The 459,021-nt window shown below is 72.6% G+C and carries 420 protein-coding genes, 4 tRNA genes, 9 pseudogenes and 1 riboswitch (1 of these 434 cut by a window edge); of the genes and pseudogenes, 204 read left to right on the top strand and 229 right to left on the bottom strand.

Annotated elements, in window-relative coordinates:
- Positions 1–1,198 carry the 3' portion of a DUF2786 domain-containing protein gene (locus tag O7625_RS10385; protein WP_282345600.1) on the top strand. It extends 47 nt beyond the left edge of the window, so 1,198 of the gene's 1,245 nt are visible here — the last part of the coding sequence; its start codon lies beyond the left edge, outside the window; its stop codon occupies positions 1,196–1,198.
- A gap of 25 nt (positions 1,199–1,223) precedes the next feature.
- On the opposite strand, the gene O7625_RS10380 is transcribed toward O7625_RS10385, so the two are convergent.
- From O7625_RS10380 to O7625_RS10360, 5 genes are all read right to left on the bottom strand, one after another.
- Complete coding sequence (locus tag O7625_RS10380; protein ID WP_282345599.1) at positions 1,224–1,730, bottom strand: hypothetical protein; 507 nt, start codon at positions 1,728–1,730, stop codon at positions 1,224–1,226.
- A 132-nt stretch (positions 1,731–1,862) separates the two neighbouring features.
- A complete protein-coding gene (locus tag O7625_RS10375; RefSeq protein ID WP_067315243.1) occupies positions 1,863–2,036 on the bottom strand; it encodes a CsbD family protein in 174 nt (57 codons plus the stop codon).
- A gap of 166 nt (positions 2,037–2,202) precedes the next feature.
- Positions 2,203–4,464, bottom strand: a complete 2,262-nt coding sequence (locus tag O7625_RS10370; RefSeq protein ID WP_282345598.1) for a heavy metal translocating P-type ATPase — start codon at positions 4,462–4,464, stop codon at positions 2,203–2,205.
- Positions 4,461–4,688 carry a hypothetical protein gene (locus O7625_RS10365; RefSeq protein ID WP_282270490.1) on the bottom strand — a complete coding sequence of 76 codons (228 nt, stop codon included), beginning with the start codon at positions 4,686–4,688 and terminating at the stop codon, positions 4,461–4,463. The genes O7625_RS10370 and O7625_RS10365 overlap by 4 nt, the downstream gene beginning before the upstream one ends.
- A gap of 34 nt (positions 4,689–4,722) precedes the next feature.
- Positions 4,723–4,929 (bottom strand): cation transporter, encoded by a 207-nt coding sequence (locus tag O7625_RS10360; RefSeq protein WP_282345596.1) that lies wholly within the window; start codon positions 4,927–4,929, stop codon positions 4,723–4,725.
- Between the two features lie 94 nt (positions 4,930–5,023).
- Here O7625_RS10360 and O7625_RS10355 point away from each other — a divergent pair, with 94 nt between their 5' ends.
- The 3 genes from O7625_RS10355 (at position 5,024) to O7625_RS10345 (ending at position 8,164) form a co-directional block, all read left to right on the top strand.
- Positions 5,024–5,323, top strand: coding sequence for a metal-sensitive transcriptional regulator (locus O7625_RS10355; protein WP_067315248.1), 300 nt, complete (start codon positions 5,024–5,026; stop codon positions 5,321–5,323).
- Between the two features lie 170 nt (positions 5,324–5,493).
- Positions 5,494–6,837, top strand: coding sequence for a YibE/F family protein (locus tag O7625_RS10350; protein WP_282345595.1), 1,344 nt, complete (start codon positions 5,494–5,496; stop codon positions 6,835–6,837).
- 166 nt (positions 6,838–7,003) lie between these two features.
- A riboswitch (cyclic di-AMP (ydaO/yuaA leader) is annotated at positions 7,004–7,135 on the top strand.
- A 3-nt stretch (positions 7,136–7,138) separates the two neighbouring features.
- Positions 7,139–8,164: a hypothetical protein gene (locus O7625_RS10345; protein ID WP_282345594.1), complete on the top strand. Its 1,026-nt coding sequence runs from the start codon at positions 7,139–7,141 to the stop codon at positions 8,162–8,164.
- Positions 8,165–8,404: 240 nt separating this feature from the next.
- Here the strand turns inward: O7625_RS10345 and O7625_RS10340 are convergent, their stop codons facing one another.
- Positions 8,405–9,106 (bottom strand): carbonic anhydrase, encoded by a 702-nt coding sequence (locus O7625_RS10340; protein ID WP_282345593.1) that lies wholly within the window; start codon positions 9,104–9,106, stop codon positions 8,405–8,407.
- A gap of 220 nt (positions 9,107–9,326) precedes the next feature.
- On the opposite strand from O7625_RS10340, the gene O7625_RS10335 reads away from it, so the two are divergent.
- Positions 9,327–9,650, top strand: coding sequence for a helix-turn-helix domain-containing protein (locus tag O7625_RS10335; protein ID WP_231932380.1), 324 nt, complete (start codon positions 9,327–9,329; stop codon positions 9,648–9,650).
- A 62-nt stretch (positions 9,651–9,712) separates the two neighbouring features.
- Here O7625_RS10335 and O7625_RS10330 read toward each other — a convergent pair whose 3' ends face one another.
- Positions 9,713–10,333, bottom strand: a complete 621-nt coding sequence (locus O7625_RS10330) for a lipocalin family protein (RefSeq protein ID WP_282345592.1) — start codon at positions 10,331–10,333, stop codon at positions 9,713–9,715.
- Between the two features lie 241 nt (positions 10,334–10,574).
- Here O7625_RS10330 and O7625_RS10325 point away from each other — a divergent pair, with 241 nt between their 5' ends.
- The 5 genes from O7625_RS10325 to O7625_RS10305 all read left to right on the top strand — a co-directional run bounded on the left by O7625_RS10325 (position 10,575) and on the right by O7625_RS10305 (position 13,935).
- Positions 10,575–10,952: a hypothetical protein gene (locus tag O7625_RS10325; RefSeq protein WP_282345591.1), complete on the top strand. Its 378-nt coding sequence runs from the start codon at positions 10,575–10,577 to the stop codon at positions 10,950–10,952.
- A 290-nt stretch (positions 10,953–11,242) separates the two neighbouring features.
- A complete protein-coding gene (locus O7625_RS10320) occupies positions 11,243–12,064 on the top strand; it encodes a hypothetical protein (RefSeq protein ID WP_282345590.1) in 822 nt (273 codons plus the stop codon).
- A gap of 154 nt (positions 12,065–12,218) precedes the next feature.
- Positions 12,219–12,584 carry a YkvA family protein gene (locus tag O7625_RS10315; RefSeq protein ID WP_282345589.1) on the top strand — a complete coding sequence of 122 codons (366 nt, stop codon included), beginning with the start codon at positions 12,219–12,221 and terminating at the stop codon, positions 12,582–12,584.
- 46 nt (positions 12,585–12,630) lie between these two features.
- Positions 12,631–13,056, top strand: a complete 426-nt coding sequence (locus O7625_RS10310) for a TIGR03618 family F420-dependent PPOX class oxidoreductase (RefSeq protein WP_282345587.1) — start codon at positions 12,631–12,633, stop codon at positions 13,054–13,056.
- A 228-nt stretch (positions 13,057–13,284) separates the two neighbouring features.
- Complete coding sequence (locus tag O7625_RS10305; protein WP_282345586.1) at positions 13,285–13,935, top strand: hemerythrin domain-containing protein; 651 nt, start codon at positions 13,285–13,287, stop codon at positions 13,933–13,935.
- A gap of 50 nt (positions 13,936–13,985) precedes the next feature.
- Here the strand turns inward: O7625_RS10305 and O7625_RS10300 are convergent, their stop codons facing one another.
- A complete protein-coding gene (locus tag O7625_RS10300; RefSeq protein ID WP_067311307.1) occupies positions 13,986–14,216 on the bottom strand; it encodes a ferredoxin in 231 nt (76 codons plus the stop codon).
- 19 nt (positions 14,217–14,235) lie between these two features.
- Positions 14,236–15,444: a cytochrome P450 gene (locus O7625_RS10295; RefSeq protein ID WP_067311303.1), complete on the bottom strand. Its 1,209-nt coding sequence runs from the start codon at positions 15,442–15,444 to the stop codon at positions 14,236–14,238.
- Positions 15,445–15,734: 290 nt separating this feature from the next.
- Here O7625_RS10295 and O7625_RS10290 point away from each other — a divergent pair, with 290 nt between their 5' ends.
- Positions 15,735–16,901 (top strand): AI-2E family transporter, encoded by a 1,167-nt coding sequence (locus O7625_RS10290; RefSeq protein ID WP_067311300.1) that lies wholly within the window; start codon positions 15,735–15,737, stop codon positions 16,899–16,901.
- Positions 16,902–16,997: 96 nt separating this feature from the next.
- Here O7625_RS10290 and O7625_RS10285 read toward each other — a convergent pair whose 3' ends face one another.
- Positions 16,998–17,654: a dienelactone hydrolase family protein gene (locus O7625_RS10285; protein WP_282345585.1), complete on the bottom strand. Its 657-nt coding sequence runs from the start codon at positions 17,652–17,654 to the stop codon at positions 16,998–17,000.
- Between the two features lie 124 nt (positions 17,655–17,778).
- Between O7625_RS10285 and O7625_RS10280 the strand changes: the two genes are divergently transcribed.
- The 3 genes from O7625_RS10280 (at position 17,779) to O7625_RS10270 (ending at position 18,756) form a co-directional block, all read left to right on the top strand.
- Positions 17,779–18,171: a MerR family transcriptional regulator gene (locus O7625_RS10280; protein ID WP_067311295.1), complete on the top strand. Its 393-nt coding sequence runs from the start codon at positions 17,779–17,781 to the stop codon at positions 18,169–18,171.
- Positions 18,141–18,488, top strand: coding sequence for a thioredoxin domain-containing protein (locus O7625_RS10275; protein WP_067311291.1), 348 nt, complete (start codon positions 18,141–18,143; stop codon positions 18,486–18,488). Before O7625_RS10280 ends, O7625_RS10275 begins: the two co-directional genes overlap by 31 nt.
- An 88-nt stretch (positions 18,489–18,576) precedes the next feature.
- On the top strand, positions 18,577–18,756 hold the full coding sequence (locus O7625_RS10270; RefSeq protein WP_067311287.1) for a hypothetical protein: 180 nt from the start codon (positions 18,577–18,579) through the stop codon (positions 18,754–18,756).
- A gap of 100 nt (positions 18,757–18,856) precedes the next feature.
- Here O7625_RS10270 and O7625_RS10265 read toward each other — a convergent pair whose 3' ends face one another.
- From O7625_RS10265 to O7625_RS10225, 9 genes are all read right to left on the bottom strand, one after another.
- On the bottom strand, positions 18,857–21,229 hold the full coding sequence (locus tag O7625_RS10265; protein ID WP_282345584.1) for a glycoside hydrolase family 65 protein: 2,373 nt from the start codon (positions 21,227–21,229) through the stop codon (positions 18,857–18,859).
- On the bottom strand, positions 21,226–21,975 hold the full coding sequence (locus tag O7625_RS10260; RefSeq protein ID WP_282345583.1) for a beta-phosphoglucomutase family hydrolase: 750 nt from the start codon (positions 21,973–21,975) through the stop codon (positions 21,226–21,228). Before O7625_RS10260 ends, O7625_RS10265 begins: the two co-directional genes overlap by 4 nt.
- Before the next feature lie 148 nt (positions 21,976–22,123).
- Complete coding sequence (locus O7625_RS10255) at positions 22,124–22,591, bottom strand: DUF4442 domain-containing protein (protein ID WP_282345582.1); 468 nt, start codon at positions 22,589–22,591, stop codon at positions 22,124–22,126.
- A gap of 166 nt (positions 22,592–22,757) precedes the next feature.
- Entirely contained in the window at positions 22,758–24,065 is a 1,308-nt protein-coding gene (locus O7625_RS10250; RefSeq protein ID WP_067311273.1) for an ABC transporter ATP-binding protein, read from the bottom strand.
- Between the two features lie 131 nt (positions 24,066–24,196).
- Entirely contained in the window at positions 24,197–26,371 is a 2,175-nt protein-coding gene (locus O7625_RS10245; RefSeq protein ID WP_282345581.1) for a bifunctional glycosyltransferase family 2 protein/CDP-glycerol:glycerophosphate glycerophosphotransferase, read from the bottom strand.
- A 15-nt stretch (positions 26,372–26,386) separates the two neighbouring features.
- Entirely contained in the window at positions 26,387–28,426 is a 2,040-nt protein-coding gene (locus O7625_RS10240; protein ID WP_282346886.1) for a DUF5941 domain-containing protein, read from the bottom strand.
- 2 nt (positions 28,427–28,428) lie between these two features.
- Positions 28,429–29,172, bottom strand: coding sequence for an ABC transporter ATP-binding protein (locus O7625_RS10235; RefSeq protein ID WP_067315695.1), 744 nt, complete (start codon positions 29,170–29,172; stop codon positions 28,429–28,431).
- Positions 29,173–30,000 carry an ABC transporter permease gene (locus O7625_RS10230; RefSeq protein WP_282345580.1) on the bottom strand — a complete coding sequence of 276 codons (828 nt, stop codon included), beginning with the start codon at positions 29,998–30,000 and terminating at the stop codon, positions 29,173–29,175.
- Between the two features lie 60 nt (positions 30,001–30,060).
- Positions 30,061–31,431, bottom strand: coding sequence for an L-serine ammonia-lyase (locus tag O7625_RS10225; RefSeq protein ID WP_282345579.1), 1,371 nt, complete (start codon positions 31,429–31,431; stop codon positions 30,061–30,063).
- 613 nt (positions 31,432–32,044) lie between these two features.
- Here O7625_RS10225 and O7625_RS10220 point away from each other — a divergent pair.
- Entirely contained in the window at positions 32,045–32,251 is a 207-nt protein-coding gene (locus O7625_RS10220; RefSeq protein ID WP_208565635.1) for a PspC domain-containing protein, read from the top strand.
- Between the two features lie 138 nt (positions 32,252–32,389).
- Here O7625_RS10220 and O7625_RS10215 read toward each other — a convergent pair whose 3' ends face one another.
- The 7 genes from O7625_RS10215 to pdxH all read right to left on the bottom strand — a co-directional run bounded on the left by O7625_RS10215 (position 32,390) and on the right by pdxH (position 38,519).
- Entirely contained in the window at positions 32,390–33,157 is a 768-nt protein-coding gene (locus tag O7625_RS10215) for a DUF4230 domain-containing protein (protein ID WP_282345578.1), read from the bottom strand.
- A gap of 100 nt (positions 33,158–33,257) precedes the next feature.
- Positions 33,258–34,421: an acyl-CoA dehydrogenase family protein gene (locus O7625_RS10210; protein ID WP_282345577.1), complete on the bottom strand. Its 1,164-nt coding sequence runs from the start codon at positions 34,419–34,421 to the stop codon at positions 33,258–33,260.
- A gap of 21 nt (positions 34,422–34,442) precedes the next feature.
- Positions 34,443–34,757 (bottom strand): type II toxin-antitoxin system VapB family antitoxin, encoded by a 315-nt coding sequence (locus tag O7625_RS10205; protein WP_067312538.1) that lies wholly within the window; start codon positions 34,755–34,757, stop codon positions 34,443–34,445.
- Positions 34,758–34,936: 179 nt separating this feature from the next.
- Positions 34,937–35,539, bottom strand: coding sequence for a nitroreductase family protein (locus O7625_RS10200; protein ID WP_282345576.1), 603 nt, complete (start codon positions 35,537–35,539; stop codon positions 34,937–34,939).
- A gap of 2 nt (positions 35,540–35,541) precedes the next feature.
- Positions 35,542–36,471, bottom strand: a complete 930-nt coding sequence (locus O7625_RS10195; protein WP_067312533.1) for an aldose 1-epimerase family protein — start codon at positions 36,469–36,471, stop codon at positions 35,542–35,544.
- A 66-nt stretch (positions 36,472–36,537) separates the two neighbouring features.
- Entirely contained in the window at positions 36,538–37,833 is a 1,296-nt protein-coding gene (locus O7625_RS10190; protein WP_282345575.1) for an MFS transporter, read from the bottom strand.
- Positions 37,830–38,519, bottom strand: coding sequence for a pyridoxamine 5'-phosphate oxidase (gene pdxH, locus O7625_RS10185; RefSeq protein WP_282346885.1), 690 nt, complete (start codon positions 38,517–38,519; stop codon positions 37,830–37,832). The genes O7625_RS10190 and pdxH overlap by 4 nt, the downstream gene beginning before the upstream one ends.
- A 211-nt stretch (positions 38,520–38,730) precedes the next feature.
- Here pdxH and O7625_RS10180 point away from each other — a divergent pair, with 211 nt between their 5' ends.
- From O7625_RS10180 to O7625_RS10165, 4 genes are all read left to right on the top strand, one after another.
- Positions 38,731–39,837 (top strand): citrate synthase 2, encoded by a 1,107-nt coding sequence (locus O7625_RS10180; protein ID WP_282345574.1) that lies wholly within the window; start codon positions 38,731–38,733, stop codon positions 39,835–39,837.
- 330 nt (positions 39,838–40,167) lie between these two features.
- Positions 40,168–41,295, top strand: a complete 1,128-nt coding sequence (gene serC / locus O7625_RS10175) for a phosphoserine transaminase (protein ID WP_282345573.1) — start codon at positions 40,168–40,170, stop codon at positions 41,293–41,295.
- Positions 41,296–41,484: 189 nt separating this feature from the next.
- A complete protein-coding gene (sepH, locus tag O7625_RS10170) occupies positions 41,485–42,564 on the top strand; it encodes a septation protein SepH (RefSeq protein ID WP_067312522.1) in 1,080 nt (359 codons plus the stop codon).
- Positions 42,565–42,623: 59 nt separating this feature from the next.
- On the top strand, positions 42,624–43,610 hold the full coding sequence (locus O7625_RS10165) for an aldo/keto reductase (protein WP_282345572.1): 987 nt from the start codon (positions 42,624–42,626) through the stop codon (positions 43,608–43,610).
- 49 nt (positions 43,611–43,659) lie between these two features.
- On the opposite strand, the gene thpR is transcribed toward O7625_RS10165, so the two are convergent.
- From thpR to O7625_RS10140, 5 genes are all read right to left on the bottom strand, one after another.
- A complete protein-coding gene (thpR, locus tag O7625_RS10160; RefSeq protein WP_282345571.1) occupies positions 43,660–44,232 on the bottom strand; it encodes an RNA 2',3'-cyclic phosphodiesterase in 573 nt (190 codons plus the stop codon).
- Positions 44,229–44,744 (bottom strand): hypothetical protein, encoded by a 516-nt coding sequence (locus O7625_RS10155; RefSeq protein ID WP_282345570.1) that lies wholly within the window; start codon positions 44,742–44,744, stop codon positions 44,229–44,231. Before O7625_RS10155 ends, thpR begins: the two co-directional genes overlap by 4 nt.
- 160 nt (positions 44,745–44,904) lie before the next feature.
- A complete protein-coding gene (locus tag O7625_RS10150; protein WP_282345569.1) occupies positions 44,905–46,209 on the bottom strand; it encodes an MFS transporter in 1,305 nt (434 codons plus the stop codon).
- Positions 46,210–46,275: 66 nt separating this feature from the next.
- The gene (locus O7625_RS10145; RefSeq protein WP_172898407.1) at positions 46,276–46,725 is read right to left on the bottom strand and encodes a MarR family transcriptional regulator; all 450 of its coding nucleotides are present in this window, start codon (positions 46,723–46,725) and stop codon (positions 46,276–46,278) included.
- Positions 46,726–46,850: 125 nt separating this feature from the next.
- Complete coding sequence (locus tag O7625_RS10140) at positions 46,851–48,329, bottom strand: NCS2 family permease (RefSeq protein ID WP_282345568.1); 1,479 nt, start codon at positions 48,327–48,329, stop codon at positions 46,851–46,853.
- A gap of 89 nt (positions 48,330–48,418) precedes the next feature.
- On the opposite strand from O7625_RS10140, the gene O7625_RS10135 reads away from it, so the two are divergent.
- Positions 48,419–48,676 (top strand): DUF2530 domain-containing protein, encoded by a 258-nt coding sequence (locus O7625_RS10135; protein ID WP_067312511.1) that lies wholly within the window; start codon positions 48,419–48,421, stop codon positions 48,674–48,676.
- Between the two features lie 67 nt (positions 48,677–48,743).
- Here O7625_RS10135 and O7625_RS10130 read toward each other — a convergent pair whose 3' ends face one another.
- On the bottom strand, positions 48,744–49,706 hold the full coding sequence (locus tag O7625_RS10130; protein WP_282345567.1) for a DUF3027 domain-containing protein: 963 nt from the start codon (positions 49,704–49,706) through the stop codon (positions 48,744–48,746).
- Between O7625_RS10130 and O7625_RS10125 the strand changes: the two genes are divergently transcribed.
- Together O7625_RS10125 and O7625_RS10120 are read left to right on the top strand one after the other, a co-directional pair.
- Positions 49,705–51,408, top strand: a complete 1,704-nt coding sequence (locus O7625_RS10125; protein WP_282345566.1) for an MFS transporter — start codon at positions 49,705–49,707, stop codon at positions 51,406–51,408. The two genes, O7625_RS10130 and O7625_RS10125, sit on opposite strands and share 2 nt — an antisense overlap.
- On the top strand, positions 51,405–52,055 hold the full coding sequence (locus O7625_RS10120; protein ID WP_282345565.1) for a futalosine hydrolase: 651 nt from the start codon (positions 51,405–51,407) through the stop codon (positions 52,053–52,055). The genes O7625_RS10125 and O7625_RS10120 overlap by 4 nt, the downstream gene beginning before the upstream one ends.
- A 62-nt stretch (positions 52,056–52,117) precedes the next feature.
- On the opposite strand, the gene O7625_RS10115 is transcribed toward O7625_RS10120, so the two are convergent.
- Positions 52,118–53,353 (bottom strand): hypothetical protein, encoded by a 1,236-nt coding sequence (locus O7625_RS10115; protein ID WP_282345564.1) that lies wholly within the window; start codon positions 53,351–53,353, stop codon positions 52,118–52,120.
- A 292-nt stretch (positions 53,354–53,645) separates the two neighbouring features.
- On the opposite strand from O7625_RS10115, the gene O7625_RS10110 reads away from it, so the two are divergent.
- On the top strand, positions 53,646–54,533 hold the full coding sequence (locus O7625_RS10110) for a 1,4-dihydroxy-6-naphthoate synthase (RefSeq protein WP_282345563.1): 888 nt from the start codon (positions 53,646–53,648) through the stop codon (positions 54,531–54,533).
- Here the strand turns inward: O7625_RS10110 and O7625_RS10105 are convergent.
- Complete coding sequence (locus O7625_RS10105; protein WP_067300229.1) at positions 54,494–54,880, bottom strand: cold shock domain-containing protein; 387 nt, start codon at positions 54,878–54,880, stop codon at positions 54,494–54,496. The genes O7625_RS10110 and O7625_RS10105 overlap by 40 nt on opposite strands.
- Before the next feature lie 28 nt (positions 54,881–54,908).
- On the bottom strand, positions 54,909–55,532 hold the full coding sequence (locus O7625_RS10100; protein ID WP_282345562.1) for an HAD hydrolase-like protein: 624 nt from the start codon (positions 55,530–55,532) through the stop codon (positions 54,909–54,911).
- Positions 55,533–55,616: 84 nt separating this feature from the next.
- Between O7625_RS10100 and O7625_RS10095 the strand changes: the two genes are divergently transcribed.
- Complete coding sequence (locus tag O7625_RS10095) at positions 55,617–58,082, top strand: helicase-associated domain-containing protein (protein WP_282345561.1); 2,466 nt, start codon at positions 55,617–55,619, stop codon at positions 58,080–58,082.
- A 70-nt stretch (positions 58,083–58,152) separates the two neighbouring features.
- On the opposite strand, the gene O7625_RS10090 is transcribed toward O7625_RS10095, so the two are convergent.
- On the bottom strand, positions 58,153–58,401 hold the full coding sequence (locus tag O7625_RS10090) for a hypothetical protein (RefSeq protein ID WP_282345560.1): 249 nt from the start codon (positions 58,399–58,401) through the stop codon (positions 58,153–58,155).
- Between the two features lie 142 nt (positions 58,402–58,543).
- A complete protein-coding gene (locus O7625_RS10085; protein WP_282346884.1) occupies positions 58,544–59,446 on the bottom strand; it encodes a L,D-transpeptidase family protein in 903 nt (300 codons plus the stop codon).
- A gap of 167 nt (positions 59,447–59,613) precedes the next feature.
- Between O7625_RS10085 and O7625_RS10080 the strand changes: the two genes are divergently transcribed.
- Together O7625_RS10080 and O7625_RS10075 are read left to right on the top strand one after the other, a co-directional pair.
- The gene (locus tag O7625_RS10080) at positions 59,614–61,293 is read left to right on the top strand and encodes a DNA repair helicase XPB (RefSeq protein WP_282345559.1); all 1,680 of its coding nucleotides are present in this window, start codon (positions 59,614–59,616) and stop codon (positions 61,291–61,293) included.
- A 266-nt stretch (positions 61,294–61,559) separates the two neighbouring features.
- Positions 61,560–61,856 (top strand): hypothetical protein, encoded by a 297-nt coding sequence (locus O7625_RS10075; RefSeq protein WP_204925850.1) that lies wholly within the window; start codon positions 61,560–61,562, stop codon positions 61,854–61,856.
- Positions 61,857–61,974: 118 nt separating this feature from the next.
- Here the strand turns inward: O7625_RS10075 and O7625_RS10070 are convergent, their stop codons facing one another.
- Together O7625_RS10070 and O7625_RS10065 are read right to left on the bottom strand one after the other, a co-directional pair.
- Entirely contained in the window at positions 61,975–62,412 is a 438-nt protein-coding gene (locus O7625_RS10070; RefSeq protein ID WP_282346883.1) for a PaeR7I family type II restriction endonuclease, read from the bottom strand.
- Positions 62,409–62,636 carry a winged helix-turn-helix domain-containing protein gene (locus O7625_RS10065; RefSeq protein ID WP_282345558.1) on the bottom strand — a complete coding sequence of 76 codons (228 nt, stop codon included), beginning with the start codon at positions 62,634–62,636 and terminating at the stop codon, positions 62,409–62,411. Before O7625_RS10065 ends, O7625_RS10070 begins: the two co-directional genes overlap by 4 nt.
- A gap of 580 nt (positions 62,637–63,216) precedes the next feature.
- Between O7625_RS10065 and O7625_RS10060 the strand changes: the two are divergent.
- Both O7625_RS10060 and O7625_RS10055 read left to right on the top strand, forming a co-directional pair.
- Positions 63,217–63,429 (top strand): annotated as a pseudogene (locus tag O7625_RS10060) (DivIVA domain-containing protein); the annotation flags it as partial.
- Positions 63,426–63,683: a hypothetical protein gene (locus O7625_RS10055; RefSeq protein WP_282345557.1), complete on the top strand. Its 258-nt coding sequence runs from the start codon at positions 63,426–63,428 to the stop codon at positions 63,681–63,683. The pseudogene O7625_RS10060 and the gene O7625_RS10055, both read left to right, overlap by 4 nt.
- A 168-nt stretch (positions 63,684–63,851) precedes the next feature.
- Here the strand turns inward: O7625_RS10055 and O7625_RS10050 are convergent, their stop codons facing one another.
- Positions 63,852–64,607, bottom strand: a complete 756-nt coding sequence (locus O7625_RS10050; RefSeq protein ID WP_282345556.1) for a TIGR03089 family protein — start codon at positions 64,605–64,607, stop codon at positions 63,852–63,854.
- 168 nt (positions 64,608–64,775) lie between these two features.
- Between O7625_RS10050 and O7625_RS10045 the strand changes: the two genes are divergently transcribed.
- Positions 64,776–65,057, top strand: coding sequence for a hypothetical protein (locus tag O7625_RS10045; protein WP_282345555.1), 282 nt, complete (start codon positions 64,776–64,778; stop codon positions 65,055–65,057).
- A gap of 40 nt (positions 65,058–65,097) precedes the next feature.
- Here O7625_RS10045 and ligD (O7625_RS10040) read toward each other — a convergent pair whose 3' ends face one another.
- Together ligD (O7625_RS10040) and ligD (O7625_RS10035) are read right to left on the bottom strand one after the other, a co-directional pair.
- A complete protein-coding gene (gene ligD, locus O7625_RS10040) occupies positions 65,098–66,009 on the bottom strand; it encodes a non-homologous end-joining DNA ligase (RefSeq protein ID WP_282345554.1) in 912 nt (303 codons plus the stop codon).
- Entirely contained in the window at positions 66,002–66,940 is a 939-nt protein-coding gene (gene ligD, locus O7625_RS10035; protein ID WP_282345553.1) for a non-homologous end-joining DNA ligase, read from the bottom strand. Before ligD (O7625_RS10035) ends, ligD (O7625_RS10040) begins: the two co-directional genes overlap by 8 nt.
- Positions 66,941–67,023: 83 nt before the next feature.
- Here ligD (O7625_RS10035) and O7625_RS10030 point away from each other — a divergent pair, with 83 nt between their 5' ends.
- Positions 67,024–68,049, top strand: a complete 1,026-nt coding sequence (locus tag O7625_RS10030) for a Ku protein (RefSeq protein ID WP_282345552.1) — start codon at positions 67,024–67,026, stop codon at positions 68,047–68,049.
- Between the two features lie 67 nt (positions 68,050–68,116).
- Here O7625_RS10030 and O7625_RS10025 read toward each other — a convergent pair whose 3' ends face one another.
- Positions 68,117–68,509: a PPOX class F420-dependent oxidoreductase gene (locus tag O7625_RS10025; RefSeq protein ID WP_067300249.1), complete on the bottom strand. Its 393-nt coding sequence runs from the start codon at positions 68,507–68,509 to the stop codon at positions 68,117–68,119.
- Between the two features lie 188 nt (positions 68,510–68,697).
- On the opposite strand from O7625_RS10025, the gene O7625_RS10020 reads away from it, so the two are divergent.
- The 7 genes from O7625_RS10020 (at position 68,698) to O7625_RS09990 (ending at position 80,560) form a co-directional block, all read left to right on the top strand.
- On the top strand, positions 68,698–69,345 hold the full coding sequence (locus tag O7625_RS10020; RefSeq protein WP_067300252.1) for an FKBP-type peptidyl-prolyl cis-trans isomerase: 648 nt from the start codon (positions 68,698–68,700) through the stop codon (positions 69,343–69,345).
- Between the two features lie 139 nt (positions 69,346–69,484).
- Entirely contained in the window at positions 69,485–70,309 is an 825-nt protein-coding gene (locus O7625_RS10015) for a hypothetical protein (protein ID WP_282346882.1), read from the top strand.
- Positions 70,310–70,591: 282 nt separating this feature from the next.
- On the top strand, positions 70,592–72,367 hold the full coding sequence (locus O7625_RS10010; protein ID WP_282345551.1) for a hypothetical protein: 1,776 nt from the start codon (positions 70,592–70,594) through the stop codon (positions 72,365–72,367).
- Positions 72,364–75,852, top strand: a complete 3,489-nt coding sequence (locus O7625_RS10005; RefSeq protein ID WP_282345550.1) for an AMP-binding protein — start codon at positions 72,364–72,366, stop codon at positions 75,850–75,852. The genes O7625_RS10010 and O7625_RS10005 overlap by 4 nt, the downstream gene beginning before the upstream one ends.
- A gap of 28 nt (positions 75,853–75,880) precedes the next feature.
- On the top strand, positions 75,881–76,855 hold the full coding sequence (locus tag O7625_RS10000) for a hypothetical protein (protein ID WP_282345549.1): 975 nt from the start codon (positions 75,881–75,883) through the stop codon (positions 76,853–76,855).
- Between the two features lie 5 nt (positions 76,856–76,860).
- Positions 76,861–78,768, top strand: a complete 1,908-nt coding sequence (locus tag O7625_RS09995) for an ABC transporter ATP-binding protein (protein WP_282345548.1) — start codon at positions 76,861–76,863, stop codon at positions 78,766–78,768.
- A 4-nt stretch (positions 78,769–78,772) separates the two neighbouring features.
- Positions 78,773–80,560, top strand: coding sequence for an ABC transporter ATP-binding protein (locus O7625_RS09990; protein WP_282345546.1), 1,788 nt, complete (start codon positions 78,773–78,775; stop codon positions 80,558–80,560).
- Here O7625_RS09990 and O7625_RS09985 read toward each other — a convergent pair.
- Positions 80,551–80,841, bottom strand: a complete 291-nt coding sequence (locus tag O7625_RS09985; RefSeq protein WP_282345545.1) for a hypothetical protein — start codon at positions 80,839–80,841, stop codon at positions 80,551–80,553. The two genes, O7625_RS09990 and O7625_RS09985, sit on opposite strands and share 10 nt — an antisense overlap.
- A 405-nt stretch (positions 80,842–81,246) precedes the next feature.
- Between O7625_RS09985 and O7625_RS09980 the strand changes: the two genes are divergently transcribed.
- From O7625_RS09980 to O7625_RS09955, 6 genes are all read left to right on the top strand, one after another.
- On the top strand, positions 81,247–81,438 hold the full coding sequence (locus tag O7625_RS09980) for a hypothetical protein (protein ID WP_091244640.1): 192 nt from the start codon (positions 81,247–81,249) through the stop codon (positions 81,436–81,438).
- A gap of 26 nt (positions 81,439–81,464) precedes the next feature.
- Positions 81,465–81,683 carry a hypothetical protein gene (locus O7625_RS09975; RefSeq protein WP_282345544.1) on the top strand — a complete coding sequence of 73 codons (219 nt, stop codon included), beginning with the start codon at positions 81,465–81,467 and terminating at the stop codon, positions 81,681–81,683.
- Between the two features lie 8 nt (positions 81,684–81,691).
- Positions 81,692–81,916, top strand: coding sequence for a hypothetical protein (locus tag O7625_RS09970; RefSeq protein WP_282345543.1), 225 nt, complete (start codon positions 81,692–81,694; stop codon positions 81,914–81,916).
- Between the two features lie 82 nt (positions 81,917–81,998).
- Positions 81,999–82,655 carry an HAD family phosphatase gene (locus O7625_RS09965; RefSeq protein WP_282345542.1) on the top strand — a complete coding sequence of 219 codons (657 nt, stop codon included), beginning with the start codon at positions 81,999–82,001 and terminating at the stop codon, positions 82,653–82,655.
- 42 nt (positions 82,656–82,697) lie between these two features.
- On the top strand, positions 82,698–83,834 hold the full coding sequence (locus O7625_RS09960; RefSeq protein WP_282270358.1) for a glutathione-independent formaldehyde dehydrogenase: 1,137 nt from the start codon (positions 82,698–82,700) through the stop codon (positions 83,832–83,834).
- A 10-nt stretch (positions 83,835–83,844) separates the two neighbouring features.
- Positions 83,845–84,858, top strand: coding sequence for an NADPH:quinone reductase (locus tag O7625_RS09955; RefSeq protein WP_282345541.1), 1,014 nt, complete (start codon positions 83,845–83,847; stop codon positions 84,856–84,858).
- A gap of 201 nt (positions 84,859–85,059) precedes the next feature.
- On the opposite strand, the gene O7625_RS09950 is transcribed toward O7625_RS09955, so the two are convergent.
- A complete protein-coding gene (locus O7625_RS09950) occupies positions 85,060–86,709 on the bottom strand; it encodes a fatty acid--CoA ligase (protein WP_282345540.1) in 1,650 nt (549 codons plus the stop codon).
- A gap of 84 nt (positions 86,710–86,793) precedes the next feature.
- On the opposite strand from O7625_RS09950, the gene O7625_RS09945 reads away from it, so the two are divergent.
- Positions 86,794–87,285, top strand: a complete 492-nt coding sequence (locus tag O7625_RS09945) for an NUDIX domain-containing protein (RefSeq protein WP_067300273.1) — start codon at positions 86,794–86,796, stop codon at positions 87,283–87,285.
- 472 nt (positions 87,286–87,757) lie between these two features.
- On the opposite strand, the gene O7625_RS09940 is transcribed toward O7625_RS09945, so the two are convergent.
- The gene (locus O7625_RS09940) at positions 87,758–89,434 is read right to left on the bottom strand and encodes an MDR family MFS transporter (RefSeq protein ID WP_282345539.1); all 1,677 of its coding nucleotides are present in this window, start codon (positions 89,432–89,434) and stop codon (positions 87,758–87,760) included.
- Between the two features lie 285 nt (positions 89,435–89,719).
- A complete protein-coding gene (locus O7625_RS09935; RefSeq protein WP_067300281.1) occupies positions 89,720–90,268 on the bottom strand; it encodes a type 1 glutamine amidotransferase domain-containing protein in 549 nt (182 codons plus the stop codon).
- A 160-nt stretch (positions 90,269–90,428) separates the two neighbouring features.
- On the opposite strand from O7625_RS09935, the gene rfaE2 reads away from it, so the two are divergent.
- Both rfaE2 and O7625_RS09925 read left to right on the top strand, forming a co-directional pair.
- The gene (gene rfaE2, locus O7625_RS09930) at positions 90,429–92,324 is read left to right on the top strand and encodes a D-glycero-beta-D-manno-heptose 1-phosphate adenylyltransferase (protein WP_282345538.1); all 1,896 of its coding nucleotides are present in this window, start codon (positions 90,429–90,431) and stop codon (positions 92,322–92,324) included.
- Positions 92,321–93,178, top strand: a pseudogene (locus O7625_RS09925) (glycosyltransferase family A protein); the annotation flags it as partial. The gene rfaE2 and the pseudogene O7625_RS09925, both read left to right, overlap by 4 nt.
- Positions 93,179–93,341: 163 nt before the next feature.
- Here the strand turns inward: O7625_RS09925 and O7625_RS09920 are convergent.
- The 3 genes from O7625_RS09920 to O7625_RS09910 are packed head-to-tail and all read right to left on the bottom strand — an operon-like array spanning position 93,342 to position 95,509.
- Positions 93,342–94,472, bottom strand: a complete 1,131-nt coding sequence (locus O7625_RS09920) for a glycosyltransferase family 9 protein (RefSeq protein ID WP_282345537.1) — start codon at positions 94,470–94,472, stop codon at positions 93,342–93,344.
- Between the two features lie 6 nt (positions 94,473–94,478).
- Positions 94,479–95,006 (bottom strand): Hsp20/alpha crystallin family protein, encoded by a 528-nt coding sequence (locus O7625_RS09915; protein ID WP_282345536.1) that lies wholly within the window; start codon positions 95,004–95,006, stop codon positions 94,479–94,481.
- Positions 95,003–95,509, bottom strand: coding sequence for a DUF2231 domain-containing protein (locus O7625_RS09910; RefSeq protein WP_282345535.1), 507 nt, complete (start codon positions 95,507–95,509; stop codon positions 95,003–95,005). Before O7625_RS09910 ends, O7625_RS09915 begins: the two co-directional genes overlap by 4 nt.
- A gap of 144 nt (positions 95,510–95,653) precedes the next feature.
- On the opposite strand from O7625_RS09910, the gene O7625_RS09905 reads away from it, so the two are divergent.
- The 3 genes from O7625_RS09905 to O7625_RS09895 all read left to right on the top strand — a co-directional run bounded on the left by O7625_RS09905 (position 95,654) and on the right by O7625_RS09895 (position 99,000).
- Positions 95,654–96,274: a pyridoxamine 5'-phosphate oxidase family protein gene (locus tag O7625_RS09905; protein WP_282345534.1), complete on the top strand. Its 621-nt coding sequence runs from the start codon at positions 95,654–95,656 to the stop codon at positions 96,272–96,274.
- Between the two features lie 84 nt (positions 96,275–96,358).
- Positions 96,359–96,748 (top strand): hypothetical protein, encoded by a 390-nt coding sequence (locus O7625_RS09900; RefSeq protein ID WP_282345533.1) that lies wholly within the window; start codon positions 96,359–96,361, stop codon positions 96,746–96,748.
- Entirely contained in the window at positions 96,745–99,000 is a 2,256-nt protein-coding gene (locus tag O7625_RS09895; protein ID WP_282345532.1) for a protein kinase, read from the top strand. The genes O7625_RS09900 and O7625_RS09895 overlap by 4 nt, the downstream gene beginning before the upstream one ends.
- Before the next feature lie 132 nt (positions 99,001–99,132).
- On the opposite strand, the gene O7625_RS09890 is transcribed toward O7625_RS09895, so the two are convergent.
- Together O7625_RS09890 and O7625_RS09885 are read right to left on the bottom strand one after the other, a co-directional pair.
- A complete protein-coding gene (locus tag O7625_RS09890) occupies positions 99,133–99,723 on the bottom strand; it encodes an HAD family phosphatase (protein ID WP_282345531.1) in 591 nt (196 codons plus the stop codon).
- 52 nt (positions 99,724–99,775) lie between these two features.
- Entirely contained in the window at positions 99,776–100,420 is a 645-nt protein-coding gene (locus O7625_RS09885) for a TetR/AcrR family transcriptional regulator (RefSeq protein WP_282345530.1), read from the bottom strand.
- 119 nt (positions 100,421–100,539) lie between these two features.
- On the opposite strand from O7625_RS09885, the gene O7625_RS09880 reads away from it, so the two are divergent.
- Entirely contained in the window at positions 100,540–101,103 is a 564-nt protein-coding gene (locus O7625_RS09880; protein WP_282345529.1) for an SRPBCC family protein, read from the top strand.
- Between the two features lie 169 nt (positions 101,104–101,272).
- Here the strand turns inward: O7625_RS09880 and O7625_RS09875 are convergent, their stop codons facing one another.
- The 5 genes from O7625_RS09875 to O7625_RS09855 form a co-directional block, all read right to left on the bottom strand.
- Entirely contained in the window at positions 101,273–101,833 is a 561-nt protein-coding gene (locus tag O7625_RS09875; RefSeq protein ID WP_282345528.1) for a DUF6883 domain-containing protein, read from the bottom strand.
- Positions 101,834–101,936: 103 nt separating this feature from the next.
- Positions 101,937–102,155 (bottom strand): hypothetical protein, encoded by a 219-nt coding sequence (locus tag O7625_RS09870; RefSeq protein WP_282345527.1) that lies wholly within the window; start codon positions 102,153–102,155, stop codon positions 101,937–101,939.
- An 11-nt stretch (positions 102,156–102,166) separates the two neighbouring features.
- On the bottom strand, positions 102,167–102,628 hold the full coding sequence (locus tag O7625_RS09865; protein WP_282345526.1) for a hypothetical protein: 462 nt from the start codon (positions 102,626–102,628) through the stop codon (positions 102,167–102,169).
- A gap of 795 nt (positions 102,629–103,423) precedes the next feature.
- Positions 103,424–106,282 (bottom strand): ATP-binding protein, encoded by a 2,859-nt coding sequence (locus tag O7625_RS09860; RefSeq protein ID WP_282345525.1) that lies wholly within the window; start codon positions 106,280–106,282, stop codon positions 103,424–103,426.
- Positions 106,279–108,294 (bottom strand): hypothetical protein, encoded by a 2,016-nt coding sequence (locus O7625_RS09855; protein ID WP_282345524.1) that lies wholly within the window; start codon positions 108,292–108,294, stop codon positions 106,279–106,281. The genes O7625_RS09860 and O7625_RS09855 overlap by 4 nt, the downstream gene beginning before the upstream one ends.
- Positions 108,295–108,535: 241 nt before the next feature.
- Between O7625_RS09855 and O7625_RS09850 the strand changes: the two genes are divergently transcribed.
- Positions 108,536–108,886 (top strand): hypothetical protein, encoded by a 351-nt coding sequence (locus O7625_RS09850; protein ID WP_067300309.1) that lies wholly within the window; start codon positions 108,536–108,538, stop codon positions 108,884–108,886.
- Positions 108,887–108,998: 112 nt separating this feature from the next.
- On the opposite strand, the gene O7625_RS09845 is transcribed toward O7625_RS09850, so the two are convergent.
- The 3 genes from O7625_RS09845 to O7625_RS09835 form a co-directional block, all read right to left on the bottom strand.
- On the bottom strand, positions 108,999–109,496 hold the full coding sequence (locus O7625_RS09845; RefSeq protein ID WP_282345523.1) for a hypothetical protein: 498 nt from the start codon (positions 109,494–109,496) through the stop codon (positions 108,999–109,001).
- Positions 109,496–110,014 (bottom strand): SigE family RNA polymerase sigma factor, encoded by a 519-nt coding sequence (locus O7625_RS09840; RefSeq protein ID WP_282345522.1) that lies wholly within the window; start codon positions 110,012–110,014, stop codon positions 109,496–109,498. The genes O7625_RS09845 and O7625_RS09840 overlap by 1 nt, the downstream gene beginning before the upstream one ends.
- Positions 110,015–110,137: 123 nt before the next feature.
- Positions 110,138–110,614 carry a hypothetical protein gene (locus O7625_RS09835; RefSeq protein WP_282345521.1) on the bottom strand — a complete coding sequence of 159 codons (477 nt, stop codon included), beginning with the start codon at positions 110,612–110,614 and terminating at the stop codon, positions 110,138–110,140.
- A 457-nt stretch (positions 110,615–111,071) separates the two neighbouring features.
- On the opposite strand from O7625_RS09835, the gene O7625_RS09830 reads away from it, so the two are divergent.
- The 5 genes from O7625_RS09830 to O7625_RS09810 all read left to right on the top strand — a co-directional run bounded on the left by O7625_RS09830 (position 111,072) and on the right by O7625_RS09810 (position 120,371).
- The gene (locus O7625_RS09830) at positions 111,072–112,250 is read left to right on the top strand and encodes a DUF4407 domain-containing protein (protein ID WP_282345520.1); all 1,179 of its coding nucleotides are present in this window, start codon (positions 111,072–111,074) and stop codon (positions 112,248–112,250) included.
- A 20-nt stretch (positions 112,251–112,270) separates the two neighbouring features.
- Positions 112,271–114,916 (top strand): hypothetical protein, encoded by a 2,646-nt coding sequence (locus O7625_RS09825; protein ID WP_282345519.1) that lies wholly within the window; start codon positions 112,271–112,273, stop codon positions 114,914–114,916.
- On the top strand, positions 114,913–118,284 hold the full coding sequence (locus tag O7625_RS09820) for a hypothetical protein (RefSeq protein ID WP_282345518.1): 3,372 nt from the start codon (positions 114,913–114,915) through the stop codon (positions 118,282–118,284). Before O7625_RS09825 ends, O7625_RS09820 begins: the two co-directional genes overlap by 4 nt.
- Positions 118,284–119,582, top strand: coding sequence for a hypothetical protein (locus O7625_RS09815; protein WP_282345517.1), 1,299 nt, complete (start codon positions 118,284–118,286; stop codon positions 119,580–119,582). The genes O7625_RS09820 and O7625_RS09815 overlap by 1 nt, the downstream gene beginning before the upstream one ends.
- A gap of 84 nt (positions 119,583–119,666) precedes the next feature.
- On the top strand, positions 119,667–120,371 hold the full coding sequence (locus tag O7625_RS09810) for a Crp/Fnr family transcriptional regulator (protein ID WP_282345516.1): 705 nt from the start codon (positions 119,667–119,669) through the stop codon (positions 120,369–120,371).
- Positions 120,372–120,476: 105 nt separating this feature from the next.
- Here the strand turns inward: O7625_RS09810 and O7625_RS09805 are convergent, their stop codons facing one another.
- Positions 120,477–121,025 (bottom strand): hypothetical protein, encoded by a 549-nt coding sequence (locus tag O7625_RS09805; protein WP_157517416.1) that lies wholly within the window; start codon positions 121,023–121,025, stop codon positions 120,477–120,479.
- A 79-nt stretch (positions 121,026–121,104) separates the two neighbouring features.
- Positions 121,105–122,055: a hypothetical protein gene (locus tag O7625_RS09800; protein WP_282345515.1), complete on the bottom strand. Its 951-nt coding sequence runs from the start codon at positions 122,053–122,055 to the stop codon at positions 121,105–121,107.
- A gap of 273 nt (positions 122,056–122,328) precedes the next feature.
- On the opposite strand from O7625_RS09800, the gene O7625_RS09795 reads away from it, so the two are divergent.
- The 5 genes from O7625_RS09795 to O7625_RS09775 are packed head-to-tail and all read left to right on the top strand — an operon-like array spanning position 122,329 to position 129,937.
- Positions 122,329–124,086: a dynamin family protein gene (locus O7625_RS09795; protein ID WP_282345514.1), complete on the top strand. Its 1,758-nt coding sequence runs from the start codon at positions 122,329–122,331 to the stop codon at positions 124,084–124,086.
- A gap of 19 nt (positions 124,087–124,105) precedes the next feature.
- Positions 124,106–126,031, top strand: coding sequence for a dynamin family protein (locus O7625_RS09790; protein WP_282345513.1), 1,926 nt, complete (start codon positions 124,106–124,108; stop codon positions 126,029–126,031).
- A 57-nt stretch (positions 126,032–126,088) separates the two neighbouring features.
- Positions 126,089–128,152: an Hsp70 family protein gene (locus O7625_RS09785; RefSeq protein ID WP_282345512.1), complete on the top strand. Its 2,064-nt coding sequence runs from the start codon at positions 126,089–126,091 to the stop codon at positions 128,150–128,152.
- Positions 128,153–128,209: 57 nt separating this feature from the next.
- Positions 128,210–129,016, top strand: a complete 807-nt coding sequence (locus O7625_RS09780; RefSeq protein WP_282345511.1) for a MerR family transcriptional regulator — start codon at positions 128,210–128,212, stop codon at positions 129,014–129,016.
- A gap of 3 nt (positions 129,017–129,019) precedes the next feature.
- On the top strand, positions 129,020–129,937 hold the full coding sequence (locus O7625_RS09775) for a hypothetical protein (RefSeq protein WP_282345510.1): 918 nt from the start codon (positions 129,020–129,022) through the stop codon (positions 129,935–129,937).
- A gap of 105 nt (positions 129,938–130,042) precedes the next feature.
- On the opposite strand, the pseudogene O7625_RS09770 reads toward O7625_RS09775, so the two are convergent.
- Positions 130,043–130,659, bottom strand: a pseudogene (locus tag O7625_RS09770) (IS5 family transposase); the annotation flags it as partial.
- A 358-nt stretch (positions 130,660–131,017) separates the two neighbouring features.
- Between O7625_RS09770 and O7625_RS09765 the strand changes: the two are divergent.
- A complete protein-coding gene (locus O7625_RS09765; protein ID WP_282345509.1) occupies positions 131,018–131,389 on the top strand; it encodes a hypothetical protein in 372 nt (123 codons plus the stop codon).
- A 53-nt stretch (positions 131,390–131,442) separates the two neighbouring features.
- Here O7625_RS09765 and O7625_RS09760 read toward each other — a convergent pair whose 3' ends face one another.
- On the bottom strand, positions 131,443–131,880 hold the full coding sequence (locus O7625_RS09760; RefSeq protein WP_282345508.1) for a helix-turn-helix domain-containing protein: 438 nt from the start codon (positions 131,878–131,880) through the stop codon (positions 131,443–131,445).
- A gap of 245 nt (positions 131,881–132,125) precedes the next feature.
- Here O7625_RS09760 and O7625_RS09755 point away from each other — a divergent pair, with 245 nt between their 5' ends.
- Entirely contained in the window at positions 132,126–135,911 is a 3,786-nt protein-coding gene (locus tag O7625_RS09755) for a hypothetical protein (RefSeq protein WP_282345507.1), read from the top strand.
- Positions 135,912–136,094: 183 nt separating this feature from the next.
- Here O7625_RS09755 and O7625_RS09750 read toward each other — a convergent pair.
- A tRNA-Thr gene (locus O7625_RS09750) sits at positions 136,095–136,168 on the bottom strand.
- A gap of 117 nt (positions 136,169–136,285) precedes the next feature.
- Here O7625_RS09750 and O7625_RS09745 point away from each other — a divergent pair.
- Complete coding sequence (locus O7625_RS09745) at positions 136,286–138,010, top strand: metallophosphoesterase (protein WP_282345506.1); 1,725 nt, start codon at positions 136,286–136,288, stop codon at positions 138,008–138,010.
- Positions 138,011–138,176: 166 nt separating this feature from the next.
- Here O7625_RS09745 and O7625_RS09740 read toward each other — a convergent pair whose 3' ends face one another.
- On the bottom strand, positions 138,177–138,656 hold the full coding sequence (locus tag O7625_RS09740; RefSeq protein WP_282345505.1) for a MarR family transcriptional regulator: 480 nt from the start codon (positions 138,654–138,656) through the stop codon (positions 138,177–138,179).
- Between the two features lie 60 nt (positions 138,657–138,716).
- On the opposite strand from O7625_RS09740, the gene O7625_RS09735 reads away from it, so the two are divergent.
- Positions 138,717–139,085, top strand: a complete 369-nt coding sequence (locus O7625_RS09735; RefSeq protein ID WP_067300341.1) for a VOC family protein — start codon at positions 138,717–138,719, stop codon at positions 139,083–139,085.
- Positions 139,086–139,116: 31 nt separating this feature from the next.
- Here O7625_RS09735 and ricT read toward each other — a convergent pair whose 3' ends face one another.
- From ricT to tmk, 6 genes are all read right to left on the bottom strand, one after another.
- Entirely contained in the window at positions 139,117–139,977 is an 861-nt protein-coding gene (ricT, locus tag O7625_RS09730; protein ID WP_282345504.1) for a regulatory iron-sulfur-containing complex subunit RicT, read from the bottom strand.
- A 69-nt stretch (positions 139,978–140,046) separates the two neighbouring features.
- Positions 140,047–140,706, bottom strand: a complete 660-nt coding sequence (locus O7625_RS09725) for a hypothetical protein (protein WP_282345503.1) — start codon at positions 140,704–140,706, stop codon at positions 140,047–140,049.
- Positions 140,706–141,011, bottom strand: a complete 306-nt coding sequence (locus O7625_RS09720) for a hypothetical protein (RefSeq protein ID WP_067300344.1) — start codon at positions 141,009–141,011, stop codon at positions 140,706–140,708. The genes O7625_RS09725 and O7625_RS09720 overlap by 1 nt, the downstream gene beginning before the upstream one ends.
- Position 141,012: 1 nt before the next feature.
- Entirely contained in the window at positions 141,013–141,342 is a 330-nt protein-coding gene (locus O7625_RS09715) for a YbaB/EbfC family nucleoid-associated protein (RefSeq protein ID WP_282345502.1), read from the bottom strand.
- A gap of 108 nt (positions 141,343–141,450) precedes the next feature.
- The gene (locus O7625_RS09710) at positions 141,451–142,662 is read right to left on the bottom strand and encodes a DNA polymerase III subunit delta' (RefSeq protein WP_282345501.1); all 1,212 of its coding nucleotides are present in this window, start codon (positions 142,660–142,662) and stop codon (positions 141,451–141,453) included.
- On the bottom strand, positions 142,662–144,755 hold the full coding sequence (gene tmk / locus O7625_RS09705) for a dTMP kinase (protein WP_282346881.1): 2,094 nt from the start codon (positions 144,753–144,755) through the stop codon (positions 142,662–142,664). The genes O7625_RS09710 and tmk overlap by 1 nt, the downstream gene beginning before the upstream one ends.
- Before the next feature lie 298 nt (positions 144,756–145,053).
- On the opposite strand from tmk, the gene O7625_RS09700 reads away from it, so the two are divergent.
- A complete protein-coding gene (locus O7625_RS09700; protein ID WP_282345500.1) occupies positions 145,054–146,262 on the top strand; it encodes an amino acid deaminase/aldolase in 1,209 nt (402 codons plus the stop codon).
- Between the two features lie 343 nt (positions 146,263–146,605).
- On the opposite strand, the gene O7625_RS09695 is transcribed toward O7625_RS09700, so the two are convergent.
- Positions 146,606–147,181 carry a TetR/AcrR family transcriptional regulator gene (locus O7625_RS09695; RefSeq protein ID WP_067300358.1) on the bottom strand — a complete coding sequence of 192 codons (576 nt, stop codon included), beginning with the start codon at positions 147,179–147,181 and terminating at the stop codon, positions 146,606–146,608.
- Between the two features lie 225 nt (positions 147,182–147,406).
- Between O7625_RS09695 and O7625_RS09690 the strand changes: the two genes are divergently transcribed.
- Entirely contained in the window at positions 147,407–148,714 is a 1,308-nt protein-coding gene (locus tag O7625_RS09690; RefSeq protein ID WP_282345499.1) for a D-arabinono-1,4-lactone oxidase, read from the top strand.
- 779 nt (positions 148,715–149,493) lie between these two features.
- Here O7625_RS09690 and O7625_RS09685 read toward each other — a convergent pair.
- From O7625_RS09685 to O7625_RS09655, 7 genes are all read right to left on the bottom strand, one after another.
- Entirely contained in the window at positions 149,494–150,390 is an 897-nt protein-coding gene (locus O7625_RS09685; protein WP_282345498.1) for a DUF559 domain-containing protein, read from the bottom strand.
- Between the two features lie 347 nt (positions 150,391–150,737).
- A complete protein-coding gene (gene topA, locus O7625_RS09680; protein WP_282345497.1) occupies positions 150,738–153,620 on the bottom strand; it encodes a type I DNA topoisomerase in 2,883 nt (960 codons plus the stop codon).
- A 362-nt stretch (positions 153,621–153,982) separates the two neighbouring features.
- Positions 153,983–154,585 carry a hypothetical protein gene (locus O7625_RS09675; RefSeq protein WP_282345496.1) on the bottom strand — a complete coding sequence of 201 codons (603 nt, stop codon included), beginning with the start codon at positions 154,583–154,585 and terminating at the stop codon, positions 153,983–153,985.
- On the bottom strand, positions 154,576–155,118 hold the full coding sequence (locus tag O7625_RS09670; RefSeq protein WP_282345495.1) for a hypothetical protein: 543 nt from the start codon (positions 155,116–155,118) through the stop codon (positions 154,576–154,578). Before O7625_RS09670 ends, O7625_RS09675 begins: the two co-directional genes overlap by 10 nt.
- A gap of 106 nt (positions 155,119–155,224) precedes the next feature.
- Complete coding sequence (locus tag O7625_RS09665; protein ID WP_282345494.1) at positions 155,225–157,585, bottom strand: sodium-translocating pyrophosphatase; 2,361 nt, start codon at positions 157,583–157,585, stop codon at positions 155,225–155,227.
- 313 nt (positions 157,586–157,898) lie between these two features.
- On the bottom strand, positions 157,899–158,333 hold the full coding sequence (locus O7625_RS09660; RefSeq protein ID WP_067300368.1) for an ATP-binding protein: 435 nt from the start codon (positions 158,331–158,333) through the stop codon (positions 157,899–157,901).
- Positions 158,333–158,689 carry an STAS domain-containing protein gene (locus tag O7625_RS09655; RefSeq protein WP_067300370.1) on the bottom strand — a complete coding sequence of 119 codons (357 nt, stop codon included), beginning with the start codon at positions 158,687–158,689 and terminating at the stop codon, positions 158,333–158,335. The genes O7625_RS09660 and O7625_RS09655 overlap by 1 nt, the downstream gene beginning before the upstream one ends.
- 141 nt (positions 158,690–158,830) lie before the next feature.
- Here O7625_RS09655 and O7625_RS09650 point away from each other — a divergent pair, with 141 nt between their 5' ends.
- From O7625_RS09650 to O7625_RS09640, 3 genes are all read left to right on the top strand, one after another.
- Positions 158,831–161,230: a DEAD/DEAH box helicase gene (locus tag O7625_RS09650; protein ID WP_282345493.1), complete on the top strand. Its 2,400-nt coding sequence runs from the start codon at positions 158,831–158,833 to the stop codon at positions 161,228–161,230.
- 104 nt (positions 161,231–161,334) lie between these two features.
- Entirely contained in the window at positions 161,335–161,541 is a 207-nt protein-coding gene (locus tag O7625_RS09645) for a hypothetical protein (protein WP_067300372.1), read from the top strand.
- 204 nt (positions 161,542–161,745) lie between these two features.
- Positions 161,746–162,324 carry a hypothetical protein gene (locus tag O7625_RS09640; RefSeq protein WP_282345492.1) on the top strand — a complete coding sequence of 193 codons (579 nt, stop codon included), beginning with the start codon at positions 161,746–161,748 and terminating at the stop codon, positions 162,322–162,324.
- Positions 162,325–162,408: 84 nt separating this feature from the next.
- Here O7625_RS09640 and O7625_RS09635 read toward each other — a convergent pair whose 3' ends face one another.
- From O7625_RS09635 to ssd, 7 genes are all read right to left on the bottom strand, one after another.
- Positions 162,409–162,852, bottom strand: a complete 444-nt coding sequence (locus O7625_RS09635) for an Rv3654c family TadE-like protein (protein ID WP_282345491.1) — start codon at positions 162,850–162,852, stop codon at positions 162,409–162,411.
- 200 nt (positions 162,853–163,052) lie between these two features.
- Positions 163,053–163,421: a TadE family type IV pilus minor pilin gene (locus O7625_RS09630; RefSeq protein ID WP_282345490.1), complete on the bottom strand. Its 369-nt coding sequence runs from the start codon at positions 163,419–163,421 to the stop codon at positions 163,053–163,055.
- Positions 163,418–163,585 (bottom strand): DUF4244 domain-containing protein, encoded by a 168-nt coding sequence (locus tag O7625_RS09625; RefSeq protein WP_013283643.1) that lies wholly within the window; start codon positions 163,583–163,585, stop codon positions 163,418–163,420. Before O7625_RS09625 ends, O7625_RS09630 begins: the two co-directional genes overlap by 4 nt.
- A gap of 25 nt (positions 163,586–163,610) precedes the next feature.
- Positions 163,611–164,336, bottom strand: coding sequence for a type II secretion system F family protein (locus O7625_RS09620; protein ID WP_282345489.1), 726 nt, complete (start codon positions 164,334–164,336; stop codon positions 163,611–163,613).
- Entirely contained in the window at positions 164,336–165,475 is a 1,140-nt protein-coding gene (locus O7625_RS30255) for a hypothetical protein (protein ID WP_348773995.1), read from the bottom strand. The genes O7625_RS09620 and O7625_RS30255 overlap by 1 nt, the downstream gene beginning before the upstream one ends.
- Complete coding sequence (locus O7625_RS09610) at positions 165,472–166,689, bottom strand: TadA family conjugal transfer-associated ATPase (RefSeq protein ID WP_282345488.1); 1,218 nt, start codon at positions 166,687–166,689, stop codon at positions 165,472–165,474. The genes O7625_RS30255 and O7625_RS09610 overlap by 4 nt, the downstream gene beginning before the upstream one ends.
- Positions 166,686–167,789 (bottom strand): septum site-determining protein Ssd, encoded by a 1,104-nt coding sequence (gene ssd, locus O7625_RS09605; protein ID WP_282345487.1) that lies wholly within the window; start codon positions 167,787–167,789, stop codon positions 166,686–166,688. Before ssd ends, O7625_RS09610 begins: the two co-directional genes overlap by 4 nt.
- A 399-nt stretch (positions 167,790–168,188) precedes the next feature.
- Between ssd and O7625_RS09600 the strand changes: the two genes are divergently transcribed.
- From O7625_RS09600 to O7625_RS09585, 4 genes are all read left to right on the top strand, one after another.
- On the top strand, positions 168,189–169,025 hold the full coding sequence (locus O7625_RS09600) for a hypothetical protein (RefSeq protein WP_282345486.1): 837 nt from the start codon (positions 168,189–168,191) through the stop codon (positions 169,023–169,025).
- Between the two features lie 77 nt (positions 169,026–169,102).
- Entirely contained in the window at positions 169,103–169,972 is an 870-nt protein-coding gene (locus tag O7625_RS09595; protein ID WP_282345485.1) for a Dam family site-specific DNA-(adenine-N6)-methyltransferase, read from the top strand.
- Between the two features lie 347 nt (positions 169,973–170,319).
- Positions 170,320–170,781 carry a hypothetical protein gene (locus O7625_RS09590; protein ID WP_282345484.1) on the top strand — a complete coding sequence of 154 codons (462 nt, stop codon included), beginning with the start codon at positions 170,320–170,322 and terminating at the stop codon, positions 170,779–170,781.
- The gene (locus O7625_RS09585; protein WP_282345483.1) at positions 170,781–171,059 is read left to right on the top strand and encodes a hypothetical protein; all 279 of its coding nucleotides are present in this window, start codon (positions 170,781–170,783) and stop codon (positions 171,057–171,059) included. The genes O7625_RS09590 and O7625_RS09585 overlap by 1 nt, the downstream gene beginning before the upstream one ends.
- 743 nt (positions 171,060–171,802) lie before the next feature.
- Here O7625_RS09585 and O7625_RS09580 read toward each other — a convergent pair.
- Together O7625_RS09580 and O7625_RS09575 are read right to left on the bottom strand one after the other, a co-directional pair.
- Positions 171,803–172,465 (bottom strand): YdcF family protein, encoded by a 663-nt coding sequence (locus O7625_RS09580; RefSeq protein ID WP_282345482.1) that lies wholly within the window; start codon positions 172,463–172,465, stop codon positions 171,803–171,805.
- A gap of 13 nt (positions 172,466–172,478) precedes the next feature.
- Positions 172,479–173,243, bottom strand: a complete 765-nt coding sequence (locus O7625_RS09575) for a GntR family transcriptional regulator (RefSeq protein ID WP_282345481.1) — start codon at positions 173,241–173,243, stop codon at positions 172,479–172,481.
- Between the two features lie 231 nt (positions 173,244–173,474).
- Here O7625_RS09575 and O7625_RS09570 point away from each other — a divergent pair, with 231 nt between their 5' ends.
- The 6 genes from O7625_RS09570 to O7625_RS09545 all read left to right on the top strand — a co-directional run bounded on the left by O7625_RS09570 (position 173,475) and on the right by O7625_RS09545 (position 178,092).
- On the top strand, positions 173,475–173,768 hold the full coding sequence (locus O7625_RS09570; RefSeq protein WP_282345480.1) for a hypothetical protein: 294 nt from the start codon (positions 173,475–173,477) through the stop codon (positions 173,766–173,768).
- Positions 173,761–173,994, top strand: coding sequence for a hypothetical protein (locus O7625_RS09565; protein ID WP_282345479.1), 234 nt, complete (start codon positions 173,761–173,763; stop codon positions 173,992–173,994). Before O7625_RS09570 ends, O7625_RS09565 begins: the two co-directional genes overlap by 8 nt.
- A 376-nt stretch (positions 173,995–174,370) precedes the next feature.
- Positions 174,371–175,183, top strand: a complete 813-nt coding sequence (locus O7625_RS09560) for an HAD-IB family hydrolase (RefSeq protein ID WP_282345478.1) — start codon at positions 174,371–174,373, stop codon at positions 175,181–175,183.
- A gap of 127 nt (positions 175,184–175,310) precedes the next feature.
- Positions 175,311–176,204: a hypothetical protein gene (locus O7625_RS09555; RefSeq protein ID WP_282345477.1), complete on the top strand. Its 894-nt coding sequence runs from the start codon at positions 175,311–175,313 to the stop codon at positions 176,202–176,204.
- Positions 176,201–177,565 (top strand): methyltransferase, encoded by a 1,365-nt coding sequence (locus O7625_RS09550; protein ID WP_282345476.1) that lies wholly within the window; start codon positions 176,201–176,203, stop codon positions 177,563–177,565. The genes O7625_RS09555 and O7625_RS09550 overlap by 4 nt, the downstream gene beginning before the upstream one ends.
- Positions 177,460–178,092, top strand: coding sequence for a TetR/AcrR family transcriptional regulator (locus O7625_RS09545; protein ID WP_282345475.1), 633 nt, complete (start codon positions 177,460–177,462; stop codon positions 178,090–178,092). The genes O7625_RS09550 and O7625_RS09545 overlap by 106 nt, the downstream gene beginning before the upstream one ends.
- A 142-nt stretch (positions 178,093–178,234) precedes the next feature.
- Here the strand turns inward: O7625_RS09545 and O7625_RS09540 are convergent, their stop codons facing one another.
- Positions 178,235–178,981 (bottom strand): oxidoreductase, encoded by a 747-nt coding sequence (locus O7625_RS09540; RefSeq protein ID WP_282345474.1) that lies wholly within the window; start codon positions 178,979–178,981, stop codon positions 178,235–178,237.
- 217 nt (positions 178,982–179,198) lie between these two features.
- On the opposite strand from O7625_RS09540, the gene acs reads away from it, so the two are divergent.
- The 5 genes from acs (at position 179,199) to O7625_RS09515 (ending at position 188,527) form a co-directional block, all read left to right on the top strand.
- Entirely contained in the window at positions 179,199–181,163 is a 1,965-nt protein-coding gene (gene acs / locus O7625_RS09535; protein ID WP_282345473.1) for an acetate--CoA ligase, read from the top strand.
- 231 nt (positions 181,164–181,394) lie between these two features.
- Positions 181,395–184,190, top strand: a complete 2,796-nt coding sequence (locus O7625_RS09530; RefSeq protein ID WP_282345472.1) for an immune inhibitor A domain-containing protein — start codon at positions 181,395–181,397, stop codon at positions 184,188–184,190.
- Between the two features lie 371 nt (positions 184,191–184,561).
- On the top strand, positions 184,562–186,952 hold the full coding sequence (locus O7625_RS09525; protein ID WP_282346880.1) for an immune inhibitor A domain-containing protein: 2,391 nt from the start codon (positions 184,562–184,564) through the stop codon (positions 186,950–186,952).
- Between the two features lie 83 nt (positions 186,953–187,035).
- Complete coding sequence (locus O7625_RS09520; RefSeq protein WP_282345471.1) at positions 187,036–187,437, top strand: hypothetical protein; 402 nt, start codon at positions 187,036–187,038, stop codon at positions 187,435–187,437.
- Between the two features lie 157 nt (positions 187,438–187,594).
- Entirely contained in the window at positions 187,595–188,527 is a 933-nt protein-coding gene (locus O7625_RS09515; protein WP_067300444.1) for an alpha/beta hydrolase, read from the top strand.
- Positions 188,528–188,550: 23 nt separating this feature from the next.
- Here O7625_RS09515 and O7625_RS09510 read toward each other — a convergent pair whose 3' ends face one another.
- On the bottom strand, positions 188,551–188,916 hold the full coding sequence (locus O7625_RS09510; RefSeq protein ID WP_282345470.1) for a hypothetical protein: 366 nt from the start codon (positions 188,914–188,916) through the stop codon (positions 188,551–188,553).
- Entirely contained in the window at positions 188,913–192,296 is a 3,384-nt protein-coding gene (locus tag O7625_RS09505) for an SseB family protein (RefSeq protein WP_282345469.1), read from the bottom strand. Before O7625_RS09505 ends, O7625_RS09510 begins: the two co-directional genes overlap by 4 nt.
- A 153-nt stretch (positions 192,297–192,449) precedes the next feature.
- Between O7625_RS09505 and mycP the strand changes: the two genes are divergently transcribed.
- Entirely contained in the window at positions 192,450–193,670 is a 1,221-nt protein-coding gene (gene mycP, locus O7625_RS09500) for a type VII secretion-associated serine protease mycosin (protein ID WP_282345468.1), read from the top strand.
- 92 nt (positions 193,671–193,762) lie between these two features.
- Here mycP and O7625_RS09495 read toward each other — a convergent pair whose 3' ends face one another.
- Both O7625_RS09495 and O7625_RS09490 read right to left on the bottom strand, forming a co-directional pair.
- Positions 193,763–194,056: a WXG100 family type VII secretion target gene (locus O7625_RS09495; RefSeq protein ID WP_067300455.1), complete on the bottom strand. Its 294-nt coding sequence runs from the start codon at positions 194,054–194,056 to the stop codon at positions 193,763–193,765.
- A gap of 22 nt (positions 194,057–194,078) precedes the next feature.
- Positions 194,079–194,396, bottom strand: a complete 318-nt coding sequence (locus O7625_RS09490) for a WXG100 family type VII secretion target (RefSeq protein WP_282270253.1) — start codon at positions 194,394–194,396, stop codon at positions 194,079–194,081.
- A 387-nt stretch (positions 194,397–194,783) separates the two neighbouring features.
- Between O7625_RS09490 and eccE the strand changes: the two genes are divergently transcribed.
- From eccE to rarD, 4 genes are all read left to right on the top strand, one after another.
- Complete coding sequence (gene eccE / locus O7625_RS09485; RefSeq protein ID WP_282346879.1) at positions 194,784–196,496, top strand: type VII secretion protein EccE; 1,713 nt, start codon at positions 194,784–194,786, stop codon at positions 196,494–196,496.
- Between the two features lie 127 nt (positions 196,497–196,623).
- Positions 196,624–197,010: a phage holin family protein gene (locus O7625_RS09480; RefSeq protein WP_067300465.1), complete on the top strand. Its 387-nt coding sequence runs from the start codon at positions 196,624–196,626 to the stop codon at positions 197,008–197,010.
- Positions 197,011–197,169: 159 nt separating this feature from the next.
- Positions 197,170–197,604, top strand: coding sequence for a GNAT family N-acetyltransferase (locus tag O7625_RS09475; protein WP_282345467.1), 435 nt, complete (start codon positions 197,170–197,172; stop codon positions 197,602–197,604).
- Between the two features lie 52 nt (positions 197,605–197,656).
- Complete coding sequence (rarD, locus tag O7625_RS09470) at positions 197,657–198,580, top strand: EamA family transporter RarD (RefSeq protein WP_282345466.1); 924 nt, start codon at positions 197,657–197,659, stop codon at positions 198,578–198,580.
- Positions 198,581–198,608: 28 nt separating this feature from the next.
- Here rarD and O7625_RS09465 read toward each other — a convergent pair whose 3' ends face one another.
- A complete protein-coding gene (locus O7625_RS09465) occupies positions 198,609–199,310 on the bottom strand; it encodes a zf-HC2 domain-containing protein (protein WP_282345465.1) in 702 nt (233 codons plus the stop codon).
- Positions 199,307–199,801, bottom strand: a complete 495-nt coding sequence (locus tag O7625_RS09460; RefSeq protein ID WP_282346878.1) for a sigma-70 family RNA polymerase sigma factor — start codon at positions 199,799–199,801, stop codon at positions 199,307–199,309. The genes O7625_RS09465 and O7625_RS09460 overlap by 4 nt, the downstream gene beginning before the upstream one ends.
- A gap of 235 nt (positions 199,802–200,036) precedes the next feature.
- Here O7625_RS09460 and O7625_RS09455 point away from each other — a divergent pair, with 235 nt between their 5' ends.
- Positions 200,037–202,151, top strand: coding sequence for a PhoX family phosphatase (locus O7625_RS09455; protein ID WP_282345464.1), 2,115 nt, complete (start codon positions 200,037–200,039; stop codon positions 202,149–202,151).
- A 135-nt stretch (positions 202,152–202,286) separates the two neighbouring features.
- On the opposite strand, the gene O7625_RS09450 is transcribed toward O7625_RS09455, so the two are convergent.
- Complete coding sequence (locus O7625_RS09450; protein WP_282345463.1) at positions 202,287–203,069, bottom strand: IclR family transcriptional regulator C-terminal domain-containing protein; 783 nt, start codon at positions 203,067–203,069, stop codon at positions 202,287–202,289.
- 156 nt (positions 203,070–203,225) lie between these two features.
- On the opposite strand from O7625_RS09450, the gene O7625_RS09445 reads away from it, so the two are divergent.
- Positions 203,226–204,416, top strand: a complete 1,191-nt coding sequence (locus O7625_RS09445) for an MFS transporter (protein WP_282345462.1) — start codon at positions 203,226–203,228, stop codon at positions 204,414–204,416.
- 79 nt (positions 204,417–204,495) lie between these two features.
- Here O7625_RS09445 and O7625_RS09440 read toward each other — a convergent pair whose 3' ends face one another.
- The 23 genes from O7625_RS09440 to O7625_RS09330 form a co-directional block, all read right to left on the bottom strand.
- Positions 204,496–205,578 carry a polyprenyl synthetase family protein gene (locus tag O7625_RS09440; RefSeq protein ID WP_282345461.1) on the bottom strand — a complete coding sequence of 361 codons (1,083 nt, stop codon included), beginning with the start codon at positions 205,576–205,578 and terminating at the stop codon, positions 204,496–204,498.
- Positions 205,579–205,668: 90 nt separating this feature from the next.
- Complete coding sequence (gene nuoN, locus O7625_RS09435; protein ID WP_282345460.1) at positions 205,669–207,222, bottom strand: NADH-quinone oxidoreductase subunit NuoN; 1,554 nt, start codon at positions 207,220–207,222, stop codon at positions 205,669–205,671.
- Between the two features lie 64 nt (positions 207,223–207,286).
- Positions 207,287–208,819 carry an NADH-quinone oxidoreductase subunit M gene (locus O7625_RS09430; RefSeq protein ID WP_282345459.1) on the bottom strand — a complete coding sequence of 511 codons (1,533 nt, stop codon included), beginning with the start codon at positions 208,817–208,819 and terminating at the stop codon, positions 207,287–207,289.
- Between the two features lie 64 nt (positions 208,820–208,883).
- Positions 208,884–210,842, bottom strand: coding sequence for an NADH-quinone oxidoreductase subunit L (gene nuoL, locus O7625_RS09425; RefSeq protein ID WP_067300499.1), 1,959 nt, complete (start codon positions 210,840–210,842; stop codon positions 208,884–208,886).
- Between the two features lie 12 nt (positions 210,843–210,854).
- Complete coding sequence (nuoK, locus tag O7625_RS09420; RefSeq protein WP_067300503.1) at positions 210,855–211,154, bottom strand: NADH-quinone oxidoreductase subunit NuoK; 300 nt, start codon at positions 211,152–211,154, stop codon at positions 210,855–210,857.
- A 115-nt stretch (positions 211,155–211,269) separates the two neighbouring features.
- Positions 211,270–212,040: an NADH-quinone oxidoreductase subunit J gene (locus tag O7625_RS09415; protein ID WP_067300506.1), complete on the bottom strand. Its 771-nt coding sequence runs from the start codon at positions 212,038–212,040 to the stop codon at positions 211,270–211,272.
- A complete protein-coding gene (gene nuoI, locus O7625_RS09410) occupies positions 212,037–212,675 on the bottom strand; it encodes an NADH-quinone oxidoreductase subunit NuoI (RefSeq protein WP_067300509.1) in 639 nt (212 codons plus the stop codon). The genes O7625_RS09415 and nuoI overlap by 4 nt, the downstream gene beginning before the upstream one ends.
- A gap of 1 nt (position 212,676) precedes the next feature.
- Positions 212,677–214,026: an NADH-quinone oxidoreductase subunit NuoH gene (gene nuoH, locus O7625_RS09405; RefSeq protein WP_067300512.1), complete on the bottom strand. Its 1,350-nt coding sequence runs from the start codon at positions 214,024–214,026 to the stop codon at positions 212,677–212,679.
- A complete protein-coding gene (locus O7625_RS09400) occupies positions 214,023–216,449 on the bottom strand; it encodes an NADH-quinone oxidoreductase subunit G (protein WP_282345458.1) in 2,427 nt (808 codons plus the stop codon). The genes nuoH and O7625_RS09400 overlap by 4 nt, the downstream gene beginning before the upstream one ends.
- Before the next feature lie 40 nt (positions 216,450–216,489).
- The gene (gene nuoF, locus O7625_RS09395) at positions 216,490–217,806 is read right to left on the bottom strand and encodes an NADH-quinone oxidoreductase subunit NuoF (RefSeq protein ID WP_282345457.1); all 1,317 of its coding nucleotides are present in this window, start codon (positions 217,804–217,806) and stop codon (positions 216,490–216,492) included.
- On the bottom strand, positions 217,803–218,903 hold the full coding sequence (nuoE, locus tag O7625_RS09390) for an NADH-quinone oxidoreductase subunit NuoE (RefSeq protein WP_282345456.1): 1,101 nt from the start codon (positions 218,901–218,903) through the stop codon (positions 217,803–217,805). The genes nuoF and nuoE overlap by 4 nt, the downstream gene beginning before the upstream one ends.
- Positions 218,904–219,015: 112 nt before the next feature.
- Positions 219,016–220,341, bottom strand: coding sequence for an NADH-quinone oxidoreductase subunit D (locus O7625_RS09385; RefSeq protein WP_067300526.1), 1,326 nt, complete (start codon positions 220,339–220,341; stop codon positions 219,016–219,018).
- 171 nt (positions 220,342–220,512) lie between these two features.
- Complete coding sequence (locus O7625_RS09380) at positions 220,513–221,250, bottom strand: NADH-quinone oxidoreductase subunit C (protein ID WP_282345455.1); 738 nt, start codon at positions 221,248–221,250, stop codon at positions 220,513–220,515.
- Positions 221,251–221,296: 46 nt separating this feature from the next.
- A complete protein-coding gene (locus O7625_RS09375; RefSeq protein WP_067300532.1) occupies positions 221,297–221,974 on the bottom strand; it encodes an NADH-quinone oxidoreductase subunit B in 678 nt (225 codons plus the stop codon).
- A gap of 14 nt (positions 221,975–221,988) precedes the next feature.
- On the bottom strand, positions 221,989–222,354 hold the full coding sequence (locus tag O7625_RS09370) for an NADH-quinone oxidoreductase subunit A (protein WP_067300536.1): 366 nt from the start codon (positions 222,352–222,354) through the stop codon (positions 221,989–221,991).
- Positions 222,355–222,490: 136 nt separating this feature from the next.
- Complete coding sequence (locus O7625_RS09365; protein WP_282345454.1) at positions 222,491–223,765, bottom strand: geranylgeranyl reductase family protein; 1,275 nt, start codon at positions 223,763–223,765, stop codon at positions 222,491–222,493.
- Positions 223,766–223,899: 134 nt separating this feature from the next.
- Positions 223,900–224,121, bottom strand: a complete 222-nt coding sequence (locus tag O7625_RS09360; RefSeq protein ID WP_282345453.1) for a hypothetical protein — start codon at positions 224,119–224,121, stop codon at positions 223,900–223,902.
- A 67-nt stretch (positions 224,122–224,188) separates the two neighbouring features.
- Positions 224,189–224,899 (bottom strand): demethylmenaquinone methyltransferase, encoded by a 711-nt coding sequence (locus O7625_RS09355; RefSeq protein ID WP_282345452.1) that lies wholly within the window; start codon positions 224,897–224,899, stop codon positions 224,189–224,191.
- A gap of 189 nt (positions 224,900–225,088) precedes the next feature.
- On the bottom strand, positions 225,089–226,339 hold the full coding sequence (locus O7625_RS09350) for an LPXTG cell wall anchor domain-containing protein (RefSeq protein ID WP_282345451.1): 1,251 nt from the start codon (positions 226,337–226,339) through the stop codon (positions 225,089–225,091).
- Positions 226,340–226,827: 488 nt separating this feature from the next.
- Positions 226,828–228,018 (bottom strand): cyclic dehypoxanthinyl futalosine synthase, encoded by a 1,191-nt coding sequence (gene mqnC, locus O7625_RS09345; RefSeq protein WP_282345450.1) that lies wholly within the window; start codon positions 228,016–228,018, stop codon positions 226,828–226,830.
- 206 nt (positions 228,019–228,224) lie between these two features.
- Positions 228,225–228,419 carry a DUF397 domain-containing protein gene (locus O7625_RS09340; RefSeq protein WP_282346876.1) on the bottom strand — a complete coding sequence of 65 codons (195 nt, stop codon included), beginning with the start codon at positions 228,417–228,419 and terminating at the stop codon, positions 228,225–228,227.
- An 11-nt stretch (positions 228,420–228,430) separates the two neighbouring features.
- The gene (locus tag O7625_RS09335; protein ID WP_282345449.1) at positions 228,431–228,634 is read right to left on the bottom strand and encodes a DUF397 domain-containing protein; all 204 of its coding nucleotides are present in this window, start codon (positions 228,632–228,634) and stop codon (positions 228,431–228,433) included.
- Entirely contained in the window at positions 228,597–229,493 is an 897-nt protein-coding gene (locus O7625_RS09330; RefSeq protein ID WP_282345448.1) for a helix-turn-helix transcriptional regulator, read from the bottom strand. The genes O7625_RS09335 and O7625_RS09330 overlap by 38 nt, the downstream gene beginning before the upstream one ends.
- A gap of 108 nt (positions 229,494–229,601) precedes the next feature.
- Here O7625_RS09330 and O7625_RS09325 point away from each other — a divergent pair, with 108 nt between their 5' ends.
- On the top strand, positions 229,602–229,979 hold the full coding sequence (locus tag O7625_RS09325) for a hypothetical protein (protein WP_282345447.1): 378 nt from the start codon (positions 229,602–229,604) through the stop codon (positions 229,977–229,979).
- A 178-nt stretch (positions 229,980–230,157) separates the two neighbouring features.
- Here the strand turns inward: O7625_RS09325 and O7625_RS09320 are convergent.
- The 6 genes and pseudogenes from O7625_RS09320 to paaA all read right to left on the bottom strand — a co-directional run.
- Positions 230,158–231,075 (bottom strand): annotated as a pseudogene (locus O7625_RS09320) (2Fe-2S iron-sulfur cluster-binding protein); the annotation flags it as partial.
- A 141-nt stretch (positions 231,076–231,216) separates the two neighbouring features.
- Positions 231,217–231,384 (bottom strand): annotated as a pseudogene (locus O7625_RS30250) (phenylacetic acid degradation protein); the annotation flags it as partial.
- Positions 231,381–231,917 (bottom strand): 1,2-phenylacetyl-CoA epoxidase subunit PaaD, encoded by a 537-nt coding sequence (gene paaD, locus O7625_RS09315; protein WP_282345445.1) that lies wholly within the window; start codon positions 231,915–231,917, stop codon positions 231,381–231,383. The pseudogene O7625_RS30250 and the gene paaD, both read right to left, overlap by 4 nt.
- A 13-nt stretch (positions 231,918–231,930) precedes the next feature.
- Positions 231,931–232,656, bottom strand: a complete 726-nt coding sequence (gene paaC / locus O7625_RS09310; RefSeq protein WP_282345444.1) for a 1,2-phenylacetyl-CoA epoxidase subunit PaaC — start codon at positions 232,654–232,656, stop codon at positions 231,931–231,933.
- A 56-nt stretch (positions 232,657–232,712) separates the two neighbouring features.
- Complete coding sequence (paaB, locus tag O7625_RS09305; RefSeq protein WP_282345443.1) at positions 232,713–233,024, bottom strand: 1,2-phenylacetyl-CoA epoxidase subunit PaaB; 312 nt, start codon at positions 233,022–233,024, stop codon at positions 232,713–232,715.
- A complete protein-coding gene (gene paaA / locus O7625_RS09300) occupies positions 233,021–234,094 on the bottom strand; it encodes a 1,2-phenylacetyl-CoA epoxidase subunit PaaA (RefSeq protein WP_282345442.1) in 1,074 nt (357 codons plus the stop codon). Before paaA ends, paaB begins: the two co-directional genes overlap by 4 nt.
- 386 nt (positions 234,095–234,480) lie before the next feature.
- Between paaA and O7625_RS09295 the strand changes: the two genes are divergently transcribed.
- Positions 234,481–235,464, top strand: coding sequence for a hypothetical protein (locus O7625_RS09295; protein WP_282345441.1), 984 nt, complete (start codon positions 234,481–234,483; stop codon positions 235,462–235,464).
- The gene (locus O7625_RS09290) at positions 235,464–236,417 is read left to right on the top strand and encodes a hypothetical protein (RefSeq protein ID WP_282345440.1); all 954 of its coding nucleotides are present in this window, start codon (positions 235,464–235,466) and stop codon (positions 236,415–236,417) included. Before O7625_RS09295 ends, O7625_RS09290 begins: the two co-directional genes overlap by 1 nt.
- A 47-nt stretch (positions 236,418–236,464) precedes the next feature.
- On the opposite strand, the gene O7625_RS09285 is transcribed toward O7625_RS09290, so the two are convergent.
- Positions 236,465–237,316, bottom strand: coding sequence for a menaquinone biosynthesis protein (locus tag O7625_RS09285; protein ID WP_282345439.1), 852 nt, complete (start codon positions 237,314–237,316; stop codon positions 236,465–236,467).
- 328 nt (positions 237,317–237,644) lie between these two features.
- Between O7625_RS09285 and O7625_RS09280 the strand changes: the two genes are divergently transcribed.
- The 6 genes from O7625_RS09280 (at position 237,645) to O7625_RS09255 (ending at position 243,345) form a co-directional block, all read left to right on the top strand.
- Positions 237,645–239,720, top strand: a complete 2,076-nt coding sequence (locus tag O7625_RS09280; protein ID WP_282345438.1) for an AAA family ATPase — start codon at positions 237,645–237,647, stop codon at positions 239,718–239,720.
- 109 nt (positions 239,721–239,829) lie between these two features.
- Positions 239,830–240,459: a transporter gene (locus tag O7625_RS09275; protein ID WP_282345437.1), complete on the top strand. Its 630-nt coding sequence runs from the start codon at positions 239,830–239,832 to the stop codon at positions 240,457–240,459.
- The gene (locus O7625_RS09270) at positions 240,456–240,767 is read left to right on the top strand and encodes a transcriptional regulator (RefSeq protein ID WP_067300577.1); all 312 of its coding nucleotides are present in this window, start codon (positions 240,456–240,458) and stop codon (positions 240,765–240,767) included. Before O7625_RS09275 ends, O7625_RS09270 begins: the two co-directional genes overlap by 4 nt.
- The gene (locus O7625_RS09265; RefSeq protein ID WP_282345436.1) at positions 240,764–241,717 is read left to right on the top strand and encodes an ABC transporter ATP-binding protein; all 954 of its coding nucleotides are present in this window, start codon (positions 240,764–240,766) and stop codon (positions 241,715–241,717) included. The genes O7625_RS09270 and O7625_RS09265 overlap by 4 nt, the downstream gene beginning before the upstream one ends.
- A gap of 12 nt (positions 241,718–241,729) precedes the next feature.
- On the top strand, positions 241,730–242,467 hold the full coding sequence (locus O7625_RS09260) for an ABC transporter permease (RefSeq protein WP_282345435.1): 738 nt from the start codon (positions 241,730–241,732) through the stop codon (positions 242,465–242,467).
- 92 nt (positions 242,468–242,559) lie between these two features.
- Positions 242,560–243,345 (top strand): VOC family protein, encoded by a 786-nt coding sequence (locus O7625_RS09255; RefSeq protein ID WP_282345434.1) that lies wholly within the window; start codon positions 242,560–242,562, stop codon positions 243,343–243,345.
- Here the strand turns inward: O7625_RS09255 and O7625_RS09250 are convergent.
- From O7625_RS09250 to O7625_RS09235, 4 genes and pseudogenes are all read right to left on the bottom strand, one after another.
- On the bottom strand, positions 243,340–244,131 hold the full coding sequence (locus tag O7625_RS09250; RefSeq protein ID WP_282345433.1) for an ABC transporter ATP-binding protein: 792 nt from the start codon (positions 244,129–244,131) through the stop codon (positions 243,340–243,342). The genes O7625_RS09255 and O7625_RS09250 overlap by 6 nt on opposite strands.
- Complete coding sequence (locus tag O7625_RS09245; protein ID WP_282346874.1) at positions 244,128–245,243, bottom strand: iron ABC transporter permease; 1,116 nt, start codon at positions 245,241–245,243, stop codon at positions 244,128–244,130. Before O7625_RS09245 ends, O7625_RS09250 begins: the two co-directional genes overlap by 4 nt.
- A gap of 19 nt (positions 245,244–245,262) precedes the next feature.
- Complete coding sequence (locus O7625_RS09240) at positions 245,263–246,198, bottom strand: ABC transporter substrate-binding protein (protein WP_282345432.1); 936 nt, start codon at positions 246,196–246,198, stop codon at positions 245,263–245,265.
- A gap of 369 nt (positions 246,199–246,567) precedes the next feature.
- Positions 246,568–247,863, bottom strand: a pseudogene (locus O7625_RS09235) (M14 family zinc carboxypeptidase); the annotation flags it as partial.
- 204 nt (positions 247,864–248,067) lie between these two features.
- On the opposite strand from O7625_RS09235, the gene O7625_RS09230 reads away from it, so the two are divergent.
- A complete protein-coding gene (locus O7625_RS09230; RefSeq protein WP_282345431.1) occupies positions 248,068–249,441 on the top strand; it encodes a peptidase C39 family protein in 1,374 nt (457 codons plus the stop codon).
- A 491-nt stretch (positions 249,442–249,932) separates the two neighbouring features.
- Here O7625_RS09230 and O7625_RS09225 read toward each other — a convergent pair whose 3' ends face one another.
- From O7625_RS09225 to mqnE, 3 genes are all read right to left on the bottom strand, one after another.
- Positions 249,933–250,205, bottom strand: coding sequence for a DUF4229 domain-containing protein (locus O7625_RS09225; protein WP_282345430.1), 273 nt, complete (start codon positions 250,203–250,205; stop codon positions 249,933–249,935).
- Between the two features lie 166 nt (positions 250,206–250,371).
- A complete protein-coding gene (locus O7625_RS09220) occupies positions 250,372–250,809 on the bottom strand; it encodes a hypothetical protein (RefSeq protein WP_282345429.1) in 438 nt (145 codons plus the stop codon).
- Positions 250,810–250,832: 23 nt separating this feature from the next.
- The gene (gene mqnE / locus O7625_RS09215; RefSeq protein WP_282345428.1) at positions 250,833–252,002 is read right to left on the bottom strand and encodes an aminofutalosine synthase MqnE; all 1,170 of its coding nucleotides are present in this window, start codon (positions 252,000–252,002) and stop codon (positions 250,833–250,835) included.
- A 246-nt stretch (positions 252,003–252,248) separates the two neighbouring features.
- Between mqnE and O7625_RS09210 the strand changes: the two genes are divergently transcribed.
- Entirely contained in the window at positions 252,249–253,817 is a 1,569-nt protein-coding gene (locus tag O7625_RS09210; RefSeq protein ID WP_282345427.1) for a C40 family peptidase, read from the top strand.
- Between the two features lie 315 nt (positions 253,818–254,132).
- Here the strand turns inward: O7625_RS09210 and O7625_RS09205 are convergent, their stop codons facing one another.
- Positions 254,133–255,002 carry a hypothetical protein gene (locus tag O7625_RS09205; RefSeq protein ID WP_282345426.1) on the bottom strand — a complete coding sequence of 290 codons (870 nt, stop codon included), beginning with the start codon at positions 255,000–255,002 and terminating at the stop codon, positions 254,133–254,135.
- Between the two features lie 205 nt (positions 255,003–255,207).
- Between O7625_RS09205 and O7625_RS09200 the strand changes: the two genes are divergently transcribed.
- From O7625_RS09200 to O7625_RS09190, 3 genes are all read left to right on the top strand, one after another.
- Complete coding sequence (locus O7625_RS09200; protein WP_157517662.1) at positions 255,208–255,651, top strand: hypothetical protein; 444 nt, start codon at positions 255,208–255,210, stop codon at positions 255,649–255,651.
- Positions 255,652–256,042: 391 nt separating this feature from the next.
- The gene (locus O7625_RS09195) at positions 256,043–257,941 is read left to right on the top strand and encodes a DEAD/DEAH box helicase (protein ID WP_282346873.1); all 1,899 of its coding nucleotides are present in this window, start codon (positions 256,043–256,045) and stop codon (positions 257,939–257,941) included.
- 96 nt (positions 257,942–258,037) lie between these two features.
- A complete protein-coding gene (locus O7625_RS09190) occupies positions 258,038–258,655 on the top strand; it encodes a putative glycolipid-binding domain-containing protein (RefSeq protein WP_282345425.1) in 618 nt (205 codons plus the stop codon).
- A 32-nt stretch (positions 258,656–258,687) separates the two neighbouring features.
- Here the strand turns inward: O7625_RS09190 and O7625_RS09185 are convergent, their stop codons facing one another.
- Together O7625_RS09185 and O7625_RS09180 are read right to left on the bottom strand one after the other, a co-directional pair.
- Positions 258,688–259,779 (bottom strand): PLP-dependent cysteine synthase family protein, encoded by a 1,092-nt coding sequence (locus tag O7625_RS09185; protein ID WP_282345424.1) that lies wholly within the window; start codon positions 259,777–259,779, stop codon positions 258,688–258,690.
- Positions 259,780–259,970: 191 nt separating this feature from the next.
- The gene (locus O7625_RS09180) at positions 259,971–260,429 is read right to left on the bottom strand and encodes an Lrp/AsnC family transcriptional regulator (protein WP_067312287.1); all 459 of its coding nucleotides are present in this window, start codon (positions 260,427–260,429) and stop codon (positions 259,971–259,973) included.
- 268 nt (positions 260,430–260,697) lie between these two features.
- Here O7625_RS09180 and O7625_RS09175 point away from each other — a divergent pair, with 268 nt between their 5' ends.
- Complete coding sequence (locus tag O7625_RS09175) at positions 260,698–260,964, top strand: BldC family transcriptional regulator (RefSeq protein ID WP_084261470.1); 267 nt, start codon at positions 260,698–260,700, stop codon at positions 260,962–260,964.
- A gap of 136 nt (positions 260,965–261,100) precedes the next feature.
- Here O7625_RS09175 and O7625_RS09170 read toward each other — a convergent pair whose 3' ends face one another.
- On the bottom strand, positions 261,101–261,727 hold the full coding sequence (locus O7625_RS09170) for a UbiX family flavin prenyltransferase (RefSeq protein ID WP_282345422.1): 627 nt from the start codon (positions 261,725–261,727) through the stop codon (positions 261,101–261,103).
- A gap of 319 nt (positions 261,728–262,046) precedes the next feature.
- Between O7625_RS09170 and O7625_RS09165 the strand changes: the two genes are divergently transcribed.
- A complete protein-coding gene (locus O7625_RS09165) occupies positions 262,047–263,012 on the top strand; it encodes a terpene synthase (RefSeq protein WP_282345421.1) in 966 nt (321 codons plus the stop codon).
- Positions 263,013–263,225: 213 nt separating this feature from the next.
- On the opposite strand, the gene mqnP is transcribed toward O7625_RS09165, so the two are convergent.
- Entirely contained in the window at positions 263,226–264,137 is a 912-nt protein-coding gene (gene mqnP, locus O7625_RS09160) for a menaquinone biosynthesis prenyltransferase MqnP (protein ID WP_282345420.1), read from the bottom strand.
- Complete coding sequence (locus tag O7625_RS09155) at positions 264,137–265,597, bottom strand: menaquinone biosynthesis decarboxylase (RefSeq protein ID WP_282345419.1); 1,461 nt, start codon at positions 265,595–265,597, stop codon at positions 264,137–264,139. Before O7625_RS09155 ends, mqnP begins: the two co-directional genes overlap by 1 nt.
- 507 nt (positions 265,598–266,104) lie before the next feature.
- Between O7625_RS09155 and O7625_RS09150 the strand changes: the two genes are divergently transcribed.
- Positions 266,105–267,010, top strand: coding sequence for an alpha/beta hydrolase (locus O7625_RS09150; protein WP_282345418.1), 906 nt, complete (start codon positions 266,105–266,107; stop codon positions 267,008–267,010).
- A gap of 132 nt (positions 267,011–267,142) precedes the next feature.
- Here the strand turns inward: O7625_RS09150 and O7625_RS09145 are convergent, their stop codons facing one another.
- Genes O7625_RS09145 through O7625_RS09135 form a run of 3 tightly spaced genes read right to left on the bottom strand, consistent with a single transcriptional unit; the run spans position 267,143 to position 268,383 of the window.
- Positions 267,143–267,499 (bottom strand): ribbon-helix-helix protein, CopG family, encoded by a 357-nt coding sequence (locus O7625_RS09145; RefSeq protein ID WP_157517590.1) that lies wholly within the window; start codon positions 267,497–267,499, stop codon positions 267,143–267,145.
- Positions 267,496–267,777 carry a hypothetical protein gene (locus tag O7625_RS09140; RefSeq protein ID WP_282345417.1) on the bottom strand — a complete coding sequence of 94 codons (282 nt, stop codon included), beginning with the start codon at positions 267,775–267,777 and terminating at the stop codon, positions 267,496–267,498. The genes O7625_RS09145 and O7625_RS09140 overlap by 4 nt, the downstream gene beginning before the upstream one ends.
- A 45-nt stretch (positions 267,778–267,822) precedes the next feature.
- Positions 267,823–268,383, bottom strand: coding sequence for a carboxymuconolactone decarboxylase family protein (locus O7625_RS09135; protein WP_282345416.1), 561 nt, complete (start codon positions 268,381–268,383; stop codon positions 267,823–267,825).
- A gap of 63 nt (positions 268,384–268,446) precedes the next feature.
- On the opposite strand from O7625_RS09135, the gene O7625_RS09130 reads away from it, so the two are divergent.
- Together O7625_RS09130 and O7625_RS09125 are read left to right on the top strand one after the other, a co-directional pair.
- The gene (locus O7625_RS09130; protein ID WP_067312268.1) at positions 268,447–268,923 is read left to right on the top strand and encodes a MarR family winged helix-turn-helix transcriptional regulator; all 477 of its coding nucleotides are present in this window, start codon (positions 268,447–268,449) and stop codon (positions 268,921–268,923) included.
- 194 nt (positions 268,924–269,117) lie between these two features.
- Positions 269,118–269,945, top strand: coding sequence for an LLM class flavin-dependent oxidoreductase (locus tag O7625_RS09125; protein WP_089004088.1), 828 nt, complete (start codon positions 269,118–269,120; stop codon positions 269,943–269,945).
- A 53-nt stretch (positions 269,946–269,998) separates the two neighbouring features.
- Here O7625_RS09125 and O7625_RS09120 read toward each other — a convergent pair whose 3' ends face one another.
- The gene (locus O7625_RS09120) at positions 269,999–271,486 is read right to left on the bottom strand and encodes an ATP-binding protein (RefSeq protein ID WP_282345415.1); all 1,488 of its coding nucleotides are present in this window, start codon (positions 271,484–271,486) and stop codon (positions 269,999–270,001) included.
- A 106-nt stretch (positions 271,487–271,592) separates the two neighbouring features.
- Here O7625_RS09120 and O7625_RS09115 point away from each other — a divergent pair, with 106 nt between their 5' ends.
- The gene (locus tag O7625_RS09115) at positions 271,593–271,814 is read left to right on the top strand and encodes a hypothetical protein (protein WP_282345414.1); all 222 of its coding nucleotides are present in this window, start codon (positions 271,593–271,595) and stop codon (positions 271,812–271,814) included.
- Here O7625_RS09115 and ccsB read toward each other — a convergent pair.
- The 6 genes from ccsB to hemL all read right to left on the bottom strand — a co-directional run bounded on the left by ccsB (position 271,780) and on the right by hemL (position 277,899).
- On the bottom strand, positions 271,780–272,775 hold the full coding sequence (gene ccsB / locus O7625_RS09110; protein WP_282345413.1) for a c-type cytochrome biogenesis protein CcsB: 996 nt from the start codon (positions 272,773–272,775) through the stop codon (positions 271,780–271,782). The two genes, O7625_RS09115 and ccsB, sit on opposite strands and share 35 nt — an antisense overlap.
- Positions 272,775–274,394 (bottom strand): cytochrome c biogenesis protein ResB, encoded by a 1,620-nt coding sequence (locus O7625_RS09105; RefSeq protein WP_282345412.1) that lies wholly within the window; start codon positions 274,392–274,394, stop codon positions 272,775–272,777. The genes ccsB and O7625_RS09105 overlap by 1 nt, the downstream gene beginning before the upstream one ends.
- Entirely contained in the window at positions 274,394–275,272 is an 879-nt protein-coding gene (locus O7625_RS09100) for a cytochrome c biogenesis protein CcdA (protein WP_282345411.1), read from the bottom strand. The genes O7625_RS09105 and O7625_RS09100 overlap by 1 nt, the downstream gene beginning before the upstream one ends.
- Entirely contained in the window at positions 275,272–275,847 is a 576-nt protein-coding gene (locus O7625_RS09095) for a TlpA disulfide reductase family protein (RefSeq protein WP_282345410.1), read from the bottom strand. The genes O7625_RS09100 and O7625_RS09095 overlap by 1 nt, the downstream gene beginning before the upstream one ends.
- Before the next feature lies 1 nt (position 275,848).
- Complete coding sequence (locus O7625_RS09090; RefSeq protein ID WP_067312243.1) at positions 275,849–276,496, bottom strand: histidine phosphatase family protein; 648 nt, start codon at positions 276,494–276,496, stop codon at positions 275,849–275,851.
- Positions 276,497–276,561: 65 nt separating this feature from the next.
- Positions 276,562–277,899 (bottom strand): glutamate-1-semialdehyde 2,1-aminomutase, encoded by a 1,338-nt coding sequence (hemL, locus tag O7625_RS09085; RefSeq protein WP_067314884.1) that lies wholly within the window; start codon positions 277,897–277,899, stop codon positions 276,562–276,564.
- 168 nt (positions 277,900–278,067) lie between these two features.
- On the opposite strand from hemL, the gene O7625_RS09080 reads away from it, so the two are divergent.
- The gene (locus O7625_RS09080; protein WP_282345409.1) at positions 278,068–278,400 is read left to right on the top strand and encodes an STAS domain-containing protein; all 333 of its coding nucleotides are present in this window, start codon (positions 278,068–278,070) and stop codon (positions 278,398–278,400) included.
- 62 nt (positions 278,401–278,462) lie between these two features.
- On the opposite strand, the gene O7625_RS09075 is transcribed toward O7625_RS09080, so the two are convergent.
- Positions 278,463–280,055, bottom strand: coding sequence for an ABC transporter permease (locus tag O7625_RS09075; RefSeq protein WP_282345408.1), 1,593 nt, complete (start codon positions 280,053–280,055; stop codon positions 278,463–278,465).
- Positions 280,052–281,044 (bottom strand): ABC transporter ATP-binding protein, encoded by a 993-nt coding sequence (locus O7625_RS09070; RefSeq protein ID WP_282345407.1) that lies wholly within the window; start codon positions 281,042–281,044, stop codon positions 280,052–280,054. The genes O7625_RS09075 and O7625_RS09070 overlap by 4 nt, the downstream gene beginning before the upstream one ends.
- Before the next feature lie 95 nt (positions 281,045–281,139).
- On the opposite strand from O7625_RS09070, the gene O7625_RS09065 reads away from it, so the two are divergent.
- The gene (locus O7625_RS09065; RefSeq protein WP_282345406.1) at positions 281,140–281,676 is read left to right on the top strand and encodes a MarR family transcriptional regulator; all 537 of its coding nucleotides are present in this window, start codon (positions 281,140–281,142) and stop codon (positions 281,674–281,676) included.
- A gap of 103 nt (positions 281,677–281,779) precedes the next feature.
- Here O7625_RS09065 and O7625_RS09060 read toward each other — a convergent pair whose 3' ends face one another.
- On the bottom strand, positions 281,780–282,337 hold the full coding sequence (locus O7625_RS09060) for a response regulator (protein WP_067314896.1): 558 nt from the start codon (positions 282,335–282,337) through the stop codon (positions 281,780–281,782).
- Positions 282,334–286,701 carry a HAMP domain-containing protein gene (locus O7625_RS09055; protein ID WP_282345405.1) on the bottom strand — a complete coding sequence of 1,456 codons (4,368 nt, stop codon included), beginning with the start codon at positions 286,699–286,701 and terminating at the stop codon, positions 282,334–282,336. The genes O7625_RS09060 and O7625_RS09055 overlap by 4 nt, the downstream gene beginning before the upstream one ends.
- A 363-nt stretch (positions 286,702–287,064) precedes the next feature.
- Here O7625_RS09055 and O7625_RS09050 point away from each other — a divergent pair, with 363 nt between their 5' ends.
- Positions 287,065–289,128 (top strand): SpoIIE family protein phosphatase, encoded by a 2,064-nt coding sequence (locus tag O7625_RS09050; RefSeq protein ID WP_067310112.1) that lies wholly within the window; start codon positions 287,065–287,067, stop codon positions 289,126–289,128.
- A gap of 33 nt (positions 289,129–289,161) precedes the next feature.
- Here O7625_RS09050 and O7625_RS09045 read toward each other — a convergent pair whose 3' ends face one another.
- Complete coding sequence (locus O7625_RS09045; RefSeq protein ID WP_348773994.1) at positions 289,162–290,589, bottom strand: FAD-binding oxidoreductase; 1,428 nt, start codon at positions 290,587–290,589, stop codon at positions 289,162–289,164.
- Between the two features lie 83 nt (positions 290,590–290,672).
- Between O7625_RS09045 and O7625_RS09040 the strand changes: the two genes are divergently transcribed.
- On the top strand, positions 290,673–292,769 hold the full coding sequence (locus tag O7625_RS09040; protein ID WP_282345403.1) for a S9 family peptidase: 2,097 nt from the start codon (positions 290,673–290,675) through the stop codon (positions 292,767–292,769).
- Positions 292,770–292,856: 87 nt separating this feature from the next.
- Here O7625_RS09040 and O7625_RS09035 read toward each other — a convergent pair whose 3' ends face one another.
- Positions 292,857–293,426 (bottom strand): TIGR03086 family metal-binding protein, encoded by a 570-nt coding sequence (locus O7625_RS09035; protein ID WP_282345402.1) that lies wholly within the window; start codon positions 293,424–293,426, stop codon positions 292,857–292,859.
- 31 nt (positions 293,427–293,457) lie between these two features.
- On the opposite strand from O7625_RS09035, the gene O7625_RS09030 reads away from it, so the two are divergent.
- Positions 293,458–294,501 carry a DUF6597 domain-containing transcriptional factor gene (locus O7625_RS09030; protein ID WP_282345401.1) on the top strand — a complete coding sequence of 348 codons (1,044 nt, stop codon included), beginning with the start codon at positions 293,458–293,460 and terminating at the stop codon, positions 294,499–294,501.
- 1,089 nt (positions 294,502–295,590) lie between these two features.
- Here O7625_RS09030 and O7625_RS09025 read toward each other — a convergent pair.
- From O7625_RS09025 to O7625_RS09000, 6 genes are read right to left on the bottom strand one after another with little or no spacing between them, the layout of a single operon-like run.
- A complete protein-coding gene (locus O7625_RS09025; RefSeq protein ID WP_282345400.1) occupies positions 295,591–297,129 on the bottom strand; it encodes a SpoIIE family protein phosphatase in 1,539 nt (512 codons plus the stop codon).
- A 1-nt stretch (position 297,130) separates the two neighbouring features.
- On the bottom strand, positions 297,131–298,444 hold the full coding sequence (locus O7625_RS09020; protein ID WP_282346872.1) for a sensor histidine kinase: 1,314 nt from the start codon (positions 298,442–298,444) through the stop codon (positions 297,131–297,133).
- A 23-nt stretch (positions 298,445–298,467) separates the two neighbouring features.
- Positions 298,468–299,484 (bottom strand): ATP-binding SpoIIE family protein phosphatase, encoded by a 1,017-nt coding sequence (locus O7625_RS09015; RefSeq protein WP_282345399.1) that lies wholly within the window; start codon positions 299,482–299,484, stop codon positions 298,468–298,470.
- Positions 299,481–299,897 carry an anti-sigma regulatory factor gene (locus tag O7625_RS09010; RefSeq protein ID WP_282345398.1) on the bottom strand — a complete coding sequence of 139 codons (417 nt, stop codon included), beginning with the start codon at positions 299,895–299,897 and terminating at the stop codon, positions 299,481–299,483. The genes O7625_RS09015 and O7625_RS09010 overlap by 4 nt, the downstream gene beginning before the upstream one ends.
- Entirely contained in the window at positions 299,894–300,316 is a 423-nt protein-coding gene (locus O7625_RS09005) for an STAS domain-containing protein (RefSeq protein WP_282345397.1), read from the bottom strand. Before O7625_RS09005 ends, O7625_RS09010 begins: the two co-directional genes overlap by 4 nt.
- On the bottom strand, positions 300,316–301,176 hold the full coding sequence (locus O7625_RS09000) for an STAS domain-containing protein (RefSeq protein WP_282345396.1): 861 nt from the start codon (positions 301,174–301,176) through the stop codon (positions 300,316–300,318). The genes O7625_RS09005 and O7625_RS09000 overlap by 1 nt, the downstream gene beginning before the upstream one ends.
- Before the next feature lie 158 nt (positions 301,177–301,334).
- Between O7625_RS09000 and O7625_RS08995 the strand changes: the two genes are divergently transcribed.
- The gene (locus tag O7625_RS08995; protein ID WP_067310147.1) at positions 301,335–301,691 is read left to right on the top strand and encodes an STAS domain-containing protein; all 357 of its coding nucleotides are present in this window, start codon (positions 301,335–301,337) and stop codon (positions 301,689–301,691) included.
- Between the two features lie 10 nt (positions 301,692–301,701).
- On the opposite strand, the gene O7625_RS08990 is transcribed toward O7625_RS08995, so the two are convergent.
- Entirely contained in the window at positions 301,702–302,856 is a 1,155-nt protein-coding gene (locus tag O7625_RS08990) for an MFS transporter (protein ID WP_282346871.1), read from the bottom strand.
- A gap of 313 nt (positions 302,857–303,169) precedes the next feature.
- On the opposite strand from O7625_RS08990, the gene O7625_RS08985 reads away from it, so the two are divergent.
- The 4 genes from O7625_RS08985 to O7625_RS08970 all read left to right on the top strand — a co-directional run bounded on the left by O7625_RS08985 (position 303,170) and on the right by O7625_RS08970 (position 305,100).
- Complete coding sequence (locus O7625_RS08985) at positions 303,170–303,856, top strand: FadR/GntR family transcriptional regulator (RefSeq protein ID WP_282345395.1); 687 nt, start codon at positions 303,170–303,172, stop codon at positions 303,854–303,856.
- Positions 303,857–303,897: 41 nt separating this feature from the next.
- Positions 303,898–304,368 (top strand): large conductance mechanosensitive channel protein MscL, encoded by a 471-nt coding sequence (gene mscL, locus O7625_RS08980; RefSeq protein WP_282345393.1) that lies wholly within the window; start codon positions 303,898–303,900, stop codon positions 304,366–304,368.
- A gap of 79 nt (positions 304,369–304,447) precedes the next feature.
- The gene (locus O7625_RS08975) at positions 304,448–304,696 is read left to right on the top strand and encodes a hypothetical protein (protein ID WP_282345392.1); all 249 of its coding nucleotides are present in this window, start codon (positions 304,448–304,450) and stop codon (positions 304,694–304,696) included.
- Positions 304,697–304,740: 44 nt separating this feature from the next.
- Positions 304,741–305,100: a hypothetical protein gene (locus tag O7625_RS08970; protein WP_282345391.1), complete on the top strand. Its 360-nt coding sequence runs from the start codon at positions 304,741–304,743 to the stop codon at positions 305,098–305,100.
- Between the two features lie 13 nt (positions 305,101–305,113).
- Here O7625_RS08970 and O7625_RS08965 read toward each other — a convergent pair whose 3' ends face one another.
- The gene (locus O7625_RS08965; RefSeq protein WP_282345390.1) at positions 305,114–306,469 is read right to left on the bottom strand and encodes a benzoate/H(+) symporter BenE family transporter; all 1,356 of its coding nucleotides are present in this window, start codon (positions 306,467–306,469) and stop codon (positions 305,114–305,116) included.
- A 129-nt stretch (positions 306,470–306,598) separates the two neighbouring features.
- Between O7625_RS08965 and O7625_RS08960 the strand changes: the two genes are divergently transcribed.
- The gene (locus O7625_RS08960) at positions 306,599–307,165 is read left to right on the top strand and encodes a helix-turn-helix domain-containing protein (RefSeq protein ID WP_282345389.1); all 567 of its coding nucleotides are present in this window, start codon (positions 306,599–306,601) and stop codon (positions 307,163–307,165) included.
- On the opposite strand, the gene O7625_RS08955 is transcribed toward O7625_RS08960, so the two are convergent.
- A complete protein-coding gene (locus O7625_RS08955) occupies positions 307,150–308,181 on the bottom strand; it encodes an AAA family ATPase (RefSeq protein ID WP_282345388.1) in 1,032 nt (343 codons plus the stop codon). The two genes, O7625_RS08960 and O7625_RS08955, sit on opposite strands and share 16 nt — an antisense overlap.
- 63 nt (positions 308,182–308,244) lie before the next feature.
- On the opposite strand from O7625_RS08955, the gene O7625_RS08950 reads away from it, so the two are divergent.
- From O7625_RS08950 to O7625_RS08940, 3 genes are all read left to right on the top strand, one after another.
- Entirely contained in the window at positions 308,245–308,964 is a 720-nt protein-coding gene (locus O7625_RS08950; protein WP_282345387.1) for a protein phosphatase 2C domain-containing protein, read from the top strand.
- A 49-nt stretch (positions 308,965–309,013) separates the two neighbouring features.
- A complete protein-coding gene (locus O7625_RS08945) occupies positions 309,014–310,222 on the top strand; it encodes a GNAT family N-acetyltransferase (RefSeq protein ID WP_282345386.1) in 1,209 nt (402 codons plus the stop codon).
- Positions 310,223–310,472: 250 nt separating this feature from the next.
- Positions 310,473–311,222, top strand: a complete 750-nt coding sequence (locus tag O7625_RS08940; protein WP_282345385.1) for a ZIP family zinc transporter — start codon at positions 310,473–310,475, stop codon at positions 311,220–311,222.
- Positions 311,223–311,629: 407 nt separating this feature from the next.
- Here O7625_RS08940 and O7625_RS08935 read toward each other — a convergent pair whose 3' ends face one another.
- Both O7625_RS08935 and O7625_RS08930 read right to left on the bottom strand, forming a co-directional pair.
- Positions 311,630–312,712: an NAD-dependent epimerase/dehydratase family protein gene (locus tag O7625_RS08935; protein ID WP_282345384.1), complete on the bottom strand. Its 1,083-nt coding sequence runs from the start codon at positions 312,710–312,712 to the stop codon at positions 311,630–311,632.
- Positions 312,713–312,858: 146 nt separating this feature from the next.
- Entirely contained in the window at positions 312,859–313,551 is a 693-nt protein-coding gene (locus tag O7625_RS08930) for a hypothetical protein (RefSeq protein WP_282345383.1), read from the bottom strand.
- 395 nt (positions 313,552–313,946) lie between these two features.
- On the opposite strand from O7625_RS08930, the gene O7625_RS08925 reads away from it, so the two are divergent.
- The 7 genes from O7625_RS08925 to O7625_RS08895 all read left to right on the top strand — a co-directional run bounded on the left by O7625_RS08925 (position 313,947) and on the right by O7625_RS08895 (position 320,923).
- The gene (locus O7625_RS08925) at positions 313,947–314,240 is read left to right on the top strand and encodes a hypothetical protein (RefSeq protein WP_282345382.1); all 294 of its coding nucleotides are present in this window, start codon (positions 313,947–313,949) and stop codon (positions 314,238–314,240) included.
- Positions 314,237–314,860, top strand: coding sequence for a sigma-70 family RNA polymerase sigma factor (locus O7625_RS08920; protein ID WP_282345381.1), 624 nt, complete (start codon positions 314,237–314,239; stop codon positions 314,858–314,860). The genes O7625_RS08925 and O7625_RS08920 overlap by 4 nt, the downstream gene beginning before the upstream one ends.
- Positions 314,847–316,760 carry a GGDEF domain-containing phosphodiesterase gene (locus tag O7625_RS08915; protein WP_282345380.1) on the top strand — a complete coding sequence of 638 codons (1,914 nt, stop codon included), beginning with the start codon at positions 314,847–314,849 and terminating at the stop codon, positions 316,758–316,760. The genes O7625_RS08920 and O7625_RS08915 overlap by 14 nt, the downstream gene beginning before the upstream one ends.
- Positions 316,761–317,171: 411 nt before the next feature.
- A complete protein-coding gene (locus O7625_RS08910; RefSeq protein WP_282345379.1) occupies positions 317,172–319,559 on the top strand; it encodes a nitrate- and nitrite sensing domain-containing protein in 2,388 nt (795 codons plus the stop codon).
- A complete protein-coding gene (locus O7625_RS08905; protein ID WP_067310456.1) occupies positions 319,556–319,987 on the top strand; it encodes a roadblock/LC7 domain-containing protein in 432 nt (143 codons plus the stop codon). Before O7625_RS08910 ends, O7625_RS08905 begins: the two co-directional genes overlap by 4 nt.
- Entirely contained in the window at positions 319,984–320,349 is a 366-nt protein-coding gene (locus O7625_RS08900; RefSeq protein ID WP_067310453.1) for a DUF742 domain-containing protein, read from the top strand. Before O7625_RS08905 ends, O7625_RS08900 begins: the two co-directional genes overlap by 4 nt.
- 34 nt (positions 320,350–320,383) lie before the next feature.
- Complete coding sequence (locus O7625_RS08895) at positions 320,384–320,923, top strand: ATP/GTP-binding protein (protein ID WP_231932415.1); 540 nt, start codon at positions 320,384–320,386, stop codon at positions 320,921–320,923.
- Between the two features lie 181 nt (positions 320,924–321,104).
- Here O7625_RS08895 and O7625_RS08890 read toward each other — a convergent pair whose 3' ends face one another.
- The 6 genes from O7625_RS08890 to O7625_RS08865 form a co-directional block, all read right to left on the bottom strand.
- Entirely contained in the window at positions 321,105–322,502 is a 1,398-nt protein-coding gene (locus tag O7625_RS08890; RefSeq protein ID WP_282345378.1) for a tryptophanase, read from the bottom strand.
- Positions 322,503–322,560: 58 nt separating this feature from the next.
- A complete protein-coding gene (locus tag O7625_RS08885; protein WP_282345377.1) occupies positions 322,561–323,661 on the bottom strand; it encodes a tryptophan dimethylallyltransferase family protein in 1,101 nt (366 codons plus the stop codon).
- Positions 323,662–324,051: 390 nt separating this feature from the next.
- Positions 324,052–325,737 carry an ABC transporter permease gene (locus tag O7625_RS08880; RefSeq protein ID WP_282345376.1) on the bottom strand — a complete coding sequence of 562 codons (1,686 nt, stop codon included), beginning with the start codon at positions 325,735–325,737 and terminating at the stop codon, positions 324,052–324,054.
- Complete coding sequence (locus O7625_RS08875; protein WP_067310440.1) at positions 325,722–326,486, bottom strand: ABC transporter ATP-binding protein; 765 nt, start codon at positions 326,484–326,486, stop codon at positions 325,722–325,724. The genes O7625_RS08880 and O7625_RS08875 overlap by 16 nt, the downstream gene beginning before the upstream one ends.
- Before the next feature lie 188 nt (positions 326,487–326,674).
- Complete coding sequence (locus O7625_RS08870) at positions 326,675–328,315, bottom strand: cation acetate symporter (RefSeq protein ID WP_282345375.1); 1,641 nt, start codon at positions 328,313–328,315, stop codon at positions 326,675–326,677.
- On the bottom strand, positions 328,315–328,671 hold the full coding sequence (locus O7625_RS08865; RefSeq protein ID WP_282346870.1) for a hypothetical protein: 357 nt from the start codon (positions 328,669–328,671) through the stop codon (positions 328,315–328,317). Before O7625_RS08865 ends, O7625_RS08870 begins: the two co-directional genes overlap by 1 nt.
- Positions 328,672–329,045: 374 nt before the next feature.
- Between O7625_RS08865 and O7625_RS08860 the strand changes: the two genes are divergently transcribed.
- Both O7625_RS08860 and O7625_RS08855 read left to right on the top strand, forming a co-directional pair.
- The gene (locus tag O7625_RS08860) at positions 329,046–330,362 is read left to right on the top strand and encodes a hypothetical protein (RefSeq protein ID WP_282345374.1); all 1,317 of its coding nucleotides are present in this window, start codon (positions 329,046–329,048) and stop codon (positions 330,360–330,362) included.
- A gap of 146 nt (positions 330,363–330,508) precedes the next feature.
- Entirely contained in the window at positions 330,509–332,599 is a 2,091-nt protein-coding gene (locus tag O7625_RS08855) for a hypothetical protein (RefSeq protein WP_282345373.1), read from the top strand.
- A gap of 143 nt (positions 332,600–332,742) precedes the next feature.
- Here O7625_RS08855 and O7625_RS08850 read toward each other — a convergent pair whose 3' ends face one another.
- The 4 genes from O7625_RS08850 to O7625_RS08835 form a co-directional block, all read right to left on the bottom strand.
- A complete protein-coding gene (locus O7625_RS08850; protein ID WP_067310466.1) occupies positions 332,743–333,504 on the bottom strand; it encodes a LytTR family DNA-binding domain-containing protein in 762 nt (253 codons plus the stop codon).
- Between the two features lie 17 nt (positions 333,505–333,521).
- Positions 333,522–334,745 carry a histidine kinase gene (locus O7625_RS08845; RefSeq protein WP_282345372.1) on the bottom strand — a complete coding sequence of 408 codons (1,224 nt, stop codon included), beginning with the start codon at positions 334,743–334,745 and terminating at the stop codon, positions 333,522–333,524.
- Positions 334,746–334,785: 40 nt separating this feature from the next.
- A complete protein-coding gene (locus O7625_RS08840; RefSeq protein ID WP_067310414.1) occupies positions 334,786–336,297 on the bottom strand; it encodes a sugar transferase in 1,512 nt (503 codons plus the stop codon).
- A gap of 330 nt (positions 336,298–336,627) precedes the next feature.
- On the bottom strand, positions 336,628–337,488 hold the full coding sequence (locus O7625_RS08835) for a DNA-formamidopyrimidine glycosylase family protein (protein WP_282345371.1): 861 nt from the start codon (positions 337,486–337,488) through the stop codon (positions 336,628–336,630).
- A gap of 24 nt (positions 337,489–337,512) precedes the next feature.
- Here O7625_RS08835 and O7625_RS08830 point away from each other — a divergent pair, with 24 nt between their 5' ends.
- From O7625_RS08830 to O7625_RS08820, 3 genes are all read left to right on the top strand, one after another.
- Positions 337,513–338,787 carry a glycosyltransferase gene (locus tag O7625_RS08830; RefSeq protein WP_282345370.1) on the top strand — a complete coding sequence of 425 codons (1,275 nt, stop codon included), beginning with the start codon at positions 337,513–337,515 and terminating at the stop codon, positions 338,785–338,787.
- 346 nt (positions 338,788–339,133) lie between these two features.
- Complete coding sequence (locus O7625_RS08825) at positions 339,134–339,931, top strand: IS630 family transposase (protein WP_282345368.1); 798 nt, start codon at positions 339,134–339,136, stop codon at positions 339,929–339,931.
- Positions 339,835–340,380, top strand: coding sequence for a transposase (locus O7625_RS08820; RefSeq protein ID WP_282346865.1), 546 nt, complete (start codon positions 339,835–339,837; stop codon positions 340,378–340,380). Before O7625_RS08825 ends, O7625_RS08820 begins: the two co-directional genes overlap by 97 nt.
- 104 nt (positions 340,381–340,484) lie before the next feature.
- Here the strand turns inward: O7625_RS08820 and O7625_RS08815 are convergent, their stop codons facing one another.
- From O7625_RS08815 to O7625_RS08775, 9 genes are all read right to left on the bottom strand, one after another.
- The gene (locus O7625_RS08815; RefSeq protein WP_282345369.1) at positions 340,485–343,505 is read right to left on the bottom strand and encodes a hypothetical protein; all 3,021 of its coding nucleotides are present in this window, start codon (positions 343,503–343,505) and stop codon (positions 340,485–340,487) included.
- A 313-nt stretch (positions 343,506–343,818) separates the two neighbouring features.
- Positions 343,819–344,220 carry a transposase gene (locus O7625_RS08810; protein ID WP_282346863.1) on the bottom strand — a complete coding sequence of 134 codons (402 nt, stop codon included), beginning with the start codon at positions 344,218–344,220 and terminating at the stop codon, positions 343,819–343,821.
- Positions 344,220–345,017, bottom strand: coding sequence for an IS630 family transposase (locus tag O7625_RS08805; RefSeq protein WP_282345368.1), 798 nt, complete (start codon positions 345,015–345,017; stop codon positions 344,220–344,222). Before O7625_RS08805 ends, O7625_RS08810 begins: the two co-directional genes overlap by 1 nt.
- Positions 345,018–345,332: 315 nt before the next feature.
- Positions 345,333–348,746: a DEAD/DEAH box helicase family protein gene (locus O7625_RS08800; RefSeq protein ID WP_282345367.1), complete on the bottom strand. Its 3,414-nt coding sequence runs from the start codon at positions 348,744–348,746 to the stop codon at positions 345,333–345,335.
- Between the two features lie 45 nt (positions 348,747–348,791).
- Positions 348,792–349,958: a restriction endonuclease subunit S gene (locus tag O7625_RS08795; RefSeq protein ID WP_282345366.1), complete on the bottom strand. Its 1,167-nt coding sequence runs from the start codon at positions 349,956–349,958 to the stop codon at positions 348,792–348,794.
- The gene (locus tag O7625_RS08790) at positions 349,955–351,472 is read right to left on the bottom strand and encodes a class I SAM-dependent DNA methyltransferase (RefSeq protein ID WP_282345365.1); all 1,518 of its coding nucleotides are present in this window, start codon (positions 351,470–351,472) and stop codon (positions 349,955–349,957) included. The genes O7625_RS08795 and O7625_RS08790 overlap by 4 nt, the downstream gene beginning before the upstream one ends.
- Before the next feature lie 89 nt (positions 351,473–351,561).
- Positions 351,562–352,761: a helix-turn-helix domain-containing protein gene (locus O7625_RS08785; RefSeq protein WP_282345364.1), complete on the bottom strand. Its 1,200-nt coding sequence runs from the start codon at positions 352,759–352,761 to the stop codon at positions 351,562–351,564.
- On the bottom strand, positions 352,748–352,927 hold the full coding sequence (locus O7625_RS08780) for a hypothetical protein (RefSeq protein ID WP_282345363.1): 180 nt from the start codon (positions 352,925–352,927) through the stop codon (positions 352,748–352,750). Before O7625_RS08780 ends, O7625_RS08785 begins: the two co-directional genes overlap by 14 nt.
- The gene (locus O7625_RS08775) at positions 352,915–353,055 is read right to left on the bottom strand and encodes a hypothetical protein (protein ID WP_282345362.1); all 141 of its coding nucleotides are present in this window, start codon (positions 353,053–353,055) and stop codon (positions 352,915–352,917) included. Before O7625_RS08775 ends, O7625_RS08780 begins: the two co-directional genes overlap by 13 nt.
- Before the next feature lie 240 nt (positions 353,056–353,295).
- On the opposite strand from O7625_RS08775, the gene O7625_RS08770 reads away from it, so the two are divergent.
- The 3 genes from O7625_RS08770 to O7625_RS08760 all read left to right on the top strand — a co-directional run bounded on the left by O7625_RS08770 (position 353,296) and on the right by O7625_RS08760 (position 354,692).
- Positions 353,296–354,177, top strand: coding sequence for a helix-turn-helix transcriptional regulator (locus tag O7625_RS08770; protein ID WP_282345361.1), 882 nt, complete (start codon positions 353,296–353,298; stop codon positions 354,175–354,177).
- Between the two features lie 13 nt (positions 354,178–354,190).
- Positions 354,191–354,373, top strand: coding sequence for a DUF397 domain-containing protein (locus O7625_RS08765; RefSeq protein ID WP_282345360.1), 183 nt, complete (start codon positions 354,191–354,193; stop codon positions 354,371–354,373).
- A gap of 91 nt (positions 354,374–354,464) precedes the next feature.
- Positions 354,465–354,692 carry a DNA-binding protein gene (locus O7625_RS08760; RefSeq protein WP_282345359.1) on the top strand — a complete coding sequence of 76 codons (228 nt, stop codon included), beginning with the start codon at positions 354,465–354,467 and terminating at the stop codon, positions 354,690–354,692.
- A gap of 69 nt (positions 354,693–354,761) precedes the next feature.
- On the opposite strand, the gene O7625_RS08755 is transcribed toward O7625_RS08760, so the two are convergent.
- Together O7625_RS08755 and O7625_RS08750 are read right to left on the bottom strand one after the other, a co-directional pair.
- Positions 354,762–355,040: a hypothetical protein gene (locus tag O7625_RS08755; protein WP_282345358.1), complete on the bottom strand. Its 279-nt coding sequence runs from the start codon at positions 355,038–355,040 to the stop codon at positions 354,762–354,764.
- 300 nt (positions 355,041–355,340) lie between these two features.
- Positions 355,341–355,832 (bottom strand): hypothetical protein, encoded by a 492-nt coding sequence (locus O7625_RS08750; RefSeq protein ID WP_282345357.1) that lies wholly within the window; start codon positions 355,830–355,832, stop codon positions 355,341–355,343.
- An 889-nt stretch (positions 355,833–356,721) separates the two neighbouring features.
- On the opposite strand from O7625_RS08750, the gene O7625_RS08745 reads away from it, so the two are divergent.
- Positions 356,722–357,159 (top strand): hypothetical protein, encoded by a 438-nt coding sequence (locus O7625_RS08745; RefSeq protein WP_282345356.1) that lies wholly within the window; start codon positions 356,722–356,724, stop codon positions 357,157–357,159.
- A 47-nt stretch (positions 357,160–357,206) separates the two neighbouring features.
- Here the strand turns inward: O7625_RS08745 and O7625_RS08740 are convergent, their stop codons facing one another.
- Both O7625_RS08740 and O7625_RS08735 read right to left on the bottom strand, forming a co-directional pair.
- Positions 357,207–357,764, bottom strand: coding sequence for a hypothetical protein (locus O7625_RS08740; RefSeq protein ID WP_282345355.1), 558 nt, complete (start codon positions 357,762–357,764; stop codon positions 357,207–357,209).
- Positions 357,765–357,887: 123 nt separating this feature from the next.
- Positions 357,888–359,219 (bottom strand): hypothetical protein, encoded by a 1,332-nt coding sequence (locus O7625_RS08735; RefSeq protein WP_282345354.1) that lies wholly within the window; start codon positions 359,217–359,219, stop codon positions 357,888–357,890.
- Between the two features lie 555 nt (positions 359,220–359,774).
- On the opposite strand from O7625_RS08735, the gene O7625_RS08730 reads away from it, so the two are divergent.
- The 4 genes from O7625_RS08730 to O7625_RS08715 all read left to right on the top strand — a co-directional run bounded on the left by O7625_RS08730 (position 359,775) and on the right by O7625_RS08715 (position 364,705).
- Positions 359,775–361,103 carry an NAD(P)/FAD-dependent oxidoreductase gene (locus O7625_RS08730; protein WP_282346861.1) on the top strand — a complete coding sequence of 443 codons (1,329 nt, stop codon included), beginning with the start codon at positions 359,775–359,777 and terminating at the stop codon, positions 361,101–361,103.
- 20 nt (positions 361,104–361,123) lie between these two features.
- Positions 361,124–362,677 (top strand): aminotransferase class I/II-fold pyridoxal phosphate-dependent enzyme, encoded by a 1,554-nt coding sequence (locus O7625_RS08725; protein ID WP_282345353.1) that lies wholly within the window; start codon positions 361,124–361,126, stop codon positions 362,675–362,677.
- Positions 362,678–362,744: 67 nt separating this feature from the next.
- Positions 362,745–363,833, top strand: coding sequence for a hypothetical protein (locus O7625_RS08720; RefSeq protein WP_282345352.1), 1,089 nt, complete (start codon positions 362,745–362,747; stop codon positions 363,831–363,833).
- Entirely contained in the window at positions 363,830–364,705 is an 876-nt protein-coding gene (locus tag O7625_RS08715; protein ID WP_282345351.1) for a hypothetical protein, read from the top strand. The genes O7625_RS08720 and O7625_RS08715 overlap by 4 nt, the downstream gene beginning before the upstream one ends.
- Positions 364,706–364,817: 112 nt before the next feature.
- Here O7625_RS08715 and O7625_RS08710 read toward each other — a convergent pair whose 3' ends face one another.
- Positions 364,818–365,309: a hypothetical protein gene (locus O7625_RS08710; RefSeq protein WP_282345350.1), complete on the bottom strand. Its 492-nt coding sequence runs from the start codon at positions 365,307–365,309 to the stop codon at positions 364,818–364,820.
- Positions 365,310–365,707: 398 nt separating this feature from the next.
- Here O7625_RS08710 and O7625_RS08705 point away from each other — a divergent pair, with 398 nt between their 5' ends.
- Positions 365,708–366,100 carry an SCO5389 family protein gene (locus O7625_RS08705; protein WP_282345349.1) on the top strand — a complete coding sequence of 131 codons (393 nt, stop codon included), beginning with the start codon at positions 365,708–365,710 and terminating at the stop codon, positions 366,098–366,100.
- A 175-nt stretch (positions 366,101–366,275) separates the two neighbouring features.
- Here the strand turns inward: O7625_RS08705 and O7625_RS08700 are convergent, their stop codons facing one another.
- Entirely contained in the window at positions 366,276–366,668 is a 393-nt protein-coding gene (locus O7625_RS08700) for a transcriptional repressor (protein ID WP_067306525.1), read from the bottom strand.
- A 199-nt stretch (positions 366,669–366,867) separates the two neighbouring features.
- Between O7625_RS08700 and O7625_RS08695 the strand changes: the two genes are divergently transcribed.
- Positions 366,868–367,341 carry an Rrf2 family transcriptional regulator gene (locus tag O7625_RS08695; RefSeq protein ID WP_282345348.1) on the top strand — a complete coding sequence of 158 codons (474 nt, stop codon included), beginning with the start codon at positions 366,868–366,870 and terminating at the stop codon, positions 367,339–367,341.
- Positions 367,342–367,345: 4 nt separating this feature from the next.
- Complete coding sequence (locus O7625_RS08690) at positions 367,346–368,563, top strand: MFS transporter (RefSeq protein WP_282345347.1); 1,218 nt, start codon at positions 367,346–367,348, stop codon at positions 368,561–368,563.
- Here O7625_RS08690 and O7625_RS08685 read toward each other — a convergent pair.
- The gene (locus tag O7625_RS08685) at positions 368,536–369,273 is read right to left on the bottom strand and encodes an SAM-dependent methyltransferase (protein WP_282346860.1); all 738 of its coding nucleotides are present in this window, start codon (positions 369,271–369,273) and stop codon (positions 368,536–368,538) included. The genes O7625_RS08690 and O7625_RS08685 overlap by 28 nt on opposite strands.
- A 224-nt stretch (positions 369,274–369,497) precedes the next feature.
- On the opposite strand from O7625_RS08685, the gene O7625_RS08680 reads away from it, so the two are divergent.
- On the top strand, positions 369,498–369,983 hold the full coding sequence (locus tag O7625_RS08680; RefSeq protein ID WP_282345346.1) for a hypothetical protein: 486 nt from the start codon (positions 369,498–369,500) through the stop codon (positions 369,981–369,983).
- Here the strand turns inward: O7625_RS08680 and O7625_RS08675 are convergent.
- Complete coding sequence (locus tag O7625_RS08675) at positions 369,948–372,293, bottom strand: glycosyl hydrolase family 65 protein (protein WP_282346859.1); 2,346 nt, start codon at positions 372,291–372,293, stop codon at positions 369,948–369,950. The two genes, O7625_RS08680 and O7625_RS08675, sit on opposite strands and share 36 nt — an antisense overlap.
- 174 nt (positions 372,294–372,467) lie before the next feature.
- Here O7625_RS08675 and O7625_RS08670 point away from each other — a divergent pair, with 174 nt between their 5' ends.
- Positions 372,468–373,091 carry a phosphatase PAP2 family protein gene (locus O7625_RS08670; protein ID WP_282345345.1) on the top strand — a complete coding sequence of 208 codons (624 nt, stop codon included), beginning with the start codon at positions 372,468–372,470 and terminating at the stop codon, positions 373,089–373,091.
- A gap of 120 nt (positions 373,092–373,211) precedes the next feature.
- On the opposite strand, the gene O7625_RS08665 is transcribed toward O7625_RS08670, so the two are convergent.
- Positions 373,212–373,940: an A24 family peptidase gene (locus O7625_RS08665; RefSeq protein ID WP_282345344.1), complete on the bottom strand. Its 729-nt coding sequence runs from the start codon at positions 373,938–373,940 to the stop codon at positions 373,212–373,214.
- A gap of 544 nt (positions 373,941–374,484) precedes the next feature.
- On the opposite strand from O7625_RS08665, the gene O7625_RS08660 reads away from it, so the two are divergent.
- From O7625_RS08660 to O7625_RS08605, 12 genes are all read left to right on the top strand, one after another.
- Positions 374,485–375,048 carry a hypothetical protein gene (locus O7625_RS08660; RefSeq protein ID WP_282345343.1) on the top strand — a complete coding sequence of 188 codons (564 nt, stop codon included), beginning with the start codon at positions 374,485–374,487 and terminating at the stop codon, positions 375,046–375,048.
- 170 nt (positions 375,049–375,218) lie between these two features.
- Positions 375,219–376,088 carry a hypothetical protein gene (locus tag O7625_RS08655; protein ID WP_282346858.1) on the top strand — a complete coding sequence of 290 codons (870 nt, stop codon included), beginning with the start codon at positions 375,219–375,221 and terminating at the stop codon, positions 376,086–376,088.
- A 115-nt stretch (positions 376,089–376,203) separates the two neighbouring features.
- Positions 376,204–376,854: an SAF domain-containing protein gene (locus O7625_RS08650; RefSeq protein WP_282345342.1), complete on the top strand. Its 651-nt coding sequence runs from the start codon at positions 376,204–376,206 to the stop codon at positions 376,852–376,854.
- Between the two features lie 2 nt (positions 376,855–376,856).
- Positions 376,857–377,660, top strand: coding sequence for a ParA family protein (locus O7625_RS08645; RefSeq protein ID WP_282345341.1), 804 nt, complete (start codon positions 376,857–376,859; stop codon positions 377,658–377,660).
- Positions 377,650–379,212, top strand: a complete 1,563-nt coding sequence (locus O7625_RS08640) for a CpaF/VirB11 family protein (RefSeq protein WP_282345340.1) — start codon at positions 377,650–377,652, stop codon at positions 379,210–379,212. Before O7625_RS08645 ends, O7625_RS08640 begins: the two co-directional genes overlap by 11 nt.
- The gene (locus O7625_RS08635) at positions 379,209–380,108 is read left to right on the top strand and encodes a type II secretion system F family protein (protein ID WP_282345339.1); all 900 of its coding nucleotides are present in this window, start codon (positions 379,209–379,211) and stop codon (positions 380,106–380,108) included. Before O7625_RS08640 ends, O7625_RS08635 begins: the two co-directional genes overlap by 4 nt.
- A complete protein-coding gene (locus O7625_RS08630; protein WP_282345338.1) occupies positions 380,105–380,968 on the top strand; it encodes a type II secretion system F family protein in 864 nt (287 codons plus the stop codon). Before O7625_RS08635 ends, O7625_RS08630 begins: the two co-directional genes overlap by 4 nt.
- A gap of 29 nt (positions 380,969–380,997) precedes the next feature.
- Positions 380,998–381,189, top strand: coding sequence for a hypothetical protein (locus tag O7625_RS08625; protein ID WP_067306436.1), 192 nt, complete (start codon positions 380,998–381,000; stop codon positions 381,187–381,189).
- 164 nt (positions 381,190–381,353) lie between these two features.
- Positions 381,354–381,764: a TadE family protein gene (locus tag O7625_RS08620; RefSeq protein ID WP_282346857.1), complete on the top strand. Its 411-nt coding sequence runs from the start codon at positions 381,354–381,356 to the stop codon at positions 381,762–381,764.
- Positions 381,749–382,339 (top strand): TadE/TadG family type IV pilus assembly protein, encoded by a 591-nt coding sequence (locus O7625_RS08615; protein WP_282345337.1) that lies wholly within the window; start codon positions 381,749–381,751, stop codon positions 382,337–382,339. The genes O7625_RS08620 and O7625_RS08615 overlap by 16 nt, the downstream gene beginning before the upstream one ends.
- The gene (locus O7625_RS08610; protein ID WP_282345336.1) at positions 382,336–382,767 is read left to right on the top strand and encodes a hypothetical protein; all 432 of its coding nucleotides are present in this window, start codon (positions 382,336–382,338) and stop codon (positions 382,765–382,767) included. The genes O7625_RS08615 and O7625_RS08610 overlap by 4 nt, the downstream gene beginning before the upstream one ends.
- Positions 382,768–382,843: 76 nt before the next feature.
- On the top strand, positions 382,844–384,145 hold the full coding sequence (locus tag O7625_RS08605; RefSeq protein ID WP_282345335.1) for a LysM peptidoglycan-binding domain-containing protein: 1,302 nt from the start codon (positions 382,844–382,846) through the stop codon (positions 384,143–384,145).
- Between the two features lie 456 nt (positions 384,146–384,601).
- Here the strand turns inward: O7625_RS08605 and O7625_RS08600 are convergent, their stop codons facing one another.
- The 3 genes from O7625_RS08600 to O7625_RS08590 are packed head-to-tail and all read right to left on the bottom strand — an operon-like array spanning position 384,602 to position 385,928.
- Positions 384,602–385,453, bottom strand: coding sequence for a Rieske 2Fe-2S domain-containing protein (locus tag O7625_RS08600; RefSeq protein ID WP_282345334.1), 852 nt, complete (start codon positions 385,451–385,453; stop codon positions 384,602–384,604).
- A 52-nt stretch (positions 385,454–385,505) separates the two neighbouring features.
- Positions 385,506–385,676 (bottom strand): hypothetical protein, encoded by a 171-nt coding sequence (locus O7625_RS08595; RefSeq protein ID WP_282345333.1) that lies wholly within the window; start codon positions 385,674–385,676, stop codon positions 385,506–385,508.
- Positions 385,677–385,691: 15 nt separating this feature from the next.
- Complete coding sequence (locus O7625_RS08590; protein ID WP_282345332.1) at positions 385,692–385,928, bottom strand: flavin reductase; 237 nt, start codon at positions 385,926–385,928, stop codon at positions 385,692–385,694.
- A 425-nt stretch (positions 385,929–386,353) separates the two neighbouring features.
- Here O7625_RS08590 and O7625_RS08585 point away from each other — a divergent pair, with 425 nt between their 5' ends.
- The 3 genes from O7625_RS08585 (at position 386,354) to O7625_RS08575 (ending at position 388,396) form a co-directional block, all read left to right on the top strand.
- Positions 386,354–387,121 (top strand): helix-turn-helix transcriptional regulator, encoded by a 768-nt coding sequence (locus O7625_RS08585; protein WP_282345331.1) that lies wholly within the window; start codon positions 386,354–386,356, stop codon positions 387,119–387,121.
- On the top strand, positions 387,112–387,303 hold the full coding sequence (locus O7625_RS08580) for a DUF397 domain-containing protein (RefSeq protein WP_067303381.1): 192 nt from the start codon (positions 387,112–387,114) through the stop codon (positions 387,301–387,303). The genes O7625_RS08585 and O7625_RS08580 overlap by 10 nt, the downstream gene beginning before the upstream one ends.
- A 337-nt stretch (positions 387,304–387,640) precedes the next feature.
- Entirely contained in the window at positions 387,641–388,396 is a 756-nt protein-coding gene (locus O7625_RS08575) for a crotonase/enoyl-CoA hydratase family protein (RefSeq protein ID WP_282345330.1), read from the top strand.
- Between the two features lie 105 nt (positions 388,397–388,501).
- On the opposite strand, the gene O7625_RS08570 is transcribed toward O7625_RS08575, so the two are convergent.
- On the bottom strand, positions 388,502–389,986 hold the full coding sequence (locus tag O7625_RS08570) for an FAD-dependent oxidoreductase (protein ID WP_282345329.1): 1,485 nt from the start codon (positions 389,984–389,986) through the stop codon (positions 388,502–388,504).
- Between the two features lie 301 nt (positions 389,987–390,287).
- On the opposite strand from O7625_RS08570, the gene O7625_RS08565 reads away from it, so the two are divergent.
- Positions 390,288–391,127 (top strand): hypothetical protein, encoded by an 840-nt coding sequence (locus O7625_RS08565; RefSeq protein ID WP_282345328.1) that lies wholly within the window; start codon positions 390,288–390,290, stop codon positions 391,125–391,127.
- 70 nt (positions 391,128–391,197) lie between these two features.
- Here the strand turns inward: O7625_RS08565 and O7625_RS08560 are convergent, their stop codons facing one another.
- Positions 391,198–392,520, bottom strand: a complete 1,323-nt coding sequence (locus O7625_RS08560; RefSeq protein ID WP_282345327.1) for a deoxyribodipyrimidine photo-lyase — start codon at positions 392,518–392,520, stop codon at positions 391,198–391,200.
- The gene (locus tag O7625_RS08555; RefSeq protein ID WP_282345326.1) at positions 392,517–393,428 is read right to left on the bottom strand and encodes a phytoene/squalene synthase family protein; all 912 of its coding nucleotides are present in this window, start codon (positions 393,426–393,428) and stop codon (positions 392,517–392,519) included. The genes O7625_RS08560 and O7625_RS08555 overlap by 4 nt, the downstream gene beginning before the upstream one ends.
- A gap of 65 nt (positions 393,429–393,493) precedes the next feature.
- Between O7625_RS08555 and O7625_RS08550 the strand changes: the two genes are divergently transcribed.
- The 9 genes and pseudogenes from O7625_RS08550 to O7625_RS08510 all read left to right on the top strand — a co-directional run bounded on the left by O7625_RS08550 (position 393,494) and on the right by O7625_RS08510 (position 399,937).
- Complete coding sequence (locus O7625_RS08550) at positions 393,494–394,648, top strand: polyprenyl synthetase family protein (RefSeq protein WP_282345325.1); 1,155 nt, start codon at positions 393,494–393,496, stop codon at positions 394,646–394,648.
- A 28-nt stretch (positions 394,649–394,676) separates the two neighbouring features.
- Positions 394,677–396,158, top strand: coding sequence for a phytoene desaturase family protein (gene crtI, locus O7625_RS08545; RefSeq protein ID WP_282345324.1), 1,482 nt, complete (start codon positions 394,677–394,679; stop codon positions 396,156–396,158).
- Positions 396,159–396,162: 4 nt separating this feature from the next.
- Positions 396,163–396,693: pseudogene (gene idi, locus O7625_RS08540) on the top strand (isopentenyl-diphosphate Delta-isomerase); the annotation flags it as partial.
- A gap of 172 nt (positions 396,694–396,865) precedes the next feature.
- A complete protein-coding gene (locus tag O7625_RS08535; RefSeq protein ID WP_282345323.1) occupies positions 396,866–397,810 on the top strand; it encodes a MerR family transcriptional regulator in 945 nt (314 codons plus the stop codon).
- Positions 397,811–397,873: 63 nt separating this feature from the next.
- Positions 397,874–398,662: a polysaccharide deacetylase family protein gene (locus tag O7625_RS08530; RefSeq protein WP_282345322.1), complete on the top strand. Its 789-nt coding sequence runs from the start codon at positions 397,874–397,876 to the stop codon at positions 398,660–398,662.
- 143 nt (positions 398,663–398,805) lie between these two features.
- Positions 398,806–398,878: transfer RNA gene (locus O7625_RS08525), tRNA-Glu, on the top strand.
- Between the two features lie 32 nt (positions 398,879–398,910).
- Positions 398,911–398,987 (top strand) — tRNA-Asp (locus O7625_RS08520).
- A gap of 101 nt (positions 398,988–399,088) precedes the next feature.
- Positions 399,089–399,162: transfer RNA gene (locus O7625_RS08515), tRNA-Phe, on the top strand.
- Between the two features lie 250 nt (positions 399,163–399,412).
- Positions 399,413–399,937 (top strand): SRPBCC family protein, encoded by a 525-nt coding sequence (locus O7625_RS08510; RefSeq protein ID WP_067303349.1) that lies wholly within the window; start codon positions 399,413–399,415, stop codon positions 399,935–399,937.
- A 114-nt stretch (positions 399,938–400,051) separates the two neighbouring features.
- Here O7625_RS08510 and O7625_RS08505 read toward each other — a convergent pair whose 3' ends face one another.
- Entirely contained in the window at positions 400,052–400,780 is a 729-nt protein-coding gene (locus O7625_RS08505; RefSeq protein WP_282345321.1) for a DUF2786 domain-containing protein, read from the bottom strand.
- 125 nt (positions 400,781–400,905) lie between these two features.
- On the opposite strand from O7625_RS08505, the gene O7625_RS08500 reads away from it, so the two are divergent.
- Positions 400,906–401,319: a hypothetical protein gene (locus O7625_RS08500; RefSeq protein ID WP_282345320.1), complete on the top strand. Its 414-nt coding sequence runs from the start codon at positions 400,906–400,908 to the stop codon at positions 401,317–401,319.
- 78 nt (positions 401,320–401,397) lie between these two features.
- Here the strand turns inward: O7625_RS08500 and O7625_RS08495 are convergent, their stop codons facing one another.
- A complete protein-coding gene (locus O7625_RS08495) occupies positions 401,398–401,787 on the bottom strand; it encodes a hypothetical protein (RefSeq protein ID WP_089004330.1) in 390 nt (129 codons plus the stop codon).
- Between the two features lie 183 nt (positions 401,788–401,970).
- On the opposite strand from O7625_RS08495, the gene O7625_RS08490 reads away from it, so the two are divergent.
- Positions 401,971–403,323, top strand: coding sequence for an ABC transporter substrate-binding protein (locus O7625_RS08490; RefSeq protein ID WP_067303343.1), 1,353 nt, complete (start codon positions 401,971–401,973; stop codon positions 403,321–403,323).
- A 53-nt stretch (positions 403,324–403,376) separates the two neighbouring features.
- Here O7625_RS08490 and O7625_RS08485 read toward each other — a convergent pair whose 3' ends face one another.
- Together O7625_RS08485 and O7625_RS08480 are read right to left on the bottom strand one after the other, a co-directional pair.
- Positions 403,377–404,120 (bottom strand): enoyl-CoA hydratase/isomerase family protein, encoded by a 744-nt coding sequence (locus O7625_RS08485; protein ID WP_282345319.1) that lies wholly within the window; start codon positions 404,118–404,120, stop codon positions 403,377–403,379.
- The gene (locus O7625_RS08480) at positions 404,117–404,974 is read right to left on the bottom strand and encodes a 3-hydroxyacyl-CoA dehydrogenase family protein (RefSeq protein ID WP_282345318.1); all 858 of its coding nucleotides are present in this window, start codon (positions 404,972–404,974) and stop codon (positions 404,117–404,119) included. Before O7625_RS08480 ends, O7625_RS08485 begins: the two co-directional genes overlap by 4 nt.
- A 166-nt stretch (positions 404,975–405,140) precedes the next feature.
- On the opposite strand from O7625_RS08480, the gene O7625_RS08475 reads away from it, so the two are divergent.
- Positions 405,141–405,446: a hypothetical protein gene (locus tag O7625_RS08475; RefSeq protein WP_067303336.1), complete on the top strand. Its 306-nt coding sequence runs from the start codon at positions 405,141–405,143 to the stop codon at positions 405,444–405,446.
- Positions 405,447–405,479: 33 nt separating this feature from the next.
- Here the strand turns inward: O7625_RS08475 and O7625_RS08470 are convergent, their stop codons facing one another.
- Entirely contained in the window at positions 405,480–406,259 is a 780-nt protein-coding gene (locus O7625_RS08470; RefSeq protein WP_282345317.1) for a methyltransferase domain-containing protein, read from the bottom strand.
- Positions 406,260–406,302: 43 nt separating this feature from the next.
- Here O7625_RS08470 and O7625_RS08465 point away from each other — a divergent pair, with 43 nt between their 5' ends.
- Positions 406,303–406,683: a PPOX class F420-dependent oxidoreductase gene (locus O7625_RS08465; RefSeq protein ID WP_282345316.1), complete on the top strand. Its 381-nt coding sequence runs from the start codon at positions 406,303–406,305 to the stop codon at positions 406,681–406,683.
- A 171-nt stretch (positions 406,684–406,854) separates the two neighbouring features.
- Here the strand turns inward: O7625_RS08465 and O7625_RS08460 are convergent, their stop codons facing one another.
- Positions 406,855–407,064 (bottom strand): BldC family transcriptional regulator, encoded by a 210-nt coding sequence (locus O7625_RS08460; RefSeq protein WP_007073996.1) that lies wholly within the window; start codon positions 407,062–407,064, stop codon positions 406,855–406,857.
- A 251-nt stretch (positions 407,065–407,315) separates the two neighbouring features.
- Positions 407,316–408,155, bottom strand: a complete 840-nt coding sequence (locus tag O7625_RS08455; RefSeq protein ID WP_067303327.1) for a hypothetical protein — start codon at positions 408,153–408,155, stop codon at positions 407,316–407,318.
- Positions 408,156–408,366: 211 nt separating this feature from the next.
- Here O7625_RS08455 and O7625_RS08450 point away from each other — a divergent pair, with 211 nt between their 5' ends.
- Both O7625_RS08450 and O7625_RS08445 read left to right on the top strand, forming a co-directional pair.
- Positions 408,367–409,449, top strand: coding sequence for a Glu/Leu/Phe/Val dehydrogenase (locus tag O7625_RS08450; RefSeq protein ID WP_282345315.1), 1,083 nt, complete (start codon positions 408,367–408,369; stop codon positions 409,447–409,449).
- 342 nt (positions 409,450–409,791) lie between these two features.
- A complete protein-coding gene (locus O7625_RS08445) occupies positions 409,792–410,007 on the top strand; it encodes a DUF3073 domain-containing protein (RefSeq protein ID WP_067303320.1) in 216 nt (71 codons plus the stop codon).
- A 223-nt stretch (positions 410,008–410,230) separates the two neighbouring features.
- Here O7625_RS08445 and amcA read toward each other — a convergent pair whose 3' ends face one another.
- The 5 genes from amcA to O7625_RS08420 all read right to left on the bottom strand — a co-directional run bounded on the left by amcA (position 410,231) and on the right by O7625_RS08420 (position 414,942).
- Positions 410,231–410,464, bottom strand: a complete 234-nt coding sequence (amcA, locus tag O7625_RS08440) for a multiple cyclophane-containing RiPP AmcA (RefSeq protein ID WP_067303317.1) — start codon at positions 410,462–410,464, stop codon at positions 410,231–410,233.
- Positions 410,433–411,536 carry a cyclophane-forming radical SAM peptide maturase AmcB gene (amcB, locus tag O7625_RS08435; protein WP_348774011.1) on the bottom strand — a complete coding sequence of 368 codons (1,104 nt, stop codon included), beginning with the start codon at positions 411,534–411,536 and terminating at the stop codon, positions 410,433–410,435. Before amcB ends, amcA begins: the two co-directional genes overlap by 32 nt.
- 134 nt (positions 411,537–411,670) lie before the next feature.
- Positions 411,671–412,825, bottom strand: coding sequence for a phosphoribosylformylglycinamidine cyclo-ligase (gene purM / locus O7625_RS08430; protein ID WP_282345312.1), 1,155 nt, complete (start codon positions 412,823–412,825; stop codon positions 411,671–411,673).
- A 59-nt stretch (positions 412,826–412,884) separates the two neighbouring features.
- Entirely contained in the window at positions 412,885–414,420 is a 1,536-nt protein-coding gene (gene purF, locus O7625_RS08425) for an amidophosphoribosyltransferase (protein ID WP_282345311.1), read from the bottom strand.
- Between the two features lie 168 nt (positions 414,421–414,588).
- Positions 414,589–414,942 (bottom strand): sterol carrier family protein, encoded by a 354-nt coding sequence (locus tag O7625_RS08420; protein WP_067303305.1) that lies wholly within the window; start codon positions 414,940–414,942, stop codon positions 414,589–414,591.
- 150 nt (positions 414,943–415,092) lie between these two features.
- On the opposite strand from O7625_RS08420, the gene O7625_RS08415 reads away from it, so the two are divergent.
- Complete coding sequence (locus O7625_RS08415) at positions 415,093–417,423, top strand: carboxypeptidase regulatory-like domain-containing protein (RefSeq protein ID WP_282345310.1); 2,331 nt, start codon at positions 415,093–415,095, stop codon at positions 417,421–417,423.
- 98 nt (positions 417,424–417,521) lie between these two features.
- Here O7625_RS08415 and O7625_RS08410 read toward each other — a convergent pair whose 3' ends face one another.
- The 4 genes and pseudogenes from O7625_RS08410 to purS all read right to left on the bottom strand — a co-directional run bounded on the left by O7625_RS08410 (position 417,522) and on the right by purS (position 422,157).
- Positions 417,522–418,277 (bottom strand): 2-phosphosulfolactate phosphatase, encoded by a 756-nt coding sequence (locus O7625_RS08410; RefSeq protein ID WP_067303404.1) that lies wholly within the window; start codon positions 418,275–418,277, stop codon positions 417,522–417,524.
- Positions 418,278–418,719: 442 nt separating this feature from the next.
- A pseudogene (gene purL, locus O7625_RS08405) lies at positions 418,720–421,146 on the bottom strand (phosphoribosylformylglycinamidine synthase subunit PurL); the annotation flags it as partial.
- A 70-nt stretch (positions 421,147–421,216) separates the two neighbouring features.
- Entirely contained in the window at positions 421,217–421,900 is a 684-nt protein-coding gene (purQ, locus tag O7625_RS08400) for a phosphoribosylformylglycinamidine synthase subunit PurQ (protein WP_282345309.1), read from the bottom strand.
- Complete coding sequence (gene purS, locus O7625_RS08395; protein ID WP_282273760.1) at positions 421,897–422,157, bottom strand: phosphoribosylformylglycinamidine synthase subunit PurS; 261 nt, start codon at positions 422,155–422,157, stop codon at positions 421,897–421,899. Before purS ends, purQ begins: the two co-directional genes overlap by 4 nt.
- A 466-nt stretch (positions 422,158–422,623) precedes the next feature.
- On the opposite strand from purS, the gene O7625_RS08390 reads away from it, so the two are divergent.
- Together O7625_RS08390 and O7625_RS08385 are read left to right on the top strand one after the other, a co-directional pair.
- A complete protein-coding gene (locus O7625_RS08390; RefSeq protein ID WP_282345308.1) occupies positions 422,624–423,307 on the top strand; it encodes a DUF1986 domain-containing protein in 684 nt (227 codons plus the stop codon).
- A gap of 24 nt (positions 423,308–423,331) precedes the next feature.
- Positions 423,332–423,897, top strand: a pseudogene (locus tag O7625_RS08385) (YbjQ family protein).
- Between the two features lie 313 nt (positions 423,898–424,210).
- Here O7625_RS08385 and purB read toward each other — a convergent pair.
- The 4 genes from purB to O7625_RS08365 form a co-directional block, all read right to left on the bottom strand.
- A complete protein-coding gene (gene purB / locus O7625_RS08380; RefSeq protein WP_282345306.1) occupies positions 424,211–425,635 on the bottom strand; it encodes an adenylosuccinate lyase in 1,425 nt (474 codons plus the stop codon).
- A 123-nt stretch (positions 425,636–425,758) separates the two neighbouring features.
- Positions 425,759–426,352, bottom strand: coding sequence for a hypothetical protein (locus O7625_RS08375; protein ID WP_282345305.1), 594 nt, complete (start codon positions 426,350–426,352; stop codon positions 425,759–425,761).
- A 179-nt stretch (positions 426,353–426,531) separates the two neighbouring features.
- Entirely contained in the window at positions 426,532–427,245 is a 714-nt protein-coding gene (locus O7625_RS08370; protein WP_282345304.1) for a GntR family transcriptional regulator, read from the bottom strand.
- 19 nt (positions 427,246–427,264) lie between these two features.
- Positions 427,265–427,807 (bottom strand): UTRA domain-containing protein, encoded by a 543-nt coding sequence (locus O7625_RS08365; RefSeq protein WP_282345303.1) that lies wholly within the window; start codon positions 427,805–427,807, stop codon positions 427,265–427,267.
- 148 nt (positions 427,808–427,955) lie between these two features.
- Between O7625_RS08365 and O7625_RS08360 the strand changes: the two genes are divergently transcribed.
- Complete coding sequence (locus O7625_RS08360) at positions 427,956–428,303, top strand: hypothetical protein (RefSeq protein WP_282345302.1); 348 nt, start codon at positions 427,956–427,958, stop codon at positions 428,301–428,303.
- Positions 428,300–428,764 (top strand): hypothetical protein, encoded by a 465-nt coding sequence (locus O7625_RS08355; RefSeq protein ID WP_282345301.1) that lies wholly within the window; start codon positions 428,300–428,302, stop codon positions 428,762–428,764. Before O7625_RS08360 ends, O7625_RS08355 begins: the two co-directional genes overlap by 4 nt.
- Positions 428,765–428,792: 28 nt before the next feature.
- Here O7625_RS08355 and O7625_RS08350 read toward each other — a convergent pair whose 3' ends face one another.
- A complete protein-coding gene (locus O7625_RS08350; RefSeq protein WP_282345300.1) occupies positions 428,793–430,085 on the bottom strand; it encodes an acetyl-CoA C-acetyltransferase in 1,293 nt (430 codons plus the stop codon).
- Positions 430,086–430,141: 56 nt separating this feature from the next.
- Here O7625_RS08350 and O7625_RS08345 point away from each other — a divergent pair, with 56 nt between their 5' ends.
- The 7 genes from O7625_RS08345 to O7625_RS08315 all read left to right on the top strand — a co-directional run bounded on the left by O7625_RS08345 (position 430,142) and on the right by O7625_RS08315 (position 437,449).
- Positions 430,142–431,560, top strand: a complete 1,419-nt coding sequence (locus O7625_RS08345; RefSeq protein WP_282345299.1) for a 3-oxoacyl-ACP reductase — start codon at positions 430,142–430,144, stop codon at positions 431,558–431,560.
- Positions 431,560–432,567 (top strand): MaoC/PaaZ C-terminal domain-containing protein, encoded by a 1,008-nt coding sequence (locus tag O7625_RS08340; RefSeq protein WP_282345298.1) that lies wholly within the window; start codon positions 431,560–431,562, stop codon positions 432,565–432,567. Before O7625_RS08345 ends, O7625_RS08340 begins: the two co-directional genes overlap by 1 nt.
- 82 nt (positions 432,568–432,649) lie before the next feature.
- A complete protein-coding gene (locus O7625_RS08335; protein WP_067303273.1) occupies positions 432,650–433,402 on the top strand; it encodes an NUDIX domain-containing protein in 753 nt (250 codons plus the stop codon).
- Positions 433,399–434,469: a serine/threonine protein kinase gene (locus O7625_RS08330; RefSeq protein WP_282345297.1), complete on the top strand. Its 1,071-nt coding sequence runs from the start codon at positions 433,399–433,401 to the stop codon at positions 434,467–434,469. The genes O7625_RS08335 and O7625_RS08330 overlap by 4 nt, the downstream gene beginning before the upstream one ends.
- A 10-nt stretch (positions 434,470–434,479) precedes the next feature.
- Positions 434,480–435,439 carry a hypothetical protein gene (locus O7625_RS08325; RefSeq protein WP_282345296.1) on the top strand — a complete coding sequence of 320 codons (960 nt, stop codon included), beginning with the start codon at positions 434,480–434,482 and terminating at the stop codon, positions 435,437–435,439.
- The gene (locus O7625_RS08320; protein WP_282345295.1) at positions 435,436–436,734 is read left to right on the top strand and encodes an adenylosuccinate synthetase; all 1,299 of its coding nucleotides are present in this window, start codon (positions 435,436–435,438) and stop codon (positions 436,732–436,734) included. Before O7625_RS08325 ends, O7625_RS08320 begins: the two co-directional genes overlap by 4 nt.
- Before the next feature lie 109 nt (positions 436,735–436,843).
- Positions 436,844–437,449, top strand: a complete 606-nt coding sequence (locus O7625_RS08315) for a DedA family protein (protein WP_282345294.1) — start codon at positions 436,844–436,846, stop codon at positions 437,447–437,449.
- Positions 437,450–437,468: 19 nt separating this feature from the next.
- On the opposite strand, the gene O7625_RS08310 is transcribed toward O7625_RS08315, so the two are convergent.
- Positions 437,469–438,110 carry a TetR/AcrR family transcriptional regulator gene (locus O7625_RS08310; RefSeq protein ID WP_282345293.1) on the bottom strand — a complete coding sequence of 214 codons (642 nt, stop codon included), beginning with the start codon at positions 438,108–438,110 and terminating at the stop codon, positions 437,469–437,471.
- A gap of 78 nt (positions 438,111–438,188) precedes the next feature.
- On the opposite strand from O7625_RS08310, the gene O7625_RS08305 reads away from it, so the two are divergent.
- The 4 genes from O7625_RS08305 to O7625_RS08290 all read left to right on the top strand — a co-directional run bounded on the left by O7625_RS08305 (position 438,189) and on the right by O7625_RS08290 (position 443,287).
- Complete coding sequence (locus O7625_RS08305) at positions 438,189–438,641, top strand: SCP2 sterol-binding domain-containing protein (protein WP_067303257.1); 453 nt, start codon at positions 438,189–438,191, stop codon at positions 438,639–438,641.
- A gap of 2 nt (positions 438,642–438,643) precedes the next feature.
- On the top strand, positions 438,644–439,858 hold the full coding sequence (locus O7625_RS08300; RefSeq protein WP_282345292.1) for an acyl-CoA dehydrogenase family protein: 1,215 nt from the start codon (positions 438,644–438,646) through the stop codon (positions 439,856–439,858).
- Between the two features lie 161 nt (positions 439,859–440,019).
- Positions 440,020–441,585 (top strand): AMP-binding protein, encoded by a 1,566-nt coding sequence (locus tag O7625_RS08295; RefSeq protein ID WP_282345291.1) that lies wholly within the window; start codon positions 440,020–440,022, stop codon positions 441,583–441,585.
- A 466-nt stretch (positions 441,586–442,051) separates the two neighbouring features.
- Positions 442,052–443,287 carry a serine hydrolase domain-containing protein gene (locus O7625_RS08290; protein WP_282345290.1) on the top strand — a complete coding sequence of 412 codons (1,236 nt, stop codon included), beginning with the start codon at positions 442,052–442,054 and terminating at the stop codon, positions 443,285–443,287.
- On the opposite strand, the gene purD is transcribed toward O7625_RS08290, so the two are convergent.
- The 3 genes from purD to O7625_RS08275 form a co-directional block, all read right to left on the bottom strand.
- Entirely contained in the window at positions 443,288–444,538 is a 1,251-nt protein-coding gene (gene purD / locus O7625_RS08285; protein ID WP_282345289.1) for a phosphoribosylamine--glycine ligase, read from the bottom strand.
- 384 nt (positions 444,539–444,922) lie between these two features.
- Positions 444,923–445,903 carry a type IV toxin-antitoxin system AbiEi family antitoxin domain-containing protein gene (locus O7625_RS08280; RefSeq protein ID WP_282345287.1) on the bottom strand — a complete coding sequence of 327 codons (981 nt, stop codon included), beginning with the start codon at positions 445,901–445,903 and terminating at the stop codon, positions 444,923–444,925.
- A gap of 255 nt (positions 445,904–446,158) precedes the next feature.
- The gene (locus O7625_RS08275) at positions 446,159–447,448 is read right to left on the bottom strand and encodes an adenylosuccinate synthase (protein ID WP_067310033.1); all 1,290 of its coding nucleotides are present in this window, start codon (positions 447,446–447,448) and stop codon (positions 446,159–446,161) included.
- 123 nt (positions 447,449–447,571) lie between these two features.
- Here O7625_RS08275 and O7625_RS08270 point away from each other — a divergent pair, with 123 nt between their 5' ends.
- Both O7625_RS08270 and O7625_RS08265 read left to right on the top strand, forming a co-directional pair.
- Entirely contained in the window at positions 447,572–448,585 is a 1,014-nt protein-coding gene (locus tag O7625_RS08270; RefSeq protein ID WP_282345286.1) for a hypothetical protein, read from the top strand.
- A gap of 873 nt (positions 448,586–449,458) precedes the next feature.
- A complete protein-coding gene (locus tag O7625_RS08265; protein WP_282345285.1) occupies positions 449,459–451,213 on the top strand; it encodes a chromosome partitioning protein in 1,755 nt (584 codons plus the stop codon).
- A gap of 136 nt (positions 451,214–451,349) precedes the next feature.
- On the opposite strand, the gene O7625_RS08260 is transcribed toward O7625_RS08265, so the two are convergent.
- Entirely contained in the window at positions 451,350–451,778 is a 429-nt protein-coding gene (locus tag O7625_RS08260) for a DUF3151 domain-containing protein (protein ID WP_067310022.1), read from the bottom strand.
- Between the two features lie 373 nt (positions 451,779–452,151).
- Between O7625_RS08260 and O7625_RS08255 the strand changes: the two genes are divergently transcribed.
- Positions 452,152–453,357 (top strand): hypothetical protein, encoded by a 1,206-nt coding sequence (locus tag O7625_RS08255; RefSeq protein ID WP_282346856.1) that lies wholly within the window; start codon positions 452,152–452,154, stop codon positions 453,355–453,357.
- Positions 453,358–453,533: 176 nt separating this feature from the next.
- On the opposite strand, the gene fbaA is transcribed toward O7625_RS08255, so the two are convergent.
- On the bottom strand, positions 453,534–454,556 hold the full coding sequence (gene fbaA / locus O7625_RS08250) for a class II fructose-bisphosphate aldolase (RefSeq protein WP_282345284.1): 1,023 nt from the start codon (positions 454,554–454,556) through the stop codon (positions 453,534–453,536).
- A 145-nt stretch (positions 454,557–454,701) separates the two neighbouring features.
- A complete protein-coding gene (locus tag O7625_RS08245) occupies positions 454,702–455,085 on the bottom strand; it encodes a phage holin family protein (RefSeq protein ID WP_282345283.1) in 384 nt (127 codons plus the stop codon).
- 122 nt (positions 455,086–455,207) lie between these two features.
- Between O7625_RS08245 and O7625_RS08240 the strand changes: the two genes are divergently transcribed.
- The 3 genes from O7625_RS08240 (at position 455,208) to O7625_RS08230 (ending at position 458,831) form a co-directional block, all read left to right on the top strand.
- Complete coding sequence (locus tag O7625_RS08240; protein ID WP_067310009.1) at positions 455,208–455,420, top strand: hypothetical protein; 213 nt, start codon at positions 455,208–455,210, stop codon at positions 455,418–455,420.
- 91 nt (positions 455,421–455,511) lie between these two features.
- A complete protein-coding gene (locus O7625_RS08235) occupies positions 455,512–457,035 on the top strand; it encodes an LPXTG cell wall anchor domain-containing protein (protein ID WP_282345282.1) in 1,524 nt (507 codons plus the stop codon).
- A 197-nt stretch (positions 457,036–457,232) separates the two neighbouring features.
- Positions 457,233–458,831, top strand: coding sequence for an LPXTG cell wall anchor domain-containing protein (locus O7625_RS08230; RefSeq protein WP_348773993.1), 1,599 nt, complete (start codon positions 457,233–457,235; stop codon positions 458,829–458,831).
- Positions 458,832–459,021 lie beyond the last annotated feature (190 nt).

Here is a 459,021-nt window from a genome sequence, read left to right as displayed (position 1 = left end):
CTCCGACGTACGCGACGCGGAGCGGAAGCTGGACCTGCTGGTGGTCGGCGGCGGCCCGGCGGGGGTCGGCGACGACGGCGGCCCGGCGGGGGTCGGCGACGACGGCGGCCCGGCGGCGGTGGACGCCGCGCTGCGCGACCGCCTGGTCGCCGCCCTCGCCCGGCTCTGGCCGCGCGGCTGGCAGCCGACCGACGTGGCCCGGATCGTGACCCGCCGGCTCGGCGCACGCCCCGGCCGGCTGCTGGCCGACGCGCTCGCCGCCGACCGCGCGGCCCGGCCCGGCCCGGTGCCGCACTGGTGGGACGACCAGTTGACCAGCCTGGACGCCCGGCTCCGTGGTGACGACGACGCGGGCCGGGAGGGAACGGACCGGATCACCGCGCTGCGCGACGGGGTCGAGGTGCTGGCCCTGCTGACCGGGCTGCCGCCGGTCGCGGTGCTCCGCCCGCCGCCCGGCGGCTCCGGCGGCGCGAGCGGGTCAGGGCCAAGCGGATCACGCGTCCTCGACCGGGTACGGGCGCTGCTGGCCAAGGCGGAGTCCACCACCTTCCCCGCCGAGGCGGAGGCGTTCACCGGCAAGGCCCAGGAGCTGATCGCCCGACACAGCCTGGAACAGGCGCTGGTCGAGGCCACCGCCGCCCACCCGGACCGGCCCGGCGGGATCCGGATCGGCACCGACGCGCCGTACGCGGGGGCGAAGGCGCTGCTGGTGCAGGAGGTGGCGACGGCGAACCGGTGCGAGTCGGTCTGGTCGGACGACCTCGGCTTCGCCACCGTGCTCGGCTTCCCCGCCGACCTGGCGGCCGTGGAGCTGCTGCACACCTCGCTGCTGGTGCAGGCCACCGCCGCGATGCTGCGTGGACGCCGGGAACGCCGGGGCGGCGGACGGCGCACCAGGGCCTACGACGAGGCGTTCCTGCACGCGTTCGCCCAGCGGATCGGCGAACGGCTGCGGGCCGCGACCGAGGAGGCGAGCCGGCAGGCGACGGCGGCCGCCGGGCCGGACCGGCTGCTCCCGGTGCTCGCCGCCCGTTCCGACGCGGTACGCGAGCGGATGGACACCCTCTTCCCCGGTGTCACCCGGGCCCGGCTCAACGTGCGGGACGTCGAGGGGTGGCAGTCCGGCACCGCCGCCGCCGACCGCGCCTCGCTGGCCGGGGACGCCCCGGCGAACCGGCCGCTGCCCGGCCGACGCTGACCCACCGGCCACCGGCCGGGGGTGCTCAGGCGTGGCAGTCGCGGGTGAGCCGGGGCGGGATGTCGACGAACTCCTTGCCCATCCAGCTCGCCGGGCTCTTGGCGGCCGCCCCGTCGTCGATCTTCGCGGCGGTGTCGTCGATCAGCTTCTTGATCCGGGCGTCCTGGGCCCGGCGGGCCTGCCCGCGCACGTCGTCGGCGAGCCGGCTCAACCGCCCCTTGAGTTTGCCGTTGAGCTGTTCCGGGGTGAGCTCCTCACGGGTGGCCGCGGTCGAGTCGGCGACGATCTGCCGACTACCGTCGATGATCAACTGGTCGACCGCGCGACAGACCTGTGCGGTGTTCAGGGCGCTGCCCGTGGTCGGGCTGGCGGTGGCGGTGGTGGGGACCACCGCGTCGGGCGTGGCCTCCCCGGTGGCGGTGACGGTGGCCGACGGACCGGGCGCGGCGTCGGTGTCGGCGTCGTCGGCACAGCCGGCGGCGAGGACGACGAGGACGGCGAGGGTGAACGCGGTGGCGGAGCTGCGGTGCATCGACTTCCCCGTTTCGATGTGGCGGCGGTACCCCGGACACGATGCCGTACGACCCGGCGGGCCGACGGCGCACCCCCGACGCGCCGCACGCCGGACCGACAGCTGTCGGTCCGGCGTGCGGGATGGCGTGGGTCAGCTCTTGAAGGCGTCCTTGACCTTCTCGGCGGCCTGCTTGAGGCTGGACTTGGCCTGGTCGTTGCGACCCTCGGCCTCCAGGCGCTCGTTGTCGGTCGCCCGGCCCACACCCTCCTTGATCTTGCCGGCGGTGTTCTCGGTCGTGTTTTCGATCTTGTCGTCGAACCCCATGAGAGCCTCCCGTACGAGCATGTCTTCCAACACCACCTGAACTACCCCCGCCCCCCACCCCCAAAACTCCCGGCCCACCGTCTTACCGGGTCGATCAGGAGGTCTGCGTCACCCACCGCGGGCCGTGGGCGGCCGTGGACCGCCCGATCCGACACCGGCGGCCGGATCACCGCAGAACGGTCGCCGGGAACCGGCGGAGGCGGAGGCTGTTGGCGACCACGAAGACCGACGAGAAGGCCATCGCCGCCCCGGCGATCATCGGGTTGAGCAGTCCGGCGGCGGCCAGCGGCAGGGCGGCCACGTTGTAGGCGAACGCCCAGAACAGGTTCCCCTTGATCACGGCGAGCGTGCGCCGGGAGAGCCGGATCGCGTCCACCGCGGCGACCAGGTCGCCCCGGACCAGGGTCAGGTCGGACGCCTCGATCGCCACGTCGGTGCCGGTGCCCATGGCCAGCCCCAGGTCGGCCCGGGCCAGCGCGGCGGCGTCGTTGATCCCGTCGCCGACCATGGCGACCGTACGACCCTGCGCCTGGAGCCGGCGCACCTCGTCGACCTTGTCGGCCGGCAGCACCCCGGCGGTCACCCGGTCGATGCCCACCTCGGCGGCCACCGCCCGCGCGACGGTCGCGTTGTCCCCGGTGAGCAGCACCGGGGTGAGGCCCAGGTCGCGCAGCGCGCCGATCGCCGCCCGGCTGGTGGGCCGGACCACGTCGGCGACCGCGAGGACGCCCCGGGCCTGCCCGGCCCAACCCGCCACCACCGCCGTCCGACCGGCGGCCTCCGCCTCGGTCACCGCCCGGACCACCTCCTCCGGTACGTCCAGACCACGCTCGCGGAGCAGCCTCGGCCGCCCGACGACCAGGTCGTGGCCGTCGACGGTGCCGGTGACGCCGAGCCCCTCGGCGGCGGCGAACCTGGTGACCGGCGGCAGTTCACCGGCCTCGGCGGCAGCGGTCGCCACCGCACGGGCGATCGGGTGCTCCGAGCCGGCCTCCACCGCCCCGGTGAGCCGGAGCAGTTCGGCCCGGTCCTGCCCCTCGGCGGGACGGACGTCGACCAGGGTCATCCGCCCGGTGGTGACTGTGCCGGTCTTGTCCAGCACCACCGTGTCGACCTGCCGGGTCGACTCCAGCACCTCCGGCCCCTTGATCAGGATGCCGAGCTGGGCGCCCCGCCCGGTGCCCACCAGCAGCGCGGTCGGGGTGGCCAGGCCGAGCGCGCACGGGCAGGCGATGATCAGCACCGCCACGGCGGCGGTGAAGGCGGCGGTCGGGCCGGCGCCGGTCCCCAGCCACCAGCCCAGCGTGCCGACGGCCAACGCGATCACCACCGGCACGAACACCCCGGAGATCCGGTCGGCCAGCCGCTGCACGGCCGCCTTGCCGGTCTGCGCCGCCTCCACCAGCCGGGCCATCTGGGCGAGCTGGGTGTCCGCACCGACCCGGGTGGCGGTGACCACCAGCCGGCCGCCCGCGTTCACGGTGGCGCCGGCCACCACGTCGCCCGGGCCGACCTCGACCGGGACCGACTCGCCGGTGAGCATGCTGGCGTCGACCGCCGAGGTGCCCTTCTCGACCCGCCCGTCGGTGGCGATCTTCTCCCCGGGCCGGACCACGAACCGGTCGCCCACCACGAGCTGGTCGACCGGGATCCGGGCTTCCACCCCACCGCGCAGCACGGCGACGTCCCGCGCGCCGAGTTCGAGCAAGGCACGCAGGGCCGCCCCGGCGGTCCGCTTGGACCGGGCCTCGAAGTAGCGGCCGGCGAGGAGGAACACGGTCACCCCGGCGGCGGTCTCCAGGTAGATGTTGCCGGTGCCGTCGGTGCGGGTCACGTCCAGCCGGAACGGGTGGGTCATCCCGGGCGTCCCGGCGTCGCCGAGGAAGAGCGCCCACAGCGACCAGCCGAACGCGGCGAGGGTGCCGAGCGACACCAGGGTGTCCATGGTCGCCGCGCCGTGCCGCAGGTTGGTCCAGGCCGCCCGGTGGAACGGCAGTCCGCCGTACGCCACCACCGGGGCGGCCAGGGTCAGCGACAGCCACTGCCAGTAGGTGAACTGCCAGGCCGGCACCATCGCCAGCACGATCACCGGCACGGTCAGCACGGTCGACACCCGCAGCCGGGTACGCAGGGCGGCCAGCGCGTCCACCGGTTCCCCGGCCGGCTCCGCCCCCGCCGGGGCGGGCGGCGGCGGCACGACGGCGGTGTAGCCGGTCTTCTCGACGGTGGCGATCAGGTCGTCCGGGGTGATCCGGTCGGCGTACCGGACGGTGGCCTTCTCGGTGGCGTAGTTGACGGTCGCCTCGACGCCGTCCATCCGGTTGAGCTTCTTCTCGATCCGGGCGGCGCAGGACGCGCAGGTCATGCCGCCGATGGCGAGTTCGATCAGGTGCGGGGCGGTGGGCGGGTCGCTCGTGGTGGGGGTCATCGCGGCGCCTCCGGTCGACCGTGCGGGTGCCCGGGGCCGTCGGTGCCGGTCGGCGTCGGGCGGGGAACGTCGGTGGCGGCGGTGGACGCCGGGGTGTGCGCGGGGTCGTGGCGGGTGTCGGCGGGTGGCGCGACGGGGCCGGCCAGCTGACCGCCCCCGTACGCCGCGCCGAACACCGCCGCGAGCACGAGGGCGAAGCCGCCCAGTCTGGTCGCCGTGTTCATCGGTCCACCCCGGTCTCCCGCCGCGACCGCCCGGTCACGCCTCGACGAGGTCGTAGCCGGCCTCGTCGACGGCGGCCCGCACGTCACCGGTGTCCAACGGACCGGCGCTGGTGACGGTCACCCGGCCGGCGGCCAGGTCCACCTGCACCTCGGTCACCCCGTCCAGCGCGGCCAGCTCGGCGCTCACCGCGCTGACGCAGTGCCCGCAGGTCATGCCCTTCACCTGGTAGTTCGTGATCATGGCGTGCTCCCTCCATCTTCTTCAGCATACCCCCCAGGGGTACCCTTCCCGACGACCGTAACATACCCCCCAGGGGTACGCTATCGTGGTGGCCATGACCACACCGAGCAACCCGGTCCGGGGCTACACCGCCAGCAAGGACCAGCTGCTCGCGCGGCTGCGCCGCGTGGAGGGGCAGGTCCGGGGCATCGAGAAGATGGTCGACGACGACCGGTACTGCATCGACGTGCTCACCCAGATCTCCGCCGTCCAGGCCGCCCTGGACAAGGTCGCCCTCGGCCTGCTCGACGGCCACGCCCGGCACTGCATGCACGAGGGGGCCGCCGAGGGCCGGGCCGACGAGATGGCCGCCGAGATGATGGCCGCCGTCGGCCGGCTGATGAAGCGCGGCTGACCCGCAGCGGCCGGGGGCGAACGTACCCCCGGCATACCGCGAGCAGGGCTAACCCGGCGGGCGGGCCGGGGTGGTGGCTACCATCGTCCGACGACGACCGCCGCCCGCGGGATGAACCGGTTGGCCGGCCGACCCGTATCCCGTCCGGACCGTTGGGAGAACTCGCACGCATGGGCGCCGACCACACCCGTCCCGCTCCGTCCACCCCGCCCCGGGTGCGGCGGATACTCGTCCTGACGGTAGTTCCGCTCATCGTCGTCACGGTGGTCGCCACGCTGCTGCTCTGGCCGGGCGAGACCCGGCGGATCGACCAGGGCGAGCAGGTGCCCCGCCACCACGGCACGGTGACCCGGGTGGTGACCGAACCCTGCCCGCCCGCGCCGGAGACCCCCGACGGGCCGTCCGGGGCGGACGCCGGCCCGTGCGGCACGGTGACGGTCGCCGTCGAGCAGGGGCCGGACAGCGGTGAGCAGGTCGAGACGCCGGTCCCGTCCGGGCCGGGGGCACCGACGGTGGCCGTCGGTGACGAGGTGGTGCTGGTCGCGCTGACCGACCCGACCGACCCGGCGGCGGTCAGCTACCACATCGCCGAGCACCAGCGGGGTACGCCGCTGCTCTGGCTGGTCGCCCTGTTCGCGGCGGCGATCGTGGCGTTCGGCCGGCTCCGCGGGCTGGCCGCCCTGGCCGGTCTCGGCGCCAGCTTCGCCATCCTGCTGACCTTCGTGGTGCCGGGCATCTCGGCCGGGGGCGCACCGCTGCCCATCGCGATCACCGGCGCCGCGCTGATCATGTTCGTGGTGCTGTACCTGACCCACGGGATCACCGCGCAGACCTCGGTGGCGGTCCTCGGCACCCTGGGCAGCCTGGTGCTGACCGGGGTCCTGGGCACGCTGGCCACCGCCGCCACCCACCTGACCGGGTACGGCAGCGAGGAGGCCACCACGCTGTCGATGTACCAGCGCGACGTGGACCTGCACGGCCTGCTGCTGGCCGGGATCATCATCGGCTCGCTCGGCGTGCTGGACGACGTGACCGTCACCCAGTCGGCCACCGTCACCGAGTTGGCCCACGCCAATCCCGGGCTGTCCCGGTTGCAGCTCTACCGGGCCGCCACCCGGGTCGGCCGGGCGCACATCGCGTCCACGGTGAACACCATCGTGCTGGCGTACGCGGGGGCTTCGCTGCCGCTGCTGCTCCTGCTCACCGCCGACAGCCGGCCGCTGGGGCAGATCCTCACCAGCGAGTTCCTGGCCCAGGAGATCGTCCGGAGCGCGGTGGCCACCCTCGGGCTGGTGGCGGCGGTGCCGCTGACGACCGGGCTGGCCGCGCTGGTCACCACCGCCGGCCGCGGCCCCGCCGACGCCGCCGCGGCCGGGCCGCCGCCCACCCCGCGCCCGGCTCCCGACCGGGCCGAGGCGTGGCAGGCGCTGGGCGCGCCCCGACCCGGCGGACCGTCCACCACGGCCCCCGCCCGGTGGGCGGATCCGGAGGGGAACACGGAAGCGGCATGGTGACACTCCGCTTCGTGACCGCAGGCGGGGTCACCACTGTCGATCCCGCCGCTGGTCACCGGCCGCTATCGGGAAAATACGTATTTCGCCGGGTTGTGGCCGTAGATTCCTGCTACGACTCTCGGGTAACCTCGCTGCCGGTCACCGCCGAAGGCGCCCACCGGCGCCAGCGGGGCCACCGCCCAATCGCCGTACGGCGAGCCGGGGAACCGAGCACCTGGGGTGAATCCGCGCCAGCGGTAGGGGCCACTTCCGTCCCGAACCCGTCAGCTAACCCGGTCGGCGGTCGACGGAAGGGAAAACTGTGACGGCACCCCTACGCCGCTGGCTGACGCCGGCAGTGGCCGTGCTCGCCGCCCTGGCAATCGTCGCCGGGCCCACCGCCGCCCCCGCGACGGCGGCACCCAACGCACCCTCCCCCTCGGGCCACGAGGAGGACGAGGAGCCGAAGCTGCTCACCGACGTCATCGAGGCCACCAACCGGGAGTACTCGGCGGCGAAGAACCGGCTGGAGAAGTCCAAGAAGCGCCAGCTCGAGTACGCCATCGAGGTGGAGAAGGCGGAGCAGGAGCTGACCGCGCTGGCCCCGCAGGTCAACGAGATCGCCGTCCAGTCGTACCGGACGGGTCGGGTCGGTGCGGTCGCCGCCCTGCTGGAGAGCGACGCCCCGGACGCCTTCGTCCGGCGGGCCGCCGCCCTGGACGAGCTGAACATGGTCAACGCCGGCAAGCTGGCCGAGGTCAACGAGGTCAAGACCCGGGCCGAGAAGGCCAAGCTCGCCGTCGACGCCGAGGTCCGCGAGCAGCAGAAGCAGACCAACCTGATGGCCAAGAAGAAGACCGAGGCGGACAAGGCGCTGGCCCTGGTCGGCGGCCGGGGCTTCACCGGCGGCCTGGTCGACGCCACCTCGCCGGTGGCCCGCATCGCGCCGGGCCAGACGGCCGACGGCGACTGGCGCGGCGAGTCGTGCAGCGAGAACGACCCGACCACCTCCGGTTGCATCACGCCGCGCACCCTGCACATGTACAAGGAGGTCAAGCGGGCCGGCTTCAACCGGTTCGTCGGCTGCTACCGCCCCGGTGGTCCCTGGGAGCACCCCAAGGGCAAGGCGTGCGACTGGTCGTTGCAGAAGAGCGGCTTCAGTCCGTGGCACAACAACGACACCCGGATGTACGGCAACAACCTCGCCGCGTTCCTGATCCGCAACTCGGACCGGCTGGGCATCTACTACGTGATCTGGAACCGGCAGATCTGGTTCCCGGCCAACGGGTGGAGTTCGTACTCCGGCCCGTCCAACCACACCGACCACGTACACGTGTCCCTGTTGTAGCGACGCGAGGACGCGGCATCCGGATCCCGGACACCGCGTCCTCGACCCGGTGGGTCGAGCGAGCACTCACGGCGGAGGCCGCCCGGTCGAACCGGGCGGCCTCCGCCGTGAGCGGGTCTCGACCGGACGGCCGCCGACGGGCGTGCCTCAGCCGGCGACGGCCGCCGACGGGCGTGCCTCAGCCGGCGACGGCCGCCGACGGGCGTGCCTCAGCCGGCGACGGCCGCCGACGGGCGTGCCTCAGCCGGCGACGGCCGCCGGAGCGGCGTCGGCACCCGCCGGCACCACGGCAGGCCCGGGGACGGCGGCGGTGAGGGCGGCGGCGTCGGCGGCCGGGGCGTGCGCCGGGGCCACCTGGCGGACCTCACCGGCGGCGAGCCGGTAGGACATGCCGACCACCGCGCACCGCCCGGCGGCCACCTCGGCGGCGATCACCGGCGAGTTGCCGAGCAGCACCTCGACGGTCTGCGCGATGTGGATGTCGACGATCCCGTCGATGTCGTGCACCCCCTGCTGGGCCGCCCGGCGCAGGCTCGGCCCGACGGCGGCGACCACCGAGTAGAGGTGCCCCGGGGGCTGGGTGCCGGTGCGGGCCGCCTCCCGGGCGGCCTGTACCGCACCGCAGGAGTCGTGCCCGAGCACCACCACCAGCGGGGTGCCCAGGACGGTCACCGCGTACTCGACGCTGCCGAGCACCTCGGGGCCGGCGGTGTGCCCGGCGGTCCGGACCACGAAGAGGTCACCCAGACCCCGGTCGAAGATGATCTCGGCGGCGAGCCGGGAGTCGGAGCAGCCGACGATCACCGCGAAGGGGTGCTGGCCGTCGGCGACGGCCGCCCGGTGGACCGCGCCCTGGTTGGGGTGGCGGGGCTCACCGGCGACGAAACGCCGGTTGCCGGCCTGCAACTCGGCCAGCGCCTGGGTCGGAGTGATCGGGCCCATTGCCTCACCTCGGTCCGGAATCGTGCCTGCTCACGCCGGCCGGCGGCACCGACGGCCGTGTTCCCACGGTCACACGCAGCTAAAGGTACGTCAAGATTTCGTGATACACGTTTCAGGCTTTGGTCGCAGCGATGTCGGCGGCGGGTCGACAGCCGGTCGGGACGGACGCGAACGCCGGCCGACGGCGGGTTCCCCGCGCTCTGGCCATACGATGACCGGTATGGCGAAGACCACGGACAGCGCCGGGAGCGCCCGCAACTGGACGTTCCTCACCAACCACGGTCACGTGCTGCTGGCCATCGCCCGCAACCCCACCGCCCGGCTCCGGGACGTCGCCGAGGAGGTCGGGGTGACCGAACGGGCCGCCCAGGCCATCGTCGCGGACCTGGAGTCCGGCGGCTACCTGCGGCGGACCCGGGTCGGTCGGCGCAACGAATACACCATCGACCCGAGCGGGCACTTCCGGCACCCCGCCGAGGCCGACCGTCAGGTCGGTGACCTGCTCGCCCTCTTCACCCCCGACCACGCCGACCAGGACGGCTGACCCGACGGCCCGCCCCGCCCCGGGCATGCACGGGCCGCCAGGGAGCCCGGCGGCCCACCGCCTCAGCAGAAGCTGCCGGCCTGCCCGCCGCCGTCCTGCCGGGTGGTGCGGAAGTCGCAGAGGTCGTAGCCGTTGGCGGTGAGCGCCGCCTTCGCCGCCGTCGTCTGCGCCCCGGTCAGCGCGGGCTCGCGGGACAGGACGAAGCCGGTGCTGCGGTCCGGGTCACCGACGACCGCCCACCGGTAGTCGGGGTCGAGCCCGATCACCACGTAGTTCGGACCGCCCAGGTAGATCCAGCGGCTGCCGAGCTTGAGGAACGACACGGTCAGCGCCGAGTCGGCCGGCGGGTTCTCGCTGCGCGCCCGACCGGTCACCGCGCTGGTGGTGCCGACGATGGTCTGGCAGGTGTTGCGCACCCCGACGGTTCCGTCGGGCTGTACCTCGTAGCGGGCCCGGACGTTCTTGTAGCACTGGATCTCGAAGATCGCCGGAACGGCGGCGACCTGGTACCAGTCACCCGCGTACCGCTCGACGTCGACCTCGGCGACCGGGGTGAGCGGTCCGGTGTCGACAATGGTCGGCGCAGCCTGCGCGGGTACGGCGGTGGCCAGCACCGTCGTGGTGGCGACGGCGGTGGCCAGCACCTTCGCGGTGGCGACGGCGGCCTGACGACGTACTCCCATGGATGGTCTCCTCCGGTCTGTCGGTCCCGGCGCGGCGGGGCGTCGCGCCGTCGGCGAAGTTCCCGGACCGACCGGGCGGAAACTGTCGGAATCATCATCCCTGTCGATGCATCCAGGAGCAGGTCAGCGTACGTATCCAGGGTGGGAACGGTCCGTCCACAGGGCACAGCGTGGCCCGGGTCACCGAGCCGACCGGGTCGCCGACGCTGCGCGGACGGTCAGGTGGGGATAGGTTGGACGGGTGATCCGCGTAGCCTCCACCCGGCCCGTCTGGGTGTCGAGGCTGCGCGACCTGACCCGGCTGGCGGTCACCGCGCTGGTGCTCGCCGTCGGCCTCGGCGGCCTGTTCGCCGCCGCCACCGACGGCCCGGCAGCCGCGGCCACCCGCCCGCCCGTGGTGACCTCCCGGGTGGCTGCGCTACCCACCGACACCCGGCCCGGTGACGACCGACCCGTGGACACCCGCCCCGGGTCCGGGCGGCCCGCCCCCGATCCCATCCGGCCGCTGCCGGCCGGGTCCGCCGCCGAGCCCACGGTCCGACCCGCCGCGCGGGTGGACGTGGCGACGCCGGACCCGCTCCGGGACGCCACCGGCCGGCGCGGCCCGCCCCGGAGCTGAGCCGGGCGGCACCCCTCGGCACCCCGTGCCCGTCCGACCGGCGCGCCCGAACCGGCCCGACCGCGCCGTGGCCGAGCCCGAGCCGAGTCCGGCCCTGAGCCAGCTCCGAGCCCGACCCAGGTAAGGGCCAGGTCCCGAGCCCGAGCCAGGTACGGGTCAGGCACCGGTCCGAGCCGGTCGAACCCGGCCCGAGCCCGATCCGGACCGGGCTGGACCGGGTCCGATCCGCTCAGGACACGCCGCCCGCAGCTCCCGCCCCTACCGGCCAGGTTCCCCTTCCGTCCACGTCGATGTCCCACCGTGAGGTGCTGGTGATGCAGACCGTCTTCTCCGCCGTCCTACCCGACGTCCCCGCCGCCGCCGGAATCTGGCTGATCCTGCTCGCCGTCGCGGCCGTCGCCGTCGCGGTCCTGGTGGTCCGCCCCGACCGGTTCCGGCCGGCGGTGGGCGGCCGGTTCCGGGCCGCCGCCCTGCCCACCGACCCCGAGCGCGCCGAGCAGCTCCGGGAGCACACCCGGTACGCCGAGGAGGTCGCCGTGGCGGCCGAGCGGGCGGGCACCACCGCCGACCGGCTGCGCGCCGAGTGGCTGACCGCCCAGGAGGAGGTCGAGTCGGCCTGGACGGCGCTGGAGGGGGCCGAGGCGCACCTGCGCCGGCTCGCCGCCGCCGCGGTCATGCCGCTGCCGCACACCGGCCAGACCCCGGCCGAGTACGCCGACCGGGAGCGCTGGCTGCACCGGGCCGCCGTGGACGCGCACCGCCGGGGCGAGCTGTCGGACGCGCAGCTCGACGACGTCTTCGCGCACCGCGCCGGTTGGGATCCGCGCCGGCACCCGGTGGAGCAGGAGCTGGTGCTGCGTCGCGCGACGCGGGACCACCTGGCGGCCCGGCACCGGGCGGCGGTCGCCCGGGAGCAGGCGGCCTGGCGGGCCGCCGACCTGGCCGGCGCCGCGGCCCGCAGCCTACGGGACGAGGCGTTCGCCGCGCGCGACCGCCGACCGGAGCGGGCCGAGTCGGTGCTGCCGATGTCGGAGAGCCCGCGCCCGTCGACGGAGACCACCCGGGAGAATCCCACCGTGGCCCGTGGCCGGGCCGCCGTGGCCGCCTACTGAACCGACCCGCCGTAGGCCCACCGGTCACAGGCCCACCCGCCGTAGGCCCACCGGTCACAGGCCCACCCGCCGTAGGCCCACCGGTCACAGGCCCGCCCGTCGCATCGACGGCGGACGGCGGCGCGGTGCCCGGTGCTCGGCTAGCGTTGCGGGCATGTCCGGGGAGATGTGGGCGCTCGTGGTGGTCGGTGGCGTCCTGGCGCTGGCGACGTTGGTCGGTGCGGTGCTGCTGGCGGTACGGGTGGTCCGCACCCGACGGCTGCTGGGCACGCTCGGCGTGGGCGGCAGGGTGGCCTTCTACGGCGCGTTGATCTACACGGTCCTCCCCGTCGACGTGTTGCCCGACCCGATCTACCTGGACGACATGGGTGTGCTGGCCGGCGCGCTGTTCTACCTGACCCGGCTGGTCCACCGGCGCCGGACGGCCGACCGCCGGGTGCCCGGCCAGCCGGACACCACGCTCCCGGGCCGCTCCGGTGTCCCGCCAGGGCCGGGCCAGGCCCGCCGGATCGTGTCATGATCAGGGCCGAGCCGGGGCGACGTCGGCCACGAGACGGGGAACGGACATGGCCGGTAGGCATCGGTTGGACCGCTACGACGAGCGGGTTCTCGCGTTCTGCCGGGAACGGCACCTGGCCACGCTGACCACGCTGCGCGCCGACGGCACACCGCACGTGGTACCGGTCGGGGTGACCTACGACCCGGCGGCCGGGCTGGCCCGGGTGATCACCTCCGGCGGCTCGGCCAAGGCCCGGCTGGTCGCCGCCGCCGGCCCGGCGGGGGTGCCGGTAGCCGCCTGCCACGTCGACGGCCGTCGGTGGCTGACCATCGAGGGGCGGGCGGTGCTGCGCACGGACGCCGCCGCGGTGGCCGAGGCGGAGCGCCGGTACGCCGAGCGCTACCGGCAGCCGCGCCCCAACCCGGAGCGGGTGGTCATCGAGATCACCGTGACCCGCGTGCTCGGCGCCCTCCCGCCTCCGGTATCGGTCTGACGTCCGTCCCCACCGGACGGACAGGACGCCCACGTGGACCGGCCACCCACGCGGACCGGCCACCACGCGGACCGGACGCCTACGCGGACCGGACGCCCACGCGGACCGGTCGGGACGGCGGCGGGTGCCGGCCGTTCACTCATCGACGGCGGCGGGTTCGGCCGACCCGGGATGGGTACAGGCCCCGGCAGGGAGCCGATCCGTCCGCAACCGGTAAGGGGCACCGAGATGAGCAACGCACAGGCCGGCACGGAGCAGGATGTCGTCGATGTGCTGACCGCCGACCACCACGAGATAGCGACGATCCTGGTGGAGCTGGAGTCCCGGCAGGGCAGCGCGGAACACCGCCGCCGACTGGCCGACGTGCTGATCGCCGAGCTGGTCCGGCACGCGGTCGCCGAGGAGATGTACGTCTATCCGGCCGCCCGCCGGGCGTTGCCCGACGGTGACCAGCTCGCCGAACATGAGATCGCCGAACACGCCGCGGCCGAGCGGACGCTGAAGGAACTGGAGCCGCTCGACCCGTCCTCGGCCCGCTTCGAGCCGCTGATCAGCCATCTCACCAAGACCATCCGGCACCACGTACGCGAGGAGGAGGCGGAGCTCTTCCCCCGGCTGCGGGCCGCCGTCGCCCATGAGGAACTCGTCGAGCTGGCCGAGCGGGTACAGGCGGCCAAGCGGCACCTCCCGACCCGCCCGCATCCCGGCACCCCGGACCACCCGCCGGCGAACCGGCTGCTGCACCCCGGCGCCGGTCTGGTCGACCGGATCAGGGACGCGCTGAGCGGGCGCCCCACCACCCTGGCCGAGCTGGCCGACCCGCAGGACTCCGAGCCGGCCGACCCGCGGGGCTCCGAGCCGGCCGACCCGCAGGGCTGAGGGGGCGGTGGTCGCCGCCGGGTACCCCGCCGGAGGCGACCACCGCCCGGTCACGGTTCCGGAGCGATCCGGCTGTCGTCCGCCGCGTCGGACACCACGATCGCCTCCATCGGGCACGACTCGGCCGCGTTCAGCACCGGGTCCGCCGGGGCGATCCGCTCGGCCAGTGGTCGGGACAACCCGTCCACCAGTACGAAGTGGGCCGGGGCGTAGCCCGCGCAGATCCCCGCCCCGATGCACCGGGCCGGGTCCACGTGCACCCGCCAGCCCTGCTCCCCCATCTGCCCCACCTTCCTTCCGCTACCAGCCGACGGGCAACGCCGTCAGGCCCCGGACCAACAGACCGGTCTTCCAGGTCAGTGCCGACTCGGGCACGGCGAGCCGCAGGCCCGGCGTACGGTCCAGCAGCGTCTCCAGGACCACCTGGAGTTCCATCCGGGCCAGTTGGGCGCCGATGCAGTGGTGCGGGCCGTGCCCGAAGGCGAGGTGCGGGTTCGTCTCCCGGCCGAGGTCCAACCGGTCGGCGTCGGGGAACACCGTCTCGTCCCGGTTGGCCGAGGGGATGGAGACCAGCACCGGCTCACCGGCCCGGACCAGCACCCCACCGAGTTCGACGTCCACCAGGGCGTACCGGGCGAACGCGGCGGTGGCGCCCAGCGGGACGAAGCGCAGCAGCTCCTCCACGGCGGACGGCACCAGGGCCGGGTCGGCGCACAGCCGCTGCCAGGCGTCCGGCTCGGTGAGCAGGACGTAGACCAGGTTGGGGATCTGGGTCACGGTGGTCTCGTGCCCGGCGGCCAGCAGCCCCGCCGCGAGGCGCACCATCTCCTCCTCGGTGAGCCGGTCGGCGTTCTCGTCCCGGGCCCGGACCATCGCCCCGATCAGGTCGTCGGTGGGCGTCACCCGCCGCTGGGCGATCAGCCCCGCCATGTACGACAGGAGCTGGTCGAGGTAGCTCTGCGCCACCTCCGGCCGCAGCGACGTGGTCGACACGATCGCCTCCGACCAGGTGTGGAACCGGTCCTGGTCGGCCACCGGCACCCCGAGCAGGTCGCAGATCACCCGGATGGGCAGCGGGGTGGCGAGGTGCGTGACGAGATCGGCGGGCGACCCGGCGGCGAGCATGCCGGTGACCAGCTCCTCGGCCAGCTCCCGGGTACGCGGACGCAGCTCCTCGACCCGGCGGGCGGTGAACGCCTTGGCCGCCAACCGGCGCAGTCGACTGTGCTCGGGCGGGTCCATCCCGAGGATGCCGGCCTCCCGCTGGTAGGGGACGCTGCGCGGTTCGTCGCGCCCGACGGCGGCGGCCCGGCTGAACCGCAGGTCACCCAGGACGGTCCGCACGTCGGCGTGCCGGGTGGCCAGCCAGGCCGGCTCCCCGAACGGGAGCTGGACCCGGACCAGCGGCTCGTCGCGGCGCAGCTCGGCCAGGCGGGGGTCGACGTCGAGCCGGTGCGGATCGCTGAACGGATAGGGCCGGGCGATCGTGGCGTGCGTTGTCTCGGTCACCGGGGTGCTCCCTCTTGTCGACGGCCCGCGGTGCCGCGCGCCGACCCACTCCGCACAACTCCACGGTGAGTCATGCCCCGACTGCGGATAGTAGCGAGATCCATCGATAGTTGCCAGGGGTGCTCCCTCGTCGACACCACCCTGCCGGTCCCTGACGACGTGCGGGTGTGGCCCGCCGTCCGGGTGGGACCGTCCTGAACGGAACCGACCCGCCGGCGCGGCGTTGAGTCACCGGGTGTCGCGGCCGACCGGGTCGGGTATCGACCCCGCCGACACCGAGGAGGATCGACGTGGTCGAGGACGATGCCGGGCGGACGCCCGAGGTGACGGCTGCGGGTGCCCGCCCAAGCCCACGGCAGGCCTGGGCGGCGCTGCCCTGGCTGGTCCGTACGGCGGTGGTGTGGAGCGCCTGCCTGGTGGTCGTGGTGGTCGGGCTCTACCTGCTGGGGAAGGTCGCGGTGCTGCTGGCCCCGCTGGCCATCGCGGTGGCGGTGACCCTCTTCCTCACCGCGTTGCTGGATCCGGTGCTGCTGGGCCTGCGCCGGTTGCGGGTGCCCGCCGCGCCCGCCGCGCTGCTGACCGTCCTGCTGCTGCTCGGGGTACTGGTCGGGGTGGGGGTGCTGGTGTGGAACCTGACCGCCGCCCAGTTCGGTGAGTTGAGCCAGCAGCTCGACGAGGGGCTGCAACGCTCCCGCGACGTCGTCACCGGGACGCTGCCGGTCAGTGACGCCCAACTCGACAAGCTGGTCGGGCAGGTCCGCGACGGTCTGGGCGGCGGCACCCCCGATCCGGTCGGCGGGGCGCGGACGGCCGCCGAGGTGTTCGGCTCCGCCCTGCTCGCCCTGGTGCTGCTGTTCTTCCTGCTCAAGGACGGCCGGTCGATGTGGCACTGGGTGTTGCGCCGGTTGACCGGTCCGAACCGTACGGTGACCGCCGAGGCGGGCCGGGTCGGCTGGCGCACCCTGGGCTCGTACAGTCGGGGCACGATGATCATCGCGGCCATCGACGCGATCGGCATCGGGCTGGCGCTGGTGCTGCTCGGGGTGCCGTTGGCGCTGCCGCTGGCGCTGATCACCTTCCTGGGCGGCTTCGTCCCGATCATCGGGGCGACGGTGGCCGGCGCGGTCGCCGTGCTGGTGGCGCTGGCCGCCAACGGTCCGACGACCGCGCTGCTGGTGCTGGCGGCGGTGATCGCCGTACAGCAGGTCGAGGGCAACCTGCTGGAGCCGTTGATCATGAAGCGGCAGGTGCAGCTGCACCCCGCGGTGATCCTGGTGGTGGTCACGGCGGGCACGCTGATCGCCGGCGTCGCCGGCGCGTTCGTCTCGGTGCCGATCGCGGCGGTCGCCTACCGGGTGGTCGACACCGTCCAGCGGCACCGCGAGCGGGCCGCGTCGACCCCGCCGGAGGACCGGCCGCACCACGGCCGCGACGACCCGCCCGCCGCCCCGGCCTGAGCCCGCCCCACGATCGTCACCAGGGGGCGACGTCGTGGTGTCCAAAGCCCGGACACCACGACGTCGCCCCCGTCGCGCGTCGCCCTCCCGGCGCGGTCAGGCCGGGACGGAGAGGTGCCGGGTGAACCACTCGGCGGCGGCGTCCGCGACCTGGTCGAGGGTGCCCGGCTCCTCGAACAGGTGGCCGGCACCGGGCACCACCCGCAGTTCGTGCGGGGCGGTCAGCCGCTCGGCGGCCTGCTCGTTCAGCGCGGTCACCTGGTCGTCGCGGCCGCCCACCAGCAGCAGCGTCGGCGCGCGTACCCCGGCCAGGGCCGGACCGGCCAGATCCGGCCGGCCGCCCCGGGACACCACCGCGGCGATCCGCTGCGGGCGTCCGGCGGCGGTCACCAGGGCGGCGGCGGCACCGGTGCTCGCCCCGAACAGGCCGACCGGCAGCCGACCCAGCGCGGGTTCGGCGGTGAGCCAGTCGACGGTCCCGGCGAGCCGGCCGGCCAGCAGGTCGATGTCGAAACGCTGAACGGCGGTCCGGGCGTCGACCGCCTCCTCCTCGGCGGTGAGCAGGTCCACCAGCACGGTCACCAGCCTGCGGCGCTGGAGCACCCGGGCCACCGCCACGTTGCGCGGGCTGTGCCGGGAACTGCCGCTGCCGTGGGCGAAGAGCACCACACCCGTCGCGTCGTCCGGCCCGTCGACGTCCGCCGGCAGCCTGGCGTCCCGCAGCGACACCGTCGCCTCGGCGCGTACCCCCATGGTGCCGCCCCCTCCCGCTCGTGCGGTCGGCCGTGGTTACCCGCCCGGTGGACACTCTCACCCGTTGCCTTGACACCGGCGACAAGGTCTAGCGTGACCGCAGGAACGCCGCCGAGGAGGTCGGATGCTGATCGGTGAGCTGGCGGAACGGGCCGGCACGAGCACCCGGACGCTGCGCTACTACGAGACACACGGGCTGGTCCGGCCGCGCCGCTCGGCCAACGGCTACCGGGTGTACGACGAGGCCGAGCTGCGGGTGGTGCACGAGATCCGGGCACTGCTGGCGGTCGGTTTCGGCCTGGACGACATCCGGCCGTTCGTGGCCTGCCTGCGGGCCGGTCACCCCTCGGGGGACGCCTGCCCGGACTCGGTCGCCGTGCTGCGCCGCAAGCTGGCCGAGGTGGACGCCTACCTCGACCGGCTGGGCACGGTACGCCGGCACCTGCACGAACAGCTCACCCAGGCCATCACGCAACGGGAGGAAACATGCCTCAGGACACGGCAGCGGGAGCACTGACCGCCGTCACCGACGCCACCTTCGCCGCCACGGTGCTGGCCGCCGACCGGCCGGTGGTGGTCGACTTCTGGGCGGACTGGTGCCCACCCTGCGTCGGCACCAGCCGGCACCTGGCCGAGCTGGCCGAGGAGTTCGGCGACCGGCTGCGGGTGGTCACCGTGGACACCGACGCGAATCCCGCCACCGCCCGCGCCTACGGGGTGATGTCGCTGCCCACCATGCTGGTCTTCGTCGGCGGCACGGTGGTCGGCTCGATCGTCGGCGCCCGCCCGAAGAACCACCTGCGGCTCGCCTTCGCCCGCCACCTCGACGGCTGAACGTCCGTTTGCGGTGGCGGCGGGCGGGAAGACGCGGGTGACGTCGACACCGGCGCATCCGCGCCCCGCACGGATCACGAGGTTCGCCATGGCCAAGCGGAAGGCACGCCAGCAGACCCGGACCATCACCCAGGAACGCCCCGAACAGGACGCCGAACGCGCTCCGGACTGGGCGGACGAGGCGGCGCAGGCCCGTACCCCGGAGGATCCGCGGGCGGTCGCGCCGCGCGACGCCGGTGGCCGTCCCTCCGACGGCCCCCAGTTCTAGCGCCGGCCGACGGCCGGCAGGTGGTGGGGAGGGCCGCCGCCGCGACGGCGACCCTCCCCATCGTGCCCGACCGCCCCGGGCCGGTGACCGGGGCCGGGTGTCAGGGGCGGGGCTCCGGGAGGCGCAGCAGCGGGGACCGGCCGGGCGGCTGCTCCGGATCGGGGCCGCGCCCACCGGCCTGCGGCACGGGGACGGTGACCGGCGCGGCGGAGGTGACCCGGACGGGCTCGCCGTGGTGGCGCAGCTCCATCACCGTGTCCGGGCCGCCGTTGCGCAGCGAGTAGGTCGTCTGGTGCGGTCGGACGTCCACCCGCAGCCGCATCGACCGCCACTGCAACGAGAACTCCAACCGGCTCAACCCGCTGGACAGCCGGGGGGCGAACGACAGCGCGCCGTCGTGGTCGCGCAGCCCGCCGAAGCCGGCCACCAACGCGATCCAGGCCCCGGCCAGCGACGCCATGTGCACGCCGTCGCGGGTGTTCTCGTTCAGGTCGTGCAGGTCCATCAAAGCGGCTTCCCGCAGGTAGCTGTGGGCCAGTTCGGGGTGACCCACCTCGGCCGCGAGCACCGCCTGGGTGCAGGCGGACAGGGACGAGTCCCGCACCGTACGCCGCTCGTAGTAGAGGAAGTTGCGCAGCTTCTGCGCGTCGGTGAAGGCGTCCCCCCGCCAGTGCATCGCCAGCACCAGGTCGGCCTGCTTGACCACCTGCTTGCGGTACAGGTCGAAGTACGGGTAGTGCAGCAGCAGCGGGTACTTCTCGGTCGGGGTGCGGGCGAAGTCCCACTCCTGGAGCCGGGTGAAGCCCTCCACCTGCTCGTGCACGTCGAGGTCCTCGTCGTACGGGAGGTGCATGGCCTGGGCGGCGTCGCGCCACTCGGCCGCCTCCTCGTCGGTCACCCCGAGGTCACGCGCCTCGTCGCGCAGGCGCATCGCACAGTCGGCGGCGGCGAGCAGGTTCCGCTGGGCCATCAGGTTGGTGTAGATGTTGTCGTTCTTGACCGCGGTGTACTCGTCCGGGCCGGTCACCCCGTCGAGGTGGAACCGGCCGTTGCGGTCGTGGTGGCCCAGCGAGCGCCACAGCCGGGCCGTCTCCACCAGCAGCTCCAGGCCGATGTCGCGTTCGAGCTGCTCGTCGCCGGTGACCAGGACGTAGCGGCGCAGCGCGTCGGCAACGTCGGCGGCGATGTGGAAGGCGGCGGTGCCGGCCGGCCAGTACGCCGAGGACTCCGGCCCCTCGATGGTGCGCCACGGGAACGCCGCGCCGGCCAGGTTCAACGTGCGGGCCCGTTCCCGGGCCTGGTCCAGGGTGGCGTGCCGCCAGTACAGGGCGTCGCGCACCGCGCCCGGCTGGGTGTACGTCAGCACCGGCAGGACGAACATCTCGGTGTCCCAGAAGGCGTGCCCGTCGTAGCCGGGGCCGGTGAGCCCCTTGGCGGAGATCGGTCGCCGTTCGGCCCGCGCCCCGGCCTGGAGCACGTGGAACAGTCCGAACCGGACCGCCTGCTGCACCTCCGGGTCGCCCTCGACCCGGACGTCGGCGGCGTCCCAGAACCCGTCGAGGTAGCTGCGCTGTTCCCGGTGCAGCCCGTCCCAGCCGGTCAGCCGGGCGGCGGCGAGCGCCGCGCCGACCTGGTCGCGCAGTGCGGGCAGCGAACGCCGGCTGGACCAGCCGTAGGCGAGGTACTTGACCACCCGCAGCGTCTCGCCGGGCTGGAGCACGCAGCCGATCGTGGTCCGGACCCAGTCCTCGTACCCCTCGGACTCGATGGTGGTCTTGCCGGGGGCGGTCACGTCGTGCCCCATCCCGGCGGCCACCCGCAGCCCGCTGACCTTGGTGCGGTGGATGAGCAGGCCGCCGTCGCCGGTGGTCAGCTCCTCCTCGGCCTGCAGCGGCGACTCCAGCACGGCGGCGACCCGGGGATCCCGGCTCTGCGCGGGCAGGTTCTCGTTGGCGACCAGCTCGGACTGGAGGATCAGCCGCAGCGGGCCGCTGACCGCCTCCACCTCGTAGTCGATCGCGGCGACCGAGCGTTGGGTGAAGGAGACCAGCCGGGTGCTGCGGACCTTCACCTCCCGGCCGGCGGGCGACCGCCAGTGCATCTCCCGGTGCAGGGTGCCGGCCCGCAGGTCGAGGACCCGTTCGTGGCTGAGCAGCTCGCCGTACCGCAGGTCGAGGGGTTCGTCGTCGACGAGCAGCCGGATCAGCTTGCCGTTGGTGACGTTGACGATCGTCTGTCCCGACTCGGGGAAGCCGAAGCCGGCCTCCGCGTACGGCAGCGGACGCAGCTCGTAGAACGAGTTGAGGTAGGTGCCGGGCAGGCCGTGCGGCTCGCCCTCGTCGAGGTTGCCGCGCAGCCCGATGTGACCGTTGGAGAGCGCGAAGACCGACTCGGACTGGGCCAGCACGTCCATGTCGAGGCGGGTCTCCCGGACGTGCCAGGGCTCGACCGGGTAGGCCCGTTCCCGGATCACGCGGCCGGCCCGGTGAGCAGGTCGCCGAGGTCGGTGACGACCACATCCGCCCCGTGGGCGCGCAGCTCGTCGGCCTGGCCGACCCGGTCGACACCGATCACGTACCCGAAGCCGCCGGCCCGGCCGGCGGCCACCCCGGCCAGCGCGTCCTCGAAGACGGCGGCGTCGGCGGGGGCCACCCCGAGCAGCTCGGCGGCGGCGAGGAAGGTGTCCGGGTGCGGCTTGCCGCGCAACCCTTCGGCGCGGGCGACCAGCCCGTCGACCCGGACCTCCAGCAGCGGTTCCAGGCCGGCGGCGGCGACCACGTCGCGGCAGTTGGCGCTGGCCGAGACCACCGCGCGGCGCAGCCCGGCCCGCTCGGCCGCCTCCAGGTAGGCCACCGACCCGGGGTACGCCGCGACGCCGTCGTGGCGGATCCGGTCCAGCAGGACGACGTTCTTGCGGTTGCCGACGCCGTTGACGGTCTCCGCGTCCGGCGGGTCGTCGGGGCTCCCCTCGGGCAGGGTGATGCCCCGGGAGGCGAGGAACGAGCGCACCCCGTCGGCGCGCGGCCTCCCGTCGACGTAGCGGCGGTAGTCCGGGCCGGGGTCGAACGGCCGGAACGGCTCGCCGGCGGCCTCGGCGTGCCGGCGCAACAGGTCGTCGAAGGTCTGTTTCCAGGCGGCGTTGTGCACCGTGGCGGTCGGGGTCAGCACGCCGTCGAGGTCGAAGAGGCAGGCGGTCACATGACCAGGTAGGCCCAGCACGCTACGAATCTATCCAGCGCCCCACCCGGGCAAACCCCCGCCACGCGGGTCAGCGGCCCGGCACGGGCCGACGTCCGGCCGGGAGCGGGTCGACCGTCCGGCCGGGAACGGGCCGACGTCCGGCCGGGAGCGGCGGCCCGACCCGGGGTCAGCGGTGCGGGCGCAGTGTCCAGAGCACGGTCATGGTGGCGGTGACGGTGCCGTCGGGGGTGCCGATCTCCACCACCACCGGGAACTCCGGGCGCTGCCCGGCGTCCAGCTCGGCGAGCACCTCGGCCGGGGTGCGACCGAGCCGCGCGGTGGCCCGCACCTCCCCCATCGCCACCTTCCGGTACGCGATGTCGGCCCGGACGGCGAGCGGCGTGGCCCGGTCGAGCACCGGCCCGAACGCGGCCATCACCACCGCGCCGGAGGCGGTCTCGCCGAGGGTGAACAGGGCGCCGGCGTGCGGGCCACCGACGTGGTTGTGGGTGGCCGGCGTGTCGGGCAGCCGGACGACCGCCCGGACCCCGCCCTCGGCCTCGGGGGCGACCTCGACGATCTCGAAGCCGAGCGTGCGGGCGAACGGGACGGCCCGGAGCACCCCGGCCGCCACCTCGCGGGAGTCAACGGTCATGACCCTGACGTTACCCGTCGGTAAATTCCCCGCCAAGCCTGCGCCTGATTCCCGCCATGTCGCTGGGAATTGCGGCGTCGGGACCTGCGGATACCGCGACTCCAGCGACATCGCGGCGGCAGCACCGGCGCATGCGACGGCAGCACCAGCGCGTGCGGCGGCCGGGTCAGCGCCAACCGACGTCGATGCGGTCGCCGCGCTCGTCGAAGAAGTGCAGCGCGTCCATCCGCACCGCGACCGCCATCGGGTGGCCCGCCGAGATCGCCGGGTACGGCGCGAGCCGTACCGCCAGCTCGGCGGGGCGTCGGTGGTGCCGGCCGGGGTCGTTGAGCACACTGCCCCGGTTGCCGCCGGGCGTCGTCGGGGCGGGCTGCTCCGGTTCCCCGGCCCGCCCGGTGAGCCGGGACATGACCTGGCCGAACCGGCGCAGTCCGCGCTGACCCGGGGCGTCGTCCTCGGCGGGGGCGCTCATCTCGTCCACCATGATGGCGGTGGCGCCGATGTCGAGGAAGGCCAGCGACTCGTGCCCGTGGTGCTCCAGGTAGCGGACCCGACCCTGGAGCACGTCACCGGGGGTGTCCGGGGCGACCGGGGTGAGCGCCTCGGCCCGCATCCCGACGACGATCCGCTCACCGTGGTAGTGCGCCACGGCGCGGCTGCGGATGTCGTCCCACGGCAGGTAGAGCGCCTGGTCACCGAGGGTGAGCGTGACGTACCGGTCGAGGTGGACGTAGACCGACGCCTCCAGCAGGTTCATCCGGGGGCTGCCGAGGAAGGCGGCGACGTACAGGGTCGCCGGGCGGCCGTACACCTGGGTGGGGGTGCCGACGTCCTGGAGCACGCCCTTGCGCATGATGGCCACCCGGTCGGCCATGGTCAGCGCCTCGGCCTGGTCGTGGGTGACGTAGATGGTGGTGACCCCCAGCTCGCGGGTCAGCGCGGAGATCTCGGCGCGCAGCTCGGCCCGTAGGCCGCTGTCCAGGTTGGACAGCGGCTCGTCCATCAGGAAGAGCCCCGGCCGGCGGACGATCGCCCGGCCCATCGCGACCCGCTGCCGCTGGCCGCCGGAGAGCTGGCTCGGCTTGCGGGCGAGCACGTCGCCGATGCCGAGCGCGCTGGCCACGTCCTGCACCCGCTCACCCCGCGGCACGGGCTCGACCCCGGACAGCTTCAGCGGGAAGCCGATGTTGTCACCGACCGACATGTGCGGGTAGAGCGCGAAGTCCTGGAAGACCATGGCGATCCGCCGGTCGCGCGGCGGCAGGTCGTTGGCGACCTCGCCGTCGAGCATCACCGCCCCGGTGGTCGGCTCCGCCAGGCCCGCGATCATCCGCAGAACGGTCGATTTCCCGCACCCGGACGGGCCGAGCAACACCATGAACTCACCGTCGACGACGTCGAGACTGACGTTGTCGACGGCGACTGTCCCGTCCGGGAAAACCTTTGTGACGTCCTTCAGCGCGACGGTGGTCACCGTCTCCTCCCCCAGCTTGGCCGAACCCCGGGTTGACTGTGACGAGCATCATCGGGTTAGCACATCGGGTAAACGTGCCATGTTCGACTGATGACAGCCCTATTACGGGCCAGTACGGCGATCCGCCCGGATCACCCATGTTCCCCGAGGAAGACCCGCCGGACCACCCGCTCGGCGGCGTGCCCGTCGTCCCAGCCACAGAACCGCTCCCGGAACGCCCGCCGCGCCCCCTCGGCCGCCGCCCCGGTCACCGCGTCGGACCGGAAGAGCGCACACAGCTCGTCGAAGGTCACCGCGACCGCGCCCGGCGCCTCGGCGGTGACGTCGAAGTAGACCCCCCGGGCCAGCCGGTAGGCGTCCCGGTCCGGCGCGTAGATCACGATCGGCCGGTCCAGCACCGCGTAGTCGAACATCGCCGACGAGTAGTCGGTGACCAGCACGTCGGCCGCCAGATAGAGATCCTCGACGGCGGCGACGTCGCTGACGTCGCGCACCCGGCCCCCGGTACGCCGCCGGCCCCGACCCTCCCGGTCGTGGAAGTAGTGGCTGCGCACCAGCAGCCGCCCGGCCGGCCCGAGCGCCGCCAGCAGCCGGTACGGATCGAACGGCGGCCGGTAGCCCGGCAGGTGCTCCCGGTGGGTCGGCGCGTAGAGCACCACCCGTTCACCCGGGTCGACGCCGAGTCGCGCCCGCACCACCCGCACCTCCTCGGCGGTGGCCGTGACCAGCCGGTCGTTGCGCGGATAGCCCGCCTCCAGCCGGACGTAGTCGGCCGGGTAGGCGCGGTCCCACATCTGGGTGGAGAAGGCGTTCGAGGTGATGCTGTAGTCCCAGCGGTCCACCCGGCGCAGCAGGCCCGCGAAGTCCATCCCGACCGCGCCGAGCGGGTACCGCTGCTGGTCCAGCCCCATCACCTTGACCGGGGTGCCGTGGTGGGTCTGCACGTGCACCTGGCCGGGGCGCTTGCGGACGAAGTCCGGGAAGTTCACGTTGTTGACCAGCCACCGCGCCCGGGCCAGCGCCCGCTGGCAGTCGCGGGTGCCGGCGACGACGTACTCGGTGCCGGGCGGGAGGGTGTCGATCCGGTCCCGCCGGACGATCCACACCCCCCGTACGTGCGGGGCCAGCCGGCGGGCGGCGGCGGCGATCGCGGCCGGGTTGCAGGCGCACCCGCGGTACCAGTAGGCGGCGTAGACGGCCAGCGTCGGGTCGATCGGCCGACGCGACTCGGCCCGGTAGTACTCGTGCAGCAGCGCGTCCCGGGCCAGCCGGGCGGTCCGCCGGAGCGCCGGCCGGGCCTGCCGGTCGGCGCTCCGGGCGCGCTCCCGGGCCTGGTGGGCGGTCCGCAGCGCGCGGAAGGTACGCCACCGGCCGGCGGCGACCAGCCGGTGCTTGAGCCCCTCCAGCCCGTCCGGCACCGGGTACCCCCCGGCCGGGCGGAAGCGCCGGTAATCGGCGGTGATCCGCCGGAAGAACGCCGGCCGTAACGCCGGGGCGATCCGGTCGCCGTTGCCGAGCACGGTCAGGTAGTGCCAGATCATCCGCTCGAAGACGACCGGTCGCAGCCCGGCCAGCTCCGGCCGCTCGTCGAGGAAGCCGAACACCCGGTGCCACTGGTCGAACACCTCGAAGTGCCGGTCGTCGAGGGTCCGGGTGATCGCCCCGGAGCGGCGCTGCCGGTAGTTGACGCAGACCCGGTCGAGCACCCCGATCCGCCCGGCGGCCAGCAGCACCGGGTAGCTGAACGCGACGTCCTCGTACCAGCCGGGGGCGAACCGCAGCCCGAGGCCGGTCAGGAACTCCCGGCGCACCAGCCGGTTCCAGGCGGTGTGCAGCAGGCGCACCGCCTCCGGCCGGTCCGCCAACCGGAAGGTCGCCGCGTCCGGCGGTTCGCCGAAGACGTCCGACAGGGCGCTGCGGGTGGCGCGGTCGTCCCAGTGCACCCGTACGTGGTCGACCAGCAGCACGTCCGGGCGGGTGGCGGTGAGCCGGTCGGCGACCTCGGGCAGGCAGTCCGGGGCGAGCCAGTCGTCGCCGTCGAGGAACCAGACGTACTCGCCGGTGGCCCGGTCCAGCCCGGCGTTGCGGGCCGGACCGAGCCCCACGTTGGCCGGCAGCCGGACCGCCCGGACCCGGGGGTCGCGGGCGGCGTACTCGTCGAGGATGTCGCCGCAGGCGTCCGGGGAGCCGTCGTCGACCCCGATCACCTCGATCTCCCGGTACGGCTGGCCGAGCAGCGAGTCCAGGCACTCGCGCAGGTAGCCCTGCACACGGAAGGCCGGTACGACGAAGCTGATCAGCGTCATCCGGCCGCCCCCGTCTCAGCCCGGCGAACCGCCCCGCACGGGTACGGCCGCCGTGCGGCCCGCGCGGGCCGGCAGGACGACCCAGGCCAGCACGACACTCGCCACGAAACCCACCAGAAGGTACGCACCGAGTGTAGCCATGGCGGGGCTGGCAAATCCGGCGATCGCCGCCACCGCCAGCAGCACCGAACGCCCCTCCCAGCCCAGCGTCCACCGGTGCAGCGGCGGGGCCGCCTGTCGCTTCTCCAACCGGGCGGTCAGGTCGTAGTGGTGCACGGTCAGCACGAAGACGTACCCGAAGACCAGCCAGGCCGGCACCCCGCCGACCACCCCGACCACGGCGGCGAAGAGGTACTCCCCGGCCCGCAGCGCCGCCGGCACCAGCCAGTCCAGCGGCCCGTTGTGCGCCGCGCCCGCGCCCAGCCCGGCGACCAGCAGCACCAGCAGCGCCACCGGCAGCCACCAGCGCAGACCGCCCGGGTCGCCGTCGCCGGCCGCCCGCAACAGCCCCACCACCAGCAGCACCGCCGGCCCGAGCGCCCCGAGCACCGCCAGGGTCAACGGACCCATCGGGCGGACCACCGGCAGCCGGGCCGCCACCGGCCCGTCGTCGCGGTGCAGGGTGGCATCCACGGTGTCCAGCACCGGCACCCACATCCAACGCGCCCGCAGGGTCCGCAACGCGCCCGTGTACCCGAACGCCAGCACCCCCCACACCAGCACCGAGACCAGGCTGACCAGCGGCCCGAACAGCGCGGCGGTGACCGCGATCAGCGCCCACCGCTCGCCGATCGGGAAGACCACCGTCCGCTTCAGCCAGTACGACACCGAGCCGGTGTCCGCCTGCACCCGGGTCGACGCGGCGTTCAGCTTCCCGCCGATCCCCCCGGCGGCCGGGGTGACCGGGCGGGGACGCCGGGCCGCCTCGTCGTGCAGCACCCCGTACCAGGCGTCGGTCATGTGCCGGACGGTCTGCAACGTCATCGCGGCGATGGCGAGCGCCCAGCCGTAGCGGAATCCGGCGTGCGTCGCGCCGTAGCCCAGCCCGGCGTAGACCAGGTACTCCTTCGCCCGGTCGGCCATCGTGTCCAGCCAGCCGCCCCAGGCGCTGAAGTGCCGGGTGTAGCGGGCCAGCTGCCCGTCCACGCAGTCGAGCACGAACCCCAGGTAGAGCAGGACCCCGCCGGCCACCAGGGCGGGCCGCCCGCCGACCCCGAAGAGCACCGCCGCGACCACCGCGAAGAGCACCGAGACCATGGTCACCCCGGTCGGCGTCAGGCCCAGCCGGGCGCACGCCTTGGTCACGTACGGCGACCAGGTGCTGACGAAGTAGGTGGTGAAGAAGTCGTCGCGTTCCTTCACCGACAGCCGCAGCTCCGCCCGGTCCTCGTCCACCCCGGCCAGGGCCGCCTCGGCGGCGGCCAGCCCGGCCGGGTCGGTGACCCGGTGCGCCACGAGCAGCCGTACCCGGTGGGCGAAGGTCAGGGTGCCGAGGTCGGTGAACGCGGCGAACAGCCGGTCCACGGCGGATCCGGCCGTCGGGGCGCCGGTCGCGTCCCCCGCCACCGCGCCCCCTACCGCCGCGTCCCCCGTCACCGTGCCGGGCGACACCCCCGCCGCCACCGGGGCGTGCGCGGCGCGGGCCGCGGCGGCCAGCGCCGGCAGGTCGTCCGCGCCGACCCGCAGCGCGCCGCCGAAGACGCCGGTCGCGTCGGGCAACTCCGGGCTGGCGTCGACCACCTGCCCGCGCTCCTCGCGGACCACCGTCCGGCCGGCGGCCGGCGGGTCGGTGAGCACCAGGGCCACCGTCGGGCCGACCGGGCTGGTCGCCAGGTGCCGCAGCACGGCCGTGTGCGCCACCAGGTCGGCCCCGGTGACCAGGACCGGGCCGGTGACCGTGTCCACCAGGGCGGCCAGCTCGGCCAGGCCGGTGACGGTGTGCACCCGCTCCGCCCCGGCCCCGCGCAGCTGCCCGGCGAGCCGGTCGGCCAGCGGTGCGCCGGTGCCGGTGGGCAGGCCCGCGGCCGGCGCACCGGCGGCGAGCACGATCGCCACGGTCACCGCGGCACCGCGGCGTGGTACGCGTCGAGCGCCTCGGCCACCGTCCCGTCCACGGTCAGCCGCCCGCCGTCGAGGTAGAGCCCCCGACGGCAGAACCGGGTCAGGTCCTTCTCGTTGTGTGACACCAGCACCAAGGTGCGCCCCTCCGCGAGCAGTCGGTCGATCGTCGAATAACACTTCCGGCGGAACTCCGCGTCGCCCACCGCGGTCACCTCGTCCATCAGCAGGATCGGGTGCGGCAGGTGCGAGATGATCGCGAACCCGAGCCGGACCTTCATCCCGGACGAGTAGTGCCGCACCGACGTGTCGATGGCCCGTTCCACCTGCTCACCGGCGAACGAGACGATGTCGTCGAAGTGCCGCCGCAGGTAGCCGGTGGAGAGTCCGTGCAGCCCGCCGACCAGGTAGAGGTTCTCCCGGCCGGTCAGGTCGTTGGAGAACCCGGCGGAGAGTTCCAGCAGCGGCGCGACGTCACCGCGGACGGTGATCCGCCCCTCGTCGGGGATGAGCACCCCGGCGATCAGCCGCAGCAGGGTGCTCTTGCCGGTGCCGTTGCGCCCGATCACGCCGAGCGTGTCGCCCGGCGCGACGGTGAACGAGACGTCCCGCAGCGGCCAGAACTGGCCGGCGGTGGTGGCCCGGCCGCCCCGGTGGATGAACAGCTCCCGCAGGCGCAGCTGCCGCCGCCGGTTGCGGACGAAGCGGATGCCGAGACCCTGCGCCTCGATGATCGGCGGCACCTAGAGTTCCTTCAGCACGGCCGGTTCGAGCCGGCGGAACGCCCACCAGCCGACCACCAGCACCAGCAGGCTGCCGACGATCGTGGTGGTCAGCAGCCGGGCGTCCGGGAACTCGTCCGGGTACCAGATGGCGTGCTGGAGCTGGAAGATGCCGACCAGCGGGTTCAGCTCGTACGCCACCTTCACCCAGCCCGGCATGCCGGACTCCCGGACCAGGCTCAACGGGTAGATGATCGGGGTGGCGTAGAACAGCACCCGGATGACCAGCCGCATGAACCGCTCCACGTCGCGCATCAGCACGTTGACCGCCGACAGCAGCAGGGCCAGGCCGATCAGCAGGGTGCCCTGCACGGCGACGGCCAGCGGCAGGCTCAGCAGCGACCAGCCCAGGTCGATCCGGCCGTGCGCGGCGTAGACGGCGGCGACGGCCAGCAGGATCGGCAGGCCGGCGACGTACTCGGCGAACCGGCCGGTGACCCGGCCGATCGGGAAGACCTGCCGGGGCAGGTTCATCGTGGTGATCAGGCGGGACTGCCCGGTCAGCGCGTTGGTCGCCTCGCTCAGCGCCGAACTGGTCCACATCCAGGCGAAGATGCCGGTGATCAGGAAGAGCGGGTACGACCCGGCGGCCTCGCCGAGGTGCCGGTTGGTCGGCCCGGAGTAGAGCACCCCGAAGACGAAGAAGTAGATCGCACCCATCCCCAGCGGCTCGATCAGCGACCAGAAGTAACCGAGCACGGACTGCTGGTACTTCACCGCGAGGTCACGCCGGACCAGGATGCGCAGCGAGGTGCGGTGCGACCACAACGCCGTGACGCCTGCGGTCACCGTCGCCTCCCGCCTGACAACAACGGACGACAGGTTAGCAGTCGGTGAACGAACGCCCCCTCAGCACTCGATCACGTTGACGGCCAGGCCGCCGCGTGCCGTCTCCTTGTACTTGACCTTCATGTCCGCCCCGGTCTCGCGCATGGTCTTGATGACCTTGTCGAGCGAGACGTGGTGCACCCCGTCGCCGCGCAGCGCGAGCCGGGCCGCCGTGATCGCCTTGATGCTAGCCACCGCGTTGCGCTCGATGCAGGGGATCTGCACCAGCCCCCCGACCGGGTCGCAGGTGAGCCCGAGGTTGTGCTCCATGCCGATCTCGGCGGCGTTCTCCACCTGGCCGGGGGTGCCGCCGAGCGCCTCGGCCAGCCCGGCGGCGGCCATCGAGCAGGCCGAGCCGACCTCGCCCTGGCAGCCCACCTCGGCCCCGGAGATCGAGGCGTTCTCCTTGAACAGCACCCCGATCGCCCCGGCGGCCAGCAGGAACCGGACCACCCCCTCGTCGGAGGCCCCGGGCACGAACCGGGTGTAGTAGTGCAGCACCGCCGGGATGATCCCGGCCGCGCCGTTCGTCGGGGCGGTGACCACCCGGCCACCGGCGGCGTTCTCCTCGTTGACCGCGAGCGCGAACAGGGTCACCCAGTCCATCGCGCGCAGCGGGTCGGTCGAGCCGGCGTCGGCCTCCAGGCTGCGGCGCAGCTCGGCGGCCCGGCGGCGGACCCGCAACCCGCCCGGCAGCACCCCGGCCCGCTCGCCGCCGCGCGCCACGCACTCCCGCATCACCCGCCAGATGTCCAGCAGCCCGGCCCGGACGTCCGCCTCGCTGCGCCAGGACAACTCGTTGGCGAGCATTACTGCGCTGATCGACAGCCCGGTGCCGGTGGTGACGTCCAGCAGCTCGGCCCCGGTCGAGAAGGGGTGCCGCACGGTCGTGGTGTCCGGCGTGATCCGGTCCGCCCCGGCCGCCGCCTCGTCGACCACGAACCCGCCACCGACCGAGTAGTACGTGCGGCTGCGCACCTCGGCCCCGGCCGCGTCCCAGGCCACGAAGGTCATCCCGTTCGGGTGGTACGGCAGCGACCGGCGGCGGTGCAGCACCAGGTCCCGGTCCGGCGCGAAGTCGATCTCCTGGGCGCCGAGCAGGGCGAGCCGGCCCCGGGCGCGGATCCCGGCGACCCGGGGACCGACGCTGTCGGTGTCCACCGTCTCCGGGCTCTCGCCGGCCAGCCCGAGCAGCACCGCCCGGTCGCTGCCGTGGCCGTGGCCGGTCGCGCCCAGCGAGCCGAACAACTCGGCCCGGACCCGGGTTACGGTGTGCAGCAGCCCGTCGGCCTTCAGCCCGGCGACGAAGGTGCGCCCGGCGCGCATCGGCCCCACCGTGTGCGAACTGGACGGGCCGATGCCGACACTGAAGAGGTCGAAGACACTGATCATCGCTGCGCTTCCTCGCCGTCGCCCCGGTGGTGCCGGGTCCGGTCGGGTCGTGTGGTCGCCCGGGATCACCGGCGACCTGCTGATCCCGCCCGGGGTGGGGGCGGTGTCGACCGGCGAGCCTACCCGCCCACCCCACCCCTTCCCGTCCCCGCACCCCGCACCCCGCACCCCGCACCCCGCACCCCGCACCCCGCACCCCGCACCCCGCACCCCGCACCCCGCACCCCGCACCCCGCACCAAGATCGTGCTCGATCCTGGTTGTAGTGGCCTCGCCGCGCAGGGATGCCACTACAACCAGGATCGAGCGTGATCTTGGTGCCCGAACGGCCGGGGTAGGCGGCGCGGGCTGTGGCAGGCAGCGCGGGCAGCGGCGGGTAACGCGGGTAACGGCCAGACAGCGCGGGCAACGGCCAGGCAGCGCGGGCAACGGCCAGGCAGCGCGGGCAACGCAGGCAACGGCCAGGCAGCGCCCGGGGCATCAGCCGGGGCCGACTCGGGTAACCACCTACGGGTACGGGGTCACCGGATCACTCTCGGGACGGAGGGCAAGGTGGCCACCCCTTCCTACCGTGGAATGCAGCGCGGCGGATCGCCGCAGAGTGGAGTTAGACGATGAGTCGCAAACTGGTCCGACCCCGCGAGGGGCGCATGCTCGCCGGTGTCTGTGCCGGCCTGGCCCGCCGGTTCAACACCTCAGCCACCCTGGTCCGGCTGCTGTTCCTGCTCTCCCTGCTGCTGCCCGGCACGCAGGTGATCGTCTACCTGGTGCTGTGGATCCTGATGCCCAACGAGGACCGCTACGCCACCACCACCTACTGACCAAGCCGGCCGTGCCCCCCGCCGGGCGCCCGTCGGGGTGTAGCCCGGTGATCAAGAGGTTTGCGTCATTGTCGATCTTCAGGTTGACGCAAACCTCTTGATCGCCAAGACCGTCCGGCCGGGGTCCGGCCGGGCCGGTCAGGGGGCGGTGTAGGTGATGGTGACCTTCTCGTAGCCGAGCGAGCGGAGCAGGCCCTCCAGCATCTTGCGGGTGTTCTCCTCGGCGCGCTGGGCCAGCCCGCTGTCCCGGGCCGCCGCGGTGATCCGCTCCTCGGCCATCCGGTAGACCTGCTGCTGCCGGTTGGGGTCGCCCTTGACCAGGTCGCCGATCCGGTTGAACAGGCCGCGCTCCTCGGCGAAGACGTAGCTCTTGTCCAGGTCGAGGTTGGTCTGGCCGAGCTGCGGCGCGGGCAGCTTGACCTCGACGGACTTGCCGTCGGCGGACGGTACCACCGCCCCCTCGCCGATCTTGCCGAAGTCGACGTACGCCTCGACGCTGCCCGCTCCGACGAAGAGGGTCCGCTGGTTGAGCAGGAACTCCGGCACGTTGTTGCGGTCGTTCTGCAGGTCCACCACGACCTGGAAGTTGCCCTCCGCCGCGACGTAACGGCTGAGATCCTGGATCGACTTGAGCAGCGGCGGCTGACTGCGGTCGGTCTGCTCCTTGGCGAACGGGTTACGGAAGTCCGGGAAGATCCCGGTCACCTGGGTGCCGAGCAGCACCACCACGACCAGCGCCGCCGCGCCGAGCACCCAGAGCAGACCCCGGGCCGGGCCGCCGCCGGTGCGGGGCGGGTCGGCCGGTGGGGTCTCCGGGTCGACCGGGTCAGCCGACCGGGTACGCAGTGTGTCGGCGGTCGGGTAGCCGGGGAACTCACTCTGCGGGGTCTCACCGTCGTGGGCCATCGCCCTCACCGTCCTCGTCAGACACGTGCCTCTGTCGATGACGGTACGGCCACCGTGCGACGCCCGCGCGGCGAGCGCCCCGAACGGGTGACGGCCGGTCTCAGCCGAACGCGGACAACCCGGTGAGCCGCTGCCCGACGACCAGCTGGTGGATCTCGGAGGTGCCCTCGTAGGTGAGCACGCTCTCCAGGTTGTTGGCGTGCCGCATCACCGGGTACTCGCCGGAGATCCCGTTCGCGCCGAGGATCGTCCGGCACTGCCGGGCGATGGCCAGCGCCTCCCGGACGTTGTTCAGCTTGCCCACACTGACCTGCTCCGGTCGCAGCGTGCCCGCGTCGGCCAGCCGGCCCAGGTGCAGGGCGAGCAGCAGCCCCTTGTTCCACTCCACCGCCATGTCGGCGAGTTTGGCCTGGGTGAGCTGGAACCCGGCCAGCGGGCGACCGAACTGGGTCCGGGTGGTGGCGTACGCCAGGGCGGTCTCCAGGCAGTCGCGGGCCGCGCCGAGCGCGCCCCAGACGATGCCCTGCCGGGCCTCGGTCAGGCAGCTCAGCGGCGCCCGGAGCCCGACCGCCTCCGGCAACCGGGCGTCCGCCGGCAGCCGGACCCCGTCGAGGACGATCTCGCCGGTCACCGAGGCCCGCAGCGACATCTTGCGGTGGATCTCGCCGGCCGTCACCCCGGGGGCGTCCATCGGCACCAGGAAACCCCGCACCCCCTCGTCGGTACGCGCCCAGACCACCCCGACGTCGGCGACCGGCGCGTTGGTGATCCACATCTTCGCGCCGTCGAGGATCCAGTCGTCGCCGTCCCGGCGGGCCCGGGTCACCATCGAGGCCGGATCGGAGCCGTGGTCCGGCTCGGTCAACCCGAAGCAGCCGATCGCCTCGCCGGCCGCCATCGCGGGCAGCCAGCGCTGCTTCTGCTCCTCGCTGCCGAAGCGCCAGACGGCGTACATGGCCAGTGAACCCTGCACCGACACCAGGGACCGGACGCCGGAGTCGCCGGCCTCCAGCTCCAGGCAGGCCAGCCCGTACGCCACGGCCGAGGCGCCGGCGCAGCCGTACCCGGTCAGGTGCATGCCGAGCAGCCCGAGCCGGCCGAACTCGCGGGCCAGCTCGCGCGCCGGAACCCGGCCGTCCTCGTACCAGTCGGCGACGTGCGGGCGGACCCGGTCGTCGACGAGCCGGCGGACCACGGCCCGGATCTGCCGCTCCTCCTCGCTCAGCGAGGCGTCGACGTCCAGCAGGTCCAGCGCAGCACCCATGGCCGCCACCCTAACGACTGTTCAGGCGGACGTCTCGGGCTGCCCGTTGTAGACCAGCACCCGGGCGTGGATCTGGTTGCGCTGCTGCAACGCCGCCCGCAGCGCCCGGTGCAGGCCGTCCTCCAGGTAGAGACCGCCGCCCCACTCCACCACGTGCGGGAACAGGTCGCCGTAGAAGGTGGAGTCCTCGGCGAGGAGCTTGTCCAGCGCCAGCTCGCGCTTGGTGGTGATGAGCTGGTCCAGCCGCAGCGGACGCGGTGGGATCTCCGCCCACTGCTTGAGAGTCAGGTGGTGTTCCGGGTAGGGACGCCCGTCCCGGACCGCTCTGAAGATCACGGCACGCTCCCCTCCCCGTGGCCAGGCCGACCCTCGGCGTGGTGCCGGGTCACGCCGGGATACCGCACTGTGCGGCACCGATGACGGTGCCAGCCTATCCGCCCCTGCCACACCGCGTTTTGCTCCCCGTTGTCGGTTTCCGTCCCCCCGACACCCACCGCGCAGGGTACGAACCAGCATCAACTCCACCGACCGCGGCGCACCACCTCGTCCACCGGTCGACGCCCCCGCCGCAGCGACGGTGACCGGTGGTCCACCGCCCGGTAACCCACCGTCAACGCGCCGATCGGATGGTATTCCGCCGGCACCCCGAACGCCTCCCGGTACGCCGCCAACCGGTCGGGCGGGATGCCGAAGAAGCACGCCCCCAGCCCCTCGTCCACGGCGGTCAGCAGCATCAGCAGCGCGGCGAAACCCGTGTCGACGTACCAGTAGGGCACCGGCCAGCGGTCCTCGGAGCGGTCCGTCCAGCCCTTGTCCGGCTCGGCGTACCGCTCCAGGTAGGCCGCCCGGTTGGCGTGCGGCACCACGATCAGCGGGGCCCGGCGCATCCCCGCCAGCCACCGCTGACGCCCACCGCCGCCCGGGGTCGCCGCCGCCCAGAACCGCTCCCGGTCCGCCGGCTCCTCCAGCACCAGGAAACCCCAGCCCTGGGCGAAGCCGGCCGACGGCGCCCGGACCGCGTGGCCGAGCAGCCGGTCCACCACCTCCGGCGGCACCGGACGGTCCGGGTCGTAGTTGCGCACCATCCGGCGTCGCCGGACCACCTCGGCGAACTCCATGCTCAGGCCCCGGGCCGGATGCCCCAGCTGCCCCGCCAGGTCTGCCCCGCGCCCAGCTCGATCACGTCCCGGCCGGACCGGAAGGCGTCCGGCGGGCAGGTCATCGGCTCCACCGCCACCGACCGGCGGTGCCGTTCCCCGGTGAGCGCGTCGCCGGTGAAGACCTGCCACCAGCCGAACTCGCGGTCCGCCCAGAGCCGCACGCCGTCCGCGTCGTCGGGGGCGGCCAGGGTCACCGACGAGCCGCCGTCGTCGTCCCGGATCACGTCGCCGAAGCAGAGGTCGAGCTGCGCCTGGCCGATCGGGCGGGGGGTGGTCCAGTCGTACTCGGTGCCGGCCACCGGGGTCGCCCCGATCGGCAGCAGCCGGGCGTCGACCTGGAGCCGGCTGCGGGCCGGCAGCCGCATCGTGAGGTCGTCCACCGCGACCCCGGCCAGCCGCAGGTACGGGTGCACGGAGAACCCGAACGGCGCGGTCTCGACCCCGGTGTTGGTCACCTCGTGCTCGGCACGCAGCCCGTCCGCCCCCACGCTCCACCGGCTGCGCAGCCGCAACGGCCACGGGTAGCCGGGGGTCGGCGGCAGGTCGTAGCCGAGGGTCACCGCGTCGGCGGACTCCTCGACCAGCTCCCAGCGCACCCAGTTGACCAGGCCGTGCAGGGCGACCCCGCGGGCCGGCTCGGTCAGGTCGAGCTGCAACGACCGGCCGCCGAAGGTGTACTTCCCGTCCCGGATCCGGTTCGGCCAGGGGGCCAGCACGTGCCCGGCGCTACCGGGACTGATCTCGTCCTCGGCGTAGCCGTCGAGGTAGTCCACCCCGTTCCGCCGGAACGTGCGTACCCCACCGCCGACCTCGACGATGACGGCCTCGTGGCCGTCGGCGGCGATGGTCCACTGTGTCCCCGAGGCGGGGCGCCGTGCGGTGTTGTCCATGCCGTGACCTTAGTCGGTGCCCTGCTCGGCCCGCCGGACCCGGCGCACCGTCCCACCGGGCGGTGATCAGCGGCGCTGTTCCGCCGGCGCGGTGCCGGCCCGGTAGCGCAGCAGGGCCGGGAAGCTCACCACCAGCAGCACCGCCAACGCCGCCGCGAGCAACCCGCCACCGACCCAGGCGACACCGGGGCCGAACCCGGCCGCCACCGCCCCCGCCCGCAGGTCGCCGAGGCGCGGGCCACCGGCCACCACCACCGTGTTCACCCCCTGGAGCCGGCCGCGCATCCGGTCCGGCGCGTAGACCAGCAGCATCGACTGCCGCAGCACCGCGCTGACCAGATCCGCCGCGCCGGCCACCGCGAGCAGGAGCACCACCAGCCAGAGCTGGCGGGCCAGCCCGGCCGCCGCGATGGCCAGCCCCCAGCCCACCACGGCCACCACCAGGGCGAGCCCCTGCCGGCGCAGCCGGCCGATCCACCCGGAGGTCAGGCCGCCCAGCATCGCGCCGATCGCGATCGCGCTGTAGAGCCAGCCCACCACCGCGCCGCCGCCGAACCGCTCCTGCGCCACCTCGGGGAAGAGCGCCCGGGGCATGGCCAGGATCATCGCGATCAGGTCGATGGCGAACGAGGAGAGCAGCACCGGGGTGGCGGCGAGGTAGCGGAAGCCGTCGAGGATGCCGGCCAGGCCGCCCCGTCGGGCCTCGCCCTCGGCGGGTGGGGCCGGCGGCATCGCCGGCAGCCGCAGCGTCGCCACCACCAGCGCGGTGAACAGCAGCGCGTCGGCTGCGTACGCGACCGGCAGCCCGGCGCCGGTGCCGAAGGCGGCGAAGACCAGGCCGGCGGCGAGCGGGCCGGCCACCGCCGCGGCGGTGAAGGTGGTGTAGTTCAGGGTGCTGCCGGCCGGGACCAGCTCGGGCGGGAGCAGCCGGGGCAGGATCGCCGACCGGGCCGGCGAGCTGATGGCGAACGCGATCGAGTGCACGGTCACCAGCGCCAGCAGCAGCACCGGGCTGCCCAGGCCGGACAGCGCGTGCCCGAGCAGGCCGAGCACCGACACCCAGAGCAGCGCCGAGCCGACCAGCAGCACCCGCCGCCGGTCCCGGGCGTCGGCGACCGCCCCGCCCCACAGGCCGAAGACCAGCAGCGGCAGGAAGCCGGCCACCCCGAGCAGGCCCACCCAGAAGGAGTTCCGGGTCAGCGCGTACATCTCCACCGGCACGGCGACCGCGGTGAACTGGAACCCGAACATCGCCACCGTGTTGCCGAGCCACATCCGGCGGTACGCGGGGATCCGCAGCGGGCGCAGGTCGATGGCCCAGCGGCGGACGCCACCCGGCCGGGCCTGCTGGACGGCGGTCACGGTGCCAGCCGCTCGACCACCCAGTCGTCCCCGCCGACCCGACGGAACCGCAGCCGGTCGTGCAGCCGACCGGCCCGCCCCTGCCAGAACTCCACCGACTCCGGCCGGACCCGGAACCCGCCCCAGTGCGGGGGCGCGGGGACCGGCGTGCCGTCCGGGAAGCGCTCCGCCGCCACCCGGTACGCCTCCTCCAGCGCGGCCCGGTCCGGCACCACCTCGGACTGGGTGCTCGCCCAGGCGCCGAGCTGGGAGCCGCGCGGCCGGGTGGCGAAGTACGCCTCGGTCTCGGCCCGGTCGACGGGCGCGACCCGGCCGGTCACCACCACCTGCCGCTGCATCGGGAACCAGGGGAAGACCAGGCTGGCCCACGGGTTGGCGGCCAGCTCGGTGCCCTTGCGCGAGCCGTGGTTGGTGTAGAAGACGAAGCCCGCCGGGTCGTACTCCTTGAGCAGCACGGTCCGGCCGCTGGGCCGACCGGCGGCGTCGGCGGTGCCGAGGACCATCGCGTTCGGCTCGGGCAGCCCGGCCGCGACCGCGTCGGCCAGCCAGCGGCCGAACTGGGTGGGCCAGTCGGCGGCCAGTCCCCGCTCGGTGAGGCCCCGGTCGGCGGCGTACTCGTTGCGCATGCCCGCCAGGGCAGGTGTGTCGCCCGTCACGTCATTCTCCCCTCGCCGGGCGTGCCGCATCCTGTCGACGCTGGTCAGCCCACCGATCAGTCTCACGCCAGGTGCCCCGACGTCCAGCGGCGGGGATGTCGCGTGCGGCACAGTGGCAGCGGGTCGCGCGCCTGGTTACTCACCAGGCAAGATGGCACGAACACATCCCTGAGGGTCGCCTAAGGTACCGGGCCGGACCGAGCCCGTGGCGGGCGTACCGAGCCAGAAGCCAGGAGACGACATGGCCGACTTCAAACCGGGTCTCGAAGGCGTCGTGGCCTTCGAGACCGAGATCGCCGAACCGGACCGCGAGGGTGGCGCGCTGCGCTACCGGGGCGTGGATATCGAGGATCTGATCGGCCAGGTCTCCTTCGGCAACGTCTGGGCGCTGCTGGTCGACGGGCGGTTCGGCCCCGGCCTGCCGCCGGCCGAGCCGTTCCCGGTGCCGGTGCACTCCGGCGACATCCGCGTCGACGTGCAGTCCGCGGTCGCCATGCTCGCTCCGTACTGGGGGCTCAGTCAGCTGCTGGACATCTCCGACTCCCAGGCCCGCGCCGACCTGGCCCGGGTCTCGGTGACCGCGCTCTCCTTCGTCGCCCAGTCCGCCCGCGGCCTCGGCCTGCCGGCGGTGCCGCAGAAGGAGATCGACAAGGCCGAGACGATCGTCGAGCGCTTCATGAAGCGCTGGCGGGGCGAACCGGATCCCCGGCACGTCAAGGCCGTCGACGCGTACTTCATCTCGGCCGCCGAGCACGGTCTGAACGCCTCCACCTTCACCGCCCGGATCGTCGCCTCCACCGGTGCCGACGCCGCGGCCTGCATCTCGTCGGGCATCGGCGCGCTCTCCGGCCCGCTGCACGGCGGCGCCCCGTCGCGGGTGCTCACCATGCTGGAGGCCGTCGAGCGCAGCGGCGACGCCGAGGGGTACGTCAAGGGCGTCCTCGACCGCGGTGAGCGGCTGATGGGCTTCGGCCACCGGGTCTACCGGGCCGAGGACCCGCGCGCCCGGGTGCTCCGGCGCACCGCCCGCGAGCTGGGCGCACCCCGTTTCGAGGTGGCCGAGGCGCTGGAGAAGGCCGCGCTGGCCGAGCTCCAGGCCCGCCGCCCGGACCGGGTCCTCGCCACCAACGTCGAGTTCTGGTCGGCCGTGGTGCTGGACTTCGCCGAGGTGCCGGCGCACATGTTCACCTCGATGTTCACCTGCGCCCGGATGGGCGGCTGGTCCGCGCACATCCTGGAGCAGAAGAAGCTCCAGCGGCTGGTCCGGCCGTCCGCCCGCTACATCGGGCCGGAGACCCGCAAGCCGCAGCAGGTCGAGGGCTGGGACGCCATCCCGCACGGCGTCTGAGCACGCGTACTCCGCAAGGGGCGTCGACCGGCCGGTCGACGCCCCTTCCGCGTGACCGCCGCCCGCGCCGGCGTGTCCGCCCACCCGCTCCCGGCGGGTCCGCCCACCCGCTCCCGGTGGGTCCGCCCGCCCGCTCCCGGTGTGTCGGACGCCTCAGCCCCGGGCCTGGGACCAGCCCGCAGCCGGGCCGCCCCGGGTGCGAGGATGAAGGCCGGCAGTGTCGCCGGACCAGGCCCGGACCAGGCCGTGACGTGCCCCAGTGCGCGTCCCGCCGCAGGTCCGCGCCGTCGAAGGGCCCGCCCTCGCCCATGCGGAAGGATCGAGAGAACCGTGGCTGACGCACCGACCATCCGGATTCCCGACGACATCAAGCCCGCCGACGGGCGGTTCGGCTGCGGGCCGTCCAAGGTCCGTCCCGCGGCGGTCTCCGCGCTCGCCGACGTGGCGACCAGCTACCTGGGCACCTCGCACCGGCAGCAGACCGTCCGCGCCGAGGTCGCCCGGCTGCGCCGGGGCATCGCCGAGTTCTTCTCCCTCCCCGAGGGCTACGAGGTGGTCATCGGCAACGGCGGCGCCACCGCCTTCTGGGAGGTCGCCACCTTCGGCCTGGTCCGCGACCGGGCACAGTTCGCCAGCTTCGGCGAGTTCGGCGCGAAGTTCGCCAAGTCGGTCAAGGATGCGCCGTTCCTCGGTGAGCCGACCGTCCGCAAGGCCGAGCCGGGCAGCGCCCCCGGCCTGCTGGCCGAGGCCGGGGTGGACGTCTACGCCACCCCGCACAACGAGACCTCCACCGGTGTCGCGGTGCCGATCAACCGGGTGGCCGACGCCGACCCGGGCGCGCTGCTGCTGGTCGACGCCACCTCCGGCGCGGGCGGCCTGGACGTCAACGTCGGCGAGACCGACGTCTACTACTTCGCCCCGCAGAAGTGCTTCGGCTCCGACGGTGGCCTCTGGCTGGCCCTGATGTCGCCGGCCGCGCTGGAGCGGGCCACCGAGATCAAGTCGTCCGGCCGGTACATCCCGGCCTTCCTCGACCTGGTCACCGCGATCGACAACTCGCGGCTGGAGCAGACCTACAACACCCCGGCGCTGGCGACCGTCTTCCTGGCCGCCGAGCAGACCGACTGGATGAACTCGCAGGGCGGCCTGAGCTGGGCGGCCAAGCGCACCGCCGAGAGCGCCGAGATCGTCTACGGCTGGGCCGAGCGGGCCGACTTCGCCACCCCGTTCGTCACCGACCCGACCCTGCGCTCCAACGTGGTCGCCACCATCGACTTCGCCGACGGGGTGGACGCCGCCGCGATCGCCAAGGTGCTGCGCGCCAACGGCATCGTCGACACCGAGCCGTACCGCAAGCTCGGCCGCAACCAGCTGCGGGTCGCGCTCTTCCCGGCGGTGGAGCCGGCCGACGTGGAGGCGCTCACCGCCGCCATCGACTACGTGGTCGAGCGGCTCTAGTCACACCCGTCACAGTGGGTGGTCGCAGCGGCTGCCGCGGCCACCCACCGTGATCATCGCCGCAGCTCAGTCGCGACATGCGCAAGTCGCATCCCCCACCTGTGGGCAGATGAGCGTACGGTGGTGCGAGGACGCCCGGGTGGCCGGCTCGTGGCGTGACGGCCAGCGAAGCGGGACGGAGGCTACGCCATGCGCCCAGTACGCTTCGTCGCCCTCTCCGAGGACGGCCAGGCGCTGGTGCTCGCCGACGAGGTGGGGCGCCTGCTCGCCCTCCCCATCGACGAACGCATCGCGACCGTGCTGCACGCCGAGCCCGGTACGCCGCCGCTCGCCGTGGTGCCCGCCAGCGCCGACCCGACCCCGTCGCTGTCCCCCCGCGACATCCAGGCCCGGATCCGCTCCGGCGAGTCCGCCGAGGACGTCGCCCGGATCGCCGGTGTCCCCGTCGACCGGGTGCTGCGCTACGCCGGCCCGGTGCTCCAGGAACGGGCCATGCTCGCCCAGCACGCCCGGCGCACCCGGCTCAAGGGGGCCGAGAAGGCCACCCCGCTGGCCGAGGTGGTCAACGGCCGGCTGGCCCAGCACGGCATCGACACCGAGAAGATCTCCTGGGACGCTTTCCGGCGCGACGACGGCACCTGGCGGATCATCGCCACCTGGCCGTCCGGGAAGGCCACCGCCCAGGCCGTCTGGGATCTCGACAAGCTCCGGCAGAACGTCGCCCCGCACGACGACATGGCGCAGTACCTGTGCGCCGAGCGTCCCACCCCGATCCTCGGCCAGGAGCCGGCACCGGAGCGGAGCGGTCACGCCCTGCCCGGTCCGTCGCGCGGTGAGCCGAGCCGGGGCGGGCACGGCCTACCGGCCGCCGGCGACCAGGCCCGTCCGGGCCGGGATCCGATCCGGGCCGGGCGGGACGCCCTGCTCGCGTCCCTGGACCGTCCCCTCGGCGGCACCTCTGGGCGGGGGCTCGAACCGCGTTCCCCGGCCGCCTCGGTCGGCTCCGACGCGCCCCGTCAGCGGGTCGTCGGCGGCGGGGCCGCCGCCCTGCTCGGCGGTGGTCAGGGCTCCGCGTTCGACGACGACTCGGACGCGCCGAAGGAGGTCCCGGCCGTACCGTCGCTGGCGGTGCTCCGGCCCCGACGCACCGGCCCGGCGGCAGCGGCCGGCGGCGAGTCGACGGACGCCTCGGGCAAGCCGCGCAAGCGCCTGCCGAGCTGGGACGACGTCCTCTTCGGCAGCGGCCCGGCCGCCCGCGAGTCATCCTGATCGATGGGCCACCCTGACGTCGACCGGCACACCGGGCCGGCACGTGTCAGGGTGGTCCGATGGAGTACACCAATCTGGGACGCACCGGCCTGTCGGTGAGCCGGCTCTGCCTCGGCACGATGAACTTCGGGCAGCAGACCGACGAGCCGGCCAGCTTCGCGGTCATGGACCGGGCGCTCGACCACGGGATCAACTTCTTCGACACCGCCAACGTGTACGGCTGGCAGACCGGTGAGGGGATCACCGAGCAGATCATCGGCCGCTGGTTCGCCCAGGGTGGCGGCCGGCGGGACCGGGTCGTCCTGGCCACCAAGGTCTACGGCACCATGGGCGAGTGGCCCAACGAGCGGGGCCTGAGCGCCCGGCACATCGTCCGGGCCTGCGAGGACTCCCTGCGCCGGCTCCAGACCGACGTGATCGACCTGTACCAGATGCACCACGTCTCCCGGACCACCCCGTGGGAGGAGATCTGGCAGGCGATGGAGACGCTGGTCGCCCAGGGCAAGGTGATCTACGTCGGATCGTCCAACTTCGCCGGCTGGCACATCGCCCAGGCACAGGCCGCCGCCGCACAGCGCAACTTCCTCGGCCTGGTCGCCGAACAGTCCATCTACAACCTGCTCACCCGGCATGTCGAGCTGGAGGTGATCCCGGCCGCCCAGCACTACGGGCTGGGGGTCATCCCGTGGTCGCCGCTGCACGGCGGGCTGCTGGCCGGGCTGCTGCGCAAGATGGCCGAGGGCAGTGCCGCGCGGGGCACCGGTGGTCGCGCCGCCGAGGGGCTCGCCGTGCACCGGTCCACCATCGAGGCGTACGAGAAGTTCTGCGCGGACCTGGGGCACGACCCGGCGAACGTGGCGCTGGCCTGGTTGCTCTCCCGTCCCGGAGTGACCGCCCCGATCATCGGCCCGCGCACCGTGGAGCAGCTCGACAACGCCCTCGGGGCGCTCGCCGTGGAGATCGACGGGGCGACGGAGCAGCGGCTCGACGAGCTGTTCCCGCCGGTCGGCAACGGCGGCCCCGGGCCGGAGGCCTGGGCCTGGTGACCGGCCGCTGATCCCCGGGCCAGCTGATCCCCGGCGGGGCGGGACGAGCTCAGAGGGGCCAGCTGGCGAGGGGGGTGTGCCGGGGTCCGGGACGGCTGTGCACCAGCACCAGCTCGGTCGCCGGCCACTGCGGGCCCGGGTGACCGTCGAGGGTGAGTCGGTCGGCGTCCACGTCGGACGGGTCGAGCCGGTCCCCGGGGCGGGCCACCGTCAGGTGCGGACGGAACGGTCTCCGGTCGTACGGCAGGGCGGCCCGGCCCAGCGCGGCGCGGATCCGTCGGGCCAGCGTCCGCAGCGCGGCCACCTCCCCCTGGACGTCCACCCACAGCACGGTGGACCGGCCCTGCCCGAAACAGCCACCCCCGCCGAGCCGCAGCCGGGGCGGGTGGTCCCAGCCGGCGCGGGCTTCCCCGGCGGCCGACCCGAGGGCGTCGGTCACCTCGGGCAGCCGGTCGGGACCGACCTCGCCGAGGAAGGCCAGCGTGACGTGCAGGTGGGCCGGCGCGGTCAGGCGTACGTCGAGACCGGCGGCGGTGGCCGCGCCGACCCGCAGCCGGGCCGTCCGGGCGGTGATCTCCGCGACGGCGGCCGGCGGCGGGTAGACCGCGACGAAGAGTCTCACGCCCGCCGGTCGCGGGGGCGGCGGTCGGCGTCGACGGTCGGCAGCCCGAGCCCCGCGGCGGCCAGCAGCCCCTCGACCCGGACCCGCTCGATCTCCCGGTCGACCCCGGTCAGCTCGGCCAGGTGCTCGACCGTCCCCAGCGCCCGACAGGCGGCGCGGAGCCGGTCGTCGTACGCCTCGATGACCGAACGGTGCCAGACCACCGAGCGGCCACCGGCGGCGAGCCGGTGGCGGCCCAGCCGCCGCAGGTCGGCGGCGAGGAGTTCGAGCGGCCGGCGGTCGGGCCGGTCCAGCTCGGTCAGGTCGACGTCGCGGGTGGACGCGTCGGCGGCGAAGTCCCGGTCGAGCCGGGCGATGGTCCGGCGCTCCCGGCGACGGTCCCGCCACTCGGACCAGCCGCAGGCCACCCGGTCGGCGATCTCGTCGAAACAGAGGAACAGGGCGAACACCACCGGCAGGCACGCCATGCCCAGGAGTGCCAACACCAGCACCAGCGTCCTCCCGCCTGCCACACCTCGACGCTACGACCCTTCGCGGCCGTCCGCCACCGCATTGTCACGGTCCGGAACCGGTCCGGGTCGACCGGCGCGGCGGCCGGTCGGGGCCACCGCCCGGCGCGGCGGCCGGTCACGGCCCGGAACCGACCCCGTCCGGCGCGGCGGCCGGTCGGGGTCACCGCCCGGTCGGGGTGAGCAACCGGGGGCGGGAGACCACGTAGAAGCGGGGCATCGGCAGCACCCGGAAGCGCAGCCGGGCACCGGAGCGGCGGAGCTGCCAGGCGAGCGCGAGCAGGGCGGTGGCCAGCGAGACGAGTCCACCGATCCAGATGCTCGCCCCGGCGCCCCAGGTCTCGGCGACCCAGCCGACGATCGGTGCGCCGACCGGGTTGGTGCCGAGGAACACCAGCACCCACAGGGACATCACCCGCCCCCGGAACGCGGCGTCGGTGCCGAGCTGGACCCGCTGGTTGGCGGCCTGGGCGAAGAAGACCATGAAGAACCCGGTCGGCAGGAGCAAGGTCACCACCAGCCAGTACGCCGGGGCGAAGCCGACCAGGGTACCGAAGACGGCGCAGCCGACCGCCGCGCCGAGCACCAGCCAGACCGACGGGCGGCTGCGCCGTCCGGTGCCGGCGAGCGCCCCGGCCAGCGCGCCGACCGCCAGTGCGGTGCTGAACAGGCCGAACGAGGCGGCCCCGGTGTGGAAGACCGTCTTGGCGAGTGCCGCGAGGGTGAGCTGGAAGTTGAACAGCGACATCCCGACGACCGACATGACCACCATCGGCAACAGCAGGTCGGGGCGACGCCGGACGTACCGCAGCCCGTCGACGATCTTCGCCGAGTCCCGTTCGCCGATCGGCGGGAGGTCCTTGCGGTACAGCTCGGCCGGGCGCATCCGGACCACGTTGGCCAGCGGCGCGATGGAGCTGACCGCGGTGAACAGGAAGACCGGGCCGACGTCGAAGGCGGCGATGGCGAGCCCGGCCACGGCCGGGCCGATGATCCGCGCCGAGTTGAACACCGCCGCGTTGAGGGAGAGCGCGTTGGGCAGCAGGGTGGTGCCGACCAGTTCGCTGACGAACGCCTGCCGGACCGGCGTCTCCACCGCGTTGGCGGTGCCGAGCAGGGCGGCGAACGCGAAGACGTGCCAGAGCTGGACCAGGTCGGTGAGCACCAGCAGGCTCATCCCCAGCGCCAGCACCGTCCAGAAGGCGTTGGCGACGAAGAGCAGCATCCGCTTGTCGTAGCGGTCGGCGAGCCGGCCGGAGAGCAGGGTGAGCAGCAGCACCGGGGTGAACTGGAGCGCGGTCACCACGCCGAGCGCGGTGGCCGAGTCGTCGGAGAGCTCAAGGACGAGCCAGTCCTGGGCGATGAACATCATCCAGACACCGATCAGTTTGACCAGTTGTCCGGTGGCGAAGAGTCGGTAGTTACGGACTCGTAGGGACTGGAACATCGTGCTCAGCTTCGCCTGCACTCTCGGTGCGCCTCCTCGGGTCGCGTACGCGTCATCGACGGCGGACGGCGCGGACCCGGTGGGGCGTCAGTCGCGGGCGAGCTGCTGGAGGATCTCGGCGGCCCGCCGTAGCGTGTCGCGGTCGTCCTCCGGGAGCGCGGCCAGCCGGCTGGCCAGCCACTCGTCGCGGACCCGCTCGAACTGGTCGAGCACGGCCCGGCCCCCCTCGGTGGCCGCCAGGATGACCTGCCGGCCGTCGGTCGGGTGGGGGGTGCGCCGCACCAGGCCACGGTCCTCCAGCTTCGCGACGATCTTGGTCATCGTCGGTGGCTGGACCCGTTCGACGTCGGCCAGCTCCCGGGGCGTCAGCGCGCCCGCCAGCCGGAGGCTGGTGAGCGCGGAGAGCTGGGTGACCGTCAGGTCGCCGACCGGGCGGGCCTGCCGGACCCGCCGGTTGAGTCGGGTGATCGCATCACGCAACTGGGGTGCCAGTTGCGCCGGTGGCACGCGGTTCGCCGTCACCGTCCGCTCCGTCACAGTCGTTAGCCTAACTAATGAGCCTGGCTAACGACACGCGATATGACCATGCTCACGAGGAGGAATTCCGCCGTTCCGGGCCGGGTGTCCCGACGGGTCGCCCGACCCGGAGGCGACGGGTGGGGCTACTGCACCGCGGCCTCGATCGGGCCACGCAGGAAGTACAGCACGAACAGCACCGCCACCGCGTAGAGCAGCGGGTGGATCTCCCGCGCCCGACCCTTGGCCAGCTTGAGCAGCACGTAGCTGATGATGCCCGCGCCGATGCCGTTGGAGATCGAATAGGTGAACGGCATCAGGGTGATGGTGAGGAACGCCGGAATGGCGATCTCGTAGTCGGTCCAGTCGATCGTCCGCACCGCGGTCATCATCAGGAAGCCGACCACCACCAGCGCCGTCGAGGCCGCCTCGAACGGGACCACGGTGGACAGCGGCGACAGGAACATCGCCAGCAGGAACAGGCCGCCGGCGACCAGGTTGGCCACCCCGGTCCGGGCACCCTCCGCGACCCCCGAGGCGCTCTCGATGTACGACGTGTTGCTCGACACGCTCGCCGCACCACCCGCCGCCGCGGCGATCGAGTCGACCAGCAGGATCTCCTTCGCCCGGGGCGGGGTGCCCTGCTCGTCGAGCATGTCCCCCTCCTGGCCGATCGCGACCATCGTGCCCATCGTGTCGAAGAAGTCCGTGATCAACAGGGTGAAGACGAACATCAGCGGGATCAGCCAGCCGGCCCGCTCCCACGCGCCGAGAACGTTGAAGTTGCCCAACAGGGAGAGGTCCGGCACGTCCACGATCCGCTCGGGCAGCTTCGGGACGTTCAGCGACCAGCCCTCGGGGTTGGGCTTGCCGTCGACGAACGACGGCCCCACCTTCGCGACCGCCTCCACCACGATCGCCAGCACGGTCGAGGCCAGGATCCCGATCAGGATCGCGCCCCGGACCCGGCGTACCACCAGCACCAGCGTCACCAGCAGGCCCACCACGAAGACCAGCATCGGCCAACTGACGATCTTGCCGTTGATGCCGAGGCCCACCGGCACGGTGCTGTTCGCCGCGTCCGGCACCCGGCGGACGAAACCGGCGTCGACCAGCCCGATGATGGTCAGGAACAGCCCGATACCGACACCGATGGCGGTCTTGAGCTGGGTGGGCACCGCCCGGAACACGGCCGTCCGCAGGCCGGTGAGCACGAGGATCGCGATCAGCACACCCTCGATCACCACCAGCCCCATCGCGTCCGCCCAGGTCATCTCCGGGGCGATCTCGAACGCGACGAGCGCGTTCACACCCAGACCGGCGGCGAGCGCCATCGGGAACCGGCCGACGACCCCCATCAGGATCGTCATCAGGCCGGCCACCAGCGCGGTCGCGGCGGCCAGCGCGGGGATCGAGAGCGTCTTGTCGTCACCGTCGGTGGCCCCGCCCAGGATCAGCGGGTTCAGCACCACGATGTACGCCATCGTGAAGAAGGTCGCCAGCCCGCCCCGCACCTCGCGGGTCATCGTCGAGCCACGGGCGGAGATCTCGAAGAACCGGTCGAAACCGTTCCGGGGGTGGGCGGGATCAGGTGGGATGCCGTTGTCCGGCGGCGCAATGGCCATCAGGTCCTCGCAGGTGATCTTCCGTTGTCGCGCGCATCGTCGCAGATCAGCGGCGGGCCGGGAAAGTGCTTCGCGGTACGCTTCTGCCCGTGCCGCAGGAACAACCACCCCGACCCGAGCCGCTCGACCCGCCGATGGTCCCGTTCGCGGTCGCCGGGCTGGTCGCCTGGGCGGTCGCCGGCCTGTTCCTGCTGGTCTTCTTCCGTGACTGGCTCACCGAACACGGCCACCGGGACTGGCTCTGGACCTGCCTGGCCGGGTTCCTCTGGGGCTTTCCCGGTCTGGCCGTGATGATGCGGCACGACGCCCACCGTCGTCGCCGTCGACAGGCCGGCCGTCAGGGCTGACCGCCCCGGCCACCGCGCCGACGACCACCCGCCGCGCGGACCACCCCGCGACGGACCGCCCCCGCGCTCAGGAGGGGTCGACCGGCTCCACCGACCCGGCCTGCTCCGCCGACACGGACGCCTCCACCGGCACGGACGTCTCCACCGGGCCGGAAGCGACGCCGACCGTCATCGACTCGACCGCGCTGTCGTCGTACACCGTGGGAAGCTCGTCGATCGCCGGCTCGGCGGTCTCCACCAGGGTCTCCGAGTGCGCGCCGCAGCCGTGGTCGGCGCTGACCACCCGACCGTCGTCGGGGGCGTAGAAGTTGCCGCAGGCCCCGAAGGCCTGCCGGAGCGCGCCGGCCAGCGGCAGGTAGAAGCCGCAGGTGCCGCAGCGGGCCGAGGCCGGCGCGGCGGTGGAGATCGGCGCTGACGGGCCGTGGTCACCGTCGTACCAGCGCTGGGCCGCCTCGGCGCGCCCCTCGCGGGACAGCACCCGGGGGCGACCGAGGCCCAGCTCCCAGCTGGTCTCCTCGACCGCCGGGTCGTCGGAGAGCAGGTAGCCGGGGGCCAGCCGGTCGTCGTCCGACGGGGTGAGGATCAGGTCGCCGGGGCCGAGGTCGCCCGGCTTGAGGCGTTCCTGCCAGGGCAGCCAGCCGGGCGCGAGCAGCGCGTCGGAGCCGGGGAGCAGCACCGTCTCGCAGACGGTGACCTGCCGGCTGCGCGGCACCCGGGTGACGGTCACCGCCCAGCGCCAACCCCGGTAACCACCGAGCAGACACTCGAAATAGTGGGTGACCACCCGGTCACCCTCGGCGACGGCCCGCAGATGGTCCCCGATGTCGGCGGGCTCCACCTCGGTGATGGCGTCACGGGCCACCTCGACGGCGGCGGCGCAGACCTGGTCGAGGCGGGCGGCACGGGCGGGAGCGGGCCTGGTCACCCGACCATTGTTCCCCATGCGTGGCAGACGCCGACAGGCACTCCCCGAGTGAGTCTTCCCCGTGGTGCGGCGTACCTGGACCAGATGGGCGAGGATGGTGCACATGCCGCTGTTCTCCCGCTCCGGTCGGTCCGTGCTGGGCCGGACCGTCGGCACCGGCATCCGCGCCACCCGCCTGCTGCTGCGGGGCTCCGCCAACGGCGGACGCTGGGTGACCCGACGGGCCGGGTCGGCCCGCGCCAGGGGGGCCGGTGGTGAGGTCGGTATGGTCCGCCTCTTCGACCTGCACGCCCTCTCCTGCGCCGGGGACACCCTCATCGCCATCGGCCTGGCCGGGACCATCTTCTTCGACGTCCCGCTCGGCGAGGCACGCAGCAAGGTGGCCCTCTACCTGCTGGTCACGATGGTGCCGTTCGCGATGCTGGCCCCGGTGGTCGGCCCGCTGCTCGACCACTTCCGGCACGGCCGCCGGTACGCGCTGGCCACCACCATGCTCGGCCGCGCCTTCCTGGCCTGGCTGATCTCCGACTACCTCGGCAGCCTGGGGCTCTATCCCGCCGCGTTCGGCGTGCTGGCGCTCTCCCGGGCGTACGGGGTGGCCCGGTCCGCCGCGGTACCCCGGTTGTTGCCGGAGGGGATCGGGTTGTCCCAGGTGGGGGCGCGGGCCAGCGTCTACGGCACGGTCGCCGGAGCGTTGGTGGTCCCGCTGGGGCTGGCGGCGTTCTGGTTCGGGCCGCAGTGGCCGCTCCGCGTCGCCTCGGTCATCTTCCTGGCCGGCATGGTGATCGCGCTGCGGCTGCCGCCCCGGGCGGACTCCGACCCGCCCGAGCGGGTACCCCGCCCGCTGCGGGCGCTGCGCCGTAAGGGCGACCGCCCGTTGGGCCGGGGACGCCCGGCGGGCCGGCTGGTGATCGCCACCCTGGTCGGCGCGGCGGGGCTCCGCGCGCTCTACGGTTTCCTCCTGCTCTTCCTGGCCTTCGCGCTGAAGAAGGGCGACCTGACCAACGACTTCCTCGGCTGGCGGCTCAACGACCAGACGGCGCTCGGCATCATCGGCGGGGCGCTGGCCGTCGGCGGTTTCCTGGCCACCGCGGTCGGCACCCGGCTGCGGATCCACCGCCCGGCGGCCATCCAGTCCAGCACGATGATCATCGTGGCCGGGGTGGGGATCCTGGCCGTGCTGAAGTTCTCGCTCCCCATGGTGGCGCTGTTCTGCCTGGTCGCCGCCCTGTCCAGCGGGATCGCCAAGCTCGCCGTCGACGCCTCTATCCAGGAACGGATCCCGGAGCGGCTGCGGGCCAGCTCCTTCGCCCACTCGGAGACCGTCCTGATGCTCGCCTTCGTCGCCGGTGGAGGGCTCGGCCTGGTCCCCTTCGAGGGTCGGGCCGGCATCGCCGTCGCCGCCGGGGTGGGCGTCCTCGCCGCCGCCCGGGGCGTCGTCGTCGCCGGCCGGCTGCGCACCGAGCGGCTGCTGGGTCGGCCGCTCACCGACGAGGAGCTGGCCGCCCAGGACCGGGCCGCCGCCGCGACCGCCGACGCCACCGGCCGCCCGACCGGCGACGCCACCGACGGCCCGGTCACCCCCCGGGTCGACCCGCCGGCCGACAGTGCCGACGACGCGGCGACCGAGGCGGCGGCGCGGGCCGCCCCGACCTCCCCTGCACCGCGTGGAGCGGCCGGTCCCGAGGACCACGGCGACGGGCTGGCCCCGCCGGGCTACCACATCTACCGGCCGTCCTCGGCCGTCCCGGGCAGCGGCAGCGGCGCCGACGAGCAGCGGCGGGAGTCGCCGGGGCCGGTGTCGTGACGGGTCTGCTGGTGCTGACCGCGGTACCGGCCGAGGCGGAGGCGGTCCGGGCCGGGCTGGCCGACCCGACGGTGACGGTCCGGGCGGTCGGCGTGGGTCCGGCCGTGGCCGGTGCCACCGCCGCCCGTCTGCTGGCTCTCGCCGAGGCCGCCGGCCGCCCGTACCGTGCGGTGGTCAGCGCCGGGATCGCCGGCGGCTTCGCCGGCCGGGCCCCGGTCGGCGGTACGGTGCTCGCCTCCCGCAGCGTCGCCGCCGACCTGGGAGCGGAGTCGCCCGGGGGCTTCATCCCCATCGACGAGCTGGGGATGCCGGCGGAACTCCTCGGCGCCGGCCCCACCATCGAGGCCGACCCGGCGCTGCTGGGCAGGCTGCGCGCCGCCCTCCCGGAGGCGGTGGTCGGGGCGGTGCTCACGGTCAGCACGGTCACCGGCACCGCCGCGAGCACCGCCGCGCTGGCGGACCGGCACCCCGACGCGGTGGCCGAGGCGATGGAGGGGTACGCGGTGGCGGTCGCCGCCGCGCAGGCTGGCATCCCCTTCGCCGAGCTGCGGACGGTCTCGAATCCGATCGGCCCCCGCGACCGCGACGGCTGGCGGATGCGCGAGGCGTTCACCGCCCTGACCAGGGCGGCCCGGACCCTGTCCTGACCACCCGGGGTGGTGGTCAGGCCCGTCCTTACCACCACCCCGGGGCGTGCCACCGCCCGGCGTCAGCCCAGGTCGTAGCTCATGGTGTTCCAGAATCTCGGCACCGCGCTGAACCATGCCTTCTTCTTGTTCGAGGCGGTGTTGTTGCACCCCACGATGCTGCGGCTGTGCAGGCCGAACGCGTGCCGCTCGCCGGACGACGGCAGCCAGTAGACCCCGCCCCCGCTGTCACCGGGGCACGGGTCGTACCCCTCATACCGGGTCAGGCCGCCCTGGGCGGCGTCGCTGACACTGGCGATGACACCGCACGGGTTGCCGCTCGTGGCGGGTGCCTGGTAGCGGGACGAGATGCAGACGACATCGCCGGCCCAGATGAACGACATGTGGTGCGCCCGGCCCCTGACCGGCACCCAGGACGAGGCGGAGATGGCGATCCGCCCGACGGTGTCCGCCGCGTAGGTGGAGTTGGTGACCTTGATGAGTCCCGCGTCGACCGCACCGGAGTTGATCGCGTTGGTCGAGGACATCGTGCCGATCAACGTACCGGCGGTGTACCAGGTGGTCGACGCGCCGATGTTGCAGTGGCCGGCGGTGAGCGCGTAGCGCACACTGCCGCTGCGGGCGGTGAACCCCATCGAGCAGGCACCACCGGAGTGGCGGATCGAGAGCCCGGAACGCAGGCTGTCGTTGCAGGCTGCCCGGGAGGAGCAGATGTCCAGCTCGACGAGGTCCGCGCTCGCCGGCACGATGGTCACCCAGCCCGGAATCGCGCTGCCCGGCAGGCTGGCCGCCTCCTGGGAGGTCAGGGCGACGGTCACCGTGTTGCTGGCCACCTCGATGCCCACCCGGCCCTTGGCCGCCACGGCGAGCTGGTCGGTGCCGGTACGCACCGACGCGGCGAGCCGCTCCAGTTCGTCGTAGCTGCGCGCCACCACCTTGGCGGACACGGTGAGCCCGAGCGCCCGACCGGCCTCGACCGCCCGGTCGGCGCTCGCCTGGGTGGTCAGCGCCACGTGGGTGACGCCGGACGGTGGATCGAAGTAGCCCCCGCCGTACGTCTGGGGCTCCGCCGCCAGCTTGTCGTGCAACTGCTTACGGGTGTCCTGCTGGGCCGCCGCGAGCTGGGCGGCGCTGTCGCTGATCGTCGGGTACACGGCCCGGTACGCCAGGATCGCCGCCTGGGTGCTGTCGCGTCCCGTGTCGGCGGCGACAGGATCCGCCGCGTACGCGGGCGCGGCCAGCGTCGCGGCGGCCACCACCGCAGCGGTGACACCGGCCAACAGCCGAATTCTCCTCATAGCGTTCCCTCCCTGGAAGGTGACTACCACTAGTGAGGAGCCGGTGACGCCGGGAAAAATACCGGGTCGCCGGGAGCAATGTCGACGGCTTCACCTCCGGCTGTGGACAACCCTGTGGAAAACCGGTGGAGCTGGGGACAAGTCGGTGGGGTCGCGTCCTGCGGAGCTGCCGGCCGGGTGCCGGGTCAGCAGGTTCCGCCCCCTACGGCCCGCCGGGCCGGTCCCCCGGGCCGGCGTCACATCGGAGTGGGGACGGCGGAGCGGTGGCCGGGGGCGGGGTTACCGTGGGCGGGTGGCGCTCTCCCTGGCGATCTCGCCCTGCCCCAACGACACGTTCGTCTTCGACGCCCTGGTGCACGGCCGGGTGCCGGGGGCTCCGCCGGTCGAGGTGACCTTCGCCGACGTCGACGTCACCAACACCGCCGCCGAACGGGGCGCCTTCGATCTGGTGAAGGTCAGCTACGCCGCGCTCCCCTGGCTGCTCGACGACTACCACCTGCTGCCCTGCGGCGGCGCGCTCGGCCGGGGCTGCGGCCCCCTCGTGCTCACCCGCACCACCGGAACCCACGACGCGGGGGCCGCCGGCGCTCCGGCCACCGGGGCGGGGCGGGCGGACCGGCCCGACCTGAGCGGGGCCACGGTGGCGGTGCCCGGCGACCGGACCACCGCGTACCTGCTGTTCCGGCTCTGGTCGGCGGGTCGGCCACCGGCCCGGATCGAGGTGGTGCCGTTCCACGAGATCATGCCGGGCGTGGCGGCCGGCCGGTACGACGCCGGTCTGGTGATCCACGAGGCGCGGTTCACCTACCACCGGTACGGCCTGACCGCGCTGGTGGACCTGGGCGAGTGGTGGGAATCCGACACCGGCCTGCCCATCCCGCTCGGGGCGATCCTGGCCCGTCGGGGGGTGGTCGACCCGGTGGCCGCCGCCGGCTGGATCCGGGAGTCGGTGCGCCAGGCCTGGGCCGACCCGGCGGCCAGCCGGGGGTACGTGCTCGCGCACGCGCAGGAGATGGAGCCCGACGTGGTGGACCGGCACATCGGCCTCTACGTCAACGAGTTCACCGCCGACCTGGGGGACGCGGGGTTCGCCGCCGTGGAGGCGCTGCTGGGCCGGGCCGCCGACGCCGGGCTGGTGCCTCAGACCTCCAACTCGCGGGCCACGGCGTGGACCAGTTGAGCGATCTTCTGCGCGGTCTTGCGGTCCGGGAAGCGGCCCCGGCGCAGGTCCGGCTGGACCTTCGCCTCCAACACCTTGATCATGTCCTCGACCAGGCCGTGCAGCTCCTCGGCGGGCCGTCGACGCAGCTCCGCCATGGACGGCGGCGCATCCAGCAGCTTGACCCCCATCGCCTGGGTGCCCCGCCGGCTGTCCACCACACTGAAATCGACCCGTTGACCACCCTTGAGGTCGGTGACACCTGCCGGCAGCGCGCCCTTCGGCAGGAACACGTCGCCACCCTCGTCACTGGTGACGAACCCGTATCCCTTGGCCGCGTCAAACCACTTCACTCGCCCCGTCGGCACCTTGGAACCCCTGCTTCGCTCGATACGTCTACTGCTCCAAGGCTAGCCCGATGATCCGACCGAGCGCCGCCGGGAATCCGGTGAGGTCGTCGAGCACCACGTGTGCTCCGGCGCCCCGCAGCTCGTCCGCCCGGCAGGGGCCGGTGGCCACCCCCACCCCGGGGACACCGGCCGCCGCGGCCGCCACCATGTCCGCCACGTGGTCACCGACGTAGAGCGCGGCACCGTGCTCCCGCAGCGACGTCGCCTTCTCCTCGGCGAACAGGTCACCGGCCAACTCGTCGACCGCCAGCCCGAGGTGGTCCAGGTGCAGCCGGGCCAGCCGGCCGATCTTCGAGGTGACCACCATCACCCGACCGCCGTGCGCGTGCACCGCGTCGACCGCCTCCCGCGCGCCCGGCATCGGTACCGTCGGGGTGATCGCGTACGCCGGGTAGAGCTCCCGGTAGGCCGTCACCGCCTCCTCGACGCGTTCGGCCGGGAACCAGTGGGCGAGTTCGGTGCGCAGCGGCGGGCCGAGCCGGGAGACCGCCAGCTCGGCGTCGACCGGCACGCCCGTCCGGGCGGTGAGCGCCCGGTAGGCGGCGGCGATGCCGGGACGGGAGTCGATCAGGGTCATGTCGAGGTCGAACCCGACCATCAGCGCGGACATCCTGCGAAGGTACCCGGACAGGTCGGTCCGAGCTGGACGTCCGGCGGGCGCGATCGCCCGGCAGCGGGCTAGCGTGGAACGACGATGACCACCTCACTCGCCGACCACCTGCGTGCGCTGCCCGACGAGGCCCTCGCCGCACTGCTCCAGTTGCGGCCCGACCTCGTCGTACCGGTGCCGGCCGACGTCGCCGCGCTCGCCCTGCGGGTCGAGTCGCGGGTGTCGGTCGCCCGCGCGCTCGACGGGCTGGACCAGTTCACCCTCCAGATCCTCGACGCCGCCCGGCTCACCCGGCATCCGTCGGACGGCACCACCTCCGCCGACGCGGTGCTCGCCCTGGCCACCGCCGGCCCGCACCCGCCCGCCCCGGCCACCGTCCGGGGCGCGGTCGACCGGCTCCGGGCCCGGTTCCTGTTGTACGGCCCGGAGCAGGCGCTGCGCATCACCGGCAGCGTGGACGAGCTGGCCCCGTACCCGGCGGGGCTGGGCCGGCCCGCGGAGGAGCTGGACCTGCGGGCGGCGGCGCTCTGCGCGGACGCCGCGAAACTACGCCGGACGCTGCTCGCCGCGCCCCCGTCGGCGCGGGCGGTCCTGGACCGGCTCGCCGCCGGCCCGCCGGTCGGCAGCGTGCCGCCGGGCTCGTTGCGGGCGCCCGCGCTCGGCGCGGAGGACGACCTGCCCCCCGATCCGACCAACGGTGGTGCCCCGACCGGCTCGCCGGTGCGCTGGCTGGTCGAGGCCCGGCTGCTGGTGGCGGTCTCCGCCGGGACGGTCGAGCTGCCCCGGGAGGTCGGGTTGCTGCTGCGTCGGGACACCGGCCCGCTCGGTCCGCTGCGGGCCGACCCGCCGCCGGTCGACGCGCCGCCCCGGGAGGCGAAGGCGGTCGACTCGGCCGGGGTGGGCCAGACCATGGAGGTGGTACGGCACACCGAGGCGCTGCTGGAGGCGTTGACCGCCGAACCCGCGCCGGTGCTGCGTTCCGGCGGCATCGGGGTACGCGACCTGCGCCGCCTGGCCCGCTCGGTGACCCTCGACGAACCCACCACCGCGTTGCTGGTCGAGGTGGCGTACGCGGCCGGTCTGCTCGGTGAGCTGGAGCTGCCCGCCGCCGCCAGCCGGTACGGCGGGGAACAGCAGGTGCTGCCCACCGGCGCGTACGAGGTGTGGCGGGCGGTGTCGCTGGCCCACCGGTGGGAGCAGCTGGCCCGCGCCTGGCTGACCATGAGCCGGCAGGCCGGGCTGGTCGGGCAGCGCGACGACCGGGACCGGCCGATCAGCGCGCTCTCCCCCGAGGCGGAACGGGCCGGTGCGCCGGCCGCCCGTCGGGCGGTGCTCGCGGTGCTGGCCGAGCTGGAACCGGCCACCGCCCCCACCGTCGAGGAGGTGCAGGCGCTGCTCGACTGGCGGGCGCCCCGGCGCAGTCGGGGGCGGGAGGCCGCACACCGGGAGGTGCTGACCGAGGCGGCCCGGCTCGGGGTGACCGGCCTCGGCGCGCTCACCTCGTACGGGCGGCTGCTGCTCGCCGACGTCACCGCCACCGACGAGCGGGGCGGGGACGACCCGCTGGGGCTGCGCACCGACACCGAGGGTGGCGATCCGTCGAGCACGGTGCGGGCGCTGGACGCCCTGCTCCCCGCCCCGGTCGACCACTTCCTGGTACAGGCCGACCTGAGCGTGGTGGTGCCCGGTCCACCGGATCCGACGCTGGCCGCCGAGCTGGAGGCGGTGGGCGAGCCGGAGTCGGCGGGCGGGGCCAGCGTGTACCGGGTCACCACGGCCAGTGTCCGGCGGGCGCTGGATTCCGGCTACACCGCCGACGACCTGCACGAGCTGTTCCGCCGCCGGTCCCGTACCCCGATCCCGCAGGGGTTGACCTATCTGGTGGACGACGTGGCCCGTCAGCACGGCGGGTTGCGGGTCGGCTCGGCCGGCGGGTACGTGCGCAGTGACGACGAGGCGCTGCTCGCCGAGGTGCTGGCCGACCGGCGGCTGACGCCGCTGGCGTTCCGCCGGCTGGCCCCGACGGTGCTCTGCACCTCGTACCAGGTGGGACGGATGCTGACCGCGTTGCGGGACGCCGGGTACGCCCCGGTGCCGGAGGACGCCAGCGGCACGATGGTGCTGGCCCGGCCCCGGGTCCGGCGGGCACCGACCCGGACGCCGTCGACCGGCCGGGCGCACGATCCGCTGGGCACGCCCCGGCTGGCGCTGCCCCGGCTGATGGGGGTGGTGGAGCAGATCCGGCGGGGTGAGGCGGCGGCGCGGGCGGCCCGGCGGGCCCCGGCGGTGGTCCGCGGCGGCGCGGCCCGTACGGCGGCCGGGCCGCTGCCCGCGCACGGTCACGCCGAGGCGCTGGCGGTGCTCCAGCAGGCGGTCCGGGACAAGGCGCTGGTCTGGGTGGGTTACGTCGACGCGCACGGGGCGACGCTGTCCCGGCTGCTGCGGCCGGTGTCCATCGGCGCCGGTTACCTGCGGGCCGAGGACGAGCGGACCGAGATGCTGCACACCTTCGCCCTGCACCGGATCACGGCGGCGGTCCGGGAGGAGTGACCGCCGGGCCGCCACGCCACGCCCCCGTGGGCGGCGTGGCGTGGCGGCCCGGCGGTGTGCGGGTCGCCGGTCAGCGGCGGCTGCGGCGTACGGTGCCGATGACGGAGACGATGAGGAGCAGGCCGAAGCCGGTGCCGGCGGCCTCGCCTACCGAGTCGATGAAGCCCTGCCGCTGCACCAGCCAGCCGAAGAGGAACCAGCCGACGACGGCGGTCCCGGCGACGGCGTACCCGACCACGGTGGCCGTGGAGACCTCGGTCGGTGGCACCCGGTCGCCGTTCGCCGCATCCTCGGAGATCATCTCGTGATCGACGGTCATCCCAGCCCTCCCACCCCATCCGGCCCCTGACCTCCAGGGTGGCACCCGGTGGCCAGGACGGACAGGGGGAAATACCCCCGATCCGGCCCCTATGGACAACTACCGACGGGCCGGAGGCGAGACGGGCGGGGTGAGCAGAGGATCAGGTGCCGGGGCGACGGCCCACCAGGACCACCCGGGAGCCGACCTTGCCCAGCTCCCACCAGCGCACCGCGTCGGCGTGCAGCAGGTTGACGCAGCCGTGCGAGCCGATCGCCGCGTTGTGCAGGTAGGTGGTGGTCTCGTGGAAGCCGATCCCGCCGTTGAAGCGCTGCCAGTAGGGCAGCCAGACCTCGTAGGGGTTGGACCACTCCTTGAGGTTGCGCAGGTTCACCTTGTACGTGCCGGCGGGGGTGGCGTAGCCGGCCATGCCGGTGCGGGTGACGGTGGGCTTGGCGACCACCTTGCCGTCGCGCATCACCCAGGTGGTCTGCCGGGTCAGGTCGACGCAGAAGGTGGTGCCGGAGCCGGCGGAGCAGCGCTTGACGTCGGTGGTGGCCAGCCGCTTCGCCACGTCGAGCGTCGTCGGGCCGGCGCGTCCCTCGGCGGGGCGGATGTCGTACCGCTGCTGGAACTTCTTGATCGCGGCGCAGTCGGCGTCGGTCTGCCGGCCGTCGACGGTGAGCGTGCCGAACCCGCCCAGCCGGGCCAGGTACGTCTCCACCTCGCGCTGGTGTTCGCCCTGCTCGCAGCGGGTCAGGTTGGCCTTCGTCGGGCTGGGCTGGCGGCGTCCGCTCGACGGCTTCGGGGCCTTGGTGGTGCGGGTCGGCTCGGCGGCGGCCTCCGGCTGCGCCTTGCGGGAGCGGGGCTTGCTGGTGGACCCGGTCAGCCGGTCGGGCAGGGTGGCGGCACCCGCCCCCGTTACCTGCTCCGCACTGCCGACCGGGGCGATCCCTGCACCGACGCCGCCCGGGTCGGCCTGCCGATCGGGCGCGCAGCCCCCTGCGCCGACCAGCGTGACCATGGCCAGGGCGACGACCCGGGCTCGGTAACGGACCTGCATGATGTGCCTCCCCAGATCGGTCGTCCCACTGGTAGACGTGTGTCGCCGGGGAATAGTTGCACCCGATGCGAGGATTTTCTGGCACCGCCCCGCCCGCGTGCAACACTGGATGGTCGGCCTGCGGGGGATTCGCCACGGGTCGGGGATTCCGGCCGAGGAGAGGACCTGGCGTGAGCGGTGGACCACTGATCGTGCAGTCGGACAAGACCCTGCTGCTGGAGATCGACCACCCGGACGCCCAGTCCTGCCGGATGGCCATCGCCCCCTTCGCCGAGCTGGAGCGCTCCCCGGAGCACGTGCACACCTACCGGCTCACCCCGTTGGGGCTGTGGAACGCCCGCGCGGCCGGGCACGACGCCGAGGCGGTGGTCGACGCGCTGCTGAAGTACTCCCGCTATCCGGTGCCGCACGCGCTGCTGGTGGACGTGGCCGACACGATGGACCGGTACGGCCGGCTCCAGCTCGTCAACGACCCGGCGTCCGGGCTGGTGCTGCGAGGGCTGGACCGGATGGTGCTGATCGAGGTCGCCAAGAGCAAGAAGCTCGCCGGGATGCTCGGCGACAAGATCGACGACGACACGATCCGGGTGCACCCGTCGGAGCGGGGTCGGCTGAAGCAGGCCCTGCTGAAGCTGGGCTGGCCGGCGGAGGACCTGGCCGGTTACGTCGACGGCGAGGCGCACCCGATCGAGCTGGCCGAGGCCGGCAAGGACGGCGGCCGGCCGTGGACGCTGCGGTCGTACCAGCGGGAGGCGGTGGAGGCGTTCTGGGCCGGCGGGTCCGGGGTGGTGGTGCTGCCCTGCGGCGCGGGCAAGACCATGGTCGGCGCGGCGGCGATGGCCGAGGCGAAGGCGACCACGCTGATCCTGGTCACCAACACGGTCGCCGGCCGGCAGTGGAAGCGGGAGCTGATCGCCCGCACCTCGCTCACCGAGGAGGAGATCGGGGAGTACTCGGGTGAGCGCAAGGAGATCCGCCCGGTCACCATCGCCACGTACCAGGTGCTCACCTCGCGGCGCGGCGGCGCGTTCACCCACCTGGACCTGTTCGGCGCCCGCGACTGGGGCCTGGTCGTCTACGACGAGGTGCACCTGCTGCCCGCCCCGATCTTCCGGTTCACCGCGGACCTCCAGGCCCGCCGCCGGCTGGGCCTGACGGCGACCCTGGTCCGCGAGGACGGCCGGGAGGGCGACGTGTTCAGCCTGATCGGCCCCAAGCGGTACGACGCGCCGTGGAAGGACATCGAGTCGCAGGGCTGGATCGCCCCGGCCCAGTGCACCGAGGTACGGGTCACCCTGACCGACGCGGAGCGGATGTCGTACGCGACGGCGGAGGCCGAGGAGCGCTACCGGATGGCGGCGACCGCCCGCACCAAGCTGCCGGTGGTCCGCGCCCTCGTGCAGCGGCACCCCGACGACCAGGTGCTGGTGATCGGCGCGTACATCGACCAGTTGCACGAGCTGGGCGAGTACCTGGACGCCCCGATCATCCAGGGTTCCACCACCAACAAGGAGCGGGAGCGGCTGTTCGACGCGTTCCGCTCCGGCGAGTTGCGCACGCTGGTCATCTCGAAGGTCGGCAACTTCTCGATCGACCTGCCCGAGGTGGCGGTGGCTATCCAGGTGTCCGGGACGTTCGGCTCCCGGCAGGAGGAGGCCCAGCGGCTGGGTCGGGTGCTCCGCCCGAAGTCCGACGGCCGGCAGGCGCACTTCTACACGGTGGTCTCCCGGGACACCATCGACACCGAGTACGCCGCCCACCGGCAGCGCTTCCTCGCCGAGCAGGGGTACGCGTACACCATCGTCGACGCCGACGACATCCTCGGCCCGAAGCTCCCCACGGTCGACTGACCGGCACCGCCGCGTTCCCGTCGGCCGGACTGCCGTCGTTCCCCCGCGTTCTCGTCGATCGGTCTGCTCTCGTTCCCCCGCACTCCCGTCGGCCGGACCACTCTCATTCCGCCGCGTTCCCGTCGGCCGGACCACTCTCATTCCGCCGCGTTCCCGTCGGCCGGGCCGCTCTCGTTCCGCCCGACCGGCGGGTGTCCGCCGCGACGGCTAGTCTGTCCACAGTCGACGGTTGACCCGTCGACATCGGCACGTCGAAGGGAACCAGAGTGAAGCGCCGGATTCTGCACGTCCTGACGATCGCGGTCGTCGCCGTCCCGGGCACCGCCGTGGCCGCCGCGCCGGCCTCGGCCAGCGACGCCCCCGGCTTCCTGTGCAACCTCACCCAGAACACCTGGCTGCGGACGGCGCCGCACGGCCAGGTGCTGCGCACCCTGACCGCCGGACGCGGGTTCCGCTGGCACGGCCAGGGCTGGTCCGAGGACAACGACACCTGGATCTACGGCCACGGTGCCGAGGACCCGTCCCTCGACGGCTGGGTTCCCGCCGGCAACACCACCTGCTGACCCCACCCGTCGGCACACCCGCCGTGATCCACTCAGGGGAGCCGATGTAGCGCCATCACCAGGTGTTCGACAGCGCCACATCGGCTCCCTTGAGTTGACCACGCCGTGCCCGTAGGACTCAGTTCCGGCGCAGGAACCCGACCTCCTCGATCCGGGCCAGGATGGCCGCGCCGAAGGCAGCGAATCCCACCTCCGGATCCGGCTGCCGAACAACCGCATCGCCTTCCCGCGAGGAGGCCAGCAGACAGGTCGAGTCATAGAGACCCGCGTTCCGGAGGCGCTTGCAGAGGAGCACGTACCGGTCGAGGTACGACGTCTCACCAAAGGCCGGGTCGACGGGGAACGTGCCACTGCGAGGCGTACTCTTCCGCAGGGAACAGGGCTCCTCCTCCACCAGCAGCAGGTAGCCGAGCCACGGTCGCACCGCCCCGAGCAGACCATGGTCGTACGCCTGCCGGAGGTCGACCGCGCTGCATCGGACACCGCCACATCGCCGTCTCCGCCGATCGGGGACCGGGACGCCCCTACCCGAACACCATGTGCGGCGGCCGGTCAGCGCCGGGCGGACTCCGCCACGAACACGCCGCGCCCCGGCCGCCCGACCAGTACGCCCTGGTCCCGCAGCGTCGCCACGGCTCGGTGGATCGTGGAGACCGACACGTCGTACTCGTCGGCCAGCTGCTGGGTGGACGGAATCTTGGAGCCGGGCCGGAACTCGCCCTCCTCGATCCGCCGCAGCAGATCGTTGATCAACTCACCCATCGTCGGCGGAATCGGCACGTAAAGGCCCCTTGCAGTCGGTTGGCCCTCCCAGTATTGAGCAATAGATGAGGGAGGAGCAATAGCTGACACAGGGGCAGCAGGCAAGGACCACGCGCCAGCCAGATTCGATAGATAAGAGAGAGTTGACAGAGGTGATAGGTATCGGTACCGTCGCTGTCGGTGATGCGGTGCTGTTGCGGTCGGTTGGCACCTCTCGCACCGGTCTCGCATCGCCGTCGAGACCTCACCCCCGCGCTCCCCCGGCGCGGCGCTGCCACCTGCCCTGCGGGTGGCGGCAGGGGTGGTACCCGCCGATCGCAAGCGGCCGGGGCCACCCCTCCCCCAACGACCTGCGGCCTCTCCGAAGGGCGGTCACCTCGTGCGCCACCTGCTCCGCCGGCTGATCCGCTGGCTGACCTGCCGGCCCCACGCCCCACGACCACCGGTGCCGATCAACAGCCCGTCGACCCACCCCATGATCAAATTGCCGATAGGGAGACGACACGCCGGGGAGAGTGCTTCCTATCGCAATGTGATCTTGACGCCCCCGACAGTTCCGCTCCCGGGCGGGCTGGGCACCGTGCCGATGCGTCCGTCCCCGCTGCGCCCCTGGCAGATCCGTGAGCGTTGCTTCAACCTTCGTCGGCGCGGCGTCGACCCCGCCGAGATCCGCGCCTTCCTGCACCGGGTGGCCGACGAACTCACCCTCGCGCAGACCGCCCTGGTCGCGGCGCAGGAGGAGAACGTCCGCATCAGAAGGGCACTGCGCGCATGGCAGAGCGCCCAGTCGGCGAACCACCGGTACCGATGACCGAGCGCTGGGTGATCCACCTGCCGGTCACCGCGCCCGACCTGCTGCGCGCCCGGATCTTCGCCCGGACCGCCGCCCGGGTACTGGCCCGGCTCAGCGCCCGCGTCGAGCCCGGCGGCGTAACGGTGTCACCCGAAGACCACCAGGACGTACACCACTGGGTCTTCTGCGACCGCCCCCTACCCGGCGGAACCCGCTGCACACTCCCACCCGACCACACCACCCCCTGCACCCGCCGCCCCCTCCCCCACTAACCCCCACTCCAGTCCAACCACCACCCGAACCGCCCCGGTGATCAAGAGGTTTGCGTCAACCTGAAGATCAAATTTGACGCAAACCTCTTGATCACCGGGGCGCAAGGGGAGCGGAGAGCGCAACGCGGACGCGGAGCGGGACGGGGGTGGGGACGGGGGTGGGCAGAGTCAGAGCACCCGGGTGATCTGCTCGGCGGCCATCCGGTCGGCCGACCCGGCGCGGTCCAGGTTGGCGCAGACCACCACGGACGCGCCGACGGCGAGCGGCGCGAGCAGCCACTTCACCGGTTGTTCGTGTTCGGCGGCGTCGACCAGCAGGCGGTCGCCGGGGTGGAGGTCGAGTTGGGCGGCCACCTCCTTCGCCAGGCGTCCCCAGACGGCGTAGCTCGTCCCGTCGGGGGTTGCCGGGGCGGCGGGGTGCACGGCGGCGTAGTCGGGTGGGGTGTCGGTGTGCCGGAGCACCTCGGCGGACCAGTCGAGCCAGCCCACCGGCACGTCGGCCAGCGCCCCGGGGCCGGTGCCGACCAGATAGCGGTGCACCCCGTCGGGCACGTCCTCCAGCCAGTCGTCGAGGCGCTCCGGAGTGACGAACACCGCGTCGTACGCCAGGTCACCGCTCGGTTCGAGGACCGGCAACCCGGCGGTAGCGCGCGGCCGGAACGACACCGCCATCCCCACCGACCAGGCCCCGAGCAACACCGCAGCGGTACGCCAGTGCGGCGGCAGCAGCACCGCGACCCGGCTGCCCGGCCCCAGCCCGCACCCGTCGCGCAGCAGCCCGGCGGTGCGCGCCGCCCAACCGCCGAGCTGGCTGGCGGTCAACGCGGTCCGCTCGCCGGTCGCGTCGTCGCAGTAGGTCAGCAGCGGCCGATCGACCTGCTCAGGCGCATCGGTCGACGTGCTGGCGGCGAGCTGGGCAGCCATCGGGCCTCCTGTCCGGACGAATCGCCCCACCCTACCGAGCCCACCGATCGGAAACAGCGAGCGGAAGGCCCGAGCGGAGCAGCCGCGCCACCGTGCCCGGAGCCGATGCGACGAGAGGTGAGTACGCGTGCGCATGACAGTGTCGGCCTCCCCGACCAGACTCGACCCATGCGAACGAAGATCACGGTCGTCCTTGCCGCAGTGAGCCTGAGCGGGCTGCTGCTGACCAGCGGCTGCGGCTACCGGGAGAGCATCTGCAGCGACGGCGAGTACCCGGCGATCGCGGTGGGCGGCGAGGGCGGTAGCGCCTGCTTCCCGGACGATCAGGAGCCCACCGCCCCCTACGTGCGTTACCCGCAGGGCAAGGTCCCGCAGCATGTCGACGACGAGTGGGACGTCTACTGGCGGGATCACGGCATCGACGCGAACGGCGTCATCATCGAGCGGTGACCGGTCGACCGGGCCGTGGGGGCGCGGAGCACGACCCGGCTCACTCCGTCGGCAGCATAGGACCCCCGTCGAGCAGCAGGGCGAGCAGGTCGCCCGACTTCTCCACCCGCCGCAGCACCTCCCCCGCCGTGTACGGCTTCGCCGAAGGCCGCTTCCCCGCCGCCCCCGCCTCCACCTCATCCCAGGTCAGCGGCGTCGACACCGCCGGCATCGACTGTGCCCGCAGCGAGTACGGCGCGACCGTCGTCTTCGCCGCGTTGTTCTGGCTCCAGTCGATGAAGACCTTCCCGGGCCGCAGGTTCTTCGCCATCTTCGACACGACCAGGTCAGGGTGTGCCTGTTTCAGCTCCTGCGCGATCCGCCGGGCGTAGCCGGAGACGACCTCGGCGTCCTGGGTGCCGCCGATCGGGCAGCAGAGCTGCATGCCCTTCTTGCCGGAGGTCTTCGGGTACGCCGTCACCCCGTCGCGGGTGAGCCGGTCGCGCAGCAGGAGCGCCACCCGGCAGCACTGCCGCAGCGTCGCCGGGGGGCCGGGATCGAGGTCGACGACCATCAGGTCCGGGTGTGCACCGATCCGCCACTGCGGGGTGTGCAGTTCGAGGGCGGCGAGGTTGGCCAGCCAGACCAGGGTGGGCAGGTCGTCGGCGACCACGTAGTCGATGGTCTCCCGCCCCCTGCTCGATCCGGGGACGGGTAGCGTCTCGGTGCGTACCCAGTCGGGGGTGGCGGCGGGGGCGTTCTTCTCGAAGAACGAGCCGCCGGTGACGCCGTTGGGGAAGCGGATCCGGGTCAGCGCCCGGTCGGCCAGGTGCGGCAGCAGCACCGGGGCGATCCGGGTGTAGTAGTCGATCACCTCACCCTTGGTGAAGCCGGCCTCCGGGTAGAGCACCTTGTCCAGGTTGGACAGCTCCAGCGCCCGGCCGTCGACCTCGACCTTCACCCGGTCAGGCATCCTCGACCTCCCCGGGCGGTTTGTCGGGGCGCAGCCGCAGCACCCGGGGGAACCGCAGCCGCCCGTCCGGGGTGCGCTGGCCGTACTTCACCTCTATGACGATCCGGGGGGTCACCCAGAGCGCGCCCCGGGCGTCCTCGCGCGGCAGGTCCCCGGCGAACGGCGGGCTGTCGACCCGCAGCGGTTCGAGGTGGCCCAGCAGTTCCCGTTCCAGGGCCGCGCCGATCCCGCCGCCGACCCGCCCCCGGTAGGTGAGCCGCCCGTCCGGGCCGGGCACCCCGACCAGCAGCCCGCCGATCTTCCGCGCGCCGGGCCGCCAACCGCCGATGACGAAGTCACCGGTCACCTCCAGTTTGACCTTGATCCAGTCCGGCGACCGCACCCCGGGCCGGTAGGCGGCATCGACCCGCTTGGCCAGCACCCCCTCCAGCCCGTGTTCCCCGGCCGCCTGGTAGGTCGCCGCGCCGTCGGTGAAGCAGGGCGGCACCGTCCACCGGGCCGCGCCCAGCCCCAGGCCGTCGAGCGCCGCCCGCCGTTCGTGGTACGGCCACCCGGTGAGGTCCTCGCCGCGCAGCCGCAACAGGTCGAAGATCATGTACGTGACCGGGATGGTCGCCGCCAGCCGGGCCGCCTTCGCCCGGTCCCGCACGTGCATCCGCTCGGCGAGGGCGGTGAACGAGGGCTGTCCGGCCGGATCAAAGAGGACCACCTCGCCGTCGAGCAGCGCGTCGTCCACCTGTTCGGCCAGGGTCACCAGCTCGGGGTACGCGGCGGTGATCTCCGCGCCGGAGCGGGCGTACAGGTGCGGGTGTCCGCCGGTCAGGTCGGCGAGCGCCCGTACCCCGTCCCACTTGAACTCGTAGGCCCAGCCGGCACCCACCGGGAGCGGCCCGGTCATGGCGAGCATCGGCTTCAACGGCGCGCCGGACACTCTCCGAATGTAGTTGCACACGGAAGGTGGTGCGGGGGCTTCGATCGTTTGCGATCCTGGTCAGGTCGGCGAGAGGAGCGGGGATGCGGGCGATCTGGAAGGGGGCGGTGTCGTTCGGGCTGGTCTCGATCGGGGTGAAGCTCTACTCGGCCACCGAGGAGAAGGACATCCGGTTCCACCAGGTGCACCGGGACGACGGCGGCCGGATCCGGTACAAACGCACCTGCTCGGTCTGCGGCGAGGAGGTCAGCTACGACGACATCGCCAAGGGGTACGACCTGGGCGGCGGCGAGCTGGTGATCCTGACCGACGCCGACTTCGCCGACCTGCCGCTGACCAGTTCCCGGGCGATCGACGTGCTGGAGTTCGTCCCCGCCGAGCAGGTCGACCCGATCCTCTACAACAAGGCCTACTTCCTGGAGCCGGAGGGGACCGCCACCAAGCCGTACGTGCTGCTGCGGGACGCGCTGGCCGACTCGGAGCGGGTGGCGATCGTCAAGGTGGCGCTGCGTCAGCGGGAGCAGCTGGCCACCCTGCGGGTCCGTGACGGGGTGCTGCTGCTCAACACGATGCTCTGGCCCGACGAGGTGCGTACCCCCGACTTCGGCTTCCTGGACGAGGACCTGAAGGTCCGCCCGCCGGAGCTGGCGATGGCCGCCTCGCTGATCGACTCGATGGCCGGGGAGTTCCAGCCGGACGCCTTCACCGACGACTACCGGGCAGCGTTGCAGGAGGTCATCGACGCCAAGGTGGAGGGGCGTGAGGTGGTCCAGCCGGCGGAGGAGGAGGCCGCGCCGGCCGCCGCGGTGGACCTGATGGCGGCGTTGAAGGCGTCCGTCGAGCGGGCCCGGGTGGCCCGGGGCGAGGCACCGGCCGGCGGGGCCGACGAGCCGACGCCGATCTCGTCGGCCCGGTCGGCCCAGCGGGCGGCGAAGACCCCGGCGGCCAAGGCCGAACCAGCGAAGAAGACCCCCGCCCGCAGGACCCCGACGAAGAAGGCGGAACCGGCGAAGAAGACCGCCGCGAAGAAGACCACGGAGAAGAAGGCCACCAAGGCCTCGGCGAAAAAAACCGCCGCGAAGAAGACCGCTCCGCGAAAGAGCGCCTGACCGGGCGGGTCGCGACGTTGCCCCCGGCGTGACGGGGAGCGTCCCGCCGGGGTGTGCATCCCGGCGGTCAGCCCATGCCGAGCTTCCGGGTGGGCGTGATCCGGACGATCACCCGCTCCTCGCCCGGCCGCCGGAACGGGTAGGTGTCCTGCCCGAGGTACTTCTTGGCCAGCCGGTCGATGTGCGCGTCGGCGCCCTCGGTGACGAACTCGGCGGTACCCCGGACCCAGAGGGTGCGGAAGTCGTCGGCCCGGTCGACCACCGACACCGCGACCTCCGGGTTGCGGGCGATGTTGAGGTACTTCTGCCGTCCGAGGGCGGTGTTGAACAGGATGTGCTCGCCGTCGACGTCCACCCAGACCGGGGTGACGTGCGGCGCGCCGTCCGCCTCGATGGTCGCCACGTGGGCGAGCTGGGGTTCGGAGAGCAGGGCCTTGTCTTCGTCGGTGAGGATCGCCATGGTCGAGAACCTACCGCCGGACGGCCCGGGGCACCCGCTGGAAGAGCCGGTGGAACGGGACGCGGTGTCGATCCGGGGACACGGTGACGGCCGACGACCCACCCACGGCATCGATCCGGGTACCGTGTGCGCTGGCCACGGCACCGGGTCGCCGGGCCGGCCACCCACATCAGCAGGGAGTCGAGGACGTGAGCGAGCGTACGGAGAACCGTCCGGCGGGCGAGGGCCAGGGCAAGGAGACGAAGGCACAGCGGCGGCTCGCCGACCAGCTGGCGGCGAAGAAGGCCGCCGAGGCGCGTAAGCGCCGGCAGGCGTGGCTGGGCGCGGTGGCCGGCGTCGCCGTCATCGCGGTGATCGTCGGGGTGTTCGTGGTGGTCCGCAACGGGGAGAAGGACGACCCGAAGCCGGCCGCGGCTCCCGCCGGCTGCGCTGGCGACTTCCCCAAGCTGCCCGAGGGGGCCGACCAGGCCCTGTGCACCAAGCCGCAGGCCACCAAGGGCGAGGGCGAGCTGACCGGGTTGAAGGCCACCCCGCTGATCCGGGGCACCGGCCCGGCCGCCCAGGCCGGTCAGCAGATCACCGTCAACTACGTCGGTGTGTCGTACAAGACCGGTGAGGAGTTCGACGCCTCCTGGAAGCGGTCCGAGCCGTTCTCCTTCGGCCTCGGCCAGGGCAACGTCATCCCGGGCTGGGACCAGGGCATGCAGGGTCAGACCGTGGGCAGCCGGGTCCAGCTCGACATCCCGGCCGACCTGGCGTACGGCGACAAGCCGCAGCGTCCGGGCGCGCCGTCCGGTCCGCTGCGGTTCATCGTCGACGTGCTGGCGGTGCAGTAGACCACAGGGGTCTTCCGGCCCGACACCTACCGGCAGTAGGTTCGGGGTCACCGTGAGCGGCCGGTCCGCCACGGTGACCCCCACCGAACCGGAGGTGCGCGTGCCGGCGCTGGACGTTCCCGGGCCGACAGCCCGGCTGATGTGGACGCACGTCGAACCCCTGCACGCGATCACCTACTTCCATCCCCGGGCCCGCGCCGCCCACGAGGCGATCGGGTTGCGCGGTTACTGGCGGGGCTACTTCGCGGGCCGTGCCGCTCCCCTCGGCCCGGTCGACGCGGCTCCGGTGATCGCGGCCTTCTTCACCTTCGCCCCGCCGATGGTCAGCCGGGCGTTACCGGCGGTGTGGCAGCTCGCCAGCCCCGAGGAGGCGTTGCGCTCCCGGCTCACCGGGGCGGTGCAGGCGCTCGCCGAGCTCACCTACGAACTCCCCGAGGCGCACCTGGCCGAGGCCGCTGAGCTGCTGGAGGTGGCGGCCGTCGCGGCCGACACCGCCGGCCGGATGCTCGGCGCGGCCAACGCCGCCCTGCCGCGCGGCGACTACCCGCTGGCCCGGCTCTGGCAGGCCGCCACCACGCTGCGCGAGCACCGTGGCGACGGGCACGTGGCCGCCCTGGTCGCCGCCGGGCTCGACCCGGTGGAGACGTTGGCCTTCCGGGTCGCCGGGGGCCAGCCGCCGGAGCACCTGCTCGGCCGGGGCTGGACGCCGGAGCAGTGGGACGCGGCCCGGGGCCGGCTGGTCGCCCGGGGGTGGCTGACCGCCGACGGGGCGCCGACCGAGGTGGGGCGCAGCGGCTTCCGGGCCGTCGAGGCGGCCACCGACCTCGCCGCGGCCCGCCCCTGGCAGGCCCTCGGCCCGGACCGCGCGGACCGGCTCTGCGAGCTGCTCGACCCGGTGGCCCGGGCCTGCCACACGATCCTGCCCCCGGACAACCCCATCGGACTGCCCGCCCTGCACTCCTGATCGCCCGCCCCGCGACCTGCCCGGCGACCCGGCACCGCGGGCCCCACGGCCTGCCCGGCGACGCGATATTGACACAACTATTAACGTCGACCAGACTGCGGCGACGGGAGCGCTCCCACGTCGAGGTGGGAGGCCGTCTCCCCACCGTGGCACCGCTACGGTCCCGCACTCTCCAGGTCGGCTACCGGTCGCCGCACGCCCATCGAGCACCACGACGGTGGTCGTCGCGCGGGCCGGCTCCCGCGTACGCCGCGGCCTGCCCGGTCGCGAAAGGTAGTGAACGTGCGACGTACGAAGACCGACCAGTGGAGCCAGGAACTACGCACCGTACGCGACCCCGAGCAACTGTTCGGCGACAGCGCGCAGACCGGCGTCCTGCGCCTGCTCACCATGGCGGGCAAGGTGCCCTTCCGGTCCGCCTTCGACGGGCTGACCCTGCGCGAGCAGGCGATCGTCCGGCACCTGCTCGGCCGGCAGCACCTGCGGCTGACCCCGCCCGGCGTCGACACACCGCCCGCCCCGTTCGTGCTGGCCCACTCGACGCTCGGCAAGCTGACCCTCCACGAACCCGCGCGGGGCGACCTGCCGACCGAGGAGGTCGTCGCCGAACTCACCCTGCCGCAGTGGCAGGTGGAGATGCTCGACGAGGAGTGCCTGCCGGCCGAGGCCGAGGAGGAGCAGCACCGGTACGAGATCGACCACACCCTGTACACCTGGCACGCCGACGGCACCCTGGCGGAGCGGCTCGAAGAGGTCATCGACTGGGTCGAGCGCGTGGAGACCGTCCTGGTCCACATTGAGCGCCGGGTGTTCTCCCGGTCCGACTCCGGCTCCAGCACCCTGATCCGCGACGGTGTGCTGCCCGCGCTGCGTGACCGTCCACCGGCGGACTGGAGCGCCGAGGAGCGGTTGTTCGTGGGCGCGATCCAGCTGCTGTTCCGCACCGGCCGGGCGGTCCGGTTCGAGGAGTTCAACGGTCGCCAGCTCAGCGCCGTCAGCCTGCGGCGGGTGCTGACCACCCGCTGTGCTACGTACCTGCGGGCGCTCGGCGAGCCGGTCACCGGGCAGCTCAGCACCGCCACCCTGACCGAGCTGGCCGCGCTCGCCGGTGACCTGGTCGAACGGGTCGACGGCAGTGACCACATGCGGTACCGGCGGGTCAACGGGCTCACCTACGCCAAGGACGAGTACCTGGTGCCGTGGGCGCAGCAGGAGCGCGGCCACGCGGAGCTGCCCCGGACGCTGCACGCCCTGACCGGGCCGTTCGACGGGGACGACCCGGCGGCCCGGGTGCGGCAGGCCACCGCCGCCGCCCTGCGGACCGCGCACCGCGACGGCGACGAGGGCGACCTGACCCGGATCCTGGAGAGCATCGTGCTGGGCGCGGTCGTCGACGCCCACGCCGACTACGGCATGTCCAGCGGCATCCGGGACCTGTCCCGGCTGAACGGACCGGCCGGGCGGTACGGCGAGGACGTGGCGGGCCTGCGGAAGCCGGACTTCTTCTGCTGCGTGCTGCCCAGCCCGGAGATGGCCGCCGAGCTGCCCGCCGACGCCGTCACCGACATCCTGTGGCAGGTCGCCCAGCGGATGATGTACAACCGCTGGCACTTCGTGCCCGGCAACTTCGACCGGATCGAGGTGCCCCGCCAGCGGCACTACTTCTTCCCGCCGCTGGTCCCCGACATCGGCGAGTGGGGCGACCTGCGCCACGGTGGACACAGCACCGCCCGGGTCCGGTACACCCTGCGCGCCCCCGGCGCGGCGATGTGGAAGCAGCCGCTCACCGTCTCCGGGCGGCAGTACCGGGGCGCCTTCGACATCCGGCTGGTACGCATGGACGGGCCGCCGTTCACCCTGGCCGACCTGCGCATCGCCTGCCGGTACTCGGCGCTGGTGGACGTGCTCTGGCGGGAGATCGCCGGCTACGCCGAGGAGCACGACGGCTGGACCCCGACGATCGCCGCGTTCGGCGGCGACTGGTACACCGGGCACGCCTGGCGCACACCGGTCGAGCGGCTGGCCGGGGACGCGCAGATGGTCGGCGGGCCGGCGTGAGCGCCGACCCGCGCCACGTCGTGGTCAACGACGAGGGGCAGTACTCGCTGTGGCCGGCGGACCGGCCCGTGCCGGGCGGCTGGACGCCGGTGTTCACCGGGCCGGTCGAGCGGTGCCTGGAGCACGTCGCCGGGCACTGGACCGACCTGCGGCCCGCTTCGCTGCGGACCACCGTGGACGTCGCGGAGCACGACGGACGATCGGAACCCGCCACGGTGGGCCTCGCGGAGCACGACGGACGGTCCGAGCCCGCCACGGTGGACGCGGCGCGGTCGGTCGCCACCGGACCACGCCGCCCGTTCGGCCGGACGCCGCTGCACGTGCTCGTCGACGAGGCGCTGGCCGCCGACCCCGGGCGGGTCGCGGTGCGCTTCGCGGGGGTCGAGGTCACCGCCGGTGAGCTGCTCGCCCGGGTTCGGCACACCGCCCGGGTGCTGCGGGCGCACGGCGCGGGGCCGGAGACGCCGGTCGCGGTGCTGGTGCCCCGGTCGGTGGACGCGGTGGTGTCGATCCTCGCGGTGCTGGCCGCCGGGTCGGCGTACCTGCCGTTGTCGGTCCACGATCCGGTGGACCGGCGGGCGCGGATCCTGGCCGACGCGGGCGAGCCGCTGCTGCTGACCGGGCCGGAGTACCGGGGGCACCTGCCCGCCGGCTACCCGGCGACCGTGCTCGACGTGACCGACCTGCCCGACACCCTCGGCGACGACGGCGACGGTGGCTGCCGGGTGGAGAACCTGGCGTTCATCATGTACACCTCGGGCACCAGCGGAGCCCCCAAGGGGGTGCTCGGCACCCACCGCCAACTGGTCAACTACGTGGACTGGTGCGCCCGGGAGTTCGCGTTCCAGCCGCGGGAACGGGCGGTCCTGCACGCCCCGCTGTACTTCGTCGGCTCGGTGATGACGCTGTTCACCGCCCTGGTCGCGGGCTGGGAGCTGGAGGTTGCGCCGGAGCCGGTCGCCTTCGACGACCTGATCACGCTGACCGCCGCCGCGCCGTGCGGTTTCCTGAAGCTCACCCCGTCGCACGTGCGGGCGATGACCGCGCTGGGCGGGGTGGACGACGTCGCCCGTCAGGTCATGATCGGCAGTGAACCGCTGTACCTGACCCCCGAGTTCGACAGGTGGATCAGCAACAGCCCGAAGTCCGGCTTCGGCAACCACTACGGCATGAGCGAGACCGTGGGCGCCACCTGGTACTGGATCGGCACGGACCGTACGGTCGGCCGCCGGCTGCCGGTCGGGGCGCCCATCCCCAACGCCGAGGTGCACATCCTCGACGAGGACGGGCTGCCGGTGCCGGTGGGCCGGACCGGGGAGATCTGCCTCGGCGGAGCGGTCATCGGCCGTGGCTACCATGGCCAGCCGGTGCTGACCGCCCAGCGGTGGATCCCGCACCCGGCGGGCGGCGGGGCGCGGCTGCTGCGCACCGGTGACCTCGGCCGGTTGGCCGCCGACGGGGTGCTCGACGTGCTCGGCCGCGCCGACCGTCAGGTGAAGATCCGTGGCCAGCGCGTCGAGCCGCCCGCGGTCGAGGACGCGTTGCGCCGCTGCCCCGGCGTCGCCGAGGCGGTGGTGATCGCCGAACCCGACGGCCACGACCTGCGTCTGGTCGCCTACCTGCGGTCCGACGAGGAGCAGCGGCCCACCGAGGCGCAGCTCCGCGCGCACGCCGCCGGGTTGTTGCCGGAGGCGTCCGTTCCGAGCCGGTTCCGGTACGTGGCGCAGTACCCGCTCACCCCGAACGGCAAGGTGGACACCCGCCGGCTGCCCACCGTGCCGACGGTACGGCCCGAGCTGGACACCCCGTACGCCGCGCCCTCCGGCGACCTGGAGACGGCGGTGGCGGCCGTGGTCGCCGGGGTGCTGCGGGTGGACCGGCTCGGTGTCGACGACGACTTCTTCGCGCTGGGCGGCGACTCCATGCAGGTCGTCGAGGTCGTCACCCGCCTCGACGAGGAGCTGGGCCTGCCGGTGGGCATCGCCGACCTGTTCGACCGGCGCACGGTCCGGGCGCTGGCCGCCGGGATGGACGGCCCTCACCCGACGGCCGTCGAGGCGCCGGCGGCCCCCACCGTGGAGCCGGCGGACCGACCCGCCCGTACCGACGTCGGGCCCGCTGTCGTCACGGACTCGGAGATCCCGGCACGGTTCGCCGGGGCGTCCACCGGGTCCGCGCCGCTGACCTGGGGTCAGGCGGCCATGTACCGGCCCATGCAGTGGTTCGGCGAGGCCAGCCGGGACTTCAACATCAGGCGGGTGCTGCGGCTGGCCGCCCCGGTGCCGGCCGAACGGGTCACCGCCGCCTGGTCGGCGCTGGTGCTGCGGCACCAGGTGCTGCGGACCGTGATGACCGACGACGCCGACGGCCCCCGGCAGCACCTGCGCGCCGACGGGACGTACCCGCCGCTGGTGCGGGACACCACTGCGGAGGCGCTGCCGGAGGCGGCCGAGGCCGCCGCCGTCGAGCTGGCCGGCAGCGCGTTCCAGCTGGATCGGGAGTGGCCGGTCCGGTGGGCGCTGCTGCGCGTCGACGGCCTGGTCGAGGCCGTCGCCGTGGCCGCGTCGCACGTGTCGTTGGACGGCTGGTCGCTGGAGTTGCTGCTGGCCGAGCTGCGCACCCTGGTCGAGGGCGGGCGCACCCTTCCCGCGCCGGGCTGGCAGCCGCTGGACCAGGCCGGCTACGAGGCCTCACCGGCCGGGCAGCGGCGGGCACGGCAGTCCCTGGCCTACTGGCGGGACCGGCTGCCCATGGTGCCGCAGCGGATCTTCGACGGGCCGGAGCAGGATGCGGCGGCGCTGCCCGTCGTCACCTGGCGGATGGAGTCCGGCGCGGTGGCCGTCGCCGCCGCCGTGCTGGCCCAGCGCACCGGGGCGTCGTCGTCCACGGTGGTGCTGACCGCCGCGCTGCTGATCCAGGCGGCGCTGACCGGCCGGGACCGGGCCGTGGTCAAGTTGATCGCGGGGAACCGGAACACCCCCCGCCAGCGGGAGCTGGCCACCGGCATCGCCCAGAACGCGCTGCTGGTCTTCGACGTCGGGGACGGCGACGTCGAGGACGCCGTCCGGCGCTGCTACCGCGACTCGACCGAGTCCTACTTCCACGCCACCTACCCGCCGGACGCGCTGGACGACCTGATCCGGGCCGAGGGCGCGCAGGCCGACCTGTCGGTGTACTTCAACGACTCCCGGATGGGCCGGGACTTCGACGTGCCGGCGGACCCGCCCGACCGGGCGGCGCTGGGGGAACTGGCCGCACAGACCACCGTGCGGCAGGTCGCCGCCGTCGCCCGGCACGACATGACGTTCTTCCTGGCCATGCCCCACCTCGCCGACGGCTGCGCGCTGCACCTGCTGGCCGACACCCGGCGGATCCCCGAGGCCACCTGCGTGCGGGCGCTGCGGGGCGTCGAGACCCTGCTGTGCGAGGCGGTGCTGCGCCCGGTGCCGGTCCGGGACGTCGCCACGCTGCTGGACCTCGGTTGACCCGCCCATCCCACCGCAAGGAGCCCCGATGACCGACCTCTACCCGCTGCTGCACCGGTTGGCCGCCGACGACGACGCCGCGCTCACCGGCACCCCGCTGCCGCCCGACGGCCGCTACCAGGTCGTCACCACCACCGTCGACGAGGTCACCGCCCAGATCGTGCACACCCTGCGGGACGGGTTCGCCGGCCGGAGCCCGGCCGACTACCCGCTGCTGGTGCTCGGCTGGGGGCGTTGCCGGGTCGGTTCGACGGCGGTGACCAATCTGTTCGGCATGGCCCGGGCCGCCGCCTACTACCAGCCGGTCAAGACCATCGGCCGGTTCGCGCTGACCGGCGGCGAGGGCTCGCCGTGGAAGCTGCCCGACGGCGAGCCGGTGCTGTTCGCCAAGGAGATGGCCGGGCCGTACGTGCCGTTCGAGGCGCTGTTCAACCCGGCCCGCTGCCTGATCGAGGCCGGCTGGCCGGTCGACCGGCTGCGCCTGCTGGTGCTGGACCGGCAGCCGCGTGCCTCGCTCGACTCGTGGATGGCCAAGTGGGAGGGCAAGATCGGCCGGGAGCGGGTGGTGGAGAACTTCGTGCTCAGCACCCTCAACTACGCCCGGATGCGCCGTTACGCCGCGGCCGAGGGGCTGGCGGTGACGCACTTCCCGTACGAGTGCAGCCGGCTCCCGCAGGAGACGGTGTCGCGGTTGTTCGCCCGCCTCGGCATCGGCCACCTGTACCGGCCGGAGATGCTCACCGGCTGGGGTGCGGCCGGCGACCTCAACTCCGACCAGTCGAAGATCCACAACCCGGTCGAGCCGGAGCCGTACGTCGTGCCCGGCCTGCACGGCAACGCCGACGAGTACCGCTTCCGGGAGCGGCAGGTCAGCGCCCTGACCGAGGAGGAGCTGGCGGTGGCGGACAGCGCCGAGGTGGTGGAGTCGTACCAGGAGTCGGTGCGCAGCTGCGGGCAGGAGCTGGAGCTGCCCGCGCCGCTGCGGGAGAAGGTCTTCGGCTGACCCCGATGGCCGCCCCCACCACCGGCACCGGGCAGGTACGCCAGGCCGCGCTCGCCCGGCTGCGGATCGCCCGGCAGTGGCCCGCCGCCGGCCCCGGCTGGAGTGCCGTCGCGCTCGCGCTCAGCGTCGCCCGGGGGGTGCTGCCGGTCGTCTTCGCGGTCGCCGTCAGCACCACCGTCGGCCGCATCGGGCCGGTGCTGCACGGCACCACCCCGCCGGCCCGGGTGTGGTGGCCGCTGGCCGTCGCCGGGGCGGCGCTGATCGTGCTGCAACTGGCCGAGGCGGCCCAGAAGGCGGTCGCCGAGCAGCTCGCCCGGCGCGTCGACGGGCACATGTACCGGCGGCTCATCGCCGCGTCGCTGTCGACCCGGGAGATCACCCCGCTGGAGGATCCGGCGGTCCTGGACGAGCTGGGCGAGGCCGGGCACGAGCTGCGGTTCGCGTTCCGCACCCCCGGCGCGGCGTACGCCGGGCTGATCGCCCTGGTCGGGCCGTACACCCAGGTCGTCGGGTTCACGGTGGTGGTCGCGGCGGTGCTGGGGCCGTGGGCGGCGCTGGCGATGCTGGTGGTGGTGCTGCTGTTCCGCCACGGGCAGCGCGGCGGGCTGCGCCGCTACGCCCTGGTCATCCGAGACGTCGCCGACCTGCGCCGGGAGAGCCGCTACCTGCGCGGGCTGGCGATGGGGCCGGCCGCGGCCAAGGAGCTGCGCGTCTTCGGCCTGACCGACTGGCTGACCGAGCGCTACCGGCAGGTCTACCGTCGCGCCCTGGCCCCGGTGTGGGCCGAACGCCGACGCATCTACCTGCGCCCCTACCTGGGGTACACGGCCGTCGGGCTGACCGGCGTCGCCGCCGTGCTGGCGCTGGCCGGGTCGCGCGCCGCCGACGGGGTGATCGACCTGGCCGGGCTGGCGCTGGTGCTCCAGGCGGTGCTGGCGTTGATCCGGCTGGGGGAGTTCTATCCGGACTCCGACACCCAGACCCAGTACGGCATGAACGCCGAGACCGCCGTCACCGCGTTCGAGCGGTCCATGGCCCGCTACGCCGAACCAGCCGTTACCGGCCGGGCCGAACCCGCCGACACCGGCCGGGCCGGGCCACCGGCCGCTGCGGCTCCGGCGATCGACTTCTCCGGGGTCCGCTTCGGCTACCCCGGGGCGGCCCGGCCGGTGCTGGACGGCCTGGACCTGCACATCCCCGCCGGGAAGTGCACCGCCCTGGTCGGGGTGAACGGCACCGGCAAGACCACCCTGGTCAAGCTGCTGGCCCGGCTCTACTCGCCCGGCGCCGGCACGGTACGCGCCGACGGCGTGGACCTCGCCGACCTGCCCGCCCGGGACTGGCAGCGCCGGATCGCCGTGGTGTTCCAGGACTTCGTGCGCTACGAACTCTCCGCCGCCGCCAACATCGGCTTCGGTGCGGTGGAGCACCTCGACGACCGGGCCGGGATCCGGCGCGCGGCCCGGGAGGCGGGGCTGCTCGACACCCTCGACGCGTTGCCGGACGGCCTGGACACGTTGCTGTCCCGGGCGTACGAGGGTGGTCTGGACCTGTCCGGCGGGCAGTGGCAGCGGATCGCCATCGCGCGGGCGCTGTTCGCGCTCTACCACGGCAGCACCGTGCTCGTGCTGGACGAGCCCACCGCGGCGTTGGACGTCCGCGCCGAGGCCGAGTTCTTCGCCCGGTTCGCCGAGCTGACCCGGGGCCGGACGACCATCCTCATCTCGCACCGGCTGTCCAGCGTCCGGCTGGCGGACCGGATCGTCCTGCTCGACCGGGGGCAGGTCGTCGAGCAGGGCAGCCACGACGAGCTGATGGCCGCGGGCGGCCGGTACGCCGCCATGTTCACGCTCCAGGCGGAACGCTTCGCCGACGAGGCCGACAGCGAACCACTGACCCAGGTACCGGGGTGAGGCGATGTTGACGGCGATCACCGGGCTGCTGCGGCTGTCGTGGCGGCAGGACCGGCGCAAGATGGTCGTGGCGTTGGCGCTGATGGCGGGCAACGCGGTCGCGCTGCCGCTGGCGGCGGTGGCGCTCCGGCAGCTCACCAACGCGGCGGCGGCCGGTCACGCCGCGTCGGCGGCCTGGGCCGGGCTGGCCGTCGCGGTGGCCGCGATCGCGGCGCTGACCTGCGCGCACTTCGCCCACATCGGGTACTTCGAGGTGTCCGAACTCAACGTGCTGAGCACCGACGAGCAGCTCATCGCGATCAGCAACGGCACGCCGTACCTCGACCACCACGAGCGGCCCGACAGCGCCGACCGGATGGCGCTGGCGCAGGACGAGTTGCAGCGCGTCGGCGAGGGGTTGCAGGCGCTGCTGACCGGCGGCTCGCTGGCGGTCAGCCTGCTGCTGACCACCGTGCTGCTCACCCTGGTCCACCCGGCGCTGGTGGTCCTGCCGCTGCTGGCCGCGCTGCCGGTGCTGGCGGGCCGGCGGGCGCAGGCTGCCGCCGACCGGGCGCGCGAGGAGAGCATCGTCGACACCCGGCAGGCCCGGCACCTGTTCGAGCTGACCACCGACGCGGCCTCGGCCAAGGAGTTGCGGCTGCTGGGCCTGGTCGGGCACCTGCAACAGCGGTACGCCGGGCACTGGCAGCGGGCCACCGCCCGGATCTGGCGGGGCGAGCTCGCCGCCGGGTGGTGGCGCGCGGCCGGGCAGGGCGTGTTCGGTCTCGGCTACGTCGCCGCGCTGGTCCTGGTGGTCCGCGACGCGATCCGTGGCCACGCGAACGTCGGTGACGTGGTGTTGGCGGTCCTGCTCGCCTCGCAGCTCAACCAGCAGGTGGCCGCCGCGGTGACGATCACCCAGCAGCTCGCGCGCAGCGGCCGGTCGCTGCGCCGGCTGGACGAGATACGCGACCTGGTGCCGCAGCCGGCCCCGGCACCCGACGCGCCGGCCACCCCGCTGCGCCCGCCCGCCCGTCTGCTGGAGGGCATCCGCCTGCGGGGTGTCACCTTCAGCTATCCCGGCGCGGCCGGGCCGGTGCTCCACGACGTCGACCTGTTGCTGCCCGCCGGCAGCACGGTGGCGGTCGTGGGCGAGAACGGTGCCGGCAAGACCACGCTGGTCAAGCTGCTCAACCGGTTCCACGAACCCGACCGGGGCACGATCGAGGTCGACGGGGTGGACCTGCGGCACCTCGACCTCGCCGCCTGGCGGGCGCGGACCACCGCCGTGTTCCAGGACTACGCCCGCCCGGAGCTGACCGCGCGGCTGGTGGTGGGGATCGGCGACCTGCCCCGGGCCACCGACGACGACGCGGTACGCACCGGTCTGGCCCGCGCGCACAGCAGCGTCCTCGACAAGCTGCCGGACGGGCTGGACACCCGGCTGGGGCGCAGTCACGCCGACGGCGGGGTGGACGCCTCCGGCGGGCAGTGGCAGCAGCTCGCGCTCGGCCGGGCGATGATGCGTGACGCTCCGCTGCTGATGGTGCTGGACGAGCCGGCGTCGGCGCTGGACGCCGAGGCCGAGCACCGGCTGTTCGCCCGGTACGTCGACGGCGCGGCCCGGGTCGCCGCCGACAGCGGCGGGGTGACGGTGTTCGTGTCGCACCGGCTCTCCACCGTCCGCAGCGCCGACCTGATCGTCGTGATCGGCGACGGCGGGGTACGCGAGCTGGGCACCCACGACGAGCTGATCCGCCTCGACGGGGTGTACGCCGCCCTCTACGCCACCCAGGCCGCCGCCTACCGCTGAGTTCCCGGCCGCACCTTCGGGCCGGGCCACCGCTGTCGCCCGACCGGCGCGGGGGCGGTCCTTCGGTGGACGACCAACCCCACCGGCTGCACGAAGATCGACCGTCGGGCCACCGCGTCGCCCTTGTCGTCCAGTTGGTATACGTCGAGCCAGCACCAGCCGTCGTAGGTGATCCAGTCGAGCACCCGGATGACCCGGCACCGGATGGGCTTGACGAACTGCACGCTGGCCGCCCGGGTCACCTCGATCAGGTCACCCGCCGCAGGCAGCGGCGCTCTCATCGCAGGTCCCCCACCTGCCCGGTCACGACCCACCGCCCGGCCATGGCCTTTGGTTGATCACGGGTCGGCGGGCCGACCGGTTGGGCCTGGGCAGCCAACCGAGGAATCTGCGGTGGAGAGCGCCAGCCGGAGCCCAGCCCATGTCCCGCATGGCTGACACCAGATGCGCGCCCATGTAGACGGCGAGGGACACCGGAGCGCAGTCGTACTCCGCGACCAACTCCCGGCGACGGGTGGGACATGGCCAGGGTGATTCGCACCCGGCACACATCCAGACAGGCAGAACAGGTCCGTGGCTCGTCATCGGTCCACCACATCACACGATGTTGTACGAGGGCAACCCCTAAGGGCATTGCCTTTCCCGCTACCACCTAATGCAAGTCCGCCAGACCATAGCGTCAGGCTGTGGAGTTGCTCGGGTTGGATGAGATCCGCGACCTGCTCGGCGGGATCAGCAAGCAGCGCGCCACGATCATCGTGGGCCGCAAGGGATTCCCCGACCCCTTCGTCACCCTGAAGATGGGCCGCGTCTGGGACGGCAAGGCCGTGCGGGCCTGGATCGCCACGAACCGCCCCAGCCCTGCCGACGAGGACTGACCCCCATCGGGGCATACGGTCGGGACATGGACCGGGGGCCGGGCGACCTGATGGGGCCATACGAGATCGCCCAACGCCTGGGCGTCTCCCGGTCGCGGTTCCAGCAGATCGCGAACCGGCCCACCTTCCCGAGGCCCTACCGGGAGCTGCGCGGCATGAAGGTGTGGCTGACTGAGGATGTCGAGGAATGGATCAGGGAACACCGCCGCCCCAAGCCACCATCGGACGAGGATGATCAAAGTTGAGCAGACGCATGGGTGAGCCAGAGGTGCCAGGGCCGCTTGTCGGTCCAGGCGAGATCATTGACCTGCTCGGCGTGAGCCGGTCGCGGTTCAGGCAGATCATCTTGCAGTCGTACTTCCCGCGCCCGTTCCAGACGCTGCAAGGCGGCTCTGTGTGGCTGCGGTCAGAAGTCGAGGCGTACATCAGGGACTACCGCCGCCCCAAGCCACCGGCCGACGAGGACGAGCAGGGCTGACCCACCAGGGGCCACCACGAGACCGACGGGCGCCGGCGGCACCGGGCGACCGGGGTCAGGTGGGGTCGGGGAGGATGGCGGGGTGACGGTGGATGCGGTGGTGTTCGACCTGGACGGCGTGATCGTGGACTCGGAGCCGGTCTGGGAGGAGGTGCGCCGGGCGTACGTGGCGGCGCGGGGCGGCACCTGGCAGCCCGACACCCAGCGGCGGCTGATGGGGATGAGCACCGGCGAGTGGGCCGAGTACCTCAGCGGTGAGCTGGGCGTCGACCGGAACGCCGAGCAGGTCGCCACCGAGGTGGTCGAGGAGATGGCCCGGCGGTACGCGGTGCGCGTACCGCTGATCGACGACGCCGACCTGGTGGTGCGCCGGCTGGCCGCGCGGTGGCCGCTGGGGTTGGCCAGCTCCTCGCCGACCCGGCTGATCGGCGCGGCGCTGGCCGCCGCGGACCTCACCGCCGAGTTCCGGGTCACCCTGTCGACCGAGCGGACCGCCCGGGGCAAGCCCGCGCCCGACGTGTACCTGGCCGTCGCCGAGCAGCTCGGGGTCGACCCGGCCCGGTGCGCCGCCGTGGAGGACTCCTCCAACGGGGTCCGCTCGGCCGCCGCCGCCGGGATGCGGGTGGTCGCGGTGCCGCACGGGTCGTACCCGCTGGACCCGGACGCGGCGGAGCTGGCCGCGGTGGTGCTCTCCTCGGTGCACGACCTCACCCCGGAGGTGGTGGACCGGCTCGGCTGAAACCGCCTCCGCGACCCGGCCGGGCCGCCTAGCGTCGGGACCATGAGAGCTGTGGTGTACCAGGGGCCGCACGAGGTGGCGGTCAACGACGTCGAGGACCCACGCATCGAGCACCCGGACGACGTGGTCGTGCAGATCACCACGACCGCGATCTGCGGCTCGGACCTGCACATGTACGAGGGGCGCACGCTCGCCGAGCCGGGCATCGTCTTCGGCCACGAGAACATGGGCACGGTGGTCGAGGCCGGCACCGGGGTACGCGGCATCAGGGTCGGCGACCGGGTGTCGATGCCGTTCAACGTGGGATGCGGGTTCTGCCGCAACTGCCGGGAGCAGAAGACCGGCTTCTGCCTCACCGTCAACCCCGGCTTCGCCGGTGGCGCGTACGGCTACGTGGCGATGGGGCCGTACCGGGGTGGTCAGGCCGAGTACCTGCGGGTGCCGTTCGCCGACTTCAACTGCCTGAAGCTGCCGCCCGGCACCGAGCACGAGAACGACTACGCGATGCTCGCCGACATCTTCCCCACCGGCTACCACGGGGTGGCGATGACCGGGTTGCGGCCCGGTGAGCGGATCACCGTGATGGGTGGCGGGCCGGTCGGGCTGATGGCCGCGTACTCGGCGGTCCTGATGGGTGCCGCCGAGGTGTTCCTGGTCGACCGGGTGCCGGACCGGTTGCGGCTGGCCGAGTCGATCGGCGCGACCCCGATCGACTTCTCGGCCGGCGACCCGGTGGCGCAGATCCTCGACCGGACCGACGGGGTGGGCACCGACCACGGGGTGGACGCGGTCGGCTACCAGGCCACCGGGGAGGGCGACACGGAGCAGCCGGCGGCGGTGCTGAACAGCCTGGTCGAGGTGGTCCGGGCGACCGGCGCGATCGGCGTGGTCGGCCTCTACCTGGCCAACGACCCGGGCGCGCCCGACGAGCACTCCGGCAGGGGCGAGCTGCTGTTCAAGATGGGCAAGCTCTTCGAGAAGGGCCTGCGGATGGGGACCGGGCAGGCCAACGTGAAGACCTACAACGAGTACCTGCGGAACCTGATCATGGCGGGGCGGGCCACGCCGAGCTTCGTGGTGAGCAAGGAGTTGCCGTTGGACGCGGCACCGGACGCGTACCGACGTTTCGACCGCCGCGAGGAGGGCTACTCGAAGGTGGTGCTCAAACCGGCGGCCTGAGGGGACGGCGATGCAGACGATCGTGTACGAGCGGACCGGTGACCCGTCGGTGCTCCAGCTGGTCGACCGGCCGGTGCCCGAGCCGGGGCCGGGCGAGGTGCTGGTCCGGCTGGCGGTGGCCGGGGTGAACCCGACCGACTGGAAGAGCCGGCGGCAGCAGTCGCCACCGACCGGCTGGCAGACCCCGGGGCAGGACGGCGCGGGGGTGGTGGAGGCGGTCGGCGCGGGGGTCGACCGGGGCCTGACCGGTGAACGGGTGTGGATCTGGGAGGCGGCCTGGCAACGGCCGTGGGGCACCGCCGCCGAGTACACGGTGGTGCCGGTCCGGCAGGTGGTGCCGCTCGGGGACGCCTCCTTCGAGCTGGGCGCCTGCCTGGGCATCCCGTTCCTCACCGCGCACCGCTGCCTGACCGTCGGCGAGTACGTGCCGGACGCGCTGCACGCCGGGGCGCTCGGTGACCACGTGGTGCTGGTGCAGGGCGGGGCGGGTGCGGTCGGCAACGCGGCGATCCAGTTGGCCCGCTGGGCCGACGCCTGTGTGATCGCGACGGTGAGCAGCCCGGAGAAGGCCCAGCTCGCGGCGGCGGCCGGCGCCTCCTTCGTGATCAACTACCGGGAGCAGGACGTGGTCGAGGAGGTCCGCAAGATCGCCCCCGACGGGGTGCACACGGTCGTCGAGGTCTCCGCCGCCCGCAACGCCGCCGTCGACGTGCAGCTGCTGCGGGCCGGCGGGGCGGTCTGCGTCTACGCCGACGACGGCGGCGACGAGCTGACCCTGCCGATCCGGCCGCTGATGGTGCCGAACGCCCGCTGGCAGTTCGTGCTGGTCTACACCGAGCCGAAGGCGGCCAAGGCGCAGGCGGTGACCGACCTGGCGGCGGCGGTCGCCCAGGGGGCGGTACGGGTGGGCGAGGAGGCCGGCCTGCCGCTGCACCGCTATCCGCTGGCCCAGGCCGCAGCCGCCCACCAGGCGGTGGAGGACGCGGTGGTGGGCAAGGTCCTGCTGGACACCACCGGACAGTAGATCCGGAGACCGCCGGCCGGTGAATCCGAGGACATTTCGCAATCACCCGGACAGAGGCCAGCAGGTTTCGCAACAATGACATAGCGGGTCAACCGCAAGGAAGGGCGGCCCCGGCGCGGTGCGAACGCCGGGGCCGCCCCTGGGGAGGGATGTTTCAGGAGTGACGTCCCTACCCCATCGGCGACGAGTCGCCGAAAAGTGTTACGGCCCCGCCAGCTCCCGTACCTCCAGGTCGCCGTCGGCGTACCGCGAACGCACCACCTTCTTGTCGAACTTGCCGACGCTGGTCTTCGGCACCGCGTCGATGACCGCCCAGCGCTCCGGCACCTGCCAGTGTGCCACCGAGCCGGCGAGGAAGGTACGAAGCTGCTCCACACTGGTCGACGCGCCCTCGCGGACCACCACGGTCGCCAACGGACGCTCACCCCAGCGCTGGTCCGGCACCCCCACCACGCAGGCCTCCTGCACGTCCGGGTGGGCCATCAACGCGTTCTCCAGCTCCACCGAGGAGATCCACTCCCCACCCGACTTGATCACGTCCTTGGCCCGGTCGGTGAGGGTGAGGAACCCGTCCGGCGAGAGCATGCCGACGTCGCCCGTACGCAGCCAGCCGTCGTGGAACTTCTCCGGGTCGGGGGCGTCGTCGCCGACGTACCGCGCGGTCACCCACGGGCCACGCACCTCCAGCTCGCCCACGGACGTCCCGTCGGCGGGCAGCGGCTCGCCCAGCGGGCCGACGATCCGGGCCGCCACCCCGGCCGGAACCCGGCCCTGCGTGTAGCGGTACCGCCAGGCGTCCTCCCCGGTCACCCCGGCCGGCGCCCGGGACACCGACCCCAACGGGGACATCTCGGTCATCCCCCAGGCGTGGATCACCTCGATGCCGTGCCGCTCGGCGAACGCGTGCATCAGCGCCGGTGGGCAGGCCGAACCGCCGACGATCACCTCCTTGAGTGAGGAGGTGTCCACGTCGTGGGTGTCCAGGTAGGCCAGCAGGTCGTTCCAGATGGTCGGCACCGCGCCGGCCAGGGTCGGCCGCTCGGCGGCGATCATCTCGGCGATCGGCGCGGCCTGGAGGAACCGGTCCGGCATGATCAACGACGCGCCGGAGAGGAACGCCGCGAACGGCAGCCCCCACGACATCGCGTGGAACATCGGCACGATGGCCAGCTCACGGTCCCCTGGCGCGAGCCCGAACCCCTCCGGCAGGCACACCTGCAACGAGTGCAGGTAGATCGACCGGTGCGAGTAGGCGACCCCCTTGGGATGGCCGGTGGTGCCGGAGGTGTAGCAGAGCGCGGCGGCGTCCCGCTCGTCCACCTCGGGCCAGTCGAAGTGCTCGGGGCGACCCGCCAGCAGCTCGTCCCACCGGTGGAAGGTGACCCCGTCCCCGGCGACCGCCAGCAGCGGCCCGGGATCGCCCCCGCCGACCACCACCACGTGCCGCACCGTGGTCAGCTCACCGAGCACCCGGGCCAGCAGCGGGATCAGCGTCGAGTCGACCAGCAGCACATGGTCCCGCGCGTGGTTGGCGATGTAGGCGACCTGGTCGGGAAAGAGCCGGATGTTCAGCGTGTGCAGCACCGCGCCCATGCTCGGCACGGCGAAGTACGCCACCAAGTGCTCGGTGTTGTTCCACATGAAGGTGGCGACCCGTTCGTCGCCGGTCACCCCGCACTCGTCGCGCAGCGCGTGGGCGAGCCGGGCCGCCGTGCGACCCACCTCGGCGTACGACATCCGGCGCGGCTCGGCCCCCGTCCAGGTGACCACCTCGGCCGTGCCGTGCACGGTGACGCCGTGTTCGAGGATCCGGGCGACCTGGAGAGGGGCGTCCATCATCGTGCTCCGCATGGGTGACAAGCTAGTGTCGCCGGTCACACGTTGGGAACCCCCGGAACGTCCGAGCGTCACCGGGATGCTGCGTAGATTGTCCGGGTGAGTATCTCCTGGGCCGACTCGTACGTGGGACAACTCCGCGCCCTGGCCGGCGACCGGACGCTGATGTTCGTCGGGGCGCGGGCCGTGGTGCGCGACAACGCCGGCCGGGTGCTGCTGATCCGGCGCTCGGACAACGGCCAGTGGGCCCTGCCGGCGGGTGCGATGGAACTCGGCGAGTCGATCGCCGACTGCGCGGTCCGCGAGGTCCGCGAGGAGACCGGGCTACGCGCCCTGCGGGTCAGCGCCTTCGCCCTCTACACCGGCCCCGACCGCACCCACACCAACATGTACGGCCACACCTACCAGATCTTCACCACCGCGTTCCGGGTCGACGACTGGGACGGCGAGCTGGCCCGGGTCACCGACGAGACCACCGACGCCGCCTTCCTGCACCCGCACGAGTTCCCCGCCCCGCTCTCCCTCTCGGTCCCGGAAACCCTCGCCGACCTAGCCGTCTTCGAACAAACCAACCGCCTGATCCTCAAGTAACCCCCACCCTCCCCGCCCACTCCACCCTCCCCCGCTTCCTCCCCGCCGGCCCGCCGGCCGCCCGCCCCCGCCGGCCCGCCGGCCGCCCGCCCCCGCCGGCTCGCCCGCCCGGCTCCCGCCCGCCGCCATTCCCGTTGATCAAGAGGTTTACGTCAATCGATCAAGAAATTTGCGTCAACCTCGCGCGCGATCCTTGACGCATATCTCTTGATCAACGGGGCGAAGCGGGATGGGCGGTGAGGCGTTGGAGGGGCGGGGGCGTGCCCCGGCCCGTCCGCCCCGCCCCGCCCCATTCCGGTTGATCAAGAAGATTGCGTCAATCGATCAAGAGGTTTACGTCAACCATGCGCGCGACCCTTGACGTAAACCTCTTGATCAACGGGGCGAGGCGGGGCGGGCGAGGCGAGGCGGTGGAGGGCGGGCGGCGGGGCGGGTGGGGCGGGGCGGGTGGGGCGGGGCGGGGCGGGTGGGGTTAGAGCATGGTTTGGGATTTGGCGTTGAGGTCGGCGGCGGCTTCCTCCTTGGACTCCCTGGTCAGGGGTTTGCCGCCGGGGGCGGGAGCCGTGCCGCCGAGCGGGTCGGCGCCGCCGGTGGCGCCCTGCGGGCCGGCACCCCGGAGCTGGTCGTTCGGCAGGGCCAGGGTGACCAGCACGGCGACCAGGGCGATCAGGCCGGTGGTCAGGAAGACCAGGTGCAGCGACTCGACGAAGGACGCCTGGATGGCCGCCCGCACCGGGCCGGGCAGGGCGAGGATCGTCGCCGGATCGTTGATCGAGATGTCCGTGCCGCCGCTGGCCGCCACCGCCGCCCGCTGTTCGGCGGGGAGCTGGGCGATCGCGCCCGGCAGCCGGTCGGCGAGCCCGCTGGCGAGCCGGGTGGAGAGCACCGCGCCCAGGATGGCCACCCCGAACGAGCCGCCCAGCGACCGGAAGAACGTCGCGGCGGAGGTCGCCGCGCCGAGGTTCCGGACGTCCACGGCGTTCTGCACGCCGAGGATCAGCGACTGCATGCACAGGCCCAGCCCGACGCCGATCACCACCATGTAGCCGAACGCCGCCCAGAGCGAGCTGTCCACCTGGAGCCGGGTGAACAGCAGCATGCCGACGACCAGCACCCCCGAACCGGCCACCGGGAACCACTTGTACCGGCCGATCCGGCTCATCGCCCGGCCGGTCACGATCGAGGTGACGATGATGCCGGCCATCATCGGCAGCATCAGCAGGCCGCTGCGGGTGGGCGACGCGCCCTTGACGATCTGGAGGTAGAGCGGGATGAAGATGATCGACCCGAACATCACCAGACCGAGCACGAAGCCGGCCGAGTTGGCCAGCGCGAACGTCGCGGAACGGAACAGCCCCAACGGCAGGATCGGCTCGGCGACCCGGGCCTCCTGCCACACGAACGCCGCCCCGAGCACCGCGCCGGCCACGAACAGCCCGATGATCGTCGCGGAGCCCCAGGAGTAGGAGTTGCCGCCCCAGCTCAGCGCCAGCAACAGCGCGCTCACCCCGGCGACCAGCAGCCCCGCCCCCAGCCAGTCGACGGTGTGCTCCCGCCGCTCGAACGGGATCAACCGCAGCACGTGGTAGCAGACCACGATCGCCAGGATCGCCAACGGCACGTTCAGGTAGAAGATCCACCGCCAGTTGGTCTCGGCGAAGTAGCCGCCGACCAGCGGCCCGGCCACCGAGGAGACCCCGAACACCGCCCCGAAAAGCCCCTGGTAGCGGCCCCGCTCCCGGGGCGAGACCACGTCCGAGATGATGGTGAACGCCAGCGTCATCAGGCCACCCGCGCCGATGCCCTGCACCCCCCGGGTGACGATGAGCTGGGTCATGTCCTGCGACAACCCGGCCAGCAGCGAGCCGAGCAGGAACGTGCCGATCGAGAAGAGGAAGACCGGCCGCCGGCCGTACAGGTCGGCCATCTTGCCGTACAGCGGGGTCGAGGCGGTCGAGGCGAGCAGGTAGGCGGTGACCACCCACGAGTAGTGGTCGATCCCGCCCAACTCGCCGACGATGGTGGGCAGTGCCGTACCGACGATGGTCTGGTCCAGCGCGGCCAGCAGCATGCCGGTCATCAGGCCGAACATCAACAGGCGGAGCTGGCGGGCCCGGAGCACCGGGCGGCCGTTGGTCTGGGCGGTCATCCCGCCTTCTTTCCCGCTTCTCCGCGAACATTCCTGCCCGCACCGGGAAAACCGCCCCGATCGTGATGGTCGGGCCGGTCGGCCCCGCCGCCGACAACCCGGTCGTCGCCGGGGAAACGGGCGACCCGTTCCCCCGGCGACGGCCACCCGTCGTGGATCGTGCCGACACCCGCCGGATCAGCCGGCAACAGCGAACCGGTCGACGCCGCCGGGTCAGCCGGTGACAGCGAACCGCTCGACGCCGCCGGGTCAGCCGGTGACAGCGAACCGCTCGACGCCGCCGGGTCAGCCGGCGGTGGCGAACCGGTCGACGATCGCGGCGCAGAAGGCCGGAAGGTCGTCGGGGTTGCGGCTGCTGACCAGGCCGCCGTCGGTCACCACCTGCTCGTCCACCCAGGTCGCGCCGGCGTTGGTGAGGTCGGTACGCAGACTCGGCCAGCTCGTGATCCGCCGGCCCGACACCACGCCCGCCTCGATCAGCGTCCACGGCCCGTGGCAGATCACCCCGACCGGCTTGCCGGCCGCGAAGAACGCCTGGACGAACCGGACCGCGTCCGGGTCGGTGCGCAGGAAGTCCGGGTTGGCCACCCCGCCGGGGAGCACCAGCGCGTCGTAGCCGTCGGCGTCCGCGTCGGCCGCCGTCACGTCCACGTCGTACGTCTTGGCCTGGTCCAGGTGGTTGAACGCCTGGATGGTGCCGGACTCGAGCGACACCAGTTCGGCGGTCGCCCCGGCGTTCTCGACCGCCTCGCGCGGCTTGACGTACTCGACCTCCTCCACCCCGTCGGTGGCGAGGAACGCGATCCGCTTGCCCTGCAGTGTGGTGGTAGCCATGTCGTTTTCTCCTCTCCGGATACCTCTGGTCGGTTCCCGGGGCCGGTGAACCGAAACGTGACGGTGCTCGCCAGGTCCCCACAACGGCCACCCCCGGCACCGGCCCCGACCCGCCGATGGACCGGGTTTGACCAGGCCAGGCCGGGGGATCCCGGCGGGCATGGCAGGAGCAGCAGCGGAACAGCGCAGGCTCGCCACGGTCGTGGAGAGCTGGCGGGACCGGGCCGTCCTCGTCGTCGGCGACGCCATGCTCGACGAGTGGCGCTTCGCCGACTCGGAGCGGCTCTGTCGGGAGGCACCCGCGCCGATCCTCACCCTGCGTCGACGGATCACCGCCGCCGGCGGGGCCGCGAACACCGCCGTCAACGTCGCCGCCCTCGGCGGGCGGGCGCTGTTGGTCGCCCCGGTCGGCGCGGACGTGGCCGGCGACGAACTGCACGACTGCCTGGACCGGGCCGGCGTCTGGGACCGTACCGTCAGCGAGCCGCACCGGCCGACCCCGGTGAAGCGCCGGATGCTGGCCGGCAACCAGATCCTGCTCCGGGAGGACTCCGGCGACCCCGACGAACCGCTCGACGACGACGGGGTCTCCCGGCTGCTCACCGCGCTGAGCTGCGCCACCGAGGAGCTGCGGGCGGTGGCCGGCGGGGCCGCGCCCACCCTGGTCGTCTGCGACTACGGCCTGGGCGCGTTGCCCGCCGCGGTACGCGGCTGGCTGGTCGCCCACCGGCACCGGTACGCCACCGTCGCCCTGGACGCCCACGACCTCGCCGACTGGCGGGGGCTGAACCCGACGGTGGTCACGCCCAGCTTCGCCGAGGCGACCCGGCTGCTGGCGCGGGCGGCGGCCGGCTTCGGCGCACCGCCCGCCCCGACCCGTACCGGCGGCGGCACCGACCTGCACCTGGACCACCCGCCGAACGATCCGGCGGACGGGCCGTCGGAGCTGGTCGTCGGCACCGCCCCGGGCGGGGTAGGCCGGGCACCGACCGGCCCGACCGGCGAACCCACCCCCGCCGAGGGCCGGGTCGCGCTGACCGGGGACGGGCTGAGCGTGACCGGGGCCGGGGTGACCGTCAATGCCACCGTCGGCGCGGGCGTCGACCGGGCCGTGCTGGCCCAGGCGCGGCTGGCCGAGCTGCGGGAGCACACCGGCGCGGACGTGGTGGCGGTGACCCTGGACACCGAGGGCGCCATCGTCGGCGGCGCGGACGGGGCACCCCGGCGCAGCCACAGCACCCCGGTGCCGGCCAGCCACGCCGTCGGCGCGGGGGACGCCTACCTGGCGGCGATGACCCTGGCGCTGGCCGCCGAGGCGTCGCTACCCACCGCCGCCCAGCTCGCCCAGCTCGCCGCCACCATCACCGTCTCCGACACCGGCACCTGCGTGTGCCGCCGGGAGGACCTGCTCGACGCGCTCGGCGGCGCACCCGACGGCGCCGCGCACCCGCCCCTGGTCGGCACCGGCGAGCTGGACGCGATCGTCGCCGACCACCGCCGGGCCGGCCGGTCCGTGGTGTTCACCAACGGCTGCTTCGACGTGCTGCACCCCGGTCACGTGCGCTACCTGGAACAGGCCCGGGCCCTCGGCGACCTGCTGGTGGTCGCGGTCAACTCCGACTCCAGCGTCCGCCGGCTCAAGGGTGCCGACCGGCCGGTCAACCCGGTCGAGGACCGGGTCACCCTGCTCGCCGCGCTCTCCTGCGTGGACCACGTGGTGGTCTTCGAGGAGGACTCGCCGGCCGGGCTGATCGAGGCGGTCCGACCCGACGTGTACGTCAAGGGCGGCGACTACCCGCCGGAGATGGTCCCGGAGGCGCCGCTGGTCCGCCGGCTCGGCGGTCAGGTGCGTACCCTCGGTTACGTGCCGGACCGGTCCACCTCGGCGATCATCGACCGGATCCGCGCCCAGGCCACCCTCGACCCGCCGGCCACACCCGGCCCGGCGACGCCAGCGGGCTCCCCGACCGCACCCGGCCCGGCGACGCCACCCGGCCCGGCGAGCATGCCGGCCGCCCCGGCCACGACCGCGGAGCGGATCGGCGGGACCACGTGAACCGACCGCTCGACCTCGGCACGACCGGGGAGTTCCGCCGACCCCGGCCGCTCGACGTGCTGATCCCCACCCGCAACCGGCCCGCCGAACTGGCGGTCACCCTGGCCGGGCTGGCCGCCCAGGGCGGGGTGCCCGGTTTCGGGGTGGTGGTCAGCGACCAGTCCGACGACGAGCCGGCGTACGCGCATCCGGCGGCGGCCACCATGGTCCGGGCGTTGCGCCACCGGGGGCACCCGGTGCTGCTCACCCGCCGGCTGCCCCGGCGCGGGCTCGCCGAGCACCGGGCGTACCTGCTGGACCGGTCGGCGGCCCGGTACGTGCTCTGCCTCGACGACGACGTCTGGCTGGAACCGGGCACCGTGCACCGGCTGGTCACCGCGATCGGGGAGCTGGGCTGCGGGTTCGTCGGCAACGCGGTGCACGGCCTGTCGTACGCCGACGACGTCCGCCCGGACACCCACCGGCACTACGAGGAGTGGACCGGGCCGGTCGTCCCGGAACTGGTCCGACCCGGTACGCCCCAGTGGCGGCGGTCGGAGATCCACCCGGCCGCGAACCTGCTGCACATCCAGCAGCAGGTGGACCTGCCGCCGGGGGCCTGGCGGGCGTACAAGGTCTCCTGGATCGGCGGCTGCGTGCTCTACGACCGGGCCGCGCTGGTCGACTCGGGCGGCTTCGAGTTCTGGCGGCAGGTTCCGGAGAACCACCAGGGCGAGGACGTCGCCGCCCAGCTCGCGGTGCTGGCCCGGTACGGCGGCGCGGGCGTGCTGCCCAGCGGCGCGTACCACCTGGAGTCACCGACCACGGTCACCGACCGGGCCGTCGAGGCCTGGGAGGTCGTCGCCGCCGAGGCCACACCCCCGACCCACACACGGCCGCCCCACGCGGACACCGCACAACCGACCACCGCACGCCCGGCCACGACCGGCACCACCCGGCCGACCCACGCCGACACCGCACAACCGGCCTGACCCGGCCCGACGTCGCGCCCCAGCCGGCCCGGTCGGAAGTGGGTGGTCAGGAGGCGGTCGCCGCACCCGGTTCGGGGTGGAGCAGGTCGGCGGCGGCCTCCAGCACCTCCGCCACCGGCACGTCGGCGACGAACGAGTCCCGGTGCGGGCAGGTGCCGTCGCCCGGCCGGTGCGGGTAGATCCCCGGCGTGCAGTCGACCCCGCAGACCGGGCAGCGCGTCGTCCAGGCGGCGATCGGGCGGTGCCGGGCGCGCAGCGGCGTCGCCCCGTTGATCATGTTGCCGACCCAGTAGACGCCCACCGTCGGGGTACCCACCGCGCCGGCCAGGTGCAGCGGGCCGGTGTCGTTGGAGACCACCAGCCCACAGCCGGCGTACGCGGCGGCCAGCCCGCCGAGGCTGAGCGTGCCGACCTGCGGGCGGACCGGCACTCCGGCCGCCGCCACCACCTCGTCCACCACCGCCCGCTCGGCGGGGGTGCCGGTGACCAGCACCTCGTACCCGTCGTCGTGCAGCACCCGGGCCACCTCGGCGAACCGCCGCGCCGGCCAGCGCCGCCGGGTGTCGGTGGCCCCGGGATGCAGCGCCACCCGGGGCCGGTCCGGCTCGCCCAGCACCGCACGCGCCTCGGCCCGGTCCGCGTCGGTCACCGCGAGTGTCGGCACCACGGTCACCGCGTCCGCCCCGACCAGTGCCACCACCTCCAGGTAGCGGATCACCTCGGGCTGGTAGTAGACGTACCGCAGCCAGCGGTCCAGGGGCGGGGCGTCCTCGGCGCGCAGTCCGGCGGTGACCCTGGCCCCCAGCCGGCTCATCACCGGGTTCGAGTTCGCCCCGCCGCCGTGCACCTGCAACGCCAGGTCGTAGCCCTCCCGGGCCGCGTCGGCGAGGAAGTCGTCCAGCGACCCCGGCGGCTCGTCGGGGCCGGGGTCACGGATGCCGGGGGCCGGCGGGACGACCAGCACCCGGTCGACGGGGCCGGGCCGGTCGCGCCACAACGCCGCGTGCCAGGGCGCCCCGAACAGCACGATCTCCGCCGAGGGGTACGCCGCCCGCAGCGAGTCCAGGGCGGGCAGCAGGAAGACCAGGTCGCCGAGCGCGTTGGCCCGCAGCACCGCGATCCGGGCCACGTCGGGCACCCGCTCGCCCACCGGGCCGCCCAGGGTCGGGATGCCCACCGTGGCCTACGGCCGGTCGAGCGGGTCGACGGTGGTACCCGGCCGGTGCAGCTCCCGGTCGGCGGCCGGGTCCACGCCGGTGGGCGTACCGCTGCGGGTCGGGCCGGGCGGCGGGTCGGTGCGGCCGACGGTGATGGTGCGCGGCGCGGGCCGGGCCGCCCGGGGCAGGTGGATCCGGAGCAGGCCGTGGTCCATCACCGCGTCGATGGTGTCCGGGTCCACCCGGGACGGCAGGTCCACCCGGTAGTCGAAGCCCCGGGTCTCGACGCCACCGGGAATGCCCTGGTCGGCGTTGACCTCGGCCTCCGACCGCGCCCGGACGCAGAGTTCGCGCCCGTCCAGCTCGACGGCGACCTCCTCCGGCGCCACCCCGGGCAGCCGGACCACCGCCTCCCAGCCGTCGGCCACCTCGGTCAGCTCCACCTCCGGCGCGGCGCCCCGGCCGCTGGCCAGCCGGCCCAGCTCGGCGCGCAGCGACTGGAGTTCGCCGCCGGGATCCCGGCGGCGTCGGCCCCGGTCCGGCTGCTCGGTCATCGCACCTCTCCCATCGGTCGGCCGGCCGCGGCGGGCCGCAGTGAGCTGGCGGCGTCCAGGCCGGCGTCCCGGTCGACCCCGACGCCCAGCCGGTCGACCAGCTCCCCGCCGAGCCAGGCGCTGACGCCCAGGATGGCCAGGCCGACCACCTCGATGGCGATCAGCGCGCCGCCGGCCGCCCGGGAGCCGGCGTTCATCCGGACCGCCCAGACGGCAGCGAAGAGCAGGATCACCGCGACGTTCGCCGCCGCGTGGGTGAGCGCCACCCGCTTGGCCCGGGTGCCGGACGGGATGGCCAGCAGGTCGACCGTGCCGGCCGCCGCGGCCAGCAGGCCGCCGACCAGCCCGACGGTGATGTTCCAGTACGCCACCTCGGCGAGGAAGTCGGGCCCGCCGACGGTGTCGACGACGTCGAAGAGGGTGCCGGTCACCAGCAGCGCCACCGGGAACATCACCAGCATCGGGTGCACCGGGTGCCCGAGCACCTTCAGTCGGCTCTCCATGGCGGCCCTCCACGGCTTCGTCCGGGGGCGGGGTGAGCCGGAACCGCTGCCGGGGCCGGTCCGCTCGCCACGCCCGCCTAGGCTGACGGGCGGCGGCCGGTGTGCACCGCCCGCCACCGAGATCAACGGACGGGGGAGGCGGACGTGACGGCGGAGATCACCTCACACGAGGAGTTGCGGGCGCTGCTGGGGGCGCCGATGCCCCGGGCGGCGGTCAAGGAGCGTGCCACGCTGCACGAGCGGGACCGGCAGTGGTTGGCCGCCTCGCCGTTCTGCCTGGTCGCCACGGCCGGCGCGGACGGTAGCTGCGACGTCTCCCCCAAGGGCGACCCGGCCGGTTTCACGGTGGTGCTGGACGACCGGACGATCGCCGTTCCGGAACGGCCGGGCAACCGGCGGGCCGACGGTTACCGCAACATCCTCGACAACCCGCACGTCGGGCTGATCTTCCTGATCCCCGGCCGGACGGACACCCTGCGGATCAACGGACGGGCGAAGCTGGTCCGTGACGCGCCCTACTTCGACAAGATGGTGGTCCAGGGGCACCGGCCGGTGCTGGCCGTCGAGGTCGCCGTCGAGCAGGTCTTCTACCACTGCGCGAAGGCGTTCCTCCGCGCCGAACTGTGGCGACCGGAGACCTGGCGGCCCGACGTGCTGCCCTCCCGAGCCCAGCTGATCAAGGAGGTGGAGGCCCCGCCGGAGAGCCTGGCCGACCTGGAGCGCTACTACGGCCCCGGGTACGCGGAGAAGCTGTACCGGGGCTGACCACCCAGTCGACTTTCCGACGGTGATCACCGTGGTCGGGGTCGCCGCACCCCCCTACGGTGGAACCGTCGAGAGGGGACGGTCGTGGCACAGGTCGACATCCGGTGGGGTATTCCGGGGGTGGCGGAGCAGGCGCAGGTGCTGCCCGACTCCACCCCCGCGGTGGTCGGGGCGTTGGAGGCCGCCGGGCTGACCGTCGAGGTGCCGCCGTACACGGTCGACGACCTGGGCCGCAGCAAGGACCCGACGACCGCACTGGTGCTGCCGGTCCTGGTCAGCACCAGCACGGTCGTCACCGGCATTCTCGTCGACGTGCTGGTGGACCTGGTCAGGAAGCGGTTCGCCGAGCCGGCCGCCCCCTCGGCGAAGGCCCGGATCACCGTCATCCTGCCCACCGACGACGGCGGCAGCCGGGAACACCGGCTGGACGGCACGGTCGACGACGTCCTCGCCGATCTCGACAAGCTGCGTTGACCGCCCCGGCAGCCGCGACGACGGCCGCGCTGCTGGTCGGGATCGCCGCCTACCCGGACGAGCCACTGCTCAACCCGGTCGTCGACGTGGGGCTGATGACGGCCGCCGTCACCGCCATCGACCCGGCGGCCAGCATCACCCCGCTGGTCGACGAGCAGGTCACGCTGGCCCGGTTGCAGCTCGCCATCCGGCAGCTCCGCGACCATCCGGCCCCGTTCAAGATCTTCTACTTCAGTGGGCACGGCCGCACCGCCGACGACCGGATCAACGTGCTCGCCACCGTCGACGGGGAACCCGGCAACGAGGGGCTGCCGATCCAGAACTTCCCCGACATCATCCGCCAGCCCCGCTACGACCGGGACGAGCGGTGGCTCATCCTGCTCGACTGCTGCCACCCCGTACCTCTCGACCGCCGGGCCACCGGGATGGACGCCCGGGCGGCGGTGCAGATGTTCGGCGACGTGGTGCAGCGCCGGGCCGTCATCGCCGCCTGTGACCCGCTCGCCGAGGCCGCCGACGTCGGCCGGTCCGGCAGCCCGTTCACCCGGGCCGTGGTGGCCGGGCTCGCCGCCCGGGACACCCGTGGCCAGACCACGGCGAACAGCCTGTTCGACGCCGTCTGCGCCGACCTGGCGGCCCGGCACCTGCCCACCCCGCTGATGTCCACCGACCATCTCGGGCCGTTCGTCATCGTCGACGGTGGCCAGCCGCCCACGGTCATCCCGCCGGTCGAGGGGGCCGCCCGGGAGGAGATCGTGGCCGAGGCGCAACGCTGGGCCGACGAGGCGTGGGAGCTGATCAGCCCGTCGTCGGCCGAGTGGGACCGCACCGGCTGGCAGCGGATGCAGGGCACCCTCGTCCAGACCACCGACTGGTTCCGCCGGCAGGAGGCCTCCCAACCGGACCTGCTCCGCGACGAACGCTTCCAGCGCGCCCGGCTGATGGTCCGGTCCCGGTTCACCGACCTCGCCGCGGTGCGCCCCGGCATCCGTACCGCCCGCGGCACCATCGGCCGGGAGCTGGGCCGGGGCGGGTTCGGCGTGGTGTGGGAGCTGATCAGCCCCGGGTCACGCGGGCCGGACCTGGCCTGGAAGGCGTACCACTCGGACCGGCTCGACGAGTCCGAGCGGCTGGCCCGGTTCGCCCGGGGGTTCCGGGCGATGGCCCGGCTGAAGCACCGCAACATCGTGGCCGTCCAGCAGTACCTGGAGGTGCCGCCGGCGATCGTGATGGAGCTGGTCACCGGGGGTGACCTGACCAACTACTGGGTCGACGACGCGCGCGACCGGCTACGGCTGCTCGCCGACGTGGCGTCCGCCCTGGAACACGCGCACGAGCGGGAGACCACCCACCGGGACATCAAGCCCTCGAACGTGCTGCTCCGGCCGACGCCGCACGGCCCCGAGCCGGTGCTGACCGACTTCGACCTGGCGTACTTCCCCAAGGCGACCCGGTCGACGAGGCTGATCATCGACGAGAGCGGCTACACCGCGCCGGAGCTGGCCGACAACGACGACCCGCAGTTGCGCAAGGCCACCTCGGCCGACGTCTACGGCCTCGGCCAACTGCTCTACCACGTCTTCACCAGTGCCGACCCGCGCCGGGACGACGCCACCGGCAACCTGCGCCGGCTCCGCAGGGCCATCGCCGGCCAGGAACTCGACCCGGCCCTCGTCGCGGCGGTCACCGGCCTCTACGCCGACGCCACCCAGCCCAAGGCCAGCCGGCGACCCACCGTCACCGAGGTACGCCAGGCGCTGCTCGCCGCGCTCGCCGACACCCCCGGGTCCACCGAGGTCCGGCGCAACGACGGGGCGTTCATGCACCAGGTGCTGGAGCACGCCCGACTGAGGTACGTGACCAGCCGGGTCGTTCCCCGGCGGGCCTCCGGCGAGTGGCCGTACCAGTTCGAGGCGGAGAGCCGGACCGGGTTGACCCTGCTCCGGCTGCGGGTGGACGCGCCGAACGGCCAACAGCCGGAGGGCGCGCTCTCCGTCGCCCTGAAGCTGATCGTGCCGGCCAGCCACCAGCACCGCCGGTTCCACGGGCGCTGGCTGCTGGCCTGGGAACGGGTCGGCCGGATGACCACGGTCGACCCGGAGCTGATCGTACTGCACCCCCGCAGCCGGGCCGAGCAGAGCAAACGGATGCCCACGCTGCGCCGGGTCTTCCCCCTCGCCGGTCCCACCGACGCCGAGGCCCGCCGGATCGGCGAGCTGCTGCGCCGGACCATCTCAGCCGGCGAGCGCTGACCGGGCGGGAGCTGACCGACCGGTCGGGAGCTGACCGGTCGGCGGTGGCTCAGCGTCGCCGGGCCGGGATCGACGTCACCTGCGGCCGGTCCGACGTCGTGGGGCGGTGGCGCAACGCCGCCGGCGCGTAGGTCAGCGTTGCCAGGGCGGCGGGACGCGGACCGAGGCCATGCCCGCCGCCGTCGCCGCCGCGACCCCCAGGTCGGTGTCCTCGAAGACCAGGCACTGCTCCGGTGGTACGTCGAGCAGCCGGGCCGCCAGCAGATAGCACTCCGGGTCCGGCTTGGCCCGCGCGTAGTCCTCCGCGCACACCAGCGTGTCGAACCGGTCGAGCAGGCCGAGTGCGGTGAGCGAGGCGGTCACCGACTCGCGGGTGCTGCCGGAGACCACCGCGAACGGCACCCGTCGGTACGCCTGCTCGATGTGCGCCAGCACCCCCGGCACGGCGGTGAGCTGCGGCAGGAAGCTCTGGTAGGCGTCCTCCCGACGGCGGGCCACCAGCTCGACCGGCATGCTCAGCCCGTGCCGCGCGTTGAGGTCGACGACGATGTCGGCCACCGGGCGGCCACCCCAGGCGTAGAAGAGCTCCTCGGGCAGGTCGCAGCCCCACTCGTCGAGCGCCGTCCGCCAGGCCAGGTGGTGCACCGGCATGGAGTCGACGATGGTGCCGTCGCAGTCGAAGAGGTAGGCCCGGAAGTCACCGGGCGGCAGGGGCAGCAGCACCGGCCCAGGATAGCCAGGCCGGTGGGCGTCCCGGCGTGGGCGAGGTGGGGTGTCAGCGCCGCAGGAGGTCGTCGATCTCGTCGTCGAACAGCAGGCCGGGGTCGAAGCCCATCCCGGCGAAGTGGCCGGCGAGCTCCAGCGACAGGACGCCGTGTACCCGGGTCCAGAAGGCCAGGGCCTGACGGAGTGTCGCGGCCGGCAGCGTCGGGTCGGCGGCCCAGCCGCGGTGCGCGTCGAGGTGGGTCTCGAACCGTAGCCCCGACGGCGGGACGTCGCGCCGGCGGTACCCGTCGAGCACCGTCGCCATGATCTCGCCGGAGATGGCGGTGGTGTCCTCGGGGGCGTGGTAGCCGGGCACGGGTGTGCCGTAGATCAGCAGGTAGCGCTGGGGCTCGTCGAGTGCCCAGGCCCGCACGGCGCGGGCCAGCCCGGCGATGTCCGCTCCGGCGTCGGCGGCGGCCCGCAGCGCGTCGGCGAGGCTGCGGTAGGCGTCGCGGATCAGCGTGGTGATCAGCTCGTCCCGGCTGGCGAAGTAGCGGTAGAGGGCCGGGCCGCTCATGCCGAGCTGCTCGGCGATCGCCTTGAGGGACAGCGCCGCCACCCCGTTCGTGGCGAGTTGCTCCCACGCCCGTTGCTTGATCTCCGCCCGTACCTGGGCGCGGTACCGCTCCCGTGGACCGGTCGTCTCGGTGCCCATCCACCCCTCCACCGTCACTGTTGTTACAGGCTATCACGATCGCTATTGACGGCAGCGCGATGACAGTTATAGCCTCTAACCAGAGCGACACCAGATAGCCAGGACGAAGGAGATACGCCATGTCATCGACCACGCACCCGGTGATCAGCTGCGACGGGCAGGGGGTCGACCCGGCCGCCCGCATCCGCTACCGCTCCGAGACGCTGATCCACGCGCCGCTGCACACCGTCTGGCACCTCCAGACCGACGTCGAGCGCTGGCCCTCCTGGCAGGCACCGGTCACCGGCATCGAGCGCCTCGACGCCGGCGAACTGCGCGCCGGGTCGGCCTTCCGCTGGACCACCCCGGTCCCGGAAACCCCCATCACCCCGGCCACCACGCTGGTCATCACCTCGACCGTCACGCACCTGACGCCGTACCGGTGCATCCGGTGGGCCGGTCCGGCGATCGGCGACGGACTGCGCATCGACAACGGCGTGCACGTCTGGACCTTCACCGAGGTCGCCGACGGGGTGCTGGTCCGCACCGAGGAGACCTGGACCGGCGACCAGGTGGAGGCCGACGCCGCGACCTCCACCGCCTACCTCGGATACGGGCTGGAGGCGTGGCTCACCGACCTCAAAACCGCCGCCGAGAAGGCCGCGACCGACCCCGGCGGGGACGCGCCGACCAGCGGGGACTGAGCAGCTCCGGCCGGACGGCGGCCGTGGCGCCGTCGGTGAACTCCACGTCGTACGCGGGCTCGGGCTTCTCGTACACCTCGATGATCGTGCCCTCGGCCCCCGCGGGCAGCCCTTCCTCAGGAAGATCACCGTTGAGCCGCACCACGTCGAACAGCTTCACGGCGGCTCCTCACCTACCCGTCGGCAGGATCGAAACGATGGTCAGGCGTGGTTGGTCGCTGCCGGGCTCGACGATCCATCCGGTCCGCACCGCCATGGTGCCGGCCGGCCCGGTCACCGGCACGTCGACGCTCCAGCGCTGACCGTGCTCGTCGCTCTTGCCGGCGACCGGTGTGCCGTTCCTGACGCCGGCCCTGATCTGCGCCTCGATCTGGTCGGCGTCCCCGGCCGTCAACCCGGTGGCCGAGTTGATCACCCGGAACGTGTGCCGCCCGTCCGGATGCCCGGCGTTCATCACGTACTCGGAGATCTTGCGCTTGTCGATCTCCACGTTCTCGAACCGGGGCTTCTCGTCGGCGTCCGCCTCTTCACGCGGCGGTTCGTACCGCTTGCCGAGTGCGTCGGCGTACTGGCGGGCGACGAGCTGGCGCATGGCCGCGTGCTCGTCGACCTGCGGCCCCGGACCACCCGCACCGGCCGTCGGGGCGGGCACCTCACGGGTCGGGCGGGGGCGCTCCGCCGCAGGGGAGCCGATCTCACGAGCGTCCTCGACCACGGCAACCGCCCCCATCCACACCCGGCAGGGAACCCATCATCCCGCACGGACGCTCCCCGTGCGGGGTGCCCCGGCGGCGGCCAGACCCCGCCGCCGAGGTTCCGGCGCGACGGTACGGCTAGCTCTCGGGTAGGTGGCGGGCGCGGTGCATTGCGACGACAGCCGCCATGATCGGCCGTGGATCGCCGTAGTCACCGGACATGAACGGGTCCGGCTGCACACTCACACCGGGCACCGCGCCGGACATGTCCACCGTGCAGAGCACCGTCGACGGCTCCACGGTGCCGTCGAACACGACCTCGTAGGTGTCGTCCGCGACGGCGGTCAGTTGCCTCATCCGCGATGGACTCACCGGAACACCCCTCCCGCTACGTATTTCTCGACCCAGGCACCGTCGACATCGTACGAGCTGCCATCGAAGGGATCGCGTACGGTGAACGATCCGTTCTCGCCCGGTTCCAACAGGACCATGTGCGCGCGACCGCGCGGCGCCTGCACCTGCGCCGCCATCGGACCCTCCGACGCCCGGCGCAGGGTGTCGTCGCCGTCCGCGAAGTAGTGACCGGTCCAGGTGCCGTCGCCGTCGCGGTTGTTCAGCTCGTTACGCAGCGCGGTCAGGTTGGACCAGTCGCCGAGCTTCGTCCGCAGCTCCGACTGGGTGATCCGCCCGTCGGTGAGCATCTCCCCGGACGCCGACACGCACGATCCGCCGGTCTCCTGCTGGACCGCGCCACCCTCCCGGTGGTTGGTGCCGGCGTCGTACCACGGCCCCGAGCTGTCACCGACCCTGGTGAGATCAGCGGCCTCCACCGGCGGTCGCGCCCGCCCCTCGTCGGCCTCCGGCCGGTCAGGCTCCGGATCGGGTCGGTCTGGCTCCGCGCCGGGCCGGGCCGGCTCCGGCCGGTCAGGTACCGGGTCGGGTTCCGATCGGTCAGGCTCCGGATCGGAACGGTCGGGTTCCAACCGGTCGGGCTCCGGGTCGGACCGTGGTCCGTCGGCGTCGGGTCCATCCGTGTCCCCCACGGCCTCGGCCCGCTCGGCGGCGGCAGCCTCCCGGACGACGGCATGTTCTCCGGACTGCTCCCCGGCGGGGGTATCCGCATCCCGCTCCGCGGGGGTGGCCTTCGGCGATTCCCGCACCCCCTGCGGTTCATCCGGGCGCTCGCCACCCTGTAGCCCAGCCGGCCCGCGCCCGTCCTGCGGCTCCGCCGGACGCTGCACACCCTGCGGTTCATCCGGGCCCTGTCCACCCTGCGGCTCGTCCGGCCCGCGCCCGTCCTGCGGCTCGTCCGGGCGCTGCCCGGCGTCGGTGTCGCGGGGCCGCTGCGCCGGCTCCTCCGGTGTGGACCGTGGCCCGTCCGGCTCGCGCCCGTCCGTCGCCGCCGCGTGCTCGGACCGGGCGGCGTCGCGGGTGTCCTGCTGGGCCGAGAGCTGCGACTCGGTCGGTCGACCCGGATCCCGGGCCTCCACGCGCTCCGGCTGTACGGTCGGCTTCGGCACCTCCCGTGGCTTCGCCGGCGGCTCCGGCGGCCTCGTCTCCTGGACGCTCTCCACCATCAGCGCACCAGCTCCCCGCGCCCCGTCCCGGGCTCCCCGGGCCGCGTCTCAGGCATGGGACGCCACCAGGTAGCGCTCGGGCCAGTGGCACCTGACGAAGTTCTCGGCCAGCACCGATGTGATCCGCTCGGCCCAGGCCTCCGCCTCGAACACCCCGCCCACCGCCCGTTCCAACGTCCCGGGCGTCCGCGTCCCCAGCGCCACGGTCCGCCGTACCGCCGGATCCGCGATGTCGTCGTCGAGCCACCGGCGTACCGTCGCCGCCTGCGCGCCGACCGTCTCGCCGGGGATCTCCCGGCCGTAGACCGCGGCCCACGAGGTGGACAGGGGATGGCGTGGGGCCGACGGGTCCGCCGTCGACGCCGCGTGCAGGATGTCGGCGAGGCGGGACCACCGGTAGGGGCGGGCCAGGAACGCCAACTCCTCGTCCGCGCAGACGAACACCCCGTCCAGGTAGCCGACCATCGCGTCGAGCACGTGCCGGGCGACCGACGCCGGGTCCGCCCGCGTCGACAGCACCGGCGAGCGCGCCGCCACCGCCTCGTCCACCGCGTGCGACATCGCGCACTCCCGCAGCCGGGGTGGCAGGTCGAGGAGCTGCCGGATCCGGGGTGCCCGCAGGGCCGGCGTGGGCCAGCCGGTCAGGTGGCCGAGCACCCCGAGTTCGGCCCACACCACCAGCCAGGGCTCGTCCTCCAGGTGGTGCTGTGCCGTCCGCATGTCGCGCAGCGTGCACGCCGCGCCCAGGCAGGACGCCCCGCACGTCCCGCTCCGGCGGCCGATGACCGCGGTGACCGGGGCGGTCGGCGTCCGGCCACCCCGTTCCCGGGAGGTGCCGTCGGGCATGCGTACCAGGACGGGTTGGTCCATCCCGTCGGCGAACACGGCCGCGGTGCCCGGCGGGAGAGTGACCAGGAACTGGGACTGGCGGTCGGTGAGGTTGACGGTGGCGCCGACCGCCTCGCGGTCGTCGGCGGCCGGCAGCCGGTGCATGATCTTGATGGCGGTGTTCTTCACGACGTCCGGCACCAGCTTGCCGGGGATCTGCTCGGCGATGACCAGCCCTTCGCCGTACGCCCGGATCTCGGCCAGCAGCGCCGCGAACAGCTCCACCGCGTGCGCCGCCGGTCCCGGCTGCTCGGTGCGCCGCAGCAACCGGTGCGCCTCCTCGAACACGCTGAGATGGCGCAACCCCTGCCCGGCCAGCGACGGATCCCGGCGGTGCAGCACCCGCAGGTGTTCGGTGAGCTGGATCAGCAGGCCACCCATGAGGAACGCCTTGTCCCGGTCGTCGCCGACGTCCTCGATCTCGAAGACCACGTTGTGCCGCATCAGGCCGGCGAGGTCCAGCGGATGGCCGCCCTCGAAGAACCGGCCGGTGGTGCCGAGGCGCAGGCTGGAGAGCCGGACCCTGATGAAGCCCCGGACGTTGTCGGTGATCTCCTTGCCGTACCCGATCTGGTCGACCACGACCTCCGCCGTGCGTTGCAGGTCGCCCAGCGTCGGATAGCGCGGATGGTGACCGGGCACCCGGGCCTCGCCGAGCGCCAGATCCCAGCCCAGCTCCTCGTAGCAGCGGGTCAACGCGGCGCTGAGGACCTGCGGGAACGGCTCGTCGGCCGCGAACGCGGCGAGGAACAGCGCCCGGGTCAGATCCAGGTGGGTCTGCAACGGGAAGCCCTCGGCCGGGCGCAACGGGTTGAAGCCGGCCGGGGGTGTCTCGGTGTCGCCGGGACGGACGACGATCACCCGCGGCCCGCCGATCCGGTCGGCCATCTGCCGGTACTCCGCCTTGGCCGGCTCCACCACCAGCCACGGCAACCCGTGGGCGGTGGCACCCTCCAGCAGGTGCCGCACGGTCTGCGACTTGCCGGCGCCGGTCGCCCCGCAGACGAAGACGTGCCGGTTCAGGCTGCCGCGCGGGAGTTCCAGGGCACCGACCGGTGTTCCGGTACGGTCCAGGACCGCACCGACGGACACCGCGCCCGCGCCCTGACCGGCGGTCTCCGGGGTGACGTCGAACTCGGGGCGCATCGCGAACCGCAGGCCGGGCACCTCCTCGACCGGTGCCACCGCCAGCGAGGCGAGCAGCGGGGAGCCGGCCAGCACCGGGGAGTCGGGCACGTCGTCCAGGGCGAGGATTTTGTCCAGGTCGCCGGTGACCCCGGTGGGTGCCAGCGCGTACGGCTGGCGGCCCAGGTCAGCGGAGGCGCAGAGCAGCCCGGCCACCGCGCCGGCCGCTGCCGGCGAGTCGCCGCCGGCCAGCAGGTGGACCCGCCACATGCCGGTGGACCGGCCCTGTTGCAGCTCCCGGTGCCGGCGTTGCAGCCGGGCCGCGGCGATCGCCTGCTCCGGCGACTGCGCCTTGGACTGCGCCTGCCGCTCCTCCAGCGCGACCTGCCGGGCGACGGTGCCGACCTCGGCCGGCGGGACCGGTGCGGCCAGCACGAACCAGGTGAACCCGGGATGCCAGACGTGCAGCAGGCACTCGTCCAGCGTGGGCCGGACGTCCTCGTCGCGCAGCGTCGGGTCGTCAGTCAGGAGACCGTCACTCAGCCCGGCCACCCGGGTCCAGCACGGCACCGCGCGGAGCCTCCCGAGCAGATCCGGGCCGGTGTACGGGCGGCCGAGCGCACCCGATGGCAGGGACAGCGGGGTCAGCCCGCGCGGGTCCGGCCCACCGCTGATCCCGCCGGCCGCGAACACCTCGACCGGCTCGGCGGCGGCGGCCCGGTGCCAGCCGAGCAGCAGAGCCGTGCCGGCGTGGTAGGCCGAGACGATGCCGGCCAGCCGTTGCCGCCGGGAGACGTCCGTTCCCGCGTCGTCGCGGGCGGACGGTGGCCGGCGCGGCAGCTCGACGACCCGGCTGACCGCGAGCCGCGCGAGCAGCGGACCGGCACCGGTCACCGGGGCCCACCCCACGGTCCCTGGTACGGCTGCTGCCGGTACTCCGGCTGGGGCTGGTGGGTGGGCGCGGCCCCCCAACCCGGCAGCACCGACCCGGCGACCTGCTGCGGGGTGGTCTCCGCGGCCGCCAGCGGTTGCGGCTGCGACACGGTGACCTGGCTGGGCTGCCGGCTGGCCGGGACGACCGCCTCGGTGGGGTCCGGCAACGGCTGCAGATCGACCGGCGTCATCGACACCCGGGGGAGGGTGACGATCGCCGGGTCGACCTCGACGGCCTGCACGACCGAACCCCGGCCCTCGGCCTTGACCAGGAGCATCGCGTACTCGGGCAGATCCTGGAGCACCCGCGGCTCGACGGTGTACTCGTACACCCGCTGGGCCGCCTGTGCGTCGCTCCAGTTCGTCCCCTGGGCGAGCGACTCGGTCTGGCTCCAGTTCCGGGTCTTGTTCCAGTTGCTGCCGCGCTGGCTACTGACCGTCATGAAGCTGCGGCTGGTGCCGGAGCTGCCGCCCTGCGACTCCGACTCGCCGTACGTGTCGGCGAGCGTGTGCGTGTCGTTGCCCCCCAGGGTGCGGGTGAGCTGGCTGAGCACGAAGCGGTGCCCCTTGCCGATGAAGTCCGCGGCCTGGGCGGCCTCCTGGTGGTTGCCGAGCCGCATCAGCGCGACCTCACCGCCGCCGATGGTGTGCAGCGACTCCTCCCGCAGGTGGCCGAAGAACAGCACCAGCCGGATGCCCCGCCGCTCGCACAGGGTGCTGAGCTTCTCGATCGCCCGGTGGTGCACCTCGTCCGCCCCGATGATCACCAGGGAGCCCAGCGGGGCGGCATCCCGCAGCACCCGCCGCGCCAACCACTGCACGAGCAGGTCCTTGAGCAGCTCGCTCTGGGCGTTACGGCCGTCGCTGTCGGCGACCAGGCAGGTCAGCTCGGCGCTGGAGAGGTCACCCGCCTCGGCGCCCATCGCCTCCAGCGGGTGCAGGAAGGCCTCGATCCGCCGCAGGTGCTGGTACATCTGCCGGCGGCTGTCGTCCGGTTGCAGGTCGAGCAGGCGCTCGCTCTCCTCCGGCGTGAGCGCGGCCTGCACCGGCCGGTCGGTGAGCACCCGCAGGGCGGCCAGCAGCCGGGCCATGCTGAGATTCGGGGCCAGCACGTCGCAGACCTCGCGCAGCAGCATCGAGTCCTGCGACCGCTCGGCCCGGCTGGGGCCCTGCGCGTCGCCGTACATCGCCTCGACCAGGCAGTCGACCAGCTCGTTCGGGGCCAGCCCGCCGACCAGGTCGAGCTGGGCGAGCTGGGACGGCAGCCGGCACTCCTGCACGGAGCGGTCGGTCGAGACGCCGAGCCGCACGAGTTCACCGCAGAGCGCCTCGCCGGTGAAGTCGACCAGGGTCATCGGGCCGCGGGTGGCGAGCAACGATCCGCCGAAGACGGTCAGGACCGCCTCCCAGCCGTACGTCGTGCCGCCGATGATGTCGACCCGTCGGGTGCTCGCCGCCGGGGTGGCGGCGGACCACTCGTACAGGGTGTCGACCTTCGCCTTCTCCTGCTGGTCGTGCCATTGCCGCCGGGCGTCCCACGCGGCGTAGGCCTGGTGGTACTCGTGCTGGGCCTGCTGCCGGGCGTTGTCGATCGCCTTGCGGGCCATCGAGGGCGCCAGACCGGCCAGCACGGCACCGCCGACACCGGCGACGAACGCGAGGAAGGCCAGGAGGGTGAAGACCAGGCTGCCGCCGTCGTTGCTGCCGCCGCTCATGCTCGTGAGGCCGCCACAGCAGAAGAACAGCACGGCCAGGCCGATGCCCACGCCGAGCGACCAGAGCACCCCCCTGGTCGTCCACTGCTGGGCCCGCGCCAGGCGCTCGTGCAGGTGGGTCGACACCTGGCGGGGCTGCGGTGGAGGTTCCGGATAGCGACGCAGGTAGAGGTGACGATCGTTGAAGATCCAACCCAGACGTTCGCCGGGGGTGGCGAGCTTCGGCAGCGGGTCGGAATATGAAGCAACTTCGGTCATCGTTACGACTTCTGCTTTCCGAGGCGGGTAATACTGGCCAGGCGAGCAGTCAACCAACAACCGAACGAATTGAAAAGGGCACACATAGCAACGTCGTGTTTTTGTCGGCGACCAACGACGATCCCCGGCTGAACGTCGACCAGAGTCGACCGGACAGCCCCGGCGGCCTCCACTGTGTCTGCCGGGTGGCCGACCATCGTGCCCGGCATGGCTTCAGCCGCCCGGTGGGAGGATGGGACACATGGAGCGGCGTCAGCTCGTGATCGTGGTCCTGGTAGCGCTGGCCGTACTGCTGGTGCTCGCCGTGCTGGCGCTGGTGGTCAACGCGGTGAGCAGCCTATGGTCGGCGACCCGTTCCCTGACCCGGAGAGAGCGGGAGCCGGAGCCGGAGCTGCACCTGCCCGCCCGGCGCTGCCTGCCCTGCCGGGGCACCGGCTGGCTGAACCGTGAGCCGGAACGGACCCACACCTTCACCGGGGACGGCTTCGAGGACCGGCGGACCCCGGCCCGCATCTGCCCGGACTGCGGCGGGACCGGTACGAATCCACAGGGACGAGCCGGTGGGCCACCGGGAAACAGATCGCCGCGATAGCACCCTGACCGCCCACCGGAAGTACGCGGTGGCAGGCCGTTCTTTTCCTGCCCCCCGTCGGTGACCGGAAAGCCCGCACCGAATGGTCGGCCCACGTCGGGCCGACGGGCGGTCAGGAGGTGCAGAACGGTGCCGGCCGGGTGAGGCCCAGCTCCGCACAGTCCCATTCGGCGCCCTGTCCGTAGTACCGCCACCCCGTGTCGGTCGCGTAGTGGAACAGGTAGCGGACGTTGCCGCCGGCCGGGCGCGTGACGTCGGCTGCCGCCCAGGTCTGCGCGCACTGCACCCCGGTGGCCGTGAAGGACCAGTCTCTCGGCAGTTCGACCAGGGCACCGAGGGTGTCGATCGACGGGCAGTCCGGGTTCCCCGGCCCGGCGCCGCCGGGGGTGGCCGCTGGTGTCCCCGACAGGTCGGACCGGTGGCCGACGGCGAGGGCGACCACACCGCCGAGGGCGGACACCACCGCCACGGCCGCGACGCCGGTGGCGACGGCCGCCCGCCGTTGCGAGCGCCGCGAGCGGTGCAGCGCCCCCTCGTACAGGTCGGCGCTGCCGCCGTGCTCGCTCAGCTCGGCCATCGCCTGACGGAGCGGTCCGAGGCTGTCGGTCATCAGGCCTCCTCCATCACGGTCGACAGCAGCTCGGGTGCCAGCTGCCGCAGGCGGGCCAGCGCCTTGCTGGTCTGACTCTTGACCGTGCCGACCGAGCACTGCAACAGCTGCGCGGCCTCGGCCTCGCTGCGGTCCTCGAAGAAGCGGATCACCAGCACCGCGCGCTGCCGCTGGGTGAGCTGGGCGAGCGCCTGGTGCAGGGCGAGCTTGAGATCGGTCCGGTGGGCGTGGTCGCTGCCGGGCTGCGCCACGTCGGCCAGCTCCCCGGGCAGGGACTCGGCCACCCTGCGACGCCGCCACCAGCTCACCTGCTGGTGGTACATCGCGGTCCGGGTGTACGCCTCGAAGTGCCCCGGGTCGGCCAGCCGTCGCCGGCCCCGGTGGGTCTTGGCCAGCGCGTCCTGCACCAGGTCCTCGGCGAGGTGACGGTCGCCGGTCAGCAGGAAGGCCGTCCGGAGCAACGCCGGCGAGCGGGTCCGGACGAACTCCCGGAACTGATCGTCGATCGAGTCCGCCATGCCCCGCTCGTGTCCCTTCGCGCCGCACCGACCGTCAGGGCGCGGCGGCGTGGACACGACCGGCTGACTGTGGTGCACACCGTAGCCGGCGTGCACCACAGCCCGCGGCCGAGGGCACCGTGCTCAGTCGGAGATGCAGAACGGCGCCGGCTCGGTGAGGCCCAGGTCCTTGCAGTCGTATCCGCTGCCCTCGCCGTAGTACTTCCAGCCGGTGCCGGCCGTGTGGTGGAACAGGTAGATGCCGTCTCCGGTCTTCGGGCCCTGCGGGTCGGCCCCCGCCCAGTCCTTCACGCAGTCGACCCTGCCGAAGGTCATGCCCTTCGGCAGCTCGACCAGCTTCTCCAGGGTCGCCCCCGAGGGGCAGGCGGCACTCTTGACGTCACCCGCCGCCTTGCTGGTCGCCGAGGACGTGGCACTCGGGGTGCGGTCCGCCGGGGCGGTCGGGGCAGCCGTCGTCGGGCCGGCGCTGGACGCCACCGGGGAAGCCGAGGCCGGAGCAGCCGTGGTCGGAGCGGAACTGGGCTGCTCCGTGGCGCCACAGGCGGCGAGTGCACACAGGACGGTGACAGCGGGCAGCAGCAGCAGACGACGTGCGGGCATTTCGGTCCCCTATGGATCGTGGCGATCGTTGCTTACACCCGGGTACATGCGATCCATCGCCCGCGGGTTGCCGCCCGGCAGAACTTTTTCCGAGTTTCCGAGGTGGGCCGTCGGCGGCCGGGACCGTTCGGTGCGTCCGGTCGGACCGTGTCGACGGTGGTGCCGGCGGTCGGTGGGTGATGCCCGGCTCTCGGTGGCATGACCCACGCCGGGTCGGTGGCGGCGGTGGGGCCGACGGTGCCGGCCGACGCTCCGGTTCGTGGCCCAGGTGCGAACGGACATCCGGTTGTCGCCCGAACACCGACCGTCACAGAATTTCTGCGACCCGGGGCACCACCGAAATGGCGAGTTTTCCACACCCCGCTTTCTGACGGGAACTGTAACCACCCTTCCCCGCACACTCGGCGCATCGAGCACCCGCGCGTGGGTGCGGGTCCTCGTAGGGAGTGACCGGGCCATGACGACCAAGATGTGGAGCAGGACGAATCAGCCGGCCGGGCGTAATCCCCTCACCTGGTTCTTCCTCTGGTGTTCCGGTGTCGACCGGAACCTGATCGACACCCGGGTGGAACGGTTCCGCTATGTCGGCGTCGGTGTCTTCATCGTGCTGATCGCCAGTGTCGCCGGGGTCATGTTCACCCTCTTCGGCACCGTCATCAATGGTGGCTTCACCCCCCTGCTGCTGCCGTTCGCGGCCGGCTGGGCGCTGCTGGTCTTCTGGGCGGACCGCTCGATCGTGGCCGAGCCCCGCTACGGCGACCTCGACCCGGACCGTCCGGGCACCTGGCGGAAGAGGCTGGGTCCACACCTTTTCCAGTACCTCTTCCGGGTGGCCATCGCGGTCGGCAGCGCACTGCTGGTGACCGAGGCGGCGCTGCTGCTGATGTTCCAGCCGGAGATCCGGCGGGAGATGGACGCGGCCCGGATCGAGCAGGTGGCCGCGGTGCAGGCCGTCGACCGGCATGGTGAGACCCGGCAGATCGCCGAACTCCGGTCCAAGATCGAGGCGAACGACAAGCAGGTGGCCGCCGCGGAGGAGCAGGTCGCCACCGCTGCCGACAAGATGTCCGGGGAGATCGGGGGCGCCACCGGCACCCGCCGTCCGGGGTACGGCCCGATCGCGGCGGCGCGGAAGCGGGAGCTCGAACAGTTACGGAAGAGCGCGAACGCCACCCGGACCAGGGTGGACAAGGAGAACAAGGCGCTCAAGGAAAAGATCGACACCTTGGAGAACGGCCGGCAGAGCCGGATCAGCGCCAGTGTCGAGGCGATCGAGCAGGACCGTGGCTGGATCACCCAGGAAAAGGCGCTGCAACGCTTCCTGAAAGCAAACAGGGACAGCTGGATGGTGCAGTGGATTCCCTGGGTGCTGCGGGTGACCTTCCTCGCGATCGACCTGTTGCCGGTTTCCCTGAAACTGTTCGCTCGCCCCACCCTCTACGACCGGCGGTTGCGGGCGCAGGCGTCGGTGGTGGCGTACCGGACCGCCCAGAAACGACAGGTCGAGCGGGACGCGGTCGACCAGGCCATGGATCTCGAACGGATCCGGGCCAACACCCGCTACGACCTGACCCGCGAGGAGGAGAGCTTCCGCAAGTCGAGCCGGCTGGGCTACCTCAGAGACGACCGCTGGTGAACCCATTCCGAGGAGGTCCGATGTCAGAGAGCACGCAGGCGCTGATCGAGCGCTACCAGCGCTGGGCGGAACGGGTCCGCGCGGACGCGCAGGCCGCGACCGTGCCGGGCGAGCTGATCGAGACACAGAGGGAGCTGATCGGGTACGCCTTCGAGCTGGAGAACGCCGCTCGGGCACCGATCACGGTCGGCGTGGTGGGCGAGTTCAGCACCGGCAAGTCGCTGCTGCTCGGTGCCCTGCTGGGCAATCCGGAACTCCTTCCGGCGGCGTCGAACGCGACCACCGGCAACGTGACCGCCCTGCGGCTGAGCGCCGGTCCGCCGGGCTCGGCGGTGGCGGTGACCGGCGCGTCGGTCAGCCTGCTCTCCGGTACCCAGATCGAGGCCAGCGCCGGCTTCATCCTCGCGAAGATCGCCTCCGTGGTCGCGGAGACCCGACTGCCGGTCGACGTCGCACCGCTGCGTGACTACAACCCGGTACGCGACGGCTGGCACGTCTTCGAGCAGTGGTGCCGCCGCTTCATCTGGCCGGACGTGGAGAACCCGGAGCTGCACGAGGCGGCGGTGCTCGGTATCCGTGACTCGGCCTGGGAGTTGCTGCGCATCCGCAACGCCCTGGACCGGGCCGGTGCCCTGGTCGATCCGGTCAACCCGGGCGTCTCCCGGCCGGTGAGCCTCGGCGAGTACGCCGCCGCGTTGGCCATCGACGATCTCCGGACCCTGCCGACCCGGTTCCCGGTCCGCCCGCCGACGGTGCCGCTGGCGGCCGGCAGCGAGCTGACCTCCGGCGTACTGCGGGAGCTGTTTCCCCTGGTCGGCCGGGTGAACCTACAGATCTCCGTGCCGGCCGGGCAGTGGCCGGTGCACGAGCTGGCCGGGCTGTGGGAGGTGGAGTTCCTCGACTTTCCCGGGCTGAACGCCCGGGGCGCCGCCCGGGACGACTTCCTCTCCGCCAGCATGCTGCGCCCGGTGCACACCATCCTGATCGTGGTGCGGGCGGAACGGCCGGACACCGAGGTGCCGACCAGGTTCCTCGCCCTGCTCGCCGGGCACGGACGCGGCCGGGACGAGTTGGCTGACGCGGCGATCGTGGTCAACAACATGTTCGACCTGCTGCCAGCACCGGCCGCGCCGGCCGGGCCGACCACCGTGGCACAGTTGGCGGCGGGGCACGTCGGGCTGCGGGCGGTGCTGGACACCGGGCGGGACCTGACCGGAGGCCATCCGGATCGGGTGGCGATGACCAGTCTGCTCTACGCGATCGACGTACACCGGATGCCGTTGCGGCCCGGCGGGGCGTTGGCCGCGACGCTCAGCACGCACCGCCCGGTGGTCGGAAGCCGGATGTCGGGCTGGCGGGCGGCGGCCGACGCGGTCACCCCCCGGGAGCCGGCGGAGCCGCTGAACGACGCGCTGGTCGCGGTCGGCGAGGACGGCGGGGTACGCGCCCTCCGGGCGATGATCAGCAAGCACGTGTCGGAGCACGGGGTACGACTCAAGCTGGAGGCGCTGCGCCGGCACACCGACGCGCTGCACCACCTCACCACCCGGTTGGCCTGGCACGACCACGACGGGGCCCGGGCCACCGCCGACGCGGTGGTGGCCGACCTGCTCCAGCTCAGCAAGGACCTCGGCGAGGCGGAACGGACGATCAAAAACCGGGTGGGCTGGTTGCGGCCCGGTACCGGCGATCCGACCTGGCAGCGGCACCTGGACGAGGCGCTGGAGGAGCTGCGGGTCGAGGTGGCAGCCATCGTCTACCGCTGGTCCGGTTGGGACGAGACGTTCGCGGCGGCGCGCACCGGTCGGGTCGTCCCGCCGGTGCGGTCGGCCCGCCCACGGCCACCCGCCGCACCCGGCGGCGGGCGGGTGCACACCGAGCGGCGCCCGCACACCGACCACGACCGTCCGCAGCCCGGCCCGTCCGGCAGCCCGTTACTACTCGGCACCGAGGAGCTGCACACGCCGTTCGGTGACTTCGTCCGGGACGCCTCCCGGGTCGCCGGGCGGCTCTTCGGCCGGCTCGCCGACCGCTGGGTACGGGAGGTTTCCGAACGGCTGGAGGTGATCTGGGCGCAGAGCCCCGATCCGCTGGCCGAGCCGGGCCGGTCGGCGGCACTGGCCGCGCTCGACCCGGACGGTGGCGCCAACCGTCGGAGCTGGCTGGACAGCCTGGCCCACCTGCGCTGGGTGACCGAGCTGACCGGGCGGCAGCGGGAGGTGCTGGCCGACCCGCCCGAGCTGGAGTGGCCCGCGGCGCGGCAGCTGTTTCCCCTGTTGCCGGCGCAGCGGATGCCGTGGGCACCGGCGGCGGCCACCGACCCGTCCGGCCGGCCCACGTCACCTCCCGACGCCTTCGGCAACGACCAGGGCGGTGACGTGATCCGGCTGATGCGGATGCGTCAGGAGGTCACCGACGGGGTGCTCCAGCTCGCCCGGCAACGCCTGTCACACGAGTTGACGCAGCTCGCCGACGCGATCGAGACGGAGATCTTCGAGGTGCACCAGGAGATCCCCCGGACCGCCACCATCGACCGGCTCAACACCGACCGCGCCGAGGGTACGACGCCCGGCGGTAGCCGCCGCAGCAGCGGTTCCACCTGGCACCAACTGCTACAGGACTGGCCGGACGAGCTGCGGCCGTCGAACCGGAGGGACGAGAGATGAGCGTCGAGCTGCTGTTCGAGCCGGCGGCCGAGGGCCGTACCGAGCAGACCGAGGGCGGCTACCGGATCTATCCGCAGGACGAGCAGTACCACCTGCCCCGGGTACTGATCCGGGCCGTCGACGGGCCGGTCGAGGTGTGGGACGTCGTCCTGGCCGAGGTCGGTCCGGCCTCCGGGGCGCTGGGCCAGTACCTGCGCCGTACCTACCCGGCCAGCGCGTGGCAACCGGTGCGGGTGGTCGAGGCCCAGGAGGTCACCGCTGCGGTGCCGGTGGCGGAGGACCTGTGGATCGTCGGCTCCCGCCGGCCGCTGGAGACGGTCCGGTTGACCTGGCGGGTCACCGCCGGCGGTGACCAGGTGACCGACCGGGAGTTTCCGCTGGTGCTGGAGTTCGCCACGGCCGGGGACCGGCCGGCGGGGGACGCCCCCGGCGTCGCCCGGCAGCGGGAGGGGCTGGTGGCGCGGACGCCGCTGCGGCGGACGACGACCGGGGCGAAGACGGCCAAGATGTTCGCCATCGACTTCGGCACCTCCAGCTCGACGATCACCATGGTGCGCGACGAGGAGCAGCAGCGGACCACGCATCTGCCGGAGGATCAGGACCGTCGGCTGTGCCGGGAGCTGGCCGGCCTGTTGGAGCTGCCCGGCCCGGACGACCCGGCCGCCCGCGACGAGTGGCGTGGCCTGGTCGCCGACTGTGTCAGTCAGGTGGGGCAGCAGGTCGGGCAGCTGCCCCCGTTCGACCACGACCCGGTCGACTCGGTGCGGCAACTGGTCGGGCACCTGCGCGCCGACATCCAGGGCACGGAGCAGGCCAGGGCACAGCTGCGGGACCTGACGTTGATCGGCCTACGGCCCGGCCTCAGCACCAACGCCGAGCTCCGTCGCTGGCTCGCCGGGGAGCTGCACCGCCGGGTGGACGAAGCGCTGTTCACCCCGGCGCTCACCGGGCTGGCCCAGGTGCCGCTGCAGGACCTCGGCGACAGGTACGCGGTCAGCAGCACCGCGTACGTGCTGCGACCGGGCGCGGTGACCCTGCACCAGCCGGCGTCGGACGACACCACGCTGGTCAGCGTGCTGCCGGGGCTGAAGCGGACCCTTGGGCAGCCCCGGCCGCTCGCCGCCGACCTGCTGGGGCTGGACTGGGATCCCGCGCCCCGGGAGCCGGCGACCAGCGAGTTCCTGCTGCTACACGTCTACCACTGGCTGATCGACCGGGCGCTACGGTTCGCCGCGGGACGGCACCAGGATCAGCTCCCCGACGCCGCCCACGTGCTGGTGACCTATCCGACCACGACTCCGCCGACCCAGCGGGAGCGGCTGGCCAGGCTGCTCCAACGCGACCTGGAGGTGCCGAAGCCCGACCTCACCTACGACGAGGGCGTCGCCGCAGCCATGTACTTCGTCCTGCGTGAGCTGCGCGGCAGCGTGCAGGAGGGGTTGGAGCGGTTCCGCAGCCGCAGCCGGCCGATCGACGGACACCACCACCCGACCTGGCGCCGGGTGGTGCTGGTGCTCGACATCGGCGGCGGCACCACCGACATCGCGCTGCTCGCCCTGGACCTGGAGGACCAGACCCCGGAGGCGGTGACCGATCCGCGGGCCGGCCGGTCGTACGTGCTCACCCCGCAGGTGCTCGGCTCGACCGGGCACCCCCAGCTCGGCGGGGACCTGCTCACCCTGCGGGTCTACTACTGGGTCAAGGCGTTGCTGGTGGACGCGCTGGTCGAGGCGCTGCCGGCCGACCAGCGCCGGAACCGGGAGGGCAGCTGGCCGGGCGCCAGCCGGGCACCGGACGGCAGCTACCGCCCGCTGGCCCCGTACGTGCTGGCCAACCAGACCCTCGATCCGGTGCCGGAGGCGGTCGCGGTGGCGTTGCGCGCGTTGCTCCCGACCGATCTGGAGTCCGGCGGCAGTGCCCCGGCGTTCGAGCGGCTGTGGCACGAGGCCGAGACGGCGAAGATCGCGTTGGGCGCGCTGGCGGCCGACGCGGAGTCGGTGACCGTCCACGACACCCGACTCGACCTGGTGCTCCAGAACACCGGTGGGGCCGGGTCGGCGCTGCCCGCGTCCCGGCTCACCGCGCCCACGCTGCGGCTGTCCGGGCGGGACTTCGCCCGGCTGGCCCGGCCGGTGTTGACCAAGGCGGCGGACCTCGCCGCCGAACTGGTGGTGGTCGGCCTGCGGGAGCGGCCGGACGACTCTCTCGACCAGGTCTTCCTCTCCGGTCGCAGCGCGCAGATGCCCCTGGTCGGCCGGTTGGTCGCCGACGCCCTGGCGCAGGCCCTCAACCAGCGGACGGATGCCGGCGGATGGGACCGTTCGTCGTTGGTGGTGGAGCGGACCAACGCCAAGCAGGCCGCCTCCATCGGTGCCTGCTGGGCGCAGGAGCAGCGGAACCTGCGGGCCACGGGGACCAGGGACGACGCCCTGGTCGGCGCGCTCAACGAGGGCGGCAGCGTGGTCCTGGTCAATGTGGACAACATGTTCCTCTCGCTGCCCTGCCACTTCTTCCTCCGGCAGCCCGACGGGGCGCGGGGGCAGCGGTTGCTCACCGCCGGCACGCCCTGCCGGTACAGCGACCGGCAGGGCAAACTGGCCGCCCGCAGCCGCTGGTACCTGGTGCCGCGCAACCTGCGGGTGCACCGTGACCTGGGCGCCGGCGAGTCGATCGAGTGGGGCGACTTCCGCTACCACCTGATCACCCACGCGCTGCGCCAGACCGGGATCACCCTGCCCGGCGAGCCCCCGGCCGACCTCTACTTCCAGCTCCAGGTCGACCAGGACCTCACCCCGACCCTGTTCCTCTGCCGGGGCGGCTCGCCCGACTTCCTCATGCACGAGAGCGGCGTCGACATCAGCCGGCTGCTGCCGGCGACCGGGGGCGGCCGGGCGGTGGTGATCCACGCGGTGGGGACGCCGGTGGGTCGTACCTCGGCGCGGGTGGCGGGCCGGTCGGTGGCGTTACGCCTGGACGGCCCGGAACCCTGGTTTCCGCACCGGATCCAGACCCTGCACCCGGATGCCGACCCGATCGCCGGCCTGGTCGGCGAGGTGCCGCTGCCCGAGCCGGAGGTCCGGTCGTCCGGCGTCCGGGGTTGGCGGTTCGAGATCAGCGACGGCACCGGCGGTACGGTCCACCGCACCGAGCTGCGCGTTCCGGACGGCCCCTACGACCGGGCAATCCGCTACTTCGCCTCGCTGGACCAGAGCGGCTGCCTGCGCGTGCACCGGGGCTATCCGCGTTATCTGACCACCACCCGCTTCGTCGACATGCTCAGCCACCCGGGCACCGTGTTCCACACCTCGATGACCCGGGGTGAACCGGTGTGGAAGGACAGCTGGGATCCCTTCAACGGGAGGCACTGATGAACGCTGAGCAGCCGAGGGTGGTCTCCGACGACCAGGCTCTGACGGCCCTGTCGACGGTGCTGGCCACCCCGGGGGAACGGGCCGAGCGGGTCCGGGCGGTCGTGGCGCGGTTCGGCGCGGAGCTGCACCAGGTGTTGTGGCCCCGGCCCACCGATCCGGCGCATCCGGACGCCGTGGTCGCCCAGTTGATCGAGTCGGTGCTCGACTGGCTGGCCCACCAGCCGACCCAGGCCCTGGCCGGGGATGCCGGGGTGGCCGGCCGGGCGCAGCCGTCGGAACCGGTCACCCGGTCGCCGGCAGGTGACGACGGCAACGGCGACGGCTCCCGGGAACCGGGGAGCACCGGGGATCCGGAGGGTGGCGGGGAAGCCGCCGACGGTGGAGCCCCCGGCCGGGTCCGCGACGCCGGCCCACCCGCCGGTCAGGACGAGGCGACGGTGGCCGGCGCGGTCCCGGACGGCCCGGCGTACGAGATCGGGCGGTTGTTCGACGAGTTCCGCGCCGATCCGGCGGTGGCGCCCTGGCGGGACGTCCCCGTGCCGACCGACCCGGCTGGCCGGTGGCAGTGGATGTGGCTGACCTGCCTGGCCCTCGCACCGAAGGAGGCGGCCCGGTTGCGCCGCCGGCTGCGGGCGGCGACGGACCCCGACAACCACCCGGCTCCGTCGGCGGACGGCCTGGTCCCGGCCGCACCCCGGTTCGACAGCGCGGCGCTGCCGCTGCCCTGTACGGAGCCGAGCCCCGAGGTCGCCGAGATAGCCGGCGGCGACCGTCAGCTCGGTTGCCTGGTCACCGACGCGCTCACCCTCGCCGACAGCGTGGCCGGGCTGGCGCACAGCCTGAACGTCACGGGCCGCCGGCCCATGCCGAGGCTGGACGAGCCGGGGCAGCGTACGCACTACCGCGCAGCCCTGCTCCGGCAGCTCAGCCAGTACGTCAACCAGGCATCGACCGACCCGGCCGGCAGGCTGCGCTGGCTGGTCAACGTGGACGAGGCGGTCCGCTCGATCTTCCCCTGCCCACCACCGGAGCCGGACAGTTGGTGGCGGACCGAGTTCGCCCGGCGCTGCACGGACCTGGTCCGGGAGCGGTTCGACGCGTACGCCGGAAGGGCGGTGCTCCACGTGCCGGATCACGGCTACCCCGCACTGTGGAACGGCGACGTCGCCACCGAGACGGACATCGAGGTCGTCCCGGGCGGTGTCGATTCCGCCAAGCAGGTGCGGTGGGTGCTACGGGTGGCCCACCAGATCGACGAATTCGACGGGCGGGGCAGGGTGATCTACTCGCGCTGACCGCCCGTACGGATGATGTAACCCCACGTCGTCGGTCAGTAGCCTTCGGGACGCCCGCTGACCGACGGCTGCTGGGGAGTCGCCGTGATCCAAGACCGCACCGGCCGGGCCGGCACCTGGCCCACCGGTAGTTTCCTGGCCCGGCTGACCGCCGACGACCAGGCGGTGCTGCTGGCCGCCGGTGCGCCTCGGTCCTGGACCCCGGGTGACCTGCTGTTCCGGCAGGGTGACGCGGGTTCGTCGGTGGTGCTGATGCTGCGCGGCTACGTCAAGGTACTCGGTCGCAAACCGGACGGAAGGCCGATGCTGCTCGCCGTCCGGGTCGCCGGTGACCTGCTCGGGGAACTGGCCATTCTCGACGGTGAGCCGCGGTCCGCCTCGGTGGTGGCGGCGGCCCGTGCCGCCGGCCGGGTCATGCCGGCGGCCACTTTCCGTAGCCTGTTGCGGGAGCGGCCGAGCATCGCCGACGCGGTGCACCGGTCGGTCACCGCCAAGCTGCGGATGGCCAACCGGCACCGGGTCGACGTCGGCGGTGACCTGGTGCTGGTCCGGATCGCCCGGCTCATCGCCCATCTCGGTGAGGTGTACGGCCGCCCGGTGCCCGAGGGCACCCTGATCGACCTGCCGCTGAGCCACACCGACCTGGCCGAGTTGGTGGCGGCCGCCGAACCGAGCGTGCAGCGTGCCCTGGCCGACCTGCGCCGCCTCGGCGCGGTGACGGTCGGCTACCGCAAGGTGGTGATCCGCGACAGGCAGGCGCTGTCCACGGTCGCCGCGACCGCCGCCTGACCGGCGGCGCGCCCACCGCACCGGCCGGTGGGCAGGGCAGCCGGTGGGCGGGCAGGTCGGCCGGTGGGTGGGTCAGCCGGCCGGTGGGTCGGCCGGTGGGCGGGTTCAGCCGGCCAGCACGCCCAGGGCGAGCAGGGTGAGCGCGGTGGTCACCATGACCGACACCCAGCTGAGTGACTTGCTCACGTGCCGGTTCTTGGTCATGGCGATGTCGGCCAGCATCCGGGCCAGCGCCCAGGATTCGGCGCAGAGCGCCGCCGCGCCGGCCGGGCCGGTGGTGTCGGCGGTGCCGGCGGCGATCGCCGGGAAGGCGAACCGGTTGGTCGGAGCCGGTGGGGTGAGGCGGGGCCGTAATCCCTGCATGAGGTGGTAACCGGAGACGAGGAAGGCCAGCGTGAAGGCGAGCACCGCCGGTGCCGCGAGCAGGCTCAGCGACCGTGGCTCGACCAGCAGCCCGACCACCTGGTCGAGCTGACTGGCCAGCACTGCGGTCACGCCGGGATGCACCACCAGCAACATGCTCACCTTGCTGTCCGCCTGCTGGGTGGCCAACTGGAACGATGAGTTGATCATCCCGACCACCATCAGTTCCTCGCTCGGGCTCAGCGGTGCGTCGGTCGGGTGCCCGCCCGGGGCCGCCGGCTGGTTGTCCATGTGGCATTCCTCCTCAGTGGCCTCCAGGGCACCACGGATTCCGGCCCGGCCCGGCATCACCTGACGGGATCGCACCAGATCACTGGTCCTGGTCGTCGTCGTGCTGCTGGTGGTGATCGTGGTCGTCGTCGTGGTCGTGGTCGTACCAGTGGGACGACACGTCGTGCTCGGAGCCGGTCCCGCCGACGTCGCTCCCGTCGTGCTCCGGGTGCTCGTCGAACAGCTCGTCGGGCAACTCGGCATGGCCGAGGCCAGGGCCGTGGTGGTTGTGGTGACCGTGCTGATGGTGACCCGAGTGGGTGCCGCCTGCGGGCGAGTCGTCGACCGAGCCCGCGTTGACGGTCAGATGGCCCTGGTAATAGACCTGCCCGGCGGTGAAGAGGCCCTGCACGGTGATCGCGGTGGCCATTCCGTCCCACCTGACCTTCGGCGCACGCGGATCCGGTGCCGGTGCCGACCGGGGCAGGTGGATCCACGCCCGCTCGACCTGATCATGCCGGAGCTCCACCGGGAACGGGGAGAAATGCTCCCGGCTCAGGCCCGGATAGTTCTGGCTGATCAGATCCGCGTAGAGATAGTTCGGCACCACCAGCGCCAGGTCACTCTCCCGGTGCTCGTCCAGCGCCGCCTTCAACCTCGGCGCGTTGATGAGGTCCCCGACCAGGATCGGCGCCGGACCGTGAAATCCGTTGCCGGCGTACGCGGTGGCCCCCTCGACGATCGCCATCCGCAACCGCATCCGCCCGAACTCGCCCGCATCGCCGTTGTTCTCGTGGAGCGCGTGGCGAAAGCCGAGCACCAGTGCCGGCACCACCGCCGCCTCGTTCACGCCGGGCTGGAACACCATCAACCGGCCGTCGCCGCTCTCCTGCGGAATGACCCGGTGCACCTGCGCACGCTTGCAGGCGTACTGGGCGATGCTCAGCAGCCGCCGCTGTCCCTGGTACTGCGCGGGGGCGGTACGGGTGCTGTACTTCTCGATGTCCACCGCCACCAACAAACGGCGAATCGCCGGGGCCTGATCGGTCATCGTGGTTCGTCCCTCCGTCGGTACGACCGTTGGCGGGTCCGAAACCTTCGGTCACGTTGCCCGCCGACGCGATTCGGAACCCCGCCCGCATTGTCGATTCGGCAGGGTCACGGTGATGCCGTCTAATGACGGAAACCGGCCGGAGAAACGGCCCTAGTCTCGCCGACGACGATGTTTCCACCCGTCTTGGCGGGTCGTCCGACCGGTGGACGAGCGCGCACCACGGCCCCGTCCGACCGGCGAGCCCGCCCCGACCGACAAGTGGGTGACGCGATGCCCAGCGTGCCGACCGGCACGACCGACGCCGGCACGGCCAGCCCGGGCGTTCCTCGCCGCCCCTCCCCGGTCTCGGCCGAGCTGGTCCGCTACGCCGGACTCGCCGCCGGGGCCGGCGCCGAGTTGGCCCCGTTGGCCCGGCTCCTCGACCAGGCCGACCGACGGCTGGCGCAGCCGATGCGGCTGGCCGTGGTCGGGCAGATCAAGCGGGGCAAGTCGACACTGGTCAACGCGCTGCTCGGCGAGGAGGTCGCGGCCACCGGCCAGCTCGAGCTGACCTTCACGGTCAACGAGCTGTGCCACCACGACCACCCGGTGGTCCGGGTCTTCTACCGCGACGGGGCGCCGGCCCGGGAGATGTCCCCGGAACGGCTCCGTGAGCTGACCGTCAACGACCCGAGGCACCTGACCCACCTGCGCCGCATCCGCCGGGTGGAACTCGGCCTGCCCAACCCGCTGCTGCGCGCGTTCCGGCTGGTCGACACCCCGGGACTGGGCAGCGTGCACGTCACCGACTCGGCCAACACGCTCGACTTCCTCGGCCTGTCCAATCAGGACCTGGAGGGCTCCGCCGCCGAGCTGACCGGCACCCTGGACGCGCTCGACCGGACGGCTCGGGACGTACACCAGGACAGCAGCGCCGAGCTGCACCGGGCCGACGCGGTGCTCTACCTGTTCCGGCGCGGCCTGCACGAGACCGACAAGGCGGCCATCGAGCAGTTCCTCGGCGGGGTCGACGGCCCGGTCACCCCGCTGAAGTCGTTCGGGGTGCTCAGCCGCTGCGACGACCTCTGGCCGCCGACCCCGGGCCTGCCCGGCAATCCCGACCGGCTCACCTTCGACCCGATGGCCGCCGGCCGCACCCTCGCCGAGGGCTACCTGCGCCGGGACGACATCCGGCGGCTCTTCTACACCGTGCTGCCGATCTCCGGTCTGGTCGGCATGGCCGCCCGGACCCTGACCGACGAGCACTTCACCTGGCTGGACGAGTTGGCCCGGGTGGACCTGCGCCGGCTCGCCCGGCGGGTGAGCGACGTCGGCACCTTCGGCCGGGCCGAGACGATCGAGGGCAGCGGGGTGCCGGCCGGGCACCGGCGGGAACTGCTCCGGGTGCTCGGCGGCTGGGGCATCGTCCAGGTCTGCCGCTACCTGCACGAGGACCGGCTGAGCCCGGCCCTGGTCCGGGACCGGCTGCGGGTGGACAGCGGCGTCACCACCCTCACCGAACTGATCACCAGCCACTTCGGCAACCGGGCCACGCTGCTGAAACTGTCCCACGGCCTGAACGACGTGAACCGCGAGATCGCCCGGATCCGGCTGGCCGGGCAGCGTACCGGCGAGGCGGTGCCGGCCGTGGTGGACGACATCGCCGCCGGGGTGGAGCGGCTGCGCGCCGAGACGCCGATGTTCGCCGAGTTCGACGCCCTCTCCGCGTACTACAACGGCGAGACGGCGCTCGACCCGGACGAGGCGGCCCAGCTGCTCCGGATCACCGGCGAGCACGGTCTCTCCTGCGCGGCCCGGCTCGGGCTGCCGGAGCAGAGCAGCGTGCAGACCATCGTGGACCGGGCCGGGTCGCGGGTACGCGAGTGGGCCCGACGCGAGCAGGACCCGAGCCTGGACTGGCCGACCGGTCAGGCGGCCCGGGTGGTGCTGCGCGCGTACGAACGGGTCGAGTACCGGGCCCGGCAGGCCCGCCGACTGCTCGACGGCACCGACGACCTGATCGAACCGACCCCAGGTGAGCACGTGTGAGCCACGCCAGGAGGGCATCGTGAACGACCTCGAACACCTGCGCGACGACAGCATCGCCCTGATCGACCAGGTCACCGCCGCACTCGGTGACGAACTCCCGGCCGCCTCGGCGGCCATGCTGGCGGGCTGCCGGGACCGGCTCCGCCACGCCCGCTACCACCTGGTCGTCTGCGGCGAGTTCCGACAGGGCAAGTCGAGCCTGCTCAACGCCCTGGTGGAACGGCCTGGCCTGTTCCCGGTCGACATCGACGTCACCACCTCGGTGGTCACCGTGCTCCAGTGGGCCGAACGGGACACCGCCACGGTGCACTTCGCCGAGGATCCCGACGACCCGGAGGCGAGCCGCCCGCCGCTGCCGGTCGACCTCGCGGACCTGCCGGCCTACGTCACCGAGCAGGGCAACCCGGGCAACGAGAAGCGGGTCAGCCTGCTCGTCCTGGGTGCCCCGCTGGAGCAGCTCACACCGGGGCTGGTGCTGGTCGACACCCCCGGTATCGGCAGCGTCAATCCCGCCCACACCGCCGCCACCCGCGCCTTCCTGCCCCGCGCCGACGCGCTGATCTTCGTGTCCAGCGTGCTGGAGCCGGTCACCACCGCCGAACTCGACTTCCTCGCCGGTGCGCTGGCCCAGTGCCCGACCGTGCTCGTCACCATCACCCAGGCGGACAAGGTGGTCGAGCCGGAGCCGGTGGTCGAGGCGGCCCGTGACCGGATCGCCGAGGTCGCCGGACGGCCACCCGGGGAGCTGACCGTGCTCGCGGTCTCCGCGCTGCGCAAGTTCGACGCGCTGGAGGACGGGGATCCGGCGTTGCTGGACGGGTCCGGGTTCCCGGCGCTGGAACGGCACCTGTGGGGCGCGCTCGCCGGCACCGTCGGCGGACTGCGGATCGACGGCGAGCTGGAGACGGTGACCGCGCTGCTGGACGGCGCGGCGGCACCGGTGGCCATCGAGCTGGCCGGGCTGGTCGAGGACAGTTTCGGCGAGTTGGACGCCGAGCTGAAGGCGTCCCGGACGGCGGCGGAGAAGCTGCGCGGCGCGGGACAGCGCTGGCGGCGTACCGCCCGGGACGACCTCGACCGGGCGGCCCGGCCGGTCCGCGACCAGCTCAGCAGCGACTTCGACCGGATCGTCGACGAGTTCCGGCGCAGCCTGGACTCCGACGACGCCCTGACCGACCCGGCCGCGGTGGTTCGGCAGGTCTCCGACCAGATCGTGGACGCCGGCAGCCGGGCCGCCACCGACCTCCGGCGGGCCGTCGACGAGGTGGCCGAGCGGCACGCCACCCAGCTCGAGATCGAGTTGACCCTGCCCACTGTCGATCCGGACGGGCCGGCGCTGACGGGCGCACCGGACGGGACGGCTCCGGCGGCGGGCGACTTCACACCCCCGCACCGGGCCAGGCAGACCTCCTTCGCCGCGTTCCGGACGAGCTGGGCCGGCGGCATGGCGTACGGCGGGGCCGGCACCCTCATCGGGGCGGCCGCCGGCAGTTTCGTCCCGGTCGTCGGCACCATCGTCGGCGGCATCCTGGGCGGGGTGATCGGTCAGCTCACCGGCTGGTTCGCCGGTCGGCGCGAGGCCCGGCTCCAGGCCGAACGCCAGCGCCGGCAGGACCAGGTCGGCGCGCTGCGCAGCCACGTGCTGCCGATGCTCGACTCGGCCCGACGGCGGGCCGAGCGGCAGCTCACCTATCAGGTCAAGGACTACGCCGACGCGCTGCTACTGGCGCTGGACAACCAGCTCGACGCCCAGGCCGAGGCGTACGCGATGACCGAACGCCGGCTGATCGAGGCCCGCAGCCGGGGCGTGCACGAGCGCAAGCTGCGGATAGCCCAGCTCGAGGAGCGGCTCGGCGTCTACGCCGGCCTCCAGGAGCGGGTCGACGCGACCCGGAGCCGTGCCCGCCGGCTGACCCACCGGTCGCCGGACGGCCCGGCGAACTGATCGCCGGGCGCTCGACGGGCGACCCGGACGGCTCGACGAACTGATCGGTGGTGACCGGTGGGACTGGTGTACGGCATCGACTTCGGCACCGCCACCTCGACGGTGGCGGTCTGCGTCGACGGCGAACCGCCCCGGCTGCTCGACGACCCGACCGACCCGGCCGGCGGGGTCCTGGTGCCGACCGCGGTGTGCCTGGAACGGGACGGGTCGCTGTCGGTCGGCGCTGCGGCGGAGCGGAGCAAGCACCTGCGCCCGTACCGGTCCCGGTTCAAGGCCGGTTTCGGCGACCCGACGCCGTACCGGCTCGGCGACCGGGAGCTGCGGGCACCGGAACTCGCCGCCGAGGTGCTCCGGGCGCTGCGGCGGCGGGCCGAACGGGCCGTGCCCGGTAAGCCTGACCTGGTGGTGCTCGCCGTGCCCGCCGCCTGGGCCGGCTACCAGCAGGGCCTGCTGCGCCACGCCGCCACCCTGGCCGGCTTCGACCCGCTGACGGTACGGCTGGTGGCCGAACCGCTGGCCGCGGCGGCGCAGGTGCTGGCCGAGGTCGGCCCGGCACCGCTGACCACCCTGTTCTGCGACTTCGGCGGCGGCACCTTCGACTGTGCCGTGGTCAACCGGTCCCGGCAGGGGGACTGGCAGGTGTTCGGCCCACCCGGGGGCCGGGCCGACCTCGGTGGCGGCCTGCTCGACCGGCTGGTCCAGGACGTCGTCCGGCAGAGCTTTCCCGGACCCGCCGCCGCACTGCTCGACGGCCCGGCGGTCGACCCGGACACCTTCCGGCGCCGGTTGCAGCTCAACGACACCTGCGAACGGATCCGGGCGGCGCTCTCCACCGCCGCCACCCACCGGGAGTCGCTCACCGAGTTGGATCCGCCGGTGGCGCACGTGTTCACCCGGGAGCGCCTGGAGGACCTGGCCCGGCCGTACCTGCTACGGGCGGTGGCCGAGTGCGAACGGCTGCTCACCGAGCCCACTGTCGGTCTCGACCTCGGCTGGTCCGGGGTGGACCGGATCGTGCCGATCGGTGCGGTCGCCCGGATGCCGCTGGTCGGGCGGCTGCTCGCCCGGGGCTCCGGCCGGCCGGTGCTCGCCGTCGACGAGCCCGGGCTGGCGGTGGTACGCGGCGCGGCCCGGCTGGCCCGGCGGTGGGCGGCACCGACCCGCCACCGGGTCGCCGGCCCGCGCCCCGGTCGCGCCGTGCCTCCGGGCGACGCCCCGCCGCCGCGCCCGGAGGTGGAGCTGGCCGCCGGGGCGATCCGGGTCGGTCGTCAGGTCTGCGCGCTCGCTCTCGCCCCGGTCGGTCCGGGGCTGGTCATCGGCGCACCCGGCGAGGTGCACCTGTGGTGGCTGCCGGAGGAGGAGCCCCGGTGGACCCGCCGGATCGGCGACTGGCAGGACGAGGTGTGCGGGGTGGCGTTCAGCCCGGACGGTCGCCGGGTGGCGGCGGCGAGCCGGGACGGCACGGTGGTGATCTGGACCGCCGACAGCGGTCGGGAGCTGGTCCGGGTGCGGCACCCGGGGCGGATCAACGCGGTCGCCTTCGACCCCGACGGGTCGCGCTTCGCCACCGCCGGCAGCGACCAGAACGCCGTCATCTGGCACGCGGACTCGGGAGACCCGCTCGGCAGCCTGCCGCACCCACGCCGCGTGCAGGCGGTGGCGTTCAGCCCGGACGGTGCGCTGCTGGCCACCGGCTGCGGTGACGGCAGCACCCGGATCTGGCAGCTCTCCGGTGGACGGGAGCAGACCGTGTGGTTCGGTGCCGACGCGGTCAACGCGCTGGCCTTCGACCACGACGGCAGCCGGGTGGCGGTCGCCGGCTACAACCGCACCGCGAGCGTGTGGCGGGTGGGTGACGGCGAACGGCTGACCACGGTACGACACGACGGCGCGGTGCAGGCGGTCGTCTTCGGCTGGGACGGTTCGGTGCTCGCCACCGCCGGTGACGACGGGTCGGCCCGGCTGTGGCGGCTGCCCGACGGCGCGGAGCTGGGTCGGGTCCGGCACGACGGCCGGGTACGCGGGCTGGCCGTGCACCGGGACCGTGCCCTGGTCACCGGCGGCCACGACCTGTTCGTCCGGATCACCCCGCAGCGGCTCGCCGACCCGAGCCGACGTTGACCGCTGACGCGGGCACGTGTTTGACCTCGCCCCAGGGGAATGGCCCAGGCTGAGCGGGTGGACGATGTGGAGCTGATCCTGCCCGGCGAGTTCGGTGCCGCGACCCGCCTGTCGTCGAAGGCGCTGCGGCTCTATGCCGAGCAGGGTCTGCTGCTGCCCGCAGCTACCGACCCGGCCACCGGCTACCGCCGCTACCACCGTGATCAGATTCCCCGTGGTCGGCTGATCGCCCGGCTGCGCGTCCTGGGCCTGCCGCTGGCACGCGTCGCCACCTTGTTGGAGCTCAGCCCGCAGGCCCGCCAGGCTGAACTTCGCGCCTGGCTGGCAGCCCAGGAGGCCCAGCTTCGACGCCGACGCGAGCTGATCGAGGCCCTTGAGGGTGACGCTGCACCGGTCACCGCCGCTCCGCGGCTGCGGTCGAGGCCACCACGCAAGCTGTTGTGTCAGGAACGGCGTGTGCACATCGGCGAACTGGACACCTTCGTCACCGACGCGCAGCACCGCATCCGTGCCCGGCTGCGGGCGGCAGGCGTGCCCTGCGACGGGCCGACCCTGGTGCACTTCCACGGGTTCGTGACCCACGACAGCGAGGGACCTGTCGAAGTCGCGGTGCCGTTCACCGGCTCCGTCGAACCCGTCGACGACCTGCGGGTCCGGTTGTCTCCGGCGGGCACCGACGTCTACCTGCCGGTCGCCGAAGCCGACGCCGGATTCCCCGACATCCTGCGCGCCTACGAGACGTTGGAGGCATGGCTCGACGCGAACCGCCTGACCAGCCCCGCCAGCCCGGTCGAGATCCGACCCGGCACCGACGGTGCGCTCCTCGACGTCACCTACCCCGTCTCGACCAACGGAGAAAGTTGAAGCATGCACCCCTACATCGGATCCGGGCACTACTGCTACGCCAACTCGCTGGCGATGGCCCTCGGCCCGACGGCCCCCTCCCCGTCGATCATCGAAGTGCTGACCGGCTCGCCGTTCGGCATGCATCTGCTCGGCGGGCGGCTGCCGCTGTTCGATCCGTACGGTTGGGACGACCGGGGCATCGACGACGCGATCGCTCTGCTCGGCTGGACCTGCCGACGACGGGGTGCCGACGACGGCGAGCAGGCCCTGGCGATGCTCAACGCAGCGGTCACGACCGGCCCCGTCCTGGCCGGACCGCTGGAGATGGGCCTGCTGCGGCACGTGCCCGGCATGACCGGACCGATCGGGTCGGACCACTTCGTCGCTGTCCTGGAAGCCGACGACACGCTGGTCCGGTTCCACGATCCGTACGGCTGCCCCTACGCGACCCTGCCGACCCGGGACTTCCTGGCCGCGTGGCGTGCCGACACGATCACCTTCTACCACGCCGAGCCGTACACCATGCGTAGCCACTTCCAGCAGGTGCGCGAGACCACCACCGAGGCGGCGCTGTGTGCGGCCCTGCCCGGCGCGGTCGCCTGGCTGCGCGGACGCGACGACCTCGCCGTGCCGCCCGGCACCATCGGCGGCGCCGCCGCGGTGCACCGCCTCGCTGACCTGGTTACCGACGGACTCGACCCCGAGACGCACGATCACCTGACGCATTTCGCGATCAGGGTCGGCGCCCGGCGACTCACCGACGCCGCCACCGCACTGGCCAGCCTCGGCCGCGACGAGGCCGCCGTCATCGCCACCCGGCAGGCCCGGCTGGTCGGCAGCCTCCAACACGACATCGTCAACGGACACACGGAATCCGCCGCCCGAACGTTGCGGCACCTCGCTCCGACCTACGACCAACTGGCTGCCGTGCTCAGCTGACACCGCCGTGCCGAGAGCCCCGCCGCGCAGCTCGGGGACGCCACCGAGCAGGTCACCACCGAGCACTACCAACTCCCAACTCTTTGAGTGTTGGAGTCTGCGCCGGCAGATGATGGCGCAGGCGAGGGTGAGGAAGGCTTCGTGGATGTCGTCGCGGATTTCCCAGCGGATGCGGAGGCGGCGGAACCAGTGCAGCAGTGCGGATAGTGCGTTCGACGACCCATAGGCGGGTGCCGAGGCCGGAGCCGTGGCCGGTGCCGCGTCGGGCGATGACCGGGGGGATGCCCTTGGCGCAGAGTTGGCGGCAGTAGCAGTCGTAGTCGTAGCCACGGTCGGCGTGCAGCCACTGTGGTCGCTGTCGGGGCCGTCCGCGGATGCCCCTGATGCGGGGGCCTTGTCGACCAGGGGCATGAGCTGGGTGACGTCGTGGCGGTTGCCGCCGGTCAGGCTCGCGGCGAGGGGGATGCCGCCCGCGTCGGTGAGAACGTGGTGTTTCGAGCCTGGTTTGCGGTGGTCGACCGGGCTCGGACCGGTTTTGGGCCGCCCTTGAGCGCCCGGACGTGGGAATCGTCGATCACCGCCCGGGACATGTCGAGTTGCCCGCTGGCGCGAAGCTTACCGAGGAGAACCTCGTGCAACCGTTGCCAGACACCGGCGTCGTTCCAGTCCCGTAACCTGCGCGAACACGTCATTCCCGAGCCGAAGCCGAGTTCCTGGGGCAGGTACTCCCATGGAATCGCGGTGTAGGGCACGGCGGCTACTCACCCCTCCTCACGTTCAGACAGAACGATCCTCACGTCCGCCCGGTTACGCCCAACCTCATTGAGTTAGGAGTTGTTAAGCAAGTTGTACCGACGCCGACTTTTGCAGCAGCGGGAATAGCATCGGCCAATCCATCGCGAGCTTGATCAAGATAGGCTCACGAAAGATGAAGATCGATATTTTTCTAGTCACGCTGGACGCACTTCCACAACTCACACAAAGACAAATCGCAGACACATACGGCCAACGCCTGCGTGCTAGCCTCCAACTCATCGCCTACAGACGATGCGATGATCCTTTACTTGGAGGAGTTACGTGGTGAAGACGAAGAATCTCCTGGCTTTTGTCGCGGCATCGATCGCAGTGGCCGCCACTGGCGGCCTTGTCGCCCCGACTCCGGCGTCAGCCCACTGGAGTTGCGGTCGAACCCCCCCTCCGGACATTGATGATGGTGGCGGCCATTTCATCAAGGGTTCTTCCGTGCGTATGCTCAACGGCTCCAGCACCAAGTGCACCACAATCGGCTGGACCTATGCTGGAGAATCGCTCGACTACCATTGCTGGGCGTTGGGCGAAGACAGGAAGACATGGACCTACGCCATCAACGACAAGTACAAGGACAGGGGCTGGATCCGCGACGAGCTCCTCGCCGACAACGGCGCGCTCACCCCTTGCCCAGGAGAGGGCTAGTGCCTCGTCATGCAGTGCCGCACGCCTTGGTCGCGCCGGTAGGTGGCCCGTAGTCACACAGGGTGTCCGACCTGCCGCCAGGCGCGGCCGGGGCGGGGTTGCAGGTTCAACTCGTCCACGCACAGGACCCGGCCGTCGGCGGGTGGATGGTCGTAGAGGTCGAGAATCCGGCGCATCTTCATGGTGAAGTCGGGGTCGGTGCTGGCCTTCCACGTCTTGGTGGCCCGCCAGGACACGCCTCGTCCGTGCAGGACACGGCGGATCGTTTCGACGCTGATCGTGGTGACGTAGCCGGCGTGGATCAGGTAGTCACGAAGCTTGGCAAGCGACCAGCAGGAGAACGGCCGGCCGAGGAAACGGGGGTCGCACCGGGCGATGACACAGATCCAGTCCCGGATCTGCTCATCGATCCGTCTCGGTGCGCCCCCGCTCCATTTTGGGTCCAGCGCGTCGAACCCCCTGACAGTGAACGCGTGGATCACGTCCCGCACGTGGTCCTCGCTGGTCCGCAGCAGGTGGGCGATATCGGGGCGGGCTGTCCTTGAGCGGACATCAGCACCACGATCGCCCGCCGCAGCTTCACCGGGTCCTTCGTGGTCCGGGTGATCTTCTGCAACCGAGCATAGCCGTCCCGCACTTGTCACCGCTGCTCGGATCTTGCCGCTGAGCTGCGCCGATTCACCCCTGGCCACCCAGGGTGACCGGCAAGATCATTGCAGACGCCTAGAGTTCGGGGATGGCTCCCGCTCTCACCTACCAGGGCGCGCTGCGTCTCCTCGGCCGGCACGACTCGAAGGCCCTGACCCTTCTGGACGGTCTGCTCGGCGGCGTGATCCTGGCGGCTGGGCCGGCGGCGTTCGGCGGGGCGCAGGCGGCGGCGTTCCTGTGGGGAGCCGTGGATCAGAAGAACGAGGTGGTACGGCTACTGCGCGGACTGGTCGCGGCCGGCGTCGGGCGACTGTCGGGGGCGTCCGGCCGTGACCGGTTCGAGCTGTTGCAGGCAGCGCACACGGCGATCGTGGGGGCGGCGCTGTTCGAGGCATGGGAGGCGCGGTTAGGTCCGGTCTGGGCAGAGCTCGAGGTCACCCGCGAGGAGCGAATCCGGCTGCTGACCGATCGGCACGGCGACGACCTGGTGCAGGTGCTGGCCCGGTCGGAGATTCCCATGCCGAGCGGGTTCGCGGGCCGATCCGAGCTGAAGCCGTACCTCAGCCGGGCGGTCACCGCCGGCCAGTCGTTCTTCGCCGGGCTCGCCGGCGGGGAGCGGCGCACCTGGCTGGCTGCGCCGGATCTCGCTGACGAGGTGATCGGCGACGCGCTCGACCGGTACCGCGCGCTGTATCTCCAGCTCGCGACTGACGTCAGGGAGTTCCTGATCTGGGCGATCCTGGCCGGGCAGGACTCGCTGCGCGCCGACCTCGCGCGTCAGGCCGGTGAGCAGTCGGCCGGATTGGCACGACTCACCGCGCTGCTGACGCCGGCCGAGCCTGGCCCGGCCCCCGCCGGGCAGTCGGTCCTGGTGCACCAGGCGAACCTGGCCGTCCTGCGCCGGCCTCCGATCGCCGCCGACACCCTGCGGTACATGGAGGGTCTGCGCTTCCCGTCGATCGACGAGGGGTACGTCACGCCGCACTATCGCCGTGCGGTGCGCGGCCGGGACGACAACATCGCCGACGACAACTGGTGGAACCAGCACCCGGTCAGCCACGACCTGGACACCTTCCTGGCCGGGCACCTCATGTCGCCGGCTGCCGCCAGGTCCCCGCTACTGGTCCTCGGCGACCCCGGCTCGGGCAAGTCGACCCTGACCAAGGTCCTCGCCGCCCGGCTACCCGCCGACCGGTACATGGTGGTCCGGGTGCCACTGCGGGAGGTCACGGCCGATCAGCGGGTACGTGTGCAGGTGCAGGAGGCTCTCGACGACCTGCTGAACGGTCGCGCACAGTGGAACGTGCTCGCCGACGAGAGCCGTACCCTGGTCCGGGTCGTCATCTTCGACGGTCTCGACGAGCTGATCCAGAGTGTCGGCGTGGGCCGCAACTACCTGCGCGAGGTTCAGGAGTTCCAGGAGGTCGAGGCGGCGGCCGGCTCTCCGGTGTGCGCCGTGGTCACCTCACGCACCTTGGTGACCGGCCGGATGTGGGTGCCGCCCGGCTGTCTCGCGATCAAGCTGGCCGACTTCGACGACGACCAGGTCGGTGCCTGGCTGACGGGGTGGCACACGGCCAACGCGGGTGGGCACGGCATCCGGCTCCCCAGCGCCGACGCCGTGCGATCGCTGACCGACCTGGCCCGGCAGCCGCTGCTCCTCCTGCTGATCGCGCTGTACGCCGCCGACCCGAACAGCCCCGACCTGCGCGGCGACACGTCGGCGGTCGACCTCTACGACCGTCTGATCGACAACTTCATCCGCCGCGAGGTCGACAAGGACGGCCAGATCGCCCGCGCCGACCTGCCCCGCGAGATCGCCCGGCGCCGCTGGCAACTGGGGGTGGCGGCGCTGGCGATGTTCAACCGACGGCGGACGTTCGTGCTCGACGGTGAGTTGGAGGCGGACCTGGCTGGCTTGGGCGTGCCGGTGGCGGCTGGCGGCGGTCACGAGGTGATCGGCCAGTTCTTCTTCGTGCACGCGGCGTCCGCGAAGGTTCCGGACTACATCAAGCGGCGGGAATCGTACGAGTTCCTGCACAGCACGTTCGGTGAGTACCTGGTGGCGAGTGCTGTCCTGGATGAGGTGCGGGAGATCGCCACGGCGGTGGAACCGGCCGCGCGGCGCGTGCGCTCGGCACCCCGTCTGGACGACGGTGTGCTACACGCGCTGCTGTCCTTCCGCGCCCTTGCGGCGGAGCCGCGCGTGCTGGGATTCCTGCGGAGCGTTGCGGAGGCGCTGCCTGACCCGGAGCGGTCAGCCGTCCAGGGCGTGCTCGCGCGGTTGTTGGCGCAGGCCCGGCGGCGAACGATCTCGGTCGAGTTCGAGAGATACCAGCCGGAGCAGCTCGATCCGGTACGGGCCCGGGCGGCGTACACGGCGAACCTGGTGACGTTGCTGTGCTGCCTGGACAGCGTTCCTCTCTCCATGGTCGTGCCGGACGCCACCGACGAGGTTCGTGAGTGGCGAGCCATGGCGCGGCTGTGGCAGGCCGCGCTGGCCGAGGATTCGTGGCGCGGTCTCGCCTCGTCGATGGCGCTGCGCGCCGCCGACCACACTCTCGTCCGGTCGGACCACCGTCAGCGCCGGCCGTCCGACTACGAAGCGGGACTGCTGGGCATGCCGGCCGTGGCGGAGGCGCTCGCGCTGGCCGAGCGGCTCGGCGGAGACCGTGACTCACCGCGGACCGGCCTTCTCCGCCGCCACATTCTGGCCAAGCTGGCGGGAGTGGACGCCGGGCACAGCGGTTTGAACATCCCGTACACCATGGCGACCGCCGGCGTGCAGCCGCTACCCGAGGACCTCCGCCAGCTGCTGATCAACATGTTGGGGTTGGTCACCATCCAGTGGGACTACGACGAGGTTCGCGCGCTCGTCGCGACCGTCGCCAAGGGCGGGCCCGGGCGCCGGACCGACTGGTGGCCGCTGGTCGTCCCGCTCTCCGTCTTTCCGCAGCTCCTGGACGATGTGCCGCGGCTCATGACCGTGGTCCAACTGCGACCGACGACCCGGAGCGCACACGTCGCCTTTCTCCGCACGGCGATCAACGACGAGTTGTGGCTGGACCGCCTCCGCGGCGTGCTCACCACCGATCTGCCACCTGCGGTGATCGCGGCCAAGGTGCGGGAGATGGCCACCACCGGCTTCGACCTCCCCGCCCGGCTGGCCCGCGCGGTGAGGAACACGGCGTCCGGGCTCCGGTTCCTCCGCGAGCACGCCATCCACCGGGGCCGCCCGATCGGTCGCGCCGACCGGCCGGACCTGAACGCCCTGGCGCCGGAGCTGCTCGCCAGCCTGCCGAGGGCGTTCGCGCGGGCGTACGGCCTGATCGGCGGAAGGCACGACCCGGCGCGACGCGGTGATCGGCTGCTGCAGCCGACCGAGTTGCACGCCGACGGCGAGATGCTGATCTTCCGGGTCGCCGAGAACGGCACCGCACGGTGGGCCGTCCCGCTGGACGAGACGACGCGATCCGGGACGCCGGTGATGATCCGGGTCGACGGGTTCGCCGGCGGCGAGTGGCGACCGTACCTGGACCGGGTGTCCACGACCTTCGTGGAGATGATGATGTCGGAAGCGCTGTTCAGCGCTGTCCGTTTCGCCGGCCATCGCAGGCTCGACGAGCAGACCCTGGCCGAGTTGGAGCGGCACTACCCCCGCCTGCCGCTTCCCGACCATCTGCTGTGGTCGCGCCCGGACGGCCCGCCGGTCCGCTGGTTCTCCGGCCCGCACGTGGTCCTGCGCGAGGACGGTCGCCGTCTTCTCCGGGTCCAGGCGGACACCGCCGAGGCTTTCGAAGCGGTCAAGGTCACCCTTCCCGGCGACTGGGTCTCAGTAGGTGTAACCGAGATGGGTGGGAATGCCGTTCCCTGACCCACAAATGGAGGAAGCAACAGTCTGCCCGCGAGCCCAGCCCTGGCTGGTCGATGACGGCCGCTGGAAACCGCGGACAGCTGGACGCTGCAACGGGGCGCCCCGCAAGCTGATCTCCATCGGCATGCGAAAAGCCCCGCGACCTTGGCATTTCGCCTGTTCACGGGGCCTTTCGGTTAACCGAGCCGCCTGACGGAATCGAACCGTCGACCTACGCATTACGAGTGCGTCGCTCTAGCCGACTGAGCTAAGGCGGCAACGATCGCCAAGTGTACGGCACATCCCGGCCCGGGGCCTACGGGGTTCCCACCTCCCACCTGACCGAGCGGAGATCAACAAGCATCGGTGGCCGGCGCGGCAGTTAGGCTGCCCGGGTGAGTGACGACCACGCCGACCCGGACGCCGAGCACGCCCCCGGTGAGCGGGCCGTCCGACGGCCACGGGGCACCGATCCGGTGGAGTTGGGCTTCACCCCCCGCCGACCGGTCCCCTGGCTCGCGCCGTTCCTGCTGATCAGCACCGGTATCCGTACCCTGCTGGCGATGCTCTTCGGGGCGTACCTGGACAAGCGGGAGCTGCAGAACGCGCTCGACGCGCGGATCGGCAGCCAGATCGGGCCGGACGGCGGGCTGTGGCTGGACTACGTGGCCGACCTGGGCGACGGGTTCGACGCCACGTACTCGGTGGCGTACCTGCTGGCCCAGCCGGAGCTGACCGTCGACGGGCACCGGCTGCCCCGGGCGCAGACCCTGGTGATGGGGGGCGACCAGGTCTACCCGTCAGCGGCCTACGAGGCGTACGAGGACCGGTGCAAGGGGCCGTACCAGGCGGCGCTGCCGGTCGCCCCACCGCAGCGGCCGACGCTGTTCGCCGTGCCCGGCAACCATGACTGGTACGACGGGCTGACCGCCTTCCTGCGGCTCTTCGTCCGCTCCCGGGACCGCAACTTCGGCGGCTGGGGCACCGGCCAGTCCCGGTCGTACTTCGCGGTGGAACTGCCGGCCGGGTGGTGGCTGCTCGGCCTGGACGACCAGTCGGGTTCCTACCTGGACGACCCGCAGCTCTCGTACTTCGACGAGGTGGCCCGCCGGCTCGGCCCCGACTCCCGGGTGATCCTGGCGGTGCCGGCACCGACCTGGGTGAAGTCGGTCGACCATCCCACCGCGTACGACTCGATCGACTACTTCGTCCGGACGATCATCGCGCCCACCGGGGCGCACGTCCGGCTGCTGGTCTCCGGCGACCTGCACCACTACGCCCGGTACGCCGGGCCGGAGCGACAGCTCATCACGTGCGGCGGCGGCGGCGCGTACCTCTACCCGACGCACACCCTGCCCGAGCGGATCGAGGTCCCCCCGAAGGACACCCTGTCCCGCCGGGCCAGCCGCACCCGGGCGTACGACCTGGTGGCCCGGTTCCCGGACGCGGCCCGCTCCCGCCGGTACGGCTGGGGGGTCTTCCACCGGCTACCCCGGCGCAACCCGGGCTTCGGCACCCTGCTCGGCACCCTGCACACGCTGCTGATGCTCGCCATGGCGGGCGTCGCGGCCAACCGGAACGGCACCGAGCAGCGGCTGCTCAGCGTCCCCCTGGTGATCATGTTGGCGGTGACGCTGCTCGGCGCGGCCTTCTTCGCCCAGCCGCCCGGCGCCAGCGGGAAACGGCACGTCCGGCACTGGCTGCTCGGCGTCGGCCACGGGCTGGCGCACGTGGCGCTCGCGGTCGCCGGCACCTGGGCCTGGCTGCACCTGCCGTTCTACCACTGGCCGTGGCCGCTGCCGGCGGTCGCCGCCGCCGTGCTCTACGGCCCGGTGATCGGGCTGGTCGCCACCCAGCTGGTGGCCGGATACCTGCTGGTCGCGGGCGCTTTCGGGGTCAACGTCAACGAGCTGTTCGCCGGGCAGGGCATCGAGGACGCCAAGTCGTTCCTGCGGATGCGGATCGACCCGGACGGCACACTGACCGTCTATCCGATCGCCGTCGACCGGGTCTGCCACGACTGGCAGCTCAACCCCGACCAGTCCCCGACCGCCTCCTGGCTGGCCCCCCGCACCCCACTGACCCCCCGCCTCGCCGAACCCCCGGTAACCCTCACCTGACCCACCCCACCCGGCCGCACCCACCCCGGCACGGACCGCGCCGCACACCCCGCGCCCCACCCGCCGCTTCCACCACCCGCCTCCGCCGCCCGTCGCACATCGCCCGTCGAAGTTGACCAAGAGGTTTGCGTCACTCGCCGCGCCCGCACTGACGCAAACCTCTTGATCAACCCCGGTCGTCGTCGGCGGGCGGCGGCGCGGGCAGGGAGGTCAGGGAGTGGATCATGGACTTGAGGGCGTGGAACGCGGCTGAGCGCTCGGGGCCGGTCATGCCGGAGAGCATTCTGACCTCGACGGAACGGACTGCCGCGGTCGCCTGCTCCAGGCTCCGCCGGCCCCGGGGGGTGAGCCGTGCGGGGAGCGCCTTCCCGACGGGGGCCGCCGCCGGCCTGGTCACGTAGCCATCGCGTTCCAGATTCTGGAGCAGCACGTTCATCGTCTGCCGGGTCACGAACGCGCCCCGCGCGAGTTCGGAGTTCGACATGCCCGGTCGCTGCGCCAGCAGTTCGAGGCAGGCGTAGTGCGTCACGCCCATCCCGAGTGGTCGCAGCACCTCCTCCATGGCCGCCCGCAGGGCGCTCGACGCCTCCTTCAGCAGGTAGCCCAGCGACGTCTCCAGGTCGATGCCGGCATCAGCTTGACTCATGTCAGCATTCTGACATAGCGTGAATATGTCAGGAACCTGACATGACTGAAGGAGCATCACATGCCCGTCACCGGCCCCGACTTCATCTCGCTCCAGGCGCGCGACCTCGCCGCCTCGCAGGCGTTCTACCAGCGCTACCTCGGCCTCGTCCGCTCGCCGGCCGGGCCACCGCACGCCGTCGTCTTCGCCACCACACCGATCGCGTTCGCCCTGCGCGACGTCGTCCCCGGCACCGATCTCGCCTCCGCCGCCCGGCCCGGCATCGGTGCCGCGATCTGGCTCCACGCCACGGACGTGCAGGCCATCCACGACGCGCTCGTCACCGACGGGCACACCATCGTCTCCGCGCCGGTCGACGGCCCCTTCGGCCGGACGTTCACCTTCGCTGACCCCGACGGCTACCACGTCACCCTGCACGACCGCGCCTGACGGGCCGGGCCCGACACCCGTGAAGTGGCGGTCAGCTCGCGGCCCCTCCGGGGCCGGCCAGGTCGCGGCTCTCGTAGGCGCTGCGGGAGCCGCAGACGTCGGCGCGGGAGCACATGGAGCGCGAGCCGTCCGCGTCCAGCCGGACGGTCACCGCGTCCCTCGGGACGCTGTGGCCGACCACCCGGCCCTCCCCCTCGGGCGTGGTGACGCGGCTGCCCACCGCCGGGGCGGACTCGGTGAACTTGGCATACAGCGGATGCTCGTACTTGAGGCAGCACATCAGCCGGCCGCAGGCCCCGGAGATCCGCAGCGGATTGAGCGGGAGGTCCTGGTCCTTGGCCATCCGGATGGTCACCGGCTCGAAGTCGTTGAGGAAGGTGGCGCAGCACAGGTCCCGGCCGCAGGAGCCGATGCCGCCCTGCACCCGGGCCGAATCCCGGGCGGAGAGCTGGCGCAGCTCCACCCGGCAGTGCAGGGTCGCCCCGAGGTCCCGCACCAGGGAGCGGAAGTCCACCCGGTGCGGGGCGGTGAAGTAGACCGTCGTCCGGTCACCGGTGCCCTCGGTGGCGGCCAGGACGTGGTCCACCGCCACCACCTTCATCGGCAGACCGTGCTCCCGGATCAGCCGCTTCGCGGCCACCTTCGCCTCGGCCTTGCGCCGCCGCAGCACCTCGTCGCGGCGCAGGTCGTCGTCTCCGGCCAGGCCGGCCAGCTTCGGAAAGCCGTCGGTCTCCTCGGTGACCCACTGCGCCGACCAGACGCACTCCGCCACCTCGGGACCGTCGTCGGTGGGGACGAGCACCCGGTCGCCGACCTGCGGACGGAACTCCCCCGGGTCGAGGTAGTAGAGCCGCCCGTACCGGTTGAAGCTGACCGCGCAGAGCATGCCCATGACATCAGCCTACGACGGCCGGCCGGAACCGGGCCGGACGCGGCTTCGCGGAGCCGGATCGGGTCACGGTCAGCCGATCCGCAACGGGCCGCCGTGGTACGACGGGCCGCCGGTCGACCGCCAGGTCGACTCGGCCAGGCTGGGCGACCACTGGCGCAGCAGCGTCTCCGCCCCGTCGTAGGCCACCCCGAGCACCGACAGCACCCGGGTGGCGATCTCGGCCGCCGCACCGACCCCGGCGGCCGACCCGGCACCGGGGCCGGTCGCCGCCCTGACCCGGACCGCCTCGGTGGAGCCGAGCACCTCGGCCAGCACCCGGGCCACCGCCAACCGGCTGCCCTCCACCCAGTCGGCCAGCGCGTCGGCGTACCCGGCGGTCGACTCCAACCGGCCCACCAGGCTCTCCGGCCCCTCGTCCAGGTGCCGCAGCAGGGCGGTGCGGGCCTCGTCGTAGGACGACCCGGCCGGACCGGACCAGACACCCGGGTCGGTGAGGGCGGCGCAGGCGTCGTCGTACCCTCGGACGAGCCGGCGCACGGCGTGCCCGGCGGTCGCCAGCGGCGCGGGGTGCAGGTCGAGGAAGGCGCGCAGGGCCTCCCCCGGCAGCAGTTGCATCCGGCGCAGCAACGGCCAGACCGGATGCGCCTCGGGGGCACCGGCGGCGAGCAGGGTGTCCACCCGGGCGAGCAGGTCCAGGCCGGGCTCGGCGAGCCGGTCCAGCGGGTCCATCACGGCTCCCCGGCCAGCCGACGGCGGGCGGCGTCGTCGGTGGTGGCGTAGCGGTCGGCGGCGGTGCGGACGGCCGACGCGGCAGCCGCCAGCCGGGCGGCGGCGGCACCCGCCTCGCGGGCCCGGCCGTCGGTGGCGGTGGTCCACTGCCGGTGCAGGGCCCGACCGATCTCGCCGGGGCGGCCGGCGGAGTGCGCGCCGAAGGCCGGGTGCGGCGGATCGCTCGCGGTGACCGTACGGGCGAGCGCGGCGAGGGTGGCGCTGGCCTCGTCGAGCCGGGCGGCCAGGGCACGCAGGGCGTCCACCTCAGGCCCCCGTCAGGGGACGGTAGGCGGTGAAGGTCTCGTTGTGCAGCTTCTCCCGTGCCCACTGGGCGGCGTCGGCGGCGGCGGTGACGGCGGCCTGCACCGAATTGGCGACATCCCGGGGGTGCCGGGTGTGCAGCGGGCCGAGGAAGCGCACGTCGGTGATCCGGCCCCCGGCGGTGACCACCACCTCGACCAGCCCGTCGGGCGAGCGGACGGTCACCTCGACGGTGTCGACCGCCCGGTCGAACTCGGCCTGGAGGGACTCGATCCGGCGGTACCGCCGCACCGCCTCCTCGATCCACGCCTCGTCGATCTCGCCGCGCGGCATCCGATCTCCCCCCAGGTAGACCTCACCCTGCGTGCCACCACGATCACCGCGGCTCACCGGGACCGTACCGCACGCCGTCAACACGTGTCGATGGGCGGAAACGGGGGGTCAGCCGCGCCAGAGGGAGAGCATCATCGCCTCCACGGCGATCCGGGGTTTGACGTTCGCCTCGATCGCCGCCCGGCACGCCAGCACCGCCTCCAACCGGCGCAACGCGCCCTCGGGCGCCCACTTCTGCCCACCCGCCTCGGCCAGCGTGGCGGTGTCGGTGTGCACCGGAGCGACCGGTGCCCGCAGCGCCGAGGTCAGCGCGTCCCGGTAGAAGCCGGCCAGGTCCACCAGCGCCCGGTCCAGGGCGTCCCGCTGCGCCCGGGTGGCCCGGGACTTCTGCCGCTTCTCCAGCTCCTTGAGCTGTCCGGCGGAACCCCGGGTGGCACCCGCCGCGCCCCGGCCGGTGCCGCCCGCGCCCAGCGCGGTCTGCAACGCGGCCCGCTCGGTCGCGTCGGTCTCCGCCACCGCGGCCTCCGCCTCCGCTTCGGCCGCCCCGATCAGCGCCGACGCCGCGTCCAGCGCGGTGCCCACCCCGGTCAGCCGGCGCGGCACCGCCAGCACCGCGTCCCGACGCCCACGCGCCTCCGGGTCGCCGGCCAGCCGCCGGGCCCGCCCGACGTGCCCCTGCGCGGCGGCGGCCACCCACTGCGCCACGTCGGGCGCGATGCCGTCCCGCCGGACCAGCATCTCGGCGACCGCCGCCGCCGAGGGCTGCCGCAGGGGTACGACCCGACAGCGCGACCGGATCGTCACCGAGACGTCGTCCGGGTGGGTGGACGGGGCGCAGAGCAGGAAGACCGTCCGGGGCGGCGGTTCCTCGACGGCCTTGAGCAGCGCGTTGCCGGCCGCCTCGGTGAGCCGGTCGGCGTCCTCGATGATCACCACCTGCCAGCGCCCGCCGGACGGGGTGCTCGCCGCCCGGAGCACCAGGGCGCGCATCTCGCCCACGCCGATGGAGAGCCCCTCGGGGGCCACCAACCGGACGTCGGCGTGGGTGCCGGTGAGCGTGGTGTGACAGCCGGGGCAGGTGCCGCAGCCGGTGCCGTGCACGCACTGGAGGGCGGCGGCGAAGGCACGGGCGGCCACCGAGCGACCGGAACCCGGCGGGCCGGTGAAGATCCAGGCGTGGGTCATCCCGGCCCCCGGGTCACCGGTCGGCCCGTCCGCGACGGGGGCGGCACGCAGCACGGCGGCGGCCGACGCGGCGGCCCGGCGCAGCGTGTCGACCGCCTCGTCCTGCCCGACCAGATCGGCGAAGACGTCCGGCATCAGGTGCGGTGCTCCACGCCCACCAGCTCCGTTTCGGATAACTCGGGCTGGACCGAGGTGTCCGGGCCGTGCGCCGGCCGGGGGTGCACGATGCCCGCCGGGTCCACCAGGAGTTCGTCGACCCGGCGGGCGACCAGGCCGGCGATCTCCTCGATCGGGCGGGCCGCGTCGAGCACCAGGTAACGCTTCGGGTCGTTGGCGGCGAGGTCGAGGAAGGCGTAGCGGACCCGCTCGTGGAAGGCGACGGACTCGGCCTCCAGCCGGTCGGCTCCCCGGTTGCGGGCGGCCGCCCGGGACAGGCCGGTGCGCGGGTCGATGTCCAGGAGCACCACCAGGTCGGGCTTGAGGCCGCCGGTGGCCCAGGAGGAGAGCCAGGAGACCTCCTCGACCGGCAGCGTACGGCCGGCGCCCTGGTAGGCCAGGGACGAGTCGACGTACCGGTCGCTGATCACCACCGCGCCCCGGATCAGGGCGGGCCGGACGACGGTGGCGACGTGGTGGGCGCGGTCGGCGGCGTACAGCAGCGCCTCGGCGCGCGGCGACGGCGCGTCCGCGCCGGAGTCCTCCAGCACCATGGCCCGGATCCGCTCGCCCATCACCGTGGCCCCCGGCTCGCGGGTCACCACCACGTCCCGGCCCTGCTCGCGCAGGCGGGTGGCGAGCGTCTCCAGCTGGGTGGACTTGCCGCCACCCTCGCCGCCCTCGAAGACCACGAACAGCCCGTTGGAGACGAACGGCTCGGCCGGCATCAGCGGCCGACCGCGCATCGAGCCCCACAGGTCGGCCAGGACCGGCACGCCCTTCTTGTCGTCCATCTGACCGAACGCGCTGATCCCGGCGAAGATCCCGGCCAGGCCGGCGGCGAGCAGCAGCAGCCGGGTGGAGGAGACCGAGATGCCGAGGTCGGCGATGGTGAGCTGGCGCGAGCCGCCGACCCCGACCAGCAGGCTGCTCAGCGCGATGGCCAGGATCAGCACCAGCCGGGTGCCGATCTGCACGACGGCGAAGACCCGGCCGCGTACCTCGTCGGCGACCTCGCCGCCGAGCAGCGTGGTGCCGGCGAGGAAGGCCATCCCGGCGCCCGCGCCCACCATGATCGCGCCGAGGATCGCCATCGACAGGTGGATGGCGAAGGCCAACACCAGGACGGAGGCGCTGGCCAGCACGATGCTCATGCCGAACCAGCGGCGGCGGGACATGTCCCGGACGATCATCGGGCCGAGCCCGATGCCGATCGCCAGGCCGATGAAGATCGCGCCGAACAGCATGTAGAACGCGGCGTCGCCGGCACCGAGCGAGGCGGCGAAGAACTTGGCCGTGCCGATCACGATGCCGCCACCGGCGAACGCGCCGAAGATGCCCAGCACCAGGCCGCGGACCAACGGGGTCTGGCCGATGAACTTCCAGCCCTCGGTGAACTGGCTGAACATGCCCTGTTCGGCGCGTTCGCCCCGCTCCCGGGCCTGGGCCTGGCTGATCTCCTTGATGCCGAACGCCACCACCAGCGCGGTGGCCAGCCGGGAAAGGGAGTTGAACCAGAGGGCGAGCTGGGCCGGCTCGGCCCAGCTCGGCATCTCGCCGCCGGTGACCCCGCGCACGCTGCGGTCCAGCACCGCCAGGGCGATCGCGGCGGCGACCGGGGTCAGGCCGTACGTGGTGATCAGGGTGAGCTGGTTGGCCGTCTCCAGCCGGGCGCGTGGGATGAGGTTGGGGACCGCGGCCTCCTTGGCCGGGATCCAGAGCAGGGTGATCGACTCGATCAGGAAGGTGGCGACCGCCGCCCAGGTGACCACCACGCCGCCCCGGACACCGAGCAGCGCGACCAGCGGGATCGAGGCGAAGAGCAGGAACCGCAGCAGGTCGCAGATGACCATCGTCCAGCGCCGGTCGAACCGGTCGGCGAGTACGCCGGCCACCGGCCCGAGCACCAGCGCCGGGAGCAGCCGGATCGCGATCACGCCACCGAAGACGGCACCCTGGGCGGTGCTGCCGGAGACCTGCGCGGCGGCGAAGACGGAGGTGGCGAGCAGGCCGAGCCAGTCACCGAAGGAGGCCGCGCCGAGCACGATCCAGAGCCGCCGGAACGGTCGGATACGCAGGACCGACCGGATCGCCGCAGCTCCGGACCGGTCGGTCTGGGCGGCGCCGGTGGGCGGTGTACCGGGCGACGACGCGCCGGACGACTCGCCGTGCTGCTGGCTTTCGATGGCCGTACCTCCACGTGCCGGCCCAACTCTGGGCAGTCCCGGTGGAACACTCTAGACCCGGTGGGAGCCTCCCCACCGGCGACATTCTCCTGCTCGCCGAGCCTAGGCCGCTGATGCCATCGACCGCAGCCCGGTAGTACGTGAGGGTATTTCGCATTGCCGTCCGGACAGTTAGCGTGCATTCGTGGCCATCGACTGCAACACCCTGCGCGAACGCCTCGACAAGGCGACCGCCGACCTCGACCCGCCCTACGCCGTGGTGGACCTCACCGCCTACGACGCCAACGCCGCCGCGCTGGCCGCCCGCAGCGCCGGCAAGCCGGTCCGCGCCGCCAGCAAGTCGATCCGGGCCCGGGACCTGCTCGCCCGGGCACTCGGGCAGCCGGGCTGGGCCGGCGTGATGGCCTTCACCCTGGCCGAGGCGAACTGGCTGGTCCGCTGCGGCGCGACCGACGACGCGCTGGTCGCCTACCCGACCGCCGACCGGGGGGCACTCGCCGAGCTGGCCGCCGACCCACGGCTCGCCGCAGCGGTCACCCTCATGATCGACAGCACCGAACAGCTGGACCTGATCGACACGGTGTGCCCCCCTGGCCGCCGCTCCGCACTGCGGGTCTGCCTCGACCTGGACGCCTCCTGGCGACCCCTGCGCGGGCGGGTGCACGTCGGGGTGCGCCGCTCGCCGGTGCACAGCGCCCGCGCCGCCGGCACGCTGGCCGCCGCCGTCGGCCGCCGGGCCGGTTTCCGGCTGGTCGGCCTGATGTCGTACGAGGCACAGATCGCCGGCCTCGGGGACGCCCCGCCCGGACAGGCCGCGCTCAGCGCCGCGATCCGGATCGCCCAGCGCGGGTCGTACCGCGAACTGCTGGCCCGCCGGGGCGCGGCGGTCGCCGCCGTCCGCGAACACGCCGACCTGGAATTCGTCAACGGCGGCGGAACCGGCAGCGTGGCCGCCACCAGCGCCGACCCGGCGGTCACCGAGGTCACCGCCGGCTCGGGGCTGTACGGCCCGACACTGTTCGACGCCTACCGGGCCTGGCGGCCGACCCCGGCGGCGTTCTTCGCCTGCGCGGTGGTCCGCCGCCCGACACCGGAGATCGTCACCGTGCTCGGCGGCGGGTGGATCGCCTCCGGCCCGGCCGCGACGAGCCGGCTGCCCCGGCCCTGGCTGCCGGCCGGGCTGGCGCTGGTCGGCAGCGAGGGCGCGGGCGAGGTGCAGACCCCGCTCACCGGCGCCGCCGCGGCCGACCTACGGATCGGCGACCGGGTGTGGTTCCGGCACGCCAAGGCGGGCGAACTCTGCGAACGGGTCAACGAGCTGCACCTGGTCGACGGCGACACGATCGTCGCCACGGTGCCCACCTACCGGGGCGAGGGCCACGCCTTCCTCTGACGGCGACCGGGAGCGGGTCCACCCGGCGACGACCGGGGTCCACCGAACCGGGGTTCCACCGGCGACGACGTGGGGCGGCGCCCACCCGGTGACGGCCAGGGGTGGATCTACCCGGTGACGACCGGGAGGTGGATCCGCCCGGCCGGACGGCCCATCCGTTGACCGGCTCCCGGACTGGCGGCCGCCGACGCGGTCGTTCCCGGTCGGAGCCGCCGGGGGCCGGTCAGGCCCTGGCGGCCGGGGGCCGGGGGCCGGCCAGGCCTCGGCGGCTGGCGGCCGGGGGCCGGGGGCCGGTCAGGCCCTGACGGCCGAGGGCCGGTCAGAGCTTGACAGCCGGGGCCGGTCAGGGCTTGGCGGCCGGCTGGGTGGGGGCCTCGACGTGCCGGTGCAGGTATTCGCGGATGAGCGCCTTGGCCTCGGCGAGGACCCGCTCGTCGCCCTCCTGCTTGCGGCGGAACGCCAGCTTGATCAGGGCGTCCGCGGCCTCGACGGCGATCTCCAGGCAGAACCGCAGCCGGGGCTCGTCGGTCATGCCGAACCGCTCGGTCAGCACCCGGGCCAACTGGTCGGCGATCACCCCGTTGTTGTCCCGCTGCTCGTCGAGCAGGTGCAGGTCGACCACGTCGCCGAAGTGCAGGGTCCGGAAGCCGGGGACGGTACGGTGCATGCAGATGTACTCGTCGATCCCGGCGTCGACGCCGTCCCACCAGTGGGTCAGGTCGTCCGACGCGAAGCGCTCGTCGAGCCGCTGGAGGTAGGCCTCCATGGTGCGCAGGGTCAACGCCTGCACGATCGCCCGCTTGTCCGGGAAGAACTGGTAGACCGACCCGATCGCCACCTCGGCCCGCTCGGCGAGCAACGTGGTGGTCAGCCCCTCGTACCCCACCTCGTCGACGAGCTCGGCACAGGCGTCCAACATCCGCTGGACGCGCGCGACACTTCGACCCTGCACCGGAACGCGGCGCAGCGGCCCGGTCGTGGCGGCTGGTGTGGACACTCGACGCCACCCCCCTTCGACGAAAGAACATATCCACATGTCACGAGGCCGTGACTACCGGTACAACGAGCGGACCTCGATTGCGGTATTTACCAGGCACAACGTTCCTGATATGAAGGCAGTTCACATTCATGTCGAGGAGCGCCGATGGTCGGTACCGCCACCGCCTGGTCCAACTGGGCCGGCAACCAACACAGCGTCGCCACCGCCATCCTGCGCCCTACCACCGTCGAGGACATAGCCGAGGCGGTCCTGGACGTGGCGGGCGCGGGCGAGCGGATCCGGGTGGTCGGCAGCGGCCACTCGTTCACCCCCATCGCCCTGTCTGACGGACGCCGGATGGAGTTGTCCGGTCTGCGGACCGACGTCCGGATCGACCGGAACGCCCGGCTGGTCACCGTACCCGCCGGGACGACCCTGCGCACGCTCAACGCGCTGCTCGCCGAGCACGGCCTGGCCATGCCCAACCTGGGCGACATCGACGCGCAGACCATCGCCGGGGCGATCTCCACCGGCACCCACGGCACCGGTGCCGCGTACGGCTGCCTGTCCACCTTCGTCGAAGCGCTCACCATGGTCACCGGCGCCGGCGAGGTGCTGCACTGCTCGGCCGAGGAGCACCCGGAGATCTTCGCCGCCGCCCGGGTCGGCCTGGGTGCCCTCGGCATCATCGTGGACGTCACCCTACGCTGCGTGGAAGCCTTCACCCTCCGCGCACACGAACGACCCGCCCCGCTGGACGAGGTCCTGAGCGACCTGCCCGGACTCGTCGGCCGCCACGACCACGTCGAGTTCTACTGGTTCCCGTACACCGACCGGGTTCAGCTCAAGACCAACGACCGGGTGCCGGCCGACGACCGGCCACTGCCGCGCTGGCGGGGCTGGCTGGACGACGACCTCCTCGCCAACACGGTCTTCGCCGGAGCCTGCCGGCTGGGCCGGGCCGTACCCGCGCTGGCCCCCACCATCAGCGCGGTCTCCGCGCGGGCACTGACCGAGCGCACCTACACCGGCCGCTCCGACACCGTCTTCTGCACCCCGCGCCGGGTCCGCTTCGTCGAGATGGAGTACGGCATCCCGCGCGCCGCCCTGCCGCAGGCGCTGGCGGAACTGCGCCGGATCGTCGACCGGCTGCCGTTCAAGGTGCTCTTCCCGGTCGAGGTCAGGTTCACCGCCGCCGACGACATCTGGCTGTCCCACGGCTACGGGCGCGACTCGGCCTACCTCGCCGTCCACCAGTACGTCGGCATGCCCTACGAACCGTACTTCCGGGCCTTCGAGGAGGTCACCGCCGGACTCGGTGGCCGACCCCACTGGGGCAAGCTGCACTACCGGGACGCGGCCTCCCTGGCGACCGCCTATCCGCGATTCGGCGACTTCCAGGACCTCCGCGCCCGCCTCGACCCCGGTCGCGTCCTCACCAACCCCCACCTGGACCACATCCTCGGCCCCTGACCCCACCCACCCCAGCCCACAGCCCACAGCCCACAGCCCACAGCCCACCGCTCACCGCTCACCGCTCACCGCTCACCGCTCACCGCTCACCGCTCACCGCTCACCGCTCACCGCTCACCGCTCACCGCTCACCGCTCACCGCTCACCGCTCACCGCTCACCGCTCACCGCTCACCGCTCACCGCTCACCGCTCACCGCTCACCGCTCACCGCTCACCGCTCACCGCTCACCGCTCACCGCTCACCGCTCACCGCTCACCGCTCACCGCTCACCGCTCACCGCTCACCGCTCACCGCTCACCGCTCACCGCTCACCGCTCACCGCTCACAGCTCACAGCTCACAGCTCACAGCTCACAGCTCACAGGGATCTTGGAGGAAAGTGGCCCCCATGGGGGCCACTTTCCTCCAAGATCCTCTGAATCAGAAGGCAGACGCGGACCGCTGTGGTGGCTGTTGGTCACGCGAACCGCCGTGGTGACTGCTGATCACTGGCGGAGGGCCGTTCGCTTGCTGGTCAGTCAGCCCGCCGGGCAGGCAGGCAGAACCATCCTCGCCGGGCGAGATCGCGCTCACCGGGCAGGCAGAACCGTGCTCACCGGGCAGACGGGACCATGCCCACCGGGCGAGATCGCACCGACCGGGTAGGCAGAATCATGCTCACCGGACAGGCGGGACCAGGCTCCCCAGGCGGGACCGCGCTCACCGGACAGGCAGAACCATCCTCTCCGGGCGGGACCGCGCTCACCCGGGGCAGGCAGAACCGTGCTCACCGGGCAGGTCAGCCGGGCCAACCGGCAATGCGGAGGGCTGCGCGGAGTTGGCCGACGACCTCGTCGGGGCGGGCACGCAGCGCCCAGGCGGGGAAGCGGAGCACCCGGTCACCCTCGATCCACAGGGAGTTCTGCCGCCGCATGTCGGCCCAGGCGTGGGCCGGGTCGAGATGCTGTCCGCCGTCTATCTCGACGTGCACACGCCACCGGGCGAAGTACGCATCGAGGTACCGACGCCGGCCGGCCGAGTCGTACCGGATCTGTTGGCGGGTCGGAAGTGGCAGGTCGGCACGACGTATCAGGTCGAGGAACTCCAGCTCACTCAACGAGTGCGAGCCGCCGGCAGCGTCGGTGGCGGTGGCGGTCACCAACGCCCGGCGGCGCATTCGGGGCAACCGATCCAGCACCTCGTGGATCTCCCCGCCGGCCACCAGGCGCTGCTGGAAGGCTGCGGCCACGATGGCACGCGCCTCGTCGTCGCTGGCCGCCCACTGGGCTGCATCGACGATCGACCGGGCCAGCGTGGTACGCGGGGGTTGCCCGGCGGCGAGTACGTCCTGCGCGGGCAGAAGGGTGGTGCGGTGCACCCGTACCCCCTGGGGTGGCGCGTCACGGCGTGCCGACGCCGGGAGCAGCAGGTCGACCGGCCGGGTACGGAACCCCCGCAACCCACCGGCCTGAGCCGCGCTGAGGCCACCGAGCAGAGCGGACGGCCCGGCCGCCAGTATCGCGATCCAGCGGAACTGCTCGACGTCGACGGGGCCGCTGTGCGTCACGAACACCGCCCGGTGGGCCTGCCTCCACCGTCCTGTCTCCACCCGGTGCCGGATCGCCTTCCGGGACAGGTGTCGGGAAGCCTGGGCGAGACTGATCACGTCTTCCTGCCGGAAGCGCAGCCAGGTCAACTCGTCCGTGTCGGCTGCCGGCAGCGATCGCCGTAATCCTGCCGCCGCCGACCCCCGAGCCCCAGATCCTGGCCGCACACCCGGGCCCGCGCGAACTCCGTCCCCCGCGACCCGCATGGGACCGCGACCTCGAACCCCCTGACGAACTCTCACCCCGCAACCCTGCCCAGCCGCCACCTCTGCCCGCCACCCCCTGTGGACAACGGGTAGATCTTGGAGGGAAACCAGGCAACCATCGACCAACAACCGCGAATGACGACCGGCGACTGACAACCAGCGACTCACAACCGGCGACCAGCGACTGGCAGCCGGCAGCAACCCCCGGGTGGGGTCACCCCCGGGTGGGGTCACTCGGTGGCGGTGGTGGCTTTGCGGGGGGCGGCCTTCTTGGCGGGGGTGGCCTTGGCGGTGGTGGTCTTCTTGGCGACCGTGGACTTCGCGGCGGCGGTCTTCTTGGTCGCGGTCGCCCGGGTCGCGGTCGCCCGGGTCGCCGTCGCCTTGGTCGCCGTGGTCCTGGTCGCGGTCGCCTTCTTGGCCGGGGCCTTCTTGGCCGTCGTCTTCTTCGCCGCCGCCTTCTTCGGTGCCGGACCCTTGGCCCGCTTCTCGGCCAGCATCTCCGACGCCTGCTCGATGGTCAGCTCCTCCGGGGTCTGCCCGCGCCGCAGCGACGCGTTGAACTCCCCGTCGGTGACGTACGGCCCGAACCGGCCGTCCTTGATCACCAGTGGCTTCTCGGTCAGCGGGTCGACGCCCATCTCGCGCAGCGGGGGTGCGGCGGCCCGACGCTGGCGGGTCTTCGGGGCGGCCAGCAGGGCCAGTGCCTCGTCGAGGGTGACGGTGAACATCTTGTCCTCGGAGTCCAGCGAGCGGAACTCGTCACCACGCTTGACGTACGGGCCGTAGCGGCCGTTGTTGGCGACCACCTCGGCGCCGTCCGGGGCGACCCCGACCACCCGGGGCAGGCTGAGCAGCTTCAACGCCTCGTCGAGGGTGAGCGAGTCCGGGGTCTGCGTCCGCAGCAGCGACGACTTGCGCTCGCCGCTGGCGACGTACGGGCCGAACCGGCCGGACTTGAGCACGATCGGTTCGCCGGTGGCCGGGTCGTCGCCGAGCTTGCGCTCGCCGCCTCCGCCGAGGAACAGCTCGTGCACCTTCTCCGGGGTCAGCTCGTCGGGGGCCAGGCCCTCCGGGATCGGCGCGCGGTCGCCCTGGCCGCCGCCCTCCTCGCCGTCGGCCTTCGGCGTCGGCTGTTCGCCGGGCAGTGCCCGCTGGAGGTACGGCCCGAACCGGCCGACCCGGACGACGACCTCGCGCCCCTCGTCGTCGGTGTGCAGCGGGATCGAGTTGACGCTGCGCGCGTCGATCTCGCTGAGGTTCTCGGTGACCAGCTTCTTCAGCCCGCCCGCGTGGGCGATGGCCTGGTCACCGGTGCCGTTGCTGCTGCCGAAGTAGAACGCGGTGAGGAAGTCGACGGCGGCGTGGTCGCCCCCGGCGATCTCGTCCAGCTCGTTCTCCATGCTGGCGGTGAAGTCGTAGTCGATCAGGCGGGGGTAGTGCCGTTCCATCAGCCCGATCACCGCGAACGCCAGGAACGTCGGGATCATCGCCTGGCCGCGCTTGGTGACGTAGCCCCGGTCCTGGATCGTCTGCATGATCGACGCGTACGTCGACGGGCGGCCGATGCCCAGCTCCTCCAGCGCCTTGACCAGCGACGCCTCGGTGTAGCGCGACGGCGGTTGGGTGTGGTGGCCCTGCGCGGCCAGCTCGTCGGCGGTCAGCGGCTGGTCCTTGACCAGGGTGGGCAGCCGCCGCTCGGCGTCCTCCGCCTCGGCGTTCTCGTCGTCGCTGGACTCGACGTACGCGCGCAGGAAGCCCGGGTCGGTGATGGTCTTGCCGGTGGCGCCGAAGTCGGCCTCCTCCTGGGCGGCGGAGACCGCCCGGATGCGTACCGAGACGCTGGAGCCGACCGCGTCGGTCATCTGCGAGGCGATGGTGCGCCGCCAGATCAGCTCGTAGAGCTTGAACTCCTCACCGGACAGCTCCTTGGCCACGTCGCCCGGGGTGCGGAAGTTGTCCCCCGCCGGGCGGATCGCCTCGTGCGCCTCCTGGGCGTTCTTCACCTTGCCGGTGTAGCGGCGCGGCTCCGGCGGCACGCTGCGCTCGCCGTACAGCTCGACGATCTGCCGGCGGGCCGCCGCGATGGCGGTCTCCGACAGGTTCACCGAGTCGGTACGCATGTAGGTGATGTAGCCGTTCTCGTAGAGCCGCTGCGCGGTACGCATCGTCTGCTGCGACGAGAACCGCATCTTGCGGGCCGCCTCCTGCTGGAGGGTGGAGGTGATGAACGGCGCGTACGGGCGACGGCGGTAGGGCTTCTCCTCGACCCGGGTGACGGTGAACGGCCGCCCGGCCAGGCGGGCGGCCAGGCCACGCGCCCCGCTCTCGTCGAGGTGCACCACGCCGGCACCGGGCCGCACCCGGCCGGTGGTGGGTTCGAAGTCCTTGCCGGTGGCGATCCGGTCACCGTTCAGCGCGACCAGGGTGGCGTTGAAGGTCCGCGGGCCGTCGCCCGGCTTCGCCACCGCCAGGGTGGCGAGGATGTCCCAGTACTCCGCGGTGCGGAAGGCCATCCGCTGGCGTTCCCGCTCGACCACGATCCGGGTGGCCACGGACTGCACCCGGCCCGCCGAGAGCCGCGGCATGACCTTCTTCCACAGCACCGGGGAGACCTCGTAGCCGTACAGCCGGTCGAGGATGCGGCGGGCCTCCTGGGCGTCGACCAGATCCCGGTCGATCTCCCGGGGGTTGGCCACCGCGGCCTGGATGGCCGGCTTGGTGATCTCGTGGAAGACCATCCGCTTGACCGGCACCTTGGGCTTGAGGGTCTCCACCAGGTGCCAGGCGATCGCCTCGCCCTCGCGGTCCTCGTCCGTGGCCAGGAAGATCTCGTCGACCTCCTTGGCCAGCTTCACCAGCTTGCTGATCTGCGCCTTACGGTCGGCCGAGACGACGTAAAGGGCGTGGAAGCCGTTGTCCACGTCCACCCCGAGCCGGGCCCACGACTCGCCCTTGTACTTGGCCGGCACGTCGGCGGCGTTGCGGGGCAGGTCCCGGACGTGGCCGAAGCTGGCCTCCACGACGTACCCCGGGCCGAGGTAGCCCGAGATCGTCTTGGCCTTCGCCGGAGACTCGACGATGACCAGACGGGTGGTTCCAGCGCTGCTCGGCACGTCTCTCCCCGACCTCACTCCTGCTCCGGTCCCGATTCGGGCCGTGTTGCGCCCGCCGGACCACCTCGGTCCGGATGTCCAACGTAACGCGCCGCCCGGGTTCCGGAGCCCGGGGGCGGCAAACAGCGTCCGCGCGGCGGCACCACCGACGCCACGCGGGCCGCAGCGGCCGGACGGCGCCACCGTACACCGTGGGTAGGGCCGGAAGTGGGCCACGGTGACGATGACGGCCCTCCGACCTGGGCCAACACCGCTGTTCACAGAGTGAGACGGACAGTGTACCGTCCGCAACACTGTCCTCGATCAGACAGTTCACCATGCCGGTCAGGGCGGTCACCGCGGGGACGGTCACCGTCGGCTCGTCAGGGCCAGAGGTGGGCGGGAGCGGCCGGGGGGCGGTCGCCGACCAGCTCGGCCAGCCGGGCCAGCCGCCGGCCGCCGATCCGGTACGCCGGCCCACCCGTCTCCGCCTCCAGCAGCGCCGCCGGCAGGCCCACCGCGGCGAGCGCGGCCCGCACCACCGGCCACCACGGCTCGTCACGGCGGTCCAGGCGCAGCAGCAGGCCCGCGTCGTCGGCCGCCCCGGCGGCGGCCAGCCAGAGGCGCAGCCGCCGGCCGTGCAGGTGGAAGTGGGCGGGCGGGCGCTTGACCCCACCGGCCAGCCAGGCCGTCGCCAGCGGGGCCAGGGTGGTCAGGTACGAGGTACGCACCAGATAACGCTGCTCCCCGGTCGCCTCCCAGCCCGCCGCGAGCCCCCGCCGGGCGAACTCGGCGACCAGCACGTGCACCCGCCAGGCCGCGTCGACCTCGACGGACAGCCGGGCGGTGCGCCCCATCCGGTGCACCTCTCCCGGGCCGGCGAGCAGCCCGGCCAGGTCGGCTACGGACGGATCGGCCGCCTCCGTGCCGAACAGCGACAACTGGCGCACCGGTTCCCCGGGCGGGTCGGTACGCCTCAGCGACACTCCGGAACCTCGTCGAAGGCCTGCTTGAGCTCTGTCGAGTTGAGCCGCCCGGTGTCCAGCGCGCTCGCGTCGTACTCCTGGTTGAGCTTGTCGACGGCGGCCTGGACCCCGTCGTAGAAGGCGGTGGCCTGCCCGGTGTCCAGGGCGTCGATGGTGTCCCCGGCGTGCCCGTAGGCGTCCCTGATCCGCTCCAGGGACGCCCGGAACGCCTTCGACACCTCGGCGCCCCGGTCGGTCTCCGGGATACCCGCGTCGGCGATCCGGCGGCGGGCCGTCTCGCTGGCCTGCTCGGCACCGGCGAAGAGCCGCACCAGGTTCTCCTTCGCCTGTGCCGGGGTGGTCTGCGCGGTCATCTGCTGGTGGGTGCTGCTGGTGAGCTTGCTGATCTCGGCCCGCCACGGGGTGAGCGCCTCGCAGACCGAGGCCGCCCATGCCCGGGGGGTGGGCCCCCCGCCGCAGCCGGCGACGACGAGTACGAGCGTGGCGAGGACCACCGTGAACTTTCCGGCGGCACTCGCCCGACACGTACGCATGCGATGCAGCGTACGGCCTCCGGGCGATTGTGCCAGCGATCAGGTTTCGCGCTGGTCGGCCCACGCAGCGGGTTCCCGGACGGCCGGGAACCCGCTGCGTCGTCACTCAGACGTTGGCCGGTTCGACCCGCTTGGGGTCGTTACCCGAACCGGTGCCCCCACCGTCCGGGGTGGAGTCCATCGCGACGCCCTTGCGCTTGCTGAACACCACCGCCGCGACCACGATCAGGGTGGCGACCACCGCGATCGTCAGGCGCAGCGGGGTGTTCCGGTCGTCGCCGACGCTCCAGGCCACCACGGCCGGCGCGATCAGCAGCGAGACCAGGTTCATCACCTTGATCAGCGGGTTGATCGCCGGGCCGGCGGTGTCCTTGAACGGGTCACCGACGGTGTCGCCGATGACGGTCGCGGAGTGCGACTCGGAGCCCTTGCCGCCGTAGGAGCCGTCCTCGACGAGCTTCTTGGCGTTGTCCCAGGCCCCACCGGAGTTGGACAGGAAGACCGCCATCAGGGTGCCCGCCCCGATCGCCCCGGCCAGGTACGACGCCAGCGCGCCGGGACCGAGGCCGAAGCCGACCGCGATCGGGGCGAGGATGGCCAGCAGACCGGGGGTCATCAGCTCGCGCTGTGCGTCCCGGGTACAGATGTCGACGACCTTGCCGTACTCGGGGCGCTGGGTGCGGTCCATGATCCCGGGCAGCTCGCGGAACTGCCGGCGGACCTCCATCACCACCGCACCGGCCGAGCGGGACACCGCGTTGATGGCCAGCCCGGAGAAGAGGAAGACCACCGCCGCGCCGATGATCAGACCGACCAGGTTGCGCGGGTTGGCGACGTTGAGCGCGTTGAGGATCTCGGCGCCGACGTCCCCCACCCCCGCGTCGGAGTACGCGGTCCGCAGCGTGTCGGTGTACGAGCCGAACAGCGCGGTGGCCGCGAGCACGGCGGTGGCGATCGCGATGCCCTTGGTGATCGCCTTGGTGGTGTTGCCGACCGCGTCCAGCTCGGTGAGGATCCGGGCGCCGTTCTCGTCGATGTCGCCGGACATCTCGGCCACACCCTGCGCGTTGTCGGAGATCGGTCCGAAGGTGTCCATCGCGACGATCACGCCGACGGTGGTGAGCAGGCCGGTCCCGGCCAGCGCCACCGCGAACAGCGAGAGCGTGATGGAGCTGCCGCCGAGCAGGAACGCGCCGAAGACGCCCGCGCCGATCAGCAGCGCCGAGTAGACCGCCGACTCCAGGCCGACGCTGATGCCGGCGAGGATGACGGTGGCCGCGCCGGTCTGCGAACTCTTGCCGATGTCCTGCACCGGGCGACGGTTGGTCTCGGTGAAGTAGCCGGTCAGCGCCTGGATGGCGGCGGCCAGCACGATGCCGATGACGACCGCGCCGATGGCGACCACGCGCGGGTTCTGGTCGACGTCGGTGAGCCCGCCCTCCAGCTCGCCGAAGGTGGCCGGGAGGTAGAGGAAGGCGGCGACCGCGACCAGCACCGCGGAGAGCACCGCGGAGAGGTAGAAGGCCCGGTTGATGGCGGTCAGGCCGTTGCGGTCGGAGGTGCGCAGCCGGGTGATGAAGACCCCGACGATGGCGATCAGCACCCCGATGGTGGAGATGATCAGCGGGAAGACCAGGCCGTCCTCGCCGAACGCGGCCCGGCCGAGGATCAGCGCGGCAACCAGGGTGACCGCGTACGACTCGAAGAGGTCGGCGGCCATGCCGGCGCAGTCACCCACGTTGTCGCCCACGTTGTCGGCGATGGTGGCGGCGTTGCGCGGGTCGTCCTCGGGGATGCCCTGCTCGACCTTGCCGACCAGGTCGGCGCCGACGTCGGCGGCCTTGGTGAAGATGCCGCCGCCGACCCGCATGAACATGGCGAGCAGCGCCGCGCCGAAGCCGAAGCCCTCCAGCACGGTCGGTGCGTCGCCCTTGAAGAGGCCGACCACCAGCGCCGCGCCGAACAGGCCGAGGCCGACGGTGAGGAAGCCGACCACGCCACCGGTGCGGAAGGCGATCTTCATGGCGGCCTCCCGGCCGCCGGCCGCCTCCCGGGCCGCGGCGGCGACCCGCAGGTTGGCCCGGGTGGCCAGCCACATCCCGGCGCCGCCGATGAACGCGCTGAACAGGGCGCCGACCACGAAGAACGCCGACCGGCCGATCTTCACCGCCAGTTCGCTGCCGTCGGTGTCGTGCACCGGCAGCAGGAAGAGCAGCACGACGGCGATGACCACGAAGATCGCCAACGTCCTGAACTGCCGGAGCAGATAGGCGGAGGCGCCCTCCTGCACCGCGCCGGAGATCTCCTGCATGTTGGTGGTGCCCTTACCGGCTGCCAGCACGGCCTTGGTCAAGGCGGCGGCGAAGACGAGTGCCACCAGCGCGATGACCGCGGCGATGACGACGTACGTCAGATTTGCTCCGGTAAGGGACAGCGCGCCGCTGTCGGCGGCGAAAGTCCCGGACATCTGTGTCCTCCTGTACCGAACACTGTCGCGTCGGCCAGTGGACGTATGACCGACGCCTGGATGCGGTGGCGCACGCGCTCCGACCTGCGCCGACAAAAGATGATCAACATCCATATGCGCTGGTTGCAGGAAGGGTCACGTGCTGACAACTCACAGACTGTAGCCCTGGCCAGTGTTGGAGGTCACATGCGGGGGACGCCGTGTCCGGATGATCTCTGTAACTGTGTTATGAGGAAAAATCTGATATAGGAGACCATCAAGACCACGAGGCCGCGACCCCCGTGGGTCACGGCCTCGTGGACAGAACGTGAGGTCAGCCGCCGACCGGCCACACCATCCGGACCTCGGTCCCGATCCCCTCGGCCACCGGACGGACCTGGAGGTCCTCCACGAAACCCGCGAGCAGCGCAAATCCCACGCCGGTGGTGAGCGCCTCGTCGGTCAGCGTCTCGTTGGCCAGCTCGTCGGCGTTCAACGCGGCCAGGCCCAGCCCCGCCTCGATCGGCGCCCGGTCCACCACCCGCACCGCGTACGACCCGGAGTCAGACATCTCCACCAGCACCGGATCGGCCAGCCCGTACTGATGGTGCAGGGCCACCGCCCGGGTGCACGCCTCACCGATGGCCAGCCGCACCTCGTCGAGCAGATCCTCCCGGACCCCGGCCCGCCGGGCCACCGCGACACCGACCAGGCGGGCGGTGCGTACGTGCACCGGCGCCGGCGAGAAGGAGAGCCGGACCGTCGCCATCACGCGCCGGAGCCGGCCGGGTCGGCGGCGACCGCCGCGTCCACCGTCGGGTGCAGGGGGAAGACCTGGTCCAGTGCGGTGATCCGGAAGATCTTCAGCAGCGGCTCCTTGCCGCAGACCAGGGCGAAGGAACCCCCGGCCGAACGCAGCCGCTTCAGGGCGCCGACCAGCACACCCAGACCGGTGGAGTCGAGGAAGTCCACCCGACCCAGGTCCACGACCACCCGCCGGGCCCCGCCGTCGATCAACTCCAGGAGCCGTTCGCGCAGTCGAGGTGCGGTGTAGACGTCCACCTCACCGCCGACCTCGAGCACCGTGTGCTCCCCCACGGTGCGGGTCGCCAGCGACAGCTCCATCAGTCCTCCTCCGAGAGCCGTAAACTCTCCTGGGCATCTAACCATCCCCGCCGCAGGCCCCGGCGAGGTCACCGGCGGAGGCTCCTCCATACCCACCGACCCGGTTGTTCAGCACCGAACACCAGTGCGAGAGTGCAGGACGTGAACCCCGCAGCCCCCGCCACCGCAGGCACCGGCACCGGCCGACCGCCGGCCGAGCTGCTGCACCGGCTGCGCACCCGGCACCCGGCCGACCCGGTCACCCACGTCGAGCGGGTGCCGGCCCGCGCCGGGCAGCAGACGCCCTGGCCGCACTGGGCACCCGAGGAGCTGCGGGCGGCGTTCGCCCGACGCGGCGTCACCGCCCCCTGGCGGCACCAGGCCGAGGCCGCCGAGCTGGCGTACGCCGGGCAGCACGTCGTGGTCGCCACCGGCACCGCGTCCGGCAAGTCCCTGGCGTACCAGCTCCCGGCGCTGGCCACGCTGCTCGCCGACCCCCGGGCCACGGTGCTCTACCTGGCCCCCACCAAGGCCCTCGCCGCCGACCAGCTGCGCGCCGTCGCCGGCCTGGACCTCGACGGGGTACGCCCCGCCTGCTACGACGGGGACACCCCGCGCGCCGAGCGGGAGTGGATCCGCCGGCACGCACGGTTCGTGCTCACCAACCCGGACATGCTGCACCACGGCATCCTCCCCGGGCACGCGCACTGGTCGGGGTTCCTGCGCCGGCTGGCGTACGTGGTCGTCGACGAGTGCCACACCTACCGGGGCGTCTTCGGCTCGCACGTGGCGCACGTGCTGCGGCGGTTGCGTCGCCGGTGCGCCCAGTTCGGCCGTACCCCCGTCTTCCTGCTCGCCTCGGCGACGTCGGGCGAACCGGCGGTGACCGCCGGGCGGCTCACCGGCCTGCCCGTCACCGCCGTCACCGAGGACGCCTCGCCACGCGGCGGCGTCACCTTCGCGCTCTGGGAACCACCCCTGCTGCCGCCGCCGGCCGACACCGACGCCAGGACGGCGGACCTCGTCCAGGTCCGCCGGTCGGCGCTGCGGGAGACCGCCGACCTGCTCGCCGACACCGTCGCCGCCGGGGTACGCACGCTCGCCTTCGTCCGGTCCCGGCGCGGCGCGGAGGTGGTCGCCGCGAACGCCCGGCGGGCGCTGGACGAGGCGGTGCCCGGCCTCGGCGAGCGGGTGGCCGCCTACCGGGGCGGTTACCTGCGGGAGGAGCGGCGGGAACTGGAACGGGCAGTGCTCCACGGCGACCTGCTCGGGCTGGCCTCCACCAACGCGCTGGAACTCGGCGTCGACCTGGTCGGGCTGGACGCGGTGCTGATCTGCGGCTGGCCCGGCACCCGGGCGTCGCTCTGGCAACAGGCCGGCCGGGCCGGGCGCTCCGGCGACGAGGCGCTCGCCGTACTGGTGGCCCGGGACGACCCGCTCGACACCTACCTGGTGCACCACCCGGAGGCGCTGTTCGGCTGCCCGGTCGAGGCGACGGTGCTCGATCCGGCCAACCCGTACGTGCTCACCCCGCAGCTCGCCTGCGCCGCCGCCGAGTCCCCGCTCACCCCGGCCGACCTGGAGCTGTTCGGCGACGGGGCGAAGGAGGCCGTCGACCACCTGGTCCAGGCCGGTGACCTGCGGCAGCGCCCCACCGGCTGGTACTGGCGGCACCGGGAACGGCCCGAGGTCGACCTGCGGGGCGAGGGCGGCTCGCCGGTCTGCGTCGTGGAGGCCGCCACCGGCCGGCTGCTCGGCACCGTCGACGGCGGCTCGGCGCACTTCCTCGTCCACCCGGGGGCGGTCTACCTGCACCAGGGCGTCTCCTACCTGGTCGAGGCGCTGGACCTCGACGACGGGTGCGCGCTGGTGCACGCCGAGGAGCCGGACTGGTCCACCCACGCCCGGGACGTCACCTCGCTCTCCGTGGTGTCGGTCCGCTCCTACCTGGACGCCGGCCCGGTCGGGCTCTTCCTCGGCGAGGTGGACGTGACCAGCCAGGTGGTCTCCTACCAGCGTCGCCGGATCGCCACCGGCGAGGTGATCGACACCCGGCCGTTGGACCTGCCGGTCCGGGAGCTGCGGACCGTCGCGGTCTGGTTCACGCTCTCCCCGCAGTCCCTGGCGGCGGCCGGCGTCGAGCCGGCGGACGTGCCGGGGGCCCTGCACGCGGCCGAGCACGCCGCGATCGGGCTGCTGCCGCTGATGGCCACCTGCGACCGGTGGGACATCGGCGGGCTGTCCACCGCCCTGCACCCGGACACCGAGGCGCCCACCGTGTTCGTCTACGACGGCCACCCCGGCGGGGCCGGGTTCGCCGAGCGGGCCTACCGGACGGCGGCGGCCTGGCTGGGCGCCACCCGGGACGCGATCGTCGAGTGCGGCTGCGAGTCGGGGTGCCCGTCCTGCGTCCAGTCCCCGAAGTGCGGAAACGGCAACAACCCGCTGTCCAAGCCGGATGCGGTCCGGGTCCTCGACGTGGTCCTGACCCACCTTCCCGGTGAGGCCTCCGCACCACCCAGACAGACAGTTCACCGGTCCCACCTTCCGGATCGCGCTTGAGTCGGGGAACATGTGGGCATTGATGCATGGGAGCGCTTCCATCGATAGTGGGAAGTGCGTCCGACCGCCGACCCTGCCGTTCTTCCCGACCCGGAGGAGAAGCCGTGGCCGACACCATTGCCGAGACCGTCGACCTGCTCTACACCATCGACCAGGAGAATCTCACTCCCGACCAGTTGATCGCGCTGGGTGCCGCGCTGGCCAGCCTGGCCCAGGCGGAACGCCTGGACCAGATCAACGAACGACTGCGCGGCATCCACCAGGTGCTCAACACCTGGGCACTCAAGGCGACCGCCGTCGACGGGCGCTGACCCGAGGACGGTGGACGCTGGCCGACGGTGCTGACCGGCGGACGGTGGACGCTGGCCGACGGTGCTGACCGGCGGACGGTGGACGCTGGCCGACGGTGCTGACCGGCGGACGCCGACCGGCGGACGCCGGCCAGTTGCGCTGGCCAGCGGGCGCTGACCGGCGGGCTGTGCGAGACTCCGGCGCAACCTTTCGGAGGAGTTTCCATGCAGCTAGACGGTTTGCAGGCACAGCACCAGTTCCATGTCCGGCAGCGGATTCGGATGATGGTCAACCAGTACGAGGTCCGAGCCGTGGCGGCGGACGGCACCGAGGGCGCGCTCCTGGCGTTCGCGCAGCAGAAGCGGCTCGCCTTCAAGGAGCAGGTGACCATCTACACCGACGACTCCAAGCAGCAGCCACTGCTCGGCTTCAAGGCCCGTCAGCGGCTCGACCTCGGTGCCACGTACGACGTGACCGACCATGCCGGCACGCCGATCGGGCTGTTCCGCAAGGACTTCACCCAGTCGCTGTTCCGTTCCACCTGGCACGTCGAGCAGGCCGGCCTGCCGCAGATCACCGGTCAGGAACGCAGCATGCCGGTGGCGCTGCTGCGCCGGTTCGTCGACTCGTTGTCGTGGCTGCCGTACCACTTCGACTTCACCGCCGGTGGCCAGCCGGTCTTCTCGGTGATCAAGCAGTGGGGCCTGCGGGACCGCTACGTCGTCGAGGTGCCGCACCCGCAGATCGACCGCCGCCTGGTGATCGCCATGGCCATCGGTCTGGACGCGCTCCAGGGCCGCTGACCGCCGGCGTCCCGGGGTGCGCGGCCCCTCGCCACGCGCCCCGGAACAGCGGTCGGCCCGCCCACCGGTGCCTCCGTCCCCCGCTCAGCCACGAACCGGTCCGGCGCGGGAGGTGGCGGTGGCGAACCGACGGAGCCCCGGCAGCGGGGTGACCGCCACCTCGACCGTGACCACCACGTCGAGCCCGTCCACCCGGCAGGTCACCAACCGGGCGGCATTGGCGCGGACGATCTCCCCGGCGGTCGTACAGGCCGGCTCGACGCCCTGCCACGCCCGGCCCGCCCCGGCCAGTGCCCCGAAGTCGGCACCGACCCGGGCCTGGTGCCGGGCCAGCCGGGCCGTACCGATCGCCGCCCCGAACCCACCGACCAACACGAACACCATGCCGATCGCGAGCAGCAGAACACTGGCCCCACCCCGGTCCGCGCGGACGTCCCGCCGACCCTCGCAGCGCTGCTGCCGCCCACCGGGTTGTGTGTCGACGTCCCGCCGACCCTCGTGGCGCTGCCGCTGCCTACCCGGCTCCATGTCGACATCCCGCCGACCCTCGCGGCGCTGCCGCCACCCACCGGGCTGAATCGACGACCGACCGGACCACGGCCGCTCACCCGCGCCTGCGTCGCGGAGAGGGCGGGCGTCGGCCCCGGATGGACCGTCGGCGCGGTCGCCCGGCACGGATGGACCGTCGGCGCGGTCGCCGGGTCGGGTGGCGGGGGCGGGGGCGGGGGTCATCGTCCGGGCTCCGCTGCGCCCGGTTCGACGGCGGCGACCGTGCTGGCCTCGACCGTGAGCCGGGGCAACCGTGCTCCGAGCGCCCGGACGGGGGCACGGACCGTCACGGTCACCCGGTCCGCGTTCACCGAGATCGAGACGTTAGCCGCCTCCGGGGCGATCCGGGTGCCCGCGCTGACACCGTCCCCGCCCCGGGAGGCGGCGAGCGCCGCCTCCCGGGCCGCGTCCAGGCAGGCCGCCTTCGTGGTGACCGCGTCGGTGGCGGTGAGCCCGGCGAGCAGGAGCAGGAGCAGCGCCGGCAGACCGGCCGCCAACTCGGCGGTGAACGAACCCCGGTCCCCACCGGCCGGCCGGCGCGGTTTCACTTCAACGCCCGGTCGATGACGGCGGTCAACGCCGACTGCACGTTCCCCGAGGTGAGCACCTTGAGCAGGATGCCGGCGAAGGCCACGGCGGCGAGGGTGCCCACGGCGTACTCGGCGGTGTTCATTCCCGCGTCGCCGCGCAGCCGGGTGAGGAGTTTCCGCATCTGTCGTTCCCTTCTCGATGATGGTTCACAGCACGTCGCCGAGGACGGCGACGATCACCGGCACCAGGCCGGCGAGAATGAAGGCGGGCAGGAAGCACAGGCCCAGCGGCAGCACGATCAGCACGCCGGCCCGCCGGGCGGACGCCTCCGCCGCCATGGACCGGTCGGCCCGCAGGTCGTCGGCGACCCGGGTGAGTGCCCCGGCGAGCGCCGCACCGCTACGGGAGGAACGCAACGCGGCACCGACCATCCGGTCCGCCCCGGGTACCGGGGTGAGGTGCGCCCAGGCCTCCCGTGGCTCACCACCGAGCAGCAGCGTCCGCCCGATCCGGCCGAGCCGGGCCGCCAGTGGACCGTCCAACGCGTCGGCCACCGCGAGCACGGACCGGTCGACCGGGGCACCCGCTCGCATGGCCGCTGCGAGCAGGTCGGCGGCGAGCGGCAGGTCGGCGGCCTCCCGCAACCGGCGGCTCCGGGCGACGGGGGTCTCGATGCGTCGCAGTAGCCGGTCCGCCACCGGGGCGGTCAACGCTCCTCCCAGGACCCCGGGCCAGCCGCCGACCAGCAGCAGGACCGCCAGCCCGGCCAGCGCGGCACCGAGCCTCGTCCGGTCTGGCCACCAGTCCGGCCGAGGTCGCCCGGAGCGTCGGCCGGTGAACACCTCCCACCGTCGGCCAGCCCGGTTACCACGGACGGCGACCAGCAGCGCGGCCACGACCAGGCAACCGGCCGACAACACCGAGGGGGACATCAGCCACCCCCGCCGGGTGTGGCACCCAGCCGTTCGACCCAGAGCAGTCCGCCGGCCTGGAGTCCCATCGCTGCCAGCGCGCACCCGGCACCCACCGGGGTGTGCAGCAGCACCGCCAGCGGGTCGACACCGATGCCGTAGCCGAGCGCGATGCCGCCCAGCGGAAGCCCGGCCAGCAGCAGCGCGGTGGCGTTGGCGCCCGCCGCCTGGGCGGCGGCACCGGCCAGTCCCCGATCGGTCGCCCGGGCGTCGGCCTCGACCCGTTCGAGGAGTTCGGCCAACGGGGCTCCCGTCCGGTCCGCGAGCCGGACAGCCGACCGGGCCAGCCGTTCGAGCCGGTCCGTCCCGGTCGGATCGTCACCCGGGGTCACCACGTCCGGCCGGGGTGCGGGTGAGAACCCCGCCGGCACGTCGCTGCTCCCGGCCCGGCCGCCGTCGGGCGGAGGGGATCGCGTACCGGCCGTCGGTGGAGCTGACGGACCGGCCCCCGGACGGCGACCGGCAGCCGAGCGGATCCCGAAGGCCGGAGTCGGGCCGGGACCGCCCAGCAGGTCGGCGGCTGCCGACGTGATGGTGGGATCGAGTGTCGGGGCGGGTAGGCCGGCACGCAGGTCGGCGGCGAACGCGCCGAGACCGTCCAGCCGGCGGCGGCGTTCCCGGACGATCCGCCCGGCCGCCCGGCGTCGGTACACGGCGCGGGCGGCGAGCATTCCGTAGCCGGCCAGCAGGGCGGCGGCGACCGGCCCGGCCGTGAGGCCGCCGGTGCCGGCACCCACGAACCCGACCAGCAGCACGATCCGACGCGGACGGGCGGCTGCCACCCGCCACAGTGCTCGTCTACCGACAGAGGCACCCCGGTCCAGGTCGTCACCGGTCGCCCCGGTGGACAGTCCGGTCCCGGTCGACCCGGTGGGGCCGGGCACTCCGACGAATCCCGTGCGGCCCCGACGGCTGGCCCGCCCCTGGCGGCTGGTCCAGCCGGTGGCACGCATCAGGCTGGCGGTAACCGGCGACCCGATGGCATCCGGTGGCGGACTGAGCACGCGGCGACGACGGCGACGGCTGCTGCGTACCGGCCAGGCGACCACCAGGGCAGCACCGGCCAGGAGCACCACCACCAGCCACGATCCGGCTGTCATGCCGGCCCCGCCGCCGGGGGCGGGGGCGGGGGCGGGGGGTCGTGGACCGGGGGCGGGACGGGCGCTCCCCGGTCCTGCAACAGGGTCGCCAGGGCCGGCCACGCCGGCCCGACCCCTTGTCCCCGTACCCAGGCCGGCACCACGGTGACCAGCCGGTCGGCGCCCTGGGGCAGCAGCAGGCAGATCGACTCCACCAACCGGCCGTGCCGGCCCCGCCGGACCTGGACCAGCACCTGGAGCGCGGCGGTGACCTGGGCGTGCAGCGCCGCCCGGGGAAGACCGCCCAGCATTCCGAGCGCCTCCAGCCGGGCCGGCACGTCGGCCGGGGTGTTGGCGTGCAGGGTTCCCGCCCCGCCGTCGTGGCCGGTGTTGAGCGCGGCCAGCAGATCCACCACTTCCGCACCCCGGCACTCGCCGACGACCAGCCGGTCGGGGCGCATCCGCAACGCCTGTCGGACCAGCTCGCTCAACCCGACCACGCCCGCGCCCTCCACGTTGGCCGTCCGGACCTGGAGGCCGACCACGTGCGGGTGCACCGGGCGCAGCTCGGCGGCGTCCTCCACCAGCACGATGCGCTCCGTCACCGGCACCAGGCCCAGCATCGTGTTGAGCAGGGTGGTCTTGCCCGAGCCGGTGCCGCCGACCACCAGGTACGCCAGCCGGGCGGCGACCAGGGCGGCGAGCACCGGTGCGACCGGACGCGGCACCGTGCCCCGCTGGACCAGCTCGTCGAGGGTGAACGGGCGGTGCCGAAAGGTGCGCAGCGACAGGTACGGCCCGTCGGTCGCCACCGGAGGCAGCACGGCGTGCAGCCGGGTGCCGTCGGGCAGCCGCGCGTCCGCGTACGGGGAGCCGTCGTCGAGTCGACGCCCAGCGGCGGCGGTCAGCCGTTGGGCCAGTCGGCGTACGTCGTCGACCGTGCCGAGCGGCACCGCCACCTGGCGCAGCCCGGCACCCCGGTCGACCCAGACCCGGACGCCGTTCACCAGCACGTCGGTGACCTGGGGATCCTCCAGCAGCGGGGCGAGCGGCCCGGCACCGACCAGCTCGTCGTGCACCCGGTCGGCGATCCGCAGCACCGCGGTGTCGCCGAGGACGGCGGCGGACGGGTCGGCGCGGACGGCGGAGACGATCGCCGCCGGGGTGACCGGGGTGGCCGCGTCGGCCATCCGCTGCCGGACCCGGGCGGCGAGTTCCTCCGACCGCCCGGTCATGCCGCACCCGGCACGGGCAGGCCGGTCAGCTCGGTGACCAGGCGGCGGCAGAGGGCGGCGAGCGGGCCGTGGCCGGCGGCAGCCGGTGCCTCGCCACGTTCCAGCCCCCGGCACAGGGCCGGTTCGGGGCGCAGCGTCCCGGCGAGCGGGAGACCCAGTGCCCGGGCCACCTCGGTCGCTTTCAGCCGGCCGGGGGCGGGGCCCCGGACGATCACCCCCAGGGCGGCGCAGTGCGGGGCCGCGGCGGCGACCACCCGGGTCGCCGCGGCGGTGGCCCGCAGCTCGGCCGGCACCACCACGTACGCCTGGTCGGCGGCCTGCAAGGCGATCACGGCGGCGTCGTCGAGCTGGCGCGGCAGGTCGACCACCACGAAGTCCCGGCCGCGCCGTGCGGCGTCCACGGTGGCGGCCATCGCCTGGGCGGGCAGGGCCAACGGCTCGCCCCGGTCCCAGGAGAGGACGACCAGGTCGCCCCGGTGCGGCAGGGCGCGGACCAGGGCGGGCGCGTCGACCCGTCCGTCGGCGTCGGTGAGCGACGGCCACCGCAACCCGTCCAGCCCCTCCCAGCCGAGCACCAGGTCCAGGCCACCGCCGAGCGGATCCGCGTCGACCAGCAGGGTCCGCAGGTGGGCGCGGGCGGCGGTGACCGCCAGACCACCGGCGAGGACACTCGCGCCGGCGCCACCCCGACCGCCGAGCACCGCGACCGTCCGGGCGGGACCGGCCGCGTCACCGCCCGGCGCACATCCGGTGAACCGGTCGACCAGCCACGGCTCGGCGGCGGGCAGGGTGGCGACGTGTTCGGCACCGATCAGCTCGGCGATCTCCCAGCGCGGGTCGAGCTGGCCCGAGCGTCCGACCAGCACCGTGCGGGGTCGTTTGGGCAGCCGGGCACGTAGGCAGGCCTGCGCCTGGTCGCTGCCGACCAGGACCAGCGGGCTGGGCAGCCAGCGGGCGCGGGCGGCAGCCGGATCGGCGGCCACCTCGACCTCGGTACCGCCCGCGGCGGCGAGCCGCAGCAGTTCGTCGAGGAGGTCACCGTCGGAGGTGACCAGCAGCGGTAGTCGCCGGTGCGGCGAGAGGGAGGTACGGGGTGGCATCACGGCCTCCAGCGGTCGGGGGTGCTGGACAGACCCTGCGCCGGATTGCCGGGTCGGTGCCGCTCCGACCAGCCGACCTGTGGACAACGGGACGGCCTGTGGACAACCCCCGCCGCCGCTGTGGATCTGCTACGGCTGGCGGCCGGCGCCGCTCCACCCTCCGTCGCCCGTCCGAGCCCGGTCGGAGGCTCTGACCAGCACAGGCGGCACCTAGGGCAGCCCATCCGGTGGGCAGTCCCGGCCGATCGACGCCGCTACCCGGGTGACCTCCGGGGAACGAACACGAAAAAAGTCCTGTTATCTCCAGCCGGCTCATTGACGACATACCGCGTCGTACGCCGATAATCGTCACCGCACGCCACCGCGACGGTGGCATCCGCCGCTCTCGGAACCGGGGCCATGGCCGACTCACCCGACGAAACACCCCCCACCCTGCGCATCGGTGGCTGGCTTCCCGAGCCCCAGCACCACCAGGCGTTTCCGACCTACCTCGTCCCCCCGGCCGGCCGACACCCGATCGACATCCCCGCAGCCGGGTCACCGACCGCCCCGCTGCCGTCTCCCGTCCACACCGTCGAATCCGACGGCATCGGACGGACCCTGCTGCTGGCCGGGGTGGCCTGCGGCCTGGCCATCAGCCTCGTCCTCGCGCTGTCACCACTGTGGTCCGGATCGGGGCGCAGCGGGGCGGCGCTCCCGGTGACGCCCTCGGGAGTCGTGGCCGGCCCGGACCTCGCCGCCGCGCAGAGCCCCACCCCGATCGACGACTACTCACCCGCGCCGGTCTCGATGGCCACCCGCGCGGCGTCGCCGGCCGCGCCGCCACCGCCCGCGCCGACCCGCCAGCCCGCCGCCGGTACGGCCCCCCGCCCCGCCGCGACGACCCCGCCGCCCCACCCGACCACCACTCCGCCCCGGCCCACCCCGAAACCGCCGACGAACCAGCCCGGACCGGGCGAACTGACCCCACTGCCGGCGTCCCAGGAACGGTCGCTGCGGTCCAGTGCCAACGGGCCGTCGACGTACGTCGAATTCGTCAACGCCCGACGCTCCCGGGTCGTCGTCTACTGGCTCGACTACCAGGGCCAGCGGCGGCAGTACAGGGTCCTCGACGCCGGCCGCTCCTACCGGCAGCAGACCTATGTGGGCCACCCGTGGGTGGTCACCGACGAGCGCGGCCGGGGACTGGCCTGCTTCCTGCCCGCCCGGACCACGATGAAGGCGGTGGCGCGGTAGGAGCGACGGAACCTCCGGGGCAGTCACCCACCTCGCGCCACCGGGACCGGGACCACCGAAACGGTACGATCCCGGCCATGCACCCGACCGGCCGACAGCCGATGCGGCTCCTTCCCGGCGAGGGGAAGTCCTTCCTGAAGTGGGCCGGCGGGAAGACCCGGTACGCCAGGACCCTGGTGTCCGCCGCGCCCAGCTTCACCGGCACCTACCGCGAGCCGTTCCTCGGCAGCGGCGCGGTGTTCTTCGAGCTGAATCCCGCCCGGGCGGTGCTGAGCGACGCCAACGAGGAGCTGGTCACCTGCTTCCGGGCCGTTGCGCGGGACGCGGAGGCCGTGATGGGTCGGCTCGACGAGTACCCCAACACCCGCGAGCACTTCGCGGCGGTACGGCGGCAGGACCCGGCCACCCTCTCGGACGTCGAACGGGCCGCCCGGGTGATCTACCTGAACAAGACCTCGTTCCGGGGGCTGTGGCGGGTCAACCGGAAGGGCCAGTTCAACACGCCCTACGGCGCCTACGACCGCCCCTACTACAACCGACAGATGCTCCTCGAAGCCGCCAGGATGCTCAACGGTACGGACATCCGGGTCGCCGACTTCGAGGAACAGCTCGACGAGGCCACCGCAGGCGACTGGGTGTACCTCGACCCGCCGTACGCGCCGCTCGGCGGCTGGGCGGACTTCCAGCGCTACACCCCCGGGCAGTTCGGCGAGGACGACCACCGCCGGCTCTGCGCGGCGATGAAACGAGCGAGCGGACGCGGCGTCCTGGTGACCATGAGCAACAGCGACACCCCGTTCGTACGGCGGCTCTTCGCCGACGACTTCCAGGTGGCCAGGATGGCGACCCGACGGGACATCAACCTCCAGTCGACCAAGCGGGGAAGCTGGGACCTGGTGGTCACGAACTACGACCTGCCCGACACAGCCCGGCAGCTCGCCGGCTGACGACCGGGTGCCCGGCCCCAGGGGACGGCAAACCCGATATGGGTGCTTCTACAGCACCGATCGCCGACCTGGCCAGCAGAAAAGGGACGCCCCCTCCGGGGGAAGCGACCTGAGGTAGCAGTGAGTGTGATCGAGTGCCGTACTGCGTGGTCAGACGCACGAGGCATGCGGTCGAACATGATCGAGTATGGATATGTGGGTCACGTCCGCCCAGGCAGTCAGTGCCGGAGATCGCGACGTCTCAGTAAACCCCACCACAGACAGCTTTCAGTCGGAAGCTTCTATCTGGCCCAACGCCAGAGGTAGGGTCTCCATCCACGATGGACCCCAGTTGCACAGGAGGCCAAATGGCTGCGCCTACAGCGCAGGTCACGCGAAGGCCGGCGAGCCTCGACAGAAGGGAAGTCGGTCTTAAGCTATCCAAATGGTTCTTGTTTGAAGTCGTATTTGCGCTCGTCCCCCTTGGCTTCAACTGGCTAGGGTCAATCCTCCACGGAGGCGGATCAGGATTAAACGTCATCCTCGGTCGAGGGGAGTTGCTGCTGGTCTCGACCGCGATCGTCGCCGCCTCTCTCGGGGATTTGGTAAACAAAGGACTAAACCCGCAACTGCGAGGATTTAAGCAACTACTCGTCGGAGTTGGCATATTCCTTATTGTTGCCGCAACCTGGCTCTACGCCGAAGCTGCCGCAACCCCCGGCGAAGCAGCAACCACAGACCTAGGTCTGGTCGTTACACTCTCACTCACAGTCGCACTGGTAGCAATCATCCTGAGCATGGCATGCCTTGTCGTGGCGGAGGTAAAGTGATGTCGAGCTTGTCGCCCGCCCTATTCTCCATCGTCGCCATAGCTACCGCGCTGCCTGCAGCACTCATATCGGCAGCACGCGCGTTCCAGCTCATCCGCGAAAACCGGAGTAGCAACAAGATCAGCCTACGCATCACCAGAGATGGCGGCGAAGTCATCGAACTCACCGCCGACAGCCTCCACCGAGAGGATCTCGAACGCATACTTCAGTACCTCAACGATGAGGTCTCGAAGCAGCTACCAGGGCCAGACGCTCGCACACCTGGCACGGATGCCTGATAGAATCCACTCTTCAGCAACCCAGATGAGTCGCCAATTCACCGCCCCCCCAATTACGAAGTCAAATCTACCGCCTCAACGTCGAGACTAAACGGTGCCGAGAAACGTCAACTTTCAAGTTGACGATTGTCGACCACGCTGCCGGCTATACACCAAGAGGATCCGCTGGCATGACAAGAAGGCGTGCCTACAATACTGCGTAGGTGGCGACGCAGGTTGCTGCACCACTACCTACCCTTACATCAACATCTAGGCACCACCGTCGGCGACAACCCGTGAACCTGGAAGGTCGAAAGTAGTTCTGCATGCTGACACCCTCGGATGGTCGTGCAACCAGCAAGGGCAAAATGCAATCAGCGCTCCGATTCCTACTTATTACCACTCTAAAATTCGCTGGGGCAGTAATCACTTTCACCTTCCTCATGACGCTTGCATTCGAGCCAGGAGAATGGCGAAAATCAGACTGGTTGGTCGACCTGCTGCCCTTACTGACGACGATTCTTGTGGTTAATGCGCTGGTGCAGGCCTTTCGGCTGTGGCGACACTCAACCCGTAAGAACTAGCACGGCCACCATGTGGATGCGTGTTCGTCGTTCAGATTAGCGACGAACACCGCCCATCCCGTCCGCCATCGAGCAGGGCGGCCCGGGCTTCGTCGAGGCGGTTCCAGGAGCTGGCTGTCGTGGTGTCGCCTGAGGTGGCGGAGGCTGGTTAGCGGGCGTTGGGCCAGTAGCTCGGCTCCTCTACACGAGTCGGGTCGTATACCCGGCGTCGACCAGGCGGCTGCAGGCGGCGCGGACGTCGTCGGGGACGTGCTGGGGGGTCGCGAAGCCGAGTTCGGCGTACTTGTCGATGCGTTGGGTGTCCCCGACGAGCATGTCCATGACCTTCTTGGTGTCGCCGATGCTGGTCACGTAGTCGTCGAGTGAGAGCGGGTGAGACGCGCAGATCACGTCGACCTCGGGCCAGAGCTTCTTGCAGGTGGCGTAGGCACGGCGCTGTTGGTACGGACGGGACATCAGGATCACCGATCGGGCCTGGATCTGGTGTTCGGCGAGGAGCGCGCGGGTGTGCTCGATGTTCTGGCCGGTGTTCTCGGCCTGCGTGTCGATGAGGATCGCGTCGGCCGGCACGCCGTGGGCTGTGGCGTACTCGCGATAGTGAACAGCTTCACCTCGGGGGAAAGTGCCGATGGTGGTCGGGGCGTTGGCACCGGTGAAGACCAGGCGTGGGTACATCCCTTGGTGGTAAAGGTCGGTGGCGATCTTGGCGACTCCGAGGTCGTGGCTGCCGAGTCCGACGCCCACGTCGACCGGCCGGATCTCGTGGTGCATGTGGTGGTATTTCCACAGGCGTTCGACGTCCGCGCGGTGTTCGGCGGGGATGGTCAGGGGAGTCGTGGGCATCAGTTCGGGTCTCTCAGTCGGGGATCTCGAAGGTGTACGACCAGGTGAAGCGGGATGCGGCGTGCACCCCTCGGGCGAACTCGACCGGTCGGCCGTCGTGGGTGGACGTCGTGCGGTGCAGGACCATGACGGGTTCGCCGGCCGGGAGTTGGAGGAGTCGGGTCTCCTCGGGGGTGGGCATCCGGGCGCGTACGGTCTCGGTGATCGTGTCCGGCTCCAGTCCCCGGCCGGTGAGGATGGCGAAGCCTCCGCCTCGTCCGGCTGGCCCGGGTGTCGGGTCGACCAGCGAGGTTCCTTCCACGTCTTCCGGCCGGTAGTAGCTGGTCAGGGTGTGGGTGGGCACGTCAGCTTCCCTGACCAGGCGGGCGCGTTCGTAGACGGGTGCTCCGGGCTTGAGTCCGAGCGCTTCGGCGGTCTCGGCATCGGCCTTCGTCAGGCGTACCTCGTTGGTCTGGTCGCCTGGTGCCCAGGTGCGGCCGGTGGCCTCGCGGTCGGCGGCGAACGCGACGAGCCCTGACATCCACTTGCTCTTGGCGTAGCGGTCGATGCCGAGCCGCTTGATCGCCACCCGTGGCCGGACGACGGTCCCACGTCTGCGGACGGGCGTGACGAGCCCTTCGGCTTCGAGCAGTCGCACTGCCTGCCGGACGGTGTTGATGTTGACGCCGTGCTCGGCGGCGATCTCGTCCTGCTTCGGCAGGGTGCTGCCTTCGGTGTAGTCGCCGCGTTGGATGGCTTCGCGCAGGAGCGTCGCCAGATCCCGGTACCCGATCCCCACTCGCTCCTCCTGGCCGTGCGCTGCGTAGAGCTATCTCTACCAACAAGTGTGCACCACAAGCCGACATTAGAGCTAGTTCTATTGACAACACGGTCAACGATCCGGTCACATAGAGCTAGTTCTAATGCCGGTTGGTAGGAGATCATGATGCGCGGTGCGGTGGAAACTTCCAACTCGTCCGGATCATCCCCGATCCGCACTGCCAGCACCCCGCAGCCGCATCGGCCGGGCATGCCCGCACCGGGTGACCTGGTGTTGCTCGACCACCGGGCGTCGGTGCAGTTCGCCGGCGAGCGGGGGTTGTGGCTGCGGGTGACGTCGGTGGACGACAGGCCGACGTACGACGGGTGGGTGTGGCTCACCGGCTACTCGATCAACCAGGCCACCGGCGAAGCAATGGCACGACGTGAGGTCTTCGTGCAGATCGCCGGCCTGCGCGTACAGCCACGGAAGACCGGGAGCACGCCGACAGGGAGCACGTCGCGCAGGAACGCGGGGCCGGCCAGGAGGAGGTACGGTGTTTGACATTAGGGTGCGGCTCGGCGCGGTGCTGGAGATCAGCGCGGCCGAGCGGCTGATGCCGTCGGACGGGCCGGTCACGCTGTGGGTGACCGGGGTTCGGCTGGTGGCCCACCGCCCGCCGGAGGACGAGTGGATCTGGATCGAGGGGATCAGGCTCGGCCGGTCCGGGCGGCGCGGCCGGCAGGCGCAGATCCTGGTCCGTGCGAACACGTTCTCGGCCCGGGAGTAGACCGCCGCCTGCGATGCCAACCGAACCGGAACCTGCGTCGGAGCGCTCCCACCGGAAAGGGACGACCCCCGTCGGGGGGAGACGGGGGTCGTCGGGAGGTTCGGCTCCGGGGGGGTTGAGCCGAACCGGCCCGGCGGTCACGGGGGGTGCGACCGCCGAGGGTCTGTCAGCTTTCCGGGACGTGAATGGTCGTCGTGTGGACAAGTCTGCCCGAGCGGAGTGTTCACGTCGAGTGTTCTCGACCCCACTCCGTGCGAAATTGTGACCGCAGCGTGTGACCGCGCTCACGTTGAGCATTGGTGGTGGAAGTGCTCCCGCAGGTCGGGTGGGGTGTTGGCCCCGGGGCACCCGCCGACCCTAGACCATCGGGCTAGACTTGCGCGCCGTGGGCCGAAGTGCCGCTTTTTTCGATCTGGACAAGACCGTCATCGCCAAGTCGAGCGCCTTGGCGTTCGGTCGGCCGTTCTACCGGGACGGGCTGATCACCCGACGGGATGTCGTGAAGTCGGCGTACGCGCAGCTGATGTTCCGGCTGGGCGGCACCGACGAGCAGACCATGGCCAGGACCAGGGACTATCTCGCCGCCCTCTGCAAGGGCTGGCAGGTGGAGCAGGTCCGCCAGATCGTCGCGGAGACGCTCCACGAGCTGATCAACCCCTACGTGTACGCCGAAGCCGCCGTGCTGATCGAGGAGCACCAGGCCGCCGGGCGGGACGTGGTGCTGGTCTCCGCCTCGGGTGAGGAGATGGTCCGCCCGATCGGTGTGCTGCTCGGGGTGACCGACGTGATCGCCACCCGGATGAGCGTGCGGGACGGCCGGTACAGCGGCGAGGTGGAGTTCTACGCGGCCGGTCCGAGCAAGGTCGAGGCGGTCAACGAGCTGGCCGCCGCCCGGGGCTACGACCTGGCCGACTCGTACGCCTACTCCGACTCGTACAGTGACCGGCCGTTGCTGGAGTGCGTGGGCCACCCGAGCGTGGTCAATCCGGACCGGGCGCTGCGCCGGCTGGCGGTGGAGAACTCCTGGCCGGTGCTGGAGTTCCGGCACCCGATCCCGCTGGGCCGGCGGCTCCGGGAGCGCCCGGCGGTCCCGGTGGCCGCCGCCGCACTCGGCGTCGGGGTCGGGGTGGCGATCGGCATCGCCTGGTACGGCCGGCACCGCCGGACCCGCGCCACCCAGGTCGCCTGACCGACCCGCCGGCCCGGCCAACCACGTCACCTACCAGGTCACGGTTCCGACCCGACCCGCGATTGAGCGATTGCTCAAACACGCCTATGCTCGGTTTTGAGCACCCGCTCAAAACCAGGAGGCAGGCATGACCGAGCTGGACCGACCGCCCCGCCAGACCGCCGCGAACTGGATTCTCGCCGGCGTGATCGCCGCCTTCGGGCTGGTGGTCTTCGTCGTCACCGTGCGCGACGGACGCGCCGACAGCGCCCTGCTCTTCGTGGCACTCCCGACGACCCTCGCCGCCGCCCTCGCCCTGCTGCCCGGCCGCACCGCACACGGCCGGGTCTTCGTGGTCACCACGATCGCCCTGCTGCTGTCGGCGGTCGCGCTGCACGAGGGGGCGATCTGCGTCATCCTCGCCGCCCCGCTCGTCTACGCGGTCTCCCACGGGACCACCGCCCTGATCCGCGCGCTGCGCGACACCTCCCGCTCGTACGCCGTCCTCGCGGTGCCGCTGCTGCTCCTGCCGGGGCTGGAGGGCAGCGGACTGGCCCCCCGGCTCGCACCCGACCAGTCCGTCGAGGTGGTGCGGGTGGTGGCCCTGCCGGCCGACCAGGTGACCGCCCGGCTCGCCGCCGGTCCCCGCCCCACGCCGGTCCGCTCGGTGCCGCTGCGGCTGCTCGGCGTGCCCACCCCCGGCCAGGTGAGCGGGGACGGGCTCGACCCGGGTGACCGGTGGATGTTCGGTTACCACGGCAGCGCGCACGGGCCGGGCGGGCACCTGCTCGCCGAGGTGGAGACGGCCGACGCGGGGCGGATCGGCTTCCGGTTCGTCGAGGACAGCTCGATCACCGCCCGCTGGTTCCGGTGGCGGCACGCCGACCTGAGCTGGCGGGCGGTGGACGAGCGGCACACCGAGGTGCGGATCCGGGTGGACTACACCCGGGGGCTCGACCCCTCCTGGTACTTCGGGCCGATCCAGCAGGTGCTGCTCGGCGCGGGGACGGGACACCTGCTGGACATGATGACGCTGCGATGACCGCCGCCCGCTACCTCAGCCTGGCGGTGCCGTTGCTGGCGGTGCTCGCCGCCGCCCGGCTCGACCGCAGCCGCGCCGGCCGGACGGCGGCGCTGCTGGCCTTCCTCGCCGCCGGCATCGGCATCGCCGCCCTCGACGAGGTGGCCCGGCGTACCGGTTGGTACACGTTCGCCCCGGTGCGGGGAAGTTACCGGGGTATGCCGGTCGACCTGTGGATCGGCTGGGCCGCGCTCTGGGGACCGCTGCCGGTGCTGCTCCGTCGGGTGCTGCCGGTGCCGGTGGCGCTGGGCCTGCTGCTCTGGGTCGACGCGGTGGCCATGCCCGCGCTGCACCCGCTGGTCAGCCTCGGCCCGAACTGGCTGGTCGGCGAGCTGGTCGGGCTGCTCGTGGTGGCCCTGCCGGCGCAGCTGCTCGGTCGCTGGTGTGCCGACCGACGGCACCTGGCAGCGCGCACGCTGCTCCAGGTCGGGGTCTTCACCGCCCTGCTGCTGTGGCTGATCCCCAGCCTGGCCTTCGAGGTCGGTGACGGCTCGTGGACGGCGGTGACCGGGCTGCCCCGGCCAGCCCTGCCGCTCCTCGCCCAGGTGGCGCTGGTGCTGGCCGCCCCGGCGCTCGCCGCGGTCCGCGAGTTCGTCACCCACGGTGGCGGCACCCCGTACCCGTGGGATCCGCCTGTGCGGCTGGTCACCACCGGGCCGTACGCCTATCTCGCCAATCCGATGCAGGCCGGCGCGGTGGCCCTGGTGCTGCTCGCCGCGGTGCTCACCCGCAGCTCCGCGCTGGTTGCAGCCGCGGTGGTGGCGGTCGCCTTCAGCGTGGCGGTGGCCCGGCCGCACGAGGAGCACGACCTGGCCGACCGGTACGGCGAGGCGTGGCGCGCGTACCGGCGGCAGGTGCGGGACTGGTGGCCGCGTCTCCGCCCGTACCACGTGGGGCCGGCAGCGGTCCTGCTGCTCGACGACGCCTGTGGTCCGTGCGCCGCGACCTGGCGTTTCCTCGCCCGCCGCCGCCCGGTGGGCCTGCGGATCCTGCCCGCCAGCTCGGCCGGCCGGGTGCTGTGGCGGGCGGAGTACGCCGACGGCGGCGGTCGGTCGGAACGGGGGGTGGCCGCCGTCGCCCGCGCGCTGGTCCACCTCCATCTCGGCTGGGCCGTGGTTGGCTGGCTCCTACGGCTGCCCGGGATCGCCTGGCTGGCACAGCTGGTGACCGATGCGATGATCACACCGCCCCACCCGGCCGGCCCCCGAGGAGGACGATGTCCGGCACCAAGCAACGCCTCCTGGACGGCGCCATCGCCGCCATCCGGACGCACGGCATCGCCGGCGTGTCCGCCCGCACCATCGCCGCCGCCGCCGGGGTGAACCAGGCGCTGGTCTTCTACCACTTCGGCACGGTCGACGACCTGCTCACGGCAGCCTGCCGGGCCAGCACCGCCGACCGGATCGGGCACTGGTCGGCCCGGCTGACCGAGGTGGGCTCGCTGCGGGAACTGCTCGCCGTCGGGCAGGAGCTGCACGAGCGGGAACGCGAACTGGGCAACGTCTCCGTCCTGGCCCAGCTGCTGGCCGGGGCGCAGGCCGACGAGCGGCTCGCCGCGCCCACCGCCGCCGCGCTCCAGCTCTGGGTGGACGAGATCGAGTCCGTCCTGCGCCGGCTGCTCGCCGGCTCACCGTTCGCCGAGATCGCGGACGTGCCCGGCCTGGCCCGCGCGGTCTGCGCCGCGTTCGTCGGGCTGGAACTCTATGACGGCGTGGACCGGTCGGCGGCGCGGCAGGCGACGGCGGCGCTCGACCAGCTCGCCGTGCTCATCGAGATCGTCGACGACCTCGGCCCGGTCGCCCGCCGCGCGCTGCGCTCCCGGGTGAACCGGGCCACCCGCCGGGACTGACCGCAGACCACCGGGACCGGCCGCACGCCACCGCCCGCACGCCACCGGGACGGACCGCGCGCCACCGACGCCGCCCGCGCGCCACCGGGACCGCCCGGTCACCGGCAGGTCAGGCCGTCGGGACCGGTCCGTACCCGGCCGGTCAGTCGGCGGCGACGGTCTCGTCGGCGACGACGACGAGCTGGTCCGCACCGACCTCGACGGCGCTCAGGTAGTGCCGCAGCCAGGAGCGCAGGCCGTCCGGGGTGCCGGTGGCGAAGGCCCCGGCCGCGCCGACGTACTCCGGCTCCCGCTCCCGGTGGCCGACGTCGACGGCGACCAGGCCGCGCGGGTCGAACCCGCGGGACATCAGCACCAGCCGGGCGGCGGCGCGGGCGACCACCCCGGACGGGCCGGCGAAGGGCCGCAGGTTGAGCAGTTCGCCGTGCACCACGGCGGCGAGGACCAGCGGGGAGACCGTCGTCCCGCCGGCGACCAGCCCGGCCAGCCCGTCGAGCCGGGCCGCCACCACCGGGTCGGCGACCGGACGCCCCAGCTCGGCCTCGGCGACCACGTCCCGGGCGGCGAGCACGTGCAGCCGGGCCAGCGCCTGCCGGGGGGCCTTCGGCCACAGCTCGGTCAACCCGGGCAGCGCCCCGGCCACCCGCAGCGCCCCCTGGAGCACCGGCTCGGTGACGGTACCGGCGCGGACCGCCTCGCGCTCGTGGTCGTACCCCTCCAGGGCGGCGCTGGCCACCGCGCAGCGCAGGCCCACCTCGGCCGCGACCCGGCCACCCTGGCGGCGCAGCGCGCGGTGCCGCATCGCCTGGTCGACCCGCTCTCGGGCGCGCTCGACGGCGGGGGCGACGTCGGCGAGGGCGAGCAGCGGGGCGAGCGGGTCGGTGGTCACCCCGCCACGCTAACGACCGGGTGACTCCGGGGCGGACGCCACCCACCGACGGGGCGTCCCGACCGATCCTGATCAGGTAGGGGCAGGTCGGGCCGTCGAGCGCGCCGGGACGGCCGCTGAGCGCGCCGGCCGACACCGGGGGTGTCGCGGGCACCAGCCGCCCGGACTAACCTCGGCCGGGTAGGAGACGCAGGTCACCCGACGAAGGAGTCACCGCATGAGCGAGGCCTTGGCCAACCTGCTGAACGAGACGCGCCAGTTTCCGCCGCCGGCCGCACTCGCCGCGGAGGCCAACGTCACCGCCGGCGCGTACGACGAGGCCGGCGCGGACCGGCTCGCCTTCTGGGAGCGGCAGGCCGGCCGGTTGGCCTGGGCCAGGCCGTGGGACGAGGTGCTCGACTGGTCGAACCCGCCGTTCGCGAAGTGGTTCGTCGGCGGCCATCTCAACGTGGCGTACAACTGCCTGGACCGGCACGTGGAGGCCGGCCTGGGCGACCGGGTGGCGATCCACTGGGAGGGCGAGCCGGGTGACACCCGCACCCTCACCTACGCCGACCTGCACCGGCTGACCTGCCAGGCGGCGAACGCGCTGACCGACCTGGGGGTGGTCGCCGGTGACCGGGTGGCGATCTACCTGCCGATGATCCCCGAGGCGGCGGTGGCGATGCTGGCCTGCGCCCGGATCGGCGCCACCCACAGCGTGGTCTTCGGCGGCTTCTCCGCCGACGCGCTGGGCAACCGGATCCAGGACGCCAGCGCCAAGGTGGTGATCACCGCCGACGGCGGGTACCGCCGGGGCAAGCCGTCGGCGTTGAAGCCGACCGTGGACGAGGCGGTGGCGAACTGCCCGTCGATCGAGCACGTGCTGGTGGTCCGGCGCACCGGCGAGGAGGTCGCCTGGTCGGCCAAGGACCACTGGTGGCACGAGACGGTGGAGACGGCCCCGGCGGAGCACGTCGCGCAGCCGTTCGACGCCGAGCACCCGCTGTTCATCCTCTACACCAGCGGCACCACCGCCCGGCCGAAGGGCATCCTGCACACCACCGGCGGCTACCTGACCCAGGCCGCGTGGACGGCGCACGCGGTGTTCGACCTGAAGCCGGAGAGCGACGTCTACTGGTGCACCGCCGACATCGGCTGGGTCACCGGGCACTCCTACATCGTGTACGGGCCGCTGGCCAACGGCGCCACCCAGGTGATGTACGAGGGCACCCCGGACACCCCGCACAAGGGCCGGTTCTGGGAGATCGTCGACAGGTACAAGGTGAGCATCCTCTACACCGCGCCGACGCTGATCCGCACCATGATGAAGTGGGGCGACGACATCCCGGCGGGCTTCGACCTGTCGTCGCTGCGCCTGTTGGGCAGCGTCGGCGAGCCGATCAACCCGGAGGCGTGGATGTGGTACCGCCAGCACGTCGGTCGGGGCGAGCTGCCGATCGTGGACACCTGGTGGCAGACCGAGACCGGGGCGATCATGATCTCCCCGCTGCCCGGGGTGACCGCGACCAAGCCGGGTTCGGCGATGACCCCGCTGCCCGGCATCGTCGCCGACGTGGTGGACGACCAGGGCCAGCCGGTGCCGAACGGCGGTGGCGGTTACCTGGTGCTGCGCGAGCCGTGGCCGTCGATGCTGCGCACCATCTGGGGCGACGACAACCGGTTCATCGAGACGTACTGGTCCCGGTTCGAGGGGATGTACTTCGCCGGTGACGGGGCCAAGAAGGACGACGACGGGCACCTCTGGCTGCTCGGCCGGGTCGACGACGTGATGCTGGTGTCCGGGCACAACATCTCCACCACCGAGGTCGAGTCGGCGCTGGTGTCCCACCCGGCGGTGGCCGAGGCGGCGGTGGTCGGCGCGACCGACCCGACGACCGGGCAGGCGATCGTCGCGTTCGCCATCCCGCGCGGCACCGCCGACACCTCGGGCGAGGCGGGCGAGCAGCTCATCACCGAGCTGCGCAACCACGTGGCCAAGACGCTCGGCCCGATCGCCAAGCCCCGGCAGATCATGCTGGTGCCGGAGCTGCCGAAGACCCGCTCCGGCAAGATCATGCGCCGGCTGCTGCGGGACGTGGCGGAGAACCGGTCGCTCGGCGACGTGACCACGCTCCAGGACTCCTCGGTGATGGAGCTGATCTCCTCCGGGCTCAGCGGCGGCAAGTCCGACGAGGACTGACGCTGCGCGTACCCCCGTCGGTGGGTGCCGGTCCGCGCGGACCGGCACCCACCGACCTTTTTCCGGGGGTACGGATGGGTCGGTAGGCCGAGCCGGCTCGGGCTGAACGGGCAGAGGCGTCGCTTGCCCCTTCCGGTCGTGAACCCTCCTCATCTAGGTTCAGCGATATCGACCGGATTCGACGCTCGTCTCACCGGCGATCCCTCTCCCATGCCCGAGAAACGGAGTGGCATGAACATTCTCCCGTCCACCGCAGCGCGCCGACGCCTCCTCGTCGCGCTGCCCACCCTCGCGCTCGTCGCCACCTCGCTGACCGTGACCGGCAGCGCCGCGGCCCGGCCCGCCGGCCCGGCGGTGCCGACCCGGATCGGGGCCGACGAGCACTACCTCAACTATGCGGAGCCGGAGGTGCAGCCGGACACCCCGGGCAGGGAGGTGCGGGGCGCCGACGGGATCCTCGCCTCGCCCGCCGACGAGGCCCGCGCGTACGACCGCAAGTTCGCCGGTGGCAACCCGCTGGCCGCCCGGGAACTGGCCCGCAACGAGGCGCGGGCGATCCGCACCGGGCAGAGCCCCCGCGCGTTCAAGAAGGCCAAGAGCACCCAGACGGCCAAGCTGCTCACCCTGCTGGTCGAGTTCAACAACCGGGCCGACGACGACTTCACCGGGGTGATGGTCCCGAAGACGGTCTTCGAGGACCGCACCTGCGTTCCCGGCACCGTGCAGAACGGGCCCAAGCACAACAACATCCCCGACCCGGCGACCCTGCCGCACGAGGACAACAACTCGATGTGGGTGCCGGACTTCTCCCCCACCCACTTCGACAAGATGCTCTACACCAAGCAGGGCATCACCGAGCGGGTCCGCAAGGACCTCAAGGGACCGGACGGCAAGAAGGGCATCGACCTGTCCGGCCGCACCATGCACAACATGTACCTGGAGATGTCCAAGGGGGCGTACACGGTGGACGGGCAGGCCAGCCCGTGGATCACCGTGCCGCACTCGGAGGGCTGGTACGCGGCCTCGCGTTGTTTCCAGGACGACACCGGGGCCTGGGTCGCCGGCCGGGAGCAGGCGATGAACGGCCACCCGGACAACCCGCAGGGCGCGGGCCGGCTCGCCACCGACGCGATCGACGCGCTGGCCGCGGCCGACCCGGACTTCCCGTGGGCCGACTACGACATCGAGGACCAGGGCGACCGGGACGGTGACGGCAACGTCAACGAGCCGGACGGGGTGATCGACCACCTGGTGCTGGTGCACGCCGGGCAGGGCAAGTCGCGTGGCGGCGGCGACCAGGGCGTGTACGCCGTCTGGGCGCACTCCTCCACGGTGGCCGGCGGCTACACCATCCCCGGCACGAACCTGAAGGTGTCCAACTACATCGTGCAGCCGGAGGACGCCGGGGTCGGGGTCTTCGCCCACGAGTTCGGTCACGACCTGGGCCTGCCGGACCTCTACGACACCTCCGGCAACGCCGACTCGGACGTCGACTTCTGGGACCTGATGGCGTCCGGCTCGCACAACGGCGAGATCTTCCAGGCGCTGCCGGTGCACATGGGCATCTGGGACAAGTGGGTGCTCGGCTGGGCCGACCCGTTGACCCTCGCCCCCGGCACCCGGACCCGGACGGCACCGCTCGGGCAGACCTCGCGTACCCCGGTGGGCACCCAGGACGGCATCAAGATCGACCTGCCGGACAAGGTGGTCACCCTCGCCGAGCCGCACAGCGGCACCGGGATGTGGTACAGCGGCGCCGACCAGGCCTGGGCGGACGTCCGGCTCAGCCGGCAGGTCGCCGTCCCGAGCGCCGCCGACGCGAAGTTCTGGATGTGGAACAACTACGTCATCGAGGACGACTGGGACTACGGCTTCGTCGAGGTCTCCACCGACGGCGGGGCCACCTGGGCCGAGCAGAAGGTGTACGACGCGGCGGGCGCGCTGGTCTCCACGAACGACGGTTACGCCGACCCGAACGGCCGCATGGTCGACTTCGGCAACAAGAAGTACGGCCTGACCGGCAGCACCGACGGCTGGCGGCACGACTGGATCGACCTGTCGGCGTACGCCGGGACCACCGTGCAGGTGCGGCTGCGGTACGCCACCGACGAGGCGTTCCAGGAGCGGGGCTGGTTCGCCGACGACCTCTCGGTCACCGGCGGCGGGGCCACCACCTTCAGCGACGACGTGGAGGGCGGCGCGAACGGCTGGACGCCGACCGTCGGCACCTTCACCGACACCACCGGCGCGGGCTGGCACATCGACCCGGGCACCCAGGTCAAGGCGCAGTACTACCTGGCCGAGTGGCGCAACTTCGACGGCTTCGACAGGGGCCTGAAGTACGCCTACGACACCATCTACTCGCACGAGGCGTGGAAGGTCGACCGGATCTCCTACAACGCGCCGGGCATGCTGGTCTGGTACCGGGACACCATGCTGGGCGACGTCAACCACGTCACCGGGCAGATGACCGCGCTCCCCAGCTACGGGGCCAAGGGCGGGCTGCTGATCGTGGACTCGCACTACGACCCGCTGCGGCGTACCGGTGAGGCGGCGGCGAAGGACCCGTCGGTGCTGGACAACCTGCCGAGCCGGCCGCAGTCGTCCAACGCGGCGTTCTCGCTGACCAGGACGTACCCGTTCACCGAGTGCCTGGAGGCGGCGGACGAGCCGTACAGCGCGTACTGCACGAAGTTCGCCGGGCAGCGCCCGGTGTCCACGTTCACCGACGCCAAGGGTTGGTACCCGGGCATCGAGATGCGCGACGGTTCGCCGTACGCGCGGGACAACGACGCCTCGGTGGTCGTCCCGTCGCGGCGGAACAAGCCGTACACCACCCGGGTGGTGAACCCGGACGGCACGCCGGCCACCGAGTTCTACGGTGACACCCTGGGCGGCGGGGCGATCGTGCTCGGCACCGGCAACCCGTCCGACGCCGGGGTCCGGCACGGGGTCTCGATCAAGATCCTGTCGGCCGCGCCGGACAACTCGTACGCGGTCGTCCAGATCGTCCCGGCGAAGAACTGAGTGCCGCGTCGACCACACCCGGCGATGCGGTGTAAAGGTCAGTTACTGACCGATTGGTGAACAGTGGGGCCGGTGGCGGAGAAGCCACCGGCCCCACTGTTTCACACATCGCGGCAATCCAATCGAAATACATCACTACGATTCCCGGGCGGGGCGTCCGTGCTGCTCATGACCGTTGGTGAACACCCGGTGTGTGACGGTGAAAAGCGTTCCCATCAAAATCTTGCAACAAATCGACGCGGACGTCTTCCCACCCGTCCCGGCAGTGTCTATGTTCACCATGGGTCCCACTAGTGGGACGTCCCATGCCGGCCCGTACCCCCGTTGGGCCGGTTCCCTCACACCGGAGGTACCACGTGCGCAAAGTCGCAGTGGGTCTGCTCGGGCTCTCGCTGACGGCGACAGGTCTGGTGACGGGTACGTCCGCCAGCGCCGCGCCGACGCCGAAGCTCCCGACGGCCGCCCCGTCGATCGCGGAGCCCGCCAACGCGGACCACGATCTGCCCAACCCGCTCGAAACCAAGCGGCGGGCACTGCGCCAGGAGGGCCTCAGCGAGGTCATCTCGGGCAAGACCAAGGCGCAGAAGATCAACGGCAGCACGGTCGTCAAGGTCGGCAAGACCCAGGCTGCGGGGCGGAACGCCCGGACGACGGCCTCGGGCGTCGCCCAGACGCAGGACCAGTACGTCGAACTGGGCCGGGAGAAGACGGACAAGATCTTCGTCATCCTCGCGGAGTTCGGCAACGAGCGGCACCCGAGCTACCCGGACCAGGACACGGCCCCGTCCGTGCCCGGCCCGACCCGGTTCGACGGGCCGCTGCACAACGAGATCCCGGCCCCCAACCGGGCGGTGGACAACTCCACCGTCTGGCAGCCGGACTACAACGCCGACTACTACCGGAAGATCTACTTCGGCACCGGTCAGGGTGACGAGTCGCTGAAGCAGTACTACGAGGCCCAGTCCTCGGGTCGCTACAGCGTCGAGGGTGAGGTCACCGACTGGGTCAAGGTGAAGTACAACGAGGCCCGGTACGGCCGCTCCAACGGCTACCCCTGCGCCTCGAACGTCTGCAACAACACCTGGGCGCTCGTCCGGGACGCCGCCAACCAGTGGGTCGCCGACCAGAAGGCGGCCGGCCGCACCGACGCCCAGATCGCCGCCGACGTCAAGTCGATGGACGAGTGGGACCGGTACGACTACGACGGCGACGGCAACTTCAACGAGCCGGACGGCTACATCGACCACTTCCAGATCGTCCACTCCGGCGGCGACCAGGCCGACGGCGACCCGATCCAGGGTGAGGACGCCATCTGGAGCCACCGGTGGTACGCCTTCGCCTCGGACCAGGGCAGCACGGGTCCGTCGACCTTCCCGGGCGGCGGCACCCAGATCGGCAACACCGGCGTCTGGATCGGTGACTACACGATCCAGCCGGAGAACGGTGGCCGGAGCGTCTTCTACCACGAGTACGGTCACGACCTCGGTCTGCCGGACGACTACAACGTCATCAACAGCGGTGACAACAACAACGAGCACTGGACCCTGATGGCCCAGAGCCGGCTCGGTGCCAAGAACGACCAGGGCATCGGCGACCGGGGCGGCGACCTCGGCGCGTGGAACAAGCTCCAGCTCGGCTGGCTCGACTACGAGGTCGTGGTGGCCGGCCAGCAGAAGACCCTCAACCTGGGCCCGCAGGAGTACAACTCCGACAAGGCGCAGGGTGCCGTGGTGGTGCTGCCCCAGCGGGAGTACACCTTCCAGAACGGCAAGCCGTTCGAGGGGACGAAGCAGTTCTTCTCCGGCAACGACGACGACCTGAACACCACGATGACGCGGACGATCGACCTCACCGGGAAGACCAGCGCCGCGCTCACCATGAAGGGTCGTTACTCGATCGAGGCGGACTACGACTACCTCTTCTTCGAGGCCAGCACCGACGGCGGCCAGACCTGGTCCACCCTGCCGGGTACCGCCAACGGCAAGGCCCTCAAGGAGATCTCCCCCGGGCGCTTCGCCCTGGACGGCACCAGCGGCGGCCAGTGGGTCGACGTCAACATCCCGATGAACGCGGCGGCCGGCAAGGTGGTGCAGTTCCGGCTGCGCTACCAGACCGACGGCGGTGTCTCCGAGGGTGGCTTCTACGGTGACGCGATCACCATCACCGCTGACGGGCAGACCGTGCTCAGCGACGGTGCGGAGGCCGGTGCCGCCGGTTGGACCCTGAACGGGTTCAGCATCGTGGCCGAGACCTACATCCGTAAGTTCGACAACTACTACATCGCCGGCAACCGGTCCTACGTGTCGTACGACCAGTACCTCAAGACCGGCCCGTACTACTTCGGTTACGCGAACACCCGCCCGGACTACGTGGACCACTACGCGTACCAGGAGGGTCTGCTGATCTCCTACTGGAACCTCCGGTGGGCCGACAACGACACCTTCGACCACCCGGGCGAGGGTCGGAACATGATCATCGACGCGCACCCGGAGCCGCTGTACAACCTGACCGGTGCCCCGTGGCGGGCCCGCGTCCAGGTGTACGACGCGACCTTCAGCCTGAAGAAGGCGGACTCGTTCACGCTGCACATCAACAGCGTGCCGCAGTACGTCCGTGGCCAGGCCGCGCAGCCGCTGTTCGACGACACCAAGCAGTACTGGTACCCGGAGCTGCCGAACCACGGCGTCAAGCTCCCGGCCACCGGCACCAAGATCCGCGTGGTGGAGCAGAACGGCACCTCGGTGAAGGTTCGCTTCTCCTGATCCGCTGATCAGCCCACCACCCGTCACACCCGATGCCCCGGGCAGGACTCCTGCCCGGGGCATCGGCCCTTTCCGGAGGCACCATGAGCGACGACCGGACCCCGACCACCCCACCCGCCGGCCCGTCCCCGAGCACCCGACCACCGGCCGGCGGTCCGGTGGGGACACCGGCGGCGACCGCCGGCCGACCCGCCCCGCTCTCCGCCGCCGTGCCGCCCGCCCCGCGCCACCCGACCGCGCCCCCACGACACCCCACCGACCGGCGCAGACCGGACCGGATCGCCGGCCGGATCACCCGGGGCGGCGACGGCCCGTGCTACGGCCTGGTCACCGACGACGGCCGGGAGTACGCGCTGCACGGCCCCGGCATGGGCACCTTCCCCACCGGCACCACCGTCCGGGTCACCATCGGACCGGCCGATCCGAGGGCGACCTGCGGCCCCGGCACACCGGCCGGCATCATCGAGATCACCGCGGTCCGCTGACCCCGGTCAGCCATCCGCCGACGGCCCCGGACTGCCCCCGGCCAGCCGTCCGCCGACGGTCCCGGACCGCCCCCGGTCGACCCGGCCCCAGCGGTCCGCCGCCACCGGCGCGGTCGGCCAGGCCATCGACCGGCGCGGAGGTCCTAGGCTGTGCCCCATGACCGAGCAGCGTGGCGGAGCCGTCGACGAGTCCCGCGTCCTCACCGAAGGACCGTGGACACACCGGTTCGTCGGCGCGAACGGCAGCCGGTTCCACGTCGTCGAGGCGGGCACCGGCCCGATGGTGCTCTTCCTGCACGGCTTCCCCGAACACTGGTGGGCCTGGCACGCGATGCTGCCGGCCGTCGCCGACGCCGGGTTCCGGGCCGTCGCGGTGGACCTGCGCGGCTACGGCGCCAGCGACAAACCACCCCGGGGGTACGACGGCTACACCCTCGCCGCCGACGTCGCCGGCCTGATCCGCGGCCTCGGCGAACGCTCCGCCACCATCGTCGGCGCCGGCTCGGGCGGGCTCATCGGCTGGACGGCCGCCTCGTTCCACCCCACCCTGGTCCGCCGGCTGGTGGTGCTCGGCGCACCCCACCCGCTGCGGCTGCGGGCGGCGATCTTCGCCGACCCGCGTGGCCAGTTCGCCGCCTCCACCCCGGCGCTGAAGTTCCAGCTCCCCCGGTACGAACACGTGCTCACCCGCAACGACGCCGCCGAGGTCGGGGAGATGCTGCGCCGCTGGGGCGGCCCGCAGTGGGTCACCGGCCCCGACTTCGCCGACTACGCGCAGCGCTGCCGGGAGGCGATGCTGATCCCGCAGGCCGCCTTCTGTGCCCTGGAAGGCTACCGGTGGGCCTTCCGCTCGGTGCTGCGGCTGCACGGGTACCGGTTCGTCCGGTTGATGCAACGGCCACTGGTCACACCCACCCTGCAACTGCACGGGGCGGTCGACGTCGCCTCGCTGCCCCGCACCGCGCAGGGCTCCGGCCGGTACGTCAGCGCCCCCTACGAGTGGCGGCTGCTCGACGGCGTGGGGCACTTCCCCCACGTGGAGGCCGGCGAGCTGGTGCTCGGCGAGATCCTGCGCTGGACCAAGTCCTGACCCTGCCGACCGGCGGCCAGCGGTCAGACCCGCTGCTCCCGCAGGTCGACGACCTCGGCGGCCGGTGCCCAGCCCTGGTAGACACCGAAGTCGAAGACCTCCAGCCCCATCGCCCGCGCCACCGGCCAGCGACCACCGGTGTACTCGACCCGCAGCCAACCGTCGTGCTCGCCGAGCACCACGAACGGCTGCCCCTGCCAGGTGCAGGTGGTCCGCACGTACGCCAGCCCCTCGACCTCATCGGCCGGCACCACCCGCACGTACCGGCCGGGGCGTACCTCCTCGAAGCCGTCGGCGGGCTCCGGCTGGTAGATCCGCACGTGGTCGCCGTCCGGGCTGACCTGGTATTCCTTGCCCTGCCACCGGGCCACGTAACCGTCGCGCATCACGGCTGGTCCGTCCGTCGCCAGACCAGCGCGTCGGTGTCCAGCACGGCGATCACCCGTTCGGTGCCCTCCGTGCCGATCCGCCAGAGCTGCGCGCCGTGCGGCAGCCGGGCACTGTCCACCTTGAACTCGGCCACCACGTCGCTGCTCTCCCCCGGCGCGAAACCGTTGCCGCGGAACGGCGCGCGTTCGATCACCCAGCCCTCCATGGCCCGCATCGCCGCCTCGTTCTGCCCGCCGTAGGGGATGCGGTAGAGGCTCGGCCGGTACGCCGGCCAGCGCAGCACGTAGGCCGCCTCGGCGTCCCGGGTGAAGGGGGAGTCCGGGTAGCCCAGCCCCAGGGCGTCGTACAACTCGGCCGGGGTGGTCAGGTGGGCCAGCTCGCCGGCCCGGTGCACGAAGCCGGAGACCCGGTCGTAGCCACGTTCGAGGTAGTAGGCGAGCTGGCTCGGGGCGATGGCCTTCTGCATCACCACCGGGCGGGACGGGTCGGTGGCCGGTGGGGCGTACCGGGTGCGCTCGGCCGGGGCCTCGGCGGCGGCCACCGGTTCGAGGTCCGCCTCGTCGCCGAGCCCGACCTCCGCCGCCCAACTGGCCAGCGCGACGATCTGCTCACCGGGCAGCTTGGCCCCGACCGGGGTGCCCGGGTTGACGATGAACGCCCAGCTCGGGTCCGGCCAGCGCCGGATCAGCTGGACGAACCGGACCCCGATCGTCTGGACCGGGAGCACGTCGTGCTCGGCCAGCCGCTCCGGCGAGGTGTAGACCACCACGCACGTCTCGCCGTCCGTCGTGACGGTGCGCCAGGTGAAACCGGGCTCGCCGGGCCGGCTGCCGGACGCCGAGTCGGGATGGACCGGAAGCAGCACCCGGGCGAGCAGGAGGGTGGAGAGGAACCCGTCGGTGCTGCCGGTGCCTGCGGCGTCCAGCAGGTTCTCCTCGACCTCGTTGGCCGGCTGGAACAGCTCGTCGTCACCGGTGGCGGCCGGGCCGTCCGAGCCCGCGGGCGGCGGAACCGGCGGCGCGGACGTCACACCCGACTGCGGCGTGGACGTCGTACCCGACTGCGACACGGACGTCGTACCCGACTGCGGCGGCGTGGACGTCACGCCCGACTGCGGCGTGGACGTCGTATCCGACTGCGGCGGCGTGAGGGTGGTCGGCCCCGTCGCCGGGGAGACCGGCGCGACCCGGTCGGCGGCGGCCGGCCCGATCCGGCCGGCAGCGCGTCCGGCCCGCTCGGCGGCCGGCGTCCACAGGTCGTCCGGGTCGGCGCGGACCACCGGCGCGGCGAGCGGCTCCGACGACCCGGCGGGGGCCGCCGGCACGGGCTGGCCCGGGGCCGCCGCACCCGGCGCACCGGTCGCCGTCGGGGCGGGGCGGGCAGCCGGTGCGCCGACGGACGCGGCCACCGGCGGTGCGGCGCGGTCGGGCCGTACCCCGGCCGAGGGGGGTGCCGGCGCACCCTCCGGGAGGGTCGGTCCACCCGCCGGGACGGATGCCACGTCCGGTGCTGCGGACCAGGCGTCCGGCACCGTGGCCGGCGTGTCCTCGACGGTGGACGCGGGTGCGGGCGCAGGGGCCGCCAGGTCAGTGGAGGGCGGCACCGATCCGTTCGCCGGGGTCCGCTCGGCGGCCGGGGTCCACAGGTCGCCGGGGGCGGGCCTGGGCCGGGCGGACGCCCCCGGGGAGACCGGTCCGGGGGCGACCGGCCGGGCGGGTGGGACGAGCGGACCGCCGGTCCCGTTCCGGGTGACAGTGCTCCCCGCGTCCGGCCTACCCACGGTTGGCGGCAGGGAGCCGACCGGCGGGGTCGGCACCGGCGCGGCTGGCGGCATCGAGACGACCGATGGGGTCGGCGGCAGGGAGACGACCGACGGAGCGGGCGGCGGCGTGGGGGCGACCGGCCGCGTGGCCAGCGGCGGCGTGGGGGCGACCGGCGGCGTGGCCGGCGGTGGGGGAACGGCCGACGGTCCCGGAACGACAGGCGGCGCGGGGGCCGGGGCGGGCACGACGGGCAGGTCGCGTGACTCCAGGATCACCCCCTCTATCACGATGGGCGTGAACCCCCGACGCGCTGCCGGCGGCGCGGAGACCGGTTCGGCGGCGGACGGCGTCAACTCCTCGGCCTCGTCCGGCACCGGGCCGGTCGGGGCCGCCGGGGCAGCGGCCGGGCCGGTCGGGGCCGCCGGGGCAGCGGCCGGGCCGGTCGACGGCTGGGACGGACGTGCGCCGGACGCCCCGTCCGGGATCCGCCGACGGGGTAGCGCCTCCGCTGCCGGTGGCCCGACCCGGAACGCCCTGGTCGGCTCCTCGGCCAACGGGTCCGGTCGGCGGCCGACGGTCGTCGTGCCGTTCCCGGCGGCAGGCCGGACCGGCTGCTCGGCCGGGCTACCGACCCGGAACGCCCGGGTGGTCTCGTCCTCGGTCGGTGCGGCAGGTGCCGGGCGTCGCCGGGGGAAGGGCTGGCCGCTCAGGCCGGGCCGGGCCGGTGGGGTGGCCCGCTCGCCGGAGCGCAGCGGATTCTCACGCGGCGACCGGGACGCACCCCGGGTGCTGGACGGTTCGAAGAACGAGGCACGCCCGTTGGCCGGCCCGGTGGACTCCTCACCCAGCACCCGGCGACGCGGGACCGTCGTCGGCCGACCGGGCATGTCGGCGGGGCGCGCGGACCGGGCGTCGACGGGCACTCCGGTGGCGTCCGGCGGACCGGCGGCGGGTGGGGTGGCCGGACGACCCCGTTCCCCGGTCGACGTGGTACCCCCCGCCGGGTGGAGAACGCCACCGCCGGGCGGGACGGCACCGGCCGGCGGAACGGCACCGGCGGGCGGAACGGCACCGGCGGGCGGAACGGCACCGGCGGGCGGCACCGACCGGGACGGTGCCCAGCCGGCGGGACCGGCCGACAGGTCGGCGGTCGGCTCCCCGTCGATCCGGTTCCGACCCGACGTCTGCTCGTGTTCCGGTCGGGACCGCACACCGGTGGCACGGCCGGGCAGCCGGACGTCACCCCGGGAGAGCTGGGAGACGAACCAGGCGGGCAGGTAGCCCTCGATCGGCAGGCCCGGGTTCACCGCCAGCCACCACTCGTGGTTGGGCCACTCGACGGCCAGGTCGGCGTAGCGGCTGCGACGGCACGGCCCGGCGGAGGCACCGAGACAGGCGTGCACGGCGGCGGTGGAGGTGAAGGCCAGCACGTGCGTCCGGCCGCCGGTGGTCCAGGTGCCCCAGCCCATCGGTGCCGCACCCGCCAGGGCCTGACCGGAGACCGGAAGGAAGAGGTCCGTCCCGGCGAGGATCCGGAAGTAGCGTTCCTGGTCTCCGACGCGCAGCGCGTCACGCATTCCCGCCTCGGCCTCGGTAGCCGGCTCCCAGTCGGTCACGGCCACCTCTCCTCCCCGGTTCAGGCCACAGGCGTCGCGTACAACCTACAAGGTGAAAACAAGATCACAATGGGCCGCTGTGGGCGGCCGACCCGACGGCCAGCCCGGGAGATAGCATCCGGTGGCCGAGTCGTCACGATACGGAGGCGGTCGATGTTCCGACCCGATGGTCGAGGGGCGCTGACGATCCTGGCCGCAGCCCTGCTCACCGCGCTACCGCTGGTCGCCGTGTCGTCGGTCACCCCGGCCCGCGCCGCCCCGACCTGCGTCACGTCGCCCGCGCCGGCCCGGCCGGTCGCCGCTGTGCCGTGGCCCCAGCAACGGTACGCCCCGCAACGGCTCACCCCGCTGGCCACCGGAGCCGGCGTCACCGTGGCCGTGATCGACTCGGGCGTCGACCGGCGGCACCCCCAGCTGCGGGGCCGGGTGCTCGACGGCGCGGACTTCCTCGACCCGGGCGGCGACGGCACGCGCGACTGCGCCGGGCACGGCACCGGCGTGGCCAGCATCATCGCCGCCGGGGAGGATGCCGGAGTGGCCTTCCGGGGGCTCGCGCCCGGGGTCCGCATCCTGCCGGTACGGGTCAGCGAACAGCAGGTCGTCGAGGGGCGGGAGTCGGGGCGTACGGTCAGCGCCTCCGGTTTCGCCGAAGCCGTCCGGTGGGCGGTGGACCACGACGCCGACGTGCTCAACCTCTCCGTCGTGTTGTACGCCGACGACCCGGACGTGCGGGCCGCGATCGACTACGCGGTCCGGCGGGACGTGATCGTGGTGGCCGCCGCCGGCAACCTGCACGACAGCGGCGACCCGCTGCCCTACCCGGCCGCCTACGACGGGGTGCTCGGCGTGGGGGCGGTCACCCCGACCGGCACCCGGGCCACGTTCTCGCAGACCGGGCCGTACGTCGACCTGGTCGCTCCGGGCAGCGACGTACTGATGGCCGCGCCGGGGCAGGGCCACCAGCGGGCCGAGGGAACCAGCTACGCCGTCCCGTTCGTGGCGGGTACCGCGGCGTTGCTGCGCGAGTACCGGCCGGACCTGAGCGCCCCGGAGGTGACCCGCCGGATCGTGGGCACCACCGACCCGGCACCCGGTGGGCCGCGGGACGGCTACGGATCCGGGGTGCTCAACCCGTACCGGGCGGTGGTGGAGACCGGCACCGGTCCGCTGCCGACCGCCCGGCCGGAGATGGCCCTGCCGGCGGAGCAGGCCGACCCGGCGCTACCGGCCCGGCGGCACCGCCGGGCGGCGGCCCGGGATCGGGCACTGCTGGTCGCCACGGTCGTCGGCGGGCTGGTGGGGGCGGCCGTCCTGCTGGCCGTGGTGCTTCCCCGGGGCACCCGCCGCCGCTGGCACCCCGCCCGGTCCACCTGACGGCGATGCCCGACGGCGGATCGTCGGGCGTCGCCGTCAGGTGGCGGATCGTCAGGCGTCGCCGGCCGGCGGCACCGGCGCAGCCGACGTGGTCACTGGAACAGGCCGACGTTCCGCTTCTCGGTGTCGAGATAGTCGGCGGCGGAGTCGTCCACCGCGATCTTGATGTCGCGCAGCATGGCCTGGAGGTCCTGCGACGCCGAGCGCCACCGGGCCTGCCGCTGCTCGTACGCCTGCCGGGCCTCGCCGTCCCAGCCGGCGACCAGCGGCGCGGCGTCCCGTTCGAGCTGGCCGAGCTGCGAGTCGAGGGTGTTCAACGCCTTCTGGATGTCCGCGCCGGCCTGGTGCAGCGCGGCGAAGTTGACGACCAGCACACCGTGGTCCATCGGATGCTCCTTCCGGATCTGGTCAGAGCGGCAGTCGGATGCCGCGGTCGGTGCCGGCGACCCGGCCGGCGGCCTCGGTGTCCGAGGCGTCGTACTGCCGGCCGGCGGTGCGGATGGCCGTGGCGGTTTCCCGCAGCGCCCGTTGTAGGGCGGCCTGGTCCCTCCCCCACTGCTGCTTGACCTGCTCGAACGAGCGCCCACCGGCGCCCCGCCAGGCCTGCTGCAGCACCGCCAGCTCGGCCATCAGGCCGGTCAGCATGGCCTGCAGGGACTGGTCCACCTGCTCGAACTTCGCGGCGGTGTGCTGCATCACCGCGGCTTCTGCCTGGGTCTGGGACACCCGGACGTCACCTCGTCTCCCCGGTAGACGCCGACCGTCGCGCCGTCCACCCCGGACGGTCGTCGTGCGTCGGCGGCGGGCCTGGACGCAGCTGGTCGGCGGAACTCGTCGCTGACGGTAGTCGCCTGATCGCGGTTGTGCCACCCCGCCACCGACCCCTGTGGACAACCGCGTCCCGGCCGGTCGGTCCGGTCCCCATCGGACCGCGCCGCCCCTTACCATGGGTCACGCTGTCGTAGCTTTCCGGTCCGATCCGGGGCCGGGCGACGACGCGACGGAGGAGATGCGGTGTCGGCGAGCACGACCGATCGTCCGGCCCGGCGTCAGCCGCCGCCGCGGGCACACCGGCGTCCGCCCCGTCCGGGCGCTGCGGTACGCCCCGGCCAGGTGGTCGCCGCGCAGGTCGCCCTGGCCTTGCCGGTGGCCGCGTACGGTCGCGGGGCCACGCCGGCCGTGCTCGCCGCCCTCGGTGCGGTGGTGCTGGTCGGCCTCGGCTGGGGGCGCTGGCGCGGGCGCTGGCTCTTCGACTGGTGGGGCACCGTCGCCGGGTACGTCAGCCGACGGCGCGGGCTGCCCGCCGACGCCTCCCCGGCGGCCCTGCTGGACCTGCTGGTCCCGGACGCCGTGCTGGGGTCGGTGGAGCTGGCCGCAGGTCCGGCCGGGATGGTCGACGACCCCGCCGGGCTGACCGTCCTGCTCGACCTCGGCGACCCGGGTGACCTGCTCGGCGACCGGTCCCAGCCGCTCCCCGCACCCGGCACGCTGCTGCCGCCCGCCGGTGCTGGGCAGCCACCCGTACGGGTGCAGCTGCTGCTGTGCGCGGTGCCCGCACCGGCCGCGGCGGTGGCCGGCGGTCCGGCCGGCACGTCGTACCGGCAGTTGACCGAGGGGCGACTCCCGGGACAGGAGCGTGCCCTGCTCGCGGTCCGGGTGCTGCGGGTACCCGGCTGGTCCGACGCCGACCTGCGGCGGGCGCTCGCCGGCACGGTCCGGCGGATCGTCCGTCGGGTCGGGCCACTGCCGGCCCGGCCGCTCGGCGAGCACGCCGTCCTGCGGGTGCTGGGCGAACTCGCCCACCGCGACGCCGGGCTCCCGGTCCGGGAGACCTGGTCGGCGCTGCACGTCGGTGAGCTGTGCCAGGCGACCTTCCGGTTGGACCGCTGGCCCGACGCCCGGGTCGATCCGGGTCGTCTCCTGGTGGCCCGGCTGCTGGCCCTGCCGGCGACCGCCACCACGGTGTCGCTCTGCGTCGGCCCGCACGCCGGCGACGACACCGCGCCGACGCCGGCCGAGCTGACGGTAAGGCTGGCCGCCGCGACGCCGGCTGCGCTGGAGCACGCCGCCGAAGGGCTGTGCCGGCTCGCCGCCGACGCCGGGGGTGAGCTGCGCCGGCTCGACGGCGCGCAGCTGCCCGGCCTGGCCGCCACCCTGCCGTTAGCGGTACCCGCGGTGGCGGAGGTGACCGCGCCGGGGGTCGAGCCACCGGAGCTGACCCTGCACCGGGCCGGGCTGGTGGTGGGGGGCGACCGGCACGGTGGCGCGGTGACGGTCCGGCTGTTCCGCGCCGAGGGCACCCGGCTGGTGCTGGTCGGCGGGCTGGCGGCGGCACAACTGCTGGTGCTGCGGGCCGTGGCGTTGGGGGCGGGGGTGGTCGTGCAGACCGGTCGACCGCGGGCCTGGGAGCCGTTCGTCCGGGGGGTCGGCGGTCACCAGGGCGGGGTCGTGGTGGTGCCGACCGGCCGGGCGGTCGGTGCGGGCGGGGCACCGTTGCGACCGCTGCTGGTGGTGATCGACGCCGGCACCCCGGTGGGTGAGCCGGCTCCCGGGGTGGGTTGGGTGTCCACCCTGGTGGTCCGGGACGCGCTGACCCCGGCCGACCTGGACACGCTGGGCCGGGCCGACCTGGCGGTGCTGCAACCGCTCGACCCGGCGGAGGCCGCCCTGGCGGGCACGGCGCTGGGGCTGGGCGGTTCGGCGGAGTGGCTGACCCGGATCCGGGACGACATGGTGGCGGTGGTCAACCGGCGGGCGCTGCGCTGGGCGCTGCTCTCGCCGACCCCGATCGAGTCGCGGCTGGTCGGCCGGCCCGGACGGCGCTGACCGGGCCACTACCGGGGGCGGCCGGGCGGGCAACCACCCACCGGGGGCGGCCGGGCGGGGGCCGGACCCAGGTCCGGGAGGCCACGACGGTTCCCCCGGGTGGATCGCGCATGGCACGATCCCGGCCATGGATCTTCTGAAGGGTCTCCTGATCCGCCTGGGTTCCACGGCGGTGGCCTTCTGGCTGGCGACACTGCTCATCCCGGGCATCACGCTCGACACCGACTCGGCCGGCGAGGCGATCGTCACCCTGGTACTGGTGTCGGTGATCTTCGGCGTGGTCAACGCGGTGCTCCAGCCGATCATCAAGACCGTCGGCTGCGGGTTCTACCTGCTCACCCTCGGGCTGATCGCCCTGGTCGTCAACGGCCTGCTGTTCCTGCTCACCAGCTGGATCGCCGACCAGGCGGACCTGCCGTTCCACGTGGACGGGTTCTGGCCGGAGGCGGTCCTCGGCGCGCTCCTCGTCGGCATCGTGACCTGGATTCTCGGCGCCATCCTCGACCGCGACTGACCCGACCGCCGGCCACCACCCCGCCGAGCCACCGCCGTCGCCCCGACCGCCGACCACCGCCCCGACCGCCGGCCGGCGGTGGTCGTCGGGAGCCGGGGCGCGGCCACCGGGTGGGAATTGGCCGGCGGCACCGGCCCGGGGCAGGGCTAACGTGGCGGCGTGTTCACGCTGATCCACCCCGACGGCCACCAGCTCAGCACCGACCCGGAGCGGATCGACCGGGACCGGGTGCACCACTGGCTCTCCACCGACGCCTACTGGGCACTCGGCCGGGGCCGGGAGACGACCGACCGGTCGTTCGCCGGCTCGATCCCGTACGGCGTCTATCGACCGGGGGACGGCGCTCAGGTTGCGGTCGCCCGGGCGGTCACCGACCGGGCCACCTTCGGCTGGATCTGCGACGTCTACGTCGCGCCCGGGGCACGGGGGCACGGCCTGGGCAGCTGGCTGGCCGGGGCGGTCCGGGACCACCTCGCCTCGTTCGGCGTACGCCGGATCGGGCTGGCGACCCTCGACGCCCACGGGATGTACGCGAAACTGGGCTTCACCCCGGTGCCGCCGCAGCGGTGGATGGAGTGGGTGAGCGAACGGTGAGCCCGCTCACCGGAAAGGAGTCTGAGCCGGTCACACCCCTTACGGTGGGGTCGTGACTCCGCTGCGGCTCGGCTATCTCTACGGCTTCGGTTCGTACCTGATCTGGGGTTTCTTCCCGATCTACCTGAAGCTGCTCCGCCCGGCGGGGCCGGTGGAGATCCTCGCCCACCGGATCATCTGGTCGGTGCTCTTCGTCGCGCTGCTGCTCGCCGCGCTGCGCAACGTCGGTTTCCTGCGGGCGCTCGCCCGTCGTCCCCGGACCCTGGCCGGGATCGGCGTGGCGGCGGCGCTGATCGCGGTGAACTGGGGCAGCTACATCTACGGGGTGAACTCCGACCGGGTGGTGGAGACGGCCCTCGGCTACTTCATCAACCCGCTGGTGTCGGTGCTGCTCGGGGTGTTCGTGCTGCGGGAGCGGCTGCGCCCGGCGCAGTGGACGGCGCTCGGGGTGGGCGCGGCGGCGGTCGCGGTGCTCACCGTCGACTACGGTCGGCCGCCCTACCTGGCGTTGGTCCTGGCGGTCAGCTTCGCCGGCTACGGGCTGGCCAAGAAGCGGCTCGGGCTGCCGGCGGCGGAGGGGTTGTTCGTCGAGTCGGCGGTGCTCGCGCTCCCCGCCCTGGCCTACCTGGGCTGGCTGGCGGCCCGGGGCGGGTTGGCGTTCGGCCACGTCTCGGCCGGGCACACCGCGCTGCTGGTGGCGGCGGGCGTGGCGACCGCCGTCCCGCTGCTGCTCTTCGCGGGCGCGGCCAACCGGCTGCCGCTGACCGCGCTGGGCATGCTCCAGTACGTGGCCCCGATCCTCCAGCTCGGCTGCGGCGTGCTGATCTTCCACGAGCCGATGCCACCGGCCAGGCTGGCCGGCTTCGCCCTGGTCTGGGCCGCTCTGTTGATCTTCACCCTGGACGCGCTGCGGCACGGCCGGCGGACCCGGGCCGTCGCCCGCGCCACCCCGCCGCTACCCGTCACCACCCACTGAGCCCGACCCACCCGCCGAGCCCCGGCGGTCAGCGGACGTCGTAGCTGAGCACCATCGTCCCGTCGGACCGCAGCAGTTCGAAGCGGACCAGTTCGGCGTCGGTGAACCGGGTCGCCCCGTGCAGGTTCACGTCGTCGCCGGGCGCGGCCAGCCACGAGGCGATCTGCTCCGTCGCGTCGTCTGGGCCGCGCGCCAGCAGCCGGAACGTGTACGCCTTGCCGTAGTCGGCCGTCGCGTCGTACCCGCAGTGCATGGTGACCTCGGTGCCCCACTTGGTGCCCCGCAGGCCGATCTCCGCGTGCACCGCCGGGGTCTTGGCGGCGACCGGCGCCATGGCGACCATCCGTACCGCCTGGGTGGTCGGCGTGGGCGTGGCCGGCGGGCGCAGGGCGGAGGCCCCACCGAAGCCGAGCACCAGGGCGAAGGCGGCGGCGACCAGCGCGGTCACGGCGTACCGGCGGCGGTGGCGGGTCCGCTCGCGGCGACGCCGGTCCCGGGCGATGGCGATCAGGTCGGGCACCCGGCTGATCTCCGGGGGCGGTGGGAGGAACTCCTCCAGCGTGGTCGGGTCGAGCCGGCCGAGCAGGCCCGGCAGCACGGCGATCTCGGCCACCGCCTCCCGGCAGGCCGCGCAGCCGCCCAGGTGCCGTTCGTAGGCCGCCCGGTCGGCGGGAGCCAGCGCCCCCAGCACGTACGCGCCGTCGTCGTGCGCGAACTCGCAGCGGGTCATCCGGTCACCCCCATCTCGGCCAGGGCCAACCGTAGTGAACGCAGCGCGTAGTGAGTGCGGGACTTGACCGTCCCCGGTGGCACCCCCAGCCGGGCCGCCGCCTCGGCCACCGAACGGCCCTGGTAGAAGCACTCGACCAGGACCTCCCGGTGGGTGGGGCTGAGCCGGCTCAGCGCCTCCGCGATGGTCCACGCCTCCACCGCGCGCTCCGCCTCGTCGACCGTCTCCGACGGCTCGGGCAGGTCGTCGGTGAACACCTCACCGACCCGGGTCGACCGTCGCCGCCACGCGTCGATGGCCAGGTTACGGGCGGTGGTGAAGAGCCAGGCCCGGACCGAGCCGCGGCGCGGGTCCAGTGACTCGGGATGCCGCCAGGCCCGCAGCAGGGTCTCCTGCACCAGGTCCTCGGCCCGGGTCCGGTCCCCGTTGACCAGCCGCAGCGCGTGCGTGTAGAGCGCCTCGCCGTGCTCGTCGTGCAGAGCGCGCAGCAGTTGGGCGTCGTGGTCGCTGATGGTGGTCCCTCCGCTTCCCGCGACGAGTCCGGCGAACGTGTCCGCCCGTTATTACGGTTCGTGACGCTGATCGGTTCACCGGCCACTGCTGTTCACATCCGGTTCACACCGAGTCCGGTGCCCGCTCACCCCGTCCTGGCAGCGTCCGCCCGGTACGCACGTCGAGCAGGTGAAAACGGCGTGCCACCGACCTGCTTCCAGGAGGCTCCAACCCATGAGCGACCGTCCCCGGCTGCTCCCGCTGCTCGGTGCCAACAGGCACGGCAGCCGCGACGCGATGACCTGTCTGTACCGCTGCGGCAACGCCTGCGACCATCCGGTACCCAACACCTCCGGCAACACCTACTTCGGCGACCTGGTCGAGGGCGAGGTCTCCCGGCGGGGCGTGGTCCGGGCGGGCGCGGTGGGCGCCCTGGTGCTCGGCTTCGGCGGCGCGCTGGCCGGAGCGGCTCCCGCCGGTGCCGCGCTGGCCACCCCGGTGGTGCCCGAGGTCAGCGACCCGACCGCGCCGCAGCGCGGCGTCGGCAGCGGGGCGCTGACCTTCAAGCCGATCCCGCCGAACCAGCTCGACACCCTGGTCGTCCCCAACGGGTACGACCACAGCGTGGTCATCCGCTGGGGCGACCCGGTGCTGCCCGGTGCGCCCCGGTTCGACCTGCACGGGCAGACCGCCGCCGCCCAGGCCAAGCAGTTCGGCTACAACAACGACTTCGTCGGGGTGCTGCCGCTGGACCGCCGGGGCAAGCGGGCGCTGCTCGTGGTCAACCACGAGTACACCAACGAGGACCTGATGTTCCCCGGCTTCACCGGCCTGGACAACCTCACCGTCGAGCAGCTGCGCACCGCGATGGCCGCGCACGGCATGTCCGTGGTGGAGCTGGAGCGGGTCGACGGCAGCGGGCAGTGGCGGCCGGTGGGTCAGGGCCGGCGGCCGTACAACCGGCGGGTCACCGCGCTGGCCACGAAGTTCGAGCTGACCGGCCCGGCCGCCGGCTCGGCGTGGCTGCGGACCGCCGCCGACCCGAAGGGCCGCACGGTCGTCGGCACGCTGAACAACTGCGCCGGCGGGGTCACCCCGTGGGGGACGGTGCTCTCCGGCGAGGAGAACTTCAACCAGTACTTCGTCGGCGCGGACGCCGCGCCCGCCGAGCTGAAGCCGAGGTTCGACCGGTACGGCATCACCACCGCCGCCCGCTACCCGAGCGGCAGCCGTAGGTGGGAGCGGGCCGACGAGCGGTTCGACCTGGCCAAGCACCCCAACGAGGCGCACCGGTTCGGATGGATCGTGGAGATCGACCCGTTCGACCCGGAGAGCCGCCCGCGCAAGCACACCGCGCTGGGCCGGTTCAAGCACGAGGGCGCGAACGTGATCGTGGCCCGCGACAAGCGGGTGGTCGCGTACATGGGCGACGACGAGCGGTTCGACTACCTCTACAAGTTCGTCTCCGACAAGAAGTTCATGCCGGGCGACTCCTGGGTGGCCCGCAAGAACAACCTGACCCTGCTGGAGTCGGGCACCCTCTACGTGGCGCAGTTCAGCCAGACCAGCGCCGCCGAGATCGACGGCTCGGGCAAGCTGCCCGCCGACGGCGCGTTCAACGGCACCGGTCGGTGGATCAGGCTGGTCAGTGGCAACCGCTCGTACGTCGACGGGATGACCGCCGCCGACGTGCTCACCTTCACCCGGCTCGCCGGGGACAAGGTCGGCGCGACCAAGATGGACCGGCCGGAGGACGTCGAGCCGAGCCTGCTCACCGGCAAGGTGTACGTGGCGCTGACCAACAACACCGACCGGGGCAAGGCCGGCAAGCCGGCCGCCGACGAGATCAACCCGCGCAACCTCAACAAGCACGGGCAGGTCCTGGAGCTGGTCGAGGACCGGGGCGACAACACGGCGGAGTCCTTCGCCTGGTCGCTGCCGATCGTCGCCGGTGACCCGACCGACCCGTCGACCTACTTCGCCGGGTACGACAAGACCAAGGTCTCCCCGATCTCCTGCCCGGACAACGTCGCCTTCGACGCCACCGGCAACCTCTGGATCTCCACCGACGGCAACGCGCTGGGCAGCAACGACGGCCTCTTCGCCACCGCCGTCGAGGGGCCCGAGCGGGGGCACCTGAAGCAGTTCCTCACCGTGCCGCTGGGCGCGGAGACCTGTGGGCCGTTCATCACCGGCGACAACCGCTCGGTCTTCGTGGCGGTGCAGCACCCCGGCGAGATCACCGGTGCGTCGGTGGAGAAGCCGGCGTCGACCTGGCCGGACGGCGACTACGCCAAGCCGGGCGTGGTGGTCACCTGGCGGCTCGACGGTGGCCCGATCGGCAGCTGACGCACCCACCCGGGCCGGCCCTCCGCCGGGCCGGCCGCGAAGGCCCCCTCCCGCTTCGGGAGGGGGCCTTCGCCCGTGAACAGCGCCGGGGTCCGTCGGGTGCGGGGGCCGGCAGAGGGCTTCGCCAGTGGTGGGTCAGGCGTCCGCGGCGATGCCGTCGGCGACGGCGCGGGCGGCGGTGAGCAGCTTGGCCCGGACCACCCGGGCGGAGGTCATCATCTCGCTGGCCGGCAACGCGCAGGCCAGCACCACCCGACGTTCCAGGTCCTTGTCCGGGGTGACCAGCACGGCGGCGCAGGCCACCCCCTGCCGGAACTGGCCCAGTTCGAGCTGCATGCCCCGCCGGTCACCGGCGGCCAGGTCCGCCTCGAACGCCTCGGGGCTGGTGAGGGTGGCGGTGGTGAACGGCCGCATGCCGTAGTCGCGCAGGTAGCGCAGGCGCTGCTCGGAGGTGAGGGTGGCCAGCAGCGCCTTGCCCAGGGCGGTGGCGTGCGCGCCCTCGTCGAACCCGGGGACCATGTCCTCCAGGTACGGCGAACGGACCCCTTCGGCGACGGCGGTTACCGCCACCTGGCCGCCGACGAACCGGCCCAGGTAGTGGCTCCACCCGGTGTCGACGGCTACCCGCCGCAGCGACTCACCGACGGCGGCCGGCCCACGGAACGCGGTGACCAGTTCGCGGTAGCGGTCGGCGATCTCCAGGCCGACGATGTAGGTGCCGTCCTCCCGGCGGATCACGTAACCCTCGTAGGCAAGGGTGCGGACCAGGTGGTAGGTGGTGGCGACGGTCAACTCGCACCGCCGGGCGATCTGTTTGACGGTCAGCCCCTTCGGGGCACGACCGACCGACTCGAGCACGCGTAGTGCGCGGGAAACGCTCCGGATCAGATCCGAAGGTTCCGCCAGGGGGTCACGCACAACCACCTCCGCAGCCGGGGATTACACCATATGAAAAACCAGCCCGAGACGGAACGCCCGTTCGGGTGGAGGATGCCAGATCAGGCGGTATACGGCGGGTCACCCGGCGACACGCCGACGGTTGTCAGGAACTCGACTCGCGTAGGTTGGGCCACGATGACCGACACCGCGCTCAGCCCTACGCCGAGCCGACCGGCCGTCCGCCCCCTGCGGGCCAGCGCCGGAGCGGTCGCCACCACCGTCGCCAGCGTCCTGCCGGTCTTCCTGGTCGGCGGACTCGCCGTGCAGATGGGCGACGATCTCGGCTTCTCCCCCGCCGGACTGGGCCTGGCGGTCTCCGTGTACTTCGGGGTCAGCGCGCTGGCCTCGTTGCCGTCCGGCCGGCTGGTGGAACGGGTCGGCCCGGTCGTGGTGGCCCGGGTCGCCACCGGGCTCGCCGCCGGTTGCCTGCTCGCCATCGCCGGGCTGGCCCGGTCGTACCCGGTGCTGGTGGCACTGCTCGCGCTGAGCGCCACCGCGAACGCGCTGGGCCAACTCGCCAGCAACGCCGCGCTGGCCCGGCACGTGCCCGCCCGGCGGCAGGGCCTGTCGTTCGGGGTGAAGCAGGCGGCCGTCCCGGCCTCCACACTGCTGGCCGGGGCGGCGGTGCCGGCGGTCGCCCTCACCGCCGGGTGGCGGTGGGCGTTCGTGGCCGCCGCCGTCGCCGCGCTGGCCGCCCTGCCGGCCGTACCACCGGGGACGGCCGCACCGGTCCGGGAGCGTGCGGCGGAGCGCGGTGGCGGGGCCACGGTGGCGCTGGTGGTGGTCGGGGTGGCGGCCACCCTCGCGGCCGGGGCCGCCAACGCGCTGGGCACCTTCGTGGTCGACTCGGCGGTGCAGCGGGGCCTCGCCCCCGGCCCGGCCGGACTGGTGCTCACCCTGGGCGGCGCGGTCTGCGTGGCCGCCCGGGTCGGCGTCGGCTGGCTGGCCGACCGGCAGGCGGGCGGCCACGTCGTGCTGATCGCCGCGATGCTGGTGGTCGGGGCCGTCGGGTTGGGCCTGCTGGCGGTCTCCGGCCCGGGGCCGCTGACCGTCGGGGTGGTGCTCGGCTTCGGACTGGGCTGGGCCTGGCCGGGGTTGCTGAACTTCGCGGTGGTCCGGCTGCACCCGCAGGCCCCGGCCGCCGCCACCTCGATCACCCAGACCGGGGTGTACGCGGGCGGCTGCCTCGGCCCGCTCGGCCTCGGTGCGCTGGCCGGCGCGCACGGCTATCCGGCGATGTGGCTGACCGCCGGGGTCGCCATGGTCCTCGCCGCCGTCCTCATGCTCACCGGCAGCCGGCTGCTCGCCCGGTCCGCCACCGGCTGACACCGGCCGGGTGGCCGGGTCCGCTGGTGGCCCGGGCGGCCGGGTCAGCTGGTGCGGTCGGGTCAGCCGGTGGGACGGGTCAGCTGGTGCGGTCGGCGATGTAGTCGCAGAGGGATTCCAGTGCCCGGCGGGCCGGGATCCGCGGTAGCGGGGCCAACTGCGCGCGGGCGTCCTCGGCGTAGCTCCGGACGGTCTCCCGGGCTCGCTTGAGCGCGGCGGACTCCCGGAGCAGGCCGAGCGCCTCGGTGTGCAGCGCGTCGTCGACCAGTGGGCCGGTGGCCAGGATCTCCCGCAGCCGTACCGAGGCCACGTCGGAGTCGTCGCCGGCCAGCGCGTAGAGCACCGGCAGGGTCGGCACCCCCTCCCGCAGGTCGGTGCCGGGTGTCTTGCCCGACTGGGTCGACTCGGAGGCGATGTCGAGCAGGTCGTCGGAGAGCTGGAAGGCCACCCCGATGGTCTCCCCGTACCCGGCGAGGGCCTCGGTGTGCAGCTCGGTCGCCCCGCCGAACATGCCGCCGAAACGGGCCGAGGTGGCGATCAGCGAACCCGTCTTGTCGGCGATCACCCGCAGGTAGTGGTCGACCGGGTCCTCGGTGCGGGGGCCCACGGTCTCGGCGATCTGCCCGTGCACCAGCCGGGCGAAGGTGCGGGCCTGGAGGCGGACCGCCACCGGCCCCAGGTCGGCGGCGATGTCGGCGGCCCGCGCGAAGAGGTAGTCGCCGACCAGGATGGCCACCGAGTTGGTCCAGCGGGAGTTGGCGCTCGGCGCACCCCGCCGCACGGCCGCCTCGTCCATCACGTCGTCGTGGTAGAGGGTGGCCAGGTGGGTGAGCTCCATCACCACCGCGGCCGGCACGACCTGCGGGCCGGCCGGGTCGCCGAACTGCGCGCCCAGGGCCACCAGCAACGGGCGGAACCGCTTGCCGCCCGCCTCGACCAGGTGCCGGGCCGCCTCGGTGACGAGCGGGTCGGCGCTGGACACGCTGGCCCGCAACTCCACCTCGACGTCGTCCAGCAGGCCCAGCACGGACGCCTCGACCTGCGGATCGGCCAGATGCACGCCGAGCGCGCCGACCTGACTCGTGCCCGCCCGGCCCCGACGCCCGCCGGAACCGACGACGCCTGAACGCTCCCCCGCCGGAATCACCACACCATCAACCATGCCACACCCGTTCGACCTGCTCCGGACGGGGGATACGGCCGTGGGGCCGGCGCGCTCCAGCGCACCGGCCCCACGATCCGGGCGGAAAGGTCACCTGACGAAGGCCGCGGCGTCCGTCGCCAGGTCGAGCAGGGGCGCCGGCAGCACGCCGAAGATCAGCGTGGCGGCCACCCCGATCATCAGCGCGGTGGCGGTCAACCCACCGGGCACCGCGACGGTCGGGGTCGACTCGCCCGGCTCGGAGAGCCACATCATCACCACCACCCGCAGGTACGGGAAGGCCAGCACCATGCTGGTCAGCACACCGGCCACCACCAGCCAGGCGTGCCCGCTCTCCAGCGCCGGGCCGAAGACCGCGAACTTGCTCATGAAGCCGCTGGTCAGCGGGATACCGGCGAAGGCCAGCAGGATGAAGGTGAAGACCCCGGCGTAGAACGGCGAACGGCGGCCCAGCCCGGCCCAGCGGGACAGGTGGGTGGCCTCCCCGTCGGCGTCCCGGACCAGGGTCACCACGGCGAACGCGGCGAGCACCGAGAAGCCGTAGGTGGCCAGGTAGAACATCGTGCCGGAGACGCCCGCACCGGTCGGGGCGAGCACCCCGACCAGGAGGTAACCGGCGTTGGCGATCGACGAGTACGCCAGCAGTCGCTTGATGTCGGTCTGGGTGACCGCCAGCACCGCGCCGACCAGCATGGTGAGCACCGCCACCACCCCGAGCACCGGGGTGAAGTCCCAGGCGGCCTGGTCGAACGCCACGTGGAAGACCCGCAGCAGGGCACCGAACGCGGCCACCTTCGTGCAGGCCGCCATGAGGCCGGTGACCGGGGTGGGTGCGCCCTGGTAGACGTCCGGGGTCCAGACGTGGAACGGGGCGGCGGCGGCCTTGAAGAGCAGACCGATCGCGATCAGCGCCATCCCGGCGAAGAGCAGCACCTCGCTGGAGGGGGACTCGCTCACCGCGGCGTGCACGGTGGCGAAGTCGACCCCGGCCGAGCGGCCCGGGATGCCGGCGGTGAAGCCGTAGACCAGGGCCACCCCGAACAGGAAGAACGCCGAGGCGTACGCGCCGAGCAGGAAGTACTTCATCGCCGCCTCCTGGCTCAGCAGCCGCCGGCGACGGGCCAGCGCGCAGAGCAGGTAGAGCGGCAGGGAGAAGACCTCCAGCGCGATGAACATGGTCAGCAGGTCGTTCGCCGCCACGAAGATCAGCATGCCGCCGATCGCGAAGCTGGTCAGCGGGTAGACCTCGGTGGCCCCGTTACGCCCCTCGGCCTGCTTGCGGTCGTCGGCCGACTCGGCGGTCACCGCCGCCTGGGCGACGAACGCGCCGCCCCGCTCGACCGACCGCTCACCGATCAGCAGCAGCGACATCGCGGCGAGCACCAGGATGGTGCCCTGGAGGAACAGGGTGGGACCGTCCACCGCCAGCGCCCCGCCCGCCGTGACCAGCCGGGCGTCGGCGTTGAGCACCACCATCACCAGCGCGGCGAGCACCGCCAGCAGGGAGAGCGTGAGCTGCACCAGGTGCCGGCGGCGGCGCGGCACGAACGCCTCCACCAGGACGCCCAGCAGGGCCACCCCCAGCATGATCAGGATCGGGGCTATCGCCGGGTAGTCGATCGACGGCAACTTGAGTTCGGTCACTGCGGATGCCGCCTTTCGTTCGCGACTGCGGGGCTCACTCGCTGCGCTCGTCCGCTCCTCGCGCTCACTGCGCAGCCTCCTGGACGCTGCCGACCTCGGGGGCGGGATCGGTCTTGCCGACGTCCTGCATGGTGGCCTGGACGGCGGGGTTGATCACATCGGTGACCGGCTTGGGGTAGAAGCCGAGCAGCACGATCAGGGCGATCAGCGGGGCGACCACGACCTTCTCGCGCAGGGTGAGGTCGCGGTGCATCGCCTTGACCTCGGTCAGCTCCGGGTTGAGCGTGCCCTGGGTGGTGCGCTGCACCATCCACAGCACGTACGCCGCCGCCAGGATGATGCCCAGGGTGGCGATCACCGCGACCGGCTTGTTCACCGTGAAGGTGCCGATCAGCACCAGGAACTCGGAGACGAACGGCGCGGTGCCGGGCAGCGCCAGCGAGGCGAGACCCGCGAAGAAGAGCACCCCGGCCAGCAGCGGGACCAGCTTGCCCGCCCCGCCGAAGTCGGAGATCAGCGACGAGCCCCGGCGGGCGATGAGCATCCCGACGACCAGGAAGAGCAGGCCGGTGGCGAGCCCGTGGTTGAGCATGTAGAGCACCGCGCCGGTGCCCGCCTGGGTGGTGAAGGCGAAGATGCCGACCCCGATGAACCCGAAGTGCGCGATCGAGGTGTACGACACCAGCCGCTTCAGGTCGGACTGGCCGACGGCGAGCAACGCGGCGTAGAGGATGCCGATCAACCCGAGCGCCAGCGCCCACGGGGCGAACCACTTCGACGCCTCCGGGAACAGCGGCAGGCAGTACCGCAGGATGCCGAAGGTGCCGACCTTGTCCAGCACGCCGACCAGCAGCGCGGCGGCACCCGCCGGGGCGGCCCGACCGGCGTCCGGCAGCCAGGTGTGGAACGGGAAGAACGGCGCCTTGATCGCGAAGGCGAGGAAGAAGCCGAGGAACAGCCAGCGCTCCGTGCCGGTGGAGATGTCCACCTGGGTGAGCGTCTGCCAGTCGAAGGTCTTGCCGCCGACCACCCACAGGCCGATCACCGCGGCCAGCATGAACAGGCCGCCGACCAGCGAGTACAGGAAGAACTTCACCGCCGCGTACTGCCGCTGGTGGCCGCCGTAGCTGCCGATCAGGAAGTACATCGGCACCAGCATGACCTCGAAGAACACGTAGAACAGGAAGACGTCGGCGGCGGCGAAGACGCCGATCATCGTGGATTCGAGGACGAGCAGCAGGGCGAAGTAGGCCGGCACCGAGCGCTTCGACGCGTCGGCGTCGTGCCAGGACGCCAGGATCACCAGCGGCACCAGCACCGCGATCAGCATCAGCATGACCAGCGCGATGCCGTCGACGGCGAAGGTGAAGTTGACGTCCCAGGTCGGGATCCACGGGTACGACTCGCGGAACTGGAGCCGGTCACCGTCGGCCTGGAAGGTGACCCACATCACCACCGAGAGCGCCAGCACCAGCAGCGACCAGCCGAACGCCACCTGCTTGGCCAGGTCGGGCCGGCGACGCGGCAGGAAGGCCACGACCAGGGCGCCGACCAGCGGTGCCACGGTCAGCACCGAGAGGAACGGGAAGTTGGACATTATGCGGCCTTATCTCCGTCGTGGATGCGGGGTCCGCCGGCGGGGGCGGTCGCCTTGAGGTCGATCACGCCAGCCACCCCGCCTGCACCGCCAGGAACGCCGCCACCACGAGCAGCGCGCCGGTCAGGATCGAGGTCGCGTACGACCGGACGAAGCCGGTCTGCCAGCGCCGGAGCCGACCCGACCCGCCGCCGACCCCGGCGGCCAGGCCGTTGACCAGGCCGTCGACGCCCCGGTTGTCCAGGAAGACCAGCGCCCGGGTGAGGAAGATGCCCGGCTTCTCGAAGACCACCTCGTTGAAGGCGTCCGTGTAGAGGTTGCGCCGGGCGGCGGTGACCAGCACCCCGGCCGGCTGCGGCGCGACGGCCGTGCCGTTGCGGAACAGCGCCCAGGCCAGCCCGGCACCGAGCACCGTCACCACCAGCGACAGCGCGGTGAGCAGCCAGTGCGGCAGGACCGCGGCGTGCTCGGCGTGCTCGCCGCCCAGCCCGGCGGTGGCGGTCAGCCAGTCCGGCACGGAGGTGGCGAGCAGGAAACCCGCGCCGACCGAGCCGATCGCCAGCAGGATCAGCGGGATGGTCATCAGCTTCGGCGACTCGTGCGGGTGCTCGATGTCCTCGGTCCACCGCTTCGGCCCGTGGAAGGTGAGCACGAACAGCCGGGTCATGTAGAACGCGGTCAGCCCCGCGCCGAGCAGCGCCGCCCCGCCGAACAGCCAGGCCGTCCAGCCCTCCCGCTCGAAGGCGGCCACGATGATCGGCTCCTTGGAGAAGAAGCCGGAGAACGGGAACATGCCGATGATGGCGAGCCAGCCCATCATGAAGGTGATCCAGGTAATCTTCATGTACTTGGACAGCCCGCCGAAGCGGCGGATGTCCACCTGGTCGTTCATGCCGTGCATGACCGAGCCGGCGCCGAGGAACATGTTGGCCTTGAAGAAGCCGTGCGCCAGCAGGTGCACGATGGCCAGCGCGTACGCCGCGCCGCCGAGGCCGACACCGAGGAACATGTAACCGATCTGGCTGACGGTCGACCAGGCCAGCACCCGCTTGATGTCGTCCTTGGCCGCACCGATGACGCAGCCCATCAGCAGGGTCAACGCGCCGACGCTGACCACCACGAGCTGGAGCGTCTCGTTGGCCGAGAAGATCGGGTTGGACCGGGCGATCAGGTAGACGCCCGCGGTGACCATGGTGGCCGCGTGGATCAGCGCCGACACCGGGGTCGGGCCCTCCATCGCGTCCGGCAGCCACGCCTGGAGCGGGAACTGACCGGACTTGCCGGCCGCCCCGAGCAGCAGCAACAGGCCCAGCACCAGCACCGTGCCGCTGGCCAGCCCGCCGACGGAGGAGAAGACCTCGTCGTACTGGGTGGTGCCGAGGGTGGCGAACAGGATGAAGATGCCGATCGCCAGGCCGGCGTCGCCGACCCGGTTCATCAGGAAGGCCTTCTTGCCGGCGGTGGCCGCGCTCGGCCGCCCGTACCAGAAGGAGATCAGCAGGTACGACGCCAGACCGACGCCCTCCCAGCCGAAGTAGAGCATCACGTAGTTGTTGCCGAGCACCAGCAGCAGCATCGCGGCGACGAACAGGTTGAAGTACGCGAAGAACCGTCGCCGGCCCTCGTCGTGCGCCATGTACTCGACCGCGTAGAGGTGGATCAGGAAACCCACCCCGGTGATCAGCAGAACGAAGACCGCGGCCAGCGGGTCGAAGAGCAGACCGAAGTCCACCCGCAGGTCGCCGACCGTGATGAAGTCCCAGAGGCTCAGCTCGACGGACTTGTTCTCCAGCCCGCGCAGCTGGAAGAACGAGGTGAGCCCCAGCACGAACGCGGCACCGATCGCGGCCACGCCCAGCCAGTGCCCCCAGCGGTCGGCCCGCCGGCCGAGCAGCAGCAGGATCGCCGCGCTGGCCAGCGGGATCGCCACCAGCAGCCAGACGCTGCTCAGCAGGCCGTCCGCCGCCGCGTAGGTGACGGCGCCCGCCGGCTCTGCCTGGGCGTACGTCAGAATCTCATCCACCGCAGGGCCCCTTTAGTACTTCAGCAGGTTGGCGTCGTCGACGCTCGCGGAGCGCCGGGTCCGGAAGATCGACATGATGATCGCGAGCCCGACCACGACCTCGGCCGCCGCCACCACCATCACGAAGAACGCCATGATCTGTCCGTTGAGGTCACCGTTGATCCGACTGAAGGTGACCAGCGTCAGGTTGGCCGCGTTGAGCATCAGCTCGACGCACATGAACAGCACGATCGCGTTGCGCCGCACCAGCACGCCGACCGCGCCGACGGTGAACAGCACCGCCGCCAGGATCAGGTAGTAGTCGGGGGTCACCGGACCGACCTTTCGTTCGCGACTGCGGGGCTCCGCTTCGCTGCACTCCTCGCGCTCACCGAGGCCACGCCGCCGTTCGCGACTGCGGGGCTCCGCTTCGCTGCACTCCTCGCGCTCACCGTTCCGTCCCCTTCAGGGTGGTTTCCTCGGCGGTCAGCTCGCGCTGCGGCAGGATCGCCGGGGTGCTGCGGTCGGTCAGCCGGCCGTCGGGCAGCCGGGCCGGGGTGGCCACCGAGGAGGAGGTGGCGAAGACACCCGGGCCGGGCTTCGGGCCGGGGTAGTTACCGGGGCGGAACCGGGCCTTCATGGTGGCGACCTGGTCCATCTTGTCTTCCTTGCGCCGCTCGACGTGCGCCAGCACCATCGCGCCGATCGCCGCCGTGATCAGCAGCGCGGAGGTCAACTCGAAGGCGAGGACGTACTTGGTGAAGAGCAGCCGGGCGATGCCCTGCACGTTGCCCTCCGCGTTGGGCTGCTCCAACCCGACCGCCGTGACGCCGTCCAGCGCCCGGTACAGGCCGGTGCCGACCAGCCCGGCGAAGCCGAGCCCGAGCACCACCGCGGCGACCCGCTGGCCGCGCAGCGTCTCGATCAACGAGTCGGAGGCGTCCCGGCCGACCAGCATCAGCACGAACAGGAACAGCATCATGATCGCGCCGGTGTAGACGATGATCTGCACCATGCCGATGAACGGCCCGGCCTGGAGTACGTAGAACACGCCCAGGCAGAGCATGGTGAGCACCAGGAAGAGCGCCGAGTGCACCGCGTTGCGCGCCCACACCATGCCGATCGCGCCGATCAGCGCCAGCGGGGCGAGGATCCAGAAGGTGACCTCCTCACCCCCGGACACCTGGCCCGCCGCAGCGAGCACCGTGGACGTGTTCATGCTCCGGCTCCCTTGCCCGCCGCCCGCTGGGCCGCCTGCTCGGCACCCGGGAAGGTCACCCCGGGGTGCTCCTCGACCCGGTACCGACCGGGGCCCATCGGCGACTGCTCGGCACCGGCCGAGGTGCCCGGGTTGGTCAGCGCACCGACGTAGTAGTCCTTCTCGCTGTCACCGAGCCGCATCGGATGCGGCGGCTGCTCCATACCTTCGAGCAGCGGAGCGAGCAGCTGCTCCTTGGTGAAGATCAGATCCTGCCGGTTGTCCCGGGCCAGCTCGTACTCGTTGCTCATGGTCAGCGAACGGGTCGGGCAGGCCTCGATGCAGAGCCCGCAGAAGATGCACCGGGCGTAGTTGATCTGGTAGACGCTGGCGTACCGCTCACCCGGCGAGAAGCGCTGCTCGTCGGTGTTGTCGCCACCCTCGACGTAGATCGCGTCCGCCGGGCAGGCCCAGGCGCACAGCTCGCAGCCGATGCACTTCTCCAGGCCGTCCGGGTGCCGGTTGAGGATGTGCCGCCCGTGGTAGCGCGGCGCCGAGACCGGCGGCTTGAACGGGTAGTCGGTGGTGACGACCTTCCTGAACATGTGCGAGAAGGTGACACCGAAGCCCTTGAACGTTCCGGTGATCGCGCCCACGTCACACCTCCTGAGAGTCGGAGCCGGTGGCGATGTTGGCCGGCTCCCGCTCGGCGACCACACGCTTGGTGCGCGGGCTCGGCGGTACCTGTAGATCCAGCGGGGGCAGCGGGAAGCTGCCGTACGGCCGGTTGTCGGCCTGTTCCTGCGGGGTCGGCTTCGGGGCCGGCTTGCGGCTGGGCCACAGCAGCGTCGCCAGCAGCAGCACGCCCGCGCCGATGGCGGTGGCGAGCAGCCGGTCCCGGGACTGCCAGTCCTCGATGGAACGCAGCCCGGCCAGGACGAGGATCCAGACCAGGTTGATCGGGAGCAGCACCTTCCAGCCGAAGCGCATGAACTGGTCGTAGCGCAGCCGGGGCAGGGTGCCCCGGAGCCAGACGAAGACGAAGACCAGCATCAGCACCTTGCCGAAGAACCAGAGCATCGGCCACCAGCCGGTGTTGGCGTCCGCCCACAGCGTGATCGGCCAGGGTGCCCGCCAGCCGCCGAGGAAGAGCGTCGTGGTGACCGCGGACATGGTCACCATGGCCACGTACTCGGAGAGCATGAAGAGCGCGAACTTCAGCGAGCTGTACTCGGTCATGAAGCCGGCGACCAGCTCCGACTCCGCCTCGGGCAGGTCGAAGGGTGCCCGGTTGGTCTCCCCGACGGTGGCGATGAAGAAGATGATGAAGCTGGGCAGCAGCAGGATCGCGTACCAGCCGGGGGCCGGGATCTCGGTGCCGGCGATGGTGAGCCGGGTGGCGTCCCCCTGGGCCGCGACGATCCCGCTGGTCGACATGGTGCCGGCGGTCATGAACACCGCGACGATGCTCAGCCCCATGGCGACCTCGTACGAGATCATCTGAGCGCTGGAGCGCAGGCCGCCGAGCAGCGGGTACGTCGAGCCGGAGGCCCAGCCGCCGAGCACGATGCCGTAGACCGCCAGCGACGAGCAGGCCAGCAGCACGAGCACCGCCACCGGCACGTCGGTCACCTGCAACGGCGTCCGGTGGCCGAAGATGCTCACCATCGGGCCGAACGGGATCACCGACAGCGCGGTGACCGCGCAGACCACCGAGATGACCGGGGCGAAGAAGTAGACCACCTTGTCGGCGGCCTTCGGGAGGATGTCCTCCTTGAAGGCCATCTTGAGGCCGTCGGCGAGGGTCTGGAGCAGGCCGAACGGGCCGACCTGGTTGGGGCCGGGCCGGACCTGCATGTAGCCGACGACCCGCCGCTCGAACCAGACGCCGAGCAGGGTGGCGAGCAGGCCGAAGACGAACGCGAAGACGATCTTGATGAGGACCAGCCACCACGGATCCCGGCCGAAGTCGGCCAGCGTCGGGTCCTGCGCCAGGAGGGTGTTCACCGTGCACCTCCGGAGATCCGTACCACCGTGCCGGACGCGGTGCCGAGGCTGCGCCGGACGGTCGAACCGGGCGAGTTGGTCGGCAGCCAGACGACGCCGTCGGGCATCTCGGTGATGGCCGCCGGCAGGGTGACCGCACCGCGGTCGGTGCCCACCGTGACCGGGTCACCGTCGGCCACCCCGAGCGTCTCGGCGGTGCCCTTGCCCAGCCGGACCACCGGCGGACGGGCGGTGCCGGCGAGGTGCTCGTCGCCGTCGGTGAGGCTGCCCAGGTCGATCAGCTGGTGCCAGGTCGCCAGCACCGCCTCGCCGGCACCCGGCTGGGGCACCGCCCCCGGGGCCACCGACGGGCTGACCGGCCGGTCGGCGCGGGTCGGCGGCAGCGCGCCCAACTCCCGGCGGATGCCCGACACGTCGCCGGTGCCGAGCCGCACGTCGAGCTGCGCGGCGATCGCGTCCAGCACCCGGGCGTCGGTCATCGCGGCGGTGTGCAGCACCGCCTCGAAGGTGCGCAGCCGGCCCTCCCAGTCCAGGAAGCTGCCGGCCTTCTCGACCACCGGGGCGACCGGCAGCACCACGTCCGCCCGGCGGGCCACCGCCGAGTGGCGCAGCTCCAGGCTGACCAGGAAGGGCACCGCGTCGAGGGCCTGCTCGGCCAGCCTCGGGTCGGCCAGGTCGGCCGGGTCCACCCCGGCCACCACCAGCGCACCGAGCTGACCGTTCGCCGCGGCGGCCAGGATCTGGTCGGTGTCCCGACCGGCCTGGCTGGGGATCACCCCGGCCGGGATGTCCCACGCCTCGCCCAGCTCGGCGCGGGCCGACGGCTCGGTCACCGGCCGCCCGCCGGGCAGCAGGTTGGGCAGGCAGCCCGCGTCGACCGCACCCCGGTCGCCCGCGCGCCGCGGCACCCAGGCCAGCTTCGCACCGGTACGCCGGGCGACGTCCGCGGCGGCGGAGAGGCCACCGGGCACGCCGGCCAGCCGCTCGCCGACGAACAGGATCGCGCCCTCGGCGCTCAGCGCCTCGGCCACCGTGTCGTGCTCGGCGAGCACGCTAGCCTCCTCGCCCGGCACCACCCGGGCCAGCTTGGCCCCGAGCTTCTCCAGGCCACGGGTGGCGAACGGGGCGATGGCGTAGACCGTCAGCTTCTTCTTCAGGTACGCCTTACGCAGCCGCAGGAAGAGGATCGGGCACTCCTCCTCCGGCTCCAGGCCGACCAGCACCACCGTGGACGCCTTCTCCACGTCGGCGTACGTCACGTCGGTGACCCCGGCGACGGTGCTGGCCAGGAAGTCGGACTCCTCGCGGGAGACCGGCCGGGCGCGGAAGTCGATGTCGTTGGTGTTCAGGGCGACCCGGGCGAACTTCGCGTACGCGTAGGCGTCCTCGACGGTCAGCCGACCGCCGGTCAGCACCGCCGTGCCGCGCCCCTCGTCGCGGGCGGCCCGCAGCCCGTCGGCGGCCCGGGTCAGCGCCTCGCTCCAGGAGGCCTCCCGCAGCTCACCGGACTTCTCGTCGCGGACCAGCGGGGTGGTGAGCCGGTCGAAGGCGCGGGTGTACTGGAAGCCCCACCGCCCCTTGTCGCAGTTCCACTCCTCGTTGACCTGGGGGTCGTCCCCGGCGAGCCGGCGCAGCACCTTGCCCCGCCGCCAGTCGGTGCGCTGGGCGCAGCCGGCCGAGCAGTGCTCGCAGACGCTCGGGCTGGAGACCAGGTCGAACGGGCGGGCCCGGAACCGGTACTGCGCCCCGGTGAGCGCGCCGACCGGGCAGATCTGCACGGTGTTGCCGGAGAAGTACGAGTTGAACGGGACGTCGCCCTCGTCGCCCTCCGCGCCGTACGCGTCGTCCCGGTAGATGTTGATCTCCTCGGCGGACGACCGGCCCATCAGGTCGATGAACTTGTCGCCGGCGATCTCCTCGGAGAACCGGGTGCAGCGCTGGCAGAGCACGCAGCGCTCCCGGTCGAGCAGCACCTGGGTGCTGATCTCCATCGGCTTGACGTACTCCCGCTTGTGCTCGTGGAAGCGGGAGTCGGTGCGGCCGGTGGACATCGCCTGGTTCTGCAGCGGGCACTCACCGCCCTTGTCACACATCGGGCAGTCCAGCGGGTGGTTGACCAGCAGCAGCTCCATCACCCCCTCCTGCGCCTTCTTGGCGACCGGGGAGCTGAGCTGGGTGCGGACCACCATGCCCTCGGCGACGGTCTGGGTGCAGGAGGCGACCGGCTTGCGCTGCCCCTCCACCTCGACCAGGCACTGCCGGCAGGCGCCGGCCGGGGCCAGCAGCGGGTGGTCGCAGAACCGGGGGATCTCCGTACCCAGCTGCTCGGCGACCCGGATCAGCAGCGCCCCCTTGGGGGCGGTGACCTCGACGCCGTCGATGGTGAGCGTGACCGTCTCGGTCTGCTTGGCTACGTCGGTCATCAGAGTCGCCTTCCCTTCGCGACCGCAGGACTCGCGTTCATCAGTGCGCCCCCACCAGCTGCTTGTCCGACAGCTTCGGCGCGGTACGCCCCTCGATGTAGTCGAGGTAGTCCTGCTTGAAGTACTGCAACGACGACGTCACCGAGCTGGTCGCCCCGTCACCCAGGCCGCAGAACGAACGGCCGAGGATGTTGTCGCAGGTGTCGAGCAGGGTGTCCAGGTCCTCGTGGGTGCCCTGGCCGGCGAGGATGCGCCGGTAGACCCGGACCATCCAGTAGTTGCCCTCCCGGCACGGGGTGCACTTGCCGCACGACTCGTGGTGGTAGAACTCCAGCCACCGGTAGGTCGCGTAGACCGGGCAGTCCTGGTCGGAGAAGATCTGGGTGGCCGTGGTGCCCAGGATCGAGCCGGCCGCCGCCACCCCCTCGAAGTCCAGCGGCACGTCCAGGTGCTCGGCGGTGAGCAGCGGGGTCGACGATCCCCCCGGCGTCCAGAACCTGAGCTGGTGACCGGGCTGCATGCCGCCGGCCAGCTCGATCAGCTCGCGCAGGGTGACGCCCAGGCCGCACTCGAACTGGCCGGGGTTGACGATCCGGCCGGAGAGCGAGTAGATCATCGGCCCGGAGGACTTCTCGGCGCCCATGGACTTCCACCAGTCCGCACCGCCCAGCACGATGTACGGCACGCTGGCGATCGTGCCGACGTTGTTGACCACCGTCGGGCTGGCGTACAGGCCGTGGGTGGCCGGGAACGGCGGCCGGAGCCGGGGCTGACCCCGGAACCCCTCCAGCGAGTCCAGCAGCGCCGTCTCCTCGCCGCAGATGTACGCCCCGGCGCCCGAGTGCACCACCAACTCCAGGTCGAACCCGGTGCCCAGGATGTTGCGGCCGAGGTAGCCCTTGGCCTGCGCCTCGGCCACCGCGTTGCGCAGCCGGCGGGCGGCGTGCACCGCCTCGCCCCGGATGTAGATGTAGGCCCGGCTGGCCCGGATCGCGTACGAGGCGATGATGACCCCCTCGACCAGCGAGTGCGGGTCGTGGGTCATCAGCGGCAGGTCCTTGCAGGTGCCCGGCTCGCCCTCGTCGGCGTTGACCACCAGGTAGTGCGGCTTGCCGTCGCCCTGCGGGATGAAGCCCCACTTCAGGCCGGTGGGGAAGCCCGCGCCGCCCCGGCCGCGCAGCCCGGAGTCCTTGATCAGCTGGATCAGGTCGTCCGGGTGGGCCTTGAGGGCCTTGCGCAGCGCGGCGTAGCCGTCGAGCTTCTCGTAGCCGCCGATCCGCCAGGCGTCCGGGGAGATCCAGCGCCGGGTCAGCACCGGGGTCAGCTTGGCCAGGGTCTCCGGCCGGGGAGCGGTCACTTCTGGACCCCCGTCTCACTCGCGGCGGCGGAGCCCGCGCCGGCAGCGCCCGTCTCCGCCTCGGCTTCCTTGAGGTTGCGCTGCTGCGCCCCGGCCTCGTCGCCGGCGGGCTTGCCGTCACCGGCGGGTGGGTTCGCGGCCACCCCGGCCGCCTGCGCCGCCTGCGCGTCGCGGGACGCCGGCGGTGCGCCGTCGGTCGGGACCTTGGTTCCGGGGGCGTCCGGCGCGGCGGTCGCCGCATCGGGCTGCCGGGTCTCGGCGGTACGCACCTGCGGCGACTTGTCGTCGGGTGCCTTCACGTCCGGCGCGGTGCTGCCGGTGACCTGCTCCGGCTTCGCCGCCGGGGCGGCCGGCGCGGGAGCCTTGGCGGCCTCGGCCTTCGCCTTGGCCTCGGCGGCGGCCCGGTCGGCCTCGGCCTTGCTGCGGATCGGGGTCTTCGGGTCGTACGCCGGTGCGGTGATGCCGTGCTGCTCGGCCAGGCGCAGGCCGCGCAGGGTGGCCGCACCCGGCCCGCCGTCGGCGACCGCGCCGTCGCGCTCGTCGGCGAACCCGGCGAGCTGGACGGCCATCTCCTTGAGCGTGCAGAGCCGGGCGCCCCGGGTCGGCATCGGTCGACCCCCGGCGCGCAGCTCGTCGACCACGCCGACCGCGCCCTGCGGGTCGACGCCGTCGAAGAAGTCGTAGTTGACGGTCATCACCGGGCCGTAGTCGCACGCCGCCAGGCACTCGGCGTGCTCCAGGGTGATCTTCCCGTCGGCGGTGGTCTCGTCGTGCCCGACACCCAGGTGCTCGACCAGGGTGTCGTAGACCTCCTGGCCGCCGAGCACGTTGCACATCGTGTTGGTGCAGACGCTGACCAGGTAGTCACCGGTGGGCCGGCGCTTGTACATGGTGTAGAAGGTGGCCACCGCGCCGACCTGGGCCTTGTTCAGCCCCAGCACCTCGGCGCAGAACGTCACCCCGGCCGGCGAGACGTAGCCCTCCTCGGCCTGCACCAGGTGCAGCAGCGGCAGCAGCGCCGAGCGGGACCGGTCGGCCGGGTACCGGGCGATGATCTCCCGCGCCCGGACCCGGGTCTCTTCAGTGAAAACACTCATCAGAGTCGCCTTCCGTTCGCGACTGGGCATGCCTCGGCCCCCGACTGCGGGGCTCGCTGCGCTCTCTCCTCGCGCGGGCGACTGGGGCTCCGCTTCGCTGCACTCCTCGCGCTCACCTGTCACAACCGCCCATCACGGGGTCCAGCGAGGCGCCACCGGCGATCACGTCGGCGATCAGGCCGCCCTCGGCCATGGCCGGAAGGGCCTGGAGGTTGACGAAGCTCGGCTCCCGGTAGTGCACCCGGTACGGCCGGGTGCCGCCGTCGGAGACCGCGTGCACCCCCAGCTCGCCCCGGGGCGCCTCGATGCCGACGTACACCTGGCCCGGCGGAACCCGGAAGCCCTCGGTGACCAGCTTGAAGTGGTGGATCAGCGACTCCATCGACTGACCCATGATCTTGGCGACGTGCTCCAGCGAGTTGCCCATGCCGTCCACGCCGATGGCGAGCTGCGCCGGCCAGGCGATCTTGCGGTCGGCCACCATCACCGGGCCCGGCCGCAACCGGTCCAGCGCCTGCTCGACCAGCTTGAGCGACTCCCGGATCTCGGCCAGCCGGACCAGGTAGCGGCCCCAGACGTCGCCGTCCGGGTGGGTCGGCACGTCGAACTCGTAGTTCTCGTAGCCGCAGTACGGCATGGTCTTGCGCAGGTCCCAGGCGAGGCCGGCGGAGCGCAGCACCGGGCCGGTGACACCGAGCGCGACACAGGCGGTCACGTCGAGCACCGCGACGCCCTGGGTGCGTTCGGTCCAGATCGGCTGGCCGGAGAGAAGGTCCTCGTACTCCTTGAGCTTCTTCGGCATCATCTTGAGGAACTCGCGGATCTTGACGATCGCGGCGTCCGGGACGTCCTGCGCCACCCCGCCCGGCCGGACGTACGCGTGGTTCATCCGCAGGCCGGTGATGGTCTCGAAGATGTCGAGGATGTACTCCCGCTCACGGAAGCCGTACAACATGATCGAGATCGCGCCCAGCTCCATGCCGGTGGTGGCCAGCCAGACCAGGTGCGAGGAGATCCGGTTCAGCTCCATCATCAGGACCCGGATCGTGGTGGCCCGCTCGGTGATGTCGTCGGTGATGCCGAGCAGCTTCTCCACCGCGAGGCTGTACGCCGTCTCGTTGAAGATCGGGGCGAGGTAGTCCATCCGGGTCACGAAGGTCGAACCCTGCACCCAGTTGCGGTACTCGATGTTCTTCTCGATGCCGGTGTGCAGGTAGCCGACGACCGACCGGGCCTCGCGGACCGTCTCGCCCTCCAGCTCCAGGATCAGCCGCAGCACGCCGTGCGTCGACGGGTGCTGCGGACCCATGTTCACGACGATCCGCTCGTCGTTGATCGGGTCGGTGCCGGAGACGACCTGGTCCCAGTCTCCACCGGTGACGGTGAAGACCCGGCCCTCGGTGGTCTCCCGCTCGGTCGCGTAGTTGGACGTGGTCACTGGGCCAGCCCTCCGTTCGCGACTGCGGGGCTCCGCTTCGCTGCACTCCTCGCGCTCACTGCGCCAGCCTTCCGTTCACGACTGCGTTGTCCCCTGCCCGCGACTGCGGGGCTCGCTCCGCTCGCTCCTCGCGCAGGCGAATGGGGCTCCGCTTCGCTGCACTCCTCGCGCTCACTGGTACGACCTCCGGCGGTCCGGCGGCGGGATCTCCGCGCCCTTGTACTCGACGGGGACGCCGCCGAGCGGGTAGTCCTTGCGCTGCGGATGGCCCTCCCAGTCGTCCGGCATCAGGATCCGGGTCAGGTTGGGGTGGCCGTCGAAGACGACACCGAACATGTCGTACGCCTCGCGCTCCTGCCAGTCGGCCGTCGGGTAGACGGCGGTGACGCTGGGCAGGTGCGGGTGCTCGGCGGAGACGGCCGCCTCCAGCCGGACCCGCCGCCGGTAGGTCATCGAGGTGAGCAGGTAGACCACGTGCAGCCGGCGCTCGTCGGCACCGAGGTAGTCCACCCCGGACACCGAGGAGCACAGCTCGAAGCGCAGCGCCAGGTCGTCCCGCATCACCTGGCAGACCTCGGCGATCCGTTCCGGGCGGACGTGCAGGGTCAGCTCGCCCCGGTCGACGACGACCTTCTCGATCGCGTCGCCGAACTGCGGGTACGCCTCCTCCAGCGCGTCGCGCACCTCGTCGAAGTAGCCCCCGTACGGCCGGGGGGCCTCCTCGATCGGGGTGCGGTGGCGGACCAGGCCGCCGTAGCCGGAGACGTCGCCGCTGCCCTGCATGCCGAACATGCCGCGCCCGGCGGGGCTGGACGGCGGCAGCTCGGCGGGAGCGCCGCTGGTCGCACCGGCCGGGGTGACCGGCACCGGCACCCCGCCGTCGTTCTTCCTGTCGTTCGGCGCGGTCACCGTGCCTGCCCTCCGTTCAGCACTGCGGGGCTGCGCTGCGCCGCGTTCACTTGGGACCAGCCTGGGTCTGGAGGTGGTTCTGGGCGTTCATCCAGTTCTCGATCCGCAACTGCTCCTCGCGGCCCTCGCGGACGGCCTTCGTCCACTCGGCACGGCGGGCCTTGTCGTTGCGGTACGACGACGGCATCGAGCCGTACGGCACCACGGGCACGTCACCGCGCTCCAGCCGGGCCGCCTGCATCTTGCGGCCGTTGGGGCCGAGCGGCTCGTACATGATCTTCTCGCGGAGCTTGAGGATCGCGTCGATGAGCATCTCGGGGCGGGGCGGGCAGCCCGGCAGGTACATGTCGACCGGGACGACGTGGTCGACGCCCTGGACGATCGCGTAGTTGTTGAACATGCCGCCGCTGCTGGCGCAGACGCCCATGGAGAGCACCCAGCGGGGCTCGGCCATCTGGTCGTAGATCTGGCGCAGGACCGGGGCCATCTTCTGGCTCACCCGGCCGGCCACGATCATCAGGTCGGCCTGGCGCGGCGAGGCGCGGAAGACCTCCATGCCCCAGCGGCCCATGTCGTAGTGCGGGCCACCGGCCGCCATCATCTCGATGGCGCAGCAGGCCAGGCCGAAGGTGGCGCCCCAGACGGACGACTTCCGCGACCAGTTGACCAGCTTCTCCACGGAGGTGAGCAGGACGCCGGCGGGGAGTTTCTCCTCGATGCCCATCTGACGTTCCTCCCTCAGTCCCAGTCCAGGCCGCCGCGCCGCCACACATAGGCGTACGCGACGAAGACCGCGACGATGAACAGGACCATCTCCACGAAGCCGAAGATCGGCAGGGCGTCGAAGGAGACCGCCCAGGGGTAGAGGAAGATGATCTCGATGTCGAAGACGATGAAGAGCATCGCCGTCAGGTAGAACTTGATCGGGAACCGTCCGCCGCCCACCGGCTGGGGGCTGGGCTCGATCCCACACTCGTACGCCTCGAGCTTGGCCTTGTTGTAGCGCCGGGGACCGGCGAAGCGGGCGGCGGCCACGGAGAACAGCGAGAACGCCGCGGCGAGGGCGAACAGCCCGATGATCGGTGCGTAAGGCGAGAGCGACATCTTTTCTCCTGCTCGTCCTTCCCCTGCCCCAGGTGCTTGACAAAATTCACACTATTCACGTCCCTCGTGACTGCCGTCAGCGGGGGTCGATCCCTGCCCGTGCCGGGGCCGTCGTTGGCCCTGGCCCGGTCACGCCTCACACGGCCGGGGCCGCCTTCGTCATCGCGTTGATGACCCGGTCCATCGCGTCCCCGCCACGGGGGTCGGTCAGGTTGGCCAGCAGCTTGAGGACGAAGCGCATCAGCATCGGGTGCGGCATGCCGTGCCTGGTCGCCATCCGCATCACCTCGGGCCGGCCGATCAGCTTGACGAAGATCCCGCCGAGCCGGTAATAGCCGCCGAACCGGGCCTTCAGCTCCTGCGGGTACGCGGTCAGCGCCCGCTCCCGCTCCGGGCCGGCCGGTCGGGCCAGCGCCTGCACGATGACCTCGGCGGCCAGTTCGCCGGACTCCATCGCGTACGCGATGCCCTCGCCGTTGAACGGGTTGACCATGCCGCCGGAGTCGCCGACCAGCAGCACCCCGCGGGTGTAGTGCGGCACCCGGTTGAAGCCCATCGGCAGCGCCGCGCCGAGGATCGGGCCGTCGGCGTTCGTCTCGTCGGTCATCCCCCAGTCCGCGGGGGTGTTGGCCAGCCAGTCGGTGAGCAGCCGCCGGTAGTTGGTCTTGCCGAAGGCGGAGGAGGAGTTGAGCACGCCCAGGCCGACGTTGACCCGACCGTCACCGAGACCGAAGATCCAGCCGTAGCCGGGCAGCAGCGCGTCGCTGTCCTTGCTGCGCAGCTCCAGCCAGGACTCCAGGTAGTCGTCGTCGTGCTTGGCCGGCGAACGGTAGTAGCGGCGCACGGCCACCCCGATCGGCCGGTCCTCCCGCTTGGCCAGGCCGAGGGCGAGCGGGAACCGGCCGGAGACGCCGTCGGCGGCGACCACCAACGGGGCGTGGAAGGTGGCGGGCTCCCGGCCCGGACCGACCTCGGCGGTGACCCCGGTCACCCGGTCGTCCGCGTCGAGCACCGGGCCGATGACGTTGACGCCGGTCCGCAGCTCCGCGCCGGCCGAGACCGCCCGCTTGGCGAGCAGGTCGTCGAAGTCCAGCCGGGTGCGGACCAGGCCGTAGTTGGGGAAGCTGGCCAGGTCGGGCCAGTCCAGTTCGAGGCGTACCCCGCCGCCGATCACCCGCAGGCCCTTGTTGTGCAGCCAGCCGGCCTCGGGCGAGGTGTCCACGCCCATCCGGATGAGCTGCCGGGTCGCCCGGGGGGTGAGCCCGTCCCCGCACACCTTCTCGCGGGGGAACTCGGTCTTCTCCAACAGCAGCACGCGTACGCCGTGCCGCGCCAGGTGGTACGCCGTCGCCGATCCACCGGGACCGGCGCCCACGACGATCACGTCGGCGTCGTTCTCCACCGAAGTCATCCGCGCCTCCTCCCGCACGCTCGTGAAATGCTTCACAAGCCGATCGGGTTGGAGTCTATGACCGTGGTTACCCCGCTGCCGGGTGAGGGGTACCTAACTTCGTGGAAACATGCGGGTCGGAGTCGGTTCGGGGCTCAACCGCGGGCGGTGTCGAGCCCCGCGTCGGCCCGGATCGACGCCGGAAGCTGGTCACGCAGCGCTCCACCGGCGGCCCGGTCGAGTGCGCCCAGCACTTCGGCCACCACCTGGCGGACCTCCGCCGGATCGACGCCGGCCAGCTCTCTGAGCTGGGCGGCCAGCTCGGCGGCGTCGTCGCCGGTGGGGGCCGGTGGCTCGGTCGGCGCTGCTCCCGTCATGCAGCCGACTTTACTCCCAAAAGTCACTAAAAGCGGACATAGAGTGGAAATCGCCTTGCACGCAGGGTCAACTCCGGACGGCCCGGTGCAGGGCCACCACCCCGCCGGTCAGGTTGCGCCACGCCACCCGTCCCCACCCGGCCGCGCCGACGCGGGCCGCCAGCGCCGCCTGGTCCGGCCAGACCTGGATCGACTCGGCGAGGTAGACGTACGCGTCGGGGTTGCTGGACACCGCCCGGGCCACGACCGGCAACGACCGCATCAGGTACGACAGGTAGACGGTACGGAAGGCCGGGTGCACCGGGGTGCTGAACTCGCAGACCACCAGCCGGCCGCCCGGCCGGGTCACCCGGGCCAGCTCCCGCAGCGCCGCGTCGGTGTCGTTGACGTTGCGCAGGGCGAAGGAGATCGTCACCGCGTCGAAGGAGGCGTCGGCGAAGGGCAGCCGCAGCGCGTCCCCGGCCAGCAGCGGCACCTCCGGCCGGAGCCGCTTGCCGGCGTGCAGCATGCCCTGCGACAGATCCACCCCGACCGCGTACGCCCCGGAGCGGGCCAGTTCCTGCGTCGACACCCCGGTGCCGGCGCCCACGTCCAGCACCCGCTCACCCGGGAGCAGCCCGAGCGCCGCCCGGGTGGACCGCCGCCAGGACCGGTCCTGCCCGAAGGAGAGCACGGTGTTCGTCAGGTCGTAACGGGCCGCCACCCCGTCGAACATCGCGGCGACCTCGGGTGGGGACTTGTCCAGGCCGGCGCGCTGGCCCTGCGGGGTACGACTCACCCCTCCACTCTGCCAGCCACGCTCCACCCTTCCGGCGCTGGGTCGCCACCCGCCCCGCCCGCCCCGTCCGGCACCCCGGTCGGCACGTCGACCCCGGATCGGTCGGGCGGGACGGAAAGGCGGCAGGCGGGGTGGATGACCACCCCGCCCGCCGCCGTCCTACCGCTTGGTGCGACGACCTGCCGTCGTTCAGCCCTGCGGCTTCTCGTCGCCCGGGGCCACCAGCACGAGCCGACGCCGACGGGCGAGCATCAGCAGCGCCCCGCCCGCGAGCAGCACGGCGGCACCGATGCCACCGATCAGGGTGGCCTGCGCGCCGGTCACCGGCAGACCGCCGTCGCCACCGCCCGTGCCGCCACCGGTCGTCGGGCTGGTGCTCGGGCTCGGCTGACCACTGGTGCTCGGGCTCGGCTCCCCGGTCGGGCTGGGGCTCGGGCTCGGGCCGGTGCTCAGGTCGACGAAGACGTCGAACAGCGACGTGTTGTCGCCGTCGTCGGTCTCGGTGAAGACCTTGCGCTGCGCCTTGCTGGCGACCTGCGGCTTCTCCTCCGGCGTACCCTCGGCCTCGGTCAGCCCCATGCCGAACAGGACGCCCGGGGTGAGCACCTTCTCGGTGACGTCCGCGCCGACCTTCACCCGTACGTCGGCGGTGTAGAACTCACCCGGCCGCAGCACCGCGCCGGTGTCCTCGCAGTACGCCTGCGCGATGCCGCCCAGTTCCTGCTGCACGCAGCCCTCGGGCACCTCGACGAAGCTCACCCCGGCCGGCAGGGAGATGCCGTACGCGATGCCGGTGGCCCGGCGGCTGCCGCCGTTGTAGACCGCCCAGTCCAGCGGGGCGGTCCCGCCGGGCTTGACGCCGGCCAGCCCGCTCTCGCCGGCCTCGTCGCCGTCGACCACCACGTCGGCGTAGACGTCCTGCACCCAGGTGGTCAGGTCGTAGCCGGGCTTGACGACCATGATGTCGTGGTCGACCGAGTCCGAGATGGCGTTGGGCGCGCTCACCGTCACCTTCAGCACGCCCCCCTTGCCGCGCGTGTCGGTGCCGAACAGCGGGATGCCGAACTCCTCGGTGGTGCCGCCGGCGATGTCGTCGGTGGTGCCACCCAGGTCGGACAGCGAACAGGTGAAGGCGGTGCCGGAGACGGCACAGCCGTCCGGCACCAGCACCCCGACCTTGTTCGGCCGCAGGCCCGCGGTCTCGACGGTGACCTTCACGTCCTTGGCGTCGACCGAGCCCCGGAGGTTCTGGACGGAGAACTTGAACGGCTTGGCCTTGGCCTCCTTGACCCCGAGCGCCAGCTCGTAGCTGAGCGGAACGAGGTCGAGTTTCGCCTGGTCGGCGGCGCTGGCCGGGGCGGCGACGGTGGCCACGCCACCGACGGCGAGCAGGGCCACGGCGCCGACGCGGGCCAGGGCCGAGCGGTGGAACAGAGTCATCGATCCCCCGGGGGGCTAGGGACTGCTGGGAAAGGTGGGGCTGATGTGGCGAACCGAGCGGACGTTATCCGAGATCGACGCCGGTGCGCCAGCTGTGACGTGCGTTTTCGTTCCAGACGGGGCCGAACGGAGGAGGAGCGGGGGCGGGACGGTCACCCGTCCCGCCCCCGTTTTATATGAACGGCCCTCCCGGGCCGATGGAGGACGTACGGCGCTCGTACGGGCTTCCCGACGGGGAAGCGGAAGGTACGTCGGGCGCACGTTAGCGGGCACCGTCGCGCCGCGCCAACCCCCGCGCCGGAGCAGCCCGGGGTACGTCTCCGTCCAGCGCGCCGTAGCCCGCCCCAATTGCCGCGTCTTGTGGTAGCTGATCCCCCGGCACCTCGCCCGAACGGCGACCACGAATATCCCCCGGGCCGACACCCGAACCCGTTCAGCCAGTCACCGCGCCAACCCGAAAGGTCACCCTGCGTGACGATCGGGGCGGGTCAGCGGGCCTCGACGAGCGGCAGGGAGCGGCCGGCCCCGCCACCGGGCATGGCGATCGAGGAGAAGTGCGAGACCACCCGGTCGTCGGTCGGGTCGTCGGCCGGGGTGTGGTGCACCGCCAGCCGGCGGTAGAGGGTGTCCCGCTGGGCCGGGATCCGGTCGGCCGAGCGGATCATGCCGATCAGCTCGTGCAGGTTGGACCGGTGCCGCGCGCCGGCCGAGGAGATGACGTTCTCCTCCAGCATGATCGAGCCGAGGTCGTCCACCCCCATGTGCAGGGCGAGCTGGCCGACGTCCTTGCCGGTGGTCAGCCAGGACGCCTGCAGGTGCGGCACGGTCTCGAAGAACAGCCGGGCCACCGCCACCAGGCGCAGGTACTCCAGCGTGGTGGCCTGGGTGCGACCCTTCAGGTGGTTGTTCTCCGGCTGGTACGTCCACGGGATGAACGCCCGGAACCCCCGGGTGCGGTCCTGCACGTCGCGGATCATCCGCAGGTGCTCGATCCGCTCGGCGTTGGTCTCGCCGGTGCCCATCATCATCGTCGCGGTGGACTCCAGGCCCTGCCGGTGGGCCAGCTCCATGACCTCCAGCCAGCGGGCGCCGGACTCCTTCAGCGGGGCGATCGCCCGGCGCGGCCGGTCCGGCAGCATCTCGGCCCCGGCACCGGCGATCGAGTCCAGCCCGGCCGCCTTGATCCGGGCGATGGCCTCGTCCAGGCTCACCTGGGAGACCTTCGCCATGTGCAGGATCTCGCTCGGCCCGATGGAGTGGATGGCGAGCTGCGGGTACGCCTTCTTGACCGAGGAGAACAGCTCCTCGTAGTACTCCACCCCGTAGTCCGGGTGGTGGCCGCCCTGGAGCATGACCTGGGTGGCGCCCAGCTCGACCGCCTCGCCGCAGCGGCGCAGGATCTCCTCGGTCGGGTGGGTCCACCCCTCGGCGTGCTTGGGCGCCCGGTAGAAGGCGCAGAACTTGCACGCCGTCACGCAGACGTTGGTGTAGTTGATGTTGCGGTCGATCAGGTAGGTGACGACGTTGTCCGGGTAGCGCCGCCGACGTACCGCGTCCGCCGCCTCGCCCAGCGCGTGGAAGGGCGCCTCGGTGTAGAGCAGCAGCGCCTCCTCGGGCGTGATCCGCCCACCGTCCGCGCCACGCTGCAGGATGTCGTCGATCTCCCGGTTCGCCGTCACATCCCGAGCGTACGCCGACCCGCCGCCCCGGCCCCGGGTGGTGCGTCGACCCGTGACGCGCCCCGCACGAGCGCTCCCCGCCCCAACCCGCCCCAACACTCAAGATCACATTGCCAAACTCAAGATCACATTGCGAAAAGGGAGAAGACACGCCGACGAAGCTGCACAAAACAGCAATGTGATCACGCACCCCACCCCCGACCGCGTCAGAACCCGGAGCGCACCGGCGGATGGGCGACGAACGCGGCCCACGACCGCCGCCCGAAAGCCAGCACCGGCCCGGACGGATCCTTCGAATCCCGCACCCCCACCACCCGGGCCACCTCGGCCACCTCGACACAGTCAGCGTTGGAACCGCTACGGGTCGACTTACGCCAGGTCACACCGACCAGCTCAGGGATGACCGTCCAGATCACCACGATGACGGACGGGTCGACAGGTCAGCGACGAAGGCGGACCAGGCCGAGCGGTCGAAGGCCAGCACCGGCCCGGACCGGTCCTTGGAATCCCGCACCCCCACCACATGGGCCGCTGCGGCCACCTCGACGCAGTTGGTGTCGGAGCCGCTGCGGGTCGACTTACGCCAGGAAGCCTCCGACAACTCTGCGATCATCATCTGCGGCTCGCTCCCGCTCGTGCTCCGCTGCGACCTGGCCTATCAACTTCATCGATTCGGCCGGGTTCAACGCCGACCTCGCCAGCGTATCCGCCTCCCGACGGAACACGTCCACCTGATCCGGCTTCTCCAGAAAGATGCTGGAAATCCTGTGTTCCAGGTGCACCACCGGCGGGAGCCGATCGAAGTCGAACAGGACGAACGCTCCGTCCAACCCGGAGTGCCCGGCACACTCCAGCGGCAGCACCCGGAGCGTCACGTTGGGCCGATCCATCATCTCGATCAGATGGTGGAGTTGCCGGGCCATCAGACGACGACCGCCGAGCGGCCGACGCAGCACCATCTCGTCGATGACCAGGCTCAGTTCCGGTGGCTCGTCCCGGGCCAGGATCGCCTGCCGGCCCAGTCGGGCCGCGACCCGAGCCTGGGCGTCCGCCGGGGCCACCCCGCACGCCTTCATCAGAGCGCTGGTGTACTCCGGCAACTGGAGCAGGCCCGGCACCAGCAGCGGCTCCCAGCCCACGATCCGGATCGCCTCGGCCTCGAACCGGATGAAGGTACGCGACCACGGGGTCAGGCCGGCGGAGTGCGTCTCCCACCAGCCCGGCTCCCGGCCACGCCTGGCCATGTCGAGCAACCGTTTACGCTCCTCGCCCACGACACCGTAGATGGCCAGCAGCGCGGCGATCTCTTCCAGCCGGATGCCCTGCTGGCCGGTCTCGATCCGGGAGAGCTTCGACGCCTGCCAGCCGAGTTGGGCCGCCACCCCCGAGCCGGTCAGGCGCTTCGACCGCCGCACCTGCCGCAGCTCGCCACCCAACCCACGGCCCACCACGGTCGGCGCAATCTGCTTCGCCACCAGGACTCCCCACCGTTCGCTATTGACAGCTCACTCTCAGCAACGTAACCATAATCGCAAATTGCCATCCAAGCCAAGCCTTGCGCCTGAAGATGAAGGAGTGTCGACGTGACCACCTCGAACACCGTCCGCCCCTCACCCACCTGGCTGCGGCCGTACGATCCGGCCGACTCGCCCGGTCCGATCCCGTCGGTGGTCGAGCGGTTCCGGCGGCGCAGGCGGGACGAGCCGGAGCCGCCGAGCGAGGCCGAGCGGGAGGCCGCCCGCTACACCGTGGTGCTGGTGTCGCCCGAGGGCGCGCAGGCGCTCGGCGACGACCGGGGCGAGGTCGGGCTGCACCTGTTCCGTGACGAGGACTGGGACGGCAATCCGCCGCACCTGGACGAGGCGGTCAAGCTGATCGAGGAGGCCTGCGGCGAGCGGGTCACCCTCACCGAGCACCACTCCGACCTCACCTACTGGACCGCCCACCTCCGCCCCGACTGACAGGTCGACGGGGTGGCGAAAGCGGCGGGAATCGGCCGATCCCGGGTGAGTCGCTAACGTCATCAGCTCGACAGTGCCCGCAACAGACATCAGACCCGCCGGCCGGGGCGGGGGCAGGCACGGCCGGACCTCGGCCCGCCGATCACACAAAGCCACCGCCGGCGGGCGGCCGACAACGCTACCCGTCGTAGTCGACCGTCAGGGTGTCGGTGGTCGGGCTGGACTGGCAGGTCAGCACGTATCCGGCGGCCACCTCGTCCGGCTCCAGCGCATAGTTGCGGGCCATCGTCACCGCACCGGAGACGACCTTCGCCCGGCAGGTCGAGCAGACCCCGCCCTTGCAGGCGTACGGCAGCTCGCCGCGCACCTTCAGCGCCGCGTCCAGCACCCGCTCGTCGCGCCCCATGGTGAACCGCGACGACCGGCCGTCCAGCACGATCGTCACCTCCGCGCCACCGGCCGCCGCGTCGGCCCGGCGGACCGGCTCCGGTGGGGCCTCGACGTGGAACAGCTCGGTGTGCACCGCCGACTCGGGCAGCCCCCGGCCGGTCAGCACCGCCTTCGCGTCCAGCACGAGCTGGTACGGGCCGCACAGGAACCACTCGGAGATCGCGTCGCCCGGCACGATGGTGTCCAGCAGCCGGCCCAGCCGGTCGGCGTCGATCCGGCCGGAGAGCAGCGGTGACTCGCCCGGCTCCCGGGACAGCACGTGCACCAGGTGCAGCCGGGTCGGGTAGCGGTCCTTCAGGTCGGCCAGCTCCTCGGCGAACATCACCGTGTTGGCCGTACGGTTGCCGTACACCAGGGTGAAGGTGCTGGCAGGCTCGACGGCCAGGGCGGTCGCGACCAGCGCGAGCACCGGCGTGATGCCGGAGCCGGCGGCCACCGCGCCGTAGTGCCGCACCCGCTCCGGGGCGAACGCGGTGGTGAAGTGCCCCAGCGGGGGCAGCACGTCGACGGTGTCGCCATGCCGCAGCGCGCCGCAGGCGTAACCGGAGAACGCGCCGCCGGGGATCTCCCGCACCCCGATCCGCAGCCGGCCGTGCCGGGCCAGGTCGTCCGGCGTCGAGCAGATCGAGTACGACCGCCGCACGTCCGCCCCGGCCGCGCCCGACCCGTCGACCGCACCGGCCGACGCGGCGCCACCGGACGGAACGCTGCCACCGGACGGAACGCCGCCGGCGGACGGGACGCTGCCAGCGGGCACGGCGGCGGCCGACGCGGCACCGGCGGGCAGCCGGACGGTCAGGTGCTGGCCGGCGGCGAACGCGAACGTCGCCCGCAGCTCCTCCGGCACCGCGAAGGTGATCGCCACGGCGTCGTCGGTGAGCCGCTCGACGGCGGTGACCGCCAGCGGGTGGAACGACGGCCGGCGACGGACCGGGCGGGTGATGGTGACAGTCACAGCGCCTTCAGGTGGTCGAAGGGTTCGGAGCAGGAACGACAGCGCCAGAGCGCCTTGCACGCGGTGGAGCCGAACCGGCTGACCTGCTCGGTCTCCGGCGAGCCGCAGAGCGGGCAGCGCACCGCCAGGGTCAGCGGCACCACCCCGGGTGACCGGCCCGGGCCGGACCCGCTGCCGACCGGGCCGACCGGGGTGGACCCGCTGCCGACCGAGGCGACCACGGGGGGCGGGGCGATGCCGGCGGCGGCGAGCTTCGTCCGGCCCTCGGCGGAGATCCAGTCCGTGCTCCAGGCGGGGCTGAAGACCGTGCGGACCTCGGCGTCGGGGTGCCCGGCAGCCGCCAGCGCCCGACGGATGTCGGCCCGGATCACGTCCATCGCCGGGCAGCCGGTGTAGGTGGGGGTGATCGTGACGACCACCCGGCCGGTGGCCGGATCCTCGTCGACCGCCCGCAGGATGCCCAGCTCGTCGATGGTGATCACCCGGATCTCCGGGTCCACCACCGCCGCCACGGCCGCCCTGGGGTCGGTCACCGGCCCGCCCGGCTCACCACTGCGCCCCGGGGTGCGCCCGGTGCAGCACCTGCATCTCGGCCAGCAGGAAGGACAGGTGCTCGGTGTGCACGCCGGCCCGGCCGCCACCCGGCTTCCAGCCGTCCGCCGGCCGGGTCAGGGTGGCCTCGGCCAGCACCGGGGAGACCACGGCGTCGAAGTCGGCGCGCAGGGCGGCCGGGTCGACCGGGGCCGCCGGGTCCGCCGTGAACAGCTCGTGGTGGTACGGCCAGAGCTGGTCCACCGCCGCCTGGGCGCGACGGTGCGACTCGTCGGTGCCGTCGCCGAGCCGCTTCACCCACAGCGCGGAGTGGTCCAGGTGGTAGGCGGACTCCTTGCGGGCCTTGGCCCCGATCGCGGCGAGCCGCTCGTCGGCGCAGCCGGCCAGCGCGGTGTAGAGCGGCACCTGGTACGCCGAGAGCAGCAGTAGCTTCACCATGGTCACCGCGAAGTCGCCGTTGGGCAGCTCGACCAGGAGACAGTTACGGAACTCGCGGTCGTCGCGCAGGAACGCCAACGCGTCCTCGTCCCGGCCGGCGCCCTCCAGCTCGCCCGCGTACGACAGCAGCAGGCGGGCCGCGCCGAGCTGGTCGAGGGCGATGTTGGCCAGCGCGATGTCCTCCTCCATCTCGGGCGCGCGGGTGGCCCACTCGCCGAGCCGCTGGGCGGCCACCAGCGCGTCGTCGCCGAGGGCGAGGGTGAAGCCGAAGGGGCCGTTCACGGGGCCGGTCTCCGTTCGCGACTGCGGGGCTCGCAAACCCGGCTCACTCCTCGCGCTCACAGGTGGGCCACGCCATCAGGCACCTCGTAGAAGGTGGGATGGCGGTAGACCTTGTCGGCGGCCGGGTCGAAAAAGGCGTCCTTCTCGTCGGGGCTGGACGCGGTGATCGCGCCGGCCGGGACCACCCAGATCGAGACGCCTTCCTGTCGGCGGGTGTAGAGGTCCCGGGCGTTGCGTAGGGCCAGTTCGGCGTCGGGGGCGTGCAGGCTGCCGACGTGGGTGTGCGACAACCCGCGGCGGGGGCGCACGAAGACCTCCCACAGCGGCGAGGTCACCGGCTCCTGGGGCGTCTCCCGCTGCTCGCTCACGCCGCCACCTGCTCCCGCTGCGTCCCGGCCCGCTGCTTCGCGGCGTACGCCGTGGCGGCCTCGCGGACCCACGCGCCGTCGGCGTGCGCGCGGCGGCGGTGTTCCATCCGCTGCCGGTTGCACGGCCCCTCCCCCTTGATCACCCGCATCAGCTCGTCGTAGTCCGGCTGGGTGAAGTCGTACGCCTGCCGGGTCTCGTTCCAGCGCAGGTCGGGGTCGGGGATGGTGAGGCCGAGGATCTCGGCCTGCCGCACGCACATGTCGACGAAGCGCTGCCGCAGTTCGTCGTTGGAGAACCGCTTGATCTTCCAGGCCATCGACTGGGCGGAGTGGGTGGAGTCGCCGTCCGGCGGGCCGAACATCGCCAGTGACGGGTACCACCAGCGGTCGAGCGCGTCCTGGGCCATCGCCCGCTGGGCCGGGGTGCCGTGCGCCAGGGTGTGCAGGATCTCGTAGCCCTGCCGCTGGTGGAACGACTCCTCCTTGCAGACCCGGATCATCGCCCGCGCGTACGGCCCGTAGGAGCAGCGGCAGAGCGGGACCTGGTTGACGATCGCCGCGCCGTCCACCAGCCAGCCGATCGCACCCACGTCGGCCCAGGTGAGGGTGGGGTAGTTGAAGATCGAGCTGTACTTCTGCCGGCCGTCGAGCAGCAGCTCCACCAGCTCGTCCCGGCTGACGCCCAGGGTCTCGGCGGCGGCGTAGAGGTAGAGGCCGTGACCGGCCTCGTCCTGCACCTTGGCCAGCAGGATGGCCTTGCGCTTGAGCGAGGGCGCCCGGCTGATCCAGTTCCCCTCCGGCTGCATGCCGATGATCTCGGAGTGGGCGTGCTGGGCGATCTGCCGGACCAGCGTCCGACGGTAGGCGTCGGGCATCCAGTCCCGCGGTTCGATCTTGTGGTCGGCGTCGATGACCTCGGCGAAGTACGCCGCCGGGTCATCGCCGGGCAGCGTCGCGCCCGCCCGGGAGCGGGCCGCCGCCTCGCGCAGCGCCGTCTCGGCGGCCTCGACCTGACCGAGCAGGCCACCGCCGGGCGCGTCCTCCTGCGGGGCGAAGTCGTTGCCATACATGCGCTAAGTGTTACAGCTCGCCTCTTCCAACACCAGAGGGTGTAACAGGATTTGAGCGGCACTTTCCGTTATCAATCAACTACTCTCCGCATAAATCATCACGAGTTGCCTGATGTGACTCGGATCACTGATCGAAGATGAGCGCCCACAATCGGCTCACATGCTGCCTTTATCCAGACTTTTCGGCGGGTCGCCGGGCGTCGAATCCTGGCGAGTCGGCTGTCCGGACGTAGACTTCCCCGGTCACCCCGATCGGCTGACGACGATCGCCACCGGAGACAGAGGCCACCATCCCCCGGCCTCGGCGATCGAGCCGACACCCGTGCAAGCCGACACCGTCGGAAACAGCCGGCCCCCCGGCCCGGACATCTGGGAGCTCGCCACTCATGCGATCTCGCGTGATCCTGGTGCTCGCCGTCATGGCGGTGCTGCTCGGCACCGGCCTGCTGGTGCCGACCGCGTACGCCAAGCTCTCCGGCGACGACACGACCGGCGGCAGCGGCGGTGGCACGGCGGAGAAGGTGCCCGCCCCCGCGCCCACCGCGCCGCCGGCCCCCACCCTGGCCGCCGCGCCGGTCTCGGTCGACTTCAACGGCCAGTTCTTCGGCTGGTCGCTGATGGACCGGGAGACCGGCCAGCTCTCGGGCTCGAAGAACATGACCTCGACCAGCTCCACCGAGTCGATGTTCAAGGTCTGGATCGTCTCCGACTACCTGCGCCAGCTCGACAAGCGGAAGCCCCCGGCGGCCATGCTCAAGTACGCGAGCGCGGCCATCCGGGACAGCAACGACGACGCGGCCAACCGGCTCTACGCGGCGGCCGGTGGGTCGTACCGGCCACCGGGCGGGGGCCAGCCCGACCCGGTGCTCAAGCGGGCGATCAGCATCTGCGGCCTCACCGACACCAAGCCCGGCAACGTCCGCGGCTACGAGGGCTGGTGGAGTTTCACCCGGATGTCCCCCCGCGACGCCGCCCGGCTCGGTGACTGCGTCGCCGACGGCAAGGCCGCCGGCCCCATCTGGACCACCTGGGTGCTCAACGAGATGGCCCAGGTCCGGGGCAGCGTGAGCAAGCAGCTGGCCCGCTCCGGCGGCGGCCGGTGGGGCATCATCGACGGGCTGCCCGCCGAGATCAAGTCGCAGGGGCCGGTCGCCATGAAGAACGGCTGGACCCCCCTCAGCTACGACGGCAACTGGCACGTCAGCTGCCTCGCCGTCACCGACAAGTGGAGCCTCGCCGTGATGATGCGCTACTCGATCAAACAGCCGCTGTCGTACGGTGCGAAGGTCTGTGCCAGCGTCGCCACCCAACTGGTCACCCCCCAGCCCGGTGCCGCGCTCAAGGTGCCGCAGCCGGTCGGGAAGCTCTGATGGCCGGCAGCCGACGGCCCCGCCGCTCCACCGGCCGGGGGGACCACCAGCCGTTGAAGATCGTCGCCGTCGCGGCGGTCCTGACCGGCCTGGTGCTGGTCTCGCTACGACTCCTGCCCGGGTCACCGATCGAGTCCACCGCCGCCTCGCAGTGGGGTGACGCGTCCACCGCGACCCGCTCCACCGACTCGCCGGCCGACCGCCGCACCCGGCCCACCCCGGCACCGTCGCCCACCCCGTCGCTGACCCCGCTGCCCTTCACCGACCGGGACATCGACCTCGACATCAAGGGCTGGTACGCCTGGAGCGTGCTGGACCGCCGGACCGGCAAGATCATCGGCTCGGACAACATGGCCGAGACCAGCACCACCGCCTCGCTGATCAAGTCGTGGATCGTCGCCGACTACCTGCGCCGGGCGGACGACGCGGGGCAGACCCCGAGCGACGCCAAGCTCGCCGATGCCACCCGGATCATCAGGGACAGCGACAACACCCGGGCGGAGCAGTTCTACAACGGCGTCGGCCGGTCGGCGTCGATCAAGCGGCTGATCTCGATCTGCAAGCTCACCGACAGCAGCGTCGCCGCCGACGGCGGCTGGAGCCGGACCAACCTCTCCCCCCGCGACGCCGCCCGGCTCGGCAACTGCATCGCCGACGGCCGCGCCGCCGGCCCGCAGTGGACCACGTGGCTGCTCAACGAGATGAGGCTGGTGCGGGGCTCCGGGGACTTCGGCATCCGCAAGGCGTTCCCGGCCGCTGAGCGGAAGAGGATCGCCATCAAGAACGGCTGGATCGACCGGACCCGCGAGCAGGAGATGCACATCAACTGCCTGGCCATCGGCGGCACCTGGACGATGGGCGTGATGGTCCGCTACCCGATCGAGCTGGGCTACGACTACGGCATGAAGAACTGCCAGAAGATCACCGAAGCCCTGCTCGGCCCCAGCACCTGACCGGATGACCTGGGCCGGACCTGGGCCGGAAGACCGGGGCCGACCGGTCAGCCGGCGAAGAACTCCGGGCCGCCCTCGGGCAGCGCGGGGGCCTCGCCGACGGCCGCCACCCGGCGGGCGAACTCGCGCAGCCCGGCGACCTGCCGCTCACCGAGCGAGAAGTCGAGCGCCCGGAAGTACGTGGCCAGCGTCGCCGCGTCGAACGGCTCCCACCGGGCCGCCGCCTCGGCCACCTGGTCCAGCTCGGCCAGGCACAGGTCACGGGAGCGCAGGAATGCCTGGTGCACCTCCTTGACCAGGCCCGGGTGGGCGGTGGCGAAGTCACGGCGGACCGCCCAGACGGCGAAGACCATCGGCAGGCCGGTCCACTCCCGCCACGCCTGCCCGAGGTCGGTCACCTCCAGCCCCCGACGGGGTGCCTCGTAGAGGGCGCGCAGCGCCACGTCCCCGATCAGCACTCCGGCGTCGGCCTCCAGCAGCATCTGGGTCAGGTCCGGCGGGCAGCGGAAGTACTCCGGGTGGACGCCGTACCGGTCGGCGAGCAGGAGCTGGGCCAGCAGCACCCCGGTACGCGAGGTCGAGCCGAGCGCCACCCGCCCGCCGGCCAGCTCGGCCAGTGGCCGGGTGGAGACCACGTTGACCGAGAGCACCGGCCCGTCGCTGCCCACCGCCAGGTCCGGCAGGAGCAGCAGCTCGTCGGCGTGCCGCAGGTACTCCACCTGGGAGATCGGGCCGATGTCCAGGTCACCGGCGACCAGCGCGGCGCTGAGTCGATCCGGCGAGTCCTTGTGCAGGTCGACGTCGAGCAGCGCGCCGGAGCGCATCAGCCCCCAGTAGATCGGCAGGCAGTTGAGGAACTGGATGTGCCCGACCCGGGGACGTGCCACGCGCTCAGCCATGACCCGACGGTATCCCCGCCGGTCCGGGCCGGCTCACCGGGAACCCCGGGGAGTGGCCAACCCCGCACCTCCCCCGCGTCGGCGACCCGCCCCGGCATGGGATCCGTACCACCACCCGACCCGCCGCCCGGTCCGGCGGCACTCGGCCGGCGGGTCCGCGCCGCCGCCCGGCCCACCGAAATCGGGTGGAACGGCGGCCGGACGGCGCGTAGGCTGGTCCACCGCTCGACGGCCGTGGTGAGGTAGCCACCGCAGCGGACGTCCCCACGCGCCAAGGACCCTTCCTGGATACGCGGGCGAGCCGATCGAGACGCCGAAGAGGATCACCGTGCCCGCAACCGACGAACGCGGCAGCGCACACTCCGCACCAGCACAGCTCGAAACCGAACTCGCCGCCGAGCAGGCCCACCTGGAGACCTCCCGGCTCGCCCTGCGGCGGATGCGGGACCGCGCCCAGTCGCTCTTCGCCACCGGTGACAAGGTCGCCGGGGACGCCTACACGGCCGAGCAGCTCGGCCGGCACCTGGCCCGGCGGGTCGCCGAGCTGGCCGACGACCCGGCCACCGCGCTCTTCTTCGGCCGGCTGGACTTCGGCCCGGCCGACCCGGAGCACGCCGGGCGGGCCTACCACGTCGGCCGGCGGCACGTCACCGACGAGCGGGGCGAACCGCTGGTGCTGGACTGGCGGGCCCCGGTGTCCCGCTCGTTCTACCGGGCCAGCGCCCGCGACCCGCAGGGGGTCGCGGTACGACGACGGTTCGGGTTCGGCGCCGGGGCGCTGACCGGCTTCGAGGACGAGCACCTGGACCGGGGCGAGGAGCTGGGCACCAGCAGCCGCATCCTCACCGCCGAGATCGAGCGCCCCCGGGTCGGGCCGATGCGGGACATCGTCGCCACCATCCAGCCCGAGCAGGACGAGCTGGTCCGGGCCGACCTGGCCGACTCGATCTGCGTGCAGGGCGCACCGGGCACCGGTAAGACGGCGGTCGGCCTGCACCGGGCCGCGTACCTGCTCTATCTGCACCGGGAGCGGCTGCGTCGGGCCGGGGTGCTGATCGTCGGCCCGAACCGGGCGTTCCTGTCCTACATCGCGGCGGTGCTGCCCGCCCTCGGCGAGGTCGAGGTGGCCCAGGCCACCGTGGAGGAGCTGGTGGCCCGGGTGCCCGTCCGGGCGGTCGACGACCCGGCGGTGGCCGCTCTCAAGCACGACCCCCGGATGGCCGAGGTTCTCCGGCGCGCGGCGGACGCCCGGATCACCGCGCCCACCGATCCGATCATGGTGTCGGACGGGTCGTTCCGCTGGCGGATCGGCCTGGACCCGCTGCACCGGGTGATCGAGGAGACCCGTCGGGAGGGGCTGCCGTACGGGACCGGGCGGGAGCGGGTCCGGGCCCGGGTGGTCGGGTTGCTGCAACGCCAGGCCGAGGCCCGTCGCGCCGAGTCGCCGGGCGACGCCTGGTTGCGCCGGATGGGGAGGTCCCGCCCGGTGACCGCCTTCCTCGACGCCGCCTGGCCGGCGCTCACCCCGGAGGGGCTGGTGCACGCCCTGCTCGGCGACCCGGATCTGCTGGCCACCGTCGCCGACGGCCTGCTCACCCCCGACGAGCAGGCCCTGCTGGGCGGGACGAAGCTGGGCCGGACCCCGAAGGCGACCCGGTGGACCGCCGCCGACGCGGTGCTGATCGACGAGGCGGCCGGGCTGATCGAACGGGCCACCGGGTTCGGGCACGTGGTGGTCGACGAGGCGCAGGACCTCTCCCCGATGCAGTGCCGGGCCATCGCCCGACGCAGTGAGCACGGTTCGGTCACCCTGCTCGGCGACCTGGCCCAGGGCACCGCCCCGTGGGCCGCCACCGACTGGCGCGAGTCCCTGGCCCACCTCGGCAAGCCGGACGCGGCGGTGGTGCCGCTGAGCGTCGGCTTCCGGGTGCCCGCCGTGGTGGTCGCGTTCGCCAACCGGTTGCTGCCCGCGCTGGCGGTCGACGTACCCCCGGCGGTGTCGTTGCGGCGCGACGGGGCGCTCGACGTGCGTACCGTGGCCGATCTGGCGGCGGCGACGGTGGCCGAGGTGCGCGCGGCGCTCGGGCGGGACGGCTCGGTCGGGGTGATCGCCGCCGACGACGCGGTGGACGGCCTGCGCGCGGCCCTCGCCGCCGCCGGGGTGCCGACCGCGACCGCCGACGACCCGGCGGCCCCGGCGCGGGTCACCGTGGTCCCCGCGACGCTGGTCAAGGGCCTGGAGTACGACCACGTGGTGGTCGTGGAGCCGGCCGCGATCGTGGCCGCCGAGGCGCGCGGCCTACACCGTCTCTACGTGGCGCTGACCCGGGCCGTGTCCGGGTTGTCGGTGTTGCACACCGCACCGCTGCCCGGCCCCCTGGCCGGACCACCGCCGACGGCCTGACCACCGGCCGGCGGCCGGAGCATCGCCGACAGCTAGACCACCCCCGCCGGCCTGACCGCCAGTGCCCTGACCATCCACCGGCTCGACTTTGTGTTTTAAAGTAGTTTGCATGACACCGGACGACGACACCGCACCGCTCGACGCCGCCGACGCGATGCGGCTGATCCGCGAACAGCAGGCCAGCACCGTCCGGCGGCTGGAACCCGACCCCCGGCTGCACTACTGGCCCTGGGGATTCGCCTGGCTGATCGGCTTCGGGGTCTACTTCCTGCGCTTCTCCCCCGACGACCGGACGCTGGTCGCCATGCCCGCCTGGCTGCCGCTGGCCGTGCTCTTCACGCTGCTCGCCGCCGCCGCGGTGGTCTTCGGGGTGGGCAGCGCCCGCGCCTACCGGCACGTCGCGGGCGAGTCGTCCCAGCGCGGTAGGTGGTACGTCACAGCCTGGGGCCTGGGGTTCTTCGGCCTGTCGGTGGTGATCGGCCGGGTTACCGACAGCCTGCCGGCCGACCTCGCCGGGCTGCTCTGGTCGGCGCTGTCGGTGGGGCTGACCGGTGCCCTACACATGGCCGGCGGCGCGATCTGGCTCGACCGCACCCTGTTCCGCCTCGGCGTCTGGCTCACCGTGGTCAACATCGTCGGGGCGCTCGCCGGCCCCGGCTGGCACGCCCTGGTGGTCGCGGTGGCCGGCGGTGGCGGGCTGCTGGTGGCCGGCGCGTTCGCCCGGCGGCGGCACGGATGAGCGAACTCGACCCGGTCATCCACGCCCAGGCCCGGCTGCGGGTGGTGGTCACCCTGGCCACCCTCGCCGACGGCGACCGGATCACCTTCCCCCGCCTCCAGGAGCTGCTCGCGATGACCGCCGGCAATCTCTCCGTCCACCTGCGCAAGCTGGAGGACGCCGGATACATCGAGATCGACAAGACCCACCGCGGACGTACCCCGACCACCCTGGTCCGGCTCAGCCGGCGCGGGCGGCGGGCGTTCGAGGAGTACACCGAGAACATCCGCGCCCTGCTCGACACCCCCGACCCCCGGGAGAACCGATGATCCTCGCCCACGCCGACCAGGCCACCCGCCGGTACGGCGACGTCCTCGCCCTCGACCGGGTCGACCTGACCGTCTCCGCCGGAGAACTCGTCGGCCTGCTCGGGCCGAACGGCGCCGGCAAGAGCACCCTGATCAACATGCTGGTCGGGCTGCGTCGCCCGAGCGCCGGCCGGGTCGAACTCTTCGGCGGCGACCCGCGCCGACCGGCGTCCCGGCGGCAGCTCGGGGTCACCCCGCAGGAGACCGGCCTGCCCGGCACCCTGCGGGTCGGCGAGGTGGTCGACTTCGTCGCCGCGCACTTCCCCGACCCGGTGCCCCGGGGCGAACTGCTCGACCGGTTCGGCCTCACCGACCAGGAGAAGCGGCAGACCGGCGGGCTCTCCGGCGGGCAGCGGCGTCGGCTCGCCGTCGCGCTGGCCTTCGTCGGCCGGCCCCGGCTGGTCGTCCTGGACGAGCCGACCACCGGGCTGGACGTCGAGGCCCGGCACACCCTGTGGGAGGCGGTCCGGTCGTTCCACGCCGACGGCGGGACGGTCCTGCTGAGCAGCCACTACCTCGAAGAGGTGGAGGCGCTGGCGCAGCGGGTGGTGGTGCTGGGGCAGGGCCGGGTGCTCGCCGACGACACGGTAGGGGCGATCCGGGGCATCGTCGGCGTCCGCCGGGTCAGCCTGACCGCCGACGACCTGCCGGCGCTGCCCGGCGTGGTCGCCACCGAACACGCCGACGGGCGTACCCACCTGCTCACCACCGACGCCGACCAGCTGGTCCGCGACCTGGTCACCGCCGGGGTGGCGTTCCGCGAGCTGGAGGTCCGCCCCACCTCGCTGGAGGAGGCCTTCCTCGCCATCACCGCGCAGGCCCCGGCCGCCACCGGCCCGACCGTCGCCGACGCCACCGGCCCGACCGTCACCACCACCAGTGCCGCCGCCGGCGGCCGATCCACCGCCTGAGGAGTCGACGCCGTGCCACTCACCCTGGTCCACGCCCGCTACCAGCTCCTGGAGACCCTCCGCATCCCCGTCGCCGTGGTGGGCAGCGCCTTCTTCCCCGCCGCCGCGATGCTCTTCTTCGTCGTCCCGTTCGCCGGGGACGACCCGACGGGCGCCACCTACGCCACCGCCGCGATGGTCACCTTCGCGGTGATGAGCGCCAACATCTTCCAGTACGGCATCGGCGTCGCCGAGGACCGCGACCAGCCGTGGAACCCGTACACCCGGACCCTGCCGGCCGGTCCGGGGCCCCGGCTGGCCGGACGGATCCTGGCCGGGCTGGTGCTGACGTACCTGTCGATGCTGCCCGTCGTGATCATCGCGGCGGTCGCCACGGCCGCCCGGGTCACGCCGGCCGGACTGCTGCTCGGCGCGGTCACCGTGGCCGTGGTGTCGGTGCCGTTCACCCTGCTCGGCCTCGCCATCGGCTACTCGCTGCCGAGCAAGGCGGCGATCGTCGTCGCGCAGGTCATCTTCTTCCCGCTGGCCTTCGGCGGCGGCCTGCTCTCCGCCCCCGGCGACGCACCCGGCTTCATCAAGGTGATCGCCCCGTTCCTGCCCACCCGGGGCGCGGTCGAGCTGATGTGGGCGGCGGTAGGCGACTGGCGGCCCGACCCGCTCGCCCTGGGCATGCTCGGCGTCTGGATCCTGCTGCTCGCCACGGTCTCCGGTGCCGCCTACCGGCGGGACGAGGGTCGCCGGTTCAGTTGACCTTTCGCCGGTTCGGCCCGGTGGCCGTCGACCGGTGCCACGATGCCGGCAGGGCGGCCACCGGCCCGCCCCCGCAGCCGAGAGGGGTCGACGTGAGCACCGTCGCGGCGGGCACGCCCTGCTGGACCGACCTGGCGACCCCCGATCTGGCGGCCGCCCGGCGCTTCTACCCGGAGCTGTTCGGCTGGACCGGGCGGATCGCGCCGGAGCCCGAGGCGGCCGGCTACACCACCTTCCGCAAGGACGGCCGGGCGGTGGCGGGTGCCGGCCCACCGGCCGGGCCGGACCAGGTGCCGGTCTGGTCGACGTACGTGGCGACCGACGACGCCGACCTGGTCACCGTCCGGGTCGAGGCGGCCGGCGGACAGGTGCTGGTCGCCCCGTTCGACGTCCTCGACGCCGGTCGGATGGCGGTCTTCGCCGACCCGGCCGGCGCGGTGTTCAGCGTCTGGCAGCCGATGCGGATGCCCGGTGCGGAGCTGCTCGACGCCCCCGGGGCGATGTGCTGGAACGAGCTGGTCAGCCCCGACCCGGAGGGCGCGAAGGCCTTCTACGAGCTGGTCTTCGGCTGGCACCCGGAGGATCGACCCGTCACGGGGTACGACCACACGGGCTGGCGGTGCGGGGCGCGGATCGTGGCGGGGATGCTCACCCCACCCGGTGACGACCCGGCCGCCGGTCGGCCCGCGTACTGGTCGGTGTTCTTCGCGGTGGCCGACGTGGACGCCGCCGCCGCGCGGGCCACCACCCTCGGCGGCACCATCGGCACCCCGCCCGGGGACACCCCGCTGGGCCGGCTCACCACCCTCCACGACCCCCAGGGTGCCCGGTTCTCCCTGCTCCAGGCCGGAACAGGACGCGCCGGCCGACCCTCATGACCGGGGCGGCGCGGGGCGGGTGGGCACCACGAGAGGGCCGTGGTCACCGGGGACGACCCGGATCCGGGCCCGGTAGTGCCGGGACAGCAGCTCCTCGGTGAGCACCTGGTCGGGTGGCCCCACCGCGACGACGCGCCCCTCGGCGAGCAGCACCATCCGGTCGGCGTACTCACCGGCGACGGAGAGGTCGTGCATGGTGGCCAGCACGGTCAGCCCGTGCGCCCGGCGGAGCTGGTCGACCAGCTCCAGCACCTCCTGCTGGTGGCCGATGTCCAGCGCGCTGGTCGGCTCGTCCAGCAGCAGCAGGGTGGCGCCCTGGGCGAGCGCGCGGGCCAGGAAGACCCGCTGCCGCTCCCCGCCGGAGAGGGTGGCCAGCTCCCGCCGGTGGAACACGGTCAGATCCAACCGGTCGAGTACGTCGTGCACGGCGGCCAGGTCGGCCGCCGACTCCCGGCCCAGCGGTGCGATGTACGGGGTCCGCCCCAGCAGCACGTAGTCGAACACCGACATGCCCGCCGGCACCACCGGGGACTGCGCCACCGTCGCCACCACCCGGGCCCGGTCCCGGCGACGCAGCGCGCCGGACGGCGTACCGAACAGCGAGACCGCACCCGGGGCGGGCAGCAGGCCGCCGACGGCCCGCAGCAGGGTCGACTTGCCGGCGCCGTTCGGCCCGATCACGGTGACCCACTCGCCCGGGGTGACCGTGAGGTCGACGCCGTCCAGGATCACCGCCCCACCGAGCCGCACGTGCAGCCCCCGCACCTCCACCGCCGGCACACTCATGGAAACACCCGGCGGGCGGTGCGCAGGACCAGGACGAAGAACGGGCCGCCGAGCAGGGCGGTCACCACGCCGATCGGGATCTCGGCGGGGGCGGCGGCGGTGCGGGCCACCACGTCGGTCAGCGCCAGGAACGCCCCGCCGAAGAGCATCGACAGCGGCAGGATCACCCGGTAGCTCGATCCGGCCAGCAGCCGTACGGTGTGCGGCACGATGATCCCGACGAAGCCGATCAGCCCGGACGCGGAGACGGCGGCGGCGGTGCCGAGCGAGGCGGCGGCGATCAGCAGGTAGCGGGAGCGCTGCGGGTGCAGGCCGAGGCTGGCCGCCTCGTCGTCGCCGACCGAGAGCACGTCGAGTTCCCGCCGGTGCAGCAGCACCACCACGGCGGTCAGCACGAAGTACGGCAGGATCAGCCGGACGTCACCCCAGCCGGCGGTGCCCAGCCGCCCGAGCAGCCAGGAGTAGACCGGCTGGATGCCGTCGGAGTGCCGTTGCAGCAGGTACGTCTGCCCGGCGGCGAGGAACGCCGACACCGCCACCCCGGCCAGGATCAGGGTGGCCGGTGACCGGTCCCGCCCGCCGGCCGCCCCGAGCAGGTACGTCAGGGCGACCGCCCCGAGCGAGCCGACGAACGCGGCGAGCGGAATCGTGACCGGCATCCCGGTCAGCGCACCGGCCGTCCCGACGCCGCCCAGCGTGATCACGGCGGTCACCGCGAGCCCTGCGCCGGCCGCCACCCCCAGCAGGTACGGGTCGGCCAGCGGGTTGCGGAACACCCCCTGGTAGCAGCCGCCGGCCAGGGCGAGCAGGCCGCCGACGAGGAGGCCGAGCACCACCCGGGGCAGCCGCAGCTCGGTGACGATGGCGATCTCGCGTTCGGTCAGCCCGCTGTCCAGGCGTACCCCGGGCAGCAGGTTGAGCAGTTCGGCGGCGACGCTGCCGGGTGGCAGGCCGACCGGGCCGAGGGAGACCCCGGCGACCAGGGCCACCAGCACGGCGAGCACCCCGGCGGCGAGCCAGCGTTTGCGCAGCCCGGCCGGTCGGGGCGTACCGCCGGTGACAGTCGGCCGGAGTGCGGCGGCCCCGGCCGGCACCGGGTCGGGGGACCGCATGGTCACCGGTGGTGGACCGTCACGCCGGCACCTTGGCGGTGGCGTCGACGATCGACCGGAGCAGGTCGACCACGCGCGGCCCCCAGCGCGAGGCGATGTCGTCGTCGAGGGCGACGACCTGGTTGTTCTTGACGGCGGTGACGCCGGCCCAGCCGCTGCGCGCCTTGACCGTGTCGGCGCTCTGCTGGCAGCACTTGACGTCGGCGAGGAAGACGAAGTCGGGGTTCGCCTTGACGATGATCTCCTGGGAGAGCTGCGGGTAGCCGCCGTTCTTGCCGTCGGCGTCGGAGGCGTCGGCGATGTTCTCCAGCCCGGCCAGCGCGTAGAGCGAGCCGATGAAGGTCTTGCTGGTCGCGCTGTACAGCTCCGGCCCCAGCTCGTGGTAGTAGGTCAGCTTCGTCGACCGCTGCGGCAGGTCCTTGGTGAGCTTGCCGATCTCGTCCTTCATCCGGGCGGTGACGTCGGCCGCCTCGGTCGGGTGCCCGGTGAGCGTGCCCAGGTCGGTGAGCTGCCGGTAGGTGTCGTCGAGGGTGGTCGCGGCCGGGGTGAGCAGCACCGGGACCTTCAGCGCGGTGAGCTGGGCGATGATCTTGTTGGTGTCGTTGGCGAGGACCACCAGGTCGGGGTTCTTGCCGGCGATCGCCTCGGCGTTGGGCTGGAAGCCGGACAGTTCGCTCTTGGGCGCGTCGGCCGGGTAGTTCGACTGGTCGTCGGCGGCGGTGACCTGCTTACCGGCGCCGATCGCGAAGAGCATCTCGGTCGCGGTGGGCGACAGCGAGACGATCTTCTCGGGCCGCTTGTCCAGGGTGAGGTTGCCGACGGTGGCCGGGAAGGCGGCGGCGCCGGAGCTGCTGCCGGCGGCGGGGGTGTCGGAGGTCTTCTCGGCGCACGCGCCGAGGGCGAGGGCGGCCACCGCGAGGGTCGCGGCGAACAGCCGGGGGGTACGTCGGGACATCGGTCCTCCTGTCGGTCGAGGAGCGTGGTGCTTCGCCGACAGGAACCGCGGTGCGTGCCCGTCCGCGAGGCGCCCTTCCTCGAGAGCGCGTGTCGCGACCGACCGCAGGCGACCTGGCTCGTCCCCACACACGACGACGCCGGCCACTCGGGCCGGGCGTCGGGGCGGCCCGGCGGGGCCGGGACCTCGGTGGGGCATCTCAGTTGCGGGACAGCGCCGGTTTCCCACCGGCTTCGCTGCGGGTCGATCGGGTGCCACGGTAGCGCACGACCAGCGGAGATCGTCTGCTCGGTGGGGGTGGGTGGGGTTCCGTCGGGGGCTTACGGAACCCCACCCGGAGTCACGTCCGGTGGGTCAGCAGTAGGTGCTCTGCTTGTTGATGACCCGGTACGGGCAGTCGGCGTACTCCGACAGGAGCAGCACCGCCTCCTTGTTGCGGGAGGTCTGGGCCGGGATGACCTCGTCGGGCGGGTAGAAGCCGCCGCCGGCCCCGGACGACCCGGGGTACATCTCGAAGGTGTACGCCCAGATCTTGTGGGTCGCCCACATCCAGTCGAGGCTGTCGCCGTCGGTGATGTAGAGGTCGCTGGACTGCTCGGGGGTGTAGCCGTTGGTGGCCGCCATCCGCTGCCCGAGGGTGGCGAAGGTGTTGTACTGGTCGGCGGTCATCCCGCTGGGGGTGTTCGCCGTGGTGTAGCCGAACGGCCAGAGCACCAGCTGCGAGTAGGTGTGCCAGTCGATGTTGGCCTTGATCTGCTGCACCCCGCCGACGACCCGGCTGTTGACGAAGTCCCGCAGCGCCTTGGTCTCCGGCGCGGAGAAGGCGGACGGCCCCCGGTAGGTGCTCGACGACGGCGAGCCGGACGAGCCGCCGCAGCAGCCCCAGTTGTAGCCCCAGTTGCGGTTCAGGTCGGTGCCGACCGCCGCCGCGCCGCTGTTGGGCTGCCGGTTCTTGCGCCACGACCGGTAGGAGCCGGTGGCGATGTCGTACTCGCTGCCGTCCGGGTTGACAGTGGGGACGATCCAGATCTCCCGTGAGTTGACGATGCTGGTGATCCGCGAGTCGGTGCCGTAGCTGTCGGTGAAGAGGTTGAGCAGGTAGATCGCCATCTCGACGGTCAGGTGCTCGCGGGCGTGCTGCTGGGAGTTGAACAGGATCTCCGGTTCGGCCTCGTCGGTGCCGACGTTGTCGGAGATCTTCACCGCCATCAGGTCGCGGCCCTCGTACGACCGGCCGATGCTGATCTTGCGGGCGATGGCCGGGTGGTCGGCGACCACCTGGTTGACCACGGTGGTCAGCTCGGCGTAGTCGTGGTAGTTCGAGTCGGCCGGCGGGAAGGCGTAGGTGCCCGCCCCCTCGGCGGGGGCCGGTGGGGCCTCCTTCTCCAGGCGGAAGCCGAGCCGGCTGATCGCGGCGGCCTCGGACCGGGTGGCCGAGACGTACAGCACCCCGTGTTCGGCCGAGTCGATGGCCGCGCCGGTGCGGGCGACGGCGTTGCGGTCGGCCAGGGTACGGGGGCCGAGCACCCGGTACTCGGTGGCGGCGGGCTCGGGTTCCGGGGCCGGGCGCGCGGAGACCGGCCCGGTGGCGACGGCGGTGAGGCCGAAGCCGGCGATGACGGCGAGCGCCAGGCGACGCCGGAAGGTGGAGGCGCGGAAGGCCATGGACATCCTCCTCGGGGTACGGGGTATCCCGCTGTGTGCACACTCCACCAGGAGTCACATGGTCATATCAATATCCTTGACTGTCTCAGGCCATCCCGACCGGATCGTCCTCTCGGCAACTATTTTCCTTCCCGCAAACCCTGGCGAAACTTCCTGCCAAACGGGACAGTGAAGGATAACGATTCCCCACTCCGCGGAGTTGCCATGTCCAGCAGAGCCCTGCGCACGGCCGCCCTCGTCGGCTTCGCCACCCTGACCCTGCTCGCCAGCACCGCTCCCGTCCGCGCCGTCGGTCGCCTCGCCGAGGCATACCCGCCCGCCGGAGGTCGCCCGCCCGCCGGTGACCACGACGAGCAGATCACCTTCCAGGAATGGTCCCGGTACCCGGACTGGCGGGCCGGCACCCACCAGGGCACGTTCGCGGTGCCCGGCCACCGCGCCGGGCTCACCATCGGCCGGCCCGCCGGCACCACCGCGTTCACCGACGAGCACACCGGCACCACCCGCACCTGGGAGTACGCCACCTGGACCTCACCGCGCACCACGATCGGCTTCGACGCCACCGAGCTGGTCGCCTCCTGGAACGCCGATACCCCCGACGGTACCTGGCTCCAGGTCGAACTCCAGGGCACCTACACCACCGGCACGCACACCCCGTGGTACGTCATGGCCCGCTGGGCCGCCGGTGACCGGGACGTCAGCCGGGCCACCCTGGACGGTCAGGGCGACCCCTGGTCCAGCGTCTGGACCGACACCTTCGCCATCGACGCCGCCGCCGAGGGGATCCGGCTGCGGTCGTACCAGCTGCGGCTCACCCTCTACCGCGCGCCCGGCCAGACCGCCTCGCCCCGGGTCCGGATGCTCGGCGCGATGAGTTCACACGTGCCGGACCGGTTCACCGTCGCCCCGAGCCGTGGTGGCATCGCCTGGGGCACCGAGTTGCCGGTGCCGGCCCGCTCCCAGATGGTCCACCGGGGCAGCTATCCCGAGTGGGGCGGCGGCGGCCAGGTCTGGTGCAGCCCGACGTCCACCACGATGGTGCTGGAGTACTACGGCCGGCTGCCGTCGGCCGCGGACCTGTCCTGGATCGACCCCGGCCACCCCGATCCGCAGGTCGTCCACGCCGCCCGGATGACCTGGGACGACGAGTACGAGGGCACCGGCAACTGGCCGTTCAACACCGCGTACGCGGCCAGCTTCCCCGGCATCGAGGCCCGGGTGACCCGGCTGCACTCACTCGACGAGGTGGAACGCTTCATCCGGGCCGGCATGCCCGTGATCACCTCGCAGTCCTTCCTCGACACCGAGCTGGACGGGTCGAACTACGGCACCTCCGGGCACCTGTTCGTGATCGTCGGCTTCACCGCCGACGGCGACGTGATCGTCAACGACCCGGCGTCGTCGTCCAACGCCGAGGTCCGCACCGTCTACCGACGCGACCAGTTCGAGCAGATCTGGCTGCGCACCAAGCGGCACCGGACCGACGGCACGGTGGCCGGCGGCTCGGGCGGCATCGTCTACCTGATCAAGCCGACCGGCCGCCCGTGGCCGATCGTCCCGGGCTCGACCAACTGGTGACCCCGCCCGCCCGGTCGGCAGCCCGGCCAGGCGGACCGAGAGCACCCCGACCCGGGACGGGGCACCCGCCCGGGCGGCCCCCTCGGGCGGCCCCCGTCGGGCGGCCCGGTCGGGCGGCCCCCGTCGGGCGGCCCGGTCGGGCGGCCCGGTCGGGCGGCCCGGTCGGGCGGCCCCCGTCGGGCGGCCCGGTCGGGCGGCCCGGTCGGGCGGCCCGGTCGGGCGGCCCCCGTCGGGCGGCCCGGTCGGGGTGATCCACTCCAAGGGGCCGAAGTAGCGGCATCACAGCCGGGTGATACCGCTACTGGGTCGATCTGGAGTCGATCTTGGTTAGCCTGCGGCCCGGACCGGGTGGTGCAGGTGAGCGATGCGGCGGCTGGGCGCGCACGTGCTTGGGGCGGCTCAGGGGCGCGGGGCGGCGCACGTCGCCGGGGACGTGCCCGGAGCACGGGGTGAGTTCCGGAGCACAGGGTGCGTCCGGAGCACAGGGTGCGTCAGGGGCGGGGGTCGCCCTCGGCGGGGTGGTCGTCGCCGGCCAGGGCGGAGCGCAGCCGCTCCTTCTCCGCGCGGCGTCGCTCGGCGGCGGCGGCCACCTCCTCGGCCATCTGGTCCCGCCAGCCCCGGAGCAGGAAGAACGACGCGGCGGCCGAGAAGATCAGCGCCACCATCAGCTTCAGGAACAGGTTCATCCCGACCGGCCACAGTGCCACCACGACCAGCAGGAACAGCCCGATCCGGGCCAACGTGTACTTGACCGCCGCGCTCACGGGTTCACCTCGACTCGCGACTGCGGGGCTCGCAACCCCGGCTCACTCCTCGCGCTCACCAGGCCACCTCAGCTCGCGACTGCGGGGCTCGCACAACCCGCTCACTCCTCGCGCTCACGTCGTTCCCCACTCCCTGATTCCGCGTCGGAGCTCCGACGCCGGTGGTTCAGCCCGTACGTCGGGCCAGCCAGTGCACGCCCTGGAACCAGAACACCGCGTACCCGACGGTGAACGCGAGCGCGGCCAGCCCGCCGGTGAGCAGCGGCGCGAGCCCGGCGGCCAGGCCCGCCACCAGCAGCCCGGCGAGCACCGCGAGGACCGCGGCGGACAGCGCCGCGACCACCCGGGCCGCGCCGAAGTCCCAGGCCCGGAATTCGTCCCAGAACAGCCAGGCCGGCAGGATCACCGCGAGCCACCCGTTGGTACGGCCGAAGTCGCCCGCGCCGGCCATCGCGAACACCCCGTCGAAGAGGACCAGTGCCAGCAGGCCGATCACCCAGCCGGCCAGGCTCACCCCGAGCAGGTCACCCAGGGTGAGGATGCGCCCCTCGGCGTCCCGGCGGGGGAACCCGCCCCGCTGGGTGGTCGGCTGTCGTCCGGTCATGGTGTGCCGAGCATACGGGCGGGTCAGGCCCAGACCTGCTGCGGCTCGGACCGCCGCTGTGCCAGGGCGGGCGCCCGGTCGTACTCGCGGACCACGTTGTAGCGGGTGTCCCGCTCGACGGGCTGGAAGCCGGCGTCCCAGATCAGGTGCAGCAGGTCGTCCCGGTGCATCGTGTTCGGGGTGCCGTACGAGTCGGCGTCGTGGGTGATCTTGTATTCGACCACCGAGCCGTCCAGGTCGTCCACGCCGAAGTTGAGCGACAGCTGGGCCACCGACAGGCCGTGCATCACCCAGAAGTTCTTCAGGTGCGGAACGTTGTCGAAGAGCAGCCGGGAGACCGCGAACGTCTTCAACGACTCGGCCGGCGACGCCATCGTGGTGCGCGCCTGGATCCGGTTACGGATCTTGCCGTCCGCCGAGTCGACGAAGTCGTGCTGGTAGCGCAGCGGGATGAAGACGGCGAAGCCACCGGTCTGGTCCTGCAACTCGCGCAACCGCAGCACGTGGTCGACCCGGTGCCGGGGCTCCTCAATGTGGCCGTACAGCATCGTCGCCGGGGTCTTCATGCCCTTGGCGTGGGCCAGCGCGTGGATCCGCGACCAGTCCTCCCAGTGGCAGGCGTGGTCGACGATGTGCTGGCGGACCTCCCAGTCGAAGATCTCCGCGCCGCCGCCGGTCAACGACTCCAGGCCGGCGTCCATCAGCTCGTCGAGGATCTCGTCGGCCGACAGGCCGCTGATCTTCTCGAACCACTGCACCTCGGTCGCGGTGAAGCACTTGAGCTTGACGTTCGGCAGCGCCGCCTTCAGCTCCCGCAGCACCTTCGGGTAGTAGCGCCAGGGCAGCGTGGGGTGCAGGCCGTTGACGATGTGCAGCTCGGTGAGCTGCTCGTCCTCCATCTCCTTGGCCTTGCGGACCGCCTCCTCGATACGCATCGTGTAGGCGTCCTTCTCGCCCGGCTTGCGCTGGAACGAGCAGTACGCACACGACGCGGAACAGACGTTCGTCAGGTTGAGGTGCCGGTTGACGTTGAACATCACCCGTTCGCCGTTCAACTCCGTCCGCCGGTGGTGGGCCAGCCGGCCCAGCCAGGTCAGGTCGTCGCTCTCATAGAGGGCGATCCCGTCCGAGCGGGTCAGTCGCTCCCCCGCGTACACCTTCGCTTCCAGCTCACGCTTGAGTCCGGCGTCCATCGAAAAGCCACGTCCCTTCCACCTGCGGTCCGATCGAGCGTACGTCGGGCCACCGACAGGTCGGCAGGACGGGCACCGCCAGCGACCTACCTCACCCGTACTCCCAGGCTTCTCCAAGCTGCCACCGCATCGACATCGTTGTCCCGGTGCGGTAAGACAGGATGGGACGCGGCGCACACCGGCGGCGTTCCGGGTCGCCGCGCCCCACCTCACGCGGTGACACCATCACGCGGCACAGGGAGCGGCATGGTCGACAGCGGGCACGGGCGACGGCAGCGACGACGCAGGAGCCCACTGGTCTCCCCGGTGCTGCGTCCGGCGCTCTGGTCGGCCCTGCTCGGCGCGGTCGCCGCGATGGTCCTGACCACCCCGGCGTACGCCGAGCCGCCGCTGCCCAACACCGTCCCGGACACCGGCTCCCGGCCGGTGGTGACGGGCGGGTTGCAGCTGCCCGGCGCACCAACAGCGGGCTACCCGGCCGCCGGCCAGCCCGGCTACCCGACCCTGCCGGTCGGCGGGCTCCCGACCAGCCCGCTGCTGTCCCAGATCGACACGCTGACCGCGCAGAACGGCCAGCTCGCCGACCAGCTCCTGCAGTTGCAGAAGCAGCGCGACGACGCACGGGTCCAGCTCACCGGCGTCCAGGGTGAGCTGACCCGGGCCCGCAGCGCGCTGACCGTGGCCGAGCAGCAGGCCAACGCCGTCGCCGCGAACGCCTTCAAGGCCGCCGCCGCCCTGCCGCCCGGCGAACTCGCCCGCGACCTGCACGGGCTGAGCGTCCTCCAGCGGGTGACCCGGGGTGAGCAGGCCGACGACGAGACCACCGCGGCGTCCGGCGAGCTGTCCCGGGCCCGGACGGCCGAGCAGGTCGCCGCCCAGGCGGTCACCGCCGCCACGGACCGGGTCCGGCGGGCCGAGGAACAGTTCGCCGCGGTGCAGAAGGCGCTGCGCGACAACGACGCCCGGATCGCCAAGCTGCGGGCGGACAACCAGGCCCAGCTCATCGCGCTGGAGAAGCAGCAGGAGGCCGCCGAGCAGAAGCTGGGCGCAGCGTACGTCGAGGGCCAGAGCAGCACCGGGATGAACGCCAGCCCGCAGGCGCTCGCCGCCGTGCGGTACGCGCTCGCGCAGCTCGGCGACCCCTACCTCTGGGCGGCCGAGGGACCGGACCGGTTCGACTGCTCGGGGCTGATGTGGGCCGCCTACCGGTCCGCCGGCTACTACGACCTGCCCCGGGTCGCCCGCGACCAGTACTACGCCACCCGGGGCCGGACGGTCGCCCAGAGCGCACTGCTCCCCGGCGACCTGCTCTTCTTCGCCTCGGGCAGCAGCTGGACGACCATCCACCACGTCGCGATGTACATCGGCAACGGACGGATGGTCCAGGCGCCGCGCAGCGGGGACGTCGTCAAGATCTCCCAGGTCCGGTGGTCCGGCCTCTACGCCTCCACCCGGGTCGTCGGCGCGGTGAGCGTCCCCGGCGCCCCGATCACCCAGGTCCCGACGCCGACCCCGAAGCCCACCACCCCGTCGCCCAAGCCCACCACGCCCACCCCGAAGCCCACCACGCCGTCGCCCAAGCCCACCACCCCCACCCCCACGCCCCGGCCGACCGGCGGATCGACCAAGCCGCCCACGAAGCCGCCGGTCCCGACGCCGACGCCCACCCCGACCAAGAGCGTGGCCCCGACGCCCAGCGTCTCCGGTTCCGGCTCCGGCACGCCGGACACCAGCGCCACCCCGACCACGGCCGTCAGCACCGGCACCGCGGAGAGCAGCCGGTCGGCGTCCGCCCCGGCGAGCACCGGAAGCTGATCGACCGGCGGCCACGCCCCGGTCCCGTCGGCACTCCGGCTGTGCCGACGGGACGAGATGTGGCACGGTGACACGAGGCACAGCCGGTCACCGTTCACGGGACGGGTGCGAGGGCACGCGGAGGGCGATCATGGGCGAGCAAGAGGTTCCGGGGGTACGCGTCGACCAGGGATCCGGCCCCGATCCGGCCATTGACACCCCGCGCCAGCCCACCGGCAGCGCTGACCGCCCGGCCCGCGCCACGGCCAGCGTGCACACGGCGACCGCGCCACCCGGGGGCGGCGGACTGCCCACCGAGCCGGCCGTCGCGACCACCTACCGGGCGGGCGCTCCGGCCACCTCCACCGACGACGGGTCCGCCCCGCCCCCCGCTCCCCCCACCAGGTCCGTGGGCCAGGCCGCCGGTGCCGTGTCCACAACCACCGGGACCGGGGCCACATCCACGGGATCCACCGGCACCGGCGACCAGGCCGGTACGAGCGTCGGGTCGGCGGGGCGGACGCCGACCCCGCACTCCACAGCGGGTGACGGGTCCGGGTCCACCTCCTCCCGGCCCGGCCGCCCCGTCGACGAACCGGCAGCCCCGGCGGTGGTTCCCGGGCAGCGCGGCGGATCGGACGGCGGCACGGCACGGGCCAGCGTCTCCGTCCCCGGGCTCAGCCGGGTCTCCGCCGCCGAGGCCGAAGACGCGGCGACGGGCACGGGAAGCCGATCCGGCGATGCGGCCGGTGGGGTGTACCGGTCGGCACCGGTCAGCCCGGAACCTCCCGAGCCGGCGCAGCCCCCGCAGCCGGTCCAGCCGCCCACGCCGCCGACCCCGGAGCCGGACCCGACGCCGAGCCCCACCCCCGAGCCGGCCCCGAGCCCGTCGCCGTTCACCCCGGAACCGGCCCCGAGCCCGTCGCCGTTCACCCCGGAACCGGCCCCGAGCCCGTCGCCGTTCAGCCCCGAGCCCGCCCCCAGCCCGGCACCCACCCCGGTGCCGGTGCCGGGTCCTGTTCCGGTGCCGCCCGGCCCGGTCCCGCCGGTGCCGCCGCCGGGTCCAGCGGTGCCACCGCCTCCCCCGCCACCCGGCCCGATGCCCGCGCCGCCCTTCCCGCCGCCACCGGCCATGCCCGGCCGCCCGGACGCCGCGCCCTCCTTCCGCGCCAGCGCCTCCGCCGCCGTCCCCACGACCGGCGGCACCCCCACTCCCGGCCCGGCAACCGCCGGCAGGGCAGCCGCCGGCACCGCAACGCCCGGCACCACCACCGCTGGCACAGCAACGCCCGGCACCGCAACCGCCGGCAGTGCCACGTTCGGCACGGCAACCGCCGGTAGTGCAACGCCCGGCACGGCAACGCCCGGCACGGCAACGGCCGGCACGGCAACGGCCGGCACAGCCAGGTCGGTGTTCCGGTCACCGGCCGTCAGCGACCCGTCGGTCGACAGCGCCACCTCCGTGCTGCCGGTGGTGTCGGCCCCCGTGCTGCCCGGCGAGCCCTCGTCCGCGACCGGCCCACGCCAGCAGGCCGCCGGTGCCGCCCGCTCCACCACCGGTACGTCCTACCGGGGCGGCCCCGACCTGGCGAGCGTCGGCTTCGGCGGCGGCCTCGACGGGCCGGGGCACGCCACGGTCGCCTTTCCGGCGAATCCGGTGGAGAATTCCGGCTCGCTGACCGGGCACATCCTGGCCCAGGGCTGGTCCGACACCACGCCCTCGCGGCCCCGGACCACCCGCGTGGTGGTCGTCCTCGCCGCCTCGCTGGGGCTGCTGGTGGCGATCAGCGTGCTGGTCGTCCTGCTCGCCAACGACGTGATGGACGGCCTGGTCGGCAACATGCTGTCCCAGTAAGATCGACATGCCCAGTGAGATCGACATGCCCGGCAAGGTCGACATACCCGGCAAGGTCGACATGCCCGGTGAGGTCGACATGCTGTCCCAGTGAGATCGACCGATCGGGGTGGACAGGATGCGCTGGTGGGTGGCCCTGCCGGGTGGTTACGGCCGATCGGAGGGGGTGAGTCCGCCCACTCCGGGCCCGGAGTGCGCTGGCGGGACCGCCGGATCGCCGTACACTTGTCGGGATCACTGACCTGGCGCGCGTGGCGTGCCCCTGGGCGATCTTGCGGGCGATTCGGCGGCGACCTCATGCCGCAGCGGGCCATCGCGAAGATGCGCCCCGCTCGAAAGGCATTTCTTGACCACCTCTGTTGACCCCGGCACCATTCCGTCCGCCCCCGACCTGCCGACCGGTGACCTCACCGGCAGCGCCCCGGCACCGGCCACCCCCGTCGTCGGCTTCGCCGACCTGGGGCTGCCCCGGCAGCTGGTCGACGCCCTCGGCCGGCAGGGCATCACCACCCCGTTCGAAATCCAGCGGGCCACCCTGCCCGACGCCCTCGCCGGCCGGGACGTGCTCGGCCGGGGCCAGACCGGCTCCGGCAAGACCCTCGCCTTCGGCCTGCCGATCATCGCCCGGCTGGCCGAGCGCAACCGGGCCCGGCCGCTGCACCCGCGCGCCCTGGTCCTGGTGCCCACCCGCGAGTTGGCGATGCAGGTCAACGACGCGCTGCTGCCGCTCGGCAAGGCCGTCGGCATCTTCCTCAAGACCGCCGTCGGCGGCGTCCCGTACGACCGGCAGATCGACGCGCTCCGGCGGGGCGTCGAGATCGTCGTGGCCACCCCGGGCCGGCTCGGTGACCTGATCAACCGGGGCGTCTGCGTCCTGGACGACGTCGAGGTGACCGTCCTCGACGAGGCCGACCAGATGGCCGACATGGGCTTCCTGCCCGAGGTCACCGAGTTGCTCGCCAAGACCCCGGCGGACGCCCAGCGGCTGCTCTTCTCGGCCACCCTGGACGGTGACGTCGACACGCTGGTCAGGCGGTTCATGACCGACCCGGTGACGCACTCCACCGCACCGTCGACCGCCTCGGTGTCCACGATGGACCATCACCTGCTGCTGATCCCGCCGCACGACAAGTTCGCCGTGGCGGCGTCGATCGCGGCCCGCCCCGGCCGGACCATGCTCTTCGCCCGTACCCAGCTCGGGGTGGACCGGCTGGTGGAACAGCTCGGCGCGGTGGGCGTACGCGCCGGCGGGCTACACGGTGGCAAGACCCAGCGGATGCGTACCAAGACCCTCGCCGAGTTCCGCGAGGGCCGGATGGACGTGCTGGTCGCCACGGACGTGGCGGCCCGCGGCATCCACGTCGACGGGGTCTCCCTGGTGCTGCACATCGACCCGCCGAAGGACCCGAAGGACTACCTGCACCGTGCGGGTCGTACCGCGCGGGCCGGCGAGTCGGGTGCGGTGGCCACGCTGGTGCTGCCCAAGCAGCGGCGGACCACGCTTGCGATGCTGGAGAAGGCCGGCGTGGAGCCGGCCGAGACCCGGGTGCGGGTCGGCGACGCGGTGCTGGCCGAGCTGACCGGTGCCCGCGAGCCGAGCGGCGTCCCGGTCCCGGTCCGCGAGGAGCCCGAACCGCGTCGGCACGGCGACCGCCCGCGCCGCTTCGGCGACCGCGACTCCCGGGGCTACGGCGGCGACCGGGACAGCCGGGGCAGCGGCGACCGGGACTCCCGGGGTTACGGCGGCGGCCGAAGCTACGGCGCTGGCCGGGGCAGCTACGCCGGCAGCCGGGACGGCCGCAGCTACGGTGGCGAGCGGCCGGCGGGGGACCGTGGTCACGGCGCGCGGAGCGGCGAGCAGGGTGGCCGGTTCGGGGAGCGCCCCGGCACCGACCGGCCGGCCGGCGAGCGGCGCTTCGGCGACCGCTCCGGCAGCGGACGCGGCTACGGCGACCGCCCCACCGGCGAGCGCGGCTACGGCGACCGCTCCGGCAGCGGACGCGGTTACGGCGACCGGCCCTCCGGTGAGCGGGCCTACGGCGACCGCGCCCGGACCGACCGGGGGTACGGCGACCACACCGACCAGCGCTTCGGCGACCGGGGCGAGCAGCGCTTCGGCGACCGGGGCACCCGGGGCGAGCAGCCTGCCGGGGAGCGCCGGTTCCACGGCGGTGAGCCGCGCGGCGCCGACCGTCGGGGCGGGTTCCGTACCGAGGGCTGGGTTCGTGACGACCGACCGCGCGACGACCGGCAGGGCTTCGGCGGTCGACCGCCGGCGCGTACCCACTGATCGCACGGATTCTCGACGCCGCCCTGGAGCCCACGCTCCGGGGCGGCGTTTCCGCATGCGCTGCCGTCGGCACCCGGCTGGCGTAACGTCCGGAGCATGCCGAGGTCACTCTTCTGGAGCCGGACGGACACCGCCGGGGCCGAGCACGCCGTCCTCGACGAGGGGGCCGGTCCCGGGTTCGCCGCGCACGGCACCCAACTGGCCGTCGACCCGATCCCCTACACCTGCCGCTACCGGCTGGCGACCGACGCGGACGGGACCACCACCTCGCTCGCCGTGGAGGTCGAGGGGGCGGGCTGGTCGCGGACCGTACGGCTGGAACGCGGCGCGGACGGGTGGCGGGTGCGGACCGGCGAGCAGGGCGACCTGGACGCGGCGCTGCGTGCTGCCGGCAGGCCACCGGCGGGGTTGCCCGGCATCGAGGACACCGATCGGCTGCACGAGGCCCTCGACGTCGACCTGGGCGGCTCGGCGCTGTTCAACACCCTGCCGATCCGCCGGCTGGGGCTGGCCGGGGCCGCCTCCAGCACCGAGCACCGGATCACCGTGGCCTGGGTGCTGGTGCCGAGCCTCAAGGTGGTCGCCGGCGAGCAGGTCTACACGGCGCTCGGGCCGGGGCGGGTGGGCTTCGCCAGCGACACCTTCCGCGCCGAGTTGACGGTCGACGACACCGGCGTGGTCCGGCACTACCCCGGCCTGGCCGAGCTGAGCTGACCGCCGCGGCCGGCCGGGTCAGGTCGGCCAGGTCAGGTCGGCCAGGCGCCGGTGGTCAGGAAGCGGTCGACGGTGGCCCGGTACGGGGCGAGATCGAGACCCTGCCCCGCCACCCAGTCGTCGTCGTAGTAGGTGTCGGCGTACCGGTCCCCGGCGTCGCAGATCAGGGTGACCACCGAGCCCGTCCGGCCCTGCGCGAGCAGCTCCCCGATCAGCCCGAACGCCCCCCACAGGTTGGTGCCGGTGGAGCCGCCGACCCGCCGGCCCAGCACCGCCGAGCCGGCCCGCATGGCGGCCAGCGAGGCGGCGTCGGGCACCTGGGTCATCCGGTCCACCACCGAGGGGAGGAAGGACGCCTCGACGGTGGGTCGGCCGATCCCCTCGATCCGGGAGCCCCGGCCGGTGTCTACCGACCAGTCGGCGGCCTGCCAGGCCGGGTAGAACGCCGAGTTCTCCGGGTCCACCACGCAGAGCTTGGTGGGCAGGCGCTGGAAGCGGGCGTACCGGCCGATGGTGGCGCTGGTGCCGCCGGTGCCCGCGCCGACCACGATCCACGCCGGCACCGGGTGCCGCTCCAGCGCGAGCTGCGCGTAGATCGACTCGGCGATGTTGTTGTTGCCCCGCCAGTCGGTGGCCCGCTCGGCGTAGGTGAACTGGTCCATGAAGTGCCCGCCGCTGTCCTCGGCGAGCCAGCGCGCCTCGACCACCACCTTGGCCGGGTCGTCGACCAGGTGGCAACGCCCGCCGTGGAACTCGATCTGGGTGATCTTCTCCGGCGAGGTGGAGGCGGGCATCACCGCGACGAACGGCAGCCCGAGCATCCGGGCGAAGTACGCCTCGGAGACCGCCGTGGAGCCGGAGGACGCCTCGATCACCGTGGTCGACGGCCCGATCCAGCCGTTGCAGAGCCCGTAGAGGAAGAGCGACCGGGCCAGCCGGTGCTTGAGCGAGCCGGTGGGGTGCACCGACTCGTCCTTGAGATAGAGGTCGATCCCCCACTGCCGGGGCAGCGGGAACGGGAGCAGGTGGGTGTCGGCGGACCGGTTGGCGTCGGCCTCGACCGCGGCGATGGCCTCGGTCACCCACACCCGGCTGGCCTCGTCGCACCGGTCCAAGTGAGTCACGCCGGCAACGTTACAAGCGAGGTCGGCTCGGGTTCCGGGCAACCCGGCGGCGCCGCCGGGGTGCGGGTCGGCCACGTCGCGCGTACGGCCGGCGGAGGGCGACCGACGGCCGGTGGACTGGGCGGGCTGTCGGCGGAGTGGGACGGGCAGGTGGTGGGGTGGGGTTGACCGGCGGGTGGCGTGCCGGGCGGTCAGGAGCCGGGTGACTCGATCGGCGGTGGCCGGTTCTCCCACTTGGTCGACAGCGCGATGCCGGTGCGGGTGGAGGCCACCCCGGGGGTACGGCTCAGCCGGACGATCAACTGCTCCAACTCGGCGATGGTGCCGACCCGGGCCTTGAGCAGGAAGGACTCCACGCCGGCCATGAAGTAGCAGGACTCGATCTCGGGCATCTGCCGGAACGTCTCCAGCACGTCGTCGGTGTCCCCGCCGGAGTCCTCGACGATGCCGATCAGCGCGGTCACCCCGAGCCCGATCGCCTCCGGCTCGACCTCGGCCCGGTACCCCCGGATGATGCCGCTGGACTCCAGCTTGCCGACCCGTTCGTGCACCGCGGGCGCGGAGAGACCGACCTGCCGGGCCAGCTCGGCGTACGACAGACGGGCGTTACCGCGCAGCAGTTCGACGAGGCTCCGGTCGATCGTGTCCACGGAGGGTGAGCCTATCCGTTGCGGCGTAACGTCCTACGACCGGCATCCGTTGGACATGACAGCAGGTGACAGTTCGCAGACCGACGGTCAAGGGAGTGCCGCGCCGGTACCATTTACTAACTTCTCACTCCGTGCGTTTTTCGCGTTTGGCGGACAGGCCAGTTCGCTGGTGCTGTAATTGCCATACGTCCCTCATGACGGCTCTGGGCTCGCACCGGCCGGGGGCAGTGTGTTCAGCCGAGGGCTTCGTCGACGCGAGGAGGGGGCTGTGGACACTGGAGATCGCCTGCTGACACCGGGTGAGGTCGCTGCGTTGTTTCGGGTGGACCCGAAGACGGTGACGCGTTGGGCGGCGGCCGGCCGGATAGGCAGCATCCGGACTCCAGGCGGGCATCGCCGGTTTCGGGAATCCGAGGTGCGGGCCCTGCTGGAAGGGGAGGGCATGTTGGACGAGGCGGACGATATGGGCAAACCACGTAATGTGGGGCCTGCCGCCTCGACCGGGCCGGGTCCGGCCAATGCCGGGATGTACTAAATGGTGCGAGACGGGCGCGCGGGCCGGCCGAGAGGTCCGGCCCGCCTCCGCTGACCGGGCGATGACCCGGTGAGAGCCGACCGGGTGACCGGCGGAAGCAGTCGAGCAGCCCGGCGGAAGCGACCGAGCGGCCCGGTCAGCGTTCCGCGGCCAACTCGCCCGACCAACGCCGGAACAGCGTGTGCGGTACGCCGAGGGCGTCCAGCACCTTGCCGGCCACGAAATCGACCAGCTGCGCCGCGGTGGCGGACGCCCCCGAGCCGTAGAAGCCGGGGCTGGCCGGCAGCACCACCGCACCGGCGTCGTGCAGTGCGATCAGGTGCTCCAGGTGGCTCCGGGTCACCGGGGTCTCCCGGGGCACCAGCACCACCGGACGCCGTTCCTTGAGGTTGACCTCGGCGGCGCGTTGCAGCAGGTCCTTCGACAGTCCGATGGCGATGCCCGCGCAGGCCGCCGTGCTGGCCGGCACCACCGCCATCCCCCGTACCCGGTAGGAGCCGCTGCTCGGGCCGGCGGCGATGTCACCGGCGGGCCAGTGCCGCACGTCGTCGGCGGCGAGGTCCCGACCCAGCCAGCCCGCGAGGTCCTCGGCCCAGTGGGCGTCCCGGAACGGCCGGCCGGTCTCGTCGAGGACCGTCAGCCGGGCGGCCCGGGAGACGATCAGGTCCACCGGCTGTCCCGCGTCGAGCAGACCCCGGACGACGGCCGCCGCGTACGGGGTACCGGACGCCCCGGACACCCCCACCACCCATGGTTCACGCATCCGTCCAGCCTGCCTGGTGTACCCCGGCGGGCGACGCGCACCCCCGGAAACACCGCCCCCACCCCGCCCACCGGACCCGCCCCGCCACCGGCCACGCGCCGCCACCCGGAGCCCATCACCGCAACCCGCGCCGCCACCCGGAGCCCATCACCGCAACCCGCGCCGCCGACCGGACACCGCAGGTGGGCCGGGCTCCACCACCCAAACCCTACTCAAAACCCCAAACCCAGCCCCACCGTCCGGACCCGGGCGACGCTCCGGAGAACGACCTGCGATGCTGCGATCGGCTGATCGACACCGAACGGGGGAGGCACCGGTCATGGTCGGCGAGGTCCTCTGGTCGTTACGGTCGGCATGCCCGATCCCGCCCCGGCTCTCCCCATACGCCGACGGGGTGCAGGAGTGGCTGCTGGACCGGCTGCCCCGGTGGGGTTTCCCGCTGGACGCCGAGGCGATGAGCCGGCTCGACCGGGCCGGCTTCGCCCGGTACGCCGGCCGGCTGTACCCGGACGCGAGCGAACCGGACCTGCGTACCGTGACCGCACTGTTCACCTGGTTCTTCCTGGTGGACGACGCCTGCGACGGGCCGGACCGGCTGCCTGCGGAGCAGATCCGGGTGCTACGGGCGGGGGTGCTGACCCTGCTGCACGACGGTCCGCGACGACGGCACCCCGGCTTCGGCGGGCCGCTGCGGCGGCTCCTGGTGGAGGCGTGGCGGACGCCCCGACGACGGATGCCGGCCCGTTGGCGGCTGCGGTTCGCCGACGCGGTGGGCGACCATCTGGACGGCACCCGGCGGGAGGCCGTGGCGAAGGAGAGTGGCCGGGCACCCGGGGTGGGCGAGTACGTGAGCCTGCGCCGGGCCACCTCGGCGGCCTACGTGTCGTACCCGCTGATCGAGTTCGTCGGTGACCGGACGTTGCCGGACGCGGTCTACCACCATCCGCTGCTCCACGAGATCCGCGTCCTCGGCAACGACCTGCTCTCCTGGTACAACGACCTCGCCTCGATGGAGCGGGACCGGATCACCTCGGGCGGGCACAACCTGGTGCTGGCGCTGGCTACCGAGCGGAACGTGCCGGTGGACGCGGCGGTGGAGCTGGTCGGCGAGCGATGGCGGGACACCATGGTCCGGTTCCAGGCGCAGCGCGCGGCGGTCCCGTCGTTCGGTCCGGGGCTGGACGAGGCTGTCACCGCCCACCTCGACGGGGTGGCGAACGCCGTCCGCGGCACCATCGACTGGACCCTGGAAAGCGCCCGCTACCCCACCCACCCCCACCCCTGACCCCCCGACCCGGCCCGCCCCGGCCCGCCCCGGCCCGCCCCGGCCCGCCCCGGCCCGCCCCGGCCCGCCCCGGTGATCAAGAGGTTTGCGTCAACTTGAAGATCAAAGTTGACGCAAACCTCTTGATCACCTGACGCAAACCTCTTGATCACCGCGAGGAAGCGACGGCGCGAGGGAGCGAGCGAGGAAGGACGGGATGGGACGGAGGGAGGGTCAGGGGCGGAGGCCGAGGCGGAGCAGCAGGTCGAGCAGGGCGAAGACGAACAGGGCAATACCGACGAAACCGTTGGCGGTGAAGAAGGCCCGGTTGACCTTGCTGAGGTCGGTCGGGGTGACCACCACGTGCTGGTAGCCGAAGGCGACCGCGGTCAGCACCAGCCCGATCCACCAGGGCCAGCCGAAGCCGACCAGCGCACCGAACCAGATGAACAACGCGAACGTCACCACGTGCGCCACGGTGGAGGCGTGCAGCGCGAAGCTCCGGCCGTAGCGGGCGGGGACGCTGCGTACCCCGATCTGCCGGTCGACCTCGTCGTCCTGGCAGGCGTAGATCAGGTCGAAGCCGCCGATCCACAGGCCGACGGCCGCGCCGAGCAGCCAGGCTGGCCACGAGCCGGCGAAGGTGCCGGTGACGGCGAGCCAGGCGCCGACCGGGCCGACCGCCTGGGCGACCGCCAGGATGGCGTGCGGCCAGTCGGTGAACCGCTTGCCGTAGGGGTAGACCACCAGCGGGATCACCGCGAGCGGGGCGAGCACCAGGCAGAGCGGGTTGAGCAGGGCGGCGGCGGCGAGGAAGACCACCAGGGCGACGGCCGCGCCGGTCCAGGCCGTCCGCACGCTCACCGCCCCGGTGACCAGCTCCCGGCCGGCGGTACGCGGGTTCCGCGCGTCGATCCTGCGGTCGAGGATCCGGTTGGCGGCCATGGCGAACGTCCGTGCGCCGACCATCGCCACGGTGATCAGCAGCAGGTCGAGCCAGCGGATCCGACCACCGTTGACCTGCATCGCGGTCAGCGCCGACAGGTAGGCGAACGGTAGCGCGAAGACGGAGTGCTCGATCGCGACGAGCTTGAGGAACGACGTGACCCGGCCGGGGCGGGGGGCCGGCGCGACGGCGGTGGCCATCAGATGCCGTACTCCTTCCAGCGCTTGTCGACCAGGGCGGCGACCTCCGGCGACATGGTCATCTCCTCCGGCCAGCCCCGGGTGTAGCCCTCGGTGGGCAGCTTGCGGGTCGCGTCGACACCGACCTTGCCGCCCCAGAACTGCTGGTAGGACGAGTGGTCGAGGTGGTCGACAGGCCCCTCGGTGAGCAGCAGGTCGCGGGCGTAGTCGACGTTGCCGAAGGCCCGGAAGGCGACCTCGTGGTAGTCGTGCACGTCGCAGTCGGAGTCGACGATCACGATCAGCTTGGTCAGCGACATCAGGTGCGCGCCCCAGATCGCGTTCATCACCTTCTGCGCGTGCTTCGGGTAGCGCTTGCGGATCGACACGATGGCGCAGTTGTGGAACACCCCGGCGGCCGGCAGGTCGTAGTCGACGATGTCCGGGATCATCAGCTTGAGCAGTGGTTGGAAGATCCGCTCGGTGGCCTTGCCGAGGCCGTGGTCCTCCTGCGGCGGCTTGGACGTGACGATCGAGTGGTAGACCGGCTTGCGCTGCATGGTCATCGTCTCGACGTGCAGCACCGGGAACGGCTCGACCGGGGTGTAGAAGCCGGTGTGGTCGCCGAACGGCCCCTCGGGCAGCCGTTCGCCGGGCTCCAGGTAGCCCTCCAGCACGATCTGCGCGTGCGCCGGCACCTGCAACGGCACGGTCAGGCAGTCGACCATCTCGACCCGCTCGCCGCGCAGGAACCCGGCGAACAGGTATTCGTCGATGTCGCCGGGGAGCGGCGCGGAGGCGGCGTAGCTGACCACCGGGTCGCAGCCGATGGCGATGGCGACCGGGAGCCGCTGGCCGAGCCGTTCGGCGACCGCGTGGTGGGCGGTGGAGTCCTTGTGGATCTGCCAGTGCATGCCGAGCGTGTTGCGGGAGTGCTGCTGGAGCCGGTAGAGCCCGAGGTTGCGCTTGCCGGTCTCCGGGTGCTTGGTGTGGGTCAGCCCGTAGTTGTGGAAGATCCCGCCGTCGTCGGGCCAGACCTGGAGGCCGGGCAACCGGCCCAGGTCGACGTCGTCGCCGGAGTAGACCACCTCCTGGCAGGGCGCGGTCTTGACCTTGCGCGGCGGCACCGACTTGAGCTGCATGACCTTGCCGAGGCCCTCGCGGATGCCGGACCAGCCGACCGGCAGCTCCGGCTTGATCAGTGCGCCGATCCGGTCGCCGATCTCGTCGAGCGAGTCGACGCCGAGCGCCATCGCCATCCGCTTCTCGGTGCCGAACAGGTTGATCGCCACCGGCATCTCACCCCGGGTGGGCCGCTCGAACAGCAGCGCCGGCCCGCCGGCCCGGACCGTCCGGGTGACCACCTCGCTGATCTCCAGCGTGGGGTCCACCGGGACGGTCACCCGCCGCAGCTCGCCCGCCCGCTCCAGCGCCGCGAGAAAGTCCTTGAGATCGGTGTACGGGAAGCCACGAGCCGCCATACGGCCAGTCTCCCGCACCCCCACCGGCCCCGCCCACGCCGGGTACGCCCCAGCGGTGTGCGCCTCCCCACCCGAACCACCACACCTCCCCACCCGAACCAACGCCCGCCCCGCGCAGGCCCACCCCCGCCCCGCGCAGGCCGACGCCGCCCCCGCGCAGGCCGACGCCTCCCTCGCGCGAGCCCACGCCCGCCCCCGCGCAGGCCCACCCCCGCCCCCGCTCAGAGATCTTGGAAAGAAACGGCCCCCATAGGGGCCACTTCCTGCCAAGAACATCTCGGCGAGCGCCTCCCCCACCCGAACCGGCACGCCGCCCGCCCGAGCCAGCACGCCTCCCCCACCCGGACCGGCACGCCTCCCCACCCGAGCCGGCACGCCTTCACCCGAGCCGGCACGCCTCCCCGCGCGGGCCAGCACGCCTCCCCGCGCGGGCCAGCACGCCTTCCCGCGCGGGGAGGCGCGTCTCTCCGGCCGACGGTTGCTCGTTGCACGGGTGACGGTGGGCGGGTGCCAGCCGTCGACGTCGGGACGGGGGCGGGGATGGGCGACGGGCGGGTTCCGGCGGGGTTCACCGAGCAGCGGGCGCAGGTCGGTGACGTGGCGATCAACTACGTCCAGGGCGGCCGGGGGCCGACCCTGGTGCTGCTGCACGGCTATCCGCAGTGCTGGCGGATGTGGCGGGGGCTGCTGCCGGAGCTGGCCGCGACGTACCACGTGGTCGCCCCCGACCTGCGCGGTTTCGGCGGCAGCGACGCCCCACCCGACGGGTACGACAAGTTGACCGTCGCCGCCGACCTGCACGGGCTGTTGACCGGGCTGGGCCTGGCCGACGACATCCGGCTGGTCGGCCACGACGTGGGCACCATGGTCGCGTACGCCTACGCCGCCGCCCACCCGGACGCGGTGTCCCGACTGGTGCTGACCGAGGCGCCGATCCCGGACGAGAGCATCTACACGTTTCCCGCGTTGACCGAGGCCGGGCCGGCGGTGTGGAACTTCGGCTTCTTCAATCTCACCAACGGCCTGCCGGAGGAGCTGGTCGCCGGCCGGGAGGCGCGCTGGGTGGACCGCTTCACCGACTCGATCATGGTGCACAAGGGCAGCATCGGCCCGGCCGACATCGAGGAGTACGCGAGGCACCTGAGCGACCCGGCGCACCTGCGGGCCAGCTTCGGCTACTTCCGGGCCTTCGCGCAGGACGTCGCGGACAACACGGCGTACCGGAAGAACCCGCTGCCGATGCCGGTGCTGGCCGTCGGCGCGGCGGCCAGCCTCGGCGGCCAGGTCGCCGACCAGGTACGCCGCTACGCCCGCACGGTCGACGGCCGGGTGGTCGCCGACTGCGGCCACTGGCTGTTCGAGGAGCGCCCCGCCGAACTCACCGCTCTGCTGCTCCCCTTCCTGCACGACTGACAGCCCCGGTCCGGCGAGATCAGGCCGACCCGGATGTCGGTCTTCGGGGCTTCGTCTTCCTCGACGACCCGACCAGGCGTTGGTGGCGCGTACCGGCCCGGCGTCGTGCGGCGAAGGTGCCTCGCCGAAGGGTTATGCCGCGTCTGCCCGGCCTTCGGTGGTTCGGGCGGTGACGATACGGCGCAGCACGTCAAGGGCGTGTTCGGCTTCGTCGTGGCTCACCGGCTCGGTGCGCATGGCCACGTACCTGGTCAGAGCGTCGCGGATGATGTCGGAGCGACGGATTGCGGTCTGCTCGGCGAGGCGGTCAAGGTGCTTCACCAGCACCACCGGCAGCCGGGTGCTGACCAGCGCCATCGGTGCCTCGGGTGCGGTGCCGGAGGCTGGAGTCGCCGTCATGGACCTGATGACCGGCGCCAGGCTGTCGGTCTGCTGGAACCATGCCACGACCTCGTCTTTGGTCATCCGCTCAAAGTCCGGCTCGGTCATAGGACTCGCCTCCTCCATTCGTCGAGGTCTGCGCCGCGCAGTGCCCGAGCTCCGATGATCTTGTATGTGCTCGTCGCACCGATGCGGTCACACAGTGCGGCGATCACTCGACCACTGTCGGCCATCCCCATGATGATGAGCAGCAGATCCCCGAGAACGCGCTCGTGGCGTAGGCCCGACGGGGCGTACAGCGCCTGGGTCGCCTCGTCGACGCCGACGCCGTTGCGGCTGGCGTTGTCCAGGCCCTCGTCGGTCCAGACGTACTCGCGATCCGACACCCCCAAAGCGTAACACGTTGTAATACGCCCGCTGTGGAGCTGCGATCAGAGGGCCGGCCCCCAGGCGTACGCGGTCAGGGGCGGGTCGAGCGGGGCGCGGGTGAGCCGGTTGGCGAGGGTCGAGATGGTGTACGTCCCGACCCCGAGCACCACGTCCAGGGCGTGCCGGGGCCGGTAGCCGGCGTCGAGGAAGGCGGTCAGCTCGCCGTCCGGCACGTCACCGGCGTGGTCGAGGACGGCGACGGTGAACCGGCGCAGCGCCGCCAGCCGGGGTTCGGGCAGCTCGGTGCCGTCGCGCAGCGCGGCGATCAGGTCAGCGGCGGTGCCCAGCCGGGTCAGGGTGGCGGTGTGCATCGCCACGCAGAGGTGGCACCGGTTGCGGGCGGCGACGGTCAACACCACCACCTCCCGCTCGACCGGTGCGAGGTCGGTGGCCTCGAAGGTCGCGGTGGCGGTCAGGAACCCCCTGAGCAGTTCGGGGGACTCGGCCATCAGACCGACCGCGCCGGGCAGGTGGCCGAGCTTCCGCCGTACGCCGGCCATGGTCGGCCGGGCGGCGTCGGGCGCGGTGTCGAGGGTGTGGACGGTGAAGGTCGGTCGGGACATGGCGGTACCCCTCACGTACGATAGTCAACGTGGTTGTCGAAACAGTAAACCAGGTTGTCGAACATGTCGACGGGTGACCCCGAGCGCCCCGGTTTCGTGCTGCCGCTGCTGCTGCTCGCCGGTTTTCGCAGCCTCGTCGACGACCTGCACGCCGAGCTGGCCCGGCAGGGGCACCCCGAGTTGCGGCCGGCACACGGCTTCGTGCTCCAGGCCGTCGGCGCACAGGGCACCACCGCGTCCGACCTGGGCCACCGCCTCGGCGTTTCGAAGCAGGCCGCCGGAAAGACCGTCGACCGGCTGGTCGCCCTCGGCTACCTGGAACGCGCCGACGACCCGGCCGACGCCCGCCGCAAGCTGATCCGGATGACCGAAAAGGGCGTCGACGGACTACGCCGCTCGGCGACGGTCTTCGACGCGCTCCGGGAACGCTGGGTGGCCCGGCTCGGCGCGGAGCGGGTGGCCGCCCTGGAGGACGACCTCCGCACGGTCACCCCGCCGGACACCTTCCGCCTCGACGTCCCCGGCTGGTTCGGCACCTGACCGCCCGACCCGCGCGAGCTGCGTGGGGGTGCCCGTCGGGTGACTGGCCCGGAACGGAGCGGTAGTCTCTTGAACCGGAACTCCGTATCCCGGCTCGGGGAGTACGTCGCAGGAAGAGCCGGGGATCCCGCTCCTACGCGGGCAGGAGAGGGCGACAGCCGTTGAATGCTGCCCATCTCCAAGGAGAACACCCCATGCAACTCGGCCTCGGTCTGCCGATCGGCACCCCACGCGTGCTCACCGACTGGGCGCGACGTGCGGAGTCATCCGGATTCGACACCCTCGCCCTACTCGACCGGCTCGCCTACCACAACCCCGAACCGCTCGTGGCACTGTCCGTGCTGGCCGGCGCTACGTCCCGGATCCGGTTGCAGACCGAGGTGCTGCTCGGCCCGTTGCGCGCCACCGCCCTGCTGGCCAAGCAGGTCGCCACCCTCGACGTCATGTCCGGCGGTCGATTCACGCTCGGCATCGGCATCGGCGGTCGCGAGGACGACCACGCCGCTGCCGGCACCCCCGTCACCGCCCGGGGCAGGCACCTGGAGACCCAGCTCACCGAACTGCGCCGGATCTGGCACGGCAAGCCCTACCAGAACACGACCATCGGCCCACGACCCGGCATCCCTGGCGGGCCACCCATCCTCATCGGTGCGTTCGCGCCCGTCGCACTACGGCGGGTTGCCCGTCATGGTGACGGTTTCCTGTGCGCGGCACCCCTCGCCTGGGCCGACCGGCTGGTCCGCACCGTTCAGGACGAATGGACCGCCGTCGGGCGCAGCGGTCGTCCTCGGCTCGTCTGTCAGGTGAACGTCGCCCTCGGCTCGGCCGCCGCACCGGCTCGCGCAGCCATCGCCGCCTACTACGGCCGCGACGACTGGGGCGTTCCCATCGCCGATCCGAAGGAACTCCTCGACACCGTCGCCGCCTACCGCGCCTTCGGCGCCGACGAACTCGTCCTGTACTGCTACGCCGACGATCCCGCCCAGGTGGACGCCCTCGCCCGGGCCCTCGATCTCACCTGAGCGAGGCACCGCGGCAGGTCGATCGTCAAGCGGCCGACGACCCGGGGTCCACGTCAGCGCTCGACGTCGTAGAGCACCCCGGGATCGACCAACACGACGTCCGGTCGGGCGGACGCGACCTGGACGAGTTCTTCGGTGAAGCCCTCGGCGCTCACCAGGAGCAGGCGCGTACCGTCGGCGTCGACTCCGGACCTGCCCCGGAGGAGGTCCCGCAGGCGCGTCAGCCGTCCGAGGTCCGGAAGAGCCAGCCGACGCCCCCACTTCACCTCACCGATCGCCAGCAACGGGCGCGGGCCGTCCCCCATCGGCGGCTCACCGAGCGCCACCAGGTCGATGTCGTGGCTGGTCCGGCTCGCCGAGTCGGTGAGGGTGGCCGCGCCGACCTCAGCCACCGCACCCCCCAGCAGATCCGGATCGGCGAAGCGCACCGCCCACTGCCGGACGATCTCCTCGAACCTCGGCCCCAGGATGGCGCTCGCATACCGGCGCTGCGATCGTCGCCAGACCTCCAGACCACGCCGTTGCTCCAACGCTGTCCAGGCAGGCCGCATCACCGCCTGGTAGAAGGAGATCAACGGCTCGGTGATCCGATAGTTGCTGCGGCCGGTACGCAGGAGGTCGGGCTCCCGGACCAACAATCCGGCGTCCTCCAGGACGGAGAGCGGGTGTTGCAGGTCGGTGGCCTTGCGCCCGATGTAGCCCGCGATCCCACCCCGGCTGGCGTTCCCCTCCGCCACGGCGGCGAGCACGGAGTGGTACAGCGCTGCGTCCCGCAGATCGGGGTCCTCCGCGAGCAGATACCGGGCCTCCCGGAACAATGGTCGCGCCGGATTCAGCACGGCGCGGACCACCCACGGGTCGAAGTCCGCCGGACCGGAGGGTGCGTCGTCCTGCACGTACTCGCGTCGGTAGGCGGGCGTCCCGCCGACGATGGCGAAGACCCGCACCGCCAACAGCGGATCGTCGAGCCCCCAGAAGGCGGCCGCCGCCCGGTAGTCCAGGGGCCGGACCGGCAACTCCAGCCCGGCCCGGCCGCGCAGCGGTGCCGAGCCGGCGAGCAGGCCGCCCATGAAGGACAGGGCAGAGCCACACAGCAACAGGCGGGCGCGGGATCCGGTGCGCTCCGGCCGTCCCGGAGTCAGTGCGTGTTGGATGATCGACGGCAGATCCCGTGCCGCCCGTACCAGGTAGGGAAACTCGTCGATCACCACCGGCACCGGCCGGTCGCTGCCGAGGGCGAGCAGCGCGTCCACAGCCGCCGCCCAGTCCGGAAGCCGCACCGGGCCGGGAGCACCCACGAACGCGCCGAGCGCCTCCCCGAGCCGCCGGAGCGACTCGGTCGACGTCGCCTCCGTGGCACCGAAGTAGAAGCCGCCGCTGCTCCGGGCGAGTTCGTAGAGCAGCAACGTCTTGCCCTGCCGGCGACGTCCGCTCACCACGCCGAGCGTCGCACCTGGGCGCTCGTCCGCCGCGAAGCGGGCAAGCTCCGCCCACTCGATCTCCCGGTCGAAGATCCCCGCAGGCTTCGCAAGCTCATGCATCACGGCCTCCGCAGCTCGTATAACTACACTTCTTAGAAGTGTAGTTATACGTTTTGCAGACGGTGCGCGGTCGACACACCGGGTTCCTCCGGCCGAGGATGGACGCATGGACGACGCGTACACGGTGGGCGATCCGGACGGCCTCTCCCCGCTGCTGCGGGAGATCCGCGACGCGGTGGCCCGGGAGCTGCACGCCCAGTTCGCCCTGCGCGCCGATCACCTCGACCTGGCCGACCTGCCGGAGGTCGCCTACCAGGTGACCCTGGGCGTCGACCGGGTGCTCACCGGCCGGCTCACTCCACCCCGGCGTACGAGTGCAGGCCGGTGAAGAAGAAGTTCACCCCGAACAGGTTCATCAGCACGGTCAGGAAGCCGAGCACCGCGATCCAGGTCGCCACGTTGCGCTTGACGCTGGGCGTGGCGCGGGCGTGCAGGTAACCGGCGTAGACCACCCAGGAGATGAACGCCCAGGTCTCCTTCGGATCCCAGCCCCAGGCCCGACCCCAGGCCGCTTCGGCCCAGATCGCGCCCGCGATCACCGCGAACGTGAAGACCGGGAACGAGAAGGCGTGCAGCGCGAAGGTCAGCCGCTCCAGGTCGGCCGCCCCGGGCAGCCGCCGGGCCAGCGTGTACGGGAAGCTGCGCCGCCCCTGCTCGTAGCCGTTGCGCAGCAGGAACGACACCGCCGGCACCACGCCCAGCAGGAAGATGCCGGAGGAGAAGACGATCGTCGACACGTGGATGATGAACCAGTACGACTGGAGCGCCGGCATCAGCGGCACCACCGGGACGTAGAGCTTCAGCTCGGCGAAGGCCAGCAGCAGCACCATGACCAGGGTGAGGAACAGCCCGAGCCGGCGCAGCGACGGCCGCTTCCCGAGCACCACGAGCCAGGCGGCGGTCCCGATCCAGGTGACCGTCAACACGAACTCGTACATGTTGCCCCAGGGCATCCGGTCGGCCGCGATCCCCCGGGTGACCAGCGCGCCGAGGTGCAGCGCGGCGGCGAGGACGGTCAGCCCGGCGGCGATCCGGCCGGCCAGCCGGGCCTGTCCCGCCGAACGGCTCGGCCGGGTCGACGGCGGCGCGGCGGTGTCACCGGGTGCCGGGCCGTCGACCTTGTCGACAGCCGGCCCACCGACGCCCGCGCCGACCAGCTCCCGGGCCGGGGCGACCCGGGCCGACACCGCACGGACGTTGCCCAGGGCGTACTCGACGGCGTGGCTGATCATCGCGACCAGGTACACCAGGATCGCGAACGTCACCAACTGGTCGGAGACTGCGGACATCACTCGACTCCCTCTCGCGCCGGCCGGTCGGGCCGCCCGTCGTCGCGTACCGCCGCGACGAGGGACGCGAACTCGTCGGCGAACCCTGGATGCTCGGTGCGCGGCAGCCCACCGGCCGCCACCAAACTACTACCGCTCGTCGGAGATCCACTGTCGGGGGGCGTCACCCGGAACCAGACCCGCCGCCGCCGGCCGAACAGCGACCCCATCAGCCCGACCAGCAGCACCACGCAGGCCCCCAGCATCAACTTCTCGCCCGGGTCGTGCCGGACGGAGAGGGTGACGTACCGCTTGGTGCCCAGGAACTCCAGCCTGCTGCCGTCGTCCAGGGTCCACGTCTCGCCCGGGGCCAGCTTCTTGTCGCCCACCTGCCTGAGCTTGCCGTTGGTCACCTGGCGCTGGTCGAGCTGGTAGACCGAGCCGGGGATGCCGGCGTCCAGCCCCAGGTTGCCCCGGTAGGCGGCCAGCACCACGGCCGGGTTGCGCTCCTCGGGGAACCGCGACGACGCGAACGGCGCGGTGTCCGGTGCGGTCGGCAGGTAGAGCCCCTCGAAGGCGACCTGCTGGTTGGCGTCCCGCCGGCCGGTCGCCGGGTCGACGTTGGCGTCCGGGAAGGCGGCCACCCCCTCGCTGGTGAGGTTGGCGTCGCCGCTGGTCAGGAACGGCACCGTGCTGGTCTGGCTGCGGCCGTACCGGTCGGTGTACCGCAGGATCGGGGCGTAGCCGTGGCCCAGCAGGTAGACGTTGGCCGAGCCGAGCCGCAGCGGCGAGTTGACCGAGAAGTCGGCGGTCCGCCGGTCCGAGCCGTCCGGACGGTCGACGGTCACCGTCGCGCGGTAGCTCTCCGGCTGCCCGGACGGCAGGAACCGGGCGTCGAACCTGTCCAGGGTGAGGCAGAACGACGGCAGGTCGGCGCTGTCCACGCGGGGGCCGAGCTTCGCCTCGGCGTACTGCTGGCGGGTGTTGCAGAAGGCGTTGTCCGCGCCCGTGACGAGCAGGCGGTTGCCGTGCCAGCCGTACCACGAGCCGAGCGCGACCCCGAGCAGCACGGCCACCAGCGAGGTGTGGAACAGCAGGTTGCCGGTCTCCTTGAGGTAGCCCTTCTCGGCGGAGACCTCGTTGCCGCGCACCTCGACCCGCCACCGGCGGCGACGCAGCACGGCGGCGATGGCCTGCGGGTCGGCGGCGCCCGGCGCCTCCAGCACGGTGTGCTGCGGCAGCCGGTCCATCCGCTTCGGCGCGGCCGGCGGCCGGGACCGCAACGCGCGCAGGTGATCGCGCATCCGGGGCAGGATGCAGCCCACCAGCGAGGTGAACAGCAGCAGGTAGATGGCGGAGAACCAGACCGAGCCGAACACCTCGAACGCGCCGATCCGGTCGAGCTGCGGGGCCAGCTCCGGGTGCTCGACGAAGTACCGGTTGACGTTCTCCAGGTTGACCCCGCGCTGCGGCAGCACCGAGCCGGGGATGGCCGCGACCGCGAGCAGGAACAGCAGGATCAACGCGGTACGCATGCTGGTCAGCTGCCGCCACGAGTTGCGCAGCAGGGCGAGCAGCGGGTTCGGCCGGCGGGGGGCCTCAGCGGGTGGGCTGGCCGGCCGGTCGTCCACGGTCGTCATCAGATGCTCACCTCGCCGGGGCCGACGGTCGTCTGCAACCAGATCACGAAGTTCTGCCAACCGCCGGTGACCAGCGCCAGGCCGATCAGGATCAGCAGCACCCCGCCGATCCGGGTCACCCAGCGGCTGTTGCGGCGGACCGCGCGGAACACCCCGAGCAGCCGGTGGAAACCCAGCCCGAAGACCACGAACGGCAACCCCAACCCGAGGCAGTACGCCACCGCCAGCACCACGGCCCGGTCGGTCTGCCCGCCGGTGGCGGCCATCCCGAGCACCGCGCCCAGCGTCGGGCCGGTGCACGGCATCCAGCTCAGCGCGAACACCGCGCCGAGCACCGGCGCACCGAGCAGGCCGGCGGCGGGCAGCCGCCGGATCCGCAGCTCCCGCTGCATCCCCGGGAGCACGCCCAGGTAGCTCAGCCCGAGCAGCACGATCAGCGCGCCGATGACGACCTGGAAGGTGCGCTCGTAGTCGAAGAAGATCCGGCCGAACCCGGCGAAGAGGATCGCGGTGGCGGTGAAGACGACGGTGAAGCCGGCGATGAACAGCAGCGTCCCGGCCAGCACCCGGCCCTTGACCGCCGCGACCGGCCGGGCCGCCGCCCGGGTCGCCACCGCCACCCCGCCGCCGGATGCCGACCCGCCGTCGCCGGATGCCGGGTCACCGCCGCCCGGGGCGGGGTCCGCGCCGGTCGGGGCGGTCGCCCGGGCGCGGCCCTCCAGGTCGGTGCCGGCCAGGCCGGTCACGTACGACAGGTAGCCGGGCATCAGCGGCAGCACGCACGGGGAGAGGAAGCTGACCAGCCCGGCGAGCGCCGCCGCACCGATGGCCAGCAGCAGCGGGCCGGACTGGGCGAGTTCGCGGAACGTCTCGCCCATCAGCGGGAACCGGTCGACGCCGGCTCTTCGGCGGCGATCCGCTCGACGATCGGCCGCAGCCCGTCGGTGGTGACGGCGGCCCGGATCACGGTGGCGACCCGGCCCTGCCGGTCCAGCACGACGGTGGCCGGGATGGTGTTCGGCGGGATGTCCAGCGCCAGCGCCAGCCGGCTGGCCGGGTCGAACAGGCTCGGGTAGGTGACCCGGCCCTCCTCGAAGGCGACCGCCTTGTCCCGGCTGTCCTGCACGTTGATGCCGAGGAAGGTCACCCCGGAGCCCTTGGTGGACTGGTAGGTGGCCTCCAGGTCGTCGGCCTCGGCCCGGCAGGGCGCGCACCAGGAACCCCAGAAGTTGAGCACCACCACCTGGCCCCGGGCCTGGGTGGTGTCGTACCGGCCGCCGGTGAGCAGGTCACCGGCGATCGTCGGGGCGGCGGAGCGTTGGTCGGGGGCGCAGTGGACGATGCCGCCGTCGTTGGCGCACCGGCTCTCGTCCGTGCCGGAGGAGCAGCCGACCAGCGCCGCCCCGGCGGTGACGGCGGCGAGCAGGACGGCCAGCGGCCTCCGGAAACGCATCTCAGGCCCCCTTGGCCGTCCGGGCTGTCGACGACATGGCGATCAGGTGGGCGGCCGGCTCGGAGTAGCCGATCCCGACCACCTTCGCCCCGTCGAAGTGGAACGAGGTGAGGCTGGCCAGCCCGCACTCCCGGCGACGCGGATCGTGCCAGAGCCGCTTGCGCTCGACGTAGCGGCGCAGCGTCCAGATCGGGAGCTGGTGGGAGACGATGACCGCCTCGCGCCCCTCGGCCGCGACCCGGGCGGCGTGCAGCCCGGCGAACATCCGCTCGGCGATGGCCCGGTAGGCCTCGCCCCAGCTCGGGGTCACCGGGTCGCGCAGCACCCACCAGTTACGCGGGTCGCGGAACGAACCGTCGCCGGGCGAGACCTTCTTGCCCTCGAACCAGTTGGCGCTCTCGATCAGCCGCTCGTCCACCCCGACCGGCAGCCCGAACTGGGCGGCGATCGGCTCGGCGGTCTGCTGGGCGCGCTCCAGCGGGCTGGCCACCACGTGCACGACCTCCCGCTCGGCGACCGCCTGGGCGGCGGCCTTGGCCATCTGCACGCCCAGCTCGGAGAGCCGGAAGCCGGGCAGCCGGCCGTAGAGGATCCGGTCCGGGTTGTACACCTCGCCGTGCCGCAGCACGTGGACGACGGTCTTGCTCATTGCATCCCCCTCGTTCGCGACTGCGGGGCTCGCAAACCCGGCTCACTCCTCGCGCTCACTGGCGTCTACCCCCCGTGGCCTGCCGCTGCCGCTGCCGTCGCCGCGTCCGGCAGTGCGGCGGCGATGTGCTCCAGGGCGGCGTCGTCGAGCGCCGCCGACACGAACCACGCCTCGAACGCGCTCGGCGGCAGGTAGACACCGGCGGCGAGCATCGCGTGGAAGAACGCCTTGAACGCGGGCACCTGCTGGGTGCGGGCGCTGTCGTAGTCGACCACGTCGGCGTCGGTGAAGAAGATCGAGAACATGCTGCCCGCGTACGACAGGCGGTGCGGAACCCCGGCGGCGGCCAGCGCGTCGGCGGCCAGCCGGCCCACGACGGCGGCCGTGTCGTCGAGCCGGCGGTAGAGCGCGTCGTCGGCGAGCCGCAGGGTGGCCAGGCCGGCGGCACAGGCCAGCGGGTTACCCGAGAGGGTGCCGGCCTGGTAGACCGGGCCGGCCGGGGCGAGCCGGGACATGATCTCCGCGCGCCCGCCGAACGCCGCCGCGGGCAGCCCGCCCCCCATCACCTTGCCGTACGTCCACAGGTCGGCGTCGGACGGGTCGATGCCGTGCCAGCCGGAGCGGGAGACCCGGAACCCGGTCATCACCTCGTCGACGATGAGCAGCGCGCCGTGGGTGTGGGCGAGCGCGGCGAGCCGGGAGTTGAAGCCGTCGCGCGGGGCGACCACGCCCATGTTGCCGGCGGCGGCCTCGGTGATGACCGCCGCGATGTCCGGCCCCTGCGCGGCGAACGCCGCCTCGACCGCGGTGAGGTCGTTGTACGGCAGCACGATGGTGTCGCCGGCCGCCGCGCCGGTGACCCCGGGCGAGTCGGGCAGGCCGAGGGTGGCGACGCCGGAGCCGGCGGCGGCGAGCAGCCCGTCGGAGTGGCCGTGGTAGCAGCCGGCGAACTTGATGATCTTGGAGCGGCCGGTGAAGCCCCGGGCCAGCCGGATCGCCGACATGGTCGCCTCGGTGCCCGAGTTGACCAACCGGACCTGCTCCACCGGGGTCCGGTCGACGATCTCGGCGGCCAGCTCCACCTCACCCGGGGTGGGGGTGCCGAAGCTGGTGCCCAGGGTGGCCGCCTCCCGGACCGCCTCGACCACCTCGGGGTGGGCGTGGCCCAGGATCAGCGGCCCCCACGAGCAGACCAGGTCGACGTAGCGCCGCCCGTCGGCGTCGTACAGCCAGGGCCCCTCCCCCCGGACCATGAAGCGCGGGGTGCCGCCGACGGCACGGAACGCGCGCACGGGTGAGTTCACCCCGCCGGGCACGATGGCCAGGGCGCGGTCGAACAGGGCCTCGGAGGCCGGTGCGTCGGCCGGGTAGCGACCGGTGCCGGCGGAAAAGGTATTGGTCACGATGCGGCCATTGTGTCAGCGCCGGACGGGGAATCGGCAGGCACCCCGGGACGGGGTTACCCGGCTCACCCGCCGGGCGGGCGCGGGCCGCCGGTGGCCGGCAGCCGTCACCCGCACGGTGGACCGCCTCACCGGGCCGGGACGCCGAGATCGCGATAGGCTGGCCGGGTGGATCGTGCCGAACTGTCCATCACGGTACACCGGACGGGCGACGAAGTGGTGCTGCGCCTGGCCGGTGAGATCGACATGCTCACCGCAGCCCAGCTGTCGACCGTCGTGAACGAGGTGCTCGCCGATCCTCCACCGCGCATCGTGCTCGACCTGGCCGGGGTGACCTTCTGCGACTCGCAGGGCCTGGGCACCCTGGTGGTGCTCAGTCGCAAGGCCAGTCACTCCCAGTGTCTGCTGATCCTGAGCAACGTGGGCGACTTCCTGCTCCGCGTCCTCGACATCACCGGCCTCCGCTCCGCCCTGATGATCCGCAACGAGACCACCACCTGAGCTGATCCGCGCCCGACCGGGTGCCGGGCCGCCGGGGGTCTCGGCGGCCGGCACCCGTCCCGTCAGGTGGTGGGCACGTCGCGGCGGCGGAAGGCGGCGAGCCCGGTCGCCGCGAACAGCCCGGCGAGCCCGGTCATCGTCAGCAACGGGGTGGCGCTCCAACCGGCCCGCAGCACCTGTGGGGTGTGCGTGAACGGCGAGAGGTCCAGCAGCCACTGGCTCAGCTCCAGCACCGCACCGAGCTGGCCGAGCAGCACACAGACCGCGAGCACCGCCCAGGCCGTCGGGGAGAGGCGGGGCAGCAGCCCGTACAGCAGCACCGCCAGCCCGGTCAGCAGCCAGGCCGCCGGCACCTGCGCCAGGCCGGCACCGAGCAGCCGGGGCAGTTGGCCCGCGACGTCGTCGACGCTCGACCCGTAGGCCAGCCCGGCCGCCAGCCCGGTCACCGCCAGCACCGCCACCGGCCCCAGCAGGGCGAACACCAGATGCGAGGCGAGCCAGGCCGGTCGGCGTACCCCGGTGGCCAGCAGCGGCTCGACCCGCCCGGCGGCCTCCTCCGACCGCATCCGCAACGCCGCCTGGATGCCGTAGCCGGCGGCGGCCAGCCCGGCGATCCCCAACGACGCCCCCAGGTAGGCCTCGGCCAGCCCCGACGCCCCGCCCAACCGGGCCATCACCTGCTCCAGCGCGGCATTGCCGGCGACCGACCGACCGGCCGCCTCGGCCGCCCCACCGACGGTCACCCCGAGCAGGCCGAAGCCCACCGACCAGCCCAGCAGCAGCCCGCGGTGCAGCCGCCAGGCCAACCCGAACGGCCCGGACAGCGCCCGCCCCGCCCGACCCGGACCACGCCGGGACGGCAGCACGCCGGCACCGATGTCCCGCCGCACCGAGACCGGGTACGCCACCGCGGCGAGCAGCACGGTCAGCGCGACCGGCAGCGCCAGCACCCACCAGCGTTCCCCCTCGTAGGCGCGGATGCGCGGCGCCCAGCCCAGCGGGGACAGCCAGCTCGGCCACTCGTCGCGGGCGGTGTCGCCGACCAGCCGCAGCGCGAACGCCACCCCGAGCACCCCGACGGCGGTCCCCCGGGCACCACCGGCGGTCTCGGTGAGCTGGGCGGCCAACCCGCCCACCGTGGCGAAGACCACCCCCACCAGCGCCGCCGACAGCCCGTACGCCAGGGAACCGGCCGCCGGCAGCCCGGTGGCGGCCAACCCGCCGGCGGTGAGCAGGCCGAGCAGCAGGCTGGCCGCGTACGTCGCCAGCAGCGCGGCGGTGAGACCGGCGTACCGGCCGAGGACGGTCGCGCCGAGCAGTTCCCGCCGGCCGGCCTCCTCCTCGGTGCGGGTGTGCCGGATGACGGTGAGCAGGGCGGCCAGCCCGACGATCACCTGGAGGAAGCCGCCGCGCTGGGCGGTCAGCGCGCCGGTGCTGTCGCCGTAGACCGGGCCGAGCAGGGCCACCACCGACGGGCTGCGGGCGGTGCCGGTGGCGTACGCGGCCCGCTCGGCGGCGGTCGGGAAGAGGGTGGCGAAGCTGGCCGCGTACGACGCCGGCAGCACGGCCAGCAGCAGCACCCAGAGCGGAAGGACGACCCGGTCCCGGCGCAGGATCAGCCGGACCAGGTGCCCGGTGCCGGTGAGGGCGCTCACCGGCGTACCCCGGTCGACCGGTCCCCACCCGGAGCGGCGCTGCCCGACGCGGCGCTGCCCGACGCGGCGCTGCCCGACGCGGCGGGGGCGGTGGACGGGTCGGCGGCGGGTGTCTCGTAGTGGCGCAGGAACAGCTCCTCCAGCGTCGGCGGCTGGCTGACCAGGCTGCGGACGCCGATCTCGGTGAGCCGGCGCAGCGCGGCGTCCAGCGCGACGGTGTCGACGGCGAAGCGGACCCGGTCCCCGTCGACCCGCAGGTCGTGCACGCCGGGCAGGGTGGCCAGACCGTCGATCGGGCCGGCCAGCTCGGCGTCGATCGCGGTGCGGTGCAGGTGGCGCAGCTCGGTCAGGGTGCCGGTCTCGACGTGACGGCCGTTGCGGATGATCGTCACCCGGTCGCAGAGCGCCTCCACCTCGGCGAGGATGTGGCTGGACAGCAGCACCGTGCGGCCGTCGCGGCGGGCCCGGTCGATCCAGTGCTGGAACACCTCCTCCATCAGCGGGTCCAGCCCGGAGGTGGGCTCGTCGAGGAGGAGCAGTTCGACGTCGGAGGCGAGCGCGGCGACCAGGCCGACCTTCTGCCGGTTGCCCTTGGAGTAGGTGCGCCCCTTCTTGCGGGGGTCCAGCTCGAACGATTCCAGCAGCTCGGCGCGGCGTCTCGGGTCGAGCCCGCCGCGCATCCGCCCGAGCAGGTCGATCACCTCACCACCGGAGAGCTGCGGCCAGAGGGTGACGTCGCCCGGCACGTACGCCAGGCGGCGGTGCAGCGCGACGGCGTCGCGCCACGGGTCGCCGTCGAGCAGTCGGACGGCCCCCGCGTCCGCCCGCAGCAGCCCGAGCAGCACCCGGATGGCGGTCGACTTGCCGGCGCCGTTCGGGCCGAGGAAGCCGTGCACCTCGCCGGCCCGGACGTTCAGGTCGAGCCCGTCGAGGGCCCGGGTGCGGCCGAAGGTCTTCACCAGGCCGGTCACCGCTATCGGGTTTTCCATAATTCAGAAGCTACGCTTGTTTCACAATGTTGTGAAGCGTGTGTGCGGTGCGGCACCATCGCCTGCACCACCGACACCCGAGGAGCACCGAGCCGATGTCTGACGACCGCCACCCCGGCCGACACGAGGAGGTCCACCTCTTCGTGGAACGGATGGCGATGGCCTGGGCCGACGTCGGCTTCCCCCGGATGGCGGGGCGGGTCCTGTTCACCGTGATGAGCGCCGACGGCCCGCTGACCGCCGCCCAGATCGGCGAGCGGCTGGGCGTCAGCGCGGCGGCCGTCTCCGGCGCGGTCCGCCACCTGACCCAGTTCGGCATGCTGGTGCGCGAACCGGTCCCCCGCTCCCGGCGGGACCACTACCGGATGCCGGACGACCCCTGGTACGAGGGGACCATCACCAAGACCGGCCTCTACAAGAACTTCATCGACATCGCCGACGCGGGCGCCGACGCGCTGGGCGGCACGGCCACCCCGGGCGGCGCACGGGTGGGCGAGATGCGGGACTTCTTCGTCTTCGTCCAGGAGGAGCTTGACTCGCTCGGCGAGCGCTGGCGGGCCCGCCGCGCCGCCAACGACCACACCGCCAACGGCCACGCCACCGACAGCCCCGTCGATCCGCCCGCCGCCTGAACGCCACCGGCTCGGGCGGTGTCCACGACGGTCCGCCCCGCGCGAACGGTGTCCCGACGGTTCCGGCCACGGGCGGGTGTCCCGGCGGGCCGCCCGGCCGGGGTCAGGCGGTGTGGCCCCAGCGGGCCTGTTCCAGGACGTCCAGGGCGCGCTGCCGGGCCTGCGGATCGTCCTCGGCGCGCAGCAGGGTGGTCGCCTCGTCCACCGCGTCGGTGAGCACCCGCCACTGGGCGTCGCGCTCCCGCACCACGTCCGACTGCGCCGCCAACTGCCGGGTCTTCACCCACAGCTCCACGAACACCGACACCTTCGCCCGCAGCACCCACGGGTCGAACGGCTTGGTCAGGTAGTCCACCGCCCCCACCGCGTAACCGCGCAGCGCCAGCTGGGCGTCCTTGTCGGCGGCGGTGAGGAAGATGATCGGCACGTGCCGGGTCCGCTCCCGGCGCTTGATGTGACTGGCCGTCTCGAAGCCGTCCATGTCCGGCATCTGGGCGTCGAGCAGGATGACCGCGAAGTCGTCCACCAGCAGTTGCTTCAGCGCCGCCTCACCGCTCTCCACGGCCACCGACTGCACCGGGAGCCCCTGGAGGATCGCCTCCAGCGCCATCAGGTTCTCCCGACGGTCGTCGACCAGCAGCGCCTTGGCCGTCTGCGTCACGAATTCTCCCTGTCTCGGCGGCCGCTGATCCAGGACGCCATCCGCTCGATCAGCCCGTCCAGGTCCACCGGCTTGGTGATGTAGTCGCTACCCCCGGCCGCCAGCGCCGACTCCCGGTCACCCGGCATCGCCTTGGCGGTGAGGAAGACGATCGGCAGGTCGGCGAAGCGGTGGTTCCGGCGGATCTGCCGGGTCGTCTCGTACCCGTCCTGGTCGGGCATCATGGCGTCCATCAGCACGATGTCCACCTCCGGATGCTCCGCCAGCACACGGACGCCGTCCGCGCCGTTGTCCGAGTACAGCACGGTCATCCCGTGCAGCTCCAACGCGCTGGTCAACGCGAACACGTTGCGTACGTCGTCGTCGACGATCAGTACGGTGGCGCCGTCCAACTGCCGGGTGGCCGGGGCCTCCGGCGTGGCCAGCAGCTCCATCGGCGGCATCAGCAGCGACGACGGCAGGCCCGCCCGCTCCGGCGACGGCGACTGCGGGGCCACCACCGCGTCCGGCGCCAGCACGTCCGGTACGAACAGGGTGAACGTCGAGCCCTGCCCCGGCGCGGAGGTCACGGTGATCGTGCCGCCGATCAGCCGCGCCAGGTCCCGGCTGATCGACAGGCCCAGCCCGGTGCCGCCGTACCGCCGGCTGGTGGTGCCGTCGGCCTGCTGGAACGCCTCGAAGATGATGCTCAGCTTGTCGTCCGAGATGCCGATGCCGGTGTCGATCACGGTGAAGGCGATCACCTGCCGGGCGTTGGTCAGCGCCGGCACGTCGAAGACCGCGTTCTCCGCCGCCGGGCCGATCCGCAGGGTGACCGCGCCGTTGTCGGTGAACTTCACCGCGTTGGAGAGCATGTTGCGCAGGATCTGCTGCAACCGCTGGGCGTCGGTCACCAGCGCCGGGGGCAGCTCCTTGGCCACCCGTACCTGGAAGTCGAGGTTCTTGTCCTCCGCCTGCGGGGCGAACGCCTGCTCCACGTAGTTGCGGATCTCGGCGAACCGGATCTCCGTCGGCTCGACGTCCATCCGACCGGCCTCGATCTTGGACAGGTCCAGGATGTCGTCGATCAGGCGCAGCAGGTCCGAACCGGAGCCGTGGATCGTCCTGGCGAACTCGATCTGCTTCGGGGTGAGGTTGCGCTCCGAGTTCTCCACCAGCAGCCGGGCCAGCAGCAACAGCGAGTTCAACGGGGTACGCAGCTCGTGGCTCATGTTGGCCAGGAACTCCGACTTGTACGCCGACGCCCGGGTGAGCTGCTGGGCCTTCTCCTCCAGGCCGAGCCGGGCCAACTCGATCTCCCGGTTCTTGGTCTCGATGTTGCCCTTCTGCTCGCTCAGCAGCTTGGCCTTGTCCTCCAGCTCGGCGTTGGTGCGCTGCAACTCCGCCGACTGGTCCTGCAACTCCAGCGCCAGCCGCTGCGACTGGGCCAGCAGCTCCTCCGTACGCCGGTTGGCCTGGATGGTGTTGACCGCGACGCCGATGGTGAGCACCAGCCGCTCCAGGAACGCCAGGTGCAGCTCCGAGAAGCGGGCCACGCTGGCGAACTCGATCACCCCGAGCAGCTCCCCCTCGAACAGGATCGGCAGCACCACCAGGTCGGACGGGAGCGTCTCGGCCAGCCCCGACCGCAGGGTGATCCGCCCGTCGGGCAGCGCGTTGAGCCGGATCGTCCGGCGGGAGAGGGCGGCCTGACCCACCAGCCCCTCACCCGGCCCGAAGGTGACCTCGTGCCCCCGGGCGACGTAGCCGTACGAGGCGGTCAGCCGCAGCCGCATCACCCCGTCGGAGGTGTCCGCCAGGAAGAACGCGCCGAGCTGCGCGTCGACCAGCGGGGTCACCTCCATCATGATCATGCGGCAGACCTCGCCCAGGTCCCGCTGGCCCTGGAGCAGGCCGCCGATCCGGGCCAGGTTGGAGTCCAGCCAGCCCTGCTCGGCGTTCTTCTTGGTCGTCTCCCGCAGGGTGACGATCATCTGGTTGATGTTGTCCTTCAGCTCGGCGACCTCGCCCTGCGCCTTGACCGCGATCCGCTGGGTCAGGTCGCCCCGGGTCACCGAGGTGGAGACCTGGGAGATCGCCCGGAGCTGGGTGGTCAGCGTCGAGGCGAGCTGGTTGACGTTCTCGGTGAGATCCCGCCAGGTGCCGGAGACCCCCTTCACCTGCGCCTGACCGCCGAGCTTGCCCTCGATGCCGACCTCACGCGCCACCCGGGTCACCTCGTCGGCGAACGACGACAGCTGGTCCACCATCGTGTTCACGGTGTTCTTCAGCTCCAGGATCTCGCCCTGCGCGTCGACCGTGATCTTCTGCCCGAGGTCGCCCTTGGCCACCGCCGTGGTCACCGAGGCGATGTTGCGGACCTGACTGGTCAGGTTCGACGCCATCGAGTTCACGTTGTCGGTCAGGTCCCGCCAGGTGCCACTGACGCCCTTGACCTGTGCCTGACCGCCGAGCTTGCCCTCGGTGCCCACCTCGCGGGCCACCCGGGTCACCTCGTCGGCGAACGACGAGAGCTGATCCACCATCGTGTTGACCGTGTTCTTCAGCTCCAGGATCTCGCCCTGCGCGTCCACCGTGATCTTCTGCGACAGGTCACCCCGCGCGACCGCCGTGGAGACCTGCGCGATGTTGCGGACCTGGCTGGTCAGGTTGGACGCCATCGAGTTCACGTTGTCGGTGAGGTCCCGCCAGGTGCCGGCGACGCCACGGACCTGGGCCTGGCCGCCCAGCTTGCCCTCGGTGCCCACCTCACGGGCCACCCGGGTCACCTCGTCGGCGAACGACGAGAGCTGATCCACCATCGTGTTGACGGTGGACTTCAGCTCCAGGATCTCGCCCCTGGCGTCCACCGTGATCTTCTGCCCGAGGTCGCCCTTGGCCACCGCCGTGGTCACCGAGGCGATGTTGCGGACCTGACTGGTCAGGTTCGACGCCATCGAGTTCACGTTGTCGGTGAGATCCCGCCAGGTGCCACTGACGCCCTTGACCTGGGCCTGACCGCCGAGCTTGCCCTCGGTGCCGACCTCACGCGCCACCCGGGTCACCTCGTCGGCGAACGACGACAGCTGGTCCACCATCGTGTTCACGGTGTTCTTCAGCTCCAGGATCTCGCCCTGCGCGTCCACCGTGATCTTCTGCGACAGGTCACCCTTCGCCACCGCCGTGGAGACCTGCGAGATGTTACGGACCTGACTGGTCAGGTTACCGGCGAGCTGGTTGACGTTCTCGGTCAGGTCCCGCCAGGTGCCGGAGACCCCGCGCACCTGCGCCTGCCCACCCAGCTTGCCCTCGATGCCCACCTCACGCGCCACCCGGGTCACCTCGTCGGCGAACGACGAGAGCTGATCCACCATCGTGTTCACGGTGTCCTTCAGCTCCAGGATCTCGCCCTGGGCCGCCACGGTGATCTTCTGGCTCAGGTCGCCCCGGGCCACCGCCGTGGAGACCTGCGCGATGTTGCGCACCTGACTGGTCAGGTTCGACGCCATCGAGTTGACGCTGTCGGTGAGGTCCTTCCAGGTGCCCGCCACGTTCGGCACCTGGGCCTGCCCGCCGAGCTTGCCCTCGGTGCCCACCTCCCGGGCCACCCGGGTCACCTGCTCGGCGAAGAGCCGCAGCGTGTCGGTGAGCGAGTTCATCGTGTCGGTCAGCTCGGCGACCTCGCCACGCGCCCCCACCGTGATCTTCTGCGACAGGTCGCCCCGGGCCACCGCCGTCGCCACCTGGGAGATCGACCGCACCTGGCCGGTCAGGTTCGACGCCATGGTGTTCACCGAGTCGGTGAGGTCCTTCCAGGTGCCGGCGACACCCCGGACGTCCGCCTGACCGCCCAGCTTGCCCTCGGTGCCCACCTCCCGGGCCACCCGGGTCACCTCGTTGGAGAACGACGAGAGCTGGTCGACCATCGTGTTGACCGTCCGGCCGATCCGCAGGTACTCACCGCGCAGCGGGCGGTCGTCGATCTCCAGCGCCATGTGCTGGGAGAGGTCGCCGTCCGCCACCGCCATGATCACCCGGGCGATTTCGGTGGTCGGTCGGCCCAGGTCGTCGATGAGCGAGTTGACCGCCCGCTGCCCCTCCGCCCAGGAGCCGTCCAGGCCCTCCTCGTCGAGGCGCTCGGTCAGCCGACCGTCCCGACCCACCACCCGGCTGATCCGGCGCAGGTCCAGGTGCTGCCGCTCCTGGAGCGACACCACCTCGTTGAAGGCGTCCGCCACCTCGCCGGACGCGCCCGCGCGCCGGGGCAGCCGCACCTTGAAGTCGCCCCGACCGACCCGCCGTAGTGCCTCCGACAGCTCGCCGAGGAGCGCGTCATGCTCGGAAGCGGACACGTCCGCTGTCACCGACTGTTTCGCGGTCATCATTCCTCGCTCAACTCGGAGGTCACCCGGCGTGCCGACACGCCAGCCTCCCCTCATTGTGCCCGCGCCGCCACCGGGGCCGTGGCTGCGACGTGCCCGACGAGGACCCGGCGGATCCCCGGCCCCACCGCCAGACCCGCCGGCACCGGCGGCACCCGGCCTCGCCGGCACTGCCGCCCCGGCGGCACCCCACCTCGCCGGCACTGCCGCCCCGGCGGCTACCCCGGCCCACCGGGCCGGGCCACCTCGCCGGCACCCCGTCTCCCGCGTGACCAGGGTGTGTCGTCGGCCCGCCGACGGGTACGGCAGGTGTGACGGTGCGTGGTGCGGCTTGGCACCCGGCCGACGGCGGTAGAGGATACGGGGGTGTCAGCGGAGCCGGGGGCCGGGACAGACGCGGGACGGGACGAGCACGTCCGGCGCGTCCGGCTGCCCGCCGACCGGCGTACCCCGGCCGCCGCCCGCGCGGTCGTCCGCTCGGTGCTCGCCGAGGCCGACCTCGACGAGCTGCTCAACGAGGCGCTGCTGCTCACCACCGAGCTGTCCACCAACGCCGTCGAGCACGCCCGCACCGAATTGGACATCGAGGTCGTCGCCGACCGGATCGGCCTGACCGTCACGGTCTCCGACTTCGCCGCCGGGCCGGTGGACGAACTGGTGGTCGGCATCCGCAACGACACCGACGAGATCGGTGAGGTCTCCGCACGGGGGCGCGGGTTGCTGCTGGTCGACCACTTCGCCAGCCGCTGGGGCACCACCTACCTGCCCACCGGCAAGGGGGTGTGGTTCCGGCTGGACCGCCACGGCGACCACGGCGACGGGCCACCCGCCCCGCACCCGCCGTCCGGCCGGGCCGACAACGACCCGGTCACCACCGCGCCGAGCGCCGCCGCGATGAGCGAGCTGACCCAGACCCGACCCGACCCGTACGCCGACGAGCCGCTGACCGACTTCGCCACCGACCTGCTCACCCGGGTCGCCGAGATGGTGGGCGCGGCCGGCGGGGTGATCCGGCTGGACCGGGGCGAGGGGGAGGGGCCGCAGGTGCTGGCCCGGTACGGCCGTCAGCCGCGCCCCGGCAACGAGCTGCTCCGGGTGCCGCTGGCGGTGCACCGGCCGTACGCCGGGGAGCTGGAGCTGGACGCGGCACCGTCGGCGTACGCCCGGCCGCTGGCCGTGCTCGCAGCCGAACGACTCTCGCTGCACCTGGAGAACGACCGGCTGCGCCGGGCGGACGTCCGCCGCTCGGCCTGGCTGACCTTCCTCGCCGAGGCGAGCGAACTGCTCGCCCAGTCACTCGACGTCGACCTGACGATGGCGCTGATCCCGCAGCTCGTGGTGCCCCGGCTGGGCCAGTGGTGCGCGGTGCACACCACCGACGAGTGGGGCCGGCTCCGGCTGGCCGCGTCCAGTCACGCCGACGAGTCGGTCCTGCCCCAGCTGCACAAGGTCCTCCAGGAGTCCGGGCCGGACTCGGTCCAGGCCCGGCTGCGAGAGGCCTCGCGCACCGGGTCGCAGGTGCCGCTCGGCGGGCCGATGGAGGGCTTCGCCGTGCCGCTGGTCGCCCGCAGCCAGCGCCTCGGCACCCTGGCCGTGGGGCGGCACCAGCGGCACCGGCACGACCCGGACGAGGTCGCGGTGCTGGAGGACGTGGCCCGGCGGGCCGGTCTCGCCATCGAGAACGCCCGGATCCACGCGGAACGGCGGCGGGTGGCGCAGACCCTCCAGCAGTCGCTGCTGCCGCCCGTGCTCCCGGTCGTCGAGGGTGTCGGCTTCGCCGCCGAGTACGTCCCGACCGGCGACGAGGCCGAGGTCGGCGGTGACTTCTACGACGTGGTGCCGTTGCCGGACGGACGCTGGCTGGTGGTGATCGGCGACGTGTCCGGCAAGGGCGTGCAGGCGGCCGCGGTGACCGGGCTGGTCCGGGACGTGATCCGGGTGCTGGTCGGGGACGGCAAGCCGCTGCCCGAGGCGTTGTCCCGGCTCAACGACACGCTGGTCGAACGGGGTGGCGGGCGGTACTGCACGCTCGCGCTGGCGGCGGTCGGGCCGGGCGACGGCGACCGGCTCGACGTCTCGCTGCACCTGGCCGGGCACGACCGGCCGGTCCTGCTGCACGGTGCCGGTGGGGCGACCTTCGTCGGCACCGGGGGCACCGCACTCGGTCTGCTCGACTCGATCACCTCGCCCTCGGTGGAGGTCCCCCTCGCTCCGGGCGACGCGTTGATCTTCTATACCGACGGGGTGACCGAGCGGCGACGCGGCCGGGAACTCTTCGGCACCGAACGGCTCCGGGAGGCCGCCGCGCCCCTGGCCGGCTACTCCGCCGACGTGATCGCGGCCCGGTTGCGGTCCACCGCGATCAACTTCTCGGTCGAGTCGCCCCGCGACGACATCGCCATCCTGGTGCTCCGCAACGACACCTTCTGAGTACGCGTCCGCCCCCGACGCGGTGGCGGGCGGTCAGAGGCCGCCGGGGAGCCGGCCGGGGGCTAGCCGGCGGTGCGGGTCGAGGTGGTCCTTCGCCTCCCGCAGCCGGGGGATCACCGCCGCCTCACCCCACACGTCGACCGCCCGGCGTACCGCCGGGGGCGCGGCGACCACCACGCACCGGCCCCGGCGGGCCAGCAGCACCCCACGGACGGCGGCGAGGATGCCGGCCACCCGGTCGGCCGGCAGCGCCCCGGGCAGCGCGGCGTGCACCACGCCCAGACCGGCGGAGCCGCGCACCGGCAGGGGCGCACCGGCGGCGTCGCGCAGCGCGTAGACGGCGGCGTGCAGATCGGTGGCGGGTGCCTCGACCCGCAGCGCGGTGTCGCCCGGCGCGAACGGGTAACGCCGCCACCACGACGGCGGCTGGTCGGCGCTGCTCGCCGCGGCGCCGAGCAGCGCCAGCAGGCGGTCGGCCCGCTCGGCCACCTCGGACCGGCCACCCTCCAGCAGGATCGTCAGCTCACCGGCGCTGCCCCGGGCGGGTGGCGGATCCGCCCGCCGACCGGCCATCGCGGGATGGTTGGCGCGGGCCGCCGCCTCGGCGGCGGACATCGGCCGGCCCGCCGGCCCCGAGGTGGCCCCCGCCGCCGGGGTGCCGGCCGGGGCCGGCGGGGAACCGGCAGCCGTCAGGTCCAGCTCGACGGCGGCCGGGTCGAGGTCGGCGGCGAGCACCGCCCGGATCAGGTCGTGCACCTCCAGCGGGGTCCACACCGGCCGGGACACCCAGACCCGGGCCGCCGGCATCGCCGGGGCCCGCAGCGTGGCCGAGACGAGCACCCCCAGCCCGCCCTGCGAGCCGCAGAACAACCGGCCCAGGTCGAGGCTGACCGGGGCCGCCGCACCGGCCAGCTCGGCAGCGCTGCGACCGGCGCTGACCAGCTCGCCGTCGGCGTCCAGCCAGCGCAGGCCGACCACCTGCGCGCACGCGGTGCCGTGGCGGTGCCGCAGCGGGCCGGACTCGTCGGCGGCGAGTACCCCGCCGAGGGTGGCCCCGGGGGACGGCGGGTCGAGGGCGAGCCGACGACCGGTGCGTTCGAGGGTGGCCTGCACGGCCCGCAACGGGGTGCCCGCGCCCACCTCGACCACCGGCGAGACCGCCGGCTGGTGACCGACCCCGGCGAGCCGACCGGTGTCGAGCATGATGTCGACCCGGGCGGGGGCGGCACCCCAGTCGATCTTCGTGCCCGCGCCCCGGGGCACCACCGACAGATCGTGCCGGGCGGCGAGCCGCAGCACCTCGGCCGCCGCAGCCGGCCCGCCGGGGACGGCCACCCACCGGGCGAGCCGCCCGGCCACCTCGTCGGCCGCCCCCGCGAACCGGGCGAAGGAGGGACCGCAGATCCCGGCCAACCGCCGGGTGATCTCCGCTGCACCGGCCGAACCCGCTCCCGTCGACATGACAGTCATCGTACACATGTTCTAAAGCGGTGGGTGGTGGTTCGACCGCGCCGCGCAGCGCGACGGGCCGGTAACGTGGCGGGGTGACCACCGAGACCACCCCGCCCGTCGCCCGACAGGTCCCCGCGGAGCGCACCCACCACGGCGACACCGTCGTCGACGAGTACGCCTGGCTGACCGCCAAGGACGACCCGGCGACCATCGCCCACCTCACCGCCGAGAACGCCTACACCGAGCAGCGCACCGCGCACCTGGAGGCGTTACGCGGCACGCTGTTCGCCGAGATCCGGCAGCGCACCCAGGAGACCGACCTGTCGGTGCCCAGCCGCAAGGGGGGGCACTGGTACTACACCCGCACGGTCGAGGGCCAGCAGTACGGCGTGCAGTGCCGCCGCCCGGTCCGCGACGGCGAGACCGACCCGCCGGTCAGCGCGGACGGTGCCCCGCTCGACGGCGAGGAGGTGCTGCTCGACGGCAACCAGCTCGCCGAGGGGCACGACTTCTTCTCCCTCGGCGCGTTCGACGTCAGCCCCGACGGCCGCTGGCTGGCCTACTCGACGGACTTCTCCGGCGACGAACGCTTCACCCTGCGGATCAAGGACCTGAGCACCGGCGAGCTGCTCGACGACGAGGTGCCCGACACCTTCTACGGCACCGCCTGGTCGGCCGACGCCAGCGTGCTGTTCTACATCACCGTCGACGAGGCCTGGCGGCCCGACCGGGTGTGGCGGCACACCGTCGGCACCCCGTCGGACGAGGACGTGGTGGTGTACGTCGAGGAGGACGAGCGGTTCTGGGTGGGCGTCGAGCTGACCCGCTCCGAACGCTTCGTGCTGATCGACAGCAACAGCAAGGTCACCAGCGAGGTACGGGTCATCCCGGCCGACAACCCGACCGGCGAGCCGGCGGTGATCGCCCCCCGTCGGCAGGGCGTGGAATACAGCGTCGAGCACCACGGCCACCGCTTCCTGATCCTGCACAACGACGACGCCGAGGACTTCGCGCTGGCGTACACCTCGGCCGACGCCCCCGGCGACTGGGTGCCGCTGATCCCGCACAACCCCGGCACCCGGCTGGAGGCGGTCGACGCCTTCGCCGACCACCTGGTCGTCTCGCTGCGCAGCAACGGGCTGACCGGGCTGCGGGTGCTCCCGGTCGGCGGCGGTGACGGCCACGACATCGAGTTCCCCGAGCCGATCCACAGTGTCGGGCTGGACGGCAACCCGGAGTACCGCACCCGGCAGCTCCGGTTCCGCTATACCTCGCTGGTCACCCCCGACTCGGTGTACGACTACGACCTGGTCACCAGGGAGCTGACGCTGCGCCGCCGCAAGCCGGTGCTCCCCGGGCCGGACGGCCGCGCGTACGACCCGGCCGACTACGAGCAGCACCGCGAGTGGGCGCTCGCCGACGACGGCACCCGGGTGCCGATCTCGCTGGTCTGCCGGCGGGACACCCCGCGCGACGGCTCCGCCCCCGCCGTGATCTACGGCTACGGCTCGTACGAGGCCAGCACGGACCCGTGGTTCTCCATCGCCCGGCTCAGCCTGCTCGACCGGGGTGTCGTCTTCGCCGTGGCGCACATCCGGGGCGGCGGTGAACTGGGTCGCCGCTGGTACGACGAGGGCAAGCTGCTGGCCAAGAAGAACACCTTCACCGACTTCGTGGCCTGCGCCCGGCACCTGGTCAAGGCCGGCTGGACGGCGAGCGACCGGCTGGTCGCCCGGGGCGCGTCGGCCGGTGGCCTGCTGATGGGTGCGGTGGCCAACCTGGCCCCCGACGCGTTCGCCGGGATCGTCGCGCAGGTGCCCTTCGTGGACGCGCTCACCTCGATGCTCGATCCGTCACTGCCGTTGACGGTCACCGAGTGGGAGGAGTGGGGCAACCCGCTCGCCGACCCCGAGGTGTACGCGTACATGAAGTCGTACACGCCGTACGAGAACGTCGCCGCGCTCGACTACCCGGCGATCCTGGCGGTGACCAGCCTCAACGACACCCGGGTGCTCTACCACGAGCCGGCCAAGTGGATCGCCCGGCTGCGCGCGGTGGCCCCGCAGGGCGACTACCTGCTCAAGACCGAGATGGGCGCCGGCCACGGCGGCCCCAGCGGCCGGTACGACGCCTGGCGCGAGGAGGCGTTCGTCAACGCCTGGACCCTCGACCGGCTGGGCCGGGCCTGACCGGGCCGATGACCACGACCGACGGGGGCCGGGCGGACGACGACCCGCCCGGCCCCGACGTACCCCGCTGACGGCCGGGCCGGCCGGTCAGTGGGTCCAGGCCGGGTCGCGGCCAGTGCGGCCGAGCAGCCGGTCCAGCTCGCTCCGGTCGGCGTCGACCGGCACCTCCGGGCCGAACGCGCCCATCTGCCGCCCCATCGGCCCCATCTCGGCCATGAAGCCGCGCACCGCGGCGACGCTCTCCGGCGTCGGCTCGTACGGCTGGCCGGTCGCCCGCGCCAGGTCCCAGCCGTGCACCACCAGGTCCACCACGCCCATCAGGCCGACCGTCGACCGGGGGAGCCCCATCCCCGGCACGACCCCTTCCTCGCTGGCCGGGTCGTCCCAGGCGGCCACGAGCCGCGCCGTCTCGGCCGCGAACCGGTCCCGCCAGCCGGGCTCGGCCACATGGTCGGTCTTGACCGACCAGTCCGCCTCCTGCCGGGCGGCCAGCCGCTGGAAGTTGACCGCCACGTCGTACACGTGGTTGACCAGTCCCCGGACGGTGTAGTCCGCGCACGGCGTGGGCAGGTCGAGCTGGTCGTCGTCGATCGTCCGGACCATCGCCACGGTCGGCGGGACGGCGGTGGCCAGCAGCTCACTAGTCTTCGTTGGCATACGGCCAGCGTATGAAGGTGGTCTTGAACGAATGCGACAGCCACGCGGGGATCACCGGGGCATCCTCGATCCGGTCCGGCTGCGCCGGGAGGTGCGCTTCCGGCGGCACCTGCCGACCCCCGAACTGCGCCCCTGGGTGGAGCACTACTGGCTGGCCGACTGGGCGCTGACCGCGCCGTTCGTGCAGCAGGTGGTGCCGCATCCGGCGGTCAACGTGGTCTTCCGGCAGGATGCCGGCGGGCCGGAGACCGGCGAGGTGGCCGGGGTGGGCCGACGGCTGTTCACGGTCACCCTGACCGGCACCGGAGCGGTCAGCGGCATCCAGTTCCGCCCCGGCGGCTTCCGCCCGTTCTGGCGTCGCCCCGTCGCCGAACTCACCGACCGGCGCGTCCCGCTCACCACCGACCCGCTCACCACCGACCCGGCCGCCACCCGCGCCACCGGGCCGACCGCCCCGCGCGCCACCAGACCAACCGCCCCACGTACCACCGAACCGACCGCCGGGTCGACCGTCCCGCGGGCCGCCGGACCGACCGCCGGGTCGACCGTCCCGCGGGCCGCCGGACCGACCGCCGGGTCGACCGTCCCGCGGGCCGCCGGACCGACCGCCGGGTCGACCGCCCTGCAGGCCGCCGGACCGACCGCCGCGCACAGCGCCGGGTCCGTCGTCGCGTCACCCCGCTGCGGGGGTGCGGACGACGAGCGCCGCCGGGCGTTGGACGCCTTCCTGCTCGGCTGGGCACCGCAACCCGACCCGGCGGCGACCGAGGCGATCACCCTGGCCGAGATGATCCGCACCGACCGGAGCGTGCTGCGGGTGGACGACCTCGCCCGCCGGCACGACCTCTCCGTCCGGCGACTGCAGCGACTCTTCCTGGACCATGTCGGCGTCGGCCCCAAGTGGGTGATCCGCCGATACCGCCTCCTGGAGGCGATCGAGCACGTCGTGACCGGGTGGCCCGACTGGGCCGCCCTCGCCGCCGACCTCGGCTACAGCGACCAGGCCCACCTGGCCCGCGACTTCGCCGCCGTCACCGGTCGCACCCCCACCGGCTACGCCCGCTCCCTGCGCTGATCCCCACCACGTCCAAGGCCAGCGAACCGCGCACCCGGTCAGCGTCGGCCCGACGGGCGCGGAAAGCCAGACGACCAGCCCCGCCGCCGACCCTCGCCAATCCTGCTGATCCTGCTGATCCTGCTGACTTTGCCGGCCCTACTTGACCCTGCTGACCGCTGACCCTGCGGCCCTACTGACCCTGCTCACCGCTGACCCTGCCGGCCCTCTTGACCCTGCCACCGGGTCGCTCAGCTCGCCCGGCGGTCGACCGACGACCTCACCCCCGCTCCAACCCGCAACCACGCCGGTTGCCGGCGACTGCACTGTGTGGAGAGTTCTTGTCGCCATAGCCGCAAAAACTCTCCACAATCCTGGTACGCGGATCACCGCCACCGCATGCCACCGTGCCGCCTGCGCCGCCCCAGCCGATCCTGACAGCCGGATCCGGCAGACCCCCGCCACCCCAACACCGGCGGAACGCTCCCGAACGCTCCTGACGCGCCGGACACCCAGGACACCCCGACCCCTCGGACGCCCGGCGCCCGGACACCCACCTCCCTCGGACGCCCGGCACCCGGACACCCCGACCCCTCGGACGTCCGGCACCCGGACACCCCGACCCCTCGGACGTCCGGCACCCGAAAGCACCGCTGCATCCCCGCTTCCCGGTGATCCCCACAGCGACCAACTCCAACCGATGGCGACAACGATGAGTAACGAAAGTCGCCACCAACCCACCTCCCACCCCGCATCCTTTGCTCTGCTGCCATCGAGGCGACGGCTACTCACCGTGTCAGGCAAGGACCACGACCCGTCTCCGGTGAATTTCAAAACAGCAGCTCAGCGCGTTGTCGCGAATAGGGCAGCAGAGCAAAGGATGCAGGGGGAGCAAGTGGGGGGTGGCCTGGGGTTACGGTGAGCAATATCGAAAGTGGGGCCGCGCCTGAGCACTCTCGGTAATGAAGACAGTGGTGGGGTGTTGCGTGCTCGGTGACTCGGTGAGCCGGTGGCGCGCCACCGGGGCCGGCCGCATCGGGGGTGGGGTGGGCGAGCACACGAGGACATCCTCCGCGTGGTGGGGCGGCTCCGGAGAGCAGTCGGAACCGCTCAGCGGCGGCGGACCGCCACCACCGCCACGTCGTCGTGGATCTCCGGTGGGGCCAGCTCGACCAGCAGCCGCTGGCAGAAGCCGTCCAGGTCGTCGTCGACCACCGTCGCGCAGGCCGCCAGCGCGGCCAGGCCGTCGTCGATGGTGGCGTCCCGGCGCTCGATCAGCCCGTCGGTGTAGAGCACCAGCGTCGCCCCCGGCGGCAGGGTGAACTCCAGGTCCTCCGGCCGGTCCGCCCGCACCCCGAGCAGCGGGGCCGACTGCTGCACGTACTCCACCCGGCCGTCCACCGACACCAGCGCCGGCAGGTGCCCGGCGCTGGCCAGCCGGATCCGGCCGGTCGACGGGTGTAGCAGCAGGATGCACAGGGTCGCCAGCTCGTTGCGCAGCAACGTACGCATCAGCACGTTGAGCCGTTCCAGGATCACCCCGGGCTGGTGCCCCTCCACCGCGTACGCCCGCATCGCGTGCCGCAGCTCGGCCATCACCGTCGCCGCGTGCAGCGAGTGGCCGGCGACGTCGCCGATCGCCACCAGCAGCCGGCCGTCGAGCATCACCAGCTCGTAGAAGTCCCCGCCCACCTCGGTCTGCGCACTGGCCGGCTCGTAGCGCACCGCCAGGTCGAGACCGGCCACGTCGGGCAGCCGGCGGGGCAGCAGGCTGCGCTGGAGGGTGACCGCGATCCGGTGCTCCTCGTCGTAGGAGCGCTGCGCCTCCACCGCCGAGGCGACCGCCTGGGCGAGCTGCACCAGCACCGGCGTCCGGGCGGTCTGGGTGGCGGTGGGCACCACCACGTAGAGCGGGGCGCGGTCCTCCCGCAGCTTGGCGGCGGCCACGGTCACCGTGTCGTCGACCGGCCAGCGCACCAGCCCCCACCCCCCGGGGGCGTCCACCCGGACGGTCGCGCCGGTCGGCACGCCGGTGTCGTCGACCACCCACGGCACGATCTGCGCCGTCGCGCCCGGACCGGCGGCGATCCCGGCCAGGCACTCCCCGTCGAAGGTCTCCGCGACCACCGCCGCCGGGCTGCGGAAGATCTGCGCCGCACCGGTCGCCGCCTCCTGCAACAGGCGGGCGAAGGTCGACGCGGCGTGCACCGCCACGGTGGTGTCGGCCAGCCCGGTGAGCCGCTCGGCGAGCAGCTCGGCCCGCTGCCGCGCCTGGTAGTAGCGCAGCACCGCGTGCGCGGTGGCGACCAGCTCCTCCGGCTCGATCGGCTCGGCCAGGTAGGCGTCCGCGCCCCGGGTCAGGCCTTGGGCACGGTCCACCACGTCGACCGCGTGCGCGGACACGTGGATCACCGGGATCGCCGGATGGTCCGCCTTGATCCGTTCGCAGACCTCGAAACCACTCAGGTCCGGCAGCCGGACGTCGAGGACCACCAGGTCGACCGGGTCCACCCCGATCCGGGCCAGCGCCTCGGTGCCGTTCTCGGCCTCCCGGACGGTGAAACCCGCCCGGGTCAGCCAGCTCACCAGCAGGTAGCGCTTGGTCGGACTGTCGTCGACCACCAGGATCGTCGCCGCAGCGCCGGCCACGTCACACCCCCGCCACGGGCAGGTCCACCGTGAAACTGCTGCCCCGGCCCGGCTCGCTGGTCAGCGACAGGGTGCCGCCGAGCAGGGCCACCAACCGCCGGGCGTACGGCAGGCCGAGCCCGGTGCCGCTGCGCCGGCTGGTCCCCGGCACCTGGTAGAACTCCTCGAAGATCCGTTCGTGCAGCTCGACGGGGATACCCGGGCCGGTGTCCGAGACGCGGATCAGGATCCGGTCGGCGGCCCGCTCGGCACGCATCCGCACCTCGCCCCGGTCGGTGAACTTCACCGCGTTGTGCAGCAGGTTGCGCAGCACCTGGGCCAGCAGCACCTCGTCCGAGCGGAGCACCGTGCCCGGGGCCGGCTCCTCCACCAGCAACGCCACCTCGGAGCGCAGCACGAGCGCCCGCAGCGTCCCGCGCAGCTGACCGAAGACCGCCCGCAGGTCGACCTCCGCCCACTCCGGTTCGATCCGGCCCGACTCCGCCTTGGCCAGGTCGAGCAGGTCGTTGACCAGGGAGAGCAGGTCGGCGGCCGAGGAGCGGATCAGCTCGATCTGCTGGGCCTGCTCGGCGGTGAGCGGGTCCGACCCGGGGTCGGTCAACAACCGCCCCAGCCCGATGATCGCGGTCACCGGGGCGCGCAGCTCGTGGCTGACGTTGGCCAGGAAGCGGCTCTTCGACTCGCTCGCCGCACGCAACTGGGCCGACTTCTCGTCCAGCTCCGCGTAGAGGGCCACCACCCCCCGGTTGGTCTCCTCCAGCTCCTCGGAGAGCTGGGTGTAGAGCGCCATCACGCCCCGGTTGGTCTCCTCCAGCTCGGCGTTCAGCACGGCCAGCTCGTCGCGCTGGCTGCGTACCTCGTCGAGCGCGGCGATGAGCTGCCCGTTCTGGGTGGCCAACTCGTCGAGGGCGCTGGCCGGGGCAGTGGTGCCCAGCTCAGCCAGGCGTGCCGGGGTCAGCGCCGCGGCGGCGGCCGGGACGCGTCGGGACATCCTCACGACGGTATCTCCCGCCACCTCCGCCAGTCCCAGGGTGTCCACCAGTCGCGCCACCGCGCCGGACTGCGGCTCGTAGCGGTTGCCCGGCAGGGGGCGCAGCGGGGCGAGGTCGACGCTGAGGAACCGCCGGCCGTCCAGCTCCGTCACGGCGGCGAAGCTGACGTCCGCGCCGTCCGCCATGCTCAGCAGGTCCCGGGCCACCTCGCTGAGCGCGGTGGCGAACCGGACCTGGTCCTGGTGCTCCAGCCCGACCGCCGCGGCGACCTCCCGGCCCCGCTGACGGATCCCGAAGATGTCCTGTTCCACCCGCAACGCCATCCGCAGGAGTGGCTCGCGGGCGGTCACGACGGGGCTCTCGCGACCAGCACGCAGGCGTCGTCCCGGCGGATCCCGGCGTCCCGCAGCAGGGTCGCCGCGACGACGACCGGCGCCCGCCCGGTCAGCCCCGGGTAGTCGTCGGAGCGCCACCGGTCCACCACCCCGTCGCTCTGCATCACCAGCAGCGCGCCGGGCGGGAACGGGTAGTCGTACCCCCGGACCGTCGGGCGTTGGTGGCCGGCGATGCCGGGCAGCGACACCAGCCCCCGCCGGGTGCCGTCGGGGGCCAGCACGGTCCCGGCGATGTTGCCCAGGCCGGCGTAGCGCAGCAGGCCCGCCGCCTGGTCCAGCTCCGCCACCGCCACCGCGGCCCCCCGGGTGTGCGACATGGCGCGGTGCAGGTACGTCACCACGGTGTCGGGCGGACCGTCCGGGGCGGACCGAAAGGCGGCGACCGCCGCCTCGGCGGCGGCGTTGGCCAACGGCCCGTGTCCCAGCCCGTCGCAGACCAGCACCTGGTGCCGGCCCGGCCCGCTGCGCACGGCGTGGCCGTCCCCGCTGACCTGCTCGCCGGTGATCGGCCGGGTCAGCCCCGCCGCCCAGGCCGGGGCGACCCGCACGTCCTTCGCCCACACCTGCACGGCGAAGACGGTGCCGCGACCCGGCCGGGACCAGGCGTCGTACCAGCTCGCCTGCCGGGTGATGGCGCCGAGGCCGATGCCGAGGGTGCCGGTGGTGGAGTGGCCGTCCCGGGAGGAGACGGTCAGGTCGGCCATCCCGGGGCCGGAGTCGACCGCGATCAGCTCCACCCCGGCCGCGTCGCCGGACCGCACCGGACGCAGCAGCAGGACGCCCTCCTGGGCGTGCTTCACCAGGTTGCTGGTCAGCTCGGCGGCGACGATGGCCAGCTCCGCTACCCGGTTCTCGCCCAGGCCGAGCTGAACGCCGAGGCGTTCCGCCGCGCGCCGGACGGCACTGGCGGTGCTGCCGCTCTCCGACCGGTACCAGTGGCCCGCGTCCGGCACGACGTCGTGGATCATCGGGACCACTTGGTGACGGTGATCCGGGTGCCCTCGCCGGGGGCGGTCTGGATGTCGAAGTCGTCAACCAGTCGACGGGAACCGCTGAGGCCGAGGCCGAGGCCGCCGCCGGTGGTGTACCCGTCGGTGAGGGCTAGGCCCAGGTCGGCGATGCCCGGACCGGAGTCGGCGAAGACGATCCGCACGCCCCGCCGCCGGCCGTCCTCGACGACGGTCACCTCGGCGGTGCCGCCACCGCCGTAGATGAGGGTGTTCCGGGCCAGCTCACTCGCGGCGGTGACCAGCTTCGTCTGGTCGACGAGGGAGAGCTTGACCGCCACCGCCACGGTACGCACCAGCTGACGGACCCGGACGACGTCCTCGTCACTGGTGATCGCCTGGGTCTGCGGGCCCAGGTCGACTCCCGGGGTCATGACGATGTCGCCGCCGTCCCGGACTCCGCGTCCTCGGGGTCGTCGTCGTACCCGAGGTCGTCGTCGCCACGGGACGCTGCGATCAGCTCCATGCCCCGCTCCACGTTCAGCGCGGTGCGGATGCCGTTGAGCGACAGGCCCAGCTCGACCAGGGTGATGGCGACCGCAGGACGCATCCCGACGACCACCGTCTCGGCGTCGAGCACCCTGGAGATCGAGGCGATGGTGGAGAGCATCCGGCCGACGAAGGAGTCGACGATGTCCAGCGCGGTGATGTCGATGATGACGCCGTGGCAGCCGGTCGCCACGATCCGCTCGGCCAGGTCCTCCTGGAGGGTGACCGCCGTCTGGTCGGACATGTCGATCTGGATCGAGACCAGCAGGATGTCGCCGATCTTCAGGATCGGCACCCGTTCCATCACGCCTCCCGGCCCCGGTGGCGGCGGGACGTCTCCACCCCGGTGAGCCGTAGCACGTGCCGCAGGGCGTCGGCCAGGCTCGCCTTGGTGGCGATGTCGCCGAACTCGATGCCGAGCGCGACGATGGTCTGGGCGATCTGCGGGCGGATGCCGGAGATGATGCAGTCGGCACCCATCAGCCGGGCGGCCACCACCGTCTTGAGGATGTGCTGGGCGACCTGGGTGTCGACCGCCGGCACGCCGGTGATGTCGATGATGGCGTACGGCGAACCGGTGTCGACCAGGGTCTGCAGCAGCCGTTCCATCACCACCTGGGCGCGGGCCGAGTCGAGGGTGCCGACCAGCGGCACGGCGACCACGCCGTCCCAGATCTTCACCACCGGGGTGGAGAGTTCGAGGAGCTGCTCGGCCTGGTCGGCGATCAGGCCCTCGCGGGTCTGCACGTAGGTCTCGAAGGTGAGCAGCCCCATCCGGTCGACCAGGCCGGTGAAGTCGATGACGTCCCGCAGCGAGAGTTCCACGCCGTCGGTCTCGGCCAGCTCGACCAGGACGTCCTTGAGGGCGTAGATGCTGACCGCGGTCTCGGTGGCGGTGAAGCTCTGCCGGGCCCGGCTGCGGGACAGCTCGGCGAGCACGGCCCGCAGCTCACCCGCCCCGGGTGACTGGAGGTCCGCCAGGCCGACGCCGCCGGCATTGATCATGCTAGCGTGCAGCTCCTGCACCTGGAGGCGGAGCTCGGCCTGGCTGAGCCGGCCGCGCAGGGAGGCGGTGACGATCTCCGTCCACCGCTGCACCACCCGCTCGCCGTGCCCGGTCAGCAGCTCGACGAGTCGGTCGCCTCCGTCTGCGGTCAACGCCATGGTTACCTCCTGTGAGCTGGACCGGCCGGACTCTATCACCGGAGGCAGACCCGGTAGTTGCCCCGCGGCAAAGGAATGACCGGTCCCACCGGAAGCGCTCCCGTCCGGCGTGTCCCGCCGTTCGTGGGATACCGTTTCACCAATAACAGGAGGTCTGAATGTCCCTGACGGTGCACACGGAACAGCGCGGCGACGTCGTCGTCGTGTCGGTCGCGGGCGAACTCGACATGGCGACCGCACCGCAGCTCCAGGACCAGATCACCGACCTGCTCGACAAGGGTCGCAGCCGGCTGGTGTTCGACCTGGCCGAGGTGTCGTTCTGCGACTCGACCGGGTTGTCGGTCTTCGTCCGGGCCAAGAACAGCTGCGACGAGGCCGGCGGCGTGGTCCGGTTGGCCGCCCCGCAGCGCGGTGTGCTGCGCATCCTCGAGGTCAGCGGCCTGGTCGAGGTGCTGCACACCTATCCGACGGTCGACGAGGCCGTCGCGGGCGACCCCACCCCCGCCTCGTCCTGACCGGCTTCGCTCACCGCTCGTCCTCGATGAACCGGGGACGGGCGATCACCATGCCCGCAGTCGTCTGCACCGCGAGCGCGGCGAGCAGGAAGCCCATCGGCGCCGTCCACCCGCCGGTCGCCTCGTACAGCACCCCGACGAGCAGCGGACCGAGCGCGGCGATCACGTAACCGGTGCTCTGCGCGAACGCGGACAGCGCCACCGTCCCGTCGGCGGTCCGGGCACGCAGGCCGATGGTGGTCAGGATCAGCGGGAACGCGCCCTGACCGAAGGCGAGCAGCAGGATCCACAGCACCGCCCCGTCGCGGGGGGCGAACGCCAGCCCCAGGTAGGCCGCGGCGGAGAACGCGGTCAGCCCGAACACCAGCGGGCGCAGGGTGCGCAGCCGACCGGCCAGCGTGGGCATCAGCAGGGCGACCGGCACGCCGAGCGCGGTGACCCCGGCGAGCAGCAGTCCGGCGGTCTCCGCCCGGAAGCCGGCGTCCCGGAAGAGCTGGGCCAGCCAGCCCATGATGGCGTACCCGCTGAGCGACTGCGCGCCGAAGTAGACCGCCATCGCCCAGCCGAGCCGGGTGCGGGCCGGCCGGACCCGGGAGCGCGCCGCCGGGACCGCCGCCGCGGTGGTGGCCCGTCGGGCGGCCCGCGTCCGCAGTGCCAGCGGCACCCACGGGAGTACGGCCAGCGCCGCCAGCGCCGCCCACACCCCGAGCCCGGCCCGCCAGGACCCGAAGGCGTGCGCCACCGGCACGGCGGCGGCCGCGGCCACCGTCGTGCCCGCCGTCAGGGCCATCGTGTACGCCCCGGTGACCAGCCCGGTCCGGTGCGGGAAGTGCTGCTTGACCAGCATCGGCAGCAGGATGTTCGCCACCGCGATGCCGGCCAGGGCGAGCGCGCTGGTGAGCACGAAGACCGCCGCCGAGTCGGTGACCACCCGGAGCACCTGACCGACGGTGAGGGCGAGCATCGCCACCACCAGCACCCGGGCCGCCGGCCAGCGGCGGATCAGCCACGGGGTGAGCGCGCCGAGACCGGCGAACGCGATGGTGGGCAGCGTGGTGACGAGTCCGGCCATCGTGCCGGAGAGACCGAGGCCGGTGCGCACCTCGTCGAGCAGGGCACCGAGGCTGGTCACCGCGGCCCGCAGGTTCAACGCGACCAGCAGCATCCCGACCAGCACCAGCGCGCCACCGGTGACCGGCGACGGGGTCCGGCGGGTCGACCGGTGCCGGCCCGGAGCAGGTGGCTCGGCGGTGCCCGGACCGGAGGGCTCGGCGGTGCCCGGAGCGGGTGGCTCGGCGGAATGCGGACCGGCCGGCTCGGTGGGGCCGCCCACGCCGACGGTGGTGCCGCCCGTGCCGACGGTGGTGCCGCTGCGGCCGGTGGCGGTGGCCTCGACGCTGGCGGTTGGCGGGGTCATGACCTCGAACCTACAATCATGGGATGAATTTCGGCAGCTGGTGTAACCGGTGACACCGTCAGTGGATTCCCCAGCGGTGGATTCCCCGGCCGTGCCCCCGCGCGGTCAACGGGTGCAGCAGACCATCGAGCAGCTCCGCGGCCGGATCCTCGGCGGCGAGTGGCCGGTCGGCGGGCGGATCCCCACCGAGCCGCAGCTGGTGACGGCGCTCGGGGTGGGGCGCAACACCGTCCGCGAGGCGGTCCGGGCGCTGGTGCACGCCGGGGTGCTGGAGTGCCGGCAGGGCTCCGGGACGTACGTGGTGTCGACCGACGAGCTGGCCCCGGTGGTGGCCCGCCGGCTCACCGACGACCGGATGGCCGAGGTGGTCGAGGTCCGCCGGGCGTTCGAGGTCGAGGCGGCCCGGTTGGCCGCGCTGCGGCGTACCCCGGAGGACCTGGTGGCGCTCGACGGCGCGCTCGCCGCCCGGGAGGCCGCCTGGCGGTCGGGCCGGGTCGGAAAGTTCGTGGAGGCGGACGTCGCGCTGCACACGGCGGTGGTCGCCGCCGCCCACAACGGCATGCTGGCCGAGCTGTACGCCTCGGTCGGCGCGGCGCTGCGCAGCACCGTCGCGCACGCCATCGGCGACACCCTGCGACCCCAGCGGTACGTCGACCACGGCCGACTGGTGGCGGCGATCCGGGACGGCGATCCGGGACGGGCGGCGATCGAGGCCGGTGCTTTTCTGGAGCCCCCGTCCGGGGCATAGGTTGTCCCCGACGGAGAACCGAACAGCACGGGAGTAGCGGGATGCTCAAGGGCTTCAAAGACTTCATCATGCGCGGCAACGTCGTCGACCTGGCGGTCGGTGTCGTCATCGGTGCCGCGTTCACGGGCGTGGTCACCCAGCTGACCAAGTCGTTCCTCGAACCACTGGTCCGGGTCATGATCGTGCTGATCACCGGCAACAAGAACGGCCTCAGCGGCTCCACGCCGACGTTCCGGGGCGTCCCGTTCGACTGGGTGGCCTTCGTCAACGCGGCGATCACCTTCGCGCTGACCGCGGCGGCGCTGTACTTCCTGGTCGTCTACCCGATGAACCGGCTCGCCGAGCGGCGCAAGCGGGGCGAGGAGCCGCCGCCCTCCGCGCCGAGCGAGGAGGTCAAGCTGCTCACCGAGATCCGGGACGCGCTGCTGGCCGGCGGCCACGCCACCCCGGGGCAGCGCGGCGCGCTCGACGACGTGCTGGGCCGCCACCCGGAGCCGCCCGCCACGCGCTGACCGACCGGCGCACATCGGCCCCCGCGGAATTCCCGCGGGGGCCGACGCCTGTCGTACACATGTTCGATAGAGTCCCGTCATGGAGCAGCGTAGGCACTGGTGGAACGGCAAATGGGGACGACTGGCCCGACGGGACGTGTTCCTCCGGGTCGACGCCGACCGGTGGCACGTCGAGCAGCGGGCCGGCGGCGCGGAGGGCGTCTCCCAGTTCTACGAGTACGGCAGCGCGGACGAGGCCGAGGAGACCGTCCGCGCCCTGCTGGAGGGGGCGGACGCCTGGCGGGAGCTGTCCCCGCGTCCGCCCAGCGCCTGGGGCCCAACGGTTTAGCGGCCGGCAGGGCCGGGAACCGCCCCTGGATGGAGCAACAGGGCATGGCGGAACAGGCGGTCATCTCCCGGGTCACCACCGGCATGCGGGTGGTCGACACGGTCGGCGTCGAGATCGGCACGGTCGACCTCGTCCAACGGGGTGATCCGAACGCGGTGACCGTGCAGGCGGCGACCCCCGACCCCGGCGGCAGCCTGGACGAGCTGATCGGGTCGGCGGCCGTCGAGGAGCCCGACGTCCCGGCCGACCTCGCCGCCCGGCTGCTGCGTACCGGCTATCTCAAGGTCTCCACCGAGCTGGCCCGCACCGGGGCGGTGTACGTGCTGGCCGACCAGATCGCCACGGTCACCGACGACCGGGTACGCCTGAGCGTCCCCGTCGGCGACCTGCCCCCGGAGGAGTGACCCACCCCTGCCGTCAGGTGGCGGGGGCGGGCCTGCGGGGGCGGAAGAGCAGCAGCATCAGCCAGCCGGCGAGCAGTCCCCAGAACGCCCCGCCCACGCCGAGCAGGCTCACCCCCGAGGCGGTGACCACGAAGGTGACCACCGCGGCCTCCCGGCTCCGCGGATCGGGACCACCCGACGGAGCGGCAGGGGCCGGCGCAGGCACCGTCGGCAGGACGGCGCCCGGTGCCGAAACCGAACCGGCACCGGCATCAGGCGCGGGAGCGGGAGTCGGGACGGCGACCGGTGCCGGGGCGGGATCGGGAGTCGGGACGGCGACCGGTGCCGGGGCGGGATCGGGCGGCGGGGCGGTGGAGAGGGCCGAGGAGAGGGCGCCGGCCAGCGCACCGAGCAGCGCGAGCCCGGCGACCGCCTCGATGAGCACCGGCGGGGAGAGCAGCACCAGGGTGGTCGCCGCGCCGGCCCCGAGCCCGAGCAGCGCCAGGCCGACGCCGGCCGTCACCGAGGCGATCCAGCGCCGGTCCGGATCGGGGTGGGCGTCCGGGCCGGCGGCGAGGGCGGCGGTGATCGCGGCGAGGTTGACCGCGTGCCCGCCGGTGGCGGCACCGAGCGCGGTGGCCAGCCCGGTGGCGCGCAGCGCGGGGGCGAGCGGCGGCCGGTAACCGTAGCCGCGCAGCACCGCCGTGCCGGGCACGTTCTGCGCGGCCATGGTGACCACGAACAACGGCACCGCCAGGCCGACCAGCGCGGGCACGGTGAACGTCGGCACGGTCGGCGACACCACCGGGCGCAGGTCGGCGACGCCCAGCCCCACCCCCGAGGTGGTCAGCGCGATCGCCATCGTGGCCGCCACCAGCGCGGCCGGCACCGCCCAGCGGCGGGCGAACCGGTGCAGCACCAGCCAGGTGACGATCACCGGCGCGGCCAGCGCCGGCACCTCGACCAGCGCACGTACCGGTGCGGTGCACAGCGGCAGCAGCACCCCGGCCAGCATCGCCGCCGCCACCGGGGCGGGGATGGCGGCCACCGCCCGACCCAGGGCGGGGAAGAGGCCGGCGGCGACGATGAGCAGCCCGCACAGCAGGAAGGCCCCCACCGCTGCCGGCCAACCGCCGGCGACCGGCCCGGTGGCGACCAGCAGCGCCGCCCCCGGCGTGGACCAGGCGATGGAGATCGGCATCCGGTGCCGCAACCCGAGCCAGGTCGCGCAGATGCCGGCGGCGACGCTCACCGTGAGCAGCCCGGAGGCGGCCTCCGCCTCGCTGGCGCCGACCGCCCGCAGCCCGGCCAGCACCACGGTGAACGAGCTGGCGAAGCCGACCACGGCGGTCACCACCCCGGCCAGCACCGGTTGCAGCCGATCCCCCACCCCGTTCCTCCCCTCGCACCCCGCACCGGCCGACGACGCGCAGGCCGGCGTGACCGCACCCGGAAACACCCCGGCCACGCCGACCCGCGTTCCGTTTACGGAACGGCGACCGTGTAGCACCATAGCGGCATGACCCGGCCCCGCCCAGCCCGCCGTCCCGCGCTCGACCCCGACGCCGACGCCGGGGCGGTCGGCCGGCGGCTCCGCGCGCTGCGTACCGAGCGTGGGGTCTCGCTCTCCGCGCTGGCCCGTACCGCCGGGGTCGGGAAGGCCACCCTCTCGGCGCTGGAGAACGGCACCCGCAACCCCACCCTGGAGACGCTCTACGCGATCACCGCCCAGCTCGGCGTGCCGTTGGCGGCCGTGCTCGCCGGGCCGGCCGACGCCCCGACCGTCCAGGGCGCCACCGTCGTCGCCACCCTGCTGGAGTCGTTCACCGACACCGAGGCCAGCTACGAGCTGTACCGGCTGCGGGTCCGCCCCGGCGGAGAGCAGGTCTCCCCCGCCCACCGGCCCGGCGTCACCGAACACGTCACGGTCTTCGCCGGGGTGCTGCGCGCCGGCCCGGTCGACGCCCCGCAGACCGCCGCCGCCGGTGGCCACCTCCGCTGGACCTCCGACGTCCCGCACGGCTACGCCGCCCTCGGCGACGAGGAGGTGGCCGCCAGCCTGCTGGTGCGCTACCCCCGGAGCTGACCCGCGTCGGGCACCCGGTGCTGCACCGCCCAGAGCGCCGCCTCGGTCCGCGACGCCGAGCCGGTCTTGCGCAGCAGGTTCGACACGTGCACGGTCACCGTCCGGACCGAGATGCCCAACGCCCGCGCGACCTGCTTGTTGGACATCCCGGCGACCAGGCAGCCGAGCACGTCCACCTCCCGGCCGGTCAGCTCGACGTCGGGCAGCCCGCCCCGGGGGGCCGGCAGCCGCGGGTGCTCCGGCGACGGCTCCCGGACCAGCGCCGCCAGGCCCTGCCCCGCGTGCTCGGCCAGCAACTCGGTGAGCGCGTACGGGTTGCCGCCGGTGCGTTGCCGGACGGCGGCGCACACCCCGGCCGGGGGCGGGCCGCCGCCGTACACCTGGGTGAGGATCTCGGCCACCTCGGCGACGTCGAGCGGGCCGAGGTGCTGGCGCACCGCGCCGCGTACCCCGCACAGCCGGGCCAGGGCGCGGCGGGTGAGCTCCGGGGCCACCGCGTCGGCCGGCGGCCGGCTCGCCACCACCAGCAGCGCCGGCAGCCGCGGCGCGGTGGCCAGCTCGACGACCAGGTTGAGGCTGGCCGGGTCGAGGTCGTGCAGGTCCTCCACCACCAGCACGGCCGGACCGGCCCCCACCAGCAGGCGGACGGTCCGCACGGCGAGCCGCAGCAGCGTGCCGGGGGCGTACCGCTCGCGCGGCGCGGTCGGCTGCTGGGCCAACCAGGCCAGCGCGTCCGCCGGCAGGTCGAGCGCGCCGACGTCGCGGCCGCTGAGCACCGCCGCCAGCCAGTCGTAGGGGGCCGGATCGTGCACCCGCGCGGTGCCGGCGAGGACCGCCGCGGGCCGGGGGTGGAGCCCCTCGACAGCCGCCGCGACCAGCAGACTCTTGCCCACCCCGGCGGCTCCGGTGATCACCGTGACGGCGGGTGACGGCCGACCCGTTCCGGCCACGGTGGACCACGCCCGGTCGAGCTCCGCCAGCTCTCCGACGCGACCCACCATCGACACCGGGATCATTTCTCCCACCCTACGTACTAGTGCGTAGAGACGGAGGGAGGGTGTATCCGGCAAGCTGGTCGTATGACGCTGATCCTCCGCTCGGCCATCATCAACGACGTCGGCCTGGTCCGCACCAACAACGAGGACTCCGCCCTCGCCGGTGAACGCCTGGTCGCGGTGGCGGACGGCATGGGCGGGCTCCCCGCCGGCGAGGTGGCCAGCGAGATCGTCATCCGCATCCTGGACGAGCTGGTCCCGCCCACCGGCACCGACGAGGCCGCCGAGGCGTTGCGGGCCGTGGTCTCCACCGCCAACCGCCGCATCCGCGCCGCCATCTCCGCCGACCCGGCCCGCGAGGGCATGGGTACGACGCTGACCGCCGCCCTGCTCGCCGGGGACACCCTGGTCCTCGCCCAGGTCGGCGACTCCCGCTGCTATCTGCTGCGCGACGGCGAGCTGACCCAGCTCACCCGGGACGACACCTTCGTCCAGGCGTTGGTCGACCAGGGTGCGCTCTCCCCCGACCAGGCCCGCCACCACCCGCAGCGCTCCCTGGTGACCCGGGCCGTGCAGGGCGCGGACGCGCCCCCCGCGATCGGCGTGCTGACCGTGTTCGCCGGGGACCGGGTGCTGCTGTGCAGCGACGGGCTCTCCGACTACGTGGCCGACGCGGCGATCCACGGTGCGCTGGTCAGCTACCCGGACCGGCAGCACTGCGGCGAGCAGCTGGTGAAGCTGGCCCACCAGGCCGGCGCACCGGACAACGTCACCGTGGTGGTCTCCGACGTGACCGAGAGCTGAACCGGCCGACCAGGTTGCGGCGGACCGCCGGCCGGGTTGGGATGGACGGATGCTCATCCGTCGCCTGGCCGCCGAGGAACGACTGACCACCAGCTTCCCGCTCCAGGCGTACGCCTTCGAGGCGAGCCCGCTGAGCCGGGAGCGGGGCGACGCCTTCCACCGCTACCTGCCGTACAACAAGGGCAACCGGACGCTGGTGGTCGAGGAGGGCGGCGAGGCGCGGGCCACCGCCAGCGCGGTGCCGATGCGGCAGAACCTGCGCGGCGCGGTGCTGCCGATGGCCGGGGTGGCCGGGATCGCCACCCACCCGCTGGCCCGCCGGCAGGGGTACGTCCGCGCCCTGCTGTGCCAGCTGCTCGACGAGATGCGCGACGGCGCGCACCCGGTGAGCGCGCTGTACCCGTTCCGGGCCAGCTTCTACGAGCGCTTCGGCTACGTGGGGCTGCCCCGGGCGCGTACCGTCCGGTTCTCCCCGGCCGACCTGGCCCCGCTGCTGCGCACCGAGCTGCCCGGCACGGTGGACTGGGAGTCGATCGGCGTCGGCTACGCCCGCTACCGGTCGTTCACCGAACGGTGTCTGCGGGAGCGGCACGGGTTCTCGATCTTCCCCGACTTCCGGGACGTCGGCCTGCGGGACCGCGACGACCGCTGGCTGGTCACCGCGACGGTCGACGGCAGCGTGGTCGGGGCGTTGACGTACCGGATCGACGACCACGGTGGCGAGCTGGTCGGGGACGACCTGCTCGCCGCCGACCCGTACGCCCGCGCCCTGCTGTTGCAGTTCCTCGCCCGGCACGTCGACCAGGTGGAGCGGATCAGCCTCCGGATCCCGGCCGACGAGCTGCCCGAGCTGTGGCTGACCGATCTGGCCGTGCACGTGGAGGCCCGGGTGGCCCGGCCCGGCTCGTCGGCGCCGATGGCCCGGCTGCTGAACATGGACGCCCTGGCCGGGTTGCCGGCCGGAGTCGGCCGGGTCCGGGTGGACCTGGTCGACGACCGTTGGCTGGGCGGCACCCACCTGCTCGACGGCACCGACGGCCGGCTGGAGGTGACCGGCGGCGGCCGGTCGGAGGTGGCCGGGGGGAGCCGCACGCCGACGGCCACGCTCACCGCCGCCGGGCTCTCCGCGCTGGTGTACGGGGTGCTCGACCCGGCCGAGGTGCACCTGCGCGGGCTGGGCGAGGTCGGCCCGGAGGCGGCGGCCGAGCTGCGCCGCCTCTTCCCCCGGGCGCTGCCCTACCTGTTCGCCGACTTCTGACCGGGCCGGCACCGGCCACCCGGCGCGGTCGGAGATCGGCGCGGCCGGGAGTAGGCGCGGACAGCCGGTGCGGTCGGAGATCGGCGCGGCCGGGAGTAGGCGCGGACAGCCGGTGCGGTCGGAGATCGGCGCGGCCGGGAGTAGGCGCGGACAGCCGGTGCGGTCGGAGATCGGCGCGGCCGGCCCGGCCGGACGTCGACGGTGGGCCGGGGCCGGTTGGCGCGGGACGGGGCTGGGTACCCTCCCCGGAATGCCGGAGTGGTTGCAAGCCGGGGCGTGGGGCCTGTTGGCCGGCTCCGCCCTGCTGGTCGGGGCGGCCGTCGGGTTCTTCGCCCGGGTGCCCCGCAGGATCGTCGCGTCGATCATGGCGTTCGGTGCCGGGGTGCTGCTCTCCGCGGTGTCGTTCGAGCTGATCGCCGAGGCGCACGAGCAGGGCGGTCTGCTACCGACCGCGCTCGGGGCGACGGGCGGGGCGCTGGCGTACACCGGGGCGAACCTGCTCCTCGCCCGACGGGGTGCCCGGCACCGGAAGCGGTCCGGCGGGGAGCAACCCTCCGAACAGGAACGTCCCGGCTCCGGGTCGGCCATCGCGGTGGGCGCGCTGCTGGACGGCGTACCCGAGTCGGTGGTGATCGGCGCGAGCCTGCTGACCGGCGGCCCGGTGAGCCTGGTCACCGTGGTCGCGGTCTTCCTCAGCAACGTGCCCGAGGGGCTGTCGAGCGCCGCCGGGATGCGCCGGGCGGGCCGCTCCCGCCGGTACGTCTTCACCCTGTGGACGGCGATCACCCTGGTCAGCGCGCTGGCCGCGCTGCTGGGGCACACCCTGCTGGGCGGTGCGCCGCCGGAGGTGCTGGCCACCATCACCGCGCTGGCCGCCGGGGCGATCCTCGCGATGATCACCGACACCATGGTGCCGGAGGCGTTCGAGGACGCCCACCTGCTGGTCGGCCTGATCACCGTCCTCGGGTTCCTCACCGCGTTCGCGCTCTCCCACACCTGACCACCCACACCCCACCTCACACCCAGTCCGCACCCGCACCCGCGTACCGCATCCCCCTGCCCCGCGCCCCTCCCCTGCCCGCGTCCTGCCTCTGCTCCGCGTCCCTCCCCTGCCCCGCGTCCCCGCAAGGAAAGATCGTGCTCGATCCTGGTTGTAGTGGTGTCCTTCCCCGCGGATGCCACTACAACCAGGATCGAGCGTGACCTTGCCGGGCACGCACGAGCCGGGCGGTTCGGGGCAGGGGCGAGGGCGGGGCAGGGGCGAGGGCGGGGCGGGGCGGGGCGAGGGCCGGGCGGGGCGGGGCCGGGCGGGGCGAGGGCCGGGCGGGGCGGGGCGGGGCGAGGGCCGGGCGGGGCGAGGGCCGGGCGGGGCGAGGCGAGGGCCGGGCGGGGCGGGGGTGTCGCCGGTCAGTAGGGGTCGCCCTGGCCTGGCACCCGGCCCCGGAGCAGGCCGGCGGGGCGGCCGGGCAGGTCGGCGTCGCCGGACATCGGCGGGCCGCCGGTGTTCGCGCCGTGGGCCATCCCGGCGAACAGCTCCCGCAGCGCGGTCACCGCGTCGACCTGCGGCTGCCAGCCGAGTTCGGTCTCGGCCCGCGCGCTGGACATCAGCGGCGCGGCGAGCCCCAGCTCGACCCAGCCCGCGTCCACCGGTTGCAGCCGCAGCCGCCAGGTCAGCGCGGCGGCGGCCCGCAGCGCCGGGGCGGCCACCGGCACCGTCCAGCCGTGGAAGTGCCGGGCCACCAGCTCCGGAGTCAGCACCGGGTCCGCGGCGACGTTGAACGCGCCGCGCGCGTCACCGAGGACCGCCCGCGCGTACGCGTCGGCCACGTCGTCGGCGTGCACCGCCTGCATCCGCAGCCGGCGGTTGGCCGGTACGAGCGGAATCCGCCCGTGCCGCAGCAGGCGTACCGGGGCCAGCGGCCCGAGGAAGTACCGGGTGATCTCGGTACCCGCGTCCCGCTGGAAGATCAGCCCGGGGCGCAGCCGGACCACCCGGAGCTGCGGGTGGGCGGCCTCGACGGTGTCCAGCATCGCCTCGACCTCGGCCTTGTCCCGGCTGTACGAGGAGCCGGGCACCCCGGTCGCCGGCCACCGCTCGCTGACCGGGTGGTCCTTCGGACCGGGCGCGTAGGTACCGACCGACGAGGCGTACACCAGGGCGGGCACCCCGGCCCGGACGGTGGCCTCGGTCACCGCGCGGCTGCCGCCGACGTTGGTCCGGTGCAGGGTGCGCTGGTCGTGGCTGGGCTGGATCTGCCAGGCGAGGTGCACCACCGCGTCGGCCCCCGCGAAGATCGCGGTGAGGGTGTCGACCGCGCCGGGCGCCCCAACGTCACAGGAGTGCCACCGCACCCCGTCGTACGGCGGGCCGGCGTCCGGGCCGGGCAGCCGGCGGGCGACGCCGACCAGGTCGAGCCCCGGCTCCCGGCCCAGCCGCCGCAGCACCGCCGTGCCCACGTTGCCGCTGGCCCCCACGATCACGATCCGCATGCCGCCTGCGGTACCCGCTGCGCCCGGCTCCAACCCCCTACCGACGACCGGCCCCCGCCCGGTACCGGGCGGGGGCCGGCGTCGGGCGGGGGCCGGCGTCGGCTGCCGGTGGTGGGTGCGGGCCGGCCCCGGCTGCCGGTGGTGGGTCAGCCACCCGCCGGGGTACGGGCCGGACCGTTGTCGACGAGGCGGAACGTGCTCCGCAGCGGCGCGTCGCCCAGCTCCTCCAGGATCAGCCCCCGGCTGGGCGAGAACTGGAGGAACGCGGACGAGTTGCTGATCGCGTACGCCCCCTTGCCCTTGCTGGCGATGGTGAACTGCTGGGTCCGCTTGCGGGCGTCGCAGACCGCCCCCTCGACGGTGAGCGGCCCGCCGTCACCCGGGTTGAGCACCTGCCAGCAGGCCGGGTCGTCGCTGGCGGGGTGGTTGTCCCGCTTGCCGTACGACTTGATCAGGTACGTGCCGGCCCCGGTCGGCGTCGGCACGAACAGTTGACGTCCACTGTCGTCGTCGACCTCGACCAGGGCACCGCCGTCCATCGACACGCCGGACTCGGTGGACTGCACCCGGACGATGGTGACCTCCCGCTTGCCGGACAGCACCGGGGCGGCCGCCCCGGCGGTGGCCGACGGCTTCCCGGTGGGTTCGGACGGCGGAGCCGTTGTCGCCGGGGACGTCGCCGGGGCGGCGGGCGTCGTGCCGGAGGGGGTCGCGGTGGCCGACGGCGTGCCGGTCCCGGACGCGGCGTCGGTGGGTTTCCCGGCACCGTCCCCGCAGGCAAGCAGTGTGCCGAGGCACGCCAGGACCGCCACCGGGGTAACCCACTTCACCTTCACCATGCTGTGCTCCATCCACCTTCCCGCGCGGTTGCGCGGCGTCGTCCACTGTGTCCTCGTGCCGGCGGTGATCGTGCCCCGGCACCGTCTGGACGCCGGCGGCCCCCCGCCGGTTTCCCCGTACCCGGGACGGGTGGGAATCAGCCACGGCGGCGCCCCCACCGGCGACCCGGAGAGGTGACATATACATAACCGAGAGTAGTCATTATCAGCAGAAAATTTCCGCGAGGAACCGACCCAACCCCGTCGCCCAGCGTGCCACCCACATGACTTTTCGCTGTAAACACAGGCTAGCTGCTTGATCATCGATCTCTGGGAAGATTGTGGACAGTGCGGCACCTACTTTTCGCCGTCGCCACGGATAGTAATTGTCAGAACGAGGGCGACGAGGGAGAACGATGAACGAAGCGCTGGCGGAGACGCTCTCCGACCCCGAGGTGGTGGCCCTGGCCCTGGCCGTCGCCGCAGCGGCGGCAGGGCTGACGAGGGCCTACCTCACGCACCGGACCCGGTTGTCGGCGGAACGCGAGGCCTCGACACGGACCGCGGCCCGGATGACCGGGCTGGTGGGGCTGGCCGCGACCGGACCCGACATGGTGCGGATCGTGGAGCGTGACCGTGACGGGCACCGCGCGGTCGAGCTGGGCGGCTGCGGCAGGGCGCGGTGCCAGACCCCGGGGGAGACCGCATGATCGAGATCGAGGGCACCGCCGCACTGACCCCGGAGCCGGCCGGCATGTCGACGCTGCGCCAGGCGGACGCCGCCCGCCTGAAAGCCGAGCACGACCAGGAGTTCGCCGCCTTCGCGGAGGACTCGTACCACACCGTGGAGCGCATCCTCCGGGCCGAGTGCCCGGACCGGGAGGTGGTCGAGGACGCGCTCAACGAGGCGTACCTGCACGGGCGGGTCCAGTGGCACAAGCTGCGCGACTACGCCAAGCCGATCGGCTGGGTGATCGTCACGGCCCGGTACAAGATCCGCCAGGACCGCCATCGACGTCAGCGTGAGGCCGCGGTCGCGCCGGAGGACCTGCCGCCGACGCCGCAGCCCGACATCGCCGACGTGTGGGAGGCGCAGGAGGCGTTGCGGACCTGGTTGCACCAGCTTCCCGCCCGGCAGGCCGAGGTGTTCCAGATGGACCGGGAGGGCTTCTCCAACCTGGAGATCGCCCGCATCCTCGGGCTGACCGAGAACAGCGTCCGGTCCTACAAGGTCGCGGCCCGCAGGAGATTGCGCGAGCTGGCCGGGGAGGCCGGCTACCCGGGCCCGGACGGCGGCCGGCGGCAGGGGGGAAGCCGTGGAGCTCGATGACATCCTGGCGCTGGCCGAGACGAGCCGGCCCAGCCCGCTCGAACTCGCCCGCGCCCGCCGCGTGGCCCGCGCCGCGCAGGGGCGCTACGACTCGGCACTCGCCGACGGTCACCGGATATTCGTCGACAGCGACCTCTACGACCCGCTGACCGAGGACGTCGACGAGGCGACCAGGGTCTCCCGCGCCGCGCGGTCGGCCAAGCAGGGCACCGTCACCTGGACGGCCGGTGCGGGCGGGCGGCCCGGGTCGGGGCGGCTGTGCTGGTCGGACGAGATGGCGATGATCTTCGGGCAGGCCCCCGGGACACTCCACCTCACCCCGGAGACGCTGCTGCGGCTCGTGCACCCCGCCGACGTGGACCGGGTCCGCCGGGCCGTCCGGACGGCGTGGGAACGGATCCGGCCGGACGAGATCGGCTTCCGGGTGATCCACCCGGGGGGCAGCGTCCGGCACGTCCGCTGCCACCTGGAGATCCTCACCACCGCCGGCCGGGCGTCGGGGATCATCGCCACCGGCGAGGACGTCACCGCGCAGGAGCTGGCCCGGCAGGAGCGTCGGCGGATCGCCGTCCGCAACGGGATGCTCTGCGCCGACCTGGCCGTGCCGGACCCGGTGACCGGGCTGCCCACCCGGGGCTACCTCATCGACGAGGTGGACCGGGCCCGGCGGAGCACCGGCGGGGCGCTCGTCGTCGTGGCGACCGAGCCGGCCACCCGGCTGCCCGACGCCCTCACCGACGACGACCACGACGAGGTGGCGGCGGCGGTCGCCCGGCTCCTGCGGACGACCGTCGGCGACGGGGTGACCTGCGGCCTGGTCGGCTCCGGCCTGTGGGGGGTGCTGCTCGGCCACGCCCACGCAGGCCCGGAGGCCGCCGAGACGCTGGCCGCCACGCTCGTCGACACGTTCCGGCGGCACCTGTTCGGCGTCCACGGCAGGACCCTGCGCCTCAACACCTGGGCCGGGCTGGTGCACTTCGGCAGCGACGTCCCCGACAACGGGTTCGACCTCCTCGTCGACGGTGAGCACGCGGCCCGGGACGCCCGCCGGAGCGGCACCCCGGTCGTGGTCCTCGACCAACCGGTCGACGCCGCCGACCGGACCGCCCGGTGCCGTTCCCGGGTACGCCGCGCGGTGTCGACCGACAGCTTCACCCTGTATGCCCAGCCCATCGTCGACCTGCGTCTCAACCAGGTCACCCGGCACGAGATCCTGCTCCGGGTGCGCAACGACATCGGGGAGCCGACCGCGCCCTGGGCGTTCCTCGACATGGCCGAACGCGTCGGTGAGATCCTCGCCGTGGACAAGTGGGTCATCGACCACGCGCTGGCGCTGATCGGCCGTGGTGCCCAGACCTCCCATTACCAGATCAATGTTTCCGGAAAGTCACTCGCCGATCCGGGGCTGCTCGATTTTGTGAACGAGGCGATCCGTCGACACCGGGTCAAGCCGGAGTGCCTGACCTTTGAGATCACCGAAACCGCCCTCATCGAGAACCGCAACGAGGCCCTGGCCTTCGCCACCGGGATCCGACAGACCGGCTGCCACCTGGCGCTCGACGACTTCGGCACCGGATACGGCGCACTCACCCATGTGAAATACCTCCCGGTGGACCTGGTGAAAATCGATGGAATGTTCGTCGTCAACCTCTGTCATTCGCCGGCCGACCAGGCGGTCGTGTCGAAACTGACCGAGCTGTGCCACACCCTCGGCATCCACGTCGCCGCCGAGTACGTGCAGGACGAGGGGACGCTCGAACTGCTGCGCAGCTGGGACGTCGACTTCGCCCAGGGCTACCGGACCGGGCGGCCCGAACCGATCGCGGTGACCCCGAAACACCAGGTCCAGACGATCGAATTCGAACTGCGGCTGCCACCGCAGTACACCGCCATGGGTTGAGTGGGGGCCGGCGGGAGGGCGTCCGGCCGCCCCGCGCCCGGCGTCGACTGCCGACTCCCCGGCGGGTCGGGGCACCGGCCGGGCGGCGGGCGGGATGGTTCCGCCACCGGGCGTGTCGGTCAACTCCCGAATCGATCGCTGACCTGCACGGCGGGACGCGACCGTCCACTGTCGGCGAATCGCGGCCGAGCGCGGGACCGGACAGACGGTAAGGTTGGCACACATCGGCGTCGGCCAGTGGCGCCGACGTCTGGTGTCTTAGGCTTGACCAGGATTGGATACGACGACTTGGCGCACAAACAGGCCGACCGCGAAGACCCGCGCCGCGCCTCAGACGATCAGGCCCCACCGACGACTCCGGGTGGGCGTTCCGGTCGACCGCAGTCAATCAAACGCCGCGTGATCAGGCTGGTGCTCATTCCCAGTGTCGTCGCCCTGGTCGTCTGGCTCGTCGCCTCCGGCTATCTCATCTTCCAGGGTTTCTACAACCGTCAGGTCGCCAACAGCGTCCGGCAGGTGTCGATCCCGGCCGTCTCGGCGCTCTCCTCGATCCAGCAGGAGCGGCGGTTGAGCGTCAGCTACCTGACCCAGCCCTCCCGGGACCTGGGCCGGTTGATCCAGCAACGGCAGCAGACCGACCAGCGGGTGGCCGCCCTCCGGCCGGTCGCCGACTCCGCGCTGGCCAACGCCCCGGACTCGATCGTGTCGCGGTGGAAGACCCTGGCCGGCCTGCTGGACGAGCTGCCGAGCGTGCGGAGCACCATCGACTCCCGGTCGGCCAACGGCTCGGGTGTCTACGACTTCTACAACCGGCTGCTCGACGCCGCCACCGGCCTGTTCGACACCCAGGCGAGAATCGTCCCCGACGTCACCGCCGCCCAGGGGGGCATCGCGGCGACCGAGGCGTTCCGCGCCAGTGACCTGATGTCCCGCGCCGGCTCCACCATCGACGGCGCGTTCGGTGCCCGTACGCTCAGCCCGGAGGACCATCTCGATTTCGTGAGCCTGGTGGGGGCGTACCACGCCGGCCTGAGCAACGTCGCGCCGCACCTGGAGCCGGAGGCCCGCGAGCGATTCGCCGCGATCACCGCGAGCAGCGCCTGGCGGGAGCTGGTCGCGGCGGAGAAGGCCCTGGTCAGCAACGGGCCGTGGCGCTCCGGCGCACCCCGTGCGCTGTCGTTCAACCGGACCCAGTGGGAAACCCTCACCCGGCAGGTCTCCGACGACCTGATCAATCTGACGGTCGTCCAGGCCGACGAGGTCTCGGCCCGCACGTTGCGCACCGGCAACACCCAGCTGCTGACCGCCTCCCTGGGCAGCCTGGTCGCGCTGCTCGTCGTCATCGCCGCGATCATCTGGGCGATCCGCCAGTCGCAGATCCTGGTCGACCGGGCACTGTCGGTCCGCCTCGCCCAGCTGGGCCGCGACGCCGAGGCGGTGGTCGACCAGAAACTGCCGGCCATGATGGACCGGCTCCGCCGCCGGGAGAAGGTCGACCTGGCCGCCGAACTACCCCTGCCGGAGTACGGCAGCGACGAGATCGGCCGAGTCGCGGAGGTCATCAACCGCTCGTTGCAGGCCGCGGCCGGCGCGGCCGTCGACGAGGCGAAGACCCGGGCGGCGGGCATCGCGATGCTGATGGGCGTCGCGCGCCGCCCGCAGCGCCCCCTGCAACGCGGCCTGAAGGTCATCGAGGACCTGCAGAACCGGATCGGGGACGAGAAGCTGCTGGCCGAACTCTTCGACATCAACCACCAGCTCACCCAGACCCGCCGCTTCCTGGAGAACCTCGTCATCCTGGCCGGCGGCCAGATCGGCCGGCGCTTCCAGAACCCGGTGCCGGTACGCCGGGTGCTGCTGGCGGCCTTCGCGGAGGCCCAGCAGTACCAGCGCATCACGTTGCGCAGCGCGCCCGACGTTGCGGTCGTCGGTCCGGCGGTGGCCGGCACCGTCCACCTGGTGGCCGAGCTGCTGGACAACGCGCTGACGTTCTCCCCGCCGGAGACCACGGTCTGGGTCACCTGCATCGAGGTCAAACGCGGCATCGCGGTGGAGATCGAGGACGCCGGCGTCGGCATGCGGGCGGACGTGCTGGAGCAGGCGAACGAGCTGCTGGCCACCGCACCCACCCCGGACGTGACGGCGCTCAAGGACGGTGCCCAGGTCGGTCTGCACGTGGTGGCCGAGCTGGCCAAGCGGGACGGCATCCAGGTCAGCCTGCGCGCCTCGGCGTACGGCGGCCTGTTGGCGATCGTGCTGCTGCCCGACCGCGTGATCGCCAGTGACCCGTTCACCGCCGACCTGGACCGCACCGACCCGGGTGGCGTGCCGCTCGGTGCCGTCGCCACGGCGATGTCGCGCCCCGGTCTCGGCGCGGTGCTGCCGGCCGGCAACGGCCGGCGGGAGCTGCACCCCGCCGCCGGTGCGCGGCCCGCCGCGATGGCGACGGCGGGCGGATCGGTCCGGGCGGCGGCCGACCCGGCCGGCGATCGGCGGGCTGAGCGCACCGGGGGCACCATGACCGACGTTCCGGCACAGCGCGGCGCGGTCCGGGGCGGCTCGTCCGCCCCCCAGGTCGCCGACCGGCCGCCACTGCCGCACCGCCGGCCGCAGCAACACCTCGCCCCCGAGCTGCGGGAGGACGGTCTGACCGGCCAGAAGCCGGACGTGGCGACGACCGCCCGCTCTCCCGAGGAGGCCCGGGACCGGTTCACCAAGTACCAACGGGCCTGGGCCGCTGGCCGGGCGGCGAAAAACGGGGACTCAGCCAGCAGAGACGACCAAGGCAGGAAAGTATGACCCACTCGGCATCGCAGAACGATCTGACCTGGATCCTCGACGATCTGGTGGAGGTCCCTGACGTTGTCTACGCGGTTGTCCTGTCCACCGACGGGTTGATCGTGCAGAAATCCACGTCGCTCCCGCAGGACGCCGGGGAGCTGCTGGCCGCCGGCGCGTCGTCCCTGCACAGCATCGCCGCGGGGATGGGCCGACGCTTCGACAGCGGCCCGGTGCAACAGGTCATCATCGAGTACGAGGGGCGGACGCTGTTCGTCGCCGCCGCCGGCCAGAACGCGCGGCTGGCGGTGCTCTGCGAGCAGTCCGTCGACATGGGCACCGTCGCGTACGAGATGAGCCGCCTGGTGACCCGGATCGGCGACTACCTCGGCTCGGAGGCCAGACTGGACAGCGGCACCCTCGTCGATCGACCAGGATCGAAGCTATGACGTACGACGTGTGGGATGGTGACGACGAGGCGGAGGCCGGCCGGCTCGTGCCGCTCTACATTCTGGTCAACGGCCGCACCAGCCCCCGGAACACCAGCCTGGACCTGGCCACCCAGGTGATCGCCCTGCCGGCCGACCCGAGCCGGTTGGAGCTGGAGTACCGGGACATCCTCCACCAGTGCAACGGTTGGATCTCCATCGCCGAGATCGGCGCCTACCTGCACCGCCCGCTGACCATCACCAAGGTGATGGTCGACGTGCTGCACGAGCAGGGGTTTCTGGACATCGGCTCGCCGGCGCAGGAAAAGATCGCCGACCGGTGGCTGCTGGAGACGGTGCTCGCCGGTCTCCAGCGGATCTAGACAAGAGGGACTGATACACGTGGATCGGAAATCGGTGAAGGTCGTCGTGGCGGGCGGCTTCGGCACCGGCAAGACCACCCTGGTCGGCTCGGTCAGCGAGATCCCGCCACTGGTCACCGAGGAGGTCCTCACCCAGGCCAGCGTCGGCGTGGACGACATCACCGGGGTCGAGGGTAAGACGAGCACGACGGTAGCGCTGGACTTCGGGCGGATCACCATCAGCAACGACGTCGTGCTCTATCTCTTCGGCACGCCGGGGCAGGACCGGTTCTGGTTCATCTGGGACGAGCTGGCCCAGGGCGCGGTGGGCGCGATCGTGCTGGTGGACACCCGCCGGCTCGGCACCAGCTTCCCGGCCGTCGACTACTTCGAGCGCCGGGGCATCCCCTTCGTCGCCGCGGTGAACCGGTTCTACGGCGAGTGTCCCTACACCGAGGAGGAGATCCGCGCCGCGCTGGAGCTGGATCCGACCGTGCCGCTGCTGTGGTGTGACGCGCGCGACCGGGCCTCCAGCAAGCAGGCGCTGATCGAGCTGGTCCGGCACGCGCTGTCCCGCCTGCCCGCCACCGCCTGAGCCACGCCGACCCGCACGGGCCGGCACCGCCTGAGCCCGCTGCCCCGCACGGGCCGCCACCGCCTGAGCAGCGCCGACCCGGCTGCCTGGGCCGTACCGACCCGGCTGCCCGCACGGGCCGCCGCGGTGCCGGCCGCCCGCCACCGCCCCGGTTGCCCGGTGTGCGGAGCGGAACCGCGGCTCACCGCTTCCGCGGGAGCGGCGCCAACCGCACCTTGAAGTGCCGCAGCAGCGGTGGCGACGAGACCACCCGGTAGCCGGGTACCCGCTCGGGCTCCTTGGCGATGTCGGCGAGGACGGCGGCCACGTAGTCGAGGTGGGTGTCGGTGTAGACCCGGCGCGGGACGGCCAGCCGCACCAGCTCGAACGGGGCCGGGGTGACCAGCCGGTGCCGGTCGTCCATCCCGCCGAGGTAGAGCGAGCCCAGCTCGGCGCAGCGGATGCCGCCGTCGAGGTAGAGCTGACAGCCGAGGGCGTGACCGGGGAACTCCTGTGGCGACAGGTGGGGCAGCAGCCGGCCGGCGTTGAGGTAGAGCGCGTGGATGCCGGGCGGCGCGACGGTGTCCACCCCGGCCTCGTTGATCAGCCGGGCCAGCCGGGCGGTGGAGGCGGCCCGTGCCGCCAGGTACCGGGGGTCGACCACCTCCCGCAGCCCCTGGGCGAGCCGTTCGAGGTCGTGGCCGGCGAGGCCGCCGTAGGTGGAGAACCCCTCGGTGGCGATCAGGTTCGCCTCGCACCGGGCGTGCAGGTCGTCGTCGCGCAGCCCGATGAGCCCACCGATGGCCGACAGGCCGTCCTTCTTGAGACTCACCACGCAGCCGTCGGCGAGCCCGAAGACGTGGGTGGCGATCCGCCGTGGCGTCCAGTCCCGGTAGCCCGGCTCCCGTTGCCCGACCAGCCAGGCGTTCTCGGCGAACCGCGCCGCGTCCAGGAAGAACGGCACCCGGTGCCGGCGGCACAGGTCGCGGACGGCGGTGAGGTTGGCGATCGACACCGGTTGCGCGCCGAGACCGTTGTTGGTGATGGTCATCAGGACCAGGCCGACCCGGTCCCCCTCCGGGCCGGCCAGGGTGGCCGCCAGCGCGTCGAGGTCGATGTCGCCCTTGAACGGTTCCCGGCTGTCGAGGTCGGACGCGGCCGGGCAGGGCAGGTCCCGGGGCTCGGCACCGGCCAGCGTGACGTTGGCGTGGGTGGTGTCGAAGTGGGTGTTGCTGAGGCAGAGCTGGCCGGGCTTCAGCAGGCTGGTGAAGAGCACGCGTTCGCCGGCCCGCCCCTGGTGGACCGGCAGCACGTGCGGATATCCGGTGAGGTCCTGGACCTCGTCGCGGAACCGGAACCAGGAGCGTGCCCCGGCGTACGACTCGTCGCCGAGCGCGGCGGCGGCCTCCTGAGCGGCCGAGGTGGCACCGGTGCCGGAGTCCGACAGCAGGTCGACGGTGATCTGGTCGGCGCGCAGGTTGAACGGGTTGAACCCCGCCTCCGTCAGGGCCGCCCGCCGCTCCTGCGGGCTCAGGAAGGGGATCGGCTCGACCACCTTGATCCGGTACGGGGGCAGCATCTCGTGCGCGTCCACGACCACAGTCAGCTCCTCGGGGGAAGTCAGGGGTGTCCCGTTCCGGCCCGGCCGGTCGGGGTCGTCAGCGTCGGCCGTCGACCGAGAGCCGGTGGCGTGCCGGCGGACGCACCTGGTGGGCCTCGGCGGAGAGGTAGACGGTCACCCCGGGCCGGGGTGCGCCCAGCCGCAGCGACAGGTGCGGGATCAGGCCCACCCCGTCGCGCAGCGGCCGACGGGTCACCGCGGCGAGCGCCCGGTCCAGCACGGCGGGGTCGAACCCGTAGCGGTCCAGCACCGCGACCACCCGGTCGTACGCCTCCTCGTCGTCGTCGACGTAGCCCCGGATCGGCACGTAGAGGCTGTAGCCGACGGGCCGGTCGACCCCCTCGACCAGGGTGTAGCTGCCGACCAGCGGAAGACCGACGAACCGGGTCCGGTCGCCACCGGCGATCGCGCAGAACTCGGCGAGCCGGCTGACGTCGGCGTCCTCGACCACGCCGGCCGCCCGGACGACGTCCCGTACCTGGACGTCGTGATGGGTCAGGTAGAGCTTGACCCGCGCCTGCGTGCCGTCCTGCAGGTCGAGGGCGAAGAAGGTCAGCCGGTCCCGGTGGCCCAGCTCGCCCGGCCGGATGCCGTGGTCGAGCATCGCCTGGTAGGACCGGCCGAGCCCGAGCCGGTGCAGCGCCTCGGAGACCAGGCTCGGCGCCCGGTCGACCCCCCTCACCTCAGGGTTGAGGTAGACCTTGAACTCCGGCCGCCGGCCGCTGCGGAACACCAGCGAGCACCAGAGGGCGAACACGCCCTGCGGGTCGCGGGTGGCGAAGAGGTCCCGCACCGAGTCCAGCCGGGAGGTCGACAGGCCGGCGCGGTGTGCCTGGGTGTCCAGGAACCGCTGGGTGGCGAGCATGTTGGCCAACCGGTCGGGCGGCGCTCCCAGCGTCTCGCCCAGGATCCGCACGGTCGGCGGCTCGGTGGGGCTGAAGGCGACGGAGAACTCCACCGGGGTGTGGTCGTCGGCGATGTTGGACGGCCAGGGTGGCGGGGCCGACAACGGCTGTCGACCGGCCGGGCCGAGCAGGCTCTCCAGCAGGGCCAGCGGTTCCGCCGGGCCGATCCCGACGGCCGCGCACAACCGCTGCAACTGGTCGCACAGGTGATCGGAAAGGGACGCCTCGTCCATCAGTTATCTCTCCCGATCAAGCCGACCAACCAAAAGAGACCTTAGGAATCATTTAGCAATAAGGTCAAGATCAGTCACAACTTGCAATGACATAACAGGATCGAGAGCGACAAATCACCCCGCATGATCACCCACAGTGGCGTGAACGACACGTTACCCCACGTCGCCGGCCGACCTCTGCCCGCGGCTCCACCGAGTCACTGCTCAGCAACCGACCGTCCTCGACGGACACCCCCGGGGCCGCGACGACGCGGAGCCCGTCAGCCCGTCCCCGCGTCGGTAGATGGCGTCCCCGGGAACGGCGTCGCCATCCACCACGAGCGGAAGAGCCCGCGCCTGGTCCGGCGGGCTCGCCGGATGCGGCCAGGTCAGGCGGGTCGGAGTCCGGCGTCAGCGGCGGGGCGTGACGGCCGACAGCAGCTCCGGCAGCCGGCGGTCCAGCACGTCCCCGGCCAGGTACGCCCCGAGCAGCGCCGCCCCCGCCCCGTACGCCGCGCCGACCGGCAGGGCCAGCCAGAGCCAGCCGTCGCCGAGCAGCCCGGCGGCCACCACCATCGGTACGGCCGCGGCCGCCGAGGCGACCATCGACAGCAGGGTGAGCATGCTCTTGGCGATCCCGGAACCGCTGTTCATCGCGAACGGGTTGCTCGTCTCCGGCAGCGAGTACGCGGCGAGCACCGAGATGAACCCGTTGATCGCCAACCCGGCCCCGTACGCGGCGAGCAGCGCGCCCGCCGCCACCCCGAACCATTCCGGCCGACCGAGCACCGCGCTGATGACCAGGGCGACGACGCCGAGCATCGGCAGCACGTACACGGAGAAGGCGGCCATCCGGGCGCGCAGCTCCAGCCGACCCGACACCCCGGCCACCACGTTCGCCGCGTAGGCGCTGCCGTCGAAGCCGAACTGGTTGGCCAGGGTCACCGAGGCGAGCACGCCGACGAAGAGCATCGAGATGCTGAGCAGCACCGGTGACGGATCCCCGGCGGACTCGAACCCCTCCGCGCCGGCGGTGAAGCCCGCGCCGCCGAGGTTGACCATCACCGGCACGAAGATCCCGACCACCGCGATGGTGATCAGGTTGGCCCGCCGTCGGGCGTCCCGCCACCAGTAGCGGCACTCCCGGGCCACCAGCGCGCCGAACCGGTCCCGGCGGGTCCAGCCGACCGCCCGGGGAAAGAGCTGGGCGACCGCGCCACCGGTCGGCGTCCGCCGGGCCTTCGCCGGGGCCGAGCCGGCCGCGCCGACCATCGCCGACTCGAGCGATCGGGACCACCAGAACAGCAGCACCACGATGGCCGCCGCGGTGATCAGCAGCTTCACCGGCACCGCCCAGGCCCGGCCCTCGGCCACGTCCAGGCCGATCGTCCAGGGTGCCCCGAACGGGGTCCAGCCGATGATCCGGGCCACCCCGACCAGCCGGTCCCAGTCGGCGGTGCGGACCGCGGCCAGCACCACGAGCTGCAACGGGCCGAGCGAGGCGGCGACCACGGCCAGCAGCACGGCGGCCAGGTCGCGTACCCGGCGGGACCGCAGCATGGTGGCGAACGCGCTGGTCACCGCGCGGCTGGCGGCGACACAGAGCAGCACACCGACGAGCACGCCGAGGGCGGCGACGACACCGGCCGCCGCGCCACCGAGCAGCGCGGCGCTGACCACCAGCCCGGCCACGGCGATCAGCACCGCGAACACCGGGACGCTCACCAGCGCCGCCGCGAACAGGCCGGTGACCAGGGTGCGGCGGGTGAGCGGGAGCAGCGCGAAGCGGGCCGGGTCGAGGGTCTCGTCGACGCCGAAGAAGACCAGTGGCAGCAGCAGCCAGCCGAGGACCAGCACCCCGCCGCCGAACGCCGCCGCCATCACCGCGTACCGGGGTTCGTCGGCGAAGCCGGGGGCGGCGAACATCAGGAACCCGCCGGCCGCGAACCAGAGCCCGACCAGCACCCCGACCACGAAGAGCGCGACCCGCCAGTTCTGGCCCCGGAAGTTGTTGCCCATCACCCGCAGCTTGAGCCGGACGAAGTGGCGCGGGGAGACCGCGCGGACCGGCTCGGCGGGGGTCACCGGGACAGCCACGCCAGCTCCTCACCGGTCGCCGTCCGGCCGCCGACCACCTCGACGAAGACGTCCTCCAGGGAGCGGTCGCCGCGCACCTCGGCGAGGGTGCCGACCCGCTTGATGGTGCCCTCGGCGAGGATCGCCACGTGCGAGCAGAGCCGCTCGACGACCTCCATCACGTGGCTGGAGAAGACGACCGTCCCGCCGCCGACCACGTACCGGTGCAGGATGTCGCGGATCAGCGCCGCCGACACCGGGTCGACCGCCTCGAACGGCTCGTCGAGCACCAGCAGCCGGGGGCCGTGCAGCAGCGCGCAGGCCAGGCCGATCTTCTTCTTCATGCCGGCCGAGTAGTCGACCACCAGGGTCCGCCCGGCGTCGGTGAGGGCCAGCACGTCGAGCAGCTCCGCCGCCCGCTGGTCGACCACCGCCGGGTCCATGCCGCGCAGCAGACCGTGGTACGCCAGCAGCTCCGCCCCGTTGAGCCGGTCGAACAGCCGGACCCCGTCGGGCATCACGCCGAGCAGCCGCTTGGCCTCCACCGGGTCGCCCCAGACGTCGTGCCCGAGCACCCAGGCCTGACCGTGGTCGGGGCGGAGCAGCCCGACGGCCATCGACAGGGTGGTGGTCTTGCCGGCGCCGTTGGGGCCGAGCAGGCCGTAGAACGAGCCGGCGGGAACGGCCAGGTCCACCCCGGCGACCGCCACCTTGCCGTCGAACTGCTTGGCCAGGCCACGTAGCGCCAGCGCAGGGTGTTCACCAGTCATACGTCGACCGTATCCGGGCCGGGCGGGTGGCCGCACCCGCTGGAGGACGATCCCGGCTCATCCTCGGGACGGACGGCGACCGGCGACGGACCGTCCGTCGGCCGGGCCGCGCGGCGGGCGCGACCGCCCCATCCGGACGAACCGGCCGGACCGCGCGGCGGGCGCGACCGCCCCATCCGGATAAACCGTCAGGAACGGAGCGACTCGGGCGCGTGCAGCCGGAGCATGGTGGCTCCCACGTCGACCGGGGTACGGCGGCGGGTGGCCATCGACACGGCGATCATCACGGTGAAGGCGAGCGGCACCGTCCACGCCGCCGGCTGCGCGGTGAGCGTGGCCGGCCAGCCGGACAGCGGCGGCCCGAGCACGGTGACCAGCACCGCGCCGATCGCCGCCCCGCCGCCGACCAGCACCCCGGCCGCCGCGCCGAGGTCGGTCAGCCCCCGCCACCAGATGCCGAGCACCAGCAGCGGGCAGAAGCTGGACGCGGCGACCGCGAACGCCAGCCCGACCACCTGGGAGACGTCCAGCCCGGAGACGTTCAGGGCGAGCGCCGCCGGCACCCCGCCGGCGATCACCGTGGCCAGCCGGAAGCCGCGTACCGAGCCGCGCCCGAGCACGTCGGTGGAGATCACCCCGGCGACGCTGGTGAGCAACCCGGACGAGGTGGACAGGAAGGCGGCGAACGCCCCGGCGGCGACCAGGGCGGCGAGCAGCCGGCCGGTGGGTCCGTCGCCCAGCGCCGCTTCGGGCAGCAGCACCACCACCGCGTCGGTCTGCCCGCTGACCAGCAGTTGCGGGGTGTAGATCCGGCCGAGCACGCCGTAGAGGGTGGGCAGCAGGTAGAAGACGCCGACCAGGGCCAGCACCACCAGGGTGGTCCGGCGGGCCGCCGCCCCGTCGGGGTTGGTGTAGAAGCGCACCAGCACGTGCGGCAGCCCCATGGTGCCGAGGAAGGTGGCCAGGATCAGCGAGTAGGTGGCGAACAGGCCCCGGTCGTCGTCCCCGGCGGCGCTGGGCAGCAGCCAGTCGGCGGCCCCGGTGGCGACCCCGGACACCTCGGGCACCGGGTCACCGGCGGCGAAGCTCAGCGTGTCGCCGGGGCGTACCTCCCGGATGGTGCCGTCGGCGAAGGTGAGGGCCGCGCGGTGCTCGACCACGACGGTGGTCGCGGTGCGGAACGCCGGCCCGTCGGGCGGGGTGACCGCCGGGCGGGCGTCGGCCTGCCACTGCAGGGCCAGGAAGATCACGGGTACGGCGAGCGCGGTCAGCTTCAGCCAGTACTGGAAGGCCTGCACGAAGGTGATCGCCCGCATCCCGCCCAGCGCCACGTTCGCGGTGACCACCGCCGCGACCAGCAACGCCCCCACCGGGTATGGCGAGCCGGCCACCGTGGCCAGGGTCAGCCCGGCACCCTGCAACTGCGGCACCAGATAGAGCCAGCCGATGAAGATGACGAAGACGGTGGCCAGGGTGCGCAGCCGGCGGGAGCCGAGCCGCAGCTCGCAGAAGTCGGGCAGGGTGAACGCGCCGGAACGGCGCAGCGGCGCGGCCACGAAGAGCAGCAGCGCCAGGTAGCCGGCGGCGAAACCGACCGGGTACCAGAGCACGTCGACGCCGTACTTGAGGACCAGTCCAGCGATGCCGAGGAAGCTCGCCGCCGACAGGTACTCCCCGCCGATGGCGGCGGCGTTCCAGGTCGGGCTGACCGTCCGGGAGGCGACCAGGAAGTCCGAGGTGGTCCGGGCCAGGCGCAGGCCGTAGAAGCCGATGCCGACGGTGACCAGGGTGACCGCGACGATCGCCGGTACGACGTACCCGTTGCCCATCAGCGTTCCGGCCGCTGGACGAGGTCGACGAAGTCCTGCTCGTTGCGTTCGGCGAGCCACACGTACGCCCAGCCGACGGCGATGAGGAAGGGGAAGGAGACCACCCCGAGCAGCAGCCAGGGCAGGTTGACGCCGAACACGGTGACCCGGCCGACCGGGGGCGCGATGGCGAACAGCCAGGGCAGCCCGCCCAGCCCGATGAGCACCAGCAGGCTCAGCCGCAGGGCGAGGGTGAGCTGTGCCCGGACCAGGCCCCGGACCAGCGCCTCGCCGACCCGGGTCTGCTGGGCCAGCTCGGTGCGGGTGTGGTCGGCCCGGGTGTCCCGTCGGGTGACGCCGGCCAACACGATCCGCACCCGGCCGCCCGGCCGGGGGGCCGGTGGCTCGGCGGGCCGCGGCGTCGGTCCGGGATCGTCGTGGACGGTCACCCGGGCAGTCTCGTTGGCCCGGCCCGATTGTCAAGTGTCGTCCACCGGGGGTTGTGGACAACCTGTGGACAACGCGCCCGCCCTGTGGATGACGGCGCGACCCCGAGTGCGAAGCCGGCGTGCCGTCCGCTTTGTCCTAACCGAAACGTCACCCGGAGATCATCTGTATCGGCCTTGCCGGCATTGACCCAGGCCCCTACGCTGGGGCGGCCAATCCTTTCCTCTTCGAACACGGGGTCTCTATGCGCAAAATTCGCACTATCCTCGGCGTCACTCTCGCCGGAGCATGTGCACTGGCCGTGGTGCCGGGTACGGCTTCCGCGGCTCCGGTCTCCGCGCCGCTGCAGAAGACGGCGGCCCTCGACGACGTGACCGGTGCCTACTACCCGGTCGCCCCGGCCCGACTGCTGGACACCCGCAGTGGCGTGGGCGCTCCGGCCGGCAAGATCGGCGCCGGCAAGAAGGTCGACCTCCAGGTCGCCGGCCGTGGTGGCGTACCGGCCAGCGGCGTCGGCGCGGTCGTGCTGAACGTGACCGTCACCGGTCCCACCGCCGCCAGCTTCCTCACCGCCTACCCGACCGGCGAGTCCCGGCCGACCGCCTCCTCGGTGAACTTCGCCAAGGACTGGCTGGGCTCCAACAACGTCACCGTGAAGCTCGGTGCCGGCGGCCAGGTCTCGGTCTTCAACAACAGCGGCTCGACCGACGTGATCGTGGACGTGGTCGGCTTCTACGCCGGCGACGACACCCTCACCAACCGCAACGGCGGCCAGTACGAGTGGTACCTGCCGGAGCGGCTCTGGGACACCCGGCAGGACCCGGAGGGCAAGCCCCCGGCCGGTCAGGTGCTGGAATACTCGCTCGACTTCGGCGACGACTACAACACCCACGTCAAGTCGCTGGTCTTCAACCTCACCGCCGTCTCGCCGGCCAAGTCCGGCTTCCTCACCGCGTGGTCCGGTGCGGGCGCCCGGCCGACCGCCTCGACGGTGAACTACCTCGCCGGCAAGAACGTGCCGAACCTGTCCTTCGTGCAGACCACCCCCTGCACCGGCACCGAGCAGTACAACTGGTGCACCCCGGGTGCGCCGAAGTTCAAGATCTACACCTCGCAGGCGTCGCACGTCCTGACCGACCTGGTCGGCGTAGTCGACGACGGCGAGTCGCCGTACGGCATGCGGTTCGCGCCGCTGAGCCCGACCCGGATCGTGGACAGCCGCTCCAACCTGGGCATCTCCGGCGCCATCCCGGCGGGCGGGGTCCGCAAGGTCACCGCGCCGGACGCGCTGGTCACCCCGGACACCGAGGTGCTGGCGATGAACGTCACCGCCGTCACCCCGACCAGCAACACGGTCGTCACCACCTGGCCGGCGGACTTCGACGGCATCGGCAAGCCCGACACGAGCAACCTGAACCCGTACGCGGGCCAGGTCGTCTCCAACGGCGTGCTCGGCGTCATCGGCCCGAACAACGCGTTCAACGTGCACAACCTCTCCGGCAGCACCCACCTGGTCGCTGACGTGGTCGGCACGTTCTACTACCCGGCTCCGGCCGCGGCCAAGTCGGCGCAGGCCAAGACCGCCAAGGCGGACGCGGTTCCCTCCGCCAACCGGCGCTGACCGCCACCCGGTAACACCGCAGAGCGCCCCGACCGTCAGGTCGGGGCGCTCTCGCCTCTCACCGAACCGCCGGCCGAGGGCCGCTGACCGGCGACGGTGCCGTGCGGTCCACCGGCTTTCCTTCTTCCTTCTTCCACGGGGTAATCATGCGAATCTTTCGCGCGCTACTCGGCATGAGCGTTGCCGGGGCCTGTGCGCTCGCCGTACTGCCGGGGGTGGCGCTCGCCGCGCCCACCGCGCCGTACACCGTCCTCACCGTCAACCTGGGACTGCACGAGCCCACCCCGGTCTCCGGGTCCGCCGTCTACGACAGCTCCAACGCCACCATGGACGCGGCGGCCAGCGCCGGGGACTGGCTCCGGCTCACCGCGATCCTGCCCGACCGGTACGTCCGGATCGACACCGCTGCGCCCGCCGGCCAGACCTGGACCGCCGGCCAGACGTATCCGACCGTCCGCGCCGGCCGGGCCGCCGGTGAGGCGCTGTTCGACATGAGCACGGCCGGCAACGGCTGCGCCTACGGCAGCGGGTCGATCACCGTCCGGCAGGTCACCCGCGACGCGGACACCGGGCTGATGACGGCCTTCGCCGCCTCGTACGAGTTCCGCTGCGACCGGGACGTCGAGATGATGACCGGGGAGCTCCGCTGGAACTCCCCGGTGGACTACGTGGCCCCGGTGGCGGACCCGGGCCGGCTGAACTTCGGTTCGGTGGACGTCGCCGAGCAGCGCAGCCGCATCGTGCGGGTGCGGTCCCTGGGCAGCACGCCCAGCACCTTCGGGGCGGCCGGGATCGCCGGGGAGCACGCCACGAAGTTCGCGGTGACCGACGACACCTGCGCGGGCCGGACGCTCACGGCGGGAGCCGAGTGCACGGTGACGGTGATGTCGAAGGCGACGACGCCGGGCCGCTTCGTCGCGGCGCTGCGCCTGCCGGACAACAGCTCGACCGGTCACTGGAGCATCCCGGTCGAGGTGTCGGCGATCCGCAGTGTGGTCGGCACCTACTACCCGATGACCACGCCCACCCGGATCATGGACACCCGTACCGGCATCGGCACGGTGAAGGGCAGGATCGGTGCCGGGCGGACGGCCTTCCTCCAGGTCGCCGGCCGGGACACGCTGCCGAGGAACGGCATCGGCGCGGTGGTGCTGAACGTGACTGTCGTCGGCCCCACGGCAAACGGCTTCGTCACCGTCCACCCGGCCGGGGAGGCACTGCCGACCGCCTCCACGATCAACTTCGCCAAGGGGTGGCTGGGTTCCAACAACACCACCGTCAAGCTCGGCGCCACCGGCGCCCTGTCGGTCTACAACCGCAACGGTGAGACCGACGTGGTGATCGACGTGATCGGCTTCTACGCCGGGGACGAGACCATCATGTTCGAGCGCGGCATGGGCGGTCAGGTGCAGTGGTACGAGCCGTACCGGGTGATGGACACCCGCACCCGGGGGCTGATCCCCGCCGGGGGCGAGTTCAACGCCTGGATCGACTTCCACACCTACAACCCCAAGGTCAGGGGGCTGATCCTCAATATCACGGCGGTGAACCCGCAGCAGGCCGGCTTCCTCACCAGCTGGTCGGGCGAGGTGCCCCGGCCCAACGCGTCCACCGTGAACTACGGGGCGGGCAAGGTGGTGCCGAACCTGGCGTACGTCAGGACGGCGCCCTGCCCGGAGGGGAGCTGCAACGGTGCGACCGGCGCGGCCCGCTACCGCTTCTACACCTCGGCGACCACGCACATCGTGGTGGACCTGGTCGGGGTGGTCGACGACGGGACCGAGGTCGACGGCATGCGGTTCACCCCGATGAGCCCGACCCGGATCGTGGACAGCCGGATCGGGCAGGGCCTGCCGACGGCCCTCGGGGCGCACGAGGCGGGGAAGGTCACCGCGCCGGCCGCGATGCTGACCGACGCGACCCAGGTGCTGGCGATGAACGTCACCGCGGTCGCGCCGACGACCAACACGGTCGTCACCGTCTGGCCCGCCGACACGGGCCGGGCGAAGCCGAACGCCAGCAACCTGAACCCCGCGCCGGGTCAGGTCGTCTCCAACGGGGTGCTCGGGGTGCTCGGCCCGCAGGACGCGTTCTACGTCGACAACCTGTCGGGCCGCACCCACCTGGTGGCCGACGTGACCGGCACCTTCCAGGTGTACCCGGGCACGGCGGCCGGCAGCCGTCGGGCGGGTAGGCCGGCGGTGGCCGGCAGCGGCTGGACGCCGAGCACCTCCTAGCCACGCCACCCGCGCTGAGGGCGCCCCGGCCTCGGCCGGGGCGCCCTTCGCCGTTCCCGCACCAGGGGGCCGATGTTGCGGTATCCGGGTGCCCGGTCACCGCAACGTCGCCGATGTTGCGACGATCACGACCACCGGCAGGGTCAGCGGTTCCAGTCCTGTTTGGCGGCCCGGACCAGCTTGTCCTTCAGCTCCCGGGTGTGCCGGCGGCTCACCGGCAGCTCGGCGGCGTCGATCAGCACCACGTACCCCGAGTTGACCAGGCGCAGCTCGGCGATCAGCCGCAACTGCACCAGGTACGACCGGTGGATGCGGACGAAACCGGCGTCCGCCCAGCGTTCGGCGAGGGTGGCCAGCGAGACCCGGACCAGGTGCGACCCGTCGGCGGTGTGCAGCCGGGCGTAGTCGCCCTGCGCCTCCACCCAGCGCACCGCCGAGCGGGGCAGCATCCGGGTCGTCCCGGCCAGCTCCACCGGGATCGTCGGGTCCTCCTCGGTGCGGGCCAGCGCCGCCGGGTGCGACGGCACCACCCGGGAGCCCATCACCCGGCGTAGCGACTCGGCCAGCCGCTCGGCGCGTACCGGTTTGCGGACGTAGTCGGTGGCGCCCAGGTCGAAGGCGTCCACCGCCCCGTCGTCGTACGCGGTGACGAAGACGATCGCGGGCGGCCGGGCGAACCGGCGCAGCACCCGGGCCAGCTCCATGCCGTCCAGGCCGGGCATCCGGATGTCCAGGAAGACCACGTCCACGTCGGTGTCCCGCAGCACCCGGAGCGCCTCGGTGGCGTCACCGGCGGTGTGCAGCCGGGCCACCCGGGGATCGGCCCGCAGGTGGTACGCCAGCTCGTCGAGCGCCGGTGGTTCGTCGTCGACCGCCAGCACCCGCAGGAACCCGGCCGCGTTCACCGCGCCGTCCCGCTCGCTCACGCGCCGGCCCGTACGCCCGGGTGGAACTTCGGAATGCGCAGGCTCACCTTCGTGCCCGAGCCGGGGCCGGTCTCGACGACCAGGCCGAACCCGTCGCCGAAGACCGAGCGGAGCCGCTCGTCGACGTTGGAGAGGCCGACGTGCTGGCCCGGGTCGTCGGTCGGGTCGCTGCCGGCCCGGGTCAGCTCGGCGATCCCCGCGGTCAGCGTGGCCGGGTCCATGCCCACTCCGTCGTCCTCCACCGTGATGTGACACTCGGCACCCGCGTCCCGGGCCTCGATGCTCACCATGCCGGTACCGGGCTTGCGCGACAACCCGTGCCGCACCGCGTTCTCCACGAGCGGTTGGAGGCAGAGGAACGGCAGGGTCACCGGCAGCACTTCCGGGGCGATCTGCAACCGCACCTGCAACCGGTCCCCGAACCGGGCCCGTTCGATGGTCAGGTACCTGTCGATGGAGCGCAACTCCTCGGCGAGGGTGGTGAACTCCCCGTGCGCGCGGAACGAGTAGCGGGTGAACTCGGCGAACTCCAGGATCAGCTCCCGGGCGCGCTCCGGGTCGGTGCGGACGAACGACCCGATCGCGGTCAAGGCGTTGTAGATGAAGTGCGGGCTGATCTGCGCCCGCAGCGCGCGGATCTCGGCACGGGCCAGCCGTTCCCGGGAGGAGTCCAGTTCGGCCAGCGAGAGCTGGTTGCCGGCCCAGTGGGCGGTCTCCAGGGTGGCCTGCACCAGGCCGGGCGCGGGTGGCCCGTCGGCTACCGCGACCAGCGCCCCGACCACCCGGCCGTCCGCCGACAGCGGGGCCACCACCGCCCCCCGGACCAGGCAGTCCACCCGGTCGCAGTGCAGCTCCGACTCGCCCAGCACGGTCGACCGGCCGGTCTCGGCGACCCGTCGGGCCGCGGTGAGCAGTTGGTCGCCGTGGTGCCCGCCGCGCCCGTCCAGGGCGAGCAGCGTGTCGGCGTCCGTCAGCGCCAGCCCGGCCGCCCCCACCAGCGCCCGCAGATGGCGTACGGCCTTCGCCGCGCCCGCCGGGTGCAGCCCGGTGCGCAGCGGCTCGGCGGCCAGCCCGGCGGTGTGCAGCACCTCGTAGGTGGCCCGTTGGGTGGCGGTGGCGATGCCCCGCCGACCGCGCAGCCGCAGCGCCGCCCAGAGCGCGGCGGCGAGCGCGGTCACCAGCGAGACGACGCCGATCACGGCGGAGAGGTTGCCACCCACCCCGCGATCCTGGCCTGTCCGGGCCGCCACGCCAAGGGGTTCAGTAGGCGCCCTTGCGGGCCAGTACCACGCCGACCGTCCGCCACAGGATGCTCAGGTCGTACGCCAGCGACCAGTTGTCGACATAGTAGAGGTCGAGCCGGACCGCCTCGTCCCAGGACAGGTCGGAGCGACCGGAGACCTGCCACAGCCCGGTCATTCCGGGCCGGACCAGCAGCCGCCGCCGGACGTCGCCCAGGAAGTCGCCGTCGTCGGCGGGCAGCGGACGCGGCCCCACCAGCGACATCTCCCCCCAGAGCACGTTGATCAGCTGGGGCAGCTCGTCCAGCGAGGAGGCCCGCAGGAAGCGGCCCACCGGGAACACCCGGGGGTCCTGCCGCATCTTGAACAGCATGCCGTCGGTCTCGTTCTGGTCGACCAGACCGGCCAGCCGCTCCTCGGCGTTGACGTACATGGTGCGGAACTTCCAGACCCGGAAGGTACGCCCCTCGTGGCCGACCCGGGGTTGGCGGAAGAAGACCGGCCCGGGGTCGGAGATCCGGATGGCCAGTCCGATGGCCAGGAAGACCGGCACCAGCAGCAGCAGGCCCAGCCCGGCGGCGACCCGGTCCATCAGGTTCTTGGCCAGCAGCGCCGGCCCGGACAGGGTCGGCTCCTCCACGTGCAGCAGCGGCAGGCCCTCGATCGGGCGGATGTGCACCCGGGGGCCGGCGATGTCGGTGAGCTGCGGGGCGACCACCAGGTCGACGCCGGAGCCCTCCAACTGCCAGGCCAGCCGGCGCAGCTCGCCCGGTTCGGCGCTGGCCGAGCCGCAGACCGCGATGGTGTCCCCGCCGACCTCGCGCACCAGGGCCAGCACGTCCCGGCCGGCGTACACCGGGACGGGGGTCTCGATGCCCCGGGCGGCGGCGTACCCGTCGGTGATGTGGATGGCCACCGGCACCAGCCCGGCGGCCGGGTTACGGGTGACCGCGACGTAGACCTCCAGGCACTCCGGCAGGGTGCCCACCAGCACCATCCGGTGCCCGGCGTGCCCGGCGCGGCCCCGGACCCGGTGCAGCACGAACCGCGCGGAGATCCGGAAGAACAGGACCAGCACCAGTGCCCCGGCCAGGGCGAAACCCACCGTGTAACGGGACAGGTCGGTCTTGGTGGCGAAGGCGACGAACGAGACCGTCGCGGTGACCGCGACCCCACCCCGGATGACCCGCTTGTACTCCTCCGGGCCGAGCCCGAGGTAACGCCGGTCGTAGGCCCGGTTGCCCCACAGGGCCGCCAGCCAGCCGAGCGGCACCAACAGGAAGACCACGGTGTAGAACCAGGTCGGGTCGGCCTGCGCGTTGTAGAAGCCGGCCCGCGCCTGACCGAACGCCTCCTGGGCGATCCAGTCGGCCAGCACCACGGCGGCGAAGTCGAGCAGCAGCAGCGCCGCTGTGTACGGGCGGTGCCAGCGGGACACCCGACGACGGGCACGTGCCCACGCCGACCGGGGCACCCCGTTGTGCGACGGCGGTGTCGGCGGCTGGATCTCGAAGCTGTCGACGTGCCGCACGAGTTTGCTCCGGCCTGTGTTGGTTACCGGGCGCTGGAGGCTTGTCGTCACCTCAACCCATGTCCTCCCGCATGACCCGCGCCGCTCACTCGCCGTGAGGAACCCGGGTCGCTCACCGTTCCCGTCTCCCCACGCTGGCAGCGGGTCAAACGCGGTCCCGAGGGACCGTGCGTCTGGCGTAGCCGACGGGGGAACCGGCCGACTTCACGTCAGTTTTCGAAGCCGGGGACCGAGCCACTATACCGATGGACGGCCACCGGGGTAGCACGCGGACGGGGAGGTTTCGCGCGCCACGGTCGATACCTCTCCGTAACCGGGACAGGTTGTGACTCACCGTACGAGACGGGACAACCTTCGGTCAGCGAGCGGTTTGCCGCCGGTCTGGCAGGTGGGGCAGTACTGGAGACTGGAGTCGGCGAACGACACCTCCCGTACCGTGTCCCCACAGACCGGGCAGGGCAGCCCGGTCCGGGCGTGCACCTTCAGCCCGGAGCGTTTCTCGCCCTTCAGCTCGGCCGCCCGGTGCCCGACCGAGCGGCGTACCGCGTCGCCGAGCACCGTCCGGGTCGCCGCGTGCAGGGTGGCGAGCTGGTCGTCGGTGAGCCGGTCGGTGATCGCGAACGGGGACAGCTTCGCCGCGTGCAGGATCTCGTCGGAGTACGCGTTGCCGACCCCGGCGAGCACCGCCTGGTCGGTGAGCACCCCCTTGACCTGCCCGCGTCGGCTGCGCAGCCGTTCGGTGAAGGTGGCCAGGTCGGCGTCGAGGGCGTCCGGCCCGAGCTTGGCCACCCCGGGGACCTGCGCCGGGTCGGTGACCAGGTAGGCGGCGAGCTTCTTCTGGGTGCCCGCCTCGGTGAGGTCGAACCCGGAGCCGTCGTCGAGGCGTACCCGTAGGGCGATCGGACCCTTGCCGGGGCGCAGCGGAGTGGTGGACGGAAACGCCTCCCGGTAGTGCAGCCAGCCGGCGCGGGCCAGGTGCACCACCAGGTGCAGGTCACCGTCGAAGATCACGTCGAGGAACTTGCCGTGCCGCCGGGCGTCGGCCACCGCCCGGCCCGACACCGCCGTGGGCGCCGGGTCGTACGTCTTCAGGGCGCTGATCGCGGCGACCTCCACCCGGTCGACACGTCGCCCCACGGCGCGCTCACGCAGGTAGCCGGCGAGCGCTTCCACCTCCGGTAGTTCGGGCACCCCCTCACGGTAGCCTTCGTTCCCGTGAGAATCGTGGTGGCGCACAACCGGTACCGGGAAGCCCAGCCGTCGGGTGAGAACACGATGGTCGACTCGGAGATCGGGCAGCTCACCGCCGCCGGGGTCGAGGTGTTGCCGTTCATCCGCAGCTCCGACGAGATCCCGTCGATGCCGAAGTCGGCCAAGGCGCTGCTGCCGATCTCGCCGATCTACGCCCCACGCGCCCAGCAGGACCTGTCCCGGCTGCTCACCGAGCACCGGCCGGACGTGCTGCACCTGCACAACCCGTACCCGCTGCTCTCGCCCTGGGTGGTGCGGACCGCGCACAAGCACGGGGTGCCGGTGGTGCAGACGGTGCACAACTACCGGCAGGTCTGCTCGTCGGGGATCTACTTCCGCGACGGGGTGATCTGCCAGGACTGCAAGGGCCGGGCGCTGGCGGTGCCGTCGATCGTGCACCGCTGCTACCGGGACTCGCGGGCGCAGAGCGCGCTGATGGCGGCCACCCTGGCCGTGCACCGGGGCACCTGGCGCTCGGTGGACCGGTTCATCGCGCTCACCTCGGCCATCGCCGACCACCTGACCGACTACGGCATCCCGGCCGAGCGGATCGTGGTCAAGCCCAACGCGGTGCCCGACCCGGGCGCCCCCACGCCGCTCGGTGACGGCTTTCTCTATCTGGCCCGGCTGACCCCGGAGAAGGGCGTCGACCTGCTGCTGGACGCCTGGCGGCGGCACCCGGTGGGCACCCTGGGCACGCTGCGGGTGGCCGGTGACGGCGAGCTGCGTCCGCTGGTCGAGGCCGCCGCCGCCGAGCGCGCCGACGTCGTCTACCTGGGCCAGCTCGACCGGGACGGGGTACGCGCCGCCGTCGAGGCGAGCGCCGTGGTGATCGCCGCCTCGATGTGGCACGACGTGCTGCCCACCGTGATCATCGAGGCGTTGGCCAGCGGGCGGCCGGTGCTCGGCACCGCGCTCGGCGGCATCCCGTACCTGGTCGGCGCGGACGTCCCGCACGAGCCCGCCGGTACCGGCCCGGCCGCCGAGGCCTCGGCGGTCGCCGGCCACGCCCCGCCACCGGTCGGTCCGCCGGCGATCCCGGCCGGGCTGCTCGGCGGCACCGCCGGCTGGGTGGTCCCGCCGGATCCGGCCGCGCTGGCCGCCGCGCTCCCGGTCGCGCGGGCCGGTGCCGCGCTGCTCTCCGCCCCGGCCCGGCTGCGGTACGAGCAGACCTTCCACCCCGACGTGGTCCTCAAGCGTCACCTCGCCATCTACGCCTCCCTAACCCGCCCCCACTGACCCGCCCCCGCCAACGCCAGACCTCGCGCGATCTTGGTGGAAAGTGGCCCCTATAGGGGCCGTTTCCTTCCAAGATCTCTGCGCCCGAGGGCCGAGCAGGGCGGGCAGGGCGGTCGGGCGTGTCGCGGCTGGCGAGTCTTGCCACTCGAAGCGATATGACTGGCTGGCATATTTATGCCGACCAGTCATATCCCCTGCGGCAGAGTCACCTCCTACGGCAGTCTGGGCACGGGCTTCGTGGATAGAACTAGTGCCGTGTCTTTGAAGATTGATCGTGTAATGCGTCGGTTATGAGGATAGATCGGGCAGGCTGTCTCCCAGCACTCGTGGTGGGAGGTGATGGCCGGTGGGCAGACGGCCGGAAGTGTTCGTCCGGCAGGTGTCGATGGCCGAGGGACAGCGGTTGCAGCGGATCACCCGGACCGCGAAGGACCCGGTGAAGCTACGCCGCGCGATCGTGGTGCTGATGTCCGCCCAGGGACAACCCGCGCCGGACATCGCCCACCTGCTCAAGACCAGCGAGGACTACGTCCGGGACGTGATCCACGCGTTCAACGAGCGGGGGTTCGACGCCCTGGACCCAAAATGGAGCGGGGGCGCACCGAGACGGATCGATGAGCAGACCAGAGACTGGATCTGCGTCATCGCCCGGTGCGACCCCCGCTTCCTCGGCCAACCCTTCTCCTGCTGGTCACTGACCAAGCTGCGCGACTATCTCGTGGCGGCTGGTCACGTCACCACGATCAGCGTCGAGACGGTCCGCCGGATCCTGCACGAACGCGGGATCTCCTGGCAGGCCACCACGACGTGGAAGGCCAGCACCGACCCCGACTTCACCACCAAGATGCGCCGGATCCTGGACCTCTACGACCACCCACCCGCCGACGGCAGGGTGCTCGGCGTCGACGAGTTCGGGCCACTCAACCTGCAACCCCGCCCCGGACGGACCTGGCGGACCGTCGCACACCCGGTGCGGCTACGAGCCACCTACACCCGCGACCAGGGCGTCCGACACATGATCGCCGCCCTCGACCTGACCAACGCCGCCTGCACTACCGCATCCGCGACCGCAAACCGTGGCGCGAGTTCCTGGCCTTCCTCAAGACCCTGCGCCGCCGCTGGCCCGCCCAGAAGCTGTACCTGATCTGCGACAACTTCTCCCCACACAAGCACCCCGAGGTCCGCGCCTGGTGCACCGCCAACCAGGTGGAACTGGTGTTCCTACCGACCTACGCGTCCTGGCTGAACTGGATCGAAGCCGAGTTCGCCGCCGTGCGCTACTTCGCCCTCAACGGCACCGACCACCACACCCACACCGAGCAGGACACCGCCATCGGCGCCTACATCCGCTGGCGCAACCACCGAGCACACCCGAAAGCCGGATTCGCAACCGGATCCAAGATCCGCCACCGGATTACCCGTTCAAGGCCGCATGACGAGGCACTAGCCAATGGCGGCTGCCGTAATAGACCCACAGGTGACCGGTTCGGGCCGTTTCGGGTGCCTCGTCGGGCCATTGGGCGATCAGCCACCCGTTCGGGCAGGTCATATCGCCTCGTCACCGCTACGCTGGCCACGAGGTCTCCGGTATGAAGTTCTTGCTTGGTCACAGAACCAGATCCCGGAGACCTCTTCAGTGGTCGATCACCGCCACGCCGTGACCTCGACGCCGCCAAACCCGACTTACGAGACATGCCTCAGATCTGGTCCAACACGAGACTCGCCTCTTTGGCCCATTTCGGATGCCCGCTCTCCGCAACTTCCCGCAGCATAATCAGCGCACTTTCGAGACTCCCTGGCTTTCCATGCGTGCCGTCCCACAAATAGAACATGCCTATCCAGAAACCCGCTTCCAAGCGGTGTTCGGGATGCCCTGACCTATACGCTTCGCGTAGGTACTTCACCCCCGTATGCTTCCTGTCTTGCGTGCCGTGCAGCAAACCAAGAGAACAATTTGCAGCAGTTGCCCAATCGGCATGTCTCGTCTCAATCGCAGCCTCGTATGCCCTGATCGCCGCATCGGTATCCTCCCGTGCCTCCAAGATGTAGCCGAGTAGCCAGGCGCCCTTACCTCGCACCTCTGGATCCTGTTCTTCGCATGGAACCTGCTCCTTGTAAGCCAAACGCGCCAGTCTTTCAACCTCCGGGACGGGACCCTCCCGTTCCAGAATCCGGCCAGCAAGCGCGACAGCCGCCAGTAGCGAAAAGCGAGACTCATCAACATTGGCGGCTTCATAGTAGAATTCATCGACGATCACGTATTCGGAGCCCATGGATTCATGGACCTGGGCCAGCATCAACGCCACCCTTGCCTTGAAGCCGGAATCCGCCAGATCCATAGCACTTTGAAGCTTGACAACGGCCTCGGGATATCTATGCGCCACATCGTAGGCAACTCCGATATTGAAGGCGGCCTTCGCCCGCGTCTCACGATCGCCGAGTTTTTCGGCGTCGGTCCAGGCCCGAATTGCGCCGGGGAAATCCGGGGTCTCTTTTTCGCACAGCAGGCTACCAAGGCTGAGGGCGGCTTGCGCGGAGTGGTAGGGTTGCGCACACCGAACACTTTCCTCATATGCCTCCATGGCCCTATCAATGAGACCCATATCCATTGCAGTTATCCCGGCCTCATAAAGTGCCGCCGCTCGAAAATCGAGCTGTTCAGAGGCGGCAAGATGGAGGTAGAAATTCAAGGCGCCAGGAAAATCCTGCATCCCTCTTCGCCTTCTGCCTTCCGCCATGGCCGTGTCGATATCGATCGGGTCGAGCTCAGATCGACACGTTTGCCCCTCGCCACTTTCTGCGAATTTTATGTATTCCCGCAGTGCTGGTACGACATCAGGGTTCCTCCCGTGAGAGTTGCCCCCAGCTTCCCATTCCTCCAAACGTGCTTGCAGCTCGCTGACGGATGCCCTCAGAAGCGAGAGGAGTGTCTTTGCAGAGAGCACCAAGCTAGAGACGAGAGGATTTGAGAAGTCCCGGTCAAGCGCGGCGATGGCTTTCTCTCTATCACCCACCTTTGCATAATGGTGACCCAATTCAAACCAGGCCAGAAGTGCGGAAGCGCCGGACCATTGCGTCGCAAGCGTCCAGTATTCAATCGCCTGCCCGAAATCCCCCTCCTTTCGGAATATACTTCCCAGCCGGTGGGCTGCGGCGCTTGCCTCATCGGATGCGCCCGATTCGACGACTTCCATCAGCGCCACCTTCGCAGCCGATAGATCCCCGAGTTTCTCGAACACATGTCCGATAAGCAAGGTTGCCCGCGCGGCGTTTTCGGGTACCGTTGCCGCTTTGACTAGGGCTTCCTTCGCATAGACGAATTCACCATGCTCATTTGCCTCCTGCGCGACATAGAAGCATTCATGGGGGTCGAGTATCCTGACGAGCACGGGCCAAAGGGTGTCCGGCAATTTCCAGCTCGCTTTATCATCCCGTAATTGATCAGAAATAATCCAAGACGGACGCCCTCGATAAATCCTGGAACAGATCATCGGAGGAGTATTAGGGGCGGGCCTCTGTGCCCACGCCATCCCTGCCGCAAAAATCTCATCAGATACAGCGATATCGGCAATTTCTGCTAGGTAGATGGGGAAAATCTGTATCAGCTCTTCATCCAGCACGGGTCGCATCAAGCCGGCCCGTCGGAAATCAATAATCGCACGGACAATTGCAACGCCTGAAGGACTCTGAGAGCGGCCCGTGTTAAGCCGTATCCACGCGAGGTGAGAGTCCGCGCCCAACTCAGCCAGCTCCGATTCCGCCTCGTTCAAGCCTGCGGTCTGTACGATTTCTGAAATCTCGGGTTCCCATGACAGGTGAACCAGATACGCGCGCTTTAGCGCGGCCTTCGCATTCGACTTGTAGCCGCGAGGCGCATCAACGATCGCAGCACATTCATCGGCCGAGATTGTTGCCACAAAGAACGCCTTTTCAGCGAGCAACTCAAGCGTTTCACGAGAGAGGCCGTCAAGGTCTGGTGACGTCAGGCCATCCGTCCATATCAGTATCTGTTCTGTCATGGTCATCGGGACGTCTCTGGCTCTGACGAAGTCGGTGATCGCGCTCGCGTCGCGCGATACAAGCACCCTAGTTTCTGGCCCTAACGTCTCTGCAATCGCGGTCCACGCGGAGGTTGACTTGCCTACTCCCTCATCACCGTAAACCAACAGAAATGGGTACGGGGGCACCGCAGTGGCGAGCGCCAAGCGCAACTCCTCGTCAGAGTCGGGACGCGGCAGGTACAGCCCGGCAGATGGTGCGGGCGTTCCATTCCAGCGCTCGATCAGCTCGCGCAGTGTGTGAAACGGCGGTCTCTCCATCTGGTCTACCGGAAAAACCGAGAACTGATCCAAAAGCCTCTTCCGATGGTCAGACTCTTCCGACCTTGTTCGCTCTAGCTCAGTCTGCAACAGCAGATGACGCTTAAGCCATCTGCCACGATCCACCAACAGCGGGTCCAACTCCCGGTTTTTCTCACGAGCACAGCCAGTCAGCGCCTGAACGACATCGTCTACCAGCTCCCAGTTTGGCGCCAGCTTTCCCTTGCCAGCAAAAAGATCATGGAGGGTCGTGATCCCCCATCCGTTTTTGGTGTGGCGGCGGATCCTTGCTAAGGCGGGTGAACCGGCGTGCCGCTTGAGCTCACGAAGCTCCTCAACGAACCGCGGCACTGACCACGCCTCTTGCTCTTCGACGCTATCGTCAGACCATTTGTTCATGGCTGCCACCCTAGCGGCAGCCAAAGGCTTCTCGCGACAGCGGCGTGTTCGGATTGTTTCGGCGTCGTTCGGACCTAGTTCGTTTGTGCCGGCGACACGGCATGCTGGTGGCAGCCGCAGAACGGCTGTGGCTGAGCAAGTAGAGGAACCGATGAAGCTTTTCGACACCAGGGCCGCACTCGTTCTCATCGCGATGCTCGTCGTCGGTGCGCTAGCCGCCAGCCTGACCCTGGCGGCCGGGGGCACATGGCCAGCCGCGTTACTGGTCGGCGGAAGTAGTGGTTGGGGCGTGCTGGCCACACTGCCGTCGCTACTAGAATGAGGCCCCCACGTTGAGCGGAGTTACCTCGAGGAGCAACAAGCGCGCCGCCCGGTTGCTCAGCGCCCCTTTATTACGGCAGCCGCCATTGGCTAGTGCCTCGTCATGCGGCCTTGAACGGGTAATCCGGTGGCGGATCTTGGATCCGGTTGCGAATCCGGCTTTCGGGTGTGCTCGGTGGTTGCGCCAGCGGATGTAGGCGCCGATGGCGGTGTCCTGCTCGGTGTGGGTGTGGTGGTCGGTGCCGTTGAGGGCGAAGTAGCGCACGGCGGCGAACTCGGCTTCGATCCAGTTCAGCCAGGACGCGTAGGTCGGTAGGAACACCAGTTCCACCTGGTTGGCGGTGCACCAGGCGCGGACCTCGGGGTGCTTGTGTGGGGAGAAGTTGTCGCAGATCAGGTACAGCTTCTGGGCGGGCCAGCGGCGGCGCAGGGTCTTGAGGAAGGCCAGGAACTCGCGCCACGGTTTGCGGTCGCGGATGCGGTAGTGCAGGCGGCGTTGGTCAGGTCGAGGGCGGCGATCATGTGTCGGACGCCCTGGTCGCGGGTGTAGGTGGCTCGTAGCCGCACCGGGTGTGCGACGGTCCGCCAGGTCCGTCCGGGGCGGGGTTGCAGGTTGAGTGGCCCGAACTCGTCGACGCCGAGCACCCTGCCGTCGGCGGGTGGGTGGTCGTAGAGGTCCAGGATCCGGCGCATCTTGGTGGTGAAGTCGGGGTCGGTGCTGGCCTTCCACGTCGTGGTGGCCTGCCAGGAGATCCCGCGTTCGTGCAGGATCCGGCGGACCGTCTCGACGCTGATCGTGGTGACGTGACCAGCCGCCACGAGATAGTCGCGCAGCTTGGTCAGTGACCAGCAGGAGAAGGGTTGGCCGAGGAAGCGGGGGTCGCACCGGGCGATGACGCAGATCCAGTCTCTGGTCTGCTCATCGATCCGTCTCGGTGCGCCCCCGCTCCATTTTGGGTCCAGGGCGTCGAACCCCCGCTCGTTGAACGCGTGGATCACGTCCCGGACGTAGTCCTCGCTGGTCTTGAGCAGGTGGGCGATGTCCGGCGCGGGTTGTCCCTGGGCGGACATCAGCACCACGATCGCGCGGCGTAGCTTCACCGGGTCCTTCGCGGTCCGGGTGATCCGCTGCAACCGCTGTCCCTCGGCCATCGACACCTGCCGGACGAACACTTCCGGCCGTCTGCCCACCGGCCATCACCTCCCACCACGAGTGCTGGGAGACAGCCTGCCCGATCTATCCTCATAACCGACGCATTACACGATCAACCTTCAAAGACACGGCACTAGGGGGTATGCGGTGAGCATCGGGTTAGCGCGGGAGCTCTCCCGCTATACGTCCCTGGTGACCAGAGGGATGATCCGGCTCAAGGCGACCACCACGAGCGACCTCGACCGGCTGCCGCGTTACGCCGCCCCGGTCGGGGTGTCTCCCCTCGATCTGCTGCTTGCCGACAGGCTGGCGTCAGAATCGGCGGGTTTGCCGGTTGCGGCTCCCGGTGCCGCTCAGGCGACCTCGGTTGCCGGGGTGGCGGTGTCGCGGACGGAGTTGAGGATCGTGACCAGGCGGTCCAGGTCGTCGGAAGGGAAGATCGATTCCGGGTCGGGGGCGAGGTCGCTGAACGGGGACTCGTAGAGCCGCTCGGGGGCCATCACGCCGTTCTGGGTCAGGTGGGCAATGATCAGGCCGATGAAGTCGATCTGGCTGCCGGTGAGGGTGCGGCCGGTCAGGAACTCACCGAACGCCTCGTGGGCCGCTTCCCGGTCGAGCCCGACCAGGGAACGGACGAAGAGCCCGAGCCCCTCGGACGAGCGGCGGACCCGGTCGATGTCCTCGGCACCGCCGCCGCTGGCCACCAGCATCCGTTCCAGCTCGTCGAGGTCGGTGGGGGAGAGCTGCCTGTTGCGGCGCAGCTTCTGCAACGTCAGGTGGTCCTCGTGGGCGCGCAGGTAGACCCGGGCCTTGGCGCGGAACCGCTCGAAGTTGGTGCCGATCCTGATGTCGTCGAGCGTGACGTCCGACAGCTCGCCCAGCTCGTCGGCGAAGTCGGTGTAGACGATGGCCCGCCTGGTCCTGGAGATCAGCCGGACCAGCCCGCGCAGGCGGCGGCGGACCAGCTCCAGCAGGGGCAGGGTGACGTCGTGCCACCACTCGTCGCCGGCCACCTCGTCGAGGAGGTGTTGCTGGTCGCGTACCGCCGGGATGTTGGTCTGTTCGAGCAGCGCGGAGGCGATCTCCTGGACCTGCCCGCGCAGCCGCGCGTAGTCGGGCAGCACCTGGAACTGGCCCAGCTGGAGGCGCAGCACCATCAGATCGAACCGTTTGGCCGCCTCGTCGGTGTCCTGCACGGCGGTGGGCAGGGCGGCGAGGTTGTCGCCGATCTCGTCCACCGTCTCGGGGGTGAGCCGGTGCCAGTGGGTGAAGTCGACGTAGTAGTCGACCAGCCCGCGCTGGGGGCGTACGACGAAGTTGTCCAGGGGGATGCCCGACACCCGGGAGTGCAGGTCGCGGGCCAGCTCCCAGCGTAGGCCGGCTTCGTCCTGCGTCCCGTCGGCGTCCGGCAGCGGGCCGGCGGCGGCGGGTAGCCGCTGGTCGAGGCGGTGCACCAGGTCGAGCTGGGTCTTGAACAGCCGGGTGCTCAGCGACTCCGCCAGCTTCCCCTGCGCCGGCTCGGGGTTCTGATTGAAGTACTCGAAGTTCTGGCAGAAGTCGAAGACGAAGAAGTCCTGTTTGTGCTGGCCGGGGCCGTAGAGGTCCGGGCAGAGCCGGGTGCCCCGGCCGAGCATCTGGAGGAACTTCGACTTCGACCTGACGATCTTGAAGAAGACCAGGTTGACGACCTCGGGCACGTCGATGCCGGTGTCGAGCATGTCCACCGAGACCGCGACGTGCGGGTCCTTCTCCCGGTCCGAGAAGTTGTCGATGACGCTCTGCGCGTAGACGGTCCGGTGGGTGATCTGGAGGGTGTGGTGGCCGGCGAGTGCCGGGTAGGCGAGATCGAACCGCTCCACGATGAACTTCGCGTGTGCCTCGTTCTTGGCGAAGATGATCGTCTTGCCGATCCGGTCGCCGCCGGCCACGTGGTGCCCGTGGGTCATCAACGTTGCCAGGACCTTGTCCACGGTGTCGGTGTTGAACAGCCACTTGTTCACCGCGTCCGGGTCGACGCCGTCCGGCGGGCCGTCGTCACCCCAGTCGAGCGAGTCCCAGGTGTCCTTCTCCTCCTCGGTGAGGTCGTCGTACCGGATGCCGTCACGCTGGAACTTCAGCGGCACCGACACCGCGCGCGGCGGCACGAGGTATCCCTCCTGCACCGCGTCGTTCAGGTCGTAGTGGTCGGTGGGCACGCCGTCTTCGAGGTGGAACAGGCTGTAGGTGTTGCGGTCGATCTCGTTGCGCGGGGTCGCGGTGAGCCCGACCAGGAGGCTGTCGAACCAGGAGAAGATCGCCCGGTAGCGCTGGTAGACCGAACGGTGCGCCTCGTCGATGATCACCAGGTCGAAGTAGCCCGGCCCGAAGCGCCGTCCGCCGCCCGCGGTCTGGTTGATCAGGCCCATCATGGTCGGGTACGTCGAGACGTACACCCGGCCCTCGGTGTCCTTCTCGGTGACCAGGTTGACGGTGGCCGCCTCGGGCAGGTGCGTCTTGAACGCGTTCACCGCCTGGTTGACCAGGGCGGTGCGGTCGGCGAGGAACAGCACCCGCTTGACCCAGTTGGCCCGCATCAGCACGTCGACCAGGGCGATCACCGTCCGGGTCTTGCCGGCGCCGGTGGCCATCACCACGAGCGCCTGGCGCTGCCGGTCCCGCTCGAACGCCTCGCCGATCTTGCGGATCGCCCGGTGCTGGTAGTGCCGCTCGACGATCTCCCGCTTGATGGGTACGTCCGCGAGCGCCCTCCGGCTGGCGCGACGCTGGACCAGCAGCGCCAGCTCGTCGCGGGTGTAGAAGCCCTGCACCGGGCGCGGCGGGTACGTGGTGTCGTCCCAGAGCCAGGTGTCGTAACCGTTGGTGTAGAAGATGACCGGCCGCTGGCCGTACCGCTGCTCCAGGCAGTCGGCGTAGAGCCTGGCCTGCTGCTTGCCGCTGATGGGGTCCTTCCGGGCGCGCTTGGCCTCGACCACCGCGAGCGGCCTGCCGTCCTCGCCCCACAGCACGTAGTCGACGAAACCGGTGCCGGTGCCGTTGGGCATGCCGGTCACCTCGAACTCGCGGTCGTCCGGCCCGTCGAGCCGCCAGCCGGCCTCGGCCAGCAGCACGTCGATGTAGAGATTCCGGGTCTGCGCCTCGTCGTAGTCGTGATCGTCGGGGCGGGCCTCGTTGACGGCCTTCGCGGCGGCGATCTGGGCGCGTAGCTTCGCCAGCTCGGCGTCGAGGGTGGCGCTCTTCTGCCGCTCGGCGTCGAGCGCCGCGTCCCGGGCGGCGAGCTTCTCGGCCAGCGCCTGCAACTCGGCCCGGGTCTGCTGCCGCACCTCGGCGGGGACCGGCCGGGGGATCAGGTTCGGGTCGAAGACGAGGGCGCTCCCCGGCACCCGCGTCTGGTCGCGGGTGTAGTGCCGGGCGATCCAGTACATGACGTGGAACAGCTCGCGCAGGACCGGCACCGACTCCTTCGTCGTCACCGGCGTCTTCTCGTGTACGGCGTGGTTGCCCTGCCTACGGATCAGGTTCATCTTGACCTGGAGGGCGGTGCCGACCAGGTTGCGCAACGTCGGCTCGTGGATCCTTCCGGAAAGATCGTTCTTGTACGGCCGCCGCAGCGTCGCGTCGGCGTCGAAGAGCCAGCCCAGCGCGAGTTCCAGGGTGCGCCGGGCATAGAAACACGAGCCCCGCGGGTCGGCGACAGCCAGCCGCTCGGCCCGCAGGGCCTCGTCATGCAGATCAGGCCACTCGGCCCGCAGGAACGCGAAGTTGCTCATCGGATTGCCTACCCCCCACGGTGGACAGCCCTAGAGAGTCTCACATCAGAGCAACCCGCGAAAAGCCCGATCCTGCAAGGAGGCGAACAGCGCGTCCAGCTCGGCCAGGCTCGCCTGATTGACTTTTCTCGTTCTCTCCACCTGGTCCAGTCGTGCCGCAAACGCGTGTTGCAGGTCGACGGGCGGCAGGGGCAGGGGCAACGTCCGGAGCGCTTTGTAGTAGATGGCAAAGACGCTGGTGGTGCCAGCCTTGCGCAGCTCCAACTCGTGCTTGCCGTGCCTCGAACGCAGGGCCGCATCGACGTAGGCGGGGTGAGCTTCTTCCCGAAACCGGATACGCATTATGTTGTTGTTGAAGACATGACTGCCGTTGCCTCGGTAGACGGCGGACTTGCCCACCAGTTCCCGGCTGTTCCTCGTATTGAAGAGCAGATCACCGGACTGAAGCCCGTACTCCTCGCATTCCCGCCGGCTCGCCTCCGTCTTAAGAACCCCGTGCAGATCCAGCTTGCCGGTGAGGTCGATCGCGTTCATCCGGATGTACGGGACGGCGAGCTGGGGGCCGGTCTGTTCCGCGCTCCTGACCAGACCCAGCTTGGTGTCGGCTATGACCTCCCCGAGCGGCAGCCGTGGCCACCGGTCCGCGTCGGTCAGGTCACCGAACATGTCGAGGAAGATCGACCGGGTGAGGTCGTCGAGCTGGGCGAGAGCTTCGCGTCGCTTGGCGCGCAGCTCATCGGCCTGATCCAGCACCTCGGCAATCAGGCGCTGCTGTGCGACCGAAGGCAGCGGAAGCGTGAACTTGAGCAGTTCGGTAGGGCTCAGTCGGGGGAGGTTGGCCCCGGTCGCCCGGGTGTTCGCCAGCTCGATCATTTCCGGCGTGGCGAGGAAATGAGCCAGGTAACCCCGATCGAGGTCTGCGGACGGCATGATCGGCAGAATGTCGGTACTACACACCCCGCCGAAGGAAGGCCGGGTGATCTTCGCCAGGTAGGGTCGGAGTTTGCCGAACAACACATGCCTATCCGTGAAACGGAACTTCAGGCTGGTCAGCCCCGACTCGCTTACGGCCTTGACGTTCGCCAGGGTGCCGCCGCGAAGGATGTTCTCCAACCCGACATACGCCGTCTCCGGATCGATCTGACCGGGGTCGACGGCCTCTCTCGTGATCGTGGCGACTCGGCCGAGGGACACCTGCTCCCATTCAGTCATGCCAACTTCGCCTTCAGGTCCGACATGCCCTGCTGAATCTCGGACTCCAGCCGTTCGAGGTCGGCCAGGATGTCCAACGGCGAGCGGTGCGTGGTCTCCCCGTGGACGACCTCCTTGTACCGGTTGAGGCTGAGGTCGTAGCCCTGCTCGACGATGTCGGCCTTGGGCACGCAGAAGCTCTGCTTGGTCCGCGCCCGCTGCAACTCGTCGCCGTCTCGGCGAGCCCACCGCGCCAGCGCGTCCGGCAGGTTGTTCTTCGCGTGCTCGTCCCCGGTCAGCGCCACGTCCGGCACCGGCCCGAGCTTTTCGGCGGGCAACAACGGAGTCCGCTTGTCGTCCAGGCTCCAGCCGTCGGCGGTCACCTCGTAGAACCAGACGTGATCGGTGCCGCCGCTGTTGGTCTTGGTGAAGAACAGGATCGCGGTGGAGACACCGGAGTAGGGCTTGAAGGTGCCGCTGGGCAGCTTGACCACGCCGTCGAGCTTGTGGTCCTCGACCAGGATCCGGCGTAGTTCCTTGTGCGCCTTGCTCGATCCGAAGAGCACGCCGTCGGGCACGATCACGGCCGCCCGCCCACTGTTCTCCAGCAGCCGGAGGAAGAGGGCGAGGAACAGCAGTTCGGTCTTCTTGGTCTTGACGACCCGCTGGAGGTCCTTCGACGTGCTCTCGTAATCGAGGCTGCCGGCGAAGGGTGGGTTGGCCAGGATCAGCGAGTACTCCCCGGCGTCGCCGCTGACGCTCTCGGCGAGCGAGTCACGGTAGCGGATATCCGGGCTCTCCACCCCGTGCAGCAGCATGTTCATGCTGCCGATCCGCAGCATCGTGCCGTCGAAGTCGAAGCCGTGGAACATCTTCTGGTGGAAGTGCTCCCGTTGGCCCGCGTCGTGGAGCACCTCCGGGTGGACGCGCCGGACGTACTCGTTGGCCTCGACCAGGAAGCCGGCGGTGCCGCAGGCCGGGTCGCAGATCCTGTCCCCCGGCCTCGGGGCGGTCATCTCGACCATGAGCTGGATGATGTGCCGGGACGTGCGAAATTGTCCATTGTGTCCGGCAGTGGCGATCTTGGAGAGCATGTACTCGTAGAGATCACCCTTGGTGTCCCGGTCCTCCATCGGGAGCGTGTCGAGCATGGTGACCACCCGGTCGAGAAGCGCCGGGCTCGGGATGGTGAACCGGGCGTCCCGCATATGGTGCGAGTAGGTCGAGCCGTCCCCGCCGAGCTGCTGAAGGTAGGGGAACACCTTGTGGGCGACCGTCTTGAACATCGTTTCCGGGTCGAGGCCCCTGAACCGGGACCACCGAAGTTCCTGCTCGTCCGGCCCGAACCGCAGAGTGACCTGGGCGTTCGGGAAACGTGCCCGTTTCGCCAGCTCCCGCGTCTCCATCTCGTCCAGCCGCTTGATGAAGAGCAGGTAGGTGATCTGCTCGATCACCTCCAGCGGGTTGGAGATGCCGCCCGACCAGAAGGCATCCCAGACGCGATCGATCCTGCTCTTCAGTTCACCGGTTATCACGTGCCTCGTCCCCATGGCGTTGCTTCAGGCTTTGACCCCACAGGCTAGTTCCTCTCCGCAGCGAGCCGGACCAGCCGTGCCGGTTATGGTCAGGTCACGCCGAGAGTGGTGGCCAACTGGATGATGCCGGCCGGGGCGTGCCGGGCGCGGGCCACCTGGGCGAGCACCTCCCGGCTGGCCGGTCGGTGGCGTACCTCGGCGGGGGCCATCCGGTCGGCGTCGGCCAGCACCCGGCCGGCGTTGGCCGGGTCGTCGGCCTGGAGGTAGGCGCGGGCCGCGTCGACCAGGTGCGCCGCCCGGTGCTCCAGCGGCAGCCACCGCCAGGCGTCCCGTCGGGTCGTCTGCTCGTGCCGGGCCACCGCCTCGTCGGCACGACCCAGGTCGAGGGCGGCGGCGGTACGGGCGAGGTCGACGGCCGTCGGCCCGAACGCGGTCCGGTGGTGGTCGTGGCCCTCGCCGACCTGCGCGGCCATGTCGGCGGCCTCGTCGAGGAGGTCGGCGACGGCCTGGTCGTCACCCCGGCGGGCCGCCGCCAGGGCGGCCTGCACCAGCAGCGTCCCGCACAACGACAACTCGCCGGGGCCACCGTCGTCGGGTTCGGGCGGGGCGATCCGGTACGCGGCGGCGAGCGCCGCCGACACCGCCGCCCGCGCCCGCCCCGAGGCGCGGAACACCTGGCCGAGCTGCACCGTGGCGGCGGCCACCAGCAGGGGGTCGCCGGCCCCGGTGGCCATGGCCCGATCGGCGGCCAGCCAACCCAGGTCGACCTCACCGAGCTTGACCAGCAGCGACGCAGTGAGCCGGTACGCCTCCACCAGCAGTGGGCGGCTCCGCTCGTGGTCGTCGGCGGCGACCCGTTGCACGTCGGCCAGCAGACCCGGCAGGACGCCGATCACCTGCGGGTACCGGGCATGGTGGAACTGCACCCAGGCATGCCCGACGTCCCGGACCGCCCGGTCGGCCGGCGGCACGCCACGGGCCGCCGGTCGACCCAGAGCGATCTCGTACGCCGACAGGGCGTCCCGAATCCGCTCCACCCCCGCGACCCGTTCGGCCGCCGTGGCGGGCCGCGCGTCCCGGCCGAGCAGCACGGCGGTGTCGATCCGCAGCACAGCGGCGATGTCCCGCAGCGTCGACACCTTGTCCAGCGACCGGACACCCCGCTCCACCTTGTCGACCCAGGATTTCGACCGGCCGAGCCGATCGGCGAACACCTGCTGCGACAGCCTGCGCCGCCCCCGCCAGTAGGCCACCCGCCGGCCGACCGGCAGCAGCTCACTGCTGTCCACGACGCCACCGCCGATCCGGTACCGCCCGGGTGGTCTCCTCGGCGGGTATCCGTTCCGCCTCGGCCTGGGCGAGGATCCGTTGCCGGGCCGCCTCGCGTTCCGCCGCCTGGATCTGCTCGCCCCGGTCCTCCCCGTCGGGCCTGCGCCGCGCCGTCACGACCAGCACCCCGCCCGGTACTCCCCCGCCAGCGTCAACAGTGGCCGTTCCGGCAGCAACGGCCGTTGCGGCAGGTGGGGCACCGACGCCACCCCCTTCACCCGGTACGCCGCGACGCGCTCCGCGTGGTTCGGCATCGGCCGGAGGCGGTCGAGCGGGTCGATCCGCCGCCGCCGAAACCGCCTCCAGCACCGCGCCAGCAGACCGGGGTACGCCGCTTCCTTCGCATGCCGAGCCATGAGCCCTCCAGATGTAGTTGCTTCCGCACCAAGAGTGACAACCACGATCCGGGAAGTCTAGACTTCCATGGAAGATTTCTATGGACGATCGCTTCTGTCTCGGCGTTCTTGATCCTGGCAATGGAAGGGAGAACACTGATGGTGTTCGCGACCCTGGAGGTAGACGTGGCAAGGGCGAGCGGTCCGACTATCGCGCGGTGGCAACTCGGCCGAGAGCTGCATCGGCTCCGTGAAGCGGCCGGCGTGTCGCACAAGGAGATCGCAACCGAACTGGGCTGCTCCGAGTCGAAGATTTACAAGATCGAGTCCGGGGTGGTCGGCGTCAGCCGAGCCGATGTGATCGTGATGCTCACCCGCTACGGCGTCGGTGACGACCGAGTACGGCAGACCGCTCTCGACCTTCAGCGCCAAGGCAAGGAGCGTGGCTGGTGGGCGAAGTTCGGCCAGCTCCCGAACCCTTACAGCATGTACATCGGGCTGGAGTCCGCAGCGACCAGAGTCCGAAACTTCGAGCTGGCCGTTGTACCCGGATTACTCCAGACCGAGGCTTACGCCCTTGCTATCACCAGTGCCGCTTGGCCGGGGCAGAGCGAGGAAGCACGTCGCCGAGTCGCGGTGCGAATGACCAGGCAGGATTGTCTGACTGACGAGCCGGTGCTGAAGCTGTGGGCAATCGTGGACGAGGGCGTGTTACATCGTCAGACCGGCGGCCCAGACGTCATGCGCGCCCAACTCCACCATCTCATCGACATGAGCGACCGGCCGAACATCGAGCTTCAGGTACTGCCGTTCGGGGAGGGTTGGCACCCCGGCACCGTGGGCTCCTTCTCGATCCTGGAGTTCCCGGAGGACATCCACAGCCCGGTCGTGTACGTGGTGAGTCAGGCAGGAGACGCCTATCTCGAACGTGAAGATGACCTGCGGCGGGTTACCCTTACCTACACCCACCTGCATGCGGCAGCGCTCAGCGCCAGCAAGTCACGGGACCTGATCGCCGCCATCGCAAAGGACATGACATAGGGGAGGCGCGGCAATGGACCGTTCACGCGCGGAGTGGCGCAAGAGCAGCCGAAGCGACGCCAACGGTCAGTGTGTCGAGGTGGCCGATCTCCGCGACGGGGTGGCCGTCCGGGACAGCAAGGACAGGACCGGCCCCACCCTGGCCTTCGACGCCCGAGGCTGGCGCACTTTCGTCGACTCCCTCAAGCACAACTGACCCCGCCCGTCGTACCGACTGCGGCAGTGACCCGCCCCGGTCCCCGTCGCGGAGGCCGGGACGGGCTGCTTTCCCGCGTGGCCGAAGCTCGATGACGGGCTGGCGGCGGAAGCTCTACGGGAGCGCCGAGCTTCAGCAACGTCTGGGTGTGTCGCGGGTCCGCATCGTCCAGCTCACCGGCCGACCTGACTTCCCCGAGCCCTTCGACCGGCTGGCAGGCGGATCGGTCTGGCTGGTGGACGACGTGGAAACCTGGATCACCGAGCACCAGCCATGGAAGGCCCGAGGCGCGGACGAACCTCCACCGCCGGACCTTTGAGCGGAGCAGAATCGTAGGCCGGAGTAGCGGTGTCCCTGCGCACGGTTGATACCTCCAACGCCTAGGCGATCAAGGGGTTTGCGTCATCGAGATGATCGAAGTTGACGCCAACCTCTTGATCACCGGGGAAGGCGATGCGGGCGGCTCGGGTTTGTCGTTCCACGCAACACCCCAGTAGGCGGTGACCCTACGAAGGTCGCCGCCGCGCCTACTCGCGTCTTCCCGCTTCCAGCCGCAGTCGATCAGGCGGATCGACACGGCCCGCTGCTGGGGATAGCCGAAGACGATCTCGTTTTCGACAGTCCCACCGAGCAGACACACCTCATCCTGGGGTGGATCGGTGGTCAAAGCATTTAGGTACGTGGGGAGGTCATCGACACGCTCAATGATCCTCTGGCCGGCATCCAGCCGACAGCGCGAGCTGCCCGAGCGGAAGAGGAACCTAAACAGGAAACACCGCACACTTCACGCCCAGGTGAACACACTATGATCCGCATGACGAGCTTCAAGATCCTGCGGGGCCACCGACATACCACCAGGACATTGACCGACACCCTGCCAGCATCGCCCATCCGCATGACATCATCATGTCCGGGTGACACCAACGCCGGTATCGGCCAACGCCTTCAACGAGTTATGAGATGTCCTTCAGCAAGAGAAGAACAGATCGAACCGCTCCCACGTGCCAACTTTGTCCGCACTGGCCCGCAGCGCGCCATTGTTCCCCCCGCTAATGTTGGCCGTTACATACTTGCTGTTAGCTGCCGACTTGATCGCATACCAGCCGTCCGAGGTACCTTCGATGGTGAACTGCTCCCACGGCCCGACACTGGAGGCGGTGGCCTGCAGGGCACCACCCCCAGCACCACTGATGTTGGCACTCACGTACAAGCCTGCGGCCCACGAGTAGAACACGTACTTTCCGTTGTACGTCGCGACCCCGAAATCCTCCCACGCTCCCCAACTGTCCGCGCGTGCCCGCAGAGGGCCACCACTCTCGTTGATGACCGCGCTGACGAACTTGTAATTGGCCCGCGCGTAGATATAGGTGCTGGAACACGTCTGCAGGGCAGAGAGACCACCTGGTCTCCTGTTGGCGGCCGATGCCGGCGCGGGCGACAGCGCAAGCAGCATCACCACCGAGCAAATTGCAGCGGCAACTATTGCGGCGCGCGACCTCTTCGGGATGGACGAGTTGTTCAAGGCAGTCCCCTTCCAGTCGGTATCGTGCACTCTATAGCATAGAGCATGATCACTGGGTTAACAGATTAAACCATCTAAGTTGTTTGATTTCAGCTCGCGCTTGGCCGCCGCGTGGTTGGCCAGCCGCGCGGAGAACGAGTCGGTGGCGAAGGCCCCGCCTCCGGCCAACGGCGATCTCGTAGCCAAATTGCCACCTCCGACGGTCACGTCGGCGAACCAGTCCCGGCCACGGATTTGCTAAGCGCTCGCGGTGGCGTTCACCATGTCCGAGTTGCTGTTGCCGGCATGAGCAAAAAAGAAATCTCGCTGGCGCCATTGAGCGCCGCCGGTCTTCCCAGGTATGGCAGCCCACAGTGGCACGGGCCTGGAAGCTGCCCAGCGGATACCGGCCCAGCCCTTGCCTTCGACGCCCAGGGCTGGCGTACCTTAGTCGACTCGCTCAAGCGCAACTGACGCCGCCCGTGTCGTCCCGACTGCGGCAGCGCCCTGTCCCGGAGGCTAGGGCACGCTGCTCTTCCAGCCTGGTCGAGGCTCGGCAGTGGGCCGGCGGTGGAAGCGCTGCGGGAAAGGAACTGGATCACCGAGCACCATCCGTGACAGCCACGTTCGGGTTGTCTGGGGTTTGACAACGTCGCCATCATGGACGGGTGTCTAATTCGGATAGTGATCAGGCTGCTTTCAAAATCGCAGGGGTCATTGATCGAGGGGGTGCTCCCGGAAACCGACAGGACGCCCGGACCGGAAGGGAGTGGCCGGCGACGTACAGTCGCGGAGAGGGCGAAGCGCCGGGCCGGGACTCCGGCACCGGCGTGCGGGAGGGGGCAGGGTGTTCGGTTCAAGGAAGAAGATCAACGATCTGATGGCGCAGCTCAGGCCCGACCTGAGTCGGGAGTCGCTCGGCGTCGGGCCCGACTTCCCGGGCGTCGCCCCGAACCCGCTCCTGAGCGGTGACGCACGGAAGCGCAATGCGGAACTGCGTACGGGGGCGCTGGCGCTCGGTGTCCTCGTCGACTGGCGCGAGGTGAACAGCAACCCCCGCGTGGTCCTGATGTTCGACGTGGAGACCGCCGACGGCACCTCGTTCCGCGGTATCGCGGACGAAGACCTCACGATCACCGAGCTGACCCGACTCGCCCCGGGACAGAGGTTGCCCGTGCGCTACCGACCGGCCGTCATGGACCACTACGTCGCCCTCGCCCGAAACGTAGACCCGGCCACCGTGCAGCGGCTCTCTGACGAGATCGCGAGCCGCAAGCGGACCTGACCGAAGCCGTTGGCCGAGGACGGCAACCCCGGCCGGGCGTCGGGGCGTTACTCGTTCCACGAGACACCCCAGTAGGCGGTGACCTTGCGGAGGTCGCCGCCGTACCTGCTCGCGCCTTCCCGCTTCCAGCCGCAGTCGATCAGCCGGACCGACACGGCGCGCTGCTGGGGATAGCCGAAGACGATCCCGTGTTCGACAGTCCCACCGAGCAGACACACCTCATCCTGGGGTGGATCGGTGGGCAGAGCATTCAGGTACGTGGAGAGGTCGTCGACGCGCTCGGTGCTCCTCCGGCTGGCATCCAGTCGTAGCGGTTCGGCGCCGTCGTGCCGGTACGTACAGAGGAACATCTCGGTAGCCGCTGCCGGCACCAGATCCGCCGTGCCGCCGGATGGCGACGAGCGCTCGTCCCAGGCGTCCGGGCAGCGGGCGGGACCTTCCTCGGTGTTGTCCAGGGACGCCGGCTGGGCTTCGGCGCGTGCCGGCCCCTCCTGACCGCGCAGCAGAGCGAAGGCCCAACCGAGGCAAACCAGGGCCAGCACCGCCACGGCTGTCGCGAGACGCCACCGCCTGAATAGGTGCCCTGCGTCGATCGTCCATGCCATCGACGACCACCCTCCACCAATTCTTCCCCACGGACATCATAGATGCCCCTGGCCTGACCAGACGGAAAAAATCAACCGGGGTCACTCCTGCGAGTGACCCCGGCCCGCCAAGAAAATGATCTGTCAGGAAGTCGACGAACTGGTGTTGGGATAGGCACCGTAAACCCGAATCACGTCTGCCCAGTCCTGGAAGTAGAGGGTGGTGCCCCCACCCCCGGACACAATGCCCTTTGCCCGCACGCCGGTGCCGTCGAGCGTAAACACGGGGCCGCCGCTGTCGCCGGTCCGCGCTGCGGTGGAACCGTTCACCTGCGTGCTCTTGATCACGCCGTAGATCACGTAATCGCAGTCGCCGTCGGAGTCGGGTGTGTTGCAGCTGACGCGAAAATCGGTCGAACTCTGCTGCCTGATGCCACAGACGGTGCCGCTGGCCATGCCCGACTGGCACACCAACTCGTTCGCAGCCCAGTACCCCCAGCCTCGGACCGCCTTGGTCGTCGAGGTGGTGGCAGAACCATCAAATACCAGGTGCCAACCGGGCGCATTGATCAATAGCAGATCGGAGCGCCAGTCGTCGTCGTACACCGGACCCATCTCGTCGAAAGCTCCGCCGAACTTGCCCTGGTACGCGTCGTCAGGTGGAGTGGCACAGTGCCCGGCACTGAGGACGTAGCTGCGTCCGCCAGCGTGCACGCCGAAGCCCGTCGTGCAGCTCATCCGCTGGTCGCTCCCGCGCCAGGACTCCCAGCGTCCGCCACCGTTCCACGGCGGGGAGTCGTCGAGCCGGTTGGTGAGCAGGTCGAACGGCTCGGTCGCATCGGTCACCCGTACCGGCACGGCCACCCGGGCCTCCGCGAGAATCCGCTCTACGGAGAGTCGGCCCGCGCCGCCGCGCTGAGCCTTGACATCTGGTACGCCACCACGGGTCGCCTGCGGTCCGCGCGTGATGTGGAGGCCGGTGCCGTCAGGGGCGTAGCTGATCGACTGGATGTCGCTGCCGCCATGGCGGTCGATCACGGAATGGATCCTGCCGCCTGCGGCATGCAACTCCGCCTCTGAGTTGGCGGCTGCCTTGACCACGACGCGACCGAAGGCCCGCCCGGCGTCGAGCGCGGCGGACATGCCGGGCGTCAGGGCACCCTTCCAGTACAGGGTAAGGCCACCATTTTCGTACGCCACTCCAGCGAAACCGGAATCCGGATCCCGCGTTCGAGCATCCCAGATGGCAGTGAGGGCGGGTTGGAGCTTCTCCTGCCGCCGCATCTCGGCCAGGAGCGCGGGGTCGAGATTGTCCGTTGCCTGGAGGTCGTCGCTGCCGGCGCTGGGGCCGGTGGGCGCGGCACTGGCTGCCACTGGTCCACCCAGCAGCACCGGCATCATGACCACAGCGACCAGCACGGCCGTCCCGGTTCTGCGTCGCTTCACGGACGGATGAAAGGAACTGGCAGTCAGCATTCTGATTCCCCTGCGTGTCGATTAATCAACACAGAGTAGCGGCTCAGTCACTAAACTGCGGCACCCGAATTCCCATAATTCCCAATACCTCTCCATTGATCTCAAATGCCGTCATAATGCATTTATCGGCCCGGCTTGCACACCATCGTCCTCTCCCTCAGCCGCCACTGAGGCCGACCGTAGTGCCGACTGCTTGCGCGGCCGACACCTCCGACGCCCCGGTGATCAAGAGGTTTGCGTCATCGGGAAGATCAACCTTGACCCAAACCTCTTGATCACCTCGCAGAGCGAGCGGGGCGAGCCACCGGGCAGGGTGAGCGGGGCGAGCAGGGTGGGGTGGGTCGGTCGGAAGGGCGACACTCACCCTCCAGTGATCCACTGTGGACGTACGGTAGGCTCTCCGCCCAACTGGCGACACGTACGTGCGTACGGCTCAGGCGGTCACCGCCGCCGGTGGCCGACACCGCACGTCACCGGGGTGAGCGACGCGGAACCCCGCCTGCCGGCAGCCTCTCCCGGGCGAGCGCTCCCGCCGCCACCGCCGACGAAGGACCGATACAGATGTACGACGCGATCGTGATCGGTGCCCGCTGTGCGGGCGCGTCCACCGCGCTGCTGCTCGCCCGGCAGGGCCACCGGGTGTTGGTGGTGGACCGGGCATCCTTCCCCAGCGACGTCATCTCGACGCACTTCCTCTGGCCGCACGGGATGTCCTACCTCAACCGGTGGGGCCTGCTGGACGAGGTCCTGGCGGTCACCCCCGCGCACACCAGCATCGAGGTGGTCAACGACGGCATCCGGCTCACCGGTTCGGTGCCGCCGGAGCTGCTCCGGGAGTACTTCCGGGACCTCCACGGCGACGACTCGGGGGTGGTGCAGACGTACGCCTCGGTGCGGCGTCGGGTGCTCGACCAGATCCTGATCGACGCGGCGGGCCGGGCCGGTGCCGAGGTGCGGACCGGCTTCACCGTCCGTGAGCTGATCGTCGAGGACGGGCGGGTCGTCGGTATCCGGGGGCGCGGAGCCGACGGGGAGCCGGTCGAGGAGCGCGCCCGGATCGTGGTCGGCGCGGACGGCCGGAACTCGTTCGTCGCCCGCGCGCTCGACCTGCCCAAGTACGACGAGCGGCCCCGCTGCACGTTCGCCTACTGGAGCTACTGGTCCGGCTTCGACCTCGGCCCGGCCCAGCTGCACCGGCGCGGCCGGCTGGCCTGCGCCGTGGTGCCCACCAACTTCGACCAGAACATGGTCCTGGTCTGGGGGCCGAGCGAGTGGTCCCGGGAGTTCCGCGCCGACGTGCCGGGCAACTACCAGAGGGCGCTGGACTTCGTCAGCCCCGAGCTGGGCGACGTCGTCCGGCTCAAGGGAACCCGGCAGGAGCGCATCTACGGCACCCTGGACCAGTCGGCGTTCCTGCGGCCGTTGCACGGCCCCGGCTGGGTGCTCGTCGGCGACGCCGAGTCGGCCAAGGACCAGTGCACCGCGATCGGCATGACCCACGCCTTCCGCGACGCCGAGCTGGCCAGCACCGCACTCGACGGATGGCTGCGCGGCACCGCGTCCATCGACGAGGCGATGACCGGGTACGAGAGCCGCCGCCGCAGCCAGAACGCCGCCGCCTACCACGACTACGTGTGCACGCTGGCCGAGATGCGCCCGTACCGGCACGACGAGTTGCAGCTGTTCGTGGCGCTGCGCGGCAACCAGCAGGAGACCGACCGGTTCATCGCCACCCACGCCGACGTCGCCCCGGTGTCGGAGTTCTTCCAGGCGTCCAACCTCTTCCTGCTCAACGACGCCGCGAAGGAGTCGTCCGCCGACCACGCGGTCTTCGCCGACTTCGCCGGGACGTCCCGCACGTACCAGCAGAACCTGTTCGCCTGACGCACCCGGGAGACCACACCGTGACCATCGAGCTGGACCAGCGTGAAGACGGCGAACTGATCGGCATCATCCTCGAAGCGGCCCGGCGGGGGGACGTCGAGACCATGGCGCGTACCGCGTCGGAGGTCTCCGAGATGACCCGCAACTGGGCCACCCACATCCCGTGGGACGACCTCGCCTCCCTCGACGGGGCCGACGACGAGCTGGCCCGGCTCGTCGAGGACCTCACCGAGATGTGGGAGCCGGCCCACCTGCGCAACCCCGTCGACCCCGACGAGGAGTACGCGCTGGACAAGAACGCCTACGACTTCTACCGACCCGCCGGGCGCAACCTGCTGACCCGTACCGAGGACTTCTACGACTGGGTACAGGCCCGCCGGCGTACCGAGACCTGGCAGTACTCCCGGGTGCTGGAGGCCGCGCCGGACAGCGTCGCCCAGATCACCAACGACCTGGGCCGACGCGCCCGGGGCATCAACTTCAACTCGCAGGACTACCTGTCGTTCAACACCCACCCGGGAATCCGGGAGGCGGCGGCGAAGGCGATGCACGACTACGGGCCGCACAGCGCCGGCTCGCCGATGGTGCTCGGCAACACCCGCATCTCCGACGAGCTGGAGACCGCCCTCGGCGAGCTGGTCGGGCTGGAGCACGTGACGCTCTTCCCGACCGGCTGGGCGGCCGGCTTCGGCGCGGTCGTCGGCCTGGTCCGGCAGTCCGACCACATCCTGATCGACCGGCTGGCGCACTCCTGCCTCCAACAGGGCGCGCGGGCGGCCACCCGCAACGTGGTCCGCTACGAACACCTCAACGTCGAGGCGGTACGCCGGCACCTCACCGAGATCCGGGCCACCGACACCCGCAACGGCATCCTGGTGGTCACCGACGGGCTCTTCTCGGTGGACGCCGACTGGCCGGACCTGGTCACCCTGCAACGTGTCTGCCGGGAACACGACGCCACGCTGCTGGTCGACGTGGCGCACGACCTCGGCTCGATGGGGCCGGGCGGCACCGGCGTGCTGGGGATGCAGGGCCTGCTCGGCGAGGTCGACATCGCCATGGGGGCGTTCTCCAAGACGTTCTGCTCCAACGGCGGCTTCGTCGCGTCCCGCTCCCCGGCTCTCAAGCAGTACGTCAAGATGTTCGGCGGCTCGCACTTCTTCTCCAACGCGCTGTCCCCGGTGCAGACCGCCGTGGTGCGGGAGGCCGCCCGGATCATCCGCTCGCCCGAGGGCGACGTGCTGCGGGCCAGGCTCTTCACCGCCATCCACGCCCTCCGCGACGAGCTGACCGGCCGGGGCCTGACCTGCATGGGTGAGCCGTCGCCGATCGTGCCGCTACTGATCGGCAACGAGAAGCTCGCCCGGACGGCCAACCGGCTGCTCTTCGACCGGGGGGTGCTGGCGTTCATGGTCGAGTTCCCGGTCACCCCGACCGGCTCCTCGCGGTTCCGGCTCCAGGTGCAGGCCGGACACCGGCCTGAGGAGGCCCGCGAGGCGGCCCGGATCATCGAGGGCGCGCTCGCCGACTCCCGCACCTACCTGTCCAGCGCGTTCGGCAGCGCACCCCGCTGACGGGCGCACCGCTCATCCGCCTGATGGCGTAGCGTGTCGGTCCGATAGCCGTGTGGAGGTGAACAGGGTGCCACCACGCAAACCCCGACGGGCGAAGGGCCAGCGCCGGCCGGCAGAGCCCCCGCCCTCGCAGCCGACGGTTCCGCAGTCTGAGCCGTCGGCTGACCGGCGGCAACCGGAGCCGCCGGCCACGCCACCGCAGTCGGCCACGCCACAAGCGCCGGCCACGCCACCCCCGCCGGCCTCGCCACCGCAGTCGGCGGTTACGCCGCAACCGCCGTCGGACGAGCAGCCGGAGGCCGGAGCCGACCGGTCCACCCGGCGCAAGCTGCTGCTGGCGGCGGGTGGCACGGCGGCCAGCGCGGTGATCGGCGCGGTGATCGGCGCGGTCGCCAACCGGATCACCTCGTCGGAGCAGGCGGTACGGGACGACCGCGCGGTCGAGCAGGCCAAGCGGACGGAGGCGCAACGGAAGCCACCGATCGCCGCCAACGCCTACTACTACAACCGCAGCAACGAGGCGGTGGCCTGGATTCTGCCCGTGCCGCTGACCGGCGACCAGCGGCAACAACTCCTCACCAGGCAGTGGTCGCCCCACGAGGGCATGGAGAGCTTCCCGGACGTCGTGTACGGGGTGGCGCGCTCGACCCACGGCCCAGTCACCCGCCTGCTCACCCGGATCCGGATCTCCGTGATCGGCCAGTGGACCGGTCCGGTGTTCGTCAGGCAGATCCGCGCCCGGGTGCTGAAGCGCTCCGCGCCGATGTCCGGCACGCTGCTCTACCAGGGAAGCGAGGGCGACGGGGAACCCCTGAAGATCGGTTTCGACCTGGACGATCCGGAGAGCGTCGCCCGGATGATCAACCCGCAGGACGACACGCTCGGTCCGGCCTACGTGGACAGTCGCACACTGACCCTGACACCGGGTGAGCCGCTGACCATCGACGTCCAGGCGTACACCGACCGGTCGTACTGCGAATGGGTGGTCGAACTGGAACTCGATCTCCAGGGCGAGAAGCGCCTCCATATGATCGACGACCACGGTCGGCCGTTCCGCAGCACCGGCCTGGCCCAGCGCTACCAGGACCGGTACTACGTGCATCTGATCAACGGCTGGACGGCGGACGGTGCCGGACCACCGGTCGGAAAGAAGTGAGCACCGGCCGGCGGCAGACCGCCCTGCTCGTCGTCGTCCTGGTCCTGCCCGCGCTGCTGGCCTTCGGGGTGGTCCGGCTGCTCGGCACACGGGACGGTGGGAGACCCGAAGCAGCGCTGCCTGAACCGTCGAGCCAGGTCGGCCAGTCCGGCACGGTCGGCCCGTCGGGCGTGCCGGCCTCCGGCCCCGGGCCGGCCGTCGACGTGGTGGCCCGGATCACCGGCACCGTGGACGGTACCGAGCTGACCTTCCAGGCCACCCGGGACGTGGCCGAGGCGGGTCCGCCGCCGCAGGTCGACGACTGCCGCCGGTTCGCCGAGTGGGCGCAGCGCAACGGTGGCATCCCGGTGGGCTTCGAGCCGGTGCACACCCTGTCGGTGCACGCCCGGCGCAACCTCGACGTGAACGGGGTGTCGGCGAGGGTGGTCCCGGTCGGCGAGGTAGGGCTCACCGAGCAGGACGGCCCCTTTGTGGAGTTGGCCTGTCGCGGCGGCACCCCGGCCCCCACCACCACCCGACGTGACGGGGAGGATGACGAGGAGTTCGTCGACCGGCCTCACGTCCTCACCGCCGGCCAGACGGTCGAACTGCCCCTCCTGCTGGAAGCTCCGCACGACACGGGCGAGGCATTTCCGCACGGCGTGGTCGACTACCAGCTCAAGGTGTCGATCGGAATCGACGGAGTGTGGGAGGAGTACCTGCTGCGCAACGGTTCCGCCCCCTTCCGGTGCTGTGGACGCCTCACCTACATGGGCTTCCAGGCGGCCCGGTACGAATGGCGGCTGTCCCCGGCCCGCTCGCTGCGGTACTGCGCCGAGCTGCGGTACACCGCGGAGCCGCCCCCGGAGAGGTGCGAGATCAGGCAACGCTAGGTCTCGAACGCCGTCCGGGCCAGCGACCCCGCCCGACGATCGGGTCGGTGCCACGGCCGGGCACTGCCCCCCGGCGTCCGGCCGGGAGGCAGTGCGGCGTCGCATGTCGGGGTCAGGAGAACTTGACCGAGCCGGCCCGGTTGTTCCAGCCGTCGCCGATGTTGGCGAGGTTCGACGACTGGTCGATCCACGTCGAGGCGGCGCCCCCGAAGTTCACCTTGTTGAAGAATTTGACGTCGCACTGGTTGTAGGTGTGCACCGAACTGACCCGATTGCCCCAGCCGATGCTGTTCAGGTCGTCCCACTGCCATTCACTGTCGTAACCGGCGGTGCAGTCGCGGGACTGGGTCCAGGTGAACGTGCCGGCACCGGTGTTGTAACCGGTGCTGTCGTAGAAAATGGCAATTGTCAGCGCTGCGGCCGAGACACCACTGAGGCGTCGGGCCTGCTGCTGGTCACTGGCGCAGGTGATGCGGCCGGTGTCCAGATTGCCGATACAGTGCCGGTTGGCGGATTTGTCGGCCCCAGCGGCCACGGCAGGGCTCGCGGTGCCCACCACGGCGATACTCAACAGCAGGGCGAGAGTGCTGATCGACTTTCTCATGCATGCCTCCAGGCGAACAGTGATAGGACTACCAGCGGACGATTCGCTTTCGTCGATGATCCTGCCACGTGAATCACCACGGGGCATCCTGGGCGAGCAATTAGCCGGAGGGGGCCAAGGAAACTGCAAAGGTGGGGGATCAGGTTTCGGCACTGTGCGTAGCGCCCGTTATCGGAGGCCGGTGTGCGGCACCGCCGGAGCGCCGGCAGGTGGGCAGTTGGAAGCCGGCACACGGGCCGCCCGGGGCTGACCGGCGGATCGCCGGCGGTCGGCGGGTGGGCAGCCTGCGGCCGGCACGCGGCGGCCGGAGTGTCGGTGTTGACGCGGGTGGGGTGGCGTGGTGTGCTCAGCCAGCCACCGCTAATGAAAACCGTAGTCGTTATCATCTAAGGAGGATCATGTCTCTCACCGTGCCACCCACCCTGCTGGAAGCCGCCGAAGCCGGTCCGGTCGACGACCGGGACTTCATCGCCTGCGTACGGGAGTCCCTGCCGTACGCCTGGCAGACCGTCAGCCGGGTCGTCGCCGACCTGGAGTCGTCCGGATCGGACCAGGCGGACAACTCGGTGCCCCCGCCCGGCGAGGCGGAACGGGGACAGTTGCTGCGCGCCCTGGCCAGCGACGCCATCCGGTCCAGCCTGGAGCGTCACTTCGGGGTGAAGCTGGCGTTCCAGAACTGCCACCGGGTGGCCGCGTTCCGCCCCTCGGCGGTCGACGGCACGCCCTACCGCCGGTTCGTCTCCACCCGTGGGCAACTGCTGAACCAGTCCCCCGAGCTGCGGAACTGCTGACCCATCACGGATCCGGCGAGCGGCCCGGGGTGCGGACGCACACCGCACCGCTCGCCGGACCACCGGCGACACCGCACCGCTCGCCGGACCGCCGGCCCCACCAAACCGCCGGCCGCACAGGCACCGCACCGCCGGCGGCGTCGGCCGCACCGCCGTGGGCGCGTCCGGCGGCCGGTCAGCGGGCGCAGGCCGCGCAGGTACCGAAGATCTCGAAGGTGTGCCCGACCTCGGTGAAGCCGTGTTCGGCGGCGACCTGGTCGGCCCACCGCTCGACCGCCGGCCCGGCCACCTCGACCGTGCTGCCGCACTGCCGACAGACCAGGTGGTGGTGGTGCCGGCTCTCGCTGCACCGGCGGAACAACTGCTCGCCGCCGGGCAACCGGGTGGAGTCGATCTCCTGGGTGTCGACGAGCAGTTGCAGGGTGCGGTAGACGGTGGTCAGCCCGACCCGGGCCTTGCGGGCCACCAGCATCTGGTGCAGTTGCTGCGCGGTGTGGAAGCCGTCGACCTCCCGCAGCAACGCCAGCACCTCGCCGCGCTGGCGGGTGTTCCGGGTCACGTTCGGCATCGCCTGGGTCACCGTACCGCCGTCTCCGCTCGTCGCCCCGACACCCGGCCGGCGGCCGTCGCTGCTCAGCGCCCCCACCCGTCCGCGCGGAGGCCGTCACCATTATGCGGTGCGCAGGCAGGGAGCCTGTGCCGCCGAAACGGCAGGGTATCGCGGGCACCCGACGGGAACCAGGACATGTAATATCCTGGTTGTGCGGATGAGCGAACAGGTCGAGTGGGGGCTGCACTGCTGCCTCACCCTCGCCTGGATCGGCGACGACCACCCCATGCCCGCCGCCCGGCTCGCCGAATGGTTCGCGCTACCCCCGGCGTACCTCACCAAGTGCCTCCAGGCCCTCACCCGGGCCGGCATCCTCCAGTCGGTGCCCGGCGCACGCGGCGGGTTCCGGCTCGCCCGGCCCCCGGCCGAGGTGACAGTGCTGGCGGTGACGGTGGCGATCGACGGGGCCGACAACCCGTTCCGCTGCACCGAGATCCGCCAGCGCGGCGCGGGGGTGGACCCCGCCGCACCGGAGTTCCGCGTCCCGTGCGCCATCAGCACCGTGATGCACCGCGCCGACCTGGCCTGGCGACGCGAGCTGGCCGGTCACACCCTGGCCGATCTGCTCGCCGCCGCCCCCGCCGAGGCGGCCGAACGCACCCGCCGCCGCCACGCGCAACAACCCCGCTGACCCCATGTTCCACCTGCGCGCCCACGCCGGCCCGGGGCCGGCCACCACCACCCCGCCCCGCCGGGGCCTGGGAGCCACGCTGATCCTCGCCACCGGCACCTTCGCCGTCGGCACCGACGCGTTCGTGGTCGCCGGGCTGCTACCCGACCTGGCCGCCGAGCTGCGGGTGTCCACCGCCGCCGCCGGCCAGTCGGTGACCGTCTTCGCGATCGCGTACGCCATCCTCGCCCCGGTGCTGTCCACCGTCACCGCCCGGCTGCCCCGCCGCACGCTGCTCGTCGCCGCGCTGCTGGTGCTCGCCGCCGGAAACCTGCTCTCGGCGGTGGCCGACACGCTGCCGGTGCTGGTCGCCGGCCGGATCGTCGCCGCCGCCGGTGCCGCCGCGTACACCCCGAACGCGGGTGCCGTCGCCGCCTCCCTCGTGCCGCCGACGCTGCGGGGCCGGGCGCTGGCCGTGGTGATCGGCGGGCTCACCGTCGCCACCGCCCTCGGCGTCCCGCTCGGCGGGTTGACCGCCCGGTGGCTCGGCTGGCGGGCCGCGCTCGTCGCGGTGGCCCTGCTGGCGTCCGCCATCGCGGTGGCCGTCCGGCTGGCCATGCCCGCGCTGCCCGGCGGCCCGGCGGTGCCGTTACGCGCCCGGTCCGCCGCGCTGCGCCAGCCCGCCGTGCTCACCGTGCTGCCGCTCACCGTGATCGGCATGGCCGCCAGCTACACCGTGTACGCCTTCGCGGCGCCGACCCTCGGCGCGCTCGGCGTCGACGCGTACCAGGTCAACCTGATGCTGCTGCTCTACGGCCTGGGCGCGGTCGCCGGCAACGTGACCTCCGGCTACGCCACCGACCGGTGGGGAGCGGTGCCGGTGCTGGTCGTCGGGTACGCCACGATGGCCGTCGCGCTGGGCGGACTCGGTGCGTTCAGCGTCACCGGCTCCGCGCCGATGCCCCTGGTGGGGCTGCTGGTCGCCGGCTGGGGCGCGGCGAGCTGGTGCCAGACCCCGGCCCAGCAGCACCGGCTGATCAGCGCCGCACCGCAGCAGGCCCCGCTGGTGGTGTCGCTGAACTCGTCCGCCATCTACCTGGGCATCGGCCTGGGCACCACGGCCGGCGGGGCGGCGCTGGCCAGCGGCGTACCGGCCATGTACGCCCTCGGTGTGGCCGGGGCGCTGGTCGCGCTGCTGGTGCTGCACCTCGGCCGTCAGCGGCGCAGGCCCATTCCGGCGTAGCCGTGGGAGACCCGTTCCTGCGGTTCCCCGTCGGGCCGCCAGTCGGCCACCCGGACCAGGCCCGGCTCGACCAGGTCGTAGCCGTCGAGGAAGCGCAGCACCTCGGCGTGCGGGCGGGGCAGCAGCGGGGCGCTGCTGCGCCGGTAGACCTCCTGCCCCTGCTGGACGGGCAGCGGCGGGGCACCGTCCAGGGTCAGGTGGGACACGACCAGCGGGCTGCCCGGGACGGTCGCCTCCCGCAGCCGGGCCACCGCGTCCCACGGCTGCTCGGCGTCGGTGACGAAGTGCAGCACCGCCACCAGCAGCACGGCGACCGGGCGGTCGAAGTCGAGCACCGCCCGGACCTCGGGGCGGGCCAGCAGCTCGTCCGGCCGGCGCAGGTCGCCCCGGACCACGGTGATCCGCCGGTCGACCGGCAACAACCGCCGGGCGTGCGCCACGGCGACCTCGTCGTAGTCGACGTAGACCACCGCCGAGTCGGGGGCGACCTGCCGGACGATCTCGTGCACGCTGCCCTGGGTGGGCAGCCCGGCGCCGATGTCGAGGAACTGGCGTACCCCCAGCTCGGCGGCGTGCCGGACGGCCCGGCGCAGGAAGTGCCGGTTGGCCTGGGCGGCGATCCCGGTGTCCGGGAAGATCCGCAGGATCTGTTCGGCGGCGGCCCGGTCGGCGGCGAAGTTGTGGCACCCGCCGAGGTAGTAGTCGTACATCCGGGCCACGTTCGGCCTCTGCTCGGCGTCGGTCGGCGTGGTCACCGGCCCTCCCCTTCCGCTCACGGTCCGCAATGCGGACGGCCGGCCGCGCGGCACGGCGGCACCCCGATGTCTAGCACCCGGGGCGACGACATGTTGACCCGCCGTGTCGGCGAGCCGGCTGCGCGCAGTGGCCACCTGCCGGTATGACGGTGACATCGCCTGTCGCCGAGGAGGCCCCGATGGACCCTGCCCGGGAGACCGTGGAGGTGGACCCGGCCCTGTTCCGGGCCGTGTACGACTCACCCGCCTCGCTGCCGGGGCGGCACCGCTGGACCACCCCGGAACACGACGTGCGCCGGCTGGAGAAGCTCCTCGGCATGCCCGCGCAGAGCATCGGCGCACCCCTGTGGGTCAGCGGCGACGAACCGGACTGCCCCAAGTGCGGGCGCCGGGCCACCTGGCTGGACATCGTCGCCTCGGCCCTCAAGGGCGTGCACGACCCGACGATGATCGCCACGGTGATCCTCGGCGACCGCCGGTACGTCAACACCGAGGTCCCGGACGCGATCGCCGGGGTGCACTGCCTCGACTGCCACACCCCGGTCACCGGGCTGCGCAGCTTCAAGTGCCACAACTGGGCGTACGCCTTCGAGGAGCTGGCCGCCGTGCGGGAGCGGATGCGCGGCGGGTCAGGCCCGACGGGCGGGCCGCCGGCCGTGCGGTGACGGCGGCTCCGGCCCCGGGTCGGGCACCGGCGGCATCGGCCGGGTCACCGCGGCCCGACCGGTGACGGTCACCGGCTCACCGGCGTGCCGCAGCTCGACGGTCGTCGTCGGGTCGGCGTCGGGCAGCTCGTAGCGGGCCTCGTCCCGGGTCAGGGTGACCCGTAGCCGCTGCCCGTGCCACCGCAGGTGGAAGGTGAGCCGGTCGATCGGGGCCGGCAGCCGGGGGTCGAACGACAGCACGCCGGTGTCGTCGCGCAGCCCGCCGAAGCCCTCCACCACCGCGGTCCACGCCCCGGCCAGCGCGGCCAGGTGCAGCCCGTCACTGGTCTTGTCGCCGAGGTCCGCGAGGTCGTGCAGCGCCGCCTCGGCGAACAGGTCGTACGCCAGGTCCAGGTGGCCCAGCTCGGCGGCGAGCACGGCCTGCGAGCCCGCCGACAGCGACGAGTCGCGGACCGTGCGGGCCTGGTAGTAGGCGAAGTTGCGGGCCTTGACCTCGGCGGTGAACTCCCCCGGGCAGCGCTGCATGGCCAGCACCAGGTCGGCCTGCTTGACCACCTGCCGCCGGTACAGCTCCAGGTAGGGGTAGTGCAGCAGCAGCGGGTAGTCGTCGTCGGTCATCGCCGCGAAGTCCCACTCGGGCTGGTCGGTGAAGCCCGCCGCCTGCTGGTGCACCCCGCGCTTACGGTCGTAGGGCAGGTGCACGGCGTCGGCGGAGGCCCGCCAGCCGGCGATCTCCGCCGGGTCGACCCCGAGCGCGGCGGCCCGCTCCGGGTGCCGTTCGGCGGCGTCGGCGGCCCCCCGTAGGTTGCGCCGGACCATCAGGTTGGTGAAGACGTTGTCGTCGACCAGGGCGGCGTACTCGTCGGGGCCGGTGATCCCGGTGACGTGGAACGCGCCGTCGTCGGACCAGTGGCCGTAGCCGGCCCAGAGCCGGGCTGTCTCCACCAGCAGCTCCAGCCCGGTGTCGGCGAGGAACCCCTGGTCGCCGGTGACCGCGACGTAGCGCAGCACCGCGTCGGCGACGTCGGCGTTGACGTGTAGCGCGGCGGTGCCGGCCGGCCAGTAGCCGGAGCACTCCCGGCCGCCGATGGTCCGCCACGGGAAGGTCGCCCCGGTCAGCCGCAGCGCGGCGGCGCGCTCCCGGGCCTCGGGCAGGTGTGCGTGCCGCCAGCGCAGTGCCCCCCGGGCCACCTCGGGCAGCAGGTAGGTCAGCACCGGCAGCACGTAGCTCTCGGTGTCCCACAGCACGTGCCCGTCGTAGCCGTTGCCGGTGAGCCCCTTCGCCGCGATGGTCCGGTCAGCGTCGGGCCGACCGGCCTGGAGCAGGTGGAACACCGAGAACCGGACGGCCTGCTGGAGCTCGGCGTCGCCGTCGATCTCCACGTCGGCGGTGCGCCACCGCTCGTCGAGGACGGCCCGCTGGTCGGTCAGCAGCGCGTCGAACCCGTGCCGCCGGGCGGCGTCGGCCTCGGCGGTGACCAGATCGGCCAGCTCGTCGGGGGTGCCGTCGGCGACCGGCGCGCACCCGTACGCGGCGAACTTGGTCAGCCGGATCCGGTCCCCCGGGACGAGCCGACCCTCGACGGTCATCCGTAGCCGGTCCGGGGTGTGGTCGTCACCCTCGGTGAAGCCCGCCGGCGCGTCCGTCTCGTGGGCCACCGCGACGGCGACCCGCTGGGCGCTGCGGCCGGTGCGGTGCACCAGGACGCCACGGTGGCCGTCCGGGCGGTGCAGTTCGGCGTCGAGCGGATCGTGCACGATCGAGGCGGCCCGGGGGTCGTCGCCGCGTTCGGGCACCCGCTCGTTGGCCAGCACGTCCGAGCAGACCCGGATCTCGACCGGCCGGTCGTCGAGCGGCTCGACCTGGTAGCGGACGGCGGCGACGGCGTGCCGGGGCAGCGAGACCAGCCGGGTGCTGCGGATCCGCACCCCGTGCCCGGCCGGCGAGATCCACTCGGTGTGCCGTTCCACCACCCCGGCGCGCAGGTCGAGGGTCCGCTCGTGGGTACGCACGGTGCCGGTGCGCAGGTCCAGCGGCTCGTCGGCCACCCAGAGCCGGATCAGGGCGGCGTTGGGCGCGCTGACCACGGTGTCGCTCTCCTGCGGGAAGGCGTACCCGTCCTCGGGATAGCTCTGCTCCCGCCGCTCGTGGAGACCGTTGAGGTAGCTCCCGGGCATGCCGTACGGCTGGCCCTCGTCGAGGGTGCCCCGCCAGCCCACCCAGCCGTTGGCGAGCGCGAAGACCGACTCGGTCTCGCCGAGTCGGTCCAGGTCGGTGGAGGAGCGCCGGATCTGCCAGGTGTCGTCCATCTGCACGGCGGGGAGGTACCCGGCGGCGGCGGACCGCCAATCGCCGGAGCCGCTGTGAAAAGGCTGTGACGAAGGTCCGCCGCGACCCCGCGCCCTTGCACGATGTGAGCTGTTCAGGCGTTTCCTCCGCTATGACGGATCTGAACCCGGTATGAATCTTTGGTGAGGTGAGTCATGTCCTGGAACGGCACAACCGACATTCCCGATATCAGTGCGGAGTGGTACCGCGACGTCGTCGAGCTGGCCGATTCCGCCCCGACCCCGGTGCAGTGGTTCGCGGTGCACTTCACCGAGGGGGTGATCCTGCTGCTCGGGCTGCTGCTGGTGGCTGTCGCCGCAACCCGGCTGCTCCGCGCCGGCCCGTGGGGTCGGGCCGTCGCCCTGGTCGCGCCGGCCACCGTCGTCCTGGCGTACGGGTGCAGCGAGGTGCTCAAGTCGCTGATCGACGAGGACCGGCCCTGCCGGGCGGCGGTCACCGTCCTGGCCGGCCCCTGCCCGGCCATCGGCGACTGGTCGTTCCCCAGCAACCACGCCACCATTGCCGGGGCGCTGGCCACCGCGATCGGGCTGCTCTCCCCCCGGTGGGGGCTGCTCGCCGCCCCGCTGGCCCTGCTCGCCGCGTTCTCCCGGGTCTTCGTCGGCGTGCACTACCCGCACGACGTGCTCGCCGGCCTGCTCCTCGGCCTGACGGTCACCCTGCTGACCACCCTGTTGACCGCCCGCCCCCTCGCCGAGGTGCTGCGCCGGCACTCCGGCACCGCCCGCCGGGAACCGATCGCCAGCAGCCCTCGCCCGTGAGCACGACCCCGCCGATCACGGCCCGGGATCCCGGGGATCACGGCCCGGGAATCGCGGCCCGGGGATCGCGGCCCGGGGATCGCGGCCCGGGGATCGCGGCCCGGGGATCGCGGCCCGGCCTCAGGCGGGGAGGAGCAGGGCGGCGCAGGTGCCGGCGACCAGGAACGGGCCGAACGGCAGGTGGCTGGACCAGCCGACCCGACGGGTCGCCAGCAGGGCCACGCTGACCAGCGCCGACAGCAGGAAGGTCAGCACCAGGCCGGTCACCAGCACGCCCCAGCCCTGCCAGCCGAGCAGCGCCCCCACCCCCAACGCCAGCTTGGCGTCGCCGAGGCCGAACCCCCGCCGGCCGAGCAGCAGCGTGGTGGCGGCGAAGGCCAGCCCGAGCGTCGCGCCGGCCGTCACCGCGCGCAGCCACGGCCCGGCCCCCGCCCCGGCCAGCGCGGCCACCCCGAGCAACGCCCAGGTGCCGGCGGCGGCGGGCCAGGTGAGCCGGTCCGGCAGCCGGTGCACCGCCAGGTCCACCAGGACCAGCGGGACCGCGCAGCCGAGCCACCAGGCCAGCGCGACCCGCTCGGCCACCGCCCCGTCGACCAGCACCAGCACCGCCACGGCCAGCAGCGACAGCGCCTCGACCGCGAACGGGGCCGCGCCGATCCGCCCCCGGCAGCGTGGGCAGCGCGCCGTCGGCCCGAGCGCCGGCAGTGGCCGGTCCAGCCCGACCGGAGCGCCGCAGCCGGGGCACCCGGCCCGGTCCGCCACCCCCGGCGGTACGGCGTACCGGGCGACCGCCGCCCGGAGCACCGGGACGACCGCCAGGATCGCCGCCAGCCGTCGAACGAAGAACACGGAGAGTGACTTCTCGCCCGGGTCCGGATAACGGTCCGATATCAGGGAGGTGTCCGGAGTGGATACCGGGGCGGCCCTTACCCCCTCGGGCATCCCCGGGACGGGAATAGCGGCGGCCGGGGAACGGATCGGGCGAGCCCGATCGACCCGTCCCATATCCCCCGGTGGCGCGGACGGTTCGTCGGCCGGACCGATCTGATCGGAGGCCGCCCGCCCATGATCGGCCGACACCGCCGACGCTGGCCGACCACCATGGACGTCGTCCACCTTCGGTCACTCCTGCCCATCACTGAGAGTGCGCGGTTGAATTGCCTCTGTTGTATCGGCGCACGTCAGCCTATGCTCGCCCCTTGGGTGGGACGCAACCCCGAGAGTCGCGTCACCGGCCGCACCGGACGACACGCTCCACATGTGACAAAAGATCCACAAAGGTAAATGCGGCAGTACCCGGAGATGTCCGATCGACATCGTCCCGGCGTACCACCGCACGCCCGGAGACCGACCACGATCGTCGCCGCCGGGTGTACCGAGGAGGGGCACGGCAATGCGTACAGGGCATTCCCGCCGCTGGACCACCTGCCTGGTCATCGCCGCGGTGGCCGGCTCCGTCGCCGGTTGCGGCGACTCATCCGGGACGACCGCCGCACCCGCCCCCCGTCCGGCGAGCGACGCCCGCCAGCCCACCGAGGCGGAGCGGGCCGCCGAACGAGCCGCACTGGCGGCGTACGCCGGCTATCTGGAGGCCTCCCGCGAGGCGAGCCGGACCAGCGACCCCCGCCACCCGAAGCTGACCCGGTTCCTGGCCGACCCGCTGCTCACCCGGGTCCGGGTGACCATCCGCGAGGCCCGCCGGCACGGCGCGGTCCGCACCGGGACGCTCCGGTCCGACCCCTCCGTCACCGCCGTCAGCCTGGACGGCAGCCCGCCGACCGTGGAGATCCAGGACTGCCTGGACGCCACCGGCTACCGGCTGGTCTACGCCAAGGACAAGCGGGTGGTGCCCGGCTCCGGCGGCACCCGCCACCTGGCGACCGCCACCGCGACCCGCTACCCGGACGGCCGTTGGCTGATCAGCTCCGGCGCCGCCCACGAGGACCAGCCATGTTGACCCGGGAAGGAACGCCCGTGCCGACCCACCCCGCCCCCGCCGCCCCGCCCCCCGCTGCCCTGACCCACCCCGTCCCCGCCGGCCCGGGCTCCGCCGGGCGCCGTCTGTCGCGGCTCGTCGGCGGGCCGTCCGGGAAGGTCGGCGGCCTGTCCCGCCGGACGCTCGCCGGCCTGCTGCTCGCCGTGCTGGTCGCCGTGGTCGCGCCGCCGGCCCCGGGGCAGGCCGCCGGCCCGGGGGTGGAGTGCCCGCCCGGCCAGAACGACTGCAGCGTCTGGGACGACGACCCGGGCACCCCCGGTGACCCGGGCGGTGGCAACGGTCCGGGCAGCCCGAACAGCCCCGGCGCCACCCCGAAGTGCCAGTGGAACGGCAAGCCGCTGCCCTGCTACAACCCGGACCTCGGCTGGTTCGACAACGGCAGCGGCTGTTACTACAAGGTCGCCGAGCCGCAGGAGGAGGCCCCGGAAGGCCAGGTGTGGTACGTCCAGACCTGCAACGGCGGCGACCTGGGCGCGCAGTCGATGGTGCTGCGCGACGGGCCCCCGCCCGGGTTCGGCACCCCGCCCGACCCGGAGGAGCTGGCCCGCCGGGCGCTCGCCTCGATCAGCCTGCTGCCGCCCCGGACGTCGGTGGCACCCCGGCGCAGCGTGGGGCCCGGCCTGGTCGGCCTGCCGGTCTGGATGTGGGCCAGCACCGGCCGGAGCTACTTCGGCCCGCTGCGCGCCTCGGCCAGCGACCGGGGGCTGACCGTCACCATCACCGCCGAGGTCAAGCAGATCGTGTGGAACATGGGCAACGGCAAGAAGGTCGGCTGCTCCGGCCCCGGCACGCCGTACAAGGCGACCGGCCCGAAAGCCGGCAAGCCGTCGCCGACCTGCGGCTACGACGGATACCCCAAGGCCGGCACCTACCGGGTCAGCGCCACCACCTTCTGGGACGTGCGCTGGGAGGGCGGCGGCCGCAGCGGCAACATCCCGCAGACCCGCACCAGCGGCGTCATCGACATCCAGATCAACGAACTCCAGGTGGTGACCCGATGAGCGTCCACCGTGCACCGGTTCTGCGAGCCCCGCAGTCCCGAACGGAGATTTGCCCGGTGAGCGCGAGGAGTGAGCCGGGTCTGCGAGCCCCGCAGTCGCGAACGGAGAGCTTCCAGTGAGTCTGGCCACCCGCAACGGCATCCCGGTGGATGCGCCGGTCACCCCGCCCAAGGTGGTCCGGCAGCGCCGTACCCGGCCCGGTCTGCTCGGGCTCGCCGTGCTGCTGATCGCGCTGGGTGGCCTCGGCGCGGCCTTCGCGGTCACCTCGGTCCGGGCCACCGGCAGCTACCTGGCGATCGCCCGCCCGGTCGAGGTGGGCCGGGTCCTGACCGCCGACGACCTGGTCAGCGTGCAGGTCTCCGGGGGCGCGGGGCTGTCCCCGGTGCCGGCGAAGAAGCGCGACGAGGTGGTCGGCAAGCGGGCCGCCGTATCGCTGGTCCCCGGTTCGCTGCTCACCATGGCCCAGCTCACCGATGCCCCGCTGCTCGGCCAGGGGCAGCAGCAGATCGCGCTCGGCCTGGAACCGAGCAAGGTGCCGGCCCGCAAGCTGCACCCCGGTGACAAGGTGCTGCTGGTCAGCACCCCGGACGAGGACGCCGACAACCAGTCCTCCACCACCCGGTTCACGGCCACCGTGATCGACGCGGTCACCCCGGAGAACGACGACGTGGTGGTCTACCTGGCGCTCGCCGTCCGGGACGTCCCGGCGGTGGTGGTGCTGGCCGCGCAGGAGCGGATCGCCCTCGTGCTGACCGAGGCGGCCTGACCATGGCCATCATCGCGCTGGTCTCGGCGAAGGGGTCGCCGGGCGTCACCACCACGGCGCTGGCCTGCACCCTGAGCTGGCACCGGCGGCTGGTGCTCGCCGAGTGTGACCCGGCCGGCGGCTCGGTGCTCGCCGGCTACCTGGGCGGCGCGCTCGACGGACCACGCGGCATCGGTGAACTGGCCGTGGGTGAGCTGCGCGACGGCAGCCTGGAGGCGACGTTCTGGTCCCAGCTGGTCGACCTGGACGCGCCGAGGCGGGAGCGGCTGCTGCTGCCCGGCGTGGTGGACCCGGCGCAGGCCGGCAGCGTCGCCCCGCTGTGGCAGCGGTTCGCCGACTTCTTCCGCACCCTGGAGAAGGGCCGCCCCGGCTATGATGTGATCGTCGACTGTGGACGACTTCAGGTCTTCGGGCCGCCGTGGCCGCTGCTGCGCGCCGCCGACGTGGTGCTGCTGGTGACCCGCGCCCAGCTACCCGCCCTCTCCGGCACGCGGTCGATGATCCGGGCCATCGAACGGGACTTCACCGACCACCGGGTGCCCCCGGGCACGCTGCGGCTGGTGGTGGTCGGCGACGGCCACGGCAACGGCGAGATCGCCAAGGCCCTGGGGATGCCGGTGATCGCCCGGATGCCGGAGGACCGCCGTACCGCGCAGGCGCTCAGCTTCGGCGGCACGGTCCGCGCCGGACGCCCCCTGCTGCGCGCGGCGGCGGCGCTGGAGGCCCCGGTCCGGGAGCTGCTGGAGCAGCGGCGGGCCCGACTGGCCTGGCCCACCCCGGCGCAGGGGGTGCCGGATGCGGTTTGAGCCGGTCTCCCACGACCCGCGCACCCCACCGCCGGGGGTCACCTCCACCATGCCGCCGCTGCCACCGGTGAACGGTCGGCACCACGCCCCCGCACCGCCGCCGACCACCGGCACCGCCGCCGCCCCGCCCCCGCCCGCGTCCGCACCCGCCCCGCCCCGGCCGAAGGTCGACTTCGCGCTCGTCCGGGAGCTGCGTCGGGAGCTGAGCGAACGGCTCACCCAGTGGCAACGCGGCCGGGAGTTCGACGCCGACGCCGAAGAGGTCGAGCGGGCCCGGCTCGCCGTCGCCGTGGTCTCCGGCTACGCCGACGCGGTACGCCGGGCCGGCACCCCGCTCAGCGCCGACGAGGAACGGACCCTGCTCGACCAGGTGACCGCCGAGCTGGTCGGGCTGGGCCGGCTACAGACCCTGCTGGTCGACGACTCCATCGAGGAGGTGCACATCCTCGGCTGCGACCAGGTACGCATCACCCGGCACGGCGGCGGCGTCGACTGGGGCGAGCCGATCGCCGACAGCGACGACGAGTTGGTGGAGATCCTCCAGGCGGCGGCCCGCCGGGCCGGGGCCACCGAGCGGTCGCTGTCCACCTCCAAGCCGACGCTGGACCTGCAACTGCCCGACGGCAGCCGGTTGGCCGCGGTGTTCCTGGTCAGCCACCGCCCGTACGCGGTGATCCGCAAGCACAACACGCTGGACGTCAGCCTCGACGACCTGGCCGGCAGCCGCCCCGACCTGGACGAGATGATCGACCCGCTGCTGCGCGACTTCCTCCGCGCGTCCATGCGGGCCGGGCTCAACATCATGGTCGCCGGGCTGGCCGGGGCCGGCAAGACCACTGTCATCCGGGCGCTGATGGACGAGATCCCGCCCGACGAGCCGTACGTGCTGCTGGAGGAGAGCCGGGAGCTGCTGCCGGCCCGCCGCGGCGACAAGCACCGGGCGGTGATGAGCTTCGAGTCCCGGGAGGGGCACGGCGAACGCGGCCTGGACGGTCGACCGGCCGGAGAGGTGAGCATCGCCGACCTGATCCCGGTGTCGCTGCGGATGGGCGTGCTGCGGATCATCGTGGGCGAGGTCCGCTCCCGGGAGATCGTGCCGATGCTCCAGGCGATGACCACCAGCCGCGGGTCGATGTGCACCATCCACGCCCGTACCCCGGCCGGGGTCAGCGAGCGGATCATCGAGCTGGCGCTGGCCCACGGCCGGGAGATGACCGTCGACCAGGCCCGCCGGATGGCCGGCAACGCCCTCGACCTGATCGTCTACGTCACCGTCGAGGACGAGACCGCGATCGGCGGGCGGAAACACCGGTTCGTCTCCCACGTGGAGGAGGTGATCGGCGTCGGCGACGCCAACCGGATCACCACCACCACCGTCTTCGGTCCCGGCCCGGACGGTCGGGCCATCCCCCGCCACCTGCCGGAACGGGTCCGGGGGCAACTGCTGCGGGTCGGCTACGACGCCCGGCTGCTGTCCCGCTTCATCGAGGCCGGCGCGGGCGCGTGGCGGCGCCCCCGGCACAGCCGCCTCGCCCCGGTGGTGCGCCGATGAGCACCATCGAACTGCTCGCGGTGGTCTCCGGGGCGGCCTGCGTCGGCGGGCTGGTGCTGGCCGTGGTGGCGCTGTTCGGCACCACCAAGCCGACCCGGCCGGCCAGGAGCTCGACCACCGGGCTGCGCCGGCTCTGGCTCGGTGCGGGGACGAACCGCCGGGACCAGCGCGCCCACCAGATGACGTTGGGCGCGGCGGCGGTGGCGGGCGCACTGGCGTTCCTGCTGACCGGGCTGCCGGTGGTGGGGCTGATCGTGGCGGTGGCCGTACCGGGAGTGCCGTGGCTGTTCGCGGTGGGCCGGGCCGAGGAGCGGGCGATCGCCCGGATCGAGGCGGTCGGCGAGTGGACCCGCCGGCTCAAGGACGTCTCCAACACCGGGCAGGGCCTCCAACAGGCGATCATCACCACCATCGCCACCGTCCCGCACGAGGTCGAGGAGGAGGTACGGCTGCTCGCCGCCCGCCTCCAGGCCGGCTGGACGGCCCGGTCCGCCCTGCTGGCGTTCGCCGACGAGATCGGCGACCCGGTCTGCGACCAGGTGGTCGCCGCGCTGATCCTGCACCTGACCGACCGGGGCGAGCGCCTCGGCGACGTGCTCGGTTCGATCGCCGCCGCCGCGTCCGCCGAGGTGGCCACCCGGCGCGAGGTGGAGGCCAAGCGCACCCAGCCCCGGTTCGCGGTCCGCTTCCTCACCGGGATGACCCTGGCGGTGCTGGCATACGGGCTGGTCAACACCGAGTACATCCGGCCGTACGGGACGTTCTTCGGCCAGGTGCTGATGGCGATGCTCGGGACGGCGTTCGTCGCCCTGCTGGTCTGGGTGCGCTCGATGAGCCAGCCCCCGCCGCCGCCCCGGTTCCTGCCGAGGCCCGACCCGGCGGAGCTGGTCGCATGACGCTCAACTGGCAGCTCACCATCGCGGTGCTCGGCGGGGCCGCCATCGGGCTCGGCCTGTTCCTGCTGGTCCGGGAGGCGCTGCCGGCCTCCCCGGCGCTCGGCCCCGCGCTGCGCCGACTGCACCAGCCCGCGGGTGTCACCGTCGCCGCCGGGCGGGGGCCGGACTGGCTGGGCGGTTTCTCCCGCTGGCTGCGCCCACCGCACCGCCAGCTCGCCCTGCTCGACCAGACCCCCGAGCAGTACGCCATGTCGATCCTGCTCTCCGCCCTGGTCGGGCTGGCCACCCCCACGGTGGCGGGGGCGCTGCTCTTCCTGGCCGGGGTGAGCATGCCGGTGGTCGTACCGGTGCTGGGCAGTCTGGGGTTGGCGCTGGTCTGCGCGCTGCTCGCGCACCGCGCGGTGCTGACCAAGGCGGACGCCGCCCGGGACGAGTTCCGCGCGGCGGTCTGCACCTACCTGGACCTGGTCGCGTTGCAGTTGTCGGCGGCGCACGGCCCGGTGCAGTCGCTGGAGCGGGCCGCGGCGGTCTGCGACGGCTGGGTCTTCGCCCGGATCCGCGAGTCGCTGCGGATCGCGCAGATGCAGATGCACTCGCCCTGGGACGAGCTCCAGGACCTGGCCGAGAAGATCGGCATCGCGGAGCTGGGTGACGTCGGGGCGATCATGCGGTCCTCCGGCAGCGAGGGCGCCCAGGTGCACGAGACGCTACGCAGCCGCGCCGAGTCGCTCCGCGACCAGATCCGCACCGACAACCTGGCCCGTGCCGAGGGCATCACCAGCCGGCTGGACATTCCCGGCTCGCTGCTGGTCTTCGTGCTGCTGGCGTTCGTCCTCTATCCGTTCGTCGCCCGCCTCTGAGCGATCCACCCCGAGAAGGAGCCCTCCCCATGCAGCTCGTCACCTTCCTCTACGTCGCCACAGTCGCCCGGCTGGCCGAGCTACGCCGCGAGGCGGAACGCGGCGACAGCCCGGTCCCGACCGCCGTCATCATCGCCGGTCTGGTCGCCGCCGGGATCGCCGTCACCGCCCTGGTCAAGACCAAGGCCGAGGGATGGATCAACGACATCCCGACCAAGTGACCCGCGTCCCCCTGACCGGCTCGCACCGGGACCTGACAGACCGGTCCCGGTGCGTACCCCCGTGCGCGCCCACAGCGGGGCGGGCCGTCCCGACCGGGCTACGGGCCACCGGCCGGACCGCCCCGACCGGGCCACGGGCCACCGGGCACGCTGTCCCGACCGGGCTGCGCGCCGCCGGCCGAGCCGCCCGTCGCCGGCTCACCGCCGGGGGTACGGACCGGGGGGCCAACCCCGTGGAGCTGGCCGTGGTGATGCCGGCGGTGCTGGTGCTGCTCTTCGGCTCCGTCCAGATCGCCACCTGGTTCGTGGCCCGGTCCACGGCGATGCACGCCGCCCAGAGCGGGGTGAACGCGCAACGGGTCCTGGAGGCGCCGGCCGGGGCGGGTGAGGCCCGCGCCAGGCACTTCCTGGGTGCGGCCGGGGACTGGCTGGTCGGCGCGAAGACCACCTGCGCCACCACCGCCACCGAGGTGACCTGCACGGTCACCGGGAAGTCCCTGAGCGTCATCCCGGCCGTCCGGTTCGACGTGCGGCAGACCGCCCACGGCACCGTCGAACGGTGGACCGACCCGTGACCGCCGGCCCGCCCCGGCGCACCTGGCGCGACATGCTGACCGACCGGGCCGCACGCAGCGACCGGGCCACCGTCCCCACCGGACGGTCCACCGCCGCCCCGTCGGCCGGGCGGGCCGCGGAGCGTACCCGGGGATCGGTGTCGGTGGAGGTGGCGGTGCTGGCCCCGGCGTTCCTCGCGCTGCTGATGGTGGCCGGGGTGGCCGGCCGGGTCGCGGTCGCCGACGAGGCGGTGGAGGCGGCGGCGCACGACGCCGCGCGGGCCGCCTCGATCGCCCGCGACGCCGGCACCGCGGAGAGCGCCGCCCGGGCCGCCGCCCGCCGGCAGCTCGACTGGCGTGGCCTCAACTGCGCCAGCGCACCCCGGGTCACGGTCTGGGGGTCCACCCTGCACTCCGACCACACGTCGGTGAACGCGGCGTTCCGCAGCCCGCTCGGCGAACCGGTGAGCATCTGGGTCCGGGTGAGCTGCACCGTCTCCTTCGCCGGCATGCGCTTCCCCGGGCTGCCGATGGGCGACAAGCGGGTCGAGGCGACCTTCGCCTCCCCCCTGGACCGTTACCGGACCCGGCGATGACCGCGCGCCCGACCGGCGACGAGGGCCGGATCAGCCTCTTCCTCGCCGTCACCATGCTCGGCATACTCGCGGTCATCGGTGCCGCGTACGACGGTGCGGGCCAACTGCGTAGCCTGCAACGCGCCGACGACCTGGCCGCCGAGGCGGCCCGCAGCGGCGGGCAGGTGATCGACCGGGCCGCCGCCATCGAGGGCCGGCCCAAGGTGATCGACGAGCCGGGTGCCCGCGCGGCCGTCGCGCAGTACCTGCGCGGCAACCCCGACGTGACCGGCCAGCAGGTCAGCTTCCCGGTGGTCGCCGGCGAGAAGCAGATCCGGGTACGCGTCACCGTCGTCTACCGCCGGCACCTGCTCGGCCTGATCGGCCTGGACCGCACCGTCACCGTCTCCGCCGAGGCGACCGCCCGCACCCTCACCGACCGACCATGAACCCGCTGGCCCGGCGGACCCGTCGGCCCACGCCCCCGGTGCCCCCGCACCGGCAGACCGTAGGAAGGAGGGCAGCATGACCACACCGCGTGGTTCCACCGCCCGACGTACCGGGCAGTTGCTCACCGGCTTCGGGTCACTGGTGGTCCTGGTGGCGCTGCTGGCCGGCGCACCGGTCGCACTGCTCGCCTTCGCCGGCAACCCGCTGCCGGACCACCTGCCCACCCTCACCGAGATCGGCACCCTGCTGACCAGCCGGGACGACGGCCAGCTCTTCATCCGGGCGCTGGCGCTGGTCGGCTGGTTCGGCTGGGCGACGTTCGCCTTCTCGGTGCTGGTGGAGCTGGGTGCCCAGGTGACCCGCCGACAGACGCCCCGGCTGCCCGGGATGGGTCGGCAACAACGGGCGGCGGCGGCCCTGCTGGGCTCGATCGCACTGATCATCGCGGCCAGCCCGGCAGCGAGCGCGGCCGCCACGCTCACCCAGCCGCTGCCGGCCGCCGCCGGTACCGGGGTAGCGACGACGCTCGACACCTCCCGTGCCGGTCTGGGCACCGCCCCCAGCGCCGGCCTCGGTGGTGCCGCCCTCGGTGCCGTACCGGGTTCCGGTCTCGGTCCCATCCCGGGGGCCGGTCCCGCCCACGGTGCCGAGAAGCCGGTGTACCGGGTGGCCCGGGGCGACTACCTGGGTGAGGTGGCGGAACGCTACCTGGACGACTTCGAGCGCTATCCCGAGGTCGCCCGGCTCAACCACCTGCACGACGCCGACCGGATCCGCCCGGGTCAGCTCATCAAGCTGCCCGCCGAGGCCGACGACACCGGAGCCCGCCGGCACGCCAGCGGCCACCTGGTCCCGGGTAAGCCCCGCAAGCCGTCCCCGCGCCCACCGGCCACCGCACCCGGCAGCCCTGGCAGCCCTGGCAGTCAGGCCGGCCCCCAGCAGCCGGATGCCCCCGGCACGCACACCACCCCGGGCAGGCCGACCGGTCCGGTCACGCCCGCCACCCCGAAACCGACCAGGAAGCTCGGACCGGCCACTCCGCAGACCGCCACCCCGCAGACCGCCCAACCCCCGGCCGAACGGCCCGTCGGGGTGCCCCCGGCGATGGCTGCCGGAGCCTCCCGGGCCACCCCGGAGGACACGATCAACCGGCCGCTGGCCGTGTCGGCGGTACTGGCGGTGGCGAGCATCGTCGGCGCACAGATCGGCGCGGTACTCGGCCTGCGCCGCCGCCCTGTCCGGGTGGCCGCCGGCCGCACCTCGGCCGCCCGGATCGTCGCCGCCCGGACGGCCACCGACCGCACCCCGGGCCGCTCGATCGGCAGCCGCGCCTCCGCCGCCCGCGACCTGGTAACCGGCCGCCACCGCCGCGACTGACCCACCCTTTTCCTGTCCCCTCCCACCCCACCCCTTCGCCCCCACCCCGCTGACTCCGCCCCACCGACCTCGCCCCGCTGGCTTGGCCACGCCGGCCTTGCCACGTTGGCCTGCCCTGCTCGCCCCGCTGGCCTGGTTACGCCGGCCTTGCCACGTTGGCCTGCCCTGCTCGCCCCGCTGGCCTGGTTACGCCGGCCTTGCCACGTTGATCAAGAGGTTTACGTCAACTTGAAGATCGATTTTGACCTAAACCTCTTGATCAACGTGCTGATTTGACGCAAATCTCTTGATCAACGGGATGGTTGCCCAGAATCTCTTGATCGACCGGGCAGGAGGGGCGGGGTTGGCGGGGCGAGGCGGGGTTGGCGGGGTAGAAAAAGGGCGCAACGGGTGAATGAGTTGATCGGGTGGGTGGAGCGCGGGTGGAGCTCGGGTGGATCGGTAGGTGGGGCGGGGTCAGGGGAGGCGGGTCTGGAGGGTGCCGTCGACTATCCGGGTCGGGAGGACCTGCTGGTCGGTGGCGGAGGGGCCGTGGACGACCTCGCCTCCGTTGAGCCGGAACGCCGAACCGTGCCAGGGGCAGACCACACAGGCGTGCCCGTCGATCTCCTGGACCTCGCCCTCACCGAGGGGACCACTCTGGTGCGGGCAGCGTTCCAGCATCACGGTGACCTCGTCGCCGTGCCGGTAGAGGATCACCGAGACGTCGTCCACCTCTCGGGTCACCAGTTTGCGCTGGGGCAGCCCGGCCAACTCGGCCACCGGCTGCCAGCCGTCGCTCATCCGGTGCAGCTCGGAAACGCTCTGGCTGACCTGCGCGCCCTGCTTGTACGCCAGGTGCCCACCGAGGTACGCCCCGGCGCTGGCCGCGCCCAGCCCCAGGTAGGCCAGGGCCCGGCCGACACCGTGCCGGCCGGTCAACCGGGCGGCGAGGGAACCGGCGTACAGGGCCAGGCCGACGGTGTTGGCGGCGGCATGGACCAGCCCCACCCGACGCTGGTCCCGGGAGAGTTCCGCCCAGTCGTTGAGCCCGGCCACGGCGGCGGGCACCGCGCTCACGGTGCCCAGGGCGACCAGGGTGGTGGCCGCCCGACGCTGACCGGGGAGCAGGTCGACCACTGCCGCGCTGATCCAGGCACCCACCGGCACCTGCACCATCGCCGGGTGCAGCGGATGGCCGAGGAACACGCCGTGCAGCAGGTCACGGACCCGCTGCGGGCGCAGGGTCGCCTGGACGGCACGCTGCAACCGGTCGCCGGCCCGGTCCAGTGCGGTGGCCTGTTCGAGTTTCGTCATCAACGCTCGCACCTTCTCCGACTTCCCGGCTGAACCAGCGGCAAACCGGGCGGCCCGGACGAATCTACCCGCCCGGCCCGAACCAGCCGACCCTCGGAAGCCGGCGAGCTGCCGGAAGTGCCGGCAGCAGGGCCAGCAACACCAGCGCATCGAGCGGGGCCACCCCGGCTGCCACCGCCGGGAGCAGCGGCAGCAGCAGCGGCAGCAGCGGGGCCGGGAACATCGGCGGAGTCATCGGGGCGCACGGCGTTCACGCCCGGCCGTCCGACCCCCGCGCTCGCGCCCATCCAAGGAAGCGACCCGCCAGTTTCTCGGGTGCGACGTCGGCGTTGAGCTGGGACAGGTGTGCACCGGCCTCCACCATCAGGGTGGCCAGGTAGACGAGCAGGCCGGTGCGGTCCCCGCGGTACTCGACGAGGAGGGCGAGCCGGGCCGGTTGGCACGGCCACTCGGCGCCGCAGCCCCGGCACCGCCACAGTGGACGCATCGGCAGATGTGGCCGGACCACCCGACTCACGTCGACGCCCCACAACGAAAGGGCCGACCGGACGGACGGCCGGGCCGCTGGCAGGGACCTCCACGACGAGAGGGCCGGCCGGACGGACGGCCGGGCCGCTGGCAGGGACCTCCACGACGAGAGGGCCGACCGGACGGGCATCCCGACCCCGGCCGCTGGCAGGGACGACGTCCACGGTGCAGGTGGCGGTGTGGCACTGCGGAGCTCCTTTCCGCTGGAGCGGGGCCGTCCCGCCGGTCATCGACGGGACGGCCCCGGACTGGACGTCGACCGCCGGACTCTCGCACCTCCACCGGTCGCGCCGCCTTCCGGCAAATCCTGCCTCCCTGTGGTCAGACAGATACACCGCGTAGGCGTATGGTGGACGGATATTCGAGACGTCCAATGGAGAAGTCGTGAACGATGCGCTGCGCGCCGCCCTCAACGAGACCGGCTATACCACTGAATCCCTCGCCGAGCGCGTCGGTGTCGATCCCAAGACGGTGGGTCGCTGGCTGAGTGAGGGGCGGATCCCGCATGCCCGGCACCGGGTCGCCGCAGCGGAAGCGCTCCGGCGGGACATCGTGGACATTTGGCCGGACACTTCAAGACGTCGTGAGCCGGTGTGGTTCCGCCCCTGGCAGGAGATCGAACGCGACGCCCTGTCGTTGCGCTCATTCGAGTCCGCAGTAGTACCCGGTCTTCTCCAGACAGAGTCGTATGCCCGAGCCGTCCTGCTCGGTGCCGGCACCCTGCCCCGGGGGGAGGTCGACCGGCACCTGGCGGCCCGGCTCGCCCGCCAGTCCGTCCTGAAGCGCGACGATCCGCCCCAGCTCACCGTCGTCCTCGACGAGACGGTCCTGCACCGACCGGTCGGCGGCCGGCGGACCATGCACGAGCAGCTCCTCACCCTCGCCGAGGCCTGCGACCAGCCACACGTCCGGGTGCACGTCGTGCCGGCCACGGTGGGCGAGTACGCCGGCCTGAACGGCCCCTTCGTGATCGCCACCAACCCCGACCACCGGATGGCCGGCTACCTCGACAACCAACTCCAGGGACAGGTGGTTAGCGATCTCGATGACCTCGCGGCCATGATGGCAGCGTGGGAGAACGTGCGCGGCGAAGCGCTCTCCCACTGGCAGTCCGTCGATCTGATCACGAAGGTGGCCCAGGCATGGAACTGAACGACGCACGCTGGCGCAAGAGCACCCGCAGCAGCGGCAACGGCGGAAACTGCGTCGAGGTGGCCGGCAACCTGCCGGGGGTGGTCGCCGTCCGCGACTCCAAGGACCCCGACGGCCCCACCCTGACCTTCACCCCCACCGCCTGGCACATCTTCCTCGCCCGGATCACCGACCGCGCCTGATCCCGCCCCGCACGCCCACCCGGCCGGGGTCCGGACGCCCATGATCGGCTCAACGTCGCGCAGGTAGCGGCATCAAGGCCCCCGGACCCCGCAACATGGCCGCAACAGCGCCACCCACGCGGGCGGGACGACGGGGGGACGGCTGTCGACAGCGCGGGCCGCGCGGGTGGGTCGGGGCGCGGGAGAACGGCTCGCCGACAGCGCGGCCCGCACGGGCAGGCCGAGGTGGGGGACGGCTGGTCGACAGCGCGGCCACCCGGGTGGGCCGGGGCGCGGGAGGACGGCTGGTCGACAGCGCCACCCACACGGGTGGGCCGGGGTGGGGGATGCTGGGGGGATGGCTGTGCATGTTGCCCGCAACGGGGCGGTGACCACGGTGATCCTCGACCGGGCGGCGTCGCGCAATGCCGTCGACGGTCCGACCGCACGGGCGCTCGCCGACGCGTTCCGCGCCTTCGAGGCCGACCCGGACGCCCGGGTCGCGGTGCTCTGGGGCGCGGGCGGCACGTTCTGCGCGGGTGCCGACCTCAAGGCCATCGGCACCCCCAGCGGCAACCGGGTCGAGCCCGACGGCGACGGCCCGATGGGTCCGACCCGGATGTCACTGTCCAAACCGGTCATCGCGGCGATCTCCGGGTACGCGGTGGCCGGCGGCCTGGAGCTGGCGCTCTGGTGCGACCTGCGGGTCGCCGAGGCGGACGCGGTGCTGGGGGTGTTCTGCCGACGGTGGGGGGTGCCGCTCATCGACGGGGGCACCGTCCGGCTGCCCCGGCTCATCGGGGAGAGCCGGGCGATGGACCTGATCCTCACCGGCCGTCCGGTGCCCGCCGAGGAGGCGTACGCGATGGGGCTGGTCAACCGGGTGGTCGCGCCGGGTGAGGCGCGGACGGCCGCCGAACGGCTGGCCGCGGAGATCGCCCGCCATCCGCAGACCTGCCTGCGTAACGACCGGGCGGCGGTGCTGGCCGGTGCCGGCCTCGCCGAGCCGGAGGCGCTCGCCACCGAGTTCGCCTACGGGATCGACTCGTTGGCGGCGGACGCCGCAGCCGGCGCGGCCCGGTTCGCCGCCGGCGCAGGCCGACACGGCGAATGAACCCACCCCGGCCAGCGCGGCAGGCCAGCTGCCTCGGCCGGCGCGGCGGAGGGACCACGCGGGCCGGCGCGGGGGAGGGAACGCGCCGGGCCGTCGTGGTTGGGCTCAACTCAGGTCGTTCAGGGCGCTCTGGATGGCCCGGTGGAACGTCGGGTACGCATAGATCATGTGCCGGAGCTGGCTGACCGGGACGGCCGCGTGCACCGCCACGACCAGGGCCGACAGCACCTCGCCCCCGGCCGGGCCGACCGAGGTCGCCCCGATCAGCACCCCCTGGTCGGCGTCGGCGATCACCTTGATGAAGCCGCCGGGCTCACCCTTGTGGATCCAGCCCCGGGTGGACGACGACAGCTCGGTGAAGCCGACCTGCACGTTGATGCCCCGCTCGCGGGCCTGCCGTTCGGTGAGCCCGACCGCGCCCACCTCCGGGTCGGTGAAGGTGACCCGGGGCAGCGCCCGGTAGTCGGCGCGGGGGACGGTGCCGGCCGCGCCGCTCGGGCCGGCCGCGCCCATCGCGCCTCCGACGGCGCTGGCCGCGCCCATCGCGCCGCCCACCACGCTGGCCGTGCCGCTGGCGTCGGGGCCGCCTTCGGCCCGCCGGGCGTGGTCGAGCACGTCGGCGACCACGATCGACGCCTGGTACATGGCGATGTGGGTGAACGCGCCCTCGCCGGTCACGTCGCCGACCGCCCAGATCCCGTCGGCGACGTGCATCCGGTCGTCCACCGGCAGGTAGCGCTGGGTGGCGTCCACCCCGACGGTGTCCAGCCCCAACTCGTCCAGGTGTGCCCGGCGGCCGGTCACCACCAGCAGCTTCTCGGCGCTGAACGACCGGTCACCGGCGTACACGGTGAAGGTGTCCTCGTCGTGCCCGACTCGTTCGATCTTCACCTCGGTGGCGATCTCCACCCCGTCGGCGCGCAACGCGGCGGCGGCTGCCTCGGACGACTCCGGCTCTTCGAGGGCGAGCACCCGCCCGGACGCCTCCAGCACCGTCACCGCGACCCCGAAGCGGGCGAAGACCTGCGCCAGCTCCAGGCCGATCGCCCCGCCGCCGATGATCAGCAGGGTCGCCGGCAGCTCCGCCACCTCGATCGCCTGGTGGTTCGTCCAGTACGGGGTGCCGGCCAGCCCGTCGATGGGCGGGATCGACGGGCGGGTGCCGGTGCCGAGGACGATCCCCCGCCGGGCCTGGAACACCTGGTCACCGACCCGGACCCGACCGGGGCCGTCGAGTCGGCCGCTGCCGCGCAGGAACCGCCCGCCCTTGCCGGTGAACCGGTCCACCGCGGCCCGGTCGTTCCAGGTGTCGGTGGCCTCCTCCCGGATGCGTTTCGCCACCGGCGCCCAGTCGGCCCGCACCTGCGCCGACCCGGCCAGCCCGTCGACCCGCCGCGCCTCGGCCAGCGCGTTCGCCGCCCGGATCATCATCTTGCTGGGGATGCATCCCCAGTAGGGGCACTCCCCACCGACCAGGTCCCGTTCGACGCCGACGACGCTGAGGCCGGCCTCGGCGAGTCGCCCGGCCACCTCCTCGCCACCCACGCCGAGCCCGACCACGACCACGTCCACCAGTTCCGGCTCTGCCATCCCGCCAGCATTCCGCACGGCCCCGCCCCCGACCACCGCTCCGCCCCGGAATTCCCGCGCCGGTGAGTCGACCGACCACCACGCCACCCGACCACCACGCGACCCCGCCACTGCGCCACCCCGCCCCGCCGCACCACCCGACCCGCCCCGCCAAACCACCGGGCACCGCCCCGCTCCGCACCCGCCCCCGCCGTCGCGCCGCACTCCCGTCCGGCACCGCCGGTGGTGACGGAAAGATGACCGGTGATAGAAGGCGTCGGCGCTGTCATCGGTCGCGCACCATGCGTACGCTTCCTTCCTCGTGGAACACGACGCGCCTGCCGCCGGTAGCTCCCCGGGAACGCCCGAGCCCGCCCGGTCCCCCGACCGGTCCAGCCTGGTCGCCAACCTGATCACCGCCGCTGCCGGGCTCGTCGGTCTGGTGCAGGTGTTACGGGCCGATCCGTGGTGGCCGCTGTGGGTCCTGGCCGCCGCGCTCGCCCTGATCGGGCTGCTGGCGTACCGGCTGCGGCAGCGCCGTTGGCTGGCGGCGTCGGTCAGTCTCGGGCTGCTGCTGCTCCTCGGCGGTGGTGGCGTCCTGCTGGCGGGCACCCGCCCCGACGACCGCACCGCGACCACCGGGCCGACGACGGCCGCTCCGGCAGCCGGCCCGGCCACCCCGGCACCGACCACCAGCGCACCGCCCCCTACCGGCCCGACCCCCACCGCTCCGGCCCCGACCAGCCCGGCCGCCACCGACCCGGACTCCAGCGGCCCGGCCGCGCCCGCCACCGTCCTCTTCAGCGACGTGGTGCAACTCGGCAAGAAGACCGGGGTGGAGCTGGACCGGGGGCGGGCCGAACGCCGGAACACCCAGGACGCCGACGTCGACGTCTATCTGGACTGGGGCTACATCCTCTACTCCAGCGCCCGGCACAGCGCGATGTACGACGACAGCAACAAGGGGCCGGAGCAGGACGCCGACGCGCGTTGCCGCGACTACCGGGAGGCCGGGCAGCAGAGCTTCGCGCACCACTACATCGGCGGCGGCAACCAGCAGTACTGCTTCACCACCTCGGAGGGTCACCCCGGCTGGTTGCAGGCGGTGAACACGCTGGAGGACGGCGGACTGCTCATCAAGGTCACCGTGTGGCGCGGGTGACGGTGAGCGCGAGGAGTGCAGCGCGGCGGAGCCCGGCAGTCGCGCCTCTGAGCCGGGCCGCGCAGCGGGGTCAGCGCAGCCAGACCGGGTCGGCGCCGGGCACCTCCAGCGGCGGCGGGTAGTCGAGCGTGCGACGGACCTCGGCGGGCAGCCGCCACGGCTGGTGCACGGCCTTGCCGGCCACCGTCGCCAGCTCGGGCACCCAGCGCCGGACGTACCCGCCGTCGGGGTCGTAGCGTTCGGCCTGGCGGACCGGGTTGAGCCCCCGGTAGGGGCGGCTGTCGTTGCCGGTGCCGGCCACCCACTGCCAGTTGCCGGAGTTGTCGGGCACGTCGCCGTCGAGCAGCCAGCGGGAGAAGACCGCGAGGCCGGGCCGCCAGTCGAGGCCGAGCACCTTGGTCAGGTAGCCGGCGGTGATCAGCCGGGCCCGGTTGTGCATCCAGCCCTCGGCGTGCAGTTGCCGCATGCCGGCGTCCACGATCGGCATCCCGGTCCGGCCCTCGGTCCAGGCGTCCAGCGCCGCCGCGTCGGACCGCCAGGCCTCGGTGGCCCCCCGTCGGTACGCCTTCGCCGCGATCTCCGGGAAGGCGGCCGTGACCTGGTAGTAGAAGTCCCGCCAGCAGAGCTGCCGGACGAACGGGTGCCCCCGGTCGCCGGCCCGGTTCGCCACCGCCAGCGGGGACAGGCAGCCGAACCGCAGGTACGGGCTGAGCCGGGAGGTCTGGTCGCCGGCCAGGTCGTCGTGGATGTCGTCGTACCGCTGGAGGGTGGGCAACCACTGCGTGAGCCGGCGCTGCCCGACGGACTCGCCGCCCACCGCGGCGGCCGGCGACTCGCCCTTCGGCAGCGCCGGCAGCCGACCGACCGCGACCCCGTCGGGCAGGGTGACCCGCCGGGGCGCGGCCAGCTCCGCCCGCCACTGCGCCACCGACCAGACCCGGTGGTACGGGGTGAACACCCGGTAGTGGTCGCCGCCGCCGGGCCGCAGCGCCCCCGGCTCGACGACGGTGGCCCCGGGGAAGAGGCGCAGGAACAGCCGGTGCCGGTCGCACTCGGCGCGCAGCCGGCTTTCCCGCCGGTGGGCGTGGCGGCTGACGTCGGCGGAGAGGCCGATCCCCTCGGCGTCGACCTCACGGGCCACCCGGATCGTCTCGGCCACCGGGTCGCCCCGGCGGATCACCAGGTCGCCGCCGAGCCCGCGCAGGGTGTCCCGCAGCTCGGCGAGGCTCTGGTGCAGGAACCGGGTGCGGTTGGGTGAGCGGTCGGCCAGCGCCGGGTCGAGGACGTACAGCGGCACCACCCGGTCGAAGGCGGCGCAGGCCGTCGCCAGCGCCGGGTGGTCGTGCACCCGCAGGTCGCGGGTGAACAACACCACCGCCGTACGGCCGCTCACGACACCGCCGGGCCGGGCACCACGACCGGGGTGCCGGTACGGGTCAGCAGCGCCCTCGCCGCCACCGACAGCCGTCGCCGCTGGGGCACCACGGCCCGCCGGGCGAACACGTCGAAGTCCTGGGCGGCCACCTCGTCGAGGATGCCGCCGTAGAGGGCGTAGGCGGTCCGCATGCACGCCTGGGAGGCGGGGGCGAGCAGGGTGATGCCCGGCGCAGCGGCGGCGTAGTGGGCCTGGGCGCGGGTCACCTCGTACTCGATCAGGTCGCGGATCCGGTCGGTGCTGCGGCCGGCGTACTGGGCGGCGCGCAGGTCCTCGACGGTGACGTTGAACTTGGCCAGGTCCTCGTCGGGCAGGTAGGTGCGGCCCCGGTCGAGGTCCTCGGCGACGTCCCGGATGAAGTTGGTGAGCTGGAAGGCGAACCCGAGCTGGCGGGCCGGTTCCCGGGCGGCGACCGGGTCGGAGCTGCCGAGGATGGGCAGCATCATGGTGCCGATGACCGCCGCCGAGCCCTCCATGTAGTCGAGCAGGTCGTCGTAGGTGGGGTAGGACATGACCGTCAGGTCCATCGCCATGCTGCGCAGGAACGACGCGAAGTCGGCCCGGTCCAGGTCGAACACGGCGATGGTGTGCAGCACCGCCGGCAGCAGCGGGTCGTCGACCGGTTCGCCGTGCAGGCCGGCGACGAAACGGGAACCCCAGGAGTCCAGGCGGGCGGCGCGTTCGGCGGGCGGCAGGTCCTCGGTGCGGTCGACGATCTCGTCGGCGTAGCGGGTGAACCCGTAGAGGGCGTGTACGTGCCGCCGTTTCCATGCGGGGAGCAGCCGGGTGGCGAGATAGTAGGTGCGCCCGTGGTGTCTGTGCAGCTCCTGGCAGCGGGCATAGGCAGCGGTGAGATCGGTGTCCACCGGACCTCCTCCGGATTCGACGCAGCAATCGACGCAACTCGTAACCCTAGGGTACGCTCCCCCACATGGCCAACGACGCAGTTGCGGGTAATGCGCTCCGCGTCGCGCCGGCACAGCCGGAAGCGACGGACGATCCGGTCCGCGGCGTACTGGCCGCTTTCGCCCGGGACCTGGTCCACAGCGTCGACGACACGCTGGCGGCGTTTCTCGCCCGCGAGGTCGAAGCGCTGACCGAGATCGACGCAGCGATGGGCGGTTTCGCCGCCACGGCCCGCGACGCCGTGCTGGCCGGCGGCAAGCGGGTCCGCCCCACCTTCGCCTACTGGGGCTGGCGCGGCGTGGTGGGCGGCGAGGAACCGCTGCCCCCGGTGCTCCCCGCGCTGGCCGCCCTGGAGCTGCTGCACACCTTCGCGCTGGTGCACGACGACGTGATGGACGCCTCCGACACCCGCCGCGGCCTGCCCACCGCGCACCGGGCCGCCGCCGCCCGGCACGTCACCGCCGGCCACCGCGGCGACCCGGGCCGGTTCGGCGAGTCGGTCGCGGTGCTCATCGGCGACCTCTGCCTGGTCTGGGCCGACCGGCTGCTCGCCCACGCCGGCGTGCCGCCGGCCCGGCTGCTCGAGGTGCGGCGCTGCTACGACCAGATGCGCGTCGAGACGATCGCCGGGCAGTATCTCGACGTGCTCGGCGAGAACGACGCGGCGAACTGGTCGGTGGACCGGGCGCTGCGGGTGGCCCGCTACAAGACGGCCAGCTACACCGTCCAGCGTCCGCTGCTCTTCGGTGCCAGCCTGGCCGGCATCGACGCCGACGCGCCGCTGATCGCCGCCTACACCCGCTACGGGCTGGCGGTCGGTGAGGCGTTCCAGCTCCGCGACGACCTGCTCGGCGTCTACGGCGACCCGGCCACCACCGGCAAGCCGGCCGGCGACGACCTGCGTACCGGCAAGCCGACCGCGCTGCTGATGCTCGCCCGCCAGCTCGCCACCGGCGGCCAGCGGCGGGCGCTGGAGCGGGCCGGCAGCGCGACCGGCGGGCGGGAGCTGGCCCGGCTGGCCGACCTCGTCGCCGACACCGGGGCGGTCGCCCGGGTGGAGAGCATGATCTCCGACCGGGTCACCGACGCGCTGGCCGCGCTGGAGACCGCGTCGATCGACGAGACCGCGCGCACCGCGCTGACCGGTCTCGCCACCGCCGCCACCACGCGGCGGGCATGATGGGCAACTCTGCGAAGGAGGTGGTCGCGTGCGGACCGTGACGGGACGTACGGACCGGGTGGTGGTCGTGGGCGCGGGCCTGGGTGGGCTGGCGTGCGCGCTGCACCTGGCCGGCAGCGGGCGGCAGGTCACCGTGCTGGAACGCGAACCGGTGCCGGGCGGCCGGGCCGGGCGGCTCAGTGTCGACGGGTACGAGTTCGACACCGGCCCCACCGTGCTCACCATGCCCGACCTGATCGCCGAGGCGCTCGGCGCGGTCGGCGAGGAGCTGCACGACTGGCTCGACCTGACCCCGCTGGACCCCGCCTACCGGGCCTACTACCCGGACGGCTCCAGTCTGGACGTGATCACCGACACCACCCGGATGGCGGCCGAGATCTCCCGGGTCTGCGGCCCCCGCGAGGCCGACGGCTACCTGCGGTTCGTCGACTACGCCCGCAACCTGTGGAACTGGGAACGGGCCGACTTCATCGACCGCAACCTGGACGCCCCGACCGACCTGCTCACCGGCAACCTGCTGAAGTTGCTGGCCAACGGGGCGTTCCGCCGCCTCCAGACCAAGATCAACCAGTTCTTCTCCGACCCCCGTACCCAGCGGATCTTCTCCTTCCAGGCGATGTACGCCGGGCTCGCGCCGCACGACGCGCTGGCCATCTACAGCGTCATCGCGTACCTCGACTCGGTGGCCGGGGTGTACTTCCCGCGCGGCGGCATCCACGCGGTCTCCAAGGGGATGGCCGGCGCGGCCGAGAAGCACGGCGTGCAGATCCGCTACGACACCACGGTCGCCCGGGTCCAGACCGCCAACGGCCGGGCCACCGGCGTGGTCACCACCGACGGCGAACTGGTCCCGGCCGACGTGGTGGTGCTCAACCCGGACCTGCCGGTCGCCTACCGCGACCTGCTGCCCGAGGGCCGGCGGCGGAAGCTGACCTACTCCCCGTCCTGCGTGGTCCTGCACGTCGGATCGACGCAGGGGTATGGGAAGATCGCTCACCACAACATCCATTTCGGACGGTCGTGGAAGGGCACCTTCGACGAGGTGATCGGGCGCGGCGAGCTGATGACCGACCCGTCGCTGCTGGTCACCAACCCGAGCCGGACCGACCCGTCGGTCGCCCCGGCCGGACGGCACACCTACTACGTGCTGGCCCCGGTGCCCAACCTCGACCGCGCCCCGTTCGACTGGCGGGGCGACCTGAGCCGACGCTACGCCGACCAGCTCGTCGCCACCCTGGAGGAGCGCGGGTACGTCGGCTTCGGCGCCGGCATCGAGGTGTTGCGTACGATCACCCCCGCCGAATGGGAGGAACAGGGCATGGCCGCCGGTACGCCCTTCGCCGCCGCACACAGCCTCTTCCAGACCGGGCCGTTCCGCCCGTCCAACCTGCACCGCAGCCTGCCCAACGTGGTCTTCACCGGCTCGGGCACCCAGCCCGGTGTGGGCGTGCCGATGGTGCTGATCTCCGGCAAGCTCGCCGCCAACCGCATCACCGGCGCGGGTCGGTGACCGCGTGAAGTCCCGGGAGAGTCACCTCGTCGAACTCGTCGACGACAACGGTCGCGCCCTCGGCGAGGCCACCGTCTCCGCCGCCCACCAGGCACCCGGACGGCTGCACCGGGCCTTCTCGGTGCTGCTGGTCGACCCGGACGGCCGGGTGCTCCTGCAACGACGGGCCGAGGTCAAGACCCGGTTCCCGCTGCGCTGGGCCAACTCCTGCTGCGGGCACCCGCTGCCGGCCGAGCCGCTGCCCGAGGCGGCCAACCGGCGGCTCGCCGAGGAGCTGGGTGCCGGGCCGGTGTCGCTGACCGAGGTCGGGGTCTACCTCTACTACGCAGAGGACCCGGCCACCGGTCGGGTCGAGTTCGAGTACGACCACGTGCTGCGCGCCGACGTGCCGGCCGACCTCACCCTGGCGCCGGACCAGGACGAGGTGGCCGAGCTGCGCTGGGTCGACCCGACCCGGTTGATGGCCGAGATCGACGCCGACCCGCGCACGTACGCGCCCTGGCTCGGCGGGGTGGTGAGCCGGCTGCTCCGCCCGACCCCGCCCGGCCCCGCTGCGGCCACCGGCTCCCCGGTCGCCACCGCCTCCGTCGACGCCGCCACCGCCGTGGCCACCGCCACCGCCACCGGCTCCGACGTCGCTGCCGGGGGCACCGCCGGGTCCACCACCCCGTCCGGCCGCCGGGTGGGCGACGCGTCGGAGCGGTCGGGTGGCCGATGAGCCGCTGAGCGCGGGGGCCGTGGCACGCCGGCTGGGTGTGGCGGTCACCACGCTGCGCACCTGGCACCAGCGCTACGGCCTCGGCCCCAGCCAGCACGTCCCCGGCCACCACCGGCGGTACACCCCGGCCGACCTGGCCCGGCTGGAGATCATGCGGAAGCTCACCGCCGAGGGGATCACCCCGGCGGAGGCGGCCCGCTGGGCGAAACAGAGCCCCGCCCCCGGTGCCGCGTTGCGGCTGCGCGCCGGGAGCGCCCGGGACGGCGGTGGGCAGACCATCCCGGTCGGCCGGGCCGGGCCGGTGGCCCGGGGGCTGGCCCGGGCCGCGATGCGGCTGGACGCGGCGGCGATCGGGGACACCATCTCGCACGCGCTGGCCACCGACGGGGTCGTCGCGACCTGGGACGGGCTGCTCCGGCCGGTGCTGGCCGGCATCGGTGAGCGGCACGTCGCCACCGCCGGCCTGATCGACGTGGAACACCTGGTGTCCCGGTGCGTCTCCGAGGCGTTCGCCGCCGTCGCCCGGTCGGGCCGGGCCACCGGCCCGGCCCGCATCCTGCTCTCCTGCGCCGACGAGGAGCAGCACACCCTGCCCCTGGAGGCGCTGGCCGCGGCGCTGGCCGAGGCCGGCGTGGCCTACCGGATGCTCGGCGCCCGGGTACCGGTGGCGGCGCTGGTCGAGGCGGTCAACCGGACCGGGCCGGCGGCCGTGGTGGTCTGGTCGCACACCCGCCCCACCGCCGACCCGGGGCAGCTCTCCGCCCTGCTCGCGGTGCCCCGCCGCCCGCTGCTGGTGCTCGCCGCCGGGCCGGGGTGGCGGGCCGACACGCTGCCCGCCGGAGTGGTCCGCCCGGTCGACCTGGCCGAGGCCGTCTCGCTCGCGCTGGCCGTCCGGGATTCGTTGGACCAGTCGACCGGGAGCGACCGGGCCTGACATATTTCGCTTTCGTGAACTACCGTCGGGGCCGTCCGCGTACCCCCATCTCCCGGAGTGACGATGCGTTCACGCCCCGTCCTGGCGGTTGTCCTGGGTCTGCTCCTGCTGATCGCCGGCTGCGGAGACCAGCCCCGGCACGTCCGGCCGGCCGCCGCGCCCGCGCCGAGCACCCCCGCGCCGGAGCCGACCCAGACCCCCGCCCCGACGCCGCCACCCACCAGCAAGCCGAAGCCCCGGCTGCGACCGAAGCCGAAGGTGCTCCCGGCCGGCCTGCGCAAGGCGACCGGGGTACGCGCGGTGGCGCTCACCTTCGACGACGGCCCCGACCCGACCTGGACCCCGAAGGTGCTCAACCAGCTCCGGGCGGCCAAGGTGAAGGCGACGTTCTGCGTGGTCGGCACCCAGGTCCGCAAGCACCCCGAGCTGGTGGCCCGGATCGTCCGGGAGGGGCACCAGCTCTGCAACCACAGCTGGCGGCACGACATCGACCTGGGCCGCCGGCCGGTCGCCGACATCCGGGCCGACCTGGTCCGCACCAACCAGGCCATCACCAAGGCCGTCCCGGGGGCGAAGGTGCCGTTCTACCGTCAGCCCGGCGGCCGGTGGACGCCGGAGGTGGTGCAGGTCGCCAAGGAACTCGGCATGCGGTCGCTGCACTGGACCGTCGACCCCCAGGACTGGGCCAAGCCCGCGGCGGGGGTCATCACCGGCCGGGTCGAGCACGCCGCCCGCCCCGGCGCGGTGGTGCTGATGCACGACGGAGGCGGTGACCGGAGCCGTACGCTCGGTGCCGTACCGCACGTCATCGGCGACCTGAAGCGCCGGTTCGGCATCGCGCCACCTCGCTGAGCTGCCACTTTGCCCGACAGCTCCCGGACGGGCACACCGGTTTGGCCGACTGGCAGGCGATGACATATGCTTCTCATGCCTCCGGCGGGGCCGGATGGGAGCAAGTCCGCTTGAAGTTGCGAGTGTGCAATGATGGCGGGGCCGCCCTCATCGTCTAGCGGCCCAGGACGCCGCCCTTTCAAGGCGGTAGCACGGGTTCGAATCCCGTTGGGGGCACGATCCGGCCCAGCCGGAGGCAAGATCAGCAAGGTCCTGTGGAGCAGTTGGAGTGCTCGCCGCCCTGTCAAGGCGGAGGTCGCGGGTTCAAGTCCCGTCAGGACCGCCAGCGCCGACGCCGCGTGCACATTGCGCGGCGTTCTGCGTATCGGGACGAACGACCCCACCGGCGGAGACCCCGCCCTGCGGGTAACATGTCCCGAAGCACCAGGCCAGGTAGCTCAGTTGGTACGAGCGTCCGACTGAAAATCGGAAGGTCGGCGGTTCGACCCCGCCCCTGGCCACATAGCCTTTCGCCGGGCTACAGAGGTCCCCACCAGCGGAAACGCAGGTGGGGATCTTGCTGTGTACCGGCCCCGGGCACCGTCGACCCGTCGCGCGGGCGTCGCCTCACCCCCGACAGCACCCCCACACCTCGATGACCAGCGATATCCCGCCCGGCCCTCGGCGCAGCTACGGGGTGCTGCCCACCGTCCGGGAGGAGCAGGTACACGAGGCTGCACAGCGCTTCGTCAGCCGGTATGGTCCGGGCCTATGGGACAGGAGAACGTGAATCCGGAGGACGTCCACCAGGACGTCGACCGGTACTCGCTGCGCTCCGTTCTCCTCGTCCCCGCCACCGCGGAGCAGGCCTTCGCGGTGTTCACCGGCTCGCTGGCCGACTGGTGGGTACGCGAGTACACCTGGTCCGGGCCGGCGGCCCTGGCCGAGCTGGGGATGGAGCCCCGGGCCGGCGGCATGCTCTACGAGATCGGCCCGTACGGCTTCCGGGGCGACTGGGGCCGGGTGCTCACCTGGGATCCCCCGCGCCGGCTCGTCTTCACCTGGCAGCTCGGCCCCGACCGCCTCCCGGTGCCCGACCCGGCCCGCGCCAGCGAGGTGGAGGTGCTGTTCCTGCCGGACGATTCGGGGCAGACCCGCATCGAGCTGGAGCACCGGCACTTCGACCGGCACGGGGAGGCCGCCGAGGGCTACCGCGCCGCGTTGACCGCCGGCTGGCACGAGCTGCTCGGCCGCTATCTCGCCACGCTCACCCGTACCGCCCCCGACCCCCGCTGACCCGCCCGCGGGCGGACGTCCGGCCGGCCGCTACCCACCGGGCCGGGTCGCCGCTCACCGGGGTGGGCCGAGCCTTCGCTCACCGGGCCGGGCCGCGCCGCGCCGGGCCGCCGCTCACCGGGCCGGGTCGGCGTCGGGGCCGCCGAGGTGCGGCCGGCGGGTGGGGCCGCCCACCGCGTCCGGGTCGCCGAGGTTCGCCCGGTGCCCGGCCATCGCGCCCGCGCCGAAGCCGGAGCCGGCGAGTCGGCGGACCGGCGCGCTGCGGAGCCGGGGATAGACCTCGGTGACCCGGCGGGCCACCCGGTCCGAGCGGTCGGCCAGCACCAGCGCGACCGACGGGGTGCCCCGGTCCGCCGCCGCGCCCGCCTCGGCCATCCGGAGCCGCTCGGAGACCACCCGGGCGAAGCCGGCCAGCCAGGAACGGCGGAACGCCGCCGGGTGCTCGCCGGGCGGGACCACGGTGCCGGCCAGGCCGTGCGCCGCCTGCACCAGCAGCGAGGTGAAGAGCAGGTCCACCCGTTCCAGGTCGCTGGCGAAGCCGAACAGGTGCAGCGTGAAGCCCTGACCGGCCGGTCGGCGCACACAGCGGCAGCGCAGCGGGTCGGCCACCGCCGCGAGCAGCCCGGCCTTGTCCCGGGCGTACGGGGCGACGACGTCGACCACCCGGTCGCCCACCGGGTCGGTGGTGGGGTCACGGGCGGCCAGCAGGGCACGGTCGACGCCGTAGCGGGCGATCAGCTCGGTGGCCTTGGCGGTGAAGGCCGCCGACTCGGCGGGGGTGCAGGCCGCGTCCTCCGCCTGGGCCAACAGCTTGCGCACCTTGCTGAGCATCGCCTCGGACATCACCCACAGGTACCACAGACCGCTCGCGGACCTGGCACAGCGGGATCAGAGATCGACAGCTATCATCACCACTCACCGCACCCTGTCCGCGACTCAGGGTCCACCCCTCTTCCCTGGAGGCACGCATGGCATTCCGGCCCACCCGCCTGACCGCAATCGCCGCCACCCTGCCGCTGCTCTTCGTCGGCACCCCGGCGCAGGCAGCCCCGGAGACCAACCTCTCCGCCTCGGCCGCCACCTGTTACGGCGGGGCGGTCCGGTCCTACTTCCAGGTCGGCGGCTGGGGCGGCGACGCCGGCCCGTACCGGGCGAGCACCCGGTGCAAGGACGTCAACGTCAAGAACACCAGCGAGTTCGGCACCGAGGCGTGCGTGGTCTTCATCGACAAGACCAACAAGTGCAACTACCTCACCTACCTGCCGGCCAAGTCGGACTACCTCACCGTCGCCACCAACGTGAAGGACGGGGCGAACTTCAAGGTCCGCTTCTCCAACCTGCGCTACGAGTACGAGCCGCTGGTGGCGTACCACGCGTTCTGAGCGACCGCCGAGCCGTCCGCCAGGCATTTTGAGCGGCCGCCGAGCCGTCCGCCACGGGTGTGCCGGTGGGGCGCGGTGTCAGCCGGCCCGGCTGCGCAGGGTGGCCACGGTCGAGCCGGCGAGGGTGAGCAGGCAGTCCGGTAGCTGCCCGTCGGCGACCGCCGCCCCGAACAGCGCCTCGCCGGTGTCGGCGTCGTCGTTGGCGTACGCGCTGACGAAGCGGGCCACCCACCTGGTGTCGTACCCCGCCTCGTCGATGCCCGGGAAGTCCAGCGCGCACGCGCCGGGCGGCGGCGGGTCGCCGACCATGGTGGCGGCCAGGGTCCAGGCGACCGTGTACGCCCCGGCGAGGCCGGACCGGTCCACCACCGCGTCGAAGGTGCCGACCACCGCGGCTCCGTCTCCGGCCAGCGCCGAGTCGAGCACGGCGGTAGCGTCGGCCAGCGTCTGATCCGGTACGTCGGTCACCTGGGGCACAGTAGGAGGGCAGGTCAAGCGAGAGATCCCGGAAAATGGTGACCACCTGCTGAGACGGCGTGACGGAGCGTACGGGCGACTGTCGGGCCGACGACGAGGGCTGCCTCCCTGGTCCCACGGTCGTCGCCGGCACGCTATGGTGCCCACCGGACCTGCGCCGGAGGAAGGACGACCATGCTCGTTACACGCGGCCCGCGCGCGGCCATCCTGGCGACGTGCGCGTCGTTCCTGCTCGCCGTCAGTGCGTGCGGGACGACCGACAAGCCCGAGGAGGCGGCCACCCCGCAGGTGCGCCTGTACGGCACCGACGGCAACATGCAGAACTCCTTCGCCGCCGAGCTGAAGGACCGGGCCGACCTCGTCGACGGCATGAAGGGCACCACCCCGCTGACGCCCCTCAGCGACGACTTCAAGCAGCGGCTGCGCGCCGTCGACCCGAAGTTGACCGACTACCTCTACGCGGCGGAATCGTACGACGCCGTCATGATCAGCGCGCTGGCCGCCCAGCTCGCCGGCAGCACCGATCCGGCCGCCATCGCCAAGCAGATCGTCGGGGTCACCACCAACGGTCAGCGCTGCACGGACGCGGCGAGCTGCCTGACCCTGGCCCGGGACGGCCAGGACATCGAGTACCGCGGCCCGTCACTTAACCGCGCCGGCTTCACCGACATCGGGGAGCCGGCCACCGCCAGCTACGCCACCCTGCACTTCGACAACCAGAAGATCAACGACGCGAAGACCGAGTTCGTCGGTGCCGGCGACGAGTCCGGGGTGAGCACCAGGGCCGCCCCGAAGCCGAAGAAGCAGCGGGGTGGCCGCAACGACGACAGCGACGGCTCGCCGCTGATCCTCGGCGGTCTGCTGCCCAAGACCGGCGACCTGGCCCTGGCCTACCCGCCCCTGGCGGCCGGCGTGGCGCTGGCGATCAAGGAGATCAACGCCGCGGGTGGGGTGCTCGGCGACCCGGTGACCTGGTTCGACGGTGACGACGGCACCAACCCGGCCGTCGCCAAGGCCGCCGTGGCCGCACACGTCAGGAACAAGGTCGACGTCATCATCGGGGCCGCCGCCTCCGGGATCTCCGCCGCCGTGCTGCCCGACGTGGTGGCGGCCGGCAAGATCCTGTTCTCGCCGTCCAACACCGACGCGGGGTTGAGCCAGGCCGACGACAAGGGCCTGTACTTCCGCACCGCCCCACCGGACAGCCTCCAGGGTCGGGCGCTGGCCGACGTGATCCTCCGCGACGGCCCGCACAAGATCGTGGTGGTGGCCCGTAAGGACTCCTACGGCGAGGGCCTCCAGGAGACCGTCCGGGCCGAGCTGGAACGGGCCGGCTTCGGCAACGACCGGGTCAAGCTGTTCACCTACGACCCGCCGGCCGACGCCAAGGCTCCGCCGGTCGACTTCGGCAGCCTGGCCGGCGAGATCAAGAACTACAAGCCGGAGGCCGTGCTGGTCATCGGCTTCGGCGAGTCCGCCGGGCTGATCAAGGCGCTGGCCGACGCGGGCGTGCCCATCCGGCACTGACCCGACGTCGGCGGGGGGCGGCACCGGGGTGAGGTGCCGCCCCCCGCCCACGTTCACCGGGGTCGACGACGCTCCAGGAACTCGGTCATCCGGCGGTGCTTCTCCTCGTCCTCGAAGAGCACCGCCTGGCTGACCAGGTCGAGCTGCGGGTGGGCGGCGGGCGGGGCGTCCACCGCGAGCTTGGTCAGCCGCAACGCCAGTGCGGAACCCTCGGCCATCTCGTCGAGCAGCCCGTGCGCGGTGGGCAGCAGCTCCGCCGGCTCGGCCACCACCCGGTTGACCAGGCCGATCCGCAGCGCCTCGTCGGCGTCGACCCGACGGCCGGTGAAGAGGAGTTCCTTGGCCCGGCCCTCGCCGACCAGGGCCGGCAGCCGGTGGGTCGCCCCCGCGCCGGCCAGGATGCCCAACCGCACCTCGGGCTGGCCGAAGACCGCCCGGGCCGTGCAGACCCGCAGGTCGCAGGCGTACGCCAGCTCCGCGCCACCGCCCAACGCGGGACCGTCCACGGCGGCCACGCTCGGCATGGGCAGCGCCCGGAGCCGGGCGAAGGCCGCCGAGTTGATCGCGGCTAGGGCGTCCAGCCGCCCCCGCTCACGGAGCTGGCCGATGTCCGCGCCGCCCGCGAAGAGACCGTCCGCGCCACCGGTGAGCAGCAGCAGCCGGGGACGCGCCTCCAGGGCGGCACAGACGTCGTGCAGCGCACCGATCAGGTCGGCGTCGATGGCGTTGCGCTTCTCCGGCCGGTCCAGCGTGACCACCACCCGGTCGGGCAGCTCCTCCACCCGCAACCCGCTCATCGCCGCCGACCGTCCTGCCACGAGTAGAAGCCCTGCCCGGACTTCTTGCCGAGCTTCCCGGCGGCGACCATCTCGACCAGCAGCGGCGGCGGCGCGAACCGGTCGCCGTAGGCGGCCTGGAGGGTACGCGCGATGTCCAGCCGCACGTCCAGCCCCACCAGGTCGGTCAGCTCCAACGGGCCGACCGGGTGCCGGTAGCCGAGCACCATCGCCTTGTCCACGTCGGCCGGGGTGGCCACCCCGTCGGCCACCATCCGGATCGCCTCCAGCCCGAGGGTCACCCCGAGCCGGGAGGTGGCGAAGCCGGGCAGGTCGCGTACCACGACGGGGTCCTTGCCCAGGGTGCCGGCGAGCGCGACGGCCGCGGCGGTGGTCTCCGGCGCGGTGGCCGCGCCGACCACCACCTCCAGCAGGGCCATCGCCCAGACCGGGTTGAAGAAGTGCAGCCCGAGGAAGGACTCCGGGCGGCTCAGCCCCTGCGCCAGCTCGCCGATGGGGATGCTGGAGGTGTTGCTGCCCAGCAGCGCCGGACCCAGCCGTTCCGCCTCGGCCAGCACCGACCGCTTCAGCTCCGGCCGCTCGGGCACCGCCTCGACGATCACCTCCGGCGCCGGGGCGACCTCGGCGAGCGCGCCCCGCAGGGTGATCCGCGACCGCTGCGCGGCGGCCTCGTCGGCAGCGAGCTTCCCACGCTGCACCGCCCGTTCACACAGCTCGTCGAGGCGGACGGCGGCGGCCTCGGCCCGGCCCCGGTCCACCTCCACCAGCTCGACGGCATAGCCCGCGCCGGCCGCCACGTAGGCGATGCCGAGCCCCATCGTGCCGGCTCCGACGACGACAAGACGACTCATCACGCTCCCTCACCGCGCCCGGCGACGTGCGGGGTCTCCGGCACGCCCTGCCGCTCGCTTCGCTGACCCATGGGTGCGACCCTATGCAGCACCGTTCCCGGCGGCATGCGTGGGGCACCGCCACACCGGGTACAGACGGCCCCAACGTCAAGGGAAGGAACCAGTCGACATGAGCCAGGCACCGGAGACCGTGGACGGCAGCGGCACCACCGACGGCACGGCGGTCGTGGAGACGCGCGGCAACGAGCGCGTCGACCTGCTCCGCGCCGACACCAACAACGACGGCAAGACCGACGTGTGGGTGGTGGACACCGACGGTGACGGCCGGGCGGACCTGTTCCAGTTCGACACCGACGGCGACGGCAAGGTCGACATCACCATGGTCGACATCGACGAGGACGGCACCCCGGACGAGGTGGTCGACGGCGACGGCGGCCTGCCCCCGGAGCAGCTCCCCCCGACCGTCCAGGTCTGACGCGGGCGCGGGGGCCGGCCGCCGGCCCCCGCCTCACCCCGCCAGCCGCAGGGTGGCCAGATAGTACGGGGCGTCGCGGTCGTCCACGTCGGTCAGCCGCCACGGGGTGCCATGGACCAGTCCGGCCAGCTCCTCGGCGGAACAGACCAGGTAGTCGAACCACTCGGTGCCCAGTTCGCGGTAGCGCAGCCGCAGCCGCAGCTGCCCGCCGAGCCGACCCCGTTGCCGGTTCCGCTCGTGGTAGCCGGTGTGCACCGGATCCGTGGTGCCGTACGGGTCGGTGCCGTGCGCGATGACCTGCGCGCCGGGGCGGGCCAGGGCGGCGAGCGCGGCGAGGAACGCCGGGGCCCGCTCCCGCCCCTCGATCAGCCCCAGGTTGTTGCCGAGCAGCAGGAACGTGTCGTAGCGCCGGCCGTCGGCGACGTGCTCGTCGACGGTGCCGAGGACGAGGTCGCGGACCCCCCGGTGCCGACTGACCCGCAGCGCCCCCGGTGAGGTGTCCAGCCCGGTGACCGGTACGCCGCGTTCCTGGAGCACCAGCGCGATCCGCCCGCCGCCGACGCCGACGTCCAGGGTGGCCCCGCGGGTACGCTCCACGGCCCGGTGGTCGTACGGCTGCCAGTGCTCCGGCCCGTCCAGGTAGTGCGCGGCGGGTGCCCCGTTGACCAGCCCGTCGTCCCGCTCGATGATCTCGATGACCGGTCGGGGCAGCCGCCCGCCGACCAGTGGCCGGGGGCCGACCCCGGTGTGCACCGCGTACGCGTCGCGCAGCAGTTCTCCGAACACGTCGCCCAGCCGAGGTTCTCCGGTCACGACGTGCACGTTATCGGGGGCCGGTCGCCGTATCCTGGGCGGCGTGACCGACCTGGACCGCCTGACGGCGGAGAAGTACGTCCTGCTGACGACGTTCCGCAAGGACGGCCGCGCGGTGTCCACCCCGGTCTGGGCGGTGCGCGACGGCGACGCCCTGGCGGTCTGGACGGTCACCGACTCGGGGAAGGTCAAGCGGATCCGGCGGGACGGCACGGTGACGGTGGCCCCGTGCGACGTGCGGGGTCGTCCGCTGGGGGCGGCGGTGCCGGGTCACGCGGTGCTCTGCGGGCCGGCGGAGAGCGACCGGGTGCGCCAGCTACTGCGGCGCAAGTACCGGTTGCTGGGCCGGCTGACCCTGCTCGGCAGCCGGCTGCGCCGGGGCGAGGCGGGCACCGTCGGCATCCGGATCACCCTGGATCGGTGACCGGCAGCCCGGCCCTGCTGAGCCGGTGACCGCGACGGCCGGTCGGTGGGCCGGGGGGCGCGGTGGGCCGGGGCGGCCGGGGCGGCCCGGCCGTGGACATGACTCAGGGGCGGTGGATCGCCGCTTGCCGCGACGTCCGCCCGCCCCTGAGTCTGGAACGCTCTGACCGGGTCAGTCCCCCTGGCGTTGCTGGGGGATCTGGCCCTGTAGCAACGCCCGCACCTCCGACTCACGATACCGACGGTGTCCGCCGAGGGTTCGGATCGCGCTGAGCTTCCCCGCCTTGGCCCATCGGGTCACCGTCTTCGGGTCGACACGGAACATCGACGCCACCTCGGCCGGCGTGAGTAGCGGCTCTGGTTCGTGCGTTCGCGATGCCATCGGTCACTCCTCCACATGGATAGACATCGGCCGGGGTCCCGCCGGCCGACGCGTCTCCCATGGTCCGGCTAGTCCCCGATGTCCGACATGGGCCGAACGGCCGAAGGTCCCTAGACGGACGGATGAACCATGCCCGATTTATCTGACTTTTACACGTCAGAAAGTACCTTATTCGGACTCATGATCACGGTTCGTGATGCGTCAACTACGAGAGTGACTCATAATTGACACACTCACTGGGCGTTTCATGGTCAATTGCACCTCTCCAGGAGCTGGATCGCCCGCCACCGGGCGACCAACCGGTCGTACGCCCCCGACGCCTCCTCCGTCTCGCCCCGGGAGAGCCCGGCCAGTCCGATCGCGGCCAGCTCCGGCGAATCGTCCGCCGCCAGCGTCTCGTCGGAGAGCAGCTGCACCAGGCCGCCGTAGTCCAGCTCGACCACCGAACGCGGGTGGAACTCCTCCAACCACCGGGCGGCCTCCTCCACCGCCTCGGTGATCGGGGCCTCCCCGATCGACTTCTTCAGCACCGACAGCGCCCGGGAGGCCCGCCGACGGGCCTTGGAGATCTCCGTCCGGTAGCGCAGCGTCCGCCGCCCCGGCCGGGTGACCAGATCCCGCTCACCCGCCTCGAAGAGCACGAACCACCGCAGCGGCACGCCCCAGGTGGCGATCTGCTCGTGCAGCCGGGGCACCCCGTGCTCCAGCACCCGCGCGCCGCTGCGCCAGTCCTCCACCACCGTCTTGGCCTGCCCGGCCAGGACCGGCGGGACGAACGCGTCGGCGATCACCGACGGCACCCCCTCCCGGGCGCTGAGCGCCGCCTCGGCGACCCGGACCCGCAGGTTCCACGGGCAGACCAGCAGCACGTCGTCGGACTCCAGGACGTACGCCTCGTCGGGCAGCTCGGGCAGCCGGGTCCACCCCGCGCCGAGCGCCGCGATGACCGAGGTCCGTTGCCGGCCCGGCCCCTCCGACGGGGCCACCGCCCGCCCCTCCCGCACGTAGCGCCGCCAGTACGACTGACGGTCCCGGTCGAAGGCGGTCAGCGGCTCGTACACGCGCAGGTAAGAAGCGAAGAGCGACGGCACCGCGCGATCCTCCCACGAAACCCCGTGCCGGTGCCGCCGCCGTCGTACACTGCCGGACCCGGCCGGGCCGGCCGGTGGGCGCGGGGCCGCCGCGCGGACCACGTCACCCGTGTCGAGCGACACTAGGCTCACCAGGGTCGGCAGCATCCCCGCCGGCACACCCCACCAGGTCCGCGCCCCACGAGGACGCACACCGACACAGGAGCAAGCCATGGGCGTATTCGCGAGCACCGACGACCCGGGAGCCACCGGTCACGAGCAGGTCGTCTTCTGCCAGGACAAACAGAGCGGCCTGAAGGCGATCATCGGCATCTACTCGACCGCGCTGGGTCCGGCGCTCGGCGGCACCCGGTGCTACCCGTACGCCAGCGAGGAGGCGGCCCTGGCGGACGTGCTGGACCTGTCCCGCGGCATGGCGTACAAGAACGCCCTGGCCGGGCTGGACCACGGCGGCGGCAAGGCGGTCATCTGGGGAGACCCGGACCAGGTCAAGAGCGAGGCGCTGCTGCGCGCGTACGGCCGGTTCGTGCAGTCCCTGGGCGGGCGCTACTACACCGCCTGCGACGTCGGCACCTACGTGGCCGACATGGACGTGGTCGCCCGGGAGACCCGCTACGTCACCGGCCGCAGCGTGGAGCACGGCGGCGCGGGGGACTCCTCGGTCCTCACCGCCTGGGGCGTCTTCCAGGGCATGCGGGCCGCCGCCGAGCACGTCTGGGGTTCACCCACCCTGCGCGGACGCCGGGTCGGCGTGGCCGGGCTGGGCAAGGTCGGCAAGCACCTGACCGGCCACCTGATCGAGGACGGGGCCGAGGTGGTGGCCACCGACGTCGACCCACGGGCGCTGGAGTGGGCGCGGGTGCACCACCCCGGGGTCGACCTGGTCGCCGACGTCTCCGCGCTGGTCGCCGCCGACATCGACGTGTACGCCCCGTGCGCGCTGGGCGGCGCGCTGGACGACGACACCGTGCCGGCGCTGCGGGCGAAGGTGGTCGCCGGTGGGGCCAACAACCAGCTCGCCCACCCGGGCATCGAGAAGCTGCTCGCCGACCGGGGCGTGCTGTACGCCCCCGACTACGTGGTGAACGCCGGTGGTGTGATCCAGGTCGCGGACGAGATCGACGGCTTCAACTTCGAGCGGGCCAAGCTGCGGGCCACCCGGATCTACGACACCACACGGCAGATCCTCCGACTCGCCGACGACGAGGGGGTGCCGCCGGCGGTGGCGGCCGACCGGCTGGCCGAGCGCCGGATGGCCGACGTGGGTCGGCTGCGCACCATCCACCTGCGCTGACCGGGTGTCCCGGGTGCGGACGGCGGTCCGCACCCGGGTCCGCTCCCCGCCGCACGGCCCGGCACGGATGCGGCGATCGTCCCGCTACCGGCACGGCCACCCGACAGCTCACGCCATGCGACTTTCCTGACGTTTTGTCGGGCGTCACGGGCAGCTCCGGCGACCGCCCCTTACCGGTACCATCGGTGACGGCCGGGTGACTGCGACGCGCAGGGCCGGCAGACGGTAACCCGAGGTGCCGAACGGTGGCATCCCCATGTACCGTAAGAGCCACGAGAGATGCCTGACGTCATCGGGGCCCGCCTTCGGGCTGCCCCGCATTCTGTGCGAGGGGGTCGAGCCATGGGGCGCGGCCGTGCTAAGGCCAAGCAGACGAAGGTGGCGCGGGAGTTGAAGTACCACTCCCCGAACACCGACCTCACCGCCTTGCAGCGCGAACTGGCGAGTGCCGGTGGTAAGTCTGAGCAGCACTTCGACGACGACTACAAAGAGTATGTCGACGACGACGAGGATCACGCGGACGACGACCCGGACCCCTGGGCCCCTCCGACCCGCTGACCTCCGGGTCACATCGAGCACGCGGCAACTCTCCGCGTGCTCAGTCATGTGCCCGACCGGAACGGCGCGACCATCGACGATCAGGGACCTCGCCGTCCCGGAGCACCCTCCGGCCGGTCGGCGCGGTCCCTGATCCCGACGGTCACGGTTCGCCCCGCGGCGGCGCGTCGGCGACCCGCCGACCCTGCGGTCCGGTGGTCCTGCCGCCCGCTCGCCATCCCGCTCAGCGTGGTCGGTTGTTCCAGTTGTAGAACGTCGGGATGTTCTCGAAGTGGTTCCAGGCGCACACCGCGCCGGCACCCTCCCCGCCCGGCGCCTCCGCCCGGGAACGCCGTGCCGCCTCCGCCTCGTGGAGCAGGGCGGAGATCTCCCCGGCGGCCTCCCGTACCCGGTCGGCGACCTGGTCCGTGCCTGTCCCGACGCGCTCAGCCGGCCGGTGACTCGTGGTCTCGGGCATGCTCCAACACTCCCTCCAGTAGGCGGATCTTGCTGTTGCGGCAGTGCTCGGTCTCCGTACCGTCGAAGCGTCCCTGCTCGAAGTAGCGGTTGGCCGCATGGCCACCACCGCAGAAGCCGAAGTACGCGCAGGACGACCGGCACGCCTCGACCCCGGTGAGGAACTCACCCACCCAGTCGGTGCCGGTCACGCCGGCCAGGATCTCCGCCAGCGGGGTGGCCAGCACGTTGCCGCTGCTGAAATCGCCGTACCGGGCGTCGGTGAAGCCGGCCAGCTCCGGGGAGAGCACGGTCACCGAACCGTCGTACCCGATCGTCGGGATCGGGTCGAGCTGCCGGGGCAGCAGGTCGCCCTCCGCACCGGCCAGCACCGCCGCCGCGTACCGCAGCGACCACTCCACCTCACGCAGGTGCACCCGGGGCGCCCGCCGCCAGGCCGCCACCAGCTCGGCCCAGAAGGCGGTCACCGCCGCCGCGTCGTGCGCGTTGCTCCGGGTGTTGACCCCCTCGGTCTCCTCGATGTTCAGGCCGAGGACGTCACAGCCCAGGTCGAGGAAGTACGCGTACAGCTCGGTGGCGAGCCCCGGCGTCGGCCGGCTCACCACCGCCAGCGCCGAGAACGGCAGGCCGTGCCGGTGCAGCGCGGCGATCCCCCGGACGATCCGGTCGTACGCCGGCCGACCGGCCCGGGTCACCCGCTCGTCGTTACGGGCGCGCGGGCCGTCCACGCTCACGCTCACCCGCATCCCGTGCTCAACGAAGAACGCGCACCAGGCGTCGTCGATCAACGTGGCGTTCGTCTGCACGTGGTGCTCCACCCCGGCGGGGAACGGGGCCATCAGCGCGGCCAGCCGGTCCCGCCCGGCGGCGAGCGGCTCGCCGCCGTGCCAGACCACCGAGAACCGACCCTGCGCTGCCCACGGCGTCACCGCGGCGGCGACCGCCTCGGCCACCGCCACCGGCATCCGCCGGTCGGACGCCCGGTGCGGCAGATAGCAGTACGCGCAGTCGAGGTTGCACAATGTCGTCGGCTGCATCACCACGTACGACGGAACCGCCGCGACGCCCCGCATACCCGCCACGGACCGAGCCCGAGCCCGAGCAGCCATCGACCCTCCTCCCGTGCCCGAAGTGTCCTTCAGGCTAGGCGGCGACGACCGCTCGGGTGAACCCCCGACCAGGTGCCCGGCCGATCGAGCCGAGATGGTCAGCCCCGGGTGTGCTGGCCGATCATCCGGACGTTGCCGGTGCCCTCGATGATCTCGCCGGCGTGCCAGGCGTCCACGCCCCGACCCGCGAGGGTGGCCAGCGCGCGGTCGGCGTCCTCGGCGGAGACGATGGCGAACATGCCGACGCCCATGTTGAAGGTCGACTCCATCTCCGGGTCCTCGATCCGGCCCTTCGACTGGATCAGGTCGAAGATCGGCTGCGGCTTCCAGGTGGCCCGGTCGACCACCGCGTCGACGTGCTCGGGCAGCACCCGGACCAGATTGCCCGGGATGCCGCCGCCGGTGACGTGGGCGATCGACCGCACCTCCGCCTCGGTGATCAGCTTCAGGCAGTCCTGCGCGTAGATCTTGGTCGGGGTGAGCAGCTCCTCGCCGAGGGTGCGCTGCCGGCCGAAGTCGTCGATCACCACGTCCAGCCGCATCCGGCCGGCCCCCAGCAGCACGTGCCGGACCAACGAGTAGCCGTTGGAGTGCAGGCCGGACGAGCGCATCGCGATCACCACGTCGCCCACCTCGACCCGGTCCGGGCTGAGGATCTCGCTCTCCTCGACCACGCCGACCCCGGTGGCGGAGACGTCGTACTCGTCGGGGCGCAGCACGCCCGGGTGCTCGGCGGTCTCGCCACCGAGCAGCGCGCAGCCGGCGTACCGGCAGCCGTCGGCGATACCGGCCCCGATCTCGGCCACCCGGTCCGGCACGACCTCGCCGGTGGCGATGTAGTCGAGCAGGAACAGCGGCTCGGCCCCGCAGGCCACCAGGTCGTCGACGACCATCGCGACCAGGTCGATGCCGATCGTGTCGTGGATGTCGAGCTGCTGGGCGATGACCAGCTTGGTGCCCACGCCGTCGGTGGAGGAGGCCAGGATCGGGTTCTTGTACTTCTTGGTGTCCAACCGGAACAGGCCGGCGAAACCGCCCAGGTCGCCCATGACCTCCGGCCGCCGGGTCTCCTTCACCTTCGACTTGAGCAGCTCGACCGCCCGGTCGCCCGCCTCGATCGACACCCCGGCGTCGGCGTACGAGACCGAGCGTTTGCGGGTGGTGCGGCCGGTGCCCGCCGTCCAGGGCTGGCGGTCGCCACCGGCGCCGCTCGGGCTACTACCTGCGCCGCTGCGCTCGGACACGTAGGTCACGGTTCTCCCCTTTGTGGTTCTCGGTGCCGCGCCGACGGTGGCCGGGCGGCCCCGGTGTACTACGGGCGGTGGGCGGTCGCGCCGCCCGGAGTGGCGACGAGCGGTGTGTGGTGCTCGGGGGCGTCCGGGGCGTCGGCGACCCGCCGGCCCACCCCTTCGAGCACGTGCTTGCCGATCAGGTTCCCGGCCGGCAGGTCGATCGGGTACTCCCCGTCGAAGCAGGCCCGGCAGAGCCGGGTCCTGGGCTGTTCGGTCGCGGCGATGAGACCGGGGAGCGAGACGTAGCCGAGGGTGTCGGCACCGATGGAGCGCCGGATGCCCTCGTTGTCCAGCCCGTTGGCCAGGAGTTCGGCCCGGGTGGCGAAGTCGATGCCGTAGAAGCACGGCCAGTTGACCGGCGGGGAGGAGATCCGGACGTGGACCTCCAGGGCACCCGCCTCCCGGAGCATCCGGACGATCGCCCGCTGGGTGTTGCCGCGCACGATCGAGTCGTCGACCACGACCAGCCGCTTGCCCCGCACGTTCTCCCGCAGCGGGTTCAGCTTGAGTCGTACGCCGAGCTGGCGGAGGGTCTGCGACGGCTGGATGAAGGTACGCCCGACGTACGGGTTCTTCATCAGGCCGGCGCCGTACGTGATGCCGGACGCCTCCGCGTAGCCGATGGCGGCCGGCGTGCCCGACTCGGGCACCGGGATCACCAGGTCCGCCTCGACCGGGTGCTCCTTGGCGAGCTGCCGGCCGATCTGCACCCGGGCGGCGTGCACGTTGCGGCCGGCGATGGTGGCGTCCGGGCGGGCGATGTAGACGTACTCGAAGAGGCAGCCCTTGGGCTCCGGGGCGGCGAACCGGCTGGACCGCAGGCCCTGCTCGTCGATCGCGATCAGCTCCCCCGGCTCGACCTCGCGGACCACGCTCGCGCCCACGATGTCCAGCGCGGCGGTCTCGCTGGCCACCACCCAGCCGCGTTCCAACCGGCCGAGCACCAGCGGGCGGACGCCGTGCGGATCCCGCGCGGCGTAGAGGGTCGACTCGTCCATGAAGACGAAGCTGAACGCGCCGCGCAGCTGGGGAAGGACCTCCAGCGCGGCGGCCTCCACCGACAGGTCGGGGCGGCTGGCCAGCAGCATGGTCACCAGTGAGGTGTCGTTGGTCGCCCCGTCGTCGAGCAGGCCGCGCTCGGCGACCTCCTTCTGCAGCTCGGCGGTGTTGACCAGGTTGCCGTTGTGCGCCAGGGCGATGGTGGTGCCGGAGGTCGTCGACCGGATGGTCGGCTGCGCATTTTCCCAGGTCGAGCCGCCAGTCGTGGAGTAACGCGCGTGCCCGATCGCCAGATGGCCGCGCAGGCTCTTGAGCGTCGGCTCGTCGAACACCTGGGCCACCAGGCCCAGGTCCTTGTAGACCACCACCCCGGACCCGTCGCTCACCGCGATGCCGGCGGCCTCCTGGCCCCGGTGCTGGAGTGCGTAGAGACCGAAATAGGTAAGGTTGGCGACCTCTTCACCAGGAGCCCAGACGCCGAAGACGCCACACGCGTCCTGGGGGCCGGGTCGCTGGGGGTCAAGGTCGTGGCTCAGCCGGCCATCGCCTCGGGGCACTGCCGCTCCCTCATGCTGGTCTGGACTGGCCTGGCGGAGCCGGGGGGCTGCTCCGCGCCTTTCGGCCCTGGACCACTGTCGTCGCCTGACAGTGTACGCGAACACGAGTCGATACAGAAAGTCACGATCCGCCTCCGACCGGTCACCTGATCATGGGAAACGGCGCAGCTAGAGCGGCAGATGGTCGGAGAGGTCCGCCCGGTTTCCGCTCACCTGCACGCGACCGTCCGTGACCGCCTCCGCCCAGGACAACCGGCCCGTGGCGAGCTCCAGCCAGGTCGCCGGCCCCATCTCCACCACGTTCGGCGGGGTGCCCCGGGTGTGCCGGGGACCGGGCAGACACTGAACTGCGCCGTAAGGGGGGACGCGCACCTCCACCGATCGGCCGGGTGAACGGTCCGCGAGGGCGGCCAGAAGGGCACGGACCGCATCCCGGTACACCGCCCGTTCGGGCGTGCGCCCCTCATCGAGTGCGGTCAGCGCCGCCAATACCACGGCGGACTTAATGTGCGGAGAGGACACGACGGGACGATACGACCCCAGGTTGTCAGGTGCCACGCTGGCCCCTGGGTCGCGCCGATCCGGTCAGACAAGGCATAGTTGCCGACGGCGTATTCGTACCGTGATGATCCCCGGCCCCCGCCGGGGAAGTCAGACCGGAAGGCGGTGGACGTGTCAACACACCGACGTGCCTGGACGCAGCGGGCCGGTGTGGTCGTAGCGCTGGTGGCCGGCGCCCTGCTCACCGTCCCCGCAACACCCGCCTTCGCCGCTCCGAGCGTCAACAACGTGTCGGCGTCCCCGAGTTCCGTCGAGGCCGGAAAGACTACCCGGGTCAGCTACTCGCTCACCGTGGGTGACGGCTCCCCGGTCGACGTCTCCGTCACCTCCAGCAACGGCAAGTTGCGGTGCGTGGACGGTTGCAGTCGTAACAAGGTCGACCAGAGCGGCGGATCCAGCGCCAGCTTCACCCTCGCCGACGACGCGTCGAACGGCTCCGCCACGATCACCGTGAAGGCCGTCGACGCCAACGGCGGCGAGAACTCCGCCAGCACCACCGTCACCCTGGTGGCCAGGGCCGCGCCGCAGACCACCCCGCCGCAGGACAAACCGACGGTCAAGTCGATCTCCGGCAAGGTGGTCGTGACGGCCACCGGCGACCCGGTACCCAACGCGGTGGTGGGGCTGGAGGACTCGACCGGCAAGCAGTTCAACACCACCAGCGACGGCAGCGGCAACTTCCGGATCACCGGCTCCACCGCCAACCCGATCGCACCCGGCTCGATGGTGCTCGGCGCCAGCAAGGACGGCGTGGTCGCCACCAAGCCGATCAGCGCCGGCGCCGGGCAGAGCCTGAGCAACCAGCGGATCAGCCTGGCGCTCAAGGTCGAGGTCAGCCCGAGCGCCACCCCGTCGCCCACCACCGAGGAGACGCCGACGGCGGAGACGACCGACGAGACCACCGAGGAGACCACCGAACCGGGTGGCGGGCAGCAGCAGGCCGCGTCCCAGGACGAGGAGAGCGGCTTCGGCTCCTTCCTGATCATCCTGCTCGGCGGTCTGTTGGTCGCGGCCGGTGTCGGCACCATCGTGCTGCTCTGGATCCGGCGCAAGAACGCCGACGCGGACGACGGGGACGCGCCCGCCGCCGCGGCAGCGGGTGGCGTGCCCGGTCCACGCGGCGCGGACGACCAGACCCGGGTGGTCAACCGGGTCGGCGCCGGCCCCGACCCGACGATGGTCGGCAGCTCCGCGCTGAGCGACGCGCCGACGATGATGCAACGACCGATCGTCGACGACGTCCCGCCGGACCCGTACGCCGCGCCCCCGCAGCCCTACGGCGGCCCACAGGACAACTGGCCGGGTGCCGGCGGTTACGGCGAGGAACCCCCCGGCCAGGGCGGTTACGGCCAACAGGCCGGTTACGGCGGCGCGCCCTCCTCCGGTGGCGGTTACGGTGCCGCCGGCGGCTACGGCGCGGCGGCCTCCCCCGCGGGCGGCTACGGCAACGCCCCCTCGTCCGGCAGCGGCTACGGCAACGCGCCGTCCTCCGGCAGCGGCTACGGCAACGCGCCCGCCTCCGGGGCCGGCTACGGCAACGCCCCCGCCTCCGGCGGTGGTTACGGCAACGCGCCCGCCTCCGGGGCCGGTGGCTACGGCGGTCGGGACTACGGCGCGTCGGCCGGGGCCGGCTACCCGGCACAGGAGCCGACCGGCGGGTACGCCGGGCAGCGCTACGACGAGCCCACCGGCCGGTACACCGGCGACAGCACCTCGTACGCGCCGGCCGCCGACCCGTACCCGACCAGCACCTACCAGCCGGAGCCGGACGCCTACGGCCAGCCCGGCGCGGCCGGCTACAACCAGCCCGAGCATGGCGGCTACGGCCGGGGCGGGGAGCCGACCGGCGCCGGCGGCTACGGCCGGGGCGCGGAACCGACCGGCGCTGGCAGCTACGGCCGGGGCGCCGAGCCCACCGGCGCCGGCGGCTACGGCCAGCAGGCGGGCTACGACGCCGGCCCGGCCCAGGGCTACGGCGGCCAGCACGGCGGCGGCTACGACCAGCCCGGCGGCACCCAGGGCGGCTACGACCAGCGCGGCGGTGCCCACCAGGGCGGGTACGACCAGCCGGCCGGCACCCACCAGGGCGGGTACGACCAGCGCGGCTACGACCAGCGCGGCGGTGCCCACCAGGGCCGATACGACCAGCCGGGTTACGACCAGCAGCCCGGCTACGGCTCCCCGCAGGGCGGGTACGACCAGCCCGGTGGCTACCCCGCCGAGCAGCCGCAGGGCGGCCACGGTCAGGAACCGCCGCACCAGCGTGGCGGCGGGTACGACCCGCAGGGCTACGACCAGCACCAGGGCGGCTACTACGGCGACCCGGCCCAGGCCGGTCGGGACCAGCCCCCGGGCAGCCAGCCGCCGTCGGGCCGGGCGGCCCGGCCGGACGGCCCGCCCCCGGAGCGCGGCGGACGCCGCCTCGACTGGCTGGACGACTGACCCTCAGGCAACACCGACAGCGGGCCGCCCGGAATCCCACCGGGCGGCCCGCTGTCGCTTCCGGGATTCCGCAGGGTCCGCAGTGCACCGGCCCGGAGTCAGCCGGCCGAGAAGACGCCCTGACGGAGCACCGGCACCACGCTCGACACCTCACGCTGGACGGCGATCTCGACGTCCCCGGCGAAGCCGCCCTCGATCAGCTCACGGCCGGAGACGCAGCCGCGTACCGCCGCCGGCACGTCGGGGGTGCTGGCCAGTGCGGCGAGCGCCATCGCGGCCTCCACCGAGAGTCCACCGGGCACATCGGAGAGCGCGTCCAGCACACTGGCCGCACCCAACTGGTCCTCCACCGAGGGGCGCAGGGTGCCGTCCGGCCATCGTTCACCGGCGGCCACCACCCCCACCGGGGCGTCCGTCGCGCCGTACCCGTGGTGGCGCAGCCATCCCCCGACGGCGCGGGCGTTGCGCAGGCACGCCGCGACCACCGGTCGGCCGGTGGCGCTGGCGGCGGCGCTGATCGCCGAGCCGTTCGGCGACGGCAGCACCAGGTCGGCGGCGAACGGCGCGCTGCGCAGGGCCGCCGGGGAGAGCGACCAGGGATGGTCGGCGTCGGCCTGCCGACGACCCACCGCGGCCACCGCACCGACCCGCACCGCGTAGTCGGCCGCCTGCTCGCCCCAGGGGAACGGGTGCACCCGCATCCCCCGGGCGACCGCCACCTCCACGGCGGTGGTGAACGAGAGCACGTCCACCACCACCAGGACGGCGCAGACCCGGCCGAGTTCCGCCGCCCCGGTCAGCCCCCAGTCGAACCGGGCACCCGATCCGGGCTGGGAATGGACGGCCGGGGTCACCGCCTCAGCGCTGGTCGGGCGTCGGACGCTGCCCGTCGCCGGACCCGGCCGCCGCAGCGTCGTCCGCACCGGCCGCCGGGGTCGGCCCGGCCGCAGGCGCACCGGTGCCGTGCCCGGCGTCCGGCGACGCGGCGTCCGGCGTACCCGCTTCGGGGGTGTCCGCCCCGGTCGGGCCGCCCGACGCCGGTCCGGCGTCCGGTGCCGGCGCGGGGTGTGCGGTCGTCGACCCGGGGGCTTCCGGTGCCGGCACGGGGTGTGCGGCGTCCGGGCCGGTGGGCGACGGGGCACCCGCCACCGCGGCGGCCACCACCTCACCGGCCGGGTCGTCCGCGTCCGCCGGCTGCTCCCGGTCGGGTACGTCCACCGGCTGCCCGGCGGTGGCCGGCGCGATCGTGGTGGTGCCGGTCCGGACCGCCTCCACCTGCACCTGGGCCGCCTCCGGGCCGCCGAAGAGCCGGGGCAGGGTCGCGGTGTGCGCGGCCCGCAGCTCGTCCAGCCCGATCCGGAACTGGCCGTGCACGTCCAGGGCACCGCCCGCCGGATCGGTCACCCCGATCAGCTCCCACGGCACGCCGTGCTCGGCGCAGAGCGCGGTGAACGCCTTCTCGTGCCCGCGCGGCACGGTCACCAGCGCCCGGCCGGACGACTCGCTGAACAGGAAGACGAACGGCAACGAACCGTCGGCGAACCGCTCCGGCACCCCGATCCGGACCCCGACGCCCCGGCGCAGGCTGGACTCCACCAGGCTCTGCGCCAGGCCACCGTCGGACAGGTCGTGGGCGGAGCTGAGGTGACCCACCCGGGCCGCCGCCGCCATCAGCTCGGCGAGCTGGCGTTCCCGGCCCAGGTCGACCTGGGGCGGCATGCCGCCGAGGTGCTCGTGCGTCACCCAGGCCCACTCGGAGCCGGACAGCTCGACGTGCGTGTCGCCGAGCAGGTAGACCTGGTCGTGGTCGCCGTTGGCCCGCGGGACGAAGCCCATCGGCACCCGGTCGGCGACGTTGTCCAGCACACCCAGCACGCCGACCACCGGGGTGGGGTGGATCGCGGCGGCACCGGTCTGGTTGTAGAAGCTGACGTTGCCGCCGGTCACCGGGATGCCCAGTTCGAGGCAGCCGTCCGCCAGGCCACGGACGGCCTCGGCGAACTGCCACATCACGCCCGGGTCCTCCGGCGAGCCGAAGTTGAGGCAGTTGGTCACGGCGATCGGCTGCGCGCCGGTCACCGCCACGTTCCGGTACGCCTCGGCGAGCGCCAGCTTCGTCCCCTGGTAGGGGTCGAGGCGGGCGTACCGGCCGTTACCGTCGACGGAGAGGGCGACCCCCAGGCCGCTCTGCTCGTCGATCCGGATCACGCCGGAGTCCTCCGGCTGGGCCAGCACCGTGTTGCCCAGCACGTAGCGGTCGTACTGCTCGGTGACCCAGGTCTTGTCGGCGAGGTTGGGCGAGGCGATCATGCGGAGCAGGGTCTCCCGCAGCGCCTCCGGGTTACCCGGTCGGGGCAGCGTCTCGGCCCGGTCGGCCTGGAGCAGGATCAGGTCGGCCGGCTCCCGCATCGGGCGCGCGTAGACCGGACCGTCGTCGACCAGCGACCCCGGCGGCACGTCCACCACCACGTGGTCGTTCCAGGTGACCAGCAGCCGGCCCGGCCGCCCGTCGGGCGACGGCGCGGTGACCTCGCCGATCGCGGTGGCCAGCACCCCCCACTTCTCGGCGGTCTTGAGCACCGCCTCCAGCTTCTCCGGGGTCACCACCAGCAGCATCCGCTCCTGGGACTCGCTGGCCAGGATCTCGTGCGGCTCCATCGACGGCTCGCGCAGCGGAACCCGCTCCAGCCAGACCCGCATCCCGGTGCCGGCGGACGCGGCGGTCTCGGTGAGCGCGCAGGTCAGGCCCGCGCCGCCGAGATCCTGGATGCCGACGACCAACTCGGCGTCGTACAGCTCCAGGCAGGCCTCGATCAGCAGCTTCTCGATGAACGGGTCACCGACCTGCACCGACGGGCGGCGCTGCTCGCTGCCCTCGTCGAAGGTGGCGCTGGCCAGCACCGACACGCCGCCGATGCCGTCCCGGCCGGTCTTCGCGCCGAGCAGCACCACGACGTTGCCGGGGCCTGCGGCGTCCTTCTTCTGCAACCGGTCGACCGGCAGCACCCCGAGGCAGAGCGCGTTGAGCAGCGGGTTGCCCTGGTAGCACGGGTCGAAGACCAGCTCGCCGCCGATGTTCGGCAGGCCCAGGCAGTTGCCGTAGCCGCCGACACCGGCCACCACGCCGGGCAGCACCCGGGCGGTGTCCGGGTGGTCGGCCGCGCCGAACCGCAGCGGGTCCATCACCGCGACCGGGCGGGCGCCCATCGCCAGGATGTCCCGGACGATGCCGCCGACGCCGGTCGCCGCACCCTGGTAGGGCTCGACGAAGCTCGGGTGGTTGTGCGACTCGACCTTGAAGGTGACGGCCAGCGTGTCGGAGACCCGGACCACGCCGGCGTTCTCCCCGATGCCGGCGAGCAGCCGGTCGCTCGGCGGGGCCTTCTCGCCGAACTGGCGCAGGTGCACCTTGCTCGACTTGTAGGAGCAGTGCTCGCTCCACATGATCGAGTACATGGCCAGCTCGGCCTGGGTGGGGCGGCGGCCGAGGATGTGCCGGATCCGGTCGTACTCGTCGTCGCGCAGGCCCAGCTCGGCGTACGGCTGGAGCTCGTCGCCGGTGGCGGTGGCCCGCTGCACGGTGTCCACGCCGTCGGCCCAGTCGGTGGTCGACGCCGGACCGGTGTGCCGGCCGGCGGTGGCCGGCGGCGCGACGGCCGCGTGCGGCCCCGCCGGGACGGAGCCCGCGGCTGCCCGTACGGCCGGGTCCTGGTGGGTGGTCATGACCTCTCCTCGCTGCGCTCGTACCCGCCCCGGGGGCGGTGGAGCCGACCGATGTTCCCGCCGTGCATCGTCACGCCGGCGTCCCCACCAGGTGCTTGAGCACTGAGGTGAAGAAGCCGAGGCCGTCCAGGGAGGGGCCGGTGAGCGCCTCGACCGCGTGCTCCGGGTGGGGCATGATGCCGACCACGTTGCCGGCGGCGTTGGTGATCGCGGCGATGTCCCGCTGCGAGCCGTTCGGGTTGCCGCCGACGTAGCGGGCGACGACCCGGCCCTCGGCCTCCAGCTCGTCGAGGGTGGCGGTGTCCGCGACGTAGCAGCCCTCGCCGTTCTTGACCGGGACGAGGATCTGCTGGCCGGGCTGGAAGGTGTTCGTCCAGGCGGTGCCCGCCGACTCGACCCGCAGCTGCTGGTCGCGGTTGCGGAAGTGCAGGTGCTGGTTGCGGGTGAGGGCGCCGGGCAGCAGGTGGGCCTCGCAGAGGATCTGGAAGCCGTTGCAGATGCCGAGCACCGGCAGACCACCCCGGGCGGCGTCGACCAGGGTCTCCATCACCGGGGCGAAGCGGGCGATGGCGCCGCAACGCAGGTAGTCGCCGTAGGAGAAACCACCCGGGAGCACGACGGCGTCCACCCCGTGCAGCTCCGGGTCACCGTGCCAGAGCCGGACCGGCTCCGCACCGGCGATCCGCACGGCACGGGCGGCGTCCCCGTCGTCCAGCGAGCCGGGGAAGGTCACCACTCCGACGCGGGCGGTCACGGGCGTGCGTCCGCGGTCTCGTCGGCCTCGACCCGGACCGTGAAGTCCTCGATGACGGGGTTGGCGAGCAGCTTGTCGGCGATCTCCCGGGCCCGGTCCAGGTCCGGTTCGCCGGTGAACTCGATCTCGATCCGCCTGCCGATGCGGACGGAGGCGACGTCACCGACGCCGAGCCGCGGCAGCGCGTTTGCGACGGCCTGGCCCTGAGGATCGAGGATCTCGGGCTTGAGCATGACGTCGACGACGACGCGAGGCACTGGGCACTCCTGACTGTGTACGCAGTTGGGTGCCGGCCCACTACGGGCGAGCGCAGCCAGCGTACCTGGCAGATTCCGGTCCGGACGCACCGGCCGGGCGCAGTTCAGGCAGTGATCGACATTACCGTCCACCGGGGCGGTCGACCGAGATCCGTTCGTTGCCGCTCTGATACGAATTTGTTGCCGATCGTCGTCGCGTCGACTCGACACAACCCATTTGAGCAGGCAATACGTGGCTCAATGCCAGATTTGGGACCGGTATCCGACAAACGGGGACGAGCGCCCCGCGAGTCATGTCTGTCACAACGACCGATCCCGATCACGAGCTTGTGTGTGATCCGGACGACCTCTAACCTCAATCGTCATATGTCGATGTCTGGTCGGCGTTCACGATGGGCCACCCCCGCCCCGCGCCGGCCACCGCGGCCCGGTGACCCCGGGCTGCCCGACGTGAAGGGAACCCGACATGCGCCTCCGGTCCACCCTCGCCGTGCTGACCACCGCCCTCGCCGGTGTCCTGGCCACCGCCTCCGGGGCCACCGCCGCCCCGGCCGGTCCGCAACCGATCATCGGCGGCAGTACCGTCTCCTCCGCCCCCTGGGCCGCCGCCGTCTTCAGCAACGGATCGTTCACCTGCTCCGGCAGCGTCATCGCGGCCCAGTGGGTCCTCACCGCCCGGCACTGCGTCAGCGGCACCATGTCCGTCCGGGTCGGCAGCGTCTACTACGCCTCCGGTGGCACCACCCGCACCGTCAGCGCCTCCTACACCCGCAACGACCTCGCCCTGCTCCGACTCGCCAGCACCGTCACCAACACCCCCGTCAGCCTGGCCAGCAGCAACCCGCCGGTAGGCTCCACCAACACCATCTACGGCTGGGGCATGACCTGCTACAGCGGCTGCGGGGCGTCCAGCCAGCTCAAGACCGCCTCGGTGCAGGTGACCAGCACCAACGCCACCGACGCGTACGGCGGCCAGGCGATCCGGAGCACCCGGATCAACGGCAACGCCTGGCGCGGCGACTCGGGCGGCCCGCAGTTCTACAACGGCCGGCAGGTCGGTGTCGCCTCCACCGCCGATGGGTCGAGCATCCAGAACTACGGCAGCGTCGCGTACAACCGGGCCTGGATCACCTCGACGGCCGGTGTCTGACGGTTACCACCGCAGGCGGTGCGGATGGCCGGTCGCGTGCCGACCGTCCGCGCCGCCTGGTTTTGCAGCATCCGACCAGGTGCATACAGTACGCTTCGACGCCGTACGGCTACTGACAGCATCGAACCGTGCTGGTCGTGACGACGGATCAACTGCCCGGCTACGAGATCCGCCAGATCCTCGGCGAAGTGGTGTCGTCGATGGCGCGGACCCGTAATCCGTACCGTGAGGGGGTCAAGAACCTGCGCGGTGGCGCGTACGACCCGATGGCCCCGGACAACCTCACCCGGTGGCGTACCGACTCGGTGGCCCGGCTCGGCGAGGAGGCCCTGCGCATCGGCGCGAACGCCGTGGTGGGGATGCGCTTCGACAGCCGGGACTGCGGCGAGATGTGGATGGAGATCTGCGCCTACGGCACGGCGGTGATCGTGGTGCCCAAGGTCCCCGACGTCATGCCGCACGACCAGCCCCTGGTCGCCGCGGAGACCGCCCACGAGCCCGGCTTCGCCGAGGCCCCCGGCGGCATCGCCGAACCGGCGAGCGCCCCCAACCTCTCCTCCGCCGCCGAAACCCCCACCCGCAACCCCTGACCCCACCGCCCCACCCCACCCGGCCGACCCGCCCGGCCACCCCGTCGACCCGCCCGGCCACCCCGTCGGCCCACCCGGTTGATCAAGAGCTTTACGCCAATTCGATCTCCACCGCTGACCCGAACCTCTTGATCACCCCACCAAAGCGCGCCCGCGACCACCCCAGACCGCCAGAGCGCGCCGGGAGGCGGACTGGGCCCGGTGATCAAGAGGTTTGGGTCATGTTGATCTTCAATCATGACGTAAAGCTCTTGATCAACTCGGGCAAGGGGGCGGGAGGGGAGAGGGAGGGGAGGGGGCGGAGGGGCGGGGGTCAGAGGATGGGGGGTGGGGAGTAGGTGGCGGCTTCGGGGTGGGCGGTGACGACCGTGGTGATGCGGCGGGTGATCGCGTCCACCTGGGCCTGGGCGGCACCGGTGAAGGTGGCGGGGTCGGCGACCAGGGTGTCGATCTCACTGCGGGTGAGGCCGAGGCGCGAGTCGGCGGCCAACCGGTCGAACAGGTCGTTGTCGGGGGCGCCCTTCTCCCGCATCGCGAGGGCCACCGCGACCGCGTGCTCCTTGATCACCTCGTGGGCGACCTCCCGGCCGACGCCCCGGCGCACCGCCGCCACCAGGATCCTGGTGGTGGCCAGGAAGGGCAGGAAGCGCTCCAGCTCCCGGCTGATCACCGCCGGGTACGCCCCGAACTCGTCGAGCACGGTGAGGAAGGTCTGGAACAGCCCGTCGGCGGCGAAGAAGGCGTCCGGCAGGGCCACCCGGCGGACCACCGAGCAGGAGACGTCCCCCTCGTTCCACTGGTCGCCGGCCAGCTCGCCGACCATCGACAGGTACCCCCGGATGATCACCGCGAAGCCGTTCACCCGCTCCGACGAACGGGTGTTCATCTTGTGCGGCATCGCGCTGGAGCCCACCTGGCCCGGCTTGAAACCCTCCGTGGCCAGCTCCTGACCGACCATCAGCCGGATCGTGGTGGCCAGCGACGACGGCGCGGCGGCCACCTGCGCGAGCGCGGAGAGCACGTCGAAGTCCAGCGAACGCGGGTAGACCTGCCCCACGCTGTCCAGCACCCGGGCGAAGCCGAGGTGACCGGCCACCCGACGCTCCAGCTCGGCGACCTTCTCCGCGTCCCCGTCGAAGAGGTCGAGCTGGTCGGCGGCGGTGCCCACCGGACCCTTGATGCCGCGCAGCGGGTAGCGGCCGATCAGGTCTTCCAGCCGCTCGTACGCGATCAGCAGCTCCTCGGCCGCCGAGGCGAAGCGCTTGCCCAGCGTGGTGGCCTGCGCGGCGACGTTGTGCGAGCGGCCGGTCAGCACCAGGCCGGAGTGCTCGTGGGCGAGCCAGGCCAGCCGGGCCAGCGCGGCGACCACCCGGTCCCGGATCAGCTCCAGCGAGGCGCGCACCTGGAGCTGCTCGACGTTCTCGGTGAGGTCGCGGGAGGTCATCCCCTTGTGCACGTGCTCGTGCCCGGCGAGCGCGCTGAACTCCTCGATCCGGGCCTTCACGTCGTGCCGGGTGACCCGCTCCCGCTCCGCGATCGACGCCAGGTCGACCTGGTCGACCACCCGCTCGTACGCCTCGACCACGCCGTCGGGCACCGCCACGCCGAGGTCCCGCTGGGCGCGGAGCACGGCGAGCCAGAGCCGCCGCTCCATCCGGACCTTCTCCTCCGGGGACCAGAGGGCGACCAGTTCGGGTGAGGCGTACCGGTGGGCGAGCACGTTCGGGATCGTCGTCACGTACCTCATTCTCGCCTACCCGACGACCGCCGCCCTGGTCGGGCCGACCAGGGGCGGAGCGGCAGGCCCTGCTGGCAGCGGCCGGCGGGGCCAGCCGGACCGCGCGGGCCACGCAGTTCGGCGTCAGACCTTCGGAATGTCGTGCACCGGCGCGGTGACCACGAGGGTCTTCGTCTGCTTGCCGTGCGCGTTGCGCGCCGTCAACGTGTACGTGTGCCGCTGGGTGTCACCCTCGCGACCCGAGCACGGGAAGGTGAGCTCCTCACTACCGGCCGACGGGTAGTCGGCGCGGTAGACGCCGGGGCCGTCGACCGACAGGGCCACCGAGGTCGCGCCGCCGACCTTCCACTCCATCCGCACCCCGCTGCCGGGGATCGGGTTGACGGTGGTGCCGGCTGGGCAGCTCGGCTTGCCGGTGACCCGGAAGTAGCTGATGGTGGGGCCGTTCGCCTTCGTACCGGGCGTGGCCCCGCCACCGCCGACCGTGGGGCTGCCGGTGGGTTCGGGTTCCCTGACCCCACTGCCCGAATTCCCGCCGTCGGTGGCCGTGCCGGTGTCCCCGCGACCGGTCGTCGCGGAGCCCAGCCCCGTCGAGCCACCGGCCGTCCCCTTCGCCCCGGCGGTCCGGGACCGCTTCGTGGTGGCGGTGCAACCGCCGGCCACGAGCATGACGGCAAGGGCGACGGCAGCGGTACGCAGCAGGGCACGACCAGGCATGACACTCCTCGACGGGGCACCGCCACCGGGACGTCCGGGCGGGCTGACACCACGGTAGAAAGCCCCGGCAACGCCTCCCTGAGCTGCGCGAACACTCAGCGGGCCACCACAGTGGTCAGCAACGGCACGGATCGTGAACGAACCCACCCGCGCGGGTCCACGGCGCACATCGAGGACTGTCAGATACGGAAACCGTAACGAAGCTCGTGCAGATGACTGCCCTTGATCAGCACCGACACCTCGACGGGCTGTTTCGTCGCGGTAAGAACCACCCGCAGTTGGCGCAGCACAGGCACGTACGGCGGCAGTGCCAGCCTCTCCACTTCCTCGGAGGTCGGCATCCGGGCCGACACGTGATCGACCACCTCGTGCTCCGGATGGCCGAGGTCCGCCAAGACCCGGGCGGCTCCGCCGCTGATCTTGCGGCGTTCGGCGAGTTCGGTGCCCCGCGCGATCGAGGCAGGGTAGTACGACCAGCACAACTCCGTCGGCTCTCCGCCGTGCAGCATCAGCCGCTGTCGGAGCACCACCGTGTCGTCGCTGCCCAGCGCCAGCAGCCGCGCCACCTCCGGGGAGGGCTCCACCTCCTCGACGGCGAGCAGGCGGTAGCTGACCCCGTTCGGCTGCGGCGTGAGATAAGCCGAAGCCTCCATGACAAGGGCATGGCGGTCGCGCACATAGACGCCTCTGCCCATCTCGCTGCGTACCGCTCCCTCCGCCTTCAATGCGGCAAGGGCCCGTTGAACAGTTGCCGTGGCAGCGGCATACCGTGTCGTCAGGGTGGGGATCGACGGCAGTTGAGAGCCGGCAGGCAGATCGCCAGACATGATGCGGGCACGGAGGTCGGCCGCGATCTGCTCATGCCGAGGACGGTCGTCGCCTGTGCTGGCCATGTGCCGCTCCCTCGATCCGCTATTCGACGATCAATTCGTACCGTAGGCGCCGGCCCTGCGGCACCATCGTCATGACGCTCAACTCGACAGGCACGCCCTCGGCGGTGCTGAGCAGCCGGGTCAGCCCGAGCACCCACTCTCCGGCCGTCAGCCCGAGCGTGCTCCGCTGGGATTCGGTGGGCTGCCGGGTGTAGACGTCCTCCGTGGCCCGCCCGGGACGATAGCCCAGCTCGGCGAGCAGACCGACCGCTCCTCCCCGGATCTTGCGGGGCTCACCCAAGGCGGTGCCACGAGCGATCGAGGCCGGGTAGTACGAGTCGGTCAACTCGACCGGTTGCCCGTCGAACATCATGAGCCGCCGTCGAACGACGACCGGCGCGTCGGCATCCACCAGCAGCGCTTCCGCCACCTCAGCCGTCGGCGACATCTCCGTCACCTCCAGCAGTCTCTGGGTGCCGAGCCCGCCCTGCTGCGCCGCCTCGGCGGCCCACGCGTCCCCACCTGCGCACGATCGGGGCGTCACGTAGGGCATCGAGACACTGATCCACTCGGGGCGACTCACCTTCGACTCCTCTGCACCGGCACTGGCCAAGGGTAGTTCAGCAGAAACGATCTACCCACCCATCCTTGATGCCTTATTGGATAGGCAGTAAGGTTGTCGACGCCAGTGAAGCTGCCCTGCGTGCATCCGCGAACGACAGGAGTGGAAGATGGGCGTCTATCGGTCGACGAACAGCCAGGTGTGGCACCGAGACGAGGCGGCGGCGATTGCGGCATGCCACGTCCTCGACAGCCACGTGCCCCATCCGGACAACCACCTCTGCCTGATCTGCCTGGTGCCAGGGCCGTGCCAGCCGGCGAACGCGGCGGCGAACTGCCTGGTCGACCTGGGTCGGCCGGTGCTGCCGCCCGATCAGCCGCGTCGGCGGGCCGGCTGGCGGGGCTGGTTCGGGCCACAACGACAGGGCACGCCCCGGCAGGCACCACTATTGACCTTCGCCTGGATGCTCCGGCTGTGCGCAGCCGCCACCGGGCCGCACTCCTCGGTGTCGTCATGACCGTCCGGCCGGTGGTCCCGTTCGGGATCGGCGACGTGGTTACGGTGGCCGAGCAGCACTACTGCTACGGGCTCGGCACCCTGACCCTACGGATCGTGGAGGTGGGCCGTCGGGAAGAACACAGCGACGGCCTGTGGATCCATCTGCGTGGCGTCGAACTGGGCCGTCCGTCCGGGGCACGGCAGCGGCGGGTGCTCGCCCGCCTGGAGGCGATCCGGATCCGGCCGGTGCCCGCCCTGGTCGCTCACGTACCGGCCCGCCCCGGCTGGCAGTGCACCGGATGCGGCGAGCCCTGGCCCTGCCGGGTCCGGCGCGACCGGCTACTCAGCGAGTACGCGGACGATCGCGCCGCCCTCGGCGTCTATCTCGGCCTGCAACTGGTCGAGGCGTTGACGGACCTCAGCCGTCAGCCGGCCGGCGACCTGCACACCCGCTTCCTCGGCTGGCTGCGGACGGGGTGAGCCCGTACGGGAGCCGACAGCTGACGGCTCAGCGTTCCAGGATGGCGGTGACGCCCTGCCCACCGGCCGCGCAGATTGAGATCAGCCCCCGGCCGCTGCCCTTCTCGGCGAGCAGCTTGGCCAGCGTCGCCACGATCCGGCCGCCGGTGGCGGCGAACGGGTGCCCGGCGGCGAGCGAGGAGCCGTTGACGTTGAGCCGGTCCCGGTCGATCGCGCCCAGCGGGGCGTCCCGCCCCAACCGGTCCTTGCCGAACTCCGGCGACTCCCACGCGGCCAGGGTGGCCAGCACCTGCGAGGCGAACGCCTCGTGGATCTCGTAGAAGTCGAAGTCCTGGAGGGTCAGCCCGGCCCGGTCCAGCATCCGGGGCACCGCGTAGGCCGGGGCCATCAGCAGCCCCTCGTCGCCGTGCACGAAGTCGACCGCCGCCGTCTCGGACCAGGAGAACCAGGCCAGCACGGGCAACTGGTGCTCGCGGGCCCACTGCTCGGAGGCGAGCAGCACGGTGGACGCGCCGTCGGTCAGCGGGGACGAGTTACCGGCGGTCATGGTGGCCTGATCGGCGTCCGGGCCCCGGCTGCCGAAGACCGGCCGGAGCGCGCCGAGCTTCTCCAGGGTGGTGTCGGGGCGGAGGTTCTGGTCCCGGGTCAGCCCCAGGTAGGGGGTCATCAGGTCGTCGAAGAACCCCCTGTCGTACGCGGCGGCGAGGCGCTGGTGCGAGCGGAGCGCCAGCTCGTCCTGGGCCTGCCGGTCGATCTGCCAACGCAGCGCCGTCCGGGCGGCGTGCTCGCCCATGGACAGCCCGGTGCGGGGCTCGGCGTTGCGCGGCAGCTCGGGCCGGAACGGCTGGTGCGGACGGAGCCTGGCGGCGATCTTCAGCCGCTCGCCGAGGGTCCGGGCGCTGTTGAGTCTGAGCAGGGTGCGGCGCATGTCCTCGTTGATCGCCAGCGGCGCGTCGGAGGTGGTGTCGACGCCACCGGCGATGCCCACGTCGAGCTGCCCGAGGGCGATCTTGTTGGCGACCAGGATGGCCGCCTCCAGGCCGGTGCCGCAGGCCTGCTGGATGTCGTACGCCGGGGTGTGCGGGTCGAGCTTCGAGCCGAGCACCACCTCCCGGGTCAGGTTGAAGTCCTTCGCGTGCTTGAGGACCGCGCCGGCGACCACCTCACCGACCCGCTGGCCGGCCAGCCCGAACCGGGCGATCAGCCCGTCCAGCGCCGCGCCGAGCAGGTCGGCGTTGGACGCGTCGGCGTACCGGGAGTTGGACCGGGCGAAGGGGATGCGGTTGCCGCCGATGACCGCGACCCGCCGGATGCTCTGCACGATCCCGCCTCCGTTTCAGGACTTGCCCACAACCTACTGGCCAGTAGGCTACGCCTATGACCGACAGGTACGCGAGCTTCGTCCGATCGGGGGCCGGCCGCGCGCTGGTCAAGCGCCTCGGCCTGCCCGACCCGCCGCGACTGCGCCGGTACGCGGTCGGCGACCCGCTGCTGCCCGGCCCGGTCCTGCTCGGCGCGGCCGACGGATCGAGGCTGGCGGCGCAGGTGGCCCGGCTGCTCCGGGACGCCGGGGTGGAGGTGGACGACGCCGGGGTGGAGGTGGACGACGCCGGAGTCGAGGGGGGCGACGCCCCGACGGGCAGCGCCCCGGACCCGGCCACCGGCCAGCCGCCGAGGAGAGGGGCGCTGGTCTACGACGCCACCGGCATCACCGACTCCACCGGCCTGCGCCAGCTCTACGACTTCTTCCACCCGCAGGCGCGCTCGGTCCTGCCCAGCGGCCGGGTGATCGTGCTGGGCACCCCGCCGGCCGGGTGCGGCTCCCCCCGGGAGGCCACCGCCCAGCGGTCCCTGGAGGGGCTCGTCCGCAGCATCGGCAAGGAGTTCGGTCGCGGCGTCACCGCCCAACTGGTGTACGTCACCCCGGACGGGGACGCCGGCACCGCGACCAGTCTGGAGGCGACCCTGCGGTTCCTGCTCTCCGGCCGCTCCGCGTACGTCTCGGGGCAGGTGGTCCGGGTGGGCACCGGGACCGCGACCGCCCCGGCGGACTGGAACCGGCCGCTGGCCGGGCAGGTGGTGCTGGTCACCGGCGCGGCCCGGGGCATCGGCGCGGCGGTGGCCCGGGTGCTGGCCCGCGACGGCGCGCAGGTCGTCGCGCTGGACGTCCCGGCAGCCGGGGACGCCCTCGCGGCGGTCGTCAACGAGATCGGCGGCACCGCCGTACAGCTCGACCTGACCGGCGCGGACGCGCCCGCCCGGCTCGCCGACCACCTGGCCGACCGGCACAGCCGGGTCGACGTGGTGGTGCACAATGCCGGCATCACCCGGGACCGGACGCTGGGTCGGATGGACGCCGACCGGTGGGACGCGGTGCTCGACGTCAACCTCTCCAGTCAGGAACGGATCAACGACGTGCTGTTGGAACGGGAGTTGATCCCCGAGGGCGGGCGGCTGGTCGCCGTCTCGTCGATCGCCGGGATCGCCGGCAACCGGGGCCAGACCAACTACGCGACCAGCAAGGCCGGGGTGATCGGCCTGGTCGACGCGCTCGCCCCGGCGCTGGCCGGGCGGGGGATCAGCGTCAACGCGGTCGCCCCCGGGTTCATCGAGACCCGGCTGACCGCCCGGGTTCCGCTGGTGATCCGGGAGGCGGGCCGCCGGATGAACAGCATGGCGCAGGGTGGCCTGCCGGTGGACGTCGCCGAGACGATCGGCTGGCTGGCCTGGCCGGCCTCGGGCGCGGTCAGCGGTAACGTGGTCCGGGTCTGCGGCCAGAGTCTGCTGGGGGCGTGATGGCACGGCGCAGGGACCGCCCGGAGGAGTCCGGCGACGGGGAGCTGTCGGTCGGCGACCTGATCGAGGGACCGACCGAGGTCATCTCACCGGCGGCGCTGGCCGCCGCCCGCACCGGGCGGGACCGGGTGGAGCTGGCCGCCGCCCGCACCGGGCGGGACCGGGTGGAGCTGCCTGCCCTGCCGAGGCCGGGCGCGCTCTACCGGCGGGCGTTGCGCGACGTGCTGCCCGGCCTCGGCCGGTCGGGCCGACCCGACGCCGTGCCCCCGGTCGAGCTGGCCGTCGCCGGGATCACCGTCGACCGGACGCACCTCGCCGGGTACGACCGGGTCTGCGGTTTCCGGCTGGCCGACACGCTGCCGGCGACCTACCCGCACGTGCTGGGGTTCCCGCTGGCGTTGCGGTTGATGACCCTGCCGGAGTTCCCCTTCCCGCTCGCCGGGGTGGTGCACGTGGACAACCGGATCACGGTGCACCGGCCGGTACCGGCCGACGTGCCGTGGGACTTCGTCGTCCACGCCGAGCACCTCCGACCGCACCCCCGGGGCCGGCAGGTCGACGTCGTCCTGGTCGGCTCGGTCGACGGCGAGGAGGTGTGGCGCGGGGTGTCGACGTACCTCGGCCGGGAGCGGGGGGCCGGCGGGGGTGCCGGGCGCGACCCGGGTGAGCGGCCCGAGCCGCCGGCCGCCACCGCGCACTGGCGGCTCACCCCCCGGGTGGGTACGGAGTACGCCCGGGTCTCCGGGGACCACAATCCGATCCACACCTCCCGGCTGGGGGCGCGGCTGTTCGGGTTCGGCCGACCGATCGCGCACGGCATGTGGAGCAAGGCCCGCTGCCTGGCCGCCCTGGAGAACCGGCTGCCGGCGGCGTACACCGTGGAGGTGGGGTTCAAGCTGCCGGTGCCGCTGCCGTCCACGGTGGCGTTCAGCGCCGTCCCGGGCCGGGACTTCGCCCTGCACGACGCGCGGACGGGACGTCCGCACCTGGTGGGCACCGTCCGCTGAACGACGCACGGCGGTTGCCGACCGCCGTTTCGTGAGCTAGGTTGTTCTCAGAACGAGTAATTCTCACTCTGAGAGGGACGCGGTGAACGAGCAGGAATTCCTCGCCGGTTACGACCCGAGCGCCTACCCCTCGACCGCGGTCACCGTGGACGTGGTGGCGCTGACCATCCGCGAGGGCGCGCTGCACCTGCTGCTGATCCGGCGCGGCCAACCGCCGTACCAGGGGCACTGGGCGCTGCCCGGCGGCTTCGTCCAGCCCGACGAGGACCTGACCACCGGGGCCCGCCGCGAGCTGGCCGAGGAGACCGGCCTCGGCGGCGACCGGCTGCGCCGCGTCCACCTGGAACAACTCGCCAGCTACGGCAGCCCGGACCGCGACCCGCGGATGCGGATCGTCTCCGTCGCCCACCTCGCCTTCGCCCCCGACCTGCCCGACCCGGTCGCCGACTCCGACGCCGACGAGGCCGGCTGGCTGCCGGTCACCGCCCTGCCCAGCCGGCAACTCGCCTTCGACCACGCCCGGATCGTCGACGACGGGCTGGAGCGGGCCCGCTCCAAGCTGGAGTACACCCCGCTGGCCACCCGCTTCCTCGGCCCCGAGTTCACCATCGCCGAGCTGCGCGGCGTCTACGAGACGGTGTGGGGTCACCCGCTGCACGCCGGCAACTTCCACCGCAAGGTGCTCTCCGTCCCCGGCTTCGTGGAGAGCACCGGCGTCAGCACCGAACGCGGCGGCACCCGGGGCGGCCCCCGCGCCCGCCTCTACCGGGCCGGCGACGCCCGGCTGCTGCACCCGGCGCTGCTGCGCCCCGCCCGGGAGGAGACCGTCCGGTGAGGACCGACGAGGCGATCCGGCTGGTGGCGGCGGCCCGCACCGACGCCGACCTGTTCGGCGTCGACACCCCGGCGCGGCGCTACCGCGAGCTGGTCGCGGCCCTGCACCCCGACCGGCTGGGCGCGCTCGACCATCGGGTACGCGCCGCCGCCACCGACGCGTTCGTCCAGGTCACCACCCGCTGGCAGGCCACCCGGACCGCCGCCCCCGGCGACCCGACCGGCACCCCCGGCGACCCGACGGCCGACTCCGGGCGACCGACACCGGACGGCCGCACCGCCACCGACGGGACCACCGTCGTGCTCGGCGGGTACCGGCTCGGCGCCCTCGCCCACCGCGGCGACCTGGCCGACCTCTACGACGTCGGGGCGGACCGCCTGCTCAAGCTGCCCCGCGACCCGGCCGACAACGACCTGCTGGCCCGCGAGGCGCACGTGCTGCGGCAGATCGAGGAGCGCGGCGACCCGCGCCACCTGCCGTACGTGCCCCGGCTGGTGGACAGCTTCCGGCACCGTGACGCGGCCAGCGGGGCGGAACGCCGGATCAGCGTGCTGGCCGCCGTGCCGGGGCTGCACGACCTCGACGCGGTCCGCCGGGCGTACCCCGACGGGCTGGACGCCCGGGACGCGGCCTGGATGTGGCGGCGGCTGCTGGTCGCCCTCGGCCTGGCCCACCGGGCCGGCGTGGTGCACGGCGCGGTGCTCCCCCGGCACGTGCTGATCGAGCCGGACGCGCACGGCGTGGTGCTCGTCGACTGGTGCTTCTCCGCCGTCGACGGCGGCATGGTCCCGGCACTGGTCCCCGGCCACGAGGACTGGTACCCGCCGGAGGTCACCGCCCGGCGGCCCGCCGGCCCCGGCACCGACCTGGCGATGGCCGCGGCGTGCATGAGCTGGCTGATGGGCGACCGCGCCCCCCGTGAACTGCGCGCCTTCGCCGACGGCTGCCGCCGCCCGGCGCTGGCCGCCCGACCCGACGACGCCTGGCGACTGCTGGGCGAACTCGACGAGGTGCTCGACCGGCTCTACGGGCCGCGCACCTTCCGACCGTTCACCCTCAACCCCTAGGGAGGCTGCCATGGGCAGCGGAATCTGGTCCACCGACGTGTACGACGCCGCCGACCGCTACCGGAAGAAGAAGGGCAAGAGCGCCTTCTCCTACAGCGACGGCGGCGCCCGCACCGTGCACCCGGCGCTCGACCCGCGCGACGCGCTCCGGGAGAGCCGGGACTCGACCGAGCACCCGCAGTCGACACCCATCGCGGTGCTGTTCGACGTGACCGGCTCGATGGGGCACGTGCCCCGCACCCTCCAGGCCAAGCTGCCGCAGCTGCTCGGGCTGCTGCTGCGCCAGGGCTACGCCCGCGACCCGCAGGTGCTGTTCGGCGCGATCGGCGACGCCACCTGCGACCGGGTGCCGTTGCAGGTGGGGCAGTTCGAGTCCGACAACCGGATGGACGACGACCTCGGCCGGATCGTGCTGGAGGGTGGCGGCGGCGGTCAGATGACCGAGTCGTACGAGCTGGCGATGTACTTCATGGCCCGGCACACGGTCACCGACAGCTGGGAGAAGCGGGGCCGGCGCGGTTACCTGTTCATCATCGGCGACGAGCTGGCGTACCCCCGGGTGAGCCGGCGGGAGGTGGGCCGGCTGATCGGCGACGACCTCGGCGAGGACGTGCCGCTGCGGCAGATCGTCGACGAGGTGACCCGCCGCTGGGACACCTACTACCTGCTCCCCGCCGGCAGCCACTACGCCGGCAACGCCAAGGTGCTCGACTTCTGGCGGGACCTGCTCGGGCAGCGCGCCGTCGTCCTCGACGACCTGGACGCGGTCTGCGAGACCATCGCGCTCACCGTCGGCCTCGGCGAGCAGGCCATCGACCTGGACGAGGGGCTGCGCGACCTGGACCGGGCCGGCTCCACCGCCGGCCGTACCGTGTCCAAGGCGCTGGCCCCGCTGGGCGGCGGCCGGCGCACCGAGGTCTCCACGCTGCCCACCACGCCGCACCGCGCCGGTGGGGTGACCCGGCTGTGACCGCCCTCCCCGCCCCCGGAGAGCCCGGCCGGCACGTGATCGTGGTCGACCTCGGTTACGGCGACGCCGGCAAGGGAACCGTCGTGGACTGGCTCTGCGCGACCCGCCACGTGCACACCGTGGTGCGGTTCAACGGGGGTGCGCAGGCCGCCCACAACGTGGTACGGCCCGACGGCCGGCACCACACGTTCGCCCAGTTCGGGGCGGGGACGTTCCACCCCGGGGTACGCACCCACCTGGCCCGGCAGCAGGTGGTGGACCCGCTGGCGCTGGCCGCCGAGGCCGACCACCTCGCCTCGGTCGGGGTGCCCGACGCCCTCGACCGGCTGACCGTCGACGGGGAGGCGCTGCTGGCCACGCCGTACCACCGGGCCGCCAACCGGCTCCGGGAGATCGCCCGGGGGGCCGCCCGGCACGGCTCCTGCGGGCTGGGGGTGGGCGAGTCCGTCCGGTACGGGCTCGCCCACCCCGATGAGGCCCCCCGGGTGGCCGACTGCCGGGATCCGGAGCTGCTGCGCCACCGGCTCACCGTGCTCCGGGACCGGCTCACCGCCGAACTCGGCCCGCTGGACGCCCCGCCGGTGGCGGACTGCCTGCCGGCGTTCACCGGCTTCGCCGACCGGGTGGCGATCGTCGACCGGTCGTACCTGGCCGGGGTGTTGCGGGCCGGGGCCTGCGTCTTCGAGGGGGCGCAGGGGGTGCTGCTGGACGAGTGGCACGGCTTCCACCCGTACACCACGTGGAGCACCACCACCTTCGCCAACGCCGAGACGCTGCTCGCCGAGGCGGGGGCGGCCGGGTCGGCGTACCGGCTGGGGGTGGTGCGGACGGTGACCACCCGGCACGGGCCGGGTCCGCTGGTCACCGAGGACCGGTCCCTGCCGCTGACCGACCCGCACAACCCGACCAACCCGTGGCAGGGCCGGTTCCGGTTCGGCCACTTCGACGCCGTGGCCCACCGGTACGCCCTGGACGCGGCCGGTGGGGTGGACGGGCTCGCCCTCACCCACCTCGACCTGACCGGCCCCGGCCCGGACCGGCCCGCGCTGCGGCTCTGCCGCCGCTACGAGGGCGTCGACCGGTTGCGTCCCGGCCCGCCCGGTGACCTGGACCGGCAGGCGGCCCTCACCGCCCGGCTGCTGCGGGCCCGCCCGGTGTACGACGCCCCGCCCGCCGACTGGCCGGCGGCGGTGGCCGGGGCGCTGGCCGCCCCGGTGGTGCTCACCTCACACGGCCCCACCGCCGCCGACAAGCGCGAACACCCCGCGCCGACCCCGGCCCGCCCGGTGGGCTGATCCGCCGACTCGGCCCCGGACCACGGGCTGATCACCGACTCGACCCCGGACCGCGGGCTGATCCGCCGACTCGGCCCCGGGCGGGTCGTCCAGCGTCGAGCATGGGGGCATGCAGTCGGTGCTCGACCTGCTCCACCACACCGTCACCTCACCCTGGGTGTACCTGGTGATCATCGTGGTGACCGCGGTCGACGCGTTCCTCCCGGTGGTACCCGGCGAGACCGTGGTGATCACCGCCGGGGTCTTCGCCGCCAGCGGGGAGCCGAACCTGGCCGCCGTGGTCACCGCGGCGGCGTTCGGCGCACTCGTCGGCGACCACGTCTCGTACGGCATCGGCCGGGGCGGCGGGGCACGCCGGCTGGCCTGCTCGCCCGACGGCAGCCGGCGGCGGGCCGGCTCGGACTGGGCCCGTCGCGCGGTGGACCGGCGGGGTGGCTCGATACTCACCACCTCCCGTTTCGTCCCCGGTGGCCGGACCGCCGTCACGCTCGCCATGGGCGCCGTCCGGTACCCGCTCCCCCGCTTCCTGCTCTTCGACGCCGTCGCCGCGCTGGTCTGGAGCGGGTACTGCGGCCTGCTCGGCTACTTCGGCGGGCTGACCTTCGAGCGGGATCCGCTCCGGGGCCTGCTCGTCGGGGTCGGTCTCTCGCTGGCCGTCACCGGGCTGTTGGAGCTGGCCCGCTGGCTGCGCTACCGCGCCGCCACCCGCCGCTGAGCCGACCGCTGCCGAGAGGTCAGTCGTCGGCCGGGGGCCGCCAGGTGACGCCGTCGAGGAGTTGGGCGGCACCGAGCCAGGCGACGTTCATCATCCGGGTGGCGGTCCGCTCCGGCTCGGCCTCCGGATGGTCGGCCAGCCAGTCCGCCAGCGACTCGCCCGCGCCGACCAGGGCGTACGCGACGACCTCCAGCTCGGTCGCGGCGATCTCCCGGCCCCGGGCGCGCAGCGCGTGGTCGAACATGCCGGCGACCACCTCGACCAGCCGGGCGCGCATCGCGGCCAGTTCGGTGGCGAACGGCGGGGCGCCCCGGGCCTGCCGGTAGAGCACGGCCCAGCCGTCGCGGTGTGCGCCGACGAAGCCGAAGAAGGCCCGCAGGCCGCGCCAGAGCCGCTGGTCGGCCGGGAGGTCGGGGTCGGCGGCCCCGGCGATGGTCAGCATCATCCGGGCCGCCTCCCGGTGCAGGCAGGCGATGAAGAGCTCCTCCTTGGTGCCGAGGTACGCGTAGACCATCGGTTTGGAGATGCCCGCGTCCTCGGCGATCTCGTCCATGCTGGCGGCGTGGAACCCGCGCCGGGAGAAGACCTTCACCGCCGCGTCGAGCATCTGCTGCTCGCGTACGGCCCGGGGGAGGCGCTTGAAGCTGGGGGTGCTGGACACCCTTGCGAGCATACCTACTCGTGCGTAAGGTTACGCCAGAGTAACCAGAACCGGTCCGCCCCGAGAGGTGCAACTTCCATGACTGACTTCGACCCGGCCAACTTCGCCCACTACGGCCCGAAGGAGTTCGCCCAGCTGGTCAAGTCCACCCCGGACGACAAGATCGCCGAGGTGATGTCCGGCGACCTGCGCGGCAAGGTGCTCAACGAGGTCTTCGGCCGGATGCCGCAGATCTTCCGCGCCGACCGCGCCGGTGCCACCAACGCGGTCCTGCACTGGAACATCACCGGCCGTCCCGACGGTGGCACCGACACCTACGAGATCGTCATCGAGAACGGCACCTGCGCCGTCTCGGAGACCCCCGCCCGTGACCCGAAGCTCAGCCTCACCATGGGTCCGGTCGAGTTCCTCAGGATCGTCTCCGGCGGGGCCAACCCGGTGATGATGTTCATGACCGGCAAGCTCAAGGCCAAGGGCGACCTGGGCCTGGCCGCCAACATCGCCAACCTGTTCGACATCCCCAAGGCCTGACCGTGGCCGAGTTCTCGCTCGACCTGAACGAGGAACAGCGGGACCTGCGGGACTGGGTGCACGGCTTCGCCGCCGAGGTCGTGCGCCCGGCCGCCGCCGAGTGGGACGCCCGGGAGGAGACCCCCTGGCCGGTCATCCAGGAGGCGGCGAAGATCGGCCTCTACGGCTTCGAGTTCCTCGCCACCTGCTGGGCCGACCCCACCGGCCTGTCCCTGCCGATCGCCAGTGAGGAACTCTTCTGGGGCGACGCGGGCATCGGCCTGAGCATCTTCGGCACCTCCCTCGCGGTCGCCGCCATCTACGGCGCCGGCACCCCCGACCAGCTCGTCGAATGGGTGCCGCAGTGCTTCGGCACCGTCGACGAGCCCGCCGTCGCCGCGTTCTGCACCACCGAGCCGGAGGCCGGCTCGGACGTCGCGGCGATGCGCAGCCGGGCCGTCTACGACGAGGCCACCGACGAGTGGGTGCTGCGCGGGCAGAAGGCGTACGCCACCAACGGCGGGATCGCCCGCGTGCACGTGGTGACCGCCTCCGTCGCGCCCGAACTGGGCTCGCGCGGGCAGGCCGCGTTCGTCGTACCGCCGGGGACGGCCGGGCTGCACGCGACCCGCAAGCTGAAGAAGCTCGGCCTGCGCGCCTCGCACACCGCCGACGTCTTCCTCGACGACGTCCGGGTGCCGGGGCGCTGCCTGCTCGGCGGCCGGGAGGCGCTGGAGGAGCGGCTGGCCCGCGCCCGGTCCGGCCAGCGGGCCAGCGGCCAGGCCGCGATGCGTACCTTCGAGCTGTCCCGGCCGACCGTCGGCGCGCAGGCGCTCGGCGTCGCCCGGGCCGCCTACGAGTACGCCCTCGACTACGCGAAGGAACGGGTCCAGTTCGGTCGGCCGATCATCGAGAACCAGGCCGTCGCGTTCGCCCTGGTCGACATGAGGACGGAGATCGACGCCGCCCGGCTGCTGGTCTGGCGGGCCTCCTGGATGGGCCGCAACAACCGGCCGTTCACCGCCGGCGAGGGCTCGATGTCCAAGCTCAAGGCGGGCGAGGTGGCCGTCTCGGTGACCGACCGGGCGGTGCAGCTCCTCGGCGGGGCCGGCTTCCTGCGCGACCACCCGGTCGAGCGCTGGTACCGGGACGCCAAGATCTACACCATCTTCGAGGGCACCTCGGAGATCCAGCGGCTGGTCATCTCCCGCGCCATCTCCGGCCTCCAGATCCGCTGACCGTCGCCGCCGGTCGACAGGCCGGTCACCCCCCGTCCACGCTGGGCGGCCCCCGCCCCGCGGCGGTTGGGCCGCCCACCGGAACAGGCGCATGATCGAGGAGGAAGCCCTGGTGAGGGCACCCGCCCGCCCTCACGACACACCCCGAAGGAGGCCGCCGGATGGACCTGCCGTTCATCGTGGCCACGTTGACCAGACGGGGACTGCTCAACCCCGGACACCCCGTCCGGGTGGCCTCGCAACTCGCCGCGCTCCGTCGGTGGGGCTGGGGGATGGCCGGTGAGCTGCGGCAGGCCGCCGCCCGCGACCCGGACCGGATCGCCGTCGTCGACGAGCACGGCGACCAGCTCACCTACCGGCAGTTGCTGGACCGGGCCGAACGGCTGTCCCGGTCGATGCGCAGCGGGCTCGGGGTGCAGGCCGGCGACCGGGTGGGGCTGCTCTGCCGCAACCACCACGGCCTCATCGAGGGCATCGTCGCCGCCACCCTGCTCGGCGCGGACGCGGTGCTGGTCAACACCGGGCTCTCCGCCGCGCAGCTCGTCACCGTCGCCGAGGAGCAGCGGCTCAGGGTGCTGGTGCACGACAGCGAGTTCGCCGAGCGGATCCTCGGCGTCCCCGCCGAGGTGCGCCGGGTCGACGAACACGGCCTCGACGACCTGATCGCCGCCGCGCTCCCCGGCGACCGGCCGGCACCGCCCACGCAGGACGGCCGGACCATCGTGCTGACCTCCGGCACCACCGGCGCACCCAAGGGCGCCCGCCGGCCCGTACCCACCGGTTTCGGCCCGCTCGTGTCCATCATCGACCGCATCCCGCTGCACGCCCGGGACACCGTGCTGATCGCCGCCCCGATCTTCCACACCTGGGGGTACGCCGCACTCCAGGTCGCCTTCGCGCTACGCGCCACCATCGTGCTGCACCGCCGGTTCGACCCGGCCGCCACGCTGGACGCGCTCGTGACGCACCGGTGTCAGGCGCTCTTCGCCGTACCGGTGATGCTGCAACGCCTGCTCGACGTGCCGCCACCGGATCCCCGGCCGCCGCTGAAGGTGGTCGCGGTCAGCGGCTCGGCGCTGCCCGGTGGCCTCGCCACCCGGTTCATGGACAGCTACGGCGAGGTGATCTACAACCTGTACGGCTCGACGGAGGTCTCCTGGGCCGCCATCGCCGGCCCCGCCGAGCTGCGCCAGGCCCCCACCACCGCCGGCCGCCCGCCGCACGGCACCCGGCTGGAGATCGTCGACGACGCCGGGGAGCCGGTGCCGGCCGGGCGGGTCGGCCGGATCCTGGTGGGCAACGAGATGCTCTTCGAGGGCTACACCTCGGGCGTCCGCCGGGAGACCCACGACGGGCTGCTCGACACCGGCGACCTCGGCCGGGTCAACCACGAGGGTCTGCTCTTCGTCGACGGCCGGGCCGACGACATGATCGTCTCCGGTGGGGAGAACGTCTTCCCGTCCGAGGTCGAGGACCTCCTCGCCCGGCTGCCGCAGGTGCGCGAGGCCGCCGTGATCGGCGTGCCGGATCCGCAGTACGGGCAACGGCTCGCCGCCTTCCTCGCCCTGCACCCGGGCACCGCGCTCGACCCCGAGGCGGTACGCGAGTACGTCCGGCACTACCTGGCCCGGTTCTCCGTACCCCGGGATGTGATCTTCGTGAAGTACCTGCCGCGCAACGCCACCGGCAAGGTGCTCCCCCGGGAACTCCGCCGCTACTACGGCTGACGCCCGACCCGACGGGATAAAGACCCGCTCCGGGCGGGGCTGGCAGGGCAGGGCCTGGCAGGGCAGGGCCTGGCAGGGCAGGGCCTGGCAGGGCAGGGCCTGGCAGGGCAGGGCCTGGCAGGGCAGGGCCTGGCAGGGCAGGGCCTGGCAGGGCAGGGCCTGGCAGGGCAGGGCCTGGCAGGGCAGGGCCTGGCAGGGCAGGGCCTGGCAGGGCAGGGCCTGGCAGGGCAGGGCCTGGCAGGGCAGGGCCTGGCAGGGCAGGGCCTGGCAGGGCAGGGCCTGGCAGGGCAGGGCCTGGCAGGGCAGGGCCTGGCAGGGCAGGGCCTGGCAGGGCAGGGCCTGGCGGGTTAGGTCGATGAGCGGGGGTGCGGGCCGGCCCCGGCCGGTGACCCCGAGTCGACGATCGGGGTCGGGCGCGGGAGTCTCCCCGATGCCGCCGATCGCCGCGGCCGGCAGGCTCGACACCATGAAGATCATGAATCGGCGTACCGTGCTCGTCGCCACGACGCTCGGTGCCCTGCTCGCTGTCGCGGCACCCGGGACGGTCGCCGCAGCCCCCGCCGCCCGCTTTCAGTCCCCCGCCGCAACCGCCCGCGTTCCCTCCCCCGCCGCAGAGGCCGGTGACCGTCGCGGCGATCCGGGTTGCCGGCCCGGCACCCTCGACCCGGCCCCCCTCCAGCAGGCGATAGCCGGGCTGCCCGACGGCGACGCCACCAGCGCCCAGGTCAGGATCACCACGCCGGACGGCTGCTGGACCGGCACCAGCGGCGTGCGGGACCTGCACAGCCAGGCGCCCGTACCCCCGGACGCCCGGTTCCGGGCCGGCAGCGTCACCAAGGCCTTCACCGCCGCCCTGGTGCTGCAACTCGTCGCCGAGGGTCGGATCGGTCTCGACGCACCGGTGCAGCGGCTTCTCCCCGGGCTGCTCCCCGCCGGCTACCCGACCGTCACCGTCCGGCAGCTGCTCGACCACACCAGCGGCCTGCCCAGCCCCACCGTCCCCGACGGGATCGAGTGGCAGCTCGCCCACCGGTACGACCGGTGGACCCCGGAGCAGCTCGTCCGGCTCGGGCTCCACAACCCCCGCGAGTTCGACCCCGGCACGAAGCAGCACTACACCAACATGGGCTACATCGTCGCCGGGATGCTCATCGAGAAGGTCACCGGGCACTCGTACGCGACGGAACTGGACCGGCGCATCGCCCGGCCGCTCGGCCTGCGCGACACCTACGCGCCGGGGGACGACCCGCGTATCCGGGGACCGCACGCCCACGGTTACCAGGCCGTCGTCCGCGACGGTCGGACCGAACTGGTGGACGTGACCACCTGGAGCCAGACCTTCACCCCGGCCTCCGGCAACATCATCTCCAGCCTGACCGACCTGGACGTCTTCCTCACCGCGCTCTTCGCCGGGAGGGTGGTGCCGGCGGCACAGCTCACCACGATGTTCACCCTGCCGACCGTGCCGGACGTCGACGGCGGGCCGGCCCGCTACAGCGCCGGGCTCACCGCGTTCCCGCTGCCCGACGGCGACACCCTGTGGATCAAGACCGGTTCCCGGTACGGCTACCTCGCCGGCATCGCCTCCAGCCGGGACGGCCGGTTCCGGGTGGAGTACTCGATCACCGGCACCGACGCCAAGGGCGAGGAGCTCAGCGTCACCGCCCAACGGGTCATCGCCGCTGCCCTCGCCCTGCTCTGATCAGTCGGGGACGGTGATCCGGCCGTCGATCGCGGTGGCGGCGATGTCGCCACGGTGGTGCGAACCGGCCAGCTCGATGCCGCGTACCAGGGCGTAGGCAGCATCACGGGCGGCGGTCAGGTCGGGGCCGGTGGCCGTACCGCAGAGGACCCGGCCGCCGGCGGAGAGCAACGCGCCGTCGGCGACCCGGCGGGCGGTGCCGGCGTGGATGACGCCCGGGTGGTCGGCGCCGGTGATCACGTCACCGGTACGTGGCGCGGCCGGATAACCCTCGGCGGCGACCACCACGGTGACCGCCGCGCCGTCGCGCCAGCGCAGCGGCGGGTGCGCGGCCAGCGTGCCCGTCGCCGCGGCGTGCAGCAGCCCGGCCAGCGGGGTCTCCAGCAGCGCCAGCACCACCTGGGTCTCCGGATCACCGAACCGGGCGTTGAACTCGATCACCCGGGGGCCGGCGGCGGTGAGTGCCAGCCCGACATAGAGCAGACCGGCGAACGGGGTGCCCCGGCGACGCAGCTCGGCCAGCGTCGGGTGGACCACGTCGGCCATCACCTCGTCCACCAGGCCGGGCGGTGCCCACGGCAGCGGCGCGTACGCCCCCATGCCGCCGGTGTTCGGGCCGGCGTCGCCGTCGCCGACCCGCTTGAAGTCCTGCGCGGGCAGCAGCGGCAGGGCGGCCTCACCGTCGGTCACCACGAACAGGGACACCTCGGGGCCGGACAGGTACTCCTCGATCACCACCCGGCCGCACTCCTGCGCGTGCCGCAGCGCGGCGGCCCGGTCGTCGGTGACCACCACGCCCTTGCCGGCGGCCAGCCCGTCGTCCTTCACCACGTACGGCGTGCCGAACTCGTCCAGCGCCCGCCCGACACTCTCCGCGTCGGTACAGGTGTACGCGCGGGCGGTCGGCACCCCGGCCGCCGTCATGATCTCCTTGGCGAAGGTCTTGGAGCCCTCCAGCCGGGCCGCCTCGGCCGACGGCCCGAACACGGCCACGCCCTTGGCGCGTACCGCGTCGGCCACCCCGGCGACCAGCGGCGCCTCCGGCCCGATCACCACCAGGTCGGCACCGACCTCCACGGCCAACGCGGCCACCCCGGCGGGATCCACCGGATCGACCTGCCGCAGCTCCGCCAAGCCCGCGATCCCCGGGTTACCGGGCGCCGCGAACAGGGCCTCGACAGCCGGATCCTCGACCAACCCGAGGGCGAGCGCATGCTCCCGCCCGCCACCACCCAGAAGAAGTACGCGCACGGCGTCGAATCCTACCCACCACCCCCGAACCCCCACCCTCCCCGCCCTGCCCCCCCACCCCCCACCCCCACCCCCGCCCCTCCGCCCCCGCCCAGCCCCGCCCCGCCCTCGCTCCGCCCGGTGATCAAGAGGTTTGGGACAAGTTAGAGATCAACTTTGACGCAAATCTCTTGATCGATTGACGCAAACCTCTTGATCACCGGGAGGAGGGCAGAGTGGGCCGGGTGAGGGCCGGTGGGGCGGGGCTGCCGGGGTGAGGGCCGGTGGGGCGTGGGGCTGCCGGGGTGAGGGCCGGTGGGGCGTGGGGCTGCCGGGGTGAGGGCCGGCAGGGCGGGGCTGCCGGGGTGGGGGCCGGTGGGGTGGGGCTGCCGGGGTGGGTGGGGACTACCGGGGGTGGGCGGGTGGGTGCGTTGGGGGCCAGTGCGGGATGGTGGGGTGGACTGGGTGGCGGATGGTGGACATCGCCTGGCGGACCGTCTGGGGGATGTAGTCCGGGCGGAGAGCGTCGGACCAGGTGAATCGGAGGATCCTCCAGCCCGCGTTGACCAGCCGGTTCTGCCGACGGCGGTCGGCGAAGAGGGCTTCGGGCGTACCGTGTGGACCTGCCCCGTCGGTCTCGGCGATCAGCCGGGCGGCGCGCCAGGCCAGGTCACCGAGGCCGAGCAGGTGATCGTCCTCGTCACGGACCTCCAGTTGCAGCACGTCGGGTGGGACGCCACCGTCGACGCACCGCAACCGCGCCCAGGTCTCCAACGGTGACTGCGCCCGCCCGTCCGCCTCACCGAGGTGGCTCCTGGCCGCCGGGGCACCTCGTCGGCCCCGGACCAGCGCCGGCACGGTCGCCAGGCCCTCCGGGGTGACGAACCCCCGGTTCAACGCCGAGTCGAGCACGGACACCGCCGGATACCGGCCCAGCCGGAGGATCAGGTCGGTCACCGTACGCAATGGTGACGTGGCGGGGATGCCGCCCACGTCGACGATGTCGTCGGGGTCCACGGTCAGTTGATGGATCACGAGCGCGGAGTCGGTGCGTCGCTGCGGGCGGGGCCGGTCCACCGGTACCGAGACGTGGATGGCCGGGTGCCGGCGTGTTCCGGTGATGCCGTGCAGCTCCAGCGCGCTGCCGAGGACCGCGAAGGCACCCGGGCCGAGGCTGGTCACCGCCGCCCGGATGCGGACCCGGTCGGGTGTCGCGCCGGGCGGTCCCCCACCCGGCGCGAAGCAGCCACGGGACAGCCTCGTCCACCGGCCGGAGCGGCAGAGTTGTCTGATGCGGTCACGGGTCAGCCCGGCCGCCAGGGCCTGCCTGGTGGTGACCATCCCGTCCTGCCCGAGGGCAACACGGTGGATGAGTTCGAGCGGCATCACCGCCCCACCCTCACCCACCATCCACAAGAACGTCGACCCCTGTGGAAAACCCTGTGGACAACCAACCATCATCGATCGGTGACCAAGAGATTTACATCAATATCACGCGCCATCCCTGACCCAAACCTCTTGATCACCGCACACCAACCCGTCAGACACCGGTGATCAAGAGGTTTGGGTCAACCCGTCGCCGGATGTTGACGTAAAGCTCTTGATCACCGGGGCGAGCGGGGGGCGGGGAGGGGCGGGGGGTCAGGGGAGGAGGGGGTGGCGGACCACGTTTTCTTCGCGGCCGGGGCCTACACCGACCACGCTGACGCGGGTGCCGGTGATCTCCTCGATGCGGGCGATGTAGCGGCGGGCGTTCTCCGGCAACTCGTCCTCGGTGCGGGCCTTGCTGATGTCCTCCCACCAACCGTCGTGCTCTTCGTAGATCGGGGTGGCGTGGTGGAAGTCGGTCTGGGTCATCGGCATGTCGTCGAAACGCTCGCCGTTGATCTCGTACCCGATGCAGAGCGGGACCTTCGGCAGGCCGGTGAGCACGTCCAGCTTGGTGATGACCAGGTCGGTGACGCCGTTGAGGCGGCAGGAGTACCGGGCGACCACGGCGTCGAACCAGCCGCAGCGCCGCTCCCGGCCGGTGGTGGTGCCGTACTCGTGGCCGACCTTGCGCAGGTGCTGCCCGTTGTCGTCGAACAGCTCGGTCGGGAACGGGCCGGACCCGACCCGGGTGGTGTACGCCTTGCTCACCGCGATGACCCCGGTGATCGCGGTCGGCGGGATGCCCGCGCCCACGCACGCCCCACCGGCCGTCGGGTTCGACGAGGTCACGAAGGGGTAGGTGCCGTGGTCCATGTCGAGCATGGTGGCCTGGGCACCCTCCAGCAGCACCGTCTCACCCCGGTCGAGGGCGTCCCAGAGCATCACCCGGGTCTCCGCGATGTACGGCTTGAGCCGCTCCGCGTACCGCAGATACTCCTCGACGGTCTCCTCGACGTCGATCGCCTTGCGGTTGTAGACCTTGAACAGCAGCTGGTTCTTCTCCCGCAGGGCGAGTTCCAGCTTCTTGCGCAGGATGCCCGGGTCGAGCAGGTCCTGGAGCCGGATCCCCATCCGGGCGACCTTGTCGCCGTACGCCGGGCCGATGCCGCGCCCGGTGGTGCCGATCCGGGACGACCCGAGGTAGCGCTCCACCACCCGGTCCAGTGCCCGGTGGTGCGGCATGATCAGGTGCGCGTCGCCGGAGATCCGCAGCCGGGACACGTCCACCCCGCGCTCGGCGAGCCCGTCGATCTCGGCGAGCAGCACCTTCGGGTCGACCACCACCCCGTTGCCGATGACGATCATCGCGCTCGGGGAGAGCGCGCCCGACGGCATCAGGTGCAGCGCGTACTTCTGCCCGTCGGGTGTGATCACGGTGTGGCCGGCGTTGTTGCCGCCGGAGTAGCGCACCACGTAGTCGACCCGCTCACCCAGCAGGTCGGTAACCTTGCCCTTGCCCTCGTCGCCCCACTGAGCACCGATGAGCACGATCGCTGGCATCTTTTCCGCCTCCAGAAGGCTCGGGTGCCAGGTGGCGACCGGTTGGCGAGCCCGGGGTGTCAGGCTAACAAGTAGGAACGGCGTGGCCGGCAGGGGTTCGCGTCGGAAGGCAGGAGGCCCGGGGTGTACGACGTGGTGCTGCTCACTCTCGGCTCGGACCGGGACGCTCCCGGTGGGGGCTGCGGCAGTGGCGACGCCTGCTGTGGCGGTGCTCCCGAGGCCACCGGGAAACCGGCCGCGCCGCCGGACGGGGAGCGCTGCGAGACGCCGCGTGTGCCGGTGCTGGCCTGCGCGGACGCGCTGACCACCCGGGGTGCCCGGGTGGAGACCGTCACCGCCCGCTCCGACGCCGGGATCGACGAGGTGCTGGCCCGGCTGGACGCCCCGGCCCGCCCCGACGGCCTCACCTGGCCCGACCCGGACAGCAAGGTCCGGCTGGTGGTCGCCGCCGCCAGCGACGCCCAGTTGCGCGCCGTCGTGCGCCGGCTGGTCCGTCGGTACGCCCCACCGCCGAGCCGCCGCCCGGCCGAGCTGGCCGGCGACCGGACGCTGCCCGATCTGCCGCCGATCGGCGTACTCCCGCTCGACCCCGCCCGGGGTGGCCCGCACCGGGACCTGGCCGGGCAGCTCGGCCTGCCCCGGGATTCGGCGGCGGTGGCCACGGCGGTGCTCGACGGCCGCGTACGCCGGCTCGACCTGCTGCGCAACGACGGCGGTTCGGTGACCCTGGACGGCGCGTTGCTCGGCGCCGCCGACGACGCCGGCCGGCCGCTGCTCTGGCGCGGCCGGGTCGAGGTGGACGACGCGGTGCTCTCCGACGGCACGGACCCGATCCTGGCCTGTGCGATCGGCAACGCCGGCGGGTACGCCACCCTCGACTCGCTACCGCTGCTCACCGCCCCCGATCCGGCCGACGGTCTGGTGGAGGTCGCGGTGGCCGTTCCGGTGCCGACCCGCCCGACGTTGGGCAGGAAGAAGAAGGTCCGTTACGAGGTACGTCGGGCCCGGGGCCGGGCGGTGGCCGTGATCCCCCGCGACGACCGGGTGCCCTTCCTCGACGACGGGGCCGAGGGTGAGCTGAGCCGCAAGCGGTCCTGGTGGACCGAGCCCGCAGCCTGGGCGGTCTTCACGGGCTGACCACCACCCGCCCCCCGTCACCCGGCGTAGTGGGAACGGGACGCCTATCCTCGACGGGAGGAATGGAGAGGATCCGTGGTGGACGACAACGCCGACCGGGCAGGACCCTCCGGCCAGCAGCCTGGGCCGGGGCGGGACATCGAACCGCTCTGGCCGCCCGACCCGGCCGAACCGGTGCCCCAGTGGGCCAGCGAGCCCACCCCGGTGTACCCACCGACGGCGTACCCGTCGCTGGCCCTGGAAGTGCCGCCGGTCCCGCCCGACAGTGGCTGGACCCCGCCCGGCGATGGCTGGACGCCCGCCCACCAGGACCCCGCGCGGTTCCCCGCCCCGGATCCGCCGTACGGTTATGACGGCTTCCACGGGTACGGCACCCCGTCGGGCGACGGTCCGGTGGCCGCGTTCGACGATGCTCCCGCCCACGACGGCCGGCCCGGGTACGGCGATCTGACCCGCCACGAGGAACAGCCCCGGCGCGAGGAACAGCCCCGGCGCGACGGCCCACCGGGGTACGACGGTCGGCGTCCCAACTCCGGCGGTCTCCGGCCGGAGGCCGGGGGTAGCACGCCGGCCCGGCAACCGTCCACAGCCGCGTTCCGGCCGGAGGCCGGGGGTAGTACGCCGGCCCGACCGTCCACAGCCGGGTTCCGGCCGGAGGTCGGGGGTGTGGCTGGCCGGGAACCGTCCGCGGTGGTGCCGGACCAGGTCGGTGCGGTGGATCTCGATCTGCCCTTCAGTCTGGACCCGTCGCTCGCCGGCGCACCGTCACAGCCGGCCGGACCCACCCTCGGGCCTGCTCCGTCCACCGAGGCGGAACTGCCGGAAGGTGCACCTCACCCTGTCCCGTCGGCCCGTCCGAGCAATGGGAACGTCATGACCAACGGAACCGACCCGACCGAGTTGGATCTTGGAGGATTTCGGCCCCTGGAGGGGCCGAAATCCTCCAAGATCCACGAGCCTGATCCAGCTACGACGGGTCTGGCGGCGGTGCCGGCCCAGCACGCCGGCCGGGGCGAATCCCCCTGGGCGCTACCGCCTCAGCGCGTCTCGGTCGGTGTCGACGACGTGGCCGGTGCCGCCGTGCCGGTTCGCGCGGTCAGCCAACCGTCGGCGGCGGTGCCCGGTCCGTCGCCGTCGGAACCGGCACCGTCGGTCGACCACCCACCGGAGGCAGGCGTGACGGTCGTCCCCCCGTACCCGGCACCCGACGCGTCCCTGCCCCAGGCACCGGTCTCACCATCGCCTCCTCCCACCGTGCCCGACCCGACCGGAACCGGACCGACACAGGCCCATCCGACCGAACCCGGACCGGCGCAGGCCGGCCAGACCGGAACCGCCACGACACAGGCCCATCCGACCGAACCCGGACCGGCGCAGGCCGGCCAGACCGGAACCGCCACGACACAGGCCGACCCCACCGGACCCGGACCGGAACACGCCGGTCCGAGCCGATCCGACCCGGGCGAAGGCAGCCCGACCGGCACCGGACCGGTGGTTCCCGGGTCACTCCGGCCGGGGTCGACGGGACCGACGGGACCGGTGCCGCCCGGGCAGCAGTCGCCCGAGCAGCAGTCGCCCGGCGGCTGGTACCGGCCGTCCTGGCCGGAACAGCCGACCCCGGGCGGGACGCCCGCGCCGGCGTATCCCGACCCGGCAGCCCTCGCCGGGTACCCGGATCTGGGGTGGTCGCCGGAGAGTGGGATCGCGCCGACCGCCGAGGACTTCGCCCGCCGTCGCCAGATCAGGCCGGCCGACCCGGTCGCCACGATGGGCGTCCGCGCCATGGTCAACAAGATCGGCCTGGTGAAACTCCCGCCGGGGCAGCACGAGCAGGAGGTCAAGCGGGACATCGAGATGGTGCGCCGCAACTTCGGCGGGCTGCGCCAGGTGACAGTGGTCAACCCCAAGGGCGGCGCCGGCAAGACCGTGGCCATCCTGCTGCTCGCGATGACCTTCGGGCAGAAGCGCGGCGGTTACGTGCTGGCCTGGGACAACAACGAGACCCAGGGCACCCTGGGCATGCGGGCGCAGCAGGACTTCCACTCCCGTACCGTCCGGGACATGCTGCGGGACCTCGGGCAGTTCCAGGGGCCGCACGGCCGGATCGGCGACCTGTCGCAGTACGTCCGCTCCCAGGGCGAGGGCATGTTCGACGTGCTCGCCTCGGACGAGTCGGCGACCGGCGGCGAGATGCTGACGGCGGCGGCGTTCGCCGAGATCCGCGAGGTGGTGAGCCGGTTCTACAAGCTCATCTTCGTGGACACCGGGAACAACGTCCGGGCACAGAACTGGCAGGCCGCGATGGACGCCACCGACCATCTGGTGGTCACCATGTCGGCCCGTAACGACTCGGCGGAGACGGCCGCCCGGATGCTCGACCACCTGGAGCAGAGCGGCCGGCAGCGGCTCGTCCGGCAGGCGGTCACGGTGGTGTCCATGCCGCCGTCCCGCAAGGAGATCGACCTGCCGGCCATCCAGGAACACTTCGCCGCCCGGACCAGGGCGGTGCTGCTCGCGCCGTACGAGCGGCTGATCGACACCGGCGAGCCGATCCGGTACGGCGGGCTCTCCTCCGCCACCCGGGACGCCTGGTTGAAGATCGCCGCCGCGGTGGCCGAAGGGCTCTGAACCACCCCGGACCCCGGACCCCGACAGCCCGCCACGGTCCCCGGACCGGACGCCCCGCCCTGGTTCCCGGACCCCGACGGCCCGCCCCGACTGGAGTCGGGGCGGGCCGCACGACAGGGTGAGGCCGTCGGGCGGGTCAGGCGCTGGCGAGGGCGTCCCCGGCCGCCGGGTCGCAGTCGCGGAGGAACTGGGCACACCGGGCGGCCTCGTCCGCCTCGCCGATCTCCCCGGCGGCCCGGGACAGCACGTAGAGGCAGCGGAGGAAGCCCTCGTTCGGGGCGTGCGACCACGGGACCGGGCCGTGCCCCTTCCAGCCGTTGCGCCGCAACTGGTCCAGACCGCGGTGGTAACCGGTGCGGGCGTACGCGTAGGCCGCGATCACCGCGCCGCTGTCGAGGGCCCGGGTGGCCAGCGCCGCCCAGGCCGCGCTGTGGGTGGGGAAGCGGGCCGCGACCTCGGCGTACGCCTCGTCGGTGCCCGTTTCCGCGGCGGCGGCCAGAGCGGCGTCCGCCTCTTCGTGGGCGGGCAGGAGGGTGGCCGGAGGCTCAGGCAACAGGTTCTGCATCGCCCCATTCAACCCGCTTCGCACCGCGCGGCGCGAGGGGGTCGGGTGGGTACGCTGGCTGAACGGCGGAGGTCTGGATCACGCCTGTGACCTGATCGGGTGAACCGTCGGTCCGATCGGGTGAACCGTCGGCCGACGGTACCGGCCCGGCGGCCCCACCGGTGGACCTCCCGGCTCGGATGGTCGATCCCGGCGGTCGCCGTCGGCCGACCCTGTGGCCCATGCCGCCCGGTAATTTTTTCCACTACAACTATGGGTCCGGAGCCTCCCCAGGACCCGGTTACGCAGGAGCCCGGTGGCCTCGGTCACCGGGCTCCTGTCGTCGTACCCCGGTCGCCGCGCGGTGGTGGCGGGCTGGGGGCAGGATGGCGGGGTGCCGACCCCACCTCCCGCGGACGTCCTCGCGCCGCACGACACCAGTCATGACGAGATCGAGACCCGGGCCGAGTTCGACCGCCACCTGGTCGCCGGCAGCCTCGCCGGGTTGACCGTGCAGGGGCTCCGCCTCGATCTCGATCCGATTCCCGACCTCACCGCCACCGACGTGGCCGGCACCCTCTTCGTGGGCTGCCGGTTCGCCGGTCGGGAGGTGGGGGCCGACCTGGTCCGGCGCGGGGCGAACGTGGTCCCGCCCTTCTCGGGCCTGCCCTACCCGACCCAACCGGCCCACCTCTACACCCCGACCGACCTGGCCGAAGGGTTCGCCGACGCCGGGTTCGCCGGCATGTACGACACCCGGGTCTACGACCATTTCCGCGCCCACGGCGGCGCCCTGCCGGACGTGAAGGAGGCGCTCGGTCAGCGGCTGCACGACCACGGGGTGGACAACGCCCTGGCCGACGCGACCCGCACCTGGCTGGCCACCCACGGGCCACAGTCGGTGGTGGGGGTGATGGGCGGGCACGCGGTGCCGCGCGGCAGTGCGCCGTACCGGATGGCGGCGGTGCTGGGCTGGGAGCTGGCGCGGGCCGACCGGCTGGTGGTGACCGGTGGCGGCCCGGGGGTGATGGAGGCGGCCAACCTGGGCGCGTTCCTCGCGGCCCGGCCGGCACGGGAGCTGGACTCCGCGATCGACCTGCTGGCGGTGGCCCCCGACTTCACCGACCACGACCGGTACACGGCCGCCGCGCTGGCGGTCCGGGACCGCTACGCCGCCACGGTGCCGCAGCAGCGCGGCCCCGGCCTGGACTGGGCCCGGTCCGGCGGGCTGGCCATCCCCACCTGGCTGTACGGGCACGAGCCGGCGAACCTGTTCGCCGGCCGGATCGCCAAGTACTTCTCCAACGCCATCCGGGAGGACACCATCCTGCGGTTGGCCCGGGGCGGGATCGTCTTCGCGCCCGGCCGGGCCGGCACCGTGCAGGAGGTGTTCCAGGCGGCGACGAAGACGTACTACGGCACGGACGGGGCGAGCGGCGCGTACGTCTTCCTGGACCGGGCGTACTGGACCGGGGAGCTGCCGATCGAGTCGCTGCTGCGGCCGCTGTTCGCCGGCTCGCCGTTCGGTGACCTGTCCGGCAGCATCCACCTCACCGACGACGTGCGGGAGGCGGTCCGGGTCCTCACCGCGACCGCCTGACGTCCGCCCCGGCCACCGCCGCGAACGCCGGACAACGCCCGGTCGCCGCCGCGAACGCCGGACAGCGTCCCCGGCCACCGCCACGACCACCCGACAGCCGTCCCGGTCACCGCTGTGAACGCCGACGGCCGGCTCCCCGGGCGGGGAGCCGGCCGTCGGCGGAACAGGCGGAAGGGTCACTTCATCCGGGTGCCGGTGGAGCGCAGGTGCTCGCACGCCTCGACGACCCGGGCGGCGAGACCGGCCTCGGCCAGCTTGCCCCAGGTACGCGGGTCGTACTGCTTCTTGTTGCCGACCTCACCGTCGATCTTGAGTACGCCGTCGTAGTTGCGGAACATGTGGTCCGCGACCGGCCGGGTGAACGCGTACTGGGTGTCGGTGTCGATGTTCATCTTCACCACGCCGTAGTCGAGCGCCTCCCGGATCTCCTCCAGCAGCGAGCCGGAGCCGCCGTGGAAGACCAGGCTGAGCGGCTTCTCCTTGCCGTACTTGGCGCCGACCGCCTCCTGGATCTGGTTGAGGATCTCCGGGCGGAGCTTGACGTTGCCCGGCTTGTAGACGCCGTGCACGTTGCCGAAGGTCAGCGCCGCCATATAGCGGCCCTTCTCGCCCAGGCCCAGCGCCTCGACCATGGCCAGGCCGTCCTCGACGGTGGTGTAGAGCTTGTCGTTGATGGCGTTCTCGACGCCGTCCTCCTCGCCACCGACGACACCGACCTCGATCTCCAGGACGATCTTGCCCTTGGCGGCCTCGTCGAGGAGCTGGGCGGCGATCTCCAGGTTCTCCGCCACCGGCACGGCCGAGCCGTCCCACATGTGCGACTGGAACAGCGGCTCCTGGCCGCCCTTCACCCGCTCCTGGGAGATGGCCATCAGCGGCCGGACGAAGCCGTCCAGCTTGTCCTTCGGGCAGTGGTCGGTGTGCAGCGCCACGTTGACCGGGTACTTCTTGGCCACCTCGTGCGCGTACGCGGCGAACGCCACCGCGCCGGTCACCATGTCCTTGACCGACGGGCCGGACAGGTACTCCGCGCCACCGGTGGAGACCTGGATGATGCCGTCGCTCTCCGCGTCGGCGAAGCCCTTCAGCGCCGCGTTCAGGGTCTGCGACGAGGTCACGTTGATCGCGGGGTACGCGTACCGGCCGGCCTTGGCCCGGTCCAGCATCTCCGCGTAAGCCTCGGGGGAAGCGATGGGCATGTGAAAAGCTCCTTAACTTACCGCTCTCGGCCGCGCTGGCCGCTGACTTCCATCGGTGCGCCGGACCGCGCTGTCCACCGTCGGCAGTATCCCGCAGGAGGCGGCGGCGGACACCACCGCCCCGGCGACCGTCCACCGGTCGGCCTCACCGGGTCTCCCGACGGTCCGGCACGACGACGCTGATCAGCCAGGTCACCACGGCCATCACGATGGCACCCCAGAAGGCGGCCCAGAAACCGTCCACCCGGAACGGCAGGTCGAGGGCGCGGGCGATCCGGTCGGTCAGCAGGAACAGCAGCGCGTTCACGACCAGCGCGAACAACCCCAGGGTGAGCAGGTAGAACACGCAGCCGACCACCTTGATCACCGGCTTGAGCACCGCGTTGACCACGCCGAAGATCAGCGCCACCACCAGCAGGGTGAGGACGGTGTTCGCACCGTTGCGCCCGGAGACGTCGACCCCGGGCACGATCAGCGTGGTGACCCACAGCGCGATCGCCGTGATCACCAGTCGGATCAGGAAGCCCACCGGCCCATCCTGGCACCGCCCGGTCGTCCCGGTGGGGCGTTCCGGTGTTCCCGCGCCTCCGGGCGACCGCCCCCACCAGCCCGTACGGTGGACGGGTAGGCCACCGGAAGCAGGGAGGGACGATGGCTCAGCCCGACGAGGACTTCACCCCGACGGACCACCTCGACCCGGAGGAGCGCGACCCCGAGGCCGAGCCGGCCGACGCGGTGGAGCAGGCCGCCGTGATCGGCCCGGACGAGACCGACGCCGAGCCGCACCGGGGCCTGGAGGTCGACGACTGGGACGCGATGGAGCAGGCCCGGGTGGTCACCGCCGACGAGGACGACTACCGCTGACGGCGGGAGGCCACCGGCGCGGCGGGGCGACGCGCGATGCGGTCAGCGTGAGAGGCTGACCACTTTCCGCAACCTCCCGGGAGGACAGCCCATGCCCCGGCATCACCTGAAGCGGTGCTTCGCCGCACTCGCCGCCGCCTGCGCACTCGCCGCCGCCGTCCCCACCGGCGGGGTTGCCGCCGCCACCACCGCCGGGAAGCTGCAGGTCGACTCCCGGAACCTGCTGGTCGCCCCGGGGCACAGCGGCACAGGCAACGTCCGGGTCCAGTTCAGTGCCGGCCACATCGCCCGCAAAGGCATCATGCTCCATGTCGACCTGGACCTGTCCGAAGTGAACGCGATCGGCACCGTCACCGCGGGAAGCCGCGGCTGGGGCTGCGGACGCCACGGGTTGAAGCTGCGCTGCATCGCCCAGTTCGACCAGGGAGGCCGGGCACCCACCCTGCTCTTCCAGGTGGCGGCCCGCTCCGATGCGCCACTGGACTCGCGGGTCGCCCTGCCCATCGTCGCCACGTCGGTCGGGGTCAGCGCCACCCGCACCGTCACGGTCGGCGTCACCGGGGCCACGGATCTGCAGACCGCGCCGACGACCGCGCTGAGCGCCGACCCCGGTGACTGGGTCGAACTGACCAGCACCGTACGCAACGCCGGGCCCGACCCGGTACGCGGCGTCGTGCTCACCCTGCACACCGACTGGCTAGTGAAGTACGGCGGCGAGTTCCGCAACTGCCGGTTCCAGGAAGGCACCCCGCTCATCTGCCACTTCGACACCGAACTCGAACCGGGCGTCACCTACCGGTTCTCCGAGCCGCTGCCGTTCAGCACCTACCGGATCGCCCGAACCGGTCTGGTGGTGACCAACCGGCTCCAGTGGTGGACCGCCGACGACTGGGCACTGGTCGAGAAGGAGCCGAGCGAGCCGCTACCGCCCACCACCCCCGGCACCGGTGGCGAGCTGCGCCTGGTACCGCAGAACGCGGCAGCCCGGACCGACACCGACACCTCGAACAACTGGACGGACGTCCGCCTGACCTTCACCGGCAACCAACCGGCCGACACCGCAGCCGTCGGCGACCAGGCCCGGGCACGGGTCGGCGACCAGGTGAAGGTCACGGTCGGGCTCCGCAACCTGGGGCCGGGGGTGGTGGAGACGTGGCGGGAGATGCCTCTGGTGCGGCTCGCCATCCCCGAAGGCACGACGGCGGTCGCCGTGCCGTGGGGGTGCCGCCCGGACATCGACGGGAACTGGCCTGGCGGCGAGGACGGCCAGCCGGGCGCCCGGGCCTACATGTGCAGCGGTCCCGGGGATGGCGCCTGGCCCGAGCAGACCATCCCGTACGAGTTCACCCTGCACGTCGACCGGCTTACCCGCCGGGTCACCGGGGCGGTGACCGTCGACGTCGACGCCGACACCGACCCCCGCAACGACCGGGCGGAGATCGTGATCCTGCCGGCCGCCGACGGTGGCGGCGCCGGAGATCCGGACGGTGACGGTTCGCTGCCGATCACCGGCAGCGCCGTCTCCTCCACTGTCGCCCTGGGTGGGCTGCTGCTCGCCGTCGGCCTCGGCGGCTACCTGCTGGTCCGCCGTCGCAGGACCCGCTTCGTCGCCTGATCCTCCTCCACCATCCATCCCGTCGGCGACCCGGTCCGGCGGGTCGCCGCAACCGTCCACGGAGCCGACCCGGCCGTTGTGTCGGTTCAGCCCGCCGTTCGGCCCCTCTCTCGACCCGCGCGGCATCACGGGCAGCACGGGAAGCGCGAGATCCATAGGATTCGCAGGCTTCACCGCTCACCCACGGGAGGAAATCCATGATGCTCAAGCACTCGACCCGGCGCTGGCTCGCCGGGCTGAGCGTGGCCGGAGCATTCGTCGCCGCCTCGGCCACCCCGGCGTCGGCCGAGAGCGCGAAGGTCAATCTGGGCGTCTACTTCGATGACACGACCGTCGCACTCGGCTCCGAAGGCAAGATGAACTCGCCCACGCTGCACAGCTCCGTGCCGGCCGTCCTGCGCGGCCTGAGCGTGCGCTACGACTTCGCCGGGCTCAGCGGAAAGGTGACGGTCAATCCGGAGAACGTGGGCAGCGGTGACTGCACCTCGCCGCAGCAGGGCGTCCTGGTCTGCACCGACCCATTCGAGGTCGAGCTCGAGGATTGGGGCATCGGCGGCTACTTCAACGTCGTCATCGCGCCGACCGCCGACGCCCAGGACGGCGACAGCGGCGACCTGAAGGTGACGGTCAGCGCGGACGGTGCCAAGTCGGCCAGCCACACCGCCAAGGTCCGGGTCGGCGAGGGCGTCGACCTCGCCGGCAGCGCCGAGGCGACGCGGTCCACGGCCCCCGGTGGGAGTTTCACCGCCCCGCTGACGGTGCAGAACGTCGGGCAGAGCACCGTCAAGGGTGCCGTGGCGGTCTTCGACCACGACCGGGCCATCCACCCCGGCAAGAAGTACCGCAACTGCACCTACGAGGGTGACCAGCTGCGCACGTGCAGCTTCACCGACCTCGTCGCGGCTCCCGGCGAGAGCTGGACCGCTGACGTCCCGTACCTGCTCGGCAAGGACGCCTACGCCCCGGGCCGCAGCTACGGCTACCACAACTGGATGACGGTGGCGGAGTTCGAGGACTTCACGACGTACCTGGCGCATCTGGGCGTCTCGATCGGCAAGCCCGGCGACGGCGGTGAACTCAGCCTGGACAAGGGCGGCAACCGGCGGGGTCTCCAGTCCGACACCGACCCGTACAACAACTGGTCCGGCATGGTGGTCAAGGCCACCGGTAAGAACGGGACGGACCTGGCCGCGATCGGCAACTCGGTGAAGGGCAAGGCCGGTCAGTTGGTCGGTGCCACCGTCGGCGTCCGTAACGACGGACCGGCGTCGCTGGACTTCAGCCGTAGCGGCACCCCCGTCACCAAGGTGGACGTCGTCCTGCCGACCGGCACCACCGCCGTCGAGGTGCCCGACACCTGCATGCCCTTCGACGATGGCGACGCGGACTGGTCGGAGGCCGGCACGCCTGGCGCCAAGGCGTACCGCTGCCTCCCTGACGTCTACCTCGCCGTGGACGAGAAGCAGACCTTCCCGTTCGGCCTGCGGATCGACAAGGTGGTCCCGGACGCCGCAGGCACCGTGACGATCAACGCCAAGTGCGCGTGCGACGGGTTCACCGAGGACACCAACGCGGCCAACGACGTCACGAAGCTGCTCGTCAACGCGACCGGCCCCGACGGCGGCACGGACGGCCCCGGCGGGGGTGACGGGGGCGCGGGCGCCGGTGACGGTGGCCCGCTTCCGATCACCGGCAGCTCGACGGCCCTGGTAGGTGGGGTCGGCGCGCTGTTGCTCGCCGCCGGTGCCGCCGGCTACCTGGTGGCCCGCCGCCGCCGGACCCGCTTCGTGGCCTGATCTCCGCTGCACCTCCGACGCCCCGCCGACCCGCCCGGGTCGGCGGGACGTCGCGTTGCACCGCCCGCGCACCCGACCGGGCCGGCCCGCCGGGCGTTGCGCGCCGCCGCCCGCGCACCCGGACCACTGAAGCCCCGACCCGGGCACCCGGCCCGCTGAGGCCCCGATAGCGGCGGCCCCGGGGAGCGAC

This window comes from Micromonospora sp. WMMD714 (assembly GCF_029581315.1).
In the GTDB taxonomy this organism is placed as follows: domain Bacteria; phylum Actinomycetota; class Actinomycetes; order Mycobacteriales; family Micromonosporaceae; genus Micromonospora; species Micromonospora rifamycinica.
This window is presented reverse-complemented; position numbering and strand designations above follow the sequence as displayed.

Excerpts from the sequence above, each read along its gene's own strand:
- O7625_RS09055 (WP_282345405.1), bottom strand. The coding sequence starts at position 286,701 with ATGATGACCGCGAAACAGTCGGTGACAGCGGACGTGTCCGCTTCCGAG.
- O7625_RS09875 (WP_282345528.1), bottom strand. The coding sequence starts at position 101,833 with ATGGGGGCGGTTGCCGTGGTCGAGGACGCTCGTGAGATCGGCTCCCCT.
- O7625_RS09360 (WP_282345453.1), bottom strand. The coding sequence starts at position 224,121 with ATGACGGGAGCAGCGCCGACCGAGCCACCGGCCCCCACCGGCGACGAC.
- O7625_RS09990 (WP_282345546.1), top strand. The coding sequence starts at position 78,773 with ATGTTGACGGCGATCACCGGGCTGCTGCGGCTGTCGTGGCGGCAGGAC.
- O7625_RS10045 (WP_282345555.1), top strand. The coding sequence starts at position 64,776 with ATGCGAACGAAGATCACGGTCGTCCTTGCCGCAGTGAGCCTGAGCGGG.
- O7625_RS08995 (WP_067310147.1), top strand. The coding sequence starts at position 301,335 with ATGTCCCTGACGGTGCACACGGAACAGCGCGGCGACGTCGTCGTCGTG.
- O7625_RS08740 (WP_282345355.1), bottom strand. The coding sequence starts at position 357,764 with ATGGCATGGACGATCGACGCAGGGCACCTATTCAGGCGGTGGCGTCTC.
- O7625_RS08360 (WP_282345302.1), top strand. The coding sequence starts at position 427,956 with ATGGGCGTCTATCGGTCGACGAACAGCCAGGTGTGGCACCGAGACGAG.
- O7625_RS08550 (WP_282345325.1), top strand. The coding sequence starts at position 393,494 with ATGGCCAACGACGCAGTTGCGGGTAATGCGCTCCGCGTCGCGCCGGCA.
- O7625_RS09610 (WP_282345488.1), bottom strand. The coding sequence starts at position 166,689 with ATGACCGGGCGGTCGGAGGAACTCGCCGCCCGGGTCCGGCAGCGGATG.
- O7625_RS10095 (WP_282345561.1), top strand. The coding sequence starts at position 55,617 with ATGACCACCTCACTCGCCGACCACCTGCGTGCGCTGCCCGACGAGGCC.
- O7625_RS09715 (WP_282345502.1), bottom strand. The coding sequence starts at position 141,342 with ATGCCGCGCGGCGAGATCGACGAGGCGTGGATCGAGGAGGCGGTGCGG.
- O7625_RS08235 (WP_282345282.1), top strand. The coding sequence starts at position 455,512 with ATGCCCCGGCATCACCTGAAGCGGTGCTTCGCCGCACTCGCCGCCGCC.
- O7625_RS10280 (WP_067311295.1), top strand. The coding sequence starts at position 17,779 with ATGCTGATCGGTGAGCTGGCGGAACGGGCCGGCACGAGCACCCGGACG.
- ssd (WP_282345487.1), bottom strand. The coding sequence starts at position 167,789 with ATGCCACCCCGTACCTCCCTCTCGCCGCACCGGCGACTACCGCTGCTG.
- O7625_RS08315 (WP_282345294.1), top strand. The coding sequence starts at position 436,844 with ATGCAGTCGGTGCTCGACCTGCTCCACCACACCGTCACCTCACCCTGG.
- O7625_RS09690 (WP_282345499.1), top strand. The coding sequence starts at position 147,407 with ATGGTCGGTACCGCCACCGCCTGGTCCAACTGGGCCGGCAACCAACAC.
- O7625_RS09940 (WP_282345539.1), bottom strand. The coding sequence starts at position 89,434 with ATGACCGCCCAGACCAACGGCCGCCCGGTGCTCCGGGCCCGCCAGCTC.
- O7625_RS09480 (WP_067300465.1), top strand. The coding sequence starts at position 196,624 with ATGGATCTTCTGAAGGGTCTCCTGATCCGCCTGGGTTCCACGGCGGTG.
- O7625_RS08960 (WP_282345389.1), top strand. The coding sequence starts at position 306,599 with ATGACCCGGCCCCGCCCAGCCCGCCGTCCCGCGCTCGACCCCGACGCC.
- O7625_RS10370 (WP_282345598.1), bottom strand. The coding sequence starts at position 4,464 with ATGACCCCCACCACGAGCGACCCGCCCACCGCCCCGCACCTGATCGAA.
- O7625_RS09400 (WP_282345458.1), bottom strand. The coding sequence starts at position 216,449 with ATGACCGACGTAGCCAAGCAGACCGAGACGGTCACGCTCACCATCGAC.
- O7625_RS10225 (WP_282345579.1), bottom strand. The coding sequence starts at position 31,431 with ATGATCAGTGTCTTCGACCTCTTCAGTGTCGGCATCGGCCCGTCCAGT.
- O7625_RS08570 (WP_282345329.1), bottom strand. The coding sequence starts at position 389,986 with ATGGCAGAGCCGGAACTGGTGGACGTGGTCGTGGTCGGGCTCGGCGTG.
- O7625_RS09105 (WP_282345412.1), bottom strand. The coding sequence starts at position 274,394 with ATGACGACCGTGGACGACCGGCCGGCCAGCCCACCCGCTGAGGCCCCC.
- O7625_RS09830 (WP_282345520.1), top strand. The coding sequence starts at position 111,072 with ATGACGACCAAGATGTGGAGCAGGACGAATCAGCCGGCCGGGCGTAAT.
- O7625_RS09145 (WP_157517590.1), bottom strand. The coding sequence starts at position 267,499 with ATGACCGAGCCGGACTTTGAGCGGATGACCAAAGACGAGGTCGTGGCA.
- O7625_RS09660 (WP_067300368.1), bottom strand. The coding sequence starts at position 158,333 with ATGGCGACGGTCCGGCTCTCCTTCTCGCCGGCGCCGGTGCACGTACGC.
- O7625_RS08295 (WP_282345291.1), top strand. The coding sequence starts at position 440,020 with ATGGACCTGCCGTTCATCGTGGCCACGTTGACCAGACGGGGACTGCTC.
- O7625_RS09290 (WP_282345440.1), top strand. The coding sequence starts at position 235,464 with ATGGCCGGCAGCCGACGGCCCCGCCGCTCCACCGGCCGGGGGGACCAC.
- ricT (WP_282345504.1), bottom strand. The coding sequence starts at position 139,977 with ATGGGCATGCTCTGCGCGGTCAGCTTCAACCGGTACGGGCGGCTCTAC.
- ligD (WP_282345554.1), bottom strand. The coding sequence starts at position 66,009 with ATGCCTGACCGGGTGAAGGTCGAGGTCGACGGCCGGGCGCTGGAGCTG.
- O7625_RS09430 (WP_282345459.1), bottom strand. The coding sequence starts at position 208,819 with ATGTCCAACTTCCCGTTCCTCTCGGTGCTGACCGTGGCACCGCTGGTC.
- O7625_RS09955 (WP_282345541.1), top strand. The coding sequence starts at position 83,845 with ATGCAGACGATCGTGTACGAGCGGACCGGTGACCCGTCGGTGCTCCAG.
- O7625_RS08265 (WP_282345285.1), top strand. The coding sequence starts at position 449,459 with ATGACCAACGGAACCGACCCGACCGAGTTGGATCTTGGAGGATTTCGG.
- O7625_RS09375 (WP_067300532.1), bottom strand. The coding sequence starts at position 221,974 with ATGGGCATCGAGGAGAAACTCCCCGCCGGCGTCCTGCTCACCTCCGTG.
- O7625_RS10320 (WP_282345590.1), top strand. The coding sequence starts at position 11,243 with ATGTCCCACCGTGAGGTGCTGGTGATGCAGACCGTCTTCTCCGCCGTC.
- rfaE2 (WP_282345538.1), top strand. The coding sequence starts at position 90,429 with ATGGCAGGAGCAGCAGCGGAACAGCGCAGGCTCGCCACGGTCGTGGAG.
- O7625_RS09155 (WP_282345419.1), bottom strand. The coding sequence starts at position 265,597 with ATGGCGGCTCGTGGCTTCCCGTACACCGATCTCAAGGACTTTCTCGCG.
- O7625_RS09960 (WP_282270358.1), top strand. The coding sequence starts at position 82,698 with ATGAGAGCTGTGGTGTACCAGGGGCCGCACGAGGTGGCGGTCAACGAC.
- O7625_RS09880 (WP_282345529.1), top strand. The coding sequence starts at position 100,540 with ATGTCATCGACCACGCACCCGGTGATCAGCTGCGACGGGCAGGGGGTC.
- O7625_RS08240 (WP_067310009.1), top strand. The coding sequence starts at position 455,208 with ATGGCTCAGCCCGACGAGGACTTCACCCCGACGGACCACCTCGACCCG.
- mycP (WP_282345468.1), top strand. The coding sequence starts at position 192,450 with ATGTTCCGACCCGATGGTCGAGGGGCGCTGACGATCCTGGCCGCAGCC.
- O7625_RS09970 (WP_282345543.1), top strand. The coding sequence starts at position 81,692 with ATGGGTGAGCCAGAGGTGCCAGGGCCGCTTGTCGGTCCAGGCGAGATC.
- amcA (WP_067303317.1), bottom strand. The coding sequence starts at position 410,464 with ATGCCCGAGACCACGAGTCACCGGCCGGCTGAGCGCGTCGGGACAGGC.
- O7625_RS09910 (WP_282345535.1), bottom strand. The coding sequence starts at position 95,509 with ATGGAGAGCCGACTGAAGGTGCTCGGGCACCCGGTGCACCCGATGCTG.
- O7625_RS10210 (WP_282345577.1), bottom strand. The coding sequence starts at position 34,421 with ATGGGTGCTGCGCTGGACCTGCTGGACGTCGACGCCTCGCTGAGCGAG.
- O7625_RS08770 (WP_282345361.1), top strand. The coding sequence starts at position 353,296 with ATGGTGTTCGCGACCCTGGAGGTAGACGTGGCAAGGGCGAGCGGTCCG.
- O7625_RS09010 (WP_282345398.1), bottom strand. The coding sequence starts at position 299,897 with ATGACCCCGGGAGTCGACCTGGGCCCGCAGACCCAGGCGATCACCAGT.
- O7625_RS09265 (WP_282345436.1), top strand. The coding sequence starts at position 240,764 with ATGATCCTCGCCCACGCCGACCAGGCCACCCGCCGGTACGGCGACGTC.
- O7625_RS09190 (WP_282345425.1), top strand. The coding sequence starts at position 258,038 with ATGCCGAGGTCACTCTTCTGGAGCCGGACGGACACCGCCGGGGCCGAG.
- O7625_RS09710 (WP_282345501.1), bottom strand. The coding sequence starts at position 142,662 with ATGCCGGACGTCTTCGCCGATCTGGTCGGGCAGGACGAGGCGGTCGAC.
- O7625_RS10305 (WP_282345586.1), top strand. The coding sequence starts at position 13,285 with ATGAGCAACGCACAGGCCGGCACGGAGCAGGATGTCGTCGATGTGCTG.
- O7625_RS09600 (WP_282345486.1), top strand. The coding sequence starts at position 168,189 with ATGGCCGACTCACCCGACGAAACACCCCCCACCCTGCGCATCGGTGGC.
- O7625_RS09170 (WP_282345422.1), bottom strand. The coding sequence starts at position 261,727 with ATGCGTGAACCATGGGTGGTGGGGGTGTCCGGGGCGTCCGGTACCCCG.
- O7625_RS09995 (WP_282345548.1), top strand. The coding sequence starts at position 76,861 with ATGGCCGCCCCCACCACCGGCACCGGGCAGGTACGCCAGGCCGCGCTC.
- O7625_RS10015 (WP_282346882.1), top strand. The coding sequence starts at position 69,485 with ATGTGGACGCACGTCGAACCCCTGCACGCGATCACCTACTTCCATCCC.
- O7625_RS10025 (WP_067300249.1), bottom strand. The coding sequence starts at position 68,509 with ATGGCGATCCTCACCGACGAAGACAAGGCCCTGCTCTCCGAACCCCAG.
- O7625_RS08955 (WP_282345388.1), bottom strand. The coding sequence starts at position 308,181 with ATGATCCCGGTGTCGATGGTGGGTCGCGTCGGAGAGCTGGCGGAGCTC.
- O7625_RS08510 (WP_067303349.1), top strand. The coding sequence starts at position 399,413 with ATGGGACAGGAGAACGTGAATCCGGAGGACGTCCACCAGGACGTCGAC.
- O7625_RS08580 (WP_067303381.1), top strand. The coding sequence starts at position 387,112 with ATGGAACTGAACGACGCACGCTGGCGCAAGAGCACCCGCAGCAGCGGC.
- O7625_RS08690 (WP_282345347.1), top strand. The coding sequence starts at position 367,346 with ATGTTCCACCTGCGCGCCCACGCCGGCCCGGGGCCGGCCACCACCACC.
- O7625_RS09515 (WP_067300444.1), top strand. The coding sequence starts at position 187,595 with ATGACCGAGCAGCGTGGCGGAGCCGTCGACGAGTCCCGCGTCCTCACC.
- O7625_RS08760 (WP_282345359.1), top strand. The coding sequence starts at position 354,465 with ATGACGGGCTGGCGGCGGAAGCTCTACGGGAGCGCCGAGCTTCAGCAA.
- O7625_RS08460 (WP_007073996.1), bottom strand. The coding sequence starts at position 407,064 with ATGGCATCGCGAACGCACGAACCAGAGCCGCTACTCACGCCGGCCGAG.
- O7625_RS08695 (WP_282345348.1), top strand. The coding sequence starts at position 366,868 with ATGAGCGAACAGGTCGAGTGGGGGCTGCACTGCTGCCTCACCCTCGCC.
- O7625_RS09335 (WP_282345449.1), bottom strand. The coding sequence starts at position 228,634 with ATGATGATCGCAGAGTTGTCGGAGGCTTCCTGGCGTAAGTCGACCCGC.
- O7625_RS09445 (WP_282345462.1), top strand. The coding sequence starts at position 203,226 with ATGACCGACACCGCGCTCAGCCCTACGCCGAGCCGACCGGCCGTCCGC.
- O7625_RS10350 (WP_282345595.1), top strand. The coding sequence starts at position 5,494 with ATGGGCGCCGACCACACCCGTCCCGCTCCGTCCACCCCGCCCCGGGTG.
- O7625_RS10270 (WP_067311287.1), top strand. The coding sequence starts at position 18,577 with ATGGCCAAGCGGAAGGCACGCCAGCAGACCCGGACCATCACCCAGGAA.
- O7625_RS08875 (WP_067310440.1), bottom strand. The coding sequence starts at position 326,486 with ATGACTGGTGAACACCCTGCGCTGGCGCTACGTGGCCTGGCCAAGCAG.
- O7625_RS09840 (WP_282345522.1), bottom strand. The coding sequence starts at position 110,014 with ATGGCGGACTCGATCGACGATCAGTTCCGGGAGTTCGTCCGGACCCGC.
- O7625_RS08500 (WP_282345320.1), top strand. The coding sequence starts at position 400,906 with ATGGCATTCCGGCCCACCCGCCTGACCGCAATCGCCGCCACCCTGCCG.
- O7625_RS08970 (WP_282345391.1), top strand. The coding sequence starts at position 304,741 with ATGGCGGAACAGGCGGTCATCTCCCGGGTCACCACCGGCATGCGGGTG.
- O7625_RS08490 (WP_067303343.1), top strand. The coding sequence starts at position 401,971 with ATGCTCGTTACACGCGGCCCGCGCGCGGCCATCCTGGCGACGTGCGCG.
- fbaA (WP_282345284.1), bottom strand. The coding sequence starts at position 454,556 with ATGCCCATCGCTTCCCCCGAGGCTTACGCGGAGATGCTGGACCGGGCC.
- O7625_RS10215 (WP_282345578.1), bottom strand. The coding sequence starts at position 33,157 with ATGGCCCACGACGGTGAGACCCCGCAGAGTGAGTTCCCCGGCTACCCG.
- O7625_RS08645 (WP_282345341.1), top strand. The coding sequence starts at position 376,857 with ATGGCCATCATCGCGCTGGTCTCGGCGAAGGGGTCGCCGGGCGTCACC.
- O7625_RS09570 (WP_282345480.1), top strand. The coding sequence starts at position 173,475 with ATGCCCGCACCGGGTGACCTGGTGTTGCTCGACCACCGGGCGTCGGTG.
- O7625_RS10315 (WP_282345589.1), top strand. The coding sequence starts at position 12,219 with ATGTCCGGGGAGATGTGGGCGCTCGTGGTGGTCGGTGGCGTCCTGGCG.
- O7625_RS09585 (WP_282345483.1), top strand. The coding sequence starts at position 170,781 with ATGTCGAGCTTGTCGCCCGCCCTATTCTCCATCGTCGCCATAGCTACC.
- O7625_RS09805 (WP_157517416.1), bottom strand. The coding sequence starts at position 121,025 with ATGGACAACCAGCCGGCGGCCCCGGGCGGGCACCCGACCGACGCACCG.
- O7625_RS09835 (WP_282345521.1), bottom strand. The coding sequence starts at position 110,614 with ATGCCCGCACGTCGTCTGCTGCTGCTGCCCGCTGTCACCGTCCTGTGT.
- O7625_RS09885 (WP_282345530.1), bottom strand. The coding sequence starts at position 100,420 with ATGGGCACCGAGACGACCGGTCCACGGGAGCGGTACCGCGCCCAGGTA.
- O7625_RS09295 (WP_282345441.1), top strand. The coding sequence starts at position 234,481 with ATGCGATCTCGCGTGATCCTGGTGCTCGCCGTCATGGCGGTGCTGCTC.
- O7625_RS10375 (WP_067315243.1), bottom strand. The coding sequence starts at position 2,036 with ATGGGGTTCGACGACAAGATCGAAAACACGACCGAGAACACCGCCGGC.
- O7625_RS09455 (WP_282345464.1), top strand. The coding sequence starts at position 200,037 with ATGAGCGACCGTCCCCGGCTGCTCCCGCTGCTCGGTGCCAACAGGCAC.
- O7625_RS09130 (WP_067312268.1), top strand. The coding sequence starts at position 268,447 with ATGTCGACGGGTGACCCCGAGCGCCCCGGTTTCGTGCTGCCGCTGCTG.
- sepH (WP_067312522.1), top strand. The coding sequence starts at position 41,485 with ATGCGCCCAGTACGCTTCGTCGCCCTCTCCGAGGACGGCCAGGCGCTG.
- O7625_RS09825 (WP_282345519.1), top strand. The coding sequence starts at position 112,271 with ATGTCAGAGAGCACGCAGGCGCTGATCGAGCGCTACCAGCGCTGGGCG.
- O7625_RS08925 (WP_282345382.1), top strand. The coding sequence starts at position 313,947 with ATGAACGAAGCGCTGGCGGAGACGCTCTCCGACCCCGAGGTGGTGGCC.
- O7625_RS09580 (WP_282345482.1), bottom strand. The coding sequence starts at position 172,465 with ATGCCCACGACTCCCCTGACCATCCCCGCCGAACACCGCGCGGACGTC.
- O7625_RS08905 (WP_067310456.1), top strand. The coding sequence starts at position 319,556 with ATGACCCACTCGGCATCGCAGAACGATCTGACCTGGATCCTCGACGAT.
- O7625_RS09775 (WP_282345510.1), top strand. The coding sequence starts at position 129,020 with ATGCACCCCTACATCGGATCCGGGCACTACTGCTACGCCAACTCGCTG.
- O7625_RS08685 (WP_282346860.1), bottom strand. The coding sequence starts at position 369,273 with ATGTACGACTACTACCTCGGCGGGTGCCACAACTTCGCCGCCGACCGG.
- O7625_RS10275 (WP_067311291.1), top strand. The coding sequence starts at position 18,141 with ATGCCTCAGGACACGGCAGCGGGAGCACTGACCGCCGTCACCGACGCC.
- O7625_RS09370 (WP_067300536.1), bottom strand. The coding sequence starts at position 222,354 with ATGTCGCTCTCGCCTTACGCACCGATCATCGGGCTGTTCGCCCTCGCC.
- paaA (WP_282345442.1), bottom strand. The coding sequence starts at position 234,094 with ATGTATGGCAACGACTTCGCCCCGCAGGAGGACGCGCCCGGCGGTGGC.
- O7625_RS08630 (WP_282345338.1), top strand. The coding sequence starts at position 380,105 with ATGACGCTCAACTGGCAGCTCACCATCGCGGTGCTCGGCGGGGCCGCC.
- O7625_RS09695 (WP_067300358.1), bottom strand. The coding sequence starts at position 147,181 with ATGTTGGACGCCTGTGCCGAGCTCGTCGACGAGGTGGGGTACGAGGGG.
- O7625_RS08935 (WP_282345384.1), bottom strand. The coding sequence starts at position 312,712 with ATGCGGATCGTGATCGTGGGGGCCAGCGGCAACGTGGGCACGGCGGTG.
- O7625_RS09125 (WP_089004088.1), top strand. The coding sequence starts at position 269,118 with ATGCAACTCGGCCTCGGTCTGCCGATCGGCACCCCACGCGTGCTCACC.
- O7625_RS09815 (WP_282345517.1), top strand. The coding sequence starts at position 118,284 with ATGAACGCTGAGCAGCCGAGGGTGGTCTCCGACGACCAGGCTCTGACG.
- mqnP (WP_282345420.1), bottom strand. The coding sequence starts at position 264,137 with ATGGCCACCGCCGTCGCGCCGGCCCCCCGCCCCGGCCGGGTCACGTCG.
- O7625_RS08345 (WP_282345299.1), top strand. The coding sequence starts at position 430,142 with ATGACCGACAGGTACGCGAGCTTCGTCCGATCGGGGGCCGGCCGCGCG.
- O7625_RS08680 (WP_282345346.1), top strand. The coding sequence starts at position 369,498 with ATGGACCCTGCCCGGGAGACCGTGGAGGTGGACCCGGCCCTGTTCCGG.
- O7625_RS08700 (WP_067306525.1), bottom strand. The coding sequence starts at position 366,668 with ATGCCGAACGTGACCCGGAACACCCGCCAGCGCGGCGAGGTGCTGGCG.
- O7625_RS10300 (WP_067311307.1), bottom strand. The coding sequence starts at position 14,216 with ATGGGGGAGCAGGGCTGGCGGGTGCACGTGGACCCGGCCCGGTGCATC.
- O7625_RS08885 (WP_282345377.1), bottom strand. The coding sequence starts at position 323,661 with ATGGACGAGGCGTCCCTTTCCGATCACCTGTGCGACCAGTTGCAGCGG.
- O7625_RS08370 (WP_282345304.1), bottom strand. The coding sequence starts at position 427,245 with ATGGCCAGCACAGGCGACGACCGTCCTCGGCATGAGCAGATCGCGGCC.
- O7625_RS08355 (WP_282345301.1), top strand. The coding sequence starts at position 428,300 with ATGACCGTCCGGCCGGTGGTCCCGTTCGGGATCGGCGACGTGGTTACG.
- O7625_RS10355 (WP_067315248.1), top strand. The coding sequence starts at position 5,024 with ATGACCACACCGAGCAACCCGGTCCGGGGCTACACCGCCAGCAAGGAC.
- O7625_RS09000 (WP_282345396.1), bottom strand. The coding sequence starts at position 301,176 with ATGGCGTTGACCGCAGACGGAGGCGACCGACTCGTCGAGCTGCTGACC.
- O7625_RS08590 (WP_282345332.1), bottom strand. The coding sequence starts at position 385,928 with ATGCGTCCACTGTGGCGGTGCCGGGGCTGCGGCGCCGAGTGGCCGTGC.
- O7625_RS09755 (WP_282345507.1), top strand. The coding sequence starts at position 132,126 with ATGGCTCCCGCTCTCACCTACCAGGGCGCGCTGCGTCTCCTCGGCCGG.
- O7625_RS10030 (WP_282345552.1), top strand. The coding sequence starts at position 67,024 with ATGCGGGCGATCTGGAAGGGGGCGGTGTCGTTCGGGCTGGTCTCGATC.
- O7625_RS09230 (WP_282345431.1), top strand. The coding sequence starts at position 248,068 with ATGTCCAGCAGAGCCCTGCGCACGGCCGCCCTCGTCGGCTTCGCCACC.
- O7625_RS09135 (WP_282345416.1), bottom strand. The coding sequence starts at position 268,383 with ATGTCCCGACCGACCTTCACCGTCCACACCCTCGACACCGCGCCCGAC.
- O7625_RS08670 (WP_282345345.1), top strand. The coding sequence starts at position 372,468 with ATGTCCTGGAACGGCACAACCGACATTCCCGATATCAGTGCGGAGTGG.
- O7625_RS08325 (WP_282345296.1), top strand. The coding sequence starts at position 434,480 with ATGGGCAGCGGAATCTGGTCCACCGACGTGTACGACGCCGCCGACCGC.
- O7625_RS09850 (WP_067300309.1), top strand. The coding sequence starts at position 108,536 with ATGGAGCGGCGTCAGCTCGTGATCGTGGTCCTGGTAGCGCTGGCCGTA.
- O7625_RS09100 (WP_282345411.1), bottom strand. The coding sequence starts at position 275,272 with ATGGGCGAGACGTTCCGCGAACTCGCCCAGTCCGGCCCGCTGCTGCTG.
- O7625_RS10200 (WP_282345576.1), bottom strand. The coding sequence starts at position 35,539 with ATGGAGTTCGCCGAGGTGGTCCGGCGACGCCGGATGGTGCGCAACTAC.
- O7625_RS09800 (WP_282345515.1), bottom strand. The coding sequence starts at position 122,055 with ATGACCGATCAGGCCCCGGCGATTCGCCGTTTGTTGGTGGCGGTGGAC.
- O7625_RS09950 (WP_282345540.1), bottom strand. The coding sequence starts at position 86,709 with ATGCGGAGCACGATGATGGACGCCCCTCTCCAGGTCGCCCGGATCCTC.
- nuoE (WP_282345456.1), bottom strand. The coding sequence starts at position 218,903 with ATGAGTGTTTTCACTGAAGAGACCCGGGTCCGGGCGCGGGAGATCATC.
- mqnE (WP_282345428.1), bottom strand. The coding sequence starts at position 252,002 with ATGGACGCCGGACTCAAGCGTGAGCTGGAAGCGAAGGTGTACGCGGGG.
- O7625_RS08900 (WP_067310453.1), top strand. The coding sequence starts at position 319,984 with ATGACGTACGACGTGTGGGATGGTGACGACGAGGCGGAGGCCGGCCGG.
- O7625_RS09530 (WP_282345472.1), top strand. The coding sequence starts at position 181,395 with ATGAACATTCTCCCGTCCACCGCAGCGCGCCGACGCCTCCTCGTCGCG.
- O7625_RS10140 (WP_282345568.1), bottom strand. The coding sequence starts at position 48,329 with ATGGCCATTGCGCCGCCGGACAACGGCATCCCACCTGATCCCGCCCAC.
- O7625_RS09415 (WP_067300506.1), bottom strand. The coding sequence starts at position 212,040 with ATGAACACGTCCACGGTGCTCGCTGCGGCGGGCCAGGTGTCCGGGGGT.
- O7625_RS08940 (WP_282345385.1), top strand. The coding sequence starts at position 310,473 with ATGCCGGAGTGGTTGCAAGCCGGGGCGTGGGGCCTGTTGGCCGGCTCC.
- O7625_RS09250 (WP_282345433.1), bottom strand. The coding sequence starts at position 244,131 with ATGAGTGTGCCGGCGGTGGAGGTGCGGGGGCTGCACGTGCGGCTCGGT.
- O7625_RS08280 (WP_282345287.1), bottom strand. The coding sequence starts at position 445,903 with ATGCCGCTCGAACTCATCCACCGTGTTGCCCTCGGGCAGGACGGGATG.
- O7625_RS08450 (WP_282345315.1), top strand. The coding sequence starts at position 408,367 with ATGGGCGTATTCGCGAGCACCGACGACCCGGGAGCCACCGGTCACGAG.
- O7625_RS09635 (WP_282345491.1), bottom strand. The coding sequence starts at position 162,852 with ATGGAGCCGGGTAGGCAGCGGCAGCGCCACGAGGGTCGGCGGGACGTC.
- O7625_RS08795 (WP_282345366.1), bottom strand. The coding sequence starts at position 349,958 with ATGACTGAATGGGAGCAGGTGTCCCTCGGCCGAGTCGCCACGATCACG.
- O7625_RS08530 (WP_282345322.1), top strand. The coding sequence starts at position 397,874 with ATGCGTTCACGCCCCGTCCTGGCGGTTGTCCTGGGTCTGCTCCTGCTG.
- O7625_RS09725 (WP_282345503.1), bottom strand. The coding sequence starts at position 140,706 with ATGGACCCGCTGGACCGGCTCGCCGAGCCCGGCCTGGACCTGCTCGCC.
- O7625_RS08870 (WP_282345375.1), bottom strand. The coding sequence starts at position 328,315 with ATGGGCAACGGGTACGTCGTACCGGCGATCGTCGCGGTCACCCTGGTC.
- O7625_RS09655 (WP_067300370.1), bottom strand. The coding sequence starts at position 158,689 with ATGGAGCTGTCGCTGGCGACCCGCACCGTGGGGGAGCACACGGTGCTC.
- O7625_RS10340 (WP_282345593.1), bottom strand. The coding sequence starts at position 9,106 with ATGGGCCCGATCACTCCGACCCAGGCGCTGGCCGAGTTGCAGGCCGGC.
- O7625_RS09870 (WP_282345527.1), bottom strand. The coding sequence starts at position 102,155 with ATGAGGCAACTGACCGCCGTCGCGGACGACACCTACGAGGTCGTGTTC.
- O7625_RS08800 (WP_282345367.1), bottom strand. The coding sequence starts at position 348,746 with ATGAGCAACTTCGCGTTCCTGCGGGCCGAGTGGCCTGATCTGCATGAC.
- O7625_RS08660 (WP_282345343.1), top strand. The coding sequence starts at position 374,485 with ATGCGTACAGGGCATTCCCGCCGCTGGACCACCTGCCTGGTCATCGCC.
- O7625_RS08950 (WP_282345387.1), top strand. The coding sequence starts at position 308,245 with ATGACGCTGATCCTCCGCTCGGCCATCATCAACGACGTCGGCCTGGTC.
- O7625_RS09065 (WP_282345406.1), top strand. The coding sequence starts at position 281,140 with ATGTCTGACGACCGCCACCCCGGCCGACACGAGGAGGTCCACCTCTTC.
- O7625_RS09670 (WP_282345495.1), bottom strand. The coding sequence starts at position 155,118 with ATGCGTACGTGTCGGGCGAGTGCCGCCGGAAAGTTCACGGTGGTCCTC.
- O7625_RS09740 (WP_282345505.1), bottom strand. The coding sequence starts at position 138,656 with ATGAGTCAAGCTGATGCCGGCATCGACCTGGAGACGTCGCTGGGCTAC.
- O7625_RS30255 (WP_348773995.1), bottom strand. The coding sequence starts at position 165,475 with ATGACAGCCGGATCGTGGCTGGTGGTGGTGCTCCTGGCCGGTGCTGCC.
- O7625_RS10115 (WP_282345564.1), bottom strand. The coding sequence starts at position 53,353 with ATGAGGAGAATTCGGCTGTTGGCCGGTGTCACCGCTGCGGTGGTGGCC.
- O7625_RS09015 (WP_282345399.1), bottom strand. The coding sequence starts at position 299,484 with ATGATCCACGACGTCGTGCCGGACGCGGGCCACTGGTACCGGTCGGAG.
- O7625_RS10360 (WP_282345596.1), bottom strand. The coding sequence starts at position 4,929 with ATGATCACGAACTACCAGGTGAAGGGCATGACCTGCGGGCACTGCGTC.
- amcB (WP_348774011.1), bottom strand. The coding sequence starts at position 411,536 with ATGCGGGGCGTCGCGGCGGTTCCGTCGTACGTGGTGATGCAGCCGACG.
- O7625_RS08275 (WP_067310033.1), bottom strand. The coding sequence starts at position 447,448 with ATGCCAGCGATCGTGCTCATCGGTGCTCAGTGGGGCGACGAGGGCAAG.
- O7625_RS08975 (WP_282345392.1), top strand. The coding sequence starts at position 304,448 with ATGGAGCAGCGTAGGCACTGGTGGAACGGCAAATGGGGACGACTGGCC.
- O7625_RS09030 (WP_282345401.1), top strand. The coding sequence starts at position 293,458 with ATGCGACAGCCACGCGGGGATCACCGGGGCATCCTCGATCCGGTCCGG.
- O7625_RS09285 (WP_282345439.1), bottom strand. The coding sequence starts at position 237,316 with ATGGCTGAGCGCGTGGCACGTCCCCGGGTCGGGCACATCCAGTTCCTC.
- O7625_RS08710 (WP_282345350.1), bottom strand. The coding sequence starts at position 365,309 with ATGAGAAAGTCGATCAGCACTCTCGCCCTGCTGTTGAGTATCGCCGTG.
- O7625_RS09590 (WP_282345484.1), top strand. The coding sequence starts at position 170,320 with ATGGCTGCGCCTACAGCGCAGGTCACGCGAAGGCCGGCGAGCCTCGAC.
- O7625_RS09070 (WP_282345407.1), bottom strand. The coding sequence starts at position 281,044 with ATGGAAAACCCGATAGCGGTGACCGGCCTGGTGAAGACCTTCGGCCGC.
- O7625_RS09165 (WP_282345421.1), top strand. The coding sequence starts at position 262,047 with ATGGTCGGCGAGGTCCTCTGGTCGTTACGGTCGGCATGCCCGATCCCG.
- O7625_RS09640 (WP_282345492.1), top strand. The coding sequence starts at position 161,746 with ATGCAGCTAGACGGTTTGCAGGCACAGCACCAGTTCCATGTCCGGCAG.
- O7625_RS10100 (WP_282345562.1), bottom strand. The coding sequence starts at position 55,532 with ATGTCCGCGCTGATGGTCGGGTTCGACCTCGACATGACCCTGATCGAC.
- O7625_RS09820 (WP_282345518.1), top strand. The coding sequence starts at position 114,913 with ATGAGCGTCGAGCTGCTGTTCGAGCCGGCGGCCGAGGGCCGTACCGAG.
- O7625_RS08575 (WP_282345330.1), top strand. The coding sequence starts at position 387,641 with ATGGCTGTGCATGTTGCCCGCAACGGGGCGGTGACCACGGTGATCCTC.
- O7625_RS08445 (WP_067303320.1), top strand. The coding sequence starts at position 409,792 with ATGGGGCGCGGCCGTGCTAAGGCCAAGCAGACGAAGGTGGCGCGGGAG.
- O7625_RS09220 (WP_282345429.1), bottom strand. The coding sequence starts at position 250,809 with ATGACCGGACGACAGCCGACCACCCAGCGGGGCGGGTTCCCCCGCCGG.
- O7625_RS08635 (WP_282345339.1), top strand. The coding sequence starts at position 379,209 with ATGAGCACCATCGAACTGCTCGCGGTGGTCTCCGGGGCGGCCTGCGTC.
- O7625_RS10195 (WP_067312533.1), bottom strand. The coding sequence starts at position 36,471 with ATGGACAACACCGCACGGCGCCCCGCCTCGGGGACACAGTGGACCATC.
- O7625_RS09625 (WP_013283643.1), bottom strand. The coding sequence starts at position 163,585 with ATGCGGAAACTCCTCACCCGGCTGCGCGGCGACGCGGGAATGAACACC.
- O7625_RS08230 (WP_348773993.1), top strand. The coding sequence starts at position 457,233 with ATGATGCTCAAGCACTCGACCCGGCGCTGGCTCGCCGGGCTGAGCGTG.
- O7625_RS10180 (WP_282345574.1), top strand. The coding sequence starts at position 38,731 with ATGGCCGACTTCAAACCGGGTCTCGAAGGCGTCGTGGCCTTCGAGACC.
- acs (WP_282345473.1), top strand. The coding sequence starts at position 179,199 with ATGAGCGAGGCCTTGGCCAACCTGCTGAACGAGACGCGCCAGTTTCCG.
- O7625_RS08815 (WP_282345369.1), bottom strand. The coding sequence starts at position 343,505 with ATGAACAAATGGTCTGACGATAGCGTCGAAGAGCAAGAGGCGTGGTCA.
- O7625_RS09595 (WP_282345485.1), top strand. The coding sequence starts at position 169,103 with ATGCACCCGACCGGCCGACAGCCGATGCGGCTCCTTCCCGGCGAGGGG.
- O7625_RS10165 (WP_282345572.1), top strand. The coding sequence starts at position 42,624 with ATGGAGTACACCAATCTGGGACGCACCGGCCTGTCGGTGAGCCGGCTC.
- O7625_RS09270 (WP_067300577.1), top strand. The coding sequence starts at position 240,456 with ATGAGCGAACTCGACCCGGTCATCCACGCCCAGGCCCGGCTGCGGGTG.
- O7625_RS09495 (WP_067300455.1), bottom strand. The coding sequence starts at position 194,056 with ATGGACCACGGTGTGCTGGTCGTCAACTTCGCCGCGCTGCACCAGGCC.
- O7625_RS08930 (WP_282345383.1), bottom strand. The coding sequence starts at position 313,551 with ATGGTGAAGGTGAAGTGGGTTACCCCGGTGGCGGTCCTGGCGTGCCTC.
- O7625_RS09020 (WP_282346872.1), bottom strand. The coding sequence starts at position 298,444 with ATGGCGTTGCGGGTGGAACAGGACATCTTCGGGATCCGTCAGCGGGGC.
- ccsB (WP_282345413.1), bottom strand. The coding sequence starts at position 272,775 with ATGTCCGCAGTCTCCGACCAGTTGGTGACGTTCGCGATCCTGGTGTAC.
- O7625_RS08675 (WP_282346859.1), bottom strand. The coding sequence starts at position 372,293 with ATGGACGACACCTGGCAGATCCGGCGCTCCTCCACCGACCTGGACCGA.
- O7625_RS08485 (WP_282345319.1), bottom strand. The coding sequence starts at position 404,120 with ATGAGCGGGTTGCGGGTGGAGGAGCTGCCCGACCGGGTGGTGGTCACG.
- O7625_RS10380 (WP_282345599.1), bottom strand. The coding sequence starts at position 1,730 with ATGCACCGCAGCTCCGCCACCGCGTTCACCCTCGCCGTCCTCGTCGTC.
- O7625_RS09120 (WP_282345415.1), bottom strand. The coding sequence starts at position 271,486 with ATGCATGAGCTTGCGAAGCCTGCGGGGATCTTCGACCGGGAGATCGAG.
- O7625_RS08475 (WP_067303336.1), top strand. The coding sequence starts at position 405,141 with ATGAGCCAGGCACCGGAGACCGTGGACGGCAGCGGCACCACCGACGGC.
- O7625_RS09855 (WP_282345524.1), bottom strand. The coding sequence starts at position 108,294 with ATGACCGAAGTTGCTTCATATTCCGACCCGCTGCCGAAGCTCGCCACC.
- O7625_RS10090 (WP_282345560.1), bottom strand. The coding sequence starts at position 58,401 with ATGACCGTCGATCACGAGATGATCTCCGAGGATGCGGCGAACGGCGAC.
- O7625_RS10335 (WP_231932380.1), top strand. The coding sequence starts at position 9,327 with ATGGCGAAGACCACGGACAGCGCCGGGAGCGCCCGCAACTGGACGTTC.
- O7625_RS10055 (WP_282345557.1), top strand. The coding sequence starts at position 63,426 with ATGACCGAGCGCTGGGTGATCCACCTGCCGGTCACCGCGCCCGACCTG.
- O7625_RS10310 (WP_282345587.1), top strand. The coding sequence starts at position 12,631 with ATGGCCGGTAGGCATCGGTTGGACCGCTACGACGAGCGGGTTCTCGCG.
- O7625_RS08605 (WP_282345335.1), top strand. The coding sequence starts at position 382,844 with ATGACCACACCGCGTGGTTCCACCGCCCGACGTACCGGGCAGTTGCTC.
- O7625_RS10220 (WP_208565635.1), top strand. The coding sequence starts at position 32,045 with ATGAGTCGCAAACTGGTCCGACCCCGCGAGGGGCGCATGCTCGCCGGT.
- O7625_RS08610 (WP_282345336.1), top strand. The coding sequence starts at position 382,336 with ATGACCGCGCGCCCGACCGGCGACGAGGGCCGGATCAGCCTCTTCCTC.
- mscL (WP_282345393.1), top strand. The coding sequence starts at position 303,898 with ATGCTCAAGGGCTTCAAAGACTTCATCATGCGCGGCAACGTCGTCGAC.
- O7625_RS09005 (WP_282345397.1), bottom strand. The coding sequence starts at position 300,316 with ATGGAACGGGTGCCGATCCTGAAGATCGGCGACATCCTGCTGGTCTCG.
- O7625_RS09350 (WP_282345451.1), bottom strand. The coding sequence starts at position 226,339 with ATGACTCTGTTCCACCGCTCGGCCCTGGCCCGCGTCGGCGCCGTGGCC.
- O7625_RS08290 (WP_282345290.1), top strand. The coding sequence starts at position 442,052 with ATGAAGATCATGAATCGGCGTACCGTGCTCGTCGCCACGACGCTCGGT.
- O7625_RS08340 (WP_282345298.1), top strand. The coding sequence starts at position 431,560 with ATGGCACGGCGCAGGGACCGCCCGGAGGAGTCCGGCGACGGGGAGCTG.
- O7625_RS09975 (WP_282345544.1), top strand. The coding sequence starts at position 81,465 with ATGGACCGGGGGCCGGGCGACCTGATGGGGCCATACGAGATCGCCCAA.
- pdxH (WP_282346885.1), bottom strand. The coding sequence starts at position 38,519 with ATGCGGCACGCCCGGCGAGGGGAGAATGACGTGACGGGCGACACACCT.
- O7625_RS09365 (WP_282345454.1), bottom strand. The coding sequence starts at position 223,765 with ATGACTTCGGTGGAGAACGACGCCGACGTGATCGTCGTGGGCGCCGGT.
- O7625_RS10130 (WP_282345567.1), bottom strand. The coding sequence starts at position 49,706 with ATGTGCACCATCCTCGCCCATCTGGTCCAGGTACGCCGCACCACGGGG.
- O7625_RS10245 (WP_282345581.1), bottom strand. The coding sequence starts at position 26,371 with ATGACGCTGATCAGCTTCGTCGTACCGGCCTTCCGTGTGCAGGGCTAC.
- O7625_RS09115 (WP_282345414.1), top strand. The coding sequence starts at position 271,593 with ATGGACGACGCGTACACGGTGGGCGATCCGGACGGCCTCTCCCCGCTG.
- O7625_RS09045 (WP_348773994.1), bottom strand. The coding sequence starts at position 290,589 with ATGTCGACGGGAGCGGGTTCGGCCGGTGCAGCGGAGATCACCCGGCGG.
- O7625_RS08945 (WP_282345386.1), top strand. The coding sequence starts at position 309,014 with ATGCTCATCCGTCGCCTGGCCGCCGAGGAACGACTGACCACCAGCTTC.
- O7625_RS09985 (WP_282345545.1), bottom strand. The coding sequence starts at position 80,841 with ATGAGAGCGCCGCTGCCTGCGGCGGGTGACCTGATCGAGGTGACCCGG.
- O7625_RS09465 (WP_282345465.1), bottom strand. The coding sequence starts at position 199,310 with ATGACCCGCTGCGAGTTCGCGCACGACGACGGCGCGTACGTGCTGGGG.
- O7625_RS09095 (WP_282345410.1), bottom strand. The coding sequence starts at position 275,847 with ATGCGTTTCCGGAGGCCGCTGGCCGTCCTGCTCGCCGCCGTCACCGCC.
- O7625_RS10365 (WP_282270490.1), bottom strand. The coding sequence starts at position 4,688 with ATGAACACGGCGACCAGACTGGGCGGCTTCGCCCTCGTGCTCGCGGCG.
- O7625_RS09210 (WP_282345427.1), top strand. The coding sequence starts at position 252,249 with ATGGTCGACAGCGGGCACGGGCGACGGCAGCGACGACGCAGGAGCCCA.
- O7625_RS09440 (WP_282345461.1), bottom strand. The coding sequence starts at position 205,578 with ATGGTTGATGGTGTGGTGATTCCGGCGGGGGAGCGTTCAGGCGTCGTC.
- O7625_RS09845 (WP_282345523.1), bottom strand. The coding sequence starts at position 109,496 with ATGACCGACAGCCTCGGACCGCTCCGTCAGGCGATGGCCGAGCTGAGC.
- O7625_RS09915 (WP_282345536.1), bottom strand. The coding sequence starts at position 95,006 with ATGACCGAGCAGCCGGACCGGGGCCGACGCCGCCGGGATCCCGGCGGC.
- O7625_RS09665 (WP_282345494.1), bottom strand. The coding sequence starts at position 157,585 with ATGTCCGGGACTTTCGCCGCCGACAGCGGCGCGCTGTCCCTTACCGGA.
- O7625_RS10330 (WP_282345592.1), bottom strand. The coding sequence starts at position 10,333 with ATGGGAGTACGTCGTCAGGCCGCCGTCGCCACCGCGAAGGTGCTGGCC.
- O7625_RS10050 (WP_282345556.1), bottom strand. The coding sequence starts at position 64,607 with ATGGCTGCCCAGCTCGCCGCCAGCACGTCGACCGATGCGCCTGAGCAG.
- O7625_RS08375 (WP_282345305.1), bottom strand. The coding sequence starts at position 426,352 with ATGCCTGGTCGTGCCCTGCTGCGTACCGCTGCCGTCGCCCTTGCCGTC.
- O7625_RS08595 (WP_282345333.1), bottom strand. The coding sequence starts at position 385,676 with ATGACTCCGCCGATGTTCCCGGCCCCGCTGCTGCCGCTGCTGCTGCCG.
- O7625_RS09520 (WP_282345471.1), top strand. The coding sequence starts at position 187,036 with ATGAGCGACGACCGGACCCCGACCACCCCACCCGCCGGCCCGTCCCCG.
- O7625_RS08705 (WP_282345349.1), top strand. The coding sequence starts at position 365,708 with ATGTCTCTCACCGTGCCACCCACCCTGCTGGAAGCCGCCGAAGCCGGT.
- O7625_RS10000 (WP_282345549.1), top strand. The coding sequence starts at position 75,881 with ATGACCGACCTCTACCCGCTGCTGCACCGGTTGGCCGCCGACGACGAC.
- O7625_RS08775 (WP_282345362.1), bottom strand. The coding sequence starts at position 353,055 with ATGCCGAACCACGCGGAGCGCGTCGCGGCGTACCGGGTGAAGGGGGTG.
- O7625_RS10285 (WP_282345585.1), bottom strand. The coding sequence starts at position 17,654 with ATGGGGGTACGCGCCGAGGCGACGGTGTCGCTGCGGGACGCCAGGCTG.
- O7625_RS09545 (WP_282345475.1), top strand. The coding sequence starts at position 177,460 with ATGTCCGGCACCAAGCAACGCCTCCTGGACGGCGCCATCGCCGCCATC.
- O7625_RS08390 (WP_282345308.1), top strand. The coding sequence starts at position 422,624 with ATGCGCCTCCGGTCCACCCTCGCCGTGCTGACCACCGCCCTCGCCGGT.
- O7625_RS08920 (WP_282345381.1), top strand. The coding sequence starts at position 314,237 with ATGATCGAGATCGAGGGCACCGCCGCACTGACCCCGGAGCCGGCCGGC.
- O7625_RS08625 (WP_067306436.1), top strand. The coding sequence starts at position 380,998 with ATGCAGCTCGTCACCTTCCTCTACGTCGCCACAGTCGCCCGGCTGGCC.
- O7625_RS10125 (WP_282345566.1), top strand. The coding sequence starts at position 49,705 with ATGCCGCTGTTCTCCCGCTCCGGTCGGTCCGTGCTGGGCCGGACCGTC.
- O7625_RS09550 (WP_282345476.1), top strand. The coding sequence starts at position 176,201 with ATGACCGCCGCCCGCTACCTCAGCCTGGCGGTGCCGTTGCTGGCGGTG.
- O7625_RS09555 (WP_282345477.1), top strand. The coding sequence starts at position 175,311 with ATGACCGAGCTGGACCGACCGCCCCGCCAGACCGCCGCGAACTGGATT.
- O7625_RS08855 (WP_282345373.1), top strand. The coding sequence starts at position 330,509 with ATGCGAATCTTTCGCGCGCTACTCGGCATGAGCGTTGCCGGGGCCTGT.
- O7625_RS08260 (WP_067310022.1), bottom strand. The coding sequence starts at position 451,778 with ATGCAGAACCTGTTGCCTGAGCCTCCGGCCACCCTCCTGCCCGCCCAC.
- O7625_RS09090 (WP_067312243.1), bottom strand. The coding sequence starts at position 276,496 with ATGAGCAAGACCGTCGTCCACGTGCTGCGGCACGGCGAGGTGTACAAC.
- O7625_RS09245 (WP_282346874.1), bottom strand. The coding sequence starts at position 245,243 with ATGCGGTCCCCCGACCCGGTGCCGGCCGGGGCCGCCGCACTCCGGCCG.
- O7625_RS09735 (WP_067300341.1), top strand. The coding sequence starts at position 138,717 with ATGCCCGTCACCGGCCCCGACTTCATCTCGCTCCAGGCGCGCGACCTC.
- O7625_RS08735 (WP_282345354.1), bottom strand. The coding sequence starts at position 359,219 with ATGCTGACTGCCAGTTCCTTTCATCCGTCCGTGAAGCGACGCAGAACC.
- O7625_RS08505 (WP_282345321.1), bottom strand. The coding sequence starts at position 400,780 with ATGTCCGAGGCGATGCTCAGCAAGGTGCGCAAGCTGTTGGCCCAGGCG.
- O7625_RS08305 (WP_067303257.1), top strand. The coding sequence starts at position 438,189 with ATGACTGACTTCGACCCGGCCAACTTCGCCCACTACGGCCCGAAGGAG.
- O7625_RS08990 (WP_282346871.1), bottom strand. The coding sequence starts at position 302,856 with ATGCTGCTGGTCGCGTTGAACCTGCGGGCCGCGGTGACCAGCCTCGGT.
- O7625_RS09620 (WP_282345489.1), bottom strand. The coding sequence starts at position 164,336 with ATGTCCCCCTCGGTGTTGTCGGCCGGTTGCCTGGTCGTGGCCGCGCTG.
- O7625_RS09240 (WP_282345432.1), bottom strand. The coding sequence starts at position 246,198 with ATGTCCCGACGTACCCCCCGGCTGTTCGCCGCGACCCTCGCGGTGGCC.
- O7625_RS10255 (WP_282345582.1), bottom strand. The coding sequence starts at position 22,591 with ATGACCGTTGACTCCCGCGAGGTGGCGGCCGGGGTGCTCCGGGCCGTC.
- O7625_RS09935 (WP_067300281.1), bottom strand. The coding sequence starts at position 90,268 with ATGGCTACCACCACACTGCAGGGCAAGCGGATCGCGTTCCTCGCCACC.
- O7625_RS09035 (WP_282345402.1), bottom strand. The coding sequence starts at position 293,426 with ATGCCAACGAAGACTAGTGAGCTGCTGGCCACCGCCGTCCCGCCGACC.
- O7625_RS09275 (WP_282345437.1), top strand. The coding sequence starts at position 239,830 with ATGACACCGGACGACGACACCGCACCGCTCGACGCCGCCGACGCGATG.
- O7625_RS09795 (WP_282345514.1), top strand. The coding sequence starts at position 122,329 with ATGCCCAGCGTGCCGACCGGCACGACCGACGCCGGCACGGCCAGCCCG.
- O7625_RS08765 (WP_282345360.1), top strand. The coding sequence starts at position 354,191 with ATGGACCGTTCACGCGCGGAGTGGCGCAAGAGCAGCCGAAGCGACGCC.
- O7625_RS08640 (WP_282345340.1), top strand. The coding sequence starts at position 377,650 with ATGCGGTTTGAGCCGGTCTCCCACGACCCGCGCACCCCACCGCCGGGG.